The 425,035-nt window shown below is 69.6% G+C and carries 389 protein-coding genes, 1 tRNA gene and 5 pseudogenes (1 of these 395 cut by a window edge); 164 read left to right on the top strand and 231 right to left on the bottom strand.

Annotation, left to right across the window (positions count from 1 at the left end; genetic code table 11):
* From SACXIDRAFT_RS22565 to SACXIDRAFT_RS20400, 10 genes and pseudogenes are all read right to left on the bottom strand, one after another.
* The coding region (locus SACXIDRAFT_RS22565) for a glycerate kinase (protein ID WP_006240584.1) at positions 1 to 139 on the bottom strand (139 nt) is incomplete at its 3' end.
* Positions 140 to 155: 16 nt separating this feature from the next.
* A complete protein-coding gene (gene gcl / locus SACXIDRAFT_RS20440; protein WP_006240583.1) occupies positions 156 to 1,931 on the bottom strand; it encodes a glyoxylate carboligase in 1,776 nt (591 codons plus the stop codon).
* A gap of 52 nt (positions 1,932 to 1,983) precedes the next feature.
* Positions 1,984 to 2,874: pseudogene (locus tag SACXIDRAFT_RS20435) on the bottom strand (2-hydroxy-3-oxopropionate reductase); the annotation flags it as partial.
* Between the two features lie 25 nt (positions 2,875 to 2,899).
* A pseudogene (locus SACXIDRAFT_RS20430) lies at positions 2,900 to 3,718 on the bottom strand (hydroxypyruvate isomerase family protein).
* Positions 3,719 to 3,782: 64 nt separating this feature from the next.
* Positions 3,783 to 4,628, bottom strand: coding sequence for a solute carrier family 23 protein (locus SACXIDRAFT_RS20425; RefSeq protein WP_408640384.1), 846 nt, complete (start codon positions 4,626 to 4,628; stop codon positions 3,783 to 3,785).
* A 72-nt stretch (positions 4,629 to 4,700) separates the two neighbouring features.
* Positions 4,701 to 5,087: a helix-turn-helix domain-containing protein gene (locus tag SACXIDRAFT_RS20420; protein ID WP_006240581.1), complete on the bottom strand. Its 387-nt coding sequence runs from the start codon at positions 5,085 to 5,087 to the stop codon at positions 4,701 to 4,703.
* Complete coding sequence (locus tag SACXIDRAFT_RS20415) at positions 5,080 to 5,358, bottom strand: thiamine-binding protein (RefSeq protein WP_006240580.1); 279 nt, start codon at positions 5,356 to 5,358, stop codon at positions 5,080 to 5,082. Before SACXIDRAFT_RS20415 ends, SACXIDRAFT_RS20420 begins: the two co-directional genes overlap by 8 nt.
* Before the next feature lie 10 nt (positions 5,359 to 5,368).
* Entirely contained in the window at positions 5,369 to 6,655 is a 1,287-nt protein-coding gene (locus tag SACXIDRAFT_RS20410) for a DUF6986 family protein (RefSeq protein ID WP_006240579.1), read from the bottom strand.
* 44 nt (positions 6,656 to 6,699) lie between these two features.
* Positions 6,700 to 8,094 carry an NAD-dependent malic enzyme gene (locus SACXIDRAFT_RS20405; protein ID WP_006240578.1) on the bottom strand — a complete coding sequence of 465 codons (1,395 nt, stop codon included), beginning with the start codon at positions 8,092 to 8,094 and terminating at the stop codon, positions 6,700 to 6,702.
* Between the two features lie 323 nt (positions 8,095 to 8,417).
* Entirely contained in the window at positions 8,418 to 9,176 is a 759-nt protein-coding gene (locus SACXIDRAFT_RS20400; protein ID WP_006240577.1) for an SDR family oxidoreductase, read from the bottom strand.
* A gap of 82 nt (positions 9,177 to 9,258) precedes the next feature.
* Here SACXIDRAFT_RS20400 and SACXIDRAFT_RS20395 point away from each other — a divergent pair, with 82 nt between their 5' ends.
* Both SACXIDRAFT_RS20395 and SACXIDRAFT_RS20390 read left to right on the top strand, forming a co-directional pair.
* Positions 9,259 to 9,732, top strand: coding sequence for an RrF2 family transcriptional regulator (locus SACXIDRAFT_RS20395; protein ID WP_006240576.1), 474 nt, complete (start codon positions 9,259 to 9,261; stop codon positions 9,730 to 9,732).
* The gene (locus SACXIDRAFT_RS20390; protein WP_006240575.1) at positions 9,729 to 10,847 is read left to right on the top strand and encodes a tyrosine-type recombinase/integrase; all 1,119 of its coding nucleotides are present in this window, start codon (positions 9,729 to 9,731) and stop codon (positions 10,845 to 10,847) included. The genes SACXIDRAFT_RS20395 and SACXIDRAFT_RS20390 overlap by 4 nt, the downstream gene beginning before the upstream one ends.
* A gap of 120 nt (positions 10,848 to 10,967) precedes the next feature.
* Here the strand turns inward: SACXIDRAFT_RS20390 and SACXIDRAFT_RS23665 are convergent, their stop codons facing one another.
* Positions 10,968 to 11,387, bottom strand: a complete 420-nt coding sequence (locus SACXIDRAFT_RS23665) for an FAD-dependent monooxygenase (RefSeq protein ID WP_232285352.1) — start codon at positions 11,385 to 11,387, stop codon at positions 10,968 to 10,970.
* A gap of 4 nt (positions 11,388 to 11,391) precedes the next feature.
* A complete protein-coding gene (locus SACXIDRAFT_RS23660; protein WP_232285351.1) occupies positions 11,392 to 12,009 on the bottom strand; it encodes an FAD-dependent oxidoreductase in 618 nt (205 codons plus the stop codon).
* Positions 12,010 to 12,062: 53 nt separating this feature from the next.
* On the opposite strand from SACXIDRAFT_RS23660, the gene SACXIDRAFT_RS20380 reads away from it, so the two are divergent.
* The 3 genes from SACXIDRAFT_RS20380 to SACXIDRAFT_RS20370 all read left to right on the top strand — a co-directional run bounded on the left by SACXIDRAFT_RS20380 (position 12,063) and on the right by SACXIDRAFT_RS20370 (position 15,858).
* Positions 12,063 to 12,629 (top strand): TetR/AcrR family transcriptional regulator, encoded by a 567-nt coding sequence (locus SACXIDRAFT_RS20380; protein WP_040922834.1) that lies wholly within the window; start codon positions 12,063 to 12,065, stop codon positions 12,627 to 12,629.
* A 122-nt stretch (positions 12,630 to 12,751) separates the two neighbouring features.
* Positions 12,752 to 14,197 carry an acyl-CoA synthetase gene (locus SACXIDRAFT_RS20375; protein ID WP_006240573.1) on the top strand — a complete coding sequence of 482 codons (1,446 nt, stop codon included), beginning with the start codon at positions 12,752 to 12,754 and terminating at the stop codon, positions 14,195 to 14,197.
* Between the two features lie 206 nt (positions 14,198 to 14,403).
* Positions 14,404 to 15,858: an alanine/glycine:cation symporter family protein gene (locus SACXIDRAFT_RS20370; protein ID WP_006240572.1), complete on the top strand. Its 1,455-nt coding sequence runs from the start codon at positions 14,404 to 14,406 to the stop codon at positions 15,856 to 15,858.
* A 26-nt stretch (positions 15,859 to 15,884) separates the two neighbouring features.
* On the opposite strand, the gene SACXIDRAFT_RS20365 is transcribed toward SACXIDRAFT_RS20370, so the two are convergent.
* A complete protein-coding gene (locus SACXIDRAFT_RS20365) occupies positions 15,885 to 17,246 on the bottom strand; it encodes an amino acid permease (protein ID WP_006240571.1) in 1,362 nt (453 codons plus the stop codon).
* A 216-nt stretch (positions 17,247 to 17,462) separates the two neighbouring features.
* Here SACXIDRAFT_RS20365 and SACXIDRAFT_RS20360 point away from each other — a divergent pair, with 216 nt between their 5' ends.
* A complete protein-coding gene (locus SACXIDRAFT_RS20360; RefSeq protein WP_006240570.1) occupies positions 17,463 to 18,011 on the top strand; it encodes a GNAT family N-acetyltransferase in 549 nt (182 codons plus the stop codon).
* A gap of 280 nt (positions 18,012 to 18,291) precedes the next feature.
* On the opposite strand, the gene SACXIDRAFT_RS20355 is transcribed toward SACXIDRAFT_RS20360, so the two are convergent.
* The 6 genes from SACXIDRAFT_RS20355 to SACXIDRAFT_RS20330 are packed head-to-tail and all read right to left on the bottom strand — an operon-like array spanning position 18,292 to position 25,156.
* A complete protein-coding gene (locus SACXIDRAFT_RS20355; protein ID WP_006240569.1) occupies positions 18,292 to 19,146 on the bottom strand; it encodes a polysaccharide lyase family protein in 855 nt (284 codons plus the stop codon).
* Complete coding sequence (locus SACXIDRAFT_RS20350) at positions 19,146 to 20,765, bottom strand: alkaline phosphatase D family protein (protein WP_040922303.1); 1,620 nt, start codon at positions 20,763 to 20,765, stop codon at positions 19,146 to 19,148. Before SACXIDRAFT_RS20350 ends, SACXIDRAFT_RS20355 begins: the two co-directional genes overlap by 1 nt.
* Positions 20,762 to 21,619 carry a carbohydrate ABC transporter permease gene (locus SACXIDRAFT_RS20345; protein ID WP_006240567.1) on the bottom strand — a complete coding sequence of 286 codons (858 nt, stop codon included), beginning with the start codon at positions 21,617 to 21,619 and terminating at the stop codon, positions 20,762 to 20,764. The genes SACXIDRAFT_RS20350 and SACXIDRAFT_RS20345 overlap by 4 nt, the downstream gene beginning before the upstream one ends.
* A complete protein-coding gene (locus SACXIDRAFT_RS20340; RefSeq protein ID WP_006240566.1) occupies positions 21,616 to 22,524 on the bottom strand; it encodes a carbohydrate ABC transporter permease in 909 nt (302 codons plus the stop codon). The genes SACXIDRAFT_RS20345 and SACXIDRAFT_RS20340 overlap by 4 nt, the downstream gene beginning before the upstream one ends.
* Before the next feature lie 5 nt (positions 22,525 to 22,529).
* Positions 22,530 to 23,816, bottom strand: coding sequence for an ABC transporter substrate-binding protein (locus SACXIDRAFT_RS20335; RefSeq protein WP_006240565.1), 1,287 nt, complete (start codon positions 23,814 to 23,816; stop codon positions 22,530 to 22,532).
* Complete coding sequence (locus SACXIDRAFT_RS20330) at positions 23,813 to 25,156, bottom strand: Gfo/Idh/MocA family protein (protein WP_006240564.1); 1,344 nt, start codon at positions 25,154 to 25,156, stop codon at positions 23,813 to 23,815. The genes SACXIDRAFT_RS20335 and SACXIDRAFT_RS20330 overlap by 4 nt, the downstream gene beginning before the upstream one ends.
* Before the next feature lie 87 nt (positions 25,157 to 25,243).
* Between SACXIDRAFT_RS20330 and SACXIDRAFT_RS20325 the strand changes: the two genes are divergently transcribed.
* A complete protein-coding gene (locus SACXIDRAFT_RS20325; RefSeq protein ID WP_232285350.1) occupies positions 25,244 to 26,407 on the top strand; it encodes an ROK family transcriptional regulator in 1,164 nt (387 codons plus the stop codon).
* Between the two features lie 106 nt (positions 26,408 to 26,513).
* Here SACXIDRAFT_RS20325 and SACXIDRAFT_RS20320 read toward each other — a convergent pair whose 3' ends face one another.
* The gene (locus tag SACXIDRAFT_RS20320) at positions 26,514 to 27,092 is read right to left on the bottom strand and encodes a CGNR zinc finger domain-containing protein (RefSeq protein ID WP_006240562.1); all 579 of its coding nucleotides are present in this window, start codon (positions 27,090 to 27,092) and stop codon (positions 26,514 to 26,516) included.
* Positions 27,093 to 27,237: 145 nt separating this feature from the next.
* Here SACXIDRAFT_RS20320 and SACXIDRAFT_RS20315 point away from each other — a divergent pair, with 145 nt between their 5' ends.
* Genes SACXIDRAFT_RS20315 through SACXIDRAFT_RS20300 form a run of 4 tightly spaced genes read left to right on the top strand, consistent with a single transcriptional unit; the run spans position 27,238 to position 30,091 of the window.
* A complete protein-coding gene (locus SACXIDRAFT_RS20315; protein WP_006240561.1) occupies positions 27,238 to 27,699 on the top strand; it encodes a VOC family protein in 462 nt (153 codons plus the stop codon).
* Positions 27,700 to 27,729: 30 nt separating this feature from the next.
* Positions 27,730 to 28,653, top strand: coding sequence for a pyridoxamine 5'-phosphate oxidase family protein (locus SACXIDRAFT_RS20310; protein ID WP_006240560.1), 924 nt, complete (start codon positions 27,730 to 27,732; stop codon positions 28,651 to 28,653).
* Between the two features lie 38 nt (positions 28,654 to 28,691).
* A complete protein-coding gene (locus tag SACXIDRAFT_RS20305; RefSeq protein ID WP_006240559.1) occupies positions 28,692 to 28,889 on the top strand; it encodes a ferredoxin in 198 nt (65 codons plus the stop codon).
* Positions 28,886 to 30,091, top strand: coding sequence for an NAD(P)/FAD-dependent oxidoreductase (locus SACXIDRAFT_RS20300; protein ID WP_006240558.1), 1,206 nt, complete (start codon positions 28,886 to 28,888; stop codon positions 30,089 to 30,091). Before SACXIDRAFT_RS20305 ends, SACXIDRAFT_RS20300 begins: the two co-directional genes overlap by 4 nt.
* Before the next feature lie 79 nt (positions 30,092 to 30,170).
* Here SACXIDRAFT_RS20300 and SACXIDRAFT_RS20295 read toward each other — a convergent pair whose 3' ends face one another.
* Both SACXIDRAFT_RS20295 and SACXIDRAFT_RS20290 read right to left on the bottom strand, forming a co-directional pair.
* The gene (locus SACXIDRAFT_RS20295; RefSeq protein ID WP_006240557.1) at positions 30,171 to 30,764 is read right to left on the bottom strand and encodes a hypothetical protein; all 594 of its coding nucleotides are present in this window, start codon (positions 30,762 to 30,764) and stop codon (positions 30,171 to 30,173) included.
* Between the two features lie 159 nt (positions 30,765 to 30,923).
* Complete coding sequence (locus SACXIDRAFT_RS20290; RefSeq protein WP_040922831.1) at positions 30,924 to 32,084, bottom strand: epoxide hydrolase family protein; 1,161 nt, start codon at positions 32,082 to 32,084, stop codon at positions 30,924 to 30,926.
* 106 nt (positions 32,085 to 32,190) lie between these two features.
* Here SACXIDRAFT_RS20290 and SACXIDRAFT_RS20285 point away from each other — a divergent pair, with 106 nt between their 5' ends.
* Positions 32,191 to 33,165 carry a helix-turn-helix transcriptional regulator gene (locus SACXIDRAFT_RS20285; RefSeq protein ID WP_040922302.1) on the top strand — a complete coding sequence of 325 codons (975 nt, stop codon included), beginning with the start codon at positions 32,191 to 32,193 and terminating at the stop codon, positions 33,163 to 33,165.
* Positions 33,166 to 33,247: 82 nt separating this feature from the next.
* Here the strand turns inward: SACXIDRAFT_RS20285 and SACXIDRAFT_RS20280 are convergent, their stop codons facing one another.
* Genes SACXIDRAFT_RS20280 through SACXIDRAFT_RS20250 form a run of 7 tightly spaced genes read right to left on the bottom strand, consistent with a single transcriptional unit; the run spans position 33,248 to position 38,756 of the window.
* On the bottom strand, positions 33,248 to 34,375 hold the full coding sequence (locus SACXIDRAFT_RS20280; protein WP_006240554.1) for a serine hydrolase domain-containing protein: 1,128 nt from the start codon (positions 34,373 to 34,375) through the stop codon (positions 33,248 to 33,250).
* 53 nt (positions 34,376 to 34,428) lie between these two features.
* A complete protein-coding gene (locus SACXIDRAFT_RS20275) occupies positions 34,429 to 35,544 on the bottom strand; it encodes a WXG100 family type VII secretion target (RefSeq protein ID WP_232285349.1) in 1,116 nt (371 codons plus the stop codon).
* Complete coding sequence (locus tag SACXIDRAFT_RS20270; RefSeq protein ID WP_006240552.1) at positions 35,541 to 35,873, bottom strand: type VII secretion target; 333 nt, start codon at positions 35,871 to 35,873, stop codon at positions 35,541 to 35,543. The genes SACXIDRAFT_RS20275 and SACXIDRAFT_RS20270 overlap by 4 nt, the downstream gene beginning before the upstream one ends.
* Complete coding sequence (locus SACXIDRAFT_RS20265) at positions 35,870 to 36,217, bottom strand: YbaB/EbfC family nucleoid-associated protein (RefSeq protein WP_006240551.1); 348 nt, start codon at positions 36,215 to 36,217, stop codon at positions 35,870 to 35,872. Before SACXIDRAFT_RS20265 ends, SACXIDRAFT_RS20270 begins: the two co-directional genes overlap by 4 nt.
* A 48-nt stretch (positions 36,218 to 36,265) precedes the next feature.
* The gene (locus SACXIDRAFT_RS20260; RefSeq protein ID WP_006240550.1) at positions 36,266 to 37,063 is read right to left on the bottom strand and encodes an ESX secretion-associated protein EspG; all 798 of its coding nucleotides are present in this window, start codon (positions 37,061 to 37,063) and stop codon (positions 36,266 to 36,268) included.
* A complete protein-coding gene (locus SACXIDRAFT_RS20255) occupies positions 37,060 to 37,416 on the bottom strand; it encodes a hypothetical protein (protein ID WP_006240549.1) in 357 nt (118 codons plus the stop codon). The genes SACXIDRAFT_RS20260 and SACXIDRAFT_RS20255 overlap by 4 nt, the downstream gene beginning before the upstream one ends.
* Positions 37,413 to 38,756 carry a hypothetical protein gene (locus SACXIDRAFT_RS20250; RefSeq protein ID WP_006240548.1) on the bottom strand — a complete coding sequence of 448 codons (1,344 nt, stop codon included), beginning with the start codon at positions 38,754 to 38,756 and terminating at the stop codon, positions 37,413 to 37,415. The genes SACXIDRAFT_RS20255 and SACXIDRAFT_RS20250 overlap by 4 nt, the downstream gene beginning before the upstream one ends.
* A gap of 244 nt (positions 38,757 to 39,000) precedes the next feature.
* Between SACXIDRAFT_RS20250 and SACXIDRAFT_RS20245 the strand changes: the two genes are divergently transcribed.
* From SACXIDRAFT_RS20245 to SACXIDRAFT_RS20230, 4 genes are all read left to right on the top strand, one after another.
* Complete coding sequence (locus SACXIDRAFT_RS20245) at positions 39,001 to 39,477, top strand: Fur family transcriptional regulator (RefSeq protein WP_006240547.1); 477 nt, start codon at positions 39,001 to 39,003, stop codon at positions 39,475 to 39,477.
* A 146-nt stretch (positions 39,478 to 39,623) separates the two neighbouring features.
* Positions 39,624 to 40,718 carry a FecCD family ABC transporter permease gene (locus SACXIDRAFT_RS20240; RefSeq protein ID WP_006240546.1) on the top strand — a complete coding sequence of 365 codons (1,095 nt, stop codon included), beginning with the start codon at positions 39,624 to 39,626 and terminating at the stop codon, positions 40,716 to 40,718.
* Between the two features lie 25 nt (positions 40,719 to 40,743).
* Entirely contained in the window at positions 40,744 to 41,763 is a 1,020-nt protein-coding gene (locus SACXIDRAFT_RS20235) for an ABC transporter substrate-binding protein (RefSeq protein ID WP_006240545.1), read from the top strand.
* Positions 41,760 to 42,557 (top strand): ABC transporter ATP-binding protein, encoded by a 798-nt coding sequence (locus tag SACXIDRAFT_RS20230; protein ID WP_006240544.1) that lies wholly within the window; start codon positions 41,760 to 41,762, stop codon positions 42,555 to 42,557. The genes SACXIDRAFT_RS20235 and SACXIDRAFT_RS20230 overlap by 4 nt, the downstream gene beginning before the upstream one ends.
* A 222-nt stretch (positions 42,558 to 42,779) precedes the next feature.
* Here SACXIDRAFT_RS20230 and SACXIDRAFT_RS23130 read toward each other — a convergent pair whose 3' ends face one another.
* The 4 genes from SACXIDRAFT_RS23130 to SACXIDRAFT_RS20220 all read right to left on the bottom strand — a co-directional run bounded on the left by SACXIDRAFT_RS23130 (position 42,780) and on the right by SACXIDRAFT_RS20220 (position 47,435).
* Positions 42,780 to 43,295, bottom strand: a complete 516-nt coding sequence (locus SACXIDRAFT_RS23130) for a transposase (protein WP_198284408.1) — start codon at positions 43,293 to 43,295, stop codon at positions 42,780 to 42,782.
* Complete coding sequence (locus tag SACXIDRAFT_RS22555; protein ID WP_198284330.1) at positions 43,187 to 43,480, bottom strand: transposase; 294 nt, start codon at positions 43,478 to 43,480, stop codon at positions 43,187 to 43,189. Before SACXIDRAFT_RS22555 ends, SACXIDRAFT_RS23130 begins: the two co-directional genes overlap by 109 nt.
* 282 nt (positions 43,481 to 43,762) lie before the next feature.
* The gene (locus SACXIDRAFT_RS23655) at positions 43,763 to 44,014 is read right to left on the bottom strand and encodes a hypothetical protein (protein WP_232285347.1); all 252 of its coding nucleotides are present in this window, start codon (positions 44,012 to 44,014) and stop codon (positions 43,763 to 43,765) included.
* Between the two features lie 163 nt (positions 44,015 to 44,177).
* A complete protein-coding gene (locus SACXIDRAFT_RS20220) occupies positions 44,178 to 47,435 on the bottom strand; it encodes a polymorphic toxin type 43 domain-containing protein (RefSeq protein ID WP_006240541.1) in 3,258 nt (1,085 codons plus the stop codon).
* A 244-nt stretch (positions 47,436 to 47,679) separates the two neighbouring features.
* Here SACXIDRAFT_RS20220 and SACXIDRAFT_RS23395 point away from each other — a divergent pair, with 244 nt between their 5' ends.
* From SACXIDRAFT_RS23395 to SACXIDRAFT_RS23385, 3 genes are read left to right on the top strand one after another with little or no spacing between them, the layout of a single operon-like run.
* Positions 47,680 to 47,886: a hypothetical protein gene (locus tag SACXIDRAFT_RS23395; protein WP_198284407.1), complete on the top strand. Its 207-nt coding sequence runs from the start codon at positions 47,680 to 47,682 to the stop codon at positions 47,884 to 47,886.
* Positions 47,883 to 48,116 carry a GAF domain-containing protein gene (locus SACXIDRAFT_RS23390; RefSeq protein WP_198284406.1) on the top strand — a complete coding sequence of 78 codons (234 nt, stop codon included), beginning with the start codon at positions 47,883 to 47,885 and terminating at the stop codon, positions 48,114 to 48,116. The genes SACXIDRAFT_RS23395 and SACXIDRAFT_RS23390 overlap by 4 nt, the downstream gene beginning before the upstream one ends.
* Positions 48,037 to 48,441, top strand: a complete 405-nt coding sequence (locus SACXIDRAFT_RS23385) for a polymorphic toxin-type HINT domain-containing protein (RefSeq protein WP_198284401.1) — start codon at positions 48,037 to 48,039, stop codon at positions 48,439 to 48,441. The genes SACXIDRAFT_RS23390 and SACXIDRAFT_RS23385 overlap by 80 nt, the downstream gene beginning before the upstream one ends.
* Positions 48,442 to 48,832: 391 nt before the next feature.
* Here SACXIDRAFT_RS23385 and SACXIDRAFT_RS22540 read toward each other — a convergent pair whose 3' ends face one another.
* Positions 48,833 to 49,489 (bottom strand): transposase family protein, encoded by a 657-nt coding sequence (locus tag SACXIDRAFT_RS22540; RefSeq protein WP_198284311.1) that lies wholly within the window; start codon positions 49,487 to 49,489, stop codon positions 48,833 to 48,835.
* Between the two features lie 490 nt (positions 49,490 to 49,979).
* On the opposite strand from SACXIDRAFT_RS22540, the gene SACXIDRAFT_RS23650 reads away from it, so the two are divergent.
* Together SACXIDRAFT_RS23650 and SACXIDRAFT_RS23865 are read left to right on the top strand one after the other, a co-directional pair.
* Positions 49,980 to 51,026, top strand: coding sequence for a polymorphic toxin-type HINT domain-containing protein (locus SACXIDRAFT_RS23650; protein WP_083840156.1), 1,047 nt, complete (start codon positions 49,980 to 49,982; stop codon positions 51,024 to 51,026).
* On the top strand, positions 51,023 to 51,283 hold the full coding sequence (locus SACXIDRAFT_RS23865; protein ID WP_006240539.1) for a DUF7660 family protein: 261 nt from the start codon (positions 51,023 to 51,025) through the stop codon (positions 51,281 to 51,283). The genes SACXIDRAFT_RS23650 and SACXIDRAFT_RS23865 overlap by 4 nt, the downstream gene beginning before the upstream one ends.
* Before the next feature lie 198 nt (positions 51,284 to 51,481).
* Here the strand turns inward: SACXIDRAFT_RS23865 and SACXIDRAFT_RS22535 are convergent.
* From SACXIDRAFT_RS22535 to SACXIDRAFT_RS20180, 5 genes and pseudogenes are all read right to left on the bottom strand, one after another.
* Positions 51,482 to 52,265 (bottom strand): annotated as a pseudogene (locus tag SACXIDRAFT_RS22535) (transposase family protein).
* A gap of 77 nt (positions 52,266 to 52,342) precedes the next feature.
* On the bottom strand, positions 52,343 to 53,029 hold the full coding sequence (locus SACXIDRAFT_RS21865; RefSeq protein ID WP_006240537.1) for a hypothetical protein: 687 nt from the start codon (positions 53,027 to 53,029) through the stop codon (positions 52,343 to 52,345).
* A gap of 350 nt (positions 53,030 to 53,379) precedes the next feature.
* Entirely contained in the window at positions 53,380 to 54,744 is a 1,365-nt protein-coding gene (gene glyA, locus SACXIDRAFT_RS20190) for a serine hydroxymethyltransferase (protein ID WP_232285346.1), read from the bottom strand.
* Positions 54,745 to 54,933: 189 nt separating this feature from the next.
* Positions 54,934 to 55,614, bottom strand: coding sequence for a DUF6226 family protein (locus SACXIDRAFT_RS20185; RefSeq protein ID WP_006240535.1), 681 nt, complete (start codon positions 55,612 to 55,614; stop codon positions 54,934 to 54,936).
* Between the two features lie 107 nt (positions 55,615 to 55,721).
* Positions 55,722 to 57,422: a PucR family transcriptional regulator gene (locus tag SACXIDRAFT_RS20180; RefSeq protein ID WP_006240534.1), complete on the bottom strand. Its 1,701-nt coding sequence runs from the start codon at positions 57,420 to 57,422 to the stop codon at positions 55,722 to 55,724.
* Positions 57,423 to 57,581: 159 nt separating this feature from the next.
* Here SACXIDRAFT_RS20180 and pruA point away from each other — a divergent pair, with 159 nt between their 5' ends.
* Both pruA and SACXIDRAFT_RS20170 read left to right on the top strand, forming a co-directional pair.
* Entirely contained in the window at positions 57,582 to 59,240 is a 1,659-nt protein-coding gene (gene pruA / locus SACXIDRAFT_RS20175) for an L-glutamate gamma-semialdehyde dehydrogenase (protein ID WP_006240533.1), read from the top strand.
* 14 nt (positions 59,241 to 59,254) lie between these two features.
* Positions 59,255 to 60,196 (top strand): proline dehydrogenase family protein, encoded by a 942-nt coding sequence (locus SACXIDRAFT_RS20170; RefSeq protein WP_198284400.1) that lies wholly within the window; start codon positions 59,255 to 59,257, stop codon positions 60,194 to 60,196.
* Between the two features lie 116 nt (positions 60,197 to 60,312).
* Here SACXIDRAFT_RS20170 and SACXIDRAFT_RS20165 read toward each other — a convergent pair whose 3' ends face one another.
* From SACXIDRAFT_RS20165 to SACXIDRAFT_RS20145, 5 genes are read right to left on the bottom strand one after another with little or no spacing between them, the layout of a single operon-like run.
* A complete protein-coding gene (locus tag SACXIDRAFT_RS20165; protein ID WP_006240531.1) occupies positions 60,313 to 60,699 on the bottom strand; it encodes a hypothetical protein in 387 nt (128 codons plus the stop codon).
* A 14-nt stretch (positions 60,700 to 60,713) separates the two neighbouring features.
* The gene (locus SACXIDRAFT_RS20160; RefSeq protein ID WP_006240530.1) at positions 60,714 to 61,505 is read right to left on the bottom strand and encodes a hypothetical protein; all 792 of its coding nucleotides are present in this window, start codon (positions 61,503 to 61,505) and stop codon (positions 60,714 to 60,716) included.
* Positions 61,502 to 63,700, bottom strand: coding sequence for a hypothetical protein (locus tag SACXIDRAFT_RS20155; RefSeq protein WP_006240529.1), 2,199 nt, complete (start codon positions 63,698 to 63,700; stop codon positions 61,502 to 61,504). The genes SACXIDRAFT_RS20160 and SACXIDRAFT_RS20155 overlap by 4 nt, the downstream gene beginning before the upstream one ends.
* Positions 63,701 to 64,729, bottom strand: a complete 1,029-nt coding sequence (locus tag SACXIDRAFT_RS20150) for a hypothetical protein (protein WP_006240528.1) — start codon at positions 64,727 to 64,729, stop codon at positions 63,701 to 63,703.
* 54 nt (positions 64,730 to 64,783) lie between these two features.
* Positions 64,784 to 65,470, bottom strand: a complete 687-nt coding sequence (locus tag SACXIDRAFT_RS20145) for a Crp/Fnr family transcriptional regulator (RefSeq protein ID WP_006240527.1) — start codon at positions 65,468 to 65,470, stop codon at positions 64,784 to 64,786.
* A gap of 207 nt (positions 65,471 to 65,677) precedes the next feature.
* On the opposite strand from SACXIDRAFT_RS20145, the gene SACXIDRAFT_RS20140 reads away from it, so the two are divergent.
* The 3 genes from SACXIDRAFT_RS20140 (at position 65,678) to SACXIDRAFT_RS20130 (ending at position 68,708) form a co-directional block, all read left to right on the top strand.
* The gene (locus SACXIDRAFT_RS20140; protein WP_006240526.1) at positions 65,678 to 66,850 is read left to right on the top strand and encodes a phosphatidylinositol-specific phospholipase C1-like protein; all 1,173 of its coding nucleotides are present in this window, start codon (positions 65,678 to 65,680) and stop codon (positions 66,848 to 66,850) included.
* A 101-nt stretch (positions 66,851 to 66,951) separates the two neighbouring features.
* Positions 66,952 to 67,788: a peptidoglycan-binding protein gene (locus SACXIDRAFT_RS20135; RefSeq protein WP_040922827.1), complete on the top strand. Its 837-nt coding sequence runs from the start codon at positions 66,952 to 66,954 to the stop codon at positions 67,786 to 67,788.
* Between the two features lie 50 nt (positions 67,789 to 67,838).
* Entirely contained in the window at positions 67,839 to 68,708 is an 870-nt protein-coding gene (locus SACXIDRAFT_RS20130; protein ID WP_040922826.1) for a peptidoglycan DD-metalloendopeptidase family protein, read from the top strand.
* Positions 68,709 to 68,915: 207 nt separating this feature from the next.
* On the opposite strand, the gene SACXIDRAFT_RS20125 is transcribed toward SACXIDRAFT_RS20130, so the two are convergent.
* Positions 68,916 to 69,344, bottom strand: a complete 429-nt coding sequence (locus tag SACXIDRAFT_RS20125; RefSeq protein ID WP_006240523.1) for a MarR family winged helix-turn-helix transcriptional regulator — start codon at positions 69,342 to 69,344, stop codon at positions 68,916 to 68,918.
* Positions 69,345 to 69,440: 96 nt separating this feature from the next.
* Here SACXIDRAFT_RS20125 and SACXIDRAFT_RS20120 point away from each other — a divergent pair, with 96 nt between their 5' ends.
* Positions 69,441 to 70,361, top strand: coding sequence for an MBL fold metallo-hydrolase (locus tag SACXIDRAFT_RS20120; protein WP_232285345.1), 921 nt, complete (start codon positions 69,441 to 69,443; stop codon positions 70,359 to 70,361).
* A 19-nt stretch (positions 70,362 to 70,380) separates the two neighbouring features.
* The gene (locus SACXIDRAFT_RS20115) at positions 70,381 to 71,610 is read left to right on the top strand and encodes an MFS transporter (protein ID WP_083840154.1); all 1,230 of its coding nucleotides are present in this window, start codon (positions 70,381 to 70,383) and stop codon (positions 71,608 to 71,610) included.
* A gap of 16 nt (positions 71,611 to 71,626) precedes the next feature.
* Here the strand turns inward: SACXIDRAFT_RS20115 and SACXIDRAFT_RS20110 are convergent, their stop codons facing one another.
* Positions 71,627 to 72,655: a TerC/Alx family metal homeostasis membrane protein gene (locus SACXIDRAFT_RS20110; protein WP_006240520.1), complete on the bottom strand. Its 1,029-nt coding sequence runs from the start codon at positions 72,653 to 72,655 to the stop codon at positions 71,627 to 71,629.
* 528 nt (positions 72,656 to 73,183) lie between these two features.
* Entirely contained in the window at positions 73,184 to 74,311 is a 1,128-nt protein-coding gene (locus SACXIDRAFT_RS20100; RefSeq protein WP_006240519.1) for a helix-turn-helix transcriptional regulator, read from the bottom strand.
* Positions 74,312 to 74,320: 9 nt separating this feature from the next.
* Here SACXIDRAFT_RS20100 and SACXIDRAFT_RS20095 point away from each other — a divergent pair, with 9 nt between their 5' ends.
* The 4 genes from SACXIDRAFT_RS20095 (at position 74,321) to SACXIDRAFT_RS20080 (ending at position 77,732) form a co-directional block, all read left to right on the top strand.
* Positions 74,321 to 74,854, top strand: coding sequence for an FAD/NAD(P)-binding protein (locus tag SACXIDRAFT_RS20095; RefSeq protein WP_050986965.1), 534 nt, complete (start codon positions 74,321 to 74,323; stop codon positions 74,852 to 74,854).
* Positions 74,855 to 75,081: 227 nt separating this feature from the next.
* The gene (locus tag SACXIDRAFT_RS20090; RefSeq protein ID WP_232285344.1) at positions 75,082 to 76,389 is read left to right on the top strand and encodes an outer membrane protein assembly factor BamB family protein; all 1,308 of its coding nucleotides are present in this window, start codon (positions 75,082 to 75,084) and stop codon (positions 76,387 to 76,389) included.
* Between the two features lie 45 nt (positions 76,390 to 76,434).
* Positions 76,435 to 76,794, top strand: a complete 360-nt coding sequence (locus tag SACXIDRAFT_RS20085; RefSeq protein WP_006240516.1) for a BlaI/MecI/CopY family transcriptional regulator — start codon at positions 76,435 to 76,437, stop codon at positions 76,792 to 76,794.
* Positions 76,791 to 77,732: a M56 family metallopeptidase gene (locus SACXIDRAFT_RS20080; RefSeq protein WP_006240515.1), complete on the top strand. Its 942-nt coding sequence runs from the start codon at positions 76,791 to 76,793 to the stop codon at positions 77,730 to 77,732. Before SACXIDRAFT_RS20085 ends, SACXIDRAFT_RS20080 begins: the two co-directional genes overlap by 4 nt.
* Here the strand turns inward: SACXIDRAFT_RS20080 and SACXIDRAFT_RS20075 are convergent.
* Positions 77,708 to 78,172: a hypothetical protein gene (locus SACXIDRAFT_RS20075; RefSeq protein ID WP_040922297.1), complete on the bottom strand. Its 465-nt coding sequence runs from the start codon at positions 78,170 to 78,172 to the stop codon at positions 77,708 to 77,710. The genes SACXIDRAFT_RS20080 and SACXIDRAFT_RS20075 overlap by 25 nt on opposite strands.
* A gap of 70 nt (positions 78,173 to 78,242) precedes the next feature.
* Here SACXIDRAFT_RS20075 and SACXIDRAFT_RS20070 point away from each other — a divergent pair, with 70 nt between their 5' ends.
* Entirely contained in the window at positions 78,243 to 78,974 is a 732-nt protein-coding gene (locus tag SACXIDRAFT_RS20070) for a DsbA family protein (protein ID WP_006240513.1), read from the top strand.
* A complete protein-coding gene (locus tag SACXIDRAFT_RS20065; protein ID WP_006240512.1) occupies positions 78,971 to 79,888 on the top strand; it encodes a cytochrome c biogenesis CcdA family protein in 918 nt (305 codons plus the stop codon). Before SACXIDRAFT_RS20070 ends, SACXIDRAFT_RS20065 begins: the two co-directional genes overlap by 4 nt.
* Before the next feature lies 1 nt (position 79,889).
* Here the strand turns inward: SACXIDRAFT_RS20065 and SACXIDRAFT_RS20060 are convergent, their stop codons facing one another.
* Complete coding sequence (locus SACXIDRAFT_RS20060; RefSeq protein ID WP_040922821.1) at positions 79,890 to 80,708, bottom strand: PIG-L family deacetylase; 819 nt, start codon at positions 80,706 to 80,708, stop codon at positions 79,890 to 79,892.
* Positions 80,709 to 80,860: 152 nt separating this feature from the next.
* Here SACXIDRAFT_RS20060 and SACXIDRAFT_RS20055 point away from each other — a divergent pair, with 152 nt between their 5' ends.
* The 3 genes from SACXIDRAFT_RS20055 to SACXIDRAFT_RS20045 all read left to right on the top strand — a co-directional run bounded on the left by SACXIDRAFT_RS20055 (position 80,861) and on the right by SACXIDRAFT_RS20045 (position 85,031).
* A complete protein-coding gene (locus SACXIDRAFT_RS20055) occupies positions 80,861 to 81,553 on the top strand; it encodes a trimeric intracellular cation channel family protein (RefSeq protein WP_050986964.1) in 693 nt (230 codons plus the stop codon).
* Positions 81,554 to 81,692: 139 nt separating this feature from the next.
* Positions 81,693 to 82,262, top strand: a complete 570-nt coding sequence (locus SACXIDRAFT_RS20050) for a CBS domain-containing protein (protein ID WP_006240510.1) — start codon at positions 81,693 to 81,695, stop codon at positions 82,260 to 82,262.
* A 408-nt stretch (positions 82,263 to 82,670) separates the two neighbouring features.
* Complete coding sequence (locus SACXIDRAFT_RS20045; protein ID WP_006240509.1) at positions 82,671 to 85,031, top strand: cytochrome P450/oxidoreductase; 2,361 nt, start codon at positions 82,671 to 82,673, stop codon at positions 85,029 to 85,031.
* 328 nt (positions 85,032 to 85,359) lie between these two features.
* Here the strand turns inward: SACXIDRAFT_RS20045 and SACXIDRAFT_RS20040 are convergent, their stop codons facing one another.
* From SACXIDRAFT_RS20040 to SACXIDRAFT_RS20015, 6 genes are all read right to left on the bottom strand, one after another.
* A complete protein-coding gene (locus tag SACXIDRAFT_RS20040; protein WP_006240508.1) occupies positions 85,360 to 86,034 on the bottom strand; it encodes a CoA transferase subunit B in 675 nt (224 codons plus the stop codon).
* Positions 86,031 to 86,801 (bottom strand): CoA transferase subunit A, encoded by a 771-nt coding sequence (locus SACXIDRAFT_RS20035; protein ID WP_006240507.1) that lies wholly within the window; start codon positions 86,799 to 86,801, stop codon positions 86,031 to 86,033. The genes SACXIDRAFT_RS20040 and SACXIDRAFT_RS20035 overlap by 4 nt, the downstream gene beginning before the upstream one ends.
* Entirely contained in the window at positions 86,798 to 87,982 is a 1,185-nt protein-coding gene (gene fahA, locus SACXIDRAFT_RS20030; RefSeq protein WP_006240506.1) for a fumarylacetoacetase, read from the bottom strand. The genes SACXIDRAFT_RS20035 and fahA overlap by 4 nt, the downstream gene beginning before the upstream one ends.
* Positions 87,979 to 88,905, bottom strand: a complete 927-nt coding sequence (locus SACXIDRAFT_RS20025) for a hypothetical protein (RefSeq protein WP_006240505.1) — start codon at positions 88,903 to 88,905, stop codon at positions 87,979 to 87,981. Before SACXIDRAFT_RS20025 ends, fahA begins: the two co-directional genes overlap by 4 nt.
* Positions 88,851 to 90,050, bottom strand: a complete 1,200-nt coding sequence (locus tag SACXIDRAFT_RS20020) for a homogentisate 1,2-dioxygenase (RefSeq protein WP_006240504.1) — start codon at positions 90,048 to 90,050, stop codon at positions 88,851 to 88,853. Before SACXIDRAFT_RS20020 ends, SACXIDRAFT_RS20025 begins: the two co-directional genes overlap by 55 nt.
* 312 nt (positions 90,051 to 90,362) lie before the next feature.
* Positions 90,363 to 91,250, bottom strand: a complete 888-nt coding sequence (locus SACXIDRAFT_RS20015; protein ID WP_006240503.1) for a LysR family transcriptional regulator — start codon at positions 91,248 to 91,250, stop codon at positions 90,363 to 90,365.
* A gap of 97 nt (positions 91,251 to 91,347) precedes the next feature.
* Between SACXIDRAFT_RS20015 and SACXIDRAFT_RS20010 the strand changes: the two genes are divergently transcribed.
* Positions 91,348 to 92,535: an MFS transporter gene (locus SACXIDRAFT_RS20010; RefSeq protein ID WP_040922295.1), complete on the top strand. Its 1,188-nt coding sequence runs from the start codon at positions 91,348 to 91,350 to the stop codon at positions 92,533 to 92,535.
* A gap of 130 nt (positions 92,536 to 92,665) precedes the next feature.
* On the top strand, positions 92,666 to 93,712 hold the full coding sequence (locus SACXIDRAFT_RS20005) for an ankyrin repeat domain-containing protein (RefSeq protein WP_006240501.1): 1,047 nt from the start codon (positions 92,666 to 92,668) through the stop codon (positions 93,710 to 93,712).
* A gap of 16 nt (positions 93,713 to 93,728) precedes the next feature.
* Here SACXIDRAFT_RS20005 and SACXIDRAFT_RS20000 read toward each other — a convergent pair whose 3' ends face one another.
* Positions 93,729 to 94,484 (bottom strand): EI24 domain-containing protein, encoded by a 756-nt coding sequence (locus SACXIDRAFT_RS20000; protein ID WP_006240500.1) that lies wholly within the window; start codon positions 94,482 to 94,484, stop codon positions 93,729 to 93,731.
* 173 nt (positions 94,485 to 94,657) lie between these two features.
* On the opposite strand from SACXIDRAFT_RS20000, the gene SACXIDRAFT_RS19995 reads away from it, so the two are divergent.
* The 6 genes from SACXIDRAFT_RS19995 (at position 94,658) to SACXIDRAFT_RS19970 (ending at position 101,451) form a co-directional block, all read left to right on the top strand.
* The gene (locus SACXIDRAFT_RS19995) at positions 94,658 to 95,188 is read left to right on the top strand and encodes a DUF1772 domain-containing protein (RefSeq protein WP_157599691.1); all 531 of its coding nucleotides are present in this window, start codon (positions 94,658 to 94,660) and stop codon (positions 95,186 to 95,188) included.
* 56 nt (positions 95,189 to 95,244) lie between these two features.
* Positions 95,245 to 96,453, top strand: a complete 1,209-nt coding sequence (locus tag SACXIDRAFT_RS19990; RefSeq protein ID WP_006240498.1) for a PucR family transcriptional regulator — start codon at positions 95,245 to 95,247, stop codon at positions 96,451 to 96,453.
* Positions 96,454 to 96,559: 106 nt separating this feature from the next.
* Complete coding sequence (gene lpdA, locus SACXIDRAFT_RS19985) at positions 96,560 to 98,086, top strand: dihydrolipoyl dehydrogenase (protein WP_006240497.1); 1,527 nt, start codon at positions 96,560 to 96,562, stop codon at positions 98,084 to 98,086.
* Complete coding sequence (pdhA, locus tag SACXIDRAFT_RS19980; protein WP_006240496.1) at positions 98,083 to 99,126, top strand: pyruvate dehydrogenase (acetyl-transferring) E1 component subunit alpha; 1,044 nt, start codon at positions 98,083 to 98,085, stop codon at positions 99,124 to 99,126. Before lpdA ends, pdhA begins: the two co-directional genes overlap by 4 nt.
* 17 nt (positions 99,127 to 99,143) lie before the next feature.
* Entirely contained in the window at positions 99,144 to 100,136 is a 993-nt protein-coding gene (locus SACXIDRAFT_RS19975; protein WP_006240495.1) for an alpha-ketoacid dehydrogenase subunit beta, read from the top strand.
* 16 nt (positions 100,137 to 100,152) lie between these two features.
* Positions 100,153 to 101,451, top strand: coding sequence for a dihydrolipoamide acetyltransferase family protein (locus tag SACXIDRAFT_RS19970; protein WP_006240494.1), 1,299 nt, complete (start codon positions 100,153 to 100,155; stop codon positions 101,449 to 101,451).
* A 56-nt stretch (positions 101,452 to 101,507) separates the two neighbouring features.
* On the opposite strand, the gene SACXIDRAFT_RS19965 is transcribed toward SACXIDRAFT_RS19970, so the two are convergent.
* A complete protein-coding gene (locus SACXIDRAFT_RS19965) occupies positions 101,508 to 102,068 on the bottom strand; it encodes a cysteine dioxygenase family protein (RefSeq protein WP_006240493.1) in 561 nt (186 codons plus the stop codon).
* Between the two features lie 179 nt (positions 102,069 to 102,247).
* On the opposite strand from SACXIDRAFT_RS19965, the gene SACXIDRAFT_RS19960 reads away from it, so the two are divergent.
* Positions 102,248 to 102,844, top strand: coding sequence for a class I SAM-dependent methyltransferase (locus tag SACXIDRAFT_RS19960; protein ID WP_006240492.1), 597 nt, complete (start codon positions 102,248 to 102,250; stop codon positions 102,842 to 102,844).
* Positions 102,845 to 102,944: 100 nt separating this feature from the next.
* Here the strand turns inward: SACXIDRAFT_RS19960 and SACXIDRAFT_RS19955 are convergent, their stop codons facing one another.
* Positions 102,945 to 106,193, bottom strand: a complete 3,249-nt coding sequence (locus SACXIDRAFT_RS19955; protein WP_408640394.1) for a S8 family serine peptidase — start codon at positions 106,191 to 106,193, stop codon at positions 102,945 to 102,947.
* A gap of 167 nt (positions 106,194 to 106,360) precedes the next feature.
* Positions 106,361 to 107,200, bottom strand: a complete 840-nt coding sequence (locus tag SACXIDRAFT_RS19950; RefSeq protein WP_006240490.1) for a helix-turn-helix domain-containing GNAT family N-acetyltransferase — start codon at positions 107,198 to 107,200, stop codon at positions 106,361 to 106,363.
* A gap of 102 nt (positions 107,201 to 107,302) precedes the next feature.
* Between SACXIDRAFT_RS19950 and SACXIDRAFT_RS19945 the strand changes: the two genes are divergently transcribed.
* From SACXIDRAFT_RS19945 to SACXIDRAFT_RS19920, 6 genes are all read left to right on the top strand, one after another.
* A complete protein-coding gene (locus SACXIDRAFT_RS19945; protein ID WP_006240489.1) occupies positions 107,303 to 108,649 on the top strand; it encodes an FAD-dependent oxidoreductase in 1,347 nt (448 codons plus the stop codon).
* On the top strand, positions 108,646 to 109,893 hold the full coding sequence (locus SACXIDRAFT_RS19940; protein ID WP_006240488.1) for an MFS transporter: 1,248 nt from the start codon (positions 108,646 to 108,648) through the stop codon (positions 109,891 to 109,893). Before SACXIDRAFT_RS19945 ends, SACXIDRAFT_RS19940 begins: the two co-directional genes overlap by 4 nt.
* Before the next feature lie 41 nt (positions 109,894 to 109,934).
* A complete protein-coding gene (locus tag SACXIDRAFT_RS19935; RefSeq protein WP_006240487.1) occupies positions 109,935 to 110,999 on the top strand; it encodes a flavin-containing monooxygenase in 1,065 nt (354 codons plus the stop codon).
* A gap of 229 nt (positions 111,000 to 111,228) precedes the next feature.
* Positions 111,229 to 112,653 (top strand): MFS transporter, encoded by a 1,425-nt coding sequence (locus SACXIDRAFT_RS19930; protein ID WP_006240486.1) that lies wholly within the window; start codon positions 111,229 to 111,231, stop codon positions 112,651 to 112,653.
* A 52-nt stretch (positions 112,654 to 112,705) separates the two neighbouring features.
* Positions 112,706 to 113,485, top strand: a complete 780-nt coding sequence (locus SACXIDRAFT_RS19925) for a thymidine kinase (RefSeq protein ID WP_006240485.1) — start codon at positions 112,706 to 112,708, stop codon at positions 113,483 to 113,485.
* A gap of 228 nt (positions 113,486 to 113,713) precedes the next feature.
* Entirely contained in the window at positions 113,714 to 114,058 is a 345-nt protein-coding gene (locus tag SACXIDRAFT_RS19920) for an RNA polymerase-binding protein RbpA (protein WP_006240484.1), read from the top strand.
* 111 nt (positions 114,059 to 114,169) lie between these two features.
* On the opposite strand, the gene SACXIDRAFT_RS19915 is transcribed toward SACXIDRAFT_RS19920, so the two are convergent.
* Genes SACXIDRAFT_RS19915 through SACXIDRAFT_RS19905 form a run of 3 tightly spaced genes read right to left on the bottom strand, consistent with a single transcriptional unit; the run spans position 114,170 to position 118,223 of the window.
* Entirely contained in the window at positions 114,170 to 114,943 is a 774-nt protein-coding gene (locus tag SACXIDRAFT_RS19915) for a polyprenol monophosphomannose synthase (RefSeq protein WP_006240483.1), read from the bottom strand.
* Positions 114,915 to 116,558 (bottom strand): apolipoprotein N-acyltransferase, encoded by a 1,644-nt coding sequence (lnt, locus tag SACXIDRAFT_RS19910; RefSeq protein WP_040922294.1) that lies wholly within the window; start codon positions 116,556 to 116,558, stop codon positions 114,915 to 114,917. The genes SACXIDRAFT_RS19915 and lnt overlap by 29 nt, the downstream gene beginning before the upstream one ends.
* 9 nt (positions 116,559 to 116,567) lie before the next feature.
* On the bottom strand, positions 116,568 to 118,223 hold the full coding sequence (locus SACXIDRAFT_RS19905; RefSeq protein WP_006240481.1) for an amidohydrolase: 1,656 nt from the start codon (positions 118,221 to 118,223) through the stop codon (positions 116,568 to 116,570).
* 98 nt (positions 118,224 to 118,321) lie between these two features.
* Here SACXIDRAFT_RS19905 and SACXIDRAFT_RS19900 point away from each other — a divergent pair, with 98 nt between their 5' ends.
* From SACXIDRAFT_RS19900 to SACXIDRAFT_RS19875, 6 genes are all read left to right on the top strand, one after another.
* Positions 118,322 to 119,701, top strand: a complete 1,380-nt coding sequence (locus SACXIDRAFT_RS19900) for a KamA family radical SAM protein (RefSeq protein ID WP_006240480.1) — start codon at positions 118,322 to 118,324, stop codon at positions 119,699 to 119,701.
* Positions 119,702 to 119,814: 113 nt separating this feature from the next.
* On the top strand, positions 119,815 to 122,418 hold the full coding sequence (locus SACXIDRAFT_RS19895; protein WP_050986963.1) for an ABC transporter permease: 2,604 nt from the start codon (positions 119,815 to 119,817) through the stop codon (positions 122,416 to 122,418).
* A complete protein-coding gene (locus tag SACXIDRAFT_RS19890) occupies positions 122,411 to 123,136 on the top strand; it encodes an ABC transporter ATP-binding protein (protein WP_006240478.1) in 726 nt (241 codons plus the stop codon). The genes SACXIDRAFT_RS19895 and SACXIDRAFT_RS19890 overlap by 8 nt, the downstream gene beginning before the upstream one ends.
* Positions 123,133 to 123,840 (top strand): ABC transporter ATP-binding protein, encoded by a 708-nt coding sequence (locus SACXIDRAFT_RS19885; protein ID WP_006240477.1) that lies wholly within the window; start codon positions 123,133 to 123,135, stop codon positions 123,838 to 123,840. Before SACXIDRAFT_RS19890 ends, SACXIDRAFT_RS19885 begins: the two co-directional genes overlap by 4 nt.
* 314 nt (positions 123,841 to 124,154) lie before the next feature.
* Entirely contained in the window at positions 124,155 to 124,787 is a 633-nt protein-coding gene (locus SACXIDRAFT_RS19880; protein ID WP_006240476.1) for a class I SAM-dependent methyltransferase, read from the top strand.
* A 593-nt stretch (positions 124,788 to 125,380) separates the two neighbouring features.
* Complete coding sequence (locus tag SACXIDRAFT_RS19875) at positions 125,381 to 126,808, top strand: S8 family peptidase (protein ID WP_006240475.1); 1,428 nt, start codon at positions 125,381 to 125,383, stop codon at positions 126,806 to 126,808.
* 64 nt (positions 126,809 to 126,872) lie between these two features.
* Here SACXIDRAFT_RS19875 and SACXIDRAFT_RS19870 read toward each other — a convergent pair whose 3' ends face one another.
* The 4 genes from SACXIDRAFT_RS19870 to SACXIDRAFT_RS19860 all read right to left on the bottom strand — a co-directional run bounded on the left by SACXIDRAFT_RS19870 (position 126,873) and on the right by SACXIDRAFT_RS19860 (position 129,995).
* Entirely contained in the window at positions 126,873 to 128,294 is a 1,422-nt protein-coding gene (locus SACXIDRAFT_RS19870; protein ID WP_006240474.1) for an alanine/glycine:cation symporter family protein, read from the bottom strand.
* 107 nt (positions 128,295 to 128,401) lie between these two features.
* Positions 128,402 to 128,533 carry a hypothetical protein gene (locus SACXIDRAFT_RS23735; RefSeq protein ID WP_269731621.1) on the bottom strand — a complete coding sequence of 44 codons (132 nt, stop codon included), beginning with the start codon at positions 128,531 to 128,533 and terminating at the stop codon, positions 128,402 to 128,404.
* A gap of 18 nt (positions 128,534 to 128,551) precedes the next feature.
* A complete protein-coding gene (locus SACXIDRAFT_RS19865; RefSeq protein WP_040922293.1) occupies positions 128,552 to 129,019 on the bottom strand; it encodes a HEAT repeat domain-containing protein in 468 nt (155 codons plus the stop codon).
* A gap of 283 nt (positions 129,020 to 129,302) precedes the next feature.
* The gene (locus SACXIDRAFT_RS19860; protein WP_006240472.1) at positions 129,303 to 129,995 is read right to left on the bottom strand and encodes an HAD family hydrolase; all 693 of its coding nucleotides are present in this window, start codon (positions 129,993 to 129,995) and stop codon (positions 129,303 to 129,305) included.
* 110 nt (positions 129,996 to 130,105) lie between these two features.
* Here SACXIDRAFT_RS19860 and SACXIDRAFT_RS19855 point away from each other — a divergent pair, with 110 nt between their 5' ends.
* Complete coding sequence (locus SACXIDRAFT_RS19855; protein ID WP_006240471.1) at positions 130,106 to 131,170, top strand: GDSL-type esterase/lipase family protein; 1,065 nt, start codon at positions 130,106 to 130,108, stop codon at positions 131,168 to 131,170.
* Positions 131,171 to 131,180: 10 nt separating this feature from the next.
* On the opposite strand, the gene SACXIDRAFT_RS19850 is transcribed toward SACXIDRAFT_RS19855, so the two are convergent.
* From SACXIDRAFT_RS19850 to SACXIDRAFT_RS19835, 4 genes are all read right to left on the bottom strand, one after another.
* Positions 131,181 to 131,480 carry a hypothetical protein gene (locus SACXIDRAFT_RS19850; RefSeq protein WP_006240470.1) on the bottom strand — a complete coding sequence of 100 codons (300 nt, stop codon included), beginning with the start codon at positions 131,478 to 131,480 and terminating at the stop codon, positions 131,181 to 131,183.
* Positions 131,467 to 131,709 carry a hypothetical protein gene (locus SACXIDRAFT_RS19845; protein ID WP_040922292.1) on the bottom strand — a complete coding sequence of 81 codons (243 nt, stop codon included), beginning with the start codon at positions 131,707 to 131,709 and terminating at the stop codon, positions 131,467 to 131,469. The genes SACXIDRAFT_RS19850 and SACXIDRAFT_RS19845 overlap by 14 nt, the downstream gene beginning before the upstream one ends.
* Before the next feature lie 172 nt (positions 131,710 to 131,881).
* Entirely contained in the window at positions 131,882 to 132,337 is a 456-nt protein-coding gene (locus tag SACXIDRAFT_RS19840; protein WP_006240468.1) for an Lrp/AsnC family transcriptional regulator, read from the bottom strand.
* On the bottom strand, positions 132,327 to 133,478 hold the full coding sequence (locus SACXIDRAFT_RS19835) for a M24 family metallopeptidase (protein WP_006240467.1): 1,152 nt from the start codon (positions 133,476 to 133,478) through the stop codon (positions 132,327 to 132,329). Before SACXIDRAFT_RS19835 ends, SACXIDRAFT_RS19840 begins: the two co-directional genes overlap by 11 nt.
* Before the next feature lie 64 nt (positions 133,479 to 133,542).
* On the opposite strand from SACXIDRAFT_RS19835, the gene SACXIDRAFT_RS19830 reads away from it, so the two are divergent.
* Positions 133,543 to 134,517 (top strand): 5'-3' exonuclease, encoded by a 975-nt coding sequence (locus tag SACXIDRAFT_RS19830; RefSeq protein ID WP_006240466.1) that lies wholly within the window; start codon positions 133,543 to 133,545, stop codon positions 134,515 to 134,517.
* A 104-nt stretch (positions 134,518 to 134,621) separates the two neighbouring features.
* Here the strand turns inward: SACXIDRAFT_RS19830 and SACXIDRAFT_RS19825 are convergent, their stop codons facing one another.
* From SACXIDRAFT_RS19825 to SACXIDRAFT_RS19810, 4 genes are all read right to left on the bottom strand, one after another.
* Entirely contained in the window at positions 134,622 to 135,050 is a 429-nt protein-coding gene (locus SACXIDRAFT_RS19825) for a DUF4333 domain-containing protein (RefSeq protein WP_040922291.1), read from the bottom strand.
* A gap of 46 nt (positions 135,051 to 135,096) precedes the next feature.
* The gene (locus tag SACXIDRAFT_RS19820; protein ID WP_006240464.1) at positions 135,097 to 136,290 is read right to left on the bottom strand and encodes a GNAT family N-acetyltransferase; all 1,194 of its coding nucleotides are present in this window, start codon (positions 136,288 to 136,290) and stop codon (positions 135,097 to 135,099) included.
* 49 nt (positions 136,291 to 136,339) lie between these two features.
* Complete coding sequence (locus SACXIDRAFT_RS19815) at positions 136,340 to 137,089, bottom strand: DUF4333 domain-containing protein (protein WP_006240463.1); 750 nt, start codon at positions 137,087 to 137,089, stop codon at positions 136,340 to 136,342.
* Positions 137,090 to 137,269: 180 nt separating this feature from the next.
* A complete protein-coding gene (locus SACXIDRAFT_RS19810) occupies positions 137,270 to 140,053 on the bottom strand; it encodes a DEAD/DEAH box helicase (protein WP_040922814.1) in 2,784 nt (927 codons plus the stop codon).
* A gap of 183 nt (positions 140,054 to 140,236) precedes the next feature.
* On the opposite strand from SACXIDRAFT_RS19810, the gene SACXIDRAFT_RS19805 reads away from it, so the two are divergent.
* Positions 140,237 to 140,629 carry an MmcQ/YjbR family DNA-binding protein gene (locus SACXIDRAFT_RS19805; protein ID WP_050987046.1) on the top strand — a complete coding sequence of 131 codons (393 nt, stop codon included), beginning with the start codon at positions 140,237 to 140,239 and terminating at the stop codon, positions 140,627 to 140,629.
* Here the strand turns inward: SACXIDRAFT_RS19805 and SACXIDRAFT_RS19800 are convergent.
* From SACXIDRAFT_RS19800 to pafA, 9 genes and pseudogenes are all read right to left on the bottom strand, one after another.
* Positions 140,618 to 141,095: pseudogene (locus SACXIDRAFT_RS19800) on the bottom strand (SRPBCC family protein). The gene SACXIDRAFT_RS19805 and the pseudogene SACXIDRAFT_RS19800 overlap by 12 nt on opposite strands.
* On the bottom strand, positions 141,092 to 141,466 hold the full coding sequence (locus SACXIDRAFT_RS19795) for an ArsR/SmtB family transcription factor (protein WP_006240459.1): 375 nt from the start codon (positions 141,464 to 141,466) through the stop codon (positions 141,092 to 141,094). Before SACXIDRAFT_RS19795 ends, SACXIDRAFT_RS19800 begins: the two are co-directional and overlap by 4 nt.
* A 96-nt stretch (positions 141,467 to 141,562) precedes the next feature.
* Positions 141,563 to 142,486, bottom strand: coding sequence for a diacylglycerol/lipid kinase family protein (locus SACXIDRAFT_RS19790; protein ID WP_040922290.1), 924 nt, complete (start codon positions 142,484 to 142,486; stop codon positions 141,563 to 141,565).
* 2 nt (positions 142,487 to 142,488) lie between these two features.
* Positions 142,489 to 143,436 carry a twin-arginine translocase subunit TatC gene (gene tatC, locus SACXIDRAFT_RS19785; protein WP_006240457.1) on the bottom strand — a complete coding sequence of 316 codons (948 nt, stop codon included), beginning with the start codon at positions 143,434 to 143,436 and terminating at the stop codon, positions 142,489 to 142,491.
* A gap of 77 nt (positions 143,437 to 143,513) precedes the next feature.
* A complete protein-coding gene (tatA, locus tag SACXIDRAFT_RS19780) occupies positions 143,514 to 143,942 on the bottom strand; it encodes a Sec-independent protein translocase subunit TatA (RefSeq protein ID WP_006240456.1) in 429 nt (142 codons plus the stop codon).
* Between the two features lie 20 nt (positions 143,943 to 143,962).
* The gene (locus SACXIDRAFT_RS19775; RefSeq protein ID WP_040922812.1) at positions 143,963 to 144,205 is read right to left on the bottom strand and encodes a bacteriophage holin; all 243 of its coding nucleotides are present in this window, start codon (positions 144,203 to 144,205) and stop codon (positions 143,963 to 143,965) included.
* Positions 144,206 to 144,209: 4 nt separating this feature from the next.
* Complete coding sequence (locus SACXIDRAFT_RS19770; protein ID WP_006240454.1) at positions 144,210 to 145,190, bottom strand: helix-turn-helix transcriptional regulator; 981 nt, start codon at positions 145,188 to 145,190, stop codon at positions 144,210 to 144,212.
* Positions 145,187 to 146,170, bottom strand: coding sequence for a helix-turn-helix transcriptional regulator (locus SACXIDRAFT_RS19765; protein WP_006240453.1), 984 nt, complete (start codon positions 146,168 to 146,170; stop codon positions 145,187 to 145,189). The genes SACXIDRAFT_RS19770 and SACXIDRAFT_RS19765 overlap by 4 nt, the downstream gene beginning before the upstream one ends.
* A gap of 72 nt (positions 146,171 to 146,242) precedes the next feature.
* Positions 146,243 to 147,601, bottom strand: a complete 1,359-nt coding sequence (pafA, locus tag SACXIDRAFT_RS19760; RefSeq protein WP_006240452.1) for a Pup--protein ligase — start codon at positions 147,599 to 147,601, stop codon at positions 146,243 to 146,245.
* 103 nt (positions 147,602 to 147,704) lie between these two features.
* On the opposite strand from pafA, the gene SACXIDRAFT_RS19755 reads away from it, so the two are divergent.
* Positions 147,705 to 149,180, top strand: a complete 1,476-nt coding sequence (locus SACXIDRAFT_RS19755; RefSeq protein WP_232285341.1) for a bifunctional phosphatase PAP2/diacylglycerol kinase family protein — start codon at positions 147,705 to 147,707, stop codon at positions 149,178 to 149,180.
* A gap of 60 nt (positions 149,181 to 149,240) precedes the next feature.
* On the opposite strand, the gene SACXIDRAFT_RS19750 is transcribed toward SACXIDRAFT_RS19755, so the two are convergent.
* From SACXIDRAFT_RS19750 to arc, 8 genes are all read right to left on the bottom strand, one after another.
* Positions 149,241 to 150,131, bottom strand: coding sequence for an MOSC domain-containing protein (locus tag SACXIDRAFT_RS19750; RefSeq protein WP_006240450.1), 891 nt, complete (start codon positions 150,129 to 150,131; stop codon positions 149,241 to 149,243).
* A 6-nt stretch (positions 150,132 to 150,137) separates the two neighbouring features.
* Positions 150,138 to 150,947 (bottom strand): proteasome subunit alpha, encoded by an 810-nt coding sequence (gene prcA / locus SACXIDRAFT_RS19745; protein WP_006240449.1) that lies wholly within the window; start codon positions 150,945 to 150,947, stop codon positions 150,138 to 150,140.
* Positions 150,948 to 151,023: 76 nt separating this feature from the next.
* Positions 151,024 to 151,884 (bottom strand): proteasome subunit beta, encoded by an 861-nt coding sequence (gene prcB / locus SACXIDRAFT_RS19740; protein WP_006240448.1) that lies wholly within the window; start codon positions 151,882 to 151,884, stop codon positions 151,024 to 151,026.
* Positions 151,885 to 151,980: 96 nt separating this feature from the next.
* Positions 151,981 to 152,172 (bottom strand): ubiquitin-like protein Pup, encoded by a 192-nt coding sequence (locus tag SACXIDRAFT_RS19735; protein WP_006240447.1) that lies wholly within the window; start codon positions 152,170 to 152,172, stop codon positions 151,981 to 151,983.
* Positions 152,173 to 152,281: 109 nt separating this feature from the next.
* On the bottom strand, positions 152,282 to 153,784 hold the full coding sequence (gene dop / locus SACXIDRAFT_RS19730) for a depupylase/deamidase Dop (RefSeq protein ID WP_006240446.1): 1,503 nt from the start codon (positions 153,782 to 153,784) through the stop codon (positions 152,282 to 152,284).
* 141 nt (positions 153,785 to 153,925) lie between these two features.
* Positions 153,926 to 154,864 (bottom strand): aldo/keto reductase, encoded by a 939-nt coding sequence (locus tag SACXIDRAFT_RS19725; RefSeq protein ID WP_006240445.1) that lies wholly within the window; start codon positions 154,862 to 154,864, stop codon positions 153,926 to 153,928.
* Between the two features lie 26 nt (positions 154,865 to 154,890).
* Complete coding sequence (locus SACXIDRAFT_RS19720) at positions 154,891 to 155,244, bottom strand: hypothetical protein (RefSeq protein ID WP_006240444.1); 354 nt, start codon at positions 155,242 to 155,244, stop codon at positions 154,891 to 154,893.
* Positions 155,245 to 155,364: 120 nt separating this feature from the next.
* A complete protein-coding gene (gene arc / locus SACXIDRAFT_RS19715; protein WP_006240443.1) occupies positions 155,365 to 157,173 on the bottom strand; it encodes a proteasome ATPase in 1,809 nt (602 codons plus the stop codon).
* A 359-nt stretch (positions 157,174 to 157,532) separates the two neighbouring features.
* Here arc and SACXIDRAFT_RS19710 point away from each other — a divergent pair, with 359 nt between their 5' ends.
* From SACXIDRAFT_RS19710 to SACXIDRAFT_RS21855, 3 genes are all read left to right on the top strand, one after another.
* Complete coding sequence (locus tag SACXIDRAFT_RS19710) at positions 157,533 to 157,994, top strand: hypothetical protein (protein WP_157599689.1); 462 nt, start codon at positions 157,533 to 157,535, stop codon at positions 157,992 to 157,994.
* Positions 157,995 to 158,115: 121 nt separating this feature from the next.
* Positions 158,116 to 158,844: a hypothetical protein gene (locus SACXIDRAFT_RS21860; RefSeq protein WP_006240440.1), complete on the top strand. Its 729-nt coding sequence runs from the start codon at positions 158,116 to 158,118 to the stop codon at positions 158,842 to 158,844.
* 385 nt (positions 158,845 to 159,229) lie between these two features.
* The gene (locus SACXIDRAFT_RS21855) at positions 159,230 to 159,856 is read left to right on the top strand and encodes a hypothetical protein (protein ID WP_157599688.1); all 627 of its coding nucleotides are present in this window, start codon (positions 159,230 to 159,232) and stop codon (positions 159,854 to 159,856) included.
* Between the two features lie 36 nt (positions 159,857 to 159,892).
* On the opposite strand, the gene SACXIDRAFT_RS19690 is transcribed toward SACXIDRAFT_RS21855, so the two are convergent.
* Positions 159,893 to 160,714, bottom strand: coding sequence for a tRNA (adenine-N1)-methyltransferase (locus SACXIDRAFT_RS19690; RefSeq protein WP_006240438.1), 822 nt, complete (start codon positions 160,712 to 160,714; stop codon positions 159,893 to 159,895).
* An 80-nt stretch (positions 160,715 to 160,794) separates the two neighbouring features.
* The gene (locus SACXIDRAFT_RS19685; protein WP_006240437.1) at positions 160,795 to 161,919 is read right to left on the bottom strand and encodes a site-2 protease family protein; all 1,125 of its coding nucleotides are present in this window, start codon (positions 161,917 to 161,919) and stop codon (positions 160,795 to 160,797) included.
* A 207-nt stretch (positions 161,920 to 162,126) separates the two neighbouring features.
* Here SACXIDRAFT_RS19685 and SACXIDRAFT_RS19680 point away from each other — a divergent pair, with 207 nt between their 5' ends.
* From SACXIDRAFT_RS19680 to SACXIDRAFT_RS19670, 3 genes are all read left to right on the top strand, one after another.
* Entirely contained in the window at positions 162,127 to 163,068 is a 942-nt protein-coding gene (locus SACXIDRAFT_RS19680) for a RecB family exonuclease (protein WP_006240436.1), read from the top strand.
* Between the two features lie 35 nt (positions 163,069 to 163,103).
* A complete protein-coding gene (locus SACXIDRAFT_RS19675; RefSeq protein WP_006240435.1) occupies positions 163,104 to 163,886 on the top strand; it encodes a thioesterase family protein in 783 nt (260 codons plus the stop codon).
* A 107-nt stretch (positions 163,887 to 163,993) separates the two neighbouring features.
* On the top strand, positions 163,994 to 164,923 hold the full coding sequence (locus SACXIDRAFT_RS19670; protein ID WP_006240434.1) for a ParA family protein: 930 nt from the start codon (positions 163,994 to 163,996) through the stop codon (positions 164,921 to 164,923).
* A 28-nt stretch (positions 164,924 to 164,951) separates the two neighbouring features.
* Here the strand turns inward: SACXIDRAFT_RS19670 and hisG are convergent, their stop codons facing one another.
* On the bottom strand, positions 164,952 to 165,797 hold the full coding sequence (gene hisG, locus SACXIDRAFT_RS19665) for an ATP phosphoribosyltransferase (RefSeq protein ID WP_006240433.1): 846 nt from the start codon (positions 165,795 to 165,797) through the stop codon (positions 164,952 to 164,954).
* Positions 165,798 to 165,935: 138 nt separating this feature from the next.
* The gene (locus SACXIDRAFT_RS19660; RefSeq protein ID WP_006240432.1) at positions 165,936 to 166,199 is read right to left on the bottom strand and encodes a phosphoribosyl-ATP diphosphatase; all 264 of its coding nucleotides are present in this window, start codon (positions 166,197 to 166,199) and stop codon (positions 165,936 to 165,938) included.
* A 149-nt stretch (positions 166,200 to 166,348) separates the two neighbouring features.
* Between SACXIDRAFT_RS19660 and SACXIDRAFT_RS19655 the strand changes: the two genes are divergently transcribed.
* Positions 166,349 to 167,152 (top strand): class I SAM-dependent DNA methyltransferase, encoded by an 804-nt coding sequence (locus SACXIDRAFT_RS19655; protein WP_006240431.1) that lies wholly within the window; start codon positions 166,349 to 166,351, stop codon positions 167,150 to 167,152.
* Between the two features lie 47 nt (positions 167,153 to 167,199).
* Here the strand turns inward: SACXIDRAFT_RS19655 and SACXIDRAFT_RS19650 are convergent, their stop codons facing one another.
* On the bottom strand, positions 167,200 to 167,886 hold the full coding sequence (locus SACXIDRAFT_RS19650) for an HAD family hydrolase (protein ID WP_006240430.1): 687 nt from the start codon (positions 167,884 to 167,886) through the stop codon (positions 167,200 to 167,202).
* 206 nt (positions 167,887 to 168,092) lie between these two features.
* Here SACXIDRAFT_RS19650 and SACXIDRAFT_RS19645 point away from each other — a divergent pair, with 206 nt between their 5' ends.
* Positions 168,093 to 168,986: a PAC2 family protein gene (locus SACXIDRAFT_RS19645; protein WP_040922288.1), complete on the top strand. Its 894-nt coding sequence runs from the start codon at positions 168,093 to 168,095 to the stop codon at positions 168,984 to 168,986.
* A 37-nt stretch (positions 168,987 to 169,023) separates the two neighbouring features.
* Here the strand turns inward: SACXIDRAFT_RS19645 and SACXIDRAFT_RS19640 are convergent, their stop codons facing one another.
* The 3 genes from SACXIDRAFT_RS19640 to SACXIDRAFT_RS19630 all read right to left on the bottom strand — a co-directional run bounded on the left by SACXIDRAFT_RS19640 (position 169,024) and on the right by SACXIDRAFT_RS19630 (position 172,020).
* Positions 169,024 to 169,848: a metallophosphoesterase family protein gene (locus SACXIDRAFT_RS19640; RefSeq protein ID WP_006240428.1), complete on the bottom strand. Its 825-nt coding sequence runs from the start codon at positions 169,846 to 169,848 to the stop codon at positions 169,024 to 169,026.
* 316 nt (positions 169,849 to 170,164) lie between these two features.
* A complete protein-coding gene (gene mshC, locus SACXIDRAFT_RS19635; protein WP_006240427.1) occupies positions 170,165 to 171,403 on the bottom strand; it encodes a cysteine--1-D-myo-inosityl 2-amino-2-deoxy-alpha-D-glucopyranoside ligase in 1,239 nt (412 codons plus the stop codon).
* A 26-nt stretch (positions 171,404 to 171,429) separates the two neighbouring features.
* Entirely contained in the window at positions 171,430 to 172,020 is a 591-nt protein-coding gene (locus SACXIDRAFT_RS19630) for a TetR/AcrR family transcriptional regulator (RefSeq protein WP_006240426.1), read from the bottom strand.
* A 60-nt stretch (positions 172,021 to 172,080) separates the two neighbouring features.
* Here SACXIDRAFT_RS19630 and SACXIDRAFT_RS19625 point away from each other — a divergent pair, with 60 nt between their 5' ends.
* Together SACXIDRAFT_RS19625 and SACXIDRAFT_RS19620 are read left to right on the top strand one after the other, a co-directional pair.
* Positions 172,081 to 173,448 carry a cytochrome P450 gene (locus tag SACXIDRAFT_RS19625; RefSeq protein WP_006240425.1) on the top strand — a complete coding sequence of 456 codons (1,368 nt, stop codon included), beginning with the start codon at positions 172,081 to 172,083 and terminating at the stop codon, positions 173,446 to 173,448.
* Positions 173,449 to 173,592: 144 nt separating this feature from the next.
* Entirely contained in the window at positions 173,593 to 174,822 is a 1,230-nt protein-coding gene (locus SACXIDRAFT_RS19620) for a S8 family serine peptidase (RefSeq protein WP_006240424.1), read from the top strand.
* Positions 174,823 to 175,112: 290 nt separating this feature from the next.
* Here SACXIDRAFT_RS19620 and SACXIDRAFT_RS19615 read toward each other — a convergent pair whose 3' ends face one another.
* The 3 genes from SACXIDRAFT_RS19615 to SACXIDRAFT_RS23640 all read right to left on the bottom strand — a co-directional run bounded on the left by SACXIDRAFT_RS19615 (position 175,113) and on the right by SACXIDRAFT_RS23640 (position 177,050).
* On the bottom strand, positions 175,113 to 175,853 hold the full coding sequence (locus SACXIDRAFT_RS19615) for a Clp protease N-terminal domain-containing protein (protein WP_006240423.1): 741 nt from the start codon (positions 175,851 to 175,853) through the stop codon (positions 175,113 to 175,115).
* A 32-nt stretch (positions 175,854 to 175,885) separates the two neighbouring features.
* Positions 175,886 to 176,629 (bottom strand): MFS transporter, encoded by a 744-nt coding sequence (locus SACXIDRAFT_RS23645; RefSeq protein WP_232285340.1) that lies wholly within the window; start codon positions 176,627 to 176,629, stop codon positions 175,886 to 175,888.
* A 157-nt stretch (positions 176,630 to 176,786) separates the two neighbouring features.
* On the bottom strand, positions 176,787 to 177,050 hold the full coding sequence (locus SACXIDRAFT_RS23640) for an MFS transporter (RefSeq protein ID WP_232285339.1): 264 nt from the start codon (positions 177,048 to 177,050) through the stop codon (positions 176,787 to 176,789).
* A 132-nt stretch (positions 177,051 to 177,182) separates the two neighbouring features.
* Between SACXIDRAFT_RS23640 and SACXIDRAFT_RS23840 the strand changes: the two genes are divergently transcribed.
* Positions 177,183 to 177,368 (top strand): alanine-zipper protein, encoded by a 186-nt coding sequence (locus tag SACXIDRAFT_RS23840; RefSeq protein ID WP_198284329.1) that lies wholly within the window; start codon positions 177,183 to 177,185, stop codon positions 177,366 to 177,368.
* 13 nt (positions 177,369 to 177,381) lie between these two features.
* Here the strand turns inward: SACXIDRAFT_RS23840 and SACXIDRAFT_RS19605 are convergent, their stop codons facing one another.
* Positions 177,382 to 179,343 carry a VWA domain-containing protein gene (locus tag SACXIDRAFT_RS19605; protein WP_006240422.1) on the bottom strand — a complete coding sequence of 654 codons (1,962 nt, stop codon included), beginning with the start codon at positions 179,341 to 179,343 and terminating at the stop codon, positions 177,382 to 177,384.
* 16 nt (positions 179,344 to 179,359) lie between these two features.
* Positions 179,360 to 180,781, bottom strand: coding sequence for an ATP-binding protein (locus SACXIDRAFT_RS19600; protein WP_006240421.1), 1,422 nt, complete (start codon positions 180,779 to 180,781; stop codon positions 179,360 to 179,362).
* Between the two features lie 67 nt (positions 180,782 to 180,848).
* Between SACXIDRAFT_RS19600 and SACXIDRAFT_RS19595 the strand changes: the two genes are divergently transcribed.
* Together SACXIDRAFT_RS19595 and SACXIDRAFT_RS19590 are read left to right on the top strand one after the other, a co-directional pair.
* Positions 180,849 to 181,658 (top strand): Rv1486c family protein, encoded by an 810-nt coding sequence (locus SACXIDRAFT_RS19595; RefSeq protein WP_006240420.1) that lies wholly within the window; start codon positions 180,849 to 180,851, stop codon positions 181,656 to 181,658.
* Positions 181,659 to 181,754: 96 nt separating this feature from the next.
* Positions 181,755 to 184,076, top strand: a complete 2,322-nt coding sequence (locus SACXIDRAFT_RS19590; RefSeq protein ID WP_006240419.1) for a M20/M25/M40 family metallo-hydrolase — start codon at positions 181,755 to 181,757, stop codon at positions 184,074 to 184,076.
* Here SACXIDRAFT_RS19590 and SACXIDRAFT_RS19585 read toward each other — a convergent pair.
* Positions 184,064 to 185,122 carry a ferrochelatase gene (locus SACXIDRAFT_RS19585; protein ID WP_040922807.1) on the bottom strand — a complete coding sequence of 353 codons (1,059 nt, stop codon included), beginning with the start codon at positions 185,120 to 185,122 and terminating at the stop codon, positions 184,064 to 184,066. The two genes, SACXIDRAFT_RS19590 and SACXIDRAFT_RS19585, sit on opposite strands and share 13 nt — an antisense overlap.
* A gap of 115 nt (positions 185,123 to 185,237) precedes the next feature.
* Here SACXIDRAFT_RS19585 and SACXIDRAFT_RS19580 point away from each other — a divergent pair, with 115 nt between their 5' ends.
* Positions 185,238 to 185,813: a TetR/AcrR family transcriptional regulator gene (locus SACXIDRAFT_RS19580; RefSeq protein ID WP_006240417.1), complete on the top strand. Its 576-nt coding sequence runs from the start codon at positions 185,238 to 185,240 to the stop codon at positions 185,811 to 185,813.
* 49 nt (positions 185,814 to 185,862) lie between these two features.
* Here the strand turns inward: SACXIDRAFT_RS19580 and fabI are convergent, their stop codons facing one another.
* Both fabI and fabG read right to left on the bottom strand, forming a co-directional pair.
* Entirely contained in the window at positions 185,863 to 186,630 is a 768-nt protein-coding gene (gene fabI / locus SACXIDRAFT_RS19575; protein ID WP_006240416.1) for an enoyl-ACP reductase FabI, read from the bottom strand.
* A 47-nt stretch (positions 186,631 to 186,677) separates the two neighbouring features.
* Positions 186,678 to 187,382: a beta-ketoacyl-ACP reductase gene (gene fabG, locus SACXIDRAFT_RS19570; RefSeq protein ID WP_006240415.1), complete on the bottom strand. Its 705-nt coding sequence runs from the start codon at positions 187,380 to 187,382 to the stop codon at positions 186,678 to 186,680.
* 153 nt (positions 187,383 to 187,535) lie between these two features.
* On the opposite strand from fabG, the gene SACXIDRAFT_RS19565 reads away from it, so the two are divergent.
* Positions 187,536 to 187,997 (top strand): tRNA (cytidine(34)-2'-O)-methyltransferase, encoded by a 462-nt coding sequence (locus SACXIDRAFT_RS19565; RefSeq protein WP_006240414.1) that lies wholly within the window; start codon positions 187,536 to 187,538, stop codon positions 187,995 to 187,997.
* A gap of 102 nt (positions 187,998 to 188,099) precedes the next feature.
* Complete coding sequence (gene cutA, locus SACXIDRAFT_RS19560) at positions 188,100 to 188,420, top strand: divalent-cation tolerance protein CutA (RefSeq protein ID WP_006240413.1); 321 nt, start codon at positions 188,100 to 188,102, stop codon at positions 188,418 to 188,420.
* A gap of 58 nt (positions 188,421 to 188,478) precedes the next feature.
* Here the strand turns inward: cutA (SACXIDRAFT_RS19560) and SACXIDRAFT_RS19555 are convergent, their stop codons facing one another.
* The 4 genes from SACXIDRAFT_RS19555 to mobA form a co-directional block, all read right to left on the bottom strand.
* A complete protein-coding gene (locus tag SACXIDRAFT_RS19555; protein ID WP_006240412.1) occupies positions 188,479 to 189,459 on the bottom strand; it encodes a VWA domain-containing protein in 981 nt (326 codons plus the stop codon).
* Positions 189,456 to 190,406: a DUF58 domain-containing protein gene (locus SACXIDRAFT_RS19550; RefSeq protein ID WP_006240411.1), complete on the bottom strand. Its 951-nt coding sequence runs from the start codon at positions 190,404 to 190,406 to the stop codon at positions 189,456 to 189,458. The genes SACXIDRAFT_RS19555 and SACXIDRAFT_RS19550 overlap by 4 nt, the downstream gene beginning before the upstream one ends.
* A gap of 9 nt (positions 190,407 to 190,415) precedes the next feature.
* The gene (locus SACXIDRAFT_RS19545; protein WP_006240410.1) at positions 190,416 to 191,447 is read right to left on the bottom strand and encodes an AAA family ATPase; all 1,032 of its coding nucleotides are present in this window, start codon (positions 191,445 to 191,447) and stop codon (positions 190,416 to 190,418) included.
* A gap of 124 nt (positions 191,448 to 191,571) precedes the next feature.
* The gene (gene mobA / locus SACXIDRAFT_RS23635; protein ID WP_006240409.1) at positions 191,572 to 192,153 is read right to left on the bottom strand and encodes a molybdenum cofactor guanylyltransferase; all 582 of its coding nucleotides are present in this window, start codon (positions 192,151 to 192,153) and stop codon (positions 191,572 to 191,574) included.
* A 363-nt stretch (positions 192,154 to 192,516) separates the two neighbouring features.
* Here mobA and SACXIDRAFT_RS19535 point away from each other — a divergent pair, with 363 nt between their 5' ends.
* From SACXIDRAFT_RS19535 to SACXIDRAFT_RS19520, 4 genes are all read left to right on the top strand, one after another.
* Entirely contained in the window at positions 192,517 to 193,017 is a 501-nt protein-coding gene (locus SACXIDRAFT_RS19535; RefSeq protein ID WP_006240408.1) for a hypothetical protein, read from the top strand.
* Positions 193,014 to 194,486, top strand: a complete 1,473-nt coding sequence (locus tag SACXIDRAFT_RS19530; protein ID WP_050986960.1) for a hypothetical protein — start codon at positions 193,014 to 193,016, stop codon at positions 194,484 to 194,486. Before SACXIDRAFT_RS19535 ends, SACXIDRAFT_RS19530 begins: the two co-directional genes overlap by 4 nt.
* Before the next feature lie 192 nt (positions 194,487 to 194,678).
* Positions 194,679 to 197,504, top strand: a complete 2,826-nt coding sequence (locus SACXIDRAFT_RS19525; protein ID WP_006240406.1) for an aconitate hydratase — start codon at positions 194,679 to 194,681, stop codon at positions 197,502 to 197,504.
* Between the two features lie 89 nt (positions 197,505 to 197,593).
* Positions 197,594 to 198,307, top strand: coding sequence for a sulfite exporter TauE/SafE family protein (locus SACXIDRAFT_RS19520; RefSeq protein WP_006240405.1), 714 nt, complete (start codon positions 197,594 to 197,596; stop codon positions 198,305 to 198,307).
* Between the two features lie 17 nt (positions 198,308 to 198,324).
* Here SACXIDRAFT_RS19520 and egtD read toward each other — a convergent pair whose 3' ends face one another.
* From egtD to SACXIDRAFT_RS19495, 5 genes are all read right to left on the bottom strand, one after another.
* Positions 198,325 to 199,299 (bottom strand): L-histidine N(alpha)-methyltransferase, encoded by a 975-nt coding sequence (egtD, locus tag SACXIDRAFT_RS19515; protein ID WP_006240404.1) that lies wholly within the window; start codon positions 199,297 to 199,299, stop codon positions 198,325 to 198,327.
* A complete protein-coding gene (gene egtC, locus SACXIDRAFT_RS19510) occupies positions 199,296 to 200,081 on the bottom strand; it encodes an ergothioneine biosynthesis protein EgtC (protein WP_006240403.1) in 786 nt (261 codons plus the stop codon). The genes egtD and egtC overlap by 4 nt, the downstream gene beginning before the upstream one ends.
* The gene (egtB, locus tag SACXIDRAFT_RS19505) at positions 200,074 to 201,471 is read right to left on the bottom strand and encodes an ergothioneine biosynthesis protein EgtB (RefSeq protein WP_006240402.1); all 1,398 of its coding nucleotides are present in this window, start codon (positions 201,469 to 201,471) and stop codon (positions 200,074 to 200,076) included. The genes egtC and egtB overlap by 8 nt, the downstream gene beginning before the upstream one ends.
* 5 nt (positions 201,472 to 201,476) lie before the next feature.
* A complete protein-coding gene (locus tag SACXIDRAFT_RS19500; protein WP_006240401.1) occupies positions 201,477 to 202,769 on the bottom strand; it encodes a glutamate-cysteine ligase family protein in 1,293 nt (430 codons plus the stop codon).
* Positions 202,770 to 202,864: 95 nt separating this feature from the next.
* Positions 202,865 to 203,791 (bottom strand): LysR family transcriptional regulator, encoded by a 927-nt coding sequence (locus SACXIDRAFT_RS19495; protein WP_006240400.1) that lies wholly within the window; start codon positions 203,789 to 203,791, stop codon positions 202,865 to 202,867.
* A gap of 136 nt (positions 203,792 to 203,927) precedes the next feature.
* Here SACXIDRAFT_RS19495 and SACXIDRAFT_RS19490 point away from each other — a divergent pair, with 136 nt between their 5' ends.
* From SACXIDRAFT_RS19490 to SACXIDRAFT_RS19465, 6 genes are all read left to right on the top strand, one after another.
* A complete protein-coding gene (locus SACXIDRAFT_RS19490; RefSeq protein ID WP_006240399.1) occupies positions 203,928 to 205,112 on the top strand; it encodes a Glu/Leu/Phe/Val family dehydrogenase in 1,185 nt (394 codons plus the stop codon).
* Between the two features lie 70 nt (positions 205,113 to 205,182).
* Positions 205,183 to 205,839: a TetR/AcrR family transcriptional regulator gene (locus tag SACXIDRAFT_RS19485; protein ID WP_006240398.1), complete on the top strand. Its 657-nt coding sequence runs from the start codon at positions 205,183 to 205,185 to the stop codon at positions 205,837 to 205,839.
* A 174-nt stretch (positions 205,840 to 206,013) separates the two neighbouring features.
* Complete coding sequence (locus SACXIDRAFT_RS19480; protein WP_006240397.1) at positions 206,014 to 207,330, top strand: hemolysin family protein; 1,317 nt, start codon at positions 206,014 to 206,016, stop codon at positions 207,328 to 207,330.
* Positions 207,327 to 208,382, top strand: coding sequence for a hemolysin family protein (locus tag SACXIDRAFT_RS19475; protein ID WP_006240396.1), 1,056 nt, complete (start codon positions 207,327 to 207,329; stop codon positions 208,380 to 208,382). The genes SACXIDRAFT_RS19480 and SACXIDRAFT_RS19475 overlap by 4 nt, the downstream gene beginning before the upstream one ends.
* Positions 208,383 to 208,387: 5 nt before the next feature.
* Positions 208,388 to 209,275 carry a hypothetical protein gene (locus SACXIDRAFT_RS19470; RefSeq protein ID WP_006240395.1) on the top strand — a complete coding sequence of 296 codons (888 nt, stop codon included), beginning with the start codon at positions 208,388 to 208,390 and terminating at the stop codon, positions 209,273 to 209,275.
* 101 nt (positions 209,276 to 209,376) lie between these two features.
* Positions 209,377 to 210,045, top strand: coding sequence for a hypothetical protein (locus SACXIDRAFT_RS19465; protein ID WP_006240394.1), 669 nt, complete (start codon positions 209,377 to 209,379; stop codon positions 210,043 to 210,045).
* A 123-nt stretch (positions 210,046 to 210,168) separates the two neighbouring features.
* Here the strand turns inward: SACXIDRAFT_RS19465 and SACXIDRAFT_RS19460 are convergent, their stop codons facing one another.
* Both SACXIDRAFT_RS19460 and SACXIDRAFT_RS19455 read right to left on the bottom strand, forming a co-directional pair.
* Positions 210,169 to 210,834 (bottom strand): potassium channel family protein, encoded by a 666-nt coding sequence (locus tag SACXIDRAFT_RS19460; protein WP_006240393.1) that lies wholly within the window; start codon positions 210,832 to 210,834, stop codon positions 210,169 to 210,171.
* Positions 210,827 to 212,194, bottom strand: a complete 1,368-nt coding sequence (locus SACXIDRAFT_RS19455) for a TrkH family potassium uptake protein (protein ID WP_006240392.1) — start codon at positions 212,192 to 212,194, stop codon at positions 210,827 to 210,829. The genes SACXIDRAFT_RS19460 and SACXIDRAFT_RS19455 overlap by 8 nt, the downstream gene beginning before the upstream one ends.
* Here SACXIDRAFT_RS19455 and SACXIDRAFT_RS23375 point away from each other — a divergent pair.
* The 3 genes from SACXIDRAFT_RS23375 (at position 212,091) to SACXIDRAFT_RS19445 (ending at position 214,170) form a co-directional block, all read left to right on the top strand.
* Positions 212,091 to 212,309, top strand: coding sequence for a hypothetical protein (locus SACXIDRAFT_RS23375; protein WP_198284405.1), 219 nt, complete (start codon positions 212,091 to 212,093; stop codon positions 212,307 to 212,309). The two genes, SACXIDRAFT_RS19455 and SACXIDRAFT_RS23375, sit on opposite strands and share 104 nt — an antisense overlap.
* A gap of 78 nt (positions 212,310 to 212,387) precedes the next feature.
* The gene (locus tag SACXIDRAFT_RS19450; protein WP_006240391.1) at positions 212,388 to 213,008 is read left to right on the top strand and encodes a TetR/AcrR family transcriptional regulator; all 621 of its coding nucleotides are present in this window, start codon (positions 212,388 to 212,390) and stop codon (positions 213,006 to 213,008) included.
* 1 nt (position 213,009) lies between these two features.
* Positions 213,010 to 214,170 (top strand): FAD-dependent monooxygenase, encoded by a 1,161-nt coding sequence (locus SACXIDRAFT_RS19445; RefSeq protein WP_006240390.1) that lies wholly within the window; start codon positions 213,010 to 213,012, stop codon positions 214,168 to 214,170.
* Between the two features lie 60 nt (positions 214,171 to 214,230).
* Here SACXIDRAFT_RS19445 and SACXIDRAFT_RS19440 read toward each other — a convergent pair whose 3' ends face one another.
* Positions 214,231 to 214,797 carry a MerR family transcriptional regulator gene (locus SACXIDRAFT_RS19440; RefSeq protein ID WP_006240389.1) on the bottom strand — a complete coding sequence of 189 codons (567 nt, stop codon included), beginning with the start codon at positions 214,795 to 214,797 and terminating at the stop codon, positions 214,231 to 214,233.
* Positions 214,798 to 215,046: 249 nt separating this feature from the next.
* On the opposite strand from SACXIDRAFT_RS19440, the gene SACXIDRAFT_RS19435 reads away from it, so the two are divergent.
* The gene (locus SACXIDRAFT_RS19435; protein WP_006240388.1) at positions 215,047 to 215,673 is read left to right on the top strand and encodes a TetR/AcrR family transcriptional regulator; all 627 of its coding nucleotides are present in this window, start codon (positions 215,047 to 215,049) and stop codon (positions 215,671 to 215,673) included.
* A 4-nt stretch (positions 215,674 to 215,677) separates the two neighbouring features.
* Here SACXIDRAFT_RS19435 and SACXIDRAFT_RS19430 read toward each other — a convergent pair whose 3' ends face one another.
* The 10 genes and pseudogenes from SACXIDRAFT_RS19430 to SACXIDRAFT_RS19385 form a co-directional block, all read right to left on the bottom strand.
* On the bottom strand, positions 215,678 to 216,151 hold the full coding sequence (locus SACXIDRAFT_RS19430) for a bifunctional nuclease family protein (RefSeq protein ID WP_005439071.1): 474 nt from the start codon (positions 216,149 to 216,151) through the stop codon (positions 215,678 to 215,680).
* A gap of 237 nt (positions 216,152 to 216,388) precedes the next feature.
* Positions 216,389 to 217,150 carry a transcriptional regulator FtsR gene (gene ftsR / locus SACXIDRAFT_RS19425; protein WP_006240387.1) on the bottom strand — a complete coding sequence of 254 codons (762 nt, stop codon included), beginning with the start codon at positions 217,148 to 217,150 and terminating at the stop codon, positions 216,389 to 216,391.
* Positions 217,147 to 217,611 (bottom strand): glycogen accumulation regulator GarA, encoded by a 465-nt coding sequence (gene garA / locus SACXIDRAFT_RS19420; protein ID WP_006240386.1) that lies wholly within the window; start codon positions 217,609 to 217,611, stop codon positions 217,147 to 217,149. The genes ftsR and garA overlap by 4 nt, the downstream gene beginning before the upstream one ends.
* 95 nt (positions 217,612 to 217,706) lie before the next feature.
* A complete protein-coding gene (gene gcvH / locus SACXIDRAFT_RS19415; RefSeq protein WP_006240385.1) occupies positions 217,707 to 218,090 on the bottom strand; it encodes a glycine cleavage system protein GcvH in 384 nt (127 codons plus the stop codon).
* Positions 218,091 to 218,173: 83 nt separating this feature from the next.
* Entirely contained in the window at positions 218,174 to 218,836 is a 663-nt protein-coding gene (gene clsA, locus SACXIDRAFT_RS19410) for a cardiolipin synthase ClsA (RefSeq protein ID WP_006240384.1), read from the bottom strand.
* A 34-nt stretch (positions 218,837 to 218,870) separates the two neighbouring features.
* Positions 218,871 to 219,212 (bottom strand): hypothetical protein, encoded by a 342-nt coding sequence (locus SACXIDRAFT_RS19405; protein ID WP_157599687.1) that lies wholly within the window; start codon positions 219,210 to 219,212, stop codon positions 218,871 to 218,873.
* 183 nt (positions 219,213 to 219,395) lie between these two features.
* On the bottom strand, positions 219,396 to 221,153 hold the full coding sequence (locus SACXIDRAFT_RS19400) for an AMP-binding protein (protein ID WP_006240382.1): 1,758 nt from the start codon (positions 221,151 to 221,153) through the stop codon (positions 219,396 to 219,398).
* Between the two features lie 14 nt (positions 221,154 to 221,167).
* A pseudogene (locus tag SACXIDRAFT_RS19395) lies at positions 221,168 to 222,027 on the bottom strand (crotonase/enoyl-CoA hydratase family protein).
* Between the two features lie 88 nt (positions 222,028 to 222,115).
* The gene (cobA, locus tag SACXIDRAFT_RS19390) at positions 222,116 to 223,450 is read right to left on the bottom strand and encodes a uroporphyrinogen-III C-methyltransferase (RefSeq protein WP_006240380.1); all 1,335 of its coding nucleotides are present in this window, start codon (positions 223,448 to 223,450) and stop codon (positions 222,116 to 222,118) included.
* A gap of 189 nt (positions 223,451 to 223,639) precedes the next feature.
* Positions 223,640 to 225,904, bottom strand: coding sequence for an ATP-binding cassette domain-containing protein (locus tag SACXIDRAFT_RS19385; protein WP_006240379.1), 2,265 nt, complete (start codon positions 225,902 to 225,904; stop codon positions 223,640 to 223,642).
* Between the two features lie 66 nt (positions 225,905 to 225,970).
* Here SACXIDRAFT_RS19385 and SACXIDRAFT_RS19380 point away from each other — a divergent pair, with 66 nt between their 5' ends.
* The gene (locus SACXIDRAFT_RS19380) at positions 225,971 to 226,951 is read left to right on the top strand and encodes a helix-turn-helix transcriptional regulator (RefSeq protein WP_006240378.1); all 981 of its coding nucleotides are present in this window, start codon (positions 225,971 to 225,973) and stop codon (positions 226,949 to 226,951) included.
* Here SACXIDRAFT_RS19380 and SACXIDRAFT_RS19375 read toward each other — a convergent pair.
* From SACXIDRAFT_RS19375 to xylA, 3 genes are all read right to left on the bottom strand, one after another.
* Positions 226,915 to 228,366, bottom strand: coding sequence for a pyridoxal phosphate-dependent decarboxylase family protein (locus tag SACXIDRAFT_RS19375; RefSeq protein WP_006240377.1), 1,452 nt, complete (start codon positions 228,364 to 228,366; stop codon positions 226,915 to 226,917). The genes SACXIDRAFT_RS19380 and SACXIDRAFT_RS19375 overlap by 37 nt on opposite strands.
* The gene (locus SACXIDRAFT_RS19370) at positions 228,363 to 229,712 is read right to left on the bottom strand and encodes an MFS transporter (RefSeq protein ID WP_006240376.1); all 1,350 of its coding nucleotides are present in this window, start codon (positions 229,710 to 229,712) and stop codon (positions 228,363 to 228,365) included. The genes SACXIDRAFT_RS19375 and SACXIDRAFT_RS19370 overlap by 4 nt, the downstream gene beginning before the upstream one ends.
* 461 nt (positions 229,713 to 230,173) lie before the next feature.
* The gene (xylA, locus tag SACXIDRAFT_RS19365; protein ID WP_006240375.1) at positions 230,174 to 231,343 is read right to left on the bottom strand and encodes a xylose isomerase; all 1,170 of its coding nucleotides are present in this window, start codon (positions 231,341 to 231,343) and stop codon (positions 230,174 to 230,176) included.
* Between the two features lie 106 nt (positions 231,344 to 231,449).
* On the opposite strand from xylA, the gene SACXIDRAFT_RS19360 reads away from it, so the two are divergent.
* Positions 231,450 to 232,685: an ROK family transcriptional regulator gene (locus SACXIDRAFT_RS19360; protein ID WP_050987043.1), complete on the top strand. Its 1,236-nt coding sequence runs from the start codon at positions 231,450 to 231,452 to the stop codon at positions 232,683 to 232,685.
* Here SACXIDRAFT_RS19360 and SACXIDRAFT_RS21850 read toward each other — a convergent pair.
* The 5 genes from SACXIDRAFT_RS21850 to SACXIDRAFT_RS19340 all read right to left on the bottom strand — a co-directional run bounded on the left by SACXIDRAFT_RS21850 (position 232,677) and on the right by SACXIDRAFT_RS19340 (position 238,436).
* Positions 232,677 to 233,711 carry a LacI family DNA-binding transcriptional regulator gene (locus SACXIDRAFT_RS21850; RefSeq protein ID WP_006240373.1) on the bottom strand — a complete coding sequence of 345 codons (1,035 nt, stop codon included), beginning with the start codon at positions 233,709 to 233,711 and terminating at the stop codon, positions 232,677 to 232,679. The two genes, SACXIDRAFT_RS19360 and SACXIDRAFT_RS21850, sit on opposite strands and share 9 nt — an antisense overlap.
* A complete protein-coding gene (locus SACXIDRAFT_RS19355) occupies positions 233,708 to 235,075 on the bottom strand; it encodes a GH1 family beta-glucosidase (RefSeq protein ID WP_040922801.1) in 1,368 nt (455 codons plus the stop codon). Before SACXIDRAFT_RS19355 ends, SACXIDRAFT_RS21850 begins: the two co-directional genes overlap by 4 nt.
* A 189-nt stretch (positions 235,076 to 235,264) precedes the next feature.
* Positions 235,265 to 236,131 (bottom strand): carbohydrate ABC transporter permease, encoded by an 867-nt coding sequence (locus SACXIDRAFT_RS19350; RefSeq protein WP_006240371.1) that lies wholly within the window; start codon positions 236,129 to 236,131, stop codon positions 235,265 to 235,267.
* Entirely contained in the window at positions 236,128 to 237,132 is a 1,005-nt protein-coding gene (locus tag SACXIDRAFT_RS19345; RefSeq protein ID WP_006240370.1) for a carbohydrate ABC transporter permease, read from the bottom strand. The genes SACXIDRAFT_RS19350 and SACXIDRAFT_RS19345 overlap by 4 nt, the downstream gene beginning before the upstream one ends.
* Before the next feature lie 11 nt (positions 237,133 to 237,143).
* Positions 237,144 to 238,436 (bottom strand): ABC transporter substrate-binding protein, encoded by a 1,293-nt coding sequence (locus SACXIDRAFT_RS19340; protein WP_040922800.1) that lies wholly within the window; start codon positions 238,434 to 238,436, stop codon positions 237,144 to 237,146.
* A gap of 322 nt (positions 238,437 to 238,758) precedes the next feature.
* On the opposite strand from SACXIDRAFT_RS19340, the gene SACXIDRAFT_RS19335 reads away from it, so the two are divergent.
* The 5 genes from SACXIDRAFT_RS19335 to SACXIDRAFT_RS19315 all read left to right on the top strand — a co-directional run bounded on the left by SACXIDRAFT_RS19335 (position 238,759) and on the right by SACXIDRAFT_RS19315 (position 242,786).
* Positions 238,759 to 239,520 carry an alpha/beta fold hydrolase gene (locus tag SACXIDRAFT_RS19335; protein ID WP_006240368.1) on the top strand — a complete coding sequence of 254 codons (762 nt, stop codon included), beginning with the start codon at positions 238,759 to 238,761 and terminating at the stop codon, positions 239,518 to 239,520.
* 464 nt (positions 239,521 to 239,984) lie between these two features.
* A complete protein-coding gene (locus tag SACXIDRAFT_RS19330) occupies positions 239,985 to 240,182 on the top strand; it encodes a ferredoxin (protein ID WP_006240367.1) in 198 nt (65 codons plus the stop codon).
* 95 nt (positions 240,183 to 240,277) lie between these two features.
* A complete protein-coding gene (locus SACXIDRAFT_RS19325) occupies positions 240,278 to 241,456 on the top strand; it encodes a winged helix DNA-binding domain-containing protein (RefSeq protein WP_006240366.1) in 1,179 nt (392 codons plus the stop codon).
* Between the two features lie 212 nt (positions 241,457 to 241,668).
* A complete protein-coding gene (locus SACXIDRAFT_RS19320) occupies positions 241,669 to 242,139 on the top strand; it encodes a universal stress protein (protein WP_040922285.1) in 471 nt (156 codons plus the stop codon).
* Positions 242,140 to 242,165: 26 nt separating this feature from the next.
* Positions 242,166 to 242,786: a hypothetical protein gene (locus SACXIDRAFT_RS19315; protein WP_006240364.1), complete on the top strand. Its 621-nt coding sequence runs from the start codon at positions 242,166 to 242,168 to the stop codon at positions 242,784 to 242,786.
* Between the two features lie 21 nt (positions 242,787 to 242,807).
* On the opposite strand, the gene SACXIDRAFT_RS19310 is transcribed toward SACXIDRAFT_RS19315, so the two are convergent.
* Positions 242,808 to 245,084: a heavy metal translocating P-type ATPase gene (locus SACXIDRAFT_RS19310; RefSeq protein ID WP_006240363.1), complete on the bottom strand. Its 2,277-nt coding sequence runs from the start codon at positions 245,082 to 245,084 to the stop codon at positions 242,808 to 242,810.
* Between the two features lie 110 nt (positions 245,085 to 245,194).
* Here SACXIDRAFT_RS19310 and SACXIDRAFT_RS19305 point away from each other — a divergent pair, with 110 nt between their 5' ends.
* Positions 245,195 to 247,927, top strand: a complete 2,733-nt coding sequence (locus SACXIDRAFT_RS19305; protein ID WP_040922798.1) for a cation-translocating P-type ATPase — start codon at positions 245,195 to 245,197, stop codon at positions 247,925 to 247,927.
* Between the two features lie 30 nt (positions 247,928 to 247,957).
* Here SACXIDRAFT_RS19305 and SACXIDRAFT_RS19300 read toward each other — a convergent pair whose 3' ends face one another.
* Positions 247,958 to 249,310 carry an MFS transporter gene (locus SACXIDRAFT_RS19300; protein WP_006240361.1) on the bottom strand — a complete coding sequence of 451 codons (1,353 nt, stop codon included), beginning with the start codon at positions 249,308 to 249,310 and terminating at the stop codon, positions 247,958 to 247,960.
* A gap of 94 nt (positions 249,311 to 249,404) precedes the next feature.
* Here SACXIDRAFT_RS19300 and SACXIDRAFT_RS19295 point away from each other — a divergent pair, with 94 nt between their 5' ends.
* Positions 249,405 to 249,716 (top strand): ArsR/SmtB family transcription factor, encoded by a 312-nt coding sequence (locus SACXIDRAFT_RS19295; protein WP_006240360.1) that lies wholly within the window; start codon positions 249,405 to 249,407, stop codon positions 249,714 to 249,716.
* Between the two features lie 3 nt (positions 249,717 to 249,719).
* Here the strand turns inward: SACXIDRAFT_RS19295 and SACXIDRAFT_RS19290 are convergent, their stop codons facing one another.
* From SACXIDRAFT_RS19290 to SACXIDRAFT_RS19265, 6 genes are all read right to left on the bottom strand, one after another.
* Positions 249,720 to 251,111 carry a DUF4389 domain-containing protein gene (locus SACXIDRAFT_RS19290; RefSeq protein ID WP_006240359.1) on the bottom strand — a complete coding sequence of 464 codons (1,392 nt, stop codon included), beginning with the start codon at positions 251,109 to 251,111 and terminating at the stop codon, positions 249,720 to 249,722.
* On the bottom strand, positions 251,108 to 252,238 hold the full coding sequence (locus tag SACXIDRAFT_RS19285; RefSeq protein WP_006240358.1) for an acetate/propionate family kinase: 1,131 nt from the start codon (positions 252,236 to 252,238) through the stop codon (positions 251,108 to 251,110). Before SACXIDRAFT_RS19285 ends, SACXIDRAFT_RS19290 begins: the two co-directional genes overlap by 4 nt.
* Positions 252,238 to 254,586: a phosphoketolase family protein gene (locus tag SACXIDRAFT_RS19280; protein WP_408640393.1), complete on the bottom strand. Its 2,349-nt coding sequence runs from the start codon at positions 254,584 to 254,586 to the stop codon at positions 252,238 to 252,240. The genes SACXIDRAFT_RS19285 and SACXIDRAFT_RS19280 overlap by 1 nt, the downstream gene beginning before the upstream one ends.
* Before the next feature lie 149 nt (positions 254,587 to 254,735).
* Positions 254,736 to 255,155: an OsmC family protein gene (locus tag SACXIDRAFT_RS19275; protein ID WP_006240356.1), complete on the bottom strand. Its 420-nt coding sequence runs from the start codon at positions 255,153 to 255,155 to the stop codon at positions 254,736 to 254,738.
* 29 nt (positions 255,156 to 255,184) lie between these two features.
* The gene (locus SACXIDRAFT_RS19270; RefSeq protein ID WP_006240355.1) at positions 255,185 to 256,927 is read right to left on the bottom strand and encodes a pyruvate dehydrogenase; all 1,743 of its coding nucleotides are present in this window, start codon (positions 256,925 to 256,927) and stop codon (positions 255,185 to 255,187) included.
* 163 nt (positions 256,928 to 257,090) lie between these two features.
* Positions 257,091 to 257,801, bottom strand: coding sequence for an MBL fold metallo-hydrolase (locus SACXIDRAFT_RS19265; protein ID WP_040922283.1), 711 nt, complete (start codon positions 257,799 to 257,801; stop codon positions 257,091 to 257,093).
* Positions 257,802 to 257,972: 171 nt separating this feature from the next.
* On the opposite strand from SACXIDRAFT_RS19265, the gene dprE2 reads away from it, so the two are divergent.
* Positions 257,973 to 258,716: a decaprenylphospho-beta-D-erythro-pentofuranosid-2-ulose 2-reductase gene (dprE2, locus tag SACXIDRAFT_RS19260; protein WP_006240353.1), complete on the top strand. Its 744-nt coding sequence runs from the start codon at positions 257,973 to 257,975 to the stop codon at positions 258,714 to 258,716.
* 16 nt (positions 258,717 to 258,732) lie between these two features.
* On the opposite strand, the gene SACXIDRAFT_RS19255 is transcribed toward dprE2, so the two are convergent.
* Positions 258,733 to 259,719 (bottom strand): Acg family FMN-binding oxidoreductase, encoded by a 987-nt coding sequence (locus SACXIDRAFT_RS19255; RefSeq protein ID WP_006240352.1) that lies wholly within the window; start codon positions 259,717 to 259,719, stop codon positions 258,733 to 258,735.
* A 168-nt stretch (positions 259,720 to 259,887) separates the two neighbouring features.
* On the opposite strand from SACXIDRAFT_RS19255, the gene SACXIDRAFT_RS19250 reads away from it, so the two are divergent.
* Positions 259,888 to 260,544, top strand: a complete 657-nt coding sequence (locus tag SACXIDRAFT_RS19250) for a response regulator (RefSeq protein ID WP_006240351.1) — start codon at positions 259,888 to 259,890, stop codon at positions 260,542 to 260,544.
* On the opposite strand, the gene SACXIDRAFT_RS19245 is transcribed toward SACXIDRAFT_RS19250, so the two are convergent.
* From SACXIDRAFT_RS19245 to SACXIDRAFT_RS19235, 3 genes are read right to left on the bottom strand one after another with little or no spacing between them, the layout of a single operon-like run.
* Complete coding sequence (locus SACXIDRAFT_RS19245) at positions 260,541 to 262,280, bottom strand: sensor histidine kinase (protein WP_040922797.1); 1,740 nt, start codon at positions 262,278 to 262,280, stop codon at positions 260,541 to 260,543. The two genes, SACXIDRAFT_RS19250 and SACXIDRAFT_RS19245, sit on opposite strands and share 4 nt — an antisense overlap.
* 56 nt (positions 262,281 to 262,336) lie before the next feature.
* Positions 262,337 to 263,107 carry a hypothetical protein gene (locus SACXIDRAFT_RS19240; protein WP_006240349.1) on the bottom strand — a complete coding sequence of 257 codons (771 nt, stop codon included), beginning with the start codon at positions 263,105 to 263,107 and terminating at the stop codon, positions 262,337 to 262,339.
* On the bottom strand, positions 263,104 to 264,117 hold the full coding sequence (locus tag SACXIDRAFT_RS19235; RefSeq protein WP_006240348.1) for an Acg family FMN-binding oxidoreductase: 1,014 nt from the start codon (positions 264,115 to 264,117) through the stop codon (positions 263,104 to 263,106). Before SACXIDRAFT_RS19235 ends, SACXIDRAFT_RS19240 begins: the two co-directional genes overlap by 4 nt.
* A 135-nt stretch (positions 264,118 to 264,252) precedes the next feature.
* On the opposite strand from SACXIDRAFT_RS19235, the gene SACXIDRAFT_RS19230 reads away from it, so the two are divergent.
* A complete protein-coding gene (locus SACXIDRAFT_RS19230) occupies positions 264,253 to 264,702 on the top strand; it encodes a universal stress protein (protein WP_006240347.1) in 450 nt (149 codons plus the stop codon).
* A gap of 18 nt (positions 264,703 to 264,720) precedes the next feature.
* On the opposite strand, the gene SACXIDRAFT_RS19225 is transcribed toward SACXIDRAFT_RS19230, so the two are convergent.
* Genes SACXIDRAFT_RS19225 through SACXIDRAFT_RS19215 form a run of 3 tightly spaced genes read right to left on the bottom strand, consistent with a single transcriptional unit; the run spans position 264,721 to position 267,136 of the window.
* Complete coding sequence (locus tag SACXIDRAFT_RS19225) at positions 264,721 to 265,332, bottom strand: CBS domain-containing protein (protein WP_006240346.1); 612 nt, start codon at positions 265,330 to 265,332, stop codon at positions 264,721 to 264,723.
* On the bottom strand, positions 265,332 to 266,210 hold the full coding sequence (locus tag SACXIDRAFT_RS19220) for a universal stress protein (RefSeq protein WP_040922282.1): 879 nt from the start codon (positions 266,208 to 266,210) through the stop codon (positions 265,332 to 265,334). Before SACXIDRAFT_RS19220 ends, SACXIDRAFT_RS19225 begins: the two co-directional genes overlap by 1 nt.
* Entirely contained in the window at positions 266,207 to 267,136 is a 930-nt protein-coding gene (locus tag SACXIDRAFT_RS19215) for a universal stress protein (protein WP_006240343.1), read from the bottom strand. The genes SACXIDRAFT_RS19220 and SACXIDRAFT_RS19215 overlap by 4 nt, the downstream gene beginning before the upstream one ends.
* A 195-nt stretch (positions 267,137 to 267,331) precedes the next feature.
* Here SACXIDRAFT_RS19215 and SACXIDRAFT_RS19210 point away from each other — a divergent pair, with 195 nt between their 5' ends.
* From SACXIDRAFT_RS19210 to SACXIDRAFT_RS19200, 3 genes are all read left to right on the top strand, one after another.
* Positions 267,332 to 268,390 (top strand): type I glyceraldehyde-3-phosphate dehydrogenase, encoded by a 1,059-nt coding sequence (locus SACXIDRAFT_RS19210; protein ID WP_006240342.1) that lies wholly within the window; start codon positions 267,332 to 267,334, stop codon positions 268,388 to 268,390.
* Positions 268,391 to 268,419: 29 nt separating this feature from the next.
* Positions 268,420 to 269,118, top strand: a complete 699-nt coding sequence (locus tag SACXIDRAFT_RS19205) for a site-2 protease family protein (protein WP_232285337.1) — start codon at positions 268,420 to 268,422, stop codon at positions 269,116 to 269,118.
* 98 nt (positions 269,119 to 269,216) lie between these two features.
* Positions 269,217 to 270,122, top strand: a complete 906-nt coding sequence (locus SACXIDRAFT_RS19200) for a universal stress protein (RefSeq protein WP_006240338.1) — start codon at positions 269,217 to 269,219, stop codon at positions 270,120 to 270,122.
* A 38-nt stretch (positions 270,123 to 270,160) separates the two neighbouring features.
* On the opposite strand, the gene SACXIDRAFT_RS19195 is transcribed toward SACXIDRAFT_RS19200, so the two are convergent.
* Together SACXIDRAFT_RS19195 and SACXIDRAFT_RS19190 are read right to left on the bottom strand one after the other, a co-directional pair.
* Positions 270,161 to 271,147 carry a DUF3048 domain-containing protein gene (locus SACXIDRAFT_RS19195; RefSeq protein WP_006240337.1) on the bottom strand — a complete coding sequence of 329 codons (987 nt, stop codon included), beginning with the start codon at positions 271,145 to 271,147 and terminating at the stop codon, positions 270,161 to 270,163.
* 6 nt (positions 271,148 to 271,153) lie between these two features.
* Positions 271,154 to 272,248 (bottom strand): zinc-binding alcohol dehydrogenase family protein, encoded by a 1,095-nt coding sequence (locus tag SACXIDRAFT_RS19190; RefSeq protein ID WP_006240336.1) that lies wholly within the window; start codon positions 272,246 to 272,248, stop codon positions 271,154 to 271,156.
* 165 nt (positions 272,249 to 272,413) lie between these two features.
* Here SACXIDRAFT_RS19190 and SACXIDRAFT_RS19185 point away from each other — a divergent pair, with 165 nt between their 5' ends.
* Complete coding sequence (locus tag SACXIDRAFT_RS19185; RefSeq protein WP_006240335.1) at positions 272,414 to 272,839, top strand: Hsp20/alpha crystallin family protein; 426 nt, start codon at positions 272,414 to 272,416, stop codon at positions 272,837 to 272,839.
* 46 nt (positions 272,840 to 272,885) lie between these two features.
* Here the strand turns inward: SACXIDRAFT_RS19185 and SACXIDRAFT_RS19180 are convergent, their stop codons facing one another.
* Positions 272,886 to 273,422, bottom strand: a complete 537-nt coding sequence (locus SACXIDRAFT_RS19180) for a universal stress protein (RefSeq protein ID WP_006240334.1) — start codon at positions 273,420 to 273,422, stop codon at positions 272,886 to 272,888.
* A 244-nt stretch (positions 273,423 to 273,666) separates the two neighbouring features.
* Here SACXIDRAFT_RS19180 and SACXIDRAFT_RS19175 point away from each other — a divergent pair, with 244 nt between their 5' ends.
* The 4 genes from SACXIDRAFT_RS19175 (at position 273,667) to SACXIDRAFT_RS19160 (ending at position 279,900) form a co-directional block, all read left to right on the top strand.
* Positions 273,667 to 276,489: a patatin-like phospholipase domain-containing protein gene (locus SACXIDRAFT_RS19175; protein ID WP_006240333.1), complete on the top strand. Its 2,823-nt coding sequence runs from the start codon at positions 273,667 to 273,669 to the stop codon at positions 276,487 to 276,489.
* 180 nt (positions 276,490 to 276,669) lie between these two features.
* Positions 276,670 to 277,179 (top strand): hypothetical protein, encoded by a 510-nt coding sequence (locus SACXIDRAFT_RS19170; protein ID WP_006240332.1) that lies wholly within the window; start codon positions 276,670 to 276,672, stop codon positions 277,177 to 277,179.
* Positions 277,180 to 277,407: 228 nt separating this feature from the next.
* On the top strand, positions 277,408 to 278,556 hold the full coding sequence (locus SACXIDRAFT_RS19165; RefSeq protein ID WP_006240331.1) for a cysteine--tRNA ligase: 1,149 nt from the start codon (positions 277,408 to 277,410) through the stop codon (positions 278,554 to 278,556).
* A 90-nt stretch (positions 278,557 to 278,646) separates the two neighbouring features.
* Complete coding sequence (locus SACXIDRAFT_RS19160) at positions 278,647 to 279,900, top strand: PucR family transcriptional regulator (RefSeq protein ID WP_006240330.1); 1,254 nt, start codon at positions 278,647 to 278,649, stop codon at positions 279,898 to 279,900.
* Here the strand turns inward: SACXIDRAFT_RS19160 and SACXIDRAFT_RS19155 are convergent.
* Positions 279,890 to 280,789, bottom strand: coding sequence for a manganese catalase (locus SACXIDRAFT_RS19155; protein WP_040922281.1), 900 nt, complete (start codon positions 280,787 to 280,789; stop codon positions 279,890 to 279,892). The two genes, SACXIDRAFT_RS19160 and SACXIDRAFT_RS19155, sit on opposite strands and share 11 nt — an antisense overlap.
* Positions 280,790 to 280,939: 150 nt before the next feature.
* Here SACXIDRAFT_RS19155 and SACXIDRAFT_RS19150 point away from each other — a divergent pair, with 150 nt between their 5' ends.
* Entirely contained in the window at positions 280,940 to 282,535 is a 1,596-nt protein-coding gene (locus SACXIDRAFT_RS19150) for a wax ester/triacylglycerol synthase domain-containing protein (RefSeq protein WP_006240328.1), read from the top strand.
* Positions 282,532 to 283,272: an SDR family NAD(P)-dependent oxidoreductase gene (locus SACXIDRAFT_RS19145; protein ID WP_006240327.1), complete on the top strand. Its 741-nt coding sequence runs from the start codon at positions 282,532 to 282,534 to the stop codon at positions 283,270 to 283,272. Before SACXIDRAFT_RS19150 ends, SACXIDRAFT_RS19145 begins: the two co-directional genes overlap by 4 nt.
* A 63-nt stretch (positions 283,273 to 283,335) precedes the next feature.
* Here the strand turns inward: SACXIDRAFT_RS19145 and hpnH are convergent, their stop codons facing one another.
* The 10 genes from hpnH to SACXIDRAFT_RS19095 form a co-directional block, all read right to left on the bottom strand.
* Positions 283,336 to 284,346 carry an adenosyl-hopene transferase HpnH gene (hpnH, locus tag SACXIDRAFT_RS19140; protein WP_006240325.1) on the bottom strand — a complete coding sequence of 337 codons (1,011 nt, stop codon included), beginning with the start codon at positions 284,344 to 284,346 and terminating at the stop codon, positions 283,336 to 283,338.
* Complete coding sequence (locus SACXIDRAFT_RS19135) at positions 284,343 to 284,996, bottom strand: nucleoside phosphorylase-I family protein (protein WP_006240324.1); 654 nt, start codon at positions 284,994 to 284,996, stop codon at positions 284,343 to 284,345. The genes hpnH and SACXIDRAFT_RS19135 overlap by 4 nt, the downstream gene beginning before the upstream one ends.
* A complete protein-coding gene (gene shc, locus SACXIDRAFT_RS19130; RefSeq protein WP_006240323.1) occupies positions 284,980 to 286,896 on the bottom strand; it encodes a squalene--hopene cyclase in 1,917 nt (638 codons plus the stop codon). The genes SACXIDRAFT_RS19135 and shc overlap by 17 nt, the downstream gene beginning before the upstream one ends.
* Positions 286,893 to 287,900 carry a polyprenyl synthetase family protein gene (locus SACXIDRAFT_RS19125; RefSeq protein ID WP_006240322.1) on the bottom strand — a complete coding sequence of 336 codons (1,008 nt, stop codon included), beginning with the start codon at positions 287,898 to 287,900 and terminating at the stop codon, positions 286,893 to 286,895. Before SACXIDRAFT_RS19125 ends, shc begins: the two co-directional genes overlap by 4 nt.
* Positions 287,897 to 289,276, bottom strand: a complete 1,380-nt coding sequence (hpnE, locus tag SACXIDRAFT_RS19120; RefSeq protein WP_006240321.1) for a hydroxysqualene dehydroxylase HpnE — start codon at positions 289,274 to 289,276, stop codon at positions 287,897 to 287,899. Before hpnE ends, SACXIDRAFT_RS19125 begins: the two co-directional genes overlap by 4 nt.
* On the bottom strand, positions 289,273 to 290,142 hold the full coding sequence (gene hpnD / locus SACXIDRAFT_RS19115) for a presqualene diphosphate synthase HpnD (protein WP_006240320.1): 870 nt from the start codon (positions 290,140 to 290,142) through the stop codon (positions 289,273 to 289,275). Before hpnD ends, hpnE begins: the two co-directional genes overlap by 4 nt.
* Complete coding sequence (hpnC, locus tag SACXIDRAFT_RS19110) at positions 290,139 to 291,041, bottom strand: squalene synthase HpnC (protein WP_040922280.1); 903 nt, start codon at positions 291,039 to 291,041, stop codon at positions 290,139 to 290,141. The genes hpnD and hpnC overlap by 4 nt, the downstream gene beginning before the upstream one ends.
* A gap of 296 nt (positions 291,042 to 291,337) precedes the next feature.
* Positions 291,338 to 292,384 carry an NAD(P)-dependent alcohol dehydrogenase gene (locus SACXIDRAFT_RS19105; protein WP_006240318.1) on the bottom strand — a complete coding sequence of 349 codons (1,047 nt, stop codon included), beginning with the start codon at positions 292,382 to 292,384 and terminating at the stop codon, positions 291,338 to 291,340.
* Between the two features lie 13 nt (positions 292,385 to 292,397).
* Positions 292,398 to 293,306, bottom strand: coding sequence for a universal stress protein (locus SACXIDRAFT_RS19100; RefSeq protein ID WP_006240317.1), 909 nt, complete (start codon positions 293,304 to 293,306; stop codon positions 292,398 to 292,400).
* 125 nt (positions 293,307 to 293,431) lie between these two features.
* A complete protein-coding gene (locus SACXIDRAFT_RS19095) occupies positions 293,432 to 294,601 on the bottom strand; it encodes an ROK family transcriptional regulator (RefSeq protein WP_006240316.1) in 1,170 nt (389 codons plus the stop codon).
* Between the two features lie 288 nt (positions 294,602 to 294,889).
* Between SACXIDRAFT_RS19095 and SACXIDRAFT_RS19090 the strand changes: the two genes are divergently transcribed.
* Both SACXIDRAFT_RS19090 and SACXIDRAFT_RS19085 read left to right on the top strand, forming a co-directional pair.
* On the top strand, positions 294,890 to 295,852 hold the full coding sequence (locus tag SACXIDRAFT_RS19090) for a sulfite exporter TauE/SafE family protein (RefSeq protein ID WP_006240315.1): 963 nt from the start codon (positions 294,890 to 294,892) through the stop codon (positions 295,850 to 295,852).
* Positions 295,853 to 296,004: 152 nt separating this feature from the next.
* Entirely contained in the window at positions 296,005 to 296,868 is an 864-nt protein-coding gene (locus tag SACXIDRAFT_RS19085; RefSeq protein WP_006240312.1) for an alpha/beta fold hydrolase, read from the top strand.
* Between the two features lie 110 nt (positions 296,869 to 296,978).
* On the opposite strand, the gene SACXIDRAFT_RS19080 is transcribed toward SACXIDRAFT_RS19085, so the two are convergent.
* A complete protein-coding gene (locus SACXIDRAFT_RS19080; RefSeq protein ID WP_006240311.1) occupies positions 296,979 to 297,653 on the bottom strand; it encodes a hypothetical protein in 675 nt (224 codons plus the stop codon).
* A 185-nt stretch (positions 297,654 to 297,838) separates the two neighbouring features.
* Between SACXIDRAFT_RS19080 and SACXIDRAFT_RS19075 the strand changes: the two genes are divergently transcribed.
* Positions 297,839 to 298,498 carry a TetR/AcrR family transcriptional regulator gene (locus tag SACXIDRAFT_RS19075; protein WP_006240310.1) on the top strand — a complete coding sequence of 220 codons (660 nt, stop codon included), beginning with the start codon at positions 297,839 to 297,841 and terminating at the stop codon, positions 298,496 to 298,498.
* Between the two features lie 8 nt (positions 298,499 to 298,506).
* On the opposite strand, the gene SACXIDRAFT_RS19070 is transcribed toward SACXIDRAFT_RS19075, so the two are convergent.
* From SACXIDRAFT_RS19070 to SACXIDRAFT_RS19040, 7 genes are all read right to left on the bottom strand, one after another.
* Positions 298,507 to 304,008 carry an ATP-binding protein gene (locus tag SACXIDRAFT_RS19070; protein WP_006240309.1) on the bottom strand — a complete coding sequence of 1,834 codons (5,502 nt, stop codon included), beginning with the start codon at positions 304,006 to 304,008 and terminating at the stop codon, positions 298,507 to 298,509.
* Between the two features lie 396 nt (positions 304,009 to 304,404).
* Positions 304,405 to 305,220: a DUF2382 domain-containing protein gene (locus SACXIDRAFT_RS19065; RefSeq protein ID WP_040922792.1), complete on the bottom strand. Its 816-nt coding sequence runs from the start codon at positions 305,218 to 305,220 to the stop codon at positions 304,405 to 304,407.
* Positions 305,221 to 305,424: 204 nt separating this feature from the next.
* The gene (locus tag SACXIDRAFT_RS19060) at positions 305,425 to 306,615 is read right to left on the bottom strand and encodes an RtcB family protein (protein WP_006240305.1); all 1,191 of its coding nucleotides are present in this window, start codon (positions 306,613 to 306,615) and stop codon (positions 305,425 to 305,427) included.
* Positions 306,616 to 306,744: 129 nt separating this feature from the next.
* Complete coding sequence (locus tag SACXIDRAFT_RS19055; RefSeq protein ID WP_006240304.1) at positions 306,745 to 308,322, bottom strand: cupredoxin domain-containing protein; 1,578 nt, start codon at positions 308,320 to 308,322, stop codon at positions 306,745 to 306,747.
* Positions 308,323 to 308,351: 29 nt separating this feature from the next.
* The gene (locus tag SACXIDRAFT_RS19050) at positions 308,352 to 312,371 is read right to left on the bottom strand and encodes a ThuA domain-containing protein (protein WP_006240302.1); all 4,020 of its coding nucleotides are present in this window, start codon (positions 312,369 to 312,371) and stop codon (positions 308,352 to 308,354) included.
* Positions 312,372 to 312,407: 36 nt separating this feature from the next.
* Entirely contained in the window at positions 312,408 to 313,421 is a 1,014-nt protein-coding gene (locus SACXIDRAFT_RS19045; protein WP_006240301.1) for a multicopper oxidase domain-containing protein, read from the bottom strand.
* 472 nt (positions 313,422 to 313,893) lie between these two features.
* Positions 313,894 to 314,394 (bottom strand): DUF1059 domain-containing protein, encoded by a 501-nt coding sequence (locus tag SACXIDRAFT_RS19040; RefSeq protein WP_006240299.1) that lies wholly within the window; start codon positions 314,392 to 314,394, stop codon positions 313,894 to 313,896.
* Positions 314,395 to 314,597: 203 nt separating this feature from the next.
* On the opposite strand from SACXIDRAFT_RS19040, the gene SACXIDRAFT_RS19035 reads away from it, so the two are divergent.
* Positions 314,598 to 315,110, top strand: a complete 513-nt coding sequence (locus SACXIDRAFT_RS19035; RefSeq protein ID WP_232285335.1) for a helix-turn-helix transcriptional regulator — start codon at positions 314,598 to 314,600, stop codon at positions 315,108 to 315,110.
* A gap of 32 nt (positions 315,111 to 315,142) precedes the next feature.
* On the opposite strand, the gene SACXIDRAFT_RS19030 is transcribed toward SACXIDRAFT_RS19035, so the two are convergent.
* Complete coding sequence (locus tag SACXIDRAFT_RS19030) at positions 315,143 to 316,267, bottom strand: class I SAM-dependent methyltransferase (protein WP_006240296.1); 1,125 nt, start codon at positions 316,265 to 316,267, stop codon at positions 315,143 to 315,145.
* A gap of 165 nt (positions 316,268 to 316,432) precedes the next feature.
* Between SACXIDRAFT_RS19030 and SACXIDRAFT_RS19025 the strand changes: the two genes are divergently transcribed.
* On the top strand, positions 316,433 to 316,888 hold the full coding sequence (locus tag SACXIDRAFT_RS19025; protein ID WP_006240295.1) for a VOC family protein: 456 nt from the start codon (positions 316,433 to 316,435) through the stop codon (positions 316,886 to 316,888).
* 18 nt (positions 316,889 to 316,906) lie between these two features.
* On the opposite strand, the gene SACXIDRAFT_RS19020 is transcribed toward SACXIDRAFT_RS19025, so the two are convergent.
* Positions 316,907 to 317,770, bottom strand: coding sequence for an MEDS domain-containing protein (locus tag SACXIDRAFT_RS19020; RefSeq protein WP_006240294.1), 864 nt, complete (start codon positions 317,768 to 317,770; stop codon positions 316,907 to 316,909).
* A gap of 315 nt (positions 317,771 to 318,085) precedes the next feature.
* Here SACXIDRAFT_RS19020 and SACXIDRAFT_RS19015 point away from each other — a divergent pair, with 315 nt between their 5' ends.
* Positions 318,086 to 318,979 carry an alpha/beta fold hydrolase gene (locus SACXIDRAFT_RS19015; RefSeq protein ID WP_006240293.1) on the top strand — a complete coding sequence of 298 codons (894 nt, stop codon included), beginning with the start codon at positions 318,086 to 318,088 and terminating at the stop codon, positions 318,977 to 318,979.
* A 16-nt stretch (positions 318,980 to 318,995) separates the two neighbouring features.
* Here SACXIDRAFT_RS19015 and SACXIDRAFT_RS19010 read toward each other — a convergent pair whose 3' ends face one another.
* The 3 genes from SACXIDRAFT_RS19010 to SACXIDRAFT_RS19000 all read right to left on the bottom strand — a co-directional run bounded on the left by SACXIDRAFT_RS19010 (position 318,996) and on the right by SACXIDRAFT_RS19000 (position 321,516).
* Positions 318,996 to 319,301 carry a hypothetical protein gene (locus SACXIDRAFT_RS19010; protein ID WP_006240292.1) on the bottom strand — a complete coding sequence of 102 codons (306 nt, stop codon included), beginning with the start codon at positions 319,299 to 319,301 and terminating at the stop codon, positions 318,996 to 318,998.
* Between the two features lie 83 nt (positions 319,302 to 319,384).
* Positions 319,385 to 321,103 (bottom strand): GAF domain-containing protein, encoded by a 1,719-nt coding sequence (locus SACXIDRAFT_RS19005; RefSeq protein ID WP_006240290.1) that lies wholly within the window; start codon positions 321,101 to 321,103, stop codon positions 319,385 to 319,387.
* Between the two features lie 143 nt (positions 321,104 to 321,246).
* Positions 321,247 to 321,516, bottom strand: coding sequence for a DUF1876 domain-containing protein (locus SACXIDRAFT_RS19000; protein WP_006240289.1), 270 nt, complete (start codon positions 321,514 to 321,516; stop codon positions 321,247 to 321,249).
* Between the two features lie 170 nt (positions 321,517 to 321,686).
* On the opposite strand from SACXIDRAFT_RS19000, the gene SACXIDRAFT_RS18995 reads away from it, so the two are divergent.
* Positions 321,687 to 322,022, top strand: coding sequence for a cupin domain-containing protein (locus SACXIDRAFT_RS18995; RefSeq protein WP_006240287.1), 336 nt, complete (start codon positions 321,687 to 321,689; stop codon positions 322,020 to 322,022).
* Positions 322,023 to 322,207: 185 nt separating this feature from the next.
* On the opposite strand, the gene SACXIDRAFT_RS18990 is transcribed toward SACXIDRAFT_RS18995, so the two are convergent.
* A complete protein-coding gene (locus tag SACXIDRAFT_RS18990) occupies positions 322,208 to 323,752 on the bottom strand; it encodes a PucR family transcriptional regulator (RefSeq protein ID WP_006240286.1) in 1,545 nt (514 codons plus the stop codon).
* Between the two features lie 136 nt (positions 323,753 to 323,888).
* Here SACXIDRAFT_RS18990 and SACXIDRAFT_RS18985 point away from each other — a divergent pair, with 136 nt between their 5' ends.
* Both SACXIDRAFT_RS18985 and SACXIDRAFT_RS18980 read left to right on the top strand, forming a co-directional pair.
* Complete coding sequence (locus SACXIDRAFT_RS18985) at positions 323,889 to 325,151, top strand: NAD(P)/FAD-dependent oxidoreductase (protein ID WP_006240285.1); 1,263 nt, start codon at positions 323,889 to 323,891, stop codon at positions 325,149 to 325,151.
* A gap of 217 nt (positions 325,152 to 325,368) precedes the next feature.
* On the top strand, positions 325,369 to 325,602 hold the full coding sequence (locus SACXIDRAFT_RS18980; protein ID WP_006240284.1) for a hypothetical protein: 234 nt from the start codon (positions 325,369 to 325,371) through the stop codon (positions 325,600 to 325,602).
* 62 nt (positions 325,603 to 325,664) lie between these two features.
* Here SACXIDRAFT_RS18980 and SACXIDRAFT_RS18975 read toward each other — a convergent pair whose 3' ends face one another.
* The 5 genes from SACXIDRAFT_RS18975 to SACXIDRAFT_RS18955 all read right to left on the bottom strand — a co-directional run bounded on the left by SACXIDRAFT_RS18975 (position 325,665) and on the right by SACXIDRAFT_RS18955 (position 332,337).
* Positions 325,665 to 326,348 carry an MBL fold metallo-hydrolase gene (locus SACXIDRAFT_RS18975; protein ID WP_040922279.1) on the bottom strand — a complete coding sequence of 228 codons (684 nt, stop codon included), beginning with the start codon at positions 326,346 to 326,348 and terminating at the stop codon, positions 325,665 to 325,667.
* A 187-nt stretch (positions 326,349 to 326,535) separates the two neighbouring features.
* A complete protein-coding gene (locus SACXIDRAFT_RS18970) occupies positions 326,536 to 327,504 on the bottom strand; it encodes an NADPH:quinone oxidoreductase family protein (RefSeq protein ID WP_006240282.1) in 969 nt (322 codons plus the stop codon).
* An 87-nt stretch (positions 327,505 to 327,591) separates the two neighbouring features.
* Positions 327,592 to 327,858: a GlsB/YeaQ/YmgE family stress response membrane protein gene (locus SACXIDRAFT_RS18965; protein WP_006240281.1), complete on the bottom strand. Its 267-nt coding sequence runs from the start codon at positions 327,856 to 327,858 to the stop codon at positions 327,592 to 327,594.
* 144 nt (positions 327,859 to 328,002) lie between these two features.
* Positions 328,003 to 330,087 carry an acyltransferase family protein gene (locus tag SACXIDRAFT_RS18960; RefSeq protein WP_006240280.1) on the bottom strand — a complete coding sequence of 695 codons (2,085 nt, stop codon included), beginning with the start codon at positions 330,085 to 330,087 and terminating at the stop codon, positions 328,003 to 328,005.
* A 174-nt stretch (positions 330,088 to 330,261) separates the two neighbouring features.
* The gene (locus SACXIDRAFT_RS18955) at positions 330,262 to 332,337 is read right to left on the bottom strand and encodes an acyltransferase family protein (protein ID WP_006240279.1); all 2,076 of its coding nucleotides are present in this window, start codon (positions 332,335 to 332,337) and stop codon (positions 330,262 to 330,264) included.
* 234 nt (positions 332,338 to 332,571) lie between these two features.
* Here SACXIDRAFT_RS18955 and ilvA point away from each other — a divergent pair, with 234 nt between their 5' ends.
* Positions 332,572 to 333,843, top strand: a complete 1,272-nt coding sequence (gene ilvA, locus SACXIDRAFT_RS18950) for a threonine ammonia-lyase IlvA (RefSeq protein ID WP_006240278.1) — start codon at positions 332,572 to 332,574, stop codon at positions 333,841 to 333,843.
* Between the two features lie 6 nt (positions 333,844 to 333,849).
* Here the strand turns inward: ilvA and SACXIDRAFT_RS18945 are convergent, their stop codons facing one another.
* Positions 333,850 to 334,059, bottom strand: a complete 210-nt coding sequence (locus tag SACXIDRAFT_RS18945) for a hypervirulence associated TUDOR domain-containing protein (RefSeq protein ID WP_006240277.1) — start codon at positions 334,057 to 334,059, stop codon at positions 333,850 to 333,852.
* A 246-nt stretch (positions 334,060 to 334,305) separates the two neighbouring features.
* Here SACXIDRAFT_RS18945 and SACXIDRAFT_RS18940 point away from each other — a divergent pair, with 246 nt between their 5' ends.
* Positions 334,306 to 335,637, top strand: a complete 1,332-nt coding sequence (locus SACXIDRAFT_RS18940; protein WP_006240276.1) for an ankyrin repeat domain-containing protein — start codon at positions 334,306 to 334,308, stop codon at positions 335,635 to 335,637.
* Between the two features lie 82 nt (positions 335,638 to 335,719).
* Here the strand turns inward: SACXIDRAFT_RS18940 and SACXIDRAFT_RS18935 are convergent, their stop codons facing one another.
* Entirely contained in the window at positions 335,720 to 336,544 is an 825-nt protein-coding gene (locus tag SACXIDRAFT_RS18935; protein WP_232285334.1) for a GbsR/MarR family transcriptional regulator, read from the bottom strand.
* Here SACXIDRAFT_RS18935 and SACXIDRAFT_RS18930 point away from each other — a divergent pair.
* The 3 genes from SACXIDRAFT_RS18930 to SACXIDRAFT_RS18920 all read left to right on the top strand — a co-directional run bounded on the left by SACXIDRAFT_RS18930 (position 336,519) and on the right by SACXIDRAFT_RS18920 (position 340,244).
* Positions 336,519 to 336,788 (top strand): hypothetical protein, encoded by a 270-nt coding sequence (locus SACXIDRAFT_RS18930; RefSeq protein WP_040922277.1) that lies wholly within the window; start codon positions 336,519 to 336,521, stop codon positions 336,786 to 336,788. The two genes, SACXIDRAFT_RS18935 and SACXIDRAFT_RS18930, sit on opposite strands and share 26 nt — an antisense overlap.
* Positions 336,785 to 338,167, top strand: coding sequence for a serine hydrolase domain-containing protein (locus tag SACXIDRAFT_RS18925; protein ID WP_006240274.1), 1,383 nt, complete (start codon positions 336,785 to 336,787; stop codon positions 338,165 to 338,167). Before SACXIDRAFT_RS18930 ends, SACXIDRAFT_RS18925 begins: the two co-directional genes overlap by 4 nt.
* 304 nt (positions 338,168 to 338,471) lie before the next feature.
* The gene (locus SACXIDRAFT_RS18920; RefSeq protein WP_006240273.1) at positions 338,472 to 340,244 is read left to right on the top strand and encodes a serine/threonine-protein kinase; all 1,773 of its coding nucleotides are present in this window, start codon (positions 338,472 to 338,474) and stop codon (positions 340,242 to 340,244) included.
* Between the two features lie 13 nt (positions 340,245 to 340,257).
* On the opposite strand, the gene hisS is transcribed toward SACXIDRAFT_RS18920, so the two are convergent.
* On the bottom strand, positions 340,258 to 341,556 hold the full coding sequence (hisS, locus tag SACXIDRAFT_RS18915; protein ID WP_040922788.1) for a histidine--tRNA ligase: 1,299 nt from the start codon (positions 341,554 to 341,556) through the stop codon (positions 340,258 to 340,260).
* Between the two features lie 184 nt (positions 341,557 to 341,740).
* Here hisS and qcrA point away from each other — a divergent pair, with 184 nt between their 5' ends.
* Positions 341,741 to 342,832, top strand: coding sequence for a cytochrome bc1 complex Rieske iron-sulfur subunit (qcrA, locus tag SACXIDRAFT_RS18910; protein ID WP_006240271.1), 1,092 nt, complete (start codon positions 341,741 to 341,743; stop codon positions 342,830 to 342,832).
* Between the two features lie 210 nt (positions 342,833 to 343,042).
* Here qcrA and qcrB read toward each other — a convergent pair whose 3' ends face one another.
* The 9 genes from qcrB to SACXIDRAFT_RS18865 form a co-directional block, all read right to left on the bottom strand.
* A complete protein-coding gene (gene qcrB, locus SACXIDRAFT_RS18905; protein WP_006240270.1) occupies positions 343,043 to 344,602 on the bottom strand; it encodes a cytochrome bc1 complex cytochrome b subunit in 1,560 nt (519 codons plus the stop codon).
* Positions 344,596 to 345,048 carry a hypothetical protein gene (locus SACXIDRAFT_RS22525; RefSeq protein WP_006240269.1) on the bottom strand — a complete coding sequence of 151 codons (453 nt, stop codon included), beginning with the start codon at positions 345,046 to 345,048 and terminating at the stop codon, positions 344,596 to 344,598. Before SACXIDRAFT_RS22525 ends, qcrB begins: the two co-directional genes overlap by 7 nt.
* Positions 345,045 to 345,548, bottom strand: a complete 504-nt coding sequence (locus SACXIDRAFT_RS18895; RefSeq protein WP_006240268.1) for a hypothetical protein — start codon at positions 345,546 to 345,548, stop codon at positions 345,045 to 345,047. Before SACXIDRAFT_RS18895 ends, SACXIDRAFT_RS22525 begins: the two co-directional genes overlap by 4 nt.
* Positions 345,545 to 347,179 (bottom strand): cytochrome c oxidase subunit I, encoded by a 1,635-nt coding sequence (locus SACXIDRAFT_RS18890; protein ID WP_006240267.1) that lies wholly within the window; start codon positions 347,177 to 347,179, stop codon positions 345,545 to 345,547. Before SACXIDRAFT_RS18890 ends, SACXIDRAFT_RS18895 begins: the two co-directional genes overlap by 4 nt.
* Positions 347,176 to 347,823 (bottom strand): cytochrome c oxidase subunit II, encoded by a 648-nt coding sequence (gene coxB / locus SACXIDRAFT_RS18885; RefSeq protein ID WP_006240266.1) that lies wholly within the window; start codon positions 347,821 to 347,823, stop codon positions 347,176 to 347,178. Before coxB ends, SACXIDRAFT_RS18890 begins: the two co-directional genes overlap by 4 nt.
* Positions 347,824 to 347,982: 159 nt before the next feature.
* Positions 347,983 to 348,546, bottom strand: coding sequence for a hemerythrin domain-containing protein (locus SACXIDRAFT_RS18880; protein ID WP_006240265.1), 564 nt, complete (start codon positions 348,544 to 348,546; stop codon positions 347,983 to 347,985).
* Positions 348,547 to 348,625: 79 nt separating this feature from the next.
* Positions 348,626 to 349,468: a carbohydrate ABC transporter permease gene (locus tag SACXIDRAFT_RS18875; protein ID WP_006240264.1), complete on the bottom strand. Its 843-nt coding sequence runs from the start codon at positions 349,466 to 349,468 to the stop codon at positions 348,626 to 348,628.
* Positions 349,468 to 350,310 (bottom strand): carbohydrate ABC transporter permease, encoded by an 843-nt coding sequence (locus tag SACXIDRAFT_RS18870; protein WP_006240263.1) that lies wholly within the window; start codon positions 350,308 to 350,310, stop codon positions 349,468 to 349,470. Before SACXIDRAFT_RS18870 ends, SACXIDRAFT_RS18875 begins: the two co-directional genes overlap by 1 nt.
* 62 nt (positions 350,311 to 350,372) lie before the next feature.
* Complete coding sequence (locus SACXIDRAFT_RS18865) at positions 350,373 to 351,686, bottom strand: ABC transporter substrate-binding protein (protein ID WP_006240262.1); 1,314 nt, start codon at positions 351,684 to 351,686, stop codon at positions 350,373 to 350,375.
* Between the two features lie 159 nt (positions 351,687 to 351,845).
* Between SACXIDRAFT_RS18865 and SACXIDRAFT_RS18860 the strand changes: the two genes are divergently transcribed.
* The 5 genes from SACXIDRAFT_RS18860 to SACXIDRAFT_RS18840 all read left to right on the top strand — a co-directional run bounded on the left by SACXIDRAFT_RS18860 (position 351,846) and on the right by SACXIDRAFT_RS18840 (position 358,022).
* On the top strand, positions 351,846 to 352,886 hold the full coding sequence (locus SACXIDRAFT_RS18860) for a LacI family DNA-binding transcriptional regulator (RefSeq protein WP_040922786.1): 1,041 nt from the start codon (positions 351,846 to 351,848) through the stop codon (positions 352,884 to 352,886).
* 8 nt (positions 352,887 to 352,894) lie between these two features.
* Entirely contained in the window at positions 352,895 to 355,210 is a 2,316-nt protein-coding gene (locus SACXIDRAFT_RS18855) for a beta-xylosidase/alpha-l-arabinosidase (protein WP_006240260.1), read from the top strand.
* 156 nt (positions 355,211 to 355,366) lie between these two features.
* Positions 355,367 to 356,332: a MetQ/NlpA family ABC transporter substrate-binding protein gene (locus tag SACXIDRAFT_RS18850; protein ID WP_006240259.1), complete on the top strand. Its 966-nt coding sequence runs from the start codon at positions 355,367 to 355,369 to the stop codon at positions 356,330 to 356,332.
* Positions 356,329 to 357,363, top strand: a complete 1,035-nt coding sequence (locus SACXIDRAFT_RS18845; protein WP_006240258.1) for a methionine ABC transporter ATP-binding protein — start codon at positions 356,329 to 356,331, stop codon at positions 357,361 to 357,363. The genes SACXIDRAFT_RS18850 and SACXIDRAFT_RS18845 overlap by 4 nt, the downstream gene beginning before the upstream one ends.
* Entirely contained in the window at positions 357,360 to 358,022 is a 663-nt protein-coding gene (locus tag SACXIDRAFT_RS18840; protein WP_006240257.1) for a methionine ABC transporter permease, read from the top strand. The genes SACXIDRAFT_RS18845 and SACXIDRAFT_RS18840 overlap by 4 nt, the downstream gene beginning before the upstream one ends.
* Positions 358,023 to 358,161: 139 nt before the next feature.
* On the opposite strand, the gene SACXIDRAFT_RS18835 is transcribed toward SACXIDRAFT_RS18840, so the two are convergent.
* From SACXIDRAFT_RS18835 to SACXIDRAFT_RS18810, 6 genes are all read right to left on the bottom strand, one after another.
* A complete protein-coding gene (locus SACXIDRAFT_RS18835; protein ID WP_006240256.1) occupies positions 358,162 to 359,058 on the bottom strand; it encodes a hypothetical protein in 897 nt (298 codons plus the stop codon).
* A 125-nt stretch (positions 359,059 to 359,183) separates the two neighbouring features.
* Entirely contained in the window at positions 359,184 to 360,344 is a 1,161-nt protein-coding gene (locus SACXIDRAFT_RS18830) for a TNT domain-containing protein (protein WP_006240255.1), read from the bottom strand.
* Entirely contained in the window at positions 360,344 to 360,787 is a 444-nt protein-coding gene (locus SACXIDRAFT_RS18825; protein ID WP_040922784.1) for a hypothetical protein, read from the bottom strand. Before SACXIDRAFT_RS18825 ends, SACXIDRAFT_RS18830 begins: the two co-directional genes overlap by 1 nt.
* A 42-nt stretch (positions 360,788 to 360,829) precedes the next feature.
* Positions 360,830 to 365,986, bottom strand: coding sequence for a DUF8616 domain-containing protein (locus SACXIDRAFT_RS18820; protein ID WP_006240251.1), 5,157 nt, complete (start codon positions 365,984 to 365,986; stop codon positions 360,830 to 360,832).
* A complete protein-coding gene (locus SACXIDRAFT_RS18815) occupies positions 365,979 to 366,287 on the bottom strand; it encodes a type VII secretion target (RefSeq protein WP_006240250.1) in 309 nt (102 codons plus the stop codon). The genes SACXIDRAFT_RS18820 and SACXIDRAFT_RS18815 overlap by 8 nt, the downstream gene beginning before the upstream one ends.
* Positions 366,288 to 366,311: 24 nt before the next feature.
* Positions 366,312 to 366,851, bottom strand: a complete 540-nt coding sequence (locus SACXIDRAFT_RS18810; protein ID WP_040922783.1) for a YbaB/EbfC family nucleoid-associated protein — start codon at positions 366,849 to 366,851, stop codon at positions 366,312 to 366,314.
* A gap of 396 nt (positions 366,852 to 367,247) precedes the next feature.
* On the opposite strand from SACXIDRAFT_RS18810, the gene SACXIDRAFT_RS18805 reads away from it, so the two are divergent.
* From SACXIDRAFT_RS18805 to SACXIDRAFT_RS18795, 3 genes are read left to right on the top strand one after another with little or no spacing between them, the layout of a single operon-like run.
* Complete coding sequence (locus SACXIDRAFT_RS18805; protein ID WP_232285333.1) at positions 367,248 to 367,883, top strand: TetR/AcrR family transcriptional regulator; 636 nt, start codon at positions 367,248 to 367,250, stop codon at positions 367,881 to 367,883.
* Positions 367,880 to 368,545 carry a hypothetical protein gene (locus SACXIDRAFT_RS18800; RefSeq protein ID WP_006240247.1) on the top strand — a complete coding sequence of 222 codons (666 nt, stop codon included), beginning with the start codon at positions 367,880 to 367,882 and terminating at the stop codon, positions 368,543 to 368,545. Before SACXIDRAFT_RS18805 ends, SACXIDRAFT_RS18800 begins: the two co-directional genes overlap by 4 nt.
* The gene (locus SACXIDRAFT_RS18795; RefSeq protein ID WP_006240246.1) at positions 368,542 to 368,781 is read left to right on the top strand and encodes a hypothetical protein; all 240 of its coding nucleotides are present in this window, start codon (positions 368,542 to 368,544) and stop codon (positions 368,779 to 368,781) included. The genes SACXIDRAFT_RS18800 and SACXIDRAFT_RS18795 overlap by 4 nt, the downstream gene beginning before the upstream one ends.
* Here the strand turns inward: SACXIDRAFT_RS18795 and SACXIDRAFT_RS18790 are convergent.
* A complete protein-coding gene (locus SACXIDRAFT_RS18790; protein WP_006240245.1) occupies positions 368,771 to 369,598 on the bottom strand; it encodes an acyl-CoA thioesterase in 828 nt (275 codons plus the stop codon). The genes SACXIDRAFT_RS18795 and SACXIDRAFT_RS18790 overlap by 11 nt on opposite strands.
* A gap of 92 nt (positions 369,599 to 369,690) precedes the next feature.
* Here SACXIDRAFT_RS18790 and SACXIDRAFT_RS18785 point away from each other — a divergent pair, with 92 nt between their 5' ends.
* Entirely contained in the window at positions 369,691 to 370,413 is a 723-nt protein-coding gene (locus SACXIDRAFT_RS18785) for a TetR/AcrR family transcriptional regulator (RefSeq protein WP_006240243.1), read from the top strand.
* Here the strand turns inward: SACXIDRAFT_RS18785 and SACXIDRAFT_RS18780 are convergent.
* Entirely contained in the window at positions 370,316 to 370,846 is a 531-nt protein-coding gene (locus SACXIDRAFT_RS18780; RefSeq protein ID WP_006240240.1) for a hypothetical protein, read from the bottom strand. The genes SACXIDRAFT_RS18785 and SACXIDRAFT_RS18780 overlap by 98 nt on opposite strands.
* Before the next feature lie 60 nt (positions 370,847 to 370,906).
* On the opposite strand from SACXIDRAFT_RS18780, the gene SACXIDRAFT_RS18775 reads away from it, so the two are divergent.
* Positions 370,907 to 371,497 (top strand): DinB family protein, encoded by a 591-nt coding sequence (locus SACXIDRAFT_RS18775; RefSeq protein WP_006240239.1) that lies wholly within the window; start codon positions 370,907 to 370,909, stop codon positions 371,495 to 371,497.
* Between the two features lie 34 nt (positions 371,498 to 371,531).
* Here the strand turns inward: SACXIDRAFT_RS18775 and SACXIDRAFT_RS18770 are convergent, their stop codons facing one another.
* The 3 genes from SACXIDRAFT_RS18770 to SACXIDRAFT_RS18760 are packed head-to-tail and all read right to left on the bottom strand — an operon-like array spanning position 371,532 to position 374,589.
* Positions 371,532 to 372,191: a response regulator gene (locus tag SACXIDRAFT_RS18770; RefSeq protein WP_006240238.1), complete on the bottom strand. Its 660-nt coding sequence runs from the start codon at positions 372,189 to 372,191 to the stop codon at positions 371,532 to 371,534.
* Complete coding sequence (locus tag SACXIDRAFT_RS18765) at positions 372,188 to 373,159, bottom strand: sensor histidine kinase (RefSeq protein WP_006240237.1); 972 nt, start codon at positions 373,157 to 373,159, stop codon at positions 372,188 to 372,190. The genes SACXIDRAFT_RS18770 and SACXIDRAFT_RS18765 overlap by 4 nt, the downstream gene beginning before the upstream one ends.
* Positions 373,156 to 374,589: a serine hydrolase domain-containing protein gene (locus SACXIDRAFT_RS18760; protein WP_006240236.1), complete on the bottom strand. Its 1,434-nt coding sequence runs from the start codon at positions 374,587 to 374,589 to the stop codon at positions 373,156 to 373,158. Before SACXIDRAFT_RS18760 ends, SACXIDRAFT_RS18765 begins: the two co-directional genes overlap by 4 nt.
* Before the next feature lie 619 nt (positions 374,590 to 375,208).
* Between SACXIDRAFT_RS18760 and SACXIDRAFT_RS18755 the strand changes: the two genes are divergently transcribed.
* Positions 375,209 to 375,625 (top strand): hypothetical protein, encoded by a 417-nt coding sequence (locus SACXIDRAFT_RS18755; protein ID WP_006240235.1) that lies wholly within the window; start codon positions 375,209 to 375,211, stop codon positions 375,623 to 375,625.
* Between the two features lie 65 nt (positions 375,626 to 375,690).
* On the opposite strand, the gene SACXIDRAFT_RS18750 is transcribed toward SACXIDRAFT_RS18755, so the two are convergent.
* Together SACXIDRAFT_RS18750 and SACXIDRAFT_RS18745 are read right to left on the bottom strand one after the other, a co-directional pair.
* Entirely contained in the window at positions 375,691 to 376,245 is a 555-nt protein-coding gene (locus tag SACXIDRAFT_RS18750; protein ID WP_006240234.1) for a GNAT family N-acetyltransferase, read from the bottom strand.
* Positions 376,246 to 376,301: 56 nt separating this feature from the next.
* The gene (locus tag SACXIDRAFT_RS18745; RefSeq protein WP_006240233.1) at positions 376,302 to 377,234 is read right to left on the bottom strand and encodes an RNA polymerase sigma-70 factor; all 933 of its coding nucleotides are present in this window, start codon (positions 377,232 to 377,234) and stop codon (positions 376,302 to 376,304) included.
* 196 nt (positions 377,235 to 377,430) lie between these two features.
* Between SACXIDRAFT_RS18745 and SACXIDRAFT_RS18740 the strand changes: the two genes are divergently transcribed.
* Both SACXIDRAFT_RS18740 and SACXIDRAFT_RS18735 read left to right on the top strand, forming a co-directional pair.
* Entirely contained in the window at positions 377,431 to 377,916 is a 486-nt protein-coding gene (locus SACXIDRAFT_RS18740; protein WP_006240232.1) for a carboxymuconolactone decarboxylase family protein, read from the top strand.
* Between the two features lie 159 nt (positions 377,917 to 378,075).
* Positions 378,076 to 378,447, top strand: a complete 372-nt coding sequence (locus SACXIDRAFT_RS18735; RefSeq protein WP_006240231.1) for a hypothetical protein — start codon at positions 378,076 to 378,078, stop codon at positions 378,445 to 378,447.
* A 65-nt stretch (positions 378,448 to 378,512) separates the two neighbouring features.
* On the opposite strand, the gene SACXIDRAFT_RS18730 is transcribed toward SACXIDRAFT_RS18735, so the two are convergent.
* Positions 378,513 to 379,526: a medium chain dehydrogenase/reductase family protein gene (locus SACXIDRAFT_RS18730; RefSeq protein ID WP_040922275.1), complete on the bottom strand. Its 1,014-nt coding sequence runs from the start codon at positions 379,524 to 379,526 to the stop codon at positions 378,513 to 378,515.
* 400 nt (positions 379,527 to 379,926) lie between these two features.
* Between SACXIDRAFT_RS18730 and SACXIDRAFT_RS18725 the strand changes: the two genes are divergently transcribed.
* Together SACXIDRAFT_RS18725 and SACXIDRAFT_RS18720 are read left to right on the top strand one after the other, a co-directional pair.
* Positions 379,927 to 381,600, top strand: coding sequence for an ABC-F family ATP-binding cassette domain-containing protein (locus SACXIDRAFT_RS18725; protein WP_006240229.1), 1,674 nt, complete (start codon positions 379,927 to 379,929; stop codon positions 381,598 to 381,600).
* Between the two features lie 3 nt (positions 381,601 to 381,603).
* Positions 381,604 to 382,209: a TetR/AcrR family transcriptional regulator gene (locus SACXIDRAFT_RS18720; RefSeq protein ID WP_006240228.1), complete on the top strand. Its 606-nt coding sequence runs from the start codon at positions 381,604 to 381,606 to the stop codon at positions 382,207 to 382,209.
* 193 nt (positions 382,210 to 382,402) lie between these two features.
* Here the strand turns inward: SACXIDRAFT_RS18720 and SACXIDRAFT_RS18715 are convergent, their stop codons facing one another.
* Positions 382,403 to 382,783 (bottom strand): DoxX family protein, encoded by a 381-nt coding sequence (locus tag SACXIDRAFT_RS18715; protein ID WP_006240227.1) that lies wholly within the window; start codon positions 382,781 to 382,783, stop codon positions 382,403 to 382,405.
* A 78-nt stretch (positions 382,784 to 382,861) separates the two neighbouring features.
* Between SACXIDRAFT_RS18715 and SACXIDRAFT_RS18710 the strand changes: the two genes are divergently transcribed.
* The 3 genes from SACXIDRAFT_RS18710 (at position 382,862) to SACXIDRAFT_RS18700 (ending at position 385,109) form a co-directional block, all read left to right on the top strand.
* On the top strand, positions 382,862 to 383,755 hold the full coding sequence (locus tag SACXIDRAFT_RS18710) for a sigma-70 family RNA polymerase sigma factor (RefSeq protein ID WP_006240226.1): 894 nt from the start codon (positions 382,862 to 382,864) through the stop codon (positions 383,753 to 383,755).
* A 182-nt stretch (positions 383,756 to 383,937) separates the two neighbouring features.
* Entirely contained in the window at positions 383,938 to 384,606 is a 669-nt protein-coding gene (locus SACXIDRAFT_RS18705; protein WP_040922780.1) for an HAD-IA family hydrolase, read from the top strand.
* A gap of 53 nt (positions 384,607 to 384,659) precedes the next feature.
* Complete coding sequence (locus SACXIDRAFT_RS18700; RefSeq protein ID WP_006240224.1) at positions 384,660 to 385,109, top strand: SAM-dependent methyltransferase; 450 nt, start codon at positions 384,660 to 384,662, stop codon at positions 385,107 to 385,109.
* On the opposite strand, the gene SACXIDRAFT_RS18695 is transcribed toward SACXIDRAFT_RS18700, so the two are convergent.
* From SACXIDRAFT_RS18695 to SACXIDRAFT_RS18635, 13 genes are all read right to left on the bottom strand, one after another.
* Complete coding sequence (locus SACXIDRAFT_RS18695; RefSeq protein WP_006240223.1) at positions 385,089 to 386,513, bottom strand: carboxyl transferase domain-containing protein; 1,425 nt, start codon at positions 386,511 to 386,513, stop codon at positions 385,089 to 385,091. The two genes, SACXIDRAFT_RS18700 and SACXIDRAFT_RS18695, sit on opposite strands and share 21 nt — an antisense overlap.
* Positions 386,510 to 387,736: a CaiB/BaiF CoA transferase family protein gene (locus SACXIDRAFT_RS18690; protein ID WP_006240222.1), complete on the bottom strand. Its 1,227-nt coding sequence runs from the start codon at positions 387,734 to 387,736 to the stop codon at positions 386,510 to 386,512. Before SACXIDRAFT_RS18690 ends, SACXIDRAFT_RS18695 begins: the two co-directional genes overlap by 4 nt.
* On the bottom strand, positions 387,733 to 389,181 hold the full coding sequence (locus tag SACXIDRAFT_RS18685) for an amidase (RefSeq protein WP_006240221.1): 1,449 nt from the start codon (positions 389,179 to 389,181) through the stop codon (positions 387,733 to 387,735). Before SACXIDRAFT_RS18685 ends, SACXIDRAFT_RS18690 begins: the two co-directional genes overlap by 4 nt.
* Before the next feature lie 83 nt (positions 389,182 to 389,264).
* The gene (gene bar, locus SACXIDRAFT_RS18680) at positions 389,265 to 390,404 is read right to left on the bottom strand and encodes a barbiturase (protein ID WP_006240220.1); all 1,140 of its coding nucleotides are present in this window, start codon (positions 390,402 to 390,404) and stop codon (positions 389,265 to 389,267) included.
* A gap of 25 nt (positions 390,405 to 390,429) precedes the next feature.
* Positions 390,430 to 391,392, bottom strand: coding sequence for a carbamate kinase (locus SACXIDRAFT_RS18675; protein WP_040922274.1), 963 nt, complete (start codon positions 391,390 to 391,392; stop codon positions 390,430 to 390,432).
* Between the two features lie 211 nt (positions 391,393 to 391,603).
* A complete protein-coding gene (locus SACXIDRAFT_RS18670; protein WP_006240217.1) occupies positions 391,604 to 393,547 on the bottom strand; it encodes a hydantoinase B/oxoprolinase family protein in 1,944 nt (647 codons plus the stop codon).
* Entirely contained in the window at positions 393,544 to 395,667 is a 2,124-nt protein-coding gene (locus SACXIDRAFT_RS18665; protein ID WP_006240216.1) for a hydantoinase/oxoprolinase family protein, read from the bottom strand. The genes SACXIDRAFT_RS18670 and SACXIDRAFT_RS18665 overlap by 4 nt, the downstream gene beginning before the upstream one ends.
* A gap of 254 nt (positions 395,668 to 395,921) precedes the next feature.
* Entirely contained in the window at positions 395,922 to 396,560 is a 639-nt protein-coding gene (locus SACXIDRAFT_RS18660; RefSeq protein WP_006240215.1) for an SRPBCC family protein, read from the bottom strand.
* Positions 396,557 to 398,947: an aerobic carbon-monoxide dehydrogenase large subunit gene (gene cutA / locus SACXIDRAFT_RS18655; protein WP_006240214.1), complete on the bottom strand. Its 2,391-nt coding sequence runs from the start codon at positions 398,945 to 398,947 to the stop codon at positions 396,557 to 396,559. The genes SACXIDRAFT_RS18660 and cutA (SACXIDRAFT_RS18655) overlap by 4 nt, the downstream gene beginning before the upstream one ends.
* The gene (locus SACXIDRAFT_RS18650; RefSeq protein WP_006240212.1) at positions 398,944 to 399,453 is read right to left on the bottom strand and encodes a (2Fe-2S)-binding protein; all 510 of its coding nucleotides are present in this window, start codon (positions 399,451 to 399,453) and stop codon (positions 398,944 to 398,946) included. Before SACXIDRAFT_RS18650 ends, cutA (SACXIDRAFT_RS18655) begins: the two co-directional genes overlap by 4 nt.
* Positions 399,450 to 400,334, bottom strand: a complete 885-nt coding sequence (locus SACXIDRAFT_RS18645) for an FAD binding domain-containing protein (protein ID WP_006240211.1) — start codon at positions 400,332 to 400,334, stop codon at positions 399,450 to 399,452. The genes SACXIDRAFT_RS18650 and SACXIDRAFT_RS18645 overlap by 4 nt, the downstream gene beginning before the upstream one ends.
* A complete protein-coding gene (locus tag SACXIDRAFT_RS18640; RefSeq protein ID WP_006240210.1) occupies positions 400,331 to 401,722 on the bottom strand; it encodes a uracil-xanthine permease family protein in 1,392 nt (463 codons plus the stop codon). The genes SACXIDRAFT_RS18645 and SACXIDRAFT_RS18640 overlap by 4 nt, the downstream gene beginning before the upstream one ends.
* Before the next feature lie 141 nt (positions 401,723 to 401,863).
* Positions 401,864 to 403,525 (bottom strand): PucR family transcriptional regulator, encoded by a 1,662-nt coding sequence (locus SACXIDRAFT_RS18635; protein ID WP_006240209.1) that lies wholly within the window; start codon positions 403,523 to 403,525, stop codon positions 401,864 to 401,866.
* A gap of 83 nt (positions 403,526 to 403,608) precedes the next feature.
* Between SACXIDRAFT_RS18635 and SACXIDRAFT_RS18630 the strand changes: the two genes are divergently transcribed.
* The 4 genes from SACXIDRAFT_RS18630 to SACXIDRAFT_RS18615 are packed head-to-tail and all read left to right on the top strand — an operon-like array spanning position 403,609 to position 408,271.
* The gene (locus SACXIDRAFT_RS18630) at positions 403,609 to 404,457 is read left to right on the top strand and encodes an oxamate carbamoyltransferase subunit AllH family protein (RefSeq protein ID WP_006240207.1); all 849 of its coding nucleotides are present in this window, start codon (positions 403,609 to 403,611) and stop codon (positions 404,455 to 404,457) included.
* The gene (locus SACXIDRAFT_RS23370; RefSeq protein ID WP_006240206.1) at positions 404,454 to 405,932 is read left to right on the top strand and encodes an AllF/FdrA family protein; all 1,479 of its coding nucleotides are present in this window, start codon (positions 404,454 to 404,456) and stop codon (positions 405,930 to 405,932) included. The genes SACXIDRAFT_RS18630 and SACXIDRAFT_RS23370 overlap by 4 nt, the downstream gene beginning before the upstream one ends.
* The gene (locus SACXIDRAFT_RS23365) at positions 405,929 to 407,365 is read left to right on the top strand and encodes a YlbE family protein (protein ID WP_006240205.1); all 1,437 of its coding nucleotides are present in this window, start codon (positions 405,929 to 405,931) and stop codon (positions 407,363 to 407,365) included. Before SACXIDRAFT_RS23370 ends, SACXIDRAFT_RS23365 begins: the two co-directional genes overlap by 4 nt.
* A gap of 60 nt (positions 407,366 to 407,425) precedes the next feature.
* Positions 407,426 to 408,271 (top strand): amidohydrolase family protein, encoded by an 846-nt coding sequence (locus tag SACXIDRAFT_RS18615; protein ID WP_006240204.1) that lies wholly within the window; start codon positions 407,426 to 407,428, stop codon positions 408,269 to 408,271.
* A gap of 119 nt (positions 408,272 to 408,390) precedes the next feature.
* On the opposite strand, the gene SACXIDRAFT_RS18610 is transcribed toward SACXIDRAFT_RS18615, so the two are convergent.
* Both SACXIDRAFT_RS18610 and SACXIDRAFT_RS18605 read right to left on the bottom strand, forming a co-directional pair.
* Positions 408,391 to 408,464, bottom strand: a tRNA-Pro gene (locus SACXIDRAFT_RS18610).
* A 78-nt stretch (positions 408,465 to 408,542) separates the two neighbouring features.
* Positions 408,543 to 409,241, bottom strand: a complete 699-nt coding sequence (locus tag SACXIDRAFT_RS18605; protein WP_006240203.1) for a DJ-1/PfpI family protein — start codon at positions 409,239 to 409,241, stop codon at positions 408,543 to 408,545.
* 94 nt (positions 409,242 to 409,335) lie between these two features.
* Between SACXIDRAFT_RS18605 and SACXIDRAFT_RS18600 the strand changes: the two genes are divergently transcribed.
* From SACXIDRAFT_RS18600 to SACXIDRAFT_RS18585, 4 genes are read left to right on the top strand one after another with little or no spacing between them, the layout of a single operon-like run.
* Entirely contained in the window at positions 409,336 to 410,373 is a 1,038-nt protein-coding gene (locus tag SACXIDRAFT_RS18600) for a GlxA family transcriptional regulator (protein ID WP_006240202.1), read from the top strand.
* 42 nt (positions 410,374 to 410,415) lie between these two features.
* Positions 410,416 to 410,841, top strand: coding sequence for a FluC/FEX family fluoride channel (locus SACXIDRAFT_RS18595; RefSeq protein WP_006240201.1), 426 nt, complete (start codon positions 410,416 to 410,418; stop codon positions 410,839 to 410,841).
* Complete coding sequence (locus SACXIDRAFT_RS18590; protein ID WP_006240199.1) at positions 410,838 to 411,209, top strand: fluoride efflux transporter FluC; 372 nt, start codon at positions 410,838 to 410,840, stop codon at positions 411,207 to 411,209. The genes SACXIDRAFT_RS18595 and SACXIDRAFT_RS18590 overlap by 4 nt, the downstream gene beginning before the upstream one ends.
* Positions 411,210 to 411,250: 41 nt before the next feature.
* On the top strand, positions 411,251 to 411,634 hold the full coding sequence (locus SACXIDRAFT_RS18585; RefSeq protein WP_006240198.1) for a nitroreductase family deazaflavin-dependent oxidoreductase: 384 nt from the start codon (positions 411,251 to 411,253) through the stop codon (positions 411,632 to 411,634).
* A gap of 185 nt (positions 411,635 to 411,819) precedes the next feature.
* Here SACXIDRAFT_RS18585 and SACXIDRAFT_RS18580 read toward each other — a convergent pair whose 3' ends face one another.
* Positions 411,820 to 413,916, bottom strand: coding sequence for a S9 family peptidase (locus tag SACXIDRAFT_RS18580; protein WP_040922777.1), 2,097 nt, complete (start codon positions 413,914 to 413,916; stop codon positions 411,820 to 411,822).
* A gap of 175 nt (positions 413,917 to 414,091) precedes the next feature.
* On the opposite strand from SACXIDRAFT_RS18580, the gene rocD reads away from it, so the two are divergent.
* A complete protein-coding gene (rocD, locus tag SACXIDRAFT_RS18575; protein ID WP_006240196.1) occupies positions 414,092 to 415,327 on the top strand; it encodes an ornithine--oxo-acid transaminase in 1,236 nt (411 codons plus the stop codon).
* Positions 415,324 to 416,004, top strand: coding sequence for a phosphatase PAP2 family protein (locus SACXIDRAFT_RS18570; RefSeq protein WP_006240195.1), 681 nt, complete (start codon positions 415,324 to 415,326; stop codon positions 416,002 to 416,004). Before rocD ends, SACXIDRAFT_RS18570 begins: the two co-directional genes overlap by 4 nt.
* On the opposite strand, the gene zapE is transcribed toward SACXIDRAFT_RS18570, so the two are convergent.
* The gene (gene zapE, locus SACXIDRAFT_RS18565) at positions 415,937 to 416,995 is read right to left on the bottom strand and encodes a cell division protein ZapE (RefSeq protein WP_006240194.1); all 1,059 of its coding nucleotides are present in this window, start codon (positions 416,993 to 416,995) and stop codon (positions 415,937 to 415,939) included. The two genes, SACXIDRAFT_RS18570 and zapE, sit on opposite strands and share 68 nt — an antisense overlap.
* 56 nt (positions 416,996 to 417,051) lie before the next feature.
* Between zapE and SACXIDRAFT_RS18560 the strand changes: the two genes are divergently transcribed.
* Positions 417,052 to 417,864, top strand: a complete 813-nt coding sequence (locus SACXIDRAFT_RS18560) for a pyrimidine reductase family protein (RefSeq protein WP_006240192.1) — start codon at positions 417,052 to 417,054, stop codon at positions 417,862 to 417,864.
* 81 nt (positions 417,865 to 417,945) lie between these two features.
* Complete coding sequence (locus SACXIDRAFT_RS18555) at positions 417,946 to 419,493, top strand: alpha/beta hydrolase (RefSeq protein ID WP_006240191.1); 1,548 nt, start codon at positions 417,946 to 417,948, stop codon at positions 419,491 to 419,493.
* 6 nt (positions 419,494 to 419,499) lie between these two features.
* Here SACXIDRAFT_RS18555 and SACXIDRAFT_RS18550 read toward each other — a convergent pair whose 3' ends face one another.
* Positions 419,500 to 420,399, bottom strand: coding sequence for an endonuclease/exonuclease/phosphatase family protein (locus SACXIDRAFT_RS18550; RefSeq protein WP_006240190.1), 900 nt, complete (start codon positions 420,397 to 420,399; stop codon positions 419,500 to 419,502).
* Positions 420,400 to 420,466: 67 nt separating this feature from the next.
* Between SACXIDRAFT_RS18550 and SACXIDRAFT_RS18545 the strand changes: the two genes are divergently transcribed.
* From SACXIDRAFT_RS18545 to msrB, 5 genes are all read left to right on the top strand, one after another.
* Entirely contained in the window at positions 420,467 to 421,750 is a 1,284-nt protein-coding gene (locus SACXIDRAFT_RS18545) for an AMP-binding protein (RefSeq protein ID WP_006240189.1), read from the top strand.
* Positions 421,751 to 421,809: 59 nt separating this feature from the next.
* A complete protein-coding gene (locus tag SACXIDRAFT_RS18540) occupies positions 421,810 to 422,511 on the top strand; it encodes a TVP38/TMEM64 family protein (RefSeq protein ID WP_006240188.1) in 702 nt (233 codons plus the stop codon).
* A gap of 171 nt (positions 422,512 to 422,682) precedes the next feature.
* Positions 422,683 to 424,185, top strand: coding sequence for a serine/threonine-protein kinase (locus SACXIDRAFT_RS18535; protein ID WP_232285332.1), 1,503 nt, complete (start codon positions 422,683 to 422,685; stop codon positions 424,183 to 424,185).
* A gap of 46 nt (positions 424,186 to 424,231) precedes the next feature.
* Positions 424,232 to 424,531, top strand: a complete 300-nt coding sequence (locus SACXIDRAFT_RS18530; RefSeq protein ID WP_006240186.1) for a hypothetical protein — start codon at positions 424,232 to 424,234, stop codon at positions 424,529 to 424,531.
* A gap of 10 nt (positions 424,532 to 424,541) precedes the next feature.
* Positions 424,542 to 424,964 carry a peptide-methionine (R)-S-oxide reductase MsrB gene (msrB, locus tag SACXIDRAFT_RS18525; RefSeq protein WP_006240185.1) on the top strand — a complete coding sequence of 141 codons (423 nt, stop codon included), beginning with the start codon at positions 424,542 to 424,544 and terminating at the stop codon, positions 424,962 to 424,964.
* Between the two features lie 48 nt (positions 424,965 to 425,012).
* On the opposite strand, the gene hemQ is transcribed toward msrB, so the two are convergent.
* Positions 425,013 to 425,035, bottom strand: partial view of a hydrogen peroxide-dependent heme synthase gene (gene hemQ / locus SACXIDRAFT_RS18520; RefSeq protein ID WP_006240184.1) — the final stretch only. It continues 670 nt past the right edge of the window; only the last 23 of its 693 coding nucleotides appear in the window; the start codon falls outside the window, past its right edge; its stop codon occupies positions 425,013 to 425,015.

Here is a 425,035-nt window from a genome sequence, read left to right as displayed (position 1 = left end):
CCCCGCCGTCGGCGACCGGGACGGCCACCACCCGCGCGGAGGGCAGCACGCTCCGCACCCCGGCGCCGACGGCGTCGGCGACCTCCGCGGCGCTCAGCGACCCCTTGAACTTGTCCGAGGCGATCAGCACGGTCGGCATGACGGGATCTCCACCCTCAGTCCAGCGGCGCGATCGCCGTGGGCGCGTGCCCCGCGTGCTCGGCCACCGGTTCGAACTCGACGACGTTGTCGATCTCGGTGCCCATCGAGACGTTGGTGACCCGTTCGAGGATCACCTCCACGACCACCGGAACCCGGTGCTCGGCCGCGAGCGTCCTTGCCTTGCCCAGCGCGGGCAGGATGTCGTCCGGCTCGAACACGCGGATCGCCTTGCACCCGAGCCCCTCGGCCACCTTGACGTGATCCACCCCGTACCCGCCGAGTTCGGGGGCGTTGATGTTCTCGAACGACAGCTGAACGCAGTAGTCCATGTCGAAGTTGCGCTGCGCCTGGCGGATCAGCCCGAGGTAGGCGTTGTTCACGACGACGTGGACGTACGGGATGTTGAACTGCGCACCGACGGCGAGCTCCTCGATGAGGAACTGGAAGTCGTAGTCGCCGGACAGCGCGACGACCGTGGATTCCGGGTCCGCCGTGGCGACACCGAGCGCGGCGGGCACGGTCCACCCGAGCGGCCCCGCCTGGCCCGCGTTGATCCAGTGCCTCGGCCGGTAGACGTGCAGCAACTGGGCCGCCTGGATCTGCGACAGTCCGATGGTGCTGACGTAACGGACCTCGGGACCGAACGCGCGGTTCATCTCCTCGTACACCCGCTGCGGTTTGATCGGCACGGTGTCGAAGTGGGTGCGACGCTGCATCGTGCTCCTGCGGGTCCGGCACTCCTGCGCCCACGCCCCCCTGTCGGGCAGTCGTTCCGCGCGCTTCCACTCCCGCGCGACCTCCACGAACAGGGAGAGCGCCGCCTTGGCGTCCGACACGATGCCGTAGTCGGGGGCGAACACCCTGCCGATCTGCGTCGGCTCGATATCGACGTGCACGAACGTCCGGCCCTCGGTGTAGGTGTCGATGCCACCGGTGTGGCGGTTGGCCCACCGGTTGCCGATGCCGAGCACGAAGTCGCTGGCCAGCAGCGTCGCGTTGCCGTAGCGGTGGGAGGTCTGCAAGCCCACCATGCCCGCCATCAGCGAGTGGTCGTCGGGAATCGCGCCCCACGCCATGAGCGTCGGCACCACGGGGACGCCGGTCAGTGCGGCGAACTCCACCAGTTCCTCCGCCGCGTCGGCGTTGACGACCCCGCCGCCCGCGACGATCAACGGCCGCTCGGACTCGCACAGCATCCTCAACGCCTTCTCGATCTGGCGGCGAGTCGCGGCTGGTTTGGTGACGGGCAGCGGCTCGTACGTCTCCGGGTCGAACTCGATCTCCGCGAGCTGCACGTCGAGCGGCAGGTCGATCAGGACAGGTCCGGGGCGACCCTCGCGCATCAGCTGGAACGCCTTGGCGAACGTGCCAGGAACCTGCGCGGGCTCCAGCACGGTGACGGCCCACTTCGTCACCGGCGTCGCGATCGAGGCGATGTCAACGGCCTGGAAGTCCTCCTTGTGTAACTTCTCGACCGGGGCCTGGCCGGTGATGCACAGGATCGGGATGGAATCCGCGCTGGCGGAGTACAGTCCGGTGATCATGTCGGTGCCCGCGGGGCCCGAGGTGCCGACGCAGACCCCGATGTTGCCTGCCTTGGCCCGGGTGTACCCCTCGGCCATGTGGGACGCGCCCTCGACGTGCCGGGCGAGGACGTGGCGGATACCGCCGTGCGCTCTCATCGCGCTGTAGAAGGGGTTGATCGCCGCACCGGGCAGGCCGAACGCCTGCGTCGCCCCCTCCTTCTCCAGGATGAGGACCGCGGCATCGACGGCTCGCATGCGTGCCATGTGTTCTTCCTTCGAATGTCGCTGGCGGGGGTCGGAAGGGAATCGGCGGAGGTCAGCGGCCCGTGCGGCCACTGAGCCGCTCGACCCCGCGCAGCAGGGCCGAGTGGTCGAGACCGCCGTCGCCGACGGCCTTCGCGGACGCCATGAGCTGCGCGAGGAGCGCGCCGACGGGTACGACGACCCCGGCCTCCCTCGCGGCGGCGGTGACGATGCCGAGGTCCTTGTGGTGCAACTCGATGCGGAACCCCGGCTCGAACGAGCGGGACAGCATGTTGCTCCGTTTCTGGTCGAGCACCTTCGAGCCCGCCAGGCCGCCACCGAGGACGGTCAGCGCGGCCTCGGTGTCCACGCCGTACGCCTCCAGGAACACCACGGCCTCGGACAGCGCCTGGATGTTCGCCGCGACGATCAACTGGTTGGCGGCCTTCACCGTCTGTCCGCTGCCGCTCGGTCCGACGTGCACGACCATCCCGCCGACGACGTCGAAGAGCGGCTTCGCCTCCTCGAAATCGGCGGCGTCTCCCCCGACCATGATGGACAGCGTCGCGTTCTTCGCCCCGGCCTCCCCGCCGGACACCGGCGCGTCGAGCATGCGGAACCCGCGTTCGGTCGCGCGATCGGCGAGCGCCACCGCGACATCCGGCCGGATGCTGGAGAAGTCGATCAGCAGCGAGCCGGGCCTGGCGTTGTCGAGGACGCCGCCCTCGCCCGCCAGCACCTCCTCGACGTCCGGGGAGTCCGGCACCATCACGCAGACCACGTCGGCGTCGGCGACGGCCTCCGCCACCGAGTCGGCGGCTCGCCCGCCCGCCGCGACGAGGGGCCGGGTCTTGTCGGGTGTCCGGTTGTGGCCCACGACGTCGTGTCCGGCTTCGGCGAGATGCACCGCCATGGGGCTGCCCATGATGCCGAGTCCGATGAAAGCAATGGTGGCCATGGTTGCTGTGTCCTTTTCGCAGTGTCGGGATTCAGGCGCCGCGACGGTCGGGCGCCAACCAGTCGAAGCTGTCGGCGGAGTCGCCGGAAGGCTTGTACTCCAGACCGACCCAGCCGGAGTAGCCGCGCTCCTGGAGGGCCGCGAGCTGCCTGCCGAGCGGCAACTCGCCGGTTCCGGGCTCGCCCCGGCCGGGGGCGTCAGCGATCTGCACGTGCGCCACCCGGGGAGCGTGCTCGGCGATGACCCGGTCCACGTCGTCGCCGTTGACCGCGAGGTGATAGAGGTCGGCGAGCAGGCCCACGTTCCGTACCTCGGTCTCGCGCTGGACGCGGTCGATGACGGCGAGCGCGTCGGCCGCGGTCCGCAGCGGGTACCTCTCAGCCCCGCTGATGGGTTCGACGAGCACCGTGCCGTCGATGCGTGCGACGGCCCTCGCCGCGAGCGCGAGGTTCTCGACGGCGAGTTCGTCCTGCTCGCCGGGGTCGGCGCCGGCGACGCGGTTGCCGTACAGGGCGTTGAAACCCTTGGTGCCGAGTTCCTCCCCGATGCCGACAACGACATCCACGTTGTCGCCGAACTCGGCCGAGCGTGCGGGTCAGGAGACCAGCCCGCGGTCACCGCCCGGCATGTCCCCCGCGAAGAAGTTGAGGCCCACGAGCCGCACACCCGCGTCGCGGACGGCGGAGACGAACCGGGTGACCTCCCTGTCGGAGGGGACGGCCTCGGCGAACGGCCACCAGAACTCGACGCCGTCGAACCCCGCGGCCCTGGCCGCGGCGGGACGTTCGAGCAGGGGCAGTTCCGTGAACAGGATCGAGCAGTTGACCTCGTAGGGAAGGCAGTGCGTCACAGTGTTACCTCGATTCCCACGTCCGCGCGGGCGCGGTCGTGTCCTTCGTCCTGGCAGGGAAGCGTCACGCCGGCTCGCTCCCCTGGCGAGGCGGCACCGGCCTCGGCTCGCCCCGGATGTCGTCGTCGAGCGTGTCGCCGAGCGAGTCCCTGCTGCTGTCGGCCGCCTCGAACACCGAGGCGCCTGCTCGGTTCCCCACGGTGATCTCGTTGAACAGCACGTTGAGCAGGACGGCGACGAGCGCGGCCGCGCTGATCCCGGAGTGCATGACGACGCCGAGCCATTCGGGGAACGCCGACCAGAAGTCCGGCGCCGCGATCGGGATGATGCCGACGGCCATCGACACCGACACGATCACCATGTTCAGGTTGTTCTGGTAGCGCACCCTGGCGAGGGTGCGGATTCCGCTGGCCGCGACGGAGCCGAACAACACGATGCCTGCTCCGCCGAGCACGGGGTAGGGAATGGCCGCCACCACCGCGCCGACCACGGGAAGCAGGCCGAGCAGCAGGAGCACGCCACCACCGACCGCGACCGCGAATCTGCTCTTGATGCCGGTCAGCGCCACGAGGCCGACGTTCTGGGCGAACGCGCTGCACGGGAACGTGCCGAAGACGGGCGCGACGGCGGTGGCACCCATGTCGGCTCGGAGCCCTGCCGCCACGCGCTTCGCGTCCACCTCGGTGTCCACGATCTCGCCGATGGCGAGGATGTCGGCCGTCGTCTCCGTCATGATCACGAAGATGACGATCGTCATGGAGACGATGGCGCCGATCTCGAACGTGGGTGATCCGAAGTGGAGGATCTCCGGAAGCGAGAAGATCTTCGCCTCGCTCACCTGCGAGAAGTCCGCCATGCCGGTCGCCGCGGCGACCACCGTGCCCACCACGAGCCCGAGCAGGATCGACAACCGGCCAGCGGTTCTCTAGATCGATTCAGACGAGGTCGGCGGCCCACCCGGCCGGGTGAGGGAGCGGTGCGATCAGCTCCGGGCCCGGTTCAGGTAGTTGTAGACGGTGAAGCGGGTCACGCCGAGTGCCTCGGCCACTGTCTCGGCCGACCTGCGGAAGTGGAACGCTCCACGCTCCTCCAGCAGCCGCACGGCTCGCTGCTTGTCCTGGCGCGGCAGGGTGGCGAGCGGGCCACCGAGTTCGGCGGCCACGTCGTCGAGCAGGGCGGCCAGTCCCGCGCCGCCCGGCGCCTCGGCGCCGGAGAGGCGCACCGCGGCGACGGTCTCGCCATCCCAGCGCAGGGGGACGTCCGTATCCTCCATCTCCTCGGCGGCGACGATCCGCCCGTTGACCCTGCGCACCAGCGGGAGCACGGCCGCGATCAGGGGATGACGTCCCGCGCTCTCCTGATCAGGCACCGGACCGCCTCCCGTCCTCGGACGACGGGACCTGCTCGGCAGGCTCCACCTGGAGGGTCACCCTGGTCGCACCGTGCGCGAACGCCGCAGACACGATGCGACCAAGGGCCGGCAGCAGCGCATCGTCCTCACCGGACACACCGGTGCCGAGCGGACCGAAGTCCACGCTCAGCCCGGCCTCCTCCGCGGCACGCAGAGCCGCACGCGCATGCTCCGGTGGCTCGCCCTCCCCGATGAACGGCTCGGTGGTGAATTCAGCGTTCAACCGCATGGCCGAAAGGCTACCCCTCGACAGCCTCCCCGACGGGGCGTCGGCGGGCGAGCGCGGCGAGTCCGGCGAGTTCCAGGCTGGGCGCCCGCTCGACCTCCTCGACACCCACTCCCCCGCACTCGACACCGCGGAGCACGAAGGCCGCGAGGGCCGCTGCGGTGGCCGGTTCGTCGAGATACCCGGAGTCGCCTCCGCCGAGGTAGGCGGAAAGCCGGGTCAGCGCGTCGGTCATGCCGTCCCGGTAGAACACGTACGTGGCGAGATAGCGGGTCGGCAACTGCGCGGGATGAAGATCCCAGCCCTGGTAGAAACCACGTTCCAGCGATCGGCGCACCAATCGGGCGTGCAGGCGCCACGCGGCGTGGACGCGGTGCTCGTCTCCGACCGGCAACACGTTGGTCGAGCCGTCGGACAGGAACACCCCGGTACCGGCCGCCGCCACCTGCATGACCGACTTGGCGTGGTCCGCCGCCGGATGTTCCATGCTTTGGTAGGCCGCCGCGATACCGCACGACGCCGAGTAGTCGTAGGTGCCGTAGTGCAGTCCGGAACACCGCCCGTTCGCCGAGTGCAGCATCCTGGCGACGAGCACCGTCCCGTCCGGATCGAGGATCGACTGCGGCGTCTCCACCTGGATCTCGAAGCGCAGCGTGCCCTCGGTCAGCCCGAGCGCGGATTCGAGCCGTTCGCAGGCGACCACCATGGCCTCCACCTGATCAACGGAGGTCACCTTGGGCAGCGTGACGACGAACCCGTCGCCGAGACCGCCACCGGCGTGCAGTTCCTCCACGAAGAGGCACAACGTGCGCACGCCTCTGCGCCGGGTCGCCGCTTCGAGACTCTTGAACCGGATTCCGTGACAGGGCGGTGCCGACCCGTCGCGCACCGCCGCCGCGAGCGTTCGCGCGGCGGCGATCACGGCGGCGTCCTCCTCGCGGTCGGGGCGGGCACCGTAGCCGTCCTCGAAATCGATGCGCAGGTCCTCGATCGGCTCGCGGGACAGCTTGGCGAGCACGCGCGGGTACGCATCGACGGCGAGTTCCCTGGCGACGTCCGTGACCTCGCCGAACGCCTCCGGCGTGCGCGCGTGGCGTTCCAGCGCCTCGCGCGCCAGCCTCCCCCACGACGCCACGGTGCCGCCGTCGTAGCGATCGCCCGGCACGTACACCGTGTGCACCGGCTGACGGGTTCCCCTCTCTCCGGGGAAACTCGCGGCCAGCGCGCCATCGGAGGCGGCCAGCCGCGCGTCGAGTTCGCCTGCGATCAAGTCCGGGTCGGCGGCCATGCGGATCTCCATCAGTGTTCCCACCTTCCTCGTTCGGTTGCCCCGTCGGTGAACAGTCAGCTCGCGCCGGACGCCGTCGCGGCCTCGCGGACCGCCCGCGCCACGGCGGGAGCGACGGTGCCGTCGAACACGGACGGCACGATGTAGCCCGCGCCCAGCTCACCCGGCTCCACGGAGTCGGCGATGGCGTCCGCCGCGGCGATCAGCACGGCTTCGGTGATCTCGCTGGTGCCCGCGTCGAGCATGCCCCGGAAGAAACCGGGGAAGGCGAGGACGTTGTTGATCTGGTTCGGGAAGTCCGAGCGGCCGGTCGCGACGACGGCGGCGTGCTCCCGCGCGGCGAACGGGTCAACCTCGGGGTCGGGGTTGGCGAGCGCGAACACGATCGCGTCGTCGGCCATCGCCGCGATGTCGTCGCCGGTGAGGAGATTCGGGGCCGAGACACCGATGAACACGTCCGCGCCGACGAGGGCCTCGGCGAGTGTGCCGTCGTGACCGGGTGGATTGGTGTGCTCGGCGATCCAGCGCCGGGCCGGTTCGAGCCCGTCCCTGCCGGGGTGCACGACTCCGCGCCGGTCGCAGGCGACGATGTCGCGCACGCCCTGCGCGCGCAGCAGCCTGATAATGGCGTACCCCGCGGCGCCGACCCCGCTGACCACCACTCGGACGTCCGCCTTCTTCTTGCCGACGACGCGCAGCGCGTTGGCAAGCGCGGCGAGCACCACGATGGCGGTGCCGTGCTGGTCGTCGTGGAAGACCGGGATGTCGAGCTCGGCCCTGAGCCGCCGCTCGATCTCGAAGCATCGCGGCGCGGCGATGTCCTCGAGGTTGATGCCGCCGTAGACGGTGGCCAGCGACCGGACGATCTCGACGATCTTGTCGGGGTCCCGCGCGTCGAGGCACACCGGCCACGCGTCCACCCCCGCGAACTGCTTGAACAGGGCGGCCTTGCCCTCCATCACCGGAAGCGCGGCGGCGGGACCGATGTCGCCGAGCCCGAGCACTGCCGAGCCGTCCGTGACGACGGCGACGGTGTTGCGCTTGATGGTGAGTCTTCGGACGTCCTCGGGATTCTCGGCGATGGCGCGGCAGATCCGGGCCACGCCCGGCGTGTACGCGCGGGACAGGTCGTCGCGGTGCCGCAGCGGCACCTTCGAGGTGACTTCGAGCTTGCCGCCGAGATGCATGAGGAACGTGCGGTCGCTCACCTTGCGCACCGAAACGGCGTCCACCTCCGCGAGCGCAGCGGCGATGGTCTCGGCGTGTTCGGCGTCCGTGGCGTCGCACGTGATGTCAACGACGATCCGGTCGGCGTGGGATTCCACCACGTCGAGAGCGGTGAGCGCGCCACCCGCGCGCCCGACGGCGGCCACCAGGCCGCTGGTGACGCCCGCGTTGGAAGGCGCCTCGACCCGAACGGTGATCGCATAGCCCGGACTCGTGTTCGACATCGAACCTCGCTTGACCGTGAGAGGACAACCATCTGTAGTTCCGCAATGTGGAGGTTAATCTCTACGATCCGGAACTTCAACAGTTTGTCAACGCAGGGCGTTGTCGCGCACGATCCAGCGTCGGCGCCCGGCCACGCACCGGGCCCAGAGCGAGGGCCTGGCCCACCTCGAAAGCGTCCCCATCGCCTGACGGCGGCCGCAGTCGGCGCGCCGGCTGCGGCCACTTGCCCGACCCGACGACGACCCTCGGCCGACAGCGGCCTCGCTTGTCCACAGTGGACACAGCTGGCCGCCCCGGTACCGACCCCCTTCGAGCTACCGGCTCAGACCTCCTCCGCGGGCTTCTGGGTCGCAAGCCACTCGTCGAACGTGGTCGGCGCGATACGGGCGCCTTCCCCTGGCAGCAGGACCTCACCCGCCATGGACGCTCCGAAGATCCCCGACCAGGTGGGCACGAGCCTCACCTCACGGCCTCGCGCCTGATTCGTGCGCCTCGCCATATCGACGAGGTCGTGCGGCTCGGGCCCCGCGACATCGACATAGCGACCCTTCGCCTCGCCTGTCGCGATCTCGGCGAGGATGTCGGCGACGTCGGAAGGGGCGATGGGCTGCACCAGAAGTGGCGCGATCGTGGCGACGCCGTCCTGCTCGGTCCAGCTCGTCACCATCGCCGCGAAGTCGTGGAACTGGGTGAAAGGCACGATCGTCCAGGGCACCGGGCCCTCCGACACGAGGCGTTCCTGCTCGCGCTTCCCCGCGTAGTGGGCGTTGCCGCCGATGTCGTGGATGCCGACGATCGAGAGCAGGACGTGGTGGCCGACGCCCGCGCGCTCCTCGGCGGCGAGCAGGTTCCGTGTCGTGGCACCGAAGAACTCGACTGTGGCGGCCTCGTCGGCAGGGGGCGCGTTGATGGCGTCCACAACGGCCTCGACGCCGGCGAGCACCCCGTCCAACCCCTCCCCTGTGCGCAGGTCAACGCCGAGCGAGCGGCTGATGCGCACGACCTCGTGCCCCTGTCGTTCGAGGACGGCAGCGGTGAGGCTCCCGATATTGCCCGTGGCACCGGCAACCGCGATTCGCATGACGATCTCCTTCGTGAGCCGTGCGGACGTCGAGAGTATCGCGGACTAAATAGATCCGCAATATCTTCGATACACTGGTCCTGTGAAGCTGCCGGTGAGCACGGAATGGGTCTTGCACTGCGCCACGACGCTGGCGCAGCTCGAACCACGAGCGACCGCCTCGGCGGCCCAGCTCGCTGACTACTTCGACCTGCCCGCGCCGTATCTGGCGAAGCAGCTCAAGGCGCTGGCCAAGGCGGGGGTGCTCACCGCGACCCCGGGGCCTCGCGGCGGCTACCGCCTCGCCAGGCCCGCCACCGACATCACGCTCCTGCAGATCGTGGAGGCCGTGGACGGCGCCGCTTCTCCGTACGAATGCCACGAGATCCGGCAGCAAGGCCGAGGAGCACTGTCCCCTGAGGACTGCCGTCACACGTGCGTGATCGCGGTCAAGATGGCCGAAGCACACGAGGCGTGGAAACGCAGCCTCGCGGGGGTCACCCTCGCCGACATCCTCGGCGAGATCCCGCCGTGGGCGCCTGCCCGAACCCGTTCGCTGCTCTCCGGATCGCGATGACCACACACCTCCCCGACCACCCGGCCACGCAGCCGGACGCCTTCACGACGGCGCTGGAGCCCGCCCACCGCGCGCTGCCCTCCCCCGGACTGCCCGCACACCGAGTGGACGCCGTCGTTGCCCACCAGTTGATGGCCGACATCGGCGCCGAACGCCTCGACAGGCTGTCGCGAACCCTCGACAGAACCACGTTCGGGGTGGTGCTGCACTGGCTGTCCAGCTACCAGCGGCGTTCCCTCGACACCAAACGCGGTTACGCCGACGACATCTGCCGCATCGCCGAGTGGTTCGCCGCCGCCACCGGCCGCACGCCTGCCGACCTGCTGAACGCCATGACGTTCGACACCGTGACGGCCTGGTCGCTCTACGCCAAGAGCAAGGGCTGGTCGGCGCGCACCCAGCGCCGCTACCTCTCCGCGCTGTCGTCCCTTTTCGACCACGCCAGGCGAGCACACCGCCTCGCCGTGGAGAACCCGGTGCACCTGCCCACCCACGCACCGCCCATCGGGACCTCGACCAACGGCCGCCCTCCCGGCGCCACCCGCGTGCTCGAACTGCCCGAGGTGGCCGCACTCGCCTCGGCGTGTTCGAGCCACGAGGAACACCTCGTGTTCGAGTTGCTGTTCACCCAGGGGTTGCGGGAGTCCGAAGTGGTGTCGCTCGACATCGACAACCTCGATCACGCACATGTGCCGCCGGTGTTGTCGGTGGCCCGCAAAGGTGGCCGCTGGGTGCGCCGCAGGCTCGGCGACGCGGCCACCCCGCACCTGACCGCCTACCTCGACGGCCGGAGCACCGGCCCCGTGCTCGTCCACCCGGAGACCGGGTTGCGCCGCGACCGGCACCAGCTCATCAGCATCACGCGGCGCCTCGCCCGCCACGCCGGCCTGCGCGAACCGAGGAAGGTCACCCCGCACGTGCTCAGGGCCACGGCCATCACCGCCCTGCTCGACAAGGGAAAGCCGTTGCAGGAGGTGCAGGAGTGGGCGGGACACGCCAACGCCTCCACCACCCGCGGATACTGGGAACGCCGCAACAGCGTGCAGCGCGACGCCGCTCTCTCGGCCACGCTCACCGCCGACCTCGCACAGGCCGCCGCCGACCTCGCCGGGTGACCGGCGGGCGGTCACGCCCGCGGCACGGCCCCGCACGTGACAGGGTGGCGGCGCACCGTCCCGCGTGTCACGGGCAGGCAGGCCGCGACCCACCGGCCAGGAGCACGCCGGACGACCGAGTCAGACGGCCGCCGCCGCGCGCACCAGCACGTCACGCACGCGCGTGGCACGGCGCGCCGTGCTCAGGCGGCCGACCCACCGTGCGGCTGTCGCGATCCGCTGGGTCGGCCCGCGCCGTTGCCGGTCGTAGTCACGCAACGCCGTGGCGATGTCGCCCCTCGTCGAGGCCGTCGCGAGACAACGGGCCAGTGTCAGCCCGTCGATCAGTGCCTGGCAGGCGCCCTGCCCGAGGTCCGGTGTCATCGCGTGGGCGGCATCGCCGATCAACGCGGTGTGCCCGCTGACATAACGGGGCAGCTTGGGACCGAGATAGCGAAGGCCGTGGCAGAGCAACCGCGCCGGATCGGCCTGCCGCAGTATCGAGGGAACCGGTTCCGGCCATCGTCCGAAGTGGCCCAGCAGAAGGTCGCGCTCCCTCACCGGATCACCGGGAGGCGAGGCCACCGGCAGTACGGCGTAGAAGTTGGTGCGGCCGCCGGTCAATGGCGTGTAGCCGAACTTCGCGCCGGGCCCCCAGACTTCCCCCGCCCCCTCGACCCGGACGTCCAGCACACCGCGCCACACCGTCCGCCCCGTGTCGCGAAGGCCGTATCGCGCGCCGAAGAGGCGGCGGCGGACGGCGCTGCGCACCGTCGGCGCCGATCACCACGTCCGCGTCAACGTCGTAGGGCGCCTGCTCGCCGAAGTGGACGGTGCCGTCGGGAAGCGACTCGAACAGCAGCGCGAGCAGGTCGGGACGCGCCACCACGTGCACTGTCTCGCCTGCCCTGCGGCGGATGCGATCCGTGTCGATCGTCGCGAGCGTGCCGCCGTCGAGGGTCCGGATCACGCCCGGCTGCTGTGGTGCCGCACGCCTGCGCAGTTCGTCGCCGAGGCCCAGCGCGTCGAGTGCCCTCAGCGCGCGCGGCCACATGCCGAGGCCCGCGCCGTCGTCGGCGAGCGCATCGGCCCGCTCGTACACGTGGACGCGCCAGCCCGCCAGAGTCAGCCCCGCCGCCGCGGCGAGCCCGCCGATCCCACCACCGACTATCCGAGCTTCCATACCCCGACCGTACTACACATGTAGTGGCATCACTACGGGAGTAGTGTGTGGGCGTGACGACACGCAGGGACCAGGTGCTCAACGCCGCGATCCGGGTCCTCGGATCGCAGGGAACGCGGCAGCTCACACACAGGGCCGTGGATGCCGAGGCACGGCTGCCCGAGGGCTCGACGTCGAACTACTTCCGCAACCGCGACGCCCTCGTCGCGGGCGTTCTCGACCGGCTCGTCGCCCAGGACGAGCAGGCGTGGGGCCTGTTCTCGGCCGACCTGGACACCAGCGCCCTCACTCTCGACGGTTTCGCCGAGGCCGTGGCCCAGTTCGTGGACGAGCTCGCCTCGACGGCCCGCACCGCCACACTCGCCCGGCACGCGATCTTCCTCGAAGCCGCGCACCGCGAGCACCTTCGCGAGCAGGTCGAGTCACGACGGCAACGCCTCCAGACCTGGGGGGCACCGTGGCTGCGGCGACTCGGCTCCCCTCACCCCGAACGCGACTTCGCCGCCCTGCGCGCACTGCTGGAGGGCCTGCTGTTCCAGCAGTGCACACTGCCCGACCCCCGCTTCGCCCCGTCCGTTCCGGTCCGCGCCCTACTGGACGGCCTGAGCCGCCGCTGGTGAGGCTGGTCGCATCGTCCACCGTCTCGCCGCTACCTCGGACAACGCGATCGCGGCCCCCTGAGCCTGGCACCATAGGCCGCTGACAGCCCAGACCACGACACTGTCGGCGACAAGGAGATTCGGTGACCGTGCTCTTTCCCGCCCTCCGGACATCCGGCGACGATCCCGCGCTGCGGTTCGGCGACCGCGGGCTGACCTACGGCGAACTCGCCGCGACAGCGGGCGCGCTCGCCCACCGGATCCGCTCGGCAGGGGGCGAGTCCCCGCGCGTGGCCGTGTGGGCCACCCCGAGCCTGGAGACCGCCGTGGCGACCGTCGCGGCCCTGCTCGCGGGCGTGCCCGCCGTGCCGATCAACCCCAAGATCGGGCAGCGCGAGCTGGCCCACATCGTCGCCGACAGCGAGCCGGGACTCGTCCTCACCGAGCCCGGCGCCAGCCTGCCCCCGGGCCTGGACTCCGTCACCCGCGTCGAGGTCGGTCTCGCCGACAGGGCCGACCCGCCCTGCGAAAACGACACGGACGACGAGTCGCCCGCGTTCGTCGTCTACACGTCGGGCACCACCGGAGCGCCCAAAGGCGTCGTGCTGCCCCGGCGCGCCGTGGTGAGCACCCTCGACGCACTCGGCGACGCCTGGCAGTGGACCGCCGACGACGTCCTCATCCACGCTCTGCCGCTGTTCCACGTCCACGGCCTGATCCTGGGCATCCTCGGGCCGCTGCGCAGGGGCGGCAGCGTCCGGCACGTGGGCCGGTTCTCCCCCGCCGCCGTGGCCGCCGAGCTGACCACCGGCGCCACCATGATGTTCGGCGTTCCCACGATGTATCACCGGATCGCCGGCGAGGTCGCGGGCGACGCCGGTCTCGCGGAGGCACTGGCCGGTGCCCGGCTGCTGGTGTCGGGGTCGGCGGCGTTGCCCGTGCATGACCACGAGCGCATCACCGCCGCCACAGGGCAGCGGATCGTCGAGCGCTACGGCATGACCGAGACACTGATGAACACCAGCGTGCGGGCCGACGGCGAACGCAGGCCGGGCACGGTCGGCCTGCCGCTGCCCGGAGTCGAACTGCGGCTGGTTGACGAGCAGGGCACGCCCATCGAGGTGTGGGACGGCGAGACGGTCGGCGAGATCGAGGTGCGGGGCCCCAACCTGTTCACCGAGTACCTGAACCGGCCCGACGCGACCGAGGGGGCATTTCACGACGGATGGTTTCGCACCGGTGACATGGCTGTGCGCGACCCCGACGGATATGTGCGCATCGTGGGACGCAAAGCCACCGACCTGATCAAGAGCGGTGGGTATCGCATCGGTGCGGGCGAGATCGAGAACGCCCTGCTCGAACACCCCGGGGTCGCCGAGGCCGCCGTCACCGGCGAACCGGACGCCGACCTCGGCGAGCGGATCGTGGCATGGGTCGTGCCGCAGGGCACCCCGCCGTCGGAAGAGGAACTGGCCGAGCACGTCGCCACTCTGCTCACCCCGCACAAACGCCCCCGCGTGGTGCGGTTCCTCGACGCGCTGCCCCGCAACGACATGGGCAAGGTCATGAAACGGGCGCTGCACGGCTGAACCGGCGCTTTCGACACAGCCCGAACGGGAGGTTCCGGCGACGGCCGAGGAGCTTCGTCTCCGCCCCGGGTACCTCGTCCGGCTCGGGGTGGCCAGGGCCGTCCTGGGTCCTGGCCACCCCGAGCTCACGAAACGCATCACCCGCCTGCGTACACTGTCGCGCGATTCAAGACCCCCCGACGACCCACAAGGTGAGGAGCGGGCGCATGGACGCGCTGATGGAACTCATCGGCGAGGTGAACGACGTCTTCTGGACGTACCTCGTCATCCCGATTCTGGTGTTACTCGGTCTCTACTTCACCGTGCGCACCGCGGGTGTCCAGTTTCGGATGATCCCGCAGATGCTGCGTGACCTGCGGGGAGCGCCGGAGAAGGCGCCGGACGGGAAGCGGTCCATCTCGTCGTTCCAGGCCTTCTCCATCTCCGCCGCGGCCCGCATCGGCACGGGCAACGTGGCCGGTGTGGCGATCGCCATCGCGGTCGGCGGACCCGGCGCCGTGTTCTGGATGTGGGTGATGGCGATCATCGTCGGCGCGCTCGCTTTCGCGGAGTCCACGCTCGCGCAGCTGTTCAAGGTGCGCGACCGTTACGGCTACCGGGGCGGCCCCGCGTACTACATGCAGCACGGTCTGAACGCCCGCTGGATGGGCGTGATCTTCGCCGTCGTCATCATCTTCACGTTCGGCTTCAGCTTCAACATGGTGCAGGCCAACAGCATCACCGACGTCGTGTCCACCTCGATCACGACGATCACCGGTGACGCCGAGCCCTCCGGCTGGCTCGCTCCGGTCATCGGCATCGCGCTCGTCGCGCTCGTGGGTGTCGTGATCCTCGGCGGTGTGCGCCGCATCGCCTACGTCGCGTCGCTGGCCGTGCCGTTCATGGCGTTGATCTACCTGCTGGTGGGGCTCGTCGTGGTGGGCATGAACGTGGAGAAGGTACCCGAGGTGTTCGCGAGCATCGTCGGCTCGGCCTTCGGCTTCGAGCAGATCGGCGGCGCCGCCGTGGGCACGGCCATCATGCAGGGCATCCGCCGGGGCCTGTTCTCGAACGAAGCCGGTATGGGTTCGGCCCCCAACGCCGGTGCCAGTGCCGCGGTGAGCCACCCCGCCAAGCAAGGGCTCGCGCAGACGCTCGGCGTCTACTTCGACACGCTCATCGTGTGCTCCATCACAGCGTTCATCATCCTCGTCTCCGATCCCGTCTACGGCGAGGACGTCGGCGCCGCGCTGACCCAGACCGCCCTGGAGACCAACCTCGGCTCCTGGGCCGTGCACCTGCTGACGGTGATCGTGCTCCTGCTCGCCTTCACGTCCGTGCTGGGCAACACGTTCTACGGCGAGGCGAACCTGCGGTTCCTCACCGGCAACGACCGCATCGTGCCGCTGTTCCGCCTCACCGTGCTCGGCATGCTCTACCTCGGCGCGGTCAGCTCCCTCGATTTGGTGTGGAGCTTCGCCGACGTCACCATGGGCCTGATGGCGGTGGTGAACCTGCTCGCCGTCGCCCCGCTCGGGGCGCTCGTGATCCGGTTGCTCAAGGACTACGAGAAGCAGCGCAAGGACGGCCTCGACCCCGTTTTCACGCGCGAGAGCATGCCCGACGTGCGGGGCATCCAGTGCTGGGACTCCGGGGTGGAACGGTCCACGGAGAAGGTGTGACGCGCTCCCCGCAGGGTGCGGTGGGATCAGGTCCCCACCTGCCCTGCGGGGGTCACGTCGGGCAGGCCGTTGCGGGCGACGCGGCGTCTGGCGATCTCGTAGGTCGCCCCGTGCACCACGATCAGCGCCACAGTGGCGATGAGCCCGGCGTAGGACGTGTCGCTGTCGAGAACGAGAGAACCGAAGATCACCGCGAGGACGGCGAGGCAGCACCAGTCCGTGTACGGCGAGCCGGGCATCCGGAACCCGGCCCCGGCGATCAGCCCGTCCCGCACCCTTGCGCGGAAACGCAGGTGGGAAACGAAAATGGACATCCAGCCGAGGAGGATGCCCACCGATGCCGCGCCGAGCGCGAGCGAGAAGATCGCCCCCGCGTCCGCGAACAGGATCAGCAGCACCCCGGCCAGGTAGACCACAGCCGTGAAGACCAGCGCTCCGGCAGGCACTCCCCTGCTGTTGATCGTCACGGTCGCCTTCGGAGCCGAACCGTGGGCCGCGAGGTTACGCAGCAGCCGCACCGTCGCGTAGAGGGCGGCGTTCACGCCGGACAGCGACGCGCTGAGCACGACGGCGTTCATGATCCCCCCGACGTGCGGCACGCCGAGGCTCGCGAGCGCGGTGACGAACGGCGACTCGTCCGCGCTGTACCGGCCGGTGGGCAACAGCATCGCGAGCACGAGAACCGACCCGACGTAGAACAGGCCGAGCCGGAACACCACACCGCGGACGACCTTCGGCATCGACCTCGCGGTATCCCTCGCCTCACCGGCCGCGGTGGCGGTGACCTCGACCGCGGAGAACGAGAACACCACCGCCTGCATCACCAGGACCACCGGCCACACGCCGTTGGGAAGGAAGCCGCCCTCCCAGAGGTTCGCCACGCTCGCGTCCGGGGTCGCTGAACCACCGAACACGACCACCAGCGTGCCGACGACGAGGAACAGCAGCACGGCGATCACCTTGATCGCGGCGGCGACGCTCTCGACGAGCCCGAAGGCACGCACGGTCAGCACGTTGGTGCCGAACACGAGCGCCATCGCCACCAGCGGCGACAACCACGCGGGCGCGCCGGGGAACCAGTAGGCGGTGTAGACGCCGACGGCGGAGATCTCGGCGATGCCGACCAGCAGGGCGACGGTCACGTAGATCCACCCCGTCAGGTGGGCGAACCGGGGACCGACGAACTCCCTCGCGTACGAGACGAACCCTCCCGTGGTCGGCCGGTACACGGTCATCTCGCCGAGCGCCCGCATCAGCAGATACACCAGGACACCGACGACAAGGTACGAGATCACCAGTCCGGGTCCGACCGCGTTCAGCGGTTCGCCGAGCCCGAGGAAGAGGCCGACACCGACGGCTCCACCGAAGGCGATCATCTGGAGCTGCAACGACGACAGTTCCTTGCGGTACCCGATCTCTCCCCGCTCCTCGTGGGGGATGGCGTGGCCGCTCCCGCTTCCTCGTGCTCGGCGGACCCAGTGCTGGCGGACATGTGGCCGTTGCCTCCTGTGGACGCGGTGTCGATGATCGCCGGGCCAGGATAGAGACCCGCGTCCGCGAAAGACGGTTGCGGTGACACTCGTCGTCGCGGCATCGTCGCCGCCGTGACCGTCTTCTGCACCACCGAACGCATGATGCTCCGCCGCTTCACCGCCGACGACGGCGACGAGCTGGCCGCACTGCACGGCGACGCGGAGGTGATGCGGTTCCTGGGTGACGGCAAGCCAGTGCCCGCCGACGTGGTGAAGCGCGAGACCCTGCCGTCGCTGCTGGCCGATTACGACCGGATCGGCGGGCTCGGCGTGTTCGCCGCCGAGGCAGGCGGAGAGTTCCTCGGCTGGTTCGAGCTCCAGCCGGACGGCCCCGAGTCGCTCGACGACGTGGAGCTCGGGTATCGGCTGCACCGCCGGTTCTGGGGAACGGGGCTCGCCACCGAGGGAGCGCGCGCACTGGTGCGGCTTGGGTTCACCGAACTCGGTGTGCGGCGGGTGTACGCGACGACGATGGCGGTGAACCACGCCTCCCGCCGCGTGCTGGAGAAGGCTGGCCTTCGGCACATCCGGACGTTCCACGAGGACTGGCCCGACCCGATTCCAGGCTCGGAGCACGGCGAGGTGGAGTACGAACTGCTGCGCGAGGACTGGCGAGCCTGACCTGCCGTGCTGGTCTCGTGAGCGGTGTCAACGGCGCCGGACGCACCACAGCACCCCCACGGCTTCACCACCGCCAGTGTCGTGAGACCCGAGCCCACGAGCACGCACGGGACGAATCCATCGCGGTATAACCGCGCTTCAGGCGATGCCGCGTGTCGATGACGATTCGCACGGGAAAGTCCACACCGGTGGGCAACCACCCCATGTCGGGGTCGAGCAGGTGGATGCGGCCGGGTGCTCCGGCCCGCACCGACAGCGGGCGAGGGCCGGAGCACGACAGTCACCGGCGCGGCGCGAACACGCCGAGTGCGTCGTAGGCGTGCCAGGAGCCTTCGTCCTTGTGCAGGGTGAGGACGTTCTCACCGGATCGTAACGCGGACGCGGGAATCGGAAGCTCCACCATGGACGGTACAAGCGGACTGCCGGGCACGGTGGCGTCGCCCTGCAACGACCCCTTCGTGGCGCCCCTCTCCAGCGGCACCCCGGCCACGGCGGTGCCGTTGCAGGAGATGTCCAGCACGCCCGGGATGCTGGCGTGGGTGTCGATCAGCCAGATCGCCAGCGCCAGATCGGCTCCCGGCTTCTCGGGGAGCGTGAACCGCAGGCGGAAGGTGTGCGCCTTACTGCCAGCCCACTTGTCGGCCCTGCCGGGGTGCAGGTAGGGCCAGTGGGTGCCGGGGCTGCTGACGCCGTGGGTGTAGTCGGCGCCGTCAGGGAACGTGCTGAGGTAGTCGCGGTAGCCGTTGGGCGCCAGCGCCAGTTCCAGCGACCTGCGGTCGAACTCGCCCACCACGGCCACGGGTGTTCCGGCCACGGTGACCGACTCCACCGAGGTTCCCTTGACCGGTCCCGAAGGCTCGCTCGCCTTGCCCGAGGCGTCCACCGTGATCACCTGGTAGTACCAGGTCTGCCCTTCAGGCCCGAGGTCGCCGTGCCGGAAATGGGTGTCGATCGTCTTGCCGACGAGGGTGTCCGGCGAAGGACGGAAGTTCCGCTGCCGCGCCGCGTACACCGCGAAGTGATCGACCAGCGGCTGGTACTGCCGCCGCGCCGACCAGCTCACCTCGATCCGGCCCAGCTCGCCCTTCGCGGCGAGGTCGGTCGCCGACGGCACCGTGCCGTTGCTCGCACTCATCACGCCTCCCGCTTCAGACCGGGGCTGCCGGCCTCGATGCCGAATCGAGCCGAGGTGGACACCGGGGCGGCGTCGTCGCGCTCGATGTGATCGACCACTTTGTACTCCGCCGTCAGCTCCCGTGATGTCATCGTGCCCACCAGGTATCCCCTGCGACCGTCGTAGAACTTCACGTGCGGATTGGACAGCCACAGGTCGGTGTAGTTGTCCCTGACGGCGCCGTCACCGTCGGAGCCCACCGACCCGACGACGAGTTCGGACCCGATCGTGGCCGAGGCGGGATCGGTGAAGTCGGCTTTGAGGTCGGCCGCGACGTGCCGGTGGATGTCGCCGGTCAGCACGACCAGGTTGTCGATCCCGTAGCGGCGCACGGCGTCGAACACGCGGTCGCGGTTGGCTGTGAAGCCGTCCCACTGGTCCATGCTGAAGGTGCGGCCCGGACCGGTGTCCCTGTCGATCTGCGCCATGACGACCTGCTGGGCGAGCATCGTCCACGTCGCCGTGGAACGCCGCAGTCCCTGCTCCAACCACCGTTCCTGGTCACGGCCGAGGATGGAGCGGCCGGGGTCGGTGTGCTCGCCGCCCGCGCTGGTGTCCTCGGGGAAGTCGTCGCGGTACTGACGCGTGTCGAGCACATGCACGTCGGCGAGTGAACCCCACCGCAGCCGCCGGTAGAGGCGCATGTCGGGGCCGTGCGGCAGGGTGGAGCGCCGCAGCGGCAGGTTCTCGTAGTAGGCGCGGTAGGCCACGGCCCTCTGCCGCTCGAAGTCGGGCACCGAGATGCCGTACTGCGAGTGGGCGTCGGCGTAGTTGTTCTGCACCTCGTGGTCATCCCATGTGGACACCCAAGGCGCGAGGGCGTGGACGCGCTGGAGGTGCGGGTCGGTCTTGAACAGCGCGTAGCGGAGCCGGTACTGCTCAAGGGTCCGCACCGTCGCGTTGTGTTCCGGTCCGAGCGCGACACCCTGCCGCCACAGGTTGCCCTCGTTGATCGCGTACTCGTAGACGTAGTCGCCGAGGAAGAACACCAGATCGACGTCCTCGTCGGCGAGGTGCCGGTAGGCCGTGAAGTGACCGTGGTACCACGCCTGGCACGACGCGCTCGCGAACCGCAGCTCGTTCACCGCCTCCCCGCGCTCGGGAGCCGTGCGGGTGCGGCCGACGGGGCTGAGGTGGTCACCGGCGCGGAACCGGTAGAAGTACTCCCGGCCCGGTCGCAGGCCCTCGACCTCGGGATGCACCGCATGCGCCAGTTCCGGCGTGGCCACCGCGCGGCCCCTGTGGACGACACGGGAGAACCGTTCGTCCTCGGCCACCTCGTAGTGGACATCGACGTTCTCCCTCGGCATCCCGCCGTGGCCGTCGGCGGCCAGCGCGTCGGGAGCCAGCCGTGTCCACAGCACCACGCTCGTGGGTTCGGGATCGCCGGATGCCACGCCGAGTGTGAACGGCTCCGACGGCACCCTGCCGCGTGACGGTGCCGCCGTCTGGGCCGCGTTGACGGGCACGCCGCTGCCGAGTGCCACGGCGGCCGTGGTCAGTCCTGCGAGGGTGAGGAAGTCGCGTCTGTTCGGTAACACCTCGTCGGGTTCGGACACTGCTGCTCCTTCGTGGGTCATTTGACGCCCCCTGACGTGAGTCCCGCGACGATCCGCCGCTGGAACAGAAGGACCGCGATCACGAGGGGAACGGTGGCGATGACGCCTGCGGCCATGCGCGTGCCGAACGGGCTGTCGTGCACGGCGACGCCGACGAACTGCGAGATGCGGACGGTGACCGTCTGCATCGAAGGGTCGTTGACCATGGTGAGCGCGATGATGAACTCGTTCCACGCCACCACGAACACGATGATGGCCGTGGTGAACACACCGGGCACCGCGATCGGCAGGATCACCTTGCGGAACGCCTGCCCCGGTGTGCAGCCGTCCACCCGCGCCGCCTCCTCCAGCTCGTACGGCAACTGGCGGAAGAACGTGGTGAGATACCAGATCGCCAGTGGCAGCGCGAACGAGAGGTTGGGCACGATCATCGACTGGTAAGTGTTGATCCAGCCGATGTCGGTGAACAGCTTCAGGAGAGGGACGAGGAGTGAAATCCCGGGGAACATCGAGGTCGCGATCACGATCGCGAGCACGGCGTTCTTGAACCGGAACTCGAGCCTCGCCAGCGCGTACGCGGCGAGTGTCGCCACCAGGACGGTGGCCGCCGTGGTGACACCGGCCACCACGAGACTGTTCAGTAGTGCGCTGCCGAACTCGTTGTCGCCGCTGAACACGGCGCGGTAGTTCTCCAGCGACCACGGCGAGGGAAGCGCCGAGAGGTCGAAGATGTCGCTGGTGCGCCGGAAACTCGACACCACCATCCAGTAGAACGGGGCGAGGCAGTACAGGATGATCACCGCGACGCCCACGTAGGGCGCGATGCGGCGCACGGTGGCACCAAGGGTGCGTTCACCGGAGCTGGTCGTGCTCACGCGGACACCTCCGAGGTCCTGCGCGCCTTGCGCTCACCGAGCAGGTCGGCCCCGAGCAGTTTCACGAACACGAACACCACCACGGCGATGTAGCAGAACAGCAGCACCGCATAGGCGGCGGCAGGCCCGTACCGGACCTGGTTCGCCTCGTCCCACGCCAGCATCGACAACGTCTCCACCGACGCCTTCTGTGCGCCGACGAGCACGAACGGCAGGTCGAACATCCGCAGCGCGTCGAGCAGCCGGAACAGGACAGCCACCAGCAGGGCAGGCTTGACCAGCGGGAGTGTGACCCGCCAGAACTGCTGCCAGCCACTCGCGCCGTCCAGCCGCGCTGCCTCGTAGACGTCGTTCGGGATGAGCTGCAACCCGGCGAGGACGAGCAGCCCGACGAACGGCGCCGTCTTCCACGTGTCGGCAATGATCACCGCGAGCTGCGAGGCCCAGCCATCGCCCGTCCACAGGAGACCGGTGCCGAGGACGGCGTTGGCGACACCGTCGGCCTGGAAGATCCACTGCCAGAGCAGGCCTGCCACGGCAGTGGGGATCGCCCACGGCACGAGGATCGCGGCCCGCACCAGCGCCCGCCCGCGCATGGCGCGGTGCATCACCAGCGCCATGGCCACACCGATGAGCACCTCGGCGGCCACCGTGGTGACGGTGAACAGCGTGGTGTTGCCGAAGGCGTTCCAGAACCTCTCCCCCGCGAAGGCGTCGGCGTAGTTGTCCACGCCGACGAACCGTTCACCGGTGACGATGAAACCCGACTCGTCGATCTCGTCGCCGCTGCGGTACAGCGATTCGCGCAACGCGGCCAGCAGCGGATATCCCACCACGAGTCCGAGCACGAGGATCGTCGGGGACAGCAGCAGCGCCGCAGTGCGCCCCTGACTCGACCGTGCCATCGACGTCAGGACCCCTGCGTGAGCTGGGTCAGTTCCTTCTGCATCGCGGCCAGCGCGTCGTCCACCGTCTTCTCACCCTTCAACGCGGCGTAGACATGGTTCTGGATGACGGTGCTCGCGTCGCCGTAGCGGACGATCGAGGGGCGCGGCTGGGCCCGCTCGATGCCCTCCTTCAACACGGTCAGGTACGGGTACTGCTTCTTCAGGTCCGGATCGGAGTACACCTCGGTGCGCGTCATCGGATACGCGGAGCCCTCGGCGTGCTCCAGCTGGACGTCGAGGCTCGTGAGGTAGGCGATGAAGTCGCGCGCGGTGGCCTGCTTGGTCGAGAACGCCGACACGGCGAGGTTGTTCCCGCCGAGCGCCGACACACCCTCGGCGTCCTGCCCCGGGAGCACGGTGACACCGAATCTGCCAGCCACCTCGGAGGAGCCGTCGTCGGCGCTGGCGAGGGCGTAGATGTAGGCCCAGTTGCGGTGGAACACCAGATCGCCCTGCTGGAAGGCGCGGCGGCCCTCCTCTTCCTTGTACGTGATGGCGTCGGAGGGAATGTGCCCCTCGGCGAAGCCATCGACGAGGAACCTCAGCCCCTCGGCGGCCTCCGGCGTATCGACGGCTGGCTTGCCCGACTCATCGAAGACCTGCCCGCCCGCCGAAGCGACGGCCTCAAGGAAGTTCACGGTGAGGCCCTCGTACTTGTCGTGCTGACCGGTGTAGCAGGACATGCCCTTCGCATCGGGCAGCGAGAGCACCTTCTCGCACACGTCCCACATCTCTGCCCACGTCGCGGGTGGTTCCGCGTCCACCTTCTTCAGCAGGTCCTCGCGGTAGTACAGCATGGCGGAGCCGGTGAAGTGCGGGATCGAGTACAGCTTGCCCCGGTACCGCGAACCCTCCAGCGCCGAGGGGAAGAACCCGTCAACGTCGAAGGAGTCCTCCGGCAGCTCGGTGATCCACCGGCGGGCGGCGAACTCGGCGTTCCACGGGATGTCGATGGTGATGACGTCGTGGGAGCCGGACGCCGTCTGTGCCTGCTGGACGAGCTTCTGCCGCTGACCGTCGGCGCCCTCCGGCAACTCGACGATCGTCACCTTCTCGTCGGGGTGCTCGGCGTTCCACTTCTCGACCAGTTTCGGCACCGTGCCGGTGCCGTCCTTGATCGTGGCGAACGTGATGGGCCCGCGCCCGTCCGGGTCGCCGCCGCCTTCTCCGCCCTGGTCCGAACCGCAGGCCGTCGCCACAAGGACTCCGGTCAACGCCGCGGCGATCCGGGCGATCGTCGCTTTTCTCATCGTGCCACCTCCGAATGGGCCCCTGAGGGTGCTGAATCTGTCGATGCTGTGCCTGGTGCTGCCATGTGGTGCGCTGTGGCCGAGGGCACCGGGTCGGTGAGGGTGACGACGGTGCCGGTTCGCCGTGCGCGTTCCGCCGCCCACACGAGCCGGTGGGTGTCGAGGCTTTCCCTTCCGCTCGACAGGATGTGCCCGGCGTCGCCGGTGGCCACCGCCTCCACGAATGCCTCGACCAAGCCCTGGTCCCCGCCGCCGTGCCCGTCGTCGGCCGTGGCTCCGCCCGAGGATTCGACGTCGATCACCTCGGTTCCGTCGAGGAAGTCGTGCACGGTGATCGTGCGCCCGTCACCTTCGATGGAGCCTCGGGTGCCGAACACGCGGGTCTTGCGAAAGTCCAGCGGGGTGAACGCGGTCATGGTGAACGAGGCGGTGACTCCTTCGGTGTATTCGAGGTTCACCACCTGGTGGTCCACGACGTCGTTGTCGCAGGCGTAGACGCAGCGGCCGTAGGGGCCGTCGCGCAGCGCGGAGAGCAACCCCTCCTCGGTGCGATCGTCGGTGACCACCGACAGCGGCCACAGCCGGTCGGGCTCGTCGAGCAGGGGCCGGTAGATGCGGGGCGCCGAGTACGGGCACGTCGGTTCGACGGCGCAGTCGAGGCACCTGTCGGCAGCGCCGTCGGGCCTGCGTTCCGGGCGGAACTCGTACAGGCCACCGAAGGACGACACCCGCACCGCGGGCCTGCCGATCAGGTGGGTCAGCCAGTCGAGGTCGTGGCACGACTTCGCCATGAGCATGAACGTGGAGGTGTCCTCCCTGCGCCAGTTGCCGCGCACGTAGGAGTGCGCCTGGTGCCACCACCCCACCGGTTCGAGGTGCTCGACGCTGACGATGTCGCCGATGCGGCCACTGTCCACGATGGCCTTCAGCCGACGCGAGTACGGCATGTAGCGCAACACGTGACACACGGCCAGCAGCACGCCCGCGTCCTCGGCCGCGGAGACGATGCGCTCGCAGTCGGCCTCCGAGGTGGCCATCGGCTTCTCGAGCAGCAGGTGGTAGCCGCGCCGCGCCAGCTCGACGGCGGGTTCCACGTGGTCGGCGTCCTGGGTGGCGATCACCGCGACGTCGGCGATCCGTGGCCGTTCCAGCAACGCGCGCCAGTCGTCGAACACGGCGTCGGCGCCGATGCCGTGCTCGGCGGCGAGCGTGTCGCGGGCTTGGGCGCGTGGTTCGGCGACGGCGACGACCGTCGCCTTACCCGTGGCCGCGGCGCACGCGGCGTAGGTCCGTCCTCGCACACCCGCGCCCACTACGGCGATGGTGACCGGCGCTGGCACAGGTCCTCCCAGGGAGTTATTAACGAAACTTCCTTTAATTAATGTGGCATGCTCTACGATGATTGGCGTCTGGTCAAGGGAGAGTTCGTGTCCACTTCACGCCCCGAGAGCGGCGGCCAGTCGCTCCTGCGGTTGATCAACTCGGTCGCCGTGCTCTCGGCACTGCGCGAGTCGGGTCCCGCCACGATCACCGACCTCGCCCGCGCCACGGGCCTGTCCCGGCCCACCGTGGAGGCCGCCGTTGACGACCTCGTGGCGCAGGGCTGGGCCGCCGAGCACCAGGCCAGGCAACGCAGGGTCGGCCGCCCCGCGCGACGGTTCGCCTTCCGCGGCGACAGCGGCTACGTCCTCGGCCTCGACGTCGGCGCACACAGAGTGCTCGGTGTTCTCGCCGACCTCAACGGCGAGACCGTGCACATGGCGGAGACCCGGGTCGATCCGGCACTCGACGCGGAGGCCAGGCTCGCCGTGGTACGCGACGTCGGAACCAGGTGCCTGACCAGCCCGGGCGTCGAACGCTCACAGGTGATGGCCGTGGCGGTCGGCTGCCCCGGCATCATCGCACCCGACGGCACCGTCACACTGTCCACAGTGATTCCAGGCTGGGTCGATTTTCCCTTGGCACGAAGGCTTTCCCGCTCGTTCTCCTGCCCAGTGTTGGTGGACAACGACGCCAACCTCGCGGCACTGGCCGAACGCGCGCACGGCGTCGCCCGGGATGTCGATGACCTCGTCTACCTGCTGATCGGGCGCCGCATCGGCGCCGGGCTCGTTCTCGGCGGCAGGGTGCACCGCGGTTTCGGTGGCGCGGCAGGCGAGATCGGCCTGCTCGACTTCGACACGTGGGAGCGGTCGCGGGAGGCGCTGCTGGGCCCCGCCACCGGCGAGCCAGGCCGGACCGGCGACCACAGTGCGACCGAACGGATTCTTGACGATGCCAGGGCGGGCGAGGCGAGTGCCGTGGAAATCGTGGACGGGTTCTGCGCGGTACTGGCCCGCCAGGCTGTGGCGATGACCTTGACCGTGGACCCCGAGATGATCGTGCTCGGTGGCGGGCTCGCGAGCGCGGGCGACCTGCTGCTCCCCCGGCTGGAGAAGCACATCGGCGATGTCTGCGTGCGCACGCCGCGGCTGGCGGCCTCGACCGTGGGGCAGGAGGCGGTGGTCCTCGGCGCGGTTCGCCTCGCGCTGGGCGCCGCCGACGAGGCACTGCAACAGCAGGCCAGGGCGGGTGTGGCGGCCAGGGGCTGAACACCGGCGACACGCCAGCGTCACCCCAGGGCCGCCCGTTGTTCGCGGACCGTCCCGGAGCGGCGCACGCGCACGTTGACCTCGGGCGCGCTGGAGCACCGCGGCCTCAGGATGACGCCGAGCCTTTCGTGGTGCGCTGGTAGTGCCGCTGCGCCTTGGCGCGGTTGCCGCACCCCGACATCGAGCACCAGCGGCGCCGTCCGCTCTTCGAGATGTCGTAGAAGTGCAGGATGCACGCGGGGTTGGCACACGGTCTGATGCGGTCGGGACGTTCGCCGACAAGGCGGAGGAAGTCGTCGATCGCCGCCCACGCAGGGCCCCAGGACGGCACGTCCACCCTGACGACACTGAGCGGCCCTTCCTCCGCGAGTGATCTCTCGATCCACCCGTGGGCCAGGGTCGCGTTCGCCGAGGCGACGGCCTCGCCGTCGAAGTCGGGCAGTGTCGCGATCAGGCCGTCCAGCGCCGTTCTCGCGAGCAGTAGTCGTTCGAGAGTGACGTCGTCGGCCTCGGAGGTGAGGTCGCCGAGTGCGCTGCGCACGTGCGGCGACGACAGCCACACGGCGAGCCCCTCGACGTCGGTGAGCAGGTCGTGACGACCGTCGCCGTCGATCCAGCGTGTGTTGAGCAGGTCGATGGACAGCGGCTCGCCGATGAGCGGTCGCGGGTCCGCTGCGGATGTCACCGGATTCGTCCTCGGGGTGTCGGTCGGCATTACCACACGAGTCTAACCGATGTTCTTCAGGTAGCCGGTTGACGCCGCCAATTCTAACCGTTAAAGTTCATTTCATTGGTTGCGACGGATCGCGACCACCGACCCAAGGCATGTGATGACTGTGAGTTCTGAAGGCAAGCTGACCACCGGACACATCGGACTCAACGTGACCGACGTCGCCCGGTCGATCACCTTCTACGGCACCGTTTTCGGCTTCGAGGTGATGGCGGAGGGCAAGGAGGACGACCGCCGCTGGGCCTTCCTCGGCAGGGACGGCCAGCTGCTCGTCGCGCTGTGGCAGCAGAGCGAGGGCACGTTCAGCACGAACACGCCGGGCCTTCACCACCTCTCGTTCCAGGTCGAGACCATCGACGAGGTGAACGCCAAGGCCGACGTGCTGCGCGAACTGGGCGCCGAGTTCACCTACGACGGCGTCGTGCCGCACGGCGAGAACGGCGAGTCCGGCGGCATCTTCTTCTCCGACCCCGACGGCATCCGCCTGGAGATCTACGCGCCCACCGGGGCCGACCCCAAGAAGGCACCCGTCGCCGGCGCCCCCACCTGCGGCTTCTTCTAAACCGACCCCACCATCTTCGAAAGGACAGCCGTGGCCACCTACCACAGCGGTGAACGCGCGGTGCAGGAGCGCGCCGGGCTCGGCGACCAGGCTCGGTTCTCCCTCGGCGGCATCCACAACGCCGTTCCCGAGGTGGCCGCGGCATTCCTCGCCACCCAGCCCATGATCGTCATCGGTGCACCCGACGCCGAGGGCAGGCTCTGGGCGACCCAGCTCGTCGGACAACCCGGATTCCTGAGCGCCCCCGAACCCGACCGTCTCGTCGTCGAGACACTGCCCCAGCCCGGCGATCCGCTGGCCGACGCCATCGCCGACGCGAACCCACGGCGACCACTGCGGGTGGGCGCCATCGCGATCGAGCCCGCCACTCGCCGCCGCATGCGGCTCAACGGACGCGCCGTGACGCATGGCGGCCGGATCGAGATCGACCTCGACCAGGTCATCGCCAACTGCCCCAAGTACATCCAGAAAAGGCAGCCCGTGCACCGCGCGGACACGCCTCCGCCGCAGGACCGCCGTGTCACCGACAGCACCGCGCTGAGCCAAGGCCAGCAGGACACGATCAGGGCGGCCGACACCTTCTTCGTCGCCACCGCCTCCGACAGCGGCGACGCCGACGCCTCCCACCGTGGCGGCAATCCCGGCTTCGTCGATGTGCTCTCCCCCACCACGCTGCGCTGGCCCGACTACATCGGCAACGCCATGTTCCTCACCCTGGGCAACCTCGCCGTCAATTCCAGGGCGGGGCTCGTCTTCCCCGGCTGGGACACCGGAACCGCGCTCCACCTCACCGGAACGGCCCGCACCGTGTGGGACCCCGGCGCGCTCGCCTCCTTCCCCGGCGCCCAGCGACTCGTCGAGTTCTCCATCGACGCGGTCAGAGAGATCACCAACGCCAGTCCCCTGAGGTGGAGCGAACCCGCCTTCTCGCGATTCAACCCACCCCCACGCTGAACCCCGCCCTCCCCCCACCCCGCGAAACGGAGTCACCCATGCGCATCCACGTGGACATGACCCTGTGCGAGAGTCACGGCCAGTGTGTGTTCGCCGCCCCCGAGGTCTTCTCCTTCGACGACGACGACCGCCTCGTCCACGCCGACACCGCACCCTCGGAGCTGCTCGACCGTGTCAAGGCGGCAGCGGCCAGCTGCCCCGTGCGCGCGATCACCATCTCGGAGCACTCGTCGTGACCGCACGGCACCTGGTGATCGTCGGCGCCTCGCTCGCCGGTCTGCGCGCGGCCGAAACGCTGCGGCAGCACGGCTTCACCGGCCGCCTGACCGTCGTCGGCGGGGAGACCCACCCGCCCTACGACCGCCCACCGCTGTCCAAACAACTGCTCACCTCCGACACCCCGGTCGAGGTCGCCCTGCCCGTGCCCGGCGACCTCGACGTGGAGTGGAGACTCGGTTCGCCTGCCGTGCGCCTGGAGCCGGATCGGCGAGTGATCACCCTCGCCGACGGCACACGCCTGCCTTACGACGGGGTGCTGCTGGCCACGGGAGCCGACGCACGCGGCTGGCCACGCCCCGCGCAGGTCCCCGCCCACGGCGTCGCCACCCTCAGGACCCGCGACGACGCCGTCGCGCTGCGCGCGCACCTGCGTCCCTGCGCACGGCTCGTCGTCGTGGGCGGCGGTTTCCTCGGCAACGAGGTCGCGGCAGCGGCACGCACCAGGGGCGCCGAGGTCACGATCGTCCATTCGGGACAGCAGCCGCTCGACCGCAGCGCCGGTGCGGAGGTCGGCTCGTTCGTGGCCGCGCTCCAGCACGAGGCGGGCATCGACCTGCGCACCGGCACCACCGTGACGCGGTTCCGCTCCGAGGACGGCCGGGTCACGGGTGCCGAGCTGGCCGACGGCACGGCGCTCGCGGCCGACGTGGTGTTGCTCGCCCTCGGTGCTGTCCCGGCGACGGCCTGGCTCGCAGGCTCGGGCCTCGACATCGAGAACGGGGTGCGCTGCGACCGGCAGCTGAGGGCGCTCGACGTCCACGGAGCCGTGGTGCCTGGCGTCGTGGCGGCCGGTGACGTGGCCAGAGTTCCGCAGCCACTCGCCGGCGGCGAGGCGATGCCGCTCGGCCACTGGACCAACGCCGCGGAGCAGGGCGCGGCGGCGGCGCGCACGCTCCTCTCCCCCGACGAGGCGCCCGCGTTCACCGGGGTACCGTCGTTCTGGTCCGACCTGCACGGCGCCCGCATCCGCTCGATCGGCCTTCCCGCATTGCACGACGAGGTCCGCGTGCACGAACACGACCTCATGGGACGGCGCCTCGAGGTGAGCTACCACCGCGAAGGGCGTCTCGTCGGGGCCCTCACCGTCAACAGGACCGCGCGCCTCGCGGCGTATCGGAATCAGCTTTCCGGCGATTCGCCGAGCCGCGCCGCGGCGTGAGCACGGGCGATTCGTCCCGCGATACCCACCATCCACAGAGGACATGCAAGGGCGGCCCTCGCTGTGACGCACCCGGCTCTCAGGCCGACCACACCTCGCGTGCTGCGGTGAGAGCGGCGGCCTGGTACGGCGGCAGCAGCCGTCCCTCGACGACCACCTCCAGCGGCCACGTCTCCTTCGACAAGACCCACAGCCGCGACGACGGACCCGCCCGTGCGACGAGCGTGTCCGTGCCCTCAGCCACCTGGAGCACGTACACCCACGCGACTCCGTCCCGCGCGCCCTCCAGCGGCTCCCGCCAGGCACGCCGCAAACGGCGACCACCGTGGCGAGCCGCTTCCGCCGACAGGATGGCGTCCGCCTTCTCCGTGCCGGGCGCGTCAGCCGGCCCCACGGGGCCGAAGCGATACGCCAGTGGTGGCACCTCCTCGGCGACCGGAACATCGTCGAGATCCGGGTCAGCCGGGTTCCCCAGGATCGAGCGGATGTTCCGGCGCTCCTCCTCGGTGATCCCGATTCGCTCCTGCGCGAGCGACAACAACAACGTTGACTCGGCCAGCTCCGGCTCTCCCCCGGCGTAGTGGTCGCACACCGCGCTGAGGGCGTCGTCCGGCAACCTGCCCGCCAGACCGGCACACACGGCGACCGCGGTCGCGTAAGCCCGCACATCCATGGCGCCCACAACAGTATCGTCTTCTTGCCGTCGCCGAGTCCGGTTCCGGTGACCTGACCATCGGCGTCACAGCCGCACCCGTCCTCGGCCCGCGTACCCGCCCCACCGCTCGAATCGAGACAGCGGAGCGGGTCGCGGAACCGAACGGATCACCGCCTTTCAGCCTGTCAACCCACCGAAGAACTCACGCAGGTCCGCGAGCAGCAGCTCGGGCTCCTCCAGCGCGGCGAAGTGGCCACCCCGGTCCACATCGGTCCAGCGGACGATCGTGTTCTCCCGCTCGGCGTAGCGGCGGATGCCGACGTCGTGCGCGAACACGATCACCGCCGTGGGGACACCCGAGTTCTCCTTGACCTCGCCCCACGGCGCGTCCTGCGCGTACCCGACGTAGGCGGCCGAGCTCGCCGTGCCCGTCAGCCAGTACAGCATCACGTTGGTGAGCAGCCGGTCGCGGTCGATCACGGTGTCGGGCAGCGCCTCACGCGGGTGGGTCCACTCGCGGAACTTGTCCATGATCCACGCCAGCTGCGCCACCGGCGAGTCACTCAGGCCGTAACCGAGTGTCTGCGGGCGCGTGGACTGGATGGCGACGTAGCCGTACTCCTCCTGCATGAACGCCTCGATGCGCCGCAGCCTGTCCCGTTCCAGATCGGACAAGGAAGCCCGTTCCTCCTCGGAAACCGACATCGGGGGCAGACCGGGAGTGCCGTTGACGTGCACCCCCACCACCGCGTCCGGCGCGACCCTGCCGACCGCGGGTGACACGGCCGCGCCCATGTCACCGCCGTGCACGCCGTAACGCTCGTAGCCAAGACGTCGCATGAGTTCCGCCCACGCCCTCGCGATGCGACCGCTGTCCCAGCCGCTCTCGGTGATCGGGCCCGACAGCCCGAAGCCGGGCAACGACGGCACGACGACGTGGAACGCGGGCGCGTCGGCCGCTCCATGGGCGCGAGGGTCGGTGAGCGGGCCGATGAGGTCGAGGAACTCGACGATCGACCCCGGCCAGCCGTGGGTCAACAGCAGCGGCGTCGCGTCCGCCTCGGCCGACCGCACGTGCAGGAAGTGGATGTGCTGGCCGTCGATCGTGGTCGTGAACTGCGGCAGAGCGCCCAGTTCCGCCTCGGCCTCGCGCCAGTCGTAGCCGTGCCGCCAGTAGTGCGCGAGCTCCCGGAGCCACGCCACGGGCACGCCCGTGTCCCACCCGTCGCCAGGCAGCGGATCGGGCCAGCGGGTGGCGTCCAGCTTGGCGTGCAGCGCGTCGATGTCGGCCTGCGGGATGTCGAGAGTGAAGGGGCGGATGTCCGTGGTGTCGTTCATGACCACAACGCTACGGAGCGAAGCGGACAACTACCGCCCTAGCTTGTGAAACTCCCCATCCAGAAAAGTCGGCCACGGCGCCGCGACGATGCGCGAGACTGACAGTGTGCTCGAAACTTCCGCCCGCCTGCTTCGCCTGCTCGCCCTGCTCCAGGTCGCAGGCGACCACACCGGCGCCGACCTCGCCGCCAAGCTCGATGTGGATGTGCGCACCGTGCGGCGGGACATCGAGAAACTCCGCGCGCTCGGCTATCCCGTCACGGCGAGCAGCGGTGTTCCCGGCTACCGCCTCGGGCAGGGAACCCGGCTGCCGCCCCTGTTGCTGGACGACGACGAGGCGGTCGCTGTGGCCGTGGCGCTGCGCACCGCGAGCAGTGGCGCGGTCACCGGCATCGAGGACACCGCCATGCGGGCACTGGCCAAGCTCCACCAGGTTCTCCCTTCGCGGTTGCGACACCGCGTCCGCACGCTGGAGGCGGTGACGACGTCGTTGCCGTCCGGAGCCGCGGGGGTGGACCCCGACGTGCTCACGGCCGTCGCGGCGGCCTGCCAGGCATGCGAGCAACTCCGATTCGACTACACCGACCACACCGGCGCCGTCAGCGTGCGCAGGGTGGAACCTCACCGCCTCGTCCACGGTGGACGTCGCTGGTATCTGCTGGCGTGGGACGTGGAGAAGTCGGACTGGAGGCGGTTCCGCGTCGATCGGCTCACGCCGCGCGTCCCCACAGGCCCGAGGTTCACCCCCCGCCCCTTACCGGAGTCCGAGGCCGCGTCCACGACGGCCCTCGGGATCACCACTCGCGCCTACCGCCACCACGGGCGGTTCGTGCTGCACGTTCCGGTGGAGGTCGCGGCCGATCGGATTCCGCCGACGGTCGGCACGCTGGAGTCGCGCGACGAGCGTTCCTGCATCCTGCGCGCGGGGTCGAACTCGCTCGACGAACTCGCGTTCTGGGTGGCGCGGCTCGGATTCCGGTTCGAGGTGGTGGAGCCTCCCGAGCTGTTCGAAACGGTGAGAACGCTGGCAGATCAGCTTGCCAGCGCCATTGAATCACGCGAACCGAGCTCGGGCGTATAGGGCGTTATACATCTGGCTCACGACGACGGTGAGGCTCCGTCCGAAACCTCACCGCCGCCGCGAACCGCTCATGCGCCGCTCGTCACGACCGCCCCTCGCACAGGGCCGCGTCGATCACCTCGGCGGTCCCCGGGTCCTGCGGCATGAGATTGGCGTTGGTCATCATCGAGGCGAACCTGCCGTCGTCGGTGACCATCGTTCTCGACAGATGTCCCGTGGGAAGGAGGCCCTCATGGCCCCACGCGACGCCACCGCACGACAGTGGCTGCTCGAACACGCCGAGACCGTAGCCGCGGGACGCGGCCGGCGGGAACGGCACAACGGTGCGCATCTCGGCGAGCGCCTCCTCCGACACCACCCTCCCATCGAGAAGCGCACGGTAGAACACCGCCAGATCCTCCATCGTCGAGGACATCGCCCCGGCAGTGCTCCACCAGGACAGCTCGGACAACGTCGTGGCGTCGAACCAGAAGAAGAAGCCACCGACCCGCGTGCCCTGGTAGCCCGGCACGAAAGGCTCGGGAAGGGCCCGGTTCCCCGGCACGGGGAACGACGTGCCGGCGAGGCCGAGCGGCTCGGTGATCCGCTCGGCGATCACATCACCGACGGGCCTGCCGGTGAGTTCCTCGATCAGCAGGCCGAGCACCAGATAGCCGACGTTGGAGTACTTCATCACCTCACCGGGCTGTGCCTGGGGCTGCTCGTCCATCGCCGCGCTCACCAGCGCGGCGAGGTCGTAGGTGCCGTCCGCGTTCGCCTTCGCCCCACTGGTATCGCGGACAAGACCGGACGTGTGGTTCAGCAGCTGCCGCACCGTGATCACGCTGCCGTCGTAGTTTCCGGTGACCACCCCTGGCAGGTAGCGCTCGATGGGCGCGTCGAGATCGACCCGTCCCTCGTCGAACAGCTGGAGCACCACGGCCGCCGTGAACGTCTTGGTCTGGCTACCGATGCGGAAGTGATCGCTCGCCGTGATCGCCCGGTTCTCCCGGATGCTGGCCGACCCACTCGACAGCGTCCACGCCGACGTAGCGTCCCCGGCGTGAATGGCCGCGCCGGGCCCCGCCTTCTGCTGGAACTGGTCGAGCACAGCCTGGGTCTCCGCGTGCTCGCCGGTCTGCGCGACGACAGGCGCCGCGGGCAGGACGACCGCGAGCGCGACGCCACTCACCACCCCGGCCAGCCAGCGTCGCCGGGTCGTTCCCGCCATCCGTCCTCCCCTGTCGTCGCCCGGCCTCATCAGGCCGCCGTTCCTGCCTGCCCTCACGAGGACCCTTCCGTCCGTACCGGTGTCCACTCGCCGTCCAGAGGGTTCGCGGGCACGCCCTGCCCCATGGAGTCGGCGTTCTCGCCAGAGTCGCCGGAGTCGCCAGAATTGCCGGAGTCGGCGGAATCGGTGCCGCCCTGCGACGTTCCGGCCGTCGTCCCGGAGGTCTCACTCGCACTGTCCGAGTCCGGCGCGGTGGCAAGGCCCGAGGCCGACGACGCCGCCGAGGACGCCGAGCCCGACGAGCCCCCTGCCAGATCACCGACGACGCTGAGGCCCTCCTTCACCACGTCCAGCAGGCCGACCGCGCCTTCGAGCAACGTCACCAGGTTCTCGCCGCTGGCCAGCAGCGCCGCGAGCTTGGCCGCGATCTGGCCCGCGTAGTCCACGGCGATGGCCACACACTGCGGGATCGCCTGCGCGATGCTCATCCCGAACGTCGCGGGCGCGGCGGCGGTCGCCTCCGTCATGATCGGCACGATCTTGCCGACCGCCTCGGTGATCAGGCGCGTGACGATGTCGGCGACCTGCGCGACCACCTCACCCGCGGCGATCATCGCCTTCGCGTTGGTCGCCGCGGCCTCCGCGATCGACTTGACCCCGTCAACCAGCTTCTCGGCCGTCTGCACGTAGTCGGTCTTGGCAGGCCCCGACCATTCGCTGGTCTCGTCCTCCACGGTGGAGCGGTAGTCGTCGGCGACGGCGTTCGCGCCCTGCGCCGCCCCGTCGTGTTCGCCTGCCGACCCGGACACGGCACCGGGTTCGCCCTTCAACTCGCCCAGCGGCTCTTCGAGGAAGGAGATCATCGGCGTGAGGAAGTCACAGCCCGCACTCGACAGGGCCGACAGCGGGCTCGACGTCGAGCCGAGCAGGTCGATGGAGACGGCGGGCTCTCCCGCGATGTCCGACGACAACCAGCTCTTGCCGCCGACGGCGTCGGACGTGACCCTCAGCTCCGCCAGCGCCGTGGTGATCTCCACAACGGATCGTTCCGAGTCGCCGGACGCCCCGTCGGGCTTGCGTGTTCCGTGCTCGTCGCCGAGGCCGGGCGGATGCTGCGTGGAGGGACGCGCCGGTGAGGGCGCCGGGGGATGTGCTGTCGGAGAGGTCACCGGATTTCCCCGTCCAGGCTCGATCCGATGCCGGTCAGCTCGGAAGCATGGCTTTCGTCGGAGTGCTCGTAGCGGTCGGCCGCTCGCCGCATCCCATCGCCGACCTTGTCCACAGTGGAGGCGGCGTGGGCGAACGCGTCCATCGTCCTCGCCATCGCCGAACCGATTCCCGAGGTGATGAACTGGGCGAACGTGCCGAGCGACGCCCCCTGGAGCTCACCAGGCAGGACCGCGCCCAGCGACGAAAGCTGGTCGGCGTGCGAAGCGAGCCTCGACGCGTGCGCCCGCAACTGCTCGGGATCGACGGTGTAGTCCTGCGAGGTGGTCATCGAACGACCCCCTCGGGCAGATGGCTCACGACCTCGTCGAGCGCGGGGCTGTCGCCGAGGTAGTCGGCCATCACCTCGGCCATCCGGCCCGCGGCGATGCGCTGGGCCTCGCGCGCCGTGGTGACGATCAGGTCGGCGAGCGCGTCGGCCTCGAGTTTGCGGGCCATCGGAGTGAGCTTCACGCCTTCCAGCGCGCCTCCCGCGTTCACCGACACCGTCACCTCGCCTCTCGGTGAAGTGGCGGTCGCGCCCGCGTGCCGCAGGCTCTCCTGCGCCTGGCGGGCGCCGTGCGCGGCGCGTTCGAGGCGGGCGCGGTAGTCGGCCAGCCATTGTGCTGCGTCCATGTGATCCTCTCTTCTCCCCAGTGTTTCCGGGCTAGGTCGTTTCCGGCCTCAGCCACGAGCCTCCGCAACCGCGTCACGCAGCACCCGCGTCAATTCGCTGTGCCGCAACGGGTTCACGCTCACCCAGCCGTCGCCGTCCTTGGTGACGCGGACCCTGCCCCGTGGGCCGTCCAGCCACGACAGCTCCAGCGGGCGCTCCACCGCGCCGCCCTCCCGCCGCACGACGGCGCCGAGTTGTCCCCTTCCTGTCACCGTGGGCAGGAGACCGACGAGCGCGTCCACGGCGTCCGGGTCGCCTCCGCGTTCCCTGACGAGTGCCCGCACCCGACGGAGCGGGGCCGCGGTACCTGCCGAGTTCTCCAACAGTCGCGTCGCCTCGCCGAGAATCCCGGGAGGGAACGTGATCGGCATGCTGGAAGCGGCATCGAGGTCGGGAACCTCACCTGCCAGATCCCCCGGCACCGCGCCCGCACCGATCCGCTCGACGGCGACCGGACCCGGTGTTCCGCCGAGTGACTGGCGGCAGACCACCGCGTGCTGCCCGTGGAACAGAGCGACGGCACCGGTCACGACCCCGCCGCTGACCACGACCAGATCGACGGAGCCTCGGTGCCCCCGCAGCGCGGCCACCAGATCCGCCGCGACACCGGCAGGCCCGTGTGCCGTGGCGAGCCCTCTCTCGGTCAGCGCACGCGCCGCCGTGGCGAACAACGCCGTGCGCTCGTCCTCGATCCGGCCGAACGACGGCACCTTCAACGGAAACGGCGAGCGGGTTCCGGCGTAGGTGGTGAGCAGATCCAGTTCGGGCAGCCCGAAGCGGACGCCGAACGCGGCCGTGACCGTCATGACGGCCTCCCCTGCGAACCGGCCCCGCCCTCGGGTCCGCCGGTCGCGTGCAGGTCGTCGGCGGATTGCTCCTCGTGCTCCTGGTACTTCCGTTTCGCGCCCGCGAGCATCTTCCCGTACTCGCGGACCTCGCGTTCCGTTGCCTCGACCTCGCCCGCGAGCCCCGAGCTGCCCGCGGCCTCCCGCAGCCGCATCGCCAGGTGAACGGCGGGCGGCGCCGTACCGAGCATCGGCAACCGCTCGGCCAGCCTGCTCGCGGTGGCGACCAGCTCGCCGGTCAAATCGCCCAGTTCGGACAGTGTCGTGATCCGCTGGTCGAGCAGGTCCAGTTCGAGCCTGATCTTCTCACTCACAGGTGCTCCTCGGGGGAAAGGCCGATGACGACTTCGCTGCCCGGTTCCTCGACGGGGAAGAGCTGCTGATCGATCGTCGGCAGCTGGTTCTCGTGTTCCTCGTCCTCCGCTTGCCCGCGCGTCGCGGCGCCGGGAGGCACCATGCCTCCCATCGCACCGGCCCGCGCCGCGGCCGACTCGGCGGCGAGCTGCGCGGCGGTCGCAGCCTGGCTCTGCATCGCCATCGCCCCCACTCGCAGGCCCTGCGCGAGCTGGCCCCCGGCCAGCCCCATTCCCGCGAGCGGACCCGCTCCGGCGGCGAAGCCCAACCCCGCACCGGCACCGGCCACCACGCCGCCTGCCAAGGCCCCAACGGCAGCACCTGCGGCCAGCCCCCTGCCTGCGGCTCCACTTCCCGAACCGGTGAGCGACTGCCACGACCGGGTTCCCGCCTCGGTGCCGCTGGCGGCCCCCTCGGAAACACTGCTCGGCAACGTGGCCGCGGCAGGGATCGTGCCCTGTGCCTGACCGATCAGCTCGCCCGACCTCGTCAGGCTGGACTCGTAGGTCTGCATGGCGCGGATCGCCTGTTGCTTCTGGAAGTCCGTCATGCCTGCCCCGGCATAGAAGCTGAACGTGGCACCACCCACTGCCCCGAACGAACCAGCCGGATCGGAATCCGACGCGCTGGACGGCGCCGTGGTCCGCGCCTCGCTCGTGCTCCGCGACGAGGTCCGGACCTCGTCCGTTCCGCTGCCCGAGGTCAGAAAATCCGGCACGGTGGAGCGCCAGTCCGGTACGTCGAACAGTCCGGCAGGCTGCGACCACGACCGTGGTTGTGGCGCGGGCACGGGACTCGACGGAGAGCCACCGGTGACATCGGCCCAGCTCGTCACCGCGTCCATCGGGGAGGCTCCCTGACCCGACGGCGGCGGCATCATCGCGCGTGCCCTCGCGAGCGCTTCGGCCGACTGTGCCGCAGCCTGCTCCCCCGCCATGGCCAACTCGGCGATCTTCTCCACCCGTGCGGCGAGCACGTCGAGCCTGCGCGCGGCCTCCTCCGCGCCCGTGCCCTCCCAGCTCTCCAGCAACGCGGCCCGCTGCTCGCGCAGCACCTCCGCGTGATTGATCAGCGCGGCCCGATGGTCGGCCCACTCCGCGGCGATCGTGCTGACGTCGGCGACGTCGGCGTCCTGCCACAACATCTGGTACAGCTCCTCATGGCTGTACGCGTCCCAATTCACGCCGCCCTGCGGCGGCACGGGCCGGCCGAAATACATGCTCCACATGCCCGGCGTGCCCGCCACCGGCTCCCCGGCCGTGGACGGCTGTGGCTGGGCCGCTGACGTCTCGCTTGCCACCCCAGATTCCCCTTTCCGACGCCGACCCTCATCGGCGAGAGCCATGGTCTCGACCAGGGGTCGGCACGTGAAGGCCATGCGGAGGCCATTTGTGGCCGGTACCCCTGACCAGGCACAACACAGTCGGTGGCCGGGAGGAAGCCGATCATGGGCGGCCGTGCGACACCGCCGGGGGACTGGACGAGGAGCCGGGTGGCCTCGGCTCACTGGCCTGCGACGGCCCGGCAGGGCGAGACTGGGCGGCATGACCGCCCACGCCCACGCTCTGGGGATGCGGCCCGAGGAGGCCGTCGATGCCGTACTCGATCAACTGCGTTCCCGGGGTCAGCGCATCACCGGAGCCCGCAGGGCCGTCGTCGAAACGCTCGCGCACATCGGTGGCCACCCCAGCGCGGAGGAGTTGCTGCACCGGGTGCGGCAGCGGTATCCGACGGTCCACAGGGCCACCGTCTACCGGACCCTCGACACGCTGTCCGAACTCGGCGTGGTGACCCACGTCCACCTCGGCGACGGTGCGAGCACCTACCACCTCGCCCTCGGCCCTGCCCATCCCGGCCACCTGCACGCGAAGTGCCGTGAGTGCGGCCGGATCGTCGATCTCCCCGGCGACCTGCTCGGCCCCGTGGCCGACCGGCTCGCTCGTGAACGGGAGTTCGAACTCGACCCCGCGCACGTCGCCCTGTCGGGCCGGTGCGGAGGGTGTCGCGACGCCGCGCGCTGACCGGCAGGGGCAGGAGCGCAGGCACTCACGGACTCGCTTGACGCGACGTCGTCGCACCTGCGACCATGTCGTTTCGCGCGTACGCACTGTGATGTCACTGGCACTCCTGGTATCCGATTGCTCCCGGTGTGAGGGAGGCGGCGGCCTTGCCCTCGGTCACGAAGTACGGCACCAACCCCACCCCGATCGACGAACTCGGTCAGCGCGCGCTGCGGCGCCGGGGCCGGTTCTGGATCGGCGGCCTCAGCCTCGCGCTGGCCGCCACGGTCGTGCTCGCCGTCTGTGTCGGCGCGGTCGGCCTGCCACCCTCGGCCGTGGTGCGGGTGATCGGTCATCACCTGGCCGGAACACCGGCCGAGCCGAGCTGGCCGTTGTCCCAGGACGCCATCGTCTGGCGGGTGCGCCTGCCCCGCGTCCTCCTGGGCGCCGCGGTGGGCGCCGCGCTCGCCGTGTGCGGGGTCGCGCTCCAGGCCATGGTCCGCAACCTCCTCGCCGACCCCTACCTGCTCGGCATCACCTCGGGAGCCTCGACGGGCGCGGCGGCAGCGATCCTGTTCGGTTTCGGGGCGGGCCTCGGGGAACACGCGCTGCCCGCGAGCGCGTTCCTCGGCGCTCTCGCGGCGTCGGCCGCCGTGTTCGTCATCGCGCGGGCCGCGGGCCGGATCACGTCGCTGAGGCTGCTGATGGCCGGCGTCGCCGTCGGCTACGCCCTCTACGCCACCACCGGTTTCCTCATCTTCGCGTCCGACTCGGCCGAGGGCTCACGCTCGGTTCTGTTCTGGCTGCTGGGTTCGCTCGGCCTCGCACGCTGGGGTGTTCCCCTGACGTCGGTGCTGGTGATCGTCTGCGGCACCGTGGCCGCGCTGACACTGTGGAGCCGCCACCTCGACGCTCTCGCCATCGGTGACGAGACCGCGCACACGCTGGGCGTCTCCCCGACCCGCCTGCGGGTCCGGCTCCTGTGCCTGGTGTCGCTGTGTGTCGGCGCGGTCGTCGCCGCGTCCGGCGGCATCGGGTTCGTGGGATTGGTGATCCCTCATCTCGCTCGCAGGCTCGTCGGGGCCGCACATCACAGGGCCGTTCCCGTCGCCGCGCTCACCGGTGCGGTTTTCCTCGTCTGGGCCGACGTCCTCGCACGCGTGCTGCTCCTGCCGCGCGAACTGCCCATCGGGATCATCACCGCCATCGTGGGCGCCCCGTTCCTGCTGGTTCTCGTCAAACGTTTCCACACCACCGCCTGACGCCGTCACAAGACAAGGACGAACCATGCATCTCAGCCGCCGTTCCCGCGTCCTCGCCCTCGCGGTGCTGCTCGTGCTCGCCACCGTCTCCTGCGGCGCACCGGCGCCGAGCACACCGGGGCAGCGGCATGCCCCGGAGCACTACCCGGTGACCGTGACCAACTGCGGCGCCGAGGTCACGTTCGACGGCCCGCCGCGACGGATCGTGCTGCTGGACAGCTCACCGGTGCCCGTCCTGAGCGCGCTCGGTGTTCTGGACTCGGTCGCCCTCAGGGCGGGCGCGTTCCCCGCCGAGTACTACGATCCCGCGACCAGTTCGGCCATCGAGGCCATCCCCTCGCTCGGTGAGGACCTCGACACCAGCGGGCACCTTCGGATCTCCGCCGAAGTGATCATCGAGCAGCAGCCAGATCTTGTGCTCGGCCTTCCCGACGGGATCACGCGCGAGGGACTCGCCGACGTCGGCATCACGGCGCTGGTCCATCCCACCCTGTGTCCCTCCGGCGTGGACACCGCCACGTCCGAAACGACGTTCGACGACGTCTACGACCACGTCACGACGTTCGGCCGGATCTTCGACCGCCGCGACGAGGCCGAGAGCCTGATCGCCTCGCTGCGGCACCGCGTGGCGGCCGTCGAGGCGGCGGCGACAGCGGCCGAGGGACGGCCGAGGCGGACGGCCGCCGTGCTGTACCCGACGGTGGGGGGCGGCACCGTCTACGCCTACGGCAACCGCAGCATGGCCCACCCTCAACTGGAGGCGGCGGGCTTCACCAACGTCTACGCCGACGTCGGCGATCGGGTGTTCGAGGTGACCACCGAGGATCTCATCGGCAAGAACCCGGACGTGCTCGTGCTGCTCCACACCGACGGCGATCCACGGGCCGTCCACGACGCGGTGGTGGGCCTTCCCGGTGCCGGGGCGTTGCAGGCCGTGCGCGACGGCACGATCCTCGTGCAGCTGTTCAACTTCACCGAACCCGCGACCCCGCTGTCCGTGGCCGGGCTCGAACGTATCCACGCGGCCTTCGGGGGCGGCTCGTGATCCTGGCGGAGCACGTCTCGTTCGGCTACGACGACACACTCGTCCTCGACGACGTGCGCGTGTCGGCCTGCCCGGGCAGCGTCGTGGGACTGGTCGGCCCCAACGGCAGCGGCAAGACCACGCTCCTGCGCACGCTCAACGCCGCGCTCACCCCGCGCACCGGGCTCGTCAGTCTCGATGACGTCCCCCTCACCTCCCTGTCCGAGCGGGAGCGAGCGCGACGGCTCGCCGTGGTGGCGCAGGGCGACTCGACCGAACTCCCGCTGACGGTCGCCGACATCGTCCTGCTGGGACGGTCACCGCACGTGGCGGCCCTGCGACGCTACTCCCCCGCCGACCACCGCATCGCCGCCGACGCCTTGCGCAGGGTGGGCGCGCTCTCGCTGGCCCGCCGGGTCTTCACCGGACTGTCCGGAGGTGAGCGCCAGCGGGTGCTCATCGCGCGGGCACTCGCCCAGCAGGCCGATCACCTGCTCCTCGACGAGCCGACGAACCACCTCGACATCCGGTTCCAGCACGAGATCCTCGACCTGGTGCGCACGCTCGACGTGACCACCGTCGTAGTCCTGCACGACCTCAATCTCGCCGCCCGCTACTGCGACGAGGTGGTGCTGCTCGACCACGGCACGGTACGCGCGACGGGAACGCCGGACGAGGTGCTGCGACCGGAGATCCTCGAACCCGTCTACCGCATCGGGGTGCGAAGGGTGTTCGCCGACGGTGACCTCCAACTGCTGTTCCGCCCGCTCGGCCGCGACGATACCCAATATCCGAATTGGACGAATGGGCAATGAGGCGCCACAGTGGTGGCGCCCGGCGTCGCTCGATCGCGGCGCCACCGGAGAGGCTCTACCTAACGACCTCGTGCGTGGTTGGTGTGTGAGCGCGTTGGGGTTTGGTTGTGGGTGTCGTTCACCGGTTGCGTTGGTGGTCGGAAAGGACTCCGGCGACGGCGCGGATGGTGTCGTCGAGGAGTTCTCGGCGCCCGTGGTGGCGGGCCAGGGTTTTCCAGTTCTTCAGGTGCGCGATGCCGTGTTCGACCCGGATTCGTCTGCTGGCATGGGCTTGCGTTCCCAGCGCTGGGCCAAGCGTCGGTAATTGAGCAGCCAGGAGATGGCGCGTTCGACGACCCATCGGTGGCGTCCCAGTTTCTGGCTGGATTCGATGCTGGTCCGGGCGATGCGCGGGGTGATGTGCCGGGTGCGGAGCCAGTTTCGGAGCAGGTCGTAGTCGTAGCCCTTGTCGGCATGCAGGCGGGTGGGTGTGCGGCGATGAGGTCCGCGAGGTGAGCGCCCAGCGGGGATGGCCCGCACCAGGCGCCGTAACGCGTTCATGTTGTGGACGTTGGCCGCGGAGATGGCCATTGCCAACGGCAGTCCGGCCCGTTGGTCAACACGTGCAGTTCGACCCGAATTTGCCCCGGTCAACGGGGTTCGGTCCGGTCGCGCCGCCTCTTTCGCTCGGATCGATGCGCCATCCACCACTGCCCGGACCCAGTCAATCTCGCCGCGGGAACCCAGCTCATCCAGCACCGCCCGATGCAAACGCCGCCACAAGTCCGCCCGGGTCCACTCCTGGAACCGCCCATGTGCCGGACCGAAACCCCGAACGACGACGGTAGCTGTCGCCACGCACACACACTGGTCAGTACGAACACAATCGCCGTGAACACCGCCCGATCATCCACACGTCGCGGACCACCACCCTGAGGCCGCACTCCATGCTCCGGCACCAACGGCGCCACCAACGCGCCCACAACCCCTCTGACACGAACCGCAACGAAAGATCAGCTACAGACAATCATCATGACCCCCGGCCAACCGCATGACCTACTGAGACACCCTGTAAGCGAGCGCATCACCCAATCATAAACCTACTTGAGACAATAACCCGCTGTGTCCGGCAAAAAGTACGCGTCCAGCAACCAAAAGCCCGTGCACCCACAGGAAAATCACCCGACACAACCGGAGTGCACACATCCACGTTACGCGACACTAAATCAAGCTGAATATTTATCACTCAGCAGCTTCAATGCCTTTTGCCTGTTCCGCTGCGATACCCATTTTGCGTCCACCACCCCAGACAGGAGCTCTCCGTATGAACCTCTCTCCATCTGGGCAATCCAACTCAAAGCAAGACCAATCCAATAATCGCTGCGCATAGCGAAAGCGGAAAAGGGCAGTTCAAAAAGATCCAATTGCCCCATCAAATAACCCAACGGTAGACCAAGTTCAGCCTCCTTAATCTCCAACTCCCGAACCACTGATTCGTACCCACGCTCAAGCAATGGCAATAGGAAGATACGCCTGTCTTCACTTACCTCTCGAGACAACGAACCCGTCTTAACGAAAACACCTCCAACTCGATTGATGCATATGACAGAATGCGAGTCCAACGCAAGTATATCGACGCACTCACCAGGCGGTATGAATGACATCGATACCGTATCCTTTCATCACTCTAACGAACTGGTCGCGAAACTCGGGCGTCCATCTACTTCCATAGTGCCCACTCCACTCGTCAGTCGAGATACTACCATCAGGGTTCCTCAACCACCTCCCACCGAGAACAATAGACTCATTAGCCCCAATCCCCCGAGCGAGCCGTTCGTGTGGGCTTCCATCAATGCCAAGATACTGCCTTGGACTGCCAGCCGCGAATATGTTTCTTTCTGGATCAAAAACAAATTCCGGACTACCAGGCGGATCGTAGTTCCGGAAAGCCGCCGTAGACTTCACTCGCTCGCTAACTTCTATGATTCCAGGAACGGGACCAGAACCCTGCAACGTGCCCGAGTCAGCATCAACGCCGCCAGTACATACGAAAATACTCCCGGTTCTCCCGCCGTCACCCTTAGGGCGTTTGCCGATTTCGCATGAGTCGTTGAGGTGTGCTGTGGCTGGTGGCAGGGGTGCGGGTTGGTCGATTCCGTGGTTGGTTTCTGGTTCGTAGGGGGCTGGTTCTCCGCCTTCTGGTTGGATGACTCCGAGGTCGATGACCGTTCGTTTAGCAGCGTCGATGGCTTCCTGGATACTGTCGACGACGGTTCGTGTTTGTGGCGGTCGGGCGTGGGGTGTGTTGACAAGGTCTTCGAGCCTCTGGCGGCGAAGCTGTTCGAGGAAAGTCCTGAGACGCTGGAGATCCACGGTGTTCCACGCGCCTGGACTGGCCGGCCCGAACCCGCCAAGAGGACCCCCAACCCCACCAATGAACCCTCCAGATCCGCTCGGCCTGCTCCCCGACGGATGAGGGAAGTTGAAACCTGCGGTCAAAGCGATTCGCGAAATTTCGAGCGACTGCCAGATTGACCAGGCTATTTGCGGACTCGGAACTGACTGAGGCGCCGGGCTCGGTATCCCTCGAATTTTCTTCGTCGTAAACAGATCAGACGCCCAGTCACCGACGATCCCACCCACGATCGCAGCACCGCGCGTAATCAGTCTTGTACCTACTTGCCGCACCGCTGTTGACCCGGCTATAGCGGTCACAATAGGAACCACCGGTGCAACGACGAGGTACCCACTGGGGTCGGTATTCGCCAACGGATCCGCGCTCGCATACGCGTAGCGGTTGGCGTTGCCCACATCCCGGGGGTCCAGGCCTGCGGTGTCGCGGCTGGCGAACGTTGCTGTGCCCGGCTGATACCACCGCGCACCCATATTCACATTCCCACTGTCGGGATCGGTGTACTGGTGCTGGAAACCCAACGCCGGCTGCGTCCCCACCCCAGCCTGCCGCTGTCCGAACGGACTGTAAGACCGCGACCCCGCCAACACCCCCGTACCAGGATCGACCAACCCGATCAGATCGGTGTGCACATCCGACCACGCCAACGCCGACACACCACCCTGAGCCACCCCCAACGGCAACCCACCCGGCGTATAGGAGTACTCACCCTGCCCATCCGAAGCGACCTTGATCCCCGACCCCACATAGGACAGAGCACTCCCACCGGCACTGACCAACCGATTCAACGCGTCATAGCGGTAATCGGTCCCCCCATCGGCAACCAACTCGTCGAACGCGTTGAACTCCACCAACGCCGACACACCACCGGCCGTGCGCGACGCCAACGTCCCCCGCGGCGTATACGAATACTCGACACCCGCCTTCGACAACAACTGGTTCCGCTGGTTGAACACCGCCGAAACCGGGCCATCACGCGTCAGATTCCCCGCCGCATCCCACTCATAGGTATGCACCGCGATGCCGTCGTCCCACGACACCAACCGACCCGCCCGGTCATAGCCGTAGGCATGCTGCGCCGCGCCCGCCACACCCTCGGTGTGCTTGGCGACCAGGTGGTCCTCGTCGTCCCACTCGTAGGTGATCGACGCGGTCTCCGTGCCGTCCGGCGCGGTCACGGCGTCGGAGGCGATGCGACCGAGGTTGTCGTAGCCGTAGCCCCGCGTCGCAGCGCCGACCCCATAGCCGACGCTGGTGACACGCCCGGCCTCGTCGTAGTCGTAGCCCAGCGTCGCGCCCGTGGCCGCGTCGAGGGCGGTGGCGAGCCTGCCCGCCGCGTCGCAGGAGAACGAGCTCATTCCTGCCGACGTGGTGACGCTGGTCGGCAGACCGTCGGCGTCGTAGGTGAAGCTCGACTCGCCCGACGGCCCCGAGGCCGTGACGAGATTGCCGCGGTCGTCGTAGGCGAAGGTGTTGTCGCCGTTCGGCGCCGAGGCCGACACCATCCGCCCCGCCGGGTCGTAGGTGAACACCCGGTCCGGCGTCACCACACTCGCACCGCTGCCGACCTGCTTGACGAGGTTGCCCTGCGGGTCGTAGCTGTGGGCGATCGTCACCCCGCCCGGCTTACGCAGCTCCGCCAGCCGCCCCGCCGTGTCGTAGACCGCCGTGTAGGTGCGGTCGGCCACTTCCGGCGTCTGCTCGGTGGCCGGTTCGATCGTTGACTCGGCCATATTCCACGCGTTGACGGTGAACACCGTGGCGTTGCCGTTGCCGTCGGTGGCGCGGGTGATGTTGCCCGCCCGGTCGTAGCCGTAGCTCGTGGTGATCGACTCGCTGTCCGACACCGGGCGCGTGATCGACGTGAGCCGGTTCAGCGCGTCGTAGGTGTAGGTGGTGGCAGCACCCAGCGCGTCCGTGGCCCGGGCCGGGTTGCCCGCCCGGTCGTAGGCGAACTCCCGGGTGCGCTCCACCGTGCCGTCCGGACCGAAGTCCGACACCGACAGCTGGCGGCCCGCGCGGTCGTAGTCGATCTCGCTGCCACGCCCGGTGGCGTCCGTGCTCGACACCAGGCGACCCGCGCCGTCGTAGGCGTTCGTGGTGGTGTTACCCAACCCGTCGGTGACGGTCAGTTCGTTGCCGAGATCGTCATAGGTGGTCTCGACGACCCGGCCGGCCGGGCTGGTGACGGTGGCGACGTTGCCCAGCTCGTCGTGCGTGTAGCGAGTGGTGAGGATCCGGGTCGGCTCCGGGACCGTCTCCACCACGGTGCTCGTGATCTGCCTGCCGAGCTTGTCGTAGGTGGCGTGGGTCTGCGTGCCTCGCGGATCGCTGGTGGACAGCACCTCGCCCAGCGGGTCGTACGTCGCGAGCCACGTGCCGCCGGCCTGCCCGTGCAGCGCGGGCGGATCGGTGACCCGCCTCTGGTTGCCGAGCTCGTCGTAGCCGTAGGTGGTGGTGTGGCCGAGCTCGTCGGTGCTGGCCACCACGCGTCCGGCCGCGTCGTGGTCGAGCGAGGTCGTGGCCGTGATCGGTTCGTTTGCGCCGGTCCGTAGGTGTGGGTGTCGATCTGTCCCGTACCGGTGTAGGTTTACGTGGAAAGTTCGACGTCGCGTGTTTCGCCCGTGCGGTTGAAGGCCACCGCGCGGTCCGCAGGCGGCGCCGCGGGCGGGAGCTGGCCGTGCTGTACTCGACCGCGCACGAACTGGCGCAGCTCCGGGACATCGACGAGTGGCGCAGCGCGCACACGACCTGATCGGGAGCGATGTCACCTACCTTTCGGAGTTCCACGTGGCGAGCCGGGAACTGCGGGTGCGCACCACGCTCGGCACCGGCGCGCCGTCGTTTCCGAACCTGCGTGTCCCTCCGGGCATGGGGCTGGCGAGCATGGTCGCGACACCCGGAGTCCGCAGTGGACGCCGAGCTACGCGGGGATGACGCAGGCTCCGCACCACTCCGACATCGACGCCGCTGTCGCGGCGGAGGGGCTCGTGTCGATACTGGGCGTGCCGCTGCTCGCCGGTGACGAGGTGCTGGGCGCGCTGTTCGCCGCGAACCGTATCCCGCACACCTTCACCCGACGAGGAGATCTCGCTGCTGTCGGCGTTCGCCGACCACGCCGCCGACCTGCAAGAGTGGGTCCCGGCCGGGCAGTTACAGCCCGGTGACTGGCTGCGCACCGGCTCCGGCAGCTGGGTCCAAATCCAAAGCACCAAGACCCCCACCGCATCCCAGCGAGTCCACAACCTCACCGTCGACGACCTCCACACCTACCATGTGGTGGCGGTCGAGACACCAGTCCTCGTCCACAACTGCAACAATCCAGCTACTCACGATGTAGCGAACGTTTCCGATCACCTCGATAACAATGTGTACTTCCACTACACAAGCGAAAGAGGTCACAGTGGGATCATGGCTGATGATGGCAGTCTTAGGATCGGCGCCAATTCCGCTGGGAAAATCCACGTGACGCGTGGATATGGGGAGCCCTAGAGAGATCGAGCGAAACATCTTCATTGGCAGTAGCAGGTATGACGGAAAAGCGGATTATGTGTCCATCTTTCGAATGCCTGAAGGTGTTGAGCTTTTGTCCGGACCTCAACCCAATGAGCCGATCTCGAGGGGGCCTTCCAGCAGAGAGCGTCTTATTTCACGGAAGGAACCCTTTCTGATGTCAGAGCTGATCGAATTTGATAATCTTATTCAGGTCGAAACGCTTCTCCGCGCTGGAATGGAGATCAAATTTGAAATTTCCGATGATGAACACATTCTTAATGAGAGCCCGATCTATGCATCGGCGTTAAATCGACTCCGCGAGGGGCTGGTTTCAGGGTTGCGTTCAGATTGCCTAAATGGGAAAGCGCAGATGGAGCGTTATTCAGGCTTACCAGCCAAGTCGGTAGAATTCCAATGCGGTGATGACTCGGATGACGTTGGGAAGTTCGGCGAGTCGTCCTCGGTAACCGGTGGCGAGTATTTTCCAGTTCTTGATATGGGCGATGCACCGTTCGACTGCGGCACGCAGTGAGGAGATAGCTTTGTTGTTGGCCTTGTCTCCGATGGAAAGTTCGCCGCCCTTTGGTTTTTTGCGTGGTGTGATCGCGTGAGTTCCTTGGTAGGCGGGGTCGGCGATGATCGGGGCATCGGCCAGAAGAACCTCCCAGTCGCATTCGGTGAACGCTTTGCGGTCATGCATTGCGCCAGGCAGGGGTATCGATATTCCCAACAGGACGCCGTCGGTATCGGCTGCCACCTGGATGTTGAGCCCGGCCCGACGGCGCTTACCGGAGTAGTTGTCCTCGTGACCTGCACGGTTGCCAGTGGGGATGTCGGTGCCGTCGACGAGGACAAGTCGGCCGCGTATCGCTTCTTTGAGGTGGGGAACGTGCAGGCATAACGCCTCTCCGATCAGCGGGAGAATGCGTCGATAGACTCTCGACACTGTCGACTGGCTGACATCGAACAGATCGCCCACGGCCGCCTGGTTCAGGTTCTGCCGAACATAAATCAACGTCAGTAGGACAGCCCGATAGAGTCCCATAGCCGGAGGCCACGATCGCTCGCGACCGCACTGAACGATCTGCCAAATACGGGCAACAAGCTCCTCAACCTGGTCGGCAGAAAGTCCTGTAGTAGAATGGTATCGCAACGGCTCCGCCTGTTAATCGTCTTCTGTGGTAGGAAAACGATCTTACACGGCGGGGCCGTTGTCCTATTTTTAGGCAACCATGCCACCTGAATAACGCTCATGGTAGATGACTGGTATCGGCTATCCTATCATAGGCATCGCTGGGGAATCATTGCTCGTAGGGCTATCTCACATCCGCGTTGGCGAGAGCTTGACTCCCTTGAACTGCGTGAATGGATCGAGACGCTCGCTGCTCCACTAGTCGTAGATGACGGAACTCTAGACGCCATTAAGGCGGCGGCTAGCGAACTTCTCGGTCGTGACTGGCAGTAAGATTTTCGGATAGGTGCTGGAGGTTCCACTGAAGATTGAGAAGTGAGGCCTCGAGATTTCCGTAAGACAGTTGGCTGCGGCGCGGGTGCGTCGGGATGTTCTGACCCCGCACAAGCGTCCGGAGCCGACTCGCACGTTGTCGCCGGAGATCCGCAAACGCCTCGATGCCGTTCAAAACAGTGCGCCGATTGATGTGGGTGTGGTGTTGCCCGAGTCGAGTGCGGACGATTTCGCTGAAGCGATCACCACCCATGTTCCGATCAGCGCGCCGAGGGGTGGCCCTTCGCCGGGGGTGGGGCGGGCTGATGTGGAGTGGAGTGCGTCATGTCCGACGTCGAACAGTTTCGTGCCGGGCACGAAGGTGGTGATGGCGGACGGGTCGGCCAAGCCGATCGAGGAGGTCGAGCTCGGCGACCGGGTGTTGGCCACCGATCCCGAGACCGGGCAGACGGTGCCGCGGAAGGTGACGGCCACGATCACCGGTGAGGGACAAAAGCGACTGGTCGAAGTCACCATCGACATCGACGGCGAAGCCGGCGAGCAGACAGAAACCATCACCGCCACCGACGGCCACCCGTTCTGGGTTGCGGACCTGGAGGAGTGGGTTCCGGCCGGAGAGTTACAGCCCGGTGACTGGCTACGCACCGGCTCCGGCAGCTGGGTTCAAATCCAAAGCACCAACACCCGCACCGAAGCGCAGCGAGTCCACAACCTCACCATCGACGACCTCCACACCTACCATGTGGTGGCGGTCGAGACACCGGTCCTCGTCCACAACTGCGGCGGTACTATTGAGCCAAGTTTGGTGAGGTTCTCCCAAGATTCTGTCAGCCCTCGATTCAGCTCTGGAGAGACCATTGAACAGACACCTGCCGCGTTGAGGTCTGGTTATCTCAAGGCAAATGATCTGCCAACGGTGCGACTGACTGTCAAAGGAGGGCAGGTGCATGCGCTCGACAACAGAAGGCTCGTGGCCTTCCAGAAGGCTGGTACACCAATGCCATTTCGTATGGCGACGTCTGACGAGGTGGCTAATGAAGCGTGGAAGTTCACTACAAGGAATGAGGGACGGTCAATCATGATTAACTACTTCGATCCGCTGGAGTGGACGCCATGATATGGCATGATGACGCCTTGAATCAGGTGCAGAATCGCGAAGACCTAGCTCGGTTCCTGATTGATCTGGCAGAACAGATTCGAGATGGTAGACTCGCGATTGAAAACGCTGCAACCGTTGACTTTGTCGACTCGGCTGGGCGGTGGGCGCGCTCGATGGACGGGTTCTTCAGCAACGTGATAGGGGAACCAGTTCCCGAGACTCCGGACTGGGCGATGGTTGCCGCGATATTTCGGGCCGCGCTCGTGTACGAGTAGTTCTTCGATCGATGTTACTTTTACCGCCAGCGGGATGAGTCTGCGACGACGTCGGCATTCCTGTGGTGCGGGTCGGTAGTCCGACCGGCTGGGCACACCGGCAGCAACAGCTCAATCCGAGATCGCCACTGTGTCGGGGCTCGAGAATGAAGTCCCGTAGCTGATCTTGTGGTTGGGGGTGGGTTGGGTGTTTGTGGGTCAGTCGGTGAGGAGGATGTTGTGTAGGTGGGCGATTCCGGGCACCGTGTCGTTGAGCGTGCTGGCGGCGCGGCGATAGTCGCGCAGGATTCTTCCAGCACGTCATCCTGGCCAGGGTGTGCTCGACGCGGGCGCGGATCGTGCGGTGGTCGGCGTTGAGGTCTTGCTTCCAGCCCCCTGGGTCGCTTTCGTCCCGAGGTTTGCGGTACGACATGATCACCTCGGCGTTGCCCTGCTAACCGCCGTCGGCCATGAGGCGGGCGCCCGGCCAAATCCCGCTGGATTCCGGAGTCGCGATAGACGGTGCGGTCGTTACGGTTGCCCGGATGTGCGTCGCCGGTGACGATCACCAGCCGGGTGTCGGCGTCGATCACGACTTGCACGTTCACTGAGTACCGGTAGTTCTTGCCCAGCGCGGCCAGCCGATGCCCCCGGGCCGGCGCCAAGATCCCGCCGACCATCGCGATCACGTCGATCCGCCGCTTGCGGACCGGGGCCAGCGCCAGCAGCGGCCCGCTGGTGTCGATCACCCGGTGCGCCGCGGAACGCGACACACCGAACAGTCGTCCGAACCGACGCATCCTCAGGTTCGTCCACCAATAGGTCGCCGGACCAACAGCACCCGATCGGCCAAGACCAGCCACCACTGACGACCAGAACGACCACCGGCGATCTCGCCACCACCACACATCGCCACGACCCGCACCAGTTTGCGGAACCGACCCGGCCCTAACCCCGTGAACGAGGCAATCCACCCCGACCACGACACCAAGACCACCTGCACCACACCAGGATCAACTACCACCACCAGCAAACCCACACCCGGTGACGAGACACCCCCCAGGACTCCGGCGTCGCGAGTCACGTTCGCCCCCGGAGGCGGGCGCGCAGGTCCGAGTAGTCGTGGTCGGGAAAAAGCTCCGGGAGCACGTCGAGCATCGTCTGAAGGTCCGCGGCCGTTCCGGCGAACTCCTGGTCGTCCAGCGGCGCCTTCGTGAAGAGGTGCTGCCAGCCGAACACGCCTTTGGTCAGCCGCAGTGCGTCCAGGTACCCGCGGTAGTCGAGTCCCATCCGCCACAGTGTGTTCGTTTGGTGATCGGAGAACCAGACCTCGGGGTTCCCGACTCCACGCTGCAACCGCACAACGGCGAAGGAACCTGTTCCGGTCAAGGGGCTGGAATCGATCACACGGAACCCGGTGGCCAGTTCGCGCTGTTCGTCCGAGTAGAGCGCCGACGGGAATTCGGGTGCATCCTCGTGCACGGCCAACGGCAAGGGCACAAGACAGAACTCGCCCGTCAGATCGGGATAGGGGTCGAGAGTTCGCCACTGACTGCCCAGCTGGGAAAATCGAAGATAGTCACCACGGATTTCCGCGCTGATGTCGAATCCCTCCCATTCGGCGAGGTCGTCGAAGGCCGTATCCTCCGCCGTCAGATCGATGTCCCCCCGCGTCTCGTTCAACACCTCGACAGCGGTGCTCTCACACAGCTCGTCGAGGACTTCAAGCCAACTCTGCTCGGACGCCGTCGGTTCTTCGAGTTCCATGCCTCTCCCACAGCTTTTCTGAAACACAGCCGCGCGGCCGCCGTCCGCACGATTGCAAGGTATCAGGGGCGGGATTCCGGACGTCCACGCAGAAGCGTGTAGTCGTGGTCGGGTTCCCTTGGTGGCCAGCGCGCATTCGCGATAACCGGCGTAGTCGATATCCGGTTGTCCAGACGACGATGGCTCAATCGTAGAACCACAACTCCCCTACCAGCCCGCGCCGCTGCGTGCTGCCCCACTCCCTTGAACCACGAAGACAGGCTCGTTGCCGAACAGCTCGGTCAGCAGCACAGCCCTGACGCACGCTCGCAGCCTCAGCCAGCCGGCGCCGCTCCGGGTGGCCACAGCGGCTACGAAGGCTTCTCGGCCGTGTAGTGGACGCCGCCGAACTGCCCTCGCCAGGCCGTGACCTCCCGCGCGATCGCCTGCGGGTCCGTGTCCGGGTCGAGACCGGCGACGAGGAACCCGGCCAGGTCGGCCATGTCCGAGGGTTTCATCCCGAGCCGCACCACCTCGGGGGTGCCGAGTCGCAGGCCGTTGACATCGCCGTCAGCGCCGTCAGCGGCATCCACGCTGCCTACGCGATCGTCCGGAAGGCCGATACCGCAGGCCAGCAGATTCGCTTCCCGCAGCCTCCTCGCGGCGTGCTGGCCGCCGCCCCACCGTCGGGCGCGCAGCGCGAACTGGTGCGACAGCGTGGGTCCGCGCGTTCCGGTGAAGACGGGTGCGCCTGCCGCGAGCAACTCGTCCGCGAGCCGGGCCGCGGTCTCGGTCATCGCCGAAGCGTAGGCGCGTCCCGCGACCTTCCAGTCGAGCATCGTGACCGCCAGCGCCGCCGTCCTTCCCGCGTCGAAATTGGCCGTCAGGCCGGGAAAGGCGATCCTGTCGATCCGCTCGGCGATGGCGGGATCGTCGGTGACCACCGCACCTCCCGGTGGCCCTCCGAGGCTCTTGTACGTACTGAAGGTCATCAGGTGCGCCCCCTCGTCGAGAGGTCGCTGCCACGCACCTCCGGCGATGAGCCCGCACAGGTGAGCCGCGTCGAAGAGCACCTTCGCGCCGACCTCGTCGGCGATGTCGCGGACCTCGGCGATGGGGTGCGGGAACAGATTGAGGCTGCCGCCGAGCGTGATGAGCGCGGGCCGCACCTCGTGTGCCAGCGCACGCAACGCGTCCACATCGACGGTGTAGCCGCCGGGATCGACCGGCGCGGCGACCGTCCTGAGCCGGTATTTCCCCGCCGCGCCCTCGGTGTGGTGGGTGACGTGTCCTCCGATGGCAGGCGGCGGCGCGATGATCGTGTCGCCCGGCTCGCAGGTGGCCAGGAACGCGTACAGGTTCGCCACGGCACCGGAGGGCACCCTGATCTCGGCGTAGCCCGCGCCGAACACCTCTGCCACCAGTTCGGCGGCGATGACCTCGATCTGCTCGACGGCTTCGAGACCCGTCTCGTACTTGTCGCCGGGGTACCCGAGCGAGGCCCGCGAGGACAGCCCCGCCGAGAGCATCGCCTCCGCCCTGGGGTTCATGATGTTCGACGCCGGGTTGAGGTTGATCGCCTCGACGTCGTGGATGCGCCGGTTCCGTGCCACGAGCCTGCCCACCTCGGCGAGCAGGTCGGCAGGGGCGGTGTTCGCGGTGGTGTCCGCCAGCGAGTGGACACGAGTCTCCGACCGCTCGGGAACCCAGGGCCGTCGGCGCAACGCAGGCATCATCTCGGTGCTCCTCCCGGTGCGGGGCCTCGGGTGCGCGACAGGGCGTCGCGCACCCGGAGTCGTCCGGCGACGGTAGCCGGTCGGCACCGGCGAGCGCACCGGGAGAAAGCCCGGTTCCTCCGGTGAAGCCGGGCGGGCCGGCACCTCACACCCCGCTCGCGGGCCGTGAGTTCACCGCACGTGATCACCTCAGTCGAACCAGGAACGCCCCACCCACGCCTCGGTTCCTCGCGGCAACGACACGTCCTCACCGTCGGCCAGCCTGCGGCACAGTCTCTCCATCCCGGTGTGGGACAGTCCTCGGGCCGTGCCCTCCGACGCGCTGCCATCCGGGTGCCACCACATCCGCCAATCCCGCCCTCGCAGCATCACGAACGGTCCCCCGATCACCGCACCCACCGTGTCGTCGATCGTGTCGAGCAGGTCGGCAGATCCCGAATCGCAGGCGTCGCAGCCGCAGTCGGGCAGCATGTCGAGTCCCAGTTCGGGGCGTCCCACGGCGATGCGCAGCACCGCGAGCGTGCCTTCCCGCTCGGACAACGGCGCGTCGGTCTCCAGCAGGAACAGCGGCACCGTGCCCGGACTGCGCGACGTGATGCGGACGCCCCGGTCGAACCGGTCCGGGTGCCCGTCCTCGTCGAGCGCCGCCGGTGCGAGCGAGGTGACCTCGATTCCGGGGACGGCGCCGAGGCATTCGGTCCACACACGGGCGCGTGCGTGCACGATGCGATACCGCTCGGGCTCGGTGACCCTGGAGTACTCCTCGTCGCGCGGCGAGGCCAGGTCCGGGTGCGGGTCGGGCCAGGACGGCATACCGAGCCGGTCGTACGCCGCCGCCACCCCGGCTCGTAGCTCACGCAATCCGGTCATGCGGCCAGGATAGAGATTTCCGCGAGGCCACCGGCCGTCGCGGGAGCCGCGCCTGCCGATTCAAGTCCACTTCGGACTCAGGAAGGCACGCGAGGCCGGGGACAGACTCAGGTCCTCGGGGTGTCCTCCCCACGCCGCAGCAGGGAGAGCTGCAACTGAAGCAACAACCGGTCGGCGGCGTCGGACAGGTCCATGCCGAGGATCTCCTCCGCCCTGCGAACGCGGTAGCGCACGGTGTTCGGATGCACGCGCAACTCCTCCGCGACACCACGGACGTCGCCGTGCCGCGTCAGGTACGTCTCGACGGTTTCCCGCAGTGTGGTGTCGTGCAGGGCATCGTGGTCGAGCAGGGTGTGAAGACGCGGGTCGTGCAGGTCGGGGTGCCTCCGCACCAGGTCGAGGATCTCGCCGAGCAGCACGGCGGTGCGGGACTCGGCGAGGGTCGTCACCCTGCCCTCGGGGAAGGTCGCGGCCGTGCCGTCGAGCACGCGATCCACTTCGGCCCTCGCCCCCGCCACCTGCGCGAGGCCCGCCACGGGCATGGCGATCGCGGCACGCAACAGCTGCGAGCGGCGTCGTTCGAACTGCTCCACCAGCTGCCTCGTCCACGCCGCGACGGCGCTCTCCGACGTGTAACCGGGCAGCAGGACGTAGGCGCGGTCGCCGACGAGCGTGGCCACCGAATCGCGGCGGAACGAGCTGGCGTGCAGGCGCAGTGTGCTGCCGAGGTCGGCGACCGTGCCGTGTCGGCCCTCGGTGGCCGAGGTCGCGAACCCGATCACCGCGGCCGGTCCGGTGAGCGGCAGGTTCAGCGCACCGGCGAGCGAGGGCACGTCCACTCCCTCTCCCCGCACGCCGAAGAGGCGCTGGATGAGCAGTCCCTCCGTTGACGGCGCGTTGAGCCCGCGCGAGATGACGCGCGCGGCGATCGCCGACGCACCGCGCAGCACGTCCGCCGCGTCCGGCGCGAACGGCCGGTCGCCCTGCTGGAGCCAGATGGTGCCCAGCATGGCCGGGGCCGCGGAACCGTCCTCGGACGGCCGCCGGATGCTGACGACGAGCCGCCTCTTGGTGCCCAGTTCGGCGTGGGCGGGGACGTCCACGACCTCGTCGCTGTCCCTGAGCCGGTCGTACACGCCCCACGTGTGCAGTGCCCTGAGATAGTCGCGGGGCCCCTCCCTGCCCAGGATCGACAGCGTGCGCAGCTCGTCGGCGGACTCGTCGGACGGCGAGTAGGCCAGCACTCGCGAGTGCGCGTCCTCGATGGACACCATGCCCCTGGCGTTCGACGCGACGATCTGGGCGAGTCCGAAGAGGTCGGTGTCCATGGCGAGCAGGCTCGAATCCGGGGAGGAAGCCTGCTGGCGCGACCGGTCGAGCATGCGCTGCACCAGGGGAAGCACGTGATCCCACCTGGCCTTCGGATGCACGGCCACCAGCGCGACCCCCGCCCTTCGGGCCGCTGTGCGCAAGGCGGGTGATCTCAGCGCGGCCTTCGACATCACCGCGCGGGGGCGGTGCTCGGGAGCGCGTCGCGCGACGTCGTCCAGCCAGCGAACGGCCTCGGCGTTCGTGACACCGACGTGGAGGTACAGATGCGGCACGGATGTCGCGGGCTCACCCGCCGCGGCCAGGTCCGCACTTTCGGCGAGCGCCACCGAGGTGATCACGACGTCGTCGCCGGACGGCGCGTGCACGAGTTCCACCACGGCGGTGTCGAGAGCGGTGAGCAACTCCCTCAGCGTGCTCGCGCCCGGCTGATCGGGGTCGGCGAGCGCGCGGAGGTGTGCTCGATCATCGGCGGTCATGGCCGTACCTGCCGGAACCCGGGGAGCATTGTCCGATCATACAAGAAGAGTCGGGGATTTTTGTTCGATCGGCTGAGTCGTCGCTCACTGCGGCGGTGTTTGACTGCGCTTCATCCACGGGCGGCGCCTGCCGCCGAGACCGCATTCGAGGAGCTTTTCATGGACGCCGTCACGCACACTCCGCCTCCGGTCAACGAGCCGGTGGGGTCGTTCGCGCCGGGCAGTGCCGAACGGGCCCGGCTGCGGGCGAAGCTCGCCGAACTCGCTTCGGCACCGACCGAGATCCACCACGTCATCGGCGGGGCGCACCGCCGGGGCACCGGCGCGCAGGTCGATGTGGTGCAGCCACACCGGCACGCCGCCGTGCTCGGCACGTTCACCGAGGCCACGACGCAGGACGCGCGGGACGCCGTCGAGGCAGCCACCGCCGCGGCGCCGGGGTGGCGCGAGGCGTCGTTCGACGACAGGGCCTCGGTGTTCCTGCGCGCGGCCGACCTGCTGTCGGGACCGTGGCGGGAGACGCTGGCCGCCGCGACGATGCTCGGTCAGTCGAAGACCGCTTACCAGGCCGAGATCGACGCGCCCTGCGAACTGGTGGACTTCTGGCGCTTCAACGTCCACTTCGCCAGGCAGATCATCGCCGAGCAGCCGATCTCCTCCCCCGGCACGTGGAACAAGCTCGACCACCGCCCGCTCGAAGGGTTCGTCTACGCCGTCACACCGTTCAACTTCACCGCCATCGCGGGCAACCTGCCGACGGCTCCCGCGCTGATGGGCAACACGGTGGTGTGGAAGCCCGCGCCCACCCAGGCCGTCGCCGCCTACTGGACGATGAAGCTGCTGGAAGCGGCCGGTCTGCCGCCCGGCGTGATCAACCTCGTCAACGGGCCTGGCCCCGCGATCTCCGACGTCGTCCTGACCGACCCCAGGCTGGCCGGTATCCACTTCACCGGCTCCACGGCCACGTTCCAGCACCTGTGGCGTGAGGTCGGCACGAACATCGCCCGCTACCGCACCTATCCTCGCCTCGTCGGCGAGACGGGCGGCAAGGACTTCGTCCTCGCCCACAGCTCCGCCGATCCTGAGGTGCTGACCACCGCGCTGCTGCGCGGAGCGTTCGACTACCAGGGACAGAAGTGCTCGGCGGCGTCGCGGGCCTTCATTCCCGCCTCGGTGTGGGCGAGGATGGGCGACGACCTCGTCGAGAAGGCGTCCAGCCTGTCCTACGGCGACGTCACGGACTTCTCCCACTTCGGCGGCGCCGTCATCGACCGCCGTTCCTTCGACCGCAACGCCGAGGCGATCGCCAGGGCCAAGGCGACGCCGAGCCTCACGGTGGCGGCAGGCGGCCGGGCCGACGACAGCGTCGGTTACTTCGTCGAGCCGACGATCCTGCTCGGCGACGACCCCACCGACGAGGTGTTCCGCACCGAGTACTTCGGCCCCATCCTCGCCGTGCACGTCTACGACGACTCGGCGGCCGGGTCGTTCGAGCAGGTGCTCGACCTGGTCGATCAGGGCTCTGCCTACGGCCTCACCGGTTCCGTGATCGCCGACGACCGCGCCGCGATCGCCGAGGCCACGCGGGCGCTGCGCTTCACGGCGGGCAACTTCTACATCAACGACAAGCCGACCGGCGCCGTGGTGGGTCAGCAGCCCTTCGGCGGGGGCCGCGCGTCCGGCACCAACGACAAGGCCGGTTCCGCGCAGAACCTGCTGCGCTGGACCTCGACGCGCACGATCAAGGAGACCTTCGTGCCGCCGACCGACCACCGGTACCCACACCAGGACCCCGACACCGCGCCGGGGGTGAAGTGATGGCACCGTCCCCGCTGCTGCGGCGGGCGCTGCTCGCCGCAGCGCGCTCGCCGCGCCTCCGGCGCACCATCACCGGCGTGCCCGTCACGAGGCGGGTGGTGGACCGGTTCGTCGCGGGTGAGACGGAACCGCAGGCGATCGCCGTGACCCGGTCCGTTCTGGACTCGGGCCGGAGCGTCACCATCGACTACCTCGGCGAGGACACCACCGACGTCGCGGACGCGAACGCCACGGTGTCGCACTATCTCGCTCTGCTCTCGGCGCTGGCCCCGTTCACCGAGGACGGCACCGGGGCAGGCACCATCGAGGTCTCGCTGAAGCTGTCCGCCCTCGGGCAGCGGCTCGCCAGGGACGGCGAGGCGATCGCGCTCGACAACGCCCACAAGATCTGTGCCGCGGCCGACGAGGCCGGGGTTCTGGTGACCGTGGACGCCGAGGACCACACCACCACCGATTCCACCCTGTCGATCGTGCGGGCCCTTCGCGAGGACTTCCCCTCCCTCGGCACCGTGCTCCAGGCGTACCTGCGCCGCACAGAGGCGGACTGTAAGGAGTTGTCGGGGCCGGGCTCGCGGATCAGGTTGTGCAAGGGCGCCTACCAGGAACCCGCCTCGGTGGCCTACCAGCGCAAGCCGGAGATCGACACAGCGTACGTGCGGTGCCTGCGCATCCTGATGAGCGGGCAGGGATACCCCATGGTGGCCTCACACGACCCGGCCATGATCGCGGCGGCGCTGCACCTCGCCGACGCCACCGGCCGCCGCGCCGACGAGTTCGAGTTGCAGATGCTCTACGGCATCCGCGACGCCGAGCAACTCCGCCTCGCAGGCGAGCGGCGGCGGGTTCGGGTCTACCTCCCCTACGGCGACGAGTGGTACGGCTACTTCATGCGCCGTCTCGCCGAACGCCCCGCCAACCTGGCGTTCTTCCTGCGTTCGCTCGTGTCGCGGACGTAGGCGAGACCGGCCTGCCCCGACAGGCGGATCGCCGTCCCACCTCCCCCATCGCCAGGGACGGCGATCCGCCGCGTGGCGGGGCCCTTGAGCGAGCGACCAGCCCCGCCAGTGGCGCACTATTCGTTCGTGCGCCGCTCCGATGGCATGGTCACCCGCGCCCCGCCCCGGATGTCCCTTGCCTGCACCAATGGTCCGAACACCACGCCCGACACCTGGTTGACCGTCCCCTCGGAGCGGGCCTCGACGTCACCGACCTGCTTCCACAGGGCTCGCAGTCGCCTGCCGAAGTCAGGGTCGTCCCGTTCGGCATCGGCGAGGTCACGGGCAAGGGACTCCACCGTGGTGCCGTCGCCGGGTGTGCCGTCCGCGTTCGCCGTGTCGTGGCCGAGTCGTGTGCGCACGAGAGCCACGAGCGCGTCCCACGCGCTGCGGCCACCCTCGGCCAGCGCCTCTCCGGCCTTTCCCGCCAGGGCGGTCGCCACCGCCTCCCATACCGGGTCCATTCCAGCCTCTTTCCTCACGAGTCGGTTCGGTCGTCCGCGCGCAGTTCCTCGACGTTGCCGAGGCGTGCCGCCAGGTCCTGCCTGCCGTACTGCTCGAACACCTTTCGCGCGACCCCGGCCAACCACACCCGGACCGCCGGGTCGGAGCCGACCAGGAATTCGTCGAGGAGACCCCCCACCGTCTCCTCGCGCTTCTCCGCCTCCAGCAGCCCCCGCAGCTGTTGGAACTGCCGGGCCACTCCCACCAGGTCGCCGGGCTTGTCCGGATTGTCGAGAAACCACGTCGCGGTCGCGCGCAGCGGGTCGAGCAGCAGCCCGCACAGCTGATCGGTGTGGCGGACGCGTTCGGTCACGCGCCAGGACGCCGCCTGCTCGCGCGCGGCGGCCTGCTCCCGCCCCGCCACCGCCTCGACCAGGTGCGGGTCGGCCTGGACCGACGTGCAGTGCCCCCGGGACTCCACCGGCGTGCTGCCCACCTGGCCCCAGTCCAGCAGGACGGTGTTCAGCTCGGCATGCACCCGCTGCGACTCCGTCAGGCTGCGCTGCCTGCTCACCGTCTCCGCTCGCCGGGTGATGCCCTCCCGCGCGATGTCGATGAGGGTCTCCGGGGCGGGTTCGCTTCCACGCCAGCGCGCTTGGACTGTGACGGCGGCGGTGAAACAGAGGTGGGCGTCCGTACTCGGCAGAGTCAGCGTGGCCGAGGCGTGGGCCATGGGCGCCCACCCCTGCCAGGCGTGTCCGTTGGTCTGCGGCATGCCGTTGCCCTCCCTCGCTCGGAACTGCCGCCACCACGCGGTCACCGTCATCGGTCGTCCTCCCGCCCCCACACGGGATCGACCTCGTCCAGCCGCGTCCACAGCTGGTGCACGACCTCGGCCAGCGGCTCAGGGTCGAGCGAGCGCAGATCCAGCGGTGGCCGATCGATCCTGCTGGCGTACTGGACCTGGGCGATGCGCAGCGAGCTGCCTCCGGCCGCGCGCACGAGTGACTCCACGATGTCCTCCTGCTTTCCCGGTGGGGCGACGGCCGCCGCGCGCAGCCAGCCCTCGACCGCCGTCCGCAGATCCTCGGGTGGCATGACGTCGAGGGCCCTGCCCCAGAACGCGGTGGCCGTGTCGGCGTCGATGTGGTGTGCCCGGCCCGGTAGCAGCTCGGCCGTCACCTCGGCCACGAACCGCAGCCGTGGTGGGGAGGCGTTGTCGAACCACTCCGTCAGATAGCCGAAGAAGGCCGAGACACCGAGCTGGTCTTCGAGCTGTCCCAGCGCGGCACGAACGGAGGCCCGCACGTGCTCGTCCTGCGCACCGGCGAGGTGCTTGAGCCGGGTGAGCGCGACGCGCGGGAAGAACCGGCCGATTCCCGCGCACACCTCGGCCGTCAGCAGTTGCAGATCGGCGTCGGATCTCCTCGACCATTCCCAGAGTGCCTGCCGGATGTCCCTGCCGAGCGTCGAGTCCGTCGCGGTCGCGGTCAGCAGCCGCACGGCGATCGACCGGCGACGGCGGTCCGGCAGCCGGGTAGAGGTCTGCTGCCCTTTGGACGCCTTCCCCGCCTGGGTTGTCGCCCACCGCTGCGCGAGCCCGACCGCCACCCGGGGTCCTGCCTCGACGGCGAGGTCGGCGGAACGGTCGGCGATCCGCTCCAGTTCCGCCTGCCCGAGACCGCGGATCTCCCAGGGCAGGCTCGCCAGCCAGTCGAGCAGCGATCCGCGAAGTTCCGGATGTTCCCGCCACAGATGCCGCACCACCTCGGTGGCGAAACCACGGGGCCGAAACGTCCTGCTCGCCGGATCGAAATGGTCGTAGGAGAAGTCGTGCAACCGGGCGTACGGGCTCGGGCGCAGCAACGGAACCTCGTTCGCGGCGGCCACCCCGTTGGCGGCCAGGAGCTGATCGGCCGCCGCGACGACATGCTGCGGTTCGGCGTGTTCGAGCACGGCCGAGGCCACGAGCAGGGCGAGCCATTCGGCGTCGCCGCTTTCCTGTCGTTTGCGGATCTCCTTGCGCAGCGCCGGAGCCGAACCGTGCCGCTGTCTGTCGAGGACGGTGCGCAGCGCCTCGGCAGGGCTTTCCCCCTCGCGGATGCGCTCCGTGATTGCGTCCGCGACCTCCTTCACCCTGGGCGGCCACAGGCGTTCGAACTGCTCGGCGCAGCCGGTCTCCTGCACCAGCGCGTGCGCGTCGGCGCCGTCGAGGTAGCGGGCGAAGACCTCCACCGACGGCGGCCTGCCGAGGTGGTGCACCCGGCCCGGCAGGATCTCGTCGAATTCGCGAACCTGGTTGCGCGGCACCAGCAGGATCAGGAAACTCCTGCGCTCGTCGAGTACCCGCGCGAACTCCACCAGACCTCGGCGAAGCCCTCCGACCTCCTTGTCACCCGCCTCACGGAGATCCAGCACGAGCGCGGCCTGTCCCCGCTTGCCGAGCAGCTCATGCTCGCTCAACCGGAAATCGGGATCGAGGAGTTCCTCGCGCACGGCGAGATCCGGGTACTTCTCGCGCAGTTCGTAGCCCAGCCGCAACCCGGCCGCGAACTGCCCTGCGCTGCGCTCCTCCGCCGTCAGGAATAGGACATTGCGCTCGTCGAGCGTGCGCAGCGCGGTGCCGGGCTCGTCTCCCAGAAGTCCCGGCGGCGCCACGTACTGCTGCGCGAGCCGCCTCAACGCCTCCGGGTCCTGAAGCCCCCGCCCACCGCGTTGCCGTACCCGCGCGGTCTCCTCCGGCTCGCCCGAGCCCAGGAGCAGGTAGAGCGACTCGATGTGCTGCGTCCGGTTGATGACATCCCGGCCCGCAGCCTGGTTGCCGTCACCGGTGACGCTCACCGAAGACGCGAGCTGAGCGGGATCGTCATGCTGCCCGAGCGTGGCGGTGTCCTGCGCGGGCACGGTGAGAGGATCGGCGAGGTTCCAGGCGCGAGTGTCGGCGTGATTCTCTGCGTGGTTCTCGGCGTCGGCGAGGATGCCGAAGGCGTCGAGATCCTCGAATTGGCGTTCCACGACCATTCACCGTCCCGTGGGCCGGGTGTCGTCGGCGGTGCGCCGCCCACTGTTCGGCCCGAAGTTGCCGTCGCCCTGGGTCAAGAACGCCCCGGAGAACTCCTGCGTTGTCGTGGAGCGGTCCACGTGGGCGTCCCGTTCCGCCGCGACATTGATGGCATCCCTGTTACCCGCGACATTGTTGTTCCCCGTCACCACCACGCTGCCGCTGACACCGCGCACGGCGCCGTTGCCGAACCCGCCCCGCACGTCACGGACCTGATTGGCGGTGTCGGCGATGCCGTCGAAGGTGTTGGACGTGCTGGCCTCGCCCCCGGTCCTCCGAGCGGACCCCCTCGGCTCGGCGGGCTCAGCGGACTCCGCCCGCTGTTGAACCGCCAGCAGGCCGGAGGTGAGCAGCTCGCCCGACGGCGTCGGCACACGCAGGTAGCCCGTTCCCTCGTATTCCTTCGCGTCCACCTTCAACGACGCCCGCACGAACTCACTCGGTTTGCGAAGGCACTTGCCTGCCTCCACGACGTGTTCCATCACCGCGCCGGACACCACGGACGCCACGAAGGTGACCTCGGCGTCGGAGTGGTCCAGCAGTGCCCGGACCGGCGCGGAGTCCACCATCCGGCCCGCCTCGATCATGGTCTTGCCGTGTGGCGAGTCGGTGACGAGCGCGTCGAACGACTCCACCGGCCCCAGGTGCAGGCTCGCGCGCAACCGGAGTTGCACCCCGCTCGCGCGCAGCTCGGCAGCCCTGCGGCGCAACTCGTTCTGGAGAGAGTCGAAATACCTGTCCACGACCGCGCCCAGCAGATCGGGTCGCACACCGAAGAGATAGCCGTCTCCCCGGAAAGCCCGGAAGACGTGCCCGTCCCACAACTGGCGAAGGCCCGCCTTCGTCGCCGAGTCCCGCAGCACCGCGGGCAGCAGATCGAGGATCGTCTTCTGCTGGGCGTCGTTGTGGGCGCTGAAACGCCAGACGTCCACCGCGAGGATTCCGATGAGGTCACCGAAGCCACGGTCGTGCGGCAGTTCCTGGTCCATCCTGGTCCCTTCTTCGAGTGCACGGGCCTGACGAGTGATCAGGTTGCCGCGCTCTCACGGGCGGTTCTGTCCAGAACTGGACACAAGCGCCGCGATGTCGAGAACCTCCAACCGGCCCCTGGCGATGCGCACCAGTCCCGACGCCTTCCACCTCGCGAGCACCGGCGTGACAGCCGAACGCACGAGGCCCAGCGCCGAGGCGAGTTCTTCCTGCGACATCGCGATGGTGGCCGGGCTCGGGTGGTCCGGACCGGCCGCCTCGACGAGGGTCGCGATCAGGTCCGCCAGTCGCGCCGCCGTGGTGAGGTGGGCGAGCTGCCAGGCATGGGCAGCGCTTTCCCGCACCTTGCCGAGGATGTAGCTGTTCAGGTGCTGTTCGAGGCCGAGCCGCCGCACGAGATCGGCGAACTGCCGCGCGGGAAGTTTCGAGGTGCTGCCCGGCTCGATCGCCGCGACGGTGGCGGACCTCGGATGGCCGTCGGACCCGGAGAATTCGCCGATGAGATCGCCGGGGCCGCGCACGGCGAGCAGGAGTTCCCTCCCATCGGGTTCGGCGTAGACGACCTTGAGCCTGCCCTGCACGCACAGCAAGACCCAACCGCCCGCATCGCCTTGATTGAGCAGCCGTTCCTGCGCGCGGTGCGGGGTGCGGACGCCGTGCTGGACGAGTCGTGACCAGGCGAGGCCGGGGATGAGAGATCGGAATCCACGGAATGGACGTGCGTGGTGGTTTTCGCTCACGCCCTTCTCTGTACTCACCGCACCCGTGCCGCGGGCGGCCGTGACACAAGATCACTCGAAGGGTCGCCGCCCTGCCACGGTCAGTGAGGTGATCACCCCGCGTGTCGCCGAGCCGTCGATCCGCGGCCACGACACCGCTGTTGGGCGTTCACCGACGCCGCGCACCATTCACCCCCGAAAGATGATCTTGTCGTGACAGGAGCGGCCATGCCTCCACACCGATTCCGCGCCCCTCTCGCCGTGGCGGCGGTCGCCGCCGCCACCGGTCTGCTTCTCACGCCGGCGTCCAGCGACGCGGGCCAGAACCCGCCGACCGGCGAGGTCGTCCGGCTGAACCAGATCCAAGCCGTCGGCACCCACAACAGCTACCACCGCGAACTCACCGACGAGGAGAAAGCGGTTCAGCAGCTCACCGACCGCAACTGGTGGAACCTCGCCTACTCCCACGCGTCGCTGTCGGACCAGCTTCGCGAGCAGGCCGTCCGCAGCATCGAACTCGATGTCTTCCCCGATCCCGATGGCGGCCTCTACACCGAGCCGCTGGTGCGCAGGGACGCCGGGCTCGGACCGATCGACGACCCTCGGATGCGGCGTCCCGGCACCAAGGTGCTGCACTGGGCCGACCACGACTACGGTACGTCGTGCGCCACCTTGGTGGACTGCCTTCGGCAGGTCCGCGACTTCTCGGACGCCAACCCTGGCCACGTCCCGATCGTGATCATGTTGGAGTTCAAGCAGACCGATCCCGCCAAGGAAGCGCTCGGCGGGCCCACGAGCCCGCCGTGGGACGAGGCGAACCTCGACACCGTTGACGCCGAGATCCGGTCGGTGTTCGGCGAGGACGACATGATCACACCCGACGACCTCCGCGTTCCCGGCCGCACCCTGGAGGAGTCGGTGCTCTCCCGAGGCTGGCCGACGCTGCGGGAGTCGCGCGGCACGGTGCTGTTCCTGATGGACAACAGCCGTGGACCCGCACGGGACAACTACCTCAAGGGCAGGCCGAACCTCGAAGGCAGGGTTCTCTTCACCAACGCGAGCCCCGGTGACCCCGACGCCGCCTACGTTCAGCGCAACGACCCCACCGGTTCGGGCGAGGAGGAGATCCGCGCGCTGGTGCGGGAGGGCTACCTCGTGCGCACGCGCGCCGACGTGCCCTTCCACGAGGCCCGGTCAGGCGATACCTCGCGCCTGGAGGCCGCACTGTCCAGCGGCGCGCAGATCATCAGCACCGACTTCCCCGCCGTGGGCCTCGCCGCGAGGCACCAGAGCGACTACGTGGCCCGCATTCCCGGCGGCACCCCAGCCCGGTGCAACCCGGTGAACGCGCCCCGGCAGTGCACCTCGGCCCACCTCGACCGGCTTCCGGTACGGCCGTGAACGGTGGTTCCTGTCAACTTCATGACCCCGCCAACGAGCGAAAACCCGAGGTAGGAGCCGGTTTGTACGAGAAATGTACGCACATGTCCCACGGTGAGGCCATGTCGAAACACCTCGATCGCCGCCGGTTCCTCGCAGTGGTCCCCGGGGCCGCGGCGGCGGCCGTGCTCGTCCCCCACGTCGCCGCCGCGAGCGCCGCGACGGCCGACATGGAAATGGTGGTCCTCGCCGCGCAACTGGACCCTGTGAAGACCGGCACCGGCCTCACGCCGGGGGCGGGGCCGAGCGTGCAACTGGTGGAAGAGGCGCTCGCCGCCCGGGGACTGCTCGCGCGCCAGTACGTGGACGGGCACTTCGGCACGGCGACGCGGTCGGCGTACGCGCGGTGGCAGGAATCCCTCGGCTACAGCGGACTCGCTGCCAACGGCCTTCCGGGCAAGTCGTCGCTGTCCACGCTCGCGCAGGGGCGGTTCTCGCTGACCCGCCTCATCACGCCGGGCTCCCGGACGACTCATCAGGGGTTTCCTTTCAACACCCGCACGGTGGCCATGCTCAACGAGGCCGCGACGCTGTCCCGGCTGTCGTTCGTGGTGGAGCAGGGTTCGTACTCGCCGGGCAATGACCCCACCTCCGCGGGCACCCACGACGGCGGGGGTGCCGTTGACCTCGACGCGGAAGCACTGACGTCGGCCCAGCGGACCGCCGCCGTCACCGCGCTGCGCCGGGTGGGTTTCGCGGCCTGGCTGCGCAGCCCCAGCCAGGGCAATTGGCCGTGGCACATCCACGCGATCGCGGTGAACGACACCGACCTGTCTACCCCGGCGCAGAAGCAGGTCGGCATGTACTACCTCGGCCGCAACGGGCTGGCCGACAACGGCCCCGACGACGGACCGCAGGTGTCCAAGGTGACCTGGGAGCAGTACCTGCGGGCCCGGTGAACGTGCGCGTGCTCGTCGCACGCACGACCCTCCACGAGATGGGAGTAGGAATGTCGAGACTGGCGAGATGGAAGAGAGCCGCCGTCGGTGCGGCCACGGTGGCGCTCGCCGCCGCGGGCCTGACCATGGCGTCCGCGGCACCGGCCGGCGCCGCGGCCCGTGACGGTGTCTGCGAAGGCGGCGAGTTCTGCTACTACTACAACAGCGACAACGCGGGGTCCGTTTCGGACTTCACCAGTTCGGTCGCCGACTACGGCACCACGCAGCCCAGTTGCTACGACTTCAAGGGCCCCGGCAACGGCCAGGGACAGTGCATCAAGAACAACGCCGCCTCGGTGTGGAACCGCAGCAGCGTCAAGGTGAGGGTGTACTACAACTCCAACTACGGTGGCGCGTACCAGGACTTCGCTCCCGGCGCGAAGGGCAACCTCAACACGACGCTGAAGAACAACAACGCCTCACACCAGTTCAACCCGGGCACGTCGGGCCAGTTCTGGCTGCCGTTCCCCTGCGGTGAGACATGGGAGGCAGGCACACGCACCAACCACAACCCGCAGAACTCCGTTGACTTCAACCACTACCCCGACGACCTCGGCTGGAAGGTCTACTCCTCGGCGCCGGGAACCGTGTCGAAGGTGGCCAACACGGGGAGCACGTCCTACGGGCGCTACATCGTCATCGACCACGGCAGCGGCTGGCAGACGCTCTACGCGCACCTGAGCTCGCAGGACGTCGCCGTCGGCCAGCGGGTGACGGAGAAGACGATGATCGGCCGGGTCGGCAACACGGGTGGTTCCACCGGACCGCACCTGCACTTCGAGCAGAAGCTCAACGGTGTGGCACAGAAGGTGAAGTTCCGTGACGGCAGCCCCATCTACTGGGGCAAGACCAACCTGCGGCGCACCACCAACTGCCCCTGATCACCATCGTCGTCGGGGCCTGATCCCGGGCCGTCGCGCGTTCCTGTGACGCGCGGCGGCCCTTCGCTTTGCGAACACCCCATGGCAGTCCACTATGGATTGAACTGCCATGGGCGGCCTGCCGCGCGCAGGTGTCTCTCCCCCGCGCGCGGACGTGCGCCGATTACCGGGTCGTGGCTCGCCGTTCTCGCCGGAGGACGAGAAGTGTCATCGGCGCCGCGCCACGGCCGTGTCGAGCAACTCATGCAGAAGTTCCTGCTGCTGGCGGCTCAACGCCCCGAGCGGTGACTCCTCGGTCAGCAGCGCGATGAGCCGTTCCCTGAGCTCGACGCCCTCCGGCGTGAGAACGAGCTGCTTCGCACGCCGGTCGGTGGGGTGCGGGCTGCGTCGCACGATGCCCGCACCTTCCAGCTTGTCCACGACGAACGTGGTGTTGGACGGCTCGCAGTTGGTGCGTTCGGCCAGCTCGCTCAAGGTCATCGGGCCGGTCATCTCCCGCAGTGCCGTCGCCTGCGCCGCCGTGAGACCGAGTGTGGCCGCGCGTTTGCGAACGTGGTCGGCGATCTGGCGAGCAAGCCCGTTCACCAACCCGCACAGTTCGCGCTCCGCAATGGCCGGTGGTTCCGGTCTCGTCATGGCGGCAGTCTAACAAAGCTTGCAAAGTTATGACTTGAATCTTTGAAGCTCTAATCAATAGACTGCTGCCGCCGCCCGATCACAGGCGGTGATCCGGTGTCACGAACGAAGGGGACGACCACCATGAACAACGCCGTGCGCGACCTGACCGAGCGGCTGCGCAGACCCGCGAGCATGCGTTCGCTGCGGCTGGGTGACACGACGGTGACGTACGTGCCGGACGGCGCGGTGCGGTTGACCCCGCGGTTCTTCCCCGGCATCCCTCAGCATGTGTGGGACGAGGCCCCCGAGTACCTCGACGAATCCGGCAACCTGGTGGCCAGCATCGGTGGGTTGCTCGTCGAGCGAGGAGACCGCGCACTGCTGATCGACGCGGGCTTCGGCCCCCAGTCGTTGCCGGCCGACGACCGCAACCCACATGGCGCCATCCACGGTGGCGCGCTGCTGGACAATCTGGCCGTTCTCGGCCGGACACCCGGCGACATCGAGGCGGTGGCCATCACCCACCTGCACATCGACCACCTCGGCTGGGCATGGCATCCCGCGCCGGGCGGCACCCGGCCCGTCTTCACCGGAGCCGACTACCTCGTCGCCGAGCCGGAATGGACCCACCGCCACCTCGTGGTGGAGCACGGCACCAGCAGGGAGATGCTTGGCATCCTCGAAACGCGGGTGCGGACGGTGTCCGACGGTGAGGAGATCTTCCCGGACGTCCGCGTCAGGATCACGCCAGGACACACCGCGGGGCACACGGCATACATCATCAGCGGGGGCGGGCAGCGGCTGATCGCCTTCGGGGACGCCCTGCACACACCCATCCAGATCGGCCACCCTGAGTGGTCGGCCATCTCGGACCACGACCCGGCACTCGCCACGGGATTCCGCCGCCGCCTGGTGGCCGAACTGTCGGAGCCCGGCACGATCGGGTTCGGCATCCACTTCGCCGACGTCGTGTTCGGGCAGGTCAAGCCTGGCGGTGTGTCAGGCGACGAACCGGCATGGCAGCCCGTCGCCTGACACACCGACGGCGATCACCATGACATCGACACGAACCTCCCTCGCCGAACGGCGAACCGGAGGACATTGGCCGGGGACCGTCACGGTGGCACTGATCGCGACGGTGACGGTCATGCCTGGCTTCACCGTCGGAGCGCTCGCCGGGGCGATGGAGCACGACCTCCGCGCCTCACCCAGCACTCTCGGTCTGGCGATGAGCGCCTTCTACGCCGCCACCGCGCTGGGCTCCCCCTTCACCAAGCGCCTCGCCGCGCGCCTTCCCGTTCCGTGGGTTCTCGGTGCCTCGACCGTAGCCGCGTCGGCCGTGTTGTTCACGGTGTCGAGAACGAGCAATCTCGCGGTGCTGGTGTCGGCGCTCGTGGCCGGCGGGTTCACCAATGGTCTGGTCCAACCGGCGGCAGGCCGCCTCATCGCGGCGCGGACTCCGCCACACCGCCGGTCCCTGGCCGCCGGTCTCCTCGGCGCCGCGCTGGGGGCGGCGACACTCGTCCCCGGCCTGCTCGTCGCACTGGTGCTCCAGCCGTACGGATGGCGGACGGCGATGGCCGTCGCCGGCGCCATCGCCCTGGTGCCCGTGGTGTTCGTCGGGTTCACCCGTATCCCGCCGTCGCCCCTGCCCGTCCACCGGGACGTCGAAGGCGACGGTGCCCGCCCACCGAACGTGGGCCGCGTGCTCGTCCTCTGGTCACTGGCCGCTGCCCTGTCCGCGATCGGCAACAACGCGGTGGCCTCGTACTTCGTCCAGCTCGGAACACAGTCCGGGACGAGCATCGCGGTCGCGGGCAACCTGTTGTCCCTCAGCGCGATTCTCGCCATCGCCGTCCGGCTCGTCACGGGGGCACTCGCCGACAGGACGCCACACCGCAACCCGGCGGTGATCACCGGGATGATGTTCACCGGGTCCGCCGGGCTCGCCCTGATCGCGATCGAGACCCCGGCGACGTTCGTCCTCGGCGCGGTGCTGGCGTTCTCGGCCGGATGGGGCTGGACGGGACTTCTGCTGTCCACGACGCTGCGGCTGGTTCCCGGCAGGGCGGAGAACGCGGGGCACACCGTCCAGGTCGGTGTCTACACGGGAGCGACCATCGCGCCGTTCGCCTTCGGAGCGATCTCCGCGGTACTCACCTTCTCCATCGCCGCGCTCGCCGCCGCCGCCGCGGGACTCGCCGGTGCCGCCGCGATGGCCGCGGGTGCCCGTGAGCTTCGCGGACGGCAGCGCAGCTCACCGAGTCCGCAGGGCACTCGGTGAGCTGCGGCGATCGTGGTCAGTCGCCGGACGACCGCCTCAGCGCCGCGCGGCGGGCGTGCAGGCTGGTCAGTGTGACGGTCCCGAGGATCACCACGATCGCCAGCAGCGACACCAGGGTCGGCACCTCCGGAACGGCAGGCCAGATGCCGTGCGCCCAGTGCAGCACCAGTTTGAGGCCGATCAGCACCAGGATGAGAGCGAGACCATAGTCGAGGTGCGCGAGTTTGCTCAGCGTCGTGCGCAGCACGAAGTACAACGCGCGCAGCCCCAGCAGGGCGAACGCGTTGGTCGTGAAGACCAGGTACGGGTCCTCGGTGATGCCGTAGACGGCCGGAACGGAGTCCACCGCGAACACGACGTCGGTGGCGAACAGCGCCACGACCACCACGGCGAGCGGTGTGAGCATCCGGCGCCCGCCCTCCACGACGCTGAGCTTGCCGCCCCGGTACTCGTCGGTCACCGGCATCAGGCTGCGCAGTAGCCGCACCGAGCGCATCTCGGACACGTCACGTTCCTGCTCCTGCCGTCCCTTCACCGCGTCCCGGAGGATCTTGCCTCCCGTGGCGAGCAGGATGGCCCCGAACAGCAGGAACGCCCACGTGCCCGCCTGGAGGAGGGCCGCACCCATCGCGATGAACACACCGCGCAACACGAGCGCCCCGACGATCCCGTACAGCAGCGCGCGCTGGTGAAGCGCCTCCGGCACCGCGAACGCGGTCAGCAACAGCATGAACACGAAGAGGTTGTCCACGGACAGCGACTTCTCCACCACGTAGCCGGTGAAGAACTCCAGCGACTGCGTGCCACCGTAGGCCGCCCACAACCAGAAACCGAACAGCACGGGCAGGACGATGTAGAACACCGACCAGCCCACCGCCTCCCCGAGTTTCACCTCGTGCGGACGGCGGGTGACGGCGAAGTCGATGACCAGCAGGAACACCAGTGCGGCAATGCTGACCGCCCACAGCAGGGGCGATCCGACCGACTCCGGTGCCGCGGCGGGAACAGCGACGGGGTCAAGCACACGAGCCTCCTCGAACACCATGGTTCGAGGTCTCCTTCACCGAGTCGGCAGCCGCCCGAGGACATCACGGTGATGTCCGTACTGACCGGGTCGGCTCGTGGAAGTACTCCCCTCGGCCGCCAGTATGAGGCACGCCAAGCGACTGGAGCCAGTCGGCGGCGCAGCCGAGCGCGCGGCGGGGTCTCGGCAACGGATGCGGCCTCAGGACCAGTGCGGGGGGCTCGCCTTTCGGCAGCAGGGCGCAGCGGAACCCCGAGCCTGGACGCGGGCTCGATGCGGCTCAGCGGCCCCGCCGCTGCGCCGCGTCCAGTGCGGGTTCCAGCGGGCGCAACGCGGCATTGTCAAGGTCCTCCCGAACGGTCGTGGCAGCACCTACCCCGACCTGGCGTGGGAACCCAAAGCCGCCTTCCACGCGCTGGCCGAGTACTACGGGATCTGACGCCGTCGGCCCCAGCCGGGGGTGAGGGCTGCCGACGCACGTGCGGGAAGTGCGGACACGCGTGCATAAGGTGCGGACACGCGTGCGGGAAGTGCGGACACGGCGGGCGGTCAGTTGCGTGCGTCGGCGTCCCACACCCTGACTCGGGTCCCGGGGTTCAGTGGGCGGTAGTGCTCGGTGTAGAGCAGGGCGACCAACTCGCCCCTGCTCGACACCCCGGTCTTGGCGAAGACCGACTTCACGTGGTCGCGGACGGTGTGCTGCGAGAGGACGAGGCGGCGCGCCAGTTGCGCGGTGGACAGTCCCCGCGCGAGCAACTGGGTGACCTCCAGTTCCCGATCGGTCAGCCCGTACGCCGCGGCGATCAGGCACGCCACGTCACCGGCCTTCGCGGGTTCCACGACCACGACGCACTGGCTCGGCCCCGTCCCCGCGCCACGCAACGCGGAGGCGTGTACGACCAGCCACCGGCCATGCCGGTCACGAGCACGCACCCGCGTGGTGTCTCCGTTCACGGCGCGCGCGGCCGTGTTGTGAACCCAGGCTGGCACCGCCACGCCGAACGCTGTCGCCGAGGACGGCCCCGGCGGCAACTCGGCAAGGAACGCGCGGCCTTCGTCGTTGATGGATAGCAGGGTTCCCGCTGCGTCGAAGAGCAAGAGACCGGGGCCGCGGTCCTCGGCCATCGCGGCCGGTGGCAGGGCGAACGACCTCAGCCGCGCGCCCAGCGCGGTCGTCAGCCCCGCGACGACGGACAGGTCGGCACGGGTGAACGGCCGCCTGCCCTCGGCCCTGTAGAGACTGACCTGCCCCCACCACTGCCCATCGGCACGCAGGACCGCGCGCAGTTCGTCGTCCAGCCCACGGGGGCGGAGAAAGGTGCGGTGGACGGCGCTGCGCTGCGGCTCGCCCCCCGTGGTCTCCCACAACCCGGCGACCGGCACGTCCGCGTTGGCCAGTTCACGGAACGTGGTGACCGTCTCGGCGAGGAACTCGTTGTTCCAGTACACGGCGCACCCGTCCTCGCCGAGGTTCTCCGCGCGCATCGGGGCGGTGGCCAACCCAGTGTCGGGGTCGGTCGCCTGCCAGATCGCGGCATCGAACGGCACGATGCGGCGCACCCTCAGCGACCTCGTGGCGGCGATGGAGGCGGAACTCGCCGAGCACGGCCGGACCTCCCTGCCCTCGCCGCCGAATTCGCGGTGGAGGAGGACCCCGTCGTCCGCCTCCGCCGCCATTTGTCCGAAGTGGACTCTCGATATCTCGGGCGGCGGTTGTTCGCCGTGGGAGCCCACCTGCTCGGCTCCCTCGCATGGCGACGGCTACCGGCGAGCGAGCGCGCCTGGCTGCGCGACGAGGCGCTGCGCACCATCAACAGTCTCGCCTCACCGATGGTGCCGGTGAACGCGGAGATCTTGCTGCGCCTCTTCGACTCGGGCAGGCTGCGACTGGTTACCGGGGCGATGAAGTTCGAGCCCTCCGACGGCAAGTTCCGCGTGCACGGCCCTGAGGAGTTCGCCGCCGACGTCGTCGTCAACGCGGTCAACCCCACGGCGCACGCGGCACCGCAGCAGTCGGAGGCACTCGTCGCGTCACTCGTCGAGTCGAAGTCGGCCACCGTCGGCGAGGACGGCGGGCTCGAAGCGCGCGACGAGCGCGTCGGAATCCTCGGTGCCTTCGACAGCGGCACGTCGTTCGTCGCGCCGAGCGTGCAGACACTCGCGGTGGCGGCGGAGGCCATGGCGGCGCGCCTCGTCTCGCAACAGAACAGGCCGGTCTAAGACACGCTCGGCCGTGACCGGCCTCCCGTGCGGGCCTTCACCCCCACTCTGAAGGGCGGAGCACTGGCCCGCATCCCGATAGCGCAGGGCGGGAGCCAGCCGAGCGGGGACCAGTGGCGGACAACGGCGTCGGTCACCGGGCACTCCCGGCCACCACAGGAGTGTCTACTATCTCTGTTAGTACAACTTCTGTGGGAGGCGCGATGCGACACCGCTGGCTCAGACCGGTGGTCCTGGTAGTGACGGCGTCGGCGGTGCTGGCGGCATGCGGCGGCGCCCCCGGCGACGCAGGTGATGCCGGCGACCGTGGCCACGAACCGGGGCAGGGTCTGCCGATCCCGGACGTCAGTACCACATCACGCGCGGCGACTCCCCCGCCCGGTGATCTCGCCGCCTCCGGTCCCGGCGACGCACCCCCGCTCTGGATGGGCCCGTTCGACGACGTGCCGAGGGCCGGTGGCGGCATGTTCGTCGGCCTCGTCTTCCCCGCCGACGACGAAGCCGACCTGTCCATCACCGGAGTGGCCGCCGACGGAACCACCCGGTGGGCGGTGCGGACCAATCCCTCGTGCGTCGGCTACGGCCTGACGCGGGTCGCCGACACCCCCGCGGCCGTGGTGCTCGCGAGCGACGCCGACAACCGCGAGGGCAAGGTGGCGACACGGACCTCGGCCAACGCCTTCGACGTGCGGGACGGCAGCAGGCTGTGGGGGCCCACGCCGGTTCCAGGGCCGATGGTGGGCCCAGGGCTGATCTTCGGCAAGAACACGCCGTCGATCGTCGGAGGACAGCAGGGCGAGCGCGTCATGCTCGCAGCAAGCTCCGGCGCCCCGGTCACACCACCGTCCGGCGACGCCGTTGCGGTCTACGAACACCACGGCACGGGCTTGTTCAGCGAGGACGGTGTCCTCACGGCGATCGACACCACCACGGCCGAGGTGAGGTGGAGTTCCGCCACCGTGTCACCGCCGTCCCGCTCCGGGCACTCCGGCGGGAAGTACCGGGTGGAGTTGCTCGACGCGGCCTCCGCCTCCACCGGTGACGTCGTCGCGCTGCGCTGGACCCCAGAGGACGGCGGCCGGGACGGCGGCGGAGAAGGCGACGACGACAGCGGTGCGGAGACCGTGCTGCACGACCTGCGCACCGGTGCCGTGATCGCCACCCTCGGCGATCAGCCGGAGCCGCGGACGATCGTGGACGCGGGCAAGGGGACGGTCGTCGTCTCCGGACTCGACCGGTTCCGCACGACCCTGGCATTCGATCTCGGCACCGGAAAGCGGTTGTGGCGCGACGACAGCTCACTCGACCTCACGCTCGCACATGCCGGCACGGCATACGGCACCCGCGCGGGACGGTCGGTGGCCGTTGACGTCCGCACGGGCAAGACCGTGGCCGATGGCGAGTGGGCCGTTCCGGTGGCGGCCGAGAACGGCGTGCTCGTGGCACCGCTACCGCAGCCGCAGGAACGCCAGGCGCGCGTGACCGAGCGCACCGAGGGCAGCGGACCCGGCTACGTCGCGCACGAGCAGCGCTGACGACGGCACCTATCATCGGCACGGCGGAAGGGGTGGAAGAAGGCGATGCGCGGTCTCGGGGAACTCGAAGCCAAGGTGATGGACGTGCTGTGGTCGGCGGACGAACCACTGCGGGTGCGTGAGGTGCTCGAACGGCTGACCACCGACCGGCCGCTGGCCTACACGACGGTGATGACCGTGCTGGACAACCTCCACGGCAAGGGCTATGCGCAGCGGAACAAGACCGGCCGCGCGTACGAGTACACCGCGGCCTCCTCGCGCGAGGAGGCCGGTGCCCGGCTGCTGAGGGAGGTCCTCTACTCCAGCGGGGAGGCGAAACAGGTGCTGCTCCACTTCGCCGAGACCGCGACGCCCGAGGAGTCCGCCATCCTCCGGCGCGCGCTACGGAAGGGGAAACCGTCGTGACACTCGCGCTCGGCCTCCTGGCCGCGGCCATCGTGATCGGTGTCGCCGCGCCCGCGTATCTCCGCCTCGCCGTCACGCCGAGGGTCCGGCCCGGTCTCGCGCTCGCCGGGTGGGCGAGTTCGGTGCTCGCGGTGTCGCTGCTCGTCCCGGCAGCCGGGCTGCTGCTGGCCTTCCCCGCCGGCTCCGGCCTCGACGGACTCATCGGGATGGCGAACACCTGCGTGAACGCCGTCCTCTCGCGGGGTGAGGTGGTGTGGGCCGACATCGCGCGGCTCGGTGGTGCCGCCGTGCTGCTCGGAATGACGGTGAGGGTGATCGCCGTCGCGCTCGTCACACTGCGGCGGCACCGCCGCGACCGGCGGGAGCATGTCACGCTGCTGCGGGCGGTCGGCCACGCCGACGGCCGGGTGTTGTGGATCGAGACGCCCGTCCCCGTCGCCTACAGCGTCGGGGGACGCGACGCGACCATCGTGGCCACGCGCGGTGTCGCCCGGCTCTCGGCTCCGGAGCGGGATGCCGTGCTGGCTCACGAGCAGGCACATCTGCGGGGACGGCATCATCTCCTCGTCCTGCTCGCCGACATCGCCGCCGTCGCGTTGCCGTTCATCCCGCTCTTCCGGCTCGCGCCCGACGCCGTGCGTGTGCTGGTGGAGCTGGCCGCCGACGCCGACGCCGCGCGCCGTCACGGGCCGGGGCCGGTGCGGTCCGCCCTGCTGTCGGTCACGGCGGGACAGGCGCCGAACACGGCGCTGGCGATGTCGCGGGACGCGGTCGATGCCCGGTTGCTGTGGTTGGAGAACAGCCACCTCGCGACACGGAGAATGCCGGTGCGGGCGGGTTACGCGCTGGCCACGGTGGTCACCACGGTGCCTGCACTGCTGGCCGTCGCGGCCGTCGCGGCACTGGTCACCCTCTACTGCCTTGTCGCGGCGGGTTGAGTTGCCGGAATCGCGCAGGTGCTCTGCCTGCGGCGCTGCACGACGGCCGCGGTGAGCAGGCCCAGTGAGATGAGGGCGAGGAACGGCTGCAACGGCGCCCAGAGCCCGAGCGCCCCGGACGTGCCGAGCGCGACGAGGACGAGTTTGTTGCACACCGGGCATCCCACCGCGAAGACGGTGAGAAGGACGCCACCCAGCGGGCGCCGGGACATACGGGAGTCCGGCGCGGGCCCCTGGAGCGCGAACCACGTGATCGTCAGCGCCACGGTGGCTGCCACGACCGGATACTCCCACCAGCGCACCGGGATCTCCCGCGAGAAGAACGGGGTGTCGATGATGTCGGTCGGCACGGCCACCACGACGAGGGTCAGCCCACCCATGAGGACGGCCCGCGCCACCCTCCTCGCCGATCGCCGTTCGGTCGGTGCCGTGGTCACCATGCGCCTCCACTCGATCCCTCTGATTTACTATCCCGGATAGTAGTTCAGATCCGAGCGGAGTGGAGAGCCGATGTCCGCACCATCACGGCGGGACACGTCCAAGCGGGACGGGATCCTCATCGCCGTCCTGATCATCGTCGCGGTGGGCCTGATCGTCCACCTCGCCACCGGCAGGTCGGGCGACGACCCCGCGACGGCGGCGGGCCAGCAGGAGCAGCAGGCTCAGCGGGAATCGACCGGTGCCGACCCGCTCGCCGACCTCCCGAGGAGGGAGCCGGGCGACCCCATGGCTCTCGGCGAGCCCGGCGCACCGGTGACGATGGTCATGTACGAGGACTACCGCTGCCCCTTCTGCGCGAAGTTCAGCACCGACATCGCCCCCGAACTCATCGAGCGCTACGTCGATCGCGGTGTGCTCCGCATGGAGTGGCGTGATCTGCCCATCTTCGGAGAGCAGTCGCTCGCCGCCGCGCGAGCGGGCAGGGCCGCCGCGGAGCAGGGACGCTTCTGGGAGTTCACCGAGGCTGTCTACGCGGCCTCGCCCGACCGCGGTCACCCCGACCTCACCCCCGGGAAACTCCGGGATTTCGCGCAGCAGGCCGGAGTCGCCGACCTCGACCGGTTCTCCTCGGCGCTGGACTCGACCCGCTACGACGCCGACATCGAGGCTGACATGCAAGAAGGGACCACGATCGGGGTGTCGAGCACACCGACATTCATCATCAACGGCAAACCCGTTCTCGGCGCGCAGCCACTCGACACTTTCGTGTCCGTGATCGAGGAGGCAGCCGCCGGATCATGATCGAAATCGGACTACTCGGCGCTTTCCTCGGCGGTGTCCTGAGCCTCGTCAGCCCGTGCTCAGCCCTGCTTCTTCCGTCCTTCTTCGCCTACGCCTTCGACAGCGCAGGCACGCTGGCCCGGCGGACCACGGTGTTCTACGCCGGGCTTCTCGTCGTGCTCGTCCCGCTCGGCGCGGGCGTCGGCGCGATCGGCGCACTGCTCACGCGCTATCGGGGCATCGCCACCCTGGTAGGGGGCTCCGTCCTGCTCCTGCTCGGCGTCGCGATGATCCTCGGGCTCGGGTTCGGCTCGGCTGCGGCCCAGCGCGCCACCTCACGTATCCGGATCTCGTCGAGCGCGTCGGTGTTCGCACTCGGCACCGTCTACGCGCTGGCCGGTTTCTGCTCGGGACCGCTGCTCGGGAGCGTGCTGACGGTCTCGGCCGCCGGTGGTGACCCCGTCTACGGCGGCGCGCTGCTGGCGCTGTACGCGCTGGGGATGGCGGCGCCACTGTTCGTCCTGGCGCTGGCGTGGGATCGCTTCGACCTCGGCGGTCAGCGGTGGCTGCGCGGACGCGAACTGCGGATCGGCCCCCTGCGCACCCACTCCACCAGCCTGGTGTCCGGCCTGCTGTTCATCGGGGTCGGCCTGCTCTTCCTCCTCACCGACGGCACGGCGAACCTGGGCGGGCTCACCGGCGTCGATACCCAGTTCTCGATGCAGGTGTGGTTGCGCGATCTGGCCGCCGCTGTCACCGACGGCGCCGTGCTACTCGGCGTGACGCTGGCGGCGCTGCTGGTGCTGGTGGTACGCCTGATCCGGCGGCGCGGGACAGCGCGGGCGGGCGAGGAGCCGGAGCCCCTCACGGCGCGGCAGTCGAGCGGAGAAGGCGAAGGTACTCCCTCACCGGACGCCTCCGGTGAGGGCCGGTGAGTCAGGACTTCTCCTCGTTCCAGTAGCACCGCTTGCCCCACCTGGCCCACTCGCCGTCGAAGTCGCACGGCGGGTCGCCGCCGTAGAGCTGCTTCACCTTCTCCACGTAGGAGTAGTAGAGCTTGCGCTTGTGGTCGTACTCGGCACCCGAGAGGTTGGGGGGACGCCCGTCGGTGCGGTAGGACAACCACCACGCCCGGTAGTAGCCGTCGGCGTGCACGAAAGTCTGGAGCGCGTCGCCGGTGGCGTAGTGGTCGGGATGGCTGCCGGAATCGCGTTTCCGGTCGTAGTCCGATGCGTTCACCCAGGGGTGCACGGTGTCGCTGCCCTGACGCTCGGCCGTGAGGATGCCGTGCAGTGTGTCCACGACCTCGATCCAGGACGAGTAGTGCTGGGACGCGAGGGACGCCCCGCCCGAGGCCACGCTGTCGATGCCGCTGATCTTGCCGTCACGAAGCTTCGGCAGGCTCTGGTTCTTCGTCGTGGGAAAGCCGTTGCCGTCCAGGTTCCCGTCAGGAAGGCGCAGGAAGTAGCACCGCCAGGTCGGGGAGAGGTACCGCGTCACCGCGTGCGTCGCCGTGTGCCCCTTGACCGTGATCACCTCCGGTTTCGCCGCGCCGCCACCGGCCACCCGGCAGGCTTCCACGAGACCGGCTTCACGGGCCTGCCACCAGCCGTTCTCGAAACCCGCGTCGCCTGCGGTGGTCACCACCACGACCGTCTTCATGTCCGTCCAGGTGAGGTCGTTCCACAGGTGACTTCCCCTGAACAGCAACACGTCGTCGGGATGCCCGCTGACATGGAACACGATCCCGGTCATGGCCCGCACCATCCTTCGCCCGGTTGTCCGCACCTGTGCCCAGGGTCGGGCGGGCGCGCCGTCCGGGTAAGGGGCTGAAGTCCCGAAGGACGGGATCATCCCCGGCGGCACCCGCGAGGTGAGGCACCGACGCCGAGCCTCAAACTGGCGGGGTGCTCCACTCCCCTGTGATCCTCGCCCTCGACCTGCTCGGCACGTTCGCGTTCGGGCTCAACGGCGCGCTCACCGCCACGAGAGCCGCCCGCCTCGACCTGGTGGGTGTGCTGGTTCTCGGCATGATGACGGCTCTCGGCGGCGGGATACTCAGGGACATTCTGATCAACGTGCCGCCCACGACCTTCGGTGACGTGCGATACCTCGCCGTGGCCGCGGGCGGGGCGCTGGTGGCGTTCCTGCTGAGCGTGGAACTGGAGCGCTACGTCCGGCTCATCACCGTTTTCGACGCCATCGGGTTGAGCGTGTTCTGCGTCACCGGAGCGAGCAAGGCGCTCGACGCCGGACTCGGCTCCGTGCAGGCCGTGCTGCTCGGTGTGATCACCGCCGTCGGCGGCGGAACCCTGCGCGACGTCGTGGTGCAGCGGGTACCGACGGTGCTGACGAGCGACTTCTACGCCGTCCCCGCCCTCATCGGCGCCGTACTCGCGGTGGCAGCGGCAGGCATCGGAGCACCCGGGCTCGTCGGCGCGCTCGTGCCCGCCGCGGTGGCCTTCGCCATCCGCATGCTCGGAGTCCGCTACGGCCTCCGCGTGCCCCGCCCGCGAACGACGCGATCCCGGCGTTCTCGACGGCGGAGTTCCGGCGGTGAGGACACCGGCCTGGACACCGGCGGCGCCCATGACGGCTGAGGGACGCAGCGCGCATGAGACACGGTGGGAATCCGGCTCTGTCGCGAGGTCGCGGGACCTGTCGCGGGACCTTAGGCCCTGAAACCGGGCCGCCGAGCCGGGAAGTCTGGTCGCAGCCCCGCCAGTGAGGAGAAGCGGCATGCGAGCGTCCGACATCATGTCGAGGCCGGTTGTCACCACGACTCCCGGTTCCCTGTTGATGGACGCGGTCGTGCGGCTGACCGAGGGCGGCTTCGCCGGACTTCCCGTCGTTGACGAGGAGCAGCAGGTGGTCGGCATGATCACCGAGTCCGACGCCCTCCGCGCGGCGGAACAGGCCAACACCACGGGCACCGCCACCGCACCGAGGGTCGCGGACGTGATGACCAGTCCCGTCGCGGTGGTGTCCACGAACGACGACGTCATGGACATCGCGAGACTCATGCTGGGCGACCGCCTGCGCAGCCTTCCCGTGGTGGAGAACGGGGAACTCGTCGGCATCGTGAGCCGCAGGGACGTGCTGAAACCGCTCGTGCGGCCCGACGACGTCGTCGCGGCACACGTGCAGTCGGTGCTGGACGCCTACAGCGGACAGCACGGCCGCTGGTCGGTCGAGCTAGCAGGCAGGGTCGCCGTGATCCGCGGCGAGTTCGACGACACCGCCGAACAGCGAGTGGTGATCAGCCTTGTGCGCACGGTCCCCGGCATCGCGGACGCGCGCATCGAGTAACGGCTTCGCCTGCCTGGACGGACCCAGCAGCCCCCGGGAGGGTGCGCGGGCGCGGGCGCCAGGACGGCCACCCGCGCGGTGACGCGGCCTCGTCCGATCGCCGCCGAGAATCCCGGTACCGCCACGAGTCCGCCAGGCCGGGGCAGCAGCACGACGACCGGCACGGCCGCGCTGCACCGGCGCCTGTTCACCTCCGGTCGTCCGGACCCAGCGGGCGCCTGCGAAATCCTGTTCTCCTGCCGCATCGCACGCACGGCAGTCCCCTCGGTCGGATGCGCTCTCGTCCAGGCCGAATCGGCACCTTGACCACCGAGAAAGGCACCCCTAGGCTCTGGTCATTATCTTAAATCGCACATCTTTGTGCGATAAAAGTGAAAGCCCTGTACAAAGCTGTATGGAGGGAGCGTCATGGGCGCGGAGTCGGCCTCGGCCACCACCACTGCCACCAGCAACGGGGAGGGCAGCGGAGGGTGCCCTGTCGATCACGCCCGCCTCAGTCCCACGGGATGCCCCGTGTCGGCACGCGCGGCGGCCTTCGATCCGTTCACCGGGCCCTACCAAGAGGACCCTCCAGGCTCACTGCGCTGGTCGCGCGACGAGGAACCGGTGTTCTACAACCCCCAGCTCGGCTACTGGGTGGTGACGCGCTACGAGGACGTGAAGGCGATCTTCCGCGACAACATCACGTTCTCGCCGGCCAACGTCCTCGAGAAGATCACGCCGTTCGGCGACGAGGCGAACGCGGTGCTCGCGAAGTACGACTACGGGATGAGCCGCACGCTCGTCAACGAGGACGAGCCAGCGCACATGCCCCGCAGACGTGCGCTGATGGAGCCGTTCACCCCGCCGCAGCTGGCTCACCACGAGCCGATGGTGCGCAGGCTGGTCCGTGAGCACGTGGACCGTTTCATCGACAAGGGCAAGGCCGATCTCGTCGATGAGATGCTCTACGAGATCCCGCTGACGGTGGCGCTGCACTTCCTCGGTGTCCCCGAGGAGGACATGGAGACCCTGCGCCGCTACTCCGTCGCGCACACCCTGAACACCTGGGGACGTCCCGCGCCGGAGGAGCAGGTCGCGGTCGCCGAGAACGTCGGCAAGTTCTGGCAGTACGCGGGCACCGTGCTCGACAAGATGCGGGAGGACCCCTCCGGGCCAGGCTGGATGCAGTACGGAATCCGGCTGCAACCCGAGATGCCCGACGTCATCACGGACTCCTACCTGCACTCGATGATGATGGCCGGCATCGTCGCCGCTCACGAGACCACCGCGCTCGCCTCGGCCAACGCGATCAAGCTCCTGCTGGAGAACCGGTCGCTCTGGGAGGAGCTGTGCGCCGATCCGAGCCTGATCGCGAACGCGGTCGAGGAATGCCTGCGCTTCTCCGGCTCGATCGTGGCGTGGCGGCGGATCACCACGAAGGCGACGAAGATCGGTGACGTCGAGCTCCCCGAGGGCGCGAAACTCCTGATCGTCAACACCTCGGCCAACCACGACGAGCGGTTCTTCGACAACCCCGACGAACTCGACCTCCGGCGCGAGAACGCCAGCGACCACCTCAGCTTCGGCTACGGCGCACACCAGTGCATGGGCAAGAACCTCGCCAGGATGGAGATTCAGATCTTCCTGGAGGAGCTGACCACCCGGCTGCCCCACCTTGAACTGGCGCCCGGCCAGACGTTCACCTACCTGCCCAACACGTCGTTCCGCGGCCCCGAGCACCTGTGGGTGCGGTGGGACCCGGCGAAGAACCCGGAGCGGGAACGCCCGGAGATCCTCGACCGGCAGGTCAAGATCACGATCGGCCAGCCGTCGCGGCGGTCCATCTCGCGCACGATGGTGGTGCGTGAGGTCGCGCGCGCGGCCGACGAGGTTGTGCGGATCACACTCGCCGATGTGCGGGACCGGCCGCTGCCGAAGTGGTCACCGGGGTCGCATGTGGACATCGAACTCGGTGAGCTGTCCCGGCAGTACTCGCTGTGCGGTGACCCGGACGACCGGTCGTGCTACCAGATCGCGGTGCAGAAGGACCGCGAGAGCAGGGGCGGTTCCCGCTACGTCCACGAGCGGCTCGCCGTCGGCGACACTCTGCGGGTGCGAGGGCCGCGCAACCACTTCAAACTCGACCCCGACGCACGGCGTTACCTCTTCATCGCGGGAGGCATCGGCATCACCCCGATCCTCGCGATGGCCGACCACGCCCGCAGGCAGGGCAAGGACTACGAACTGCATTACTGCGGCTCCACCCGTGCCGCGATGGCGTTGCTCGACCGGGTGACACGGGACCACGGCGACGCGCTCGTGCTCCACGTCTCCGACGAGGGCACCAGGCTCGACGTGGAGTCGTTGCTCGCCGAACCCCGCGACGACACGCAGATCTACTCGTGCGGCCCGCAGCGCCTGCTCGACGCGCTGGCCGAGGCCACGAGCCACTGGCCGGAGGACTCGCTGCACGTCGAGCATTTCTCCAGCGACCTCGGTGAGCTGGACCCGGAGAAGGAGCACGCCTTCGATCTCCGCCTCGCTGACTCCGGTATCACCGTCACGGTCGCGCCTGACCAGACCGTTCTCGCCGCGCTGCGGGCAGCCAACATCGACGTGCCGAGCGACTGCGAGGAGGGGTTGTGCGGCAGTTGCGAGGTCGGCGTCACCGAGGGCGAGATCGATCACCGGGACAAGGTGCTGACCAAGGCGGAGCGGGCCGTCAACAACAAGATGATGACCTGCTGCTCCCGTGCCTGCGGCGATCGGCTGACGCTCGCGCTGTGACGACCGCTACCCTGACCGCTCTGTGACGGCGGACCTCGGTGTCGCCGTCACAGAGCGGGAGCGCCCCGGGTAATGCCCGGGCGAGAGCCTTCCGGTAGCGGCCCGCCGGGAGTCCTCGGGGGACGACCGCGTCAGGAGGAAGCCCTCGGGTAGCGCCGTCACAGGCGGGAGCTCCCGGTAGCGGGGCCGCCGGACGAGAGCCTTCCGGTAGCGGCCGCCATCTCGTTCTCCCACCCCGTCCACCACCCGCGTGCCACCCGCATAACGCACGGACAAAGGCCCACCCCGGCGATGATCACGCTGGGGTGGGCCTTTCGTGACAGGTGCGTCAGACGGTGACAGGGGCCCCTGTCGAGGCGACCAGGTGTTCGGCCGTCACACCGGGGGCGAGTTCGACCAGTGCGAGCCCACCTTCGGGACCGTCCGCGACGTCGAGGACGCCGAGGTTGGTGATGATTCGCTGCACGACCCGCTCACCGGTCAGCGGCAGCGTGCACTTCTCGAGGATCTTCGGGCTGCCGTCCTTGGCGGTGTGTTCCATCAGCACGATCACCCTGCGGGCGCCGTGCACGAGGTCCATCGCCCCGCCCATGCCCTTGACCATCTTGCCGGGAACCATCCAGTTGGCCAGGTCGCCGGTGACGGACACCTGCATACCGCCCAGCACCGCCGTGTCGATGTGCCCACCCCGGATCATGCCGAACGACAGCGCGGAGTCGAAGTAGGCCGCGCCGGGGTTCACCGTGACGGTCTCCTTCCCCGCGTTGATCAGGTCGGGGTCGAGGTCCTCCTCCAGCGGGTACGGTCCCGTGCCCAGGATGCCGTTCTCGCTGTGCAGCACCACATCGACGCCCTCAGGCAGATAGTTCGGGATCAGCGTGGGCAGCCCGATGCCGAGGTTGACGTACTCGCCGGGGCGCAGTTCCCTCGCCGCCCTCGCCGCCATCTCCTCGCGGGACCAGCCGGTCACGGTCGTCGCCGTCGTCGCTGTCGTGTCGGTCATGCCCCCGAGACCTCCTCGGCCTTGCGCACGGTGCGCTTCTCGATCCGCTTGTCCTGCGGTCCGGTGTGGACGATGCGCTGCACGAACACACCGGGCAGGTGCACCTGCGCCGGGTCCAGCTCACCCGGCTCGACCAGACGCTCGACCTCGACGATGGTGATCCGCCCCGCCATCGCGGCGAGCGGGTTGAAGTTCATCGCGGTCTTGTTGAACACCAGGTTGCCCTGCGTGTCGCCCACCTCGGCGTGCACGAGGGCGAAGTCGGCGACGATGGCCTCCTCCAGCAGGTAGCGCTTGCCACCGAACTCCCGCACCTCCTTCGGAGGCGACGCCACCGCGACACCGCCGTCGGCGTCGTAACGCCACGGCAGCCCGCCGTCGCCGACGGGAGTGCCGACCCCGGCGGGCGTGTAGAACGCCGGGATACCGGCACCGCCCGCGCGCAGCCGCTCGGCGAGCGTGCCCTGCGGTGTCAGCTCCACTTCAAGCTCACCGGCGAGGTACTGGCGGGCGAACTCCTTGTTCTCCCCGACGTAGGACGCGGTGACCCTGCGGATGCGACCCGCCTCCAGCAGCACGCCGAGGCCCTGGCCGTCGATACCGCAGTTGTTGGAGAACACCTCCAGCTCCCTCGCCTCGCTCTCGGCGAGAGCCGCGATCAGGGTGTCCGGAATGCCGCACAGTCCGAACCCGCCGACGGCCAGCGACGCACCACTGGGGATGTCGGCGACCGCCTCGGCCGCGGTCTCGACCACCTTGCCGTTCATCGCTGTGCCCCCTTCGCGGGAAGAATCCGGTTGCGAACCTCGCCGAAGCCGATCCGGCCACCTGAGGCAGCCGGTGCGGTGGCCGTGATGGCGACCTCGTCGCCGTCACGCAGAAACGTACGTTCCTCGCCACCCACCTGGATCGGCTCCTTGCCGCCCCAGGTGATCTCGATGAGCGCGCCGCGCTGGTCGCGCTCCGGCCCGGAAATCGTGCCAGACGCGAAGAGGTCGCCGGTGCGCGAGGATGCCCCGTTGACCGTCATGTGCGCCAGCATCTGCGCGGGCGACCAGTACATCTCGCGGTACGGCGGGCGGCTGATGACCTGCCCGTTCAGCTCCACTTCCAGTGCGATGTCGAGCCCCCATGGCGAGCTCTCTCTCAGGTAGGGCAGCGGCTGCGGGGCCTGAGGCGGCGTGGCGACCCTCGCGGTCTCCAACGCGAGCAGCGGTACCACCCACGGCGAGATCGACGTCGCGAAGCTCTTACCGAGGAACGGCCCGAGCGGCACGTACTCCCACGCCTGGATGTCGCGCGCCGACCAGTCGTTGACCAGCACCGCGCCGAACACCCGCTGCTCGAACTCCTCCACCGGAACCGGCGAGCCGAGTTCCGAGCCGGTGCCGACGACGAAGCCCAGCTCGGCTTCGATGTCGAGGCGCCTGCTTTCGCCGAACGTCGGCGAATCCTCGTCGGGCGCCTTGCGCTGACCACACGGGCGCACCACATCGGTACCGGACACCACCACTGTGCCCGCGCGCCCGTGGTAGCCGACGGGAAGGTGCTTCCAGTTCGGCATCAACGGTTCCGCGTTCGGCCGGAACAGCCTGCCGAGATTGCTGGCATGGTGCTCGGAGGCGTAGAAATCGACGTAGTCGGCGACCTCGAAGGGCAGGTGCGTGCGCACATCGCTCACCGCGTGTACCGCCGCGTCCGGCACGTCACCGGACACCAGCTCGGTGATCCGCTCCCGCACTCGCACCCACCGCGCGTGGCCCTGCGCCATGAACCCGTTCAGCACGGGCTGGGCGAAGACGTCGTCGCCCAGCGTCGCCGCGAGGTCAACCACGTGATCACCGACCCGCACACCGACGCGGGGCGCGGTGCCCTGCGTCGAGAAAACCCCGTACGGCAGATTGTCCAGCCCGAACAGCGAACCGTCGGGCACCTCGATCCGTGTCATGCGATCCTCTCGTTCTCGGTCAGCGAGGAGGGCAGCAGGCCCAGCGCGATCATCTCAGTGAGCGGGTCACTGACGCTGCACGTACCGAAGGACCGGAACGCGGCCCTGGCCGAGGAGACCGCCTCAGCGGGCAGCGCGGCCACCCGCGCGGCGATCGCCGCGCCGTCGCGGTCGGCGAGGACGCCGGCCAGCTCGGCGGAGTCCGCTCCGCGCAGCGCCGCGTCGGTGGCCAGCAGCAGGTTGAGGAAGCCGTGTTGCTCGAAACCGGTGTCCGGATCGGTGTTGCGGATCGCGTGGTGCAGCCCGGCCGTCGCCTTGAACGGGATCCCAGCCGCCACCACGGCGGCGACAGCCTCGGCCAGCTCGGTCTCGTCCGGATACAGCTCGGCGCGCACCCCTCCGGTGCGGAACTTCGCCTTGTACCGGGTCGAGGGCAACGCCGCGATGATCTCCGGCCTTCGCTCGTCGCGGGGCACCTCGACGAACACGTCCACCACGTCGTCGATACCCACGGCGTCGAGTGCCTCGATCAGGGAGGCGGCGCCCATCCCCGAGGGGACAGCCACTTCGAGGGCGCGTAGCCGCACCGGCAACCGCGCGGCGGTGTCCAGCACGCCACGCACGGTGGAAGGACCGTCGGGCGCCGTCACGGCGAGGTCGAGCCGGTGCCCGCCAGGAAAGGGCACGAGCCCGGCCAGCTCGGTCAGCGCCGAGGCCGAGACGACGAGCGGGCCGACCAGCTCCGCGTACGGCGCGCTGACGTGCCGCACGTGGGCAGGCACCGCCTCCGCGAGGGGCGCCAGCCCCGGCGGGAAGATCGCGGCGTCGTCACACAAACCAACGGCGAACGGCGGAACAGCGGCCGGACTCACTGCTTCGGCCCCCGGCCAGCCCAGGTCCAGGCGTAGTTCCGGTCTTCGCACGCCAGACCACCCTCACCCAGCTCCAGCGGCCGGAAGGTGTCCACCATGACGGCGAGTTCGTCGAAGAACTCCACCCCGATGCTGCGCTCGTACGCACCGGGCTGCGGCCCGTGCGCGTGCCCGCCGGGATGCACCGAGATCGATCCCTGGCCGATGCCCGAACCCTTCCTCGCCTCGTAGTCGCCGCCGCAGTAGAACATGATCTCGTCGGAGTCCACATTGGAGTGGTAGTACGGAACGGGGATCGCCTGCGGGTGGTAGTCCACCTTGCGCGGCACGAAGTTGCACACCACGAAGTTGTGCCCCTCGAAAACCTGGTGCACGGGCGGCGGCTGGTGAACCCGCCCGGTGATGGGCTCGAAGTCGTGGATGCTGAACGTGTACGGGTAGAGGCAGCCGTCCCAGCCCACCACGTCGAACGGGTGCTCCGGATACACCATCACCGTGCCGACGACCCCGCGCGAGGTCCGGTGCTTGACGAACACCTCGACGTCCGTGCCCTCCGCGGTGAGGATCTCCGAGGGGCCGTGCAGGTCGCGTTCGCAGTACGGGGCGTGCTCAAGCAGCTGCCCGTAACGCGACAGGTACCGCTTGGGCGGCGTGATGTGGCTGTTCGCCTCGATCGCGTACGCGCGCAACGGCTTGTCGCCCTGCGGAAGCCAGCGATGCGTGGTGGCCATCGGGATCACGACGTAGTCGCCCTCGGTCGCCTTGAGCGAGCCGAAGACGGTCTCCACCACCGCGTCACCGGACTCGACGTAGACGACCTCGTCGCCGGTGGCGTTGCGGTACAGCGGCGAGACGGCGCCTGCCACCACGTACGACAGCCGGACGTCGGCGTTGCCGAGCACCAGCCTGCGGCCGGTCACGACGTCGGTGTCCTTCCAGCTCTCGCCGGGGAACAGGTCGTGGAGCTTGAGGTGCCGGGGCTGCAACGGATGGTTCGGCGTCGTGGACTGGTCCGGCAGCTCCCACACCCGCGAGTCCACGATGGCCGAGGGCAGGTTCCGGTGATACAGCAGCGACGAGTCGGAGGAGAACCCCTCCTCGCCCATCAGCTCCTCGTAGTAGAGGTTGCCGCTGCCATCGCGGTGTTGCGTGTGCCGCTTCGCCGGGACGTCACCCAGGCTCCGGTAGTACGCCATGACTTGCCTCCTTGGAAGTCTCGCCGTGCGGGCCGGTACGGGTACCCGGCCGCACCACCCATGGGCATAGTAAACGTATTTACTAACTTCCGGGAGTGTGGCACACGACACAACCGCAGACTCCGAACATGTGCCACTCCGACCACTCGCCCCTGCGGAACCCTCATTCCGCCGAGGTGATTACACCTCTCGCCCACTCCACCCTCGAACCGGGCCGGAAAATTAGTACATCTATTAACTATCTTGCGCGCGCTTGTTCGGGGACCAGGAAACTCACGCCGGGACCGTGGCTCGCACACCGGGACCACGCTGTCAGGACAGTTCGCCGAAAGCCTGCGCGAACGCCCGGATTCTCGCGGTCTCGTGCTCGCGGTGCCAGACGAGCCCGAGCATCGAATCGGGCAGGCCGGTCACGGGGACGAACGCGACGCTGCCGCGCGTGTAGGAGGCCGCGGTCGGCTCGCACAACAGCATTCCCCCGCGACCCGCGGCCGTCAGCGTGAGCCCCTCCTGGAGGGTCCGCACCTCGGGCCCCCGGGGAATCCGCACCCCGCGCGGTGTCGTCTCGGGCGCCTGCGCGCGGCGCCAGTAGCCCGGAGCGGGCCCGCACACGCCGATCAGCGCGACCCCGGCCAGTTCCTCGGCGCTCACGTGCGAACGCCGGGCGAGCGGGTCGCGGCTGGAGACGGCGAGCGTCTGCCCGTGTTCGGCGAAGACCGTCCCGACGACCAGATCGGGCTCCTCGACCGGCAACAGCACCACCGCCACGTCCACCTCCGCCCGGTACACGGGGCCGAACGGGTCGGACAGCGGGATCTCCACGATCTCGGTGACACAGCCGGGATGGCGTCGCTGGAACAGGTCGATCACCTCGGTGATCCGGTCGTCCGCCGTGCCCTGGAAACCGATCCGGAGCCTGCCCTCGATTCCCCGCGCCGCCGAACGTGCCTCCTCGACGCTGTCGCGCACGGCGCTGTACGCGGGGCGCAGGCGCTCGACGAACCGCTCTCCCAGCGGGGTCAGCCGTACCCGGCGGCTCGTCCGCTCCACCAGTGTGGCGCCGATCCGCGTCTCCAGAGACCGCAGCAGCTGGCTCACCCGCCCCTGCGACACGTACAGACGGCTGCCCGTCCTGCCGAAGTGCAGCTCCTCCGCGAGCACAAGGAAGCACTCCAGCTCACGGAAATCCAGATTCGTCACAAGCGGTCACCCGGCCCCGGCATCGATCAGTCCGGCTCATACAAGCATCAGGAAACGGCCGTTGTTCCCTCGCGGCCCCGGCGGTTCGCTTGAGGACATGGTCCGGATTGAGGAAACCTCGCGCCGGTCGTCCGCCACGGCGGGCTGGCTCGGCGTCGTCACGGTCGCGTTCGCGACGTTCACGGTCGTCACCTCCGAAATGCTGCCCGTCGGTCTGCTGACCCCGATCGGTGCGGCGCTGCGGGTGAGCGAGGGAACCGCCGGGCTCACCCTGACGATCACAGGCCTCGTCGCGGCGGTGTCGGCGCCGCTGCTGACGGCGGTGCTCGGCCGGTTCGACCGGAGGGCCGCCCTGGCGGCGCTCATGACGGTGCTGGCCGCGGGAAACGCGCTCGCCGCCGTGGCACCGAACTTCGCCGTCATGGTGCTGGCCAGGGTGCTCGTCGGTCTCGGGATGGGCGGGGTGTGGGCGATCGCGGCGGGCATCTCGGTCCGGCTCGTTCCGGCCAGATCGGTGGGCACGGCGACGTCACTGGTGTTCAGCGGTATCGCGGTGGCGTCGGTACTCGGCGTCCCCGCAGGCACCTACCTGGGGGAACTCGCGGGCTGGCGAGCGGCGTTCCTCGTCTTCGCCGGGCTCGCGCTCGCACTCGCGGTGACGCTGCTCCTCGTGCTGCCGCCGCTTCCCGCCGAGCAGCCGGTCGGGCTCGGCGGTGTCCTCTCCCTGCTCGGCAACCCGGTGCTGCGGACGGGGCTCATCGTGATGGCGTTGATCGTCACTGCCCACTTCGCCGCCTACACCTACGTCCGCCCCGCGTTGGAGGAGATCGCCGGAGTCGGTCCGGGGCTGATCGGCACGCTGCTGCTCGTGTACGGCGTGGCTGGTGTACTCGGCAACTTCGCGGCGGGGGCAGGGGCCGCCCGCTCACCCCGCACCACCCTCGTGGTGATCAGCATCGGGCTGGCCGTGACTCTGCCACTGCTCGCCCTCGTCGGCACCTCCACGCTGACGGCAGGCGTGGTGCTGGTGGTCTGGGGCGTCGCCTACGGCGGGGTGTCGGTCGGCACGCAGACGTGGGTGCTGGCCTCGGTCCCCGACGCCCGTGAGGCGGCGTCCTCGCTGTTCGTGGGCGGGTTCAACGCCGTCATCGCGCTCGGCGCCTTCGCGGGAGGGCGCATCGTCGATGTGGCGGGGGTCTCCACCGCCCTCTACACCGGCGGCGCGCTCGCCGTCATCGCGGTGGCCGTTCTCGCGCTGGGGAAGGCACCTTCGGGGTCGCGCTGAGCAGGTCGCGCCACGGCACAGCCGATCTCGTGACGGTGTCCGCGCGGAGGGGAGCCCGAAACCGTCGGTGGCCCGGGCTACCCTCCGCCCGAACAGGGTGAGAAGAGAAGGTGACCGAGAGCGAGGAGCGATGCCGGAACGGTGGCAGCGGGCAGCGGCGAGCGGCTGGCACGATCCCGCCACGGTGCGGACGCTCCTGGCCGAGGGCGCCGACCCCAACGCCGTCCTGAACCCGGGGGCCGCCACTCCGTTGCACGAAGCGGTGTTCGCCGACGCGCCTGCCGGCACGCTGGAAAGCCTGATCGCCTGCGGAGCCGAGGTCGATGCCACCGACGCCGAAGGCGTCACTCCACTGTGGATCGCCGTGCGGTACGGCCATCGCACGGCCGTCACGGTTCTGCTGCGCGCGGGGGCCGACCCATGGTCCCCGGTGGTGTCCGGCCGTTCAGCGGGCCGCCAAGCCCTTGACGGCCCGCTGGCCGACCTGGTTCGCGACCTGCCGGGCGCTCCCGTGATCGCCGAGGAGGAACGGCGATCACGGGAGCGTGCGGATGCGCTGATCGGCTCCTACCGGTGGGTGTGGGACTGGATGGTCTTCCTCCAGGACGTCACGCTCGTGTCGGGGCTGACCGAGGACGAGGCCGTGCGCCGTCTCGGCGCCGACCCCGCCCTGTCCCGGCGGGTGCGCAGCCCCTACCACGACGTGCTCGGCGATCCCGGCGAAACCACCGACTTCGACGGCATCATCGATATCACCGACATCGAAGAGCACGCGGACGCCACCGGCGAAACCGGCACCGCACCGCCCGGCTCCTTCCCCGTCTACCTCGGCGCCCGCGACGGCGGCGTGTGCCTGCTCGGGCAGGCCGCCGCCACGGAGACAGCGTGCCGACGACTGTCCGAGGGCACCCGGCTGGCCACCGTGTTCGTCAACGAGGCCAAGAGGATCTGCTCCGTGCGGTGCTGGGAGGACGGCAGCGAGCTCTACCGCACCGATCCGGTCGGGCTCGCCCCGAACGACAGACCCGAGGAGTGGCTCTACCGGTTCGGTGACGGCGCACACCGCAGCGCCTACGAGGCGAGGGCCTTCGCCCTGCTCACCCACCACACCGGAGTTCACATCGACGAGATGTGGTTGTCGCGCGGGCCGATGCGGGGAGTCGAGCCGCATCCCTGACTCCCCCGCTTCTCCCTCAGCCGACGGGAGCCGGGTCGGTGCGCAGGACGTCACGGGCGACGAGCACACCTCCGACGAAAGCGATCGGGAACACGATGATCGCCAGAAGCGGGATCAGGCACAGTAGGGAGGCGGGCAGTCCGAGGCCGAGCGCGAGGCCCCGGCGCTTCCGCAACGCGAGCCGCCGTTGCCTGAGATCCATACCCCGCCGGTAGAACGACACCGCCACCAGTTCGAGCGCGAGGAACCACGCCGCCACCAGAGCAACGAGCACGGGGACCACCGTCTGTCCCAGCACAGGCACGAATCCCGCGACGAACAGCGGGATCGTGAACATGAGCGACCGCAGCATGAGAAGGACGCCGTCGCGCAGCCCCATCCACAGCAGCCGCCACCACGGCAGCTCGGCCTCACTCGGGGCGCCGCCGAGGTCGTCCTCGACCTTCTCGGCGATGTGCTCGTAGAAAGGACCACCCAGTGCCAGTGTCAGAGCCGAGAAACTGACCATGCCGATCACCATCGCCGCGCCGAACACCGCGACCCCGGCCGCGATCCGGACAATCATCTGCCACACTCGCGCCCAGTCGTCGGCGAACGGCGTGATCAGTGTCGCCAGGTCGTCGATCCAGAAGGCGAGCGCGATCACCCCGCCCGACAGCAACGCCGTGGTCAGCACCACCGGCAGCGCCCCGATCAGCAACAACTTCGGCGACCGGAGCAGAATGCCCAGTCCCTGCCCGAAAAACCGGACACCCTTCAAGAAATCACGCACCGGTCATTCCTACCAGTGGAAGTGATCACTTCGGTCGGCGACCCGGCGCGGCCTCGCATTCCGACGTCGTCGTCCGGCAACGCGGGCGCACGTGACCGTACGTCCGGAAGCGACAGTGGTAACCGTCTCCACGCGGACGCGCACCCGCGATTCCGCGCCTACCGTCGTCCCTCGTGAGAACATTCGTGACCGGCCTGCTGATCAGCCTGACCGCGGCCACCACCGTCTCGTTCGGAGCGGTGCTCGGCGAAACCGTCATGCTGTACCCGAACATCTTCCGCGATCCGCCCTCCTCGCTGGTCGAGGCGAGAGAGTTCCTGGTGGCGGGCAGCCCTTCGGACTTCTTCCCCCCGCTGGGACTCGCGATCATCGTGGCCAGCCTGGCCGCGGTGGGCGCCACGTTGCGGCGAAAGGGAATCCGGGCCTACGTCGCTGGTGCCGCGGTGGTGTACCTGTGCTGCGAGCTGCTGTTCTCCGCCGTGTGGTTCTGGCCGCGCAACGAGATCATGTTCGTCGATCCCGTCGGAACCCACTCCTCTGAACTGCTGCGCGCCACGGCGCGCGAGTTCGTCGCGGGGCACTGGGTCCGCCTCGCCGGTGGTGCGATCACGGCAGCCCTGCTGTTCACGGCGTTGGTGCGGTGGGTGAGCGGCCCCGCGCGGTCGCGCGCCATCGGCTCACCGTCGTCCGTGCCCGGGACCTGACCCTCGCGCCGCCGCGCGGCCCTCGCCCTGCGTCGAGCAGAGGTAACGTCGCGAGCGTGCGAGCACAAGGTCCCCGCTACAACACCTCACCGGTCACCCGCGCGCTGGCCGGGGCGCTACTGCGCGAGGTCGAGCCCCTCATCGGCAGGCTGCTGGCGGCGATCTTCACGGACAACCCGGCGTGGACCGACTACAGCCCCGTCCCGCACGATGACCTGCGGGAGGGCTGCCGTGACTACCTCACCCGTGTGCTGGAGGTGCTCGGCGGCCACGTCGGGCCCTCGTCGGACGACGACGTCGCCGCGACCATCGCCAGGCATCGCCTCGCCCAGGGCGTTCCGCTGGAGGTGATGCTGCGGACGTTCCGGCTCGGCGGACGCATCGTGTGGGAGGCGATGCTGGAGCAGGCCGACCGCACCGAGGTGCCCCCCGACGCCGTTCTGGAGGCGGGCACGGCCACGTGGACGGTGATCGACCACCTGTCGTCGGCGCTGTCCACCGCGTACCGCGACAGCGAACTCGATCGGGTTCGCCGCGACGAGCAACGCCGCACCGCGCTGCTGGAGGACCTGCTCGGCGCGCGGGCCCATGACATCGCGTTCGCCACCCGTGCGGCCAGGGAGCTGGAGCTTCCCGCCGCGAGCCCCTACCTCGCGGTGGTCGCCGACATCAACTCCGACGGCATCGCGGCGCTCGCGGGCGCGAGGACGGCGCTGGCCGCGGTCGGCATCAGGTCCGTGTGGCTGAGCCGGGTGGACACTCTCGTCGGGCTCGTGGCGCTGGAACACCGCTCCGAAGCCGAGGTGCTCGCCCGTTTGCGGCCTCTCGCGCGCGGTAGGGCGGCGGTCTCGCCGACCGTGGCGGAGATCGCCGAGGTGAGCACGGCCCACACCCTCGCGCTCCTCGCCCTCGGCACGGCTGCTCCCGGCCGGCCGGGGCTCGTCTCACTGGAGGATCGCCTGCCCGAGAGTCTGCTGACCCGCTCACCCGACCTCGCGGACCTGCTGGTCGCCCGCAGCCTCGGCGGTGTGCTCCGACGACCGGCCAGGGAGCGCGACGTGCTGCTGCGCACACTCGCCGTGTGGCTGGAGGAGGACCGTTCCGCGGCCCACGCCGCGGCCCGCCTGCACTGCCACCGCAACACCGTGCTGAACCGGTTGCAGCGGGTGTCGTCTCTCGTCGGGAGGCCCCTGCACGGCAGGCGGGCCTACGTCGAGCTGTCGTTGGCCCTCACCGCGCTGGAGCTGCCGGACGAGCCACTCTGACGGCTGGGGGCGCGAGGACTGGGCACCGCGCCCAATTCGGCGCCGGGAAAGCTGGGCGTTCGGGCATGGTGACCGACCGTCACGCACACGAGACTCGTGCCATCCGGTGACCGCCGACGACCCGGGTGCGGTCACCGTCAGCGACGCGAAGGAGCACGAGGACGTGCGGGAATTCGATCTGCTCGTGATCGGCGGCGGACCTGGCGGCTACGTGGCCGCGATCCGCGCCGCCCAGCGCGGGCTCTCGGTGGGCGTTGTGGAGAAGGAACGTCCCGGAGGGGTCTGCCTGAACTGGGGCTGCATCCCCACCAAGGCCATGCTGCGGTCGGCCGAGGTGTTCCGGACCGTGCAGGAAGCCGAACAGTATGGCGTCGTGGCCGAGACGGCCGGGATCGACTACGCCTCGGTGCTGCGCCGCCGCGACGACGTCGTGCGCACGCTTGCCGACGGGGTCGCCGGGTTGCTGAGGGCCAACGGCGTCACCGTCGTCGAGGGACACGCGCGGTTCACCGGTCCCACCACAGTGGACATTCACGCGACCGGGCCCTCACCGGTCGCACCCAACGGGCCGCGCTACGCGGCCGAACCGGGCGAGCAGGTGGACGGCGCGACGGCGCGCGCCGTCGTCATCGCGACGGGATCGACCCCCGCGCCGCTGCCGATTCCCGGCGCCGACCTGCCCGGAGTGGTCACCTCGGACGGCGCGCTCGGGCTCACCGAGATTCCGGGGCGGATCGTGATCGTCGGCGGCAGCGCCGTCGGCGTGGAATGGGCCAGTCTGTTCGCCGCGTTCGGCAGTGAGGTCTCCATCGTCGAGCTGCGGGAGCGGCTCGTTCCCGCCGAGGACGCCGATGTCAGCGCCGCGCTTCAGCGGTCGTTCACCGCTCGCGGGATCACCGTGCTCACCTCCTCCACGGTCACCGCGATCACCGAGGCGGGGGCGGAGGCACCGCTGCGGGTCGCCGTCGGCGGTCCACACGAGCGGGAGCTCGACGCCGACGTGGTTCTCATCGGCGTCGGCCGCAGGCCCAACACCGCCCACCTCGATCTCGCCGCCGCCGGAGTGGCCACCGACGAGCGTGGCTTCGTCGTCGTCGATGAGCGGATGCGCACGAACGTCGAGAACGTGTTCGCGATCGGCGACGTCACCGGCAAAGCACTGCTCGCGCACGTCGCCTCGCACCAGGGGCTCGTCGCGGCCGACGTGGCGGCAGGCCATGACGCCGTCCTCGACGATGACGTCGTGCCTGCCGCCACCTTCTGCCACCCGGAGATCGCGAGCGTCGGGCGCACCGAGGAGGCCGCCCGCGCCGACGGCCACGACGTCGTCACCGCGAAGATCCCCTTCGCCGCGCTGGGGCGGGCGAGGTCCACAGGAGACACCGAGGGGTTCTGCAAGATCGTCGCCGACCGGCGCCACGGCGAGGTGCTCGGGGTGCACGTCATCGGACCGTCGGCCAGCGACCTCATCACCGAGGGTGCGCTCGCCATGAGTCTGGAGGCGACCCTCGACGAACTCGCCGACACCATCCACGCGCACCCGACGCTTGGCGAGATCGGCATGGAGGCCGCGCTCGCCGCACAGGGCCTGCCGGTGCACGTGCCACCGACCCGCGTGAGGAGCTCACGATGACCGACACGATCGAACGGCCGATGCCCACCCTCCTCGACGAGGACCCGGAGACGCTGCGCCGGTACTACCACGACATGGTGCTCGTCCGACGCTTCGAGGAGCGCGCCGCACAGGGCTACACCCAGGCGAAGATCGGCGGCTACTGCCACCTCAACCTCGGCGAAGAGGCCACGGTCGTCGGGTTGCTCGCCGCGATGCGACCGACCGACTACCTGTTCACCAACTACCGGGAACACGGCTACGCGCTCGCCAAGGGTATCGAGCCCGGCCGCGTGATGGCCGAACTGTACGGCCGCAGCACCGGCACCTCCAAGGGCTGGGGCGGCTCGATGCACCTCTTCGACACGTCCAGCCGCCTCCTCGGCGGCTACGGCATCGTCGGTGGGCAGCTGCCGCTGGCCGTCGGCGCGGCGCTCGCGGTGGACTATCGGGGAGACGACGACGTCGTCGTGTGTCAGATGGGCGACGGGACCACCAACATCGGCGCCTTCCACGAGTCGCTGAACATCGCGGCGCTGTGGCGGCTTCCGGTCGTCTTCGTCGTCATCAACAACAACCTCGGAATGGGCACCACCGTCGAGCGGTCGTCGGCGGAACCCGAACTCTTCCGGCGAGCTGCGGCCTACCGCATGCCCGGAGAACGGGTGGACGGCACGGACCTGCTCGCCGTGAGAGACACGGCCCGGCGGCTGATCGAGCAGGCCCGTTCCGAGGGAACCCCGGCACTGCTGGAGACGGTCAGCCACCGGATGAAGGGGCACTCCGTCGTCGATCCGGCCCGGTATCGCAGCGAGGCCGAGGCCGCCGCGGCCCGCGCGGCCGATCCCCTCACTCGGTTCCGTGCCGACCTCGTCGCCGCCGGGATCATCGACGACGACGGCGCGGACGCCCTGGAGCGGTCGGCGGACGAGGAGGTGGACGCGGCGGTGGCCTTCGCCGAGTCCAGCCCGCACCCCGACCCGTCGAGCCTGTTCGACCACACCTACGCCACGCCCGTGCGGGGCGACTCCCACAGGCTGCCCGCCGACCCGCTCTTCTAGACCACGAAGGACTCACTGTGCCCGTCATCAGTTACCGGGAAGCGCTGCGTGAGACGCTGCGCGAGGAGTTGCGCCGCGACGACGACGTCCTGCTCATCGGGGAGGAAATCGGCGTCTTCGGAGGCTCGTACAAGATCACGGCAGGGCTGCTGGAGGAGTTCGGCGAGAAACGGGTGCGGGACACCCCGATCGCCGAGGAGGGCTTCGTCGGCGCCGCCGTCGGCGCCGCGATGCTCGGGCTGCGCCCGATCGTCGAACTCATGACGATCAACTTCTCGCTGCTGGCCCTCGACCAGATCGTCAACCACGCGGCGAAGATCTACGGCATGTTCGGCGGTCAGACCAGCGTGCCGATGGTCATCCGCACTCCGGGTGGAGGCGGCCAGCAGCTCGGCGCGACGCACTCGCAGAACATCGAGCTGTACTACGCCTTCGTGCCGGGGCTGAAGGTGGTCGCTCCCAGTACCCCTGCCGACGCGCGGGCGCTGTTGCTCGCGGCGGTGCGAGACGACGACCCCGTGCTGTTCCTGGAGAACCTCGCGCTCTACAACACCAAGGGCGAGGTGCCCGACGACCTCGGCCCCGCCGAGATCGGCAAGGCCGCGGTGACGCGCGAGGGGTCGGACGTCACGATCATCGGATACTCGCGGATGGCCGTGATCGCCACGGAGGTCGCCGACCGTCTGCACGCCGAGTCCGGTATCTCCGCCGAGGTCATCGACCTGCGCAGCCTGCGCCCCCTCGACCGCGACACCCTGGTGGCCTCGGCCCGCAAGACCGGATGCGTCGTCGTGGCCGAGGACGACTGGCTCACCTACGGCATCGGCGCGGAGATCGCCGCGTCCGTCTCGGACGGCGCCTTCGACCACCTCGACGCCCCGGTGCGGCGCGTCGCTGCGGCCGAGGTTCCCCTCCCCTACGCCAAACCCCTCGAAACGGCGGCACTCCCGTCGGCGGAGTCTCTGCACACGGCCGTGCGGGAGACGCTGGCCGCGGTCGGCCGGCGCTGACCAGATCGGACGACACATGCCTGAGATCACCATGCCCCGGCTCTCCGACACGATGGAGGAGGGCGTCATCGTCACCTGGCGCAAGCGGGTGGGCGACGAGGTCCGTCGCGGTGACGTCGTCGCCGAGATCGAGACGGACAAGGCCCTCATGGAGTTGGAGGCCTACGACGACGGCGTGCTCGAACGCCTCCTCGTCGCCGAGGGCGACCGCACTCCCATCGGAACCCCCATCGCGATCATCGGTGACGGCACCGGCGCGACCGCAGGGCCGGAACCCGGGCCGAAGCCGGAACGCACGCCCGGACCCGAGCCGGAATCCCTCTCGCCCCAGGAGGCATCGACCACCCCGGCACCGGCGAACGGAGACCGGTGCGGCGCGGAGGTAGCGCGGAGGCGGCCCAAGGCGTCGCCGCTCGCCCGCAAGATCGCTCGCGAGCACGGGATCGAGCTGACGGCCGTCGAGGGCAGCGGTCCCGGTGGCCGGATCATCCGCAAGGACGTCGAGGCCGCCATCACCGCAGCCACCAGCGCGACCACCACCGCGACCACCGCGCCCGCGCCAGTCGCCGAACCCGCCGTCGCGGACCCGGTTCCCGGTGCCGCGACGAGCGCTCCGTCCACAGCGGACTACGAGGAGATCCCGCTCACCACGATCCAGCGGGTGGCGGCCAGGCGGCTGACCGAGAGCAAGCAGCAGGCTCCGCACTTCTACCTCACCGCCGCCGTCGATGTCACGGACCTACTGGCGTTCCGTGCGACCCTCAACGACACCCTCGCAGCGTCGGGCGGCCCGAAGATCAGCCTCAACGACCTCGTTGTGAGGGCGGTCGCGGTCGCCCTGCGTGCCGACCCCTCGGTCAACGTGTCGTTCGCGGGTGACCGGGTGCTGCGGCACCGCGGCGTGCACCTCGGCGTCGCGGTGGCGGTACCGGACGGGCTGGTGGTCCCTGTCGTCCGCGACGCCGACCGCAAGAGCGTGTCCGAGATCGCCGAGGAGACGAGGGAGAAGGCGGGCCGCGCCAGGGATGGCAGGCTCCGTGCCGACGAGCTGACCGGCGGCACGTTCACCATCTCCAACCTCGGCATGTTCGGCATCGAGCAGTTCGCGGCGGTGATCAACCCGCCGGAAGCCGCCATCCTCGCCGTCGGTGCTGCCTCGGAGGAACTCCGTCTCGTCGGCGGCGAGGTCGTCACACGCTCGATCCTGCGGGTGACCCTGTCGGCCGACCACAGGGCCGTGGACGGTGCCACCGGCGCGACGTTCCTGCGACGGCTGAGGGATCTGCTGGAGAACCCGCTACGCATCGTGGTGTGAGCAACACACGCCGCCGTCCCGGGTTCGGCCCCGGGACGGCGGCGCGACCGGAGCGTTCAGCGGGCCGGGTCCAGCACCGGCAGGTCGTAGGTGCGCCGGATGCTGCTGCCGAGCCTGCGGATGTCGGCGCCGTAGATGTGCAGCGACACGGCCAGTTCGGTGCAGCTGTTGCGAACCCGGTGGATGTCGCCAGGCGGGTCGAGCGCCGACACGGCGCCGACCACGTTGATCACCGTACCGGTGCGCACGAGGCACGGGCCCGTCTCAGCCTGCCTGATCTCGTAGACCTCCTCGGTCTCCTGCCCCTCGACGACGCCGGTGACGCACCACGAGACGTGATCGTGGATCGGCGTGGCCTGCCCCGGAAGCCACACGAGCGCGACGATCGAGAAGGCGCCGTCCGGCTCAGCGTGAACGAGGTGCTGGGTGTAGTGGTCCGGATTGTGCCCGCGCAGGTGAGCGGGCAACGGCAGCCCCTCCGCCAACCGGTCGGTCAGCAGGTCCCCGACCCTGCGCGCGGACACCGACGGGTCAACCTCGCTGTGGACGGCCTTGCGCACCGAGGCCACGAGAGCCGCGAATTCGGTAGTCAGAGGCTCGCTCGTCCGCGTCGTCATGAATCCTCTCCCTTCCGTGGCGCCACCGGGATCGCCGGCGACGAGAGGGTGTGGTCCCCAGAGCATGACCAATCGGGAGCGGTCGCGAAAGATCCGTTGGTAGCCGGAGAGGCCGTCGAACGCCGCGGCGACACGCAGCGGGGTCCGGTCCGGCGATGATGCTCAGGCAGGATGAGAGCATGACGGATCGACCGAGGTGGTTCACCGAAACCAAGCCAGGCCACTCCGAGTGGTACATCGAGCGGTTCCGGACGATGGCCCGCGAAGGCGCCGACCTGGAAGGGGAAGCGCGGCTGGTGGACGCCATGGTCCCGCCCGGCTCACGCATCCTCGACGCGGGGTGCGGCCCCGGCAGGGTCGGCGGCGCGCTGCACCGTCGCGGGCACACCGTTGTCGGCGTTGACGTCGATCCGGCGCTGATCGAGGCCGCGGCCACCGATCAGCCAGGGCCGCGCTGGGTTGTCGGCGACCTCGCCACCATCGATCTCGCCTCGCTCGGTGAGGAACCGTTCGATCTCGCCGTCGTGCCCGGCAACGTGATGGTCTTCCTCGCTCCCGGCTCCGAACGCACGGTGCTGGGACGGCTGGGCGCGTGTGTGCGGCACGGCGGTCGCATCGTGATCGGCTACCGCCGCGAGGACATCTACCCCTACGACCGCTTCGACGACGACATCGCCGCCGCCGGGCTCCGGCTCGAACACCGGTTCTCCACGTGGGGGCTCGACCCGTTCACCGACGAGTCGGACTTCGCCGTGAGCGTGCTACGAGTCCGGTGACGTCCGCCCGGCGACGGCACAGGCGGCTCCCCTGCGGCACTGTCGAGTGCGCGGCGGCACTGCCGGGTGCGCGGGAATCCCCTGCGCACCCGGCACGCACTCAGTCGATCCGGTAGGCGCCGATGATGGTCTGTTCGACCCGGTTGCCCTGATCATCGACCGCGACGGCCCGCAGCGACACGTCGTCGGCGCCACGCGGCGCGGTCACCATGATCGCCTTCCCGCCGTTCGCGTGCCGCACCGGAGCCGGCTTCCAGGTCTGGCCCTCGTCGAAGGACACCTCCACCGTCAGCGCGTTCAGTGCGGGCGCGCGCCCGCTCCCGTTGCGCTGCACCGACACCGGCACCCGAACCCTCTCGCCTGCCTTCGCCACGTGGTCGTCTCCCAGTTCCGGAGCGAACCGCACCGCGAGCAGCGGCAGCACGCCGTCGCCCTCCGTGTGCTCCGACCGGAAGGTCCACTCGGCCTCGACCCGCCGCGACAGCGGGGTCAGACTCGGCCGCTCCGCCACGACCTGCGCGGTGTACTCACCCGGCTCCGGCGGCACCAGGAAGGCGTTGAAGCCGAGGTAGTCGCTCTCGCCGATCAACTCACCGTCGCGATGCAGCCGCATCCCTCCGTAGTCAAGGTCGGAGATCCCGGCGGCCATGGGGAACTGTTCGGAATGCAGTGGCAGGTAGAACCACATCCTGTCGCCGTCCCGACCCGCCCAGTCGCTGGTTCCCTCCCCCGAGGGGAAGGCAGGCCCGTACATCGGCACGTTCCACACGAGACTGTCGTTCTGCCCGCGCTCGAACGTCACGGTCCGCTGCTGGTAGACGCTTCTGCCACTCGCGGCGTCCCTCAGCCACAGTTGCGGTGTCCACGACACGCCCGGTGTGTAGTACTCGGTGAGCGAGAACGGCAGCGGGGCCGCGATCAACTCCCGCTCGCCGTGTGTGCCGAATCCCGCGTCGGTGTGCACGCTGCGCACCTCGGCGAGGTCGTCGTCGTGCACGCGGTACGCCAGCTCCGACGGCACCCTGCCCCGCTCCGACTGGCGGAGGTGGTAGGCGTAGGGGCTGCCCGAGAAGCCGCCCTGACCGTCGGCGCGCGCATGCTCGGTCTCGACGGTGAACTCGAACGTCTCGTGGCTGGTCTCCGACGGCATGACGTAGGTGTTGCGCAGGCCGTATCCCCCGATGATCATGCCCGCGCGTGGATACGCCGTCGTCTTCATGAGGTAGCTCAGCTCCACGCGACCGATCTCGGCGTCCGGCTCGTCCACCGTCACATCGACCGGTTCGGACTTCCGTGCGTCGAGCACGAGGGTCCGGTCGCGGTCCATGACGAAGGACGGTTCGACGAACGTCGTGTGATCTGTCTCCGAGCCCGGGAGGTAGCCGCTCTGAACCCCGAGGTAGTAGGTGTCCTTCGGCAGTCGCAGTGATACCGTGCCGTCCTCGTCGAGGAAGCCCTCCGACCACGGCTTGCTGTGGGAGACGAAGAAGGCGTGGGTGTCCTTCGCGCTCTCACCGTTGCGGTCGAGCACGGTGAGGTCGAGCCGGTAGCTCTCGATCTCCTGCTCGACGGCGAGCGGGGTGCGAACGCTGATCTCGTCGGCCGTGCCGGTCACGGCACCGCTGTAGCGGCCGTCGGGTCCGCCCTTGCGGGTGTCCATGGTGACGACCGCCTCGGCCGTCCCGTTCGCGGGGATCGTCAGCGTCGCGGGCTCCACGGTGAGCATTCCCGACGGTGCGGGGCCGTCCGACCCGGTCAGCTCGCCGGTGAGGTCGAGCGTGACCTCCTTGTCCGAGATGTTGGTGTAGGTGACGGTGCGGCTGATCGGCTCGTCGTCGGTGCGCGGCCACTCCACGATCCCGAACCCGAGGTTCGCGGGCGACGCGAGCACCGGCTGCCGGGCAGCGCGGGCGACGTCAACCCGCCCCGAGCCTTGTTCGAAGACGGTGAGTTCGGGATTGGGCGCGGCACTGCTCGTCAGTGCCGTCTTCAACCGGTCGGCCTTCCAGTCGGTGTGCCGCTGTGCGAGCAGCGCGGCGGCCCCTGCGACGTGCGGCGCGGCCATCGACGTGCCGGACGAGGTCGTGTAGGCGTCATCGACGGGCTCGCCCATGGCCGTGCCCTGCGCCCGCGCGGCGACGATGTCCTGCCCCGGTGCGGTGAGGTCGGGCTTGATGCCGTGGTCACCGAGGCGAGGACCGCGGCTGGAGAACCCGGCCAGGTCGTCGTCCTTGGTGACGGCGCCCACCGTCAACGCCGCGTCCGCCGATCCCGGTGCCTCCACGGAGGACTCTCCTGGGCCGCTGTTGCCCGCGGCGATCACGAACAGGGTGCCGGTCTCCTCGGTGAGCCGGTTCACCGCCTGCGCCAGCGGGCTCGTGCCGTCGTCGGAGATCCCGTTGCCCAGGCTCATGTTGACGATCCGCGCCCTGGAGGCCGACCATTCCATCCCGGCGAGCACCCAGGACTCGTGGCCGGAGCCGTTGTCGTCGAGCACCTTGCCGACAACGAGGTCGGCATCGGGCGCGACGCCGCGGCCTGCGCCGTCGCTCGCCGTGCCGTCACCCGCGATGGTTCCGGCGACGTGCGTGCCGTGCCCATGGCCGTCCGCGACGGAACCGGAACCGGTGAAGTCCTCGGTCTCCACCACGGCGCCCGCGAGGTCGGGGTGCGCGGTATCGACACCCGTGTCCAGCACCGCCACACGCACGCCCTCGCCGGTGTGCCCGTCCTGCCACACCTCCGGCGCGCCGATCTGGGGCACGCTCTCGGCCAGCGTCGCCCGCACCGGCGCGTCGAGCCACAGGTGCTCGATGTCACCGCCGGATGCCAGCATCGGGCGCACGCTGTCCCAGAACCGGGTCGCCTCGGTCTTGGCCGCCCGCAGCGCCGCACCGTCGATCGCGGCCAGCGAGCGAACCCGCTTCGCCGCGCCATCGGCGAGGGTGCGCGAGCGCACCTCAGCGGAAGCGTCCTCATAGGACACCAGCAACGGCACGTCCTTGCGGGCGCCGTCGTGGTAGCCGACCTCGGCCAGCCGGGTCACGTTGAACAGCCGCCGGTCCAGCGTGCCGTCCGCGATCAGCGGCGCGGCGTCACCGGGAATGACGTAGACGTCATCGCCTTCGAAGTACTGGGTGTAGCCGACCTTCTCGCGGCCATCGGCGAGCAGCACGTCGGCGCCGCCCCGGTCGTCCAGAACCACGCGGTCGCCCGTCACCAGCGTGACGACCGGCCCTCCAGCTCTGGCGAACCGGGTCACATCGACGTCGCCCGCGCCGGCCTCCGCCGCGAACCCGACGGGCTGCACCGCGGTCACGGCCAGCCCCACCACGGCGGCGGTCACGATCCCAGGTCTGAGTCGTTGACCTCTCACAGTCCCTCCCGCTCATCTCTCGGGCAGCCTCACGCTCCCCAAGATCAAGACGCGCAAGATCGACTCGGGTCCGGATCCGGGGGTGTGTGATCGACGAGCGGTCGAAATCGCGGGACGAACGGTCATCCGCCGCGACGCTGTCAGCCGACCGGTGAGCGGCGTTCGAGAAGGATCGTGTCGTGCCAGACACCGTCGAGCTGGGCGATGCGTTCGCGGACACCGACAGTGCGGTAACCGGCAGCGTGATGCAGGGCGATGCTCACGCGATTGCCGGTGAAGACGGAGGCCTGCAACGTCCACAGACCTCCGGCGTCGGCCTCGGTGACCTGGCGGTGAAGCAGGGCCTTGCCGACACCCCTGCCCCGGTGGCTCTCGGCGACGTAGACGGCGGTGTCGGCGACACCGGAGTAGCAGTCCCGCGCCGAGGCCGGGCTCGCCGCGGTCCAGCCGACGACGGTCCCGTCGATCTCGGCAACCCAGCGGTGGTCGGGCAGCCAGGCGGCGTCGAGGGTCGCGCGGCTGGGCACGACGGTCTCGAAGGTGGCGAGGCCACTGTCGATGCCTTCGCGGTAGATGCGCCGGACCGCAGGCCAGTCCTCGGGCCGCAGCGCGCGGACGGCGACGTCGGCAGGCAGGTTCTCGGGGCAGCACGGGCGCGGGGCGAGCAGGCCCATGACGGCGTCGGCGGCGTGGGGCAGCCCGGAGCAGCACGCTTCGTTGATCGTGACGATGCTGGAGGTGCCGCGCTTGTCGATGTGGACGAAGCCGATGTCGGCGAGTTTGCGCACGTGGTGGGAGGTGGTGGACTGGCTGGTGCCGAGGATCTCGGTGAGCGCCCCCACGGTGAGGCCGTGCCGGCGTGTGGCCACGGCATGCAGCAGCCGGACCCGCACCGGTTCGGCGAGGCAGGCGAACCAGTCCGCGTAGGTGGCGGCCTGCTCCGAGGGCAACAGCGGGACGTGGCGAGCGTCGATCGACATGCGGCGATTCTATCGAGAGGAATCGATACTTGTGTCCATCGAGTTCAATCGATAGAGTCGCGACGCATTCATCGAAGCACATCGATACGAAGGGGTTGCGCGATGACCGAGTTCCCTGTGGTGGTCGTGGGAGCGGGGCCGGTGGGACTGGCCGCTGCGGCGGAGGTGTCCGAGCGAGGACTGCCCGTTCTGGTGCTGGAACGTGGCCCCCACGCCGGGGCCGCCGTGGGGCAGTGGGGACATGTGCGGCTGTTCTCGCGGTGGGCCGAGTTGGTCGCTCCGGCCGCGCTCCGGCTCCTGGAGGCACGCGGCTGGCGGCACCCGGACGCACAGAGCTATCCGACAGGGCGGGAGTGGGTGCGGGACTACCTGGCGCCGCTGGCGGACGCGCTGGGCGAGCGGGTCAGGTTCGGCGCCGAGGTCACCGGCGTCGCCCGGCGCGGACGCGACCGCGTTGTGGACGCGGGCCGCGACTCCGAACCGCTGACCGTCCAGATCCGCACGGCCGACGGCGAACAGGACCGCGTGCTCGCGCGGGCGCTGATCGACGCCTCGGGCACCTGGGGTTCGCCGAGTCCGCTCGGCGGGGACGGTCTGCCCGCCCTCGGTGAGGAAGCCGCCGCCGACCGGATCTCCTACCGGATTCCCGACCTCGGCGACGACGCCGTGGCCGCCCGTTATGCGGGCAGGCACGTGGTGGTCGCGGGAAGCGGGCATTCGGCGCTGACAGCCCTGGTCGGTCTCGCCGAGCTCGCCGAGCGGGAACCGGCGACGCGCATCACGTGGTTGCTGCGCCGCGAGGCCGAAGGCCAGGTATTCGGCGGTGGCGAGGCCGACCAGCTCCCGGCGCGCGGCGCGCTGGGCCTGAGGGCGAAGGCTGCGGTCGAGAGCGGGCGCATCCAGGTCGTGCGCGGGTTCCGCACCGAAACCGTCGAGCGCGACGAGCACGGCACGGTGCGGCTGCGGTCCTCGGCAGGGCAGGCGGTAAAGGCGATCGACGAGATCGTGGCGCTGACCGGCTTGCGCCCCGATCTGTCGTGGTTGTCGGAGCTGAGGCTGGGGCTGGACGCGGCCTTGCAGGCGCCCGTGGCGCTCGCCCCGCTGATCGATCCGAACCTGCACTCGTGCGGCACCGTCTACCCGCACGGGGTGAAGGAACTGGCCCATCCCGAACCCGATGTGTTCCTTGCCGGAATGAAGAGCTACGGGCGGGCACCGACGTTCCTCGCCCTGACCGGCTACGAACAGGTGCGCTCGATCGTGGCCGCATTGGCGGGAGACCGGCAGGCCGCAGAACGGGTCGAACTGGTGCTGCCCGAGACCGGGGTCTGCAGCGGAGGCGGATTGGCCGATATCGCGGACACCAACGCCGCGAGCGATGACGGTGGCTGCTGCGGCGCACCAGCCGAGCCGGTGACCGTGTCGCTGTCAGCGCCGACCGGACGTTGACCGGCGAGAGCAGGACACGGGCACTCGCCGACGAGGCGGAGCCCACACCACCGGCGCGGAAGCGGTTGCGGCGGGTCCTGGTGGTGCTGTGTGCCACGGAAATCACCAGCTGGGGAGTGTTGTACTACGCGTTCCCTGTGCTGTCCGGAGACATCGCCGCCGCGACCGGCTGGCCGCCGTCCTGGTTGACCGCGGCGTTCTCGGCCAGCCAGCTTGTCGCCGCACTCGCCGGGATCGCGGTCGGGCGATGGCTGGACCGACACGGCCCCCACAGCACGATGACGACGGGTTCGGTTCTGGCTGTGGCCGCGGTCGTCGCCATCGCCCTCGCGCCGAATCCGGCGTGGTTCGCCGGAGCCTGGACGCTCGCGGGGATAGCCATGGGAGCGGTGCTCTACCCACCGGCGTTCGCTGCGCTGACCCGCTGGTACGGCCCGCGCCGGGTCCAGGCACTGACGATGCTCACGCTGGTGGCGGGCCTGGCCAGCACCGTGTTCGCGCCCCTCGCGGCCGCACTGTCGGCCTGGCTCGACTGGCGTGGCGCCTACCTGGTGCTCGCCGGGATTCTGGCGGTGGTCACCATCCCAGGACACTGGCTCGGGCTGCGGTTGCCATGGCCACCGGCGCCGCGCCCGACTTCGCGAGGAACCCGCAGCGCTGATCCCGCCCGCGTGGCGCGCAGTCGCGAGTTCGTCCTGCTGGTGCTGTCGCTGAGTGTGGCGGCGTTCGCGACGTTCGCCGTCGTCGTCAACCTGGTGCCGCTACTGGCCGAACGCGGCATCGGCACCGGCACCGCGGCCGTCGCGCTCGGACTCGGCGGCGCGGGGCAGGTCGCAGGCCGCCTCGGCTACTCCGCCCTCGTCCGGCACACCAGTGTGCGAGTTCGGACCACGGTGGTCCTGGCCGCCATGGCCGTCACCACCGCGCTGTTGGGATTGCTTACCACCGTGGCGGCGCTCATCGCGGCCTCGATTCTGGCCGGGATGGCGCGCGGGGTCTTCACACTGGTGCAGGCCACGGCCGTGACGGATCGGTGGGGAGCGACTCACTACGGACGGTTGACGGGGCTGCTGTCGGCTCCGCTGACGGTCACGATGGCGCTCGCGCCGTTCGCCGGGGCTGTCCTCGCCGGACTGCTCGGCGGATACGCCACCGCCTTTCTCCTGCTGGGAGCGCTGACCGCGATCGCAGCGCTGCTGTCCTGGGCGTCGGTTCCCGCACCGCCGCCGCACCCGTCCCCCTGATCACTGTCTTCATTCACAACAACAACGCTCAAGGAGTATTGATGCACGACGTCGTCATCATCGGTGGCGGGCAGTCCGGGCTCGCCGCGGCCCGCGCCGCCCTGCAGCACGGTCTGACCCCGGTGGTCCTGGAGGCCGGGCCTGAGCCGACGGGATCGTGGCCGCATTACTACGACAGTCTCACCCTGTTCTCCCCCGCCGAATACAGCGGCGCTCCTGGGATTCCGTTCTCCGGCGACCCGGAGCGCTATCCGGCACGCGACGAGGTCGTCGCCCATCTTCGTGATCGCGCGGCGAGCATGGACGTGGAGATCCGCACCCGGACCAGGGTCACGGCAGTCAGCACCGACAGCAGCGGGGTCTTCCTCGTCCACACCGAGGGCGGGGAACCGCTGCCCGCAGCGGGTGTCGTCGCCGCAAGCGGCTCCTTCGGCAACCCGCACCGGCCGCTCCTCACCGGGCAGGACGACTTCACCGGGCGAGTGCTGCACGTCGCCGACTATCGCAACCCCGAGCCGTTCACCGGTCAGCGCATCGTCGTGGTGGGCGGTGGCAACTCCGCGGTTCAGGTGGGCTACGAACTGGCCGACGTCGCCAAGGTCACCCTCGCCACCCGGCAGCCCATCGGCTTCGTCCCTCAGCGGCAGGGCGGGAAGGACCTGCATTACTGGCTGCGCACCACCGGCTTCGACGACCTGCCGCCGGAGTGGCTCGCCCGCATGGCGTCCAGCACTCTGGTCCTGGACGCCGGCGAGTATCGCCCCGCCCTCGACACCGGCAGACTGGACCGCCGACCGATGTTCACCGCCCTCGACGGCGACTCGGTCGTCTGGGCCGAGGGAAGCCGCGAGCCGGTGGACACCGTGTTGCTGGCCACCGGCTACCGACCCAACCTGCCCTACCTCGAAGGAATCGGGGCGGTGGCCGACGGCGTCCCCCTGCATGCCGGTGGTCTCTCCACCACGCACCTGGGCCTGGTGTACGTGGGACTGGAATTCCAGCGCTCGTTCGCCTCCAACACCCTGCGCGGCGTGCACCGCGACGCCGAGTACGTCATGAGCCCGTTGGCCGCGCACGTGCGTGGGGCGGGGCGAATCCTCGCCTGACCCCGGCGCGGGGGTGAAGTCACGAGGCGGAGCCGACCGTGGCCTCACCACGGCCTCACCACGGCCTCACCCAGCCACACCACCACACCACGGCCTCGGTCACGCCACGGTGGCCGTGCGGTGGTGTGGCGGTGACGGCCGCGTTGCCGCCCGCCGGTCGCCGCCGAGTCCCTCAGTGTGGCCGAGTAGTCTCCGCTCACCTGGAACGATCACCGAGCGAGGAGCCCGGATGAGCACCGTGGGCAGTGGTCCTTCACCTGCGGCCGACGTGCGGCAACGTCGGCGGGAACAGTGGGGCTGGTACTTCTACGACTGGGCGAACTCGACGTTCTTCACGTCGGTGATCACAGTGTTCGGCGCGCTCTACATGAGTTCGGTCGCGGCGCTGGACGCCAAGTCGCATCCGGAACGCAACGGACCCACCCCGTGCGTCGATGAGCACGGGGTGGCGAACAACCTCGTCAACTGCGACATCAGCCTGCTGGGCCTGACCTTCCCCGCAGGGTCGCTGTGGGGATATCTCCTCGCGGCCTCCACTGTCATCCAGGTGCTGATCCTGCCGATCACGGGCGCGATCGCCGACCGCAGCCAGAACAAGAAGCGCATGCTCGGCTTCTTCGCCCTCCTCGGCTCCGTCGCGTCGGCGCTGCTGTTCTTCGTCTCCGGCGACCGCTGGGAGCTCGGCGTCGCGCTGTACATGCTGGGCAACATCGGCTACGGCGCCTCGATCGTCACCTACTACTCCTTCCTGCCGGACATCGCGACACCCGACGAGCGCGACGCCGTGTCGTCGCGCGGCTGGGCCTTCGGCTACCTCGGCGGCGGGGTCGCCCTCGCGGCACAGCTCGCCTTCTACCTCAGCCGCGACGCACTCGGAGTCAGCGAGTCGCTCGCCGTCCGGATCTGCTTCCTCACCTCGGGCCTGTGGTGGGCGCTGTTTACGCTCATCCCCCTCCGCAGGCTCACCGAGCGGCAACCACCGCACGGGCCGGAGCACGGGGTCTCGGTGGTGAAGGCCGGGTTCGTCGAGCTGCGCGACACGCTGCGGGCCGCGAAGGCGTTCCCGCTGACGCTGGCGTTCCTCGGCGCGTACCTAGTGTTCACCGACGGAATCTCCACAGTGGTCTCCGTGTCGGCACAGTACGGCTCCGAGGAGCTGAAGTTCGGCAACGAGGTACTGATCGCCACCATTCTCGTGATCCAGTTCGTCGCGTACGTGGGCGGCACGCTGCACGGAATCGCCGCGCGACGCTGGGGTGCGAAGAAGACGATCCTCGCGAGCCTTCTGGTGTGGATGGTGGTCGTCGCCTCCGCCTACTTCATCGAGGCGGGCCAGCAGTTCCAGTTCTACGCGGTCGCCGCGGGCATTGGCCTTGTGCTCGGCGGCACCAACGCCCTGTCCCGCTCCCTGTTCAGCCAGATGATTCCAGCGGGCAAGGAAGCGCAGTACTACTCGCTGTACGAGATCGGCGAGCGCGGCACGTCGTGGCTGGGGCCCCTGCTGTTCGCGGGCGTGGGCCAGGCGACAGGGTCGTTCCGGTACGCGATCATCGCGCTGCTCGTGTTCTTCGTCGTCGGGTTCATCCTGGTGGCACTGATCCCCGTGCGGCGCGCGATCGCCGAGGCGGGCAACCCCGAGCCTTCCGTGCTGTGACCGGGCCGGTGTCGCGCGAGCGCCACACCGGGTGAGGATAGGGTGCTTCGTCGTGACCGCACCGCATGACGACGACACCGATCCGACCGACGCGCTCTCCCCCGTCCCCGCAGCGGCGTGGCGAAGGGACATGCCGGTGACGGGGAGGGTCAAGTTCTGCTACGGGCCGATGGACTGCGGCAAATCGACATTGGCACTGCAGATCGACCACAACCTCGCGAGGCAGGGCAGGCAAGGGCTCCTGCTCGTCAGGCACGACCGCTCCGGTACGGCGCAGATCAGCAGCCGCATCGGCATCACGCGGCAAGCCATCGAGGTCGAGGCGGGCACCGACGTGCGCGCTGTGGTGCGGCTGGCCTGGGAACGCGGCAGGCACGTCGATTACCTGATCGTTGACGAGGCGCAGTTCCTCTCGCCGCTCCAGGTGGAGCAGTTGACCGAACTCGCCGACGAGGCCTGCATCGACGTGTACTGCTTCGGGATCGCGACGGACTTCCGCAGCGAACTGTTCCCCGGAGCCCGGCGCCTCTTCGAGCTGGCCGACGAGTTGCAGCCGGTTCAGGTCGAGGTTCTGTGCTGGTGCGGACGGCCGGGCCGGTTCAACGCGCGGGTGCGCGACGGTGTCGTGCTGCGCACCGGCGACACGGTCTTCGTGGCCGACACCGCACCGGGCACTGCCACACCCGCGTCCACCGGTGAGGTGAACTCCGCCACGACACGCTCATCGACGGGAACGGCTACGGTGCGTTACCAGGTACTTTGTCGTCGGCACTTCCGTCTCGGCGAGGTGGGGCCGGACGCGTCCGGCCCTGGGCAACTCCAGTTGGCCTGACAAGCTGAATCGCCTCACCCGGACGGGGGATATCGGTAACGGGTTTGCCGTTGTCGCGTCACAGTGGCGCGTGCAACGACTCCCTAGAAAGAGCAGTTTCTGACGCGGGTGATGTCGTTCATCGTGCGTGACGACGGTGTTGTTGGGAATTCAACCGACAGCGTTCGTCGTTGCACAGGGTGAGCATCGCCCTGGCTCTCCTCCGGGAGCCGACCGAAAGGACCCATCATGGCCGACCGTGTTCTTCGTGGAAGCCGGTTGGGTGCGGTCAGTTACGAGACCGACCGCAATCACGACCTAGCCCCCCGACGTACCGTGCGCTTCAAGTGCCCCAAGGGTCACGAGTTCGAGGTGCCGTTCTCCGACGATGCGGAGATCCCAGCCGTGTGGGAGTGCAGACTGCACGGCAGCGAGTCGGAGATCATCGACGGCGGAACGCCCGAACCCAAGGAGGCGAAGCCGCCGAGGACCCATTGGGACATGCTGCTGGAGCGGCGGTCGATCCCGGAGCTGGAGGAGCTGCTCAACGAGCGGCTCACCGAGCTCAAGAACCGCAGGGGACGCACGGCGTAGCGTCCACGCACTCGATCGCACCGCCGCAGGCGAGGGCCACCCCTTCCACCGGGGTGGCCCTCGTCGTGTTCAGCCCTGTCGCCGGGTCAACGGCGCTGTCACGACGGCTTCTCAGCGGCGCACGCGCCCGTAGAGGGACCGCAGCTGGTCTGCCCTTCGCCGCAGCCCCCACTGCGCCACCTTGAGGATCGCCTCGCCGATGATCGCGCCGCTCATCTTCGACTGCCCCACCTCGCGCTCGGTGAACGTGATGGGGACTTCCAGGATGCGGAAGCCCTCCTGCGCCGTGCGCCACGTCAGGTCGATCTGGAAGCAGTAGCCCTGTGACGCGATCCGCCCCAGCGGAAGCCGTTCCAGCACGCGGCGGCGGTAGGCCCGGAACCCGGCGGTGATGTCCGCGACGGGTACGCCGAGCGCGATCCGCGAGTACAGATTGGCCACCCTCGACAGCAGCTGCCGGTGTGGCGGCCAGTTCACGAGCGCCCCACCCGGCACGTACCGGGAGCCGATCACGAGGTCGGCGTCGGTGAGGGCGTCGAGCACCCTCGGCAGGTCCTCCGGCGCGTGTGAGCCGTCGGCGTCCATCTCGACGACGGTGGCGTAGCCGCGCTCCAGCGCCCAGCGGAACCCGGCGATGTACGCGGCGCCGAGCCCCGCTTTCTCGATCCGGTGCAGCACGTTCACCCTGTCGTCGTCGCCCGCGAGTTTGTCGGCGACCTCGCCGGTGCCGTCAGGGCTTCCGTCGTCCACCACGAGCACGTGGACCTTCGGCAACACCGTGTGCAGCCTGCGCACAAGCGGCGGTAGGTTCTCCCGTTCGTTGTAGGTCGGGATGATCACCAGCACCGGGTCGGTCTCATCCGTGTGCTGTGTCCCCTCCGCCATGCTGCTCCCCTTCTGTCGCATCTGCGCGCGGTGTGGTCCTCTTCGAGTGCGACCGGAGCACGAACCCGGCGACCATGGCGGCGAGCGCGGCCCCGACCAGCGCGTACTCGGTCCACGCACCGAGTCGATCCGACAGCGTAGTCTCCTGTCGCAGGGGCACCTCGGCGACCATTGACGTGGCGGTGTAAAGGCTGGTAGAGCGGGTGACGCTGCCGTCGGGCGCCACGATCGCGCTGATGCCGCTCGTCGCGGCCACCACCACGGCCCTGCCGTGTTCGACAGCGCGGACCCGCGACATCGCGAGCTGCTGGTAACTCATCTCGCCCGGCCCGAACCAGGCGTTGTTCGTCGGCGTCACCAGCAGCTCGGCCCCTGCGGCGACGTTGTCACGGGCGACGTAGTCGTAGGCGACCTCGTAGCAGATGACCGTCCCGAGCTGGGCGCCCGCGACGTCAAGCGCGGCACCCTCGGTTCCCCACAGCATGTCCCTGGTGTCATCGACGAACGGCGTGAACCAGCGGGCGATCTCGCGCATCGGCACGTACTCGGCGAACGGGACGAGTTCCCGCTTGACGTAGTGCCCGGTGATCCCCTCGCCCGGCTCCCACACGAGCGTCGCGTTGGCGGTGAGGTCGCTTCCCGGCCGCTGGTACAGGGCACCGACGAGCAGCGGTACCCCGAACTCGTCGGCCAGCTCGTCCAGCCGGGCATCGCCACCGCGGACGTCGGTGGCCGTCTCCGGCCAGACGACGACGTCGGGACGGGGCACCTCGCCCGAGCGGATGCGTTCGAGCAGTCGCTCGCTCTCGGCGAAGTGGTTGGCGCGGATGGTGTCGCGCTGACCGAGCAGGCCGATGCCGACGTCGGGGGCGTTGCCCTGCACGACGGCGACGGTGCGGGTGCCCGACTCGGCCGCCGTGCCGACGGTCGGCCACGTGGCCAGTCCCGCGACCAGCGGGAGCACCACGGCCAGCGCGGGCGCGACCACGGCGCGCGTGAACCGGACACCGCCCTGCCTGAGCCGCACCGCAAGCTGCGCCAGCCCGAACCCGGTGACGAGCACGGCGAACCCGACGAGCGGCGCACCACCGAGCGAGGCCAGCGACAGGTAGGCGCCCTCGGGCTGGCTGAACCCGACCCTGCCCCACGGGAACCCGTTGAACGGCCAGCGCATCCGCGCCGACTCCTGCGACAGGAACACCAGCGCCTGCCACACCGGCGCGCCGGGAAGCCGCGACACGAGCGGCATCGCGGCACACACCAGTGCCAGGAATCCGGAGAGGACACCGGTCAGCGCGAGCCACGGCGCCGGCCCGAACTCGTGGCCGAGGAAGTCCTGGATCCACACGAGATGGACGAGGTTGAAAGCGATGCCGAACACGAGGCCGTAGCCCGCGGCTCCCCACGCGCGGCGGCCGTGGAGTGCGATCCCGAGCCCGGCGATCGCCAGCGGCGCCACCCACCACAGCGGGCGGGGGGCGAACGCGGCGGCGAACAGCAGACCCGAGCCCGCGGCGAGCGCGATGCGGGCGGCGAGGGGCCCACCTCGCCGGAGCGGGCTCGGACGCGGAGCGGTCACAGCAGTCGCGTCCGGCGATGAGGCCGTGGCGGTCACGCCATCACCCTAGGTCCCCGAGGCGACGGCCGACCGCGCACCGGGGCCGCCGTCGGCGCCGGTGCTGTCGTGGATCACGGTGCCGGCCCGCACCGTGCGCACGCATCGGGGCAGCGGCGAGCCGGGGTCGAGCGGCGGCAGACCGGGGACCCGGGAGCGGGGGTCGGTGGACCACCGCTGCACGCGGGTGTCGGGAGTGGCGACAACGAGATCGTCGGCCTCCCACACCGCGTAGTGGGCGGGCGCGCCGGGCACGAGGCTTCCGGTGACGCCGTCGTTGACCCCGGCGGCCCTGTGCCCGCCCCTGGTGTGCGCGTTGAACGCCGCGCGGGCGGAGATGCCGGAGCCGGGTGTGCGGTGGTGCACGGCGGCGCGCACGCCGCCCCACGGGTCGAGCGGCGTCACGGGCGCGTCGGAGCCGAACGCCAGTGACACGCCCTCGGCCGCGAGCGCGGCGAAGGGGTTGAGCGTCGCCGCCCTTGCAGCGCCGAGCCGCGTCGCGTACATGCCGTCGGCGCCGCCCCAGAGCGCGTCGAACGCGGGCTGCATGGAGGCGGTGACATTCCAGCGGGCGAGGGCGGCGGCCTGGTCTCGCGTGATCATCTCGACGTGTTCGAGCCGGTGTCCCGCCCTGGCCAGCGCCCGCTGCCCCACGACGTCCTCGGCCAGCGCGAACGCCTCGACCACCTCCGCGACGGCGGCGTCGCCGATGACGTGGAATCCGGCCTGGAGCCCGGCCTCCGTGCAGGCGACGAGGTGGTCGGAGATCGCGCGCGCGTCGTGGTAGCGCGCACCCGAGGTGCAGGGCCGATCGGCGTACGGCGCGGTCAGTGCCGCGGTGTGGGAGCCGAGCGCGCCGTCCACGAACAGGTCACCGCCGAGTCCGCGCAGCCCCAGCTCAGCCGCCAGCCGCAGTGCGGCGTCGTCGGCGAGCGCACCCCAGTACGGCACCACCTCGACGAGACCGGGTTCCCCCGCGAGGCGCAGCAGTGCGCGCAGGTCGTTCTCACCGCAGATGTCGGGGCCCGCGCACTCGTGGACGCTGACGATGCCGTTCGCGGCGGCGGCACCGAGGAACGCGCGTTGGGCTCGCTCACGCTGGTCGGGCGTGATCGCGCCGTACGCGGCCGTGCGGGCCGCGTGGTGGGCCGCACGGGTCAGCGGACCGTCCGGCGAGTACCCCTCGGTCTCGGTGATGCCGGGGGCGAGGTCGAGCAGCGCGCTGGAGACGAGTGCCGAATGCACATCGACGCGGCTGAGATAGACGGCCACGCCGCCTGCGGCCTCGTCCAGTTCGGCCCTGCTGGGAAGTCTCGTGGTGGCCCAGGACGTCTCGTCCCAGCCGTGGGCGAGCAACACCTCGCCGGGCTTCGCCGCGTCCCGCACCGCCGCGAGCAGGCCGCCCGCGTCGGCGACGGTGGTGAGGTCGAGCCCGGTGAGGTGCAGTCCCGTGTTGGTGGCGTGCACGTGGGCATCGACGAACGCGGGCGCCACGAACGCCCCGCCGAGATCGACGACCTCGGCGCCGGGATGCAGCGCCCTTCCCGGCGCGTCCTGACCGACCCAGACGACGGTGCCGTCCGTGACGGCCATGGCGGTGGCGTCGGGCGAGATCGGCGTGTGGATTCGGCCGCCCACCAGAAGCGTCGTGTTGCTGCTACTCACACCCTGAGTCTGCCACCCTCGTCGCCGCGAGAAGTTTTGCGTTCACGGGCCGATATGACAGGATATTTTCCACGAGTAGTCGAGATTGAGGAGCAGAAGTGACTGCCACCCAGGAACCTGCTACCGAACTCGCGGAACAGCCCTACACGTATCGGCGCGTCGAGTTGGTCGAACCCGACTGGCGGCGCTTCCCGGGCTGGCGCGACGTGACGGAGGCCGAGTGGCGCGATGCGCAGTGGCAGCGCGTCCACTGCGTACGCAACGTCAAGCAGCTCCGCGCCGTCATGGGCGACCTGCTTCAGGACCGGTTCTACGACGACCTCGTCGCCGACCAGCAAGAGATGGCGACGATGTCGATGTTGTTGCCGCCGCAGATGCTCAACACCATGGCACCCCACGCGGGCACCGACCCCGGCAAGATCACCGACGCCTTCTACACCGACCCGATCCGGCGCTACATGATGCCCGTGCGCAGTGATCGCCACCCGGACTGGCCGAGCCATCCACACGCCGAGCGCGACTCACTGCACGAGGCGGAGATGTGGGTCGTCGAGGGGCTGACCCACCGCTACCCCACCAAGGTGCTCGCCGAGTTGCTGTCCACGTGCCCCCAGTACTGCGGACACTGCACGCGCATGGACCTCGTCGGCAACTCGACGCCCCAGATCGACAAACACAAGCTCTCGCTCAAGCCGGTGGACCGGCAGGACGCGATGATCGACTACTTGAAGCGCACGCCGGGTGTGCGTGACGTGGTGGTCTCCGGCGGTGACGTGGCCAACGTGCCATGGCACCAACTGGAGGCGTTCCTCATGCGACTGCTCGACATCGAGACCGTTCGCGACATCAGGCTGGCCACCAAGGCACTCGCCGGGCTGCCGCAGCACTGGCTTCAGCCCAAGGTCGTGGAGGGCCTCGCCCGCGTGGCTGGCACCGCGCGCCGTCGCGGGGTGAACCTCGCGATCCACACCCACGTCAACCACGCGCAGTCGGTGACCCCGCTCGTCGCGGAGGCTGCCCGTGCGGCCCTGGAGGTGGGGGTGCGCGACGTGCGCAACCAGGGCGTGTTGATGCGGGGCGTCAACGACACACCGGCCGATCTGCTCGACCTGTGCTTCGCGTTGCAGGGCGAGGCGAACATCCTGCCGTACTACTTCTACCTGTGCGACATGATCCCCAACTCCGAGCACTGGCGGCTCGCGGTCTGGGAGGCACAGGAGCTTCAGCACGCCATCATGGGTTACCTGCCCGGCTACGCGACGCCGCGGATCATCTGCGACGTGCCGTACGTGGGCAAGCGGTGGGTGCACCAGATCGCGGAGTACGACCGCGAACGCGGTGTCTCGTACTGGACGAAGAACTACCGCACCGGCATCGAACTCGACGACCCCGAGGCGCTGCGCCGCCGCTACCCCTACTACGACCCGGTGTCCACGCTGCCGGAGTCAGGGCAGCAGTGGTGGAGGGAGAACAGCTGAGTCCGGGCACGCGCGTGCGGGAAGCGCAGGCACGCGTGCGGGAAGTGCGGACACGCGCGGCGGGCGTCGCCGGCAGCGTTCGACGGTGATCGACATGGCGGTTAACATACGGCATGTCCGCATGGCGAAGATCACCGTCGCGCCCGCTGCCCCGGCTGCCGTGGACCACGGCGCCGCGAGCGGCACTGTCCAGTCCGCTCACGCTGGCGGCGGCCGTGATCACCACGCTGCTGTCCTGCTTCCTCGCCATGGGGGCGGTGCTGCACGCCTCGGCCTCGGGTGGCTCCACACTCGACTACCAGGCCGCGACGGTGTGCCCCGACTCGTACGGGCCGGTGATCAGCAAGCCCGGTGTCGATCCCGCCCAGGTGCGGCCGATCACCGAAACCGTGGAGCGGCACGCCGCCGCCCACGGTTTCGGTACGCCCACGGTCAGCCTGTTCAGCAAGCTCGTTCCTGACGTCGGGTTCGGCGACGGTAAGAGCGGCGAGACCTTCACCGTCCGCCTCGCCTACCGCGACGGCGGCACCGGCCACCTCGCGCTCGAACAGGGAAGCGCCACCCCCGGATTCTGGGCGGGCCGCAACCTGACCGGCTACGCGGGACTGGAACCCGGCGACCGCGCCACCGGAGCCGGAACCGGCCGTTTCCAGGTCACCGGCGTCTACACCGACCTGTACAACCCCGCGCCACGCTGGTGGTGCTCGGTGCAGGACCTCGCCGTGCAGAACCGGCTGGTGGACCACATCGCGACCGGCTCGGTGCTGTTCGCCACCGACCGTGCCTCCTTCGACGAGGCCACCCGCGACCACGCGGGCCTCGAACGCCTCACGATCACGTTCCCCACGCCGCCGCCCGCGACGCTGGCCGAGGCCGAGGACAACCTCCGCCGTGCGCAGGCGCTTCTCGCGGACGTCCGCCAGGACCTGTCGGACACGGGTCTCGGCGACGCGCTGCTGTCCGTCCCCTTCGCCCGCTCGACCGAACTCGCCCAGCAGGCGCAGGGGACGGTGGCCTGGTCCATCCTGCCGCTGGCCGCGCTGTCCGTCGGCGTCGGCCTCGCCGGCACCGCCACGGTCGGGCTCCAGTGGTATCACCGCAGGAGGGCCCAGGTGCGGCTGCACTCCGCCCGAGGCCACGGTTCTCTCGCGGTGGGCCTGCTGGCCGCGGCCGAACTCGGTCTCGCCGTGACGGCAGGCGGGGTGGCCGGTGCGCTCCTCGCGAGGCTGACTCTCCCCCTGTACGCGCCACCGGGCCGATTCGGTGCGGGCACCGAACTCGCGGGTGCCGCTGCGGCCGCCGGGGTGCTGCTGGTCTCACTCGTGGTGCTGGTGGCCGTGGTGGCCGTGCGCACGCATCGGGAGTTCGCTCTCGGGCTCACCGCGCCCCGCAGGCGCAAGCGGTTGCTCGCCTTCCTGCCGTGGGAACTGCTCACGGCAGGGGTCGCCCTGCTGGGCTGGTCGCGCCTGCCCCGCTACGGCGATATCGCGGCAAGCGACCCGGTTCCCGAGACCCACCCGCTCGCGTTGATCTACCCGGTCGCCGTGGTGCTCACCGTCGGCATCGTGACCGCACGGCTGGCCTGGTGGGCTCTCGTCTCCTCGCATCGTCTGCGCTGGTGGTCCCGCCCCGCCGTGCAATGGGCGGTGCGCAGACTCGCTCACGGCCGCGCTCCGGCGACCGGAGTCCTCGTCGTCGCCGTTCTCGCCGTCGGCACGCTGGCCGTCGGCTCGTCCATCGCGGCGGGTCAGCAGACAGCGCTGGCCACGAAGTCGGGCATCTTCGTCGGCGCGCAATCCCGGACCGACGTCGAGAACGCGGTCGGCAGGGGCGAGACCGCGCTGCCGGAGCAGGTGCGCTCGACGAGCACGGTGGTCGGGACATTCGACGCGGGCGAGGCTGGCACGGTTCTGGTGATCGACCCCGAGACGTTCGCCGAAGCCGCCTACGTCGAGCACCTGCCGAGAGAGGAACTGGACCGGCTGCTCGATCGCCTCGGCACCACATCGGACGGCACCGTCGCGGCGATCCGCGTCGGCGCCGCGGCCGAGACCGCCACCACCTCGCTGGGAGAGGTGCGGGCGGCCGGAGCGATCGACGTGGCACCGATGCTCGGGGCCAAACGCGGTTACCTCGTGTCGCGCACCGCGCTCGACCCCGAGCGGATTGATCAGGTGCCACAGTGGGCCGTGCTGTCCACGCTGCCGGTCGAGCAGGTCGGCGCCGCCTTGAGGGAGGCAGCCGTCGTCCACATGAACGCGGTTGACCGCGACACCGCCCTCGACGCGCTGCCGTTCTACGTGGTCGAGTGGACGTTCTCCTTCGTCACGCTCCTCGGAGTGATCCTCGGCGTGGCCGCCGCGCTCTCGCTCCTGATCGCCGTGGAGGTGCGGCGGCGGCAGAACACGCTGTCCGGCGCGCTCGCCATGCGGATGGGCCTGCGGCCACGCTCCCTGTGGGCGAGCCACCTCACCGAACTCGGCGCGGTGGCGTTGACAGCGGTGTCCGTCGGGCTCGTCTGCGGCCTCACCGTGGCCGCCGTGTCGGTGCCCCGCTTCGACCCGGCCCGCTGGCTGCCGCCGTCGTCGGAGCTGCCCGCGCTGACGCCGCTCGTCGCGACGGTGGCGGGGTGCGGCACTGCCGTGGTCGCCGTCGCCTGCTGGATCGCGGTGCGTTCGGTGCGCACCGCCCACATCGCGGAGTTGCTGCGTGACTGACACCTCGATCTACGAACTCGACGCCGTCGGCGTGGACTACCCACTCCCCGCAGGGCGGGACAAGGCAGGGCAGGAGGCCGTGACGGGGCTGCGGGACATCAACCTGACGATCCCCTCCTCGGGATTGACCGTCCTCGCCGGACCGTCGGGTTCTGGGAAGTCCACGCTGCTGCGGGTGCTCTCCCTGTTCCAGACACCGACGCGCGGGCGGGTGTCGTTCCGGGGAACGCCGGTCGGCGCCTCACCACGCCTGCGCAGGAGCCTGCGCCGGGAGTCGATCAGCCTGGTGTTCCAGACCCCGATCGAGAACCTGATCCCTCACCTGTCCGTCGCCGACAACCTGCACGCCGCGGCGCAGTCGGCGAACCGGCGTTGCGACCCGGAAGCGCTGCTGGACCGGCTCGGGCTCGGTGGCGCCGGACGGCTGCGGATCGCGACCCTATCGGGAGGTCAGCAGCAACGCCTGGCGTTCGCCTGCGCTCTCGCGAGGGACACTCCGGTGGTGCTGGCCGACGAGCCGACCTCACAGCTCGACGACACCTCGGCGGGACATGTGCTCGACGCGATCGAAGTCCTGCGATCCGAGGGGGTGGCCGTCGTCGCGGCCTCCCATGACGCACGGCTGATCGAACGCGGCACCCGGGTCATCCGGCTTCACCGGGGACAGCTGCGAACAGAGCCGCGGACAGAGCCCCGGACAGAGGAGGATTCACGATGACACTCGGACGCACGGAACCGGAGGTCCGGCCCTCGCCACGGCGAGCGCCCGCGCTGCGCGCCGTGGGGTTGCGGCGCCGCTTCCGCACGGCAGAGTCCGAGGTCGAGATCCTCAAGGGCGCGGACCTGGTCGCGGAGGCGGGCGAGATCGTCACCGTCACCGGCCGCTCTGGCTCGGGCAAGACGACACTGCTGGCGCTGCTGTCCGGGTTCGACACGCCGGACGACGGCACCGTGACCTTCCACGGCGCACCGGCCGGGGGAATCCCGTGGTGGGTGTGCGCGGTGCTGCCGCAGGCACTCGGGCTGGCGGAGGAACTCACCTGCGCCGAGAACGTCGCGTTGCCGCTGCGTCTGCGGCCCCAGCCCCTGCCACAGCCGGTGGACGACATCGACGAGACAGTGGCGGACGTGCTCACGGCGGTGGGCGTGGCCGAACTGGCCGACCGCTACCCCGCCGAGCTGTCCTTCGGCCAGCAGCAGCGCGTCGCACTGGCGCGTGCCGTGGCCCCACGCCCCTCGGTGCTGCTGGTGGACGAGCCGACGGCACACCTGGATGCCGCCTCCACTGACGCCGTGCTCGCGCTGCTGCGGCGCGTTGCCGACGAGGGTGCGGCGGTGGTGGCCGTCACCCACGACCCGGCCGTTCGCGACGTCGCCGACCGCAGGCTGACCCTCGACGGTGGGGTCCTCGTCGCAGACTGATCCCACGCTCGAACCCAGCCCGCGCACCCGCCTCGCCTGCCCGCGGGGCCGAGCCGGGACCGGCGTCCCGGACGCCCTGATGCCGCTTTGCCGGCGACGGTCAGGTCGCGGTGGCGACGATCGGTGTTGCCCGAACCCAGTCCGGGGATGGCCCGCAGAAGGAAGGCAGGCTCGCACCGGGAGCCCGGCCCGGCTCCAGAGAACCCCAGCCGTCCCGTCGAGGCCGGTGCGATGTGCGCCAGAAGGTTGACCTCCAGCGTGGTGGAGATTAGAGGCTGGATACGCCAGCGCGCTCACCGAGGGACGGGAAACACATGGACGAGTCAGTGGCGAGGGACCAGTTCGACACCGCATACCGGACCGAGTCCGGCGGCTGGGTGATCGGTGAGCCGCAGCCCACGATCATCGACCTTGAACGCTCCGGGTTCGTCCGCGGTCGCGTGCTCGACGCCGGATGCGGCACAGGCGAACACACCATCCACCTCACCCGCCTCGGCTACGACGTGCTGGGGATCGACTTCTCCGAGCCTGCCGTCGATCTGGCTCGGCGCAACGCCGAGCGGCACGGCGTGTCTGCGCGCTTCCAGGTGGCGGACATGCTGGAACCCATCCACACGGACTATTTCGACACCGTGGTGGACAGTGCGCTGTTTCACGTGTTCGCCCCGGCCGACGCCGCACGGTACGCGCGAGCACTGCACCGGGTCTGCCGTCCGGGTGCGTGGGTGCACGTGCTCGCCCTCGCGCTCACCGACGAGCCGGGCTTCGGTCCCAGGATCAGCGACACCGCGATCCGGGAGGCATTCACCGGAGGATGGCAACTGGACAGCCTCGACCGGTCGCACTACCGCGCGGTCGCCCGCGGGGAGGCGGCCACACGGCTCGGAGTTGATTCCGGTGACACCGTGGACCTGCCCGCTTGGCTGGCCCGATTCCGCCGGGAGTGACCACGGCCCGTTTCCGCGGCGCCGATTGACAGCTGGGACGACGATCCCGACGGGTCTCGCCCGGTTTCTCGCCTCGCCGATCGGCTGGGACTCCCTCGCGGTGACGGCCGTCTCCAACCTCGCGTGAGATCCCGTCACGACGAGGACGCCTCAGAGCTACCCGGCGGCAGCGCCTGGCGAAGGACCTTGGATTGCCGCCCGCGCAGGAGATGCGCATATCACTCGATGGCCAGGCACATCCCAGGCACCCGAGCCTGCGCAGAGCACTGCGCTCCACGGAGGTCTCAGCGCTCGGGGATCACATCGCGGCCGATTCCCCTCAACAGCGACTCCGGCCCATTTTTGTCCGAAGTGGACTTCCTTTGGCCGGCAAGCGAATGCTCGCCAGCGGTACTCCTCTGCTGATCGTCCGCTGTGGGGCGGCTGCCTCGGCAGGAGCGGTCGGGCCAGCGGCCGCGTTCGTCTCCCGGATCTGCCGATAGGCCGTTCGGCCTACGACTTTCGACGGCAGGCAACCGGCCCGGTTTTGTCTAGAGTCCACCGGACTTCATGAGAGTTCGAACAACGCTGTTCGACACCGAGCCGGAGGTTGCATGTCCCGCTTCAGATCCCTGCTGCTGCCCACCGCGCTGGCGGTCGGCCTCGGCAGTGTGCTGGCCACTCCCGTGGCGACCGCCGCGCAGGCCATCCCCGCCACGACGGCGGAGTGCGACACGACGAGCACACCGTACAACTACGTGGTGCTGTACCAGCCGCAAACTCCACAGGCCGAGGTCGATGCCGAACTGGCGGCGAAGTGCGGCAGCCGGGTCGCCTACTACCCGGAGATCGGCGTCGCCGTGGCTGGCTCTCGTGACGCCGGATTCGCCGACAGGATGGGCGTTCACCGCGCCTACTCCGGTTCCCGCGAGGTCGCCCACCCCGCCACCTCCGAAGCCGCGGCCATGCGTGCGCAGGCCAGGGCGGAGGCGGAGAACGAGGAGACCGTCGAGGTGGTCTCCACGGCGGATCTCTCCACGCACCAGTGGGACATGCGCATGATCAAGGCACCGCAGGCCAACGCGATCGACGAAGGCAGCCACTCGGTCACGGTGGGTGTGCTGGATTCCGGTATCGAGCCCACTCACCCCGCACTGGCTCACGCGCTCGACCCCGCGGCCTCCGCGGGCTGCAACACCGGCGCTCCCGACACCGATCCCGCCGCGTGGGCCCCGACGACGTCCGACCACGGAACCCACGTGGCCGGCACGATCGCGGGCAAGGACACCGAGCGCGGTTTCACCGGAGTCGCCCCCGGCGTGCGGATGGCATCGGTGAAGGTCGTGAACGACGACGGCTACATCTTCCCCGAGGCCGCCGTCTGCGGTTTCATGTGGGCCGCCGAGCACGGCTTCGAGGTGACCAACAACAGCTATTACATCGACCCCGGCATGTTCTACTGCCCTGGGCGCCCCGGTGACGCCGCGGCCTTCGAAGCCGTGCGGCGCGCCGTGGCCTACTCGCAGGAGAAGGGTGTGCTCAACGTCGCCGCGGCGGGCAACAGCGGCTTCGACCTGGCGAACCCGCCGGAGACCGACCCCAACCGGCAGCACCCGGTGGACTCCACCTGCGCCATCCTGCCGAAGGGACTCGACGGCGTCGTGACCGTCTCGGCCGTCGGCTACGAGGGCACCAAGTCGTCGTACAGCAACTACGGTACCGGCGAGGTTGACGTGACCGCCCCTGGCGGCGACCGTGCTCAGCTTCCGCCTGGCGCGACGTCGGGTTGCGTTCTGTCCAGTGTGTTCGGCGGGCAGTACGGCACCAAGTGCGGTACGTCCATGGCCGCCCCACACGCGGCAGGGGTGGCCGCGCTGATCGCGGGCGAACGTCCCGGTATGTCGCCGCAGGCCGTGTCGGCCCTGCTGCGTGCCAAGGCGGAGCGCGTGCCCTGCGGTGACGCCGCCGCGTGCACCGGGCCTGCCGCGAAGAACTCGTTCTACGGCCACGGGCTCGTGGACGCGCTGGCCGCCGTGAGGTGATGTGATGCCGTCGCCGTGCGGGAGGGCGGATTCCCCTCCCGCACGGCCGCAGAACCCGCCCCGCTCAGTTCACGGTGTCACGGCGGCCACGACGCAGGACGTCCGTCCCGTGCAGGGTGGGTTCGAGCGGCTGGTTCAGCAGGTCGGGATCGGCCGCGAGGTACTGTTTGGTCTCCCTGGCGATCAGCCCGGCACACAGGACGAGCCCGATGAGGTTGGGCAGCGCCATCAGGCCGTTCATCACGTCGGAGAAGGTCCACACCAGACTGAGTTCGGTGGTCGCGCCGACGAGGATCACCACGGTGAACACCAGCCGGTAAGGCAGGACGCCCCTGACCCCGACGAGCCGCTCCACGCACCTCTCGCCGTAGTACGCCCATCCCAGCATGGTCGAGAAGGCGAAGAACACCACGCTCACGGTCACGACGTAGTGGCCCCAGTCGCCGGGCAACCCTCGTGTGAAGGCTTCCGCCGTCATCTCCGCGCCCTCGATTCCCGACTTCCAGGTCCCGGTCGTGACGATGACCAGGCCGGTCATCGTCACGACGATGATGGTGTCGATGAAGGTCTGTGTCATCGACACCAGGGCCTGGCGCACCGGGTGCCGGGTCTGCGCCGCGGCTGCCGCGATGGCCGCCGAGCCGAGGCCGGACTCGTTGGAGAAGATCCCCCTGGCGACGCCGTACTGCAACGCGATGATGAAGACGGAACCGAGGAAGCCACCCGTGGCCGCGGTGCCGGTGAACGCGTCCGTGAAGATCATGCCCAGCGCGGCGGGGACATCGGTGACGTTGAGCAGGAGCACGGCCAGCGCACCCAGCACGTACACAATGATCATGAAGGGCACGAACGCGGCGGTGACCTTGCCGATCCACCTGATCCCACCGATCAGGACGGCACCGGCGCCGAGGGTGACGACGACGCCCACCGCCCAGGTCGGCACCCCGAAGGAGCTTTCGAGCGAGACGGCGACCGTGTTGGACTGGGTCATGTTGCCGATGCCGAAGCTCGCCAGCACCGCGAACACCGCGAACGCGATACTGAGTGCGAGCCCGAACCGGTTCGGGATCGCCTTCGCCAGGTAGTACTGCGGGCCACCGGAGATGTCACCCCTGGCGTCCTTGGTGCGGAACCGCACCGCGAGGAACGCCTCCGAGTACTTCGACGCCATACCCACCAGTGCCGTGACCCACATCCAGAACAGCGCGCCTGGGCCACCCCAGTAGATCGCCGTGGCGACACCGGCGATGTTGCCGACACCGACGGTGGCGGCGAGGGCCGTGGTGAGTGCCTGGTAATGGGAGATGTCGCCGTCCGCGCCCTCGTCTTTGCGGTGGAACAGCGCGAGCCTCAGCGCAGGAACGAGCTTGAGGAACTGAACCCCGCCCAGCCGGACCGTCAGGTACAGGCCCGTGCCCAGCAACAGCGGGATGAGCAGGAACGGCCCCCACACCACGCTGCTGACCTCAGCGAGGAACTCCTCCATATCGACTCCTTTGCCTGCTCGGTGAGCGAGATCGAAAGAGAATAGGACGGAGGAGCTCGCCGGTCACCGGAATTGTGAGCCACGACCCGAGCGGCCGTCCGCGACGGTCAGAAGTGGTCGAGCAGCTGCCCGAACCGCTCCAGCGTCACAAGGCGGTACTTGGCGGGGATCGAAGTCGGCGTGCGCCTGCTCCCGGTGCGGTGGAGGCTCGTGAGCGCTCCGGTCGGCAGGATGGCCACGGCGCGAGAAACGGATCGTCACATCTCACCGATTCCGACCTGCGCGAAGACGTCGAGCAGCTCCGTGGCTTCTTCGCGAACCTTCGAGTCCGGGTCACTCGTTGCGGCGTCACGCAGTACCGGAATGTACTCGGAAGCCGGGGAGTAGGACATCGCGTGAACGGCCGCCGAACGCACGCCGACGTTCGAGTCACCCAGCGCCTCCCGGATTCTTCGATGAACGTCCGCGTCGTGCGCAGGGGGCGCTCCGAGTGCTGCCAGCAGCAGAGCCCGGCTTCGCTCCTCGGAACCGTGGGCCGCGATGTCGAAGGCATTCAGCAACTCCGCACGCGTGTACACGGCAATCCCGGCGACCGCGTGCCGCGTCATGGAAAGGCACAGCTCGGAGTACTGCGCCTCGACGAAGAAGCAGGAACCTCCGGTCGCACCGTCCCGGAAGAACCGGAGGCGAGCCCCTCCGGTGATCTCCCATTCGACTGATCGCACGTCTCCGGATTCCGGATCCTCCGGTATGTCGAGAACTTTCGGCCAGCCGTATGCGCGCGCGTACTCCCCAACCTCCCGCTCCGGTGAGTCACTTCGAACGACGAATCGAGGGGACAGATAGGACACGTCGCTCCCGCCCTCCGTATTACGTCATTTCGCGAACCTGACCGGGAATGGAGATTCCAGCACCTCGGTAGCACACCGCTCCGGCCGCTCAGGGTACCCAGACGGACACCTCAGGTGACGAGGACCCTGCCACGACCCGAGCGGCCGTCCGCGACGGTCAGAAGTGGTCGAGCAGCTGCCCGAACCGCTCCAGCGTCACAAGGCGATCCGCCGCGGAATCGAGGTCGGCGTGTTCCAGCGCCCAGGTGTTGTCGTTGGGCACGTACACGGCCCCCATACCGGCGGCCAGCGCGGGCAGGATGTCGGAGGCCGGCGAATTACCGACCATCCAGGTGCTCTCGACGTCCAGTTGATACCGCTCCGCCAGCCACGAGTACGTCGCGGTGGTCTTCTCCCGCACCACGTGCACGGCCTCGAAATGCCCTCGCAGCCCGGAGTTGTCGATCTTGCGCCACTGGTCCACGGCGTCGCCCTTGGTCACCAGCACCAGCGGGTACTTCTCCTGAAGCGCCCCGAGTGTCTCGGCGACCTCCGGGATCATCTCGATGCGGCAGTCGAGCACCGCCTCGGCCAGCCGCCGCAGGTGAGCGTGCTCGGCGCCGGTGGCAGACCGCTGCTGAAGGTGTTCGAGGCAGTCGGCGAGGCTGCGGAGGAACACCGCCGCGCCCGCGCCGTGCCGCTCGGTGTTGGCGCGCTCGATCCCGGCGAGCACGCGTCGCACCGCCGCCGCGTCCAGCCCGGGCCGTGCCTGCCAGGCGCAGAAGTCGTCGGCGGCCCGCTCGAACACGACATTGCATTCCCAGAGCGTGTCGTCCGCGTCGAACAAGAGCACAGGTCGTCGGCCGAACACGAAGTCCCCCAGGGTCGCGGATCACAGGCGCGGGCCATGCTCGCACGCCGCCCGGCGCGGCGGCGAACCCTTTTCGCGTAGACTGACCGACCGTGCGCAGGTCTCGGTGGGTGCTCAGCGCTCTAGCTCTCGCGGCCGTCACCGTCCTCGTCGCCGTGTTCGTCCTCACCGGCCCCGATCCCGACTCCCCCGTCAAACCGCCAGGGCCTCCCGGGACCGGCCCCCTAACCGTGGTGTCGCTGGGCGACAGCACGCTGTCCGGTGAGGGGGCGGGCGACTACCTACCCGACACCGACGGCAAGGACGGCAATTGGTGCCACCGCTCGCCGCACGCGGCGGTGCATCAGATCAAACTCACCGGCGTTGTCGAATCGGTCAACCTCGCCTGCTCCGGCGCCCCGTCGGAGCACGTCGCGCTCGGCGACACCGAGCAGTGGACCGAACCGTCGCAGGCGGGAAGGCTTCGCGAGCTGCTCAACGATCACAGGGTGACGGCGGTCGTCGTCGCGATCGGTGCCAACGACGAACCGCACTTCTCCCGGCTGATCTCCGAGTGCTTCACCGCATGGTTCATGGAGAAGGACTCGCCGTGCAGCGCCGGGATCAAGCGTGACTGGCAGCACCGGCTCGACGCCATGGTGCCCAAGGTCGTGGCCGCACTCGAGGACGTCAAGCAAGTATTGAAGGACGCGGGCTACGAGCGCTCGGACTACGAGCTGGTCCTCCAGTCCTACGCCTCGCCCATCGGCCCCGGTATCCCCGAGCAGTGGCGCAACCTCAACGGCTGCCCGTTCCGGGTTGACGACCTGCGGTGGGTGGCGGAGACCGGCGCGGTGGAGCTGTCGGAGGCTCTACGCGGGGCTGCCAGGCAGGCGGACGTGCGGTTCCTCGACCTGTCCCGAGCCGGTGCGGGTCATGAGGCGTGCAGCGGCGGCGACGACGCCGGCGAGGAGTGGTTCACCCGGTTCACGGTGCGCTGGGACGATCTGGAACAGGCCGACCGCGCGAGCCACGTCCTCCAGGAATCGTTCCACCCGAACGCCGAAGGCCACAAGCAGATGGCACGGTGCTTGAGCGAGTTCCTCGCCACCGACGACAGGGAGGCCGCCTGCCTGGAAGGCGTGGACGGCAACCTCCACGCAGCGCCGTCGGCGCAGTCACTCGCGGGAAGCTGAGGAAGCCGGTTCAGAGATCAAGGGCGGCGCGCAAGGCGCTGTCGATCTGTTCCTGGACCTCGCCGTCGATCTCGGCGACGCATTCCCGCAGCCACGGCCGGTACAGGCGGGTCACGTTGACGGTGGAGATCCAGTAGTGGCCGTCAACAGCGACCCCGAGGATGTCGTGCGGGTCGCGGTCCAAGAGTTCCGTACCCAGCAGCCACGGCCGGTCGGAGTCGTTGACGCCGTCGGAGGACAGCAGCAGCATCCGGCGTGCGCGGGCCTGTTCGGATGGCGGGTAGTAGGTCCAGACCTCACCCCTGCGCACGCAGGTCCTCCCGCGCGGCGGCCAGCTCGGCCTCGTCCCGCAGCGCCACCTGCTCGGCGGTCCTGAGTTCGTCGCGAGGGTCCGCCGCGTGGAAGCCGATGCGGACCGCCTCACGCCGGGCTGCCCTGGACAACCACGCCGACACCGAGACACCACGAGCCTTCGCCGCTTTCTCGGCGAACGCCAGCACACCGTCGTCGAGCGACACCGTCACCTTCCGCGTTGCCATGGGCGCCATGGTAACGCGGAAGGGTGCTGTGCCGGGGTGAGTCCGCGAAGCCGGTCGGGCAACACCCGACCTCAGGCGTGGTGGGGTGCACGAGGAGTGGACAGGTGCCGACACGCGTGCGGGAAGTGCAAGCACCCGTGCATAAGGTGCGGACACGCCGTGGGGCAGCTCGTCACAGCGTCGGCGAGCGGCCTTCGAACGGCGTGGAGAGCACCACGGTGGTGCGCGTGGACACCTTCGCCGATTCGCGGATGCGGCGGAGCAGATCCTCGAGCGCCAGCGGTGAGGCGACGCGCACGAGCAGCACGTACGACTCGTCACCCGCCACGGAGTAGCACGACTCGATCTCCGAGATGTGTTCCAGCCGCTGTGGGTAGTCGTCGGGCGCGGCCGGATCGTTGGGCGTCAACGAGATCAGCGCCGTCAGCGGCAGCCCGATCTGCTCCCCGTCGAGCCGGGCGGTGTAGCCACGGATGACGCCACGCTGCTCCAGCCTGCGCACCCGCTGGTGCACGGCCGAGACCGAAAGACCGACCCGCTCGGCCAAGTCCGTGAAGCTGCGGCGGCCGTCGGCCGCCAGCTCCCGCACGATCGCCTGGTCGAGCGGTTCCAGACCCCTAGGCGTCATCGTCGGGCAGCACGGTGAGGTCGTGCGGGCGCGTGTTCAGCGGCTCCACTCCGTCGGCGGTGACCACGACGATGTCCTCGATACGGGCGCCCCACTGCCCCGCCCGGTAGATGCCGGGCTCGATGCTGAACACCATGCCCGGCTGCAACGGCAGATCGTTGCCGCTCACGATGTAGGGGTCCTCGTGCACGTCGAGGCCGATGCCGTGGCCCGTGCGGTGAATGAACAGCTCGCCGAGCCCGGCCTCGGTGAGGATGTCGCGGGCCGCGGCGTCCACCTCGTGAGCGGTGACACCCGGCCGCACCGCTCGCACTGCGGTCTCCTGCGCGCGCTGGAGCACCGCGTACTCCTCGGCCACCTTCGGGTCGGGCTGCCCGAGCACGTAGGTGCGCGTGGAGTCCGAGTTGTAGCCCTCGGGAATCGGCCCGCCGATGTCCACGACGACCACGTCGCCCTTCTCGATCACGCGGTCGGACACGTCGTGATGAGGGCTCGCGCCGTTCGGGCCGGAGCCCACGATCACGAAGTCGGCGTGCGTGTGCCCCTCCTCGACGATGGCCTCGGCGATGTCGGCGCCCACCTCGGCCTCGGTCCGGCCTGGCCGCAGCCACTCACCGATGCGCGCGTGCACCCTGTCGATGGCTTCGGCCGCGCGGCGCAGTGCGGCGAGTTCGGCCGCGTCCTTGCACATGCGCAGGTGCCGCAGCACCGGGCCGGCGAGCGTCTGCTCGGCGCCGGCCATCGCATCCCGCAACCGCAGCACGTGGAGGGCTGCCATCGTGTCGCTCACAGCCACGCGACCGGGATTACCGAGGCGGTCGGCCACGATCCGGTACGGGTCCTCGCCATCAACCCACGTCACCACCTCGACCCCGAGTTCGCCGGTGGGCACGTCGGCGAACCCGGGCGCCTCCAGCGCGGGAACCACCAGGGTGGGAGCGGCGTCCGTGGCTGGAACCAGCAGCACGGAGAGGCGCTCGAACGAACCGCCTGCCTGACCGATCACATAGCGCAGGTCGGAGCCGGGTCCGATCAGGAGTGCGTCCGTCGCCGCGTCCGCCGTGGCGCTGCGGGCGCGATCGATTCGCGCGCGGAGGGTGGCGGCATCGGGAGCGGGGAAATGCAGAGAACGACGCGACATGGCCGTGAGCCTAGCCCTGCGGCAGGCGTGGCGCCCGCACGGCACACCCACCGATGTCATCACGATGTGGCAGGCTGGTCGCGTGACTGCCCCGCTGGTGCTGCTCGACGCCGCGAGCCTCTATTTCCGTTCGTTCTTCGCGCTGCCCGAGTCGATGACCGCGCCGGACGGCACGCCGGTGAACGCCGTGCGAGGATTCGCCGACACCGTGGCGCGTGTGCTCACCGACCGCCGTCCCGCGCGCCTCGTCGCCTGCCTCGACGCCGACTGGCGGCCCGAGTTCAGGGTGCGCGCGCTGCCCAGCTACAAGGCGCATCGCGTGGCGGCCGAGGCGCAGGGTGCGGGTGAACCAGACGTCGAGGAGGTTCCCGACACCCTCACCCCTCAGGTGCCGATCATCCTCGACCTGCTGGACGCGGTCGGGATCGCCGTGGCCGAGGCGGAGGGCTACGAGGCCGACGACGTGATCGGCACTCTCGCGGCTCGCGAGCGGGAACGGCCGGTCGAGGTCGTCACCGGTGATCGCGACCTGTTCCAGCTCGTGCGGCACGAGCCGAGCCCGGTGTCCGTGATCTACGTGGGCAAGGGCTGGGCCAAGGCCGAGGTGCTGGGCCCTGAGGAGGTCGCCGCACGTTACGCGCTACCTGTGGAGGGCGCGGGAGCGGCCTACGCCGACATGTCGATGCTGCGGGGCGACCCCTCCGACGGTCTTCCTGGCGTTCCGGGGATCGGCGAGAAGACCGCGGCCAGACTCATCACGCGCTTCGGCTCGCTGGAGGGTCTGCTGATCGCCGCGCGCGACGGCCACCGCGACGTGCCGCCCAAGGCGCGGGTCACACTCGCCGAGGCGGCCGACTACCTCGCCGCCGCTCCCCTGGTGGTGCGGGTGGCCACCGACGCACCCGTGACGGGCTCACCCGACGATCACGTTCCGGCCACGCCCTCCGCCCCTCGGCGGGTGGCGGAGCTTGCCGAACGCTACAACCTGGGTGGCTCGGTCAACCGGCTGCTCGCCGCGCTGCCGGCTCAGAACTCCTGACCCGTCGGCATTCGACGGCCAAGCGGCAGCAAGGTGGTCCCCTGCCGTGCGTACCGAGCTTGCCCGGTGGCGGCCAGCCGACGCACAGGGCTGCCTGCCGTCGATCAGACCGGCGGGCCAACCTCGTAGCGGCCGTCGTCGTCGAGGATCTCGATCGGGATGCGCTTGCTCTCACCGTCGATGACGGCGGTGCAGTCGAACGTCGCGCCTTCCCGCACGGCGGGCCGCCGGGGGCACCGCACCTCCTCGACGTCGGAGACGCCGAAGCTGTCGGTGAGCACCGTGCGGACCGCCTTCTCCACCACATCGCCGTCGAGAGCCTTCGGCAGTGGCGTCAGCGAGGCAGGTACCCCGGCCGAGACGGAGACCGAGGACGGCGGCGCGGAGTTCCCGGAGTCCACCGTGTCCTCTGCCATGGTCGGCGCGGGTGCGTCCTCATCCGGTGCGGCGCCACCGCAGGCGGTCACGATCGCGGTCACACCCGCGAGTGCGGCGATCCTCCACAGCCCTGCGACTTCACCGGCAGCGCGCATCCGCACGACAGCACACTCCACACTCGACGTCGTCCGCCCCTACGGTCTAGAAGAACGTACCGCACCACGGCAGCGACGGCGTCCGCGCGCATTCGTCGAGTCGGGCCGCCGTGCCCGGCTCGCGCACCGTGATCCGCCCCGCGTCCACCAGCGTCGAAGGGCGCCACCCGCCCGAGTAGATCATCGAGAGCGTGTCAACGTCGAGGACAGCGTCCGGCTCTTCCTCTGTCCGCCGCACGCCGTCCGATCCGATGCGGTAGCGGCCGGTGTTGCGGTCGAGCACGGCGTCGGTGACCTCCAGCACGAGCGCCTCACCGCGCCAAGGCCGCGCGGCCAGTGCGGCCTCGACGTCCACCAGCCGAAGCCAGGTCTCGTCGAGCACCTCCTTCGTCGCGCACGCCCTCGGGTCGGTGAACAACAACTCCAGCGGCTCCTCCAGCCCCCGGTACGACAGCGTGATCCGCTCGACCAGATCCACGGACAACAGAAACCGCCACAGACCTGCGAACGCCGCAGCATCGGCGAAGTGCAGGTCCTCCACCAGCATCGTCCCGCCGGAGTCCGGGTCCCGATCCACCCGGTAGATGGCGAACCCGTCGGGCCCGTCAGGTCCATGGTGGACGACCGTGACCGCGGGCTTGTCCCAGTTCCGTACCTGCGCCAGGAAACCGGGCCACCACCGCTCGGTGCGGGTGATCATGCCGGGACGCAGCGGAAGGCTCGCGTACAGCTCGGGAAGGCGCCGCTCGGCCTCGTCGAGGGAAAGCAACTCGATCCGGCCTCCCTGCGGCACACTCAGGCGGAGCTGTGCTCGCCTCGTGTCCACAGTGCACTTCCGGTAGCGACTGGCGATGCCGTAGCCGTACCGGCCGTAGATCACGCCCTCTGTGGCGTAGAGGACGGCGGCCACGACACCACGGTCGGCGAATGTGGTGAGCTGGTGCCGCATCAACGCCGTGAGCACTCCCCGCCGGGTGCGGTCAGCTCGCACACCGACACCGGTGACAGCCGCCATCGGCACCCGCGCCCCACCTGGCACGACGAGTTCGGCGTCGGTCGAGCGCACGGTGCCGATCAGTTCGTCGTCGAACGCCCCCAGCGCACTGCCCGGTTGGTAGACACTATGGACACGCTCCCACCGCTCGTCGGTCGCGGGTCCAGTGTGGAGGGCCGCGCGGAAGAGAGTGTGTGCCGCGCGGAACTCGTCCTCGCGCAGCGCCCGAACCGAGACGTCATTCATGTACTGATCCTGAAGGGTAGGGACGGGGACGCACCAACGATTTTTCGCGTCAGCCCTTCGGCGCCGGCTTGTCAACGGTGTAGTGGCCGTCGTCGCTGGTGACTGTGATCTTCACGCTCTGCGGCGCGCCGCCGACGGTGACCTCGCACGTGAACGTGTTGTCCTTCTTGACTTCCTGGCCCGAGGGGCACGTCACGCCGTCCACGGTCAGCCCGTAGCTGTCCTGGAGAACCCGCTGGATGTCGCTTTCCATGCTGTTCTGGTCGAAGACGGTCGGATTGACCACGCCGGGCTTCCAGAACAGCACCACGGCCGCGCCCGCGAGCACCACGACGGCCACCGCGATGCCGATCCACAGTCCCTTACCTCCGGACTTGCCGGATTGTCCTGGCTGCTGGCCCGCGCCGTAGGGCTGCTGACCGTACGCGGAGGGCTGCCCGTAGCCGGGCTGCTGACCGTAACCGGCGGCCTGCTGGTCGTAGCCCTGCCCGTACGCGCCACCGTACTGCCCCTGCTGCGGAAACTGGCCTTGCTGCGGGTAGGCGGATTGCTGCTGGCCGTAGGCGCCGGACTGGTCGTACGGGTTCTGCGCGGGCTGCTGCCCGTACTGCGGCTGGGCTGGCTGGGCTGGCTGGCCAGCGCCCGCAGTGCCCGCAGCACCGGCACTGCCGTAGGAAGGCTGGCCATAGGCGGGTTGCTGGCCGTACCCGCCGGGCTGGGCGAACCCGCCGGACGCGGGGTCCGCTTGCGGTTGCTGACCCCACTGCGCGGGGTTGTTGCCTCCGTACGGCGCACTCATCGTGTTGCCTTTCCGCGTGTCACAGCCAACGTCGCACTCTCGCGGCAGTCCCGCTCCGCGGTTCTTCCGCCTGTGGAATCCAACCACACAAGGTACTCGGCCGACACGTCTGCCCGGCGGCTTCCTCAGCGTTTCCTCAGTGCTTCCCTGCCGCTTCCCTGCTGCTTCCCCGGTACGTCCTCAGACCTCTCCCGCGGCCACCACACCGCGCCGGAGCAGGCGGGACGCCTTGCCTGCCGCACCACCGACAGGGTGCTCCCTGCCCAGCACGTCCTTGATCTGGTCGAGCAGGTCAACGACCTGCCGCGACCAGCGAACGAAGTCGCCTGCCGACAGTTCCTGACCGTTGACCTCCGCCGCCGTCAGGACCTTCTCCAGCGTCTCCCCTCGCGCCCAGCGGTAGACGGGCCAGGCGAACCCGGCATCGGGCTCCCTCGTGCGGTCGAGCCGGTGCCTGCGCTCGTCCTCGACGAGGTCGGTCCACACCCGCACCGTCTCCTGCCACGCGGTCGAGACTGGCCCCGCGGGCAGCTTCGACTCGGTGGTAGCGTCCCGCCGCGCCTCGTACACGAGCGTGGAGACCACCGCGGCGAGTTCAGCGGGGGCCAGCCCGTGCCACAGCCGCTGGCGGATGCACTCGGCTGCCAGCAGGTCCGACTCGCTGTAGAGCCGGGCCAGCAGCCGGCCGTGTTCGGTGACCGCGTCCCCTTCGGTGTCGAGGAAACCGCGCTCGGACAGCAACCGGCGAATGCGGTCGAACGCGCGGGCCAGCGAATGCGTCGTCGCCGCGACCTTGCGCTTGAGCTGCTCGGTCTCGGCTTCGAGACGCTGGTAGCGCTCCACCCAGCGCAGGTTGGCCTCGCGGTCGGCCATCCCGTGCACCGGGTGGTTCCGCAACTGGCGTCGCAGGTCGGCGAGCTCGGGGTCGGAGTGGGCGTCGGAGCGCCATTTCGTCCGGCGCGGCGGGCGCAGGCCCAGGTTGCGCAGGGACGCCGCGACGTCACGGCGGGTCTTCGGCGAGCGCAGCTCGACGTGTTTGGGTAGCTTCAGCCTGCCCAGCGGCTCGACGGGGGCGGGGAAGTCGGACAGCGACAGCGGGCCCGCCCAGCGATCCTCCGTCACCACGACCGGCCTCGGTTCGTCGAACTGGTCCACTCCCGGATCGACCACCACGGCCAGCCCCGCACGCCGCCCCTGCGGCACCGCGATCACGTCGCCCTTGCGGAGCTTCTCCAGCGAGCCTGCCGTCTGCGCGCGCCGCGACGCCGTGTTCTGCCGCGCGAGCACCTTCTCCCGCTCGGACACCCGCTGCCGCAGAGTCAGATACGCCCGCAGCTCGGTGACGTCGCCGGTCACCGCGTCGGCGTAGCCGCGCAGCGCCTCCACGTTGCGGTCGATCCTGCGCGACAGCCCGACCACCGACCGGTCGGCCTGGAACTGCGCGAACGACCTCTCCAGCAGCTCGCGGGCCGCGGCCGACCCGAACCGGCCGACCAGGTTCACGGCCATGTTGTAGCCGGGCCGGAACGACGACCGCAGCGGATAGGTTCGGGTGGAGGCCAGCCCCGCGACCTGTCTCGGATCGACACCGGGCTGCCACACCACCACGGCGTGCCCCTCGACGTCGATTCCCCGTCTTCCCGCGCGTCCGGTGAGCTGCGTGTACTCGCCGGGAGTCAGATCGACGTGGGCTTCCCCGTTGTACTTCACGAGGCGTTCGAGCACGACGGTGCGCGCGGGCATGTTGATGCCCAGCGCGAGTGTCTCGGTCGCGAACACGACCTTGACGAGCCCACGGACGAACAACTCCTCCACGGTCTCCTTGAACGCGGGCAGCAGTCCGGCGTGATGGGCGGCGATGCCCTGTTCCAGCGCCTCCCGCCACTCCCAGTAACCGAGCACGGCGAGGTCGCTCTGCGGGAGCTCGGCGGTGCGCTCATCGACGATGCGGCGCACCTGCTCGATCTCCTCGGGGCCGTTGAGTCGCAACCTCGACCGCACACACTGGGCGACCGCCGCGTCGCAGCCCGCGCGGGAGAAGATGAAGACGATGGCCGGGAGCAGCCCGGCCGCGTCGAGCCGATCGACGATCTCGGTGCGCGACGGCGGGCGGTAACGCGGACCCCGGTACGGCGCGCCCCTGCGCCCCCTGCCACGCAGCCCGGCAGGCGCGTGCATCCGCGCCGTGTCCTCGACCTTGCGCAGCAACTGCGGGTTCAGCTTGGCCTCCCCCTTCTCGCCCTTCTCGCCCGTGCCCTCGGTGTCGATGCGCTCCCCCGCGAAGAGATCCAGCATGCGGCCACCGACGAACATGTGCTGCCACAGTGGAACGGGGCGGTGTTCGTCCACGACGACGTCTGTGTCGCCACGCACCTCCATCAGCCACTCACCGAACTCCTCGGCGTTGCTGACCGTGGCCGAGAGTCCCACCACGCGCACGTACGACGGCAGATGCAGGATGACCTCTTCCCACACCGCGCCGCGGAACCGGTCGGCCAGGTAGTGCACCTCGTCCATCACGACGTAGCCGAGGTCGTCGAGCGTGCTCGACTCCGCGTAGAGCATGTTGCGCAGCACCTCGGTGGTCATCACCACGATCTGCGCGCCACCGTTGATGGAGGTGTCACCGGTCAGCAGCCCGACGGCGTCGGGGCCGTAGCGATCGACGAGGTCGCCGTACTTCTGGTTGGACAGCGCCTTGATGGGCGTCGTGTAGAAGCACTTGCGGCCTTCAGCCAGCGCCAGGTGGACAGCGAATTCGCCGACGATCGTCTTGCCCGCGCCGGTCGGGGCGCACACCAGCACGCCGTGCCCGTCCTCGAGCGCCTCGCAGCCTCGGATCTGGAATTCGTCGAAGGTGAACGCCACATCGGACGCGAAGCGCGCGAGCTGTGGGTACCTTCCTCGGCGCCGTGCCGCCGCATACGCTTCGGCCGGACTCGGAGGTGTAGTGGAGGAGTCCACGATCGTCAGGGTTTCACACCCGGCGGTGTGCTCGCACGGGGTGGTGCCGCGACGCACTGTGAGCCCGTCCGCGCCGCCGCCGGACCGCCTTGCGCTGCGGTTGTCCGGGCCCGGAATCGTCGGTGGTCGCGGCTAGGCTGCGGTGCCATGGACAGCAAGGACGACAAGGACCGCAAGGACGACATGGGTGGCGTGGATGTCATCGGACCGTGGAACATCGAGCGGTTGCGGTCGCTGTGCCTGTCGTTTCCTGGCACCGACGAGCGGTTCCCGTTCTCGCCCGAGGTGAGCGTGTTCTTCGTGGCCGACAAGATGTTCGCGCTGTCCGCTCTGGACGACCAGCCGCTCACGGTGAGTTTGAAGTGCGCACCGGAGCACGCGCTGTACCTGCGGGACACCTACCCCGCCATCACCGCCGGTTACCACTTGAACAAGCGGCACTGGAACACGATCGTCCTGGACGGTTCCGTCCCTGCGGATCTGGTCGTGGACCTCGTGCACGAGTCGTACGACCTCGTGGTGGCGGGGCTGCCGAAGTACGTCCGCGAGCGGCTGGCGCCGGGCTCAGGCGAGTAGCGCGTCGAGCTTGACGTAGCCCTCCACCACGCCGGTTTCCATCCCACTGGCCAGCATGGCGTCGCGGGTCTGGAGAGTGTCCACGAGCGACAGGATCGACACGCGGGTCCGCCCGCCGAGGTCGTCGAACGTACAGATGTCCAGGCTCACCGCGTCAGGTTCGGCCGTGTAGCCGAACGTCTGCACGAGGCGCTTCGGTGTGCGCACCTCGTGGAAGGAGCCGTAGAACTCCGCGACCTGTTCGCCGCCCTGCCATGCCGTGTAGTGGTAGTTGCCGCCGGTGCGGGCGTCCCACGTGTCGATGCGCATCTCGATGTTCTTCGGCCCCATCCAGCGCCGCGACCAGTTCCGGATCCGTCCACGCACGGAAGACCCTGTCGGGCGTGGCGTCGAACTCCCGCACGATCCGCACGGACGGCAGGTCGGGAACGGCTTCGATGAGGGTGTCTCGGGTCTGGGTCGTCATGATGCCTCCTGTTGGGCGTCCTGTCGGGCGCTGCCACCGGAATCACCGGTGGTGTCGATTTCGGCCAGCACGGCGTCGAGACGGCTGAACCGTTCCTCGGCGGCGAGCCGGTAACGCTCGATCCACGTGGTCATCAGGTCCAGCACCTCCGCTTCGAGGTGACACGGCCTGCGCTGCGCCTGCCGGCTTCGGCTGATCAGTCCCGCCTCCTCCAGCACCCGCAGGTGTTTGGACACCGCCTGCATGGACACGTCGTACGGCTCGGCCAGCTCCGCCACCGTGGCGTCGCCTCGGGCGAGCCGGGCCACGATGTCACGGCGGGTCGGGTCGGCGAGCGCGGCGAACATGCGGGACAACCGATCGTCTGCCACACCGATCTCCTGTACTCAACCATCTGGTTGACAATAACGATAGACCTCGCCACCACCGTAGTCAACCGCTCGGTTGAATACCCGGCTTCCGGCCGCCTACACCGTGCTTTCGCGGGTCACGCCGAGCACCGTCAGCGCCTCCGGCACACACGTCACGGTCGTCGGCAACGCGCTGATCGGGTCGCCGTCGGCGAACACCGGCCACTCCCCAGGCCCCTCGATCCGCACCCGCGAGGCGCGCAGCGTGTGCACGGAGGGATGGCGCACATGCGCGCCTGTCCGCAGCCTCGGCAGAATCCGGGCGAGCCGCAGCGGGCTCACCGGGCCGACGACCGTCACGTCGAACGCACCGTCGTCCCACACCGCCTCAGGGCAGATCGGGATCCCGCCGCCGTAGAACGCGGTGTTGCCCACCGCCACCAGCGTCGCCTGTGTCGTCAGGCGCTCCTTCTCCGTCTCCACCACCACGGGTCTCGGCCGCAACGACACCAGTTCCCGCACGAGCGCGAGGTCGTAGCGGTGTGGCCCGCGCGGCCACGGCATGCTGTTGGCGCGCGCGTTGACGGCGGCGTCGAATCCAGTGCAGAGCACCGTGCCGAACCAGTGCGGCACGGACGAATCACCGCCGTCAATCCTGCCGAGGTCCACACGGCGCCTGTGGTCGTGCCGCAACGCCGACACCAGAGAGGACAGCGCCGACACCGGGTCACGGGGAACGCCGAGCGCGCGGGCGAAGTCGTTGCCGGTGCCCGACGGGACCAGCCCGAGCGCCAGGTCGGTGCCCGCGCAGCACTGGACGGCCTGGTGCGCCGCGCCGTCACCACCGAGGACGACGAGCGCGTCGAGACCGGAGTCGCGGCACTCGGCAACCCTGCGCCTGAACCGCTCCGGCGAGTCCGCCGTGATCAGGTCGAGTCGATCGACCACGGTGCGCAGACGTGCCGCGACCGTGCCTGCCATGCGCGCCGCCGCGCCCTGACCGGAGTCGGGATGAACGGCGAGCGCCACCCGCATCGCCATGCTCAGGTGACATCCTCGGCGCGGGACTTACCGCCGGTGGCGCCGGGTTCGTCGTCGATCGTGCTCGGCGTGTAGTGGAACGGAGCAGGCTCGTCGTCCGCGAGCTGATCCCAGTTCTCCTCGCCCCGGCGGCGAGCCTTGCGCTTGTCGTGGATGCGGGTGATCTGGAACGACAGCTCCAGCAACACCGTCAGCGCGCCGGCGAGCGCGATCATGGAGAACGGGTCCGCAGGCGTCACAAAGGCCGCGAAGACGAACGCGATGAAGATCAGGCCCCTTCGCCACTTGCTGAGCTGGGCGTAGCTGACCACACCGACGCGGTTCAGCATGATCACCAGCAGCGGGACCTCGAAGCTCACCCCGAAGATCAGCAACAGCGACAGCACGAACGAGACGTACTTGTCACCGGTGAACCAGGTGTCGAACGCGCCGCCGCCGAAGTTCACCAGGATCTCAAGGGCGAACGGCACCATGGCGTACGCGAGCACGGCACCGGCGGCGAACAGCACGCTCGCGAACCCGACGAAGACGAGCGCGTACTTGCGTTCCTTCGAGTACAGTCCAGGAGCGATGAACGCCCAGAGCTGGTAGAGCCACACTGGGGCGAACAGCACAGCACCGGCCGTCAGGCCCACCTTCAGCTGGATCATGAAGGCTTCGAACGGCACGGTCTGCAACAGCCGGCACGGCCCCTCCCTCGGGAACCGCTGCTCAGGAGGGATCGCGCAGTACGGCCCTTTGACGATGTCCCCGAGCGACGGGATGGGTCCGACGCTGTTGGTGAACCAGAGAAACCCGAGAGCCCCGCCCGCCACCAGCGCGATCAATGCGAAACCCAGACGGCGGCGGAACTCGTAGATGTGCTCGATCAGCGTCATCGTGCCGTCGGGATTGTGCCGACGGCTGCGCTTACGCCGCTTACTGGTGCGGTCGTTCGAGGAATCCGCCACGAACCGTGTCCGTTTCCATCCCGTGTTGACGAATCAGGCAGCGTTGGCGGCGCCGCGAAGCGCCGTCCGAGAGGGGTTCAGCCCGCGTTGTTCTGCGCCCGCTGGGCGGCCTGCTGCCGCTTCAACTCGTCGAGCTGCCGCTGAAGCTGCTCGACCTGGTCGTCGGTGCCTGCCGCGTTCGCCTGTGGCGGGGTTGCCGGGGCTGCCGGGGGCGGGGTGACCGAGGCTGCGGGAGCGGGCGGGGTGGCCGGAGCCTGCGGCACGGGCGGAGTCGTGGCCGACTGCGGCAACTGGCGGGTGTCGGGCTCGGTCACCGGAGCCGCCTGCGCGGCGGTGGCCGCGGGGTCGGAGCTCTGGCCCGACTCACGCAGGTCCTTGGTCTCGGCCTTGAACACCTTCATCGACTTGCCGATCGACCTGGCCGCGTCGGGCAGGCGCTTGGCGCCGAACAGCAGAACCACGACAAGAACCAGAATGATCAAATGCCACGGCTGCAACGCATTCATCGCCTGGCCTCCTTACTCGTTCACGGTCGATCGTACTGTGCTGCCGCGGTGTCGCGCCGGTGGCGGCGACGCTGGCGGACCGCGACACGAACGGCCGCGGACCGCGCCCGCAGCAACCCGACCCGATCACCAGTGCGAGCCGACACCATGCTCGCGCTCGCGCGGTAGACGCGCAAGAGCCGGAACACGCGGACCACGACAGGTCCGGCACCGGCGACCGCGGCCACGACGAGAGCGGCACTCACCATGTACAGCACGGGCATCACCCTAATCAGCCGAGGTTGCGTCGAGGTGACGAGCACGTGCCAGCGCCTCGGCGGCTCGCAGGCGAACAGCCTCCGCGACACTGGCCGGCCGCTCGACCTTCACCTCTCCCCGCTGACGCAGCACCAGGCGCACGAGCCACGACTCGTCGGCGTAGCGCATCCGCACCCGCAACCTGCCTCCGTCGAGTTCCGCCAGCTCCTCGCACTGGTAGTACTCGGCGACCCACCGCGCGTCCGGTTCGAGAACGAGTTCGGCCTCCGGATACTCGGGCCGCTGCGGAAAGACGCCCTCGGACAGGTCCTTCGGGGTCGCCGCGTCGGGCGGGGACGCCTGCTCCTCCAGCACGGTCAGCTCGTCGATGCGGTCGAGCCGGAACAGGCGGACGGACTCGGCCTTGCGGCACCACGCCTCCAGGTAACTGATGCCCTGCACGATCAGCAGCCGCATCGGGTCAACGGTGCGTTCGGTGATCGTGTCCTTCGACGCGCTGTAGTATCGCAACCACAGTGCGCGGCCACGCTGCAACGCCTGCCGCAGTGTCTCGCGAGTCGCCGCCGTGGTGGCCGCCTCCCGGATACCGCTGCCCACCACCACGCCGGAAGGCCGGGCGTCGCCCGATGCGGCCTCGATCTTGGCGATGGCTCTGTGCACGCTGTCGGCATCGACAACGCCCGGCGTCTCGGCCAGCGCCCGCAAGGCGATCAGCAGTGCACTGGCCTCAGCGCCCGTCAGGCGAAGCGGGCGGCGCATGCCCGCGTCGTAGGTCACCGACACGGTGTCGCCGTCGAAGGAGAGGTCGATGAGGTCACCGGGGCCGTACCCCGGAAGGCCGCACATCCAGAGCAGTTCGAGATCCTTGCGCAACTGCCTCGGAGTGACGTCGAAATCGCGGGCCGCCTCGTCGATCCGGATGCCCGGCCTCGCCAGCAGATACGGCACGAGCGCGAGGAGCCTCGGCAGCCGATCACCCGATCCGCTCACCGCCGCACCTCCTGCACCACGCGCTCCCACCGGTCGGCCACCGCCTTGGCCAGCACATCCGGCTCCAGCACCAGCGCGTCAGGACCGTGGCCCGCGATCCAGTCGGCGGCGCTCTCCGGCGCCCAGAGGTCCAGTTCCACCACGTCACCATCGACATCGGCGACCGCCCGGCGGCCCACCACGGTGGCATGCCTGCGGATACCGGCGGCGCGGCCCTCCGCGAGCCACAACCGCGCCCGCATCACCGGCTGGGGGTCCCGTTCACCACCGCCGACTCCCGCGACGAACTCCAGCAGGTTGACGTCCTGGGGCCGCGTCACGGCGCCGGGGCGGCCCAGCGCGCGCACCGGCCCGGTGATCCGGGAAAGGCGGAAACACCGCGGCGCGTCGCGGTCCCTGTCATGGCCGACGAGATACCAGCGGGCCCGCCACGACACCACACCCCACGGCTCCACCGTGCGAGGACGCCGCTCCGGCGACGACGATCGCCGGTAGTCGAAACGCACCACCCGTCCCGCCTGCACGGCCGACAGCAGCGGCGCGAACGCGGGCTCGGCGTGCACCCTCGGCTCGACGGGCGTGGCCGCATGCTCGTCCACCTCGACCCCGGCTGCGCGCAACTTCACCAGCGCGCCCTGTGCCTGGCCGGTCAGCTCCGGCGAGTCCCACAGCCGCACGGCCAGCGCGACGGCAGCGGCCTCGTCGGGCGCCAGTTCGACGTCACCGAGCTCGTAGTCACGGCGGGCGATCCGATATCCCTCCACGGGGTCGAACGCCGAGTTGCGCCCGGTTTCGAGTGGGATGCCCAGATCGCGCAGCTCCGCCTTGTCGCGCTCGAACATGCGCGAGAACGCCTCGTCGCTCGTGGCATCGATGTAGCCGGGCACGATGCCGCGAATCCGCTCGGACGTCAGGTACTGCCGAGTCGATAACAGAGCGAGCACCAGGTTCACCAGGCGCTCGGCACGGGCGGTGGACACCCTCGTAACCCTAGCGCCCGCCCGGCGCGCCCCGCGCAGGCCAGGCCCCTCACGCCCGGCAAGCGCGCCGGTTCAGAGCGAGCTGATCAACCGTTCGACCCGCTCGTCCACGGAGCGGAACGGGTCCTTGCACAACACTGTCCGCTGAGCCTGGTCGTTCAACTTCAGATGCACCCAGTCAACGGTGAAGTCACGCCCCGCCTGCTGCGCCGCGGCGATGAAGTCACCCCGCAGCTTCGCGCGGGTGGTCTGAGGCGGGGTGTCCTTGGCGAGTTCGATCTCGCCGTCATCGGTGATGCGCCGCACCAAACCCTTGCGCTGCAACAGATCGAACACGCCTCGGCCGCGACGGATGTCGTGGTAGGCGAGGTCGAGCTGCGCGACCCTCGGATCGGACAGCACCAGGTTGTGCTTGCTGCGGTAGCGCTCGACGAGCCGATGCTTGATCGCCCAGTCGATCTCGGTGTCGATATCAGAGAAGTCCTGCTGTTCCACGGCGTCCAGCGCCCTGCCCCACAGATCGATCACCTGACGTGACGCGGGCGACCCTCCTCCCGCTTCCACGTGCTGCACGGCCCTGGCGTAGTACTCACGCTGGATCTCCAGCGCCGAGGCCTCCCTGCCTCCTGCCAGCCGCACCTGCCGTCGTCCCGTCAGATCGTGGCTGATCTCCCTGATCGCCCTGATCGGGTTGTCCAGCGTGAAGTCCCTGAACTGGATGCCCTCCTCGATCATCTCCAGCACGAGGTTGACCGAGCCGACCTTCAGCAGCGTCGTCGGCTCCGCCATGTTCGAGTCCCCGACGATCACGTGCAGCCTGCGGTAGCGTTCCGCGTCGGCGTGCGGCTCGTCGCGCGTGTTGATGATCGGCCGGGAGCGCGTCGTCGCGCTCGACACGCCCTCCCAGATGTGCTCGGCTCGCTGCGAAAGGCAGTACACCGCGCCACGCGGCGTCTGCAGCACCTTCCCCGCCCCGCAGATGAGCTGCCGGGTCACGAGGAACGGCAGGAGGACATCCGCCACCCGCGAGAACTCACCCGCGCGGGTCACGAGGTAATTCTCGTGGCAGCCGTAGGAATTGCCTGCCGAGTCGGTGTTGTTCTTGAAGAGGAAGATGTCGCCGCCGATGCCCTCGTCCGCGAGGCGGCGCTCGGCATCGACGAGCAGATCCTCCAGAATCCGCTCGCCCGCCTTGTCGTGTGTCACCAGCTGTGTCAGGTCGTCACACTCGGCGGTGGCGTACTCGGGGTGCGACCCCACGTCGAGATACAGGCGGGAGCCGTTGGACAGGAACACGTTCGAGGACCGGCCCCAGGACACGACCCTCCGGAACAGGTAGCGCGCCACTTCGTCGGGAGACAACCTTCGCTGCCCGTGGAAGGTGCAGGTGACCCCGAACTCGGTTTCGATCCCAAAGATCCGCCGCTGCATCCTTCAAGAGTAGGCGCTTTCGGCCACGGTACGGTGAACGAAAGACTTTCAGAACCGAGGTGGCCTAATCATCGACGTCGTCATCACCCACCTGGCGCGCAGGATGCACCGGGTGAGCGCAGCCGACCGCCTCGTCATGCGATACAGCGCAGCCCTGCCCCACACCCCCGCGGACTCGGCACTGACCCGGCTCACGCGGTCCGCGGACAAGGGACGTCTGTGGTGGGCCATCGCCGCGGGGCTCGCCACCCGCAAGGGCCCGACGCGACGCGCGGCGCTGCGAGGCCTGATCGCGCTGGCTGGCGCGAGCGCCACCGCCAACCTCGTCGGCAAACCACTTCTGCCGCGCAGGCGGCCCGCTGCCGAGGTCGTTCCCGAGGTCCGGCGGCTGCACAAGCGCCCAACGTCCTCGTCGTTCCCTTCCGGCCATGCGGCCTCCGCCGCCGCGTTCGTCACGGCTGCCGCTCTCGAATCACCTCGTCTCGGCGCCGTGCTGGCCCCGCTGGGCGCCGCCGTGGCCTATTCCCGGATCCACACCGGAGTGCACTGGCCGAGTGACATCGGGGCGGGGGCCGCGCTCGGCGTGGTCGTCGCATTGGCCACCCGTCACTGGTGGCCGCTGCACACCGACGCCCGCGCGCACACGGCGCATCCTGCCGACGCCCCTGCTCTTCGGGAGGGCGCGCACATCCTCACGGTGGTCAACCCCAACTCCGGCAACCCGGCCGACGATCCGACCGCCGAGATCCAGGCACTGTGGCCACACACCGTCATCGTCCACCCCGAGCCAGGTGCCGATCTGCGCGCCCAGATCACCGGCGAGCTCCGGCGGCGCCCGGGAAACGTCAAGGCCCTCGGGGTCGCCGGAGGTGACGGCACCGCCGCTGCCGTGGCCTCGGTCGCGGCGGACACCGGACTCCCGCTCGCACTCATTCCCGCGGGAACCCTCAACCACTTCGCCCGAGACCTCGGATTGCGCTATCTCGCCGACACGGACGCGGCCACCCGCGCAGGCGAGGCCGTGGGCATCGACCTCGGCGAGGTGGAGATCGAGAACGACGAGGGCACCGCCCGCCGCTGGTTCGTCAACACGGCGAGCCTCGGGGGCTACCCGGAAATGGTGCGGATGCGCGAAACCATCCAACGGCGGCATCCGAAGTGGCCGTCAGCGGTCATCGCCATGGTCCGCACCCTCCGCAGCGCCCGGCCGCTGCGCGTGCGGTTGAACGGCGAGTACCTGCTGGTGTGGCTGCTCTTCGTCGGCAACGGCACCTACGCCCCGAAAGGCGTCATCCCCTCACGAAGGCCCGCCCTCGACACCGGCCTGCTCGACGTCCGCTACCTCAGGGCCGACCGGCCGTACTCTCGCGTGCGGTTCCTGCTCGCCGTTCTGACGAACACGCTGGAGACCAGCCACGTCTACAAGCAGTGCGACCTGCCCGAACTTGATGTCGCCATCCTCGACGGCAATCGCCGCATCGCCACCGACGGCGAAGTGGGGCCGCTGGGACGCAGGTTCCGCTTCCGCTCGCGCCCGAGTGCTCTCTCGGTGTACCGACCGGGAAGGCAGCTCCCCTAGCCCAGCAGGGCCGGTTCGCCGTCGCCTCACCAAGCCCCCGTCGTTGTCCATGGCGGGGGCTCACTCGCCGGAAGGGGCGCCGTCCTCGGCCCAGCGGGTCACACGCACCTCGTCGCCGACAGAGATTTTACCGGCGCGCGTCACCGAGAACTTGGCCCCGAAGATGACACCGCCCGCGATCCGCCGGTAGTCCGCCAGCGTGCGCAGCGGCTCGGGGCCCTTGCGCTCGCCCGTGGCCTGATCGACCGTGGTCACGGCACACCGGATGGCTACATTGGTGAACCCGAGCTCGGCCTGACCGACCTCGAACCGCCTCATGTCGTCCTCGACATGCGGCCCGTGCCAGCCATCGATGACGATGTTGGGCCGGAACCGGTTCACCGGCACCGGCGTGGCACCCCGCGCCTCCAGCCTGGAGTTCAGCTCCGCCAGGCTCTGAAGCGACACGGCCAGAACCGCGCTGCTGTCGGCGAATCCCGACGTGCCAGGCGTTTCCCCGCCTGTGAGGCGGTCGTGATCCGGTGGGACCCGCACCAACCGGCACGGACGGCTCAGGACCGTACTCAGCCAGCCTGCGACCTCGTCGCCCTGATCGAGACCGGAGAAGGACAACCCGTGCAGCCGCACGGCCATCGGCACGCCCGTCTCGCCCGAGGGGTCAACAGCGAGAGAGAACGGCTCGATCCCGGGAGCCGCCAATGTCAGGCGCGGGATGTCCTCCACCTCGGTCGCAGCACCGACGTCGCCGAGATCGGCCATCGCGCCGATGATGGCCGGCCGCACCAGCGCCAGCCGTGGATCCTTGCGCTGGCTGAGGAACCCGCCGTCGGAGTCCACGACCATGAACGTGCGGTCGTGGCCCAGCCCGGCATCCGACAGAAGACCCTCGGTGATCTCGACCCCGGCGCACCCCTTGACCGGGTAGTGGACCAGGGCCGCGATTCTCGCCACCGGCGCTCAGCTCGTCGCGTCGCCGCTGGGCGACGAATCAGCCGGACCGGGTTGCTCGGACGCTTCCGCCGCACCGGACGCGGAGTCGCCGTCCTGGCCCGAGCCCGGCATCAGAGCCTCCAGCGCGGTGCCGGTGATGCGGCGGAACTTCCGCCCGGGGCGTTCGCGGTCGAGCACCGCGACCTCCAGCTTGCCCGGTTCGAGGTCGCCGCCGCCCCCGGAACCACCCGACGCCGACGAGCCCGCCGGAGCTCGCAGCGCCTCCACCGCGACAGCCAGCGCGGCGTTGAGTTCCATGCCGTCGGAGAAGGTGTCCTTGAGCTTGGCGTTGATGGCGTCGGTCTGCCCGCCCATGACCACGTACTTCGGCTCGTCCATCACGATCGAACCGTCGTAGGTCAGGCGGTACAGCTCATCCTCCTCCGAGTTCGCGCCGACCTGGGCCACACAGATCTCCACCTCGAACGGCTTCAGCTGCTCCGTGAAGATCGTGCTCAAGGTTTGGGCGTACACGTTGGCCAGCGCCCGCGCGCTCACGTCCCTCCGGTCGTACATGTACCCCTGGAGATCGACGTGCCGGATGCCGCCACGGCGTAGGCTCTCGAACTCGCTGTAGCGGCCGACCGCGGCGAACCCGATGCGGTCGTAGATCTCCGACACCTTGTGCAACGTCGGCGACGGGTTCTCGGCCACGAACAGCACGCCGCCCCGGTACTTGAGCACGACGACACTGCGTCCCCGCGCGATGCCCTTACGAGCGAGCTCCGAACGCTCGCGCATCAACTGCTCTGGTGAGGCGTACAGCGGCATCGTCACTGGCGTTGGCTCCGCTCTGCTCTATCGATGACAGGACTACTCTGTTCCAAGCTTTCCCGGCTTCCGCACCGGCGGTTCAGCCGAGCCTTCCCGGGCGTTCCGACCGCTCACGGACCACCGCTTGCGCGATGGCTGCCGTCTCCGACTCCGGAAGCGACACCGCGCCGTGCTCGGCGGTGATCGTGACCACGGTCGGATAGATGTGGCGGACGAGGTCGGGCCCGCCCGTGGCCGTGTCGTCGTCGGCCGCGTCGTACAGCGCCTCCACCGCGGCCCGCACCGCGCTCTCCGCGTCGGCCTCGGGGTCGTAGAGCTTCTTCAGCGACGACTTCGCGTACACCGAGCCGGAGCCGATGGCGTGGTAACCCGCCCTCTCCTCATAGCGCCCGCCCGTGACGTCGAACGACACGATCCGCCCCGCCCGCTTCGGGTCGCCCGCGTCGATGTCGTAGCCGACGAACAGCGGCAGCACCGCGAGCCCCGCCATGGCGGCGTCCAGGTGACCCTTCACCATGGTGGCGAGCTTGTTGGTCTTACCGTCCAGCGACAGCGAGACGCCCTCGATCTTCTCGTAGTGCGCGAGTTCCACCGTGTAGAGCCGCACGAGGTCGAGCGCGATACCCGCGGTGCCCGCGATGCCGACCGCGGAGTAGGCGTCGGTGACGTACACCTTCTCCAGGTCGCGGCTGGCGATCGTGTTACCCGCGGTGGCCCTGCGGTCACCCGCGATCAGTACCCCGCCGTTGAACGTCGAGGCGACGATCGTGGTGCCATGTGGTGGTTCGAACCGGCTGTTGCCCACCGGGACTCCCTCCACGCGCGTGCGCGGCAGCAACTCGGGCGCCTGCACCTTGAGGAAATCGATGAACGACGACGTCGTGGACGACAGGTAGGCAGCGGGCAGGGTGAAGCCCGCGTTGTGCGGCGTGTGTTCCATGCGTGCTCGTGGTTCCCCTCGACGAGGATGAACAGGACAACGGTGCTCATCGACCGCTTCTGCGATCAACAAGCCTAGAAGACGGCCGCGCCTTCGCTACTGGCCGCCCTTCTGCACGTACGCGCGCACGAAGTCCTCCGCGTTCTCCTCGAGCACGTCGTCGATCTCGTCGAGGATCGTGTCCACGTCCTCGCCGAGCTTCTCCCTGCGCTCCTGACCTGCGGGGGCGGCCTCGACGTCGTCGTCGGAGTCGCCGCCGCCGTGCTTCTCGATGCGTTCCTGAGCCATGTTCGCCTCCCGGTCGGGCCGCTTGTCCCTAGCCTACCCAGAGTCGCCGACATCCGGAGCCTTCGTCACCGGCGTGGCCGAGCCGTTGATGATCTTTTCCCGAACCAGATTATCCGGCCGTGGTGAGGGCCTCCACGAGTTGCTCGGCCGTCTCCGCCTCGTCGAGCAGCTGCCCCACATGCGCCTTCGTGCCCCGCAACGGCTCCAGCGTCGGGATCCGCACGAGCGACTCCCTGCCGACGTCGAAGATCACCGAATCCCAGGATGCCGCCGCGATCGACGCGGCGTACTTCTCCAGCGTTCTGCCCCTGAAGTAAGCGCGAGTGTCCGAGGGCGGCGTCGTCATGGCCGCCCTGACCTCTTCCTCGCTGACGAGCCGCTTCATCGACCCCCGCGTGACGAGCCGGTTGTAGAGCCCCTTGTCGAGGCGCACGTCCGAGTACTGGAGATCGACCATGTGCAGGCGCGGCGCGGCCCAGCCAAGCGAGTCACGTTCCCGGTACGCCTCCAGAAGGCGCAGCTTGGCGGGCCAGTCGAGGCGGTCGGCGCACTCCTGTGGGTCGCGGGCCAGCGCGTCGAGGATCTCGCCCCAGACACGCAGCACCTCCTTGGACTGCTCGTCGGCGCCTGTGCGCTCCAGGTGCTCAGACACCGCCTCGTGGTAGGCGAACTGGAGGTCGAGGCCCGTGTACTTGCGCCCGTTCGCCAGCTCCACAGTGGTCTTGAGGGTGGGGTCGTGGCTGATCTCGTGTACGGCGCGTACCGGTTCGTCGAGTTTCAGCTCGTCGAACCGCGCCCCGTGCTCGATCATGTCGATCACGAGTGCGGTGGTGCCCAGCTTGAGGAACGTGGCGTACTCGGCCAGGTTCGCATCGCCGATGATGACGTGCAGTCTGCGGTACTTGTCCGCGTCGGCGTGCGGCTCGTCGCGGGTGTTGATGATGCCGCGCTTGAGCGTGGTCTCAAGCCCGACCTCCACCTCGATGTAGTCGGCCCGCTGCGAGAGCTGGAAGCCTGGCTGCTCCCCCTGCGGGCCGATCCCGACGCGGCCGGAGCCGGTAAACACCTGCCGCGACACGAAGAACGGCGTCAGTCCCGCGATCACCGACGTGAACGGGGTCGAGCGCGCCATCAGATAGTTCTCATGTGTTCCGTAGCTGGCGCCCTTGCCGTCCACGTTGTTCTTGTACAGCTGCAACGGCGGCTGGCCCGGCACCGTGGCCGCACGCCGTGCCGCCTCCTCCATCACGCGCTCGCCCGCCTTGTCCCAGATGACGGCGTCCCTGGCGTTCGTCACCTCGGGAGCGGAGTACTCCGGGTGGGCGTGATCGACGTAGAGCCGGGCCCCGTTGGTGAGGATGACGTTCGCGGCACCGAGATCCTCCACGTCGGGGTCGGGTGCCTGCTGGCCGGGACCGGCCAGATCGAACCCTCTCGCGTCACGCAACGGCGACTCGACCTCGTAGTCCCATCGGGCGCGCCTGGCTCGCGGAATGTCCGCTGCCGCAGCGTAGGCCAACACCACCTGGGTGGACGTCAGTACCGGGTTCGCGGTCGCATCGCCCGGCACCGCGATCCCGTACTCAACCTCGGTTCCCATGATCCGGCGCATACCCCAAGCCTACGGTGCACGGGCCGGAAATCCCTGCCGAAGAAGGACACAGGACGGATAACACCGTTTCCTTCCACCTGGGCAGCGACAACGGGACAGCGATGTGCCCGACAATGATCGAGTGATTGAGTGATTCGGTGATCACTGCCAGGCGAGTTCGGACCGCTCGGCCCAGTACCGCTCCGGGGAACGTGCCAGCGCGGCGAGTGCCTCCTCGTCCCTCACCTCAAGGTGGAGCGCAGCGCCCGCGAGGTTCGACCACAACTGTTCGGGGCTGGCGGGCCCCAGCAGCACCACGTCGGCCCACGGCCGGGCGTACACGGCGGCCAGTGCCACCGCGTCGCTGCCGACGTCGTGCCGCAGGGCCAGCTCAGCCAGCTCCGGCGGCGGGTCCACCACGAGCCTGCCGTTCGCCAGCGTCTCCTTGACCTGGACCAGCGCGCCTTCCTCGTGCGCCTCACGCAACGCGGGCTCCGCCGACTGCTCCAGCAGGTTCCAGGTCGATTGCACGGCGGTGAACACGGGCGATCCGTGGACGCGCAACTCGAATGCGCGCCGCACCGTGTCGGCCTGCCCGGGCCCCGAGGTGGAGAAACCCACTCGCACGCCCGAGTCGGCCAGCGCCGCCAGCTCCTCCAGCAGTGCGTCATCACCGAACAACGGGCTGTCCACCGTCAGCGAATGCACCTGGTACAGCGACACGGCATCGCCGAGCAGCGACCTGGTCTGCTCCCACTGCTCCCGGAACCGGGGAAGGGAATGCTCCTTCACCTCGTGCACGTCGGCGTCGAGCCGCCAGTCGCCGACGTAGGCGTAGCCCCACTTGCTCGACACGACGACGTCGGCGGGGCGCCGGTCGGCGAGCCAGGCCGCGAGGAACTCCTCCGCGCGACCGTACGACCGCGCGGCGTCCACTCGCCTGATGCCCGCCGCATACACCGCGTCGAGCACGGCGAACGTGCGTTCGCGCAGAGCCGTCACGTCCCGCTCTGCCGGAAGAGCCTCGGTCCTGCCGAGGTTGATGTAGGCGGGTCTGCCGATCGCCGCGAGCCCCACGGCCGTGCGCGCCACGGTGTTCATGCGGGTCACGGTAACGGCAACAGCCGTCAGCCGCCCCCCATGCGGCGGCGCATCAATTCGAGGAACTGCTCGGACGACAGCACCTCCCTGTGCAGCTTCTCCAGCCGCGCGGCAGGCGCGCGAACGTAACCCTTGCCGAACACGGGCGCGATCTGGCGCAGGCTCGCGCCTGCCTCCCGCGCGGCGAGCAGAGCCCAGTCGGAGGCGTTGGCGCATGCCGTTGACGCCTGCCGCAGCTGCCCGAGCAGATCGATCAGCGCAGGCGCGTCGAGTTCACCCGCGCGTGCGGCCTCCGCCGTCTGCTCCAACCACGCGAGGACGTCGGCGGTGGTGATGGGGGCTCTCGGCGGCGGCGATGGTGCAACTGACTCGTCGTCCATGGCCTCAGCGTATAGGACGTTATACGAGATGTTCCAGTCCTTGCGCTTCCCCCTCGACGACAGGGGAAGGGCTCCCGCGAAACGGCCTTGCGACCGCCCGCGGGAGCCCCGGCACCCGGCTCAGAGGTATTGGCCTGTGTTGGTGGCCGTGTCGATGACCCGGCCCGATTCCTGGTTCTTGCCCGTGACCAGCGTGCGGATGTAGACGATGCGCTCGCCCTTCTTGCCCGAGATCCGCGCCCAGTCGTCCGGGTTGGTGGTGTTGGGCAGGTCCTCGTTCTCGGCGAACTCGTCCACGATGGCGTCGAGCAGATGCTGCACCCGCAAGCCCGGCTGCTTGGTCTCCAGCACCGACTTGATCGCCGACTTCTTCGCCCTGTCCACGATGTTCTGGATCATCGCGCCGGAGTTGAAGTCGCGGAAGTACAGCACTTCCTTGTCCCCGTTGGCGTAGGTCACCTCAAGGAACCTGTTCTCGTCGGTCTCCTCGTACATGCGCTCGACCGTGTGCTGGATCATCGCGTCGATCGTGGCCTGCCGGTCGTCGCCGAACTCCCGCAGGTCGTCGGCGTGGATCGGCAGGTCGGGCGTCAGGTACTTGGAGAAGATGTCCTTTGCTCCCTCCGCGTCGGGCCGCTCGATCTTGATCTTGACGTCGAGCCGTCCCGGCCGCAGGATCGCCGGGTCGATCATGTCCTCGCGGTTGGACGCGCCGATGACGATGACGTTCTCCAGCCCCTCGACACCGTCGATCTCCGACAGCAGCTGCGGCACGATCGTGGTCTCCACGTCGGACGACACACCACTGCCACGGGTGCGGAAGATCGACTCCATCTCGTCGAAGAACACGATGACGGGCGTGCCGTCCGACGCCTTCTCCCTCGCCCTCTGGAAGATCATCCTGATGTGCCGCTCCGTCTCACCGACAAACTTGTTGAGCAGCTCAGGACCCTTGATGTTGAGGAAGTAGGACTTCGCGTCCGCCGCTCCCCTCGCCGCGGCGACCTGCTTGGCCAGCGAGTTGGCCACCGCCTTGGCGATCAAGGTCTTCCCGCATCCCGGAGGACCGTAGAGCAACACGCCCTTCGGCGGGCGCAGCTGGTACTGCGTGTAGAGGTCGGCGTGGAGAAACGGCAACTCGACCGCGTCCCTGATCTGCTCGATCTGCCTGAAGAGACCACCGATGTCCTCGTACCGGACGTCGGGCACCTCCTCGAGCACGAGATCCTCGACCTCGGCCTTGGGAACCCGCTCGTAGGCGTAGCCTGCCTTGCTATCGACGAGGATCGAATCGCCCGGCTTCAGCGTCTGCTCGGCGAGCGGATCGGCCAGCCACACGACACGCTCCTCGTCCGCGTGCCCCACCACCAGCGCGCGGGCACTGCCGCCTTCGGTGTCGGAAGCCAGCATCTCCCGCAGCGTGCACACCTCGCCCGTGCTCTCGAAGCCACCGCCCTCCACGACGGTCAGCGCCTCGTTGAGCCGGACACTCTGCCCGCGCCGCAGGGACTCCACGTCCACGGCAGGCGACACGGCCACCCGCATCTTGCGACCCGAGGTGTACACATCGACGGTGTTGTCCTCGTAGGCGGCGACGAACACGCCGTAGCCACTCGGAGGTTGCGCGAGTCGATCGACCTCCTCCCGCAGCGCCAACAGCTGGCTCCGCGCCTCGCGCAGAGTCTCGACCAGCTTGTTGTTGCGTTCGGTCAGCTGGCTCACGCGCTCGGTCGCCTCGGCCAACCGCTGCTCGAGCACCCGGTTCTGCCGAGGCGAGTCGGTGAGCTTCCGGCGAAGCAGCGCCACCTCCTCCTCGAGAAAGCGGATCTGACGCGCCTGCTCGCTCGACGGGATGTCCGTGCCTCCGGCTCCGCCCATCTCTGAAGAGTCGGCCTCGTCGTGCCGACCTCCGGGAAGGTCGTGTTGCATTTCGGCACCTCCTCGGAATGCATTTCTTTCCACGGTACCGGCGATCACCGACATGGAAAGCCCTATCCGTGTCACGGAATCGGCGCGTCGTCCGGTTGCGGCGGAGTACCCGCTGACATTCGGTGCGACTCCGCGAGGCCGGGCTCATCCGCATGTCACAGTGGGACGCCCGGCTGGTGACACACCGTTCTCGTGGCAGTAGGCCGACCGGGAACCCAGCACCCGGAGGTGTACAAGTAGCGTTCAGCCCTTCCTTAGGATCTTCGGCGATCCGCCGGAACGACCCGGCGGCGCGATCAGGAAGGGCTGCCGTGACCGCTCCCCCACCCCACGACCCATCGCAGCACGAGGGCCGGCAGGTGCCCCAGGCATCTCAGGGCGCTCAGGGGCTGCCGCCCGCGTCCCCGGCAGGCGACCCTCAGTTCACAGGGCCGCCAGCCCCCGCGCCAACCAAGGGAAAGAAGACCGGGCTCATCGCGGCCATCGCGGCCGTGCTCGTCGCGGGTGCGGGCACCGCGGCGTTCTTGCTGTTCGGCGGTGAGAGCGACGAGGACAAGGTCAACGCCCTCGCCGAGCAGATGGCCACCGCGATCAACGAGAGAGACACCGAACTGGCCTCCTCCATCTCGTGCGACGGCGCGCCGGGCGCCAGCTCCGACGACGTGCCGGACGGCGTGGAGGCAAGCCCCGGCGCGGTGACCGTCACCGGGGACAGCGGAACGGTCGGGCTCAAGATCAGCTGGCTCGGAAAGAACATGGAGCTGGCCTTCGAGGCCGAGAAGCGCGGCGACGACTGGTGCGTCGGCGACCCGGTGGAATGACGCCGCAGCCGGGTGCGGGAGATTCCCGTGCCCGGCTCGGGTACCCCCTGCGGTGGCCGCCTTCGCGCCACCACTACCGTCGCGTGATCATCAACGCCTCCCAGCTGGGAAAGGACGATCCGTGACGAATCCGCCCGAACCCGGACAGTTCGACCCATGGAACCGGCAGACACAGTCCGGATTTCCTCAGGCAGGCGGTGCCCCCCGCGACCCCCGCGCCGAGGAGACGACCCGGCAACTGCCCGCGATCGGCTCCGAGCCGCCACACGAGAACTCGGCGTCCCCGAGGAAGCGGACCGGCCTCGTCGTCGGTATCACGCTCGGCGCGCTCGCCGTCGCGGGCGGTGGCCTCGCGCTCGCGCTGACCGGCGGAGACGACGAACCCCCACCGGCATCGGCGCTGTCGGCTCCGCCGACGACCTCGTCGAGCGTCTCCGCCCCGTCGTCCTCGTCGGCTCCGCCCTCCTCCTCGGCGTCCTCGGAGGCTCCCCCGTCCTCGACCTCCCCTCCGGTTTCGTCGCAGGCCGAACCCGGAGGCGTCGGAACATCCGGCGACACGGGTGGTGAGGAGAGTGCGGACTCCGGCCTTGCGGATCTCCAGGACGTCGCCGACGAGCTGATCGACGGGTTGAACGCGCAGGACGCGGATGCGCTGCGCGCACTGATGTGCTCACCGAACTCGGAGCCGTTCCCCGAACTCCCGGATGAACTCGTCTGGAGCCTCGCGGGCGAGGTGACCGTCAACGGTGAGCAGGGCACCGTCCCGGTTCAGGCGAGCTACCAGGGGACGACGGAGTCGCTCACCTTCGACGCGAGCAACACCGGTGACGGCTGGTGCCTGAGCGCCTGACCACCGCTCCACCTCGCTGAACCCCGGCTGCGAGCACCGGAGCGCGAAGGGACCCGGCAGTGGTCCGGAAACCGGCACCCTGGTCGCGGCCGGAGTGCCCGTTGACAGTCGTGCGACGCCGCGAGCCCTCCCACGCCACAGGGAACTCCTGGCACGGGAAGTCTCAGGAAACGCCCCTCGGTCTCATCGCTGTGCCCCTACGATCTTGGCGTTCCCGATGGAAACGTCCGCGCGGCCTCGACGGGTCGCGGACCACAGGTGTAACCGAGCGAGGGATTCAGTGACCTACCCACAACAACCGGGGCGGCAAGGCCAACCCGGACCCCACGGCTGGCAGCAACCACCGCCGCAACCCGGCATGTGGGGGCAACCGAACCAGCCGGGCATGCCCCCTTCCACACCGATGTCCCAGCAGCAGCCTCCCGGTGCCTATCCGGTCGGCCAGCCGCCCGGCCACTTCGGTGGTCCGGGCGGTGCGCCACCGGGGCCACCGAAGAAGAAGACGGGCCTCGTCGTGGGCATCTCGATCGCCGTCGTCGCCGTGATCGGCGGCGTGGTGGCCCTGATCGTCTTGCTGTCCGGCGACGACGAACCCCCGCTGGCCGGGCGCAAGCCGCAGGCCCCGCCGACCGGCGGGCAAGCCGCATCCAGTGCACCCGGCCTTCCGGGACAGTCCGGGTCCTCCGCACCGGACCTTCCTCCTGCCGATCCGGGAAGCGGTGCGGCGGCTGACGACGTCGCCGCGGTGCAGAAACTGGCCGATGATCTTCTGGCCGCCGCCAACAGCCGCGACAACGCCGCGCTCCGCGCTCTTATCTGCTCCGGAAAAGCCGGGGACGCCAGCTTCGACGAGGTCCCCGACGGCGTCGTATTCGAGCAGAGCGGCGAGGTTGTGATCAGCGGTGACACCGCCGTCATCCGTATCACGGCGTCAAACGCGGAGCAGAGCGATGAAGGCGCGCTCGCGGCGAGCAAGCAAGGCGGCCAGTGGTGTCTCTCCGGTCCGGGCTGACCACGGACCCCCTCACCCGGCGCGGGTGCGCCCTGCCTAGCCCCGGCTCGGCCTTCGCTGCGGCCGGGGCGGGGTGACTCCTTCGGCGAGCCGCCGGGCGGTGACGAGGAAGGCCGTGTGACCGATCATGCGGTGTTCGGGGCGCACGGCGAGGCCGACGACGTGCCACGGCCGTACCAGGCTCTCCCACGCCTGCGGCTCGGTCCAGCACTTCTGCTCACGCAACGCCTCCACGAACGTCGAGAGCTGCGTCACCGTGGCCACGTAGCCCACGAGCACCCCGCCGGGAACGAGCGCAGCCGACACGGTGGGCAGGACCTCCCACGGCGTGAGCATGTCGAGCACGACGCGATCGACCTCGCCGGTGTGTGTCGCGAGGTCCGCCACATGCAACGTCCAGTTCTCCGGCCGTTCGCCGAAGAACTTCTCCACGTTGCGCACGGCGTGCTCGGCGTGGTCGTCCCGCACCTCGTACGACGTGACACTGCCCTCCGGCCCGACGGCCCTCAGCAGCGAACAGGTCAGCGCGCCCGACCCCGCACCGGCCTCCAGCACACGAGCGCCGGGGAAGACGTCGCCCCACATCACGATCTGCGCGGCGTCCTTGGGGTAGATGACCTGCGCGCCTCGCGGCATCGAGAGCACGTAGTCGGGCAGCAACGGCCTCAACGCGAGGTACGAGGTGCCCTGCGTCGAGGTGACCACGGACCCCTCGGGCTCGCCGATCAGCGCGTCGTGCGACACCGCGCCCCTGTGCGTGTGGTACTCCTGCCCCTCGGCAAGAACGATCGTGTAGTGCCGTCCCTTCGGATCGGTCAACTGCACCCGGTCACCCGCGCGAAACGGCCCTGCTGACACCGCACCTCCAGTCCACACTCGCCCGCGCCACGCGGGACGAGAACCGCAGGCGATGGTCGCAGACCCGCAAAAGCTCGCGTTCACCCGGTCCGAAACGGCCCTGTGGAATCCCCTCGGAGCCGGCCGGGAGCCGCCAGCGCGCTGTGCACGTCGTCCCTGCGCAGCACGCCCTTCGGGTTGCCTTCACCGTCCACGACGAGGAACTGCCAGGTCGGGACCTCATCGACGTGCTCGGCGATCTCGTCCGGCGAGTCCGAGGTCAGCAGCACGGTCTCCGCACTGATGGGCTGCGCGGCCAGCTCGGCAGGCGAGTGCGGTGCGTTCAGCGCCAGCCGCTCGGCGGCCTCCGCGTCGAGCAGCCCTGCCGCGATGCCGTCCGCGCGGACGAGCACGACACCACGACCGGCCGAGGCCGCCAGCGCCGCGGACACCGGGCTCTCGGCAGGCAGTTGCAGGACGGGCCGCATCAGGTCCGAAAGCGACAACCCTTCGGGCCACGGCCGCCGGGTGTCCGACGAGAACTCCGAGGTGGCGCCCATCGCCACGAACCACGCCGTCACAAGACCGACACCGAGCCGGAGCCAGCGGTCGTCGCTGCCCTGCGCCATACCCCACAGAGCCCAGCCCAGCACGCCGACCGCTACCAGCGCGCCCCCGGCGACAGCCACCCGCGTGCCCGTGGACCGGCCTCCGTGGACGGCCCAGATCCCCGCCCGCAGCAACCGTCCCCCGTCGAGCGGCAGCCCGGGAAGGAGGTTGAACACCCCGACGGCGGCGTTGGCCACGGCGCACTGCGCCACCAGCAGCCAGACCGCCCCGTCCTCGGGCACCGCGAGCAGCAGCAGCCAGCACACGAGAGCCAGCACGAGTGACACTAGCGGCCCCGCGACCGCGATCAGGGCATCCTGGCCGGGACGGCGCGGCGAACGCGCGACCTCGGACAAACCGCCGAGCAGGAAGAGGCGAACCCGCCGCACGGGGACGCCGAGACGCAGCGCCACAACGCAGTGTCCGAGTTCGTGCGCGAGAACCGACATCCCGAGCAGCACGGCGAACGCTCCGGCCAGCACGGCCGACAGGGCGATGTCCGCCCCAGGCAGCAACCGTGAGACCAGCGGTGTGTACAACACGACGACGAGCAGCGAGCCGATCCACCACGATGGCGCGAGCAGCACGGGGACGGTGCCGACGCGGAAGAGCAGCATGCCGCCGTCCTCGGAGTGGATGCTCCGGGACCGGTGGCCACCGTGTTCGCTGTACTCGCCCGTCGCGCGCACCCGTAGAGGGTAGAACGTGCCGTGTCAGGAGGCCGTTACCCGCGGCGTGTCGAGGATCACCTCTGCCGACCCGTCGGCGCGCCGCGTCGTGCCGTACACACACCGTTGTCATGGAGTCCGGTTACGCTGCCCCGCATGGCGAACGGGAGTACCACCACCGGCACGGCAACCGGCACCGCAACCGGCACCGCAACCGCCACCGCGACGTCTGACGTCGCGGCACCGGACACGCCGCGACGCCGCCCCGCGCTGTCTCCTTCGCGCGCGGGCGACTTCAAGCAGTGCCCGCTGCTCTACCGGTTCCGCGCCGTGGACAAGCTTCCCGAGACGCCCACCAAGGCGCAGGTCAGAGGCACGCTGGTCCATTCCGTGCTGGAGCGCCTCTTCGCCTTGCCCCGCACCGGGCGCACTCCCGGCGCCGCGAGGGAACTTCTCCGTCCCACCTGGTCACAACTGGCCGAGGAGAGTCCGGAGTGGACAGAGCTGTTCACCGATCCGGCTTCCGAGGAGGAACTCACGGAATGGTTCACCTCGGCGGAGAAGCTGCTCGACTCGTACTTCGCGATGGAGGATCCCCGGACGCTCGACCCCGAAGCCTGTGAGCTGCACGTCGAGACGGAGCTGAACTCGGGAGTGCTGCTGCGCGGCTACATCGACCGGCTCGACGTCGCACCGACCGGCGAGATCCGCGTCGTTGACTACAAAACCGGAGCGGCGCCGAGGGAGATCGGCGAGGCGAAGGCCATGTTCCAGATGAAGTTCTACGCCGTGGTGCTCTGGCGGTTGCGGGGCGTCGTTCCCCGGCAGCTGAAGCTGCTCTACCTCAGCGACGGCCAGGCTCTCGCCTACACCCCGGACGAGAAGGAACTCGCCCGCTTCGAACGGACACTGGAAGCGATCTGGGAGGCCATCCTCCGCGCGGGCCGCACCGGCGACTTCCGGCCCAGCCCCAGCAAGCTGTGTGGTTGGTGCTCACATCAACAGCACTGCCCTTCCTTCGGCGGCACACCGCCGGAATATCCTGGCTGGCCGGAACCGGATCCCGGTGAGGAATCGGCACTCGACCGCGCGGACTGACCGTCCCGCGCAGCGCGAACGGAGCGAGACGACACGTGGAGACGTTCTACCTGTCCCGAGGCGAAGGGCGTTACCAGCCCACCGAGCACACCGCGGGTCCGTGGACGCCCGATGCCCAGCACTTCGGCCCGCCGTCGGCCTTGCTCGTCCGCGAGCTGGAGTCCCTGCCCTGCGACGGAGAGCGCGGGCTCGCGAGGGTCACCGTGGAGATCCTCGGTCCCGCACCGCTGGCCGAACTCACCGTGACAGCCGAGGTGGTCCGGCCGGGACGTTCGGTCGAGCTGCTGTCGGCGACTCTGTCCGCCGGTGATCGGGTGGTGGCGCGTGCGGCGGCATGGCGGCTCGCCGTCACCGACACCGCCGAGGTGGCCACCGTGCCCGGCGAGGAGACGACCGCTCTGCCGTCCGTGGCGGACTGCCCCGTCGCCGAATGGCCGGAGGGCTGGCACGGCGGTTATCTCGACGCCGTGGAGTGGCGCGCGGCGCGGGGCGCTGTCTTGACCGCGGGACCTGCCGCTGTGTGGGCTCGCCAGCGGGTGACGCTCGTGGACGACGAGAAACCGAGCCCGCTCCAGCGGGTGTTCACCGTGGCCGATTCCGGAAGCGGTGTGTCCAACGTGCTCGATCCCCGGCGCTGGTTGTTCATCAACACCGAACTCACCGTGCACATCCACCGTGAGCCCGTCGGCGAGTGGATCTGTCTCGACGCCGCGACCACCGTGGGGCCACGCGGTCACGCGACAGCCCGCAGCACGCTGCACGACCTCGAAGGGCCGGTCGCGGCCGGTACACAGGCGCTGCTGGTGCGTCACCGCTGACGGCCGGGCGCGGGCGCGCCGCCTGACTCGCGCCCGCGCCGAGGCTGACTTTCGCGGTGTTGATCCACTAACCTGCTCGCAAACCACGAGACGGGAGCTGGGGCACTGTGCAGATCACTTCGGTGGTCAACCAGAAGGGCGGGGTCGGCAAGACGGCGCTGAGCGTCGGCACGGCCGCGGCCCTGGCTGAACGCGGCAGGCGAGTGCTGCTCATCGATCTCGACCCCCAGGGGCATGCCACGACCGAGATGCTGGGGCTGCCGGAACCGCCGCCCGAGGCGCCGAGCCTCGCCAAGGCGCTCACCAAGGCCTGGCGCGGCCCGATCGAGGACCTGGTGGTTCCTCATCCCCGGTGCAACGTCGGCAGGGGCGGCGCGTTCGATGTGATCCCGACCTCGCCGGGCATGTTCGACCTGATCCGGCGGCTCGACCAGTTCCGCGTTCCGGGCTGGCAGCTCGCCAGAGTCATCCAGTTCGCCGACTACGACCACGTCGTCATCGACTGCCCTCCCGCGCTGGACGTGCTCACCAACAACGCGCTCGTGGCGAGTCACGGGGTGCTCGTTCCCGTGCAGCCCGACCGCACGAGTATCCGCGCGCTGCGGCTCATGCGGGAGCAGATCGGATACCTCGAAGCCGCCGTGGGCCGCCCGCCACTGGTCTACCACGGTCTCGTGCCTGGCCTCTACCGGAGGCCGATGTCCGCGTACGCCGCGGCGGCGCTGCGCGAGCTCCAGAGCCTCGGCATCCCGGTGCTGGCGCACGTTCCGCTCGGCGTGGTCATCAACGAAGCGGCCTCCCGTGGGATCCCGGTGACCACGTTCGCGCCGGAGACCGCGCAGGCCGCGGCGTTCAGGGAGATCGCGCGGGTGCTCGACACCGACACGGCCGTCGCGGCCGTCCCGCCGAATCCTCCGGAACAGGAATTCGTGTTCGAGGACTTCATCGCCGAGGTGTCGAGCGCGCGGTCCGCCAACGACAGCGGCGCCCGCCGGAGGCTCTACGACCTGCTGCCGAAACGGCATCGCCCCGGCTGACACACCAGGGCGACGCCGTGTGGGAGCTTCAGAGCCTGCAGGCGCGGATGTCGGAGGCCAGTACTGCCCTGGCTCCGACGGCGGCGAGCTCGTCCATGATCGCGTTGACGCGCTTGCGGGGCACCATCGCCCGCACCGCCACCCAGTCGGCGTGCGCCAGCGGCGCGACCGTCGGGGACTCCAGCCCCGGTGTGATGGCGATGGCTTTCTCCAGCAGTTCCCTCGGGCAGTCGTAGTCGAGCATCATGTACTGCTGCGCGAACACCACACCCTGCAGGCGCGCCGCGAGCTGGGCCATCCTCGGCGACGGCTGCCCGCCCTTGCGGTGCACGAGAACAGCCTCGGACACGCAGATCGGGTCGCCGAACGCGACCAGGTTGTGCTGCCGCAGTGTGCGGCCCGAGCCGACGACGTCGGCGATCGCGTCGGCCACACCGAGCTGTACCGAGATCTCCACCGCGCCGTCCAGCCTGATGACCTCGGCCTCGATGCCGTGGCGGGCGAGGTCGTCGCGCACGAGCCTGGGATACGACGTGGCGAGACGCTTGCCTGCGAGATCCGCGACCGACCACTCACGTCCCTCGGGGGCCGCGTAGCGGAAGGTGGACCCGCCGAAACCGAGCGACAGCGTCTCCTCGACGGCGGCGCCCGAGTCCAACGCGAGATCCCGGCCCGTGATACCGAGGTCCAGCTCGCCCGAACCCACGTAGATGGGGATGTCCTTGGGGCGGAGGAAGAAGAACTCCACCTCGTTCACCGGGTCGAGCACGGTGAGATCGCGCGGCTCATGTCGCTGCCGGTAGCCCGCCTCACCGAGCATTTCCGACGCCGGTCCCGCCAGCGCTCCCTTGTTCGGCACCGCGACCCGCAGCATGTTGGTGTCCTTCCTCACTGACCAGCGAGGCGCCGTGGTCGTGCGTCGTCGCGCCGGCCACGCTCACCCCTGACGTTCACGCTGTTCACTTCACCGGTTCCCGGCGCCCCGCGCCAGCCGGTGGGCGCGAGACGGCGCTCACAGATACCGGTAGACGTCGTCCACCGTGAGACCGCGACCGAGCATCAGCACCTGCACCCGGTAAAGCAGCTGGGAGATCTCCTCAGCCAGCCGCTCGTCCGACTCGTGCTCGGCGGCGATCCAGACCTCGCCAGCCTCTTCGAGCACCTTCTTGCCCTGGGCATGCACTCCGGCAGCCAGCGCCTCGACGGTGCCCGATCCCTCGGGGCGCGTGCGGGCCCGCTCGCTCAGCTCGGCGTACAACTCGTCGAAGGTCTTCACGGCACAGATCCTCGCATCCCGCGCCCGTTTCCCCTCGGGGGACCCGCCGGGCAGGGGAACAGGACGGCGGGTCACGTAGTTGACTTACCTTGCCGAATCCACTTTGCTGAATTCGGCTCGTCACCGTACGACTACGGAAAGGTCGTGGTATGGAGAACGAGAGGCGCGAGAGCGAAATGGCGGGAGCGCAAGCCCGGCATGGACAGAGAGAGGTTCGGCTTCCCGACCGCGTCGAGCACATCGACCAGGACACCGAGTACTGCTCCGTGCTGGTTGACGGGGTCTGGCAGAAGATCCGCTTTCACGACTACGATCGCATTTTCGCCATTCCCGGCCTTTACGAACAGCTATTCCACGACATTCTCGACTGCCGCTCACCCGACGTGGTGGGCAAGCTGCTGAAAGAGCAACTTCAGCGGGAGAATGTGAGTCCTTCGTCACTTCGAGTGCTCGACCTCGGAGCGGGAAACGGACTCGTCGGCGCGCAGCTTCGCACGGTCGGAGCAGGCCATCTCGTGGGCGTTGACATCATCCCGGAGGCGCGGCAGGCGGCACTGCGCGACCGGCCCGAGGTTTACGACGACTATCTCGTCGTGGACATGACCCGGCTGGCGGAGCAGGACCAGGCCACGCTCGCGAGCAGACGGTTCAACGCGCTGTCGTGTGTCGCGGCACTCGGCTACGGTGACATCCCGCCCGAGGCGTTCCGGACGGCCTTCAACTTCGTCGCCGACGGCGGCTGGATCGCCTTCACCATCAAGGACCGGTTCCTCTCCGAGGCCGACACCTCGGGCTTCGCGCGGCTCATCGAGCGCGCCACGGAGTCAGGCTTGCTCACGGTGCACCAGTCGGAGCGTTACCGGCACCGGCTCGACGTGCGTGGCGAGCCGCTGCACTACGTCGCTCTCGTCGGCACCAAGCAGGCCGACATCCCGGCGGATCTGGTGTCCTGACCCCGTCGGCGGGCGGGTGGTCCGGAGGGCGCGCTCGCGAGCGCGCGCTAGCCGGAGATCAGCAGGCTTGCCAGTGTGGCGACATCGACGCCGACCAGCGACGACCGGAACACCCGCCGCCGCCCGGGCGGCACGGGAACCTCGTTGGGCACGACGAGCACCGTGCAGCCCGCGGCGGCGGCCGATTCGGCGCCAACCGGGGAGTCCTCGACGGCGACGCAGCGAGCAGGATCGACGCCGAGTGCTCTCGCGGCTCTCAAGTAGGGCTCCGGATGTGGTTTGTTCAGCCCGTCCACCTCGTCGCCGCAGACGGTGATGTCGAACATGCCGGCCCCGATGGTCCGCAGCGCCAGTTCGGTGATCTCCCGTTCGGTGGAGGTCACCAGCGCCGAAGGCACTCCGGCCGCGCGCACGGCGAGCAGTGCGTCACGAGCGCCGTCCCGCCATGGGAGCGCATCGGCGAAGATCTCCTTCGTCCTGACCCGCACCCAGTCGGCGACCTCGGCCACAGCGGCGTCGTGCGCGGGTATTCCGTTCACTTCGAGGAGATAACGGCAGGTGGCGGCCATGTTGGCTCCGACGAGGGTCGCGCGCTGCGCGGGCGTCAGCGTTCCTCCCAGCCATTCCGCCGCCTCGTAGAGGGCGACGTCCCACAGCTTCTCCGAATCGACGAGCGTGCCGTCCATGTCCCAGAGCACGGCGGCCACTCCGTCCACAACGGACGGTCTGTCCACGTCTTCTCCTCGGTCCTCGATTCGATCGGGCTCGACGCGAGGCCACGTTGCCTTGCGGTTGTGCGCGCACTCGGCCGAGGCGCGCGCGAACGTTCGCCGACAGCCTACGGTGAGCGATCAGTCGTCCGGCGCCGCGTCAGCATCCGATGAGAGGGAGCAAGGCGACGGATGCGGGAGAGCCCTGGCAGCGCCGTAGGCTGGGGGATGTGAGCACGCCCTTCGACGAGACGACACAGGAGCGGTCCGAGCCGAAGCCGGTGATGGTCCTTGCCTTCGAAGGCTGGAACGACGCCGGTGACGCGGCCACCACGGCGGTCGAGCACCTTCAGCTCAACTGGGACGCCAAGCCGCTGGCCGAGATCGATCCCGACACGTACTACGACTTCCAGGTCAACCGCCCCACCGTGCGGCTGGTGGACGGCGTGACGAGACGGGTCGAATGGCCGACGACGCGGCTGGCGGTGTGCAGGCCGGAAGGATACGACCGCGACGTCGTCCTCGTGCACGGCCCTGAACCGAGCATGCGCTGGCGGGCCTTCTGCGACGAACTGCTGTCCCACGTCGATCGCCTCGGGGTGTCCACGGTCGTCACGCTGGGTGCCCTCCTCGCCGACACCGCGCACACGCGGCCGGTTCCGGTCAGCGGCACCGCCTACGACGCGGAGGCCGCGGCACGCTTCGGGCTGGAGCGCAGCCGTTACGAGGGGCCAACGGGGATCGTCGGGGTCTTCCAGGACGCCTGCGTGAAAGCTGGGGTGCCCGCGGTGTCGGTGTGGGCGGCCCTCCCGCATTACGTGTCGCACCCGCCATCGCCCAAGGCGACTCTCGCGCTGCTGCGCAAGCTCGAAGACGTCCTCGACGTGCGCATTCCCATGGGTGCGCTGCCCGAGCAGGCCGAGCAGTGGCAGCAGACCGTCACGGAGATGACCAACGAGGACGACGAGGTGAGCGAGTATGTCCGCAGCCTCGAGGAGCGCGGCGACGCCGAGATCGTGCTCGACGAGAACAGCGGCGACAAGCTCGCGGCCGAGTTCGAACGCTACCTGCGCAGGCACGGCCCCGGAGGAGCAGGCGGGGCCTCGGGCCCCTCAGGCCGCTGAGGCCCGTGGGAGCGCCGAGAACGCCGAGACAGCCCGGTCACAGGACCTTCCGCAGGGGTATCGCGCCGCGCGCCCTGCGCCGCCACTCCCTCGGGTAGCCGAGTGAGACCTCCTCGAAGCGCACCCCGTCCACCTCGGTGGTGCGCGGGATGTGCAGGTGCCCGTAGACGGCGAGTTCGGCGCGGTACCGCACGTGCCAGTCGGCGGTCTCTTCGGTTCCGCACCACAGCACGAACTCCGGATAGATGAGGGGTTCCGTGGGATGGCGGTGCAGCGGCCAGTGCGACACCAGCACGGTGCGGTGATCGGAAGGCACCTCGGCGAGCCGCTTCTCGGTGTACTCCAGCCTGCGCGCGCACCATTCCTGGCGGCTCGGATGCGGGTCGGGATGCAGCAGGTACTCGTCGGTGCACACGATGCCTGCCTCCCTGGCCTGCCGCAGTGCCTCGGTCAGCGGAACACGCTCGGCGGGCGCTGCCCGCCAGCTGTAGTCGTAGAGCACGAACAGCGGCGCGACGGTGAGCGGCTTTTCCGCGTGCGGCCACACCGGGTAGGTGTCCTCAGGGGTGAGCACGTCGATGCCCCGGCACCGGCGCACCAGTTCGAGGTAGCGTTCCTCGCCGCGGTGCTGGTCGGGGTCCTGCGCGGTGGTCCACAACTCGTGGTTGCCTGGTACCCACACCACCGTGGCGAACCGTTCCCGCAGGGTGGCGAGCGTGTCGATGACCGTTTGCATCCGTTCGGCCACGTCACCGGCGACGATCAACCAGTCGTCGGCGTTCTGCGGTGTGATCCGGTCGAGGAAGGCTTCGTTCCCCTGGTGTGTGATGTGCAGGTCGCTGGTCGCATACAAGTTGGGCACGCGCCCACGGTAACGGCGGGGGCAAGCGCCGCGGCAGTCTTCGAGGCGATCCGGACATCGGCCCACGGCTCACTCGCCCACCGGGTGTTCCTCCGCTGTCCCTGACACAACCGCCACAGGACAGCGGAGGAGAGGCGGTCCTCGGCTCAGGCCAGCCTCACCACCAAGGCGGCCCGAACAGCGTGGAAGGTGCGTAACCGGTCGGCGAGGAGCGACAGCCCGCCGCGCGGGCAATCCACCACAGCCCGCCGAGCGGGCTATCCACCACAGCCCGCCGAGCGGGCTATCCGCTACAGCCCGCGGCGCGGGCAATCCGCTACAGCACCACGCCGAGCAGCGAATCGACGGCCGACCGCACGAGCGCCGGCGCCGACTCGCTCGGGCCTCCGTGGCGCACCGCCTCGTCGGCCCAGGCGTCCACGGCGGCGAGCGCCTTCGGGGTGTCAAGGTCGTCGGCGAGGTGGTCGCGCAGGCGTTCGATGGTGCTCTCGGCCTCGGGGCCCGAGGGGATGGAGACCGCCTCCCGCCATCGCGCGAGCCGCGCCTCGGCGCGTTCGAGAAGCTCACTCTTCCACGGCCGGTCGGCGCGGTAGTGGCCGGAGAACAGGGCGAGCCGGATGGCCGAGGGATCGACCCCGTCCGCGCGCAGCCGCGACACGAAAACCAGGTTGCCCTTCGACTTCGACATCTTCGCGCCGTCGAGCCCGATCATGCCGGCGTGCACGTAGTGACGGGCGAACGGGTACTCGCCCGCGAGTGCCTCCGCGTGGGCCGCGCTGAACTCGTGATGTGGGAAGGCGAGGTCCGAACCACCGCCCTGGACGTCGAAACCCATGCCGAGACGGTTGAGCGCGAACGCGCTGCACTCGACGTGCCAGCCGGGACGGCCAGGGCCGAGACTCGTCTCCCAGGACGGCTCCCCTTCTCGCGCGGCACGCCACAGCAGCGCGTCGAGCGGGTCGCGCTTGCCCGGCCTGTCCGGATCACCGCCCCGCTGACCGAACAGTGCGCGCATGGTGTCCTCGTCGTAGCCGGACTCGTAGCCGAACCGGCCGGTGTAGGAACGGTCGAAGTACACGTCCGGATACTCCGGATCGTCCACGCGGTAGGCCGCGCCGTTGGCCAGCAGCTTCTCGATCATCTCGACGATCTCCGGGATCGACTCCACCGCGCCCACGAAGTCGTGCGGCGGCAGCACCCGCAACGCCTCCATGTCCTCACGGAACAGCGCGGTCTCCCGCAGCGCGAGCACGACCCAGTCGTCGGAATCCCGTTCGGCCCGCTCCAGCAACGGGTCGTCGATGTCGGTGACGTTCTGCACGTAGTGCACGTCGTGCCCCGCGTCCAGCCACATCCGGTGAACGAGGTCGAACGCGAGGTAGGTCGCGGCATGTCCCAGGTGGGTGGCGTCGTAGGGGGTGATGCCGCAGACGTACATCTTCGCGAGGCGGCCGGGAGCGGTGGGACGGATCTGTCCGGTGGCCGTGTCGTGCAGCCGCAGAGGGCGCGAGGTTCCGGGTACACGGGGCACGGCGACCGATGACCAAGTCTGCATACCTCAACCCTATGCGGGTTGCGGGTTCACCGGTCCGCGTGGTGGACCGGCCGCCAGAAGCGTTCGAGCCCTTCCCTGAGCTCGGTGGGCGACGGGGATTCCTCCGGATCGAGGACCCACTGCACGGCGAGGCCGTCACAGACGGCGATGACGAAACCGGCGATCGTCCTGACCTTCGGATCGTCGGCCGTGGTCCCGTCCCCGAGAGACTCGGCGACGAGTTCGGCCACCCGCTCCCTGCACCGGCGGTACTGCCTCGCGAACTGCTCCCGCACCACCGGATCCCGCTCGGCCTGCGCCAGCGCCTCCAGGTATGCGACGGCGAGTTCGCGGTGACCGTCGAGCCCTTCGAGCATCGCCGACCACGCGGAGATGCCCCTTTCGGCTGTCGAGGCGTCGGGGTCGGCCATCGCGACGCGGGCGAGCTGCACCGTCCACTCCTCGACGGCCTCGCCGAGTGCTTCGTTCAGCAACCCTTCCTTCGAGCCGAAGTGGTAGCCGATCGACGCCAGGTTCGTGTCCGACTCGGCAACGAGGTCGCGTGCGGTGATCCGCGCGTATCCCTTGGTGCGCAACAGCCGCCGCGCGGCGGCGAGCAGATCTTGCCGGTGGCCCACGGGCAAAAGAGTACGGCACGGTGTGGACACCAAGATCTATACGGGCGTATAAAACTACTCATGGCGACCGACATCACACAGCCCGTCGTACGACTCGACAACCTGACCGCGACTCGCGAACCCCCAGGCCCTCGCCTGCCGATCCTCGTCCAGACCGCGATCTTCGGGCTCTTCCGGCAGCACTGGCTTCCCTCCCTGCGGCGCCGCTACGGCGACGTGGTCCGGCTGCACGTCTACCCCGAACGGTCGGTCGTCGTCCTCTCCGACGTCGAGCACATCAAGGCCGTGTTCGCGGGGCCTGCCTCCGTGTTCCACGCCGGTGAGGGCAACATGATCCTCAAACCCGTGATGGGCGAGCACTCCGTGCTGCTCACCGACGAGGACGTGCACCTGCGAGCCCGCAAGCTGCTCATGCCCGCGTTCGCGGGCGCCTCACTGCGCGGCTACCGCGAGATGATCACCGAACTGGCCGAGGCGGAGGCACGCCGCTGGCCCGAGGGCCACGCGTTCCCGGCCCACGCGAGGATGCAGGCACTCACCCTCGAAGTCATCCTGCGGGTGGTGTTCGGCGTCGCCAAGGGGCCGCGACTGGACGAGTTGCGGCGCCTGCTGCGGCGGGTCGTCAACGTCGGGCCGATCGAGCTGATCGGCTGGTACAACCCTCGCCTTCACGGCAAGGGACCGTGGCGGCGCTACGCCCTCGCGCAGCACGCGATGGACCGGCTCCTCTACAGCGAGATCGCCGAACGCAGGAAAGCGCCCGACCTCGACCTGCGCAGGGACGTGCTGTCGCGCCTGCTCACCGTCCCCACCGCAGCCGGGGAGACCCCGCTCACCGACGCGGAACTGCGCGACCAACTCGTCACGTTGTTGCTGGCAGGCCACGAAACCACGGCAACCACACTCGCCTGGGCGTTGCACGAACTCGCCCGCCACCCGTCCGAACTCGCGAAGGCGACCCGCGCGGCGGACGGTGACGGCGCCGACGACGACAAGTACCTCGAAGCGGTCGTCAAGGAGGCCATGCGACTGCACCCGGTGATCGCGGAGGTGGCGCGCAAGCTCACCTCCGACATTCAGATCGGCGACCTGCGCATCCCCGCTGGCCACACGGTGATGCCGTCGATCTCACTGGTCCATGCCGACGACTCCCACCACAGCGACCCTCACCGGTTCCGCCCCGGCCGTTTCCTTGACGGCGGGCCACCTTCCGGCACGTGGTTTCCGTTCGGCGGAGGTGTTCGCCGGTGTCTCGGTGCCAGCTTCTCCCTGCTGGAGTCGGTCATCATGCTCCGGGCCGTGCTCCGCAGGCACCACGTCGCACCTGAGCGGCTCCGCCCGGAACCCGCCAAGGCCCGCAACATCACGATGGTGCCGGCACGCGGAGCCCGGATCGTGGCCACCCCGCGTCACAGAGAACGGGGCTGACCCGGTGACTCACCCGGAGACATGCAGCCACTCACCGTGACAGTCAACCCGCCTAGCGTAACGACACGGTGACGTTCCTTACCTAGTCTGGACAGACGGGCTCGTCCGGACCTCCGCGGTCTCTACCGGAAAGAGGGGTGCCTGATGTCCACGACGAACAACACCGGCAACGGCGAGGAGACCGGCCGCTACCTGATCCTGTTGCAGGAGGATTCCGCCGCAGCCGCGCTGAGGACGATGGCGCGGGTGGCGGGCGTTCGCGCGGCCAGCACGGCCGATGTCACCAGCTACGGCGCCGCCGATTCACTGAGCGGCGCCGACGGGTTGCTGCTGCACGACCTCGGTGTCGCGGTCGTCAGGGCCGCACACGATCAGGCCGACGCGTTGCTCCGCGCCACCGCCGAGCATGGGCCGCTCGCGCGAGTGGAGCCGGAACGCGTGGTCAGGGCCTACTCGGCACCACCGGCCGAGCCCGGCGAAAGCGGGCAGGACACCACAGGGGGTTCTGCCCACTCCGCCCTCGCCGAGTCCCCGCTGACCTGGGGACTGCGGGCGATCGGCGCCGGATCCGGAACCGCCACCGGCGCAGGCGTCCGGGTCGCGGTGCTCGACACGGGATTCACCGTGGACCACCCCGACTTCGCGGAAAGGGAAGTCGAGACACGATCCTTTGTAGAGGGTGAGGACGTCGAGGACGGGCACGGCCACGGCACTCACTGCATCGGCACGGCATGCGGCCCGCACGCCTCGGAGGAAGGGCCCGGCTACGGCGTCGCCCCCGGGGCGGAGATCTACGCGGGGAAGGTACTCAGCAACGCGGGCACCGGAACGGACGGCGACATCCTCGCAGGCATCGCGTGGGCGGTCAGCAGCGGATGCGCCGTGGTGTCACTGTCCCTCGGCTCCCCCACCCGGCCCGGCGAGCCGCACTCGGAGACGTTCGAGACGGTGGCACGCAGGGCGATGCGGCGCAATACGTTGATCGTGGCCGCGGCAGGCAACGAGAGCGACCGCACAGGCGGAGTACTCGCCCCGGTGAGCCATCCGGCGAACTGCCCCTCGATCCTCGCCGTGGGTGCTGTTGACGCCTCGCTCGCGGTGGCCAACTTCTCGTGCGGCACGGTCGATCCGAACGGCGCCGTCGATCTCGTCGCACCCGGCGTGAACGTTCACTCCAGCTGGACGCTGCCGGAGAAATACCATTCGATCAGCGGCACCAGCATGGCAACCCCGCATGTGGCCGGAGTGGCCGCGCTCATCGCCGAGAAGCACGGCGCACGCGGGTGGGAACTCTGGGCCAGGCTCGGACAGTCGGCGCACAGGCTCCCCCTGCCGTCCACCGATGTGGGATCGGGCCTGGTGCAAGCCCCCTGACTTCCCGCACGCGTGTCCGCACTTCCCGCACGCGTGTCCGCACTTCCCGCACGCGTGTCCGCACTTCCCGCACGCGTGTCCGCACTTCCCGCACGCGTGTCCGCACTTCCCGCACGCGTGTCCGCACTTCCCGCACGCGTGTCCGCACTTCCCGCACGCGTGTCCGCAGCCTCCGGCGCGGACACGCCACCCCCCCCCGTACCGAAACTGCCAACACCCGCACATAGCCTGCGGACACGGGTGCACGGCGTGCGGACACACCGGCGCTACGACGTCACGACAGGGCCACGTCAGGCCGAGCCGGAGCCCGAATCCGAGTCCTGCGCCGACCCCACCATGGCTTCCAGATGTGCGGCGACGGCCCGCTCGACCGCTTCCTTCGTCAGTCCGAGCCCGGAAAGCGGCCCCGCACCGTCCTCGGCGTCCAGCAGGGCGAGCAGGATGTGCTCGGTGCCGATGTAGTTGTGTCCCATGCGCAGCGCCTGGCGGAACGTCAGTTCGAGGACCTTCCGGGCGTCCTGGTCGTAGGGAATGAGATCGGGGACCTCGCTCTGGCGTTCCGGCAGCGCCGAGGTCACCGCCTGGCGCATTGCCTCCGTGCTCACTCCCTGTTCACCGAGGATGACGACCGCGAGCGACACGGGATCGTTGAGCAGGCCGAGCGCGAGGTGTGCCGGGGCGATGGTGGGATTTCCTGCGGCTCGCGCCTCCTCCTGCGCCGCCATGACGGCGCTGCGGGCACGCGGTGTGAAGCGCTGGAATCCCTCGGCCGGGTCGAGAGGCCCCGCCTTGTTGACGAACCGTTTCTGCACCGCCTGCTTGCTGACGCCCATGCTCTTGCCGATGTCGGTCCAGGACGCGCCCGAGCGCCGCGCTTGGTCAACGAAGTGCCCGATGAGGTGGTCCGACACCTCGCCGAGATGTTCGGCGAGCATAACGGCGTCCGACAGCTGCTCCAGCACGTCCGAGCGGGCGTTCTTGATCGCCTCGATGAGGTCGTCGAGTCTGATTGTGGGCATGTTCTTCGCCATGCGTCAACGATAGGTTGACAGCCTCCGAATCGTCAATCAACGGTTGACGATTCGGAGGCTGCTCGGCGCGCGGCGACGAACAGGACCAGTGCCACAAGGCCCGCTGCTGCGGCCACAACGGGAGGATGGGCCAGACCACCGGCAGCGAGCACACCGCCGCCGATCGCGCCGCCCGCCGCCACGCCGAGATAGGTGCCCGACGTGTTGAGCGCGAGCGCCTGTGTGGCAGCAGGCCCCGCCAAACCCGTGGAGTCTCGCTGCACCGCGGGAGAGTTCCAGAAGGCGGTGCCACCCCACACCGCGACCACCGGCAAGAGCACCACGAGCGACGCCGGGCGCCACGACCACAGCGCGAGCAGTGCCGCCATCGCCGCCACGAACGCCGCCACACCGGTGACCAGCGTCCGATCTGGACCCCAGCGGTCGGTCGCCACGCCTTCGGCCCAGATTCCGAGCATCCCCGCCACACCGGCCACGGCGAAGAGCGCACCCCGCTCCCCCGGCCCCGCGTCCGCCAGCACACCCACGTAGGGAGCGAGATACGTCAGCACCGTCATCGACCCGAGCATGAGCACGAGGTTCGCGGCAAGTCCGAGGGACACCGCAGGCCGGGTCAGGATGGCGAGCCGGCGCCGCACCGGTAGCGGAGCCCGCGCGCCTGTGTCCGCGGGCAGCACGAACCTGACCACCACGCCGAACGCAGCCCCGGCGAGCGCCATGAGCGCGAACGTGGCCCTCCATCCGAACGCGCCGCCGACCCAGGTGCCCTCGGGCACACCGACGGGCGATCGCGCCGGTCACCCCGAACGCCACCACCGCGACATACCGCCCGATCCGCTCGGGTGGCGCGAGTGAGGCGGCCGTGGCGAACAGCGCCGGTGTCGCCGCCGCGGCGGCCAGCGCCGCGAGTACCCGGAGCGCCAGCAGCACCGGCTAGCCCGGAGCGAGCGCGTTGGCGAGGGTGAACACCGCGGCCGCTGCGATCAGCACCGCTCGGCCGGTGATTCGCCCGGCCCCGATGGCGATGATCGGCGAGGCGATCGCGATGGTCAACGAGAAGGCGGTCACCAACTGCCCCGCCGTCGCGGCGCTCACATCGAGATCGTGGGCGATCTCCGGCATGACTCCTGCGCCGACGTAGTCGTCGGCGTAGAACGCGAGCGCTCCCCGCGCCGAGAACGACAAGCCATGGGGCACGCGCCGACGCTAGCGACCAGCGGCGAGGCTCCGCACCCTGTTTTCGCATCGCCCGGCGGCGAAGCCGCCACGGCCTGCCAGCTCAGCGGCACCGCTCACGGAGCAGGCTGACTGCCAGCACGTGTACACGAAGTGCGGACACGGCTGAACGAACTGCGGGCAGACGCGCACGAAGTGCCGACACACGTGCGCAAGGTGCCAACACACGCGCGAAGTGCCAACACGCGCGCGCAGAGTGCGGGCACGCGTGCGGGAAGTGCCAACGCACGCGCGGGAAGTGCCAGCACGCGTGCAGGAAGTGCGGACACGCCGGCATAGTGCGGCTCTGGGATCAGCGGTTCCGGCGGTGGCGGAGGTAGTCGCCCACGACGGCCGCGCCGAGGCCGTCGGCATCCGGGGCCACGACGCGGCCGCCGCAGCGGCGCGCCAGCGCGTCCACGAACGCCGCCAGCCTCGGCTCGTCGCCGAGCCGGAACACGGTGAACGCCGCGCCCAGCCTCGCGATCCGATCCACTTCGGACAGTGTCGCTGCGAGCGTTCGCGGGCTCGGCGGGTAGGCGAACTCGGCGCTGCCGTCGGCGTCGAGGTGTGCCGTCGGTTCCCCGTCTGTGATCATCAGCACGACGGGTGTGGCGTCGGGATGGCGCCGCAGGTGCCGCTGGGCGAGCAGCAGCGCGTGGTGGGCGTTGGTGCCCTGCTCCCAGGTCCCTTCGAGGCCGACGAGTTCCTCGATCCGCACCGACCGGGCGTGACGGCCGAACGTCACGACGTGCAGCGCGTCTGTCCGGAACCGGGTCGAGATCAGGTGGTGCAGGGCCAGCGCCGTGCGTTTCATGGGAAGCCATCGGCCTTCGGCGACCATCGACCACGACGTGTCCACACACAATGCCACGGCCGCCCTCGCGCGATGCTCGGTCTCGACGACCTCCACATCGGACACTTGAAGCCGGACCGCGCCGGAGCTGTCGCCCGCCGCCGAGCGCAGCACGGCGTTACGCACGGTCTGCGGGACGGCCCACGGCTCGCTGTCGCCGAACTGCCACGCCCGGGTGGACCCGGTGGGTTCGCCTGCCGCTCCCGCCGACGCGGTGTCGCGCCTGCCGGTGTGGGTGCGCAGTGACCGGACGACGTCGGCGAGCGCGGTCTCCCCGAGTCTGCGCAGCGCCCTCGGCGTGAGGCGAAGCGCGCCGTCGGGAGCGCGTTCCAGGAGTCCCTGCTCGCGGAGTTCGCGTTCGAGTTCGGACAGCTTACGCGCGGAGACGGCGGCGGCGGGTCCGAGCTGTCGCCGCAGCGCCTCGACGTCGATGTCCTCGAGTCTCGCGCCGGGGTAGCCCTGGGAGAGCTGCTCGGCCAGCGCGTCCAGTTCGGACAGATCGACCATGGCCCTCGCACCCTCGGCGAGCCCGAGGGGATCATCGCCCCGGAACCGGCCGGACGACGTCCAGTCCTGCCCCGGCCGCAGTGCTTTGAGCCGGTCGTCGAGCTGGGACAGCTGCTGGGCGATGCGCTGGTCCCCGAACGCCTGCCGCGACAGTTCGGCCAGCTCCTGCCGTTGCTCCAGCGTCATCGAGTTCAGCATGCGCTGTGCCGCCGATGCCCTCGCCGCGAGCAGGTCGATCAGCTCGTCGATGTCGCGGGGCTTCTCCGGGAAGTACTCGCCGTGCCTGCGCAGGAACTCGGCGAACCGCCGGTCGATGTCGTCGAATCCCCGCGCGTGCGCGGTGAGCAGCGCGTTGAGGTCGGCCAGCATGCGGTTGAGGCGTTCCACGTCCTCCGGCGACGTCGAGCGCAGCGCCTCGGCCATCCCCTCGAACCGCGACCGCAGCAACTGCTGCCCCAGCAACTCGCGGATCTGCTCGTAGGCGCGCCGCCCTTCCTCGGTGGCCCACTCGTAGTCGGCGAGTTCGCTGACGGCGGCAGCCGTTCCCGAGGGCAGTGCGTCGAGCCTCGCCTGCCGGAACCTGGCCTCGTCGGAGTCCTCGGCGGACGCGGCCAGCCGTTCGGACGCCACGGCCTCGTCGAGCAGGCGCCGCGCCTCGAGGAGCGTGCCGTCGAGCCGGTGCCTGCGCTGGATGTCCGCGCGCCGCTGCCACAGCTGTCGTGTCAGCTCGTCGAGCCCCGTCATCGAGCGGGTGCCCCGCCGCAGCAGCTCGTCGAGCGCCGAGGCAGGAGACGCGCCAGCCATGACCTCGGAGCCGATCTCCTCGATCGCCTCGCGCAGGTCGGCAGGCGGGGCGAGCGGATCGGGCCCTCCGTGGTAGGGACCGTACGAATAGGACTCCGGAACGCTCATGGTTGCCTCACCTCGATCACGGCCCGTACACCGTGGTGCCACCCTCGACGTCCTTGGCCACCCGCCGCGCCAGATACAGCGATTCCAGCGCGAGTTCCACGGCCGAGGCGATGCGCGGGGCCGGGTCGTCGGCAGGGACACCGGCTCGCTGGGCCACTTCGTGCAGCACCGGCAGCTCCGGCAGCGCGGCGAGCAGATCCGCGCCACTCACCCGCTCACCGGTGGCGACGAGGTGCCCGTCGGCCACGGCATCCGCCAGTGGCCGCAGGTCGAGGCCCGCGAAGAGCTCGCTCGCCGTCTCGGCGACGGCGAGCCGCAGCAGGTGGAGGAGGTGTTCGGTCTCGCGGCCCTCCTCGCCTGGTTCGAACTCCACCTTGCCGCGCAGCACACCGGCGACGGCGTCGAGATCGACGGGCCTCGCCACGGCGGGATGCTCGCCGGTGAGCGCGGACCTCCGCAGCGCGGCAGCGGCCACCGTCTCGGCCGCGGCGACGGCGAACCGCGCGGACACCCCCGAACGCTGGTCCACCACCGCCGAACCACGCAGGTTGCGCACGAACCTGGCGAGCACCGACAGCAGCGGATCGCCGACCTCGGCCACCAGCCGCGCCTCCTGCTTCACCACGTCCACCTCGGCGGCCACGTCGAGCGGGTAGTGCGTGCGCACCTCGGCGCCGAACCGGTCCTTGAGCGGCGTGATGATGCGGCCCCGGTTCGTGTAATCCTCGGGGTTGGCCGTGGCGACCAGCAGCACGTCGAGCGGCAGCCGGAGCGTGTAGCCGCGGATCTGGACGTCCCGCTCCTCCATCACGTTCAGGAGGGCGACCTGGATCCGCTCGGCGAGGTCCGGTAGTTCGTTCACGGCCACAATGCCCCGGTGGGCGCGCGGCACGAGTCCGTAGTGGATCGTCTCGGGGTCGCCGAGGCTCCGGCCCTGCGCGACGCGCACGGGATCGACGTCACCGATGAGGTCTCCCACGGAGGTGTCCGGCGTGGCGAGCTTCTCGGTGTAACGCGCCGACCTGTGCACCCACCTCACCGGCAACTCGTCGCCGAGTTCTTCGGCACGCCTGCGGGAAGCGGGGGTGATGGGCGCGAGCGGGTGCTCGGCGAGTTCGGCCCCTTCGATGACCGGTGTCCACTCGTCGAGCAGCCCAGCGAGGGTGCGCAGCACGCGGGTCTTTCCCTGGCCGCGTTCCCCGAGCAGGATCACGTCGTGCCCTGCCAGCAGGGCGCGTTCGAGCTGCGGCAGCACGGTGCGGGAAAAGCCGACGATGCCGGGCCAGGGATTCTCACCGGCCCGCAACGCGGCCAGCAGATTGTCGTGGATTTCGGCTTTCACGCTCCGGGGCGCATGCCCCTCGGCCCGCAACTGCCCCGCGGTTCGGGGCAATTCGGCAGGCGGCCGGATGGAGATCGGGGACTGTGCGGACGTCACAGCGACGACGCTACTGGCGGTTCCGTCGCCCGTCGATGTCACCCCGCTGCGGGTAGGCTCGACCCTCGTGTGCTGTCCCAGTGCGACTCTCGCTGTGTGGTCCTCGGCCTGGCTTTCCGGTGCCGCGGCTTCCGACGACGTGCTCGACGCGCTGCAGGTGTGGGGCGAGGCTCACGAGGTGGTGGCGCACGACGAGGCCACCGCCGAGGTGTTCGACGTGCCGGTGACCGGTGAGGTCCCCGCCCCGCCCGCGCGGCTGCTGGGTGCTCTGCGACGGCTCGGAACCACCGACGGCCGCCTGGTACTGCCGGTCGCGGGCGACGTGCGCGGTCTCGGCGCGGGCGGGCCGTTCGCCTCGGCCGCCCTGCGGGCGGGTGAGGCTCTCGTGTTCGCCGACCTCGGCTTCGGCGTGGTGCCGCAGCATGTCGCGGAAGGTCTGTGGCGCTGGACGGTGTTCACCCTGACGAGCCACCCGCTGTCGGGGACGCCCGCACCCGAGTACGTGCCGCTCGGCGAGGCCGAGCACGGGCTCACCGAGGCGGTGCGCGAGAGCGCGGGAACCCTGCAGGCTCTCGACGTGGCACGCGACCGTCCTGGCGTGCGGGCGGAGTTGTCGGCGCGGCTGCGGGCCCGGCCGCGTCCCGAATGGCCGCCCGGGATGCCGGGCCGGACCCTGCGGGTGCTGCAGCGTGCCGAGGAGATCGGGACGATACTCGGGCTCGCGCAGGCCGACGAGCCGGGCGGTGCGGTGTCGGCGTCGGCGGCGGCGCGCAGAGCCGAGGCCCTGCGCCCGCTGGGCGACGCGGTGCGGCGAGCCCGCTGTGCCGCCGTGAACGAGGCGATCCGGTTGTTCGCCCGAACGTCCGAGACGTCCTAGGACCACGGCAGCCGCGCGATTTCTGCGGTAAACCACACCCCTGTTGTGCGGTCGGCCCCATGGGAGTGAGCCCGCGATCTTCATAACGTCACCCGGGTGATCGCACGACTGGTCGATGTTCCCCGGCGGATCGCCGCCGGGTTCCTTGCAGTGCTCGCCGTGGTGCTCGCGGCATGGGTGTCCGTCGCCGCGGACAGCAGCGTCCCTCCGCCGAAGGGCGAGGACGCCCCGCCCGAAGTGTTCAGTGCCGAGCGCGCCCTCCACCACCTGCACAACCTCGCCACCGCTGCCCGGCCCATAGGGAGCCAGGCGAGCCGCCAGACCGAGGACGAACTCGTGCGGCAACTGCGTGGCCTCGGGCTGTCCGTCGAGGTGCAACGCTCCGTAGGCACCCGCCACGCCGCCGGACTCGCGACGTTCGGACGGGTGGACAACATCATCGCCACGCTGCCCGGTACGGACCCGACGGGCGTGGTCGTGCTCACCGCACACCACGACTCGGCGGCGATGGGGCCGGGCGCCGCCGACGACGGGGCGGCCGTGGCTGCCGCTCTCGAAACCGCACGAGCACTGGTGCACGGCGACGAGCCGCTCCGCAACGACCTCGTCGTCCTGCTGACCGACGGCGAGGAGGACGGCGCGCTGGGCGCCGACGCCTTCGTCCGGCACCACGCGCTCGCCAGGCGCGACGGCGTAGTACTGAACTTCGAGGCGCGGGGCGTCGGCGGCCCTTCGACGTTGTTCGAGACGTCGGACGGCAACGCCACCTTGGTGGAAACCGTGCACGAGGTCGTCCCCCACGCTCGCGGCAACTCCACGCTGGTGCAGCTGTACCGGCTGCTTCCCAACAACACCGACTTCACACCGTTGACGCGGGCAGGCTTCTCCGGGCTGAACTTCGCGTTCTTCCACGAGGCGTCGCGCTACCACACCGCACAGGACACCGTGGAACGTCTCGACCCGGCAAGCCTGCAACACCACGGCACCACCATGCTCTCGCTGGCTCGCGCGTTGGGTGACGCCGACCTCACCACGATCGAGGCCACCCACGACGTGACCTACTTCCCGCTGCTGGGAACCACGGTGCGGTATCCGGACACCGTGGCTGTCCCCCTCGCGGTGGGAGCCTGCGGGTTGGTGGTGTTCCTCGGCTGGCTCGTCCGGCGCCGACGGCTGGCCACAGTGCCGAGGATGCTGCTCGGCGCTGCCTCGGCCATCGTGCCGATCGTCGCCGCCGCTGTGGGCGCTCAGGCGCTGTGGCTGGTTCTGGTGTCGCTGCGCCCCGGATACGACCTGATGGGCGGGCTGCTCCACGAACCCGTCGCCTTCGAGGCCACCCTGCTGGTCCTCACCGCTGCGAGCCTGTTCACATGGTACGTCCTGCTGCGCGGGAGACTGGGCCCCTCGGCGCTCGCCGTGGGGGCGCTGTGCTGGCCCGCTCTGCTCGGTGTGGGCTTCGGATGGTTCGCGCCGAGCGCGGCCTACGTGTTCACCGTGCCCGCGATCGTGTCGGCACTCGCGGCGATCATCGCGCTCGCCGTGGGGAAACGTCCCTTGTGGTCGGTGATCTCGCTCGTCGTCGGAGCGGCGGTCTCGACCGCCGTGCTCGTCGCGCTGGCCCACACCGCCCTGCTCGGAATGGGGTACGCGCTCGCGGGCGTTCCCGCCGTGCTCCTGGCCGTGTGGGGGCTCACTCTGCTCCCGCTCGCCGACTGGTTCCTGCGGCAACCGGGACAACGCCCCGGCCTCGGCACCCGGCTGGGAGTACCGGCGGTCGCGGTGCTCCTTGTCGTCGCCTCGGTCGCCGCGGGCCTGGTGGAGAACGATCCGAGCAGCGAGAACCCCGTCCGCTCACACCTCGCGTACGTGCTCGACGCCGATGCGGACGTGGCGAAGTGGGTGAGCGGCGAGCAGGAGCCGACGGCCTGGACGCGCCGGCACGTCGCCGAGCGTGGCCCCTCAGGGCTGCCGCCCGGCTACGCCCGAGGTGAACTCTGGACCGGTCCGGCGCCCGTGATCGACGTCGAAGGACCGGACGTGACCGTGTCCGGACGTACGGCGGACACACTCACCCTGCACGTCGATTCGGTCCGCGACGCCACCTCGGTGATCCTCAGGTTCGACCGGCCGATCACCGAGGTCACGGCACGCACCGGAACGGCACCACCGGTCACGGTCCAGGTCACCGGCATCAGGGCGAACACCTGGCCAGGCGAGGTGCGGTTCCGCGACCTGCCGCCCTCGGGGGCGGAACTGACCGTGCGTACCGCACCGGGCGACCCGTTACGGGTCACCGCCATCGACGAAACCCGCGGTCTGGACGTGGTCCCCGGGTTCCTCCCGCGCCCACCACACGTGGTCGCGGGTACGCGGGAGGACGGCGACGTCGTCGCCGTGGCGCGAACCTACTCCTTCTGATCCACCGCCGTCGCGGGGCGTCTCGCGGGCTCGCAGCAGCGGGTCGCGCAGGGCGCCCCGTTGGCGGTGTCGCCCCCGGAAACGAGGGTGGACAGCTTGCGCACCGGCGCGCCGCCGGTCTGCTCGCGTATCAACTCCACGACGAGCCGCGCGAACCTCGGATCGGAGTTGGGCGTGGCCGACCTGGCGAAACGCATGCCGAGTTCGGCGGCCTTGTCCGCGGCCTCGTTGTCGAGGTCCCAGATCACTTCGAGGTGGTCGGAGACGAACCCGATCGGGCAGCACACCACCGCGCTCACCCCGTCGCCGTGCAGCGCCTCGATGTGATCGACGATGTCCGGCTCCAGCCACGGCACCTGCGGCGGGCCGGACCGCGACTGCCACACCACGTCGTGCGCGTCCGCGCCCACCCGCTCGGCCACCAGCCGTGCCGCCTCCACGACCTGGCGCGAGTAGCGGTGCCCGCCCTCCTCCGGCGGCCCCGACGCGGCGTCGGCCGCCGTCGGCACCGAGTGCGCGGTGAACACCAGCCGCGCCCCCGGGTCGCCGACCTGCTCGTACGCCGCGCGGACGGCGTCGGCGACGGACTCGACGAACAGCGGGTGGTCGAAGAACTGGCGCAGCTTCACCAGTTGCGGCGCCTTCTGCCCGACGGCCGCGCGCGCCCGCAGGATGTCCTCGTCGTACTGCCTGCACGCGGAGTAGCCACCGTAGGCGCTGGTGGAGAACACCAGAGCGCGCTGGACACCGTCCTCGGCCATCCGCCGCACGGTGTCCTCCACCAGGGGATGCCAGTTGCGGTTGCCGAAGTAGACCGGCAGATCGAGCCCCTGCGCGGCCAGCTCCCTCTCCACCGCCGCGATGGCCTCCCGGTTCAGCCGGTTGATGGGGGACACCCCACCGAAGTGCTGGTAGTGCTCGGCCACCTCGGCGAGCCGGTCCGGTGGCACTCCCCTGCCCCGGGTGACGTTCTCCAGAAACGGCATGACGTCGTCCGGCCCTTCCGGCCCACCGAACGACAACCACAGCACGGCGTCGTAGTTCACGCGGCCCATCATCCTGCGGCCGTTCCGTCGTCGCAGAGCGGGGTCAGCCGGTCGCGATGCCGGTCTCACCCACGGCCACGGCCCACGTCGCGTGCCAGGTCGTAGAGTCGTTCCTATGCCACGCCCCCGGGAGTTCGATGAGGACACCGCCGTCGCCGGCGCGCTGCGCGCCTTCCGCGCCACCGGTTACGAGGCCACCTCGACACAGGAGTTGTGCGAGGCCACGGGCCTCGGTCGTAGCAGCGTGTACAACGCCTTCGGCAGCAAACACGAGTTGTTCCGGCGGGCTTTGCACCGCTATTTCGACGACGTGCTGCGGCACTTCCGCGCGCTGGTGGCCGAGCAGCGGCCGGCACGGGAGACGTTCCGCGCGGTGTTCACCAGCGTGCTCGACGACGAGGCAGGCCCCGATGCTCCCGGTTGCTTCGCCGTCAACACGGCCAGCGAGCTGGGCGGGCGCGACCCGGCGATCACCAAAGCTCTCCACCGGCACGGCGAGGAGATGATCAGCCTCTACACCGAGATCGTCGAGCGGGGGCAGCGCGACGGTGAGCTGAAGTCGGACGCCACCCCGGAAGCCGTCGCGCAGTTCGTGTTCGCCACCGTCGGCGGTCTGCGCGTCCTCGCCCGCAACGGCTTCGACCGCACCGCGCTGGAGAACGTCGCCGAGAGGGCGCTCGCAGCGCTGTGAGCGCCGTGAGCGCCCTCTCGGGATCAGCGGTTCTTCACTGCGTGCTTCGTCACTGCCCCGTGGCGTGCACGCCGCCGTCAACGAGCACCATCGAGCCCGTCGTGGCAGGCAACCAGTCCGACAGCAGCGCACACACGCTCTTCGCCACCGGGGTGGGGTCGGTGGTGTCCCAGCCCAGCGGCGCCCTGTCCCCCCAGCCCTCCTCCAGCTCGGTGAAGCCGGGGATCGACTTGGCGGCCATGGTCTTCACGGGGCCGGCGGCGACGAGGTTGACACGGATTCCGTGCGGCCCGAGCTCGCGGGCAAGGTAGCGGTTGACCGACTCCAGCGCCGCCTTCGCCACACCCATCCAGTTGTAGGCAGGCCAGGCCACCCGCGCGTCGAAGTCCATGCCGACGATCGACGAACCCCTGCTCAGCAACGGCAGGACGGCGGCGGCCAGCGACTTGTACGAGTACGCCGAGATCTCGACGGCGGTGCTCACGTCCTCCGCGGGGGCGTCCATGAACGGCGCGCCGAGGCAGGACGGAGGGGCGTAGGCGATCGAGTGCAGCACCCCGTCGAGCCCATCGACGTGTTCGCGCACCCTGTCGGCCAGCGTGTCGAGGTGATCGGTGTTCTGGACGTCGAGTTCCAGCACGGGCGCGGGCTCGGGAAGGCGTTTGGCGATGCGCTCGACCAGCGACAGCCTCCCGAACCCGGTGAGGACCACCTTCGCCCCCTGTTCCTGCGCCACCTTCGCGGCGTGGAACGCGATCGACGCATCGGTGATCACTCCCGTGATCAGCAGTCGCTTGCCTTCGAGCAGTCCGGACACTGGCTGTCCTCTCAATTCGGGGATCGGTGGGTGAATGGCCTGCGAGGTCAGTGGCCCATGCCGAGGCCGCCGTCCACGGGCAGCACGGCACCGTTGACGTAGGCGGCCTCGTCCGAGGCGAGGAACCGCACGGCGTTGGCGACCTCGGCAGGCTCGCCGTAGCGGCCAGCCGGGATGCGCTCCAGCGCGGTGGCCCTCTGCTCGTCGGTCAGTTCGTTCGTCATGTCGGTGACGATGAAACCGGGGGCCACGACGTTGGCCGTGATGTTGCGCGAGCCGAGTTCGCGGGTCAGCGAGCGGGCGAGGCCCACGAGACCAGCCTTGCTCGCCGCGTAGTTCACCTGCCCCGCGCCCCCGATCAGCCCGATGACCGAGGAGATGAACACGAACCGCCCCCACTTGGCGCGCAGCATGCCGCGCGACGCGCGCTTGGCGACGCGATAGGCGCCGGTGAGGTTGGCGTCGAGCACGCGGGTGAACTGGTCTTCGCTCATGCGCATCAGGAGTGTGTCGTCGGTGATGCCCGCGTTGGACACCAGGATCTCGACCGGCCCCTGGTGCTCCTCGACCTGCTTGAACGCGGTGTCCACCTGCTCGGTGTCGGTGACGTCGGCCTGCACGCCGAACAGCCCTTCGGGGGCGCCGGAACCGCGGTGCGTCACCGCGACCCGGTGGCCCGCGTCGGCGAGTTCCCGAGCGATCGCCAAACCGATTCCGCGATTGCCGCCCGTGACCAGAACGGACCGTCCCACGTGACACTCCTCGTGCTGAAGCTTTTCGGGTAACCTGCCGCGCCGAGGTTATCCGCTCCGCCTCGTCACGCTGCGGCAGGGACCGGCACCGGCGCGCCGGAGCCGCGGCACCCCGCGCGGGGTTCGCGACGGCGGCGCGGGAGAATCGGCGCCGTGTTCCGGATCGTGTTCTTCCATCCCGAGATCCCAGGCAACACCGGTAACGCGATCCGGCTGGCTGCCAACACCGGGTGCGAACTTCACCTGATCGAGCCACTCGGTTTCTCGCTGGAGGACCGTTATCTCCGTCGCGCGGGTCTTGACTACCACGATCTCGCGCACGTCAGGGTGCATCGTGACCTCGCCGCCGCGTGGGAGGCGCTGGACCCCGCACACGTGTACGCCTTCACGACCAGGGCGATGCGACGGCACACCGACGTCGCCTACGCCGGGGGCGACGTGCTGCTGTTCGGGCCCGAGTCGGTGGGGCTGCCCGACGACGTGCTGGACGACGAGCGGATCACCGACAGGGTGCGGCTGCCGATGCTGCCGAGTTCGCGATCGCTGAACCTCACGAACACGGCCTCGATCGCGGTGTACGAGGCGTGGCGGCAACACGACTTCCGGGGCGACTGAGGCCGGCCGCGTCAGGTGGTACCGGCGGCCGATGCGCGGCCCGCGACGGTGAGACGTTCTCGCCCGCCACCGCCTCCTCGCGTGGCCGGTAGGCTGCCCGGCATGGCCGGACACGTGATCGTGACGACGACCACCGACAGCGAGGACAAGGCACGCGAGCTGGCGGCCGGAGCGATCGCCGCGAGGCTCGGGGCCTGCGCGCAGATCGTCGGCCCCGTCACCAGCGTCTACCGCTGGGAGGGTGCGGTTCAGACCGAACCCGAATGGCGGGTGGAGATCAAGACGGCCGCCGACCGGGTCGGCGCGCTGACCGACCACCTGAGGTCCGCGCACACCTACGATCTGCCGGAGGTCATCGCCACCCCGATCGAAGGCGGCTCCGCCGAGTACCTGGCCTGGGTCGTGGACGAGACCCGCGCCTGAGCCGCCCGGAGCGGGCCGTGGCCGTCGCTCGGCCGCCCACGCCCGTCGTGCGGCGCCTCTACGGCAGGCGCTGGCCGATGAGCAGCGAACCGACGGCGGCTCCGAGCAGCGCGATCGTGCCCAGCGCCACCCACGGCCTGCTCGCATCGACCTCCTTGGTCTCGTAGCCGATCTGCTCACCGAGGTCGTCGTAGACCTTCTTCAGCTCCTCTGCGGTGGCGGCCTTGTAGAAATCGCCGCCGGACAGCCTGGCGATCTCCCTCATGGACGTGTCGTCCACCTCGACGGGAACCCTCTTGCCCTCGATGTCCACGCTGCCGTACGACGTGCCGAACGAGATCGTGGTGACCGGGATGTTCTTCTGCTTGGCGACCCCGGCCGCGGTGAACGCGCCCCTCGGCGCGTACTCGTCCTGCGGCACGGTCTGCTTGCCGTCGGTCATCAGCACGATGTGTGCCGGTGGCGGGCCTTCCGCCCCGCCGACGACGGCGGAGAAACTCTCGATCGACTGGATCGCGGCGAAGATCCCCTCACCCGTGGCCGTGGACTGCGCGAGCTTGAGGTTCTCGATCGCGTTGACAACGCCGTCGCGCTCGGTGGTGGGGGCGACGAGAACGGTGGCCGTCCCCGCGAACGAGATCAGCCCGAGATTCACCCCGGGAGTGAGGTCCTGCGCGAACGAGCGCGCGGCGTCCTGCGCGGCCCGCAGGCGCGACGGCTGGACGTCCGTGGCCTCCATCGACAGGGACACATCGACGACGAGCATCACCGTGGCGCGGTTACGCGGCACCTTCTCCTCGGCCGTCGGACCAGCCAGCGCCACCGTCAGCAGCAGCAGCGACACCACGAGCAGCGCGGCGGGCACGTGCCGCACCCGCCCCTGACTGCGCGGCGCGACCCGTTCCAGCAGCTCCAGGTTGGTGAACCGCATGGTCCGCCTGCGACGCGACCGCATCGCGAGGACGTAGCCCGCCACCAGCGCCGCGACCACGAGGAGCAGGAGGAACCACCACGGCGCGGAGAAACCCGACACACTCACGACGCAGCCCCCGACCACCCTCGCTTACGAGCGACGACGAACCGGACGAGGTCGGCGATCCAGTCCGAGTCCGTCCGCAACACCAGATGCCCCGCGCCAGCCTGCCGGATCGCCCTCGCGACCTCGGCCCTGTGAGCGCTCGCCGCCGCGGCGAACTCCTTGCGCAGCAGCGCCGAGGTCCGCACCTCGCGCTGCCGCCCCGTCTCGGGGTCGGCGAGCACGACGGACCCCACCTCGGGCAGATCGACGTCGCGCGGATCGAGCACTTCGACGGCCAGCAGTTCGTGCCGCGCCGACAGAGCCCGCAACGGCCGCTCCCACGCCACCGGCCCGAGGAAGTCGGAGACGACCACCGCGAGGCCGCGCCTGCGCGGCGGCCTGCGCAGCTTGTCAACGAGCGTGGCGAGATCACCGCGCGTGCCTTCCTCGGCGCGGGGCAACTGCGCGACCCTGCGCACGAGATCGCGGGCGTGGCCGAGCCCTCCTCGCGGCGGGACGCGCACGGTCTCGGCGCCGTTGGACAGCAGCGCACCGATCCGGTTGCCACCACCGCCCGTCAGGTGGGCCACGGCCGCCACCGCGCACACCACGAGGTCACGTTTCTCGCACGCGGCCGTGCCGAAATCCAGGCTGGGCGACAGGTCCGCCACCACCCACGTCTCCAGCTCGCGGTCGGCGACCGTCTCGCGGATGTGCGGCGTCGTGGTCCGTGCCGTGACCGCCCAGTCCATCCTGCGCACGTCGTCGCCGGGCTGGTACGGCCTCGCCTCGCCGGGCTCCGAACCTGGCCCTGGTACGAGGCCGAGGTGGTTGCCCTGGAGGAGGCCGTCGAGCCGCCGTCGCACGTCGAGTTCGAGAGTACGCAGCCCCGCTTCGAGCCGGTCCCCTCGCAGGATCGGGGGCGCCCACGCGGGCCGATCGCCCCTGGCGTCGCTTCGCTTCGTCATGACCGCCCGCTACCTGCCGGGCACACCTGCCGCCACAGCGGGCCCCGCCGCCTGCGGGCGGGCCGATACCTGAGGCAGCGGCACGGCCTGCAACACGCGGTTGACGATGTGGTCGAGCGGAACGCCGTCGGCGAGCGCGTCGTACGACAGCACGAGCCGGTGCCGGAGGACGTCCGGCACGACGTCCACCACGTCCTGCGGCAGCACGTAGTCCCTGCCGCGAACGAGGGCGAGAGCACGCGCGGCGGAGATGATGCCCAGGCTCGCGCGAGGCGAGGCACCGTAGGAGACCCAGCCCGCGACGTCCGAGAGTCCGTGCTCTCCGGGCTTGCGCGTGGCCAGCACGAGGCGGACGACGTAGTCAACGAGTGCGTGATGCACGAAGACCCTGGAGGCGACGTCCTGGAGCCGCACGAGTTCGTCGGGGGTCAGCACCTGCTGCGGTTCCGGCGGCGTCACGCCCATCCGGTAGACGATCTCACGTTCCTCCTCCGCCGTCGGGTACTCGACGACGATCTTGAAGAGGAACCGGTCGCGCTGGGCTTCCGGCAGCGGGTAGACGCCCTCGTTCTCGATGGGGTTCTGGGTCGCGAGCACCAGGAACGGGTGGGGCATGGGGAAGGTCTCGCCGCCGATCGACACGTGCCGCTCGGCCATCACCTCCAGCATGGCCGACTGCACCTTGGCCGGTGCGCGGTTGATCTCGTCGGCGAGCACGAAGTTGGCCACGACGGGCCCGAGTTCGACGTCGAACTTCTCGCTCGACTGCCGGTAGATGCGAGTGCCGAGGATGTCGGCAGGCACGAGGTCGGGCGTGAACTGCACGCGGGAGAACGATCCGCCCACCACCCTGGCGAACGTCTCGACCGCGAGCGTCTTGGCGACACCGGGCACACCTTCCAGCAGCAGGTGCCCCTTGGCCAGCAGACCCACCAGCATGCGTTCGACAAGCCGGTCCTGCCCGACGATGACGCGCTTGACCTCGAACACGGTGCGCTCCAGCAACTGCGCATCTCGCGCCGGGGTGCCGGGCTCGGTCACACCTAACCTCCTCGCTGGCGACCTGTGGGTACGTGCCCCGTGACCGTACCGGGTGCCGAAGCACGGCTGATCACGACCGTGTCGAGGCCAGTCAACACCTCCGCCGGTGTGACGGATGTGAAGCTCACGGCCGGGGACGCAGGTCGTCCGGGCTGTCCACGTCGCGGGCCTCCGCCCCGATCGCTTCGACCTCCACAATGGACGACGTACCCAGGGTGCCACGCAGCGACGCACCGCGTGGATCGGGCGGCACGGCGGTGTCGAGAATCGGCCTCCGCCACACACCCACGAGCCATTGCCTGCGCCCTTCGGAATCCACGAGCACGGCGCCGTCGGCGGACTCGTCCGCGCCCAGCGCCACGACGAGACGACCCACCGTGTCCGGCGTCACACCCATCAGGTCGGCCGCGAGCACCGCGACGGCGCCGATCCGGGAGTCGAGGACGGCCAGCCCTGCCGAGAGCGCCGCGACGGGGCCGGAACCCGGCGGATCCTCGCACGTCCACCGCACGCCCTGGATCCCCGCGCGCGGGGGGCCGACCACGACGACCGGGTCCGCATCGCGCAGCGCCGCGAGTGCCCGCTCCAGCAACGGAACTCCCGCGACCCGCAGCATCACCTTGTCCACGCCGCCCATCCGGCGTGCCGCGCCACCGGCGAGCACGATCCCGGCGAGTGGTGAGCACACCGAAGGAGAGCGAGGCACTACTCCACCGTCCTTCGCGCCGGTTCGTGATGGTTCCGCGTCGTCCGGGGACTGGGACCACCCAGCCTCGGGGCCGCCGCGACGTGACCTCCGGCGGGCCGTGCACGGGGCACCGCTAAGATCACGACGCCTCCGCGCGACCGCAGGGCACGCCGGGACGTGCGTGCGCACCTGTTCGGCACAACCATCCCGCCTTTCGTTCGCGGACCGGCTACGACTGTGCCACCGCAGGCCCGGCGGCACCACGAGACACCGCATGCGGCGCCCGGCTCGGGGTTCCCGGGCGCACGGGCGACGCGGTGTCCCCGACACGGCGCGAGGCCGTCGGGTGACGGCACGGTGACGAGCAGCGACGGGAGGAGCATGCGGGTACCGGATCGATGGGCTTCGGCGGACCGGACCATCGCCGGATGGTCCGGGCTCACCGTCGCGGGCCTCGTCGTCGCGGCGGTCGGCACCTTCCTGCCCTGGCTGTCGTCCGGTTCCGTCGAGCGCGACAGCTACGCGGCCGCAGCGGTGATCGAATACGTGTTCCGGCCCGTCCCCTTCGCCGAGTTCGGGCTGCGCGCCTGGAGGGGCGTCGTGATCGCCACGACGCTGTGCGTGGTGATGCTGGCACTCGGCCTGTGGCGCACGGGCGCGGTCCTCAGCGCCGTGATCGGCCTCACGGTGGGAACCGGAGCGGCCCTGCTCGCCGTCCACATCATCGACGCGAGCGGACCGGTCAGGATCGCTCCGGCAGGCCCGGTGATCTCGGCGACCGGGTCCGTGCTCGCGCTCCTCGGCGGGTTCGGTCTGCTCCTCGCGGCCGCCGCACGACGGGACGCCCGCTTCCGACAACAGACAGGACAGGTGACACAGTGAGCACGCCTGAGTTCGGGCAGCAGTGGAGACCTGGAGATCCGGGGCTTCCGGACGGCCAGGGAACCGCACAACCGGCCACTCCTCAGCCTGCCGGTATGCCGTACGCGCCGACGCACCCGCAGGGCGGGTATCCCGCGACGGACCAGCCGCCGCAGTACGGATTCCAGGCACAGCCCTTCGGAGATGTGCAGCAACTCGGCCAGTATCCGGCCCAGCCACCCGGGCAATATCCGCACCCGCAGGGGCGAAAGCCACGCAGGCGTGGCCTCGTGGTGGGCCTTGTCGTCGCGCTCGTCCTCGCCATCGGTGGCGGAGCGACATGGTGGGTGCTGGCCGAACGGGCGTCGGTCGCGTCGGGGTCGAGCACCCCGGAGGAAGCGGCGAGCCGGTTGCTCACCGCGCTCGGCGACGGTGACGTGGTGGGTCTCGCGCAGACAGTGGAACCCGCCGAGGCTTCGCTGCTGGGCGACATGCTGACCAGCAGCGCCGACGAACTCAAGCGGCTCGGCATGCTGACCGAGGACGCCGATCTCTCGGCGTTCTCCGGTATCACGCTCACCGCGAAGGACCTGAGGTTCGATTCCGCCGCCGCCGAGCGGATCAACGACCGCGTGACCATCACCAAGCTCACGGGCGGCACGCTGACCGTCAGCGCCGACCTGCGCAAGCTGCCGTTGACACCGGAGTACCGCGACGCGATGGTCGCCGCCGCGGGCGGGCCGGATGCCGCCTCCGAGAGCCAGACCTTCGACATCGCCTCGCTCGTGCGGGAGTCGGGTGCCCCCATCTCCATCGCGACGGTGAACGTGGACGGCGAGTGGTACCCGAGCCTGTTCTACACCCTCACCCACAACATCCTCACCGAAGAGGAACTGTCCTGGCCGCAGACGTCGATCCCCGCCGTCGGCGCGTACTCGCCCACCGAGGCCGTTCGCCAGACGCTGCAGGCGGCGCTGGACGCCGATCTGAAACGGGTGATCGAACTGCTGCCGCCCGACGAGATGGCGGTGCTGCACGACGCCGGTCCAATGCTGGTGGAGTCGCTCGCGGCAGAGGGAGCGGAGCCGTCCGGCATCAAGGTCGTCGATCTCAAGGCCGAGGAAACTCCGATCACGAACGGCACCAAGGTGACGATCACCACGCTGACGCTGGAGGCACCGGGCCGGGGACGGCTGACCATCGTCAAGGACGGCGACTGCTACACCATCACGGCGCCGGAGGGCACCCAGCGCGTCTGCGGTGCCGACCTGGCGAGGCAGCTCGCGGAGAACGCGGGGCCCGGTGTCCCCACCGAAGGGCTCGCCGAGAGCACCATGGCACTGGCCGAGGAGGGGCTCGGACTGGTCACCACCGAGGTCGAGGGCAAGCACTACGTCAGCCCGCTGCGCTCCTACGGCGAGCTGGCCATCAGCTTGTACCGCAACCTCACTCCCGAGCAGTTCAGGGCGATGCTGTCGTCGTCGGGCTGATGGCGAACGGCTGACGGGCCCGGCACCTCCGATGGGTGCCGGGCCTTTCGGCTATCCTGACCTTGACCGGAAAAAGGACAAGCGTACGGTTTAGTGGGCAGGGCTGAAGGGAAGCTCATCTCTGCGGGGGTCTCGGGGGTGGGCGACACTCGACCTGCTCCTACCCGAACAACCGCCGCCACTGGAGTGAACGTGACTGCACCCGCCAGCAAGAACAGCTTCGGCGCCCGCGACACGCTCCGGGTCGGAGACGCCTCCTACGAGGTGTTCCGCCTGGACAAGGTCGAGGGCTCACAGCGTCTCCCGTACAGCCTGAAGATCCTGCTCGAAAACCTGCTGCGCACCGAGGACGGCGCCAACATCACCGCCGAGCACATCCGCGCGCTCGGCAACTGGGACCCCACGGCCGACCCGTCCATCGAGATCCAGTTCACGCCCGCCCGCGTGGTGATGCAGGACTTCACCGGTGTGCCATGCGTGGTGGACCTCGCCACGATGCGTGAGGCGGTGGCCGAACTCGGCGGCGACCCGGACAAGGTGAACCCGCTCGCCCCCGCCGAACTGGTGATCGACCACTCCGTCATCATCGACGTCTTCGGCCGCGCCGACGCCTTCGAGCGCAACGTCGAGATCGAGTACGAGCGCAACCGGGAGCGTTACCAGTTCCTGCGCTGGGGCCAGAGCGCCTTCGAGGAGTTCAAGGTCGTTCCCCCCGGCACCGGCATCGTGCACCAGGTGAACATCGAGTACCTGGCGCGCACCGTGATGGCGAGGGGCGGCCAGGCCTACCCTGACACGTGCGTCGGCACCGACTCGCACACCACGATGGTCAACGGCCTCGGTGTGCTCGGCTGGGGCGTCGGCGGCATCGAGGCCGAGGCCGCCATGCTGGGCCAGCCCGTGTCGATGCTGATCCCGAGGGTCGTCGGCTTCAAGCTGACCGGCGAGATCCCCGCGGGCGCCACCGCCACCGACGTGGTGCTGACCATCACCGAGATGCTGCGCAAGCATGGTGTCGTCGGCAAGTTCGTCGAGTTCTACGGCGAGGGCGTTGGCGCGGTGCCGCTGGCCAACCGCGCCACGATCGGCAACATGAGCCCCGAGTTCGGCTCGACCGCCGCGATCTTCCCGATCGACGACGAGACCCTGCGCTACCTGAAGCTCACCGGCCGCTCCGCCGAGCAGCTCGCGCTGGTCGAGGCCTACGCCAAGGAGCAGGGCCTCTGGCACGACCCGAGCAGGGAGGCGCAGTACTCCGAGTACCTGGAGCTGGACCTCTCCACCGTCGTCCCTTCGATCGCGGGCCCGAAGCGGCCGCAGGACCGCATCGAGCTGTCCTCGGCCAAGGAGTCGTTCCGCGCCACGCTGCCCGATTACGTGGGTGACCAGCAGAGCGCGCCCACGACATCGCTCGTGGACGAGGCGTCCGACGAGTCCTTCCCCGCCAGCGACTCCCCCGCCTACATCGCCGACGGCGTCCAGGACGACCGGGGCGGCGCTCCCGCCCACTCGGCGGCCAACGGCTCCACCGGCCGCGCCAGCAAGCCGGTGAAGGTCGTCTCGGAGGAGCGGGGCGAGTTCGTCCTCGACCACGGCGCCGTCGTGATCGCCTCGATCACCTCCTGCACCAACACGTCGAACCCGTCGGTCATGCTCGGCGCCGCGCTGCTGGCCCGCAACGCGGTGGAGAAGGGCCTCTCGGTCAAGCCGTGGGTCAAGACGTCCATGGCCCCCGGCTCGCAGGTCGTCACCGACTACTACGACAAGGCCGGCCTGTGGCCGTACCTGGAGAAGCTGGGCTACCACCTGGTCGGTTACGGCTGCACCACCTGCATCGGCAACTCCGGCCCGCTTCCCGAGGAGGTCTCGGCCGCGGTGCAGGAGCACGACCTTTCCGTGGTGTCGGTGCTGTCGGGCAACCGCAACTTCGAGGGCCGCATCAACCCCGACGTCAAGATGAACTACCTGGCGTCGCCGCCGCTGGTCATCGCCTACGCGCTGGCCGGGACGATGGACTTCGACTTCGAGAACCAGCCGCTCGGCCAGGACTCCGACGGCAACGACGTCTACCTTCGCGACATCTGGCCTTCGCCGCAGGAGATCCAGGCCACCATCGACTCGGCGATCACGCAGGAGATGTTCACCAAGGACTACGCCGACGTGTTCGACGGCGGCGAGCGGTGGAAGTCGCTGCCAACGCCCGAGGGCAAGACGTTCTCGTGGGACGCCGAGTCCACCTACGTCCGCAAGCCCCCGTACTTCGAGGGCATGGCCGCACAGCCGGAGCCCGTCACCGACATCGCGGGCGCGCGGGTGCTGGCCAAGCTGGGCGACTCGGTGACCACCGACCACATCTCGCCCGCCGGTGCCATCAAGGCGGACTCCCCCGCCGGTCGCTACCTCACCGAGCACGGCGTTGACCGCAAGGACTTCAACTCCTACGGTTCGCGCCGAGGCAACCACGAGGTGATGATCCGCGGCACGTTCGCCAACATCCGCCTGCGCAACCAGCTGCTCGACGACGTGCAGGGCGGCTACACGCGGGACTTCACCCAGCCCGGCGCGCCGCAGGCGTTCATCTACGACGCCGCGCAGAACTACGCCGCGCAGAACATCCCGCTGGTGGTGCTCGGCGGCAAGGAGTACGGCTCCGGCTCGTCGCGTGACTGGGCTGCCAAGGGCACGAGGCTGCTCGGCGTCCGCGCCGTGATCGCCGAGTCGTTCGAGCGCATCCACCGCTCGAACCTCATCGGCATGGGCGTGATCCCGCTCCAGTTCCCCGAGGGCGAGTCCGCGTCGTCGCTGGGCCTCGACGGCACCGAGACCTACGACATCAGCGGCATCACCGCGCTCAACGAGGGCGAGACGCCACGCACGGTGCACGTGACGGCCACCAAGCAGGACGGCCGGAAGGTCGAGTTCGACGCGGTCGTGCGGATCGACACGCCGGGCGAGGCCGACTACTACCGCAACGGCGGCATCCTGCAGTACGTGCTGCGGAAGATGACCGGGGCCTGATCGGCAGGCCGGCGACCGGTCGGTGACGACGAACGGCGGCCCACCGCGCGACGCGCGTGGTGGGCCGCCGTCATGACGAAAGGGGTGTCGTGCCGGAGGTGCTGCTCGCGGGCACCGCCGTGTTCGCCGGCGCGCTGGTGCAGGGCTCCGTCGGCTACGGCATGAACCTCGTCGCCGCTCCCCTGCTCGCGCTGGTGGACCCTCGGCTGGTTCCGGTTCCGCTGCTGGTGGTCGCGCTGGCCCACTCCCTGCTGGCCGTGGCCCGCGAACACCGGGACGTGGACTGGCGGGGAGCCACTTTCGTGACGGTCGGCAGGGTGCCCGGCACGGCGCTGGGTGTGCTGGCCGTCGCGCTGCTCGCCGAACGTCCCTTCTCCGCCGCCGTCGGCGGCGCCGTGCTGGTGTGCGTGGTGCTGTCGGTGGTGTCGTGGACGCCGAGGCCGACTCCGGCCGCGCTCCTCGTCGCCGGAGTCGCGAGCGGAACGCTGGGCACGGCCTCGTCCATCGGGGGGCCACCGCTGGCCCTGCTCTACCAGCACGAGTCCGGTCCCCGGATCAGGGCGACGCTCGCGGCCTGCTTCGCGATCGGTTCGTCGCTGTCTCTGCTCGCGCTCGGCATCGCGGGGCAGGTGCACTGGTTCCATCTCGTCGCGGTGCTGTGGCTGCTGCCGTTCCTCGTCGGGGGTTTCCTGCTGTCCGGACCCGCGCGGGCGCTGCTGCACGGCACGCGCATGCGGGTGGCGGTGCTCGGTGTCGCCGCGGTGAGCGCGCTCGCCCTGCTCACCCGCAGCGCCGTGGGGTGAGGTCGGCGGGATCGAACTCAGGTGCGTGCTTCCGAGAGCGACACCGCGAACCGGCCCTCCGGGTCGGTCCACCAGTGCCGCAGCGTGAACCCGGCGTCGGCGAGTTCGGCTCGCACCGCATCCGGCCGGAACTTCGCCGAGATCTCGGTCCGCACATACTCGCCCTCGGCGAAGCGCACGGTCAGGTCGGCTCCGGGAATCGTGACGGTCATGGGGCGCAGCGCCCTCAACCGCATCTCGATCCACTCGTGACGGTCGTCCCAGTGCGCGACGTGCTCGAACGCCGCGGGATCGAAGTCCGCGCCGAGCCTGTCGTTGAGCACGCGAAGCACGTTGCGGTTGAACTCCGCCGTCACGCCCTCGGCGTCGTCGTAGGCGGCCACGAGCGTGTCCGCGTCCTTGACGAGGTCGGTGCCGAGCAGGAACCACTCCCCCTCACCCAGCACCGACCTGACCGAGGAGAAGAACTTCGCGCGCTCGGCAGGCAGGAAGTTGCCGATGGTGCCGCCGAGGAAGGCCACCAACCGTGGCGCCGTGCCCGGCAGGGAGTCGAGCGGCTCGGTGAAGTCGGCGACGACACCGTCCACGCGCAGCGCCGGGTACTCGGAGGCGATCGCGTCTACGGACGCCGACAGCGCTGACGACGAGACGTCAAGCGGCACGAAACGGCGCAGGCCTCCGTGTTCGGTGCCCGCGTCGAGCAGCAGGCGCGTCTTCTCGCCCGATCCGGACCCCAGCTCGACCAGCGTCCGCATCCCGGTGACCGCGGCGATCTCAGGCGCAGCCGAGCGCAGGATCTCGCGCTCGGCGCGGGTCGGGTAGTACTCGGGGACCGTCGTGATGCGGTCGAACAGCTCGCTGCCCCTCGCGTCATAGAGCCATTTCGACGGCAGCCATTTCGCCTCCGCCGTCAGCCCTTCCCTCACATCCCTCCGCAGGGCCTGCGTCACCTCGGTCGCGTCACGGTGGACGTCGATCCGCACCTCACTCACACCCGGCTCCGTTCTCCCAGTGGTTCCACCATCGACTCGATCTCGTACGTCGTCGCCCTGCTGTTCTCGCTCACCCGTGCCACCACGAGATCGCCCTCGGCGACGGGTTGCCAGCCCGGTTCGTCGTCGCACGGCTCCGAGGCGACCAGCACACCGTCCCCGTGGCGGCGCACCGACAGCGCGTGGGACCACGCTGTGGCCACGAGCACCGTCCTGCCGACGAGCAGCAGGTTGAGCCGCGAGCCGGGGGCCGCTGCCGCCACTGTGCGGACGAGCCCTGTCACGGCCGCCACCGGATCGGCTCCACCCCGAAGGGCGCGGCGCAGCAGCGCCCACAGCAGCGCCGAGTCGGTCGGCGCGTCGAGGCGGAGCAGGTCAACCACGGGCACATCGGCGGCGAGCCCCGCGACGCTCTCGGGCCAGCCGAGTACCACACCGTTGTGGCTGAACAACCAGTCGTCGTCGGCGAAAGGGGCGCACGCCGACTCGCTCACCGGCATCCCCACCGTCGCCGACCGCACGGCGGCGAGGAACGCACCGGCACGCACGGGCTGGAGCAACCGGTCAAGGGCCGCGTCAGTCCAAATCGGACCCGAGCGGCGGTAGCGCGTCGGGTAGCCGTCCTCGGCGAACCAGCCGACGCCGAAGCCGTCGGCGTTCACGGTGCCGCCGCCGCGCATGTCCTTCGGCGCGTACGACTGCACCGTGAGGGAATGCGGGGCGTGCGACACCGGCTCTGCGGGTGACACGGAAGGGCCGAGGTAGGCCAGGTGCCTACACACCGGCGTCGCCGGGCCTGAGGTCACGGGCGCAGCGGAACCCCGCGAAGATCTGCCTGCGGATGGGGTAGTCCCAGTTGCGGAAGGTGCCCCTGACGGCAACCGGATCGCTGCCGAAGGACCCGCCGCGCAACACCTTGTACTCGGAGCCGAAGAACACCTCCGAGTACTCGCGGTAGGGGAACGCGACGAACCCCGGGTACGGCGTGAAATCGCTGCTGGTCCACTCCCACACGTCACCGACGAGCTGGTGCGCTCCCACCGCCGACACCCCCTTCGGGTACGCGCCGACCGGCGCGGGACGCAGGTGCCGTTGCCCGAGGTTCGCGTGTTCCGGTGTCGGATCGTCGTCGCCCCACGGATAGCGCCGCGAACGCCCTGTCGCGGGGTCGTACCTCGCCGCCTTCTCCCATTCGGCCTCGGTGGGCAGGCGCTTGCCAGCCCACGCCGCGAACGCCTCCGCCTCGTGGTAGGAGACGTGCACGACGGGTTCGTCAGGGGGCACCGGCTCGTACACGCCGAACCGCAGCCGCCACCACCGGCCGTCCTCGCGCCTCCAGAACCGGGGCGCGGTGATGCCGTACTCGCTGCGGTAGGACCAGCCTCCTTCGCTCCACCACCGCCGGTCGCCGTAGCCACCGTCGTCCACGAACTCCGCGTACCTGGCGTTGGTCACCGGCGTGGTGTCGAGGGCGAAGGCCTCGACGAACACCTCGTGGGCCGGTCGTTCGTTGTCCAGCGCCCACGGCTCGACCGAGGTGCCCATCGTGAAGGGGCCCGCGGGGACGACGATCTCCTCCGGAAGATGGCGCGCCGTCGCGGGCGGCGGAGCAGGCGCGTGCAGCACGGGATCGCCCTTGCGGAGCTGGTGTGTCGCGAGCATCGTCTCGTCGTGCTGCTGTTCGTGCTGCGCGATCATGCCGAAGGCGAACGCGGTGCGCGTGAGATCGCGTCCCCGCAGCGGCGTGCGCTCCAGCACGTCGAACGCCTTGTTCCTGACCTCGGCCACGTAGCTCCTCGCCTCGGAAGGCCCGAGCAGCGGTAGCGAGGGCCGGGTGGCACGGGGGTGTTGGAAGGCGTCGTAGAGGTCGTCGATGTCCGGGCGCAGCGGGTCACGCCCACCCACGTCGCGGACGAGCCACAGCTCCTCCTGGCTTCCGATGTGCGCCAGGTCCCACACCAGCGGCGACATCAGTTTGGAGTGCTGCTTGACGAGGTCGTCGTCGCCCACGGCGTCGGTCAACTCGACGCTGCGCCGCCGCGCCCGTTCCAGCACCTCTGCCGTGTGCGCTCTCAGGTCCTGTTCGGACAGTTCCCCGAGCGGGTGCGGTGTCTCGCCTTCCGCCGTTTCCCTCGGTGTGGCGGTTTCGACGTCGCGGTGAACGCTGGTCATGGGAGTCACTCCCCTTCCCGCCGCAGCCAGCGGCGCTCGACAACTCCTGCGATGTCGGCGATCGTGTGACTGGGCAGGCCCAGGTTCGGCAACGCGGCGCAGCCGAGTTCACCGACGGCGCGCGCCACGGAAGCGAGGGAGGGGTCGTCCATCCCGAACCGGGCGGCATCCGCCCAGCGCCCCGACACAGGTTCACAAAGATCGAGTACGGAGTCCACTGTGGAGGAATCGGACAGCAGCGCGGCCACCAGCGCCGCCGGAGGTGTCCAGCTCTCCCCCTGCTGCGCGTCGAGGTAGCGGATCTCCAGGTAACCGTGGGGCCGCACCGGGGTGAAGAACGTGGTGAGGTGGTAGTCGAGATCACCGAAGGTGGGCCGGGGCAACGCGGCACCGTCTTCGCGTCCTTCGATCCACTCGGCGAACGTCAACCTGGCCGGAGCGTCCCAGGAACCGCCGTCGCGGCGCAGCACCATCAGCGGGGTGTCCAGCACCCTGCCCGCCCAGGCCGACACGGGGTCGTCGCACGGGTTCTCCGCCGCGGTGCGGCAAGGCTCTGTCTCCATCACGGCCAGCCAGCGCGCCGACGCGAATCCCGTGTCAGCCCCGGCGTGCCTGCGGGAATTGGCGAACAGCGCCAGCAACGCGGGCCCCACGGCGTGTGCGGCGGCCCACCTGCGCGGCAACTCGTGCGCCTCACCGGCATCGACGCATACCTGGATCGCCGCCGTACTGCACATCATCGTGACGCCGCCGGAACCGAGCGGCGCGAACCGGCGTTCCATGGCCGCGTACCGCGGTGTCGGCAGCACCCGCGCTGGAGGCCGGAACGGGTCGATGCCGTGGGAACCCAGCCGAAGGCCGGCGCGGGCGAGGAGGTCGGCGACGTGAGCCCGATCGGACTCGGCCGACTCGGCGAGAGCGGGGAAGGAGGGCGCGGGGGCGGTGGAGATCTCCACCTGGCCCCCGGGTTCGAGAGTGAGTGCCGACCCATGGGGCAACGGCACGGCGGGGCTGTCGGGGACGAGGGTGCGGGGAGCGTGAGGCCCGAGAGCCTCGGCCAGTCGTCGCGCGGTGAGCGGGGCTGCGGGGTCGGCGACGTCGTGGACGGTGTACTCCAGCTCGACGCCGAGCAGCCGAGGCGGACCGTGCTTGAAACACACCGACGCGACATAGGCTTCACCCTCCGCGCGATCGGAGATGACACGGGCGGAGATCTCCTCGGCTTCCGTGTTCGTCTCCGGCACCCCACGGCGCCTCGGATCGCGGGGAAACGGCCTGGCGTCGGGTATCGCGGTCATTCCCACTCCCCACCGTCGGTCACGGCGCCCTGCTCACTGCGCCAGCGAGGATGCTAACGGAGGGATACGACACTTTCGGGTGCGCGAAACCTGACTCAGCCCGGCACCGTCGCCGAAGCGCCGAGCCCGAGTTCCGCCGCCGCGGCCCTCACGGCGTCGATCACCAGCCGCAATGCGGGCCTTCGGTGTGCCGTGCGGCGATACGCCACGGACACCGTGCGCATCACCGGGGTCGCCAAGGTCACGATATCGACGCCGGAAGGGCGTAGCGTCAGCCCCAGGTCGGACACCAGCGTGACCCCGAGCCCCGCGCTGACCATCGCCATGGCCGTGGCCTGTTCCTCGACCTCGTGGTTGATCAGGGGCTGGAACCCGAACCGCTGACACGCCACCCGCACCGCCCTGCCGAAGTGACTTCGCGGGCTGGCCAGAATCCACGGCTGGTCGGCGAGGTCGGACAGCGTCACCGAACTCGCGGGCGCCGTCGCGGCAGGCACGGCGGCGTGCAGCCGCTCCACCGCGACAGCCACCCTTTCCAGCCCGGGGTCCCACGGCGTCGGCGCGTCCGTGTAGTCGATGACGAAGGAGAAGTCCAGCGCACCGTCGCGCACGGCGTCGGCCGTCTCCTCCGGCGCGAGTTCACGGGTGCGGACCTCGATGCCAGGGTGATCCTCGGCCAGCGAGGCGAGCGCGGTGGGCAGCAGGCCCGACGCCACCGACGCCCACACTCCCGCCGTCAGGCGCACCGACTGGGTCTGCTGCGCCTCCTCGAGAGCCACCGTGGCGCGTTCCACCGCACCGAGGATCTCCTCGGCGTGCTCGGTCAGCAGCATGCCGAGTTCGGTGAGCTGAACCCGGCGACCGAGCCGCTCGAAGAGCTTGGCACCGACGTCGCGCTCCAGCTGAGCGAGTTGCTGCGACACCGCCGAAGCCGTGTAGTGCAGTGCCGCCGCGGCGGCCGTCACCGTGCCCCTGCGGTGCAGCTCCCGCAGCATCCGCAACCGATGCACCGACAGCTCCATGCATCAACCCTAAACGGAACCGTGCACGGTTCTTAACTGGACGTGAGCGGCGATCCGGCCCCAGCCTGTGGATACGCGCGGATCTCGCGCGAAAGACGGCGAATCACAGGGCAAGGCGTTCACGAGGAGGGGTCGAGTGGGTCTGGGACATGCCGACGAGCCGCTGCTGCGGTTGACGTGGACGGACCGTGTGACGGGCGCGCATGGCTATCTCGTCGTGCACAGCCTGGTGTCGGGACTGGCGACCGGCGGCACGCGCATGCGCTCCGGTTGCACGCTCTCTGAGGTCGAGGATCTCGCGAGGGGCATGGCGGCCAAGACGGCGACGTTCGACCTTCCCGTCGGCGGGGCGAAGGGCGGGATCGACTTCGATCCCAAACATCCCGGCGCCCGTGGTGTGCTGACGCGGTTCTGCCAGGCGATGCGGCCCTGGCTCGACGATCACTGGGTGACGGCCGAGGATCTCGGCGTACCCCAGCACCTCATCGACGAGGTGTTCGCCGAACTGGGCCTCGGCCAGTCGTACCACGCGGCGATCCGGCGGTCGGCCGATGCCGAGCGCACGCTGCGCAGGGTGCACGCGGGTCTGTCCGCACCCGTGCCGGGTGGGCTCCTGCTCGGCGATGTCATCGGGGGTTATGGCGTCGCGCAGGCGTGTCTCGGCGTGGCTTCGGCGTGGGAGTGGTCGCCCCATGACACGACCGTGGCCGTCCAGGGCATCGGCACCATGGGCGGCGGCGCCGCGTGGTACCTGCACGAGGCAGGAATGCGGATCGTGGCCGTGGCCGACGCGGCGGGCACGCTGTACGACCCCGAAGGGCTCGACGTGCCAGCGTTGCTGGAGGCCCGCGACCACTACGGCGAGATCGACCGCACGCGGGTGCCGGACCACGTCAGGCGGCTACCCCGGTCGGCGGTGCTCGCCACCGAGGCCGACCTCCTCGTTCCGGCCGCCATCTCCTACGCGCTCACGCCCGACAACTCGTACGACGTGAGGGCGTCCGCCGTCGTCGAGGCCGCGAACGCGGCGACAACGCCGGAGGCGGAGGCCATGCTCGCGGGGCGCGGCATTCCGGTGATCCCGGACTTCGTGGCCAACGCGGGTGCGGCGGCGTGGGCCTGGTGGCTCATCCTCGGACAGGTCGGCGCCGATCCGACCGATTCGTTCGTGAAGCTGCGTGCCGAGATGCAGGCGAAGGTGGCTCTGCTGCTGTCGGCCTGGAACGCCGGGCGCGTGCCACCTCGCAAGACGGCGCTGGAGTTCGTGACGGCTCGCGACCTCGCAGAATCGTCACTCGATCAGGTGCTCACGATCCCCTGACCTGGGGAGGAGCGTCACAGTACGTACGTACGGATTGCAAACTCCCTGCGGCCGGTGTCAAGATCGTGGGATGCCACGGGTCAGCCAGGACCACCTCGCGGCGCGCCGTCGTCAGATTCTCGACGGCGCGCGTGTGTGTTTCACGCGCTACGGGTACGAGGGTGCCACGGTCCGGCGGCTCGAAGAGGCCACCGGCCTGTCGCGGGGTGCGATCTTCCATCACTTCCGCGACAAGGAGTCCCTGTTCCTCGCACTGGCCGAGGACGACGCGCGGCGCATGGCCGACGTCGTTGCCGAACAGGGTCTCGTCCAGGTCATGCGCGATCTGCTGTCGGGGTCGGGCGAGCACCCCGCCGACTGGCTCGGCACCCGGCTGGAGGTGTCCCGGCGCCTGCGCACCGACCAGGAGTTCCGCGCCCGCTGGGCACAACGCTCGGAGCAACTGACCACGGCCACCCGCAAGCGCCTGTTGTGGCAGCGCGAGGCCGGCAATCTCCGCGACGACGTGAGCATCGACGTGCTCACGTCGTATCTCGAACTCGTGCTCGAAGGCCTGGTCTCCCACCTCGCCATGGGGCTGCCGGCCGACGACCTCGAACCCGTTCTCGACGTCGTGGAGGAGAGTGTGCGCAGGCACAGGGGCGGCTCCGGGGCGGGCGAGACCGGCACCGGCTCCGACCGGCGTGCTCAGCGGCACAAGGAACAAGGCATCTCGGACACTCGTTGAGCGTGGTTAAGATAGCGCCACTTCCAACACCACTCGATTTGGAGGAGTGACCACACCCGTGCGCGATGCGCAATCACCCGGAGACAGTACCGAGCCGGGTGAGTATCCCGGCCGTCCCCACTCCACCTCCGACCTCTTCCCCGATGTCCGGTGTGACCACGGCGGTGTCCGCTGATGGACATTCTCCTCACCGTTCTCGGCGTCCTCTTCGTCATCCTGCTCACCGTCGGCACGGGCCTCGCCGTCGCTGCCGAGTTCTCGCTGACCACGCTGGAACGCAGCACGGTCGAGTCGAACGTCCGGCAGGTCGGTGACAAGCGTTCCAAGACCGTTCTCAAGGCACACAGGACGCTGTCGTTCCAGCTCTCCGGCGCCCAGGTCGCCATCACCCTCACCACGCTGGTCACCGGATACGTGGCCGAGCCGCTGCTCGGCCGGATCGTGCGCCCTGTCCTGACCGCCGTCGGTGTCCCGGAATCCGCCGCGGCAGGCGCCTCGCTCGTCGTCGCCATGCTTCTGGCCACATCGCTTTCGATGATCATCGGCGAGATGGTGCCGAAGAACCTCGCCGTGGCGCTCCCGCTGAAGACGGCACGGGCGGTCTCCGGCTACCACACGCGTTTCTCGAACCTGTTCCGCTGGCTCATCAACCTGATGAACAACAGCGCGAACTGGGTCGTGCGCAAATTCGGCATCGAACCACAGGAGGAACTGCGGTCGGCGCGCTCACCGCAGGAACTCGGCTCCATCGTGCGCGCCAGCGCCGAGACGGGAACGCTCGACATGTCCACCGCGCAGTTGCTCGACCGGTCACTGCGGTTCGGCGACCGCACAGCGGGCGAGTTGATGACACCACGAGTGAGGCTGGAGGCCCTCCACATCGACGACACGGTCGCCGACATGGTCGCCCTCGCGCGCCGCACAGGGCGGTCGCGCTTTCCCGTGTACCGCGAGGACCTCGACGACATCCAGGGCACAGTGCACGTCAAGCAGGCGTTCACCATGCCAGGCCCCGAACGGGCGTCCACGACGGTGGGCTCGCTGATGCGGCCCATGCCGACCGTACCCGAATCGCTGCCGGGTGACGCCGTGCTCGATCGGCTTCGCGACTCCCGCTTCCAGCTCGCCATCGTCGTTGACGAATACGGCGGCACAGCGGGTCTCGTCACGTTGGAGGACGTCGTCGAGGAGATCGTGGGCGACGTCCGCGACGAGCACGACGTTCGCGAGGAACCTGCGTCACAGCAGCTCACGCCCGACAGCTGGGTCGTGTCGGGGCAGCTTCGGGACGATGAGGTGCTCGACGCGACGGGCTTCAGGATGCCGGAGGGCGACTACGAGACGATCGCGGGCCTGCTGCTGGATCGTCTCGGCGAGATCCCCGAGGTCGGAGCCACGCTCGACGTCGAAGGCTGGCAACTCGAGGTGACGAGCATGGACCGGCACCGCATCGCCGAGGTCACCGTGCGGCGCGGGGAGGTGGCCTCGTGAGCGACTGGCTGTCCATCTCGCTCATCGGCGTGCTGCTGCTCGCCAACGCCTTCTTCGTCGGCGCCGAGTTCTCGTTGATCTCGTCGCGGCGCGACCGCCTCGAAGCCCTGCTGGAGCAGGGCAAGACCCGAGCCAAAATCGTCATCAAGGCCAGCAAGAACGTGTCGCTGATGCTGGCGGGCGCGCAGCTCGGCATCACGGTGTGTTCCCTGCTGCTGCTCCAGTTCGGCGAGCCGGCGGTGGCTCACCAGCTCGAACTGGCGGTGAGCGCTCTCGGCATACCGTTGCCGACCTACGTCGTGCACGCCGTCGCCTTCACCGTCACGCTGGTGGCGCTCACGCTGCTGCACGTGCTGATCGGCGAGATGGTGCCGAAGAACATCGCGATCGCCGAACCCGAACGTCTCGCGCTGTGGCTGGTGCCGGTGCATGTGGCCTGGGTGCGGGTCACGCACCCGTTCATCTGGTTGCTCAACAGTGTCGCCAACGGCATCCTGCGGCTGGGCAAGATCGAGCCGAAGGACGAGGTCGAGACCAGCTACACCTCCGCGGAGCTGGCCGCGCTGCTGCGCGAGTCGCGACGGGAAGGGCTGCTGGAGCAGTCGGAGCATCGCAGGCTGACCCAAACGCTGTCGTCGGTGGAGAAGACCATCGCCGACGTGCTCGTGCCACTCGACGAACTGAGGACGCTGCCGGAGCGGCCCACGGTCGGCGAGGTCGAGAGGGCCGTGACGTCCACCGGGTTCTCGCGCTTCCCGCTCCGCGGCACCGGTGGCAAGCTCACCGGCTACATCCACGTCAAGGACGTCATGGACCAGCTCGACGGCGACCCGTCCGTCGTGGTGTCCTCCGACAAGACCCGGAGGCTGACACAGCTGGCCCTGCACGCGAAACTGGACGAGGCGCTGTCGGCCATGCGCAGGGAGAAGAGCCACCTCGCGATGGCCGTCAACGCCGAAGGCAGCGTGGTGGGCATCGTGGCGCTGGAGGACCTGCTGGAGGAATACGTCGGCACGGTCAGGGACGGCACCCACGTCGGCAGGCGGCCGTGACCACCATGGTGGTCCTGGCCGAGGACGAGTGGCTGGAGAGGGAGTACGCGCACACCCGCCGCATGCGCGCCTGGACGGAGCCGCATCGGCAGCGCCGGTCGCGCGGGGAGAAACACCCCGTGCTGGACTTCCTCTTCACCTACTACTCGTTTCCGCCCGCGCGGCTGGAACGGTGGCAGCCCGGCCCCGGAGTCGTCCTCGCGGGCCGGGCCGCCTCCCGGTTTCTCGACCGTCCCGGATATCGCCGGACGGCCGAGGGCGTCACGCTCGATCTCTCCGCCTTCTCCGGCAGGATCGCGCGCACCGCACAGCACACCCTGTCCCTGCTGGAGGCCGTTCACGGACGGCGTGCGCGGCTCGACTGTTTCGGCCTGCACGAGTGGGCCATGGTCTACCGCACGCGGCCGGAGGAGGTGCGGCATGCGCAGGTGCCGCTGAGGCTGGGGCACGCCGGCACCGACTCCGTGGTGGAGTCGATGGACCTCCGGTGCGGCCACTTCGACGCGTTCCGGTTCTTCACCGCGGAGGCGAGGCCGCTCAACCGGTTCACTCCAACGCGGCGGACTCAGCGCGAGAACGATCAGCCCGGCTGCCTCCACGTCGGCATGGATCTGTACAAGCACGCGCACAAGCTCGATCCGTTCGTCGCCTCGGAGTTGCTCGGCGACTGTTTCGCACTCGCCGTGGCGATCAGGGAGCTGGACATGCGAGCCAGCCCGTACGATCTGTCCGCCCACGGTTACTCCCCCGTGGAGATCGAGACCCCTGAGGGGCGCGCGGCCTACGCCAGGGAACAGGCGGGGTTCGCGCGGAGGGCGGCGCCGCTGCGGGAACGGCTCGTCGAGCTCTGCCGCAGCCTGCTCGACCCCTCAACCTCTCACTCTTCGTGTTGATTCAGATCACAAGTTGATCACGCAATCCCCTGGTAAGGTAATAACGTTTTGATCTCGCCCACGGAGAGTAGCCAAATGCCGACGTCGAGGGGGCACGCGACATGGGATGGCACGGGGGACGACACAGAATCCGCAGGCAAGCACAGCCCGAGTCGTCGGTGACCTCGACCGGAACACATCGCGCCGTGGGGCGCAGGCGTGGTGTGGCGGCGTGGCCCATTGCCTGCGTGGTCCTGCTCGGGCTTCTCGTCGCCGGGTGGTTCGGCTGGAACTGGGCCGACGGTGTGCTTCAGAGCCGCGCGGCGGCACAGGCCACCGACTGCATCAAGGGCGACACCACCGTGCGGGTCGCCGTCGATCCCGCGCTGGATGCCCCCGTGATGGCGGCCGCCGACCGGTGGAACCGCGAACGGATCGTCGTCGGCGAGCACTGCGTCCGGGTCGAGGTCCGCACCGCGGCGTCAGCGGACGTCGAGGCCGTCCTCTCCGGAACCTCCGACCCCGCCACCGTGGGCGGCTACCCTGCCGCCTGGCTTCCCGACTCCACCGAACGGATCGACGCGCTCGCCGAGACGCATCCGGAACTCATCGGCTCGTCGGGTCGGGTCATCGCGTCCGGCCCGCGTGGCGATCACCCGTTCCTTGCGGTCGCCGGCCCGAAAACCGACGACGTGAAGCAGCACGCGGCCCAGTCGTTCCAACGATTCCTGCTCGAACCCGCGCAGCAGAGCGATTTCCGCGAAGCAGGGCTGACCTCGCCGAACGACTGATCACCGGACTCCTCGCCGTGGGCGCCGCATTCTCCGCACTGCCGTCGAAGCCCGCGCGACGTGGACCGGCCACCTGACCAGCCACACCGGAGCGCGCCGGGGCGCTCGCACCGCCGCGCCGGATCAGACGATCTCGGCGAAACGTTCCACGTCGTCGCGCCGCCCTGCCACCACCACCACGTCCCCGTCCTGCACGACGCTGTCGGGGGTGGCGTAGGTGAACCCCGCCCCTGGCCGCTTGATACCGACCACGGTGACCCCGTAGCGCTTCCTCAGCCTCGTCTCGCCAAGCTGTCTGCCGAGTGCCTCGGCGGGCGGAGTGGTCTTCACGAGGGCGTAGTCGTCCTCGAACTCGATGTAGTCGAGGATGCGCCCGGTGACGAGGTGAGCCACCCGCTCCCCCATGTCGTACTCCGGCAGGACCACCCGCTGCGCTCCGACCCGTTCGAGAATCCGGCCGTGCTGGCGGCTCACCGCCTTCGCCCAGATGTGCTGGACGCCGAACTCCGACAGCAGCGAGGTGGTGAGAATGCTCGCCTCGATGTCGCTGCCGATGCCGACCACGGCCCGGCCGAAGGCGGGCACGTCGAGTTGCACCAGCGCCTCGCTGTCCGTGCTGTCGGCGACGGCGGCGTGGGTGAGTTCATCGGCGAAACGCTGCACCCGCTTGGGATTCACGTCGATGCCGAGCACCTCACAGCCCAGCCGGGTGAGTTCGATCGCCAGTGAGCCACCGAACCTGCCGAGGCCGATGACAGCGACCCTGCGGTCGTCCTTCGTGTCAGCCAATGATGGGCCTTTCTTCAGGGAGTTCGTATCTGCGAGTCCGTTCGCGGAGCGCGAGAGCCGACGCGAGCGTGATCGGACCGATCCGGCCAGCGAACATCAGCACCGTCAGCACGAGCTGCCCCGCAGGGGGAAGGTCGGCTGTGATGCCAGTGGACAGTCCGACCGTCGCGAAGGCCGACACCGCTTCGAACAGCACCTCGTCGAGTTCGAACGGCGTCAGTGCCAGCAACGTGAGCGTGGCGACCATGACGGCTCCCGCACTGAGCAGGACCACCGTCAGCGCCTGACGCTGGGCCTCGGACGGAACCTTGCGGCCCATCAGGTGCACCGTGGGCTGGGCCCGCACCTCAGCGACGATCACGAAGGCCAGCAACGCGAACGTGGACACCTTGATCCCGCCAGCGGTGCCCGCGCTGCCGCCACCCACGAACATCAGGATGTCGTTGACGAGTAGCGTCCCCGACTCGAACTGCCCGACGTCGAGCGAGTTGAACCCGGCCGTTCGCGGCATCACGGCATGGAAAAGACCGGCGATCAGCCGCCCTCCGACGCCGAACTGGCCGAGGGTGCCCGGGTTGTTCCACTCCGCCGTGGTGATCGCCACCCCGCCCACCACGAGCAGCACCGCCGTGGTCAGCACCGTCAGCTTGACGTGCAGGGACCATCGATGCAGCGAGCCGCGGGCGCGCCGCCACACCTCGATCCAGACCGGGAACCCGAGCCCACCCGCGATCACCGCGACGGCAATGGGCGCGCAGATCCACACGTCCGTGGCGAAGGGCATCAGATTGTCCGCGTACAGCGCGAACCCGGCGTTGTTGAACGCCGAAACGGCATGGAACACACCGTGGTACACAGCCGTGCCGAACTCGTAGCCGTATCCGCTCACGAAGCGCGCCGTGAGCACGGCCGCGATGATCGTCTCGAACGTGAGGCTCACCAGGGCGACGCCGATGACGACACGGCGCACATCCCCCAGGCCGAGCGCCTTCGTCTCAGTCTGGGCGGTCAACCGCATCCGCAGACCGAGCCGCCTGGTGATCACCAACCCGAGCAGGGAGGCCAGCGTCATGACGCCGAGGCCCCCCACCTGGATCAATCCGAGGATCACCAGCTCACCGAAGGTGGACCAGTGGCCGGGCGTGTCCACGACGATCAGTCCCGTGACGGACACCGCGGAGGTCGCCGTGAACAGTGCCTCGACCAGGCCGGTCAGCTCTCGCGACTCTCTCGCAACCGGGAGGAGGAGCAAGCTCGTGCCCACCACGACAGCCGAGGCGAATGCGATCACCACGGCTCTGGCCGGATGGCGCAGGCCGGAAAGAGGGCGGGACGGCGCCCTGCTCACGCGCAGGATCAACCCACAACTCCGTTCGCACTTCCAGACAAGCGACGGCAACGGTACTCCGTCCGGCGGCGTCGCGTTCTGCGCTGTGATGGGGATGACCGGCGCGGGCACCTCCGCCGCAGGGTGATCGGGCAAGCACGGAGCAACCGCTTGAAAACGTAAATCTATTCTGTTTTTATATTGCCATGCTGAGAGGAAGTCACCGATGCCACCAGCCTTCACCGCAGAGGAACGGGCACGGATCACTCAGATCCTGCGAACGACCGGCTACGACCTGTTCACCACCTTGGGGCTCCGCAAGACGTCACTCGACCAGCTCGTCGCGCCGGCCGGTATCGCGAAGAGCAGCTTCTACCAGTTCTTCGACTCGAAGGAGTCGCTGTACCTGGAGCTGATGCTCCGGGAGTCGGGTTCGGTCAAACAGCGGGTCATCGACGACGGGCTGCGCGCCACCGGCGACACCCGTGAAGGGTTGCGGCGCTTCCTGCGCGCCGCCCTGGACGAGCTGGCGACCAACCCGCTGTGGCGACGCTTGACGACCCATCCCGAGGAGATGAGCGCGGTCGCGCGGCGGCTCGACCCCGCGAAAGCCGCCACTCTCGCCGACAACCCGGCCACCGCGCTCACCGAGTACATCGGCGAGAAGCAGCGCAGCGGCGAGCTCATCGACATCGACCCCGCCGTCGTGGTCGGCGTGCTCCAGACCGTCTTGCTGGTGCCGCTGCACGCCGACCGTCTCGGCGATCCCGCCAAGCTCGACACCATCCTCGACCTGCTGATCGACATCGTCACCCAGGGGCTGACCCGCACGGAAGGAGAGCACTGACATGACACGCAAGGCCGTTGTCGTGGGCGCCGGCATCGCGGGACTCGCCACGGCACTGCGACTGCACCAGATCGGCTGGGAGTCGCTGGTCGTCGAAAGGTCTCCAGCTCGCCGTTCCGGCGGCTACGCCGTGACCTTCTCCGGCATCGGCTACGACGCCGCCGAGCGCATGGGAGTGTTGCCCGCGCTCACGCAGCGCCACATCACCCCTGACCGGATGGTCTACGTGAAGCCGGACGGCAGCACCCGGTTCGCCGTTGCGGGCCCGACCGTGCGCGCGATGCTCGGCAAACACGCGCTGAACCTGCTGCGCGGCGACATCGAGGATGTGCTCCACACCGCCGTGCGCGACTCCGCCGAGATCCGCTTCGGCACCACGATCACCGCGATCGCCCAGGACGACACGGGCGTGGACGTGACCCTGAACGACGGCACGGTGGAACGGGCCGATCTCGTGGTGGGCGCCGACGGGCTCCACTCGACCACCAGGAGCCTCGTTTTCGGGCCTGAGGACGAGTTCCGCCTGGACCTCGACCACATGGTGGGCGTGTTCCTGCTCGACCGCCTGCCGTCCTGCGTGGAGACCGGCACGACATCGACACTGACCGACACCGGGCGCACCCTCGCGATCATCGACCTCGGCCAGGGCCGCTCGGCCGCGTTCTTCGGTTACCGCACCGATCGCCCCGCCGCCGAACTCGCCGAAGGCCCCGCGTCCGCTCTGCCCCGCGGCTACGGCGACATGGGCTGGGCCGCTCCCGAGGTGCTCGCCCAGCTCCCGCACGCGGAGTCGGTGTACTTCGACACCATCAGCCAGGTGATCGTGGATCGCTGGAGCCGAGGCCGGGTCGTCCTGCTCGGCGACGCCGCGTGGTGTGTCACCCTCTTCGCCGGATTCGGCTCCTCGCTGGCGGTCGCCGGGGCCGACCGCCTCGGCACGGCACTGGACCAGCACCACGGCGACGTGCTCACGGCGCTGAAGGCATGGGAGGAAGAACTCCGCCCCGAAGCGGAGAAGAAGCAGAAACTAGGCCGCAGGGTCAGGGGTCTCTACGCACCAGCCGACCCGTTCCGGCTGTGGTTGCGTGACCTTCCCCTGCGTTTCGCCTCGTACCGGCCGGTGTCCGCCCTGCTCCAGCGGAGTCTCCAGCTTGGAGCGTGAATGCTCTCCTTCCGGCGGCGGCCACCTTCCCGTGTGGCTGCCGCCTGCCGGACGAGCAGGTCAGCCGGTGCGGCGGGCGTTGCGGCGTTCGGAGAGCTCATCCGGCACGTCCGGTTCGATCCTCCCGCCGTCGGCGCGCTCGGCGGGGAACTCGTGGAGGGTGCCGGTGATCTCCTGCATCGCGTTGCTGACCGCGATGCCGAAAACGCCTTGACCACCCTGAAGAAGATCGACGATCTCCTCCGGCGACGTGCACTCGTACACGGTGGCGCCGTCGGAGAACAGGGTGACCTTCGCCAGGTCGCGCACTCCCCTCGCCCGCAGATGATCGACAGCGACGCGAATGTTCTGGAGCGAGACACCGGTGTCGAGCAGCCGTTTGACGATCTTGAGAACCAGCAGGTCCTTGAAGGAATAAAGCCGCTGCGAACCGGAGCCGTGAGCAGTACGAATACTGGGTGTCACCAGTTTCGTTCTCGCCCAGTAATCGAGCTGCCGGTACGTGATTCCGGCGATCTGACAGGCAGCGGGGCCACGGTAGCCCACCAGCTCGTCCGGCAACGAGCTGTCGGGGAACAACTCCCCCTGCTCACCATCGGTAGCACTCACCGGACTCTCGTGGACCACCCTGCCTCCTCTCGCCCGGCGTGGCGCCGGCAGCGAAACAAGACCGCCGATCCCGGGCCGGAACCGACCGGTTACGACAATCCCGCCACGACGAACCGCTTTACCAGCGTAATCACATCGGCGCGATTCACGTCCTTTCGACGGTAAGCCCGCCTGCCAGGCCGGTCAACGCGACGCGCGGACCACCGGGGCACCTTGTGCGGCCGTCACCGACTTGACACGTTTACTCACGCAAGTTATTTTTTACTCATGCAAGTAATCGATGACTTCACTGCCGGAATGGGCTTGACTCCGGCCGAAGCGACTCGCAGGTCACAGATCATCGCGGCGACCGTCGAGGTGGTGGCGGAACTCGGATACGGAAGAACATCCTTCGCCCGCATCATCGACAAAGCCGGGCTCAGCAGCACGCGAATGATCTCCTACCACTTCGCGGACAAGAACGAGTTGATGACAGCGACGCTGATGACGCTCATCGATCACCACGACCGGTTCGTCGAGGAGCACACCAGCACGTCCGATGGCAGAACCGCTCTGCTGCGATCGTTCCTGGAAGCCGAGATCGCCTACCTCGCCGCGCATCCACGGCACGTGCACGCGGTGACCGAGATCGCCACCAACGCGAGGGACTCCGACGGCTCGCCGCTGTTCGAGACCGTCGTGCGCGACCTCCGGGTCGGCAGGCTCGCCAGACAACTCACGCAGGGACAGAGAGAGGGACACTTCACCGAATTCGACCCCGAGATCATGGCCAGGACCATCCGCAGCGCGCTGGAAGGGCTGGCGCAGCAACTCCTCACCGACCCAGGACTCGATCTACGGCATTACGCGGACGAACTGACCGCGCTGTTCGCCAGGGCGACCGAAGCCGGCTGACCGCTCAGGTGTCGGCGCCCCGGAAGTCCTCCGGAGAGACGGAGTCGAGGAACTCGCGGAACTTCTCCACCTCGTCCTCCTGCTCGTCGGGGATGATCAAGCCCGCTTCCTCCAGCACCGAGTCCTCGGCGTGGATGGGCACCCCGACGCGCAGGGCGAGAGCCACCGAGTCGCTCGGCCGGGCCGAGACTCGGACGTCGCCGTCGAAGACGAGTTCGGCGAAGAAGGTACCTTCGCTCAGATCGGTGATAACGACCTGCTGAAGTTCCCGGCCCAGTGCGCCGATAATGTCCTTGAGCAAGTCATGGGTGAGCGGCCTCGCGGGACGGACACCCTGCTGTTCCAGGGCGATGGCCGTCGCTTCCACAGAGCCGATCCAGATCGGCAGGTACCGCTCACCGTCGGTCTCCCGCAGCAGCAAGATCGGCTGATTCGCGGGCAGCTCGACCCGGACGCCGACGACGCGCATTTCGCTCATCGGGCTTCGCCTCCCTCTCCTGCGCGCGGGCCGCAGCGCTCTCGACAAGGGTCCCACGCCGACTCTTCTCGACGCTACCCGTCATCAGGACGCTGTGCTCGTCGCGAAACTTGTTGTCTTGCACGGCTCTTCGCGAACCGGTTCGTCTACGGTACGTCATCGAAAGGGCCGCGTAGACCCGCCGAACTCGAGCGTCATCAACACGACACATCGGCACTGTCCATCACTCACACGAGTCTACCCACCGGTCACACCGCGAATCCCGGTTTTGACGAGCAACGTGTGCAGAGTGACCGACAACGCGGCCAGCTCCTTCACCAGCTCGTCGGCCCTGGCCTTCGCGTCGGCGTCCCGCTGGCGGTACACCGGAGCGACGATCTGTTCCACGAGGCCGACCTCCCGATCGGCGGACGCGCGGAACGCTCGCAGATGACGGGGTTCGATGCCGTAGTCGCTCATGGCCTTCACCGTGCGGGCGATCCGCACCGCGTCGGTGTCGTAGAACCCGGCGGCGCTCGGCTTGACCAGCCCGTACTGGCGCAACTCTTCGAGCATCAGCCCGTCGATGCCGGCGTGGTCGAGGACGTCGTCGCCTGTCAGCCGCGCGTCCGCGTCGGGGTCCGAGGCGAACTCGTCCGGCCCCGGTGCGCCGGGCACCCGGTCGGCGCCGTCAGACGTCGAGATCGCCACCAGTTTCCTCGGCAGGCGGGGAACGCCGGGGGTCGCCGAGTCACCGCGGTCGGCGGCGTCGAGTTGCTCCTTGATGACCTTGAGCGGCAGGTAGTGGTCCCGCTGGGCGGCCAGGATGTACCGGAGGCGTTCCACGTCGGCGGGGCCGAACTGGCGATAGCCGGACGGTGTGCGGGCAGGCCGGACGAGCCCCTCCGATTCGAGGAACCGGATCTTCGAGATCGTCACGTCGGGGAAGTCGGGGCGCAGCTGCGCCAGCACGGCCCCGATGCTCAACCCCTCTCGCTGTGGCCGCCCGGCAGCCGTCACCGTGCCCCCTGACCTCCGTGTCCCGGACCGGTCAGGAAGACGAGGCGGAACTTGCCGATCTGTACCTCGTCGCCACCGGACAGCACTGCCTGATCGACCGGCTCACGGTTCACGTACGTGCCGTTGAGGCTGCCCACGTCGATCACCACGAACTCGCCGCCCTCGCGGCGGAACTCGGCGTGACGGCGGGACACCGTGACGTCGTCGAGGAAGATGTCGCTGTCGGGGTGCCGTCCCGCGCTCGTGGTGTCGCGGTCGAGCAGGAACCGGGAACCCGCGTTGGGGCCCCGCTTCACCACCAGCAGCGCGGAGCCTGCGGGCAGCGCATCGACACCGGCGGCCTGCGGCTCCACCGCCGGCGCCTCGTGGCCCTCTGGCTCCGACAGGAAGTCGGCTCGGAAAACGGAGGTCCGCTCCGGAGACTGCTCCGGGGGAACGCCGGGCCCGTCGTTCGTGCTCACCGCAAGCTCTCCTTACGCAACTGGAGTGTTGTTCTGTTCAACGTGTGGAGTCAACGTACCGTGTCCGGGCCGTCAGGAGTGCCGGGGCTCCCGGATCAGTTGTCGATCACACGCCGATATGCCTCGGCGGTGAGGAGCGCCTCCACGGCCGAGGGGTCGTCAACGGTCACCTCGACGAGCCAGCCCTCCCCGTACGGGTCGGAGTTGACCGTCTCCGGGGACGCGGTGACGGCGTCGTTGACGGCCACGACCTCGCCGTCGAGCGGGGCGAACAACTCGGAAACGCTCTTCGTGGACTCGATCTCGCCGAACGGCTCATCTGCGTCCAGGTGGGCGCCCACGTCAGGCAGCTCGACGAAGACCACGTCGCCGAGCTGGTTCTGCGCGTAGTCCGTGATGCCGATGCGGGCCCTGCCGTCGTCGGCGAGCGCGACCCACTCGTGTTCAGCGGTGTAGCGCAGCTCCTCAGGAGTAGACACAGGAGTCTCCCTTCCCACTCAACACCATGATCCACCCGGAGCGCCCTTCGGCACAACGCCGGAGCGAGGTCCGTGGCCTGCTGTCACGTCTCCTGCGAGGAACTCGGTGCCCCGGAGGATCCCGAGGCCCCTGAGGCGTCGGAGGACCCCGAGGACACCGCCCTGGCGATCTGCCACACGTACAGCACGCCCGACCACACGTACAGCACCGCGCCCCACGCCGTGAACGCGTAGGCGAACGGCTGGACCACGTCGGTGAACGTGGTCGAGGGATCGTGCGTGAGCAGCATCAACGGCAGGGCGTACATGAGGGTGAACGTCGCCGCCTTGCCCACGTAGGTGACCTCGGGCGGCGCGAAACCGTGCCTGCGCAGCACGACCAGCGCCAGGCCGACCATGATCTCCCTGCCGACGAGCACGGCCACCACCCACCAGGGCACGATGCCCCGCAGCAGGAACGCCAGCAGGGCCGCAGCGATGTAGAGGCGGTCGGCCGCCGGGTCGAGCAACTGCCCGAGCTTCGTCGTCTGGTCGAGCAGCCGCGCGAGCTTGCCGTCCAGCCAGTCGGTGACACCGCTGGCGACCAGGAGCGCGAGCGCCCAGCCGTCCTCTTCCGGGCCCAGCAGGAGCCACAGGAATACCGGAACGCCTGCGAGCCGTAAGATCGAGAGGAGGTTCGGCACCGTCATGAGCTGCCGCGCCAGTGACAGATCACCGTCGGCGCCGACAGGTCGAGCTTTCGTCACCCGCTCACCGTATCGGGGCGAGGACCGGCGGCGATCAGGAGGAGCGTCGATAGCTCCAGCCCCGCCTGCGCAACTCCTCGCCGGTGAGCGCCTGAGGGCGGCCGTGATGATCGACGCCCATCCACCTCGGCCTTCCTGCCCCGCTCTCCAGCACGTAGGGCCTGCCACGGCTCCAGACAACGGTGCATGGTGTGGTGGGCGGCTGCGCCTCCGGTGGCTGTGACGGTGGCTGTGGCGCCCGGAGAGCCGACGGTGCCGAGGTGGGCGGAAACGGCTCCGCTGCCGCGTCGGCCGCCGCAACGGCTGTCGTGCCGGTGAACGGGTCGGAGGACGGAACCTCGGCTCCGACGACTCCGCTGTCGTGATCGGTACTCATCGCACCCTGCGTTCGCTCGCGGTGGATCATCACCCTTGGGACATAACCTGTGAGCGACATCTCACACTTCTCCGCGAGATGTCGCTCACAGATTCCATCGGCACGGTGAGCCGGATCGTTAGCGATTCGTTCGATCTTCGTGTCACCGCATCGGGTGGTGTTCCACCGCGGTCGAGCCGCCGTTCAGCCCCTGAGGGAAGGGAAGTCCTCCTCGCGAAACTCGGTGGTGGCGCGCGAGTCACCCTTGGTGTTCTCCCTGCCCCGCAGCTCGACCCTGCGAATCTTGCCGGAGATCGTCTTCGGCAGGTCGGCGAACTCGATGCGCCGGATTCGCTTGTACGGCGCGAGATTCTTCCTGGCGAACGCGAGGATGCTCTCCGCGGTGGCCGCGTCCGGTTGGTACCCGTCGGCCAGGACCACGTAGGCCTTCGGCACGGAGAGCCTGATCTCGTCGGGCGCGGGAACGACGGCTGCCTCGGCCACCGCGTCGTGTTCGAGCAGGACACTCTCCAGTTCGAACGGCGAGATGCGGTAGTCCGACGCCTTGAACACGTCGTCGGTCCTTCCCACATAGGTGATGTAGCCGTCGTCGTCGATCGTTCCGACATCACCGGTGTGGTAATAGCCGTCCGCGAACGCCGCCTCGGTGCGTTCGTCGTCGCCCGCGTATCCGGTCATCAGGCCCACCGGCCGCGACCTCAGATCGAGGCAGATCTCGCCTTCACTCGCCGGTTGCCCCGTCACCGGATCGACGAGCGCGACCGTGAAACCGGGTACGGCGCGGCCCATCGACCCCGGTTTGACCGGCTGACCGGGTGTGTTGGCGATCTGCACACTCGTCTCGGTCTGCCCGAACCCGTCGCGGATCGTCACGCCCCACGCCCGTTCGACCTGGTCGATGACCTCGGGGTTCAGTGGCTCGCCCGCGCCGACCACCTTGCGAGGCGGGTTCCTCAGTGCGGTCAGGTCGGCCTGGATGAGCATGCGCCACACGGTGGGCGGTGCGCAGAAACTCGTGATGCCGCACCGGTCCATCTGCTCCATGAGCCCCGCCGCGTCGAAGCGCCCGTAGTTGTACAGAAACACCGTGGCCTCGGCGTTCCATGGGGCGAAGACGTTGCTCCACGCGTGTTTGGCCCAGCCTGGCGACGAGATATTGAGGTGCACGTCGCCGGGTTCGAGGCCGATCCAGTACATGGTGGACAGATGGCCGACGGGATACGAGATGTGGGTGTGCCTGACGAGCTTCGGTTTCGCCGTCGTGCCCGAGGTGAAGTACAACAGCAACTCGTCGTCGGCGCGCGTGACGCCGTCGGGCGAGAACGTCGCCTCGGCGGTGCGAGCGTCGGCGAACGACTCCCATCCCGGTACGCGCTCACCCACGGCGATCCGGGTGTAATCGCCCGCCACGTCGGCGAACGTGGCGGTGTCGGCGTCGCGGACCACGACGTGCCGCGCGGCGCCACGTTCGACGCGGTCGCGCAGATCGGCAGGGGCCAGCAACGTCGAAGCCGGGATGATCACCGCGCCCAGCTTCATACAGGCCAGGATCGTCTCCCACAGCTCGACCTGGTTGCCGAGCATGAGAATCAGCCGGTCACCGCGCCGCACGCCGAGCCCGCGCAGCCAGTTGGCCACCTGGTTCGAGCGGGCCGAAAGCTCGGAGAAGGTCCAGCGGTTGTCCGCCCCGTCCTCCTCCACGATCCACAGCGCCGGACGTCCGGCGTTGCGCTCCTCGGCCGCGATGCGGTCGAACCAGTCGAGCGCCCAGTTGAACTCGGCGAACTCCGGCCAGGCGAACTCCTCGCGCGCCGCTGCGTAATCCTCGCGATGGGTCAGCAGCAGATCCCGTGCCCGCCGGAACGTCCGGTACACCTGAGTGCTCTCTGCGTCCTCAGTGGCCTTCGTACCGTCGCCGGCGCCGCTGCCGTCGTTGCCCACTTCGTGCGCCTCCCTCACTCGCCCTTGAACTCGGGCTGCCTGCGTTGCAGGAACGCCTGCACTGCCTCGTTCAGGTCCTGGCTGGGCAGGAACGCGGCGTTCCACGTCGCCACGTATCGCAGCCCGGCTTCGATCCGCTGTTCGGTGTTGACGGAGAGTACGTCCTTGACCCCCTGCACCACCAGTGGCGGATTCGCCGCGATCTCGGCCGCCATACCGCGCGCCGCGTCGAGCGTGGCGTCCCTGTCGGCGTAGACGTCGTTGACCAGACCGATCTTCTCGGCCCTCGCGGCGTCGATGTCCTTTCCGGTGAACGCGAGTTCCCGCAGGTGGCCCTCCCGATGATCGAGGCGAGCCGCTGGAGGCTGCCCATGTCGGCGACGATGGCGACCTTGACCTCGCGGACGCTGAAGGTCGCGTCGGCACTGGCGAGGCGCACGTCCGCGGCGGAGATGAGGTCCACTCCTCCGCCGATGCACCAGCCGGAGACGGCGGCGATGACCGGTTTCCGGATGCGGGCCACGGCCGTGATGGAGTCCTGCATCCTGCGGATCTCGTCGAGGAACTCGCGGCGAGGGCGGGCGAGTCCCGCGCCGTCCCCTCCTCCGAGGTACTCGCTCCACGACGGCAGCATCGCGGCGAGATCGAGGCCGTAGGAGAAGTTCCTGCCGCTGCCGGTCAGCACGACGGCCCGCACCTCGGGGTCGGCGTCCAACTCGGCGAAGGCGACGGGAAGTTCGCGCCAGAAGTCCGGGCCCATCGCGTTGCCCTTGGCCGGCCCAAGCAGGGTCACCTCGGCGACGTGTCCCGTGCGCTCGACGCGAAGGGAGACGTACTCGCCGGGTGCCTGATCAGTCGTTTCGCTGCCACTCATGGCTGACATACTCGCCCACCGTCCGGCCCCCGCGCAGTGGTATGGCGGAGAGTGAGAGCGACATCGCGCCGTGCGATGCACGGATGTTTCAGCGTGTGGGATGTCGTGGTCTCCCACGGCGGTTGTCCACGCCAGCTCGCGACGCGGTGCCGATTGCCGTGGCGGTCGTGGCGTCCTTCGCCGTCTCCCTGGCGGTCTCCGATGCCGTCTCCGATGCGGACAGTCCGGCGACCGGACCGATCACGGCAACGGCAGGTGGCCGAAGCCCGGCCCCGGCCACAGCCCGCGCCACCCCGGCGAGTGTCGAGCGCACCACACGCTGTGTGCGCAGCGTGCCCTCCTGCACCACGGCCACCGGGGTGTCGGCCGGACGGCCCGCCGCCACAAGCGTGTCGGCGACGAGCGCGAGCCGTTCGAGTCCCATCATCACCACGACGGTGCCCCGCATACGGCCCAGAGCCTCCCAATCCACGAGCGATTGCTCGTGACCCGGCGGCAGGTGGGCGGACACGACGACGACCTCGTGCGCCACCCCGCGATGGGTCACCGGGACGCCTGCCACGGCGGGCACCGAGAACGCGCTCGTCACCCCGGGGACCACTGTGACGGGAACACCCGCCTCGGCACACGCGAGCACCTCCTCGAAGCCCCTGCCGAAGACGTAGGGGTCTCCACCTTTGAGCCGCACCACGAACCGGCCTGCCCTGGCCTGCTCGATGAGTACGCGGTTCACGGCCTCCTGCGCGGCCGCGCGCCCGTACGGGATCTTGGCGGCGTCCACGACCTGAACGTGGTCGCCCAACTCGTCCAGCAGTTCGCGGGGAGCGAGGCGGTCGGTGACGACGACGTCGGCGCGCGCGAGCAACCGCCGTCCTCGCACCGTGATGAGGTCGGGATCGCCCGGTCCTCCGCCGACGAGCGCGACTCCCGCCATTGGAGGGCGGCCGTCGTCGGAGTCGGCCACCGCACCCGTGCGCAGTGCGTCGAGCACCGCGTCCCTCACGGCCGCCGACCGTCTCGGCGCACCACCGGAGAGCACACCGACGGTCAGACCGTCGTGTTCGCCGGTCGCCGGAGTGACGGCACTGCCGCGTGCCCCGGCGTCGGAGCGCACGCAGAACACCCTGGCACGCTCGGCCTCGGCCACCACGGCGGCGTTGACCTCGGGGTCGTCGGTGCACGCGAGCGCGTACCAGGCGCCGTCCAGGTCGCCGTCCTGGTAAGGGCGGGCGTGCCACACCAGCGTGCGCGCGTCGGCCAGCGCCTGTACGGACGGTGTGGTGTGCGGGGCGATCAGCTCGACCGTCGCGCCCGCGGCCAGCAACCGGGGAAGGCGCCGCTGCGCGACGGTTCCGCCGCCCACGACGACGACCTTCCGGCCCGTCAGGTCGAGGCCCGCGAGGTAGTGAGGCTGATCCGGCATGCGGCTCAGGATGCCGAAAGCGACGGCGGGCGACCGGTCCCGTGGCGTGCGTCTCACGCCACCACGGCGAGAACCCGGCGCTGTCCCAGCTTCCGGGACGGCTCGGGGGCCGCAGCCGTCCCGGAAGGTTCGTTCCGGGGCAGGGCAGGTGCCGGACCACCCCACGGCGGCGGCCGTTCCCGCCAGCGGTCAGCGGCGCAGGGCGCGGCGGAGGTACTCGGCCGTCACCGACCTCGGGTCGTCACAAAGCTGGGCGGGCGTTCCGGCGAACAACACCCGCCCGCCGTGGTGCCCCGCTCCCGGCCCGAGGTCGATCACCCAGTCGGCGTGCGCGACGAGTTCGAGGTTGTGCTCCACGACGACCACCGTGTTCCCGGCATCGACCAGCCGGTCGAAGATCGCCAGTAGCCGCCCGACATCGCTGGGATGAAGGCCAGTCGTCGGCTCGTCCAGCACGTAGAGACCGGGCAGCCCGTCGCGACGCAACTCCGCCGCGAGTTTCAACCGCTGGCACTCGCCGCCGGAGAGCGTGCTGAGGGGTTGCCCGAGAGCGAGGTATCCGAGGCCCACGTCCGCGAGGGCGGCCAGCGTCGGCTTCAGCGGCTCCAGATCGAGTAGAAGCCGGGCCCTGTCCACGGTGAGGTCGAGCACATCGGCGATCGACATTCCGTCCACTGTGTACTTCAGGACCTCCTCGGTGAACCGCCGTCCCCGGCAGGTCCCGCACACGGAGGTAACCCCCTCGAGGAAGGCGAGATCGGTGAACACCACCCCGAGCCCCCTGCATTCACCACACGCGCCCGCCGAGTTCGGACTGAACAGGGAGGAGCTGACCCCGTGGGCTTCGGCGAACATCCCCCGGAGCGCGCCTGCCAGGCCGCAATAGGTGACCAGGCTCGACCGCCGGTTCGCCGACACCGCGCTCTGGTCAACCACCACGCATCCTGGATGCTGTTCGAGCAGCACACCGATGAGGCTGCTCTTCCCGGACCCCGCCACACCGGTGACGGCCGTGAGCACTCCGGTGGGCACGTCCACGTCCACGCCACGCAGGTTGTGCCGCGTGGCACCCCGAACCGGCACACTGCCGGTCGGTCGCCGCGATGCGGTCCGGAGGGCCGGCCTTCGCCCGAACGCGCGTCCTGTGGGAGTGCAGGCACGTCCGAGGCCCGGCACCGGTCCTTCGTAGACGACCTCGCCACCGGCGGCGCCCGCTCCGGGGCCGAGATCGACCACGTGGTCCGCGATCGCCACCACGTCGAGGTCGTGCTCCACGACGAGAACCGTGTTGCCCTTGTCCCGCAGACGCCGCAAGAACTGCGTGAGCTGGTCAAGGTCACGGGCATGCAGACCCACCGAAGGCTCGTCGAAGACGTAGAGCATCTCGGTCAGGCTGCTGGTGAGGTGGCGAACCATCTTGATCCGCTGCGACTCGCCGCCGGAAAGCGTGCCGGTCGGCCTGGCGAGGTTGAGGTAGCCGAGCCCGATCCCGGTCAGCGCCTCCAGCCGTTCGACGAGGCTCTCCACCACCGGTGCGGTCGCCGGGCCCGCGATGGCGCGGACCACGTCCACGAGATCGCCGATCTCCATCGCCGTGTACTCGCTGATGGTCCGTCCGGCGACCCTGACGGACCGCGCCACCTCGTTCAGGCGTTCACCGTGGCACTCCGGGCAGACCGCCGACCGCGTGAACGCCTCCACCGCGGCCTGTTTGCGCGCGGAGACCTCACCTTCGGCGTGCAGGTAGATGCGGGTGAAGTGCTCGACGAGACTTTCGTAGTCCTTCGGCACCGGCTTGCCGAGCCGGTCAGCGGCCTCACCGCCGTGGAGCAATGCCTCCAGCTGGTCAGGCGACCATTCGCGCAGCGGTGTGCTGAGCGGGAAGAGGCCGCTGTCGGCGTACTGCCGGTACCAGTACTTCTCCCGCCCACGCCCCGCGCCGAACCCCGGAAGCTGGATCGCTCCGCCCTCCAGCGAGCGGTCGAGATCGACGAACCGGCTGGTGTCAGCGGTGACGACCCGGCCGAGGCCACTGCACCGAGGGCACATCCCCGCCGGTTCGTTGAACGAGAACAACGTCGATTCCCCGACCCTCGGCTCGCCTGCGCGGGAGAAGAGCAGGCGCAACAGCGTGTAACTGTCGGTGATCGTGCCCACGGTGGAGCGGACGTTGCCGCCCAACCGGCGCTGATCGACGACCACGACGGGAGAGAGGTTCTCCACCAGATCGACCTCGGGCCTTCCGTAACTCGGCAGGCGGTGTCTCACGAAGGCGGGAAAGGTCTCGTTCAACTGGCGCTGCGCCTCCGCGGCGATCGTGTCGAACACCAGCGAGGTCTTGCCGGAGCCGGACACACCGGTGAACGCCGTGATCGCTCTCCGGGGAATCGTCAGGTCGAGGTTCTTCAGATTGTGCTGGCGAGCTCCGACGAGCCGGATCCGTGCGTGCTGCATACGGCCGACACTAGAAACGATTGTGGTCGGATTCCGGCCACAATTCGGCGGGTAGGGTTCTGCACGATGGGAACGCCGGGAACACGTCTGCTCCAGTTGCTGTCGTTGTTGCAGAACGGCAGGTCGTGGCAGGCCGCGGAGCTGGCCGAACGACTCCGCGTCTCGCCAAGGACGCTGCGGCGGGACCTCGATCAGCTCCGCGAGCTGGGCTATCCGGTGTCGTCGGCGCGGGGCCCCGGCGGCCACTACCGGCTCGTCGCGGGGCAGGCCCTGCCTCCCCTGCTGTTCACCGACGAGGAAGCGGTCGGCACCGTGGTCGGGCTGCGGCTGGTGGCTCCAGCCGACCCCACGGGCGCGGCCGAAGGCGCCTTGCGCAAACTCGGGCAGGTGCTTCCCTCCCGGTTGCGGCACCAGGTGCGTGCCGTGGCCGCGTCGATCCGGCCGGGGTCGCGGCGAACGCCCGCGGCAGCGGACCTGCGGCTGCTGCACACGCTCGGCGCCACCGCGCACGCACATCAGGACGTGCGCTTCCGGTACGCGGCGAAGCAGGGGGCCACCGCGTCCCGGCGGGTGGAGCCGTACCGGCTGGTGCACCTTGGCAGGCGGTGGTACGTCCTCGGCTGGGACCGCGATCGCGGCGACTGGCGCACCTTCCGCCTCGACCGGATCAGCGAGCTGACCGTGCCCGGCACGACATTCGTCCCCCGCCCGCTTCCGGAGAACGCCGTCCCGTTCCCCAGCCACACGCACGACCCCGCCTCGCGGGAGCGGGGGGTCGTGCGCTTCTCGGCACCACTGGCTGTGGTGTCCGAACGACTCGACGCGGAGGCGGGCTACCTCGAAGCCGTCGATGACGCCACCTGCCGGTACGTCACCGCTCCGGACAGCTGGGAGTGGCTCGCTGTCACACTCGCCGCGGTCGGCGTGCCTTACACCATCGAGGGGCCTCCCGAGCTCGCCGATCTTTCCCGGTCGCTGGCGGAGCGAATGGCGGCCGCCGCAGACGCTGATCAGTCCACTGTGGCTTCTCGACGGGAAGGCCGGTAGAGCACGCCGAGGAATTCGAGGAGCACCCGTTCCCGCAGGCGCGGTGGAGCCGCGTCGAGCAGCGCGTTGATCGGCGCCATCCGCGAGGGCAGCGCGGCATCGGCACCGGGCGCCAGTCCGGCGGCATCGAGCAGTCCCGCGAACTGCTCCGCTGTCAGCGCGTCCGGGTCGAGCCCCGCCAGTACCGCACGCAACGCCGGGTCCACGGCCACCGGACCCGAGGCACGGGCCGCGTCCACGGACGCCCTCAGATCCGCCACGAACTCGTCGTGGCAGTCCCGATTGACGGCGGTCACGGTCAGGTGCAGATTCACCGGCGAGTGCCCGTGCGCGAACTGCGGCTGCACGTACCACCCACGCAGCCGCATCTCGTCGGCCACCGTGAACAGGTCGAAACCGGCGTCCGTGCCGTCGGTGGCCACGGCGAGCAGCGTGGCGCCGGGCTCGCCGAGCACGCGAAGGCCGTCCGTTGCCTCGACCCCCGCCCTGATCGCCTCCACGGCGTGGAGCGTGTCACGGGCCAGCCTCAGATAACCTTCGTCGCCGAGGTGGCGGACCACGGCCCATGCCGCCGCGAGCGGACCGCCGGAACGGGTGGACTGCACGGTGGTGTTGAGCATCGTGTAGCCGGGCCAGTCGGCACTACCGAAGTAGTGGCCTCGCCTCAGCTCCGCGTTCGCGTGCAGCAACACCGAGACGCCCTTGGGACAGTAGGCGTACTTGTGCAGATCCACCGAGATGCTGGTGACGCCGGGAACGGAGAGGTCGAACGCAGGCCCTTCGACTCCGAGTCCGCGCAGGTAGGGCAGGACCCACCCGCCGATGCAGGCATCGACGTGCATGCGGACGCCGCGCCGGGCGGCGGCTTCGGCGATCTCCGCGACCGGATCGACGACACCGTGCGCATACGAAGGGGCGCCGGCGACCACCAGCACGGTGTCCTCGTCGATCGCCGCCGCCATCGCCGCCGCGTCGGCCCGGAACGTCACCGGATCGACCTCGACGGCCACGACGCGCAGCCCGAACAGATGCGCGGCCTTGTGGAACGCGGCGTGCGCGGTGGTCGGCAGGACCACAGCGGGGTCGGCGACCTCGGGTCGCGCCTGCCTTGCCGCGAGGACGGCGAGCAGGCACGACTCTGTGCCGCCCGAGGTCACGGTCCCCACCGTCTCCTGATCGCCGCCGAGCAATGCGGCCGCCGTGGCAACGAGATCGTTCTCCATCCGCAGCAGGCTGGGGAACGTCGTGGGGTCGAGCGCGTTCGCCGCCGAAGCCAGCGCGTACGCTCGCGCGCCCAGCTCGTCCACCTCGGCAAGGCCGCTGTCGTAGACGTAGGCAAGCGTGCGGCCCCCGTGGGTGGGGGCGTCGGCGGCACGAAGCGCTCGCACCTCGTCCAGCACGTCGTCGATCCTCATGCGTCAACCACCTTCCTCTCGCCGGAGTCGCCGTCGTGGGGCCTGCGCTCCGGGCCGAACACCTTCTGCCGCAGCAGCGGCAGTCCCAGCGCCACCAGCACGGCGGGCAGCACCGAGAACCCGAGCGTGATCGCGGTGACCGCGCTGTCCGGCTGGCTGGCTGCCGCGTTGGTGCTCGACACGTAGCCGCCCCACGACAGCACCAGCCCGAAGAGGCTCGGCCCCAGCGCGAGCCCGAGCGCCTCGGCCGCCGTCCACACCCCGGCCGTCACCCCCGCCCTCGCCGCTTTCGTACGGCGTTCCTCCTCGGTGATCAGGTCGGGCAGCAGCGCGAGCGGGAACACCTGAACGCCCGCGTAACCGACCCCCGCCACCGCGACGAGGACGAACACCAGCGCGGGCGGCAACACCCGCGCGAAGGCCAGGCCCGCCAGCGCCACCGCGAACGCCACCGTCGCGATCCGGAACCCGGCGAGCTTCCCGCCCGACCGTCCCACCCGGTCCCACAGCGGCATCACCAGCAGCGCGGGCCCGACGAACCCGGCGAACAACAGCGACTGGTAGCCGGCGTCGCCGAGGACGTAGCGGGCGACGTAGCTGACCGCGGCGAGCAACGTGGCGACGCCGAGCGCCTGTACGAAGTACACACCGAGCAGCAGCCGGAACGACCGCCACTGCCGCATGGTGGCGGCGAGCTCCCGCCATGAGGGTGTCGGCCTTCGCGGCGTCGCCGTCGGCACCCCTCGGATGCCCAGCACCACGGCGACCGTCCCCAGCACGATGAGCACGGCGACGAACACGCCCATGACGCGGTAGCCGTCCACCCCGCCGACGCCGTTCACCACGGCCGGGGCGACCGCTCCCGAGGTGAGGATCGCCAGCGCGAGCACGGCGATGCGCCACGTCGTGAGGCGGGTGCGCTCGTGGTAGCCGCCGGTGAGTTCGGCCGGAAGCGCGTTGAACGGCACCTGGAAGAACGCGAACGCCGTGGCGCACAGGAAGAACACCGCGACGACGTAGGCCGAATCGGCGCCGGTGCCGCCGAGTCCGGGATGAGCGAACAGCGCCGCGAACGTGACAGCGAGCGCGAGACCACCGGCGAGGAGAGAGCGCGTGCGGCTGCCGCGCCGGACGAGGTCCGCATCGGACAGCCTGCCGGCCACCGGGTTGAACACGACGTCCCACGCCTTCGGCAGGAGCACGATGGCACCGGCCGCGGCCGCGGGCACGGCGAGCGTGTCCGTGAGGTAGGGCAACAACAGCAGTCCGGGAACGGTGCCGAAGGCTCCGGTGACGAAAGACCCCAGCGAGTATCCGAGGCGGGTGCGGGTGCCGAGCGCGGACATGACCCTCCCGAGGACCGTGGTGATCGCGTTCGGGCATCGTCCCACCACGGCCGGTGCCGTGTCAGCCGGGTCACATCGGCCGTCTGCCGCAGCGGCGGCGTCCTCCCGGCTCTGGCGGGGCACCGCGCGCCGCGTCCGGTGGGTGCGGGCGGTGGTCCGGACCACTTCGGCGCGGCGGTGAGGTGGGGTTTGGCCAGCGCGATGGAGGAGATGGTGCGGGCAGTGGGGTGCGGCCCGGGCAGTGGGCGGAACGGTGGTGCGGTCGAGTGGGTGGTGCCGGTCAAGCGGGCGGGCACAATCGAAGAGCCCGGCGCCGTTGAGCGCGTTGCGGTACCCGGTGCCAACGCCCGTGCATCACGTGCCAACACCGGTACACCAGGTGCCGGCACCCGGGTACCAGATGCCGGCACCCGCACGTCAGATGCCAACACGTGTGCACACGGTGCGGACACGGTCTAGGGTCAGGCCTCGCCCAGCAGGTGGTCGAACGCGAGCTGGGACAGCCGCGCGTAGCCGTAACCGCGCCGTGCGGCGGCTTCGGCGTCGAAGTCCTCGAAAGCCGCGCGGTCGGCCAGCAGATCGGCGGGGCTCTCGCCGTCGAGGAGCGTCGGCCTCGACAGCTCAGGAACACGCGACTGTTCGAGCGCCTCGATCACCCTCGGGTCTGCCCGGAACGACCTGGCCCGCTCGCGCAGCAACAGATACGACCGCATGCAGGCGGCGGCGCTGTCCCACACGCCCTCGGCGTCCTCCGTGCGCGGCGGTTTGAAATCGAAGTGCCGGGGACCGTCGTAGCCGCCGTGTTCGAGCAGATCGACGAGGAAGAACGCCGACAGCACGTCGCCGTGGCCGAACACGAGGTCCTGGTCGTAGCGGGGGCCGTGCTGGCCGTTGAGATCGATGTGGAAAAGCTTGCCCTGCCACAGCGCCTGCCCGATACCGTGCACGAAGTTCAGCCCGGCCATCTGCTCGTGCCCGACCTCGGGATTGACACCGACCAACTCGTGGTGCTCCAGCGTCGAGATGAACGCGAGCGCGTGCCCGATGGTGGGCAGCAGGATGTCTCCTCGCGGCTCGTTGGGTTTCGGCTCCAGCGCCAGCCGCAGGTCGTAGCCCTGGTCGAGCACGTACCGCGCCAGCGTGTCGATGCCCTCGCGGTAGCGGTCCAGTGCGGCGGACACGGTCTTCGCCGCATCCGTCTCGCTGCCTTCGCGGCCACCCCACAGGACGTACGTCGTGGCGCCGAGTTCGGCGGCGAGGTCCATGTTGCGCATGACCTTGCGCAGCGCGAACCGGCGGATGTCACGGTCGTTACTGGTGAGAGCGCCGTCCTTGAAAACGGGATGGGTGAACAGGTTCGTGGTGGCCATGGGCACCACAAGACCGGTCTCGTCCAGCGCGGCGCGGAACCGGCTGATCCGGCGCGCACGTTCGCTGTCGTCACTGCCGAACGGAATCAGGTCGTCGTCGTGGAAGGTCACGCCCCACGCGCCGAGTTCGGCCAGGCGGTGCACCGTCTCGACCGGGTCGAGTGCGGCACGGGTCGGCTCGCCGAACGGGTCGTTCGCCCGCCACCCCACCGTCCACAGACCGAAACTGAACTTGTCCTCCGCCACGGGCGTGCCGACCACGCTGTCCTCCCGCCTGCCACACCTGATAGTTCGGGCACTGAACTTATGGCCTGGCCCACGAGTGGTCAAGATTTTCGTTCATCCATTGAACGAATACGATGTCCTCGTGACCACCCCGGGACCAGCGAGTCAGCACACCGTCCGGCGCCACAACTGCGCCCTCGTTCTCGACGCCGTCGCCGCCACGCCCGGGGTGTCCCGCGCCGGTGTCGCCGCGCGCACCGGTCTCACGAAAGCCACGGTCTCGACCCTCGTCGATCGCCTCGTCACCGCGTCGCTGGTGCGGGAGGAAGGCCGTCAGCATCGCAGTGGCCCAGGGCGGCGCGGGACATCGCTGTCGCTCTCCCCCGACGGCCCCTGCGGCCTCGGTGTGGAGATCGGGGTCGATTACCTCGCCACGTGCCTGATGGGGCTCACCGGCGAGGTGCGAGACGAGCATGTGCGGCGTATCGACAACCGGGACACACCGGCGAGCCGCGTGCTCTCCCGTGTGGCAGCGGAACTCCGTGGGGCACTGCAGCGCGCCGAGCGCGAGGGACTCACGGTCGGCGGCGTGGGCGTCGCCGTTCCCGGTCTCGTCGAGGCCCCGAGCGGGCGCGTGCTCGTCGCACCGAATCTCGGCTGGGAGAACATCGATCTCGCGGCAGGTCTGCGCACCGGAGTACTCGATCTTCCCGGTGAACTCGTGGTGGGCAACGAGGCGAACCTCGCCGCCGTCGCCGAACTCGACGCCATGCGGCGAGGCGAGGAGACCGCGCCTGCCAGCTTCGTGCACGTGTCAGGCGAGATCGGCATCGGCGCTGGCATCGTGCTCGACGGCGCCCTGTTCGACGGCGCCAACGGGTTCGGTGGCGAACTCGGTCACTTCCCGGTGCGGCCCCGGGGACCGCGCTGCTCGTGCGGCGCCGTCGGCTGCCTCGAACGGCTCGCGGGACAGGACGCCATTCTCAGCAGTGCCGGGGCCGACGACGTCGATGACCTCGTGTCGCGTCTCGACGCGGGTGAGCGCACGGCCGTCGCCGCCGTGCGCTCGGCGGGCAGGCTGCTGGGTTCGGCCCTGTCCGCCGTGGTGAACCTGCTGGATATCCCCGCGATCGTGCTCGGCGGCACCTACGCGCGCCTGTATCCCTGGCTCGCTGATCCGCTCAGCGCGGAGCTGTCCTGCCGCGTCATGGGTTCGCGATGGCGGCCGGTGGAGGTGCGCAGGTCGGCGCTCGGCGCGGACGCCGCGGTGCGGGGAGCGGCGGCGTCCGCACTGCGCGCGGTGCTGACCGACCCGGACACCTACATCGCGAGCCGCACGGCGCGGTCAGGCTCAGGAATCGGCGCGACGTCAGGCTGACGCGCGCACCACCAGTTCGGTCGGCAACAGGATCGAGGGCGGCAACGGCTCGTCACCTGCCAGCTGGGCGAGCAGCCGCCAGGTCATCGTGCGGCCAAGTTCCTCCACCGGCTGCCGGACCGTGGTCAGTGGCGGCGTCACCGTCGTGGCCAGCACGGAGTCGTCGAACCCCACCACGGCGACGTCGCCAGGCACGCTGCGGCCCCGCGCCGCCAGCTCCCGCAGCGCTCCCACCGCGATGATGTCGGCGGCGGCGAACACGGCGTCGAGGTCCGGGTACCGGTCGAGCAGCTCGGCCATGGCCAGTGTTCCCGCATCGACGGTGAAGTCGCAGTGCGCGACGACGTCGGTGCCGAGCCCTGCCTCCGACAGTCCTCGCCGCCACCCCGCCAACCGGTCGATCCCCACCGCCATGTCCGTCGGCCCGGCCAGCGTGCCGATCCTGCGACATCCTCTGGCCACCAGGTGCCGTGCCGCGGTGAGCGCGCCCGTGAAGTTGTCGGCGTCCACGTACGGCACGTCGCCCCCGCTGAGCGGGCGCCCTCCTGCCACCACGGCGAGCCCGGCCTCCGCGAGCCGCTGCGGCAACGGGTCGTCACCGTGCATGCTCACCACGAGCACGCCATCGACATGACCACTGCAGAGGTAATTCTCCAGCCGCGCGCCGTCGTCGTCCTCGGCGAGCATCATGAGCACGAGCTGCCGGTTGCTTCCCGACAGTCCCGCATGGACGCCGCGCAGCATCCCCGCGAAGAACGGGTCGCCGAACACGCGCTCGCCGGGCTCGGACACCACGAGGGCCACCGAGTTGGTTCTGCGGGTGACGAGGCTTCTGGCCGCCTCGTTGGGCACATATCCCAGTTCCTCGATGGCCCGCGTCACCGCCTGCCGCGACCGTCCGCTCACGCCAGGCGAGTTGTTGATCACCCGGGAGACCGTCGAGCGCGACACGCCCGCCACCCTCGCTACTTCCTCCAGTGTGGGCGCGCCACGATGCTCGGCCACCGCGTTCCCGGGCTCGGTCATCGCCGTCCTGCCAAACCGTTGTCCGCCATCACTCGCGAATACCATGCAGCACTGGCCTTCGGGGTCCTGCGCTGGGTCTCGTAGTCAACGTAGACGAGCCCGAAACGCTTGGCGTAGCCCTCGGCCCACTCGAAGTTGTCGAGCAGCGACCAGTAGAAGTACCCGCGCAGATCCACGCCCCGTGCCACGGCCCGGTGCGCGGCGAGCAAATGAGCTTCCACGAACGCGATGCGATCGGCGTCCTCGATGCGGCCGCCGGGCCCCACCTCGTCCCGGAACGCCGCGCCGTTCTCGGTGATGTAGAGCGGAAGCCGTGGATACTCGGTGTGCAGTCGCAGCAGCAACCCGGTCAGCTCCCCCGCGTTGACGTCCCAACCGGAGTCAGTCCTGGGAAGCCCCCGCTCCGGGAAGCTGACGTGGTCGGTACCGACCCATTCCGACGGCGGCCCCGATTGCTCGTCCGGCGCCGACGACACGAACAGGTCGCGGTAGTAGTTCACGCCGAGGAAGTCCGCGCCCGCGCCGATGACGGCCTCGTCGCCGTCCCGCACGACCTCGCCGAGCCATGGTTCCAGATCGGCGAGGACATCCTCGGGATACCGGGACAGCAGCACCGGATCGAGGAACAATCGATTCTGCAAGCCGTCAACGCGGCGTGCCACCTCCAGGTCTTCCTGGCTTCGCGGATCGGCCGGGCTGACGGGGAAGAGGTTGAGGGTCACGCCGACCTCGGCGTCCGGCACCCGCGCCCGCACGGCGGTGGCGGCCAGCCCGTGGGCGAGCAGTAGATGGTGCGCCGCCGCGACCGCGGCCCCGGGATCGGTGCGGCCCGGCGCGTGCCTGCCCGAGCCGTATCCGAGGAAGGCCGAGCACCACGGTTCGTTCAGAGTGGTCCACGTCGTCACCCTGTCGCCCAGCCGGTCCACCACGGTAGCGGCGTAGTCGGCGAACCGGGCAGCGGTGTCCCGCGCGGTCCACCCTCCCCGATCTTCAAGTGCCTGCGGCAGATCCCAGTGGTACAGCGTCGGCCACGGGATGATCCCGGCCTCCAGCAGCGTGTCCACCAGCCTCTCGTAGAAGTCGAGCCCTCGGGGATTGACATCGCCACCATCGGGCCGCACCCTCGGCCACGCGAGGGAGAACCGGTACGCGCCGACGCCCAGCTCTCGCATGAGTGCGACATCGGACGGCATCCTCCGGTAGTGGTCGGCCGCGGGTTCTCCGGTGTCGCCGCCTGCCACAGCGCCGTCCGTGTCACAGAAGGTGTCCCAAATGGACGGAGATCGGCCGTCGGCCGTTGTGGACCCCTCGACCTGGAAGGCCGCCGTGGCGACACCCCACACGAAACCGGGAGGGAAGGTCACCGGACCAGGACCCTCACGTGTGTCCAGGGCGTCCACAGTGTCCACGGGGCCCACTGTGTCCACTGTGTCCACTATGTCCAGCGTGTTCAGTGTATCCGTGGTATTCGCGGTACTCGTGGTACTCGCGGTGTTTGCCGGGTTCCCGGACCCGAGTCCAGATCCGCTGTGCTCATTGCTGGTCGGCACGAACTACCCCTTTACAGCGCCTTGCATGATGCCGGCCACGATCTGGCGGCCGAGCAGGAAGAACACGACGAGAATCGGAACCGTGGCCAGTGTGGTTCCGGTGAGGACGAGCGAGTAGTCCACGTAGTACCCACTCTGCAATTTCTCCAGCGCCACCTGGACGGTCGGGTTGTCGGGGCCTAGTGCCACCAACGGCCACAGGAAGTCGTTCCACGACGTCATGAACGTGAACATCGCCAGGAACGCCGCAGCAGGCCTGACTGCGGGAAGGCACACGTGCCAGAACACGCGGATCATGGAGCAACCATCCATCCGAGCCGCCTCGATCAACTCCGACGGCACGGCGCTCACCGTGTACTGGCGCATCCAGAACACACCGATCGCGGTGACCAGGTTGGGCACGATCACAGCCTGGAGTTCGTTCGCCCAGCCCAGCTCCGCCATCGCCATGTACAGCGGGATGATTCCGAGCTGTGTCGGCACCGCCAGCGTCGCGACGACGAAGAGGAACAGCGCGTTGCGTCCTTTGAACCGGAGTTTGGCGAAAGCGAACCCGGCGAGGCTGGAGAACAGCACCGTCGAGATCGTCACCGAACCGGACACGATGATGCTGTTGCCCAGTGCCTTCCAGAACGGCACGGTGTCGAAGACCCGCGCGGCGTTGGCGAAGAAGTTGCCACCGGGAACCAGCGGCGGCACCTGCTCGGTGAGTATTGAGCTGTCCCTGCTGGCCACGAGGAACGACCAGTAGAACGGGAAGATCGAACCGAGCACGAAGGCCGTGAGCAGGCCGTAGACCCAGATGTTCGGCCTGCCGGGCCCGGCGATCCTCGGCCGCCGCCGGGAGCGAAGGAGTGGTACGGCGCTCATCGGTCCTCCCCCGTCGAAGCGATCCGCTTTGTCAGGAAGAAATTGATCAGAGCGATGCCGATGATGATCACGAAGAGCACCCAGGCGATGGCCGAGGCGTAGCCGAGGTCCTCCCTCTCGAACGCCGCCTGGTACATGTACAGCGTGATGGTCTGGAACTGGTGGGTCGAGCCACCGTTGTTCGACCCAGGCATGGCATCGAACAGCTTCGGCTCGGTGAAGATCTGAAGCCCTCCGATCGTCGAGGTGATCACCACGAAGATCAGTGTCGGACGCAGCATCGGGAGTGTGACGCTGACGAACCGGCGCACCGGGCCCGCGCCGTCCACCACGGCAGCCTCGTGGACCTCCTTCGGGATGGCCTGCATGGCGGCCAGCACGATGAGGGCGTTGTAGCCGGTCCACCGCCAGTTCACCATGACGGCGATGGCCACATGGCTGGCGAACCGATCGGCCTGCCAGTCCACCCGGTCGAGACCGAGTAGTTCCAGCAACCCGTTGACGAGTCCGTACTGCGGGCCGAACAGATTGGCGAAGATGATGCCCAGCGCGACGAGGCTCGCCACGTACGGCATCAGCACACCGACCCGCCATCCGGTCGCGAACCTCACCCTGGTGTTGAGCAGGGCCGCGAGCAGCACCGCGATGACGATCTGCGGAACGCTGGAGAGCAGGAAGATGCTCACCGTGTTGGTCAGCGTCGTCCAGAACTGCGGATCACCGAAGAGCTGGACGTAGTTGTCCAGACCGGCGAACGCCGGGTCGTCGTCGATCAGGTCCCACTCGAAGAACGACACGAATGCCGTGTACAGCAGGGGAAAAAGCCCGACGATCCCGAAGATGACGAAGAACGGCGCCACGTAGAGGTACGGCGAATAGCGCACGTCCCACCGGCTCAACCGGTCGCGCCAGCCCGGGCGCGGCGGCGCCGTGGCGCCTGCCGGCCCGGGAGTCACCGTCTCTGCTTCGGCAGCGGCCGGAGCGGGGCTCGAACCAGTCACATCCGCTCCCGTCAGGACGCGATCTGCTTGGCGGACGCGACGAACTGCTGCCAGCCCTCATCGGCCGAGGCGCCCTGCTCCACAGCCTGCAACGCCGGGGCGAGCGCGTTCTCCTGGATCTTGCCGTCGCCCGGCCCCTTGTACTGGGCCTCTCCGATCGTCTTCGCCTGCTCCGCGAACAGTTCGCCGATCTTCGCGCCGCCGAAGTAGTCATTGGTGGCGGAGAGCAGTTCCGGCGACTCCAGCGCTTCCACCTGGCTGGGGAATGCCCCTGCCGCCTTGAACGCCTTGATCTGCTGTTCCGGTGCGGTCAGCCACGCCGCGAACGCCGCGGCCTCCTCGGCGTGCTCGCTCTGAGTCGGTACAGCGAGGTAGGAACCGCCCCAGTTTCGCGGCCCTCCCGGGAAAGCCGAGGTGACGGCCCACTCGCCCGCGAGTTCGTCACCGGCCTGCTCCTCGATCACTCCGAGCATCCACGAAGGGCACGTCTTCGTCGCGAAGGCCGACTGCTTGAATCCGCTGTTCCACTCGTTGGAGAAGGCCACGAGACCCGCCGACTGGCCACGATTCACCGCGTCGGTGACGGTGTCCCAGTTCCGCCGGATCTCGGCGTTCGACTCGATCGTCAACCGGTCCTGCCGGTCGAAGTAGCCGACATCGAGCTGGTTCTGCATCGCGTTGAAAATCTGCGCGGCCGAGTCAAACCACGCCACGCCGTCGCTGTTCGCGACGAACGTGTCACCGGCGTCGAAATAGCTGTCCCAGGTCGCGAACAGCTCCCCCACCTCGTCCGGTTCCGACGGCAGCCCCGCCTTCTCGAAGAGGTCCTTGCGGTAGCACATCGCCAGCGGGCCGGTGTCGGTGCCGTATCCGATCAGCCTGCCCTCCTTGTCCACAGCCGACTGGTACTTCCAGTCGAGCCAGCGGCCGGGGCTCACCTCGGCCGGGCCGACCTCACGCAGGTCGTGGAACCGGCTCGACTTGTCCAATGCCTCGGGAAGGTGGGCCTCCTCGATGGCCACGACGTCGTCGAGGCCCGAACCAGCACCGAGCTTGGTGAACAGGGCCTGGTGGTACGGCCCGCCCTGGCCGGTGGTGTGGGGGACGATGTCGATGTCGCTGTGCAGGCGCTCGTATTCGGCGTAGAGCTCTTCGTACCCGAACTCGCCGAACGTCGAGATGCTGATCTGGGTCTTGCCGTTCGCGTCGGCGGCATCGCCGCCACAGGCAACGGTCACCAGGCAGGCAGCGGCGGCTGTGGTCACGGCGGTGGCACGTCTGGCGCGTCGAAGTCGGTGTCGCACGGTCACCCCTCATTGGGTTTGGCTACACGGAAACTGGGAGCGCTCCCAGTCGGATGAGCAGCCTGCCGCCACATGCTCCGAGTGTCAATGCCCAATGACCAGCCCGTTACCAAACCGCCAGCCCACACATCGAAGAAAATTGGGAGCGCTCCCAACCCAGCGCACCGTGTCCGCACCTCCTGCACGCGTGTCCGCACTTCCCGCACGCGCGCTCCCAACGGTGGCACCTTTCGACACCGGTCCAGCCGCTACAGTGCGACTCACACATCGGGGCGACTCACGCACCGGTGCTACCCACCCGCCAGGACACCGAGGAGGCAACGTGGCCAAGGGATTCGACATCGTCGGCGACGGAGCGCACACCGTCATCGCCGTGCACGGCTGGCTCGGTTCGGCGGGCGCATGGCGGCCGCTCGTCCCCCACCTCGACACCGCGACGTTCCGATACGTCTTCATGAATCTGCGCGGGTACGGCGACCGGCGCGGCGAGCCGGGCGAGCACACACTCGCCGAGGCCGCCACCGACGTGCTCGCCGTGGCCGACGCGCTGTCGGCCGACCGCGTCTCCCTCGTGGGCCACTCGATGGGCGGCGCCGTCGTACAGCGCGTCCTCGCCGATGCGCCCGATCGCGTGCGCTCGCTCGTCGGTATCTCGCCCGTACCTGCCTCGGGCGTGCCGTTCGACGACGAGGGCTGGGCGCTGTTCTCCGGCGCGGCGGCCAACCCCGGTCACCGGCGGGCGATCGTCGATCTGACCACGGGGAACCGGCTCACCGGTGTATGGCTCGACGCCGTGGTGCGGCATTCGCTCGACCACTCCGACGAACGCGCGTTCGCCGACTACCTGCTGGCCTGGGCCAAAACCGACTTCCACACGGAGATCGAGGGCAACCCCGTGCCGGTGAAGGTGATCGTCGGCGAGCACGACCCCGCACTCGGCGAGCAGACCATGCGGCAGACGTTCACCCAGTGGTACCCGAACTGCGCCGTCGATGTCCTCGCCAACTGCGGCCACTACGCCATCGACGAGACTCCTGTCGCGCTCGCGACGAGCTTGGAGTCCTTCCTGCGCGAGGTGCCGTGAACGGTCGCGAAGAACGTCGCAACCATCCTTGATGGACTGAAGAACCCCGGTCGCCGGGAGTGCTGCGCTTCGTAACGGCCCGGTGAAGGACGGCAGGCGTCGTCTGCTCCCGTCCTCACCGGGGCCGTGACGCGGTTGAACAGAGCCCGTAACGCCGGAGAGCTCAGGGTCCGCGCGACAGCCGTCGGCGAGGGCACCGCAAGGTCCCACCGAGCCGTCGCGACTGCGACAAGGAGAACCGTTCCGCTCCGCTCACCCCGGTCGCTTGACGACGAAGACTATGCCGCGATTGACTTCCCACGGTTGGCTACGAACGGCAACCACGTGGTGACTCCAGGACGGACGAACCGGCGTCATAGCCCGGACTCGCACAGTGCGAAAGGCTCGCACGACAGTGATGTGCGCGCGGACTACCCGGATCAGGATTCGGCCTGGAGCAACGGAACAACCGGAAGGGAAGCCGGATGAAGGTCAGCGTCGATCAGGACATCTGCTGCGGTGCGGGCCAGTGCGCGTTGCTGGCCCCTGAGGTGTTCGACCAGCGTGACGAGGACGGCGTCGTCGTCCTTCTCGACCCCGAGCCCGGCGAGGAATCACACGCGGTGACGCGCGAGGCCGCCGACGGCTGCCCTTCCGGTGCGATCGTCGTGGCCGAGAACTGAGCTCACGAACTCACGCCGTCCGGGCTCGGCTGTGGCTGATCCTGTCGGACCTTCCCGGTACGGTGCGCCTCGCATCGACGAGCGAGGAGGACGGGATGAGACGGATCGGCGCGGACGTGCGGCGTGCTCTGCTGGGGGTGCGGCACCGGCTCACCGCGCCGTCGGCGGCCTCTTGTCCTGTCGAGGTGGCCGACAGTCTCGTCGCCCTGCACAGCTCCGACCCCGCCACGGTGTATCTCGCCACGTGGGCTCGAACGCGAGCGCCCGAACCCGAACCACTGCACCGGTCGCTCTACGACGACCGCAGTTTGCTGCGACTGATCGCGATGCGGCGCACCGTGTTCGTCACCTCGCGCGCCGTGGCGCCACTGGTACTCACCTCGTGTTCGTCGGACGTGGCGAACGGCCAACGCAGGTTGCTGGTCACGATGCTCGACCAGAACGGCGTCGAGGAGCCGGAGACGTTCGTGGACAAGGCGAGAGCGGCCGCGCTGGCGGCCCTGTCAGCGCGGGGCGAAGCCACCGCGGCCGAGTTGGCAGGCGACGATCCCCTGCTCGGCACCAAGCTGGCTCTTTCGACGGGGAAACGCTACGAGAGCAGGCAGAACGTGGCCAGCCGTGTCCTGCTGTTGCTCTCGGCGGAAGGGCTCGTCGTGCGGGGGCGGCCCCGAGGGACGTGGACCTCCCAGCAGTACCGCTGGGCCACGATGCGGACCTGGATCGGCGGTGATCTCCCCGAGCTGCCGGTGGCCGAAGCCGAGCGGGAACTCGCCAGGCGCTGGCTCGCCGCCTACGGCCCCGCGACCCCCGAGGATCTCCAGTGGTGGACGGGCTGGACGAAGACGAGGACGAAGCGGGTGCTCACCGCGCTGCGCCCCGAGGAGGTCGAGGTGTGCGGCGCGCAGGGAATCGCTCTCGCGAGCACACCGGAGCCGCCGGCCGAGGTCACGCCGTGGGCCGCGCTGCTGCCCGGGCTCGACCCGACGTCGATGGGCTGGCGGCACCGCGAGTGGTTCCTCGGCGAGTACGGCGAGCGCCTGTTCGACGCGAACGGCAACGCCGGTCCCACCGTGTGGTGGAACGGCCGCGTGGTGGGGGCATGGACCCAAGCCGCCAACGGCGATGTCGTGTACCGGCTGCTGGAGGATGTGGGTTCGGAGGCCGTCGCGGCGATCGATGCCGAGGCGGATCGGCTCACCCGCGCGCTCGGCGGTGCGCGCCTCGCGCCGAGGGCCAGGAACCGAAGCCCGATCGAGCGGCAACTCCTGGAGTAAGACACAGCGTCGCGTCAGGAGATCACGACGGTACGGGTGTGCACCGCGGAACCCTTCGGTATGTCCGGTGCCGATCCGCACGCTCGCAGGGACGCGCTCGCCGATAGCGTCAACCGGTGCTTCGAGCCGTCCACCAAGCGCACCCGCTGCCCGGGCGAGAGCCATGACCAACGGCCCTAGAGCGCACACTCGCGCTGTGCCGACGATGGGGTATGGCCCATCTCGACCCGGCAGCGCCACGCAGGATCGTCGTGGGTTTCGACGGCTCCCCCACGGGTCAGCGGGCTGTGCGCTGGGCTGCGGAGGAAGCGGCGTCACGGGGCGGTGACGTGGAGGTGATCGCGGTCAGGGAACGGGACGAGCCGCTGCCGGGAACGTCATACGCCTTCCAGCCTTACGGTCGCCGCCCCGTACCCGACGAGGACAGCGTGCGGACCCACCTACACGACGTGGTCTCCGACATCACCTCGGCGCTCGGCGGAGGCGGGATCACGGAGACGGTCGTCACGGGTGACCCTGCCACGGAACTGCTCAAGGCTTCGGCGGACGCGGACCTGCTCGTGGTGGGCAGTCACCGGCGAGGTGCGCTGTCGGAGGTGTTGCTCGGCAGCGTCTCGGCATCCTGCGTCCGGCACGCGCGGTGCCCGGTCGTGGTCGTTCCGGCGACACTCGCGGCGCCGTGAGCCGACCGCTCAGGAAGGAGTACGCCATGACCGACGCGACACCGTCCGCGACGCGGCACACACCGTCGCTGGCCGACACCTACGCACCGGAGCCGCAGGTGCTTCAGGCAAGGCATCTGATCGTCCGCGCGGACACCGGCCGCACCTACGACGCGCTGCGGCGGCTCGACCTGACGGACGTGCGGGGCCCGCTCGTCACCGCAGCCTTCAGGGTCAGGGACCTTCCACAGTGGTGGCGGGAACGCAGGCACGGCGGCTCGCGCACGCCCACGAGGATGACGGTGGACGACCTCGTCGCCGAGTCCGAGTGGGTGCTGCTCGGCGAGACTCAGGGTGAGGAGCTGGCGCTGGGCGTCGCGGGGGTGTTCTGGAAGCCAGTCGTGCGGTGGCGGCAGGTCGAGCCTGCCGAGTTCGCCGAGTTCGCGGAGCCGGGACTCGGCAAGATCGTGATGTCGCTGTCCGTGCGCCCCTACGGCCTGCGATCGCTGGTCAGCTACGACACGAGGGTCACGACGACGGACCGTGGTTCGGCGGCCAGGTTCGCCCGCTACTGGAGGACCGTCCGCCCGTTCGTCGGCGCGATCCAGAAGAGCACGCTGCGCACGATCGCTGCCGTGGCCGAACGGGCAGGCGCGCCTCACCCCTGACACACCCGCGCGCGCCACGGTTCAGTCGCCCTTGCTGAGCGTGAAGTAGCCCTCCTCCTCCTGCGCGAAGTGGAGGGTGAGGACGGCGTCGAGGCCGTAGAGCGTCGCCCTGAGGTCGTCGATCTGCTCGGTGACGATCCCGTCCGGCGAGGTGTCCAGATGGCGTCCGAGCCGACGGCACAATCGCGCGATCTCGGCGTGGCCCCTGCTCATCGTCACCGTCGGCTCCGTGCTGCCGAACACGCCGCCCAGCACGGGATACAGTTCGGCTTCCTCGGCGTTCTCGTGAGGGAGCAGCTCATCGACGAGCAGCCGGTAGGCGCGGCGAACGGCGGCGTCCGCCTCCGGGGTCGCTCCCGCCGACAGCGAGTCCGCCGCGTGGCGGACCGACGCGCGCACCGGTTCGAGGCTCTCGTGCTCACCGGCGAACCGTCGCAGCAGGGCGTCGGCCTCGGGATGAGCGCGGCGCCGTCCCGCTCTGAGGACCCGAAGGCTGTTGAGGATCACCGCCACGTCGATGCCCTCCTGCACGACGGCACCGGCCACGGGAACCAGCCAGCCCAGCGCTGCCGCGATCATGGCCGTCAGCGACAGCACGGTGCCGATGACACCGCTCTGCGCGGCCACCCTGCGGGTTCGCCGGGCGATCTCCATGGAGTCGGCGAGCCGGTCGATCCGGTCGTCCACGATCACCGCGTCCGCCGCCTGCACGGCGGCGGTCGAGCCACGAGAACCGAGGGCGATCCCGACATCGGCCGCGGCGAGCGCGGGAGCGTCGTTGATGCCGTCGCCCACCATCACGACGACTCCCTCACCGCTTTCCCGCCGCACCCTGGCGATCTTGTCCTCGGGTGTGGCCTCGGCCTGCACCTCGTCGAGGCCGAGCATGGACGCGACCTCGGCCGAGCTGTCCACCCTGTCGCCGGTGAGCAGGACGACGCGCTTCACCCCCTCGGCATGCAGGCGCCGCATCGTGCGGGCCGCGTCGGCCCTGATGCGGTCGCGTCCGAGCAGGGCGCCGGACAGTTCGCCGTCAACGGTCACCCAAATGACGGTCGCGAGGTCGAGACGCCCTCGGCGCCGCACCGCGGCGGCCCACTCCGGGATCGCCGTGCCGGGCGGCATCCTCCCCACCCGCACCGTTCGGCCACCGACCCTGCCCTGGGCCGCGCGGCCAGGAATCTCGGTGACCTCCTCGGCTGCTCCGGCCTTGACGCCGGCTCTGTCCGCGGCGCGCAGGACGGCGGCTGCCAGGACGTGCGGCGAGTACTGCTCCACCGAGGCGGCGAGCCGCAGCGCGTCGGTGGCGGTGATGCCGGGAGCGCAGACGACATCGGTGATCTCCGGCCGTCCCTGCGTCACCGTGCCGGTCTTGTCCAGCAGCAACGTCGTCGTGTGGCCCAGCAGTTCGAGCGCGGCGCCGTCACGAACGACGATCCCGGCTCGCGACGTGCGCGACATGCCACCGGTGACGGCGATCGGCACCGCGAGAAGCAGCGGGCAGGGAGTGGCGGTGACCAGCACGGCGACGGCCGTGACCGCGTCCCCCGCCGCGAGCCAAGCGACACCCGCGATCACCAGTGCGAGCGGGAGGAACCAGCCCGCGACCCGGTCTGCGAGCCTGGCGATCGGCGCGCGTTCCGCCGCCGCCTGCTCGGCCAGCCGGATGATGCCGGCGTAGGTGCTGTCGGCGACGGTCGCGGCCGTGGCCAGGTCCACAGCGGCGCCCGCGTTGACCGTTCCGCTGCGCAGGCGATCGCCCTTCGGCCGCACCACCGGCTCGGGTTCTCCCGTGAGCGCCGACTCGTCGAAGACTCCCTCGCCCCGCAGCACGCCGTCCACCGGCACGATCTCGCCGGGCAGCACGACGAGTTCGTCACCGACGGCGACCTCCTCCACCGGCACCGTCACCAGTTCGCCGTCCGTACGCCGGTGTGCGTGGTGCGGCGCGCGGGTCAGCAAGCCCGAGAGGTCGCGTGCCGCCCGCTTGGCCGCGGCGGCTTCCAGCACCTGCCCCGTCGCCACCATCAGCGCGACGACCGCGCCGGCGAGGTACTCGCCCACCGCGAGTGTCCCCACCAGCGCGAGCACCGCGAGCAGATCCGCCCCGTAGCGGCGTCTGCGCAGGTCCGCGACCACGCGCGCCACCGACGGCACGAGCGCGCCCGCCGTGGCCGCGGCCCACAACCACCGCTCGGCGCCCCCGTCCAGCGGCCACGCGGCGAATCCGGCCACCAGGAGCACCGACACCCCCACCAGCACCCACACGTGCCGGGACACCCAAGCAGCACGCCACATTCCCGTCTTCACACCTCACCCCGTAGGTGGCCACAGCCTCGCAGGCCCCGTTGCCCCGCGTGGCCCTTCGGCTCTACACCCCGGCATACCCGCGCTGCCAGCCTGGGAACGTGTCGCAGAGCGATCCGAGGGAGCCCGTCACGCTGCTGTTGCGGGATCTGCGCAGCAAACCGGGCGGGCTGCCGTCGCGGGAAGCGGCCCGGCGGCTGGAGATCTACGGGCCCAACGAGCTACGGAGGAAACAGCGCACCGACTGGCCGCGACAGCTCATCCGCCAGTTCACTCACCCGCTCGCCCTGCTGCTGTGGCTGGCGGCGCTGCTCGCCATGGTGTCGTCGTCCACCGAACTCGCCGTGGCGGTGGTGGCCGTCATCGTGCTCAACGCCGCGTTCGCGTTCACCCAGGAACAACAGGCCGAGAAGGCGGTGGAGGCGCTGTCCGCCTACCTGCCCGCGAGGGCAACCGTGCTGCGGGACGGGACACGCACGGCGGTCGAGGCCCGCGACCTCGTGCCGGGTGATGTGCTCGTCGTCGAGGAGGGCGACCGCGTTTCCGCCGATGCGCGGCTGCTCGACGGCAGCGTGGAGGTCGATCTCTCCCCGCTCACCGGTGAGTCGCTGCCCGCCTACCGATCCGCCGAATTGAAGGATGTGACAGGGCCACTGCTCGATGCCCGCGATCTGCTGTTCAGCGGGACGAACTGCACGGGAGGGCAGGCGCTCGCCGTGGTGTTCGCCACGGGCATGCACACCGAACTCGGCAAGATCGCGGCCCTCTCGCAGCGGGTCGGGCGCGACGAGAGCCCGCTCGAAAAGCAGGTGAAGCGGGTGGCGTGGCTGATCGCGGCGGTCGCCGTCGGCGTCGGTGTCGCGTTCCTGCCGCTCGGCGCGTTCGTCGCGGGACTGCCCCTCGACGACGCGCTCAACTTCGCCATCGGGTTGCTGGTGGCGAACGTCCCCGAAGGGTTGCTGCCGACGATCACCCTGGCTCTCGCGGTCGGGGTCCGCGCGCTCGCCCGGGGCGGCGCCGTCGTGAAGCGGCTGTCCGCCGTGGAAACCCTCGGTTCGACGACGGTGATCTGCACGGACAAGACGGGCACGCTCACCCGCAACCGGATGCGCGTGACCCGCCTCTGGACCTTCGCCGGTGAACTGACCGGTGAGGCGTCCGGCACCCCACCCGAGCCCGCGAGGGCTCTCGCCGAGGTGGTGTCGGCGTGTTCGAACGCCGAACTCGACCCGTCCGATCCCGGCGCGGAAGGCTCCGGCGACCAGACGGAGATCGCCCTGCTGCGGGCGGCGAGGTCACTCGGCGAGGACGTCTCGCCGGAGCGGCGGGCCGGGCACCGGCTCCGCCAGTTCCATTTCGATGCCACTCTCCGGCTCATGTCCACGCTCGATCGCCGGGGCGATCGCACCGTGCTGAACGTGAAGGGAGCGCCCGAGGCCGTGCTGGAGCGGGCCACGACCTACCTGCCGGGCGAGGGTGGCCCCCAGCCGTTGACGGACACGGAGCGGGCAAGGGTCACGGAGGCCATCGACCGGTACGCCCATCAGGGGCTCCGGCTGCTCGCCGTGGCGACCAGGGACGTCACCGGCGACGCGGCGGACGCGCGGCGTGACGAGCTGGAGCGGGACCTGACCCTGATCGGTGTCGCGGCCATGATCGACCCGCCTCGCGACGGCGTGCCCGAGGCGGTGGCCCGATGTCACTCCGCGGGTATCCGGCTGATCATGGTCACCGGTGACCACGCGCTGACGGCGGGTGAGATCGCCAGAAAGATCGGCCTCGCCCGCGACCACCCCACGGTGATCACCGGTGACCGACTGGCCGAGTTGAGCGAACGCGAGCTGGAGAGCCTCCTCGAAGGAAAGAGGGAACTCGTCTTCGCCCGCACCTCACCTGAGGTGAAGCTGCGGATCGCCGACGCGCTGCGCGCACAGGGCAACGTCGTGGCGATGACCGGCGACGGCGTGAACGACGCGCCTGCGCTGCGGCGGGCCGACATCGGCGTCGCCATGGGGGTGACGGGCACCGACGTGGCCCGCGAGGCATCGACCATGGTGCTCACCGACGACAACTTCTCCACGATCGTCACGGCGGTGGAGGAAGGAAGGCGGGTCTACGACAACGTCCGCAAGTTCATCGTCTACATCTTCGCGCACGCGACGCCGGAAGTGATCCCGTTCCTGCTGTTCGCGTTGTCCGGAGGCCGGATACCGCTTCCGTTGACGGTGTTGCAGATCCTGGCCATCGACCTCGGCACCGAGACCCTTCCCGCGCTGGCGCTCGGCCGAGAGCCCGCCGAGCCCGGCGTGATGAGCCGCCCGCCGCGCCGCCGGTCGGAGAACGTCATCACGCACGCGATGCTCGGGAGGGCATGGGGCCTGCTGGGTGGTGTCTCGGCCGTGCTGGTGCTCGGCGGGTTCTTCCTCACGCTCTTCGCGGGAGGCTGGTATTTCGGCGCGCCCGTCGGGGAGGGCACGGCGCTGCACCCGGTGTGGCAGCAGGCGACCACCATGACGTTCCTCGGCATCGTCGCGTGTCAGATCGGCACGGCGTTCGCCTCCCGAGCCCAGTACGCCTCCCTCCGCACGGTGGGCCCGTGGTCGAACCGGCTCCTGCTCTGGGGAATCCTCTTCGAGGTGGTGTTCTCGGCAGCCGTGGTCACGCTGCCTCCGCTGCGGGCGGTCTTCGGCACCGCGCCGCCTCCTGCCGAACAGCTCGCCATGCTGGTGGTCTTTCCGTTCGTCGTGTGGGGAATCGACGAGTGGTACCGCTGGTGGCGGCGAGCTCGCGGCTGGGGCGGCAGGGACGTCCTCGCCCCCGCCGCGACGGGCTAGCTCGCGCACACCTCCGGCGCCATCCGGCGGCTACGAACTGGCTTGCGGAGCCGGTTCGCGGCGGCGGAGGAGCAGAGTGATCACCAGCGCGAGGCAGGCCACGGTGATCGCGATGGCCAGCACCACGGTGTGGAACGCCGTCGCGTAGCTACCGGAGTGTCCCTGCGCACCGGCAGCGACCTCGCCTGCCAACGTCGGATCGGCGATCCGCGTCGCGACGACGGCCGCGAGCGCGGCGGCGTACCCGGCGACGGCGAGGGCTTCGCTCCCGATGCGGGCGAGGTTCAGCAGGCCGGCCGCCGTGCCAACCCGGTCGGCCGGGATCGACGCCAGCGCCTCGTCGTCCACGAGGCCGATGGGGAGCCCGAAGCCGAATCCCGCCGCGATCATCCAGCCGATGAGGTGCACCGGCTCGGTGTCGGAAGACAGCCCCGACAGCCCGAGACTCGCGACGACGAGGCAGCCGAGGCTGACGAGGATCACCGCACGGGACGTGAGCCTCGTGCGGACCATGAGCTGCCCGACGGCCAGCGGGGCGACGAGCACGGGCACCGTCATGGCGAGCATGAGCAGGCCCGCACTCGCGGTGTCGAGGCCGAGGACGGCGGAGAAGGCGTTGGGCAGGTACGTCAACAGGGTGACGAAGCCGATCGCGCCCGCGACGGGCACCAGCGTCATCGCCAGGAACGTCCGGTGCCGCAGCAGTGACAGATCGAGCAGGCGACGGCCCGGCATCGGGGTGATTGTGACCTTGGGGACGGCGAGGGACAGTGCCACGGCGACGAGCAGTGCCAGGGCCTGCGCGAAGAACACACCGCGCCAGTCCGCCCACGACACGAGGAAACCGGAGATACTCGGCCCGAGCGCCAGCCCGAGTCCGTTCACGGTGCCGAACAGGGCGAACGCACGGCGCCGCGCGGGTCCTGTGTAGAGGGAGGACAGCAGCGACGACGCGCCCGTCAGCACTGCGGCGGCACCGACACCGGCGACCACGCGGGCGATGTCGAGAAGCACGAGGCTCGGGCTCAGCGCGCTGGCCAGCGAGCCAGCCAGTGCCACAGCCACGCCGAGCCGGAACGCGGCCCGGTGTCCCATGCGGTCGGCCGCGACACCCCAGATGACGGTGCACACCGCGAACGCGAGGTTGAAGCCGTTCACCACGCCCTGGAGCGGCACGGGGTCGGAGCCGAGTTCACCGGCGATGTCCGGCAGCGCGATCGCCGTCCCCGCGATCGACAGCGGGATGACGAGCTGGGCCAGGAGTATCGAGGGCAATGTCAACGTCGCCGGTCGTGCCTGGCTTGCCTGTCCCTGCGGCCCCGGCGGCTCTGCCGGTGGTCCTGCCTCGCCTGCCGCGCGAAGGGCAGCCTGATCGGTTTCCATGTTCACGGAACTCCCAAAGGTACGAATTTCGTCGTACCTAATCCTGGAGATCACTCAGGTACGATGCAAGGCGTACCTGATTCCGGGAGGTGAGATGCCGGACACAGAAGGCCATCCGGACGTCGCCGAGATGACATTGCAGGCAGTGCTGGGCGCGCTCGCCGACCCCTTACGCCGCAAGGTGATCCGTGACCTCGTCAACGACCAGCCCTGGGCGGAGCGAACCTGCGTCAGCTTCGAGTTGGGCGTCTCGAAGTCCACCCTGACGCACCACTTCCGCGTGCTGCGGGAGTCCGGGCTGGTCTACCAGGTGAATCGCGGCAACAGTCGCAAGGTCACGTTGCGGCGGCACGACATCGAGTCGCGATTCCCCGGCCTGCTGGCGCTCATCGCCGAGGAGGCATGAGCCTCACCCCGACGCGCGGCGGGCGGCGACGCCGATCAACAGCGCGGCGAGTCCAATGAGCACGGCTCCCGAGGCGAGCGCCACACCGGCCACCCACGGCAGCGCTGGCACGGTGGCACCCACCTCGGCACGCACGCTCACGCCGGGTTCGCGATCCTGATCGACGACGACGAACACCCGGTCGCCGTCCGACACGGTGGTCTCGACCGTGCGCGTTCCCTCCCCCGCCGAGGACTCCAACCAGATGTCCGCCGATTCCGGTGGCGCAGGCGGGCCGCCGGGCCGCACGACCTCGGTGACGACCCGCTCTCCGGTGACGTCGCGCACGACCGCGTGTCCCGTACCCCGCAGGTACCGGGCGGCGTCGCCCGCCGACGTCACGCCGAGGAACACACTGCTCCCCGGTTCGGTGGGCGTGACCCTGACCCGCACGTCGCCGAGCCCGGAGCCGACCCACCCTCCGATACCGCTGTCCAACCTCACCGGCTCGGTGCTCAACGCGTAACTCCCTGTCGTAAGGGTGGAGGCGGTGGTCAGGTACCCGTCGGTGTCGCGTTCGGCCCGATCTGCCCAGAGCGCCACACCACCGGCGGCGAGCAGGCCAAGGGCGGCGAAGGCCACCAGCGCTCCCACGATCACAGACACGACCCGGCCCCCGGTCCAGCCTCCGGGACGGCCGGGCCCGCCGGAGCCGGCCCCCGTCCTCGGCGTGTCCGGCAGCTCCGCTCCGGGCTCGCCGCCTCCCATGTCCAGACGGAACGGCGGATACCGGTCGGTCAGCAGACCGACGTAGGCGCCGACGCGGATCACCCAGCGGTCCATGCCGAGGACGAAGTTGTACACCGGTTTCGGGTAGTCGCCGGTGAACAGCAGCACCACCGCCGCGATGAGCACCAGGACACCGATGAGCCCTCCCCAGGTCCACGTGGGACCGTCCTGATCCGGCCACCACACCACGCCCATGCCGCCACCGGCGAACAGTCCCACCACGAGGTAGTGCGGCAGTGCCAGCAGCCACTTGACGAGAACGAGCCCACGGGAGAGACGCTCGGGATAGTCGATCTCCAGCCGCGCGGGGTAATCGGGCACGTCGGCCAGCGTGAACGGTGGATAGCGGTCGGTACCGAGCGCCGAGTAAGCGTAGTACTGGACCCGCCACGTCCACCGCAGCACCCCGACGTTGAAGTCGAACAGCCCGCGAGGGTAGCGAGCGGTCACCAGGATCGCCACGAACGCCACCACGGTGAGTACCACGAAGGCGATCCACAGCAGAGCCAGCACGAGCAGGTGCGGGAGGACGAGCAGCCACTTCACCAGCCACAGCCAGCGCGACAGTGGAGTGTCGAGCCGCCCCAGCACCCGCACCGGATGGGATTCGGTAATCCTCTCGGTCATGGATCGGCCTTCCTGCCGTGTCGGAACACCAGAGGCCCGGCACCCGCGAGCCCGGTGAGAACCTCCTCGCACAGCCGCGCGAGTTCCTTCTCCTCCCGGCACGCCACCAGCACGGCCGGGGTCGAGGACTCCTCGCTGATCAGCCGGTCGCCGGTGCCCCGGTTGCGTGCGGCGTCGATCCGGACGCCGAGCAGGGTGTCGCCGAAGAGTTCGGCTCTCAGCTCCGGCTGGTGCTCCGCCACCCCGCCGGTCAGCACGACCGCGTCAGGCTTCCCCACCGACACCGCCTGCGCCGCGATCTCCCTGCGGAGCAGGTGCAGGTACACGTCGAGAGCCAGCCTCGCATCGGGGTCGCCCTTCGCCCTGAGAGCGAGGACGTCGCGCACATCGCCGCCGGTTCCCGACAATCCGGCGAGACCGGAGTCGTGGTTCAGCGCGTGTTCCACATCGGACGCGGTGAAGCCGTGCTCGCGCTGGAGGTACAGCGGAATGCCGGGGTCGATCGACCCGCACCGGGTCGCCATCGCCACACCGTCGAGCGGGGTGAAGCCCATGGAGGTGTCGGCGCTGCGCCCGCCCACGACGGCCGTCACCGACGCTCCCGCGCCGAGATGACAGCACACCAGCCGCAGTCGCCGGACGGGCTCGCCGAGCACCTCGGCCGCGGCGCGGGTGGCGTGCGCGAGCGAGAGCCCGTGAAAGCCGTACCGGCGGATGCCGTACCGGTCCCGCCACGACCGAGGCAGAGGGTAGGTGGCCGCCTGATCGGGCAGGCCCACGTGGAAGGCCGTGTCGAAACAGCCCACCACCGGCATCCGCCCCGGTAGGTCGAGGGCCTGCCGCGCCAGGGAAAGCGACCGTGGCTGATGCAGCGGTGCCAGTGGCACCTGGCCGCGCAGGTCGGCGAGTACGCCCTCGTCCAGCACCGTGGGCGCCGCCCGGTTCGCGCCGTGCACGATCCTGACCGACACCGCGTCCACGGACGGCTGGGCCGCCGCGAACTCCTCCAGCTCGCGCCGGGTCACCCCGTCCCACTCCGCGATGTGCTCGTCGGCCGTCACCACACCGCCGTCCACGAGCGAGAGTTTCAGACTCGACGATCCGGGGTTGACGGTGAGGACCCGCATCACGAACCCCACGTCCAGTTCCGGACCTCGGGAAGGTCCTCGCCGGTGCGCCGGATGTAGTCGTGGTGCCGATCAAGGTGGTCGAGCAACCGCTGCCGCAGCGTCCCGAGCCGCCCCGCGACCCGGGGAATCCGTTCCAGCGCGGCCAGCGCGAGGTGGAACCGGTCGATCGAGTTCTGCACGCACATGTCGAACGGCGTCGTGGTGCCGCCATTCTCCGAGAATCCGCGCACGTGCACGTGGTCGTGGTTGGGCCGGTTGTAGGTCAGTTCGTGGATCAACCACGGGTAGCCGTGAAAGGCGAAGATCACGGGCACGTCGGCGGTGAACACCGAGGTGTAGTCGCGATCGGACACCCCGTGCGGGTGCCGCGTCGGCGCGGGAAGGCGCGTCAGGTCAACCACGTTCACGACCCGGATGCGCAGGTCCGGCACGAGTCCGAGGAGGACCTCGACAGCCGCGAGGGTCTCCTGGGTCGGCACGTCGCCCGCGCACGCGAGGACGACGTCGGTGGCTCCGTCCTGGTCGGTGCTCGCCCATTCCCACAGCCCGAACCCCCGCTCGCAATGCGCCCGTGCGGCGTCCGCGTCGAGATACTGCGGTTCCCACTGCTTGCCCGCCACGATCACGTTCACCAGCCCCTTCGACCGCAGGCAGTGGTCGGTGACGTGCAGCAGGCAGTTCGCGTCGGGAGGCAGGTAGACCCTGGCGACCTCGGCGCGCTTGCTGAGAATGTGGTCGATGAACCCTGGGTCCTGGTGCGAGGCACCGTTGTGGTCCTGACGCCACACATGCGACGTGATCAGGTAGTTCAGGCTCGGAACAGCACGGCGCCACGGCATCGCCGCCGCCGTGTGCAGCCACTTCGCGTGCTGGGCGACCATCGAGTCCACCAGGTGCGCGAACGCCTCGTAGGTCGAGAACACGCCGTGCCCTCCGGTCAGGAGGTAACCCTCCAGCCACCCCTGGCACAGATGTTCCGACAGCACCTCGAAGACCCGGCCGTTCTCCCGGAGGTGGTCGTCGCCGGGGTGGGTGGGCAACCGCCAGCGCCGTCCTGTGACCTCGAAGACCGCGTCGAGCCGGTTGGAGGCGTGCTCGTCGGGCGAGAACAGCAGCAGGTTGCGCCTGCCCGCGTTCAGCCGCATCGCATCGCGCAGATAACGCCCCAGCACCCTGGTCGATTCGGCGCCGCGCACCCCCGGAGTGGGAACGTCCACCGCATGCGCGGGCACCGACGGCAGCCGCAGCTCCCGCTGCACCAGGCCGTGCGCGAGGGGATTGGCACTCATGCGCAGCCCCGCATCGGGATTCTGTTCCGCCACCACGGCAGCCGGCGCGCCACGTCGATCGAACAACTCCTCCGGCCGGTAGGACCGCAACCACCTCTCCAGCTGGAGCAGCTGCCGCGCGTCGTGCCGGGCGGCGGGCAGCGGCACCTGGTGAGAGCGCCAGTTGCCCTCGACAGGCTCACCGTCACGCCACTCGGGCCCCGTCCAACCCTTCGGCGTGCGCAGCAGAACCACGGGCCGTCGTCCCCGCGCCATCAGGGCGAAACACTCGTCGAGCGCCGCCGCGTACGCCTCGTGCACGGCCAGCGGGTCCGTGCCCTCGACCTCGATCGGCTCCCAGCCGAAACCCCGCACCAGCGACCGGAGTTCGTCGCGAGGCAGCCTCGACAGCACGGTCGGATTGGCGATCTTGTACCCGTTGAGGTGCAGGATCGGCAGCACCGCGCCGTCCTCGTCCGGGTTCAGGAAAACGGGCGCCTGCCAGCTCGCCGCGAGCGGACCGGTCTCGGCCTCACCGTCACCGATCACGCACGCCACCACGAGACCGGGCTTGTCGAGGGCGGCGCCGGTGGCATGGGCCAGTGCGTATCCCAGCTCCCCGCCCTCGTGGATCGACCCGGGCAGGTGTGGTGAGGCGTGGCTCGGTACCCCGCCGGGGAAGGAGAACTGCCGGAACAGCAGCCGCATGCCCTCCTCGTCCAGCGCCACGTCGGGATGGCACTCCGAGTAGGTGCCCTCCAGCCACGCCGCGGCGTTGAGCGCCGCCGCCCCATGTCCCGGCCCCACGACGAGGAGAACGTTCGCCGAGGTCCGCCGGATCACGCGGTTGAGGTGGGCGTAGGTGAGGGTCAGCCCCGGCACCGTCCCCCAGTGACCCAGCAGGCGCGGCTTGATGTGCTCCGCCGCGAGCGGCTCGCGCAGCAGAGGGTTGTCGAGCAGAAAGATCTGCCCCGCCGCGAGGTAGTTCGCGGCCCGCCACCAGGCGTCGAGCCCGGCGAGTTCACCCGAGCCGGGGCGGCCCTCCCGCCCGGCCTCGGCCACCGGCGCGTCTCCGATCGCGACCACACTTCAACGTTGCCGCCATACCGCGCCCGCAAACGGCACGTGGTCCCCCACAGCGGGGCCGTAGGTCCCGGCCTCGCCAGACCTCAACGGCGCCGTCCTGCCATCGATGCCGGTTGGTCGGGAGTCTGACCAGCCTCGCCCTACTCGATGACCATGCGCACGGGCGTTCCCCGCTCGACGGTGCGGCTGACCGTGCAGAGCCTGTCGTGGGACAACGCGACCGTCCGGGCCAGGATCGTGCGGGCCACATCGCCCTGCTCGCCGCCGGGGAAACGCACCGTGAACGTGACGGTGAGGTTCTCCATCCGGTTGCCCGACTCCCTGTCGGAGACCTTGTCCCCGCTCACGGTCACGGCGAACTCGTCGGGTTCGATGTGCCTGCTGGTGGCCATGTCGGTGTCGATCGCGGTGCAACCACCGATCGCCGCGAGCAGCAACTCCACCGGGCTGAACTCGTCGTCGCCGTTGCCGAACCGGATGCTGCCGCCCCGCCCGTTGTGCGCGACGTAGCGTCCCTCGGACTCTCGCTCGACACGCACGGACCTGTGAGATGTCGTCATGGCCTCGAACCTACCGCCGAACCGATCTCTCAGGGTCTCGGGATGTTGCGGAGATTCGACCGCGCGAGCTGGATCATGCGACCGACGCCGCCCTGCAACACCATCTTGCTGGCCGCCAGAGCGAACCCGGTGAGTTGCTGACCGGTGATGCGCGGCGGGATCGACAGCGCGTTCGGGTCGGTGACGACGTCGAGCAGCGCGGGACCGCTGTGGTCGAGCACGTCCCGCAGCGCCTGCCGGACCTCCTTCGGGTCCTCGACCCGCACCCCGTGAGCCCCCGCCGCACGCGCGATCGCCGCGTAGTCGGTGTCGGGGTACGTGGTGGCGTGCGGCGGCATCCCCGCGACCAGCATTTCGAGATCCACCATGCTCAGCGACGAGTTGTTGAACAACACCACCTTCACTGGGAGTCCGTAGTGGACGATGGTGAGGAAATCACCCATGAGCATGGAGAACCCGCCGTCGCCAGCCATGGCGATCACCTGCCGCTCGGTGTCGGGCAACTGCGCGCCGATGGCCTGCGGCATGGCGTTCGCCATCGAACCGTGCGTGTACGAGCCGATCATGCGGCGCACCCCGTTGGGGCTGAGGTAACGCGCGGCCCACACGTTGCACATTCCCGTATCGACGGTGAAAACGGCGTCGTCCGACGCCTCGTCGTCCAGAACGGACGCCACGTACTCCGGGTGGATCGGGATGTGCCGTTCCACGTCAGTGGTGTAGGCCGACACGACGTTCTCCAGCACGCCGGCGTGCTTGCGCAGCATGCGATCGAGGAAGCGCCGGTCGGTCTTGCGGGTGACCCTCGGAGTCAGCGACCGCAGCGTCTCACGGACGTCACCGCACACCCCGTGGTCGAGGCGCGAGCGCCTGCCCAGCGCCTCGGGGCGCGTGTCAACCTGGGCGATCCGCACGTCGTCCGGCAGGAACGGCCGGTAGGGGAAATCGGTGCCCAGCAGGATCAGCAGGTCGCATTCGTGCATGGCCTCGTACGCCGCGCCGTAGCCGAGCAGACCCGACATGCCCACGTCGAACGGGTTGTCGTACTGGATCCACTCCTTGCCCCTCAGCGCGTGTCCCACCGGCGCGAGCACCTTCTCCGCGAAGGCCATCACCTCGTCGTGCGCGTCGGCGACACCACGGCCGCAGAACAACGTCACGCGCTGCGCCTCGTCCACCAGTTCGGCGAGACGATCCACCTCCGCCTCGCCGGGCCGCACCGTTGGCGCGCCGGTGGCGAGCGCCAGCTCGGTACGCCCGCGCGGCACGTCCATCCCGGCGACGTCACCGGGAATGACCAGCACCGAGACCCCCGACCTGCCGATCGCTGTCTGAATGGCGATCTGCGCGACCTGCGGCATCTGCTCCGGCGTCGAGACCATCTCCGAGTAGTGGCTGCACTCCTCGAACAGCCGGTCGGGGTGGGTCTCCTGGAAGTAGGACGTCCCGATGTCCTCGCTGGGAATGTGCGCGGCGATCGCCAGCACCGGCGCGGAGCTGCGGTGCGCGTCGAAAAGCCCGTTGATCAGATGGAGGTTGCCCGGTCCACAACTCCCTGCGCACGCGGTCAGCCTGCCAGTGATCTGAGCCTCCGCGCCCGCCGCGAACGCGGCCACCTCCTCGTGCCGCACCTGCACCCACTCGATGCCGGGACTCCGCCGCACGGCGTCGGTGACCGGGTTGAGACTGTCGCCCACGACACCGTACAGGCGCCGCACCCCAGCCCGCACCAGCATGTCCACGACCTGCTCGGCCACCGTCTGGCTGGCCATGGGCACTCCCTTCGCAGCCGACGCGCCTTGCGCGCACCCCGCCGGGAAGTAGCCCTTCCGCGCGACGACGAAACGCACGCGGCCACGCCCGTGCCCGGCTCAGCCACGTGGAGAAGGGTGGTCTGGCCCGAACGTGATCGTCGGCCACGCCCGTGCGCGCGGCTCAGCCGCCGAAGAGCGTGCGCCACTCCTCCAGCGAGCGGGGCCGGAAGACGACGTTGTCGCGGCGCACGTTGGACAGCGAAGCCGAAGGCTCCGCCGAGTACCAGTGACCCGGGTAGACGACGGGGTCGCCGGGAAGGTTCGCCAGCCACCGCAGGCTGCGGTACATCGCATCGACGTCACCACCGGGAAGGTCGGTGCGGCCGCAGCCGTCGAGGAACAGCGTGTCGCCTGCCACGAGAGCGCCGTCGAGCAGGAAGCACTGGCTGCCCGGCGTGTGCCCCGGTGTGTGCAGCAGGCGGATGGCGATGGAGCCCACGTCGAGGCGGTCGTCGTGGTCGTGGGCGACCAGGTCGGTCTTCGACACACCCGTGGTGCGGTGCACCCATTCCAGTTCGGCGGCCGCGACATGCACTGGTACCTGCACGCGGGACAGCAACTCGGCCACCCCGGGAAGGGAGAACCCCAGGAGGTCGCCGCCGACGTGGTCGGGGTGGTGGTGCGTCGCGAGCACGCCGACGAGCCGCATGTCGTCGTCCTCCAGCACGCCGAGCAGGTCGTCGATCGCGTAAGCGGGGTCCACCACCACCGCCTCGCGGGTGTCGCGGTCGCCGATCAGGTACGTGAAGTTGCGCATCTGAGTGGCCACGGGGTCGCCGACGGCGAAATCCCGCCCGGACAGCAGCTGCCGGAAGTACAAGCGCTCGGACATGCACCGCATGGTATCCCGCGACCGTGTCCGCACCCTGTGCACAGGTATAGGCAAACTGTGTACCCGAGTTCCACAGCCTGCGGCCACGATGAACGAAGCACCCACACACGTACTCGAAGTGCGGACACACGTGCAGGAAGTGCGGACACGGCTTACGGCAGACTGGGCCGCATGAGCGGGACAGTGGTGGTGCTGGGAGGACGCAGTGAGATCGGGCTGGCCGTGGCCGTCCGGCTGGCCAGGCAAGGCGCGCGGGCGTTCGTCCTTGCCGCACGGCGCAGCGGGGACCTCGACGCCGAGGAACACGCGCTGCGAACCGCCGGGGCCGAGACGGTGGCCCGCGTGGAGTTCGATGCCGACGACCTCGCCTCGCACGAGCGAGTACTCGGCGAGATCGTCGCCGCACACGGTCCCGTGGACGTGGTGGTGACGGCGTTCGGCATCCTCGGCGACCAGGCGCTGGCCGAGCGCGACGCCGCACACGCCGTGTCCATCGTGCACACCGACTACACCGCCCACGTCAGCGTGCTCACCCACGCCGCCAACCTCCTGCGCGAGCAGGGCCACGGCACGCTCGTCGTGTTCTCCTCCGTGGCCGGCGTACGGGTGCGAAGGGCCAACTACGTCTACGGCTCGGCGAAGGCCGGGCTCGACGGGTTCGCCTCGGGGCTCGCCGACGCCCTGCACGGCAGCGGAGTCCGCCTGCTGCTGGTGCGGCCGGGATTCGTCGTCGGCCGGATGACCGACGGTATGACCCCCGCGCCGTTCTCCAGCACGCCGGAGCAGGTGGCCGACGCGACGGTGGCGGCGCTGCGGGCAGGCAGGCACACCGTGTGGGTTCCCTCCGTGCTGCGGCCCGTGTTCGCCGTGATGCGCCTGCTGCCCCGCCCGATCTGGCGGCGGTTGCCCCGCTGAACCCGGCTTCAGACCCTCAGTCGCGGGGCGCGAGCAGCTCGTCCTCCCGGCGGCGCGGGCTCTGCGGCACCGTCCCCGACGGCCTTCCGACACGCATGAGCACCTGAGGATGGCCCTCCAGCGACAACCGTTGCCCAAAACGGCGACGAGCTTCCGAAAGATGCATCGGGTGGGTCTGCACGGCCGCCACGAAGCCGCGTTCCACGGCGGCGAGCCACACCCGCTGCATGGCCCTTCCGGTGCGCACGTGCGCGTCCCTGCCGTCGCCCTCGGTGGCGAACAGCAGCACGGTCTCCTCCGCGAGCCGCTGCGCCAGCGTCCGCCGGTCGGGCAACGCGGTCTGCGAACGGACCAGCCCCGACCACGGCAGCGGCGACGGCGGTAAGGCGCTTCCGGCCACACCAGCGCCATGCGGGTGCGAGCGCTCGTCCCTGATCGTCCACATCGCGAGTTCCCTCTGGTACCCGGTGTCCTGCTTCAACACGGTCGCCGCGTGCTCCAGCAGCTCTGCGAGAGCGTCGAGCTGCTCGGCACTCCCGAGCCGCTCGACGCGCACACCCTCCTCACCCTCCAGTGCCGCGACCAGCCCCGCCACGTCATCGCCGGTCAGTGCCGGGCCGGAGAACGCCCTGCGATAGCTGCGCCGTCGGGCGATCGCGGAATACCGGCGCAGATCCGCCTCCCCCGGCCGCTGTGTGCCCTCGACCGTCAGCCGCGCGACGAGATCGCCTTGTTGACCATCCGGCAGCAACCGCACACGGTGCCGCAGCGACAGCACGCGGGCGGCGAGTTCGAGGTTCGCCACGGCGGCGCCGCACGAGATGGCGCGGTCCCTCCCGTGCGGGTCATGGTGGGGCAGCGACAGGTCGGCGCGTTCGAACAGCAGCACTTCACCGGCAGGCAGTTCGAGCCGCCACGGTTGGATGTTGTGCACCGAGGGTGAGCGAACCACCGCCTTGGCGAGCACGTCGGTGTCCGCGGCCGACCACTCGCGCTTCGTCATGGACCCAGGGTTCCCACTCGGCATGCCGCGCTCACCTGCCGAACAGCCCCGGCCGCCAGGTCGAACGGCCTGTGACAGGCGGCTTCCCTCCCTCAGTGCCCCCAACGTCGCCGGTGAGTGGGGTGTCCATGCACTGCGGCGGCGTCGGCGGCGTTTTACGCTGCCGGGATGACCATCAGCGTCTTTCTCGTCGATGACCACGAGATCGTGCGCCGCGGCCTCGCCGATCTGCTGGAGAGCGAACCGGACATGCGGATCGCCGGTGAGGCGGCGTCGGCCGGCGAGGCGCTCACGCGGATTCCGGGCGCCGACGCCGACGTCGCCGTGCTCGACGTGCGGCTGCCCGACGGCAACGGCGTCGAGCTGTGCCGCGAACTTCTGTCTACAGTGGATGGTCTTCGCTGCCTGATGCTGACCTCGTACCACGACGACGAGGCGCTCTTCAACGCGATCATGGCCGGGGCTTCGGGGTTCGTGCTCAAGCAGGTACTCGGGTCGGACCTGGTCTCGGCGGTCCGCACGGTGGGCTCGGGCGGGTCGTTGCTGGACAGCAAGACCACCTCGGCGCTGATGAACCGCATCCGGAGAGAGCGGGCGGACGCCGATCCGGTCGCCGAGTTGTCGGAGCAGGAACGCGCGGTGTTCGAGTTGATCGGGGAGGGCCTGACCAACCGCGAGATCGCCGCACGCCTCTTCCTCGCGGAGAAGACCGTGAAGAACTACGTCTCGCGCCTGCTGGGCAAGCTCGGCATGCGACGCCGGACGCAGGCCGCCGTCCTCGCCACCGAACTTCGCAAGCAGACCCGCCAGCCGAAGCAGCGTTAGAGCGGGACCCGCCACAACACGAGCGCCCCGCCCTGAGGCACGTTGCGGACCACGAGTTCCCCACCACACTGGCGCGCCCTCTTGTCCAGGTTGTCCAGACCACTTCGCTGAACGCCGGGAGGTACTCCTCCACCGTTGTCGGCCACCTCGATCGAGAAGGCCCGCTCCGACACCTCGACCACGATGCGGATCGCGTCACCGCCCGAGTGGCGCACCGCGTTGCTCAGCGCCTCCCTCAACACGGCTTCGGCGTGCTCGGCGACCTGAAGCGGGACGAACGTATCGACCGCTCCCGACAGTTTCATGGTGGGCGTCATGTCGGTCTGCGTGGTGAGCTGCTCCACGATGTCGAGCAGCCTCCTGCGCAGCCCAGCATCCTCCTCGGATTCGGCCGTGTGCAGGTCGAAGATCGAGGTACGGATCTCCCTGACCGTGTTGTCGAGCTGCTCGACCGCTTGCTCCACGCGCCGCCGCGCACGCATGTCGTCGATGCGGCGCAGCGTGCCCTGAAGACTCATACCGGTGGCGAACAACCGCTGGATCACGTGATCGTGCAGGTCCTGGGCTATCCGGTCACGTTCGGCGAGGAGATCGAGCAACCGCTGCCCGCGTTGCTTGTCCGCGAATTCGAGCGCGACGGCCGCCTGCCCGGACAGTGACGTGAGCATCGGCAGATGCTCACGGGAGAAGGCGGTCGCCCCTTTCCGCCTCGCGGCGATCAGCACCCCGCCCGTGCCAGCGGCCCCCACGAGCGGCAGCACGGCGCCCGGTCCCAGCCCTGTCGGCGTCCCGTCCGTCTCCTCCGGCAGCGCGGCGGAGAGGTCGCCGAGCAGTCGCGGGTTCCCCTCGCGAAGGACCTCGGCGACCGGCGAGGCGCCGCGAACACCCACCGTGAGATCGCCGAGCACGCCGCTGTGCTGTCCCGAGGCAACGCCGGTCGAGACGGTGTCCGAGGTGTCGTCGGTGGCCAGCAGGATGAAGGCGTCGTCGGCGTCGGCCAGCTCGCACACTCGCCGTACGACGAGTTCGAGCGTCTCCTCGACCGACGCGCCGCCGAGCAGTTCCCCGTTGATCTCCGCGACCGCGCCGAGCCACCGTGCGCGCAGGCGCGACTGTTCGAAGAGGCGCGCGTTGTCCACGGCGACCCCCGCCGCTGCGGCGAGCGTCTGCAACACGATCTCGTCGTCCGAGGTGAACTCGGCTCCGCCCCGTTTCTCCGTGAGGTAGAGGTTGCCGAACACCTCATCGCGCACCCGCACCGGAACGCCGAGGAAACTGCGCATCGGCGGATGGTGCTCCGGGAACCCGGCCGACGCGGGGTGCCGCGACAGGTCCGCGAGCCGCACCGGTCTCGGATCATCGATCAGCAGCCCGAGCAGGCCCTTCCCCTGCGGCAGATGCGGCAGCTTCGCCCTGGTCTCCTCGGGCATCCCGACGTGCACGAACTCGGCGAGCCCTCCGTCCTCGTCGAGCACACCCAGTGCTCCGTAGCTCGCGTCCACGAGTTCGGTCGCCGCCTGCACGATGCGTTGCAGCGTGGAGTCCAGTTCGAGCCCCGACGCGACCGCGACCACCGCGTCGAGCAGCCCTTGGAGGCGGTCGCGGGTTCTGACGATCTCGCCGATGCGGTCCTGAACCTCGTGCAGCAGCTCGTCGAGGCGCAGTCCGGTGAGCGCGCGGGTTCCGGGACGAGTGTCGTCGGTGCGCCGTCCGTTCGCAGGCTCCTCCACCGCTATCGGCCTCTCCGGTCGGGGCTGTCCTCGACCGTCCGTATTCCCTGGACAGGCCGGGTTCAAGCCCCTGGAGAGGTCGGTGGCCGACCGAGTACGAGCAGCGACTGCGGGCTACCGTCCACCCCGGCGTGGCGGACCATGCGCTGGCGGAACTCCCGCATCTCGAACGGCTCGACCACGGGGTGTGCGGTGAGGCCGAAGGCGGTGGCCGACAGCCAGCCGCGCTGGAGCGCCGAGCCAGCGACGAGCTGTCCCCGCCTGCCATCGGTGGCGGTCACGACGAGCAAGCCCGGTTCGAGGCCCCGTTTGCGGTGCGCGGCGACGACAGCGGGGACGGGGACGACCTTGGCCTCGGCTGTCGCCGACGACCGCACGATCGCGTCGCACACGGCGGGGTCCAGCTCGCCGGGATCACTCGGGTCGAGCGTCGTGTGATGCCTGCGCTGCTCGAACACCGAACGGAACTGACCGACGTCGGTCGCCGAAGGGCGGTGGCGCCGGTTCGCCACCACGGTGGCCACGAGTTCGGCGTGGTCGGGGTCCCCGAAGAGAACGGTCTCGGGCGTCCAGCCGAGGACCCGCATCGCGCAGGTCACCACCGCCAGCGCGCAACCGCACGCGATGACGCCGTTGCGGTTGGCCCCCGCGTGCGCTCGCAGCGGGACAGGCAGATTCTCCGCGATCTCGACCCGGTTGCCGTGGACCCGCAGGAGCCACGGCTCGGCGAGACCGCAGCGGTGGGCGTGTGTCGCGGCGCGGGAGAGCACACCCTTCTCCTGCTCGGACCACGTGTGGCCCGCGAGCGAGAGAACGGATGGCCCTGCCGTCACGACCCGCGTTCCTCCGATGGTGAGACGAGCACGTCCGCGAGGCCGCGCCGTGGTGTCGGGGTGCCGGGATGTCCGTAGCCGAGACGCAGCGCCACCTGCGGGTGGTAGACCCCGCCGAGGAGCGTGCGCAACTCCGCGCGGGTCTGGGCGACCTCGATCGGCTGCGCCAGGAACGAAGCCTGAAGACCTGACGCGGTGGCCGTGAGCAGCATCCGTTGCAGTGCCTGACCTGCTCGCACCGCGTCGCGACGCGTGTCCGTCGGAGTGGTCAGAACGGCGATGAGCGGCTGGCGTTCGAACTCACGCGCGGCCTTGCCTGCCCCCTCGCCGAATTCCCGCAACGCCAGCACGGACTCGTCCACGCCCCTCGGCCCGCCCGCCGACACCGGCACTCCGTCGGGCCGTTCGCCGTGGTGGCTCCACGCCGCGAGTTCGGCGGCGAAGGCTGGGTCCTCGCGCTGCACGTGCTCTGCCCTGCGCAGCAGAGCCGCGAACGTGTCGAAGGACGCCGGGTCGGTGAGCAGGGCCAGCCGGGCGCCTTCCTCCGTGGCCGCACGGGTGAGCGCGTGGCGCACGGTGGCCGTCACGGGGGCGTCCGTGAACGGCCTCCGGTTGCTGTGCCGCGCGTCGATCGTCTCCGCGAGCCGGATCTCGTCGGAGGAGGGTTGCCTTCCCGACCCGATCCGCAGGGTGGCGATCAGCTCGGGCCGCGTCCGGTCCGGCAGCACCGACACCGCACACGACCGGCCACGACGCGCCAGAGTGACTCGGATGTTGAACACGGCCGCGCCGCACGCCAGCACGGCCTCCCTGCCATCGGGATCGCAGACGGCCAGCACGCGGCTCTCGTCGAGCAGGACGTCGATCTCGCCGTCGCGGGTGTCGAAGAGCCAGGGCTGTGTGTTGTGCGGCGACGGCGCCTGCGTGCCCGCCCTCAACGCCTCCGCGACGTCGTCGCCGAGCGCACCGGGCACCGGGGTGGTGCCGGTGTTCGTCTCGGTGTCGGACATGGCTCCAGTGTCGTGGCCGGTGGCCTGCTCTGACAGCGGCGCTCGTCCCGGACGGGCAGAGTCTTTGGTCCCTGGCCCAGGCTCGTGGGACCTCCGGCCCTTCACCGCTGCCCCCGCTCTGGCGACGCTGACCACATGACCGGTGAGGTCCCGGCCGACGGTGTGATCGTGGTCGGCATCGACGGCTCTCCAGCGTCGCGGCAGGCACTGCGGTGGGCGTGTTTCCAAGCAGAGATCACGAACGGGAGCGTACTCGCGATCTCGGTCAACTCCGAGCCCGGACTGCTGCCCGGCTCGGAGTTCGTGCTGCGCCGACGCGGCGCGTGGCGGGACGACGACGCCGTACGCAGCGCCCTGCACAGGGACGTCAGCATGGTCCCCACGTCGGCCCCCGTCCGCGAACTGGTGGTCACGGGTGAGCCCGCCGACGAGTTGCTGTCGGCGGCAGGCGACGCCGACCTGCTGGTGCTGGGGACACGCGGGCACAGGGCGCTCAGTACCATCCCGCTCGGCGGGGTGGCCACCGAGTGCATCCGCCGCGCGGTGTGCCCTGTCGTGCTCGTCCCCGCCTCCCCCGCGCGGTGAGACGGGGCAGGGCGGAGTTCAGTCCCCTCGCTCGTCGGCGCCGCGGTACCGCACCGTCGCGCGGACCACGCCGGGGACCGACTCGGCCAGCACCTCCGCGACGTGCCGGTCGGTGGCGTCGTCGTAGTCATCGGTGATCGTCACCGTGCCGCCGTGCACCTCGACGGTCCAGCGGTCGGGGCCACCGTAGATCATGAGGCGGCGGCGCACGTCCCTGGCGATGTCGGCGTCCTCCCGCGACAGCACCCGCACGACGTCGCTGCGGGTCACGATGCCGACCAGCTTGGTTCCCGCGAGCACGGGCATCGCCCTGTGGTGGCTCTCCAGCAACGTCGCCACCAGTTCGGCCACGTCAGCGCCCTGCTGAGCACACGCGGGCGAGTCCGACATCACCTCGCCCACCGTCGCCGGCGGCGCATCGGGTGCGGCGCCGGAGCGTCGGCGGGCGTCACGGGGCACCCTGCCTGCCAGCACGTCGGCCTCGGTGACGACGCCGACCACGCGATCGGCGTCGTCCACCACGGGTAGTGCCGTGAAGCCGTGCTCCGCCAGCAGCCTCGCAGCCCGCTTCACCGGGTCACCGGGAGCGACGGTGACCACCGGGCTGGTCATGATGTCCTTGGCGCGCACTACTCAGCAGGAGGACGGACGACGGCGACGGCACACGGCGCATGGGTGACCAGTGACTGACTGGTCGAACCGAGGAGCATGCCCTTGAAGCCCCCTCGTCCCCGGCTGCCCACCACCAGCAACCGGGCGCGCTCGGCGTAGTCCAGGAGGGTGCGCACAGGGCGCCCCCTCACCACGACGGTCTCGACGGCGACGTCCGGATAGCTCTCCCGCATCGGATCGACCTGCTCCTGCAACGCCGCGCGCTCGCCTTCCTCGATCTCCTCGGCGTCCACCTTCAGCGGGTAACGCGACACGGCCTCGTCGAGCAGGATTCCGCGCCAGGTCCGCACCACCGTGAGCGGCGCCTTGCGGCCCGCGGCCTCCTCGAACGCGAACCGCAACGCGGCCGTGCTGTGTTCCGACCCGTCAACGCCCACCACGATCGGCGCGTCGGACGGCAGCGGCTCCTGGGGACCCCTGACGACCACCACCGGCGACTTGCCGTGGCTCGCCAGCCCCACCGCGATCGACCCCACGATCATCCCGGTGAACCCGCCGAGCCCTCGCGAACCGAGTACGGTCAGCCGGGCCTTCCCCGACTCCTCCACCAGCGTTCCCAGCGGGTCGCCCTCGGTGAGCACGGTCTCCACGGTGACGCCGGGAGCGACGTTGGCGACCGCCTCCTTCGCCTCGTCGAGCCACTTGCTGCCCTGATCGCGCATGCCCTCGCGAAGCTGGGCGAAGGTGGCCGCGAACTCCGGGTATCCGTACATCGGGACCACGTAGGCGTGGACGAGTCGGAGGGTGTCATTCGAGCTGGCTGCTTCCTCGGCGGCCCAGCACGCGGCATTCACGGCGGACGGCGACCCGTCCACTCCCGCGACGATCACGCTCATGGTCCTGTCTTCTCCCGACGTCGGCTTCGGTTCTCCTCGGTCCGCGTCCTGGTCCGACCAGGCACCACCAGCAACGGACAGGGTGCGGACCGGGCCAGCGCGTGACTGGTCGAGCCTAGCAACCGGCCGCTCAGCTCGCCGTGTCCTGTGCTGCCGACCACGAGAAGTTGCGCGGTCTCGCCGTGCCGTGCCAGTGCGGCGGCAGGCTCCTCCTTCGCGAGCACCCGCTCCACCTCGACCTGCGGGTACCACTCCCGCATCCCCGCGAGACGTTCCGCGAGAGTCAGCGCCTCGGTTACGTCGCCTTCTCCCCACACCCCTCCGCCGCGGTGGTGGAGCAGACCACGCCTCTCGCCGGCCGCGTGAACGGCGACGAGTGGCGCCTCGCGCAGGGCCGCTTCCTCGTACGCGACGACGACGGCCTCCGCGCTCGCGGGCGAGCCGTCCACGCCGACGACGACCGCACCGTTCGCGGGTGGGAAGTCGGCCTCTCCCCGCCAGCGCACCACGGCGACAGGACAGGGAACGCGCCCCATCAGGTCGGCGGCCACGGAACCGAGACCGCCGTGCTGTCGTTCGTGTCCGCCGATGGCGACGCAGCAGGCGTGCTCGGCTCGCTCCGCCAGCACCGAGGACGCCGCGCCCACGACCAGTTCGGTACCGATGTCGGCCGGACCTCCGACGCGCTCCGCCACCGACCGCGCCCGGTCCAGCCACGTTCTGCCCTCGCCCTCCAGCTCGACGAAGTGATCGGGGCGCAATCCGATGCCCGTGCCGTACGGGGTGGGTGGGTTCATGGCGGCCACCAGCAGCAACGGCCTGCGCCGGCGCATCGCCGTGCGCGCGGCCCATGCGGTGGCCCGCAACGCCGGTGCCGCACCGTCCACACCCACCACGACGTTCGATCCCGCGCTCTCGCCGTTCATCGGACAGCTCCCTCCCGAGAGGCTCGCGCAGCTCCAGGGTGACGCGCGCGAGCCCGTTCCGGCAGGAGTCGAAAGCCCCTCAGTACCACGGAATCGGGTGTCTCTCCCCGCGGCGGCCGGGGTCGTTCGACTCTGCCGGCACAACGCCGTTCACGGCGACGATCGTGACGTGCCGGGCGAGACAAGGACCTCGACATGACCGTCGTGCTGGGCATCAACGGGTTCGGCCGCGTCGGAAGGACGCTGCTGCGCCGCGTGCTTTCCCTGGAAGGCACGGAGCAGGTCGAGGTGGTGGCCGTGAACGACCCCGCCGACGTGGATCTCCTTGCCGACCTGCTCACGTACGACTCGCCGTACGGGCGGCTGGAGCAGCCCGTACGCGTGCGGGGCAGAACCCTGTGCGCGGGGCCGCACCGGATCAGCGTGACCGGCGGCGAGCTCGTCGGCGACATCGACTGGCGGACCTCCGGCGCCGACGTCGTGGTGGAAACGGCGGAGACGGCGGTCCCGGCAGGAACGGCGCCGGGCGGGGACCCCGCCGCTCACCTCGCCTCCGGTGCCCGCAAGGTGGTCGTCGCCGCACCGTCCTCCTCGGCCGATGCCACCATCGCGGTCGGGATCAACGACGACGGCTACGACCCCGGCACACACCACGTCGTGTCGGCCGCCTCCGGTGTGGCGCACTGCGTCGCACCCATGCTGCTCGTGCTGCACCGCGCATTCGACGTCAGCGACGCGGTACTGACGACCGTTCACGGCCCCGCCGACATCCCATCGCCGACCGACCGGCACGGCACGGACCTGCGGCAGTCCCGCTCGGCGACCCTCGGCATCGTGCCCTCCACCATGCCTGCCACCGCGGAGACGCCTCGTTCCCTCAGCGCGCTGCTGGCCGGACTGGCCGGTCCGGCCGATCCGGCTCAGGTCACCGAGGCCGTGTCCGTGCGGGTTCCGGTGGAGAACGGCTCGCTGGCCGACCTCACCGCCCTGGTGCCCTCGCCCGTCACGGCGGGACAGGTCAACCGCGCGTTCGCCGTCGCCTCCGAGGGCAGGTTGCGCTCCCACCTGCGGTACAGCGAGGCACCACTGGTGTCGGGGGACGTGGTCGGGTCGTCCGCGTCCTGCGTGTTCGACGCCGGGCTCACCACCGTGTGCGCCGGTCTGGTCAAGGTGTTCGGCTGGTACGACAGCGAGTGGGGTTTCGCATGCCGTCTTCTGGACCTCGCCGAGTTCGTCGCACCGGAAGGCTCGTGATGACGTGGCCGGTGGGCAGCGTCGGTGGCGTGCGTGTCGAAGTGCACGCGAGCGCATTCGTGGCCGTCGTGGTCGCGACGTCGGTGCTGGCTCTCGGTCTGCTGCCTGTGACGGCGCAGGGACAGCCCGCCGTGCTCCACTGGTCGGCAGGGTTGGCCGTGGCACTCGCGTTCTTCGCCGCCGTCGTCGTGCACGAACTCGCGCACGCCGCCGCGGCAAGGCGGTACGGGATTGTGACCCACCGCATCGTGCTGTGGCTGCTGGGGGCGTCGGGCCAGTCCCGGCCCCCACCGCCTCACCCCCGAGCCGACGCGGTCATCGCCGTGGCGGGCCCAGCGGCCAGTGTCGCCATGGGATCGACGTGCTGGGCTGTCGCGCTCGCCGTCGAACCGCTGCTCGCTCCGGCGGCCATCGCGGCACTGTTGTGGCTGGGGCTGGCCAACCTGGCGTTCGCGGTGTTCACCCTGCTGCCGGGGGCGCCCCTCGACGGCGGGCGGCTCGTGCGGGCCGCCGTGTGGCGGTGGACCGGCGATCGTGACCACGCCGAGAACGTCGCGCGACGCTCCGGTCGTGTACTCGGTTCCGCACTCGTGGCGTGCGGTGCCGCCACGGTCATCCTTTTCGGACAGTTCGTCGGGCTTTGGCTCGCCGTCGCAGGCTGGGTGCTGCTCGGCACGAAGGCCGCCGTACCCGGCGAGACGGGCGAGACGGGCACTGTCACGCCGTAGGACCCGGCCCCGCACGGGACGTTGGTCCGTGGCGGACCGGTTCGCCGGAACCTACGCTCTAGGCACGTCAGGCGGCACGCCACACCCGAGGAGTCCGGATGACCTTTCCCTACAGCGACAGTTCACCGATCGTGGTCGGCGTCGATGACACGGAAGCCTCCATGAAGGCCGTCCGGTGGGCTGCGCTGACCGCGGCGAAACACCGGGTGCCGTTGCATCTGGTGCACGCGTCGGGGTTCACCGATCCCTACCTCATCGGTTTCACGGTGCCTCCGCCCGAGGCGTTCAAGGAGGAACTCAGGGAACGCAAGCGGCAGTCCTTGCGCACCGCGCAGGAGATCGCCGCGCAACTGGACGTTCCCTTCGTGGAGGCACGCTTCGAATCCGACGCGGCGATCCCGTTCCTGCTGCACGTCTCGCGCTCGGCGCGCATGGTGGTGCTCGGCTCGTCGGGCAGGACCGGCCTCGCGGGACTCATGGTCGGCTCCACCACGCTGGCGCTGGTCTCGCACGCCCACTGCCCTGTCGTCTCGGTCCGCCGCGACTACCCCGACGCCGTCGCCGACGACTCCCGCCCTGTCGTGGTCGGGGTGGACGGCAGCCCGCTGAGCGTCGAGGCGGTCGGTCACGCCTTCGCGGAGGCGTCGCTGCGGGGTGTTGACCTGATCGCTGTGCACACCTGGAGCGACACCAGCACCGCGCTGCTGGAGGAGCGGCGAATGTTCGAGGACTGGGAACCCATCCGGGAGTACGAGCAGCGGGTTCTCGCCGAGCGGCTCGCGGGCTGGCAGGAGCAGTTTCCGGACGTCCGCGTCGAGCGGGAGGTCGTGAAGGACCGCCCTCGCCACGAGTTGCTCGAACGCAGCAGGTCCGCGCAGCTTGTGGTGGTGGGCAGCAGGGGCAGGGGCGGGTTCCGGGGAATGCTGCTCGGCTCGACGAGTCAGGCACTCGTCCACCACGCCGAGTGCCCCGTCATGGTCGTCCGGCCTCGCGAACACTCATGAAACGACTGAAGGCGTCGCGTCAACCGCGCCGGCCCCGCTCAGCGCGGGAGCAGCACCACCCACACGGGACCGTCGGCCAGCGGTAACGGCTCTCCCGACGCGGTGGTGAACCGGGTCCCGTCACCCGCCGACGGCCGCGACCACGTGCCGTCGTAGCGTTTCCCCTCCCGCAGCACCGTTGCGTCCCCTGTGCCCACGCTGTGGACGACGGGTGACGGCGACCCGCTGGCGTCCCTCACCTGGGCGCCCTCGACGACCTCCACCCGCTGCACCACGACCGTCTCGGCCGAGGCCTGCCCGGCTCCGGCCGAGACGAGCGGTGACCCGTCGAGGGCCACCAGCCAGCGCCCCGACTCCTGTGACCACGTGAACCGGTACTCGCTGTTCGCGAAGGAGGCGACGTGGTCGGCCACCGGTGTGCCGTCTCGCGGCGCGTCCCCGCGCGGAAGGACCTGACCCGGCCCCGGCCCGCTGCCCTGAGGCACGAGAGCGGGGCGGACGTAGAGGTTGTGGGGCGCGGGCCTCGCCGGATCGCGGAAGAACGCCTCCGGCGCGTCCCGCTGCCGCACGAGCACGGCCGACGAACCGGCGAGCACGGGTTCGATCTCCGGTGCCGCACCGGAGAAGACGAGTGAGGGCCTTCCGTACTGGGCGAGCAGATCGACGTCGGACTCCCTCGCGCTGCGGACGGGACCGACGACGTCGGGCAGCCCCGACGAGTAGACCGCGGCCAGCCTGGTGAACCCGCCCTCCACCGGTTCGACGTAGACGACGTCGGCGCCGTCCAGCCCGGTCTGCGGACGCGCCGCCGCCACGTTGTCGATCTTCACGACGGTGACGGGGACGGGAGCCTGCGGCGGTGCGCCCGGTCCTGGCCGCGGCGCGGTCGCGGGAGGGCGAGCCTGGTCGCCGGTGCCGTCACCGGAGTCGCCGTCGGACACCAGCAACCACGTCACGACCCCCACCACGGCGCAGAGCAGCACGGCGAGCGCGACGAGCGGTCCCCTGCGCCATCTCACGGGCACGGCGGATCACTCCCTCCGGGAACGCAGGTCGGGCCGGAGCACGGCCGCGCCGACGACGCTGCCCGCGGCGAGGTCGGCGAGTGCGCAATCCGCCTCGTCCAGCGGGTACGGGGTCGTGGACACCCGCAGCCGGTGCCGTCCGGCGAACCGCAGGAACGCGCGCGCGTCGTCGCGTGTGTTGGCTGTGACACTGCGCAGCTGGCGTTCCTGGAACAGGTGGGTGCGGTAGTCCAGCGGCGGGATACCGGTCAGGTGGATACCCGCGACGGCCAAGGTGCCGCCCCGGTCGAGAGCCGCCAGCGCGGCGGGAACGAGCTCACCGGCAGGCGCGAACAGGATGGCCGCGTCGAGCGGTTCCGGTGGTGTACCGCTGGCCTCTTGCACCGAGTCCGCGCCGAGTTCGGTGGCGAGTTCGGCTGCCTTCACTCCTCTCGTCATCACGTGCACGCGCGCCCCCTCGGCCAGCGCCACCTGAGTCGTCAGGTGTGCGCTGCCACCGAATCCGTACACGCCGAGCCGCCCGCCCTCGGGCAGGGCGGCGCGGCGCAACGCGCGGTAGCCGATGATGCCCGCGCAGAGCAGCGGTGCGAGTTCGTCATCGGAGTACCCGGACGGCAGCGACAGCGCGTAGCCCGCAGGCACGGTGGCGTAGTCGGCGTAGCCGCCGTCGGCGTCCCAGCCCGTGTAGCGCGAATCGGGACACAGGTTCTCGGCACCCCGTGCGCAGTGACGGCACGTCCCGCACGTGTGCCGCAACCACGGCACACCCACCCGGTCTCCTGGCCTGAAACGCTCCCCGGTCGTGTTTCCCGTGAGACGTCCGGTTTCCGCGCCGGAACCCACCGCCGTGCTCATCTTGCCCACCATGTCCGTTTCGGCACCCGCTTCGACGACCTCGCCGACCACCTCGTGCCCCGGCACCACGGCAGGCCGGTGCACAGGGAGATCACCCTCCGCGACGTGCAGGTCGGTCCGGCAGACCCCGCAGGCCAGCACGCGCACGAGCAGCTCGTCCCCCGCCGGTCTCGGCACCGGCTCGTCGTGCTTGGTCAGCGGCCCCGACGTGATCGGTCCGGGCCGCGTCACGCGCCATGCCCGCACTGGCTGTCCCCTCGCTCGGCAGGATCGCCTCCCAGCGTCCTCGCGCGGGAGGGACGGCCGAAGGGACTTAGGTCCCTCGCCGCGACGTGCGGAGGGCTCTGCCGTCGCAGGCTCGCCTGCGCTGCGATGGGAGACAAGGACGAACCGACGCAGGAAGGTTGCCTCATGAGCCAGCCCGAACGGTCCCACAGCCGCCCGCTGATTCCCGACTTCCGCGACCTACTCGAGATGCTTCCCACCATGGGCGGTCTTCGCCCCGCGCTCGATCTGCACAGCATCCGCGTCGAGGACAGGGTCGAGGAGGACACCTACGTGCTGCGCGCCGAGCTACCGGGGATCGACGTGGACAACGACCTGACCATCACCGTCCACAACGGACTCCTGACGATCGAGGCGCAACGCGGCGAGGAGCAGGCGGAGGGCGGAAGGTCCGAGTTCCGCTACGGCTCGTTCGCCCGCACCGTGGCATTGCCGACCGGGGCCAAGGAGGACGCGATCGACGCCTCCTACGAAGGCGGCATCCTCACCGTCCGCGTCGAGCTCAGCAAACCGGAGGAGACCCGCAGACAGATCCCTGTCCGGCACGACTGACACCGTGCGTCCCGGTCGCCGAGGAGAAGGTTCAAGGCGCTGCCCGCTACCGTCCGGGCGGCGCCTGCTCGTCCACAGGCCACTCCTCGGCCCCCGCCACGTCCTCGGACCCCTCAGCTTCCGACGCGGCCTCGGCGCCCTCCCACGGCTCGTCCGACGGTGGGATCACGACCACGGGAACCCGTGCGTGCTTCACGCACGCACTGCTCACCGAACCCAGCAGTGCGCGGCGCACCCACTGACCGGCCCGCCGCGCGACGACCAGCATGGCAGCGCCCTCCGATGCCTCGATGAGCCCCGCGGCCGGTGCGGCCTCGATCACCACAGGCACGATGCGCGGCAGGTGCTCCCTCCCCCTGGTCACCTCCGCTAGCGTGTCGTCCAGTTCCCTCGCGTGGCGGGCGCGGATCTTCTCGACGGGTTCCCACGGCGGTTCCCTCGTCACATCCACCGACCACACGACCACGGCACGCACGGCGCAGTCGCGGACGAGCGCCTCGTCGATGGCCCATTCCAGCGCGACGCGTGCGGCAGGGGAACGGTCAACGCCCACCACGATCGGTTTGTTCGTCTTCCTGGCCATCCACACTCCGTTCCTCGCTGCCGTCCCACACCCGCTTCCCCCTCGCCCACGATCCGAAACCCGGAGAGAGGCAGCGGACGGCTGTCGGCGAAGTCCGGCGACGCCGCGGGCCCCGGCAGTTCCGCTCGTTCGGCTGTGTGCACCGGGTGCCTCTCGGTGAGACCATCCCGACCGGGTGCCGAAGGCACGTCCCGCATGATCGACACTGGACACGTCGAGCCGAGGACAACTGGGGGTGGCAGATATGTCGGTGCCGGGGCCGGTCCGCCGAGACGTCCCTTCCCGACCCGTCGCGGCGGCACTGGCGCTGGCCGCCATCGTGCTCACCGTGGTGGGAGGCTGGTGGCACACCGGCAGCGCCCTCATCGCCGTGGAATTCCCCGGATCCTTCTCCTCAGGCCGTGGAGAGGGGGACGCGGGCACCATCGCCTCCGCCGCCGCGTGGGGTTACGCGCTCGCCGCGTGTTACGGGCTCGGTCTCTACCTCGGCACTGCCGCGGCGGGCTGGGTGTGGCGCACAGCGCCCGCGAGGGCCGCCGTCCGTTTCGGGATGACGGCCACGGTCGTCGCGGTGGCCACCCATGTCATCGAGATCACGGTGCTGCTGCTCTCGGGAAGCACCGTTGATCACGGTTCCGTGCTCGCGCACTGCCTCACCGCGCTCGCCGTCGTCAGGTATTCCGCGCTGGTGCCCGCCGCCGTCGTCGCCGTGGTCGGGGCCGCCGTGCTGGTGTGGCGCTGTGTCGCCCATTCCGAGGGGGAACTGAGGCGCAGAGCGGGGCACGTGCTCGACACCGTTCCACCGAGGCCCATCGAACCGGACGACCCTCCGCTGCCTTCCGACTCCGAGTTCCGGGCGATCCGCTGGCGGCAGGCGTACACGGTCCCCGGTGTCCGGCCGGAGGTCGTGAGCGAACGCCTCCGCCACGGCGAGCACACCACGGGCTTCTGCCTTTCCGGTGGCGGTATCCGGGCCGCGAGTGTGGCGCTCGGCGCGCTGCGGACGCTGAGGGAGGAGTTGCTCGGCGCGCGCTACCTGGTTTCGGTGTCCGGCGGTGGTTTCACGGCGGGGGCACTGCAACTGGCTCTCACCGGTGCGGGCTCACCGCCACAGGGAGGCACCGTCGAGCGCGACCCCGCCACGGTGTTCACCGACGGAACCGCCGAACTCAACCACATCCGGCGCCACTCCAGCTATCTCGCCGACTCAGCGGGCGAGGTGCTCGCCGCGCTCGGCAGGATCGCCAGGGGGCTGGTGCTGTCGTTGACAGTCCTTTTCGGACCCGCACTCGTGCTCGGCGTCGCAGCGGGATGGCTCTACCAGCGCCTTCCGCTGACGTCGCTGTCCTCCGATCCGATCAGCTATCCCGCCCCCCGGCTCGGTGCCGCCGTGGCTGTGGTGGTGCTCGCGATGTGCGCGTTCCTGTTCGGCGTGCTGGCCCCCAACGAGCGCGCCCGGCGCGGGGTGCTCTCCCGCCTCGCCACCGACTTCGCGACCCTCGCCTGGATCGTCGCCGGGGTCGCGGTGGTGGTGCCCTCGCTGGCGTGGGCTTCGGCGTGGCTGCTCACCCACACCGACAGGGCCGTTGATGTGGGCGCCTCCGTGGGTGCCGTGCTGCTCACCTACTTCTCCGCCGTGTCCGCGATGGCGTGGCGCCGACGGGTGCGCCTGCGTCGCGGGTTCGGCTTCCTCCGCAGGGGCGGCGAGAGCGCACAGGCCGTGCCCGACGGGCTGATGCAGCGGCTGCTCGTCATCCTCGCCACGGGACTGCTCGCCCTGCTGTGGCTGCTGCTGCTCGGCGCTGCCGTGATGACAGAGGGCCGCGCCGACGCGCTCTGGACGGCCGCAGCCACACTGCTGCTCGTCGTCGTGCTCGGCGGGGTGTTCGACGTGACCTCGCTCAGCCTGCACCCGTTCTATCGCGAGCGGGTGGCCCGCGCCTTCGCGGTGAGGGTCGTGCGCAGACACGCCGACGGACAGGTGATCGCCGTCCCCTACGACCCTGCCGAACCGACCACGCTGTCGGCCTACGGCGCCGTGTCCGAGAACGTCCGGTTCCCCGAAGTGATCTTCGCCGCAGCCGCGAACCTGAAAGGAGAGCACCGGACGCCACCGGGGCTCGGCGCCGTGTCGTTCACCATGAGTGCGAAGTGGACGGGAGGGCCCGACGTCGGCTGGGTGCGCACCGACGACCTCGAACGCGTCGCGGGCAGCCGCATCAGGCGCGACCTCACCGTCCAGGGCGCGGTCGCGCTGAGCGGGGCCGCGTTCGCCTCCGCGATGGGCAGGATGAGCCGCTGGTTCCAGGTGCTGCTGGCCGTGTCCGGCGCCCGGCTCGGCGCGTGGCTGCCGAACCCCGGCTTCGTCCGCCAGGCGCGGGAGGCCGCCCGCAGGGGCGACTGGGCCTACCCGTGGCTGCCGAAGGTGCGGCGACTGCCCTATCTGGTGCGCGAGGTGTTCGGCAGCCACCCTCATCACGACCGGCTCCTGCACATCAGCGACGGCGCCCACTACGACAACCTCGGTCTCGTGGAGTTGTTCCGGCGCCGCTGCACCCGCATCTACTGCATCGACGCGAGCAACGACCGTCCCCCCTCGGCCCGCACGCTCGCCGAGGCGCTGGAACTCGCCAGGCAGGAACTGGGCGTCAGGGTGGAGCTGCACGAGCCGTGGCGCGTCGATCCCGGCTCCGCGCGGTCCGACCTGACGGGCCACCCGCTCGCCGACCGGATGGCCGCCTCGCCCGTGGTGACCGGCACCATCCACTATCCACCGGAGAGCGGCCTCGACGAGGGGATCACGGGCGAGCTGATCGTGGCGAGGGGCGTGCTGTGGCCGGACCTGCCCTACGCGCTCCAGTCGTACGCGATCCACCATCCGGAGTTCCCGAACGACAGCACCGGCGACCAGTGGTTCGACCACGGCGAATTCGCCTCCTACACCGAGCTGGGTGCCCAGCTCGGGAACGCCGTGCGCGCGCACACCTCGGCCCAGCCGCCGGTCGCGGGGCCCGGGGTACGACCCGGCGCCGCCACGGCCCCACCCACCGCCGCGGGCCGAAATTGACCATGCGCCAACTTCCGGACGGCGCGCGGTAGGGTGTTCGACGGCTGGTCCCTGCGCCGTCGCAGCGGGTAACTGCTCTCCGGAGTTCGGGCACTCGACTCCGGAGGGCGGAATACGGCAAGATACTGGCCTCGCCGACCAGCCGGCACCCGATGGGAAGCGACCGTGGAAGGATCTTTCGTGAATTCCCAGACCGCACAGCTCGACGACCTGCGTCTGGTCGCGCTGCCCAGTGCCGTGAAGTGCACAGAGCTGTTCGTCCGGTTCTCCCTCACCGAATGGTCGCTGCGCGAGCTGTTCGAAGAGGCATCGACTGTGGCGAGTCAGCTGGTCAGCGCTGTGGTGGAGCGAACCGATCCGTCCGCGCCGGGCTTCGTCACCGTGCGGCTGCGGCTCTCGGGGAACTGCCTCGTGGTCGAGGTCGAGGACGACCAGCTCGCGCACGTCCACGACGACGCACCGGTCGTGGACGGCTACGCGACGGGCGCCGTACCGCTGGAGGGCAGGGGCAAGCTGGTGTGGTGTGAGGTCCCGCTTCCCTCCGGTGTGACGGCGGCACAGGTACGCCTGCCCCGCCGCGACGAGCGGCGGACCCAGACGGTGCCGGAACCCGCGCCGGGCGAGGCGACCGGACCCGATCCCGGCATCGTCGATCGCATCCTGGTGAGCCTCCAGAACCGCGATTGGTAAGCCCACACACCACCCCAAGACAGACCCGCGTGTCCGCACCTCCCGCACGCGTGTCCGCACTTCCCGCACGCGTGTCCGCACTCCCCGCACGCGTGTCCGCACTCCCCGCACGCGTGCCTGCACCTCCCGCACCCCCGGACAACGGCGCAGACCATCGCTGCCCCCGCGGTACGCTCGGCCCGTCCCTTCGACCCGGCGTCATCGCCCCGCAGGCGTGACGATGGGGCCATGACGTTCGAATCGATGACCCGCTGGCGCCCCGCCACGGGCGCCACGGCGATCACCCTGGACGGTCGTTCGACGACGTTGCTCGACCGCGCCCGCGTCTACGCCTGCGGGATCACGCCCTACGACATGACCCACCTCGGACACGCCTCGACCTTCGTGTGGGTGGACACGCTGCGACGCGTGCTGCGCGTCCTCGGCGTCGAACCGATCCTGTGCCGCAACGTCACCGACGTGGACGAGGTCATCGACGACGCCGCCCGGCGGGCAGGGGTGCGCTACGACCACTACGCGGCGTTCCAGGAGTTCCGCTTCGAGGAGGACATGGCCGCGCTGCGGGTGCGGATGCCCGACTACGAACCGCGAGCGCACCGCTACATCGACGCGGTGATCAGACTGGCCGGTGCGCTGGCCGAGTCCGGTGCCGCGTACGTGCGCGACGGCGGCGTCTACTTCAGGGGCAGGCACGTCGTCGCGCGGTCGCGGCTCAACGAGGAGACCGCACTGGATCTGGCCCGCAGGTACGGCGGCAGACCGGACGAGAAGGCGAAGGACGACCCGTTCGACGTCGCCGTGTGGCAGCCTGCCGAGCCGGGCCATCCCGCGTGGGACTCGCCGTGGGGGCCGGGAAGGCCAGGCTGGCACGCGGAATGCGTCGCCATGTCGGTTTCGACGTTCGGGCCGTGCGTGGACATCCACGCCGGTGGCGCTGACCTGCGTTTTCCCCACCACGCCTACCATGCGGCGATGGCTGAGGCGTACGCGGGCGTCTCACCGTACGCGAGGGCGTGGTTTCACGTGGGCACGGTGCTCGCCGACGGAGCCAAGATGGCCTCCTCACGTGGCAATCACGTGCTGGTGCAGGACCTGCTGAGGAGCTACCCCGCTCCCGTGGTGCGTCTCGCCATCATCGATCGATCGTGGGCCGGGTCGTGGGAGTACGCCCCCGGCGTCCTGGACGTGGCGGCGGCGCGGCTGGAGGATCTCCACCAGGCGGCAGGCCGCAGGGGCGGGCACACCGACGACTCCGACATCGAACGGATGCGGCGGCTGCTCGGCGCCGATCTCGACGTGCCGGCCGCGCTCGACGTCGCCATCGAACGGGGCGGAACGGCGGCGCGGGTTCTGACCGCCGCCCTCGGCCTTTCCTGATCGCACGCTTTCGGCGCCTCGCGTTCCACGGTCCGGGAGCGGCCCTGAGGAAACTGGACGCGGTGCGGGCGGCGTGCCATCGTCACTGCGATGACGACGGCAGGGCACATCGACGAGGGCGAGATCTCCTCGACGTCGAGAGCCGCCCTGCGCGTGCTCGCCACAGCACTGCTGGACGACCTCGGGGTTCTCACCGACCGACTCGTGCTGATGGTGTCGCGCGCCCAGCCCGGCTACGCGCGGCTCGGCGCCTCGGCTCCCGATGCGCTGCGGGAGAACCTCGCGGCGAATCTGGAACGTGGTATCCAGTCACTCGGCGGTTTCGTTCCGGAGGGCGCTTCCCCCGACGACACGTCCCGCGAGACCGGCAGGAAGCGGGCGAGGGAAGGTATCCCGCTCGAAGCGGTGCTGCACGCGTACCGGCTCGGCGCCCAGGTGATCTGGGAAGGGCTCCTCGCGGCCTCACGGGAGCGGTTCGGAGGTCGCTTCGACCACGACCTGCTGACGGCGTCCGGCTGGGTGTGGCGGGTGTTCGACGCCAGTTCGGCGGCACTCGTCGATGACTACCGGCGTGAGGAGTCCCGCCTGCGCAGCCGGGAACTGGGCAGACGCCAAGCCTTCCTCAACGCGCTGCTGGACGGTGAGGGCGGCGACACCGTCCTCGCGCAGGACGCCGCGACGGTGCTCGGGTTGCCGACGTGCGGGCCGATGCTGTGTGTGGTGGCCCTTCTCGACGCGACGGCCGACGAGCCGCTGCGGTCGCCAAGAGAGGCGCTCGCCGCGCGCGGGCTGGTGTCGTCGTGGCAGGTGCGGCCGTCCGACGTCGTGGGACTGGTCGCGCTCGGTGACCAGCCGCCCTCGGAGGTGCTGGCCGCGCTGCGGCCCGTCGCGACGGGCAGGGTCGGGGCGTCGCCGGTGATCACCACGCTGGCGCGGGTCGCCGAGGCGTACCCGCTCGCCCGCACGGCGGCGAGGACGCTCACCGCGCCGGGTGTGGCGTTCCTCGACGACCGCCTTCCCGAGGCACTGCTCGCGGGCGGGAGCGAGCTGACGGCGCGGCTCGCGCAGGTGGCGTTCGGCGACCTGTTGACCCTGGCCGAGCCCGAGAGAGCGACATTGCTGGCGACGCTGGACGCGGTGATCGACAGCGGTGGTTCCCCCACCAGGGCCGCGCAGCGGCTCTACTGTCACCGCAACACCGTGATCTACCGCCTCCACCGCATCGAGTCGCTCACCGGCCGTTCGATGTCCTCGGCACGCGACCGGCTGCTGTTCGCGCTCGGCCTGCTGGCCGTCCCGCTGCTCGACCGCCGACGTCAGGACGGTTCCGGAGTCAGTCGCTGAACCCTTCCTTGAGCTTGCCGACCATGCCTTTCACGCCGGTGAGACGGGGGTCGCGGGGTGATCCCTTGCTTCCGTCGTAGGTGGCGAAGAGCTTCGGGTCCGGTGCCGGAGCGTCGGCAGGCCCGCCCAGCGGCCTCGGTTCCGGAATGATCCCCATCTGGTGTGAGCCGTCCGGTGCCGTCCCGTGTGCCCACCTTCCTTGCGTGGATTCATCCCCTTCGGACAGGTTCCACAAGCTGGTGGCGTGTTCGGTGTGTTCCTCGTCCAGCAGCGCGTTCGGGGCGACCGTCCCCTCGACGCCGTCGGCCTTCAACTCCTCGATCGCCGCGAGCCACAGGTTCTGGTGGTAGGTGTCGCGGGCGAGGTTGAACTTCAGCATGTCCTTGACGCCGGGGTCGTCGGTCATGTTGTACAGGCGCGCGGTCTGCAACCGCCCCTGCGCCTCGGCAGCCACGTTGGCGCGGAAGTCGGCCAGGAGGTTGCCGCTGGCCACGATGTATCGCCCGTTCCACGGGACACCCTGGCTGTCGCTCAGGGTGGCTCCCCCTCCTCCGACGATGGCTTGCTGCGGGTCCATGCCCCCGATAACGGCCGCCATCACCGGGTCCTGCACAGCACGAGTGGTCTCGGTGGCAGGCGCGCCTTCGAGCAACCGCGCCACCATCGTCGCGAGCATCTCGACGTGCCCGATCTCCTCTGTGGCGATGTCCATGATCAGGTCTTTGTATTTGCCTTCGATGCGGCAGTTCCAGCCCTGGAACAAGTACTGCATCGTGACGGTCGTCTCACCCCAGGCGCCACCGATCAACTCCTGAAGTTTCCTCGCGAACACCGGGTCCGGCTGCTCGGGCTTCGCCTCGAACTGCAGGCGTTTGGTGTGTGTGAACATGGCGCTCCCGCTCGACGTCTCGGTGCCTTCGGTGCGATGTCCGGATTGCCGTGCGGATGACGTCCAAACCGGGCCCATGGTCTCGTCCTTGCAGGTGAGTCCCGCGCGCCTCGGCCACGACCAGGCACGGCGACGTGGCAGGCTGGGCTCGTGCGGACCTCCACTGCACCGCGTCTGCTCGTCGTCTTCGCGGGGACGGCGAGTCCGCCGCTGTCCGCCGTGCAGCGGGCGGCTCAACACGCCTGGCCGGACGCCGACGTCGTGGCCGAGCCAGTGACAGAGGCCCCTGCCGGTGGCGCCGGAACGGGGCGGGAACTGGGCAGGCTGCTCGACCGGGTACGGCCGGACGCTGTGCTCGCCGTCCATCCTTCGGTCGCCGCGGGGCTCGACTGGTTGCGTCGCCGTAGGGGTTTCGGGCTACCCACCGCGACGTGGGACCCCTCGACCGGCACGGGCGGACTCGACGCGTTGATCCGCCTGCTCGCCACCGCTCCTCCCCGGCCCGCTCCCCGCACACTGCCCGCGTCCGACGCTCTTTTCACGCACGTCGATTCTCCCGCCGTGCCCCAGCATGTGGGCACGGTGCTCGTCTTCGAACCGGGCACCGTGCCCACCGTGGGACAGGCAGCGGCCATGCTCGCCATGGTGCCTGGAGCTTTCGGCAGGCTCGCCCCGGCCCGTCTCACCCGGCCCGCCCGCTGGATCCCCGTCGAGGGCAGGGTCGCCACGGACGCCGTCGATGTGGTGACCGCCGCTGACCTGCCGTCCGCAGTGGACTCGTTCTTCTCCGAGCCCCTGAACGCCGCGCGTTCCGTCGGCGAGGCTCGGCTCGTCACGGGTCTCGCCGACGGGCGCAGCGCGCTGCTGGTGAAGCTGCACCACGCGCTCGGTGACGGGATGACCGTGTTGCAGGCCCTGCTGTCCGACACCGACGACGCGGCGTCGCTGTCGTGGGCGAGCCGTCCCTCGCTGCCGATGTCCTGGCTGGGCGTCCCTGGGCTTCGGGCGGGCCCACGTCCTGTGCTCTCGGGGCTCGCCAGGCTCGCCGCGGCTGGCCGCGCGCCGAAGGCCACCACGGACGGGCCCGTCCCCGACCCACGCAGGCACCACGCCCTCGGTCTGCTGGCGGGCAAGGCGGTGCGGGTCTCGGCACGTGACGCGGGTGTCGGCGCCGCCGAATACGTGCTCGCGACCTTCGCTCAGGCGTGGCACGACGTCACAGGGACGGAGCGCGGAAGGTTCCGCCTCATGGTTCCGTGGTCGGTGCGCGGCACGGACAGTCTGCGCATGGCCGGTAACCACACCGGCGCCGTGTCGGTCGATCTGCCCGTGGGCCCGATGGACCTCACCGTCAGAGCCCGGCGCGTGGCGGCGGCACTGCGGTCCCGCACCGACACCGGGGTGCCGGAGGCCGCGAATCTCGTGGTGCAGGCACTCGGCCTCCTGCCACCCACCCTGCACAGGGCGGCGGCCCGGCTCGTGTACCGGGGCGGCTGGTTCAACGCGGTCGGCACGGTCATGCCCGGACCTCGCAGGGAGGTGCGCTGGCACGGCGCGGTGATGTCGAGGGCCTACCCGGTGCTCGCTCTGGCGCCGGAAACCGGGCTGGCGTGGGGTGCGCTCACCTGGGGGCCGTGGATCACGGTATGCGTCACCGCCCACGCCGACGCCGCCCCGTTCGCCGACGCGCTCACCGAGCGCATGCAGGCCCTCGTCATCGGATCGACCCTGCGGGAGACATCGTGATCCAGCCCGGCACTCGCGTGCTCGTCACCGGCGGTTCCTCCGGCATCGGCGCCGCGGCGGTGGCGGCGTTCGCGGCACGCGGCTGTCATGTCACCGCGCTCGGCCGCGATGCGGACGCGCTCGGCGACGTCGCGGCCGGTACCGGCGCCGACCCGCATGTCGCCGACCTTGCCGACCCGGCGTCCGCGGGTACTGTCGCGGCGGCGGTCGGCGACATCGACGTGCTGGTGGCCTCGGCGGGAGTCGGCTGGGCAGGTGACCTCACCGACATGGCTGACCGGGATCTCGACGCGCTCGTGCACGTCAACGTGCTGGCACCGCTGCGATTCGCCCGCACCTTGCTGCCCGGCATGCTGCGGCGTGGACGCGGTCACCTGGTGTTCGTGTCGTCCATCGCCGGGCACATGGCCGTGGAAGGAGAAGCCGTCTACTCCGCGACGAAGGCCGCGGTGAACGCCTTCGCCGCGAGCATGCGGCACGAGATCGCCGATCGCGGTGTCGGGGTTTCCGTGGTGGTTCCGGGTGTGGTGGACACGCCGTTTCTCGCCCGAAGGCAAGTTCCCTACACACGGCGATTCCCGCGCCCGGTTCCGGCCTCCGCCGTGGCGACCGCGATCGTACGCGCGGTGGAACGGGGCAGTGCGGAGGTCTTCGTGCCTCGCTGGTTGCGGCTGCCCGCGAGACTGCGCGGCGTCGCGCCCGGGGTCACCGACGCACTGCAACGCCGGTTCGGCTAGGTCGTTTCCGCGCCTGGCGCATACGGCACGCCGGAGAAGGCCGCTTTCTGACCCGGCCCCTGCTCAGCCGCCTCGCGCGGCGCGGAGGCTCTCCTTCAGTGAGCTCATCGTGGCAAGCACGGACGTCGGTTCGTACCCACAGTGCGCCATGCAGTTCGCGCACCGGGGGTCCTTACCCCTGCCGTAGGCGTCCCAATCGGTGGTCTCCAGCAGTTCGGCGTAGGTCTCCGCGTAGCCGTCGCTCATCAGGTAGCACGGCCTCTGCCAGCCGAACAGCGAATACGACGGCACACCCCACGCCGTGCACCCGAAGTCCACCTTGCCTTCGAGGAAGTCGAGGAACAGCGGCGAGTGGTTGAGCCGCCAGCGCTTGCGGTTGCCGCCCGCGAACGCCTTGCGGAACAGCTCCCGTGTCTCCTCGACGCCGAGGAAGTGCTCCTGGTCCGGCGCCTTCTCGTAGGCGTAGGCCGGTGACACCATCATCTGATCGACTTCCAGCTCGTCGTTGAGGAAGTCGAGCACCTCGATGACGCTCTGCGGTGTGTCGGTGTTGAACACGGTCGTGTTGGTGGTGACGCGGAAACCCCTGCGCTTCAGTTCGGTGATGGCCTCGACCGCCTCGTCGAACACGCCCTCCTTGTCCACGGCGGCGTCGTGGCGTTCCCTCAACCCGTCCACGTGGACCGCGAACGCGAAGTACCGGGACGGCTCCAGATCCAGTTTGTCGATCTTGCGCCGGACGAGCGCGGCGTTGGTGCAGAGGAACACGTACTTCCTGCGCCGCACCAGCTCGTTCACCATGGTGTCGATCTGGGGGTGCATCAGTGGCTCACCACCGGCGATCGACACCATCGGGGCTCCGCACTCCTCGATGGCGGCCACCGCCTGCTCGACGGGCATCCGCTGTTTCAGCACATTCGCCGGATGCTGGATCTTGCCGCACCCCGGGCAACTGAGGTTGCAGGCGAACAGCGGTTCCAGTTCCACGATGAGCGGGAACTTGGAGCGCCTCCGCAGTTTCTGGGCCAGCAGGTAACGCGCGATGCGCAGACTCTGGTGCCACGGCATGCTCATGGGTGCCGCACCTCCTTCACAACGCTGTCGTTCACAACGCTGTCGTTGCTGTCGTTCTTGACTCGGGCGACCGTCGTCGCCCAGCTCCGCAACGCGGGACCCGATGCCCGCAACGCCGCGAGTGCCGCGACACCTCCCGGCAGTGTCGCCGGACTCAGCAGAGGACGTTCCGGGGTGTCGGCCACCGCGCGCAGCACGACGACGGCCCTCCCGTCGTCGGCGAGGTACAGCAGCAGGGCCGATTCCAGGTCGAGCGCCACGGCATCCGACGGCGTGGCCTCCAACCGCCGGACAACACGGTCCGACTGGACCAGCTCTCCCGTGTGGACGGTGCATCGCTTGCGCCGCCCTCGTCTCAGCTCCGCGACGAGCGTCGCCGCCGAGGAGCAGTGGTATTCGCCCCGCGACGACCGCACCACATCCGGGACGACGAGGTCTCCTGGACGCGCGCCCTCGCTGAGAGCCCCGGCCACACCGACCACGGCGACGGGAACCCCCGGCAGCCTCCGCAGCGCCGAGCGCACGGCCGAACCCCGTCGCGCGCGCATCCCCGCTCGCACGACCCGGCCACCGCGCAGCCCGAGCCGCACGCTCACCGCCTCAACGGTGAGCGGGCACAGCACGAGCAGGTCGTCAGTCCGGACCGGCATCCTGACCGCTTCCCAGGTACCGGCCGAGCGCGGTGAGGGGGAACACCAGCCGGTACAGGTGGTAGTTGATGTAGAAGTCGCCGGGGAATCCGGTTCCGGTGAACTCCGGTTCGTCCCAGCCTCCCTCGGGGCGTTGCGTGGTCACCAGCCACTCGACTCCCCGTCGCACGACGGCACCTCGCTCGCCCGCGGCGAGCAGGGCGAGCAACGCCCACGCCGTCTGCGATGCCGTCGAGCGACCCCTTCCGACCCAGCTTGGGTCCACATAGGAGCGAAGGTCTTCACCCCACCCACCGTCGGGGTTCTGGTGCGCTGTGAGCCAGTGGACGGCCGCGCGCACGGACTCGTGATCCCGGGGAACACCGCAGGCCACGAGCGCGGGCACGACGGCGCCCGTGCCGTAGACGTGGTTGGCTCCCCACCGGCCGAACCACGATCCGTCAGCCTCCTGCGCCTCCAACAGCCACCGGACGCCGCGCCGCGCGGCCTCGCAGTCGGCCATGCCGCGCGCGGCCAGCATCTCGACGACGTGCGCGGTGACGTCTGCCGACGGCGGGTCGATCACGGCTCCGAAGTCGCAGAAGGGCAGTTTCTCGCACAGGGCACGCGTGTTGTCGGCATCGAAGGCTCCCCAGCCTCCGTCCGAGGACTGCATGCCCAGGAGCCACTCCGTGGCCCGCTGCACCGCGGCTTCCACCCGGCTCGGTTCCGGATGCCGCACCCGGCGAAGGCCCAAGACGACCTCAGCCGTGTCGTCGGTGTCCGGGTAGTGGTCGTTGGCGAACTCGAACGCCCAGCCCGACGGCGTCAGCTGCGGCCTGCGCACCTGCCAGTCGCCACCGATGCGGATCTCCTCCCGCAGCATCCAGTCGGCCGCCGCGATCAGTGCGGGATCGTCCGGGTGTGTTCCCGAGTCGAGCAACGCCGTCATCGCGAGCGCGGTGTCCCATACCGGAGACTGGCACGCCTCGAGCCTGCGCACCCAGCCTTCGGCGGTCCGCTCGCGGACGGTGAAACCCTCCAGCCCGTCAAGCGCCTTGCGGATCACCGGGTGGTCCACCGGATAACCCCGCAGATGCAGCGCGAGGATCGAATACACCCACGGTGGCTGGATACCACCCCAGCCGCCGTCGGCCTCCTGCCGATCGAGAATCCACTGCTCGGCACGCTGCAACGCGGTGTCCCGCATCGGTTTGATCGGCAGCCGCTCCCAGCGGTGCAGCACGGCGTCGAGGCGGTGGAACAGTCCCGCCCACGACACGAGCGGATCGGACTCCGCCCGCTCGACACCCGTGCGCAGCTCCCGGAGACCGAATCCGAGCTGCCTGGTGGGTCGCGCGGCACCGACGATCGTCAACGGCACCACCGTCTGCCGTGCCCAGCAAGCCCAGTCGTAGATGTTGAGGGGAAACCAGTCGGGCAGCAGCATCAACTCGGGAGGCAGCACCGGGAGTTTGCGCCACGGCCACTGGCCGAACAGCGCGAGCCAGATCCGCGTGAACACCCGCGTGGCCTCGATACCGCCGCTGTCGAGAATGTACTCGCGCGCCTTGCGAAGGTGTCCCGCGTCGAGCGGATCACCCGCGAGCCGCAGCGCCGTGTACGCCTCGACGCTCGTGGAGAGGTCGGCCGGACCGTCGTGGAACGTCGCCCACGTGCCGTCCTCCCGCTGCCGGGAACGGATCCACCTCGCCGTCTCCTCGGTCACCACCGGGTCGGCGATCCCGAGGAACTGCCGGAGGAGCAAATCCTCGGCCTCCATCGTCACGTTCGTCTCCAGCTCCCCCTTCCACCAGCCCTCCTCGTGTTGCAGGGACAGCAGGTGGCGAGTCGCGGACGCGATGGAGTGCCGCACGCGCTCCCGCGTCGTCGTCGCCTCAGGGGTCAGCACGTCGGTCATCGGTCACGCTCCACGACGAAACGGGTGAGATCGGCCAGCGCGGCCCGGATCTCCTCTGGTGGGTTCACTGCGGCGAGGGAAGCTTCGGCCTCGGCGATGTAGTGGCGGGCGCGCTCGCGCGTCCAGGTGATGGCACCCGTGTCGTCGATGAGGGCCGCCATCGCCTGGATGTCGTCCTCGGTCGGTGGGCGATCCCCGCGGTAGAACTCGCGCAAGGCCGCCGCGCTGTCGGTGCCGGAGTTCAGCGCCACCACAACGGGAACCGACTTCTTGCGCACCCGCAGATCGGCGAGCACCGGTTTTCCGGTGACGTCGGGGTGCCCGACGATGCCGAGCAGGTCATCGACGAGCTGGAAACCCATGCCGAGGTTGCGTCCGAACCGGCCGAGCGCCGCGACGCCCGCCTCGTCGCCGCCACCCAGCAACGCGCCGAGTTCGGCGGCACACGACATCAACGACGCCGTCTTGCCGTCCTCCATGCGCAGGCACTCCTCGACCCCGACGAGAGCGCGCCCCTCGAAGTCGATGTCCGCCGTCTGCCCCTCGATCAGCCTGCGCACGGCGCTGGTGAGGCACCGGCCCGCCGCGAGATCACCCGTCGCCTCCAGCACCTCGACGGCGAGTGCCAGCAGAGCGTCGCCCGCGAGGATCGCGGCAGGCGTTCCGAACAACGCCCACACGGTGGGACGGTGGCGGCGTTCGGTGTCTCCGTCCATGACGTCGTCGTGCAGGAGCGAAAAGTTGTGCACGAGTTCCACGGCGACGGCACCCGCGAGCGCGGCCTCCGGCCTCGCGCGAACGGCCTGCGCCGCGAGCAGCGCCAGAGCAGGCCGTAGCGCCTTGCCACCTCCGCCCTCGACAGCGTCCCCGTGCTGGTCTGTCCAGCCGAGGTGGTAGCTGACGATGCGCCGCATCGCCGGTTCCAGCGTGTCCACCGCCTCCCGCAGCGCCGGGCGCACCAGCGACTGGCTGGCGCTCACCTCGGAGGGCAGAGTCGTCGTCATCTGCTCACACCCCCTGCCAGGTGCGCGGCGACGAGATCGGCGGCTCGGTGTCCACTTCGCACGGCTCCCTCCATCGTGTCGGGCCAACCTGTGGCGGTCCAGGATCCGGCGAGGACGAGGCCGGGCAACGCCGTGCGCTGGGCCGCGCGTAAATCGTTCGATCCCGGCCCCTGGCGGAAGGTGGCCCTCCGCTGCCGGGTGACGAAGAACCGGGAACACCGTGCCGTCGCCGCCTCGGGGAAGAACCTGGCGAGTTCGGCGAGAAACACGTCCCGCAGCGCCGACGCCGGAGTGGTCAGCCAGGTCTCGGCCGCTGAGAGTGACAACGCGAGGTACTGGCCCGAGGTCAGTCCCGCGGCCGCGGTGCGGTCGAACATCCACTGGATCGGCGACGACACGGCGGCGGCGAACGGAAGCCGGGTCACCGGACGCTCGTAGACCACATGGACGTTCACGATGGGCACCGCGCCGAGGCGGCTGAGCTGCCACTGCCGCAGGCCGGCGCGGCCGGGACTCACCCTGAGCGCGGTGTCCGGCGGAACGGCGAGGACGACCGCGTCGGCGTCGAGAACCTCGTCGTCCATCCGCACGAGGAACCGTTCCCGCATCGGTGTGATCCCCCTGACCGGGCTGTGGGTGCGCACCCGGGCTGCGCGTTCCAGCAGGTACTTCTCGGCGGGACGGACGTGCAGCTCCTCCAGCGGCCACCGGGGGATCCCGATGTCGGCGCCGTCGGCCGAATCCAGCAGTGCTGTGCGGAACACCTTCGCCGCGGAGGCCAGCGACACCTGCGAGCACTCACCGTTGAGCGCGGCGACGGTGATGAGGTTCCACAACCTGTCGCGGGTGGCGGCGTTCTGCCCGTGACGATCGAGCCAGTCGCCGAAGCTCACGGCGTCGAGTGCGGTGTCGTCCGGGTCGAGCGTGCGCAAAGCCAGCGCGGCACGCACCACGCGCAGACGATCAAGCGGGCGCAGTGCCGAGTAGCGGGCGATGGCGGGCGCGAGGTGCAACGGTGCCCGCACGTCCGCTCTGCGAAGTTCGGCGAATCGGCCCCCCGGTGCGAGCACCGGCACGCGGAAACGGTCCTGCATGTCGAGGCCGTCGGCACTGCCGAGCCGTTCGAGCAGGGCCAGGTAAGCGGTGCAGCAGCGCAAAGCCACGTGCTGTCCGTTGTCCACGGTCAGCCCGTCGCGGTGGAACGAGAAGGTCGCACCGCCGAGCCGCGACCGCGCCTCCAGCACCGTGACCGCGAAACCGGCGTCGGCGAGGTCACACGCCGCTGTGAGACCGGCGAGTCCCGAACCGACGACGACCACCCGCACGTCCTTCGCGCCGGGTCCGTGCGTCCTCGGCTGTGCGCACGGGGCCGTCACGGTGTGCCTCCCGCCAGCGCGACACACGCCACCAGCGCCTTCTCCCAGTCGGGCAGCGCGGTCCTGCCCCGCAACACGAGCGACGGCCGCAACGCCATCCGCGTCAGCAACCGGTGGTAGATGCCGGCCATCGCCGCACAGCACGCGCGGCTCCGCCCGTCGAGCGCGTCGAGGAGCCTCAGCCCTCGCTCGTACCACTCCTGCGCGCGGACGGCCTGGAACTCCAGCAACGCCAGCAGATCGTCCGGGTCATCGACGAAGTCGCCGTCCTCGTCGCGTCGCAGCGTGCAGCCGAATCGCCGCAGTTCGTCCGCGGGCAGATACACCCTGCCGTTGTCGAGGTCCTCGACGACGTCCCGGAGGATGTTGGTGAGCTGCAACGCCACGCCGAGGTCGTCGGCGATCGGCTCGTCACGCGCGCGGTCGGGACTGCCGAACACCGCGAGTGACAGCCGCCCGATCGAACCGGCGACGCACTGGCAGTACCGCCGCAGCGACGCGAACGACGGGTAGCCCGTGCCGAGCACGTCCGCGCGGCACCCGTCGATCAGATCGTCGAACGCGTCGAGGGGGAGGTCGAACCGCCGCGTGGCATCGGCCAGTGCGACCAGCACGGGGTCGTCGGTACCCCCGTCCAGTCCCGACCCCACCGCCTCGAGGTCCGACCTCGCGTTCTCCAGCCCCTTCAACTTCACCTCGGGCGCGAGATCGCCGTCGCCGATGTCGTCGATCCGCCGCGCGAAGGCATAGACGGCGCTGAGCGCGTCGCGCTTCGGCGCGGGCAGCAGCCGGATGCCGTAGGAGAAGTTGCGCGCCTGCTGCCTGGTGGTGCGCACACAGCCGGCGTAGGCCTGGACCGTCCTCACCGCGCACCACCACGCCTGAGGGAGGCGAGCAGTGAGACGGCGACGTGCGTTCGCCGGGGACGCGGCGTGCGTGCCAGGACGTCGAAGCCCGCATCGGCCAGCGCCCGAGCGGTGGCGCGACCCCCCGCGACGTACCCGGCGACGGCGAGGCGAGCCGCTCCGTTCAAGTCCTTCACAAGCGGGCAGCCCTCGTCGAGCAACCGGACCGCCCGCTGCACTTGTAACGCGACCACAGCCCGCACTCCGGTGTCAGCCCGCGCCGCCACGAGGTCGTCCTCCGCGACGCCGTACCGTTCGAGATCGACGGTCGGCAGGTAGACCCGTCCCGCGTAGGCGTCCTCGACGACGTCCTGGCAATGCTCCAGCACCTGAAGCGCGCTGCAGATCCGGTCGGAGCGCAGTCGTCGCCACTCCGAGTCTGCGCCGAAGACCCGCAGCACGAGGCGGCCGACCGGATTGGCGGAAAGGGCGCAGTAGCCGAGAAGGTCGTCGAACGTCCGGTACCGGTGCACGAGCTGGTCGCGACGGTTGGCCTCGACCAGCCGTTCCAGCTCGGACTTCGGGAGGTCGCACGCCGCCACGGTGCTCGCGAGCCTCCGATACAGCGGGTGGCCGCCCACGTCGCCCGCATACACCCGATCGAGTCGGGCCGAAACACTGTCCAGAAGAGACAGGCGATCGCCCGGCGCCGCATCGCCGATGTCGTCAACCATCCGGGCGAACGCGTAAAGCGTCAGGAGGTGTCGCCGGTACCGGGGCGGCAGAACGCTGAGGGCGACGGGGAAGTTCTCGTGTCGCGCCCGTGCGCGTAATCGCCCCAGGGGCGGTGCCGCCTGTGCTGCTTCGGCGTGCATGAGCCTCGCCTCGTCCCCTTCGGCCGGTGAGCCGAGCGTCGGCATCTGGGATGTTCCATTGTTGGCCGCGACACACGTCGCGGGCAACTCCGTCTCCACGGTTCCGGCCCGCTCGGAGCAGGCACGATGTGCCGGACGCCGTCCCGTTCTCGCTTCCGCATCCACCGGAGACGATGCTATGGCGTAGCGGGTTTCCCGCAACCGGGACAACATTGTCCCGATCGGGTGACCCGATCACCACGAACAACGGTGACGGGCATCCTCGAAGTCCACAGTGGTCGGATATTCCACTGTGGATCGGCCGATCACCGGCGGCGTCCTTCCACACGCGACACCGGCTACTACGGTGTCACGACGGCACGTCCGGTGAGGCTTCCCTCCTCCAGCCGCCGGTACGCCTCGGCGACGTCGTCGAGAGGGAACCGGGTCACCTCGGTGTGCAGCAGTCCTCTCGCGGCGAGTTCGAGCACCTCCCTCAGCTCGGGACGACTCCCCCAATAGGTGGTCTGCACGGACATCTCGAACGGCACCCCGAAGAACGTCACGGGCAGTGTTCCCCCGCCGAGACCGACGATGGTGAGATCACCGAGCACCCGTCCCACGGACACCGCCAGCGCCAGCGTCCCATCGCTACCGACACAGTCGATGACCACATCGGCGCCGAGTCCTTTCGTCTCGTCTCTCACCAGCGCCGCCACTCCCTCACCCGGTGTCGCGGTGAGGTCGGCGCCGAGGCGCCTCGCCAGTTCCAGCGCTTCCGCCCTGGTGTCGATGGCGATCACCCGGGCGGCCGTGGTCGCCTTCACGATCTGCACGGCCAGGTGCCCGAGACCGCCGATGCCGATGATCACCGCCGTCGCGGTGGGAGTCAGCTTCGGCCACGAACGACGAACCGCGTGGTACGGCGTCAGGCCCGCGTCGGTGAGCGGGGCCGCGGTCACCGGATCGAGTCCGTCGGGCAGCGGGACGACGTGGCGGGCGTGTGGCACGAGCAGGTAGTCGGCCATGCCACCGTCCAGCCCGAGACCCCCGCCGCCGAAAGCCACCGGGGCTTCGCCAGGGCGCTCGCAGTACGTCTCCACACCCTGCAGGCATCGTTCGCACGCACCGCAGCCCCACGGGCCGTACACCGCGACGGGCATGCCCGGTTCCAACCCCGTCACCCCGGAACCGATCGCCTCGACCCAGCCCGCGTTCTCGTGCCCGAGCGTGAACGGCAGCTCCCACGGCATCTGGCCCGGCTGGAATTCCCTGATGATGTGCAGGTCGGAGTGGCACACACCCGCACCGCCGATCCGGACAAGCACCTGTCCCGGGCCGGGCTCCGGTGTGTCCACCTCGGTCAGAACGGGATCGGTCAGCCACTCCCGCATCCGGAACGCTCGCATCGTCACTCCCTCGTCAGCTCTCGCCGTTCTTCGGGCGCACGACCATCACAGGGCAGCGCGCGTGGTGGATCAATGCCTGACTGGTGGAACCGAGGAGCAGTCCGGTGAAACCGCCCCTTCCCCTGCTGCCGACGACCACGAGCTGCGCCGTGGCCGACCGGTCGAGAAGCTGCCTGCGAGGGCGGTCGCGCACCAGTACGCGCTCCACGGAGACCTCCGGGTACGTGGCCCGCCAGTCCGCGAGTTGCCGGTCGAGCTGCTCCCTGACGTCCGTCTCCTCGGGGGAGTTGGTGAAGAACAGCCTCGCGCGGCGCAGAAGGCCCTCGTCCTCGACGTCGGCCCACGCGTGCACGGCCACCAGCGGAGCGCCCCGGTGCCGGGCCTCCTCGAACGCGCACGCCACCGCGTGCTCGCTCAGCGGGCTGCCGTCCATGCCCACCACGATCGGACCGCTCGACGGCGGGTCCGTGCGGTTCTCACCGCAGCGGACGACGACCACGGGAGCGTGCGCGTGCGCGGCCACCGCGACGGCCGTCGAACCCGCCAGCATGCCGGTGAACCCACCAAGCCCCGACGCCCCGAGCACCACCAGCGCCGCGTCGCGGGAACGGCTCGTCAGTGCGGGAACCGGAGGTTCGTCCACCGCCTGCGGCGACACGGAAAGATCGGGCGCGACCCGGCGCGCCTCCGCCGCCGCGGTCTCGACGATGGTCCGCGCCTCCTCCAGCAGGGATTCGATCACGCTGGGTGGCACGGGTGCCTCGGTGGCGAAGTACCGTGCCACGAGCCCGTACGCGTACACGACCCGCAAGGAAAGCGCTCGGCCTGCGGCACGTTCCGCCGCCCACCGCAGGGCCCTCGTCGCGGCCTCGGACCCGTCCACCCCGACAAGGACGGCACGCCGGGCGCCCTCCTCCGCCATGTCCGCTCCCTTCCGCCCGCAGGCGGGCACGCGCACCGGCAGGCACAGCCGACCGTAAGGCGGGGCGAGCACACGTCGCCGCCGTCGTTGGTCCCTTTCGTCCGGGGACTTCGGACCCGCGCGCCTCAGCCTGCCCGCACCAGCGAGAACGGATGCGCATAGAGCCTTCTCAGCAAGCCCGTGCAGGCGGCAACGGCCTGCACGTCGGGGCCGAAACTGCTGGTGGTGACGATGTCGCCGCTGGGAAGCACCGTGGTCGCCGCGTAGGCGGAGTAAACGGCGGCGAGATACTCGGGGGCGTCGGTGAACGCCTGCCCGCCCAGCACCACGACGTCCGGGTTGACGACGTCGCGCAGGAGCCCCACCGCCGTGCCGAGTGCGCGGGCACGCTCGGTGAGAATGCGGTCGGCCGCCGCGTCACCGGCCAGCGCCGCCTGCCGCACCCCCCGGATTCCAGGGCGGTGCCCGACACCGGCTCGCGCGGCCCGCTCCAGCACCGCACGCTCCGCGACGGTCACCTCGAGACATCCCGTCCTGCCGCACCCGCACGGCACATCCCCGCCGACGGGCAGGTGCGCGATGCTGCCAGCCTGCCCCGGCCCCCTGTGGAGGATGCCGCCGACCGCCACCGCGACACCGACCATCTCCCTGGCGTAGAAGTAGAGCGCGCTGCGCGCACCGGCCGCCTCGCCGAACAGCAATTCGGCCGTGGCCATCGCGGGCACGTGCCCGTCGAGGTGGACGGGCAGCCCCGTGACCTCCTCGACGATGCGCCGCGCCGGAACCCCGCGCCAGCCGAGCGGGCCGTGATCGATCAGACCGCGTTCGGCGTCCACCTGACCTCCCGACGCGAGGCCGACACCGACGATCCGGCGTTCCGGCCAGTGCGCCAGCAGGGTCTCCACCTCACGCGAGATCCGGTCGAGCACCTTCTCCGGCCTGCCCTGCGGGGTCGCGATGCGCACGCTGTCCAGCAGGACACCGCGAAGCGTGCTCAGCCCGTACGTGGTCGTGGTGATGCCCACGTGGACGCCGCATGCGGCGATGACGTCGTCGTTGAGGTCAACCGGCACCGTGGGCCTGCCGACCTCCCCCTTCACCGCGACGGGCGGTGACTCGCTGAGCAGTCCCAGCTCCGTCAACGTCGCGATCTGCCTGCTGACCGTGGGCAGGCTGAGCGAGGTGTGCCGGGCGACGGCCCGCCGGGACAGCGGTCCGTGCACCCTGATCGCATCGAGGACCGCCGCCGCGTTCGCCTCACGGACCCGGCCTCCCCGCCCCGGCGCACCGATCATGCCGAGCGATCCTCTCTGCCGATCCGACCACTGCCGACAGCCCAGCGAACGGACCGCCGAGGTGTCAACGCGGTCCACGACGTGGACCGTCGTGGACCGTCGTCGGCGATTATTTTCAGTGTTTTCCGAAACCACGACGGAAATGGCGTTGTGCCCAGCACGTGAGAATGTCGTGCTCTTCCCCGTGTGTGACTGTCAGGCTCGGGATCTCCGAAAACCCTCTGCCGACCGGGTTTTCCCACCGGGTCCGCCACGAAAAGCGGGTCAAGGAGGAGACGAGAGGATTCAATGCGCACATTGGTGCTGTTCGGTGTGGCCGGAATGCTCGCGCAACTCGTGGACGGGTCGCTCGGAATGGCTTTCGGTGTGACGGCCACGACGACATTGGTCACGGTCGGAACCGCCCCCGCCGTCGCGTCCGCGGCCGTGCACCTCGCCGAGGTCGGCACCTCACTGGCCTCCGGCGCGGCACACTGGCGGTTCCGCAACATCGACTGGCCCACCGTCGGGATGCTCGCCGTACCGGGCGCTGTCGGCGCGGTGCTCGGTGCGTACGTCCTGACGTCGCTTCCGACGGGACTCGCCGAGGTCTGGATCACCGTGGTGCTGCTGTCGCTCGGGGCCTACGTGCTCGTGCGGTTCTCGTTTCTCCGCCTCGGCACGTTCGTGGCAACCCGCCGTCCGGGAGCACGGTTTCTCGCGCCGCTCGGCGTCGTCGCGGGGTTCGTCGATGCGAGCGGTGGCGGTGGCTGGGGACCCGTCGCCACGACCACGCTGCTGTCCTCCGGCAGGCTCGAACCGCGCAAGGTCGTCGGATCGGTGGACACCTCGGAGTTCGTCGTCGCGCTGGCGGCCAGCATCGGGTTTCTCGTCACCCTGCCGGGGCAGGAGTGCCTGAACTACACGGTCGTGCTCGGGCTGATGATCGGTGGTGTGCTCGCCGCGCCCGTGGCGGCCTGGCTGGTACGCCTCCTGCCGCCGAGAGTGCTCGGTTCCGCCGCGGGCGGACTGATCGTGTTCACCAACGCGCGGTCACTGCTCCGCGCGACGGACGCGAGCACGGGCGTCACGACGGCTGCGCTCGCCGCCGTCGTCGTGCTGTGGGCGGCAGGGCTTGCCTCGGCGATCCGCTCGGTGCGCCAGGAGCGGCGCACCGGCGGCACGACGGCCACGCAGGGCGGCGGGGCGACAGCCACAGCCACCGTCCTCGGCGCGGACACCTCGGCGCGCGAGCGAAAACCGGTGCGTTGAGGGTGCGCTGAAAGTGCGCTGGGAGCGTGCGGCCGTGTTCCGGCGATCGCGACCGGTGCGATTCGCGCGGGCAACCCACCGATCTCCTCCTTCGTTGTGCGCTGTCAGCGAACTCGCCGGACATCGGGCACGGACGGCCTTACGATCACGCGGTGGTGAACATCGCGGTCAATGGTGCGCGGCTGGCCTACGACGATCTCGGGACGGGGACTGCCGTGGTGTTCGTGCATGCCGGAATCGCCGACCGGCGCATGTGGGACGACCAGTTCGAGGCGCTGGCCGCCACCCACAGGGTCGTGCGGTACGACTGGCGGGGATACGGGGAGTCCGGCGACGCGTGCGGCCGGTTCGCCCACTACCGGGATCTGCTCGCGCTGCTCGACGCGCTCGACATCGAACGGGCCACGGTGGTGGGAGCGTCGATGGGCGGCGCCTACGCCATCGACGCGGCGCTGGCGGCACCACACCGCGTGTCCGGCCTCGTGGTGCTCGGATCAGGACTTTCCGGCCATGTCTGGCCGGATGCCATGCTCGCCGCCGTGCGCGAGCACGTCCACAGTGCGGTGCCTGCCGAGCGCCTCGCCCGCTACCGCGAGGGAAACGCGAAGCACATCGACCCCAGCGACGTCGCGGCGATGGCAGTCGCGCAGGCCCGGTTTCTCGTCGCCGGCCCCGACCGCGACGCCGAAACGGTGGAGCCCGCTGTGTGGGAGCGCGCGCTGGCGATGCTCGACGGCGTGTTCAGGCGATTGTGGACGGCGCCGCCACACGAGGAGGAGACACTCGATCCCCCTGCCCTGGGGAGACTTTCCGAGCTGACCGTGCCGCTCACCGTGATCAACGGGCTCGCCGACGCGCCGTGGATCCGAAAGGTCGCGGGACTGCTCTGCACCGGCGTGCCGCATTCCCGTCGCATCGATCTGCCCGGAGTGGGTCACCTGCCGTCCATGGAGCGTCCCTCGGAGGTGACGGCGGCCATTCTCGACACAGTCGGCCTCGCCGCCGCTCAAGGGTGAGCGATCGGACCGCCCTTTCCCGTCGTCGATCATGACCGCTTTCGAGCACCGGCGCCTGAGAGCGATGCGCTGTCATGTGCGGTGCCGACCGGCACGCACCGGATCACTTCTCACCCACCTGACCGGCGGGCGCGGTCGAGCGCGGGGCCGAAGCGTTTCCTCACGGCGTGCCAGGCTCGGATGACCTCGGCGCGTTCGGGTTCCACGGGCTCGGGGTCGGCGCGATCTCCCTGGAACGACAGCAACAACTGCACGACCCTGCCGACCACGTCGGGGTGTCCCAGCGGCACCGGCGGCTCCACCCGTACGGCGGGATCGGTGGCCCTGGTGACGAACGCGGCCACACGCACCCCCCTGGCGCGCAGCCGCTGCCGTTCCTCCGCTGTGTCCGAGTCCCACCACGTCCTGAACGACCCGTCGGGGTCGGCGGGGACGGCGCCGCGCACCGGCGCGGGATCGACGACCACCACGCTGCGAACCTGACCGGTGTGCTCGCCCGCCAGCCGGAGCGCGGCCTCCGCGGCCGTCGCCGCGGCCACCAGGTGGACGCGCTCGGACACTCCTGACAGCACATCCTCGACCGACGGCGCCTCGCCGACCTCGGCAGGCAACCTGCACCAGCCGATGTGGAGATGCTCGGCAAGCGGCCTCCACGTCGCGGGCAGGGTCTCGTGTTTCGCCTCGCCTGCCGGGTCGAGCACGAGCACCACGGGCGCTCCCTCCGGCCCCTGCCACACCACGGCAGGCCCCGCTCCACGCACGCCGTCCTCGTGGAAATCCCTCATATCCGAGGACGTACCCCGATTGTGATCGAGGTATGCGTTCACGCCGCGTGTGCCGGGTGCGCCCCGCTGCGGTGCACCCGGTCCGTTCACACCGCGTTGAGCATGCGCCCACGCTCGGCCTGGCGGGCGACACAGGCTGCCGTGTCCTCTGCGGCAAGGGCGGCGGGTTCGTAGACTTGCGGGTTATGCCCGGTCGAGGCCGCTACCACCACGGCGATCTCCGGCGCGCCGTCGTCGATGCCGCTGTCGAGATCATCGCCCAAGACGGCATCGGGGCCGTCAGCCTTCGCGATCTGGCCCGCCGCGCCGGTGTCTCACACGCCGCACCCGCACACCATTTCAAGGACAAGGCTGGTCTGCTCACGGCCATCGCCATCGAGGGTTTCGAGATACTCGCCGACTCGCTGGAGGAGGCGCTGAGCATCACTCCTCTGCCCCTGCTGGAATTGGGCGTGCGGTACGTCCGGTTCGCGACCGACCATCCTGGCCACTTCGAGGTGATGTACCGGCCGGACATCTACGACCGGGACGACCCCGAACTGCTCGCGGCACGGTACTGGGCACGGCGTGTGCTGCGGTCGGGCGTCTCCGTGGGGGCACCACACCAGGAGAACGGCGCCGAGGCATTGGCAGCACTCGCGGCTTGGTCCCTCGCGCACGGGTTCGCCACGCTCGTCCGTAGCGGGAACCTCGACGAGTACCTCCAACAGATTTCTCCGACGGACCTGTTCCGGCGCATCGTGATCCAGATCCCGCTGCCGAGTCAGGCGGTGTCCGGCACCGAGATCGCTGAGATCCTCGGCGTCTCCGGAAGCGAATCCCCCGATGACCCCGGCACCACCTGACCTCGTCGTCAGCCCTGCCCGAGACCACGCTCCACGGCGGTGATCAGCTCGGGACGCAGCGACTCGGGGGCGATGACCGCGTCCACGGAACCCACCTCGACGGCCCTGCGGATGGAGTGGATCTCGTCGAACTCCGAGGCAACCTCACCGAGTTTCTCCGCCCGCACGGACGTCTTCACGTCGGCGAGTGCCGTCGCCAGTTCGGCCCGCTCGGGTCCGCTCGCCTCGGCAAGTCGTGCCTCCAGCTCCCGCACCCGCTCGTCGGCCGCCGTGCGCGCGGCGACTTCGCCTGCGAAGACCACGGCCGCGGCAGGCGCACCGCCGATCACCGACGCGAAGGAACCGTCCACCGCGAGCACCGTCATGTTCGGGTTCAACGCCTTGGAGAAGACCACGAACGCACCGCCGTGGTAACGCGAGATCACACAGAACACGATCGGGCCCTGGAAGTTGACGATCGCGCGGCCGATCTCCGCGCCGTACTCCAGCTGGAGCTTGCGCATCGACTCGGGCGAGCCGTCGAACCCGGAGAGGTTGGCGAGCACCACCACGGGACGGTTCCCGCTCGCCGCGTTGATCGCCCTCGCCACCTTCTTCGACGAGCGCGGGAACAGGGTGCCCGCCGTATAGGTGTCGGGACCGTCGGTGGGCGGGAAGCCGCGCCGGGGCACCGAACGCGACTCGATGCCCACCAGGCACACCGGCCACCCGCCGAGGTGCACGTCCTGGACGACGGCGGTCTCCGCGTCGGCCATACCGGCCCATCGTTCGAGCACGGGATGATCGGCGTCGGCGACCGCCCGCATCACGGTGCGGATGTCGAACGCCTTCTTGCGGTCCGGATTCGTCTCGCGCGAGAAGATCTCCCCGACCGTGGTGAAGTCGCTGCCGACGACGTTGTGCGGGTAGGTTCGCACGTCTCGATCGCGCGGGTCGGTGGTGGCCGCGCGGCGCGGGCCGGTCTCACCGGGCGCGACGTAGGTGTGGTCGTAGTGCGCCATGAGCACGTCGCGGGCACCCGCGAGATCCGCCGCCCAGTACTGGGCCTGCCCGTTCGGCCCCATCACCCTGTCGTAGCCGCCGATCCCGAAGTTGTCCTCGGCTGAGACACCACCGGAGAAGTCCAGCGACTGCTTACCGGTGAGCACCATCGCGGAGTCCGGCGTCATGACGAGGATGCCCTTGGTGTGCATGAGCATGGTCGCCTCGGCGTTCCAGTAGGGCTGGGCGCCGACGTTGATCCCCGCGACGACCACGTTGATCTCGCCGCCGTCCTGGGTGAAGTGGACGATGCGCTTCAGCGCTGCGGCCACCCAGTCCATGTTCTCCGTTCCCGAGTCCATGGCGATGCGGGCACCGGCGGACAGCGCGAACCATTCCAGCGGCACGCCCATGCTCTCCGCGAGGTCGAGCGCGGCGATGACCCGCGCGCACTCCGGTTCCGCGAGCGCGCCGAGCGACTTCGTCGGATCGCCCAGCAGCACGACGCGGGTGACGCCCTGCGGATGGCGGACGGTCGGGGTGGTCACCACGCCTGCGACGATGCCTGCCGTGTTGCGGCCTCTCGGCCGCTCGACGGGAACCAGCACACCGTCGTCGTCGAGGTCGTGCTCGACGAAGCTGCCCTTCGTGCCGGTGAGCAGGCCGATCAGCTCGTACGGGTAGACGGTGTTGCGCCTGCGCGCCCTCAGCACCTTCTGCCCGTAGGCGTCGAGCGGCCGGACGGCCTCGGTGGACGGCGTGGTCATCCGCACGGTGACACCGGAGCCGTGATCGTGCGTGATGCGCACGGCGACCTCGCGGGTCTCGCCGGTGGCGGGATCACGGCGCCTGCCGAGGAACTCGACCAGCTCGACGCCCGCACCCGCCGTGGTGGGCACGACGCGGCTGGCCACGTCGCGCAGTTCGCCGGCGGTGAGATCGATCAGCGGCCACACGTAGATGACGACGCGGTTGGTGTCGAGCCGCTTCTTGGCTGGCCGCCGCACCTGCTGCTCGCGAATGGCGTCGAGGCAGGCGGCCAGCGTGCCCTCGACGTCGGGCAGCGCGAGCACCCTGCCGTCCGAGTCGCGCAGCGGCGTGAGGTCGCGCACCTGCGCCATCGCCACGAACCGTTCGTCAGACGGGTTGTCCGGCGCCACGCACCGCACGAGGTGGACCTCCTCGTCGGCCGAGGGCAGCCGGGTGAGATCGAACTCACCGAGGCGGCGAAGCTGGAGGCGCAGCGCGACCAGCGGGTGCAGGCCACGGATCAGCCTGTCCTCGGCGAGACCGTTCGCGGAGATCCGGAACGTGAAGTGGTGGTGCATCACCGACCCGCTGCGTCCTGCCACGGTGACGGTCACGCGGCGCACCGACGTCGGCAGCGGCACCTCCGTGAGTGTCGCGAACAGTTTCGCGGCCGCGGTGTCGTCGTCGGCGAACTCCTCCGACCATGCCAGGTAGAGGTCGGCCACAACACCGGTACCGCCGGGTGTCTCTGAGGCGACCGCGCCGATCGCGTGCAGCGCGTCGGTCAGATTCCGCGGATCGGCCGCGGTGGACACCAGCCGCACGTGTTCGCCGTCGGCCTCGTACTCCGCCGTGACACACGGGAAACCCTCGACCCTGCTGACCCGCGTGTTCTCGAGCGACCGGTCGCGGTAGTACCGCCCCACCATGACCTCCAGCAGCGGGCCGAGGTCGGTGGTCTCGCGGTGGAGGCGCTGGCCGAGCAGCCGCACCAGCGGCTCCGCGCAGGCCACCATCTCCGCGATGCGCTCTGCCCTGTCCGCTGCGTCGGGGTGGGCGTCGAGGTAGCGCAGATGCGCGCGCACCCTGGCATAGGTCTCGGCCCTCTTGCGGCGCAGCATCGGCTGGGCGAACCACCGGAACACGACACTGCGGGCGAGGTCGGCCACCACAGGGAACCGCACCTGGGTGGCCACCACGAGGTGTTCGAGCATGTGCCCGAGAGGCTCCCGCACGGACTGGCCCGGAGCGGGTTCGGTGAGCCACTGCCGCAGGAGCGCGGTGACCACGCCGATGTCACCTGCCGCGCGCTGCTGCGCGCAGAAGAGCCGGAACACGGCCTCGGTCAGTCCGGGCCCCTGCTCCAGGTCCTCGACTCCGTAGTGGGCCAGTGCACGGGACAGCCGCTCCCGGAACACCTCCGACAGCCCCGCCCTGTCGGCGTCGAGACTCTGGAGGTAGGTGTGGAAGTACTCGCGCGGACTGTGCAGGCGGGTGTCGGGCGAGCGCTCGTCATCGACTGGCCGGTTGCGGCTCAGTTCGGACAGGTCGGCGAACAACCGCAGCAGTTCCAGCTCGGCCTTCACCGGACGGTTGCCCTGCCGGACCAGCTCCTCCCGTGCGGCCAGATAGTCGCGCAAGGCACGGCTCTCGTCGTGCGGGTCGAGGTCGTAGCCGAGCAGGCGGCTGCGCAGGTCGGCCATGGCACGCTCGGCGCGCTCGCCCGCGTCGGCAGGCTCAGGGGGCTCGGGCAGTTCGAGGTCCTCGCCCCTGGCCTCGGTGCCGACCGCGCCGGTGTCGCCGACGTCGAGCGGTTCCAGCCGCAGCAGCGGCGCACCGGCCTCCACCTGGCTGCCGATCGACACGGCACGTTCGCGCAGCACCGCACGGAACGGCGCGCGCAGCACCGTCTCCATCTTCATGCTCTCCAGCACGAGCACGGGCGCGCCTGCCTCCACCTCGGCACCGACCTCGACCGGTGCCGCCACGACCAGCGCTGGCGCCGGAGAGCGTACAACCCCGCCCTCGTCCCTGCTGATGCGGTGGACGGTGCCCTCGACCTCCACGACATGGACAGGGCCGTGAGTTCCGGTGACGAACCGGAAGCGTCTCCCGTGCGCCACGAGCTGGCCCGTCGCCTCACTGTGGCGCTCGATCTCCAGGTCCACCCTGTGTGCCGAGGGCCCGTCCTCGATGGTCACCCCGAACCGGTGGGGGCCCGTGCGGGCCACCGTCACCCGGTAACCCGTTCCGCGCAGTTTCAGCTCGACCGTGCGGTTTCCGGTGTGCCGGATCTGCGGCCGTCCACCGTGCGCGGTCGAGAGCAGGTGCCGCTGTTCGGCGCTCTCCTCCTCGGTGTAGGAGTCGATGGCCGCCACAGCCAGTGCGACCCCGGCGTGCCTTGTGGCGCGGAGGCGGCCCTCTCCCCTGACCCGGTCGATCCAGCCGGTGTCCGCACTGGCCTCGATCACCTCGGGTGCGTCGAGCAGGTCGAGCAGGAAGCTCTTGTTGGTGGAGCCGCCCTCGATCAGCACGCTCGTGTCCGCCACCGCCCTGCGAAGGCGCGCCAGCGCCTCGTCGCGGTCGCGGCCGTAGGCGATGATCTTGGCGATCATGGAGTCGAAGTCGGCGGGGATCGTGTCCCCCTCGCTCACACCCGTATCGACCCGGATTCCCGGGCCGGCGGGGAAGGTGAGGAGGCTGATCCGGCCGGGCGCGGGAGCGAAGTCGCGATCGGGGTCCTCAGCGTTGAGCCTGGCCTCCACCGCGTGCCCGAGTTCGGACGGCTTCTCACCCTCCAGCCTGCCGCCCGCGGCGACGTGTAACTGAGCCTTGACGAGGTCCATCCCCGTGGTGGCCTCTGTGATGGGGTGCTCGACCTGGAGCCGGGTGTTGACCTCGAGGAACGCGAACATGCGCTCGCCGGGGTGGTAGAGGAACTCCACCGTGGCGGCGCCCCGGTAGCCGACAGCGAGCACGAGCCGCTCGGCGGACGCCTTCAGCTCACCGGTCTGCTCCGGCGACAGCAAGGGCGACGCGGACTCCTCGATGACCTTCTGGTTGCGCCGCTGGATCGAGCAGTCCCGCACGCCGAGCGCCCACGCCGTGCCCTGCCCGTCGGCGATGACCTGGACCTCGACGTGCCGGGCACCCGTCACGAGCCGTTCCAGGAACACGACACCGCTGCCGAACGCGCGTTCGGCCTCCATCCGCGTGCGCTCGTAGGCGTCGGTCAGCTCGGCCTCCGACGACACCACCCTGATACCCCTGCCGCCGCCGCCGGCGGTGGCCTTCAGCATCAGCGGGTAGCCGATGCGCTCGGCCGCCGCCTTCGCCTCGGCGAGGTCGTCCACAGGGCCGCCGCTCCACGGCGCCACCGGAACGCCGACCTCCTCGGCCAGCAGCTTCGCGCCGATCTTGTCGCCGAGCCTGCGCATGGCCTCCGCGCTGGGGCCCACGAACGTCACGCCGAGCCTGTCGCACAGCTCCGCGAAGGCAGGGTCCTCGGCGACGAATCCCCAGCCGACCCACGCCGCGTCGGCACCCGACTCCACGAGTGCCCGCTCCAGCGTCTGGAGGTTCAGATACGGGCGGGCGGACGCGGGGCCGAGGCAGTACGTGTGGTCGGCCTCCCTCACGAAGGTGGCCCCCCGGTCGGCGTCCGTGTAGAAAGCCACGGTCTCCAGTCGCGGCCCGCCTCCGGCGTTGCGCTCCCTGACGGCGTGGATGAGCCGCATGGCGGCCTCTCCGCGGTTGACGATGGCGACCCGACGGAACACCCGAACTCCCCTTACCCTCCTACGACGACACGCGAAAGGCACGGGCGCTCCGGCGCGCGAAGCGCGAGAGACACCCGGCCCCTGCCACTCTCGCGGTTCGCCCCCGTGCGCGGGAATGATCGGACCCACCACGTCGCGTCACAGGAGTTTGTAGGAACCCGCCAAACGACACGCGGCTCAGCCGGTCACGACGCCGTCACCTGCCCCGTGAAACCTGGCCGGACGGCCCGGGCCGCGCCCGAGTGCCTCACGAACGCTCCCTTCGCCAACCCCAGGCTGCGAATCCACTGGTCAGCGCGTTCTTCGAGTTCCGGTCGAGCACGTCCAGTTCGGGACAGCGAAACGGCCGTGGGCAGGACGATCGATTCCTGCCCACGGCCGTTTCCGGTCGCCTGCTCAGGTCTGTCCTGTCCTGCCCCGGCGACCGCCCTCCTCCTCGATGTCGAACTTCTCCTTGCGGACCTCGCCCGCGACGGTCTCCTCCTCGGTGACCGTCTCCTTGCCGAGGCGAACCTTCTCGACGGGGACGTTCTCCTTGGTGACGCGCGCCTCCTCGCGATGGAGGGTGACCTCCTGCTCCTCCTCGCCGATGTCGTGCGTCGTGCCCCGGTCGGCCTCGGTGATGGGCTCGCGTTCGATCCTGACCTCCTCGTGCGTCACCGGCACGGTCATCTGCTGTTCCTCGGTGACGACGTACTTGCGGAGGCGAACCCTGCCCGTCTCCACGTTCTCGGTGCCTGCCCGCAGCCGCTCCTCCGACCGCATCATGGACTCGTCCTCGGACGTGTCCATCGTGGGCGGCATGCCCGCCTGCTCGGTGCGGCCCCGCTCACTCATCGTTCCGGCGGCAGTGCCAGCCTCCTGTTCGCGCGCGGACTCCTCAGGCATGGCGGACCTCGGGGTCGGCAGGTTGTAGTGGCGGTACAACTGCGCGCTCTCCTCACCGCTCAGGTCGCTGTCGGTGTCGGTGCGCGGAGCGTCCGAGACCTGGTCCTTGGACACCACCACGTGCACGCCGTCGGACTCCACATGAGCGCCCTGCAAGGGGACGAAACTCTCCTTCTGCCCGAACAGGCCCGTCCGTACGGTCACCCATTCCGGCTCCCGTGAATCGTCCGACAGGTAGACCGTGCCCACCCTGCCGATCTTGCGACCCTCCGCATCGACAACCGAGTTGTCAACGAGTTCCTCCGGACGCAGTGTCGTTGCCACGATCGCCGCTCCCTTCACGCTGGTGTGATCACGGAAAAGGCCGAACAGCGCCAACCGCCCAACCCACATCATCAGCGTTGCCAGGACACCGGATGTGAAACCGGAACCGAGGTCAGCACCCCCACACGGGTGAGTGAGTCGCTCTACAGGGGACGTGACTGCACACGCAGCGTCGAACAACCACGAACAACGACGGCGCGCACGTCACCCCTTCACACACACCACCTGCTTGAGGTGGGCGACCACCTCGACCAGATCGGTCTGTGCCGCGATCACCGCGTCGATGTCTTTGTACGCCGAAGGGATCTCGTCAACGACTCCGGCGTCCTTGCGGCACTCGACTCCCCTCGTCTGCTCGGCGAGGTCGGCGGCGCTGAACCGCTTGCGCGCCTTCGTCCGGCTCATCCTTCGTCCCGCACCGTGGGAGGCAGAGCGGAAGGACGCCTCGTTGCCGAGTCCGGACACGATGTAGGACCCGGTGCCCATGCTGCCGGGGATGATGCCGAGATCTCCCTTGCCCGCCCTGATCGCGCCCTTGCGGGTCACCATGACATCGACGCCGTCGTAGTGTTCCTCGGCGACGTAGTTGTGGTGGCACGAGATCGGCTTCTCGAACCGGACACCGGGAACCGTCTCGGCCAGCGCGCGCTGCACGAGCGCCAGCATCGTGGCCCTGTTGCGGGCCGCGTACTCCTGCGCCCAGTACAGGTCGTGCCGGTAGGCGTCCATCTCGGGGGTTCCGGCCACGAACACCGAGAGATCGCGGTCGGGCAGGTCGGCGTTGTGCGGCAGCGACCTCGCGATGTCCATGTGCCGCTTGGCGAGTTCGTTGCCGATCCCCCGCGAGCCGGAGTGGAGCATCAGCCACACCCTGCCGTCGTCGTCGCCGCCCTGTTCGAGGCACACCTCGATGAAGTGGTTGCCACCGCCGAGAGTGCCGATCTGTCGCCGCGCCCGATCGAGCAGTGGGTGCACGCCGGGATGCAGCGACGAGAACGCCGACCAGAACGCCTCCCACCCGCCGAGGCCGGGCACCGTGGCCGGATCGACCGGCTTCGAGTGCAGGTCGAAGCCGACGGGCACAGCGGCCTCGATGCGGCGGCGCAGCGCGCCGAGGTCGTCAGGAAGGCCGGAGGCGGTGAGGGAGGTGCGCACCGCCGACATCCCGCAGCCGATGTCCACTCCCACGGCCGCGGGTGAGACCGCGTCGCGCAGGGCGATGACGCTGCCGACCGTGGCGCCCTTCCCGTAGTGAACGTCGGGCATCACGGCAAGCCCGTGGATCCACGGCAGCGTGGTCACGTTGCGGAGTTGCCGCATCGCGGCCTCCTCCACCGTCGCCGGGTCGGTCCACAGTCGAATGTCCGACCGGACTCCCTCGATCGTCGTGTACACGTTCACCACCTCGTATCCGTTGTGCCTGCACCATTCCCGATCTCCGGCACCTCGGGCAACAGCATTTCCGGACACGAGGACGTCGCGTCCCCCGGCAGGCCGCCGCCGGGGGACGTGACGCAGCGATGATCACCCGGCGGCGTACTCCGCTGCGCGGAGGATGCGCCGCTTCTCCGCCTCGGAGATCACACCGTCGGCCTCCAGTTCCCCTGCAAGCTCGGCAGCACGCTGCGCGAGATCACCGTGCCGGTGCGCGGCGTGCGACGCCAGCACGTCGTTGATCGTGCAACCGTCTCCGGTATCGACGTTGGCGACGGTGGTGTCGTGCCCGCCGATCGACACCGTGGACCGGATGTCCGATCCGGGGCAGGCGTCACCGTCGGCCGCCACGACGGTGAACGTCACCTTCCCGTCCTCGGACCTGTTGCCCGCGTGGTCCGTGGCGTGGAAGAGCACCGTGTGCTCACCCGGTTCGTTGACCACGACCGGTTCGCCGTAGGCAGTGTAGGAACCGCCGTCGAGGGAGTACCTGAGGAACCGGACGCCGGAGCCGGGGTCCTTGGCCGACAACGACACCGTTGCCGAGTCCACATAGGCCCACTTCGCGTTCTGCGACCCGGTGAGCTGCACCGTGACCTCGGGCGGCGTGGTGTCCTCCTCGTCGGCCTCGACCAAGGTGAAGGTCACCGACCCCGGCTCCGAAGTGTTGCCGGCGTGGTCGGTCGCCCGGTACCGCACGGTGTGATCGCCAGGTGCCGAGACATCCACGGGCGCGGTGTAGGACGTGAAACCACCGCCGTCGAGGTCGTACTCCACGGTCTTCACACCGGAGCCCTGGTCTTCCGCGTCGAGCACCACCGTGGCCGTGCCCACGACGTTGCCTTCGCCGTCCTTGTCACCCTCGATCACGGCGGTGACTTTCGGCGGGTCCGTGTCGCCGGGATCGCCTTCCACCACGCTGAACGTCACCGACCCGGTCTCCGAGGCGTTGCCCGCCGCGTCGGTCGCCCTGTACTGCACGGTGTGGTCGCCCGGTTCGGACACCGTGACAGGCGCGGTGTAAGGCCGGAACCCGGTGTCGTCGATCTCGTACTCCACGCTGTCCACTCCGGACTCCGCGTCGCTAGCGTTGATCGCCACCGTGGCCGAACCCAGGTAGTTGCCGTCCGCATCTTGATCACCGGATACCGTCGCGCTCACCTCCGGAGGTGTGGTGTCGTCCCCGCCGCCTCCTTCGGTCACCACGAGCACACCCTGCATCGCCGAGTGCCCCGGAATCGCGCAGTAGTACCGGTAGGTCCCCGGCGTCAGGTTGACCTCCACCTCGTACCTGCCGCCGTTGGCGTCGAACGGGCTGGCGACGATGTTGAGGCTGACGTCCGTGTTGTGCTCGGGCGACGACGTGTCGAAGGTCAGCGTATGCGACATGCCGGTGGTGTTGCCGGTCGCGGTGCTGTTCTCGAACACGATCGTCGTGGGCCCCGGCTCCGCTGTCGCCGGCGCCGAGGTGTACTCGGTCACGCTGTCGCCCGCCGTCCAGGTGAGCACCTGCTGCTGTGCCGAGGGCACGGAGTCCCCGTCACCCTGCGCCGCGCCTGCGGGAACGAGCCAGAGCGCGATCAACGAGGTGACGAGTGCGGCCACCGTCGTGCCGCGTACCGCTGTTCGGCGTCTCGCCCTCAGGCGGGCCACCAACTTCCGGATCATCGTTGACTCCACTTCTCGGGCCGCGCGCGTCACAGCTGCCGCACCCGGACGTCGCGGAACTCGATCACATCGTCGCCACCGTGGTTCTGAAGCCCGACGTAGCCCTCGACGAACTGGCGCAGATCCGTCGCGGGGTCACCGCTGCGGAACGACTGCTTGCCGGGGACGTTGTCGAACTCGTTGATCACCTTGCCGTTGCGGATGATCGTGTAGTGCTGCCCCTCGACGCGGATCTCGTAGTCGTTCCACTGCTGCTTGGGCGTCACCCCTGCCCGCCCGTGGTAAACCTCGTCGAAGTTGTAGACCGAACCGGTCTTCTGCGGCTCGCCCGACTCGCCGTCGTAGATCTGGATCTCGTGTCCACAGTAGATCGCGACCCACGCTTGCGAGTCCCGTGCCGAGCCGCGCGTTCCGCAACTCGTCGCGGGACGCTCGGACAGTGGCGTTCTCGGGTCGGGGAAGCGCACGAACACACCGCTGTTGGCCCGGTGGTCGCCGGGTGCGACGTCCCTGAACTGGAGTTTCAGCGAGAAGTCGCCGAACGGCTTCGCCGCGTACCACAGCATGCCGAGCCCGCCGTCGGCGCGCAGCGATCCGTCGGGCCGTAGTTCGAACTCGCCGCCGGGTGCCTGCCGCCAGCCTTCCAGTGACTGCGGGGTCCCGTCGAAGATCGCCTCGTACCCCTGGTCACCGGCACCGCCGATGCCGGAGTTCCTCGCCGCCCTGACCAGGGTGCTCGCCTCGGTCCGGGTGAGGACGCCGTCCTGTTGCAGCTTCTTGGTGACGTCCCTGACGTGCGCGACGAACGCCGCGTTGTCCGGCCAGGTGCTCTCGTCGTCGATCAGATCGTCCACCGTGCAGCCACCCTTGGCCGTGTGGTTGGTGACACCGGTGTCCTCGTCGCGGAACCGCACCGTGCGACCCGAGTCCGGCACCGCGCACCCCACGGCCACGTCGGTCGTCACCGTGGCCTTCTCGCCGTCGGCGTAGGTCACCACCAGGGTCGCGGTGTAGGTGCCCGCCTCCGCGTAGGTGTGCCTCGGGTCGGCCTCGGTGGAGGTGCTGCCGTCGCCGAAGTCCCACCGGTAGGACACCCCGCCGGAGCGGGTTCCGGTGAACGCCATCGTCAACGGCTTGTTCTGCACCGCGTAGGCCCGCGCCGTCGGAGCGGGTGTCGCCGGGCCGCCGTGATAGGTCACCCGCACGAGTTTCTGGTTGCTGTGCAGGCTGAAGAACCCACCGGCGTAGTCGAGCAGGTACAGCGCTCCGTCGGGACCGAACTCGGCGTCCATCCAGCTCTGCACCTGATCGGACTTCCCGCCACCAGGGATGATCTTGCGGAGGTCCTCGGCGAACGGCGGCGGTGCCGCGTCGTCCACCGTCGCCGGATCGACGGTCACCGCGATGCGGTTGTTCGCGTTGGACTGGTCACCGATGAACCACTTGCCGTCCCAGTACGACGGCCATGCCACTCCGCTTTCGCTGTCCACTTCGGAGCTGTAGTAGGTGGGTCCGGACATGATCGCCTGCCCACCGCCCTTGAGGTACGGCCACGTGTACGTGGCGTCGTCCAGTTCGTAGGTCGGCACACCGCTGCCGTCCTGGCGCTCGGGGAAGACCGGGTTTCCTCCCTGCGGCGAGTACCAGATCATGTTGTCGCGCACCGGTGGCAGGTCTTCGAGACCGGTGTTGCGAGGCGAGGTGTTCTTCGGGTCGTCGCAGTCGTACCAGCCCGTCAGCACACTCGCGTCCTCGTTGCTGCGGTCGCGGTAGGGCTGCCGGTTGCCCATGCAGTACGGCCAGCCCTGATTGCCCGCGGACGTGATGATGGTGGCGTTCTCGTACTTCGCGGGCCCCAGCTCGGGATTCGGCTCGAACGCGTCGGGGCCGACCCAGGCCGCGGTCAACCAGTCGTGCTTGGCGTCGATCTGGATGCGGGCCGGGTTGCGCACACCCATGACGTAGATCTCGGGACGGGTCTTGTCTCCGGGATCGTCGGCCTCGGGGAACAGGTTGCCCTCGGGGATCGTGTACGTGCCGTCGGCCTCGGGGTGGATGCGCAGGATCTTGCCGTTGAGGTCGTTGGTGTTACCGGAGGTGCGGCGGGCGTCCTGGAAGGACACACCCTTGTACTCCTTGGCCCAGTTGTTGCCGGAGTATCCGTCCGACCCCTGCGAGGAGTTGCTGTCGCCCGTGGCGACGTAGAGGTTGCCGTCGTCGTCGAACGCCATGCCCCCGCCCGCGTGGCAGCACGAGTGGATCTGCGTGTCCCACGACAGCAGATCCTTGCGGCTGTCGAGGCCGATGGTGGCGGTGGCGTGGTCGTAGGTGAACCGCGAGATCGTGCGCTGGCCGATCCGGTTCTCCGTGTCGATCGACTCGTACGGCATCCAATACACGTACAGCCAGCCGTTGGACGCGAAGCCGGGGTCGAGTTCCATGCCGACCAGACCTTCCTCGGCCTTCACCAGCTCGTCACCGCTGCCCCGGTTGCCGAACACGTCGAGGGTGGCGAGCAGCTTCACGCGCTTGGTCTCCGGGTCCCACTGGTGGATGGTGCCGCACCCGAGACCGACGTTCTCGTCCTCCCAGTTCGGGATCGGTCCCGTCGCGCACGCCGCCTTCCCGATGTAGAAGACCGTGCCGTCGTCGGCGATGCTCAGCCCGTGCGGCTCACCGATCTGATCGAGCCGTCCCGGCAGGTTCTCCCCGGTCAGGCGCTCGACCTTGTAGTTCGACGCGATGGTGGCCTTGCAGTCCCCTCGCACGAGCCCGGTCGTCCACTCAAGCGCACCGAGCAGATGGCCCCGCAGGTTCCGGTCGTCGTAGCTCTGGGTCGTGCCACCCATCGCCGTGTAGAACGACCGGCCGCCGTCGTAGTCGTGACACCACGAGATCGGATGGAAGGGCCCGTTGGCGGTGTTGCCCGGATCGTAGGTGTGCTCCTGGACCTGCGCGACGGTGTGAACCTTGCCGACGGGGTTCGTCTCCCAGTTCAGCCACGTATCGGTGCGCTTCCACGTCAGCGGCAGCCCCTTGTTCGCCGGATGCTGCCTGTCCACGACGCTGACCACGGCCTCCTGCGCCTTCGGCTCCTCGGGTGCGGTCTCGTCACCGGTGTAGAGCTCGAACTCCGCGAGCTGGGTGGCGCTCTCGCCGTCGTTGGCCGTGATGTTCAGCCGGTAGTGGGCGTAGGCGGTCTCGTTGTCGAAGCGGTACTGCTTCGGCTGGAACCGGTCGGGGAAGTCCTCCCCTAACCTGGTGTCGAGATCCGTCCAGGTCTGCCCGTCGTCGGAGCCCTGGAGCACCCAGTCCTTCGGGTCCCTTCCTGGGAAGTCGTTGGCCGACACGAGCGCGTAGTGCGACACGGCCGTCGGCTCGGCGAGTTCGACGCTCAGCCACGCCGAGTCGTCAAAGGCCAGCCATTTGGTGTTGTCCTTGCCGTCCACCGCGTGTGCGGCTGTCTCGTTGGGCGGGTTCTCCCCACTCGCCGCCACATTCGCGATCTCGGCGGGAGTCGGACGGGCACCCGCGGGGCGGGCACCGACGAGGCCGGTGAACCACTCGGAGCGTTCCTGTGCCTTCGCCGCGTCGCGGATGCCGAGGAACCCGCCACCGCCACGGATGTACTCCCGCAATGCCGACTCCTGAGCGGAGTCCAATTCGGACTCTTTAGCCGACAGGAAAACCACACCGCGATAGTCCCTGAGGTTTTCGCGCATGAAGTCGGCAGGATCGGTCGTGACGTCCACCTCGATGTCGTTGGCCGCACCCAGCTCGCCGATGACCTGTGCCGCCCGTTCCACGGGGTCGTCCTGCTTGTCGGCGGCACCGTGGAAGAGCAGCACCGACGCCGCCGCCTCGGCGGTGCGGGCCGCATCGCCTGCGGGGGCGGCTTTCTCGGGCTCGCGCGCGGCCGCGTGCTGCCCCGGCGCCGACGCGAGTCCGAAAACCAGGGCCATACCCGCGGCGATGGCCGTCGTGCGCCGTAACGGCGTCGGTCTCGCACGCCTGTTACGGGGTAGAGCTGACAATCTCCTTCGACCCATCTCTACTCCTCACTCGGTTTGCAGGCCGATGTCGAGTCAGTGACCGCCGCTGTGCTGGTGGTATCGGTCGAGCGCTTCCTGAGCGCCCTCCGGCATGCTGCCGTCGGCGTTGCGGACCAGGAAGACACCCGCCATCCCGCCGTCGGAGTGGAACTGCACGTGGCAGTGGTACATCCAGGCTCCGGGGCCGACCCCGTCGCCCGCGATCACCTGGAACCCGAACGAGTCGCCTGGGTTGAGGTCGCGGGTGTCGATGACCCTGCTCGGGTCGTCGGGTCCCTGGAGGTAGCCGGTGCGGTTCTCGGCCCAGCGGTGGGCGTGCAAGTGGAAGGTGTGAAAGTTGTTGCCGTGCCCGATGGCGATGAACTCGACGCGCTCACCGAGGTTGGCCTCGAACACGGGGACGTGGGGCGCGACCTTGTTGTTGATCGTCATGTCGTTGAACACGACCGTGAACTGGCGGTCGGGCAGCGGGTCGCCCTCACGCCGCACGACGAGCGCGCCGTAGAGCCCCTTGGCGATGCCCTCGGTGCCGTGCTCCCCGCCGAGCGCGTGATCGTGGTAGTGCCAGTAACCCGCGCTGCCCGGCAGCCAGAAACCGCCGGGGCCCTCCGACGGCGCGCGGGTGCTCCACACGTACGTCCGGGTCTCGCCCGGCTCGTTGAACGAGTCGTTGAGCGGGCTGCCGTCGGAGGTGGTCTCGTAGTTCACGCCGTGGGGATGGATCGACAACCGCCGGTCGGTGTTGTTCACCAACTCGATTTCGAGGGTGTCGCCCTCCCAGATTTCCAGCACCGGGCCTGGGACCGTCGCCTTGCCTGGTTGCAGGCCGTAACCGTAGAGGCCGCTGGGAAGTTCTTCCGCGTAGACGGTGACCCGCCGGAGCAGGCCGTCACCGGGCTTTCCCCTGTCGCGGGGTGCCGCTGAGGCGGTGCCGCCGCCCAGCACCGTGGCTGTCACGGGTGCCACCACGCCTGCCGCCGCGCCGGCGAGCATCGAACGACGGGACACCTGTCCGGAGAGAGGGAAGCGAACCTGCCTACCAGTCATGGGTCTCTAGCCTCCAGCGACATGGGTTTGCCGTCGGGACGTTAAACACTTTCGACCTGGACGTAAATATCTATGGTCGATAACGCCCAACTTCTGACGGAAAAACGCAAAAGTCGCTGGACTGAACGGTCCACCCCGCTCATCCATTCGCCGCAGGCGGGCGGCGTGGAGGACGCGAAGACCCCACGACTCGCCACCTCGGCTCACCGGAGTTTCACGTCGAGAGTCCGCACCCCTTCCGGCACGACCACGTCGGCGGCGAGCCGCCCTCGATCACATGAGGGCTGACACTGCGCGGCCGGACCGCCGACCGCGCCCCGGCGACACGCCGTGCGCCATCCTCCGGAAAGCCAAGGCGGGCCGGAGTCTTCGGCGACGCGCACCACCCCTGCTCGATATCACTCACGGTGATCAAGTTCCCGACGCCCGGTCACCATCCCACGGTCCCACCGAGCGCCGGGGCACGAACTCCTCAGGAGGCGAAGTCGGTCGTGCCGCGCACCTCCAGATTCACGAACCGGGGTTCACCGGAGCACAGCGCGCGCAGGTTCTCGGCGAACCGCGTGGTCTTCGGATTGGCCGAGTTGTCCATCGCCGAGTCGTGGTCGGGAAACTCCACGATCTCCACATAGGTGCCAGGCCGATCGAGATCCGTTCCGACCAGCGCCCACCGCGCGGTGCGATCCGCTCCCATCTCCTCGGCCCACTCCCGCGCCAGCCGTTCGACCTCGTCGATCCGGTCGGTGCTGAACTCGATCAACTGGACGAAGGCGCCCTGCCTCATTCCCGCCACGGGCGCGTCCTTGAGATCCCTGCGGACGCCCTCCCGCAGCTCCTCGCTGTCGGTGTGCCCGTGCACGTCAACGGCGTGGTTCACCGCCGCGCGCACCAGTTCCTCCTCCTCGCCGCTCATCGCCAGCGTGCATCCGGACACGCTCGGTGTCTCCCGGCAGTCCACATACTTGCGCGTCATCGTCGTCTCCCACTTCCGATCTCTCGCATCGTCGGCGCCGCTTGACTTTCCGCCAGTCACGGCGCACCGTCGAAAGCGCGCCACGCTCCCTTCCCAGGCAGCTCATGTATCTCCCACTGCATACCGTTCGCCAGCTTGTGTCCGTTGTGGACACCCTCGCGGCAGAGGGAGACCCCGATCGGTTTCCCGAGTCGTGTCTTGCGATGCTGTGCGACCTCCTGGCGGCCGATTCGGTCGTCTATCAGGCCGAGGACCTCCGCACCGGCAAGGTCAGCCGGGTCGAGTTCCACCGGCCGTGTTCCGTCGGCGCCGACGACTCCGCCGAGGGCGCCTGCCAGGGCCACGGCTTGCGGGCGCACCTCGCGACACTGCCCGTCGAGCCGTTCCCCGGTTTTCGCGTGACCATGGTCTTCGCGCGCCGCGCACATCCCTTCACCGATGTCGAGCAGCACGTGTGCGAGCTGCTGGGGGAACCGCTCGCATCGGTACTGCGACGGCTGCACTCCGGCCGCCTCGTCACCCCTGACCTCCGGGACGGCACGTTGACCCTGCGCGAACAGGAAATCGTCCGCCTGGTCGCCCTCGGGCGAACCAACGTCGCGATCGGCCACGAACTCGCGCTCAGCCCGCGCACCGTGGCGAAACACCTCGAACACATCTACCGCAAACTGCGAGTCGGCGGCAGGGCCGAGGCGGTCGCCCGTGCTCTTGAATGACCGCCACCCACCCCACCGCGCACCCGTCCGCGTCACAGCCGCAACTCGTACACGCGGTTGAAATCCGTGGCCACCGCCTCGCGGGCGATGCCGAACCCCGCTTCACGACCGAGCGCGCACGTCCTCGCCGGTCCGGCCTGGTTTCCGAGACCGTAGGCGGGTTCGTCCGACAATCCGCTCGGCAGGCAGATCCACACCGACGCGCCCGCCAGCAACCGTCCCAGCGGGTTCAGCGTCTCCTCGACGCTGTCCCAGCTCATGGGCTCCACCAGCATCACGGCGCCGTCCTCGGCGAGTGCCGAGCGCGCGGCCCGCAACGCCGCGAGCGGGTCCGGCATGTCGTGCAGGCAGTCGAAGAAGGTGATGAGGTCGAAGGTGCCGTCCAGGTCGGCGGCGCCCGCTGTGCGGAACGTGACCCGGTCGGTCACACCCGCGTCGGCCGCCCTGTGCTGTGCCAGCACGATCGACGGCGCGTGGTAGTCGATGCCCACGAAGGTGCTCTTCGGGTACTCCGTCGCCATGATGATCGTCGAAGCACCGAGGCCGCAGCCCACGTCCGCGACGCGCGCTCCCGTTCTCAGCTTGTCCTCGATGCCCGGCAACGCCGGAATCCACGTCGAGGTCAGGTTGGCGAGGTAGCTCGGCCGGAAGAACCGCTCCGTGCCGAGGAAGAGGTCCTCGTGGTGCTCGTGCCAGCCGACACCCTGCCCCGTGCGGAACGCCTCCGTCAGCCGGTCGATGATGCGGGTCGCCGCGGTGAGGTTCTGGAACGCGCCTGCCACGTATGCGGGGCTGTCCGGATCAGTGAACGCCTCCGCCTGTTCCGGCGACATGCGGTACCGCGCCAGCGCGGGGTCGGGCGAGCCGTCCGAGCCGGTGTCGTAGGTGACGTAGCCCGCGGTGGCCATGGCGAGCAGCCACTCCCGCACGTAGCGTTCGACCAGTCCCGTCCGCTCGGCGAGCTGCTCCGCGTTCATCGAACCGCCCTTCGCGAGCTCCGTGAACAGGCCCAGCCTGTCGCCGATCAGCGCGAGAGGCACGGTCATGGCGGCTCCCACGTCGCCGACCACCTGGTGGACGAGTTCCTCAAGGCGCTCGGCATCGACATTCGCCTCGGACTCGATCCGGGTGGGCGAAGTCGTTGGATTCGTGCTCATGTGCGTCTCCCTTCGGTGCTCCCCTCAGCACACGCCTTGGTGACCGCAGCGTCCATACGCAGTGCACGCACTCCCGGTGCGCGATCAGCGTGGCCCGCCGCCGTCCCGGGTACGCCACAGCTGAGCCGAAGACGTCGGCGTCGTCCTACCGGAAGGCCAGCGACCGTGAAACACACCGCGACCTGCCTGTGGTTCCCCACCGATGCGGACAACGCCGTGCGGTTCTACAACACGGTGTTCCCCGACCTGAGCGTCGGTGACGTCTCGCACGGAGCGGACGGCTCGGCTCTGGTCGTCGAGTTCACGCTTCGCGGACAGCGCTTCCTCGCGCTGAACGGCGGGCCCACCTACACGCTGTCCCCCGCTGTGTCGATCTATGTGCCCTGCCCCGATCAGTCCGAGGTCGATCGCTTGTGGGCCGCTCTGAGCGACGGCGGCACAGAACTGAGCTGCGGTTGGCTTACCGATGCCTACGGTTTGACGTGGCAGATCGTGCCGGAGGAGCTGCCCGCACTGCTCACCGATCCCGACCCGGCCCGTGCCGAACGCGCACGCCAGGCGATGATGCCGATGCGCAAGCTCGACATCGGGGTGATCCGGGACGCTGCCGCGCAGACGTGAACGTGGAGGTGAACGCCGTCAGACCTCCGCGACGACCCTGCGCATCGCCGGAAAATCGGCGCGCGAGAGTTCGACGATGCGCCGGAGGGCGGTCGGCGGATCGTGCAGTACCAGCCTGCGCGGTGAGATGCGCTCGGCGAAGTCGGCGAGGGCGTGCACACCGCCCACATCGATGAAGGCGAGCTCGTGCAGCTTCATATGCACGTCGCCGTGCACGGGGAGCGCGTCGAGCGCGATCTCGAACACGTCGCGCGAGGCGAGATCGAGTTCACCGTAGACGTGCCAAAAGTCGGTGGCATCGGGTTCGGCGTATAGGCCGGAGCCCGCCCCGAACGCCGCGTGCTGGCGCACCGGATGCACGAAAGCGAGCGCCGCCGCCGCGCGCCGGTCGAGGTAGCGGCCGTCGTAACCGCACAGCAGCGCCACCGGCGTCCGAGCGACGACTTCGTCGATCAGCAGCTCGGAATGCACGAACCGGACGGCGTCGGCCCTGCCCTGGACGGGGTGCGCGGAATCGGCGGCGATACGAACACGCGCGTAGCCCGCTTCGACGGCATCGGCGGCGGCGCTGCGGAGGGTGCCGAGCTGGTCGGCGACGGCCTGGCCACCCGTCATGCCCCTGACCGGCTCCACCGGCAGGAACCGAAGCTGGCCCGTCAGCAGCAGCGCGTCACGTCCCGGCAGCGTTTCCAGGTCCTCGGTCAGCTCTTCCACACTCTTGTCCGAGACGTAGAGCATGGCCTCCCCACGCAGAATCGCTTCGGTGAAGAACGGCACGAGCACATCGCACCAGCTCTGCCTGCCCGTGTGGAACCAGCAGGCGTGATCGTGCCAGCCCTGCCCCACCCACCCGGGTGTGGCGAGTGTGCTCGTCCAGCGCATGTCACCACCTAAACAGCTCGCGGCCGGAGAAACGTGGTCCGAAAGTCCCTCCTCGGTTGTGAGGAGGCTGACACCCAGCGCCCTCGCGCCGCCGGATGCCCGCTCCATCGTCGGCCGGGTGTCCGGTGCTCGCAGTCCTGACGCACCGAAGGGAACTCGACGGCCCGCGCGGTACAACGGTGGCAGAAGCCGCGCCCTCCAGGGAACCTGCTGAGTCCATAGTGGAATTTCCGGCCCACACCTTCACCGGTCCGGGGTCCCACGACGGGGCTTTGGGCTCTGCCCGGCCGACGAGACTCGTCCCACTGTGGGCTCATGAGTGGGCTCACGAGACTGCGGACCGCACTGGGGTTTCCACCGGTCCACGATCAAGGGCAGTGGGAGCCGATCATCGCAGCGACGTCCTCGACGACATCGAGGACGGGGAGCACAGGAACGCTGCCATACCTGGTGTCGGGATCGGGTGAACCGCTGCTCTACCTGCCCGGCCTCACCACGACACACCGGCTGCCGACGGGCACCGACAGGGTGTTCCAGCTGTCCCAGATCGCGCCCTACACCCGCGAGCGCGAGGTGTGGTGGGTCAACCGCAGGACCGGTATCGGCGACGGGGTCACGTTGTCCGGCCTTGCCCGCGACTACGCCGCGTTCGTCGCAGACCGGCTCGATCCCCCCGTGGACGTTCTCGGTCTTTCCACGGGAGGGTCGGTGGCGCTGTGGCTGGCCGCCGAGCACCCGGATCTCGTGCGCCGGTTGGTGATCGTCTCGGCCGCCCACCGCCTTTCCCCCCTCGGCAGAGCGGCACAGCGGGTGACGGCCGAATCCGCCCGCTGCGGGAGGACCCGGATCTCAAGCTGCGCGATGTTCGTGCCGCTGGGATCCACCCCGCGTTCCCGCTCGCTTCTCGGGGCGCTGGGCTTCGTTCTCGGCCCGGTGCCGTCAGGCCGGGGCGACGACGACATGGTCGCCACGCTGGAGGCCGAGGACGTCGCCGACGTGGAAGGGCGGCTCGGTGACATCACGGCGCCCACACTGCTGGTGGCAGGCGACCACGACGGCTACTTCGACCGGTCGCAGTACGAGCACACTGCCTCCACGATCCCGGACTGCGAACTCGTGCTCCTGCCCGGCAAGGGCCACCTCCCCACCCACGTGCCTGTGGTGAGCGCGCCCGTGCTGGAGTTCCTCGCCGACCGGCACCGCCGATGACGGCGGAGACACCGGGTCAGATCACATCGCGGTCGTGAGTGCCGGACAACATGATCTGGCCTGCCAGCTTCGCCGCCCTGGCCACAGCGCTGTCGGCCTTCGTCACGTCCGGCAGCGTGTCGTCGGGGCGGACGGGCCGGGGTTCGAGCTGGCGCAGCAGCGACCCGAGTTCGAACCCGAGCCGATCGACGGCCGCGCCGATCACACCGGGGTCGGGCCCCGCTTCGGGTGTCGTGGTGTCGGGCCGCAGCGCGGCGATGACCACGGCCGCCAGCTGCTGAGCCACCCGCTCCGCGAGATCCCCTGCGTCGGCTGTCATCATGGCTGTCCTCCCCCGACTGTTTGATTAGGGCAGCGTCGCCCGAGTCCTTGGTGTCCTGAAGGGCCGAAGGTCCTTTCGAGCGGCTACGGCGATGTGGTGGCGACCTCCGGCAAGGGCACGGCCCAGATCAACCGGACGGCGCCGCGTGCGCTGTGCACGTCCGCTTCGCCGCCGTGGGCGCGGGCGCGGCGGCGGATCTCGTCCAGCCACGGCCCGCCTTCCGGTGGCGCGGTCACGCCGCCGACGGTCACCTCGACGGTCACCGTGTCGCCGACGTCGATGTCCAGAACGATCTCCGGAATGCCGCCGTGGCCGGTCCTTCGCCGCGTGAGCCGCGCGATGCCCTCCCTGACGACACACTCGATGTCACGGCCGAGCGGTTCGGGCACGAGCGTGTCAACGGCTCCCCCGATGCGGATCGACGGAGCGGGAGAACCGTCCGGCGGAGAGGACGCGATGTCGAGGAGCCTGCGGCGGAGGCTGTTGCTCGCCGAGGTGCCCAGCGAATGCAGGTTGAAGATGGAGGTGCGGATCTCGCGCACCGTCTGGTCGAGCCTGCGCACCGCGTCGCGGATGCGGCCGGCCGCGTAGGCGTCGCCCACGTCCCCCACCACTCCCTGCAGGCTCATGCCCACGGCGAAGAGGCGCTGGATGACGTGATCGTGCAGGTCCTGCGCGATGCGGTCGCGGTCGGCGAGCAACGCGATGGCGCGTTCGCCCTCCTGCTTGTCCGCGAAGCGCAACGCCAGCGTGGCCTGCGCGGCGAACGAACTCACAAGTGACATCTCGGGCCGCGAGAAACCGGAGGCGCCGCGCTCCCGCAGTGCCAGCAGCACCCCCTTGACGCCTTCCGCACTGCGCAATGGCGCCACCACAGCGGGCCCGAACTCCTCGGCGAACGCGGAAGGCAGTGGCGTGTCCGCGCGGCTGAGTTCGTCGAGAACGGTGGGCTCCACCGTGCGCAGCACATCGGTGAGCACACCCGAGGCGGAGATCACCTCCCCCACCGAGAGCCCGGACACCGGCCCGGACACGGCCCCCACCGCCAGCGCACCGCCCTCGTCGAGTAACACCACCGTCGCCAGGGACCCCGACAACTCCGCTGCCACGTCCGCGAGCCGTTGCAGTGACCTGGCGGGCGAGGCACCTGCGAGCAGTTCCGAGTTCACCGCCGCCACGGCCTCCAGCCATCGGCCCCGCACGCGGGTCTGTTCGAAGAGCCGGGCATTCTCGACCGCGGCTCCGGCCGACACCGCGAGCGACCGCAACACGATCTCGTCGTCGGCGCTGAACTCCCCACCGCCACGCCGGTCGCGGACGTAGAGGGTGCCGACGGTCTCCTCCCGCACCCGTACGGGCACGGCGAGCGCCGTCCGCGATTCGGGAGCACGGGCTCGCGGCACGTCCACGACGGTGCCCGCCGCGTCGCCGCCTTCGGTGCCGGAGTCGCTCTCGCCGGAGCCGGAGCCGGACTCGGAGTCGGAGTCCAGGGTCATGGCGACCCGTTCAGGAGGACCGCCCTCGGGGTTGACCACCGTCAGCACCCCGCTGCGAGCCTCCACCAGATCGAGCGCGGCCCTGACCGTGCGCCGCAGTGTGGTGTCGAATTCGAGTTGCGCGCTGACCGCCAGCACCGCGTCGAGCAACGACTGGAGCCGGTCGCTCGTGCGAGAGATCTCGGTGAGCCGAGCCTGCACACCGGCGAGGAGTTCGTCGAGTTTGAGCCCGGCCAACTGCCGGGTGGCCGGAGTGGACCGCAATGTGCCCTGCTCCCGGCCTCCCGTTTCGGCACTGCTAGGCATAACGGCCGTGTACCCGGGCCGACGAGCGTCAACCGCTGGTCACGCACCTCGCCCGGCCAGTCACGAACCGCGTCGTCTCGTGTCCGCACTTCGTGCACACGTGTTGGCACCCTGCGCACGCAGGCGTGCGGTCCGGTGTCCGCTCAGCGCACCAGATGTGCCGGTTGGTGCGTCACCGACTCGATGTCGGTCGCCGTGGCCTCCAGCAGTTGGTGCGACAGATCCGCCAGCGCCCTCGCCACCGCGAGTTCGTCCCCGATCACGGGGACGTCGGCGTCGATCGGGTTTCGCCTGGCAAGGCCGGTTCCGGTGTGGGTGGTGCCGTCGCCCTTGTGCAACACCGCCTCGGCGCGGGTCTGGCCGTCGTGTTCCTCGATGACGATGTTCATCGTCCACGTCGCCGTGTGTTCCATGTCGATCGCCTCTCCTGCCTCCTTCCTCGACTGTCACCGAGGGCGACGTCCACGGGAAGGGGCTTTCGTCCCCAGGAAACTCGGCGCGTCCGCGAGTGGCGGGAGGCCGCACGGGACAGCACGATGACGAGCAGCAGACGAGCACACCGGCCCACCCGCGGGAGGACACGTTGAGCCAGCACCCCACCGTGACAGCCGTCGATGCCCTTGCCGCCGAACTACTCGACGAGGCACAGGGCCATCAGGCACGCCGCACCGCGCGCACGCTCGTCTCCGGCAACTCCCTGCGCTGCACACTGATCGCGATGCTCACCGGCACGGAACTGGCCGAACACGATTCGCCCTCGGCCGGGACACTGCACGTGCTCGGCGGGGACGTGCTGCTGCGCACGCCGAGCAGGCAATGGGAACTCGCCGAGGGCGACCTCGCGTCACTGCCTCCGGAGCGGCACTCGGTCTACGCGCTGACCGACGCGACGCTGCTGCTGACAGTGGCCCTGCACTGACGCCCGGCCTCGCCCGCGCTCACCACGCCACGTCTCGTTCCGCCCCCGCTCGCACGGCACCCTCCTGTCACCGGAGTGCGGCGCCGTGCGGGGGTGGTCGGCGAATCCGGTCTCGCGACCGTCCCGGCAGCGGGCCTCGTGCGCTGACGCCGGCCTCGCCCGGCGGACACGACCGCATCACCGGGTCACTCCGCGACGGCCAGCGCGATCACCAGCGCGAGGCGGGTCTTCGGGTCGTCGAGTTCCAACCTGACCAGCTCGCTCATCCTCCGCATGCGGTAGCGCACCGTGTTGGGATGCACGTCCAGCGCCGCCGACGCCGCGCCGAGATCCCCCTGCGCCTCCAGCCACGCGCGCAACGTCGGCACGTAGCGGGTGTGGTGCGCGGCGTCGTGCCTGGCGAGTTCCGCGATCGGCCCTCGCCGCGGCTGCCGTCCCGCCCTGGCGGCCGTGCGCAGCCGCTGAAGCAGGATCTCCGACCACGCCTCGTCGTAGTCAACGGGCACGGTGCCCTGCCGGGTGACATGCAGGGCGAGACATTCGTCGGCCTCCTGCTTTCCCGCGGGCAACTGGGTCACGTCGCACACGCCCCCGATGCCTGCCGCGACCCGCACATGGCCGGGCAGTTCTCGTTGCAGTTCAGCCACCCACGCCCTGGCAGGAGCGGGATCTTCGCCGCACGGCAGCACCGTGTAGACGGTGTTGCCGAACAGTGTGCTACGGCCCGCCCTCGACCAGCCGAACCCTGTGGTCGCCCTGTCGTAGGCGAGCAGCACGGCGGCATGCCGCTCGTCGTCGGCATGTGCCTGGATGGCCACGACCCGGAAGGTGTCGGGCGGCAGGCCGAGCTTGCCGCACAGCGACGCCGCGTCCGGCGTGCCCTCCAGCAGTTGGATGACGAGTTCCGACTCCACCTGCCGCTCCAGATCGGAACTCACCCGCGAACGCAGCAGGTGCAGCGCCACAGCCCCCGCGCCATCCGTGAGACCGCGCAACCGCTGTCCCTTCAGCGGTTCGTCGCACGTCACCCACACCGATCCGAGCAGTTCCCTTCCCGCGCGCACGCCAGCGACCATGCGTCCCCGCAACCCGTGCTCCGGCGACGGCGCCACGAACAGCGGTTCAGGCGAGGTCCCCAGATGCCGGAACACACCTCGCTCCTCGAAGAGGCGGCGGACGGGCTCGGACACCCTCCTGCCGAGGATGGTGTCGAGGCGCGCCGGGTCGGCGTCCTGCTGGAGCGAGGAGTAGGCGACCACCCGCGACATCCGGTCTTCGACCGTCACCTGGCCACCCACCGTGGTGGCGATGGCGTCGGCCAGCGCGAACAGATCACTCGGCCCGCGACCGGACTCCGTCTCCCTGCCCTCCAGCACGAGCCCGTAGACGACGCCGCAGACCTGGCTCCACGACACGCCCGCGTCCACGAGCAGCACCGCGACGCCGTTGCGGGTGGCCACCTCCGCGGCCTCGCGAGCAGCGGGAGAGCCGGGGCGATCGGCCGGGTCATGCACGAGCACCACGGTGGCCTTCGCGCTGACGGCCAGGTCCACCGCGCGCCGCAGCTCGCGCACACCCACGGCGAGCACGGCATCACCCACCGGCGTCGCACTGTCTGCGGGGTCGTGCACGATCACGCTGTGCAGCTCGGCCGACCGCGACAGGCCGACAGCCAGCGGGCGCACACCGTACCCGCCGAGAACGTTGATGAGCCGATCCAGTGTGACCATTCGTGCGAGTGTTCCCCGTGGACGTCAGCGAACAAAGGGTGCCCGCCAGATTGTGCCGATTCGACAAAGCCTGGCGGTGTGTGGTGGGCCACTCTGGGGATTCACGGCCCACGAAGCACAGAGGAGGCAGGCTGCCATGGACGGACACTCACGCATCGACGGCGGGCCCCGCACGGCGGTGGTGGTCGGGGCGGGCATCGTCGGCCTCTCGACGGCCTGGTTCCTCCAGGACCACGGGGTCGAGGTCACCGTCGTCGATCGCGATGACGTCGCCGCGGGAGCGTCCTGGGGCAACGCCGGGTGGATCTCGCCGGGACTGTCGATCCCGCTCAACGAGCCCAGTGTGCTGCGGTACGGCATGCGCGCGCTGCTCGACCCCAAGGCTCCCTTGCACGTTCCCTTCACGCTCGACGTCGGGTTGTGGCGGTTCCTCACGCAGTTCGCCGCCCACTGCACGTGGGGCGCGTGGGAGCGTGCCGCGCGAGCGAACCTGCCGCTCAACACCGAGTGTCTCGAAGCGTTCGACACGCTGACCTCGGCAGGCGTGAAAGCCCCCACCATCAGCGCGCCGATCACCGCGCTGTTCGAGACGCCGAAGCAGGCCACGGGCCTGTTGAAGGAGCTGCGCCGCATCAACGAGTCCGGCGGTCACATCACCTACCGCGGCCTCGCGGGTGAGGAGCTGCGCGAACTCGCTCCCCAGGCATCCGGCCGGATCGGCGCTGGAGTGCAGCTCGAAGGTCAGCGCTACATCGATCCCGGTGCGTTCACTCACGCGCTGGCCGACTCGGTGCGGGAGAGGGGCGGTGTGATCCGCACCGGCTTCGACGTCTCCGCCATCCGGCCCCACAAGCACGCCGTCACCCTCGAATCCCGCTCCGGTGAGCTGATCTCGGGCAACGTCGCGGTCGTCGCCACCGGAGCGTGGCTGAACCGCCTCGCGCGGAGCAAGGGTGTGCGGGTGCCGGTCAGGGCGGGGCGGGGCTATTCGTTCACGGTGCCGACCGACCGGCCCGTGCCCAACCCCGTGTACCTGCCGAACGTCCGCGTGGCCTGCACACCGTACCGGGGGGCGCTCCGGGTGGCGGGAACGATGGAGTTCCAGGGCCCCGACGCCGCGCTGGACCGCGCCCGTATCGAGGCCATCGTGGCGTCGGCGCGAGACCTGCTCGACGGCGTGCACTGGGACGAGCGCACCGACGAGTGGGTGGGTCCCCGGCCCGTCACCCCGGACGGCAAGCCGGTGATCGGCGCGACCGCCGCACCCGGCCTTTACGTCGCGGGCGGGCACGGTATGTGGGGGCTCACGCAGGGTCCCATCACGGGCCGCCTGCTCGCCGAGCAGATCGTCACGGGCAAGCAGCCGGAGGCGCTGCGCGCCGTCGATCCACTTCGCTGACCTACTGTCCACTCAGTCCGGTCCACACCGGGCACCGCTCGTCCGCCCGCGGTGCCCGGTCAGGGCAGATTCCGTGCCACCCACCGAATCCGCCCGTTCGACGGTCACCCGTCCCCGTGATGCAACTTTCACCTCGTTCGTTGCCGACCTACCGTTCAACCGTCAGAAGCACGCAAGCACAGCCTGGGGTCCGGATCATTGTCCGGAGGGGACTGTCATGAGCAAGACTGCCGACCAGATCGTCGTCGGTGATCGGATCACGTATCTCGCGGGCACGCCGGTCGGAATGGAGAAGCTCTTCCGCAACGGCGAGGTCGTCGCTTACCCGATCTCCGACCCGTACACCTCGGTGCTGTGGTTTCCCACCCGGCCCGACGACGCGGGAGACGACACCGAACCGGTGTGGGTCCGTCACGACAAGGTCGTGGACGTGGCCTCCGCAGTGGAGTGACGAAACGCCGGCGGTGGCACCGGTGGCATCAGCCGCCCGCTCCACCGCCGGCTCGGCAGAGCTCACCCCCGCGCGACGAGCTTCCTCAGTTCCTCAGCGGCTCCACCGACGACCGGGTCACCGTGTCCAAAACAGGCGATCTCGATGTCCAGTTCGGACAGAGCGCGTGCCGACTCTGTGAGGCGCGCGAGGTCCAGGTTGAAGACACCGAGGATCATGCTGCCCTCGTGCGAGGCGAGGGTGTCGCCGGTGAACAGTACCTTCGCCTCCGGCTCATACAACGCGATGCTGCCCTCGGTGTGGCCGGGGATATGCACCACGCGAAGGCCCCCGCGCAGCACATCGCCGTGCGTGACCGTGGCATCGACCTCGGCCGGTGGGCCTGCCAGATGACCACCGACTGCCTCGAACAGCGGACGCTCCCAGTCCTGAAGCACAGGTGGTGACGGTTCCTTGAGGCCGCGAACGCAGTCGGCCTCGAGAGCGTGGGCGAGCACGGTGGCGCCGGTGAGACGGCGAACCTCCGCGAGCGATCCCGTGTGGTCTCCGTGGCCGTGCGTGACGACCACGGTGTGCACTGCGGAGCGGGACCCGACAATGTTGTCGAGCGCATCGGCGATGTCGTCACCGTGCCCCTGCGGCCCCGCGTCCACGAGTGTCGCGCCGTCGTCGTCCTGCCAGATGTAGCACTGCCCCACCTCGAACCGCAGCAGGTGCAGGCGCGGTATCACCTCAATGATCTCCATGCCGCACGACGCTAGCCGCCCCAGCCATCCTCCACAGCCGTGTCCGCAGGCAGCGAACAAGAGTTCGCGGTCGGCGTACAGACATGCGCCGAGGTACCACGAAGGGCTCCCGACGCACGGACGGAAAGTGCAAACACACGTACAGGAAGTGCGGACACGGGTACAGGAAGTGCGGACACGTGCAGGGTCAGCGGAGCGTCAAGACGATCTTGCCCTTCGCTGACCGGGTGTCCAGTTCCGACAGTGCGGTGGCGACATCATCCAGCGGATACGTCGCGCCGATCGGCGGGTCGAGCACACCGTCCTCGACGAGCGGGCGCAGCTCAGCCCACTGCCTGCGCAGGTAGTCCGGCCGCCTCGCCCAGAACGCGCCCCAGCCGACGCCGACCACCGAGATGTTGTTGAGCAGCAGGCGGTTCACCTTGACCGTGGGGATCTCCCCCGCGGTGAACCCGATGACGAGCAGCCGCCCCTCCGGCGCGAGGCAGCGGAGTGAGTCGGTGAAGCGGTCGCCGCCGACCGGATCGACGACGACGTCCACACCCGCCCCACCGGTCAGCTCCAGCACGTCCGCGCGGAAATCGCCGGGTGACACGACGTGGTGAGCGCCTGCCCCGCGCGCTGTCTCGGCCTTCTCCGGAGAGGACGTCACCGCGATGATTCTGGCCCCGAGCGCCGAGGCGAGCTGCACCGCGGCCGTGCCCACTCCACCTCCCGCGCCGTGCACGAGCACCGTCTCGCCCTCCCGCAACCCGCCGCGCCGGGTCAGTGCGAAATGCACGGTGAGGTAGTTCATCGGCAATGCCGCCGCGGCCGCGAAGGACAGGGTGTCGGGGATGCCGAACACCGCGTCGCCCGGCACGGCCACCGTCTCGGCGAACCCGCCGAGGCCGGGGAAGGCCGCGACGCGGTCCCCTACCCGCACCGGTGCGCCGCTCGGGGCCGAGCGCACGATCCCGGCGACCTCGGTACCCGGCACGAACGGCAGCTCCGGCCGGTACTGGTAGAGCCCGCGCGTCTGAAGCACGTCAGGGAAGGTCACCCCTGCGGCGTGCACGTCGATCACCACCCGATCGCCTGCTCCGTCCGGTTCCTCGACGTCGGTGACGAGCACCGAGGAGGGGCCGTCGAGTGTGGTGATCCGCGCGGCACGCATGCGTGGCTCCTTCGTCAGGGTGCGACAGAACCGCACCCTACTGAGCAAGCGCTCAGTGCAGGGAGTCCGGTGTGAGCGCCGACACAGCTAACTCCGGCGTCCGCCTCCGACGACAACGCGGTAGATCAGCAGAATCACCACGGCTCCGAGGATGGCGAGCCCCCAGGTCCGCAGGTCGAAGAAGGTGCCGAGATCGACGTCGAACGCCGTCCTGCCGATCCACCCGCCCAGCAGTGCTCCGCCGATGCCGAGCAGGATCGTGATCAGACACCCGCCGGGGTCGCGGCCCGGCGTCACCATCTTCGCGATGGCCCCGGCGAACAGCCCCAGGAAGATCCAGCCCAATACGCTCATGGCGTCACCCTACGGAACTCCGGATCATCGCTTCGGCTCGTCGTGGCCCCCGTCACGGCGCGACCGGAGCCGGTGGTGCGCCGGGCATGCCCGACGGGGCCGGGTTCGAGAACGCCGGATGCGTGTCGGCAGCCCGCGCTGCGGTCACCTCGGCGCGGGCTGCGGCAGATCGTTCCAGCCGAGCGCGACGGCCAGCTCACGTTTCATGATCGGCGAAAGCGTCTGCATGTACGTCCTGGTCACGTGGTTGTCGTCCATGTAGACCAGCACGTTGCCGATGACGGGCGGGCAGGTCGTTTCGGTGCAGAAGTAGTCACTCAGGTCCACGAACGAGGTGTTGGCCGGGACTCCAGGCATCGCGGCGTAGGGCGCCACCTCGTCATAGAGCTCACGGCGTGGTCGCGCACACTGCTCGGCGTCGAGTCCCTGGGTCTGCACGCACGCGGAGGGATCGAAGTCGAACCGGGGGTTGTCCCTGACTCCGACCACGGGAATGCCTGCCTCGTCGAGCTTCTGCCACTGTCGCACATAGCCCTCGGGGGTCCGTTCCGTCAGGCCGACACGGACGTTGCGCGTCGCCATCGTGACCACGGCGTCGGGCCTGAGTTCGATGATCTTGGCAAGCGTCTGGCGGTTCCATTCCACGCATTCCGCGGTGATCGGCGCCGTCTCGGTCGCGGTCAGCGGGCATCCCGCCCGATGGAGCACGGTGAGTTCCCAGCTCTCCTCGCGCGCGATCGGAATGAGTGCCGAGGAGAGCTGCCACACGTGCGAGTCACCGGCCACCACGATCCGGTGTTCCGGCACGACACCGTCGGGCGGCGAGACCCTGCACTCTCGCACGATCGCCTCGTCCTCGACCGGGTTCTCACGGCATTCACCGGGCTGGTAGGAGGCCCACTGGCCGGGCAACGCCCCGAACGGAGGGACCACGGAGTGCCGGGGATCGTAGGTGGGTTTTCCGGCGGTCAGCACCTGCGCGCCGGGGTGTTTCGGGTCGTCGGCGCGGAACTCGAACGAGGCGCGCTGGATGCTCACGTTCTGCCACACCACAGCACCCGCGATCACCGGAACCAGCACCAGCACCGCGAACCGATACGCACCCCACCGCGTCGTCACACCGATCTTGGAATCCCGCACCGGATTCTCAACGAAGTGATACGTGACCACCGACAACACCAGCGACAACCCGATGACACCCGCACCACCGACCAAACCGACCTCAGACCTACCCCGCACCAACAGGTAGAACAACAAAACCGGCCAATGCCACAAATACAATGAATAACTGATATTCCCCAAATAAATCAACGGACGCGACGACAAAAACCGATCAGCACCAACCCTGCTGCCCGTCGCACCCGCCAACAACACCAACAACGCCGACACCATCGGCCACAACGCCACATAACCCGGAAACATCGTGCCGACCTGCAACACCAGACCACACGACGCCAAACCCACAACACCAAGCCAGCCAGCCACGATCGCCAGCCAACGCGGCAACACAACCCGATCAATCGTCAACGCCAGCAAACCACCCAAAGCGAACTCCCACACCCGCGTACCGGAATGGAAATACGCCAACGGCTGATTCACCTCCGTCAACCACACCGAATACGCCAACGACCCCGCGAACAACAACGACAACACCGTCAACAACGTCGTCCGCATACTCCAGCCGAACGGGCGCACCAGCAACATCAGCGCACCGATCAAAAGCGGCCACACCAGGTAGAACTGCCCCTGAATCGACAGCGACCAGAAATGCTGCATGATGCTCGCGCCGCTGTGCTGCGCCAGGTAATCCGTGGAATCGGCGGCGAGTTGCCAGTTCTCGTAGTACAACGCCGAAGCCAGGACTTCTTTCGCGGTCTGGATCCACCGGTGTTCGGGAAGCCAGAGCAGCGCGACGCCGGCCGAGACCACGATCACCGTCAGTGCCGCGGGGAACAGCCGTTTGAACATCCGGCCCCAGAACGGCCGGAACTCGATACGACCACGCACACTCGCCCGGAACAACTGACCCGTGATCAAAAACCCGGACACGAAAAAGAAAACGTCCACACCACCGGACACACGGCCCAGCCACACGTGGTACACGACCACCAACCCGGCAGCCAGAGCACGCAACCCCTGCAACTCCGGCCGGAACTGACGCTGCTGCCGCACCGACGACAACGGCGCCGACGCACTCTCCTCACGCGAGGATTGCCGTAGCGTGGTCATCGCCCGAAGACTCCCCCCATGCCTGTGGTGGCCGCCGCCGCCAGCGTAGTAGGCCCTGCAGGGCGCGCTGATCCGTGTTCACGTCGAAGGCCCGCGTCGTCGCACGACGCGGGCACACATTCCGCATGGCTCGTCATGCCGTGACGTCGTGGTGACGCCGACGTGACCGAGCGGTCATCTCGGCGCGGAGGTGTCCTTCCAGCCCAGCGCGGCCAGCATCTTCTCCTGCATGAACGGCGAGAGAGTGTTCATGTACGTGTTGCTGACGTGGTTGTCGTCCATGTAGACCAGCACGTTGCCGATGACGGGCGGGCAGGTCGTTTCGGTGCAGAAGTAGTCACTCAGGTCCACGAACGAGGTGTTGGCCGGGACCCCGGGCATCGCGGCGTAGGGCGCCACCTCGTGGTACATCTCGGCGCGGGGGTGTCCACACTCCGGCGAGGTCAGGCCCTTGATCTGCACACATTCCGACGGCTCGAAGTCGAAGCGCGGGTTGTCCCGGATCGCGACCACAGGGATGCCTGCCTTGTCGAGTTCCTGCCACTGTCGCACATAGCCCTCGGGAGTCCATTCCTTCAGGCCGACGCGGACGTCGCGGGTCGCCATCGTGATCACGGCGTCGGGATCGAGCTCGACGATCTTCGGCAGGATGATGCGGTTCCATTCGACGCACACCTGGTTGTTGGGCAGCACCTCGGTGGCCGTGAGCGGGCAACCCGGCCTGCCCAGCACGATCAACTGCCAGTTCAGCCGCTCCTGGATCGGCCGCAGCGCACCCATGAGCTGCATGGAATGGGAGTCGCCAACCACGACGAGCCGCTTGGCCGGCTCGGCGCCGTTGAGCGGGTTCACGGTGCAGGTGCGCACCTCGACGCCCTGTTCCATGCGCTCGACGCATTCACCGGGCTTCCACTTGATCCACTCGTGAGGCAACGCGGCGTACGGGGGAATGATCGGCGTCTCCGGGTCGTAGGCGGGGGCGCCTGTGGACACGGCCGCCGCGCCGGGGTGTTTCGGGTCGTCGGCGCGGAACTCGAACGAGGCGCGCTGGATGCTCACGTTCTGCCACACCACAGCACCCGCGATCACCGGAACCAGCACCAGCACCGCGAACCGATACGCACCCCACCGCGTCGTCACACCGATCTTGGAATCCCGCACCGGATTCTCAACGAAGTGATACGTGACCACCGACAACACCAGCGACAACCCGATGACACCCGCACCACCGACCAAACCGACCTCAGACCTACCCCGCACCAACAGGTAGAACAACAAAACCGGCCAATGCCACAAATACAATGAATAACTGATATTCCCCAAATAAATCAACGGACGCGACGACAAAAACCGATCAGCACCAACCCTGCTGCCCGTCGCACCCGCCAACAACACCAACAACGCCGACACCATCGGCCACAACGCCACATAACCCGGAAACATCGTGCCGACCTGCAACACCAGACCACACGACGCCAAACCCACAACACCAAGCCAGCCAGCCACGATCGCCAGCCAACGCGGCAACACAACCCGATCAATCGTCAACGCCAGCAAACCACCCAAAGCGAACTCCCACACCCGCGTACCGGAATGGAAATACGCCAACGGCTGATTCACCTCCGTCAACCACACCGAATACGCCAACGACCCCGCGAACAACAACGACAACACCGTCAACAACGTCGTCCGCATACTCCAGCCGAACGGGCGCACCAGCAACATCAGCGCACCGATCAAAAGCGGCCACACCAGGTAGAACTGCCCCTGAATCGACAGCGACCAGAAATGCTGCATGATGCTGGCCGAATTATGCTGGGCGAAATAGTCGGCCGAGGACGCCGCGAGTTCCCAGTTCTCGTAGTACAACGCCGAGGCGACGATCTCTTTCGCCGTCTGCAACCAGCGGTGTTCCGGCAACCACACCAGCGCGGCCACCATCGACGCGGCGATCACCGTCAGTGCCGCGGGGAACAGCCGTTTGAACATCCGGCCCCAAAACGGCCGGAACTCGATACGACCACGCACACTCGCCCGGAACAACTGACCCGTGATCAAAAACCCGGACACGAAAAAGAAAACGTCCACACCACCGGACACACGGCCCAGCCACACGTGGTAAACGACCACCAACCCGGCAGCCAGAGCACGCAACCCCTGCAACTCCGGCCGGAACTGACGCTGCTGCCGCACCGACGACAACGGCGCCGACGCACTCTCCTCACGCAAGGGTTCCCGCAACGTGGTCATCGCCGGAAGGTCCTCCCAATTACCTACTCGAGCGGCCTCGCGCAACCCGAGCCTGACGCAGCCATGGCACGGTATCCCCTCCGGTGGGCGAACCCATGGCCGGGTGGGCACTGTGCGCGTGTCACCGGCCACCCGCCGTGGGCACGACCGCCGCCGTGGTGCGACCTGGCCCCTGCTAGCGTGAGAAACAGCAGGTGAGGTGCGCCGACGCCGTCGAGTCGCAGGGAGAGGGACGTGACCGAGCAGACTCCGACGGGCCAGGCCGTGACCGCGTCCGACGTCGAGGCGGCGGCCCGGCGACTCGACGACGTGATCCCACCCACGCCCCTGCACCGTAACGAACGTCTTTCCCGGCAACACGGTCTCGACGTCTGGCTCAAACGTGAGGACCTCAACTCCGTCCGTTCCTACAAGGTGCGGGGCGCCTACAACCTGATGAGCCGCCTGTCCGACGAGCAGCGCTCACTGGGCGTCGTGTGCGCCAGCGCGGGCAACCACGCCCAGGGTGTCGCGTACGCGGCGGCGGCTCTCGGCGTCGAGGCGCGCGTGTACCTGCCGAGGACGACACCGAGGCAGAAGCGGCAGCGCGTGGCCTGGCTCGGCGGCAAACACGTGCAGGTGGTGGTGGGAGGCGAGACCTACGACGACGCCGCGGCAGCGGCCCGCGCACACTCGGTCACCACGGGTGCTGTGCTCATTCCCGCCTTCGACGACCCGCGCACGATCGCGGGACAGGGCACCGTGGCGAAGGAGATCGTCGAGCAGCTGGGATACGCGCCGGACGCGGTGATCGTCCCCGTGGGAGGTGGCGGCCTGCTCGGCGGCACGCTCGCCTGGCTGCGGGAACGGCATCCCGGCGTGGCGATCGTCGGCGCTGAGCCGCAGGGGGCGGCGAGCATGGCGCTGGCACTGGAACGCGGCGGGCCGACGCCACTGGAGACGGTCGATCCCTTCGTGGACGGCGCGGCCGTGCGGATGGTGGGCGAGCACACCCACGCGCTTGCCGCGCGACACACTCCGCGCCTCGTCACGGTGCCGGAGGGCCGCATCTGTGTCGAGATGCTCGACCTCTACCAGTCGGACGGCGTCATCAGCGAACCCGCGGGTGCCCTCGCACCCGCGGCTCTGGGCCTCGACGCCCTCGGCCTTCCGGAGGGCGCCACCGTGGTGTGCGTACTCTCCGGCGGTAACAACGATCTCAGCCGCTACGCCGAGATCGTGGAGCGAGCCCTCATCCACGAGGGCAAGAAGCATTACTTCCTGGTCGAGTTCCCCCAGGAGCCGGGGGCGCTGCGCCGGTTCCTCGACGACGTCCTCGGGCCGGACGACGACATCACGCTGTTCGAGTACGTGAAGCGCAACAACCGCGAGACCGGGCCCGCGCTGGTGGGCATCGAACTCGGTGCGGCGGAGAACCTGGCCGCGATGCTGGAGCGCATGCGGCGGGTGCCGCACCGCATCGAGCGGGTCGAGCCCGACAGTCCGCTGTTCTCGTTCCTGACGTGAAGGCCCTCAGTCGGCCTTGTGCAGCTTGTCAGGGTGATGCACGGCCGTCCTGCCGGTCTTCTCGCTGCGCACCAGATACTGCGGGTGTTCCTCCGACGCCCTGACCGTGCGCCCCGCTGCCCGGGTTTCCGAGGTGATCTTCTCCTCGACGGTGCCGACCGAACTCTGGTTGCCCGCGTCCCACCGCACCCGATCGCCCTTCTTGAACTCCGTCATGGCCGTTCTCCCTCCGCATATCGCTTGCGGGGTACCCGTGACAGCGGCGGGATCACGGCAACGACTGAGCGGCCTCCGCGAGGGCCTTGTCGATCGATTCCGAGGGCGCTGTGCCAGTGGAACATCCGGCGCGCACCGGCGCGGTGTGCCGGCGACCTCCACAGTGACGATGTCGTACCCGTGGGCCAGCCGATGAGGCGAGCCAACCGGTGCGGCACTGTCACACGCCTCTGCCAAGATCACTCCATGGATCTGGAAGAAATCCTGCGTTGCCTGGTGGAAGCGGACTCCGGACAGCGCAGGGCGGAGTTGTGCGGTGGTCGCTACGTCGTCGTCGAATACACCGGGGACTTCGAACCCCATGACCTCGACGACCTTGAGGAGGATGTCCTCGAAGACGAAGGCGACTCACTCGGCGCCGTGACGGGCGAGGCGAGTTCGCTCTACGACGCCCTCGACGCGGTGGCCGCCACGTTCGCCGACCGCTACGACGACGATCCGGACGAGCTGGTCGGCGAATACCGCGATTCCGATGTGGACGAACTCGACTACGAGGAATGGCTGGACGAGAACGATTTGCCTTTCGTCCCGCTACTGCGCGAGATCCGGTCGCCGCGTCGCAGGATCCTCGCCTACGTCCTGCTCGGGTACCACGCTCCGATGGATCTCGTCGAGGAGAATTTCACCGACGATCACTACCTCGGGCGCGCGGTCGTCCGGTTCCCCGGCGCGCGGTTCCGGTTCCTGCTCAGTGCGGCTCCTCCGCATCACGAAGAGGCCTACGCGATCGTGGAACTTCAGCCCGTCGGCGAGCAGGACGGTGAGCTCTCCGATGCCTGCCGTCGTGGTGACGTGGCAGCGATCGAGGCCGCTCTCGCCGGTGGAGCGGACGTCAACGCACTCGACGAACGCGGCATGACCCCGCTGCATGTGGCTGCGGCGTACCGGCACGTCGATGCCGTGTCCGCGCTCCTGGCCGCCGGTGCCGATCCCCGGCTCCAGGCCGAATACGGCAACGCGGCGCACTTCGCGGCGCTGGAGGCGGATCTCGTCCGGCCGTCGGCTGACGGCATCGAGAAGGGCGCGCACTGGGACATCCTGCGCGTGTTGGTCGCAGCCGGAGCGCCGGTGAACGCGACGAACCTCATCGGAGCCACCCTGCTGGACCTGGCTGTCCGGACCCTGCCGTACCCGGAGGAGAAGATCCGATTCCTCCTCGATCACGGCGCGCGCAGCGCGTCGTTACGCGACGCCTCCGTGCATGCCTTGCTCCGCAATCTGCCGCTCGGTTCCCCGGCCGACCTGCGGACGCGGGTGAACGTGGTGCGATTCCTGCTCGCCTCGGGGACCTCTGCGGACGGTGCCCTGCGCGCGCTCGTCAACGACACCGGCTACGACGAGAAGGAGGTACCCGGCGACGTACTGCTGGAGTTGGCGGAGGTGTTGTTGAGGCACGGAGTTCGCGACACCCCGGACGACGACGGCGCCACAGCCTTGAGCCGGGCCCGGTTCTGGGCCGAACACGGTCACGCCAACTACGAGCCCGTCGCCGAACGCCTCAGCAGGGAGACCGCGTGACTCACACCCCGAGCGCGTCACGTTGCTCGGGGCTCAGCCGGTCAGGGCACGCCGTGACGGTGTAGGCCCCGGGTTCCACGACTCACAGGGCGAGGGGGTCGGCGACGGCCGGCCGGTTTCGGATCGTGTCGAGAGCCCCACCCACCCTGTCCCGAGGCCAGCCGAGTGCGCGGGCCAGCGTCTCGGGAGTGAGCGGCCGACCGGCATGCACGAGTGCGGCGAAGACGGTCAGCACGTCGTCGGCGACTGGCTCGGCGAAGGTGCTGCCGCTCATCTGCTCGCTGAGCCTGGCGAAGAACCGGCCCATCGTGGCGAGCCGGGCCCCTGCGGTTGTGTCGGCGCCGACGATCTCGACGCCCTGTCGTGCGGCGGTCGCGATCTCGCCGTGTGCGCCGGTGTCGGTCCGCCATGCCCGAAGCCAGACGTCGTCGTCGATGAGATACCGCTCCCTGCGCCCACCTCGATCCTGCTGCCGAAGAACCAGGTCCATGGCTTCGAGGTAGCCGATGGACTTGGACACCGAGGCCGGGCTGACCTGGAGTCTGCGCACCAGGTCGGCTGCGGTCAGACCGTCCGCGTCGGCTGTGAGGAGGCAGACGAACACGCGGGCGGTCATCCGTGGCAGGCCGGTCGCGGTCAGGAGACTCGCGAAGCGGTCAACGAAGCCGCGTATCGCTTCGGGCGGCTGCTCGCTCGTCTCCTCGGCGGGCCGCACCGGCTTGTGCCTGCGGGCACGGTGGCCCGAGGCTCGCTGAGCGACCTCGGCCAGGTAGCCATCCTTCGCGCTGTTGCGCGCCACCTCACGGCTGATCGTGGATGTCGGCCGTCCGAGCCGTCGGCCGATCTCGGCGAAGCCGAGCCCTTCGGCCAGCCATGCCGCGATGCGCTCGCGGTCCTCGCGGGTCAACCTGCCCACAGTCACGGACCAGGACAGGTTCTGGGGCGCATTGAAGAAGGCACACACGGCGCTCCCGAAGGACGCGAGGTGGAAGGTGGCCGTGGCGAGCAAGGACGGCGGCAAGGCGGTGAACATTCTCACCCATGAGTCCCTTGAGGACGTCGAACGCTTCTTCGAGGAGCACGCGGGCGACTACGCCACAACGGCGTACTTCGAGGCCGACGCCGCGAACGCGGTCGGGCTTCCCCGATGACGACGACGATGACGACCTCCCCGCCTGCCGACGTGTCCCGGATCAAGGCCAGGGTCACCGAACTCCTTACGGAGTCGGGTATCCCGAACGCCGCGATCGGGATCCTGCACCACGGACAGCTCACCGAGTTCGCGTGCGGGATCACCGACGTGGAGACAGGGGAACCCGCGACGCCCAGCACCGTCTACCAGTGCGGCTCGATGACCAAGACCTGGACCGCACTGGCTTTCCTGCAACACGTCGATGAGGGAACCGTCGATCTGGACGCGCCCGCGCGTGCCTACCTTCCGGACTTCACGGTGGCCGACCCTGTGACGAGCGCCGACGTCACCCCTCGCCACCTGCTGAACCACACCAACGGCATTGAGGAGGACTACGGCGATCCCGGCGAGGACGACGACGTCTACGAACGCATGGTCGCGAACATCGCCGACGCGCCCCAGGTGTTCCCGCTGGGCCACACCCATGGCTACAGCGTGGCGCTCGGCTACGCGATCCTCGCCCGGATCATGGAGGTGATCGACGGTGAATGCTGGGACGACATCGTGCGGCATCGGCTATTCGATCCCATGGGTCTGACCAGCACGAGCACCAGGCGCGAGCACGTGGACGAGACCAGGGCCGCCACGGGGCACGTGATCCGGTCGCTGGAAGAAGGTCCCATCGTGACACCGGTGGACTACCTGCCGCGTGCCTTCGGCCCCAGCGGTGCCGTCACCTCGACTGCCAGGGAGGTGCTTGCCTTGGCGCACCTTCTCCTCACCGGGGGAACGGCGCCGAACGGGCAGCGGATCGTGTCGGCAGGCAGCGTCAGGGAGATGATGCGGTCGAGGGTGCCGGTCCCCGACCCGTACCTGCTCGGTCCGGAATGGGCGCTCGGCCTCATCGTGGGTGACTGGCACGGCGAGACCGTCTACGCCCCCGACGGCAGCACGATCGGGCAGAACGCTCGGCTGCGGGTACTGCCCGATTCGGACATCGCCATCACGATGCTGACCAACGGCGGGCCGAGGGACAGTGTCTACCGCGCGGTGTTCAACGAGATCCTGTCCGACCTCAACGCGGTCACGATCCCCGATCTGCCTGCTTCGAACCCGGCGCTGAACCTCGACCTCGCCCGGTACGAAGGCTGCTACGGGCGTCCCGGAACCCGCTATGAGGTGTGGGCAGAGGGGAGGACACTGTTCCTGACCTTCGACCTCGAACGGATGCAGGCGGAGTTCCTTCACAGGCTAAGCAGAATCACCTACGAGCTGCTCCCCGTGAGCGAGACGCGGTTCCTGATGCCACCGGCCGATCCGCTGGAGGACACCAGACACTCGCGATCTACGACTTCACCGGCGGCGCTGCCCGATACCTCCACACGAACGGCCGCGTGAACCCACGGCTGTGAGGCCCCGATCCGGTCAACGCCACACCCCAGTCGCACGCCGGCCGGGGCGTCGAAGCTCCCGCACTGCCGGCGGGAGCGGCAGGGGATCGTGTCGTTCGAACCTGATGGCGCCCAGCGACTCCGGGCGCTCCGACAGCCACCCAGCCACCCCGCCACCCCGCCTCGGCACGGCACGGCACGGCACGGCACGTCGAGGCGGGGATGGTCGGCGTGAGCGGGTGTCCCCATAGGTGATGGGTATCTCATCGGCTACGCTGCGTCGCATCCATCACGCTGGCCGGGGGGGTGCTGTGCGACCACTGACCGAGGACGACCCTGCCCGCGTCGGCGACTACACACTGGTGGGCCGCCTCGGGTCCGGTGCCATGGGCACCGTCTACCTCGGCCGCTCCCGCGGCGGGCGGCGGGTCGCGGTCAAACTCGTGTCCGCGGGACTGGCAGAAGAGGCCACCTTCCGCGACCGGTTCCGCCACGAGATCGCGAACATGCGCAAGGTCGGCAGCTTCTGGACCGCTGGTGTCGTGGACGCCGACCCTGACGCGGCCCGGCCGTGGGTCGCCACCGAATACATCGAAGGCCCCACCCTCGCCGAACACGTCCAGAGCAGAGGACCACTACCCGAGAACGAAGTCCGGGAACTGGCAGCCGCACTCGCCGAAGCCCTCGTCTCCGTGCACGAGGCAGGCGTCATCCACCGCGACCTCAAACCCGGCAACATCCTCATCTCCAACGACGGCCCCAGAGTCATCGACTTCGGCATCTCCCGAGTCCTCGACCAGACCACCCTCACCGCCACCGGCGTCGCCATCGGCACGCCCGGATACATGTCCCCCGAACAAATCGAAGCCTCCGACATCGGCCCCGCCAGCGACATCTTCTCCCTCGCCGGAGTCCTGGTCTACGCGGCGACCGGCAAGGGCCCCTTCGGCACCGGCTCCATCTCCTCGATCCTCTACGCCGTCGCCCACGGCCAACCCCACCTCGACGACGTCCCCCCGGCCCTGCGCGTGGTGCTCGACCCCTGCTTCAGCAAAGACCCCACCGGACGCCCCACCGCCGCCCAACTCCTCGACACACTCACCCCCGACCACACCCCCACCACCGCCATCACCACCGCCACAGCGGCGACCACCACGCTGCCATCGGCGGAGCCGACCAGCCCGGTGCTGAAGTCCCCGCGCACCACGGCGACACCGCCCCCTGCGGTGGCGGCGAAACCGGCTCCGCGCACTTCAGCGGTTCGGCCGAAATCACCCGGCCGACGTCCCGCCTCCACCGTGGATGGCGGGGTGCGAAACACCGGACCGTTGCCCAACGGGTTCGCGCTCGGGGCGGCGCTCGCGGGCGCGGCGGGCTACGGGGTGGCCCTCCTGCTCAACAAGACCATCGATGCACCGGTGCCGCTGGAAGATCTCGCGTTGACCGAACTGGTGCCGCTGGTGATCACAGCGCTGACCGTGTTGCTCCGTCCCTTCCGCACCGAGCGCACCCGGCTGTGGGGCGCGATGACGCTCGGGTTCCTGCTCCCCGCACTGATCACCGTCCGCTGGGTGCCGTACGACAACCTGCTCGACCCATTCGACACCGTAACCGTGTTCGCGGGACACGCACTCGCGCCCCTGGCTCTGCTCGCGGTTGCCGACATCGCTATCGGCAGACGCACCACCGGCGAGTTGCTTGGCGGAACGCCGCAATTCGCCGTTCCGCTGGCAAGCTGGGTGACCTATTTCCTGTTGCAGCCGGTTCTCGACGTGTACGCCATGAGCTCGGCGAGTCTCGTGATCTTCTGGCCAGTGTCGGCAGTGCTGATGTTCGTGCTGCTGGGGTCGATGTCCGGGCGCGATCTGCTCGACCGGTTCGGCTTCGTGATCGGCCTCGCGCTTCCCGCGTTGCCCGTGGCGCTCTTCCTGCTGCTGGGCGCACCGGCCAACGAGCCGCTCGTCTACGCGCAGGCTGTGCCCATCGCCGCGTTCACCGTTCCGTTCGTGCTGGTGCGGCGCCTCGCCACCCGCGCAGCCACTCGCCGCAGGACCGGGATGGACACCCGCGAATTCCTGCGGTGAGCGGCGCGAGCGATCAGCGACCGAGGTGTTCGCGCACCGTGGCGGCGACCTCGGTCACCGGCACCCGGAATTGGTCGCCGCTGGTCATGTCCCGCATGGTCACCACACCGTCGGCCTGCTCCTCGGGACCGTGGATGAGCACGACGCGCGCCCGCTGGTCGTTGGCCCACTTGAGCTGCTTGCCCAGCTTGCCCGACGTGCCGAGGTAGACGCCGGTGCGCAGGCCCTGGCCACGCAGGCCGGCGGCCATGCGCATGACCGCGTCCTCCGCGCCGAGCACGGTCAGCGCGACGTCGAGCCCGCCGCTCGCCTCCGCGCCGGACGCCTGGATGGCGAGGATGCGTTCGAGACCGATGGAACCCCCGCACGCGGGCAGGTCCGGCCCGCCCAGCTTGGCCACGAGCCCGTCGTAACGGCCTCCGGAGGCGATCGAACCCGGATAGCCCTCTGCCACCACCTCGAAGATCGGCCCGGTGTAGTAGTCGAGGCCCCGCACCATGCGCGGCGTGTACACGACGCGACCCTCCGGCAGCCCGGACGTCAGATCGAGGAGCCGGTCGATCTCCGCGAGGCCCTCACGCCCGCGCTCGGTGGTGTCGAGTTGCTTGCGCACGCGGTCGGTATCGGCGGCGGTCACGTCGCCCACCAGTTCCTCGGCCGTGCGCGCGTCCAGCCCACGGTCGGCGAGTTCGGCCACCACCGCGCCAGGGTCCAGCTTGTCCAGCTTGTCCAGCGTGCCGAGCACAGCCGTGCCGCGTTCCTCGGCGATCCCGTACGCCTCAAGCAGCCCGTGCAGTGCCTTGCGGCTGTTCACCAGCACGCGGAAGTTCTCGACGCCCAGCGCCTTCAGTCCATCGTGGATCGCCCAGAGCACTTCGGCGTCCGCCAGCGGCGATGCCGAGCCCACCGTGTCGATGTCGCACTGCGTGAATTCGCGGAACCGGCCCTTCGCCGGCCGGTCGGCGCGCCACACCGGCCCGATGGCGTAGCGCTTGTAGGGGGATGGCAGCCGGCTGCCGTAGGTGCCGACGACCCTGGCCAGCGGCACGGTGTGGTCGTAGCGCAGCGCGAGGTCCGCCTCGCCGGTCGCCTCGTGCACCCCGCGCTTGAGGATCTTGAAGATGAGCGCGCTCGCCTCATCGCCGAGCTTGCCCGCGAAGACCTCGAGCCGCTCGAACGCCGGAGTCTCCAGCGGATCGAACCCGTAATGCTCGAAGACGCCCGAGACCGTGTCGAACGCGGCCTTGCGGCGACGAACGTCGTCCGCGAGGAAGTCCCGGGTGCCTGAGGGTGGCTCGGCGGCCTTCGCCATGATCGTCGTGTCCTCCGATGTCGTTGACTCGACGCCCATTGTCCCGCGTCTCTCGCCGCGAGGCGCGTCACCCCTCGCGCGAGGGGCGATCGGAGTCTCAGCGTATAGGGCGTTATACGGTTTTGTGGCGCGATCGAGCGGCTACTCACCGTCGGGCCGAGCGCCGGACGGTGGGAGGTGGACGGTGGGCAGTGATCGCGACGAACTGCTGCGGCACGGAGCCGAACTCGATGGCGTGGAGATTGTCGAATACGAGCCTTCGGACCGGCACCCACTGTCACCCCGCTACCGCAGGGGACGGCTTCTCGTCCTCGGCTCCTCGGCCGTCACCGTGATCGCGTCCGTGGCCGCTGCCGTGGTGTACCTGGCGTGGCCGTGGCGGTACGTGACGCCCGGCGGCGAAGGCCACACGCTGTACCGGCTGTACACTCCGCTGCTCGGGACACTGCTCGGCCTCGCCGTCCTCGGCCTCGCGGCGGCGTTGCTCCTCACGGCGAAGCGACTACTGCCCCGCGAGGTCTCCGTGCAGCGACGGCACCTTGAGAACGGCTCCACCTCCGAGGACAGGGCGACGTTCGCCGCCACGGTCGCCGATGCGCAGGAGCGGACCGGCCTGCGGCGGCGCTCGGTGTTTGGCAGGGCGATGGCCGTGGCCGCGAGCACGCTGGGAGCGAGCCTCGGCATCGTGGGCGTCGGCGCGTTCGTCCGTGATCCCTGGGACCGGCGCACCCACACGACCTCACCCGAGGACACCCCGTGGCACACCGGCTGGCACTCCCCCGACGGCGAGACCGTGTACCTGCGGATGGACACCGGGGAGCCCACCGAGGTGGTGCTGGTCCGCCCCGAGGACCTCGCGCCCGGCTCCACGGTGCCCGTCTTCCCGTTCCGGGAGTCCGAACGGGACGATCCCGAGGCACTCGCGAAGGCGTTCGAGGAGTCGGACAACCCCGCGACGCTGTACCGGCTGCCCGAGGGCACGGCGATGGCCGAGCGCGCCGATCGCGCGGGCCTGAACTACCGCGACTACTACGCGTACTCCCGTCTCTGTACCCACCTCGGATGCCCGGTGGGGATGTTCGAGACCGCGACGCGCCGGTTGATGTGCCCGTGTCACCAGTCGCAGTTCGACCTCACCGCCTACGCGAGGCCGACGTTCGGTCCCGCTGCCCGCGCTTTGCCGCAACTGCCCATCGCGCTGCACCCCGACGGCCACTTCGTCGCTACGGGCGACTTCACCGGACCCGTCGGCCCTGGCTTCTGGGAACTCGGCTGAGAGCTTTTCCATCCCGCTGCGGCGTGCCGGAGGCTGCGCACGGACGTTGGTGCGCAGCCTGCCAACACCCGTGCAAGAAGTACCAACACCCGTGCATGAGGTGCCAACACCCGTGCATGAGGTGCCAACACCCGTGCAGGAAGTGCGGACACGCCCACTGTTGAGCTACCACCTCGGTGTGTCCGCAGGTTACGTACGGGTGTTGGTATTTCAGGGACGGTCGCGCGGGGGTGGGGACGGAGGCGGGGGTGGAGGAGGGGACTGAGGCGGGGATCCAGGCGGGGGCTGCTCCTGTGGCCTGGTGCGCAGGTGCGTCGGCAGGGTCGGCAGCCGGTTGCCCCGGTATCGGGGCCGCACGGCACGACCATCGGCCGTCCTGCCGTACAGCGGCTCCCGCACCTCGACGAAATGCCTTCCCCCGCCCTCCGGCCGGACGACACCGGTCCGAACGCCCCTGGTGAGGACATCGCGGTCGGCGCGCTGCAACCGCAGGCACCACCGGTACGTCAGCCAGTACACAAGCGGCGGCACCGCGAACACGGCGACCCTACCGATCCACACGATCCGGTCAACGGACACCTGGAACACCATCGAGATCACGTCGTCGATGCCCATGAGCAGCAGGATCACGTAGAAGGCGATCCCCATGACTCCCAGCGCGGTGCGTGCGGGTACGTCCCGAGGACGCTGGGCGAGGTTGTGACGCCGCCGCGTGCTCTTCGTGAGCCTGCCTTCCACGAACGGATACAGCGCCACCACGGTGAACAGCACCAGCGGCAGCACCACGGCAGGCCAGAACGGTGCGGGAACGCGGTAGGTGTCCCACAGGACGAGGTCCCACGCGGGGAACAGGCGAAGCGCACCCTCCACGAACAGCAGATACCAGTCGGGTTGCGCGAACGTGGAGACCGCTCCGGGTTTGTACGGGCCGTAGTCGAACACGGGATTGATCTGGAGCAGGGCGCCCATGAGCAGCAGCACGGCCGCGACGGTGGCCGCCAGCCCGGTGCTTTTCAACGCGAACGCCGGGATCGTGCGCGTACCGACGACGTTGCCCTCACGCCTCCGCTTGCCGGGGAACTGCGTGTGCTCCTGATACCAGACGCTGGCGAGATGAACGGCCACGAGAGCGAGGATGAGCCCTGGCAGCACGAGCACGTGGAGGGTGAACAAGCGAGGGAGGATGATTTCTCCGGGGAACTCGCTTCCGAACACCAGCCAGTGCACCCAGGTGCCGATGACGGGAATCGACAGCATCATCCCCGACGCGATCCGCAGCCCCGTTCCGGAGAGCAGGTCGTCGGGCAGTGAGTAGCCTGCGAACCCCTCGGCGACGGCGAGCGCGAGCAGGAACACGCCGATCAGCCAGTTCGCCTCCCTCGGGGTGCGGAAGGCTCCGGTGAAGAACACGCGCAGCAGGTGCACGAGGATCGCCGCGACGAACACCAGTGCGGCCCAATGGTGGACCTGACGCACCAGCAGTCCACCTCTGACCTCGAACGACAGGTCGAGCGTTGTGGCGAACGCCCGGGACATCCGCACGCCCTCCGCGAGTTCGTACGCGCCGTCATAGGACACCTTGATCATCGAGGGGTCGAAGAAGAACGTGAGGAAGACCCCGGAGAGCAGCAGCACCACGAAGCTGTAGAGGGCGATCTCGCCGAACAGGAACGAGAAGTGTTCGGGGAACACCTTGTTGGCGCGGGTCCGCAGCCCCTTGGCCGCTTGGAACCGCCTGTCCACCGCGTCCGCGAGTTTCGCCGTCACCACGCTCGCCGCTCCTCGTCCGTGATCCACCGCCATGTCACGGCCACGGCGGCGAGCCCGATGGGCAGCATGGCGACGATCATGGCCAAACCGCCTGCCACGTCCCCCACGATGATCAGATAGATGGCTGAGAGGTCGAGTGCGGGACCGGCGAGGAACAGGTACACGCTGCGCAGAGCCGCGCCGCGCTCTCCCACCAGAACGGGAAGCCAGAACCACACCGCGCCCGCGAACAACGCAGCGTGCAGGGCGAGCCACGGGAAGAACGCGGTCACGGCGTGCCCCGCCACCGTCACCACGGCGTGCAGCGCCACGAAGGCGGGAAGCACCAGCAGCGGTGGCGCGGGTACCCGCTGCCACGCCACCCCGCGCCGCGTCATCAGCACGAGCGCGGGTGCGACAACGGAGATCGCGAGGCCCATCGCGGCCATGTGCACTGCGGACGTCACGGTCTCCTGCTCCTCAACAACCGGCGCACGGCGCTCAGGCCCCGCAGACCGATGGCGGCCACCGCGGCGACGCGCACACCCTTCGCCACGCCGTCGAGTTCACGCGCCTGCCCCGGCAGGGTGGTGTGCAGGCTCGGCACGCGGGTCGGTGCCGTCTCGACTCCGGGAGGAAGTCGTTCCCTGCGGGCACGGGCGAACGCGGCGACGAGCGCCACCGCCGCGAGCACGATCAACCAGTACCCGTAGACGAGGCCGAGCGCGGCGAGGACGACGGCGAGTGCGGCGAGCAGGGCCGAGGCGCTGGTGGTGGCCAGGCGTTGCGGCTCCTCGCCTGCCGGGGCGCGGCGGGTGTGCCGCACGAGGATCGCGGCGAGCACCGTCGCCAGCGCGGGACCCGCGTAGAGGGCGACGACGAGCGGATGCTCCTCGAATGTCCACAGCAGACCGGCCAGGACCGCGTTGACGACGCCCCAGCCGAGCACGACCTGCCACGCTCTCATGCGGGCTCCCGGGTGCGCCGCCCCTCGGCCCGATCGTGGCGCTGGTCGAGCAGAGGGGCGAAGCTGCGCACGGACGGCAGCGGGTGCGCGGCGTCGAAGTTCAACGGCGGTGGCGGCGACGAGGTCGCCCATTCCAGGGTGTGCGCGTGCCACGGGTCGTTCGGTGCCGCCCTGCCCCGCCTCCGCGCCAGCGACACCACGATGTTCACCGCGAACGCGACCATGCCGAGCCCCACGATCCACGACCCGACCGAGGACAGCAGGTTCAGTGTGCCGAAGCCGTCCTGGGGCAGGTAGGTGGCGACGCGCCGGGGCATGCCGTCGAGGCCGAGGAAGAACATGGGCACGAACGTCAGGTTGGTGCCCACGAGCAGCAGCCAGAAGTGGACGTGCCCGAGCACGGTGCCCAGCATCGCCCCGGTGACCTTCGGGAACCAGAAGTAGAACCCGGCGAAGAGGCCGAACAGGCTCCCGGCGAAGAGCGTGTAGTGGAAGTGCGCGACCACGAAGTACGAGTCGTGCATCTGGTAGTCCAGCGCGGGTGTGGCGACCATGATGCCGGTGAGCCCGCCGATCAAGAACTGGGGGACGAAGGCGAGGGCGAACAGCATCGGGACCGCGAAGCGCAGCTTCGCCCCCACCACCGTGGCCAGCATCGAGAAGTACTCGATACCGGCGGGCACGAGCAGCATGATCGACGTCAGTGAGTAATAGTCGTTGGCGGCCTGCCCCGTGGTGAACAGGTGGTGGCCCCACACGCTCATCGACAGCGCCGCGAAGGCCAGCAACGACAGCACCGTGGCCCGGTAACCGAAGAACCGGCGCCCCGCGAACGTCGCCAGCACCTCGGCCACCGCGCCGAGGAACGGGAAGAACATCACGTACACGACGGGATGGCCGTAGAACCAGAAGAGATGCTGGTAGCCGATGTTGAAGATGTTGTCGGAGAACACCTGCGGGCTCATCCGCCCCAGCGCGAGCAAGCCCAGCGCGATGAGCAGCGAGGGGAACGCGGCCAGCACCATGAGGTTGGTGGCGACCATCGACCACGTGAATACGGGAAGGCGCAGCATGGTCATCCCCGGCGCGCGCTTCAGCAGCGCCGTCCACAGCACCGTGCCGCCGATGAGGATCATCCCGAGGCTGGAGGCGAAGTTGCCAGCGATCCACAGGTCCGTGCCGACCCCCGGCGAGAACTGGGCACTCGACAGCGGGGTGTAGGCCGTCCAGCCCTCCTTCGCCGCACCACCGGCGGTGAGGAACCCGGACAGCACCGCGAGAGCACCGAGGACGTACAGCCAGTAGCCGAGCATGGTGGTGCGCGGTGCCGCCACCGTGGGCGAACCGACCTGCAACGGCACGAGATACAGCCCCATGGCCAGCGCGATGGGCGTGACGACGAGGTAGATCATGCCCGACCCGTGCATGGTGAAGAGCTGGTTGTAGGTGTCGTTGTCCACAAGAGACTGATCGGGCCGGGCCAGTTGAGCGCGCATGGTGAGCGCGAGCGCGCCCATGATGAACAGCAGCACCAGTGCGGTCCCCGCCGTGAGCACGGCGATGCGCTTGTGGTCGGTGGTGGTCAGCCACGGACGCGGCGAGGGCACCGCTTCGACGGTGGTGGCGGTCATACCGCGGCGCCTTCCAGCCACTGCTGGTACTTCTCCGGCGAGACGGCGCGCACGTGGAAGTGCATGGCCGGGTGGTACGGCCCGCAGAACTCGGCGCACTTGCCCAGCCAGCGGCCCTCCTCGTCGAAGGTGAGGGTCACCGTGTTGTCGTGGCCGGGGAAGGCGTCGATCTTGACAGCGAGCTCGGGAATCCAGAACGAGTGAATGACGTCGGACGAGGTGAGGGTCAGCTGCACGGGTTTCCCCACAGGGACCACGAGGGTGGGCAGGCCCGTTCCGTCCTCGCGGCACTCCCCGGTGACGGACCTCTCGCCGCCGGGGTAGCCGAAGCGCCAGCACCACTGGAACGACTCCACCGTGACGCGGTGCTGCGGTGCCGCCGTCGGCGTCTCGGCGTTGACCGCCTCCTGCACCTCGTCGTCGGCCGAGAAGGTGACGAGGACGATGACGGCCGCGACCCCAGCCAGCAGCACCGCGTACGTGCCCTCCACGACGGGGTGCGAGTGCCGCTTTCGCCGGTCGGGGGCGCGACGGCGGGAGAAAGCCAATGATCCCAACAACACGAGGGACACGACCGCGAACACGGCCACGGCGACAGCCACCTCGAAGCGGAAGACCTCCTCGAACACCCGCCGAAACTCCACACGCGCCTCCCGACAGCCACCTCGCGACAGCGGTCGCCGCATCCCGCTGTCACGGGGCAGGACCGACTGCGGGCTGGTACCCGGGCGCGGTCGGCCACAAACGCGGTGTGACCGCCCTCAGGGTCGTTCGACGTCGCTCAGTCGTCGCTCAGACGTCGCTCAGACCTCCCTGCCGGTCAGCTTGTCGCGCAGACGATCGACGAGCCCGGCGCCGGGGTCGAGGATGCGGTTGGCCGGTGGCATGTCGGGCGCGGCCGGGTGCGGCCTCGTCGGAGCCGTTCGCTTCGCCTCGATCACCTTCTCCCCCAGCTCGCGTAGCTCCTGCTCGTCGCAGACGGCCCGTAGCTTCGGCAGGAGATCCCGCTCCTCCTCCTCGACGTGGTGGCGGATCGAGTCGATCAGCTCCCGCACAAGGCTGTCGAATGCCGGCTCGGTGGCGTCGAGACCCTCGAGCCGTTTCATCAGGCGCTCGACCTCGGCGTGCTCGGCGATCTCGTGGTCGGCGATCTCGTCGCCGTCGTGGAGGTGGCGGCGCGCGGCCGGGTACACATGCTGTTCCTCGGCCACCGAGTGCCGCACGAGTTCGGCGATCACGTGGTCCACCAGCTCCTTGCGGCGCCCCGGCTCCACCCTGGGGTCCTCCAGCTGCTCGAACACCAGCTCCACCTGCCGGTGGTCCTCGGTGATGACATCGATCAGGTCGGACCCGGACGTGCTCGTCATCGCCTGTCCCTTCGTTCGTCACGGTCGGTGTGCGCCGCGTACTACCCTCGGGTGCCACGAACGAAACGGTGTGGGCGGCTCAGCGACCGAAGCCCGCCGTCAGGCCGCTGACGAGCTGGCGCCGTCCGAGGATGTACAGGGCGAGCACCGGCAGCGTCGAGAGAACCACCGCCGCGAGCACCGCGGGGATGTTCACCGTGAACTGCCCTTGGAAGCTCCAGAGGGCCAACGGCAACACCCGCTGATCGGGGCTCTGGGTGAGGATCAGCGGGAACAGGAAGCCGTTCCACACCGTCAGCGCGTCGTACACCGCGACGGTGACCACGGCGGGCCTGGTGAGCGGCAGCACCAGACTCCACACCACCCGCCAGTGGCCCGCGCCGTCGATACGCATGGACTCGAACAATTCGTTCGGGACGTCGCGCAGGAAGTTCGCGAGGATCACGACGGTCAGCGGGATCGCGAACGCCGAGGACGGCAAAATGATCGCCAGCAGGGTGTCGTAGAGGTGTGCCTGGGTGATGAGGTAGTAGACCGGAATGATCGTGGCCTGTAACGGGATCGCGAGCCCGAGCAGGAACGTCTGGTATGTCAGGCGGGCAAGCCTGCCGTCGGCCCTCACGACGTAGTACGCGGCGAGCAGCGACACCCCGACGGTCACGACCACGGTCGCGAGCGTCACCACCACACTGTTGCCGAGGTAGCGCAGGAAATCGTTCTCCAGCACCAGCCGGTAACTGTCGAGGGTCGCGGACTCAGGGGGAACCAGTGGGTTGGCCGAGAAGAAACCCTCCTGGTCGCGCAGGCTCGTGATCACGACGTAGTACACGGGGACGAGCACGACGAGCAGCCATGCGAACCCGGCGAGTCCGCCGAGCACGTTGGGCCTCGTGCCTGCTCCCCTGCGGGTACCGGCCACCATCACACACCCTCCAGCTGGCTGCCTCGGCGGAAGTTCGCCCACCGGGAAAGGCCGAGGGCGAGGGTGAGACCGGTGACGACGAGCAGGACGGCGAGTGTGCTCGCCTTGCCCATCTCGTCACTGGAGAATCCCGTGAGATACATGTGCAGCGGTAGCATCCGCGTCGCGTCCCCCGGCCCTCCGCCGGTGAGCACGAACACGAGGTCGAAGTACGTCAGCGACCCCACCATCATCAGAGTGGACGACGTGATGATCGTGTAACGCAGTTGCGGCAGGGTGATGTGGAGGAACTGCCGCACGGTGCCCGCGCCGTCGAGCTGAGCAGCCTCGTACAGCGATGCCGGGATCTGGCGCACCCCGGCCTGGTAGAGCAGGGTGTGGAACGGCACGAACTGCCAGGCGATGACGAACACCACGACGTACAGCGCCAGGTCCGCGTCGCCGAGCCAGTCCTTGGCCAGCCAGGTGGCGTCGAGCGCGAGGCTCATCCCGAAGTTCGGGTCGAGGAGGGCTTTGAAGGCTATCGCGATGGCCGCCGACGACAGCAGCATCGGCAGGAAGTACAGGACACCGAGCAGTGCCCGGTAACGACCTCGCCCCGCGACGAGAACGCCGAGCAGCAAGGAGATCGGCGTCTGCACCAGCCAGCTGAACACCATCACCTTGACGGAGAGCCAGACCGCGTTGAGCGTGGCGGGGTCGGTGAGCACATCCGACCAGTTGTCCCACGCCGCCCACGTCATCGGCGCGATGCCGTCCCAGTGCACGAAGCTGAGAACCACGACGCCGACCAGCGGCACCAGCGCGAACACGCCGAAGAAGATCAACGCGGGTGCCGCCATGATCGGAGAGGGCCCAGCGCTGCGCGTTCGCGCGCCGACGGGGTGCGAGTCCACGACTGCCGTCACTTCTGTTCGATCGTCGCGTCCATGGCTGAGCAGAACTGTTCGGGCGACAGCGCTCCGGTGAACAACTGCTCAAGGTTCGTCAGCAGCGCGTCGGCCTGTTTCGGCGAGAGAGCCTGATCCCAGGAGAGTTCGAAGTTGGGGGCGTTCTCAGCAAGGCCGTACACGAACGACAAGTAATCAGACTCGTCCGTTGTGGACAGCTTGCTCTCGACACCCCGCAATGGAGGAACCGACCCGTTCTCCAGCAGAGTGGTGACGTAGTCGTCGTTCATCAGCCCCTCGGTGAGGTATGCCGCCGCGGCCGCTCTCTCCTTCTCGGACGCCTCGGCGCTCACAGCCCAGTAGTTCGCAGGGTTACCGACGATGTTGGCCGAATCCCCTTTACCCCCTTCAACCATGGGGAACGTCGTGTACCCGAGGTGGCCTTCGGCGATGAAACGGGGCGCGGAGTCCTTGATGCTCGGATACGCCCACGAACCCATGAGGTACATCGCGGCCTTGTCGGTGTAGAGGAGTGCGGCGTCGGCACCGCTGTCGGCCGCGATCGAGTTGTAGCCCTTGACGAACCCGCCCGCATCGACGAGTTCCCGGATCATCTCCCCAGCCTTGAGCACAGCGGGGTGTGACCACGCGCCGGGTTCGCCCGCGATGACGGCGTCGAAGACCTCGGGGCCACCGAGGCGATCGACCAGGTATTCGAGCCACATCAGCTGGGGCCACCGGCTTTGGCCGCCGATCGCGAACGGCGCGATGCCCTGCTCCGTGAAGCGGGGAACGAGGTCCAGGAGTTCGCTCCACGTCGCCGGTGGTTCGGCACCGATCCGGTCGAACAGCTTCTTGTTGTAGTAGAGCAGCACCGGCTGCATGCCGTTGTTGGGGAGTGCGTAGATTTCACCGTCAACGGCGCCGGTGTCGAGCACCGACGGCAGGAACCGCTCGGTGAGCGCGGCCTCGTCCTCCACCAGCTCCGAGATCGGCACCACCTTGTCCGCCTCGACCCAGTCGCGCAGGGTGCCCCCACCCCAGCCGAAGATCAGGGTCGGCGCGCCGCCGGCACCGATGGACGTGCGGATCTTCTGCTTGTAGGCGTCGTTGGCGAAGAATTCGGCTTCGATCGCGTGATCGGGCTTGTCCTGGTTCCACTGCTCGAAGGAACTCCGGATGGTCTGCTCGTCGCCACCTGTGAGAGCCCAGGAGTTGGCCCCCGACCCCCCAGCAGGCCCGTTCGTTCCGCAAGCGGCCGACAGTGCCAGGACGGCAGCGGCCCCCGCCGCGAACGCTGCTGACCTGCGTCTCGTACCCAGTGCCATGACGCGCCTTCCTCGTCGAAGGTCCCGAAACTTTTCGGCAAACACCCTGGTGTGGATACGCACCTTAGAATCGCGGTAAAGCACGGTCAAGGGTCGATTTTCCGGCACTGTCAGCTATAGTTGGTCCGAAATTTTTCGGAAACTGATGTGGAGGTTGCGGTGCCGAGTCGTTCCAGCGCACCACGGCGAGCGACGCTGGCGATGGTGGCCGAGGCCGCGGGCGTTTCCCTTCCTACAGCGTCCAAAGTGATCAACGGTCGCGGCGACGTCGCCTCCTCGACCCGCGCCAGGGTGGAGGAGGCCGCGCGCGAACTCGGCTACGTTCCCCCTGTCGGCAGACGGAGTGTGGTCGCCGCGCGAGTGGTGGACCTGGTGTTCGACGACCTTGTCAGCCCGTACTCGCTCGAAGTGCTACGCGGGGTCACCGAGGCGGCCACCGAGGCCGCAGTGGACGTCGTCGTCAACCGGGTGCCTGCCGCGCAGACCGGGCCTGCCGGCGATTCCACCCCCGAGAGCTGGGCGAACCGGCTCAAGTCCGCGGGCAGGGAAGGCATCATCGTCGTCACCTCGGAACTCACCGAGGAGCAGGTGGACGCCTTCGACAGGGCAGACGTGCCGCTCGTGGTGATCGATCCGCTGAACCTGCCGAGAGTGGACGTCACCAGCGTAGGCGCCACGAATTTCTCCGGTGGTCTCTCCGCGACGGAGCACCTGCTGTCGCTGGGGCACCGCAGGATCGGGTTCGTCGGCGGCCCGGTGCGCGCCGCGTGCGGGCAAGCCCGCCTCCACGGATACCGGGCCGCGCTGGAGAAGGCGGGAGTGTCGCCGGACACGGACCTCGCCCTGCACGGGGCATTCAGCTACCCGGCAGGGCTGGAGATGGGTAACAGACTACTGGAGGCTCCCGAACCGCCGACGGCCGTGTTCGCGGCAAGCGATACCACCGCGCTCGGCGTGATCGAGGCGGCCAGGCGGCGAGGCCTGCGCGTGCCGGACGATCTCAGCGTGGTGGGCTTCGACGACACGATCCTCGCCAGCCTCGCCACCCCCGCGTTGACGGTGGTCCGGCAGCCGTTGCCCGACATGGGAAGAGTGGCGCTTCGCACCCTGCTGCGGCTGGCAGCGGGCGAATCACTGGACTCCCACCACGTCGAGCTGGCCACCCAGCTCGTCGTGCGCGATTCGACGGCACCTCGATGAGGAGAACGATGACCGATCAGCTATGGCACGACACGTCGGCGGACCCGGACCGGCGCGCGCAGGCCCTGCTCGCCGCGATGACGCTGGAGGAGAAAGTCGCCCAGCTCGGCAGCGCATGGCCGGGCAACGAGCAGCTCAACGGCAACGTCGCGCCCATGCAGGACGTCTTCGCGCAGAGCGGCGTCACCTTCGAACAGCGGCGAGAGCACGGGCTCGGGCACCTCACGCGCGTGTTCGGCACCGCGCCGGTCGGCGTCGCCGACGGCACGGAGCGGGTCGTGCGGCTCCAGCGCGGCATCGTGGACAACACCCGGCTGCGGATACCGGCGATCGTGCACGAGGAATGCCTGACCGGGTTCACCACCTACGGCGCGACGGTCTATCCGGCGCCGCTCGCCTGGGCTGCCACGTTCGACCCCGAACTCGTCGAGCGGATGGCGACGGCGATCGGGGCGGACATGCGTTCGGTCGGCGTCCATCAAGGACTGTCACCGGTGTTGGATGTCGTCCGCGATTACCGTTGGGGTCGCGTCGAGGAGACCCTCGGCGAGGACCCGTACCTCGTGGGCATGCTCGGCAGCGCCTACGTCCGGGGACTACAGAGCTCGGGTGTCATCGCCACTCTCAAACACTTCGCCGGCTACTCCGCGTCGAGGGCGGCTCGCAATCACGCGCCGGTGTCGATCGGGCCGAGGGAACTGCGCGACATCATCCTTCCGCCGTTCGAATTGGCGCTGGCGGCTGGCGCCGGCTCGGTGATGAACGCCTACGTCGATCTCGATGGTGTTCCAGCCGCGGCTGACGCGAGCCTGCTCACCGGTTTGCTGCGCGACGAATGGGGATTCGACGGCACGGTCGTGTCGGACTACTGGGCGGTCGCTTTCCTCGCGACCATGCACCGGGTCGCCGCGTCCCCCTCCGACGCGGGAGCACTCGCGCTGGAGGCCGGGATCGACGTCGAGCTTCCCGACGCCCTGTGCTACGGCACCGGCCTGATCGAGCTGGTCCGACGAGGTGACCTCGACGAGAAACTGATCGACCGTGCCGCCGTGCGGGTTCTCCGCCAGAAGGCGCAGCTCGGGCTGCTCGATCCCGACTGGACCCCGGAGTCCGATGTAGACTCTTCGATCGACCTGGACCCTCCGGAAAACCGGATGCTCGCACGTCACATCGCCGAGCGCTCGATCGTGCTGCTGGCCAATGACGGCGTGTTGCCGCTGGCCACGAGCCACCGGAGGATCGCACTCGTCGGCCCGTGCGCCGACGATCCGCTGGCCTTCCTCGGCTGCTACTCCTACCCCAATCACGTCCTGCCGCGTTTCCCTGAGTTCGGGCTCGGTATCGAGGTCGCAGGGCTGCCCCTCGCACTGCGTGCGGAACTGCCGGACACCGAGATCACCGTCGCCCCGGGGTGCGGAGTCAACGACGATGACCGCTCGCGCATCGCCGAGGCGGTCGCGGCGGCCGAGGGCGCCGACGTGTGCGTCGCCGTCGTGGGCGACCGGGCAGGACTGTTCGGTGAGGGCACCTCGGGTGAGGGCTGCGACGCCGCGGACCTGCGGCTGCCCGGTGTCCAGGACGAGTTGCTCTCGGCTGTTCTCAGCACCGGCACACCGGTGGTGATCGTGGTGGTCTCCGGCCGCCCTTACGCACTGGGCACCCACGCCGACCATGCGGCTGCCGTCGTGCAGGCTTTCCTGCCCGGCGAGGAGGGTGGCTCCGCGCTGGCTGCCGTCCTTTCCGGACGCGTGGCCCCGTCGGGAAGGCTTCCGGTCCAGGTGCCGCGACACCCCGGCGGGCAGCCGGGCACCTACCTGCATCCTCCGCTCGGGGCCAACAGCGACGGCATCAGCAACCTCGACCCGACTCCGGCTTTCCCCTTCGGGCACGGCCTTTCGTACACGACCTTCGACCACAGCGGCCTCACCCTCAGCGCCGAACGCGTGCCCACCGACGGCAGCCTCGACATCACCGTCGATGTGCGCAACAGCGGTGACCGAGCCGGCTCGGAGGTGGTGCAGCTCTACCTCGACGACGTGGAGGCTCAGGTGACCCGGCCGGTGCGGCAGCTTGCGGGTTTCGCCCGTGTCGATCTCGCGCCGGGTGAGGTCGTGCGGATCACCTTCACCCTCCACGCCGACCGCACCAGCTTCACCGGACGCACCCTGCGCCGCATCGTCGAGCCAGGAACGATCGGGGTGTATGTCGGCCGCTCCGTGGCAGATCTGCCGTGCTCGTCGTCGTTCGAACTGACGGGGCCGGTCAGGGAAGTGGGGCCCGACAGGGTGCTCACAACACCGGTGAGGACCACTGTCCTGCGGTAAGACTCGCCACCCGTCTTCCTCATCACTGTGGTGGAGATCTCGTCCTCGGCTGACCACCGTGTGAGACAGCTTTCCGGACGGCCGTTCCCTGTCACACGCTGGAATCGGCCACGCGAACGACGATCGGCGCGCGTGCGGTTCCTTGAGGAAGGTGACATGCAGACACACGACAGCGACAGCACCGGTGGAGGCGGGGCCGAAGTCCGGCTCCCCGAACGACCCCGGCGTTCGAAAGCACCGTTCATCGCGCTCGGTGTCGCTCTGGTGGCCGCGCTCGTCGCGGTCACCGTCGTCCTCACGGGCGGTGAATCGGATGACACAGCGCAGGACACCGTGACGGTCCGCATCGGCACCACGGAGGCGGGTTCGGACTACTGGACGGCGTTCACGCGACTCGCCGAGGACGAGGGAATCCGGATCGAGACGGTCAGCTTCAGCGACTACAACCAGCCGAACCCGGCGCTGTCGCAGGGACAGACCGATCTCAACCTGTTCCAGCACGTGCTTTTCCTCGCGAACTACAACGTCTCGAACGACGACGACCTGACGCCGATCGGCTCCACGTACGTGGTGCCGCTGTCGCTGTACTCGCGCGAGCACGCCGCCGTCGAGGAGATTCCTGAGGGCGGCACGGTGGCGATCCCGAAGGACCCCACGAACCAGGCGAGGGCGCTGCTGGTGCTCCAGGAAGCGGGGCTGATCAGCCTGGGGGACGGTGGGAGCGCGCTGTCCACGCCCGCCGAGATCGACAAGTCCGCGTCGAAGGTGGAGGTGACCCCCGTCGATGCCGCTCAGACCGTCGCCGTGCTCGACTCGGTGGACGCCTCCATCGTGAACAACGGGTTCGCCCTCGACGCGGGACTCGACCCGAGCAAGGCGCTGTACTCCGACGATCCCCGCAGCGACGCCGCCGAGCCCTACATCAACATCATCGCGGCGCGTGCCGAGGACAAGGACAACCCGACGTATCGCAGGGTCGTCGAACTGTTCCACCACCCCGAGGTGCTCGACGCCGTGAAGACCGAGTCGCGCGGCACGTCCGTGCCGGTTGCGCGCCCCCAGCAGGAGCTGGAGGACATCCTCGCCACGCTGTCGGACACGGTGCGGACGGCGAAGCGATGACGGCGAGGCCGCTGATCGAACTGCGGGACGTGAGCAAGGTGTTCCGCACGTCAGGCCGGGACCCGGTCACCGCGCTCGACGGCATCGACCTCACCGTGGAGGCCGGAGACGTGTTCGCGATCATCGGCCACTCCGGCGCGGGCAAGAGCACCCTCGTGCGGCTGGTCAACGCACTGGAGCGGGTCACGAGCGGCCGGGTGATCGTGGACGGCACCGACATCACCGCCCTCGGCGAGCGCAGGCTGCGCGCGGTGCGCCGCGAGATCGGCATGATCTTCCAGCAGTTCAACCTGCTGCGCTCCCGCACGGTTTTCGGCAACGTCGCCTACCCGCTCAAGATCGCGGGCTGGCCGAAGGCCGACATCGAGAGGCGCGTCGCGGAACTGTTGACGTTCGTCGGCATCCTCGACAAGGCGTGGCATTACCCCGACCAGTTGTCGGGAGGGCAGAAACAGCGGGTCGGCATCGCGAGGGCGCTCGCCACGGACCCGAAGATCCTGCTGGCCGACGAGTCCACGAGTGCGCTCGATCCGGAGACGACGGCCGAGGTACTCCGGCTGTTGAAGCGGGTGAACACCGAACTCGGTGTCACGATCCTGGTGATCACCCACGAGATGGAGGTCGTGCGCGAGATCGCCGACCGGGTCGCGGTACTCGACTCCGGCAGGATCGTCGAGCAGGGCACGGTGCTCGACGTGTTCACCGACCCGCAGCACGAGACGACCCGGCGGTTCGTGGAGACGGTCCTGCGCGACCAGCCGCGGGGCGCGAACCTGGAACGCATCCGCACCCGGCATCCGGGTCGGCTCGTCACCGCTCGTGTGCGTGACGGCAGCACCATCGGCGCGGTCCTGTCGGGTGCGCAAGCACGGCACGGCGTGCGTTTCGAGATCGTCTACGGCGGCATCAAGGAGCTGGGCGGCCAGTCGTTCGGCGGGCTGACGCTGGAGTTGATCGGTGAGGACCCGGACGTTGACGCGCTGGTGGCCGAATTGCGTGAGGTGACAGAGGTGCAGGAGGTGACGGTGTGAACACCGACTGGGACACGCTGGGCCCGGTGCTGCTCGACTCGATCGGCCAGACACTGTGGATGGTCACGGCCACACTCGTCGTCGGCGGCGTCCTGGGGTTGCTGCTCGGCATCCTCCTCTACACGACCCGTCCGCAGGGCTTGTGGGCGAACCGCGTCGTGCACACCGTGCTGAACGTCGTGGTGAACATCATCAGGCCGATCCCGTTCATCATCTTCATCACGGCGATCGGCCCGCTCACGATCACGGTCGTCGGCACCCAACTCGGGACGGCGGCGGCGACGTTCGCGCTCGTCCTCGCGGCCACGTTCGGAATCTCCCGCATCGTGGAGCAGAACCTCGTCACGATCGACCCCGGCGTGATCGAAGCGGCCCGCGCCATGGGCGCGAGTCCACTTCGGATCATCGTGACGCTGCTGGTCCCCGAGGCGCTGGGACCGCTGATCCTCGGCTACACGTTCGTCTTCGTCGCCGTGGTGGACATGAGCGCCGTCGCGGGCGCCGTCGGTGGCGGCGGCCTTGGCGACTTCGCCATCACCTACGGCTACCACCAGTTCGACTGGACGGTCACCGCCGTCGCCGTGGTCCTGATGATCGTGCTGGTGCAGGTTGTGCAGTTCCTCGGCAACCGCCTCGCCAGCGCCGCGCTACGCCGCTGAGGAGATGTCCGTGGCGGCGAGGGCCGCCGCCACGGAGTCCGAGTGTCGTCGTCCCCGACAGTGGGCCGTGGCGGCGAGGGCCGCCCGCGCGGTGTCCCCTCGTCCGGTTGCTCGCGGTGTGCGCGACCGCGAGCAACCGTCAGCCGGTCTGCCCCGTCACCAGCTCGACAGCCCGCTGCCGGGCCTCCTCGCTGACGTCCGGCATCGCGTAGTCGCGGCGCCTGACGTGGGCCAGCAGGTCCGGATCGGGCGCGACATCGTGCTCCCGCAGGTGGTAGGCCACCGCACCCGGCCAGACCCAGGCTCCGTCGGTGCGGAACGTCAACGGCACCGACGGCGGGCGCTCCGGATCGAACGGGTCGGTGTCGTAGCTGCGAGCGGCCAGGATCACGGGAGCCGCGCCGAGGTAGTCGAGCACCCGCTCCTTCTCGGCCGGGTCCAGCGGTGGCCGGTTCACCACCGGCCGCCCGTCCCCGCCGAGCCCGTCGTACACCTTCGCCATCCGCAGATCACCGGCGACGTGCTCGTCGGCAGGGGCCGGGACGGGCGGTGCCGTGACGTTGACCGTCTGCGGCGTGGGGCCCCGGTCGGCCGAGGCTGCCGACCCGGCACGGTGCCGCAACCATGCCGGAAGGTGGGTGTCGTCGCGCGGGTGTGTGCGCAACTCGTCCTGGAAACCGAGTGGAGGCGGAGTCCTCCGCCAGCGCGGCTCGGTGTTGTGGGCGAAGTCGGCGAACACGGTCGCGGGCGGTTCGACCGTCAGCATCGCGCTCAACCACGTGCCTCGGCCACGCTCGTACATCCCGCTGCGGAGCTCGCCGAGCAGGGTCACAACCTCGACCGGAGGTCGTATCGGGACAGGCCGGCCCTCGGCTCGGAACGCCGTCACATCGACTTCCACATGCCTTCCGGCAGCGCGGTACTCGCACAGCAACTGCGTCCACCCTGCCGGGGCCGCTCCCGCAAGCACCGCCCCGACCCTGCTCAACAGCTCGTCACGTCGCCGCTCGCTCAGCGGCTCGGATGGGGTGGCCATCGCCGAAAGTCACTCCTATCGCACTCACCACGGCGGCGGATACAACGTCGTGTGGGAGGTCCTCACCTTGCCCACACGCCGTCGGCTCTGCCCACCGGGTCGTGGCTGACGAACCGGGCCGGTTCTCAGTCGGTGTCGTCGTCTGCGGCGCGAGTGGTTGCCTGTGTGATTTCCACGAGGGCGCCGGAGTACAGCAGTTCGTTCAGGGGTCGTTCCAACACGTACGCGGTGCCGCCGCCTGGCTGGTCGTGCGAGGCCACGACCTGACCCATCACCGCGCGGATCGAATGATGAACCCGATAAATGCGGTAGGGGAGGTCGGCTTCTTCGGCTGGCTGGGACCGATACGGGAATTCCGTGCGCGCGGCGAACACCGTGTTACCGAAAAGATCGCCGTAACGATCGATCTCGGTTCCCGGTGTCACGGTGATGAGTTTCTTCCCGCTGTAGTTGTCCAACCCCCGGTCGCCACCCACCGGTTGAATCGGCCACTCCTCGGTCGGCCGGTTCTCGTCCGGTGCGCGCTCGTCACGGAACGCGGTCAGGTGCAAAACCAGGTGCCCGAAGAAATATCGCACCGCTTGCTGGAAGGTGGCGAACTCCGCCCGCGCCAGCTGTTTCCCCCCGAACGCCAGGAACACAGCCCACCTCGGCCGCTCCGCGCTGCCCGGCACCCCAGGCGCGGAATACTCGGTCGGCACCATGCACCACGCGCCATCCGCAACGTCCCTGATCCGGTAGAACCGCGGATCCACACCGAGTTCCGCCAACTCACCCTCGACCCGGCGTTCCACGTCACCGTAATACACGGCATCCTCCAGAGTCGCGATGACAGGACGGCTCAGCCTGTCCGCCATCCACTCCGGCACCATCACCGCATCACGCGGGAACCGCTCCAACTCCTCCACCAAAGCGGACACCGGCGGTTCCTCGCGCCAGTTCGGATTGTCATCCCACCAATACCGAACGTCGATATCCGAGTTGACCGCGACCATTCCGGTGAGCTCGAACCAGGTCCCCCTGCCCCGTCGATACATCACCGCTCGAAGCTTGTCCAGGTGCTCGGCCACCACAGCAGGAGGCGTCCACGAATACAAGTTGTAATCGGTGGCACGCCGCACCAGCACCGACAGTTCCGTATGCTCACCCATCGCCCGATAAGCCAGCGTCACCACAGCCCAATCCACCGGAACGAAATGGGCCACCATCGTCCCGATTTTGCCGAGCAACTCTCGCTCTTCGATTTTCCGCTCGCCCTCGAGCAAGTCTTCCAGGGCATCGTTCATCACACTTCTCCCCCCTCAGGCACCTCGGCCAGCTTCGCCCTGAGCCACTCCGGCATGTGTTCCTCATCCCGAGGAAACCTCTCCAGATCCGCCCGCCAACTCGACGCCGGAACATCCGGCTCCCACAACGGATCCCACTCCAAGTTGTAGTTCACGTTCATCCGCCCGGGCGGATCCAGAATCCACCGAGCCGAGAACCACGTCCCCTCGCCCTCCCGGTAAACGAGTTCACGGATCCGCAAGACCGGCTCCACAATCCCTTCCGGCACCGCAACCGCGGGCGAACTGCCGTCGGACATCAACACCGTCAGCGCGAGATCGTGGACATCACTGAGGACCTTGCACCTCAGATCGATCCGCACCCACTCCCCCTCGACAGCATCGAGCAGCATGCGCCCGACCTGTCTGGCCAGTTCCGACCTCAACTCGTCATTCGCGGTCATGTCACCGATTCTGTCATCCACACTGCCGGCCAGGGGCACCTATCACGATTGTCCACTCGCCCCGGACGCACTGGCCGGGTCGTTCGGGAAGCTCCGGATGCGCACGGTCCGCACCCCGCCGACTTCCTCGATCCAGCGTACTTGCAACTCGTGTGGCACCCGGTGGCCGTCGCGCAGGGCGAAGACCTCCATCCGCTCGATCGACGTGCCGTCCCTCTGCAAGAACCGGATCAGGTCGTCCTCAAAGGACCGCCAGTGCATGCCATCGAGGTCGAGCTGAGCGTTCTGGACCCGCCACTGGGCCACCATGTTGATCAGCTCGCCGGGCCCGCTCAACTGGTTGGCGAACATGTGGCCGCCGTCGTACTTGTTGCGCATGAGCCCGGTGTCGGTTCCGTCGGCTTTGATCCACTTTTCCTTGCCGTCGATACCGCCAGCCGTCTTCTGCGCCGTTTCGTCCTGCCGAACGAGGTCCTGGTTCTTATCCGAGATCTGTACCTCGACGTTCGACCCGGCGACCGTGTCGGTCCGGTAGCCCTTGACGCCCTGCTGCGGCGTCACCTGTGGCCCCGTCTCGTACACGAACCGGCCACCATCCACGTTGTAGACGGCGCGGGGTGCGGGCTTGTTCAGGTCGGGGTGATGCGGCTGGTAGGTCTCCGCGACCGCGACCTCTCCGTTCGAGTCCGTCCAGTACACCGCGCGGACCTTGGTGACCGTGCCTTCGCGGTCCTCGTAGTCGCTGTGGACGACATACTGCCGGTTGGGTTCGAGTTGCCTGCCGTTGAAGAAGGACTCCTTCTGCGAAAGCGTGACATTCTCGCGCACCGCGTTGCTGAACAAATCCGGCTCGCCGCGGAGTACCACGTCGTTCGGCGGTGAGTCCGGATCGAACCGCTGGCGGAGCCGCACCTCCGGATTGCGCGTCCTGTCATTCTCGGCCAGGCGGTGAAGGTCGGCGAAATCCGGGTTCTTGCGCAGGAGGCGACCCGAATCGACGTCGGCCCAGCGCACCGTTCCCTCGCCGTCGGTGTAGAAGCGGCCCCGGTACATGCCGTGCGAGTCGCGCACCTCGTACTCGTGGTGCGGTTCGAGGTCGTTGCGCGTCACGAACGGCTGGCCGGACCTCGGCGGCTTCGGCGGCCCCGGTGGGATGGAGAGCCGGTTCTCGGCGGGGTAGTCCGGTCGCTCGAACCTGACGGCGGGTTCCGGCATGCCGTCGGCATCCGTGTGGAACACCTGATGCTCACCGTCGATCTCCACTCGCAACGTCGTGTTCGCTGGAGGATGCGAGACCTCGGGATTGGGTCGGTAATCCGGGTTCGGCGACCCGTCCCTCAGCCTCGGTGGCAGGTTCTCGACCGATGTGTCGATGTGTGTGACCCGCCCCTTGTCGTCGGTGTGGTAGGTCCCGCGCAACGTTCCGTCGTCGTTGCGCACCTCGTAGGAGGTGTTCGCCTCCAGCGTGCGGTCCCCGGGGAACGGCTCGTCGTGCTTCGGCGGCCGGATGCCGTTGCGCTCACCCGGGCCGACCTTGTCCGGCCGGTTGTTCGCGGGTGGCTCGAAGTCACGAACAGCCTGCGGAGTCTCCCGCCGCCGCCTGCTGTATTCGGGGTCGCGAAGCTGCTCCTCCTGCTCACGGGATCTCGGGTTGCGGTTCGGATGGTCGCTGTCCCGATCGCCGGACTGGCCCTGGCCGGGCCGATTCGCGCCGGGATCGTCGGGATCACCGTCGCCTCGCGCGCGCGAGGTCTCCGTGGACACGTCCCGCTTGTCCGCGTCCCTCGTGTCGGGGGTGAAGCCGTCATCGCTCGCGCGGGACGTGGAACCGTCCGGGCCGTGCGTTGACCACTCGCCGTTCGGCGGGATCTTCGGGCGGGGCTTGCCGTCGGGGCCGATCTCGTAGTCGGAGCTGAAGACGTTGCCGTTCGAGTCCGTCCATGCGGGCTTGTTCGGCGCCATCACCTCGGTGTCCAGCTCACGGGACAACCGCCGCGCGAAGTCGTTGGAACTCGCGTCGCAGCCGATGAGGCGGATGGGCCTGCCGTCGTAGTCGCCGTTGCGGCGCAGGATGTCGGCGAACTCCTCCGGCGAGTACTCCCTCCCCCCGATGCGGGCCCTGCCATCAGGTGTGACGTGCACGTCCACGGTGTAGCGGCCGTCAGGGTCAGGTTTGACTCGATGCGGCAGATCGCCCATCTCCGGGTCGCCCCTGTGGAAGGACGTCCCCGCAGGAGTGCGCTCGGCGTGCCGCTGGTTGACCTCGTCCGGGGTCGGCCGATCGTCGTCGTGGGCCCGGTCGCGGTCGTCCCGATCCTCGTTCCGGTTGCCGTCGCGGTCCCCGTTGTCGGGGTCGCGGTTGTCGGGGTCGCGGTCGCGCGGGCCACCATCGCGTGGATCGCCGCCGTGCGGACCGTTCCGGTCGCCGTGGGCCCTCGGCCCGCCGTCCCTGCCGTCTCCGCTGTCGTTGCTGGGGCGCTGATTCGGCCGCTGGTCGGGACGTCGGCTGCCGTCTCCGTCCCGGTGCGGGGCGGGGCCGTTCGGCTGCTGATGCGGGCTGCCATTGCCGTCGGGGCGAGCGTGCGGCCCCGGCTGGTTCGGGCGCGGCGCGGACGGCCCCGGCGGGGCGTGCTGCCCCGGCTGCGCGGGCGGCGCGTGCGCTGCGGACGGCCGCTGCGGAACATGCGGCGATTGCGGGGTCTGCGGCGCGTGCGGCCCCTGCGGGGTTTGCGGCATCTGCTGCGCGTGCGGAGCGCGCGGCGGTTGGGCGGCATGCGGTGGCTGCGGCGAGTGCGGGGGCTGTGATGTCTGTGGTGTCTGCGGGGACTGTGATGTCTGCGGTGTCTGCGGGGACTGCGGCCCCGGGCCGTGTGTCGAAGGGCGGGTGTGCGGGCCGGACCCCGCGTCCGGCGACGGCCCGAAGGGCCTGCCGCCCTGCGGCGTGTTCGGCGCGTGCCCCGGCGGCGAGGTGAATCCCCTCGGCGCGTGCGACGGCGTGGGAACGTGAGCCGGTGGGTTCGGCTGCGGGCCTCGTGCGTGAGGGTCCGGTCCAGGACCCGGCCTGCGCGGACCGGCCTGCTGCGGGATGTCGCCGTGAGGACGCGGCGGCGTCCGGTGCGACGGGCCGTCGGGGCCGGGACGGCCAGGTGGAACGTCGGCGTGCGGCCTCGCACCCAGGCTGCCGGGCGTTCCCGTCCATCCCCTCGGCGAACCACCTCGGCCCCCGGGTGAGGAGCTACCCGGCGAATTCGCGCCCGGCGCGCCCTGGTTCCCCGGCGCCGTGGAACCGGCTCCCATGGGCTGCTGCGTGTGCGGTGTGGACGAATCCGGGCCCCGCTGCGGCGACGGGGACAAGGTGTCCGGCCTCGGCATGGAGGGCGCCGTCGGCGACGAAGGGGACGACGGGGATGTGGCCAGCCCACTTGTCGTCGTGCTGTCGGTGTGCTGGGGTCCGCTCGGCCTCGGCCCGCCAGAATCCGGCGCGTGGCCCGGCGAATGCTGCGGCGACGGCGCAGGACTGCCGGACGGCTGGCCCTGGGAGTGTTGCGGTGGCGGGCCGTCCGGACGGGACGGAGAGCCCGCATCGGGGCCGCCGCCACCGCTCGGCGTCGCACCATCCGGTGTGGACGGTGAATGCTGTGGCCGATCACCCGGCCCTGAGCCGGGAACCGGACTCGGCGAGGAATCCGGCGGGGTGGAGGACGCCGTCGGCGCCGGATTCGACGACGACGGATTCGACGACGGCCCGGACATCGGCTCGGAGGACGACCGTGGTGAAGGCCCGGACTCCGCCGTGCTGCGGTAGTCGCTCGCCGATCGGCCGCCCGCGTTCGTGGAGTCGTCGGCGCCCAGGGTGTTCGGCGCGTCGCTTCGCAGTGTGCTCGGCGAGGCGGTGTCGCCACCGCGTGTTCCCCCCGGCGAGTCCGGTGCCGTCGCCGACGTGCCGGGCTCTCCCGTGTCGCCGAAGCGGTTCGGGCCGGGACGTGACCCCGAGTCCGGCGACGCGGTGGAGTCTCGATCGCCCGCACCGGAATGCGAACCGGAACCGTCGCCGGATTCGCCACCGCCTGTTCCGTCGCCGCGCGGACGGCGGCCGCTGTCCGCCTCCCCGCCGGTTCGCGGAGCGCCGTTGCCGTCGGAACTCGTTCCCCCGTCGGAGCCGGAGTCTGCGCCACCGGTCGTGGCATCGCCACCGGAGCCCGGGTCACCGTCCGAACCGGACCCGTCATCCGAACCCGAGCCACCAGATTCTGAGCTAGCGTCCGAATCGGACCCGCCGCCCGAGCCGGACCCGCCGGAGTTACCACCGACATCGGGGCCGTCGCCGCCACGTCCGAGTCGCTGGACGAATCCGCCGTCGATGATGTTCTTGGTGTCGATGACGTCCAGGCCGGTGACCTTGCCGAGGATCTTGCCGCACACCTTCATGACCTGCCCGAACACGTCGGCCAGCTTGCCGAGCAGCGGCGAGGCCTTCCGCATGGTCTCGGTGAGTTTCTTGAGCAGATCGGCGATCTTCGTGGCCCACTTGGCGATGGCTGTCACGGCCTGCGCCACCACGACGGGTGTGCCGAAACCCAGCGTGCACACCGTCTCAAGAACCCACGAGATCAGCTTGCCCACCAGGTCGGCGATGAGGTCGCGCACCGTCTCCCTGACGAAGGCGACGACCTCCCCGAAGAGCATCACCACGGTGCTGATGGCGCCGGCGGTGGTCGCCGCGCCCGCGATGGTCTCCTCCTGCTCCTTGCACGAGGAGCGGTAGGCGTCGGCGGCCTCGCCCGTCCATCCCGTCGTGCCGTTCTTCACCGCGTTGGCGAAGGAAACCTGTGTCTCCTCGAGATGTTTCGCGACGTTGGCCCAGGTCTCCGAATACGACTGGATCACAGGCGGGTCGCCGCAGACGGAGTCGAGCATGTCCTTCAGCGGCTGGATGTGCTCCATCAAGAACGACGCCACGGACGACATCAGCCAGCCGAAGGGGTCGATCGCGGCGGCGGCACCCTCGGCGGCGAGGCCGAGCACGCCGAGCCCGCCGTCGATCCAGTTGCCTTCCTGGATGCCGTTGAAGGCGTCGATGGCCGACTCGGCGATCCCGATTCCCGTCGCCCAGCCGTGGTCACCGTTGCCGGAGGTCAGCGGGCCTGGGCCGTCACCGTCCTGCGGAGCCTCCGCGACGAGCGGGTTCGGCTCAGACATCGCCGCCCCGCATCGAGTCGCGGTAGGTCTCGTCCGTCGTCCGGTACTGTTCGGCGGCCTTGCGCACCTTGTCGGCCGTGGCCTGCATCGCCTCGACCGAGTCGCTCAACGCGTCGATGCCGAACTGCTCGACGGGGTCGAGCATCATCCGGAACGGCTGGCACAGGATGCCGTAAGCGTCGGTGGGCATGCTCACCTGTTGCGCGGCCTCAAGCGCCTGCGTCAACTGCTCGACGACCGCGTCGAGTTGTGTCGCGTGCGCGTCGAGGTCCGCGCCGACCTCGAAACCGCCCTGCGGCATGGGACCCCCAGAAATCCGTGTGTGTCAGGAGAAGATGGAACGACCGCCGAAATCGTCGTCGTCGCCGTCGGAAGGGCGCCTGCGGGTTGTCGGCCGTGGCGGCGGCGGTGGAGCCGGTGGCTCCGGCGCGACGTCGTCCTCCTCGGGGCCGAAGTGCAGCTCGCGGCTCTCCTCCTGCGGCGATTCGGATTCGGCAGGAGGCTCGGGAAAGGTCTTCTTCGCCTCCTCGAAGACCTTCGCGGCCGTCTGGTCCTCCGTGCCGACCGTCTCGGCCATCGCCTGCTGGAGCAGCGCGGGGATGCGCGACTGCGCGGTCTGGACCGTGCGCATGATCTGGGCCGACAGTTCGGCCATGCGCTTGTCCTGCGCGCTCTCGGCGATCGTGAGTCCGGTGAGCAGGCCCTTCGAGTTGATCGTCACCTCGATGACGTTGTCGGGAGAACGCTCGGTAACCGAGATTTCCTGCACTCGCGCGGCCATCGCCTGGTAACGCTGCGCCTGCTCCTGGACCCGCCGGGTCCAGTTGTCGATCATGCGGTCACTGGCGTCCACGCCGTCCGTCATGATCCGCACCCCCCCGTTCGATCCCGTCGCGCCCGTGTTGACGCCCGGCACACCACGCCGGTTCCCCTTCGTGAGCCAGCGCACAGATCATGCCAGGTGAGGCGGTCGCACGACAGAGGTGGCACCGGGTGGCCCGGCGAGTTTCCTCCCGGTGTTCCGGCTCCTGCGACCGGCCAGGGCGGCGACATCACGACCGTGTCCGCAGGCATCTCGATCACGGCGGCGACCACGGATCAGGCACCGGTCTCGGGCCGGACTCACCCGGCCACGCACGGCGCACCGCGTCCCCTGTCCCCCGCCGTCACGACGGAAAGCGGCATCACCAGGCGGGACACGGATTCGCGCCGGAGACCGCGCCGTGTGGACCGCCCGGTCCACACTTGCTACGGTGACGTGGTGGGCAACAGGGCCGATCGCCATATGAATCCGGAAAAGCGCCGTCTTCTCCTGGAGACGGCGGCCCGCGAATTCGCCACCTCCGGATACGAGCGAGCCTCGCTCAACCGGATCATCCGCGAGTGCCGCATGAGCAAGAGTTCCTTCTACTACTACGTCGAGTCCAAGGAGAGCCTCTTCGACCTCGTGGTGAAAGAACTGACCGGTGAGCTGCTGGACGTGCTCGCCATTCCGGAACCGGAACAATTCGCGGCCGATTTCTGGACGAACACCGCCGACATTTTCGGCCGGTTGACCACGCTGGCCCGCGAACGGCCGCTCTTCGCCGACCTCGGCCGCCTTTTCCACCTTCCCCGCGCGCCCATGTCCCCCGGATCGGCCGCAGGAGCGGCACTGGCCGCCACGCGAGCGTGGCTCGATCGCGTACTCGCCGAAGGCGTCGCGGCAGGGGCCGTCCGCGACGATCTGCCACTGAGCCTGTTGAGAGAGGCCACCGTCGCCGTTCTGGCGGTCTTCGACGACTGGACACTGCGTCATCGAGGCGACCTCGACAACGATGCTGCCGCCGCGCTGGTGCGTGGTGAACTCGCCGCACTGCGCGGACTGCTCGCACCCGGCCCCGAGGAGCGCTCATGACCGCATCGGGCGCATCGGACCGGGCACGCGCAGGTATCCGTATCGACCGGGCCGTTCCCGGCACGTCACCAGGGCTTCGCGGGGCCGCGCAGCGGTTCTTCGGGCCGGGAACCACCCGCGCGGAGATCGCGATTCAGGTCACGGGCACGCTCCTTGGCTCAGCACTGCTGACGACCCACGTCAGCCTGGCCGGAGGCTGGTCCACACTGTCCCCACTCGGCGTCGTGGTGCTGGGCGTTCTGATCGTTGACCTCGTCGGAGGGGTTCTCACCAACGCGACCAACTCGGCCAAACGCTGGTATCACCGCGACGGCGCCACCGCGCTCCATCGCATCGGCTTCGCCGCCACACACGGCCTCCACCTCGTCGCCGTCGCCGTGGTGCTGGACGCGGGCGGATGGCACTGGGTGCTGGTCAATGCCGGTCTCCTGCTCGGCTCGGCCGTCGCGATCGAGGCACTGCCGGTGGACCTCGCGCGGCCCTCCGCGATGGCGCTCTACCTCGCGGCGGTCCTGGTGAACCTGACCTGGCTACCGCTTCCCGGGGCGCTGGTGTGGATACCGGTGCTGTTCTTCCTCAAACTGCTCGTCTGCCACCTCGTGCCGGAGGCCCCGCTCACTCGCGTCCGGCCTCACCACCGATCCCACCGGGAGCAGCGATGACCGCACGCGACCAACGCCGCAGGCCCACCGGCCTGACCCGGATGCTGTTCCGGCTGCCGATCGCCCTCTACCGGCTTCGGCTGGGGTGGCTGTTCGGCGGGCGGCACCATCGGACGGCCAGGCAGTTGTGCAAGCGCCTCATGGGCTTTCCCGTTGACGGCAGCGACGAAGGCTTCCGCGAGGTGGGCCGTCGCATCCCCTTCGTCCGCATCACGCCGCGGCGGCTCACTCCTTGAAGTACACCAGCTGGTGGCTGCTGGCCAGCAGGTCGCCGTCGGCGCTCCACAGCCGTGCCGACTGGTCGAAGTACCCGCCGCCGAACACACCCGCCTTCGCGGTGCCGAGCAGTGGGCGGTTTCCCTGCGCCCGCACTGTCTCGGCAGGGGCGTGGAAGTAGGTCGTGAGCGACACCGTGCCCGCGGGAACGAACGTCCCTTTGCGACGGAGGATTCGCGGGTAGAAGACGTCGCACAACGCCGCGAGTGCGGGAACGTCGAGTGTCCGCGACGGCTGTTCCCTCACCCACAGCGTGGTGGTCGAGTCGGCGTGCGCTCCGGTGTCCGCGTCGGGCAGCGGGCCCTCCAGGTAACGCATCTCGTAGTTGCGTGCCCAGGCGACGAAATCCGGCATCGGCCGCACCGGAACGTCGTCGGCGCGGGGCACGGCGGGCATGGGGGCCTCCGAGTCGGACCACGTCGGCCTGCGGAGACCGGTCACGACGGTCGCCGTCGTGACCGGTGCCCCACCCTGCGTGAGCGCGACCGTCCAGTGCTGGGTGGACCTGTTCGTACGCACGGGCGTCGCCGTCACCTCGAACGGTCCTTCTGCCACGGCGGCGGCGTAGTTGACGGTGAGCGAGAGCACCTCTCCGAGCAGCCGGGGGTCGGCGAGTACCGCCCGCATCAGAACGGCCGCGGTCACACCGCCGAAGGGGCCAACCATGTTGGTGTACGCGGGGTGGGTGTGTCCGGTGTGAACGCCCTCGGCCACAGGGTCGAGCGCGACGGCCTCGTCGAACGGGTGGCCGTCTTTCGCGACGACTGCTTCGGTCATGGGAACTCCTGCTGTGGCGGCGCGGCAATTCAGTATGACAACATACATAGTCGATGCCCGGCGTCCCGCCGTGACGTTTCCGGAGGTAACGCATGACACAGCGGACTCGCCGGTCCGGCGGTACCGGTGAACACGGCCGGATCGCGGGGCCGAGGTCGGCGATGACGGCCAGCGCCGTTGCGCTGCTGCGCGAACGCGGGGTCGCCGGAACGTCGTTCGCCGACGTCCTCGCCCACAGCGGCGCACCACGGGGTTCGGTGTATCACCACTTCCCCGGAGGCAAGGCGCAGCTCGTCGAGGAGGCCACCCGCGAGGCGTCCGGAGAACTGACCGGCGCGATCACGCGGCTGTTGCGCGAACAGGGCACGGTTTCGGCACTGCGCGCGGTGGCGCGGCTGTGGCGCGAGGGACTCGCCCGCAGCGACTACGCAGCAGGCTGCCCCGTGGCCGCGTCCGCGCTCGGGCCGGTGCCCGGCGCCAGGGACGCCGCGGGGACCGCGTTGCGGGACTGGGAGGCCGCCGTCGCCGGGTCACTGCGCCGGGAAGGTGTGCCATCGGAGCGGGCGACCACACTCGGAACCCTCGTGGTGAGCGCACTGGAAGGCGCCCTCGTGCTCGCGAGGGCCCAACGCAGTGCCGCGCCGCTCGACGCGGTCGTCACCGAACTGGAGGCGACCTGCGGTGCCGCCATCGACGCCGCACGCGCGGGAACGGCACTCACTTCGGAAGGGCCCACGGAGGTGTCCACCCGAGCCGCCCGCACACGGCGTCGAGGTCGGGATCGGTCAGCGTCCGAGGGTCGCCGACCCCGTTGAGCCGGGGACCGAGGATGTGCAGGACTCCGATCCGGCTGGCGGGATCACCGAGGTCCTTGCGGACCTCCAGCAGGAAGTCGCCGTAGAGGCGGAACTGGAGATCGGCAGGCGGGTTGTGCGGGAGCGCCTGCATGAGCCTGCCGTAGGCGGCGACGACACCGTCCGACCCGTACACGTTGACCCAGCGGTCGAACCGGCGCTTGTGTTCCTGCTCCTCCGCCGTCGGCAGGTCGTCAGTGGTGAACATCCGGTCCAGCAGATCAACCACCGGCCCGTACATCGCGCGTTTGTCCTCGATGTTCCGCTCCCGTGCCGCATCGGCACGTTGCACCCTGAGTTCGTGGCGGCGTGAGGCCATGGCGAAGACACCCGCGACGACAGCGGCGGTGATGGACGCGACAGCGGCGATGACGGCGACCACGATGGAAGTCATGGCGGACACCTCATCATAGAACCGGCCGTTTCGGTCAGAGGCCGATGGCAGGATGGCACGATGAATCCTGACGAACCCAAGTCCGTCCTCCACCACTACCTCACCACCGCGCGCGATGCGCTGGTCTGGAAGCTGGAGGGGCTGTCCGAGTACGACGTGCGGCGCCCGCTCACCCCCACCGGCACGAACCTGCTCGGCCTGCTCAAACACCTCTCGGGGTGCGAAATCGACTACTTCGGAGCAACCTTCGGCAGACCCTTCGCCGAGGAGCTGCCCTGGCTGTCCGACGACTCGGAGGACAACGCGGACATGTGGGCGACGCCGGAGGAGTCCCGTGAGGACATCCTCGGCCTCTACCGCCGCGTGTGTGCCCATTCGGATCGCACCATCGACAGTCTCGCCCTCGACGCGCCGGGAGTCGTGCCCCACTGGCCCGCCGAGCGCGCCAACACCACGCTGCACGCCGTGCTCGTCCACATGATCGCCGAAACTCAGCGGCACGCCGGGCACGCCGACATCGTGCGGGAGCTCATCGACGGCACGGTGGGGTTGCGGGAGCGGCAACGCAACCTCCCCGGCGGTGACGCGGGCTGGTGGCAGGATTACCACGACAAGCTGGAGCGCGTGGCCCGCGAGGTCGGCGGGCGCTGAATCCGGCAGGGGCTCGGTGCGCGGGGAACGACGGTCAGTGGTCGTCGGCGACGAGCCCCGCCTCGTGGGCGAGAATCGCGGCCTTGACCCGGTTGGCCAGTCCCAGCCGCCGCAGGATGGCGCTGACGTGCGCCTTGACCGTGCCCTCCGAGAGGAACAGCGCACGGCCGATGTCCGCATTGGACAGTCCAGAGCCCAGCGCGGCGAGCACGTCCCGCTCGCGTGGCGTCAGCTCCCCGACACGGGTGCGCGCCGAGGCCGACCGCGACAGTCCTTCGCCGCGCACGCGCGTGATGAGCCTGCGGGCGATCCTCGGTGAAAGGTAGGCGGCGCCCTCGGCCACCGCGTGCAGGGCGATGAGCAACTCCCTCGGGTCGGACGCCTTCAGCAGGAAACCGCTCACCCCGCACTCGAGTGCCTGCGCCACGTAGGCGTCCTCGTCGAACGTCGTCAGCACCACCACAGCGACGCCGGGCAGCACCTGCCGCAACTCCGCTGCCGAGGAAAGGCCGTCGAGTCCGGGCATCCTGATGTCCAGCACCACGACGTCCGGCTGGTGCTTGCGCGCCGCGTCGATGGCGGTCCTGCCGTCGCCTGCCTCGGCGACCACCTCGATCGCCGGGTCCGACGCCAGTACGGCGCGCACACCCGCGCGGATCATCGCCTCGTCGTCGGCGAGCACGACCCGGATCATCGACCTTCTCCCGGCGCCGGCGTCGCGGGCCAGCGCGCCGTCACGGTGAACCGCCCGCCGTCGTCGTGGACAGCCAGCGTCGCACCGGCATCCCGCAGGCGCTCGCGCAGCCCGGCGAGTCCGCTACCGGTGCCGCGTCGAGGCGCACCGCCGTCCAGTGGATCGGGCAGGGGGTTGGACACCGACACCTCCAGTCCGCCTCTCTCCGACCGCACTCGCAGTGACACCGGGGCACGGGGTGCGTGCCGGGCCGCGTTGGTGAGCGCCTCCCTGACGACGCGGTACACGTCCCCGTCCAGATGGCCGGGTGGAAACTCGGCGGTGACGGTCATGCCTGCCGCTCGCGCGCGCTCGACGAGGTCGGCGACCGTCTCGGCCACCGGCGGTCCGGGGGCAGCCCGTTCCCGCAGCACTCCGACGACCTCGCGGAGCCGGTCGGTGGCGGCCACCGCTCCCGCACGCACCTCCGTGACGGCCTCCCTGTGTCGCTGCGGGAGGTCCGGCAGCAGTTCCAGCGCACCTGCCCTGAGTGACAGCAGGGCCAGTTCGTGCCCGAGGGCGTCGTGCAGTTCCGAGGCGATCCTGGCTCGTTCCCGCAGCGCCGCGTGCTCCTCGACGAGTTCCCGCTCCCTTTGCAGGCGCGCCACCCGATCCTGGCCCGCGGCGACCAGCTCGGCCTGCTGGCGGCGGAACCGTCCCGCCAGCCATGGCAGCCCCGTGAACAGCGCCAGCGCGGCGACCATGCCTACTCCGACCCAGAACTCCGCCACGGCGAAACCGGCGCAGACCACGGCGGCGGCGAGGAACAACTGCCATGCCCTCCGCGCCGGGAGGTGGCGTCCGTGCAGGTACGCGGCGACGGCCACGACCACGAAGGCGAGCTGCCGCCACACCTCGATGGTGTCGAGGTCCACGGCGTTGCCCGCGCACACCGCGAGCAGGATGGCCAGGAGCGCCCCGTTTCTCACCGCACCGACCCTACCGAGCGCAACGCGGCCGCCCGCGCCACCAGCGTGGCCGCCGAGGCCGCCCCGCTCAGCGCGAGCAGCACCGTGAGCGGCAAAGCGAAGTACATGAGCTGTTCCCAGGTCACGGTCCTGCCGTTCATCAGCACCGACGCCAGGTCCGGATACGCGGCGAACATCACGAGCGGCACGGACACGCCCACCAGTCGGGCGCCGAGCCACCACCGGTTCCCCGCCGCGCGGGCCGCCGCCCACCTCCGTGCGCGAAGCACGCCCAGCACGCCCAGCACCACGGCCGCGAGCGCGAGCAGCCCGAGCACCAGCTCCACCACCTGCCTGTCCCCTCCGGGAATCTCCGGGTTCCCTCCTCTGCTCAGCTCCACCAGACCGGCCAGCACCTCGTAGGCGTCGTCGTAGAGCCCTGCGCCGTTGACGAGCACCGCGAAACCCCGTCCCGTCTCGGGATCGACGGCCTGCACGGCCGTGTAGGTGAAAAGGTTCCCGCTGTGCACGAGAAGATCGTCATCACCGATCCGCTGCGTGCCCCAACCCATCGCGTACGCGGCGTCGGTCACCGGCCGGTGCGACTCCGCGAGGCTGCCCGGTGCCAGGATCGACGTGCCGTGGCCGTTCTGCGAGACCAGCCACCGCCCCAGGTCGTCGGCCGTGGTGATGACGCCGCCCGCTCCACCGTTGTCGAGGAACTGCTCCGGTTCCTGCCGGGCCCACCACAGCCCGAACAGCGAGATATGGCCTTCGGCCGGAACGACGTCGGCGACGTCCACCGCGCTGCGAGACATCCCCAGCGGTGTGAACACATGCTCTCGCAGGTAGTCGCCGAACGGCTGCCTTCCGGCCACCTCGACGACGCGGGCGGCAAGTTCGTAGTTGACGTTGCAGTACTCCCAGCGGGTTCCCGGATCGGCCGCGAGCGTGCCGTCCGACAGCGCCGCGACGTACTCCCGCAGCGAGGTGGCCTCCTCGGCGGAGGTGATGTCCACCCCGGTGTCGGAGAGGCCCGAGGTCTGGTTCAGCAACTGGCGGACGGTGATGCGGCCCGCACGGTCGTCGGCCATGCGGAACTCCGGCAGGTAGGTCGCCACCGGTTCGTCGAGCTTGACGCGGCCGTCGTCCACGAGCGTCAGGACCGCCGTGGCCGTGAAGGACTTGCTCAGCGAGGCGACGCGCATGGGTGTGTGCTCGGTGACGGGATTTCCTTCGGCGTCGTGGCCGTAACCGGCGGCGTGAACGACGCGGTCGTGGTGAGTCACGACGGCGGAGAATCCAGGCACACCGGTGGATTCCCACGCCTCGGCGAGGTAGGTGTCGATGGTTCGGGCGCTCGGCCGAGCCACCGCGGCTTGTGTGGCGGGTGTGGTGGCAAGGCCGCCCGCCAGTGCCGCGACCGCCAGGACGGCGAGTGTGCGTTGCATGCCGATGACGGTAGAAAGTGGACACTTGTGGGCGGATCCGACGACCGTCCGGAACCACCCCTGACGAAAGTGAGGGGTGGCCCAGGCACACAGCGTGCCGGGGAGGCCGGGCCGGCAGAGGTTCGAGGCTCGACGGCGATGGTGGTTAGGCCTACGGACGTCACCGCGAAAAGCAACTGAGAGTATATTTCCAGAAAGCGTCGCCACCCGTTTGAGTGAATCTCCATTCATTCCCGTTCCACAACGCAATTAACCAACCAGGAAACGTAGCCTGCTACATTTCCAGGCAGCTTGCATCATCGTTATCCGAACAATCCGTCCTGACCTGCGAACCGTTCGCCGAAGCAGCAAAGCAGCAGGTGCGGACGGGTGCGCGAGATTACGAAGGCTGCCGGGCACGGAATGACAGTGCGTTACTTCTGAAATCGCTCGACCGTTGGGCGATCAACGCAAACCACTCACCGCCAGAAGCGGGGGTCGCGCGAGCATGAACGACACCGTGAGAGATGATGTTGATATCGATTCAGCATCACAAATGTGAAAGGGAATCGACGCGCGGCCCCTGTGGCATCAGGGGCCGCGCCGATGTGTTCAAACCACCGGAAGGGCATGAACGGACTTGACCCTACAGAGCAACCATGGGAGCGACAACCATGAGGACAAGGCTCAGGAGCGTCCCCAGGTCAGCACAACCGGTGCCGCGCAGGAAGCCGAGGCGGCAACAGCCGAGGTGAGCGGCCCGGGTGCCGCGAGCGCAGCGCGACCAGGCACAGGCGACCAGCACACCGCCTGGCCCGGCTGGGGGTGGCTGCTCGGCCTGATCGTCGGAAGCTGGGACCACACCTTGCGAGCCGGGTTCCTGCTCGGCATCGTTCTCGTGCCGGTGGCGATCGTCGCCGCACTGTCCGCGCAGTGGTTCCTGGCGCTCGGCACCGGAGCTGTGCCCGCACTGATGGCACTCGTGCTGCTCGTCAGAGGGTGGCTCGGCCGAGGCCGGGAACCACAACCCCCGGCAGATCAGGCAGATCCCGCCTGAGAATCACGGCGTCCGCGCCGACGCGCCGACCGGCCGAGGTCGCCTGCCATCGGCGCGGACCCACCTCACGACGTGAAGAACGGGTAGTACCAGTACAGCGCCACCTCGCGCGTCGAGGGATCGAGCGCGCGATAGAGAAACCGGTCGTGGCCGCCGAGCACGAACCCGTAGCGCCGGTAGAAGCGGCACGCGGCCACGTTGATGGACTGCGTCTCCAACCGCAGGCCGCTCAATCCCGCCTCCCGTGCCCACTCGATCGCGGCGTCCATGAGCGCGCGAGCGGCCCCTGTGCCCCTGTGGGCGACATCCACGGCGATGTCCTCGACGACGGCGTAGCCGTTCCAGCCCTCGGACACGGCGACGTAGCCGATGCGGGCGTCGCGGACCATCGCGACGAACAGGTCACCGTCCTGCCGGTCGAGGTACCCGGCCAGCTCCTCCACGTCGAAGCCGTAGTCCTTGGTGTAGGGGACGAGCGGACTGATCGCGTCGCCGTCGAACGGCTCGGTCAGCTCGGCCGACACCTCGAAGGTGAAGTCGAGAAGGGCAAGTGAGGAAAGGCAGGCGGCATCCGCCCGCACAACACGAGGAGCATCCGGCACGCCGGGCTTTGTCGGCATGGCACCAGCATTCCACGAACGATCATCGCTCGGTGTGGGAACTCGGCGAAGCGACTCTAGCGGCGCAGAGAGGTCTGGTACTCCATATGCGCGAGCTTCTCCGGGTTGCGCACGGCGTAGAGGCCGGTGACGCGCCCGTCGTCGATCCGCATCGCCACGACGCTGTCGAGTTCGCCGTCGAGCCGGACCACGAGCGCGGGATGACCGTTGACCTGCACCGGCTCCAGCGCCACGGGGAGGGTGACCTTGCCGAGACCGCCGACCAGAAGGCGCGCCACCTTGCCGGAACCCACGATCGGGCGCGGCACGGCCTGCTTGACCCCGCCGCCGTCGCCGACGAGGACGACATCCGGGGCGAGGATGTCGAGCAGCCCCTGCACGTCGCCGGTCTCGATCGCCAGCCGGAAGGCGTCGAGGACGGCCCTGGTCTCGTCGGCGGACACGACCCCGCGCGGGCGGCGCGCGGCGACGTGTTCCCGCGCCCTGTGCGCGATCTGCCGCACCGCGGCTGGGCTCTTGTCCACGGCTCCGGCTATCTCGTCGTAGTCGAAGTCGAACACCTCGCGCAGCACGAACACCGCTCGCTCTGTCGGTTTGAGCGTCTCCAGCACCAGCAGCATCGCCATCGAGACGCTGTCGGCCAGCTCGACGTCCTCGGCCACGTCCGGCGAGGTGAGCAGCGGCTCGGGAAGCCAGGAACCCACGTAGGACTCCTTGCGACGGGCGAGCGTGCGCAGCCGCGTGAGCGCCTGGCGGGTAGTGATCCGCACCAGGTACGCCCGCTGGTCGCGCACCGCGCCGAGATCGACGCCAGCCCACCGCAGCCATGTCTCCTGCAGGACGTCCTCCGCGTCCGCGGCGGAGCCCAGCATCTCGTAGGCGACGGTGAACAGCAGGTTGCGGTGGGTGAGGAACGTTTCCGTGGCGAGATCGGGGCGGCGATCCTCCTCCACCCGCCCTTCGCCGGAGGTGGTGTGCGGCTTCGACATGGCTCGCTCCTGCTCGCGTTCGACTCTGTCCTCGTGAAGACGCCGGGCCCCTCCGGTCTGTGACACCGGCCCGCTCCATCCTGGGTGTTCCCCATCACATCGCCGAGTTGTCACGAGGACCGGGGCGGCGGCGTCTGGTGTTCGTCAGCGCGCTGAGCACCTGTCAACGAGTTCGCCACGAGCGAGGAGAACGACCATGGAACCCCGCCTCAACCTGTTCGACAACGAGTTCGCCGCGAAGTTCGGCAAGCGGTTCGCCGGTGCCGGTCTGCTGGTCGAGCAGTCGCCACTGCCCAAGACCACCCGTGAGCTGGTGTCGCTGCGCGTCAGCCAGATCAACGGCTGTGGCTTCTGCGTGGACATGCACACCAAGGAAGCGATGGCAGCCGGTGAATCCGCCGCGCGGCTCAACCTGGTGGCCGCCTGGCGTGAGGCCGTCGTGTTCACCGAGGCGGAGCGGGCGGCGCTGGCACTCGCCGAGGAGGGCACCCGGCTCGCCGACGCCCACACCGGCGTGTCCGACGAGACGTGGGCGCGGGTGCGTGAACACTACGACGACGACGAACTCGCCGCGCTCCTCTCGCTGATCGCCCTGACGAACGCGGCCAACCGCCTCAACGTGATCGTGCGCAACCCCGCTGGGTCGTACGAGCCGGGCATGCTGGCCGCCATGATGGACTGACCGGCTGACCCGGCTGCCCCTCCGCTCTGCCCCGGATCGTCCAGGTCCGGGGCAGAGCCTGCTCGCGCGGGAAGGCCAGGCGATCCGACCGTCCCGCCGCCCTCACGAGATCGAGCGTTCGCCGCTGCCGCATGGCTGCCCACGAAGGACCATGGCGTCATGGACGCCGTTCTCGCTTACCTCGCCGCGGGCCTCGTGGGGTTGTGGGGGATCTCGCACGCGATTCCCACCCGGTCGGTGGTCGCCGGGTTCGGCGAGATCTCCGTGGACAACCGCAGGGTGCTGGTACAGGAATGGCTTGCGGAAGCGGTGACCATGTGGTCCTTCGCCGCACTGATCACCGCGGTCACGCTGGTGGGCGGCGAGACGCCCACCGCCGACTGGACCTACCGTGTGATCGCGGGGGCGTTGCTCGTTCTCGCGGCGCTGACGGCTTCGACCGGTGCCCGCACCAGCGTGGTCTGGTTCAAGATCTGCCCTGTCCTGCTCACCACGTCGGCGGTGCTGCTGTTGGTCGCGGGCCTCGGCTGAGCGGCGAGCGCCGTCGCCCGATACCTCCACTGCCTCCACACACCGCCGTGCTCCCGGCCGCCGCGCTACGGCACCAGCACGAGCTTGCCCTTGGCCGCTGAGGTGTTCAGCAGCTCGTGGGCTTGGCGGGCCTCGGTCAGCGGCAGGCGCTGCGCGACCTCGGGGTTGACGACTCCCGCGCGCAGCAGCCGGACCAGCTCCTGAAGGTCCGCGCGGAACCAGTCGGGATGCCGGTCGCGCAGCTTCGCGATCCGGTAGGAGAGCACGCGGCGGCGTGGCGACAGCAGTCCGGCCAGCGCGACGGCCGCCGTGGAGGCATACCAGGTGAGCCACCCGCGTCGGCTCTTCCTGCCGTGCGCCAACGTGACGTAGTGGCCGAACACCACGAGCCTGCCGCCGGGACGCAGCGCACGAAACGAGCGCAGCGACAGTGTTCCACCGATCCCGTCGAGGGCGACGTCCACGCCGCCGCCGGTCAGCTCACGAACCCTTGGAAGGAAGTCCTCGTCGCGGTAATCGATCGCGACCGCGCCGAGCCGCTCGACCTTCGCGCATTCGTCGGCCGAGGCGGTTCCGTAGACGCGAAGCCCTGCGGGAGCCGCGAGTTCCAGCACGGCTGTCCCGACTCTGCCCGCAGCACCGTGGAGCAGGACGGTCTCCCCTCGGCGCGCCCTCGCCGCCCTGTGCAGGAGCTGGTAGGCGGTGAGGTAGGGAAAGATGATGCTCACCAGCAGCGCGGCGTCGAGGTCGTCGGGTACCGGAACAGCGAGTTCCCCGGGAACACACACCTGCTCCGCGTAACCTCCCCAGACGGTCAGCGCCGCCACCCGGTCGCCTTCACTCAGCGTCTGGCGGCCCTTCCCCACCTCGCGCACTCTGCCGACCAGCTCGTAACCGGGAGTGAACGGCGGTTTCGGCCCGCCGAGGTAGGTTCCCGCCCGCAGCAGCGCGTCGGTGAACGACACGCCCGCGGCCTCGACCTCGACGCGGACCTGCCCCGGTCCCGGCCGGGGAACGGGCTCCTCGACCACGTGCAGAACGTCAGGACCGCCGAAGTGATCCGCGACAACCCGCTTCATAGCCTCGTTTCCGCCGCCTTTCACGTCCCTGGTGAGCCGGGGCCTTTCCGGGACAGACCACGTCTCGGAATCGACCTCGACCGGCTCCGAGACGGCCTGGCAGAGGTATGACACGTTCGAGGCGGGTCAAACCGCCGTGCGGGCGAGTGTCCGCGCCGGCAGGACGTGCGCGGCGTCGGAAAAATCGCTGTGGACTCTTCCGGCCGGAGCCATACAGTTGCGCCGACTGCCGGGGAGCACGGTCAGAACGACGCGTGCGCCGAGCGCCGTGCTCCTGGCCCAGCCGCCCGATCCGCGCCAGAGCCGCGACGCGGCAGTGGCGACGCGGCGGTCCGGCTCAGACCCAGCACGGAACCAGCGCCAGACCAGGCATTTATCACAGCTGTGATATATTGACTCGGTGCCCTTCCTCGATATCTCCTCCGTCACCTACACACTCCCCGATGGCCGCGTGCTCCTCGACGACGTGTCGTTCCGAGTGAGCGCAGGCGAGCGCGTGGCGTTGATCGGGGCGAACGGCGCGGGGAAGACGACGCTGCTCCGCATCGTCACGGGCGCGCTCGCACCGGATGCCGGAGCGGTGTCGCGCGGCGGGAGTCTCGGCGTGATGCCGCAGTTCCTCGCGGGCGGGACGGTGCGCGAACTGCTGACGTCGTTCGCTCCGGCGCCGGTTCGGCAGGCGGCTGCCGCACTTGCCGGCGCCGAGGCGACCCTGAGCGCGCGAGGCACGACAGCGTCACAGCTGGCCTATGCCGAGGCGCTGGCCGCGTGGGGCGACGCGGGCGGATACGAGGCCGAGGTGCTCTGGAACATCTGCACGACCACCGCGCTGGGTATCACCCTCGAACAGTGCGGGGACCGGCCGGTGGCGACGCTGTCCGGCGGTGAGCAGAAACGCCTGGCGCTGGAGGCTCTCCTACGCGGGCCGGACGAGGTGCTGCTGCTGGACGAGCCGGACAACTTCCTCGACGTCCCGGGCAAACGGTGGCTAGAGGAACGATTGATCGAGAGCGGCAAGAGCGTGTTGTACGTGAGCCATGACAGGGAACTCCTGGCGCGCACCGCGACCGCGATCGTGAGCCTCGAACTCGGAGCCGCCGGAAGTACCGCGTGGGTGCATCCTGGCGGGTTCGACACCTACCATTCCGCACGGCAGCGGCGGTTCGCGAGGCTCGACGAGCTTCGCCGCAGGTGGGACGAGGAGCACGCCAAACTGAAGGCGCTCGTCCAGATGTACCGGCAGAAGGCGGCGTACAACTCCGACATGACATCCCGCTACCGGGCCGCGCAGACACGCCTCGCGCGGTTCGAGGAGGCGGGACCGCCCGAGGCGAGGCCGAGGGAACAGAACCTGGCGATGCGGTTGCGTGGCCGTCGCACCGGAAAGCGGGTGCTGACGTGTGAAGCGTTGGAGTTGACCGGCCTGATGCGCCCCTTCGACTGCGAGGCCTGGTACGGAGACCGCATCGCGGTGCTCGGCTCGAACGGTTCCGGCAAGTCACATTTCCTTCGCCTGCTGGCCGTCGGAGGCACCGCCCCGGAACCGGAGCACGCACCGGTGACCGACCTGGTGATCGAGCCCGTCCCGCACACCGGAACCGCCAGGTTGGGCGCGAGGGTGCGTCCCGGCTGGTTCGCACAGACCCATGGGCGGCCCGACCTCACGGGCCGCACGCTGCTGTCGATCCTGCATCGTGGTGACGAACACCGCGCGGGGATGCCTCGTGAGGACGCGTCCAGGGCGCTCGCACGATACGAACTGGCGCGATCGGCCGAGCAGACGTTCGATTCGCTCTCCGGCGGACAGCAAGCCCGGTTCCAGATCCTGCTGCTCGAACTCGCGGGCGCGACGCTTCTGCTGCTCGATGAGCCGACCGACAACCTCGATCTGGAATCCGCCGAAGCCTTGCAGCAGGCCCTGCGCGCCTTCGAAGGGACGGTGCTCGCCGTCACCCACGACCGCTGGTTCGCCCGCGACTTCGACCGATTCCTGGTCTTCGGCTCCGACGGCACCGTCTACGAGACGACCACACCCGTGTGGGACGAATCCCGTGTGTCACGGCAGAGAGGCTAGAAGATGCCCGCACGAATCGACCCCGACCAACGCCGAAGGCACGTGGTGGAAGCCGCGTTCCGCTGCGTCGTCGCCGAAGGCATCGACGGTGCGTCCCTGCGCAAGGTCGCCGCCGAAGCAGGTCTCAACATCGGCTCCGTGCGCCACTACTTCGACGGGCACGTTGACCTCCTCGTGGCCGCCGCAACGGAAGCCGGTGACCGCATGGGCGCCCGCCTCGCCCGCCACCCGATCGACGCTTTCCGCGACCTGACCGAACACGAGGCCCTCGACGCACTGCAGAACCTCGTCGAGGAAGTCCTGCCCGTAGACGACGAACGGCGGGACGAGGCGATCGTCGTGGTCGAGTTCCTCCTCGCCTCAAGGCTCCGCCCCGCTCTCGCCCCTTTCGCCGGGCGCATGGCGACCGACCTGCACGAGGTCGTCGCCGGTGCGCTGGAAGGGGTCGGAGCACCGAACCCCGAGGACGCGGCGCGGCAGCTGACATCCCTGATCGGCGGCCTCACCATCGACACCGTCACCCCGCACGGGGCGTTGAGTGTCGAACAGCTCCGGCGCACCCTGCGCGACCATCTGCGGCTCCTCCTCACACAGTGCGTACGCGCATGATGCGGGCACCGGCATGGCTGTCCGTGGTGCGTTCCCGTCAACGGTTCCGAACCAGGCAGCCCACGGCACAGGCGGACATCGACTGTGCCGCCACGAAACCGAGGGTTGCCACGTCCGACGAAGCGGTGGCGCGGGTGCGCGAACACGACGGCGCGTTCGCCGCTGCCGGGTGGCTGCCCACGAGACCCCTGCGTCAGAACGGCTGGAGCGCGAATCTGCCCCAGGCGATGAACGCGAACAGACTCACAAAGACCAGATCAGAAACCAGCAGCGTCCACTCACTGCGGCGGAAGCGCGTCGTGGCGGCGCCGGTCATGAACATCGCCATGCCACAGGCCGCGAGCGGCGTCAGGATCGGCGCGATGTCCAGCGCGGCCGGAAGAATCAGCCCCAGGCTACCGACGATCTTGACCGCACCGATGAACTTCAGGTGGCCGTCTCCGAAGTCGTCAACCCAGTGCTGACTGTGTCCGATCGCGCGGTATCTCTCCCTTCCCATCAGCAGCAGGCTCGTACCGCCTGCGGTGAAGGCGGCGGCGAGGAGACCTGCGACGATCCACAAAGTGAGGTTCACGGCTTACTCCTTCGTTGTTACGGCGGCCCGCTCGGGCCCGTCATGGTGATGACGGCTCAGGACGAGAAGGGGTAACGGATGACCACACAGAAGGCCCTGGCTGAGGAGTTCGAGGGGAACCGGCAGCGGCTGCTGGCGATGGCGACCCGTGTCCTCGGAAGTTCGAGCGATGCTCAGGACGTCGTGCAGGAGGCGTGGCTGCGACTCGTCCGTCAGGAACCGGGTTCCATCGAGAACCTCGCGGGATGGCTCACGACCGCGGTCGGCAGGCTGTGCATCGACGTGCTCAGGTCGCGTACCGCCAAAGGCGAGGTGTCCTACGAAGAGCAGTTCCAGGCACCGGTCGTCCTGTTGGACGACGACCCTGAAGACCTCGCGGTCCAGGCGGACAGGGTCGGATTGGCGCTCCTGGTCGTGCTGCGGTCGCTTCGGCCGGACGAACGACTCGCTTTCGTGCTGCACGACATGTTCGCCGTACCGTTCACGGAGATAGCCGCAGTGATCGAGAAGTCCCCCGACGCGGCCAAGATGATGGCGAGCCGAGCCCGCCGCAAGGTTCAGGGCGCCGCGTCACCGGCACACACCCATCGCGAGAAAGGCCGGGTGGTGGACGCGTTCCTCGCCGCGGCCAGGCACGGCGACTTCGACGCGTTGCTGGAGATCCTGGACCCGGATCTCACCTGGGAACTGCACGGGCAGAACAGGATGGTGTCGCGAGGGCGAAAGGACCTCCTGCGTGCGCTGACGCACGGCCCGACCTCGGATGTCATCGCTCGCCGCGTCGTGGTCAACGGGCAACCAGGCATACTCGCGTGGAGCCCGGAAGGCACCCCGGTGGCACTCATGGCCTGTACCGTCAACGACGGCCGCGTCACCAAAATCGCCTCACTGACCGACCGCTCCAGACTCGACCGGATCGACCTGCCGGCTCCCGTTGCGTCCGACGGCATGGTGGCCGGACCCGACGCCTGACAGAAGGGCAGGCCTCACAGAACGAGCAGGACCGTCCGGGCACAACTGGTATCAACGGCACCGGGGCGTGGCAGGCCTGGCGTTGCTGAGCCCGCCTGCGGATGCTCCGCGCAACGCTGCCCTGCGAGTCCCCGACCGGTACCGTCGGGGCAAGCTCAGTCGCCGAGCGAGGGGAGATGCTCGTGTCCACTCGCGTGCACGCGGTCGCGTTCGATGTGCTCGAAACCCTGTTGGATCTGACTCCGCTCGGCGCCCGGTTGGAGACGGTCGGCCAACCCGCACGGCTGTTGCAGCCGTGGTTCCTGCGATTCCAGCGCGACGCCATGGCGCTGGCCCTCAGCGGGGATTCCGGGACGTTCGAGTCGGTGGCCCGGCAGGCGTTGCGCACCGAAACCCGGCACACGGTCACCGACGACGACATCGACCACGTGCTGGAGGGATTCGGCCAGCTACCCGCGCACCCTGATGCCGAGCCCGCTGTGCGGCTGCTGTCCGAAGCCGGGCTGCGGGTCGGCTGCGTGACCGTCGGCAGCGCCACCAACACGGCCCGGTTCCTGGAACGAGCGGGACTGGCACGCTATGTGGACGAGGTCGTCACCGCGGCGCAGGCTGGTATCTGGAAACCCGCTCCCTCCTTCTACCGCATGGCGGCCTACCAGCTGGAGACATCGCCGGAGAATCTCGCGCTCGTCGCGGTCCACGCCTGGGACTGCCACGGAGCCAAGCGCGCGGGCTGCCTCGCCGGTTGGTGCGGGCGGCTGGAAGGTCACTACGGCGATGTGTTCACCGAACCCGATGTGAGCGGCTCCGACCTGGTGCGGGTCGCCGAAGATGTGCTGCGGCTCTCGTAACAGAGAACGATGCTGGAGTTGACGATGGTCACTGCCGATCTCGGCCGGGCGGCATGAGCGGACTGTCCTCCCGGCTGGGCGCGATCGTCTCCGCCCTGCCACTCGCGCCGGGAATGCGGGTCCTGGAAATCGGGGGCGCCCCCGGCGCCGCGGCGAAGGCCGTCGCAAGGCGTATCGGCGAGGGCCACATCCTGGTGATCGACCGCTCAGCCAGGGGGATCGCCCTCACCCGCCAGAACGCGTCCGCCGAGATCGAAGCGGGAACTCTGAGCGTCCGCCACGTGGCCGTGGAGGAGTTTCGTTTGCTGCCTGGCGAAGCGCCGTTCGACCTGGCTTTCGCCGTCCGTGTCGGCGCGCTCGACGGGCGGCATCCCCGGGCAGGGCAGGTCGCGCTCCGCCGTATCGCCGACGCGCTCCGCCCTGGCGGGCGGTTGTTCATCGACGGTGGTGACCCACTCCGTGAACTCGACCTCCCACCGCGTTCAGGACCGCACGTTCTGTGACGAGATCGCGGCGATCGCGGATGTGGCGATGTCCCGGCAGAACCCCGCCACATCCCCGGAGGCCAGGCGATGCTCCCCCACGAGCACATCCACGATCCCGTCGGCGAGCAGGTCCGCCGCCACGACACGCTGAGCCGTCGCCATGTCGGCGGCGAGACGGGGATGGCCGTGCACGATGGCGCTGGCCCCTTCGAGCGGCAGCGGCGAGAGCCAGGCGTGCTCGGCGGCCACCACGGTGTGCGCGGAGGTGAGTGCGAGCGCGGCGCCTCCGCAACCCTGCCCCAGCAGGATGGCGGCCGTCGGCACCCGCACACCGGTGAGCGTGGCAAGGCATCGGGCGATCTCACCCGCCAACGCGTCCTCCTCCGCCTCGGCGGAAAGCTCGGCTCCCGGTGTGTCGATCACGGTGACCAGCGGAAGGCCGAACTGCTCGGCGAGGATGACGCCCCGGCGCGCGGCTCGCAATGCTGTAGGCCCGATCGGACCGGGTGCGGGGTGCCGCCGATGCCCGACCACGACACACCGGGTGCCTGCCAGCCGGGTGAGGGCGACCAGCACACCCGCGCCGCTTCCGCCGAGCTCCACGGTGTCGCCTGCCGCGTGACGGAGCAGTTCCTCCACTCCTGGCCGGTCCGGACGTCTGGTCAGCTGGATCGACTGCCACGCGGACCCCGCGCCGCTCAGCCGCCCCACCACCCCGGTGGGTGCGGGCGAGGAACCTTCCGATGCCGGGCCGCCGTGGAGGTGCCCGAGTACCGTCGCCAGCAGTCCGCGCAGCGCCGGAAGCGGCACGATCCGGTCAACGATTCCGTTGCGGGCGAGGTTCTCCGCGATCTGCACCCCCTCGGGAAAATCCTCGCCGTGCACCGCCCGATACACCTTCGGGCCGAGAAACCCCAGCAACGCCCCCGGCTCGGCGAAAGTGAGCTGGCCGAGGGAACCCCACGACGCGAACACACCCCCTGTGGTGGGGTGGCGAAGGTAGACGAGATACGGCAGGCCGCTGCTCTTGTGCTGTTCGACGGCGCGGGCGACCTCCGCCATCTTGACGAAGGCTCGCGTGCCTTCCTGCATACGGGTGCCGCCGGAAGCGGGGGCGGCCACGATGGGCAGACCCCGCTCTGTGGCGAGGCGGATCGCACGCGTGAGCCGGTCGGCGGTGTTGACACCGATCGAGCCTCCGAGAAACCCGAATTCGCTGACCAGCAGCGCGACGCCGGTTCCCTCGATGCGTCCGCGCCCGGTGAGCACCGCCTCGTCAACGCCGGTGGCCGAGCGCGCTCGCGCGAGCGAGGCCAGATAGTCGTTGTCGCCGCGCGGGACCACCGGCTCGTCCCACGATTCGAAGGTGCCCGGGTCCAGCACCTGCCCCAGGAAGTGCGCGGCCGTGCCGAGCCTGGTCACGGCGCACGCTCGTCGAGCCAGGCACGGACACGGTCGCGGTGCGCGTTCAGCACCGGGGGCGCGGTGTGCCGGTGGCGGGTGACCTCCGTGCCCTCGGTGTCGAAGAACCGCAGCGGCGGCCCCGCCAACGTGACCGTTCCCAGCGTGTCGTGCTCGACGTTCACGAGCAGTCCCTGGCTGCGAGTCTGTTCCCAGTCGTACACCTGATCGAGGGTTCGGACCCGGCCTGCCGGCACTCCCAGCTCCGCCAGCCGGGTGAGCAGGTCATCGGACTTCCAGGTCGAGAACACGCGTTCCAGCGACTCGACCAGCTCGGTGTGGTGGGCAACCCGGTCCGCGTTCGTCGCGAACCTCGCATCGCCAGCGTCGAGGCCGAATCCCGAACAGAATCTTCTCCACAGGTCCGCACTGCCCACGGCGATCTGCACCGAACCGTCGGCACAGCGGAATAACCCGTACGGGGCAATGGAGGGATGGTGGTTTCCCTGTGCCAGCCCGACCTCTCCCGCGACGGTCCAGCGGGTGGCCTGGAAAGCGTGCACTCCGACTCCCGCGGCGAGCAGCGAGGTCCGCACCACCCTGCCCTGGCCGGTCCGGTCGCGTTCCAGTAGCGCCGCGAGCACACCGTACGCGCCGTACATTCCGGCGAGCAGGTCGCAGATCGGGGTACCGAACTTCTGCGGCTGGTCCGGGCTGGGTCCGGTCAGCGACATCAACCCGCTCTCCCCCTGCGCGATCTGGTCGTAGCCCGCTCGCCCGCCCTCCGGCCCGTCGTGGCCGAATCCGGTGATGGACAGGATCACCAGTCGCGGGTTCAGTCGATGCAACTCGGCGAAGCCGAGCCCGAGGCGGTCCAGCACTCCGGTGCGGAAGTTCTCCACAAGAACGTCCGCCCGGCTGACCATCCGGAGCAGTGTCGCGTGGTCGCCGGCGTCCTTCAGGTCGAGCGCGATCGATTCCTTGTTGCGGTTGGCGGAAAGGAAGTACGTCGATTCCTCGCTCGCGCCGATGTGGTGTTCCGGCCGCACGAACGGTGGGCCCCAGCCCCTGGTGTCGTCGCCGCGTCCGGGTGCCTCGACCTTGATGACGCGCGCCCCGAGATCGCCGAGCATCATCGTGGCGTGCGGGCCGGCCAGTGCGCGGGACAGGTCCACCACGACGGTGCCGGACAGCGGGCCGTCACCGTGCTCGCGCTGCGTGGTCTGCCGGGTCGGTGTCGTCATGGTCGGCTCCGGTGGGAATCAGCGGGGTCGTCGGGGAGGGTGGGAACACGGTTGCCCGTGCCCGTCGCGGTCTCGAACGCGTGCGCGAGTTGCAGCACGCCGAAGTCGTCACCCGGCCTGCCCACGATCTGCAGGCCCACGGGAAGGCCGTCGTCGGTGAAGCCGCACGGCACGGAGGCGGCGGGCAGCCCGGTCGCGGAAATCCAGTAGCACGACCGCATCCAGTCCAGATAGGACTCCGATCCCACTCCGGCGACCTCGGGAGGGTAGGGCAGTTCGACGTCGAAGGGCGGGACAGGCGACACCAGGGTCACCAGGAACTCGTGTGTGTCGAGGAACTCGCGCATCCGGTGGTAGAGCGCGATGCGCCGCTTCTGGGCGCGAGCCAGGTCCTCACCCGTCACCTGCCAGCCTGCCTCGATGTTCCCTGCGGCGCTGTCCCCGAACCACTCCGGATGCTCTCGGTACAACGGGCCGAGGCTCAGCGCGTAGTACCAGGCACGCCAGGTGCGGAACGCGTCCTCGGCACCGGTCAGGTCCGGGTCCTGATCGGTCACCCGGCAGCCCAGTTCCGCCAGCACCTGCCTGCCCGGTGCCATCGCCCGTAGCACTCGCTCATCAACGGGCAGTCCCCCCAGGTCGGCACTCCACGCCACGGGCGTGCCCGCGAAGTCCCGGTCGAGCGGGTCGGCGAACCGCGACGCCGGAACGTGATGGGACAGCGGCGAGCGCGGGTCGGGTTCGGCGAGCACGCGCATGAGCAGGGCGACGTCGGCGGCCGTGCGCGCCATCGGCCCTGCCACGCCGAGGGTGAACAACGGGTCCGTGGCAGGCCACATCGGCACCCTGCCGAGCGAGGGCCGCAGGCCCACCACATTGCAGAAGCTCGCGGGATTGCGCAGCGATCCGCCCATGTCCGTGCCGTCGGCGATGGGCACCAGCCTGGCCGCCAGTGCCGCCGCCGCTCCCCCACTGCTCCCGCCGACGGTCTTGCTCAGGTCGTAGGGGTTGCGGGTGGCACCGAACAGCGGGTTGAACGTCTGCGAGCCGGTGCCCCATTCCGGGGTGTTGGTCTTGCCGACCGTCACGGCTCCCGCCGACGTCAGACGTTCCACCACGATGCTGTCGAAGTCGGGAACGTACTCCGCCCGGGCGGGAGATCCGTAGGTCGTGCGGATGCCCTTGGTCTCGGTGAGGTCCTTGTGGGCGACCGGAAGTCCGTGCAGCGGCCCGAGCGGCTCACCACTCATGATCGCCTGGTCTGCGGCGTGTGCCGCGCGGTGCGCGTGCTCGCGTGCCACGGTGACGATCGCGTTGACCTTCGGGTTCACCGCGTCGATGCGCGCGAGGTGAGCACGCAGCACTTCCCTCGCCGACACCTCACGGCGGCGCAGCAGCCCGGCGAGTTCGCAGGCTGAACGCAGGCACAGTTCGTCTTCTGACATGGCTTCTCTCGCTGTCCGGCGGTGTCGCCTGGCCGGGCCCGCCACGGCGGGTGGGCCCGGCCAGGGTGTGGCCTGGGATATGGTCAGTCGCGGGGAGCGCGGTAGCCGGTCGGCTCGGCACCCAGATCGACGATCGCCGCCACCGTGCCGCCCCCGGAAGGGCCTTGATGGACGGCCGAAACGGACACGAAGACGGCGGGGTCGCCGGTCACCGCGGCCGTGACGCCGCCGACGCAGGCCTTGATCTGCCGGTGCCAGTGCACGTCGGAGTCGTCCAGCATCGCGTTACGCCGCCCGCGCACCATGCCGTCCGCCGAGGCCTCGCACTTGAGGAACACGTTGACCAGCCGACCGTCCAGGTCGGTGTGCCTTGGGCTCTCCGGCAGGGTGAGCCCGGCGTCGCGGATGGCGTCCCAGATGCCGTCCTGATCCAGCGCGTCCCGCATCACGGAGTGGCCGATGCGGTACCGGCCGCCGACGCCCCTGGCGTTGCCGACGACCACGATCTGCGCCCTGTCCAGTTCCACACCCGAGGAGCACGATGCGACCTTGGAGTACAGGTCGCGGTTGTGCAGGACTTCCTCGTCGCTCGGCAGTTCGAGCTCACCCAGCGCCACCCCGATGCCGAGTGCGGTCGTGCCGTTGGACAGGTCCATCGACTCCAGCGTGTGCTCCGTCCACACCGACTTGCCCCGGCTCTTGGCGTCACGAATCGTGTCGATGGTCAGCAGCGGCGTCTTAGTCTGTACATAGTGGACGTCGGCGGGGTCGGTGATACCCGCGCGGGCCATGGCTTCCTTCACCCCTGCCGCGACCTTCTCGATCATGGGGCGGCGGCCGATCTCCTCGGGAAGAATCTGCTCGCTCATCGCGAACCCGACGGTCAGCCGTGGCTCGTCGGTCGGCTCGGCCTTCTCTTCGGGGACGGTGGCGAAGATCGTGGCGTGCGGGCTGATCACACCGTCGGTCCCGCCCGACCAGACGATCGGGATTTGCCGGACCTCCTCCATCGGCCGGGTGCCCTTGTCAACGAGCACCTCACGGAAGGCGCGGTCGGCGATGATGCGGGTGAAGTCGTTCACCCCGCCGTTGCCCTCGGTCTTGCCGATGATCGCGACGACGCGGTCGGCCTCGAACACCCCGTCGTCGATCAGCTTGGCCAGCTCGCTCGCGTCGGCGACCGAGTGGATCGGCACCTTGCGTACTTCGATCGCGGATGGCATGTGTGCTTCCTTCCTTGTGAGATGGTCAGGCCGAGCGCGACGCGCTCGTGGTCGCTGCCGGCACGACCTGGGTGCCGACCGTGCCGCCGACGGAATCGGCCAGCCGGTGCAGAGAGGTGATGATGCCCGTGCCTCCCGCCCGTTCGGCGAACTGGATGACCGCATCCACTTTCGGCCCCATGGAGCCGGCTGCGAACCCCTGTTCCCGCGCGATCTCGCGCAGGCGCGTGCTGGTGACCCTGCCGATCGGAGCCGCCTTCGGGGTACCCCAGTCCGTCACCACCGACTCGACGTCGGTGGCGATCACCAGCACGTTCGCTGCGATCTGCTCGGCGAGCAACGCGGCGGTGAGGTCCTTGTCGATGACGGCTTCGACCCCGTGCAGGGTGCCGTCCTCGGCCCGCACCGTGGGAATCCCGCCGCCGCCGGAGCACACGACGACGTAACCCGCGTCCAGCAATGCCTCGGCCGCGGGCATGTCGAGCGCCTTCCGTGGTCGCGGCGAGGCGACCACGCGCCGCCAACCTCGTTGCGGCACCTCGACGAACCGCTGCCCGTGCGCCATCAGCTTCTCCGCCTCGGCGCGCGTCAGGTAGCGCCCGACGGGTTTGGTGAAGGTACGCATCCCCTCGTCGCCGGGGTCAACCAGCGTGCGCGAGACCAACGCCGCGGTTCGTGCGGCAAGGCCGCGTGCCGACAGTGCCCGGTCCAGCGCGTTCATCAGCAGCATGCCGACGGTGGCCTGGGTCTGCGCCCCGCACCAGTCCAGCGGCACCGGGGCCACCACGTCGGCGGCGAGTTCGTTCTTCACCAGCAGGTTGCCCACCTGCGGCCCGTTGCCGTGGGTGAGCAGCAGCTGGTGTCCAGCGGCGACAAGATCGGCGATCGGCTCCGCCGCCTCGGTGATGGCCGCCCGCTGGTCCTCCGGGCGAGCCTGCCCGTCGGCGGCGGTCATGGCGTTGCCGCCGAGAGCGATCAGGATCCGCATGGCCTCGACACTAAGCCGCCCGCGAGCCGCGATCATTGGCAAGTTCATACAGCGACGGCGGGATTATCAGACAGAACATGCCATCGACGCACGCGGGCGTGGCCGAGACCGGAGCGAACCAGGAAAACAGGCGCCACGACGGCAAACGCCGCGCACACGCGAGCCGGTTGCGGCTTCGGTGTGCGCGGCGCGAACGGACAGCGCGGGAGGGTCAGCTCCAGTCCACCCCGGCGGTACTCTCCCCACCGCTGAGCCGCGCGTAGCCCGGGCCCCGGTCGAAGAACGCGGAACCATCGGCCTCCGCGCGCATGCGGTCACGGAGGTCACGGGTGGCGGCAGCGTCGTAGCCGACCGTGTCGTCGTCGAGCGACCCGGTGAGCACCACACCGTAGTCGGACAGTGCCGCGTCGCAGGAAACCTTGCGCCACACCACATCTCGAACGACCAGCTCGGGGTCCCGCTCCAGCGGATCACCCCAGCCGCCGCCGCCCGTGGTGCGGATCCGGATCACCTCGCCCGCCTTCACCGGCTCGGCGTCGGCCAGCGCGTCCACCTGACGTTCGTTCGGGCCGCCCGGGTCGATCGTCACCTCGAACGGCTTGCCGGCCTTGCCACCCTTGACACCCCAGCAGGCGAGGATGGACCGGTCGGCGATCGACATGAAATGACCGTCGCGCAGCATCCGGATGTGCTTCTCGTAGCCGAGCCCGCCACGGAACTTGCCGGCACCACCGGAATCGACCGCCAACGACAGCTTCTCCACCAGGAACGGGAAGCGGGATTCGGTGAACTCGGTCGGCAGGTTGCGCGAGTCGGGCACCACGTGGATGGTGTCCTCACCGTCCGCATAGGACCGGCCGCCGGAACCACCGCCAAGCACCTCCCGCATGAGGTAGGCGCGCCCGTCGTGGTCCTCGCCGTAAACACCGGTGTACCGGATGGTCTCCTGGTCGGCGGGCATGTCACCATCGACCGCCTTGGCGACCACTCCGGCGAGCACCCCGAGCAACCGCAGGATCACGAACGTCCTGGCGTTGGTCGGTGCGGGGAACACCGGGGTCAGCAAGGTACCCGGCGGCGGGAACCGCATCTCGATCAGCGGGACGATGCCCTCGTTGACGTCCAGTTCGGCCATGCGTTCCGGCGTGTCGGCCAGGTTGCGCAGGATCGGGGCGAGCCATTTCTTGAGGAACACGCCGTCGGAGTAGTCGCCGCAATGGTTGATCGGGCCCTTCGCCTGCGGTGAGGTGCCCGCGAAATCCAGGATCAGCCGCTCCCCTTCCGGATCATCGGGAGCGGTCCTGGTCAGAGTGATCCGCTGCCGGTGCAGCTTGGGCTCGTCCACGCCGTCGTGCTCGGCGTAGTCCTCCCATACCCAGGAACCGACCGGGATCTTGGACAGGATCTCGCGCCGGTAGGTCCGGGTCGTCCTGTCGATGATCGAGTCGAAGCACGCTTCCACGGTGTCGCGGCCGTAGCGGTCGAACAGCTCGCCGAGCCTGCGCGCCCCCATCAGGCACGCCGCGCACTCCGCGTCCAGGTCGGCGGCGAGCGATTCGGGCATCCGCGAGTTCCTCGTCATGATGGAAAGCGCGGCGCGGTTGGGCTCGCCCTGTTCCCACAACCGGATCGGCGGCACCATCAGCCCTTCCTCGAACACGCTCGTCGCCTGGCTCGGCATCGAGCCGGGCACCGAGCCTCCGATGTCGTCGTGATGGCCGAACGCCTGCACGAACGCCACGACCTCCGGTCCGGAACCGGCGTCGTGGAACACCGGCACGGTCACACACAGGTCGGGAAGATGCCCGATGCCACCCTCCGACCGGTAGACGTCGTTGTGGAAGAACACATCGCCCGGCTTCATCTCCTCCAGCGGGAAATCCCGCGCCACCGGGTGGACCAGCGCACTGTAGGAGCGGCCGGTCAGCTTGCGCAACAACCGATCGTGGATGCCTGCCCGGAAGTCGTGCGCGTCGCGGATCATCGGGCTGCGTGAGGTCCGCGCGATGGCGGTCTCCACCTCCATCTCGACCGATGCGAGGCTGCCCTGCACGATCTCGACCAGCACCGGGTCGGCGCTCGCGCCCGCATCCGCTGTCAGCATCCCGAACGGGAACCGCGTCGGCGCCCTGCGGCTGTCGGTTGTCGTATTCATGCCTGCCCCTCCCGGGTCACGATGATGTTGAAGTACTCGTCGATGCGGGCCGTGAAGCCGGGATGCAGCGGCACCGTGGCGCCGAATTCCTCCACGACCGCGGGGCCGGTGACGACCTGGCCCGGTTGAAGGTCCGGCCGCCAGTAGACCGGGGTGTCGAGGTATCCCTGCTCCGCGTCGAAGCACACCCCTCGCCGCGACCGTTCCACCGGCACGCCGGGGTCGGCGGCGACCTCCTGCTTCACCAGCGTGGGCCGCCTGATGGCGCCGATCCCGGAGACGCGCAGATTGACCCACTCGACCTGCTGGCTGTCGTCGTCGGCGAAGTCGTACCCGTACAGCGCTCGATGCTCGGCGTGGAAGCGGGTGGCGACCTCGTCGATCAGCGCGTCGTCGATGGGCCCCTGCGGGACGGGGACCCGGACCTCGAAGGCCTGGCCGAAGTACCGCACGTCCGCGAACCGGAGGAACCGGTGCTCGGACTCGGCGAAGCCCTCCTTGGTCAGTGCCATCCGAGCCTGCTCGGTCAGCTCGGCGTACACAGTGGACAGATCGCTGGGGGTGAGCGCGTCCTGAAGGCGAACGTGGGTACGCACGTAGTCGTTCTTCACGTCCACGGTGAGCAGGCCGAACGCCGACACGTTGCCGGGGTTCGGCGGGACGAGCACCGAGGGCAGGCCGAGAATGTCCACGAGCCTGCACAGCAGCAACGAACCCGAGCCGCCGAACGTGGTGAGGGTGAAGTCACGGACGTCGAGACCGCGTTTGACGGTAATCTGCCGCAGCGCGTTGGCCTGGTTCCACGCGGAGATCTCCAGCACGCCGGTGGCACAGGCCTCCACGGTGAGCCCCAGCTTGTCCGCCAATGCCCGAAGCCCCGCGCGAGCGGCCTCGACGTCGAGCGGGATCTCACCGCCGAGCAGGTGGGCGGGAATGCGGCCGAGCACCACGTGGGCGTCCGTGATCGTGACGTCGGTGCCGCCCTTGAGATAGCACAGCGGGCCCGGGTCCGCGCCCGCGGAGTGCGGTCCCACCTTGAGGTTGCCCTCGGGCGCCAGCCAGGCGATCGAGCCGCCGCCCGCGCCGACGGTGGCCACGTCGATCATCGGGATCTTGCAGGGATACACGCCGACGCTGCCCTCGGTGGTCAGGCTCGGCTCACCGTCGATGACGACCGAGACGTCGGTGGAGGTGCCACCCCCGTCGCAGGTGACCACCTTGTCGAAGCCCGCGGTACGCGCGATGAGCGCCGCGCCGAGCGCGCCGGCAGCCGGGCCGGACAGCACTGTGGTGATCGGCTGGTGCACCACCTCGTCGGCGCTGAGCACGCCGCCGTTGGACTTCATCACGTACAGCGGCGGACCGGACTGGCCCTCGGCAGCGGCGTACGCGTCCAGCCTGGTCTTGATGTTGTTGACGTATCGCGACAGTTTCGGCTTCACGGCCGCGTCCACGAGCGTGGTCATCGACCGCTCGTACTCGCGGTACTCGCGCAACACCTCCGACGACACCGACACCACCGCCTCGGGGTACTCCTCGGCGAGAACGGCGCGCATCCGTTCCTCGTGCTCCGGGTTGGCGTAGGCGTGCAGGAAACACACACCGATCGCCTCGATCCCCCTCGACCGGAACCAGCGAGCGACCTCTCGGGCCTCGGCTTCGTCGAAGGGGCGCAGTTCCGCGCCGGTGTGGTCGAGCCTGCCCGGCACCGAACGCACGAGGTGCCGCGGGACGATCCGGTCCGGCTTGACCCAGAAGTACGAGTTTCCGTACCCGTCGGGCACGCTTTGCCTCGCGATCTCCAGGATCGCCTCGTAGCCTTCGTTGGTGACGAAGCCCAGCTTCTCCACTTTGCCTTCGAGCAGTTGATTGGTGGCCACCGTGGTGCCGTGGCTGACGGCGCTGATCGCCGCGCCCTGCCGCGACCGGTCCAGGTGCTCGAAGCCACCCAGCATGGCCAGCACCTTCTCGATGCCCGTCATGAAGCCGTCGGCAGGGTTGTCCGGTGTGGAGGGTGTCTTGGTGGTGGTCAACCGGCCGGTGGACTCGTCGAAGGCCACGACGTCGGTGAAGGTGCCTCCGGTATCCATCCCGATGCGGATGCGGCGCTGCTCGCTCATGTCGCCGATTCAAGCCTGTCCCGGGACATCAGGACCATGGCACATTCTCCCAGCGCGACAGCGCTCCATTGGCATACCCTGCCGAACATCGCGGGTTCGCTCCCACCAGGGCTGGCTTCCGGCCGTCACCTGTGCTACCGGCCCGGTTCCCGGGAGGCAGTCCCATTGTGGCCAGGGCGAAGCAGCGCCTGACTAGAACGACGTGCGCCGCCACCCGATGTTGTTCGGGCGGCGGCGCACGTCGTCAGCCTTCGCTACCCCCGGCACCTTCGGCCGGTCAGCGACCCCGCGATGACCCCCAGCAGCATCAGACCGGCACCGAGGGCGACCCCCTTGAGGAAGGAGTCCGAATCCCCTGCGGGTCTCGCCTGCACGGGAGCGGTGAACACAGTGGACTCCACGGGAGCGCCCTGCCGTGCTTCGGCGGCCTGCACCGGCGCCGCAGCCTGCTCGGTTCCGGTGAGCACACCATCCACGGCGTCGAAGAACTCACCCGCCAGCCGCTTGCTCACCGAGGTCAGCATCCGCTGCCCCACCCCGCCGATCATCCCGCCGACCACCGCGTCGGCGTCGTAGGACAGCGACGTCGTGCCGTCCTCGTTCTCCCCGAACACCACCTTGACATTCGCGGTGATCGTGCCCGGTGCGCCCTCGCCCTGAGCGGACAGCACCAGCGACCGATGCGGGTCGAGGTCACGCAGGGTACAGGTCCCGCCGTAGGTGCCCTTGATCGACGCCACCCCGGCGGTGACGGTCATCGAGTAGGAATTCTCCCCTGTCGTCTCCAGCCGCTCGCACCCCGGAATGGTACGGACCAGTACCGCCGGGTCCAGTAACGCGTCCCAGACCTGCTTCACCGGCGCGTTCAGGGTGGCTTCTCCGGCAATCCTCATGGCGAAATACGTCCTTCCTCGTGACGAAGACGAAGGTGATAGAGCTGTGACGGCGAGATCGGCATCGAGGTGATCGGCACCCCTTCGGCGTCCTCGATCGCGGAGGCGAACACCGCCGCACACGGGATCACGCCTGCCTCGCCCGCGCCCTTGATGCCGAGCGGGTTCAGCGGTGAGGGGGTTTCCAAATGATCGATGTCGATCGTTTCGGGGACCTCGGTGACGAACGGCATGAGGAAATCCATGAACGACGCGTTGAGCAACTGGCCGGAGGCGTCGTATTCCATCCGCTCGTACAGCGCGCCGCCCACCCCCTGCGCGACACCGCCGTGGATCTGCCCCTCCACGATCATCGGGTTGATGAGGGTGCCGCAGTCGTGCACCACCGCGTAGCGCAGGATGCGGATCTCGGCCGTGTCGGGATCGGTTTCCACGACGGCGGCATGCATACCGTTGGCGAACGTGGATCGTGGCGGCGAGTAGAAGTCGGTTCCCTCAAGGCCGGGCTGGTCGTCCTCGGCGACCGGCGGCTGATCCGCTTTGCCTACGGAGAACTGGGTCGCCGCCTTGGAAGCCTCGTCGAAGGCATACCGCAGGGGGTTGGACAACACGGCCACGGTGCCGAGGTCCATCCGCGAGTTCGGTGCGCCCTTGACCCGCACCTGCCCATCGACGATCTCCAGGTCGTCAACCGATGCCTCGAGCGCGTCCGCCGCGATGCGTAACGCCTTGGCCTTCACCTTGCGCGCCGTCAGCGCCACGGCCGACCCGCTCATCACCGCCGCTCGGGAGGCGAACGTGCCCACCGCGTAGGGCATACGACGGGTGTCGCCGGTGACCACCTCGACATCCTCGAACGCCACCCCGAGTTCGTCGGCGACGATCTGTGCGAACGCGGTCTGATGCCCCTGGCCCTGCGAGGTCAGTCCGATGGCGACCTTGACCTTGCCCGAGGTCTCCACCTGGATGTGTGCCCCCTCGTAGGGGCCGACACCGGTGCCCTCGACGTAACAGGCGAGCCCGATGCCCACCTTGCGTCCCATGGCGCGCAGTTCGTCCCGCATGGTTTCGAACTCGTCCCAGCCGATGAGCTTCTTCAGTTTCTCCAGCGAAGCGGGGTAATCACCGGAGTCGTAGATCAGCGGCCGACCGTCCTGAAAGGTCAGTCCGTGGTCGTAGGGGAACTCGTCGGGCTGGATGAAGTTTACGGCGCGCACCTCGGTCCGGTCCTTGCCGAGGTGTGCCGCGATAGCGTCCATCGTCCGCTCCATCACGTACACGCCCTGCGGCCGTCCCGCCCCCCGGTACGGCGTCACCACCACCGTGTTGGTGTAGAGGCTTTCGAAGATCACCCGGTAGTTGTGCGGTTTGTAGGGGCCGAGCAGCTGCGTGGAGGTGATGATCGGCACGATCAACCCGTACGGCGTGTAGGCGCCGTGGTCGTGCCAGAACCGCACCGACAGCCCCCGCAGCCGTCCTTCGTCGTCGAAACCGACCTCGACCTCGTGATGCTGGCCGCGCTCGTGTGCCGACGAGATGAAGTGCTCGCGCCGGTCCTCGGTGAACTTCACCGGCTGCCCCAGCGCCATCGCCGCCATCGGCACCAGCAGTTCCTCCGGCCAGGGATGCAGGATCTTGACCCCGAAGCCGCCCCCGACGTCGGGCGTGATCACCTCGACCCGCACCAGGTCGAGCTGCAGTTTCGCGGCGATCGCCGCCCGCACTCCCGTGGACGTCTGGGTCGAACTCCACACCTGGAGCCTGCCCGAGTCGGTGTCCCAGCGGGCCACGGTCCCGCGCCCCTCCAGCGGCATCGAGGCGCTGCGCTCGATGTCGAGTTCGAGGGTGAGCCGGTGCGGGGCCGACGCGATCGCGGCGTCGGCGTCACCGACCGACTGCTCCATCCTCGCGGCGACGTTGCCCGGCACGTCCGGATGCACCAGGCGCTCGGCGGCGCGTGCGGCCTCGATACCGACCACCGGTGGCAACGGCTCATAGGTGACCCTGATCCGGGACACGGCGTCCTCGGCGATGTAGCGATCCCGCGCGACGACGAACGCGATCGCCTCGCCGACGTGGTTCACCTCGTCCTTGGCCAGTGCGTACTGGGCCCGGCCGTGGGTGAGTGCCGGGTGCGGGATGAGCACGGGAAGCGGTTCGGCCATCGGGCCGACCAGATCGTCGTAGGTGTACACCGCCACGACGCCATCGAGGTCGAGCACCGGCTCCACGTCGATGTCGAGGATCCGAGCGTGTGCGTGCGGGCTGCGCAGCACGGCGGCTTCCAGCGCACCGGGCAGCAGGTCGTCCACGTACTGGCCCTTGCCCGTCACCAACCGGTCGTCCTCGACCCTGCGGACCTTCTCCCCCATCATCTGCGTCGTCACGCTGGCTCCTCTCCTCCCTCGCCGGTGTGCTCGGCCAGTTCGGCGGCCCGCACCACCGCGGCGACGATGTTCTGGTAGCCCGTGCAGCGGCACAGGTTCCCGGCGATCATTTCCCTGGCCTCGTCCCGTGTCGGCCGGGGATTGCTCGCCAGTCCCGCCGTGATCGTGGTGAGAAAGCCCGGCGTGCAGAATCCGCACTGCAGCCCGTGACACTCCTTGAACGCTCGCTGCACCGGACCGAGTGAGCCGTCCGGTTCGGCCAGCCCCTCCACCGTGGTGATCTCGTAGTCCTGCGCGGAGACCGCGAGCAGCAGGCACGACCGCATCGGCTTGCCATCGACAAGGACGGTGCACGCGCCGCACACACCGTGTTCGCAGCCGACATGGGTGCCGGTGAGTCGCAGGTCGTGCCGCAAGGCGTCACTGAGGAGCCTGCGCGCCGGCACCGACAGCCGCCTGGTCACCCCGTTGACGTGCAGCGAGATGTCGTAGGTCTGTTCGCTCACTGGACCACCTCCGCTTGCCTGGCCCGGGAATCGTCATACGCGGCACGCACCACGCGCCGGGTCAGCACCCGGGCGAGTTGGCTTCGGTAGTCGGCGGTGGCGTGTATGTCGTCCACCGGGTCCAGCGAGTCCAGCGCCAGCTCTGCCGCATCGGCCAGCGCCCGGTCGGTCATCTCGCCCGCGCCGAAGACGTCGGACAGCTCCACGACGGTCGGCACCTCGCACACCGAGAGATAGCCCGCGCGCACCGACGTCACCCGGCCGTCCGGCGTCGAGGACACGACGGCGGCCACCCCGCAGAGCGCGTAGTCCCCGTGTCTGCGCGCGACCTCGTCGCAGGCGACACCGTCCGAAGCGGACAGTGCGGGGAAGAACGCTTCGGTGACCAGTTCGTCGTGGCGCACGGTGGACTCCAACGGCCCTGCGAACAACTCGTCGGCGGGAATCGTGCGGCTGCCCCGCGTGGACCGCGCCGTGACGTGTCCACCGAGCAGGCGCAGCACGGCAGGCATCTCCGCTGCGGCGTCGGCGTGCACGATCGAACCCACGGTGGTGCCCCTGTTACGGATGGCCGGGTGCGCGACCAGCCGCAGCGCCTTGGCGAGCAGCGGCTGCACGCGCCGTGCCTGCGGATGCGCCTCGACCTCGGCGTGTCTGGCCACCGCGCCGACCCGCACCCCCGCACTGTCCGCGGTGATCCGGGACAGCGCGTCGATGGCGTTGATGTCGATGAGCAGCGCGGGCGACGCCAGCCGCATGGACAGCAGCGGGACGAGACTCTGCCCGCCGGCGAGGACCTTGGCGTCGGGGTTCGCTGCCAGCAGGTCCAGCGCCTGCGCCAGTGAGGTGGGGCGGGCGAACGCGAACGGTGCCGGTTTCACTTCGGTTCCACCGGCGCGTCCGCCGTGTCCGCCGCGAGTCGCTCGCTGCGCCCCTTGACCAGGTGGAAGTACACGATCACCAGGATGGTGCCGAGCGCGATCCCGCCGAGTTCGAAGTTCTCGGAGAAGGTCAGGCTGACGCCGCCGATCCCGGCGATGAGGCCGGCGGCCAGCCCGATGAGGTTGACCGGGTTTCCGAAGTCCACGCGGTTCTCGACCCAGATCTTCACGCCGACCAGACCGATCATCCCGTAGAGCACGAGGGTGATCCCGCCGAGCACACCACCAGGGGTCGCGTTGACAATCGCGCCGAACTTCGGCGAAAGCCCGAGCACGATCGCGACCCCGGCCGCCGCGTAGTAGGCGGCGGTGGAGTACACGCGGGTGGTGCCCATGACGCCGATGTTCTCCGCGTAGGTGGTGGTCGGCGAACCACCGAACGAACTGGCCAGTGCCGTGGCGAGTCCGTCGGCAGCGATCGCCCTTCCCATGTAGGGGTCGAGGTCGTCACCCGTCATCTGCGCGACCGCCTTGACATGGCCCGCGTTCTCGGCGATCAGCGCGATCACGCCGGGCAGCACCAGCAGCACGAACGTGAGGGAGAACGACGGCGCGTGAAGCACCGCGACGCCGTCGGCCAGCTGGCCGCTCGGCAGTCCGAACCAGTCCGCTTCCGCCACCTGCTCCCAGGAGACGCGGTCGTGCGCGACGGCCTCGCCGTCGCTGGTGGGCAGCACCGAGGTGATCGGCCCGAACGTGAGGTCCGCGAGCCAGGACACGAGGTAGCCGAACACGAGCGCGAGGAACACGGCGATGCGCGACCAGAACCCGGGCAGCAGCACCGCCGCCAGCACCATAAAGGTGGCGGTCAGCAACGCGACCCACTGGTCTTGATGCCAGTAGACGTCGGCGACCACCGGCGCGAGGTTGAAGCCGATGAGCATGATCACCGCGCCGGTGACCGCGGGCGGCAACACCTTATGCAGGATCCGTGCCCCTCCGAAGTGGATCAGCAGGCCCACGGCCGCGAGCACCAGACCGCCCACCAGGATCGCTCCGGTGACGTCGGCGGAATCACCGCCCTGCGACCGGATCGCCGCGACAGCGGCCACGAACGACGCGCTGGTTCCCAGATAGCTCGGCACCCGGTTCTGCACGATCAGCAGGAACATGATCGTGCAGATACCGGAGAACATGATCGCGAGATTGGGGTCGAGACCCATCACGACCGGGAACACGAACGTGGCGCCGAACATGGCCACGACGTGCTGGGCGCCGAGGCCCAGGGTTCGCCCCCAGCTGAGCCGTTCCATCGGCCCCACAGCAGCACCCGGTGGCGGCGCCTTCCCGCCGTGGACGACTTTCCAATCGAACATGGATCTGGTCACGACTTCTCCTACAGCTGCACGGTGGCCTGGGATTTTGGTGCCTGACGCTAATGCTGTAGATCACACTGCGGCATTAGCCACATCTGCCGAACGAGCCGCCGTGTCACTGGCACACCTTGCTCGCCGAGCCCGAGGCGCGGGTCAGCGCACCGCGCCGGAGCCGCGATCCAGGTCGAGCACCTGGAGCGCGACCGCGGCGTTGAGGCGCAGTAGCGGGTCCGTGGTGAACGGACCGAGCATCGCCTGCAGTTTGCTGATGCGGTAACGCATCGTGTTGTAGTGGAAGAACTGTTTGCGTGCCGCCTCGGCCACGTTGAGATTGTTGTCGAGCAGCACCTGCAACGTCACGCGCAGATCAGCCGCTTCCGAGGTGTCGGCGGCGAGTTCACCGAGCACGTCGAGAGCGAACTCGCGCAACTCGCGCGGGTCCGGCACCAAGGCGATGAGCCGGTGCAGCCCGAGATCGTCGAACCACGTGGTACAGCGCCCTCCGCTGATGCGCCGTCCCACCTGGATCGCCCGCCGCGCCTGGTTGTACGCGGTGGACAGTTCCGACACCGACGACACCACGCGGCTGACCCCGACGGAGAACGGTCGCCGCCCGCCGCCTCGGTCGCCCGCCACGGACGCGACCAGCTGGTCCACCGCGTCACGGGGCGAGTCACCCGCCACGGACGCGGGCAGCAGGCTCACCACCTCGGTGGAGAAGTCCACGGTGGAGATCGACCGGTCCCACGACGCGCACACCGTGCGCCACGCGGCCGCGAACCGCTCGTGCCACTGTCGGCGGGTGTTGTCGAATACCGGCTCCTCTCCGGGCTCCACCGGATCCATCTCGGCGGACAGCACGGCCATCGGCCGATCCAGTTCCCAGCCGAACGTGCGGGCATGTTCGACGACGAACGTCTCGTCGCCCGCGCGACCCAGGAACACGTCCCGAAGGAAGTCACCGCGATACTTGTTCTCCACCACCGCCACCGCCTGCTGGCGGGTCAGCAACAGCGCGACGATGATCGCGGTGCGCTCCAGCGCCTGCACGTCGTCGTAGCCGAGAGCGCGCTCGGGGCTGACGCACACCAGCCGTGCCAGATCGGTGCCTCCCGCGGGCACCGGCAGCACCCTGGCCTGTCCGTCCCCGACCGGATGCGGCCCCGCTCTGAGCCGTTCGACCCGGACGCGTCCTGAGGAGTCGATCAGGTCGAGGTCGATGAGCCGTGTCCGCAGTTCCTCGTCGAGCGCTCCGCCCCATTCCCGTCCATCGGTGGAGGTGACCACGATGCCGACACCGAGCACCCGCGCCACCTCGGCACTGATCCGGTCCAGGTCCGCGCCGTGCAACACCAGTTGGGACAGTGTGGTGTGCAGGGTGTCGGCACGGGCCAGCGCATCGGCGTGGCGGTGTCCCAGCTGCGCGAACGCCTGCGCGATGAGGTCGTCGAAGGCCAGTTCCCTCGGCAGGCCCAGCACGGGGAAGCCGAGTTCGTCGGCGACAGCGAGCGCCTCGGCGGGGATGCTGTCGAGGTAGCGGCCGAGTTTGACGCCGATTCCGGCGAGGTTGTTCGCGTGCAGACCTGGCATCAGGTCGGCGAGCACAGCGGCCGGATCACTGTCGCCTGCCGCCAGGGGGTACCCGGTGGTCACCAACAGTTCCTGTGGCTTCACCCAGTCCAGCACATCCGGGACCTCCATGACGTTGACCGCGGACACCGGGCGATCGAGCCCTGCGGCCCCGGCGAGCACGATGGTCCCGTCCAGGCAACCCAGCGTGAGGAATTCCCGCAGCGGCAGGAAGTAGCGGCGCATTGGCATCTCCTGCCGTTGATCAACGCGAACGTTGGCAAGACTCACCATTCGGGGTACCGTACCGAACGACTAGCGTCCGAGGAATGCTCGCGCCGCATCACATTTCGGCCACGAACCGGGTCCGCGCCGCCGCCACGGGCCGGGTCCGTGACGTGGTCTCGGGCCGGGTCCGCACGGCCGTCGTCGTGCACGTCGGCCGCGACGCGATCTACCTCGACGTCGGCGGCTTCTGCCTCGGCGTGCTCACGAAGTCCGCCAGCGCGGTCCCCTGTGGACTCCACACCACGCTGCCTTCGCTGACCGACGCCCTCGGCGCCGGCACGCGAACAGTCCCCGGCTCAACCGCGCGCGTGGGCGGCGGAGCACTCCTGCTCGACGGCACGGACGTGGTTGTCGGCAGGCTGATCGACGCGTCGGTGCCCGCCCTGCCCGCAGCGTCGGCACAGCGGGCACGGCGAGAGCTGTCCGGAAGACTCAGGCGGTTACCGGACGTGTGCCGGGAGTTGCCTGACGTCGCGCTGAAGCTGCTCGGCGACGGCCACGAAAGCGCCGTGCCGCTGCTGCTGGGGCGTGGTGGCGGGTTGACGCCGCTCGGCGACGACGTGCTGTGCGGCTGGCTCGCCACGGTCGCCGCCGCCGCGCGCGGTGGCCACCACGTGGAGAAATCGCGCGCTGTCGCGGGCGCGGTGACCGCGCTGGCGGCACGGCACACCACCGCGCTCTCGGCCACTCTGCTCGACTGCGCCGCCCGGGGTGAAGCACTGCCGCAGTTCCGGCGTCTGGTGCGAGACCTCGCCTCGGGCGACGACCCCGGCTCGTCCGTGAGCGCGCTGCTCGCGGTCGGCCACACCTCCGGCTCCGGCATGGCGCTCGGTGTGTCCCTCGCTCTCGACCTCCTCGTCCGTTCCCCCACCGAAAGGACCCTGGTGTGACCGGTGTTGCCCACGTCGAGCTGCGCACAGGCGCGTACGCCGACTCCGTGACCTTGCTTCAGGTGAGCCGCACTGTCGCCGCGCTGCCCGGGGTGATCGCAGCGCAGGTGGTGATGGCGACACCCCTCAACGTCGAGGTGCTCGCCTCGATGGACTTCCGGATACCTGCGGCGGTGTCACCCAACGACATGGTGGTGGCGCTGCGGCTGGAGGACGAGAGCGTGCGGCAGGAGGCGTTGGCCGCCGTGGATTCGGCGCTGGCGGCTTCCCGCAGCGGTGGCGACAGCGCCGAGCGGGTCGCCGCCGCACCGCGCACGACGCGGTCAGCGTTGTCCCGGTCCGGCGCCGAACTGGCGCTGGTGTCGGTGCCGGGCCAACACGCGTTCGTCGAGGCGATGGACGCCCTCGACGCGGGCCGTGACGTGCTGGTCTTCAGCGACAACGTGCCGCTGGAGCAGGAGCTGGTCCTCAAACGCACCGCCACGGAGCGGGGACTGCTGGTGATGGGGCCGGACTGCGGCACAGCGCTGGTCGGCGGGGTCGGTCTCGGCTTCGCCAACACCACCCGCCCCGGCCCGGTGGGGATGGTCGCCGCCTCGGGGACCGGCTGCCAGCAACTGCTGTGCCTGCTCGACGCCGCGGGTGTCGGCGTCGGAGCCGCACTCGGCGTCGGTGGCCGCGATCTCGGCGAGCAGGTCGGCGGACTGTCCACAATGGCCGCGTTGCGCCGGTTGGACGCCGACCCGGCGGTGGAGCTGATCGTGGTGGTCTCGAAGCCGCCCGCTCCCCGGGTGGCCGACGCGGTGCGCCGGTTCGCCGACGAGTTGACCACGCCGGTGCTGCTGGCCCTCCTGGCGCCCGGCGAGCCGGACCTGACCGGTGCCGCCGAGGCCGTGCTGGCGGCGCTCGGCCGGCCTGCGCCACGTTGGCCACGCTGGGGCGGGCGGTCCGCCCCGGCGGGAGGCCGATACCTGCGCGGCCTTTTCGCCGGTGGCACGCTGTGTGACGAGGCGATGCTCATCGCAGCCGAGACACTCGGCCCCATCCGCAGCAACATCCCGCTCGACCCGGCGCTGGCACTCGACGGCGTTTCGATCCCCGAGGACCACAGCATGCTCGACTTCGGTGAAGACTCCCTCACCAAGGCCAGGGCACACCCGATGATCGACCCGACCCTGCGGCTCGACCATCTCGCCAAGGTCGCCGCCGATCCGGACACCGCCGTGGTGCTTGTGGACGTGGTGCTCGGTCACGGCGCCGAACCCGACCCCGCAGCCACGCTCGCACCAGCCATCGCGGCGGCGCGGCAGCAGCGTCAGGTGCCGATCGTCGTCACCTGTGTGGGCACCGAATCCGATCCGCAGGGACTGCACTCGCAGGCGGGCGCGCTGGCCGAAGCGGGTGCCGAGGTCTTTCTGTCCAATGCCGACGCCACCCGGCGCGCGGTCGAACTGGTCACCGGAGGTATTCGATGAACCGACCCAGCGACGCCCCCACCTCGGTCACCACCGCCGGAGCCGAACTCTTCGCCACCGCATTGACGAGCCAGGCCGTCGAGGTGTCGCACGTGGACTGGCGTCCTCCCATGCCGGGAACGGAGAACGACCTGGCCACGGTCATGGCCGACCCGCTGCGCCACGCCGCGAATCAGCGTGCCGCACAGGCGATGCTCGACGTGCGGGCGATGCTGGTGGACGTGGTTCCCGCCGCCGAGGCACTCGGCCTCGAACGCGGCCACTTCCTGCACGCCGGACCACCGATCACCTGGGACCGCACCTCGGGACCGCTGCGCGGCGCGCTGCTCGGGGCGGCCGCGCTGGAGGGGATCGTGCCCGACCCCGCCGACGCCGCAACGCTCTTCGAGACAGGCGGACTGACCTTCGAACCGTGCCACCACCGCAGCGCGGTAGGGCCGATGGCGGGTGTGGTCTCGCCATCGATGTGGATGTTCGTCGTGGAGGACCCGGATTCGGGACGGCGCACCTACTGCTCGCTCAACGAGGGACTCGGCAAGGTGTTGCGGTACGGCGCCTACGCGCCCGACGTGCTCGAGCGGTTGCGCTGGATGTCCAACGTGCTGGGACCGTCGCTGCGCGACGCCGTGCGCGCGACCGGCCCGATCGACATCACCGGCATTCTCACGCAGATGGTGCAGATGGGCGACGAGGCGCACAACCGCAACCGGGCGGGCACTCTGATGCTGCTGCGTGACCTCTCCCCCGCGCTGGTGTCCTCGGGGCATCCGGCCACGGACGTGTCCGACGTGCTGCGGTTCATCGGCGGCAACGACCACTTCTTCCTGAACCTCGCCATGCCTGCCTGCAAGCTCGCGCTGGACGCCGCGCGAGACATCGAGGGTTCCACCATGGTGGTCGCGATGGCCCGCAACGGCACCGATTTCGGCATCCAGGTGTCGGGCACCGGCGACGAGTGGTTCACCGGACCGGCGCAGCTCGCCGACGGGCTGTTCATCGGCGACTTCGGCCCCGAGGACGCCAACCCGGACATCGGGGACTCCGCGATCACCGAGACCGCGGGTCTCGGCGGCTTCTCCATGGCCACCGCACCACCCATCGTGCGGTTCGTCGGTGGCACCGTGCCCGAGGCGCTGGCCACCACACAACGCATGTACGAGATCACCCTCGCCGAGAACCCGCGCTGGAGCATCCCGATTCTGGAGTTCCGGGGCGCGCCGACGGGTATCGACGTCTCCCTCGTCTGCCGCACCGGAATCCTGCCGCAGATCAACACCGGAATGGCGGGTAAGGAACCCGGTGTCGGTCAGGTCGGCGCCGGACTGGTGAAGCCTCCTGCGGAGATCTTCCCCGCCGCGCTGGCCGCGCTCGCGCAGCGGGCTCGCGCGCGGGTGGGCGAGCCGGGCATGCCGACAGGCAAGATCGGGGCGTGACGCGACGGGCGTGACCGGCGCCCACCGCGTCACGCCCGATCTCTGGGGAAGGAGCCCGCGATGCCCGACAGTGTCACCGAAGCCGCCGACGTCGTTGACGTCGTCGATGCCTGGATGCAGCAACCCAACGACCGCTTCATGCGGCAGCCGTGGCTGGAAACCCTGGTGCGCTGGACCGGGATGGACAGGCACGCCCCTCCGGTGCGGGACACGATCGCGGCGATGGACCGGGCCGGGGTGTCCTGCGGCCTGCTCTCGGCGTGGCACGGGCCGACCGGACCCCTGATCTCCAACGACGAGGTGGCCGCCGTCGTCGCGAGCCACCCGGACCGTTTTCGCGGCGTGGCAGCGGTGGATCTGACCGACCCGATGGGTGCGGTGCGGGAGATCCGCCGCTGCGTGCGGGAACTCGGTTTCGTCGCGGTCCGGGTCGTGCCCTGGTTGTGGAATCTGCCGCCCAACGACCGCAGGTACTACCCGGTCTACGTGGCCTGCGCCGAACTCGGGGTGCCGTTCTGCACCCAGATCGGGCACACCGGGCCGCTGTGCCCGTCCGAGCCGGGACGGCCCATTCCCTACCTGGACGAGGTTCTGCTCGACTTTCCGGAGTTGGTGGTGGTCGGCGGACACGTCGGCTACCCGTGGATTCACGAGGTCCTGTCGCTGGCCACGAAGTACCCCAACTTCTACATCGACACCTCCGCCTACGCGGTGCACCGGCTCCCCGCTGAACTGGTCGAGTTCCTGCGGGGAAGGGGCCGCGAGAGGGTGCTCTTCGGCAGCAACTACCCGATGATCACCGCGGCCGACTGCCTGCGCAGGCTCGACGAACTAGGCCTCGACGACGAGGCGAAGGGCCTGTTCCTCAGCGGCAACGCACGGCGGGTGTTCGCCTTGAGCGGGTAGGCGATCCGGCTCGGTCGGTGCGGAATCGCCGCCCGGTGCCTGCGCCCCAGACCACGTGGCAAAACAAAAAAAGCCCCTGACCAGCGGTTTCCCGCCGATCAGGGGCTTTTCTACGACCGTCGGGCTGACAGGATTTGAACCTGCGACCCCTTGACCCCCAGTCAAGTGCGCTACCAAACTGCGCCACAGCCCGGCCATCACCACCGTCGCGGTGATGGCAGTCAGCTTACCGCCCCCTCGGAACGCGCCGCACGGGGGGTGCCGTCGTCGATCACGACGCGGCCACACCCAGTTTGCGCGCGAGGTCCGGGGCTTCGGCTGTGCCCTCGCGCAGCGCGTCCGCCCGCAGCGCCTGCCACATGTCGCGTGGCGCGTCCTCCCAGTTCAGCGGCCCGAACGGGGGCCTGGGGTCGTACTCGATGCCGAACTGGATCGTGCGCGCGACGTCCTCCCCTGCCAGCGTGGCGGCCAGGTGGAGGGCCGCGTCGATGCCCGCCGCCACTCCCGCCGCCGTGAACGCCTTGCCGTCGCTCACCCAGCGTTTCGCCACCGGCTTCGCCCCGAATTTTTCCAGCAGGTCGAGGAACGCCCAGTGCGTCGTGGCCTCGTACCCTTCGAGTAGGCTCGCCGCCGCCAGCACCAGCGAACCCGTGCACACCGACGCCAGCACCTCGGCCGTCTCGCCCGCCCTGCGCAGGTAGGCGAGCAGCCGCTCGTCCGACATCGCCTCGATCGTCGGCTCCAGCCCGCCGGGGACGACGACGGCGAACGGCTCCGGGACCTCGTCGAATGTGTGGCTCGCCGCGATCCGCAGCGGGGTATCCGACGACACGAGCCCCGTGTGCTCGCCGACCAGCACCGTGCGGAACTCGTCGGGCAGCAGCGCCGACAGCGGGTCGAGCACCGTCAGAGGGCCGACGAGGTCGAGGGCGGTGAGACCGGGATACGTCACGAAAGCGATCGTCTTCATACGGCCACGATCACCGCGTGCGGCCCGGTGAGGGAGCGCGATGTCCGGAACCGACCGCCCCCTGTCCGTTGCGCGCCGCTGCTAGCGTCGTCGCATGCGCCGCGTCGTCCTCGTCGCCTACGACAACGCCCAGCTGCTGGACATCTCCTGCACCGCGGACGTCTTCGACGGCGCCAACCGGCTGGGCGGTGAACCCGGTTACGAGGTCACGCTCGCCACCGTGGATGGTGGCCCCGTGCGCTGCTCCGGTGGGCTCACACTCGCCGCCCACGCCCGGCTCGACCAAGTCAGAGGAAGCGTCGATACCGTCGTGGTGGCCGGCGGGCTCGGCCACGAGGCCGCGGCCTGCGACACCCGGCTCACCGCACACCTCCGCAGGATCGCCACCGACGCCAGGCGCGTCGCCTCGGTGTGCACGGGGGCGACGGTGCTCGCCGCAGCCGGGCTCCTGCGAGGGCGGCGCGCCACCACCCACTGGCGATGGGCGGCACGGCTCGCCGACCGCGCGCCCGACGTGACCGTGGACCCCGCGCCGCTGTTCGTCAGGGACGGCAACGTCTACACGTCAGCAGGCGTCACGAGTGCCCTCGACCTCGCGCTGGCGTTCGTGGAGGCGGACCACGGCGCCTCCGTGGCGCGGGACGTCGCCCGCTACCTCGTCGTCTACCTGCAACGACCCGGCAATCAGGCCCAGGTCAGCATGTTCCTCACCGCACCGCCGCCCGGCAACGGGCCGCTGCGGGACCTCGTGGCCCACATCCGCGCGCACCCCGACGGTGACCTGGGCACCGCGTCACTCGCCGCCCGCGCCGGTGTGAGCCCGCGGCACCTCACCCGCCTTTTCACCACGCATCTCGGCGCGACCCCCAGCCGCTACGTCAGGGCGGTGCGTGTCGAGCAGGCCGCACGTCTGCTGTCCACGAGCGACCTTCCGCTGACGGCGGTGGCGCGGCGCTGCGGGTTCGGTTCCGCCCACACGCTCCGGCAGGCGTTTCTCGCGCACTACGCCACCGCCCCCTCGGCATATCGCAGGATGCTTCGCGGCTCTCCCGGCAGCGGGGATGTGTCCGATGTGCTCACTGGGCTCGGACGTGATGCCGTGGCAGCCCCTGGCGTGAGCGAACTCGTGTGACGCTGACCGCCCATTCACCACGTCGCCGAGGGATCGGCGACGATGGCAGCCGTGGTCGCTGGATATCGAAGGGACGTGCTGCTGGCCATCGCGGCAGGCGGCGCGCTCGGCAGCCTCGCCCGCTACGGGATGGCCGAACTGTTCGCTCACCCTCCCGGCGAGTTCGCCGTGTCCACGCTGCTGACGAACGTTCTCGGCTGCCTCGGACTCGGCACGTTGATGGCGTTCGTCGAGCACGGACGGCTGCCGCTGCTGCTGCGGCCGTTTCTGGGCATCGGGTTCTTCGGCGGATTCACGACGATGTCGGCGTTCGCGCTCGACACCGTGGAGGCGGTGCGGCACGGGAACGCCGGTGTGGCCGTGGCCTATGTCGCCGGGTCCCTCGCCGCGTCTCTCGTGGCCGTGGCAGCCGGGTTCGTCGGCACCGGGAGGCGGCTGCGGCGAGCGGGCCGGGGAGGCAGGTCGTGACCGTTCTGCTGGTCCTGCTGGGCGGGGCGGCCGGAGCGACACTGCGTTACCTGCTCGACACGCAGGTGCGCCACCGGCAGCGCTCCCATTTCCCGTGGAGCACGGTGAGTGTCAACATGCTCGGCAGCGCCGTCCTCGGCGTCCTCACCGGCGCGACACTGACCGGCGCGGCGGGAAGCGCGAGCCACGCCGCCGTGGCGGTGGGGCTGTGCGGGGCGCTCACCACGTTCTCCACGTTCAGCTACGAGACACTGCGGCTGTTCCTCGACGGCGGGCGCTGGACGGCTGCGGCGAACGTGGCCGTGACGACAGCATCGGCTCTGCTGGCGGTGGCCGGCGGTGTCGCGATCGGCGAGCTCCTCGGCTAGTTTTCAACGAGGGGGGAATTCTTGCCCGAGAGGAGAAAACGATGGCGTTGCCTCGCACGCTGGCGAGATTCAACCGGGTCGCCGCAAACCGTGCGCTCCGGCTCGTGGCACCGTGGATACCGGGGTTGGGGGTGCTGAACCACGTCGGACGCCGATCCGGCCGCCACTACTCCACACCTGTCGCCGTCTTCCGCACCGGCGAACCGGGCTACGCCATCACGATCGTGTACGGGAAGGAGTCCGACTGGGTGCGCAACGTCCTCGCGGCAAGACACTGCGAACTCCGCACACGTGGCCGCACCGTGCGCCCGCGCGGGGCCAGGCTCGTCCACGACGAGACCTGCTCCGCCGCTCCGCGCGCCCTGCGCCGCCCGATGGCCGCGCTCGGTCTTTCGGACTTCGTCTACCTCGACGAAACAGCCTGACAAACAGCCTGACACCGCACCAGGGGTCCGCGCCGGTCAGCGGACCCCTGTCCAGCACCTCCCGACACGCGTACGAGAAGTACCAGCACACGTGCACAAACTGCGGACACGCGCGCGAGAAGTGCGGACACGAGTGCACAGACTGCCAACACTCGTGCGACAAGTGCGGACACGGTGCGGGTGGGTCAGCCTCCTGCTTCGACGCCGAGTTGCCGCTTCAGCCAGCGCACCTGCGTCAGCATGAGGTTCTCGGCGACCTCCTCGGCCTGCGGCGTCATGTGCGTGGCGCCGACGAGCGGAAGGAACACGTGCTCGCGGCCCGCGGCGAGGAGCTCGCCCGACAGCCGCAGCGCGTGCGCGACGAACACGTTGTCGTCGGCGAGACCGTGCACGATCATCAGCGGCCTGCTCAGCGACGGCGCGTCGGCGATCAGCGAGTTGCGCTCGTAGACGTCGGGGACCTCGTCGGGGTGCCCGAGGTACCGCTCGGTGTAGGCGGTGTCGTAGAGGGACCAATCGGTCACCGGGGCCCCTGCGACGGCGGCGTGGAACACGTCGGGCCTGCGCAGCACCGCCAGCGCCGAAAGATACCCGCCGTACGACCAGCCCCTGATGGCCACGCGGCTGAGGTCGAGCAGGCCGGGATACCGCTCGGCGGCGGCGTGCAGGGCGTCCACCTGGTCAGCCAGCGTCACGTCGGCGAACGAGTGGTGGATCTCCTTCTCCCAGGCGTTCCCCCTGCCCGGCGTGCCCCTGCCGTCGGCCACCAGAACGGCGAAACCCTGGTCGGCGAGCCACTGCGGGGTGAGGAAGGCGTTGCGGCTCTGGAGTACCCGCTGCGCGTGCGGGCCGCCGTAGGGGTCGAGCAGCACCGGCAGAGACTCGCCGCCGTCGCCCACCTCGCGCCCCGTCGGCAGCAGCAGCGCCGCCCGCAACTTACGCTCGCCGAGGGTCAGCCACACCGGGCGCGGTTCCAGCCCCGGGTCCATCGGGAACGAGGCGATGTCGGCGACGTGCTCGCCGTCGCGCAGCACCGACACCGCAGGGCCGCTGTGGGAGAGGCTCCAACTGGACAGCACGGTCACCTCGGCCGTGCCCGCACCGATGTGCACGCCATCCACTCCGGACAGACGCTGCACACTGCCGCCGCTGGTGCGGTACACGTGGATCTGCGTCGGGTCGCCCTCCGAGCCGGAGAACAGCACCTCGGCGCCCACGTCGAGCACCGACCGCACCTGCAATCCCCTCGGCGTCACCGGCTCGCCGTCGATGAGGAGGCGATAGGTGTCGTCGCGAACTGCCACGTGCACGAGCCTGCCGTCGGTGGTCCACGCCGGCACGCCCGTGACGACCTCGACCCAGCGCTGGTCCGTCTCGCTGTGCAGCAGCCGCGCCGAACCGTCACGCGGGTCGAGCGCGTAGACATCGATGCGCCGCTGGTCGCGCGGGGCGACCGCGACGAGCGGGTCGCCGGAGGCCGACCAGTGCGCGGACACGAGGTACTCCCAGTCGCCCCGCTCGACATCGACCCTGCTGCCGTCGAGGCCGATGAACGACAGCGACACCACCGCGTTGGTGGTTCCCGCAGCCGGATACGCCGTCGTGGTGGCGGGAGTGCCGGGGTTGGCGGGATCGGCGATGGTCCACGTCGGCACCCGCGAGCGGTCGGTGCGCTGCACCAGCAGGCTCTGGCCGTCGGGCGACCACCAGTAGCCGCGCGTCCTGCTCAGTTCCTCCGCGGCGATGAACTCGGCGAGGCCCCAGGTGACGTCGGGGCCCTCGTCCTCGGTGAGAACGCGATCGGCACCCGTGCCGAGGTCCACGACGCGCAGCCTGCGGTCGCTGACGTAGGCCACGTGACTGCCGACGGGGTCGGGCCTCGGATCGACCACGGCCGCGTCCACCAGCAGGCGGGGTTCACCGCCGTCGAGCCGTGCCGTGAACAGCTTGCCCGACAGCGGGAAGGCCACGACGCTCAGCGCGTCGTCCGCCGCGTAGCCGACCACGCCGCCCGAGGTCTCCCTCGCCCGCTCGCGGCGAGCGCGTTCCTCGGCAGGCAGCTCCTCCTCTCCCGGCACCAAGGCGGCGGGATCCACGACCGTGGACTCCTCGCCGGTGCGCACATCGAGGCAGAGCAGGCTGTTGCGGGGGTCGGTCGCCGACCGCGACCGCAGGAACAGCACCCGGTCACCGTCTCCTCCGACGAGGAAATTCTTCGGTGTTCCGAGCGTGAACCGCTGGGTCCTGGCCTGGCGGCGAAGGAATGAGAGATCGTCCGTCACGAGGTCCCACTGTCGCAGACGCCACACCGGCGAGGCCAGTCGCCGCCCCCATCCGTGATCTTCACGTGCGTGCGCAACGATCCGTGTCCACTCAGGCCGGAATTCGCAACGAACGACGGCAGCCGGCAATGTTTCCCGGCTGATTTCGCCGGATGCTTCGTCCTAGTCTGAACGCATGACGACGTTCGCCGACAAGTCCGCAGAGACCAGCAGCGCCGCCGGGTACATCGCACTCGACGAGCGCTGGAGCACGCACAACTACCATCCGTTGCCCGTCGTGATCGCCGAAGCCGAGGGCGCCTGGGTGACCGATGTGCAGGGCGAGCGTTACCTCGACTTCCTGTCCGGCTATTCCGCGTTGAACTTCGGCCACCGCCACCCCGACCTGGTGCGGGCGGCCACCGAGCAGCTCGGGCGGGTCACGCTCACCTCGCGCGCGTTCCACCACGACCAGCTCGGTTCGTTCTGCCGCGAACTCGCCGAACTGACCGGCACCGAGATGGTGCTTCCGATGAACTCCGGTGCGGAGGCCGTCGAGTCCGCGCTCAAGGTCGCGCGCAAGTGGGCCTACCGCGTGAAGGGGGTCGCCGAGAACCAGGCGCAGATCGTGGTGGCCGGCTCGAACTTCCACGGCCGCACCACCACCATCGTCTCCTTCTCCACCGACGACGAGGCCCGCGCCGACTTCGGCCCGTTCACGCCGGGATTCGTCGTCGTGCCCTACGGTGACGCCGCCGCGCTGGCCGAGGCGATCACCGAGAACACGGCGGCGGTGCTGCTGGAGCCAATTCAGGGCGAGGCCGGTGTGATCGTGCCGCCGGACGGCTACCTCGCCGAGGCCCGCAGGCTGTGTGACGAGGCGAACACGCTGCTGATCGCCGACGAGATCCAGTCGGGCCTGGCCCGTACCGGCACGATCTTCGCGCTGGACCACGAGCGCATCACGGCGGACCTCTACACGCTGGGCAAGGCTCTCGGCGGCGGCATCATGCCGGTGTCGGCCGTGGTCGGGCGCGCCGACGTGCTCGGCGTGCTTCGCCCCGGTGAGCACGGTTCCACCTTCGGCGGCAACCCGCTCGCCTGCGCGGTGGGCAGGGCCGTGATCCGCCTGCTGTCCACAGGGGAGTTCCAGCAGCGTTCGACGGCGCTGGGCGCGCACCTGCACGAACGGCTGTCCGAACTGGTCGGCAACGGGGTCTCCGCCGTGCGGGGACGCGGCCTGTGGGCCGGGGTCGATCTCGCCGAGGACGGCCTCACCGGCCGTGAGGCGTCCGAGGCGCTGATGAAGCGCGGCGTGCTGTGCAAGGAGACCCACGGTCACACGTTGCGCCTCGCTCCTCCGCTGGTCATCGAGGAGCGGGAACTGGACCGCGGCGTTGACGCGCTCGCCGAGGTCGTCGGCATGCGATGACAGGCGGCCCTGCCGTCGCGACGCCGGTTCGGGCCGTGGCGGCCGTGGCGGCGCTGTGCGGGGCGTTCGCGCTCACGCTCGGCGCCGCTGTGGCGGGGCAGCGGTCCCCGACCGGTCTCGACGCCGCGTTCGAGGCCGGTGTCGAACGCGCGCTCGGCGACACGGGGCAAACCTGGGTGCCGTGGGTGCCACAGGCGCTCGTCACGCCGACGGAGCCGCTGGTGGTGCTCACCGTCCTCGCGATGATCGCCGGGTTCGGTGTCGTGCGGCGGCGGGCCGACGTCGTCGTGCTCGCCGTCGCGGGCCCCTCGGTGGCGGTGGCGGTCAACACCTGGGTGCTGAAACCGATGTTCGGACGCCACTACGACGACCACCTCGCCTATCCCAGCGGCCACACCGTCAGTCTCGTCGCCACACTCACCGTCCTGGTGCTGTTGGCCGGGACGCGCCGCGCCCGGCTGCTGACGATCGGCTGCGGCACCGGGCTCACGGCGGGCGCCGCCGTCGGCATGGCGGCACTCGAGTACCACTACCTCACCGACGTGGTGGGCGGTGCGGCTACCGCCGTGGCAGTGGTGTCGGGCCTCGCCCTGCTCGGCAACGCCGTGTTCAGGCCGGAGCGCCGGGCGAAGCCGCCCGGGTCTGCCTGCCCTCGGCGTCCCGAGCCAGGGCGGTGAGCCTGCTCACGGCCCTCAGGTACTTCTTGCGGTAGCCGCCCGCGAGCATGTCCTCGTCGAACAGCTCGCCGAGCGAGGCACCGGAGACGAGCACCGGGATCGCCCTGTCGTAGAGCCGGTCGGCGAACGCCACCAGCCGCAACGCCAGCGCCTGGTCCCCTGCGGGCCGCACGCCGCGAAGGTGCACGGCGGCCACGCCGTCCACGAGCCTGCCGTACCGGGAGGGATGCAGCGTCGCGAGGTGGTCGCACAGCGCGTCGAAGTCATCCAGCGTCGAGCCGGGCCACGCCAGCGCCGAGGCAGCGAGATCGTCGTCGGTGCGCGGCGCGGGCGGCTCGGGAAGGCCACGGTGCCGGTAGTCGGGGCCGTCCACGCGCACGACGTCGAACTTCGCCGACAGCGACTGGATCTCGCGCAGGAAGTCGTCGGCCGCGAACCGGCCCTCACCGAGCTTGTCGGGCAGTGTGTTCGACGTCGCCGCGACGTAAACGCCCGCGTCGGTCAGCTCCCTCAGCAACCGGTTGACGAGCATCGTGTCACCTGGATCGTCGAGTTCGAACTCGTCGATCGCCAGCAGCCGATGGCCCGACAGGCGCCGCACCGCCTCGCCGAACCCGAGCGCTCCCACCACGTGCGTGAGTTCCACGAACGTCCCGTACGCCTTCGGGCCCGGCACCGCGTGCCACAGCGACGCGAGCAGGTGGGTCTTGCCGACGCCGAAACCGCCGTCGAGGTAGAGGCCGGGACGGCCCTGGCGCGGGCTGCCGCGCCCGAACAGCGCCCGCCAGCCCCTCGCGCCGCCACCGGAGAAGCCGACCCGCTCGGCGAACGCGGAACACGTCGCGACCGCGTCGGCCTGGCTCGGCTCGGCCGGGTTGGGCACGTAGGTGGAGAACCGCACGCCGTCGAAGCGGGGCGGGGGTACCAGCGTCGAGACCAGTTCCTCCGGAGCGATCTCGGGGCGGCGCGCGGTGAGCTGCTCTGTCGGCATACGGACCAGCGTATGTGCTGCCCCCGTGCTGCCTCCGGGTGTCGGCCCGTGTTGTGATGGCTGTCGTGCACCGCCTTCTGCCCACCAGCGTTTCCAGCGTCCCCGGCGCCCCTTCCGGGCCTGTGCCGGACGGCGTGTCCGACGCCGAACTCGAACGCCTCTACGACTACCCCGCCGGGTTGACGCGCCCGTGGGTACAGGTCAACTTCGTGTCGTCGGCCGACGGCGCGGTGTCCGTTTCGGACCGTTCGGAAGGTCTGTCGCACCCCGCGGACAAGCGGATCTTCGCGCTGGGCCGCGACCTCGCTGATGTGATCCTCGTCGGGGCAGGCACGGCGCAGGCCGAGGGGTACCGGGGTGTGCGACCGAGGGAACTGCGGGTGGAACGCCGCCGCCGCCTCGGTTTGAACCCGCTCCCGCCCATCGCGGTGGTCACGGGCTCGTGCCGCGTCACCCCTGACGATCCGATCGTGACCGACACCGAGGTGCCCCCGATCGTCGTCACCACGACCGATGCGCCGCGCCACCGCAAGGCCGACCTCACCGCCGCTGGGATCGACGTGATCGAGGCCGGGGCCGGAACGGTGGACCCGAGGGCGACGCTCGCGGCGCTCGCCGAGCGGGGCCTGTTGCGCGTCAACTGCGAGGGTGGGCCGCAGCTGTTCGCGGCGCTGGTGGCCGCCGACTCGGTCGATCAACTGTGCCTCACCGTCGCGCCACTGCTGGCCGGCGCCGGTTCGCAGCGCATCGCGGCGGGCATTCCCAGCCCGGTGCCCAGGACGCTGCGACTGGACTCCGTGCTGCACGAGGACGGGTTCCTCATGCTGCGTTACCGCAGAGCCGACAGCACCGGACGGCACAAGGGGTGAGGACCCGCTCACCGGCGCCTCACCGCCGCCGTGCCAAGGTTGCCGCCGCAGAGTCAGTCACAGGAAGTGAGGACCGGTTCCGTGCCACGCCGTGGTCGTGCTCGCCGACAGCTTGTGGTGTCCGCCTTGGCCGCGCTGGTCGCCTCGGGATGTACGGCGGGACCGTCGTCGCGGCCCGCTGTGCTGGAGGACGACGGCGCACCCGCACCGCCACCGAGCGCGGGCACCTCCCGCGCCGTGCCGCTGCCCGGCCTCGCGGAACCGAAGGCGTCGTCGCTGCCCTGGGGAGAGTGCGACCCTGACCGGCAGGGGGACCTCGATGCGGGCGGCAGCGCGCACACCGTGTCCTGCGCACGGATCACGGTCCCGCTGGACGCTCCGGGACTTCCCGGGCTCGGGCTCACCAGGATGGGGCTGACCAAGGTGGGCGACGGCCGCATCCCGCTGGTGGTGCTGAACGACGTCTCGGGCGAGCCGGGCACCCGGTACGCGGTGCGGCTCGCCGAGACGCTGCCCGGCGAGCTGCTGGAGACCTTCTCCCTCATCGGGGTCGATCGCCGGGGCACCGGCACCTCCGACCCGGTGCGCTGCGTGCCCGACGTCGAACGCGAGACCCTCCTCGACCACGACCCCACCACCACGATCGACCCCCTGCTCGACGCGGCGAGGACGGCGGGGCAGCAGTGCGCCATCACGCTGGAGGACGTCCAGACCGCCTACGACAGCTGGCGCACGGCAGGCGATCTGGAGGAGCTGCGGGCACAGCTCGGCGTCGAGCGGCTCAACATCCTGGGGCACGGCGACGGGTCAACCCCCGCCGCCTACTACGCGGCGCGCTACCCCGATCACGCGGGAAGGATCGTGCTCGACGGTGTTCCCGACCCCTCGACCGACCTGCCCACGGTGATGTCGGACGTGGCGGCGGCCGCGGAGGCGGCACTCGACGAATTCGCCGCCGACTGCGTGCGCCGGAACTGCCCGCTGGGTGACGACGCCCGTGCCGCCGTGGCCGAACTCGCCGACGACGCCAAGGCGAACCCGCTGCGGGCAGGTGAGCACAGGCTGAGTTCCGTTCTCGTGCGCAGGGCGGTGCTCGCGGGACTCTCCGAGTCGCAGCGCTGGCCCGAACTCGCCGACGCCGTCGCCGCCGCCCGCAAGGGCGACAGCACCCGGCTCTTCGAGTTCGTCCAGCCCTGGCTGGCCGGCGAGGCCACCTGGCCGCCGAGGACGGACGCGGAACTGGTCACCCGCTGCAACGACACTGTGGAGCGCCTCCCGAACGACCGGCTCCGCGAGACCGCCCGCACACTCGGCACCCGGCATCCCGTCTTCGGCCCCGTGCTGGCGCAACACCTTGTGTGGTGCAGCCCGTGGCCGAGCCGTCAGGAGGACAAACCGGCACTCGGGTCCCCCGAAGCCCCGCCCCTGCTGGTGATCAGCACCGCCACCGACCCACTGACGCCCGAGAAGGGCACCGTCAGGGCTGCTGAGCAGATCCCCAGCGCGGTGCGCGTCGCATGGCAGGGCGCGGGGCACGGGGCACTGGGCTCGCCGTGCGTCGGCGAGGAGGTCACCGCGTTCCTCGTGGACGGCGAGGTGCCGCGCGACGGGACGCTGTGCCCGGCGTGACCCCAATCAGGTCAGCAGCACCGTGGCGATCACGGGCCGGTGGTCGGAGGCGGTCACCGGGGGCACGGCCGCGTTGAGCACCCGCACCGGGCCTGCCACGGTGATGTAGTCGATACGCTTCACCGGCTCGTCGGCCGGGTAGGTGAACCCGCCGTCGCGCTCACCCCAGGCGTCGCGCACGTGCTCCCACAGCGCCGACAATTCCGGCGCCCCTGGCCCGGCGTTGAAGTCCCCCAGCAGCAACTGCCGCGCACCCGGCGGGTCCTGCCGCAGCACGGCGAGCATGTCGGCCACCTGCCGTTCCCGCACCGAGGGGTCGGCCCTGAAGTCCAGGTGGGTGTCGTAGACGTGGACCGGCTTGCCCCGCACCGACACGACGACCTCGGCGAATCCCGGCGCGGGCCGCGGGCCCGCCCCCGGATCGACCGTGGACCACCGGGTGATCTCGTGATTGGTGGCCGACAGGATCGGGTGGCGGCTCAGCACGGCGACGCCGTAGCGGCGCCGCTGGTCACTCCCCGGTGCGGGATCGAGGTCGTAGATCGGCGCGAAATACACCTCCATGCCCGTCAGCCTGGCCAGTTCGGCTGCCTGATCGGCGAAGGCGCTGCGCTGCGACCAGTGGACATCGACCTCCTGGAGCGCGACGACGTCCACGTCGGCGTCCTCGATCGTCGCCGCGATCCGCCCCAGATCGGCACGGCCGTCCACGCCGATGCCGGTGTGAATGTTGTAGCTCATCACGCGCAACGCCCGCGCCCCTGACGAATCGGCCGCGGCAGGTGGCGCGATCAGCACGGTGAGCACGCTGACCAGCAGAGCCACGACGGTGGCGAGACCGGCGCCGAGTGGAGAGGACCCCGGACGGACACGGGGTGAGCCCGCGAGAACACGTTGAGTGGACATGAGCGGACCATAGTGGGTCCGCACGTGGTCTTGACGGAACCGAAGACAGATGTTTCGCTGACGCTCGGTGAACCTTCTGTCGTTGCTCGCAGGCCAGACCAAGCGCGACCCGCACGCCATCATCGCGATCGACGCCGATCCCGACCGACCACAGCACGTCAGCCGTGCCGAACTGTGGCGCCGGACGCTCCAGTTGCGCGCCGACCTCGCCACGGCCGGTGTCGGACGCGGTGACGGCGTGCTCGTCGTGCTGCCCGCGACCTCGTCCGTGCTGGACTGGCAGGTCGCGACCGCCTCCCTCGGTGCGCACGTCGTCCCCGCCGACCCCGGTCTCGCCCCCGGCGAACTCGCCGACGTGCTGAGCCGGGTGCGGCCCAAGGTCGTCGCGGTCACGACAGGCGACTCTCCCGTGCTGGGCCGAGCCGTCCTGCACGAAGCCGTCCGCCACTGCGAGCCGTGCGGTGGCATGACACCGACCGTGGCGGTGGTGACCGCACCGGGTGCCGTGCCACCGGTCGATCCGGCGCCCTACGACGTGGGAGCGGGCGCGTGGCTGCCGAGCGCGCCGACGGTAGGCATGCCGATGCCGCAGGTCCGTGGCGACGAATTCGCTGTGGCCTTCCTTCCCGAGCTGGCCGCCTACCGTCAGTCCGCCCTCACCACGCACGCGAACGCCACCTCGACGGCACTGCGCCTCGCCGCCGACGACGTGGTGCTGTACGCGGGCTCCCCCGCCGACCCCGCGTGGCTGGTCTTCGCGCTCGCCGCTGTCGTCTCGGGCGCCACCTGCCTTCTCGAACCGTCACCGACGCCAGCCGCTGTGCTGGCCGACGTGGCGAGGTTCGGCGTCACGCACGTCGCGTGCGACGCGGACTTTCTCCGCGCTCTCACCGGCGAGGCGGCAGGTGCGGGCAGCGTGTCGTCGTGGCGCTGGCTTGGCGTGCTGGGAGGTGATCCCGCGCGGGATCCAGGCGCGATCAGCCGTGCGGAGGAGGTGTTCGGCCTGGCCGCCACGGCCTGTTACGGCCCGCCGCAGGCCCTTCCTCCCGCCGCGCTGTGGTCGGGGAACGACTCCCCCGAGGTGCGAAGGCAGGCGGGTGGCAGGCCGGTCGGCGCCGACGTCGAACTGCGGGTCGTCGATCCGCGGTCGGGCGCCCCCGTGGCGGTGGGCAGTCCCGGCGAGATCCAGGTCCGTGGCCACCTCGTCGCCGAGTCCGGACTGGACTCGGCGGACACGCTCGCCGCCCGCCGCACAACCGACGGCTGGCTCTGCACCGGCGACGCCGGTGTCGAAGGCCCCGACGGCTCTCTGCGCCACACCGGCCGGATCACCGCGAACAGCAGGGATTGACGGCGGCGACCGACCCACCACGACACGGCGTGTCCGTGCCGTCGTCTACGGTGGTCGCCGTGCGGACGACGACCAGGGTGCTCGCGGGTTTCGTCGTCCTCAGCGCTCTCGCCGTCGCCGCCGTACTGGTGCCGATTCCCGGACCCGCGCAGGTGCGCGAGTGGGCGGAGGGACTCGGCGGCGAGGGCGTGGTGGCCTTTCTCGCGGCCTACGCCCTCTGCACGGCCGCCCCGATCCCGCGCACCGTGTTCAGCCTCGCCTCAGGACTGCTCTTCGGCGAACTCGTCGGGGTCTCGGTGGCGATGGTGGCCACCGTGCTGTCCGGTGCGCTCGGCTTCCTGCTCGCGCGCGCACTCGGCCGCGAGGTGGTGGTTCGACACCTGCACCGCAGGCCGGTGCGGACGATCAACGACCGGCTCTCGGGGGGCGGCGCGCCCGCCGTCGCGTCACTGCGGCTCATCCCGGTGGTTCCGTTCGCCCCGCTGAGCTACCTGTGCGGCGTCTCGGCTTTGCCGTTGCGTCCCTACCTCGTCGGCACGGCGATCGGCAGCCTGCCGGGCACCGTGGCCGTCGTCGTCGCCGGTGACGCGCTCACCGGCACCACACCGCCGGCACTCATCGCCTGCTATGCGGCTTTCGCCGTACTCGGCGCGGTGGGCCTGCTCAGGGCGGTGCGCCGTTCGGAGGGAAAAACCGTTGCCGTCGCGGGGGAAACGGCTGCCGACGTGGGCAGGATCCGCGCCGACCCGCCCGGCGGTTGACGTCAACGTCGGCGACCGTGCCGCTACACTCATCCGAGTGCGTGGATCACGGTTCTCCCGCACTCACAGCCATGCCACCATCGCGGAACGTAACCGAGGAGTAGTGCCATCAACACCGGTCAATTGATCGCAGGTCACTATCGCCTCGTCGAGCACGTCGGAAGCGGTGCCATGGGCATCGTGTGGCGTGCGATCGACGAGCGCCTCGAACGCTCCGTCGCCGTGAAACAGATCATCGCGCAGCCCGGCCTCTCCGACGACGAGCGCGACACCATGCGCCTGAGGGCCATGCGGGAGGCACGCAACGCCGCCCGCTTCCAGCACCCCAACGCGATCGTGGTGTTCGACATCGCCGAGCACGAGGGCGACCCGTGCCTCGTGATGGAGTACCTGCCGTCGCGCAGCCTGTCCGCCATCCTCGTCGAGCACGAGACACTGCCGGTTGCCGAGGTGGCGCGCATCGGCGAGCAGGTGGCCTCGGCGCTGATCGCCGCTCACCGCGCTGGCATCGTGCACCGCGACATCAAGCCCAGCAACATCCTCATGGACGACAACGGCGTCTGTAAGATCACCGACTTCGGGATCTCGCGCGCCACCGGTGATCTCACGCTCACCCAGACCGGCCTCATCGGCGGCACCCCAGCCTATCTCGCCCCCGAGCTGGCCAGAGGCGCCGATCCGAAGCCGAGTTCGGACGTGTTCGCGCTCGGGGCCACGCTCTACCACGCGATCGAGGGCCTCCCGCCGTACGGCGACAACACCAACCAGCTCGCGCTGCTCTACGCCGCGGCCAGCGGCAAAATCAACCCGCCGCAGCAGGCGGGACCCGCCACCGCGCTGCTGATGCAGCTGCTCAGCCCTGAGCCGGAGGACCGGCCGAGCATGACGGAGGCGCACGACAAGCTCGCCCAGCTGGCCTCCACCCAGAACGGCGCGGCGCCCGCTGTCGCACCCCCCGCTCCGAAGGAACAGACGCGGGAGATGACCGCCACCCAGGCAGGCCCCGCGAGTGCGGCGAGTCCGGCGAGTCCACCGCCGTGGCGCCGCGACGCCGCGCCCGAGCCCTCCCCGGAGCCCGTCAGATCGGCGGCCCCAGCGGCCAGTCCCTCACCGGCGCCGACCCGCGTCGCATCGTCGTCGGGCGGCGGCACGCGCAAAAACCTGGCGTACGGAGCCGTCGCCGCCGTCGTGCTCGTCGTCGCGGCCGGTCTGGTGATCGTGCTCACGAGCAGCGACGACGGTGGCGGGGACATGCCCCCGCAAGCCGGTCCCGGCACCTCGCAGCAGCCCACAGAGCCACCGAAGTCGAGCAGCAATCCGGCACCCACGACGGCCGCCAACTCAGGCGGCGCCGTTGCCTGGGGCTCCGCCGGGCAGACCGTGATCGACTACTTCGGCGATCCGGCGGACGCATGGCACCTGCTGCATCCCTCCGTGCAGGGGCTGTGGCAGGACGAGGGCGCATACGACGATTACTGGGACTCCAAGGACGTGCAGTACGCGAGGGGCGCCGAAGCCTACAAGCGTGAGAACAACGCGGACGGTTCCGTGGACATCTCGGTCACCGTCGTGACGGGCAGCGGACAACAGACCATGTACGTCCGAGTGGTCAACCACGGTGGAAAGCTAGTCATCGGCAGCGACCCTCGGATGGAGACCAACAAGCAGCTCTGAGGCTCGCCCCTGTGGCGGCGGGCGGGGCGTGGCTTACCGTTGAGGTATGGCCGAGAACCCGGGTTCCGAGCGTCATCCCCGCTTCGACGACGACCTCGTCGGCCTCGACCCGCGCGATCCCGAGGCTCAGGCGTTCGCCGAACACCTCGATCGCATGCAACGCTGTGATCCCGCGTTCACCATCGAGGCGTCGCTGCGCGGTGTCGCCGATTTCGCCGAGGGAAGCAACCGGGTCGGTGGACTGCGCTGGTGGGTCGCCGCGCTCATCGCCCTGCTGATCATCGTCGGCGTGCTCGTCAGCGCGTGGGACATCGTGGGTGATCTTCTCGCCTGGCTGTCGCGGTAGCCTGGACGTCATGGAGTCCGGCACCGGCACACCGAAGGTCGTCAAGACCGAGCAGGAATGGCGCGCGCAGCTCAGTCCCGAGGAGTACGCGGTATTGCGGCAGGCCGCCACCGAACGCCCCTTCACCGGGGAGTACACCGACACGAAGACCACGGGCGTGTACGAGTGCAGGGCGTGCGGGGCCGAACTGTTCCGCAGTGACACGAAGTTCGAAAGCCACTGTGGCTGGCCGTCGTTCTACGACCCGGCCGACTCCGACGCCGTGTTGCTGCGCCAGGATCGCTCGATGGGGATGGTGCGCACCGAGGTGCTGTGCGCGGCGTGCCACAGCCATCTCGGACACGTCTTCGAGGGCGAGGGCTACGGCACGCCCACCGACCAGCGGTACTGCATCAACTCGATCGCGCTGCGCCTGGTGCCTGCCGAGGACTGACGATCAGGGCCAGGGCGCCGAGGACGACGTTTCCCCGGCCCTGCCCCGTCACGGAAGGTTGAGCACCAGCT

It is taken from the genome of Saccharomonospora xinjiangensis XJ-54, from assembly GCF_000258175.1.
Classification (GTDB): Bacteria; Actinomycetota; Actinomycetes; order Mycobacteriales; family Pseudonocardiaceae; genus Saccharomonospora; species Saccharomonospora xinjiangensis.
The sequence above is the reverse complement of the archived record's forward strand: the minus strand, read 5'-3'. Positions and strand labels throughout refer to the sequence as shown.

Bases quoted from the DNA above. Each gene is read 5' to 3' on its own strand.
- SACXIDRAFT_RS20140 (WP_006240526.1), top strand. From the start codon at position 65,678: ATGCCTCCACACCGATTCCGCGCCCCTCTCGCCGTGGCGGCGGTCGCC.
- SACXIDRAFT_RS18670 (WP_006240217.1), bottom strand. From the start codon at position 393,547: ATGAATACGACAACCGACAGCCGCAGGGCGCCGACGCGGTTCCCGTTC.
- SACXIDRAFT_RS19155 (WP_040922281.1), bottom strand. From the start codon at position 280,789: ATGTTCACACACACCAAACGCCTGCAGTTCGAGGCGAAGCCCGAGCAG.
- SACXIDRAFT_RS19385 (WP_006240379.1), bottom strand. From the start codon at position 225,904: ATGCAGCACGCACGGATCCGGCTCGTCGGAGCTCGCCAGCACAATCTG.
- SACXIDRAFT_RS18665 (WP_006240216.1), bottom strand. From the start codon at position 395,667: ATGAGCGAGCAGCGCCGCATCCGCATCGGGATGGATACCGGAGGCACC.
- SACXIDRAFT_RS18750 (WP_006240234.1), bottom strand. From the start codon at position 376,245: ATGCCGACAAAGCCCGGCGTGCCGGATGCTCCTCGTGTTGTGCGGGCG.
- SACXIDRAFT_RS20160 (WP_006240530.1), bottom strand. From the start codon at position 61,505: ATGACGGTGACCGCGTGGTGGCGGCAGTTCCGAGCGAGGGAGGGCAAC.
- SACXIDRAFT_RS19580 (WP_006240417.1), top strand. From the start codon at position 185,238: ATGCCACGCCCCCGGGAGTTCGATGAGGACACCGCCGTCGCCGGCGCG.
- SACXIDRAFT_RS19380 (WP_006240378.1), top strand. From the start codon at position 225,971: ATGGGAACGCCGGGAACACGTCTGCTCCAGTTGCTGTCGTTGTTGCAG.
- SACXIDRAFT_RS19370 (WP_006240376.1), bottom strand. From the start codon at position 229,712: ATGTCCGCGCTCGGCACCCGCACCCGCCTCGGATACTCGCTGGGGTCT.
- SACXIDRAFT_RS20005 (WP_006240501.1), top strand. From the start codon at position 92,666: ATGCCGGAACGGTGGCAGCGGGCAGCGGCGAGCGGCTGGCACGATCCC.
- SACXIDRAFT_RS19625 (WP_006240425.1), top strand. From the start codon at position 172,081: ATGGCGACCGACATCACACAGCCCGTCGTACGACTCGACAACCTGACC.
- SACXIDRAFT_RS19035 (WP_232285335.1), top strand. From the start codon at position 314,598: ATGCTGTGCGACCTCCTGGCGGCCGATTCGGTCGTCTATCAGGCCGAG.
- SACXIDRAFT_RS19375 (WP_006240377.1), bottom strand. From the start codon at position 228,366: ATGAGGATCGACGACGTGCTGGACGAGGTGCGAGCGCTTCGTGCCGCC.
- SACXIDRAFT_RS18630 (WP_006240207.1), top strand. From the start codon at position 403,609: ATGCTCGCGCCGCATCACATTTCGGCCACGAACCGGGTCCGCGCCGCC.
- SACXIDRAFT_RS18560 (WP_006240192.1), top strand. From the start codon at position 417,052: ATGGCTGTCGTGCACCGCCTTCTGCCCACCAGCGTTTCCAGCGTCCCC.
- SACXIDRAFT_RS20290 (WP_040922831.1), bottom strand. From the start codon at position 32,084: ATGAACGACACCACGGACATCCGCCCCTTCACTCTCGACATCCCGCAG.
- SACXIDRAFT_RS19970 (WP_006240494.1), top strand. From the start codon at position 100,153: ATGCCTGAGATCACCATGCCCCGGCTCTCCGACACGATGGAGGAGGGC.
- SACXIDRAFT_RS19930 (WP_006240486.1), top strand. From the start codon at position 111,229: ATGAGCACCGTGGGCAGTGGTCCTTCACCTGCGGCCGACGTGCGGCAA.
- SACXIDRAFT_RS18550 (WP_006240190.1), bottom strand. From the start codon at position 420,399: ATGTCCACTCAACGTGTTCTCGCGGGCTCACCCCGTGTCCGTCCGGGG.
- SACXIDRAFT_RS18970 (WP_006240282.1), bottom strand. From the start codon at position 327,504: ATGCGTGCCGCGCGGATCACCACACTCGACGGCCCCTCCTCGGTGCTC.
- SACXIDRAFT_RS19230 (WP_006240347.1), top strand. From the start codon at position 264,253: ATGACCGGTGAGGTCCCGGCCGACGGTGTGATCGTGGTCGGCATCGAC.
- shc (WP_006240323.1), bottom strand. From the start codon at position 286,896: ATGACCGACGTGCTGACCCCTGAGGCGACGACGACGCGGGAGCGCGTG.
- SACXIDRAFT_RS18605 (WP_006240203.1), bottom strand. From the start codon at position 409,241: ATGAAGACGATCGCTTTCGTGACGTATCCCGGTCTCACCGCCCTCGAC.
- SACXIDRAFT_RS19920 (WP_006240484.1), top strand. From the start codon at position 113,714: ATGGCCGACCGTGTTCTTCGTGGAAGCCGGTTGGGTGCGGTCAGTTAC.
- hisS (WP_040922788.1), bottom strand. From the start codon at position 341,556: ATGGCGAAGGCCGCCGAGCCACCCTCAGGCACCCGGGACTTCCTCGCG.
- SACXIDRAFT_RS19875 (WP_006240475.1), top strand. From the start codon at position 125,381: ATGTCCCGCTTCAGATCCCTGCTGCTGCCCACCGCGCTGGCGGTCGGC.
- hpnC (WP_040922280.1), bottom strand. From the start codon at position 291,041: ATGCCGACGCTCGGCTCACCGGCCGAAGGGGACGAGGCGAGGCTCATG.
- SACXIDRAFT_RS20150 (WP_006240528.1), bottom strand. From the start codon at position 64,729: ATGGACCAGGAACTGCCGCACGACCGTGGCTTCGGTGACCTCATCGGA.
- SACXIDRAFT_RS20235 (WP_006240545.1), top strand. From the start codon at position 40,744: ATGCATCTCAGCCGCCGTTCCCGCGTCCTCGCCCTCGCGGTGCTGCTC.
- SACXIDRAFT_RS18835 (WP_006240256.1), bottom strand. From the start codon at position 359,058: ATGGCCACCCCATCCGAGCCGCTGAGCGAGCGGCGACGTGACGAGCTG.
- SACXIDRAFT_RS18770 (WP_006240238.1), bottom strand. From the start codon at position 372,191: ATGATCCGGGTCGTGCTCGCCGACGACGAGGCGATGATCCGCGCGGGT.
- SACXIDRAFT_RS19160 (WP_006240330.1), top strand. From the start codon at position 278,647: ATGACGACGGCAGGGCACATCGACGAGGGCGAGATCTCCTCGACGTCG.
- SACXIDRAFT_RS18850 (WP_006240259.1), top strand. From the start codon at position 355,367: ATGCAGACACACGACAGCGACAGCACCGGTGGAGGCGGGGCCGAAGTC.
- SACXIDRAFT_RS19080 (WP_006240311.1), bottom strand. From the start codon at position 297,653: ATGAGGGATTTCCACGAGGACGGCGTGCGTGGAGCGGGGCCTGCCGTG.
- SACXIDRAFT_RS19435 (WP_006240388.1), top strand. From the start codon at position 215,047: ATGCAAGTAATCGATGACTTCACTGCCGGAATGGGCTTGACTCCGGCC.
- SACXIDRAFT_RS19005 (WP_006240290.1), bottom strand. From the start codon at position 321,103: ATGCCTAGCAGTGCCGAAACGGGAGGCCGGGAGCAGGGCACATTGCGG.
- fahA (WP_006240506.1), bottom strand. From the start codon at position 87,982: ATGACACGGATCGAGGTGCCCGACGGTTCGCTGTTCGGGCTGGACAAT.
- SACXIDRAFT_RS20135 (WP_040922827.1), top strand. From the start codon at position 66,952: ATGTCGAAACACCTCGATCGCCGCCGGTTCCTCGCAGTGGTCCCCGGG.
- SACXIDRAFT_RS19495 (WP_006240400.1), bottom strand. From the start codon at position 203,791: ATGGAGCTGTCGGTGCATCGGTTGCGGATGCTGCGGGAGCTGCACCGC.
- SACXIDRAFT_RS20050 (WP_006240510.1), top strand. From the start codon at position 81,693: ATGCGAGCGTCCGACATCATGTCGAGGCCGGTTGTCACCACGACTCCC.
- SACXIDRAFT_RS20295 (WP_006240557.1), bottom strand. From the start codon at position 30,764: ATGGATGTGCGGGCTTACGCGACCGCGGTCGCCGTGTGTGCCGGTCTG.
- SACXIDRAFT_RS20305 (WP_006240559.1), top strand. From the start codon at position 28,692: ATGCGCATCCACGTGGACATGACCCTGTGCGAGAGTCACGGCCAGTGT.
- SACXIDRAFT_RS20040 (WP_006240508.1), bottom strand. From the start codon at position 86,034: ATGACCGACACGACAGCGACGACGGCGACGACCGTGACCGGCTGGTCC.
- SACXIDRAFT_RS19210 (WP_006240342.1), top strand. From the start codon at position 267,332: ATGACCGTCGTGCTGGGCATCAACGGGTTCGGCCGCGTCGGAAGGACG.
- SACXIDRAFT_RS18690 (WP_006240222.1), bottom strand. From the start codon at position 387,736: ATGACGACACCGACCCGGCAGACCACGCAGCGCGAGCACGGTGACGGC.
- SACXIDRAFT_RS18875 (WP_006240264.1), bottom strand. From the start codon at position 349,468: ATGGTGGCCGGTACCCGCAGGGGAGCAGGCACGAGGCCCAACGTGCTC.
- SACXIDRAFT_RS19250 (WP_006240351.1), top strand. From the start codon at position 259,888: ATGACCATCAGCGTCTTTCTCGTCGATGACCACGAGATCGTGCGCCGC.
- SACXIDRAFT_RS19000 (WP_006240289.1), bottom strand. From the start codon at position 321,516: ATGGAACACACGGCGACGTGGACGATGAACATCGTCATCGAGGAACAC.
- SACXIDRAFT_RS18790 (WP_006240245.1), bottom strand. From the start codon at position 369,598: ATGACCGAAGCAGTCGTCGCGAAAGACGGCCACCCGTTCGACGAGGCC.
- SACXIDRAFT_RS20335 (WP_006240565.1), bottom strand. From the start codon at position 23,816: ATGAGAAAAGCGACGATCGCCCGGATCGCCGCGGCGTTGACCGGAGTC.
- SACXIDRAFT_RS18700 (WP_006240224.1), top strand. From the start codon at position 384,660: ATGAGCGGACTGTCCTCCCGGCTGGGCGCGATCGTCTCCGCCCTGCCA.
- SACXIDRAFT_RS18945 (WP_006240277.1), bottom strand. From the start codon at position 334,059: ATGACGGAGTTCAAGAAGGGCGATCGGGTGCGGTGGGACGCGGGCAAC.
- SACXIDRAFT_RS18720 (WP_006240228.1), top strand. From the start codon at position 381,604: ATGCCCGCACGAATCGACCCCGACCAACGCCGAAGGCACGTGGTGGAA.
- SACXIDRAFT_RS19220 (WP_040922282.1), bottom strand. From the start codon at position 266,210: ATGAGCGTGATCGTCGCGGGAGTGGACGGGTCGCCGTCCGCCGTGAAT.
- dprE2 (WP_006240353.1), top strand. From the start codon at position 257,973: ATGAGCGGGACAGTGGTGGTGCTGGGAGGACGCAGTGAGATCGGGCTG.
- SACXIDRAFT_RS19445 (WP_006240390.1), top strand. From the start codon at position 213,010: ATGACACGCAAGGCCGTTGTCGTGGGCGCCGGCATCGCGGGACTCGCC.
- pdhA (WP_006240496.1), top strand. From the start codon at position 98,083: ATGACCGACACGATCGAACGGCCGATGCCCACCCTCCTCGACGAGGAC.
- SACXIDRAFT_RS19265 (WP_040922283.1), bottom strand. From the start codon at position 257,801: ATGTCCGAGCGCTTGTACTTCCGGCAGCTGCTGTCCGGGCGGGATTTC.
- SACXIDRAFT_RS19845 (WP_040922292.1), bottom strand. From the start codon at position 131,709: ATGGCAACGCGGAAGGTGACGGTGTCGCTCGACGACGGTGTGCTGGCG.
- SACXIDRAFT_RS19945 (WP_006240489.1), top strand. From the start codon at position 107,303: ATGACCGAGTTCCCTGTGGTGGTCGTGGGAGCGGGGCCGGTGGGACTG.
- SACXIDRAFT_RS18710 (WP_006240226.1), top strand. From the start codon at position 382,862: ATGACCACACAGAAGGCCCTGGCTGAGGAGTTCGAGGGGAACCGGCAG.
- SACXIDRAFT_RS18940 (WP_006240276.1), top strand. From the start codon at position 334,306: ATGGATCTGGAAGAAATCCTGCGTTGCCTGGTGGAAGCGGACTCCGGA.
- SACXIDRAFT_RS19775 (WP_040922812.1), bottom strand. From the start codon at position 144,205: ATGCCCGTGCTGTACATGGTGAGTGCCGCTCTCGTCGTGGCCGCGGTC.
- SACXIDRAFT_RS18960 (WP_006240280.1), bottom strand. From the start codon at position 330,087: ATGACCACGCTACGGCAATCCTCGCGTGAGGAGAGTGCGTCGGCGCCG.
- SACXIDRAFT_RS19055 (WP_006240304.1), bottom strand. From the start codon at position 308,322: ATGATCCGGAAGTTGGTGGCCCGCCTGAGGGCGAGACGCCGAACAGCG.
- SACXIDRAFT_RS19790 (WP_040922290.1), bottom strand. From the start codon at position 142,486: ATGGCGATGCGGGTGGCGCTCGCCGTTCATCCCGACTCCGGTCAGGGC.
- pruA (WP_006240533.1), top strand. From the start codon at position 57,582: ATGGACGCCGTCACGCACACTCCGCCTCCGGTCAACGAGCCGGTGGGG.
- SACXIDRAFT_RS18985 (WP_006240285.1), top strand. From the start codon at position 323,889: ATGGACGGACACTCACGCATCGACGGCGGGCCCCGCACGGCGGTGGTG.
- SACXIDRAFT_RS19315 (WP_006240364.1), top strand. From the start codon at position 242,166: ATGACCGACGCGACACCGTCCGCGACGCGGCACACACCGTCGCTGGCC.
- SACXIDRAFT_RS19485 (WP_006240398.1), top strand. From the start codon at position 205,183: ATGCCACGGGTCAGCCAGGACCACCTCGCGGCGCGCCGTCGTCAGATT.
- SACXIDRAFT_RS20260 (WP_006240550.1), bottom strand. From the start codon at position 37,063: ATGACGGTCACGGCCGCGTTCGGCGTCCGCTTCGGGCTGCCCGAACTG.
- SACXIDRAFT_RS19330 (WP_006240367.1), top strand. From the start codon at position 239,985: ATGAAGGTCAGCGTCGATCAGGACATCTGCTGCGGTGCGGGCCAGTGC.
- SACXIDRAFT_RS20035 (WP_006240507.1), bottom strand. From the start codon at position 86,801: ATGAACGGCAAGGTGGTCGAGACCGCGGCCGAGGCGGTCGCCGACATC.
- SACXIDRAFT_RS19720 (WP_006240444.1), bottom strand. From the start codon at position 155,244: ATGGACGACGAGTCAGTTGCACCATCGCCGCCGCCGAGAGCCCCCATC.
- SACXIDRAFT_RS19725 (WP_006240445.1), bottom strand. From the start codon at position 154,864: ATGAACACCGTGGCGCGCACGGCCGTGGGGCTCGCGGCGATCGGCAGA.
- SACXIDRAFT_RS18740 (WP_006240232.1), top strand. From the start codon at position 377,431: ATGGAACCCCGCCTCAACCTGTTCGACAACGAGTTCGCCGCGAAGTTC.
- hisG (WP_006240433.1), bottom strand. From the start codon at position 165,797: ATGCTGCGGGTCGCGGTGCCGAACAAGGGAGCGCTGGCGGGACCGGCG.
- bar (WP_006240220.1), bottom strand. From the start codon at position 390,404: ATGCCATCCGCGATCGAAGTACGCAAGGTGCCGATCCACTCGGTCGCC.
- SACXIDRAFT_RS19045 (WP_006240301.1), bottom strand. From the start codon at position 313,421: ATGACTGGTAGGCAGGTTCGCTTCCCTCTCTCCGGACAGGTGTCCCGT.
- SACXIDRAFT_RS18880 (WP_006240265.1), bottom strand. From the start codon at position 348,546: ATGACGAGCACGTCCGGGTCCGACCTGATCGATGTCATCACCGAGGAC.
- SACXIDRAFT_RS19295 (WP_006240360.1), top strand. From the start codon at position 249,405: ATGCCGGACACAGAAGGCCATCCGGACGTCGCCGAGATGACATTGCAG.
- SACXIDRAFT_RS19020 (WP_006240294.1), bottom strand. From the start codon at position 317,770: ATGCGCTGGACGAGCACACTCGCCACACCCGGGTGGGTGGGGCAGGGC.
- SACXIDRAFT_RS18760 (WP_006240236.1), bottom strand. From the start codon at position 374,589: ATGCAACGCACACTCGCCGTCCTGGCGGTCGCGGCACTGGCGGGCGGC.
- SACXIDRAFT_RS19830 (WP_006240466.1), top strand. From the start codon at position 133,543: ATGTGGCAGGCTGGTCGCGTGACTGCCCCGCTGGTGCTGCTCGACGCC.
- SACXIDRAFT_RS19815 (WP_006240463.1), bottom strand. From the start codon at position 137,089: ATGAGTGCGCCGTACGGAGGCAACAACCCCGCGCAGTGGGGTCAGCAA.
- SACXIDRAFT_RS19735 (WP_006240447.1), bottom strand. From the start codon at position 152,172: ATGGCTCAGGAACGCATCGAGAAGCACGGCGGCGGCGACTCCGACGAC.
- hpnH (WP_006240325.1), bottom strand. From the start codon at position 284,346: ATGAGCATGCCGTGGCACCAGAGTCTGCGCATCGCGCGTTACCTGCTG.
- SACXIDRAFT_RS18745 (WP_006240233.1), bottom strand. From the start codon at position 377,234: ATGTCGAAGCCGCACACCACCTCCGGCGAAGGGCGGGTGGAGGAGGAT.
- SACXIDRAFT_RS18795 (WP_006240246.1), top strand. From the start codon at position 368,542: ATGACCGCACGCGACCAACGCCGCAGGCCCACCGGCCTGACCCGGATG.
- SACXIDRAFT_RS18810 (WP_040922783.1), bottom strand. From the start codon at position 366,851: ATGACGGACGGCGTGGACGCCAGTGACCGCATGATCGACAACTGGACC.
- SACXIDRAFT_RS20100 (WP_006240519.1), bottom strand. From the start codon at position 74,311: ATGGCGGCGGAGGCGGACGACGGGGTCCTCCTCCACCGCGAATTCGGC.
- rocD (WP_006240196.1), top strand. From the start codon at position 414,092: ATGACGACGTTCGCCGACAAGTCCGCAGAGACCAGCAGCGCCGCCGGG.
- SACXIDRAFT_RS18855 (WP_006240260.1), top strand. From the start codon at position 352,895: ATGACCGATCAGCTATGGCACGACACGTCGGCGGACCCGGACCGGCGC.
- SACXIDRAFT_RS19615 (WP_006240423.1), bottom strand. From the start codon at position 175,853: ATGGCGAAGAACATGCCCACAATCAGACTCGACGACCTCATCGAGGCG.
- SACXIDRAFT_RS18600 (WP_006240202.1), top strand. From the start codon at position 409,336: ATGCGCCGCGTCGTCCTCGTCGCCTACGACAACGCCCAGCTGCTGGAC.
- SACXIDRAFT_RS18615 (WP_006240204.1), top strand. From the start codon at position 407,426: ATGCCCGACAGTGTCACCGAAGCCGCCGACGTCGTTGACGTCGTCGAT.
- SACXIDRAFT_RS19895 (WP_050986963.1), top strand. From the start codon at position 119,815: ATGTCCGCATGGCGAAGATCACCGTCGCGCCCGCTGCCCCGGCTGCCG.
- SACXIDRAFT_RS18735 (WP_006240231.1), top strand. From the start codon at position 378,076: ATGGACGCCGTTCTCGCTTACCTCGCCGCGGGCCTCGTGGGGTTGTGG.
- egtB (WP_006240402.1), bottom strand. From the start codon at position 201,471: ATGACCAGCGTTCACCGCGACGTCGAAACCGCCACACCGAGGGAAACG.
- SACXIDRAFT_RS20270 (WP_006240552.1), bottom strand. From the start codon at position 35,873: ATGACCACCTCGCAGGACTACACCGTCGATCCCGAGCAGTTGCGGGCG.
- SACXIDRAFT_RS19075 (WP_006240310.1), top strand. From the start codon at position 297,839: ATGCCCGGTCGAGGCCGCTACCACCACGGCGATCTCCGGCGCGCCGTC.
- SACXIDRAFT_RS20060 (WP_040922821.1), bottom strand. From the start codon at position 80,708: ATGACCGGGATCGTGTTCCATGTCAGCGGGCATCCCGACGACGTGTTG.
- SACXIDRAFT_RS19180 (WP_006240334.1), bottom strand. From the start codon at position 273,422: ATGGCCAGGAAGACGAACAAACCGATCGTGGTGGGCGTTGACCGTTCC.
- SACXIDRAFT_RS19965 (WP_006240493.1), bottom strand. From the start codon at position 102,068: ATGACGACGCGGACGAGCGAGCCTCTGACTACCGAATTCGCGGCTCTC.
- SACXIDRAFT_RS19270 (WP_006240355.1), bottom strand. From the start codon at position 256,927: ATGGCCAGCCAGACGGTGGCCGAGCAGGTCGTGGACATGCTGGTGCGG.
- SACXIDRAFT_RS19820 (WP_006240464.1), bottom strand. From the start codon at position 136,290: ATGAATGACGTCTCGGTTCGGGCGCTGCGCGAGGACGAGTTCCGCGCG.
- arc (WP_006240443.1), bottom strand. From the start codon at position 157,173: ATGCAACACGACCTTCCCGGAGGTCGGCACGACGAGGCCGACTCTTCA.
- SACXIDRAFT_RS19185 (WP_006240335.1), top strand. From the start codon at position 272,414: ATGAGCCAGCCCGAACGGTCCCACAGCCGCCCGCTGATTCCCGACTTC.
- SACXIDRAFT_RS19885 (WP_006240477.1), top strand. From the start codon at position 123,133: ATGACACTCGGACGCACGGAACCGGAGGTCCGGCCCTCGCCACGGCGA.
- SACXIDRAFT_RS18675 (WP_040922274.1), bottom strand. From the start codon at position 391,392: ATGCGGATCCTGATCGCTCTCGGCGGCAACGCCATGACCGCCGCCGAC.
- SACXIDRAFT_RS19290 (WP_006240359.1), bottom strand. From the start codon at position 251,111: ATGACCGAGAGGATTACCGAATCCCATCCGGTGCGGGTGCTGGGGCGG.
- SACXIDRAFT_RS18825 (WP_040922784.1), bottom strand. From the start codon at position 360,787: ATGACCGCGAATGACGAGTTGAGGTCGGAACTGGCCAGACAGGTCGGG.
- SACXIDRAFT_RS20110 (WP_006240520.1), bottom strand. From the start codon at position 72,655: ATGGTGTTCGAGGAGGCTCGTGTGCTTGACCCCGTCGCTGTTCCCGCC.
- SACXIDRAFT_RS18775 (WP_006240239.1), top strand. From the start codon at position 370,907: ATGAATCCTGACGAACCCAAGTCCGTCCTCCACCACTACCTCACCACC.
- SACXIDRAFT_RS18595 (WP_006240201.1), top strand. From the start codon at position 410,416: ATGGCAGCCGTGGTCGCTGGATATCGAAGGGACGTGCTGCTGGCCATC.
- SACXIDRAFT_RS19605 (WP_006240422.1), bottom strand. From the start codon at position 179,343: ATGAGCGTTCCGGAGTCCTATTCGTACGGTCCCTACCACGGAGGGCCC.
- SACXIDRAFT_RS22540 (WP_198284311.1), bottom strand. From the start codon at position 49,489: ATGGGACTCTATCGGGCTGTCCTACTGACGTTGATTTATGTTCGGCAG.
- SACXIDRAFT_RS20265 (WP_006240551.1), bottom strand. From the start codon at position 36,217: ATGGACGCAGCACAATGGCTGGCCGACTACCGCGCCCGCCTCGAACGC.
- SACXIDRAFT_RS21850 (WP_006240373.1), bottom strand. From the start codon at position 233,711: ATGACCGAGCCCGGGAACGCGGTGGCCGAGCATCGTGGCGCGCCCACA.
- SACXIDRAFT_RS18780 (WP_006240240.1), bottom strand. From the start codon at position 370,846: ATGACTTCCATCGTGGTCGCCGTCATCGCCGCTGTCGCGTCCATCACC.
- SACXIDRAFT_RS19805 (WP_050987046.1), top strand. From the start codon at position 140,237: ATGGGTGGCGTGGATGTCATCGGACCGTGGAACATCGAGCGGTTGCGG.
- SACXIDRAFT_RS18895 (WP_006240268.1), bottom strand. From the start codon at position 345,548: ATGAGAGCGTGGCAGGTCGTGCTCGGCTGGGGCGTCGTCAACGCGGTC.
- SACXIDRAFT_RS18925 (WP_006240274.1), top strand. From the start codon at position 336,785: ATGACGACGACGATGACGACCTCCCCGCCTGCCGACGTGTCCCGGATC.
- SACXIDRAFT_RS20185 (WP_006240535.1), bottom strand. From the start codon at position 55,614: ATGACCGGATTGCGTGAGCTACGAGCCGGGGTGGCGGCGGCGTACGAC.
- SACXIDRAFT_RS19300 (WP_006240361.1), bottom strand. From the start codon at position 249,310: ATGGAAACCGATCAGGCTGCCCTTCGCGCGGCAGGCGAGGCAGGACCA.
- SACXIDRAFT_RS19450 (WP_006240391.1), top strand. From the start codon at position 212,388: ATGCCACCAGCCTTCACCGCAGAGGAACGGGCACGGATCACTCAGATC.
- SACXIDRAFT_RS20115 (WP_083840154.1), top strand. From the start codon at position 70,381: ATGACATCGACACGAACCTCCCTCGCCGAACGGCGAACCGGAGGACAT.
- cobA (WP_006240380.1), bottom strand. From the start codon at position 223,450: ATGCCGGATCAGCCTCACTACCTCGCGGGCCTCGACCTGACGGGCCGG.
- SACXIDRAFT_RS19620 (WP_006240424.1), top strand. From the start codon at position 173,593: ATGTCCACGACGAACAACACCGGCAACGGCGAGGAGACCGGCCGCTAC.
- SACXIDRAFT_RS20400 (WP_006240577.1), bottom strand. From the start codon at position 9,176: ATGCGAATCGCGGTTGCCGGTGCCACGGGCAATATCGGGAGCCTCACC.
- SACXIDRAFT_RS19405 (WP_157599687.1), bottom strand. From the start codon at position 219,212: ATGAGTACCGATCACGACAGCGGAGTCGTCGGAGCCGAGGTTCCGTCC.
- SACXIDRAFT_RS20410 (WP_006240579.1), bottom strand. From the start codon at position 6,655: ATGGAGATCCGCATGGCCGCCGACCCGGACTTGATCGCAGGCGAACTC.
- SACXIDRAFT_RS19755 (WP_232285341.1), top strand. From the start codon at position 147,705: ATGCACCGGGTGAGCGCAGCCGACCGCCTCGTCATGCGATACAGCGCA.
- SACXIDRAFT_RS19655 (WP_006240431.1), top strand. From the start codon at position 166,349: ATGGAGAACGAGAGGCGCGAGAGCGAAATGGCGGGAGCGCAAGCCCGG.
- SACXIDRAFT_RS19235 (WP_006240348.1), bottom strand. From the start codon at position 264,117: ATGTCCGACACCGAGACGAACACCGGCACCACCCCGGTGCCCGGTGCG.
- SACXIDRAFT_RS23390 (WP_198284406.1), top strand. From the start codon at position 47,883: ATGACGCAGGCTCCGCACCACTCCGACATCGACGCCGCTGTCGCGGCG.
- prcB (WP_006240448.1), bottom strand. From the start codon at position 151,884: ATGGAACACACGCCGCACAACGCGGGCTTCACCCTGCCCGCTGCCTAC.
- SACXIDRAFT_RS20155 (WP_006240529.1), bottom strand. From the start codon at position 63,700: ATGGTCGTGGAACGCCAATTCGAGGATCTCGACGCCTTCGGCATCCTC.
- SACXIDRAFT_RS20355 (WP_006240569.1), bottom strand. From the start codon at position 19,146: ATGAGTGCGAGCAACGGCACGGTGCCGTCGGCGACCGACCTCGCCGCG.
- msrB (WP_006240185.1), top strand. From the start codon at position 424,542: ATGGAGTCCGGCACCGGCACACCGAAGGTCGTCAAGACCGAGCAGGAA.
- SACXIDRAFT_RS20180 (WP_006240534.1), bottom strand. From the start codon at position 57,422: ATGACCGCCGATGATCGAGCACACCTCCGCGCGCTCGCCGACCCCGAT.
- SACXIDRAFT_RS19135 (WP_006240324.1), bottom strand. From the start codon at position 284,996: ATGCCGGTCCGGACTGACGACCTGCTCGTGCTGTGCCCGCTCACCGTT.
- SACXIDRAFT_RS20280 (WP_006240554.1), bottom strand. From the start codon at position 34,375: ATGGCGGGAACGACCCGGCGACGCTGGCTGGCCGGGGTGGTGAGTGGC.
- SACXIDRAFT_RS23865 (WP_006240539.1), top strand. From the start codon at position 51,023: ATGATATGGCATGATGACGCCTTGAATCAGGTGCAGAATCGCGAAGAC.
- SACXIDRAFT_RS19915 (WP_006240483.1), bottom strand. From the start codon at position 114,943: ATGGCGGAGGGGACACAGCACACGGATGAGACCGACCCGGTGCTGGTG.
- SACXIDRAFT_RS19550 (WP_006240411.1), bottom strand. From the start codon at position 190,406: ATGACGAAGCGAAGCGACGCCAGGGGCGATCGGCCCGCGTGGGCGCCC.
- SACXIDRAFT_RS19015 (WP_006240293.1), top strand. From the start codon at position 318,086: ATGAGTGGGCTCACGAGACTGCGGACCGCACTGGGGTTTCCACCGGTC.
- glyA (WP_232285346.1), bottom strand. From the start codon at position 54,744: ATGATGCCTGCGTTGCGCCGACGGCCCTGGGTTCCCGAGCGGTCGGAG.
- SACXIDRAFT_RS19050 (WP_006240302.1), bottom strand. From the start codon at position 312,371: ATGGGTCGAAGGAGATTGTCAGCTCTACCCCGTAACAGGCGTGCGAGA.
- tatA (WP_006240456.1), bottom strand. From the start codon at position 143,942: ATGAATGCGTTGCAGCCGTGGCATTTGATCATTCTGGTTCTTGTCGTG.
- pafA (WP_006240452.1), bottom strand. From the start codon at position 147,601: ATGCAGCGGCGGATCTTTGGGATCGAAACCGAGTTCGGGGTCACCTGC.
- SACXIDRAFT_RS20075 (WP_040922297.1), bottom strand. From the start codon at position 78,172: ATGGTGACCACGGCACCGACCGAACGGCGATCGGCGAGGAGGGTGGCG.
- SACXIDRAFT_RS23660 (WP_232285351.1), bottom strand. From the start codon at position 12,009: ATGGAAGCTCGGATAGTCGGTGGTGGGATCGGCGGGCTCGCCGCGGCG.
- SACXIDRAFT_RS21855 (WP_157599688.1), top strand. From the start codon at position 159,230: ATGCCCCCTTCCACACCGATGTCCCAGCAGCAGCCTCCCGGTGCCTAT.
- SACXIDRAFT_RS19680 (WP_006240436.1), top strand. From the start codon at position 162,127: ATGGCGAACGGGAGTACCACCACCGGCACGGCAACCGGCACCGCAACC.
- SACXIDRAFT_RS18870 (WP_006240263.1), bottom strand. From the start codon at position 350,310: ATGGCGGCACCCGCGTTGATCTTCTTCGGCGTGTTCGCGCTGGTGCCG.
- SACXIDRAFT_RS19200 (WP_006240338.1), top strand. From the start codon at position 269,217: ATGACCTTTCCCTACAGCGACAGTTCACCGATCGTGGTCGGCGTCGAT.
- zapE (WP_006240194.1), bottom strand. From the start codon at position 416,995: ATGCCGACAGAGCAGCTCACCGCGCGCCGCCCCGAGATCGCTCCGGAG.
- SACXIDRAFT_RS19935 (WP_006240487.1), top strand. From the start codon at position 109,935: ATGCACGACGTCGTCATCATCGGTGGCGGGCAGTCCGGGCTCGCCGCG.
- SACXIDRAFT_RS20405 (WP_006240578.1), bottom strand. From the start codon at position 8,094: ATGTCGAACACGAGTCCGGGCTATGCGATCACCGTTCGGGTCGAGGCG.
- SACXIDRAFT_RS19880 (WP_006240476.1), top strand. From the start codon at position 124,155: ATGGACGAGTCAGTGGCGAGGGACCAGTTCGACACCGCATACCGGACC.
- SACXIDRAFT_RS18730 (WP_040922275.1), bottom strand. From the start codon at position 379,526: ATGAAGCGGGTTGTCGCGGATCACTTCGGCGGTCCTGACGTTCTGCAC.
- SACXIDRAFT_RS20020 (WP_006240504.1), bottom strand. From the start codon at position 90,050: ATGGCGTACTACCGGAGCCTGGGTGACGTCCCGGCGAAGCGGCACACG.
- SACXIDRAFT_RS18830 (WP_006240255.1), bottom strand. From the start codon at position 360,344: ATGAACGATGCCCTGGAAGACTTGCTCGAGGGCGAGCGGAAAATCGAA.
- SACXIDRAFT_RS18955 (WP_006240279.1), bottom strand. From the start codon at position 332,337: ATGACCACGTTGCGGGAACCCTTGCGTGAGGAGAGTGCGTCGGCGCCG.
- SACXIDRAFT_RS20070 (WP_006240513.1), top strand. From the start codon at position 78,243: ATGTCCGCACCATCACGGCGGGACACGTCCAAGCGGGACGGGATCCTC.
- SACXIDRAFT_RS20245 (WP_006240547.1), top strand. From the start codon at position 39,001: ATGACCGCCCACGCCCACGCTCTGGGGATGCGGCCCGAGGAGGCCGTC.
- SACXIDRAFT_RS18965 (WP_006240281.1), bottom strand. From the start codon at position 327,858: ATGAGCGTATTGGGCTGGATCTTCCTGGGGCTGTTCGCCGGGGCCATC.
- SACXIDRAFT_RS19175 (WP_006240333.1), top strand. From the start codon at position 273,667: ATGTCGGTGCCGGGGCCGGTCCGCCGAGACGTCCCTTCCCGACCCGTC.
- SACXIDRAFT_RS18800 (WP_006240247.1), top strand. From the start codon at position 367,880: ATGACCGCATCGGGCGCATCGGACCGGGCACGCGCAGGTATCCGTATC.
- SACXIDRAFT_RS19535 (WP_006240408.1), top strand. From the start codon at position 192,517: ATGCGGGTACCGGATCGATGGGCTTCGGCGGACCGGACCATCGCCGGA.
- SACXIDRAFT_RS18585 (WP_006240198.1), top strand. From the start codon at position 411,251: ATGGCGTTGCCTCGCACGCTGGCGAGATTCAACCGGGTCGCCGCAAAC.
- SACXIDRAFT_RS19010 (WP_006240292.1), bottom strand. From the start codon at position 319,301: ATGATGACAGCCGACGCAGGGGATCTCGCGGAGCGGGTGGCTCAGCAG.
- SACXIDRAFT_RS20415 (WP_006240580.1), bottom strand. From the start codon at position 5,358: ATGCGGTTGAACGCTGAATTCACCACCGAGCCGTTCATCGGGGAGGGC.
- SACXIDRAFT_RS20130 (WP_040922826.1), top strand. From the start codon at position 67,839: ATGTCGAGACTGGCGAGATGGAAGAGAGCCGCCGTCGGTGCGGCCACG.
- SACXIDRAFT_RS18845 (WP_006240258.1), top strand. From the start codon at position 356,329: ATGACGGCGAGGCCGCTGATCGAACTGCGGGACGTGAGCAAGGTGTTC.
- cutA (WP_006240413.1), top strand. From the start codon at position 188,100: ATGGCCGGACACGTGATCGTGACGACGACCACCGACAGCGAGGACAAG.
- dop (WP_006240446.1), bottom strand. From the start codon at position 153,784: ATGCGCCGGATCATGGGAACCGAGGTTGAGTACGGGATCGCGGTGCCG.
- SACXIDRAFT_RS19480 (WP_006240397.1), top strand. From the start codon at position 206,014: ATGGACATTCTCCTCACCGTTCTCGGCGTCCTCTTCGTCATCCTGCTC.
- SACXIDRAFT_RS18660 (WP_006240215.1), bottom strand. From the start codon at position 396,560: ATGAGGATTGCCGGAGAAGCCACCCTGAACGCGCCGGTGAAGCAGGTC.
- SACXIDRAFT_RS19165 (WP_006240331.1), top strand. From the start codon at position 277,408: ATGACGTTCGAATCGATGACCCGCTGGCGCCCCGCCACGGGCGCCACG.
- SACXIDRAFT_RS20390 (WP_006240575.1), top strand. From the start codon at position 9,729: ATGACCACACACCTCCCCGACCACCCGGCCACGCAGCCGGACGCCTTC.
- SACXIDRAFT_RS19950 (WP_006240490.1), bottom strand. From the start codon at position 107,200: ATGTCGATCGACGCTCGCCACGTCCCGCTGTTGCCCTCGGAGCAGGCC.
- SACXIDRAFT_RS18685 (WP_006240221.1), bottom strand. From the start codon at position 389,181: ATGTCAGAAGACGAACTGTGCCTGCGTTCAGCCTGCGAACTCGCCGGG.
- SACXIDRAFT_RS18980 (WP_006240284.1), top strand. From the start codon at position 325,369: ATGAGCAAGACTGCCGACCAGATCGTCGTCGGTGATCGGATCACGTAT.
- SACXIDRAFT_RS19325 (WP_006240366.1), top strand. From the start codon at position 240,278: ATGAGACGGATCGGCGCGGACGTGCGGCGTGCTCTGCTGGGGGTGCGG.
- gcl (WP_006240583.1), bottom strand. From the start codon at position 1,931: ATGGCACGCATGCGAGCCGTCGATGCCGCGGTCCTCATCCTGGAGAAG.
- SACXIDRAFT_RS18890 (WP_006240267.1), bottom strand. From the start codon at position 347,179: ATGACCGCCACCACCGTCGAAGCGGTGCCCTCGCCGCGTCCGTGGCTG.
- SACXIDRAFT_RS19030 (WP_006240296.1), bottom strand. From the start codon at position 316,267: ATGAGCACGAATCCAACGACTTCGCCCACCCGGATCGAGTCCGAGGCG.
- mshC (WP_006240427.1), bottom strand. From the start codon at position 171,403: ATGCAGACTTGGTCATCGGTCGCCGTGCCCCGTGTACCCGGAACCTCG.
- SACXIDRAFT_RS19835 (WP_006240467.1), bottom strand. From the start codon at position 133,478: ATGTCGCGTCGTTCTCTGCATTTCCCCGCTCCCGATGCCGCCACCCTC.
- SACXIDRAFT_RS19960 (WP_006240492.1), top strand. From the start codon at position 102,248: ATGACGGATCGACCGAGGTGGTTCACCGAAACCAAGCCAGGCCACTCC.
- SACXIDRAFT_RS19125 (WP_006240322.1), bottom strand. From the start codon at position 287,900: ATGACGACGACTCTGCCCTCCGAGGTGAGCGCCAGCCAGTCGCTGGTG.
- SACXIDRAFT_RS19685 (WP_006240437.1), bottom strand. From the start codon at position 161,919: ATGCTGCTCTTCCGCGTCGGCACCGTCCCCGTGCTGCTCGCGCCATCG.
- SACXIDRAFT_RS20010 (WP_040922295.1), top strand. From the start codon at position 91,348: ATGGTCCGGATTGAGGAAACCTCGCGCCGGTCGTCCGCCACGGCGGGC.
- SACXIDRAFT_RS23365 (WP_006240205.1), top strand. From the start codon at position 405,929: ATGAACCGACCCAGCGACGCCCCCACCTCGGTCACCACCGCCGGAGCC.
- SACXIDRAFT_RS19090 (WP_006240315.1), top strand. From the start codon at position 294,890: ATGCGCACATTGGTGCTGTTCGGTGTGGCCGGAATGCTCGCGCAACTC.
- SACXIDRAFT_RS19215 (WP_006240343.1), bottom strand. From the start codon at position 267,136: ATGAACGGCGAGAGCGCGGGATCGAACGTCGTGGTGGGTGTGGACGGT.
- SACXIDRAFT_RS19100 (WP_006240317.1), bottom strand. From the start codon at position 293,306: ATGGCGGAGGAGGGCGCCCGGCGTGCCGTCCTTGTCGGGGTGGACGGG.
- SACXIDRAFT_RS19430 (WP_005439071.1), bottom strand. From the start codon at position 216,151: ATGAGCGAAATGCGCGTCGTCGGCGTCCGGGTCGAGCTGCCCGCGAAT.
- SACXIDRAFT_RS21865 (WP_006240537.1), bottom strand. From the start codon at position 53,029: ATGGAACTCGAAGAACCGACGGCGTCCGAGCAGAGTTGGCTTGAAGTC.
- SACXIDRAFT_RS19310 (WP_006240363.1), bottom strand. From the start codon at position 245,084: ATGTGGCGTGCTGCTTGGGTGTCCCGGCACGTGTGGGTGCTGGTGGGG.
- SACXIDRAFT_RS18930 (WP_040922277.1), top strand. From the start codon at position 336,519: ATGCGCTCGCGGTCCTCGCGGGTCAACCTGCCCACAGTCACGGACCAG.
- SACXIDRAFT_RS19350 (WP_006240371.1), bottom strand. From the start codon at position 236,131: ATGAGCGCCGTACCACTCCTTCGCTCCCGGCGGCGGCCGAGGATCGCC.
- SACXIDRAFT_RS20085 (WP_006240516.1), top strand. From the start codon at position 76,435: ATGCGCGGTCTCGGGGAACTCGAAGCCAAGGTGATGGACGTGCTGTGG.
- SACXIDRAFT_RS19500 (WP_006240401.1), bottom strand. From the start codon at position 202,769: ATGACCGCGATACCCGACGCCAGGCCGTTTCCCCGCGATCCGAGGCGC.
- SACXIDRAFT_RS20045 (WP_006240509.1), top strand. From the start codon at position 82,671: ATGGGCGCGGAGTCGGCCTCGGCCACCACCACTGCCACCAGCAACGGG.
- SACXIDRAFT_RS18570 (WP_006240195.1), top strand. From the start codon at position 415,324: ATGACAGGCGGCCCTGCCGTCGCGACGCCGGTTCGGGCCGTGGCGGCC.
- SACXIDRAFT_RS19465 (WP_006240394.1), top strand. From the start codon at position 209,377: ATGGGATGGCACGGGGGACGACACAGAATCCGCAGGCAAGCACAGCCC.
- SACXIDRAFT_RS19470 (WP_006240395.1), top strand. From the start codon at position 208,388: ATGGTGGTCCTGGCCGAGGACGAGTGGCTGGAGAGGGAGTACGCGCAC.
- SACXIDRAFT_RS19105 (WP_006240318.1), bottom strand. From the start codon at position 292,384: ATGCGAGCGTTCCGGATGCGGGAGTGGCTGACCGATCCCGTTCTGACC.
- SACXIDRAFT_RS18865 (WP_006240262.1), bottom strand. From the start codon at position 351,686: ATGGCACTGGGTACGAGACGCAGGTCAGCAGCGTTCGCGGCGGGGGCC.
- SACXIDRAFT_RS18785 (WP_006240243.1), top strand. From the start codon at position 369,691: ATGACACAGCGGACTCGCCGGTCCGGCGGTACCGGTGAACACGGCCGG.
- SACXIDRAFT_RS20350 (WP_040922303.1), bottom strand. From the start codon at position 20,765: ATGACCCACGAAGGAGCAGCAGTGTCCGAACCCGACGAGGTGTTACCG.
- SACXIDRAFT_RS18535 (WP_232285332.1), top strand. From the start codon at position 422,683: ATGGGCATCGTGTGGCGTGCGATCGACGAGCGCCTCGAACGCTCCGTC.
- SACXIDRAFT_RS18530 (WP_006240186.1), top strand. From the start codon at position 424,232: ATGGCCGAGAACCCGGGTTCCGAGCGTCATCCCCGCTTCGACGACGAC.
- SACXIDRAFT_RS20065 (WP_006240512.1), top strand. From the start codon at position 78,971: ATGATCGAAATCGGACTACTCGGCGCTTTCCTCGGCGGTGTCCTGAGC.
- SACXIDRAFT_RS18815 (WP_006240250.1), bottom strand. From the start codon at position 366,287: ATGCCGCAGGGCGGTTTCGAGGTCGGCGCGGACCTCGACGCGCACGCG.
- SACXIDRAFT_RS19840 (WP_006240468.1), bottom strand. From the start codon at position 132,337: ATGACGCCTAGGGGTCTGGAACCGCTCGACCAGGCGATCGTGCGGGAG.
- SACXIDRAFT_RS19870 (WP_006240474.1), bottom strand. From the start codon at position 128,294: ATGGAGGAGTTCCTCGCTGAGGTCAGCAGCGTGGTGTGGGGGCCGTTC.
- SACXIDRAFT_RS20315 (WP_006240561.1), top strand. From the start codon at position 27,238: ATGACTGTGAGTTCTGAAGGCAAGCTGACCACCGGACACATCGGACTC.
- SACXIDRAFT_RS19285 (WP_006240358.1), bottom strand. From the start codon at position 252,238: ATGCGGGTCCTCACCGTCAACCCCGGATCGTCGAGTCTGAAACTCTCG.
- SACXIDRAFT_RS19040 (WP_006240299.1), bottom strand. From the start codon at position 314,394: ATGACGCGCAAGTATGTGGACTGCCGGGAGACACCGAGCGTGTCCGGA.
- SACXIDRAFT_RS20165 (WP_006240531.1), bottom strand. From the start codon at position 60,699: ATGGACCCGGTATGGGAGGCGGTGGCGACCGCCCTGGCGGGAAAGGCC.
- SACXIDRAFT_RS20370 (WP_006240572.1), top strand. From the start codon at position 14,404: ATGGACGCGCTGATGGAACTCATCGGCGAGGTGAACGACGTCTTCTGG.
- SACXIDRAFT_RS19255 (WP_006240352.1), bottom strand. From the start codon at position 259,719: ATGACGAAGCGCGAGTGGTCGGCCGCGGACACCGACGTGCTCGCCAAG.
- SACXIDRAFT_RS19275 (WP_006240356.1), bottom strand. From the start codon at position 255,155: ATGACGACATCTCACAGGTCCGTGCGTGTCGAGCGAGAGTCCGAGGGA.
- SACXIDRAFT_RS18990 (WP_006240286.1), bottom strand. From the start codon at position 323,752: ATGGTCACACTGGATCGGCTCATCAACGTTCTCGGCGGGTACGGTGTG.
- SACXIDRAFT_RS18975 (WP_040922279.1), bottom strand. From the start codon at position 326,348: ATGGAGATCATTGAGGTGATACCGCGCCTGCACCTGCTGCGGTTCGAG.
- SACXIDRAFT_RS20125 (WP_006240523.1), bottom strand. From the start codon at position 69,344: ATGACGAGACCGGAACCACCGGCCATTGCGGAGCGCGAACTGTGCGGG.
- SACXIDRAFT_RS18820 (WP_006240251.1), bottom strand. From the start codon at position 365,986: ATGTCTGAGCCGAACCCGCTCGTCGCGGAGGCTCCGCAGGACGGTGAC.
- SACXIDRAFT_RS18635 (WP_006240209.1), bottom strand. From the start codon at position 403,525: ATGCGCCGCTACTTCCTGCCGCTGCGGGAATTCCTCACGCTGGGTTGC.
- SACXIDRAFT_RS20340 (WP_006240566.1), bottom strand. From the start codon at position 22,524: ATGGCACGGTCGAGTCAGGGGCGCACTGCGGCGCTGCTGCTGTCCCCG.
- SACXIDRAFT_RS19825 (WP_040922291.1), bottom strand. From the start codon at position 135,050: ATGCGCGCTGCCGGTGAAGTCGCAGGGCTGTGGAGGATCGCCGCACTC.
- SACXIDRAFT_RS19095 (WP_006240316.1), bottom strand. From the start codon at position 294,601: ATGATCGGTGCGCCGGGGCGGGGAGGCCGGGTCCGTGAGGCGAACGCG.
- SACXIDRAFT_RS19320 (WP_040922285.1), top strand. From the start codon at position 241,669: ATGGCCCATCTCGACCCGGCAGCGCCACGCAGGATCGTCGTGGGTTTC.